The organism is Shinella zoogloeoides, from assembly GCF_020883495.1.
Classification (GTDB): domain Bacteria; phylum Pseudomonadota; class Alphaproteobacteria; order Rhizobiales; family Rhizobiaceae; genus Shinella; species Shinella zoogloeoides.
Window position 1 is genome coordinate 759,394 of record NZ_CP086610.1, and the last position, 442,039, is coordinate 1,201,432.

General features: G+C 65.2%; 461 protein-coding genes, 3 tRNA genes, 2 pseudogenes and 1 riboswitch (2 of these 467 running past the window's edge). Of the genes and pseudogenes, 224 read left to right on the plus strand and 242 right to left on the minus strand.

Translation table 11 applies throughout. The features are described 5' to 3' along the window. On the minus strand, positions 1–358 hold the 5' portion of the coding sequence (locus tag K8M09_RS03715; protein WP_160785468.1) for a DnaJ C-terminal domain-containing protein. 725 nt of this gene lie to the left of the window's left edge; the window shows 358 of its 1,083 coding nt (coding positions 1–358); it begins with the start codon at positions 356–358; its stop codon lies beyond the left edge, outside the window. Between the two features lie 102 nt (positions 359–460). Beyond that, entirely contained in the window at positions 461–916 is a 456-nt protein-coding gene (locus tag K8M09_RS03720) for an RT0821/Lpp0805 family surface protein (protein ID WP_229342139.1), read from the minus strand. Positions 917–960: 44 nt separating this feature from the next. On the opposite strand from K8M09_RS03720, the gene pdxH reads away from it, so the two are divergent. Then, positions 961–1,581, plus strand: a complete 621-nt coding sequence (gene pdxH / locus K8M09_RS03725; protein ID WP_160785469.1) for a pyridoxamine 5'-phosphate oxidase — start codon at positions 961–963, stop codon at positions 1,579–1,581. A 34-nt stretch (positions 1,582–1,615) separates the two neighbouring features. Here pdxH and K8M09_RS03730 read toward each other — a convergent pair whose 3' ends face one another. Further along, entirely contained in the window at positions 1,616–2,692 is a 1,077-nt protein-coding gene (locus K8M09_RS03730) for a polysaccharide deacetylase family protein (RefSeq protein ID WP_229342140.1), read from the minus strand. 81 nt (positions 2,693–2,773) lie between these two features. Further along, complete coding sequence (tldD, locus tag K8M09_RS03735) at positions 2,774–4,189, minus strand: metalloprotease TldD (RefSeq protein ID WP_160785470.1); 1,416 nt, start codon at positions 4,187–4,189, stop codon at positions 2,774–2,776. Between the two features lie 186 nt (positions 4,190–4,375). Here tldD and K8M09_RS03740 point away from each other — a divergent pair, with 186 nt between their 5' ends. Together K8M09_RS03740 and K8M09_RS03745 are read left to right on the plus strand one after the other, a co-directional pair. Next, on the plus strand, positions 4,376–4,597 hold the full coding sequence (locus K8M09_RS03740; RefSeq protein ID WP_160785471.1) for an antitoxin MazE family protein: 222 nt from the start codon (positions 4,376–4,378) through the stop codon (positions 4,595–4,597). Next, the gene (locus tag K8M09_RS03745; RefSeq protein ID WP_160785472.1) at positions 4,594–4,917 is read left to right on the plus strand and encodes a type II toxin-antitoxin system PemK/MazF family toxin; all 324 of its coding nucleotides are present in this window, start codon (positions 4,594–4,596) and stop codon (positions 4,915–4,917) included. Before K8M09_RS03740 ends, K8M09_RS03745 begins: the two co-directional genes overlap by 4 nt. Positions 4,918–4,925: 8 nt before the next feature. Here K8M09_RS03745 and K8M09_RS03750 read toward each other — a convergent pair whose 3' ends face one another. Continuing rightward, on the minus strand, positions 4,926–5,456 hold the full coding sequence (locus K8M09_RS03750) for an invasion associated locus B family protein (protein WP_229342142.1): 531 nt from the start codon (positions 5,454–5,456) through the stop codon (positions 4,926–4,928). Positions 5,457–5,879: 423 nt separating this feature from the next. Between K8M09_RS03750 and coxB the strand changes: the two genes are divergently transcribed. The 12 genes and pseudogenes from coxB to rnhA all read left to right on the plus strand — a co-directional run bounded on the left by coxB (position 5,880) and on the right by rnhA (position 15,559). Continuing rightward, positions 5,880–6,764 carry a cytochrome c oxidase subunit II gene (gene coxB, locus K8M09_RS03755; protein ID WP_160785473.1) on the plus strand — a complete coding sequence of 295 codons (885 nt, stop codon included), beginning with the start codon at positions 5,880–5,882 and terminating at the stop codon, positions 6,762–6,764. Positions 6,765–6,782: 18 nt separating this feature from the next. Next, positions 6,783–8,450, plus strand: coding sequence for a cytochrome c oxidase subunit I (gene ctaD, locus K8M09_RS03760; RefSeq protein ID WP_160785474.1), 1,668 nt, complete (start codon positions 6,783–6,785; stop codon positions 8,448–8,450). Positions 8,451–8,637: 187 nt separating this feature from the next. Continuing rightward, the gene (locus K8M09_RS03765; RefSeq protein WP_160785475.1) at positions 8,638–9,582 is read left to right on the plus strand and encodes a heme o synthase; all 945 of its coding nucleotides are present in this window, start codon (positions 8,638–8,640) and stop codon (positions 9,580–9,582) included. After that, positions 9,582–9,722, plus strand: a complete 141-nt coding sequence (locus K8M09_RS03770; protein ID WP_170299444.1) for a hypothetical protein — start codon at positions 9,582–9,584, stop codon at positions 9,720–9,722. The genes K8M09_RS03765 and K8M09_RS03770 overlap by 1 nt, the downstream gene beginning before the upstream one ends. Positions 9,723–9,724: 2 nt before the next feature. Then, positions 9,725–10,330 carry a cytochrome c oxidase assembly protein gene (locus K8M09_RS03775; protein ID WP_160785476.1) on the plus strand — a complete coding sequence of 202 codons (606 nt, stop codon included), beginning with the start codon at positions 9,725–9,727 and terminating at the stop codon, positions 10,328–10,330. Between the two features lie 58 nt (positions 10,331–10,388). Further along, positions 10,389–11,264: a cytochrome c oxidase subunit 3 gene (locus K8M09_RS03780; RefSeq protein ID WP_160785477.1), complete on the plus strand. Its 876-nt coding sequence runs from the start codon at positions 10,389–10,391 to the stop codon at positions 11,262–11,264. A gap of 137 nt (positions 11,265–11,401) precedes the next feature. Then, the gene (locus K8M09_RS03785) at positions 11,402–11,785 is read left to right on the plus strand and encodes a DUF983 domain-containing protein (RefSeq protein ID WP_160785478.1); all 384 of its coding nucleotides are present in this window, start codon (positions 11,402–11,404) and stop codon (positions 11,783–11,785) included. Then, positions 11,754–12,542, plus strand: a complete 789-nt coding sequence (locus tag K8M09_RS03790) for an SURF1 family protein (RefSeq protein WP_160785479.1) — start codon at positions 11,754–11,756, stop codon at positions 12,540–12,542. The genes K8M09_RS03785 and K8M09_RS03790 overlap by 32 nt, the downstream gene beginning before the upstream one ends. Positions 12,543–12,579: 37 nt before the next feature. Then, positions 12,580–12,944, plus strand: a pseudogene (locus K8M09_RS03795) (DUF1304 domain-containing protein). 9 nt (positions 12,945–12,953) lie between these two features. Further along, positions 12,954–13,955, plus strand: a complete 1,002-nt coding sequence (gene ispH, locus K8M09_RS03800) for a 4-hydroxy-3-methylbut-2-enyl diphosphate reductase (RefSeq protein WP_380734544.1) — start codon at positions 12,954–12,956, stop codon at positions 13,953–13,955. 201 nt (positions 13,956–14,156) lie between these two features. After that, a complete protein-coding gene (locus tag K8M09_RS03805) occupies positions 14,157–15,122 on the plus strand; it encodes a homoserine kinase (RefSeq protein ID WP_160785684.1) in 966 nt (321 codons plus the stop codon). Beyond that, on the plus strand, positions 15,119–15,559 hold the full coding sequence (gene rnhA, locus K8M09_RS03810; RefSeq protein ID WP_160785481.1) for a ribonuclease HI: 441 nt from the start codon (positions 15,119–15,121) through the stop codon (positions 15,557–15,559). The genes K8M09_RS03805 and rnhA overlap by 4 nt, the downstream gene beginning before the upstream one ends. A 9-nt stretch (positions 15,560–15,568) precedes the next feature. On the opposite strand, the gene K8M09_RS03815 is transcribed toward rnhA, so the two are convergent. The 3 genes from K8M09_RS03815 to K8M09_RS03825 all read right to left on the minus strand — a co-directional run bounded on the left by K8M09_RS03815 (position 15,569) and on the right by K8M09_RS03825 (position 17,257). Further along, on the minus strand, positions 15,569–15,862 hold the full coding sequence (locus tag K8M09_RS03815; protein ID WP_229342301.1) for a YciI family protein: 294 nt from the start codon (positions 15,860–15,862) through the stop codon (positions 15,569–15,571). A gap of 65 nt (positions 15,863–15,927) precedes the next feature. Beyond that, a complete protein-coding gene (locus K8M09_RS03820; protein WP_160785483.1) occupies positions 15,928–16,413 on the minus strand; it encodes a peroxiredoxin in 486 nt (161 codons plus the stop codon). A gap of 52 nt (positions 16,414–16,465) precedes the next feature. Further along, a complete protein-coding gene (locus K8M09_RS03825) occupies positions 16,466–17,257 on the minus strand; it encodes a protein-disulfide reductase DsbD domain-containing protein (RefSeq protein WP_160785484.1) in 792 nt (263 codons plus the stop codon). A 173-nt stretch (positions 17,258–17,430) separates the two neighbouring features. On the opposite strand from K8M09_RS03825, the gene K8M09_RS03830 reads away from it, so the two are divergent. The 3 genes from K8M09_RS03830 (at position 17,431) to K8M09_RS03840 (ending at position 19,498) form a co-directional block, all read left to right on the plus strand. Next, positions 17,431–18,036 (plus strand): YqgE/AlgH family protein, encoded by a 606-nt coding sequence (locus K8M09_RS03830; protein ID WP_160785485.1) that lies wholly within the window; start codon positions 17,431–17,433, stop codon positions 18,034–18,036. 98 nt (positions 18,037–18,134) lie between these two features. Further along, a complete protein-coding gene (locus K8M09_RS03835; protein WP_160785486.1) occupies positions 18,135–18,326 on the plus strand; it encodes a CsbD family protein in 192 nt (63 codons plus the stop codon). 110 nt (positions 18,327–18,436) lie between these two features. Continuing rightward, positions 18,437–19,498, plus strand: coding sequence for a zinc-binding metallopeptidase family protein (locus K8M09_RS03840; RefSeq protein WP_160785487.1), 1,062 nt, complete (start codon positions 18,437–18,439; stop codon positions 19,496–19,498). Positions 19,499–19,507: 9 nt separating this feature from the next. On the opposite strand, the gene K8M09_RS03845 is transcribed toward K8M09_RS03840, so the two are convergent. The 6 genes from K8M09_RS03845 to thrC all read right to left on the minus strand — a co-directional run bounded on the left by K8M09_RS03845 (position 19,508) and on the right by thrC (position 26,694). Beyond that, on the minus strand, positions 19,508–22,420 hold the full coding sequence (locus tag K8M09_RS03845; protein ID WP_160785488.1) for an EAL domain-containing protein: 2,913 nt from the start codon (positions 22,418–22,420) through the stop codon (positions 19,508–19,510). Positions 22,421–22,473: 53 nt separating this feature from the next. Further along, on the minus strand, positions 22,474–23,076 hold the full coding sequence (locus K8M09_RS03850) for a GNAT family N-acetyltransferase (RefSeq protein WP_160785489.1): 603 nt from the start codon (positions 23,074–23,076) through the stop codon (positions 22,474–22,476). A gap of 159 nt (positions 23,077–23,235) precedes the next feature. Continuing rightward, entirely contained in the window at positions 23,236–23,385 is a 150-nt protein-coding gene (locus tag K8M09_RS03855) for a DUF1127 domain-containing protein (protein WP_160785490.1), read from the minus strand. 127 nt (positions 23,386–23,512) lie between these two features. After that, on the minus strand, positions 23,513–23,866 hold the full coding sequence (locus tag K8M09_RS03860) for a cupin domain-containing protein (protein WP_160785491.1): 354 nt from the start codon (positions 23,864–23,866) through the stop codon (positions 23,513–23,515). A 117-nt stretch (positions 23,867–23,983) separates the two neighbouring features. After that, entirely contained in the window at positions 23,984–25,279 is a 1,296-nt protein-coding gene (locus K8M09_RS03865; RefSeq protein WP_206366662.1) for a M16 family metallopeptidase, read from the minus strand. A 17-nt stretch (positions 25,280–25,296) separates the two neighbouring features. Next, entirely contained in the window at positions 25,297–26,694 is a 1,398-nt protein-coding gene (gene thrC, locus K8M09_RS03870) for a threonine synthase (protein WP_160785493.1), read from the minus strand. Between the two features lie 229 nt (positions 26,695–26,923). Here thrC and K8M09_RS03875 point away from each other — a divergent pair, with 229 nt between their 5' ends. Beyond that, on the plus strand, positions 26,924–27,493 hold the full coding sequence (locus K8M09_RS03875; protein WP_160785685.1) for a hypothetical protein: 570 nt from the start codon (positions 26,924–26,926) through the stop codon (positions 27,491–27,493). A gap of 78 nt (positions 27,494–27,571) precedes the next feature. Here K8M09_RS03875 and K8M09_RS03880 read toward each other — a convergent pair whose 3' ends face one another. Together K8M09_RS03880 and K8M09_RS03885 are read right to left on the minus strand one after the other, a co-directional pair. After that, a complete protein-coding gene (locus K8M09_RS03880) occupies positions 27,572–28,261 on the minus strand; it encodes an HAD family hydrolase (RefSeq protein ID WP_160785494.1) in 690 nt (229 codons plus the stop codon). 130 nt (positions 28,262–28,391) lie between these two features. Continuing rightward, a complete protein-coding gene (locus tag K8M09_RS03885) occupies positions 28,392–30,059 on the minus strand; it encodes a vWA domain-containing protein (RefSeq protein ID WP_229342143.1) in 1,668 nt (555 codons plus the stop codon). A 233-nt stretch (positions 30,060–30,292) separates the two neighbouring features. Here K8M09_RS03885 and K8M09_RS03890 point away from each other — a divergent pair, with 233 nt between their 5' ends. Further along, entirely contained in the window at positions 30,293–31,423 is a 1,131-nt protein-coding gene (locus K8M09_RS03890) for a site-specific DNA-methyltransferase (protein ID WP_160785495.1), read from the plus strand. A 300-nt stretch (positions 31,424–31,723) separates the two neighbouring features. Here the strand turns inward: K8M09_RS03890 and K8M09_RS03895 are convergent, their stop codons facing one another. Together K8M09_RS03895 and mutY are read right to left on the minus strand one after the other, a co-directional pair. Next, positions 31,724–32,341, minus strand: coding sequence for an HAD family hydrolase (locus K8M09_RS03895; RefSeq protein ID WP_160785496.1), 618 nt, complete (start codon positions 32,339–32,341; stop codon positions 31,724–31,726). Positions 32,342–32,518: 177 nt separating this feature from the next. After that, complete coding sequence (gene mutY / locus K8M09_RS03900) at positions 32,519–33,601, minus strand: A/G-specific adenine glycosylase (RefSeq protein ID WP_160785497.1); 1,083 nt, start codon at positions 33,599–33,601, stop codon at positions 32,519–32,521. A 161-nt stretch (positions 33,602–33,762) separates the two neighbouring features. Between mutY and K8M09_RS03905 the strand changes: the two genes are divergently transcribed. The 5 genes from K8M09_RS03905 (at position 33,763) to ppdK (ending at position 41,847) form a co-directional block, all read left to right on the plus strand. Next, on the plus strand, positions 33,763–34,281 hold the full coding sequence (locus K8M09_RS03905; protein ID WP_229342144.1) for a DUF721 domain-containing protein: 519 nt from the start codon (positions 33,763–33,765) through the stop codon (positions 34,279–34,281). Between the two features lie 121 nt (positions 34,282–34,402). Further along, positions 34,403–35,263 (plus strand): DsbA family protein, encoded by an 861-nt coding sequence (locus K8M09_RS03910; protein ID WP_160785499.1) that lies wholly within the window; start codon positions 34,403–34,405, stop codon positions 35,261–35,263. A 75-nt stretch (positions 35,264–35,338) separates the two neighbouring features. Then, on the plus strand, positions 35,339–38,803 hold the full coding sequence (locus K8M09_RS03915) for a chromosome segregation SMC family protein (RefSeq protein WP_160785500.1): 3,465 nt from the start codon (positions 35,339–35,341) through the stop codon (positions 38,801–38,803). A gap of 81 nt (positions 38,804–38,884) precedes the next feature. Further along, the gene (locus K8M09_RS03920) at positions 38,885–39,031 is read left to right on the plus strand and encodes a hypothetical protein (protein ID WP_206366665.1); all 147 of its coding nucleotides are present in this window, start codon (positions 38,885–38,887) and stop codon (positions 39,029–39,031) included. A gap of 146 nt (positions 39,032–39,177) precedes the next feature. Beyond that, the gene (gene ppdK, locus K8M09_RS03925; protein ID WP_160785501.1) at positions 39,178–41,847 is read left to right on the plus strand and encodes a pyruvate, phosphate dikinase; all 2,670 of its coding nucleotides are present in this window, start codon (positions 39,178–39,180) and stop codon (positions 41,845–41,847) included. A 3-nt stretch (positions 41,848–41,850) separates the two neighbouring features. Here ppdK and K8M09_RS03930 read toward each other — a convergent pair whose 3' ends face one another. The 3 genes from K8M09_RS03930 to K8M09_RS03940 all read right to left on the minus strand — a co-directional run bounded on the left by K8M09_RS03930 (position 41,851) and on the right by K8M09_RS03940 (position 43,216). After that, a complete protein-coding gene (locus K8M09_RS03930) occupies positions 41,851–42,105 on the minus strand; it encodes a hypothetical protein (RefSeq protein ID WP_160785502.1) in 255 nt (84 codons plus the stop codon). A 61-nt stretch (positions 42,106–42,166) separates the two neighbouring features. Further along, positions 42,167–42,565, minus strand: a complete 399-nt coding sequence (locus K8M09_RS03935) for a hypothetical protein (protein ID WP_160785503.1) — start codon at positions 42,563–42,565, stop codon at positions 42,167–42,169. A gap of 171 nt (positions 42,566–42,736) precedes the next feature. Continuing rightward, a complete protein-coding gene (locus tag K8M09_RS03940; protein WP_160785504.1) occupies positions 42,737–43,216 on the minus strand; it encodes a hypothetical protein in 480 nt (159 codons plus the stop codon). A gap of 194 nt (positions 43,217–43,410) precedes the next feature. Here K8M09_RS03940 and K8M09_RS03945 point away from each other — a divergent pair, with 194 nt between their 5' ends. After that, a complete protein-coding gene (locus tag K8M09_RS03945; RefSeq protein WP_160785505.1) occupies positions 43,411–44,211 on the plus strand; it encodes a tetratricopeptide repeat protein in 801 nt (266 codons plus the stop codon). 98 nt (positions 44,212–44,309) lie between these two features. Next, on the plus strand, positions 44,310–45,215 hold the full coding sequence (locus K8M09_RS03950; RefSeq protein WP_160785687.1) for a DUF1499 domain-containing protein: 906 nt from the start codon (positions 44,310–44,312) through the stop codon (positions 45,213–45,215). On the opposite strand, the gene K8M09_RS03955 is transcribed toward K8M09_RS03950, so the two are convergent. Together K8M09_RS03955 and K8M09_RS03960 are read right to left on the minus strand one after the other, a co-directional pair. After that, on the minus strand, positions 45,216–46,151 hold the full coding sequence (locus K8M09_RS03955; protein ID WP_160785506.1) for an MBL fold metallo-hydrolase: 936 nt from the start codon (positions 46,149–46,151) through the stop codon (positions 45,216–45,218). Between the two features lie 7 nt (positions 46,152–46,158). Beyond that, positions 46,159–46,455 (minus strand): cupin domain-containing protein, encoded by a 297-nt coding sequence (locus tag K8M09_RS03960; protein WP_160785507.1) that lies wholly within the window; start codon positions 46,453–46,455, stop codon positions 46,159–46,161. A 176-nt stretch (positions 46,456–46,631) separates the two neighbouring features. On the opposite strand from K8M09_RS03960, the gene K8M09_RS03965 reads away from it, so the two are divergent. Together K8M09_RS03965 and K8M09_RS03970 are read left to right on the plus strand one after the other, a co-directional pair. Next, on the plus strand, positions 46,632–47,072 hold the full coding sequence (locus K8M09_RS03965) for a DUF3597 domain-containing protein (protein WP_160785508.1): 441 nt from the start codon (positions 46,632–46,634) through the stop codon (positions 47,070–47,072). A gap of 195 nt (positions 47,073–47,267) precedes the next feature. After that, positions 47,268–47,972 (plus strand): SDR family oxidoreductase, encoded by a 705-nt coding sequence (locus tag K8M09_RS03970; RefSeq protein ID WP_160785509.1) that lies wholly within the window; start codon positions 47,268–47,270, stop codon positions 47,970–47,972. A gap of 65 nt (positions 47,973–48,037) precedes the next feature. Here the strand turns inward: K8M09_RS03970 and K8M09_RS03975 are convergent, their stop codons facing one another. From K8M09_RS03975 to K8M09_RS03985, 3 genes are all read right to left on the minus strand, one after another. Then, on the minus strand, positions 48,038–48,784 hold the full coding sequence (locus K8M09_RS03975) for a class I SAM-dependent methyltransferase (protein ID WP_160785510.1): 747 nt from the start codon (positions 48,782–48,784) through the stop codon (positions 48,038–48,040). Between the two features lie 67 nt (positions 48,785–48,851). Further along, positions 48,852–49,196: a hypothetical protein gene (locus K8M09_RS03980; protein ID WP_160785511.1), complete on the minus strand. Its 345-nt coding sequence runs from the start codon at positions 49,194–49,196 to the stop codon at positions 48,852–48,854. Between the two features lie 255 nt (positions 49,197–49,451). Then, positions 49,452–49,528, minus strand: a tRNA-Pro gene (locus K8M09_RS03985). 161 nt (positions 49,529–49,689) lie between these two features. Here K8M09_RS03985 and K8M09_RS03990 point away from each other — a divergent pair. Next, positions 49,690–50,190: an MgtC/SapB family protein gene (locus K8M09_RS03990; RefSeq protein WP_160785688.1), complete on the plus strand. Its 501-nt coding sequence runs from the start codon at positions 49,690–49,692 to the stop codon at positions 50,188–50,190. A 178-nt stretch (positions 50,191–50,368) separates the two neighbouring features. Here K8M09_RS03990 and K8M09_RS03995 read toward each other — a convergent pair whose 3' ends face one another. The 10 genes from K8M09_RS03995 to betI form a co-directional block, all read right to left on the minus strand. Beyond that, positions 50,369–50,851 carry a GNAT family N-acetyltransferase gene (locus tag K8M09_RS03995; RefSeq protein ID WP_160785512.1) on the minus strand — a complete coding sequence of 161 codons (483 nt, stop codon included), beginning with the start codon at positions 50,849–50,851 and terminating at the stop codon, positions 50,369–50,371. Between the two features lie 188 nt (positions 50,852–51,039). Continuing rightward, complete coding sequence (gene cysN / locus K8M09_RS04000; RefSeq protein ID WP_160785513.1) at positions 51,040–52,518, minus strand: sulfate adenylyltransferase subunit CysN; 1,479 nt, start codon at positions 52,516–52,518, stop codon at positions 51,040–51,042. Position 52,519: 1 nt separating this feature from the next. Next, complete coding sequence (gene cysD, locus K8M09_RS04005; protein ID WP_160785514.1) at positions 52,520–53,473, minus strand: sulfate adenylyltransferase subunit CysD; 954 nt, start codon at positions 53,471–53,473, stop codon at positions 52,520–52,522. 45 nt (positions 53,474–53,518) lie between these two features. Beyond that, positions 53,519–54,271 carry a phosphoadenylyl-sulfate reductase gene (locus K8M09_RS04010; RefSeq protein WP_160785515.1) on the minus strand — a complete coding sequence of 251 codons (753 nt, stop codon included), beginning with the start codon at positions 54,269–54,271 and terminating at the stop codon, positions 53,519–53,521. A gap of 188 nt (positions 54,272–54,459) precedes the next feature. Beyond that, positions 54,460–54,774, minus strand: coding sequence for a BrnA antitoxin family protein (locus K8M09_RS04015; protein WP_160785516.1), 315 nt, complete (start codon positions 54,772–54,774; stop codon positions 54,460–54,462). After that, entirely contained in the window at positions 54,753–55,034 is a 282-nt protein-coding gene (locus K8M09_RS04020) for a BrnT family toxin (RefSeq protein ID WP_160785517.1), read from the minus strand. Before K8M09_RS04020 ends, K8M09_RS04015 begins: the two co-directional genes overlap by 22 nt. Positions 55,035–55,069: 35 nt before the next feature. After that, positions 55,070–56,722: a choline dehydrogenase gene (gene betA, locus K8M09_RS04025; RefSeq protein ID WP_160785518.1), complete on the minus strand. Its 1,653-nt coding sequence runs from the start codon at positions 56,720–56,722 to the stop codon at positions 55,070–55,072. A gap of 54 nt (positions 56,723–56,776) precedes the next feature. Beyond that, positions 56,777–58,240: a betaine-aldehyde dehydrogenase gene (gene betB, locus K8M09_RS04030; protein ID WP_160785519.1), complete on the minus strand. Its 1,464-nt coding sequence runs from the start codon at positions 58,238–58,240 to the stop codon at positions 56,777–56,779. A 1-nt stretch (position 58,241) separates the two neighbouring features. Beyond that, a complete protein-coding gene (betC, locus tag K8M09_RS04035; protein ID WP_160785520.1) occupies positions 58,242–59,771 on the minus strand; it encodes a choline-sulfatase in 1,530 nt (509 codons plus the stop codon). A gap of 41 nt (positions 59,772–59,812) precedes the next feature. Beyond that, complete coding sequence (gene betI / locus K8M09_RS04040) at positions 59,813–60,448, minus strand: transcriptional regulator BetI (protein ID WP_160785521.1); 636 nt, start codon at positions 60,446–60,448, stop codon at positions 59,813–59,815. A 151-nt stretch (positions 60,449–60,599) separates the two neighbouring features. Between betI and K8M09_RS04045 the strand changes: the two genes are divergently transcribed. The 4 genes from K8M09_RS04045 to K8M09_RS04060 all read left to right on the plus strand — a co-directional run bounded on the left by K8M09_RS04045 (position 60,600) and on the right by K8M09_RS04060 (position 63,375). Continuing rightward, positions 60,600–61,148, plus strand: a complete 549-nt coding sequence (locus K8M09_RS04045; RefSeq protein ID WP_160785522.1) for an HdeD family acid-resistance protein — start codon at positions 60,600–60,602, stop codon at positions 61,146–61,148. Positions 61,149–61,212: 64 nt separating this feature from the next. After that, positions 61,213–61,276: riboswitch (Fluoride riboswitch) on the plus strand. Positions 61,277–61,378: 102 nt separating this feature from the next. Then, the gene (gene crcB / locus K8M09_RS04050) at positions 61,379–61,768 is read left to right on the plus strand and encodes a fluoride efflux transporter CrcB (RefSeq protein ID WP_160785523.1); all 390 of its coding nucleotides are present in this window, start codon (positions 61,379–61,381) and stop codon (positions 61,766–61,768) included. Continuing rightward, positions 61,765–62,202 (plus strand): EamA family transporter, encoded by a 438-nt coding sequence (locus K8M09_RS04055; RefSeq protein ID WP_160785524.1) that lies wholly within the window; start codon positions 61,765–61,767, stop codon positions 62,200–62,202. The genes crcB and K8M09_RS04055 overlap by 4 nt, the downstream gene beginning before the upstream one ends. 171 nt (positions 62,203–62,373) lie before the next feature. Continuing rightward, positions 62,374–63,375 carry an NAD(P)H-quinone oxidoreductase gene (locus K8M09_RS04060; protein ID WP_160785525.1) on the plus strand — a complete coding sequence of 334 codons (1,002 nt, stop codon included), beginning with the start codon at positions 62,374–62,376 and terminating at the stop codon, positions 63,373–63,375. Positions 63,376–63,480: 105 nt separating this feature from the next. Here K8M09_RS04060 and K8M09_RS04065 read toward each other — a convergent pair whose 3' ends face one another. From K8M09_RS04065 to K8M09_RS04075, 3 genes are all read right to left on the minus strand, one after another. Then, positions 63,481–64,455, minus strand: a complete 975-nt coding sequence (locus K8M09_RS04065) for a sensor domain-containing diguanylate cyclase (RefSeq protein ID WP_160785526.1) — start codon at positions 64,453–64,455, stop codon at positions 63,481–63,483. Between the two features lie 112 nt (positions 64,456–64,567). Then, entirely contained in the window at positions 64,568–66,004 is a 1,437-nt protein-coding gene (locus tag K8M09_RS04070; protein ID WP_206366657.1) for an MFS transporter, read from the minus strand. 102 nt (positions 66,005–66,106) lie between these two features. Next, positions 66,107–66,565 (minus strand): carboxymuconolactone decarboxylase family protein, encoded by a 459-nt coding sequence (locus K8M09_RS04075; protein ID WP_160785527.1) that lies wholly within the window; start codon positions 66,563–66,565, stop codon positions 66,107–66,109. A gap of 108 nt (positions 66,566–66,673) precedes the next feature. On the opposite strand from K8M09_RS04075, the gene K8M09_RS04080 reads away from it, so the two are divergent. Then, the gene (locus K8M09_RS04080) at positions 66,674–67,537 is read left to right on the plus strand and encodes a sigma-70 family RNA polymerase sigma factor (protein WP_160785528.1); all 864 of its coding nucleotides are present in this window, start codon (positions 66,674–66,676) and stop codon (positions 67,535–67,537) included. A 26-nt stretch (positions 67,538–67,563) separates the two neighbouring features. On the opposite strand, the gene K8M09_RS04085 is transcribed toward K8M09_RS04080, so the two are convergent. After that, on the minus strand, positions 67,564–68,301 hold the full coding sequence (locus tag K8M09_RS04085; protein WP_160785529.1) for a DUF3750 domain-containing protein: 738 nt from the start codon (positions 68,299–68,301) through the stop codon (positions 67,564–67,566). Positions 68,302–68,382: 81 nt separating this feature from the next. Between K8M09_RS04085 and K8M09_RS04090 the strand changes: the two genes are divergently transcribed. The 3 genes and pseudogenes from K8M09_RS04090 (at position 68,383) to K8M09_RS04100 (ending at position 70,002) form a co-directional block, all read left to right on the plus strand. Next, entirely contained in the window at positions 68,383–69,390 is a 1,008-nt protein-coding gene (locus K8M09_RS04090) for an asparaginase (protein WP_160785530.1), read from the plus strand. A 36-nt stretch (positions 69,391–69,426) separates the two neighbouring features. Beyond that, positions 69,427–69,710, plus strand: a pseudogene (locus K8M09_RS04095) (type II toxin-antitoxin system RelE/ParE family toxin). Beyond that, positions 69,682–70,002: a HigA family addiction module antitoxin gene (locus tag K8M09_RS04100; RefSeq protein ID WP_160785531.1), complete on the plus strand. Its 321-nt coding sequence runs from the start codon at positions 69,682–69,684 to the stop codon at positions 70,000–70,002. Before K8M09_RS04095 ends, K8M09_RS04100 begins: the two are co-directional and overlap by 29 nt. On the opposite strand, the gene K8M09_RS04105 is transcribed toward K8M09_RS04100, so the two are convergent. Then, positions 70,003–70,758, minus strand: coding sequence for a DeoR/GlpR family DNA-binding transcription regulator (locus K8M09_RS04105; RefSeq protein WP_160785690.1), 756 nt, complete (start codon positions 70,756–70,758; stop codon positions 70,003–70,005). A 101-nt stretch (positions 70,759–70,859) separates the two neighbouring features. On the opposite strand from K8M09_RS04105, the gene K8M09_RS04110 reads away from it, so the two are divergent. Both K8M09_RS04110 and K8M09_RS04115 read left to right on the plus strand, forming a co-directional pair. After that, positions 70,860–71,225: a DUF4406 domain-containing protein gene (locus K8M09_RS04110; protein ID WP_160785532.1), complete on the plus strand. Its 366-nt coding sequence runs from the start codon at positions 70,860–70,862 to the stop codon at positions 71,223–71,225. Positions 71,226–71,332: 107 nt separating this feature from the next. Continuing rightward, on the plus strand, positions 71,333–71,728 hold the full coding sequence (locus tag K8M09_RS04115; protein ID WP_160785533.1) for a VOC family protein: 396 nt from the start codon (positions 71,333–71,335) through the stop codon (positions 71,726–71,728). 261 nt (positions 71,729–71,989) lie between these two features. Here K8M09_RS04115 and K8M09_RS04120 read toward each other — a convergent pair whose 3' ends face one another. Then, positions 71,990–72,184, minus strand: coding sequence for a hypothetical protein (locus tag K8M09_RS04120; protein ID WP_160785534.1), 195 nt, complete (start codon positions 72,182–72,184; stop codon positions 71,990–71,992). A 103-nt stretch (positions 72,185–72,287) separates the two neighbouring features. Between K8M09_RS04120 and K8M09_RS04125 the strand changes: the two genes are divergently transcribed. Beyond that, positions 72,288–73,229 carry a LysR substrate-binding domain-containing protein gene (locus K8M09_RS04125; protein WP_160785535.1) on the plus strand — a complete coding sequence of 314 codons (942 nt, stop codon included), beginning with the start codon at positions 72,288–72,290 and terminating at the stop codon, positions 73,227–73,229. Here K8M09_RS04125 and K8M09_RS04130 read toward each other — a convergent pair. Then, positions 73,189–73,848, minus strand: coding sequence for a glutathione S-transferase family protein (locus K8M09_RS04130; protein ID WP_160785536.1), 660 nt, complete (start codon positions 73,846–73,848; stop codon positions 73,189–73,191). The two genes, K8M09_RS04125 and K8M09_RS04130, sit on opposite strands and share 41 nt — an antisense overlap. A gap of 238 nt (positions 73,849–74,086) precedes the next feature. Here K8M09_RS04130 and K8M09_RS04135 point away from each other — a divergent pair, with 238 nt between their 5' ends. The 3 genes from K8M09_RS04135 (at position 74,087) to K8M09_RS04145 (ending at position 76,450) form a co-directional block, all read left to right on the plus strand. Continuing rightward, a complete protein-coding gene (locus K8M09_RS04135) occupies positions 74,087–74,473 on the plus strand; it encodes a hypothetical protein (RefSeq protein WP_160785537.1) in 387 nt (128 codons plus the stop codon). A gap of 70 nt (positions 74,474–74,543) precedes the next feature. After that, a complete protein-coding gene (locus tag K8M09_RS04140; RefSeq protein WP_380734630.1) occupies positions 74,544–75,923 on the plus strand; it encodes a PepSY-associated TM helix domain-containing protein in 1,380 nt (459 codons plus the stop codon). A 26-nt stretch (positions 75,924–75,949) separates the two neighbouring features. Further along, positions 75,950–76,450, plus strand: coding sequence for a copper chaperone PCu(A)C (locus K8M09_RS04145; RefSeq protein ID WP_160785539.1), 501 nt, complete (start codon positions 75,950–75,952; stop codon positions 76,448–76,450). A gap of 92 nt (positions 76,451–76,542) precedes the next feature. On the opposite strand, the gene K8M09_RS04150 is transcribed toward K8M09_RS04145, so the two are convergent. After that, a complete protein-coding gene (locus tag K8M09_RS04150; protein ID WP_160785540.1) occupies positions 76,543–77,907 on the minus strand; it encodes a TIGR03808 family TAT-translocated repetitive protein in 1,365 nt (454 codons plus the stop codon). A 234-nt stretch (positions 77,908–78,141) separates the two neighbouring features. On the opposite strand from K8M09_RS04150, the gene K8M09_RS04155 reads away from it, so the two are divergent. From K8M09_RS04155 to K8M09_RS04170, 4 genes are all read left to right on the plus strand, one after another. Continuing rightward, entirely contained in the window at positions 78,142–80,457 is a 2,316-nt protein-coding gene (locus K8M09_RS04155) for a putative bifunctional diguanylate cyclase/phosphodiesterase (protein ID WP_160785541.1), read from the plus strand. Positions 80,458–80,521: 64 nt separating this feature from the next. Then, complete coding sequence (locus K8M09_RS04160; protein ID WP_160785542.1) at positions 80,522–80,968, plus strand: MarR family winged helix-turn-helix transcriptional regulator; 447 nt, start codon at positions 80,522–80,524, stop codon at positions 80,966–80,968. A 268-nt stretch (positions 80,969–81,236) separates the two neighbouring features. After that, entirely contained in the window at positions 81,237–82,247 is a 1,011-nt protein-coding gene (locus K8M09_RS04165) for a ligase-associated DNA damage response exonuclease (protein WP_160785691.1), read from the plus strand. 53 nt (positions 82,248–82,300) lie between these two features. Continuing rightward, on the plus strand, positions 82,301–83,923 hold the full coding sequence (locus tag K8M09_RS04170; RefSeq protein ID WP_160785543.1) for a cisplatin damage response ATP-dependent DNA ligase: 1,623 nt from the start codon (positions 82,301–82,303) through the stop codon (positions 83,921–83,923). Here K8M09_RS04170 and K8M09_RS04175 read toward each other — a convergent pair. After that, positions 83,920–84,879: a glutathione S-transferase family protein gene (locus K8M09_RS04175; protein ID WP_160785544.1), complete on the minus strand. Its 960-nt coding sequence runs from the start codon at positions 84,877–84,879 to the stop codon at positions 83,920–83,922. The genes K8M09_RS04170 and K8M09_RS04175 overlap by 4 nt on opposite strands. A gap of 255 nt (positions 84,880–85,134) precedes the next feature. On the opposite strand from K8M09_RS04175, the gene K8M09_RS04180 reads away from it, so the two are divergent. Continuing rightward, a complete protein-coding gene (locus K8M09_RS04180; RefSeq protein WP_206366658.1) occupies positions 85,135–85,911 on the plus strand; it encodes a L,D-transpeptidase in 777 nt (258 codons plus the stop codon). A 296-nt stretch (positions 85,912–86,207) separates the two neighbouring features. Here K8M09_RS04180 and purN read toward each other — a convergent pair whose 3' ends face one another. Continuing rightward, the gene (gene purN / locus K8M09_RS04185) at positions 86,208–86,873 is read right to left on the minus strand and encodes a phosphoribosylglycinamide formyltransferase (protein WP_160785545.1); all 666 of its coding nucleotides are present in this window, start codon (positions 86,871–86,873) and stop codon (positions 86,208–86,210) included. Then, positions 86,870–87,943, minus strand: coding sequence for a phosphoribosylformylglycinamidine cyclo-ligase (gene purM / locus K8M09_RS04190; protein ID WP_160785546.1), 1,074 nt, complete (start codon positions 87,941–87,943; stop codon positions 86,870–86,872). Before purM ends, purN begins: the two co-directional genes overlap by 4 nt. 359 nt (positions 87,944–88,302) lie before the next feature. On the opposite strand from purM, the gene K8M09_RS04195 reads away from it, so the two are divergent. From K8M09_RS04195 to K8M09_RS04215, 5 genes are all read left to right on the plus strand, one after another. After that, a complete protein-coding gene (locus K8M09_RS04195; RefSeq protein WP_160785547.1) occupies positions 88,303–89,421 on the plus strand; it encodes an AI-2E family transporter in 1,119 nt (372 codons plus the stop codon). A 28-nt stretch (positions 89,422–89,449) separates the two neighbouring features. After that, positions 89,450–90,145, plus strand: coding sequence for a DnaA regulatory inactivator HdaA (gene hdaA / locus K8M09_RS04200; protein WP_160785548.1), 696 nt, complete (start codon positions 89,450–89,452; stop codon positions 90,143–90,145). A gap of 120 nt (positions 90,146–90,265) precedes the next feature. Continuing rightward, entirely contained in the window at positions 90,266–92,467 is a 2,202-nt protein-coding gene (locus K8M09_RS04205; RefSeq protein ID WP_160785549.1) for an RNA degradosome polyphosphate kinase, read from the plus strand. Between the two features lie 10 nt (positions 92,468–92,477). Then, positions 92,478–93,998 carry an exopolyphosphatase gene (ppx, locus tag K8M09_RS04210; protein WP_160785550.1) on the plus strand — a complete coding sequence of 507 codons (1,521 nt, stop codon included), beginning with the start codon at positions 92,478–92,480 and terminating at the stop codon, positions 93,996–93,998. A gap of 8 nt (positions 93,999–94,006) precedes the next feature. Beyond that, a complete protein-coding gene (locus K8M09_RS04215) occupies positions 94,007–94,591 on the plus strand; it encodes a DUF922 domain-containing Zn-dependent protease (RefSeq protein WP_160785551.1) in 585 nt (194 codons plus the stop codon). On the opposite strand, the gene K8M09_RS04220 is transcribed toward K8M09_RS04215, so the two are convergent. Further along, positions 94,569–95,492 (minus strand): LysR substrate-binding domain-containing protein, encoded by a 924-nt coding sequence (locus tag K8M09_RS04220; RefSeq protein WP_160785552.1) that lies wholly within the window; start codon positions 95,490–95,492, stop codon positions 94,569–94,571. The two genes, K8M09_RS04215 and K8M09_RS04220, sit on opposite strands and share 23 nt — an antisense overlap. A gap of 174 nt (positions 95,493–95,666) precedes the next feature. Here K8M09_RS04220 and K8M09_RS04225 point away from each other — a divergent pair, with 174 nt between their 5' ends. Beyond that, positions 95,667–96,977 carry a C4-dicarboxylate transporter DctA gene (locus tag K8M09_RS04225; protein WP_160785553.1) on the plus strand — a complete coding sequence of 437 codons (1,311 nt, stop codon included), beginning with the start codon at positions 95,667–95,669 and terminating at the stop codon, positions 96,975–96,977. A 68-nt stretch (positions 96,978–97,045) separates the two neighbouring features. Here the strand turns inward: K8M09_RS04225 and rnd are convergent, their stop codons facing one another. The 6 genes from rnd to K8M09_RS04255 all read right to left on the minus strand — a co-directional run bounded on the left by rnd (position 97,046) and on the right by K8M09_RS04255 (position 104,070). After that, on the minus strand, positions 97,046–98,191 hold the full coding sequence (rnd, locus tag K8M09_RS04230; RefSeq protein ID WP_160785693.1) for a ribonuclease D: 1,146 nt from the start codon (positions 98,189–98,191) through the stop codon (positions 97,046–97,048). Between the two features lie 101 nt (positions 98,192–98,292). After that, positions 98,293–99,678, minus strand: coding sequence for a multicopper oxidase family protein (locus K8M09_RS04235; protein ID WP_160785554.1), 1,386 nt, complete (start codon positions 99,676–99,678; stop codon positions 98,293–98,295). Between the two features lie 86 nt (positions 99,679–99,764). Next, a complete protein-coding gene (locus tag K8M09_RS04240; RefSeq protein ID WP_160785555.1) occupies positions 99,765–101,006 on the minus strand; it encodes an MFS transporter in 1,242 nt (413 codons plus the stop codon). A 146-nt stretch (positions 101,007–101,152) separates the two neighbouring features. Beyond that, on the minus strand, positions 101,153–101,530 hold the full coding sequence (locus K8M09_RS04245) for a response regulator (protein WP_160785556.1): 378 nt from the start codon (positions 101,528–101,530) through the stop codon (positions 101,153–101,155). Then, complete coding sequence (locus tag K8M09_RS04250) at positions 101,499–103,451, minus strand: sensor histidine kinase (protein ID WP_160785557.1); 1,953 nt, start codon at positions 103,449–103,451, stop codon at positions 101,499–101,501. The genes K8M09_RS04245 and K8M09_RS04250 overlap by 32 nt, the downstream gene beginning before the upstream one ends. Positions 103,452–103,578: 127 nt before the next feature. Continuing rightward, entirely contained in the window at positions 103,579–104,070 is a 492-nt protein-coding gene (locus tag K8M09_RS04255; RefSeq protein WP_160785558.1) for a MarR family winged helix-turn-helix transcriptional regulator, read from the minus strand. A 113-nt stretch (positions 104,071–104,183) separates the two neighbouring features. Between K8M09_RS04255 and K8M09_RS04260 the strand changes: the two genes are divergently transcribed. The 4 genes from K8M09_RS04260 to K8M09_RS04275 all read left to right on the plus strand — a co-directional run bounded on the left by K8M09_RS04260 (position 104,184) and on the right by K8M09_RS04275 (position 106,146). After that, complete coding sequence (locus K8M09_RS04260; RefSeq protein WP_160785559.1) at positions 104,184–104,606, plus strand: organic hydroperoxide resistance protein; 423 nt, start codon at positions 104,184–104,186, stop codon at positions 104,604–104,606. Between the two features lie 149 nt (positions 104,607–104,755). Next, positions 104,756–104,935, plus strand: a complete 180-nt coding sequence (locus tag K8M09_RS04265) for a hypothetical protein (RefSeq protein WP_160785560.1) — start codon at positions 104,756–104,758, stop codon at positions 104,933–104,935. A 124-nt stretch (positions 104,936–105,059) separates the two neighbouring features. Next, complete coding sequence (locus tag K8M09_RS04270; protein ID WP_229342148.1) at positions 105,060–105,437, plus strand: MbcA/ParS/Xre antitoxin family protein; 378 nt, start codon at positions 105,060–105,062, stop codon at positions 105,435–105,437. Continuing rightward, positions 105,397–106,146, plus strand: coding sequence for an RES family NAD+ phosphorylase (locus tag K8M09_RS04275; RefSeq protein WP_160785562.1), 750 nt, complete (start codon positions 105,397–105,399; stop codon positions 106,144–106,146). The genes K8M09_RS04270 and K8M09_RS04275 overlap by 41 nt, the downstream gene beginning before the upstream one ends. Here K8M09_RS04275 and K8M09_RS04280 read toward each other — a convergent pair whose 3' ends face one another. Beyond that, on the minus strand, positions 106,147–107,667 hold the full coding sequence (locus K8M09_RS04280) for an ABC-F family ATP-binding cassette domain-containing protein (RefSeq protein WP_160785563.1): 1,521 nt from the start codon (positions 107,665–107,667) through the stop codon (positions 106,147–106,149). A gap of 449 nt (positions 107,668–108,116) precedes the next feature. Continuing rightward, on the minus strand, positions 108,117–109,679 hold the full coding sequence (locus K8M09_RS04285) for a helicase HerA-like C-terminal domain-containing protein (protein ID WP_160785694.1): 1,563 nt from the start codon (positions 109,677–109,679) through the stop codon (positions 108,117–108,119). A 234-nt stretch (positions 109,680–109,913) separates the two neighbouring features. Here K8M09_RS04285 and K8M09_RS04290 point away from each other — a divergent pair, with 234 nt between their 5' ends. After that, positions 109,914–110,303 carry a hypothetical protein gene (locus K8M09_RS04290; RefSeq protein WP_160785564.1) on the plus strand — a complete coding sequence of 130 codons (390 nt, stop codon included), beginning with the start codon at positions 109,914–109,916 and terminating at the stop codon, positions 110,301–110,303. Positions 110,304–110,312: 9 nt separating this feature from the next. Here K8M09_RS04290 and K8M09_RS04295 read toward each other — a convergent pair whose 3' ends face one another. After that, positions 110,313–111,467, minus strand: coding sequence for an MFS transporter (locus tag K8M09_RS04295; protein ID WP_160785565.1), 1,155 nt, complete (start codon positions 111,465–111,467; stop codon positions 110,313–110,315). 135 nt (positions 111,468–111,602) lie between these two features. Here K8M09_RS04295 and K8M09_RS04300 point away from each other — a divergent pair, with 135 nt between their 5' ends. Next, positions 111,603–112,106 carry a GrpB family protein gene (locus K8M09_RS04300; RefSeq protein ID WP_160785566.1) on the plus strand — a complete coding sequence of 168 codons (504 nt, stop codon included), beginning with the start codon at positions 111,603–111,605 and terminating at the stop codon, positions 112,104–112,106. Between the two features lie 18 nt (positions 112,107–112,124). Here K8M09_RS04300 and tam read toward each other — a convergent pair whose 3' ends face one another. From tam to K8M09_RS04315, 3 genes are all read right to left on the minus strand, one after another. Next, positions 112,125–112,898: a trans-aconitate 2-methyltransferase gene (gene tam / locus K8M09_RS04305; protein ID WP_160785567.1), complete on the minus strand. Its 774-nt coding sequence runs from the start codon at positions 112,896–112,898 to the stop codon at positions 112,125–112,127. Position 112,899: 1 nt separating this feature from the next. Beyond that, positions 112,900–113,550, minus strand: coding sequence for a haloacid dehalogenase type II (locus tag K8M09_RS04310; RefSeq protein ID WP_160785568.1), 651 nt, complete (start codon positions 113,548–113,550; stop codon positions 112,900–112,902). Between the two features lie 259 nt (positions 113,551–113,809). Continuing rightward, complete coding sequence (locus K8M09_RS04315) at positions 113,810–114,850, minus strand: zinc-dependent alcohol dehydrogenase family protein (RefSeq protein ID WP_160785569.1); 1,041 nt, start codon at positions 114,848–114,850, stop codon at positions 113,810–113,812. A gap of 183 nt (positions 114,851–115,033) precedes the next feature. Here K8M09_RS04315 and K8M09_RS04320 point away from each other — a divergent pair, with 183 nt between their 5' ends. After that, positions 115,034–115,918, plus strand: a complete 885-nt coding sequence (locus K8M09_RS04320) for a branched-chain amino acid aminotransferase (protein ID WP_160785570.1) — start codon at positions 115,034–115,036, stop codon at positions 115,916–115,918. Between the two features lie 150 nt (positions 115,919–116,068). Then, on the plus strand, positions 116,069–117,043 hold the full coding sequence (locus tag K8M09_RS04325; protein ID WP_160785571.1) for a S41 family peptidase: 975 nt from the start codon (positions 116,069–116,071) through the stop codon (positions 117,041–117,043). A 32-nt stretch (positions 117,044–117,075) separates the two neighbouring features. On the opposite strand, the gene K8M09_RS04330 is transcribed toward K8M09_RS04325, so the two are convergent. Beyond that, positions 117,076–117,474 carry a hypothetical protein gene (locus tag K8M09_RS04330; RefSeq protein WP_160785572.1) on the minus strand — a complete coding sequence of 133 codons (399 nt, stop codon included), beginning with the start codon at positions 117,472–117,474 and terminating at the stop codon, positions 117,076–117,078. Between the two features lie 262 nt (positions 117,475–117,736). Between K8M09_RS04330 and K8M09_RS04335 the strand changes: the two genes are divergently transcribed. Continuing rightward, positions 117,737–118,339 carry a superoxide dismutase gene (locus K8M09_RS04335; protein WP_160785573.1) on the plus strand — a complete coding sequence of 201 codons (603 nt, stop codon included), beginning with the start codon at positions 117,737–117,739 and terminating at the stop codon, positions 118,337–118,339. Positions 118,340–118,348: 9 nt separating this feature from the next. Here the strand turns inward: K8M09_RS04335 and K8M09_RS04340 are convergent, their stop codons facing one another. Beyond that, positions 118,349–119,092 (minus strand): helix-turn-helix transcriptional regulator, encoded by a 744-nt coding sequence (locus tag K8M09_RS04340; RefSeq protein ID WP_160785574.1) that lies wholly within the window; start codon positions 119,090–119,092, stop codon positions 118,349–118,351. A gap of 124 nt (positions 119,093–119,216) precedes the next feature. Here K8M09_RS04340 and K8M09_RS04345 point away from each other — a divergent pair, with 124 nt between their 5' ends. From K8M09_RS04345 to K8M09_RS04355, 3 genes are all read left to right on the plus strand, one after another. After that, complete coding sequence (locus tag K8M09_RS04345) at positions 119,217–119,852, plus strand: LysE family translocator (protein WP_160785575.1); 636 nt, start codon at positions 119,217–119,219, stop codon at positions 119,850–119,852. 118 nt (positions 119,853–119,970) lie between these two features. Further along, entirely contained in the window at positions 119,971–120,414 is a 444-nt protein-coding gene (locus K8M09_RS04350) for a c-type cytochrome (RefSeq protein WP_160785695.1), read from the plus strand. A gap of 194 nt (positions 120,415–120,608) precedes the next feature. Continuing rightward, positions 120,609–121,517 carry a cytochrome c gene (locus tag K8M09_RS04355; RefSeq protein WP_160785576.1) on the plus strand — a complete coding sequence of 303 codons (909 nt, stop codon included), beginning with the start codon at positions 120,609–120,611 and terminating at the stop codon, positions 121,515–121,517. Between the two features lie 245 nt (positions 121,518–121,762). Here K8M09_RS04355 and K8M09_RS04360 read toward each other — a convergent pair whose 3' ends face one another. From K8M09_RS04360 to K8M09_RS04390, 7 genes are all read right to left on the minus strand, one after another. Next, positions 121,763–122,347 (minus strand): DJ-1/PfpI family protein, encoded by a 585-nt coding sequence (locus K8M09_RS04360; protein ID WP_160785577.1) that lies wholly within the window; start codon positions 122,345–122,347, stop codon positions 121,763–121,765. Between the two features lie 50 nt (positions 122,348–122,397). After that, entirely contained in the window at positions 122,398–122,898 is a 501-nt protein-coding gene (locus K8M09_RS04365; protein ID WP_160785578.1) for a GNAT family N-acetyltransferase, read from the minus strand. A 220-nt stretch (positions 122,899–123,118) separates the two neighbouring features. Continuing rightward, positions 123,119–123,565: a hypothetical protein gene (locus K8M09_RS04370; RefSeq protein ID WP_160785579.1), complete on the minus strand. Its 447-nt coding sequence runs from the start codon at positions 123,563–123,565 to the stop codon at positions 123,119–123,121. 79 nt (positions 123,566–123,644) lie between these two features. Then, positions 123,645–125,153 carry a protein adenylyltransferase SelO gene (locus K8M09_RS04375; RefSeq protein ID WP_160785580.1) on the minus strand — a complete coding sequence of 503 codons (1,509 nt, stop codon included), beginning with the start codon at positions 125,151–125,153 and terminating at the stop codon, positions 123,645–123,647. Between the two features lie 81 nt (positions 125,154–125,234). Next, complete coding sequence (locus K8M09_RS04380) at positions 125,235–127,328, minus strand: S9 family peptidase (RefSeq protein WP_160785581.1); 2,094 nt, start codon at positions 127,326–127,328, stop codon at positions 125,235–125,237. 173 nt (positions 127,329–127,501) lie between these two features. Further along, on the minus strand, positions 127,502–127,813 hold the full coding sequence (locus K8M09_RS04385; RefSeq protein ID WP_229342305.1) for an ArsR/SmtB family transcription factor: 312 nt from the start codon (positions 127,811–127,813) through the stop codon (positions 127,502–127,504). Between the two features lie 91 nt (positions 127,814–127,904). After that, complete coding sequence (locus K8M09_RS04390) at positions 127,905–129,032, minus strand: AI-2E family transporter (protein WP_160785583.1); 1,128 nt, start codon at positions 129,030–129,032, stop codon at positions 127,905–127,907. A gap of 163 nt (positions 129,033–129,195) precedes the next feature. Between K8M09_RS04390 and K8M09_RS04395 the strand changes: the two genes are divergently transcribed. Beyond that, the gene (locus K8M09_RS04395; RefSeq protein WP_160785584.1) at positions 129,196–129,606 is read left to right on the plus strand and encodes a DUF930 domain-containing protein; all 411 of its coding nucleotides are present in this window, start codon (positions 129,196–129,198) and stop codon (positions 129,604–129,606) included. A 53-nt stretch (positions 129,607–129,659) separates the two neighbouring features. Here the strand turns inward: K8M09_RS04395 and K8M09_RS04400 are convergent, their stop codons facing one another. Beyond that, positions 129,660–130,520 (minus strand): VOC family protein, encoded by an 861-nt coding sequence (locus tag K8M09_RS04400; RefSeq protein ID WP_160785696.1) that lies wholly within the window; start codon positions 130,518–130,520, stop codon positions 129,660–129,662. A gap of 301 nt (positions 130,521–130,821) precedes the next feature. Between K8M09_RS04400 and K8M09_RS04405 the strand changes: the two genes are divergently transcribed. Further along, positions 130,822–131,145, plus strand: coding sequence for a TraR/DksA family transcriptional regulator (locus tag K8M09_RS04405; protein ID WP_380734588.1), 324 nt, complete (start codon positions 130,822–130,824; stop codon positions 131,143–131,145). 106 nt (positions 131,146–131,251) lie between these two features. Next, the gene (trhA, locus tag K8M09_RS04410; protein WP_160785586.1) at positions 131,252–131,908 is read left to right on the plus strand and encodes a PAQR family membrane homeostasis protein TrhA; all 657 of its coding nucleotides are present in this window, start codon (positions 131,252–131,254) and stop codon (positions 131,906–131,908) included. 6 nt (positions 131,909–131,914) lie between these two features. On the opposite strand, the gene K8M09_RS04415 is transcribed toward trhA, so the two are convergent. Next, a complete protein-coding gene (locus K8M09_RS04415) occupies positions 131,915–132,415 on the minus strand; it encodes a hypothetical protein (RefSeq protein WP_160785587.1) in 501 nt (166 codons plus the stop codon). 116 nt (positions 132,416–132,531) lie between these two features. On the opposite strand from K8M09_RS04415, the gene K8M09_RS04420 reads away from it, so the two are divergent. After that, positions 132,532–133,035 carry a GNAT family N-acetyltransferase gene (locus K8M09_RS04420; RefSeq protein WP_160785588.1) on the plus strand — a complete coding sequence of 168 codons (504 nt, stop codon included), beginning with the start codon at positions 132,532–132,534 and terminating at the stop codon, positions 133,033–133,035. On the opposite strand, the gene msrB is transcribed toward K8M09_RS04420, so the two are convergent. Further along, a complete protein-coding gene (gene msrB, locus K8M09_RS04425; protein WP_160785589.1) occupies positions 133,036–133,443 on the minus strand; it encodes a peptide-methionine (R)-S-oxide reductase MsrB in 408 nt (135 codons plus the stop codon). A 139-nt stretch (positions 133,444–133,582) separates the two neighbouring features. On the opposite strand from msrB, the gene K8M09_RS04430 reads away from it, so the two are divergent. From K8M09_RS04430 to K8M09_RS04485, 12 genes are all read left to right on the plus strand, one after another. Next, complete coding sequence (locus tag K8M09_RS04430) at positions 133,583–133,816, plus strand: AbrB/MazE/SpoVT family DNA-binding domain-containing protein (RefSeq protein WP_160785590.1); 234 nt, start codon at positions 133,583–133,585, stop codon at positions 133,814–133,816. A gap of 2 nt (positions 133,817–133,818) precedes the next feature. Further along, a complete protein-coding gene (locus K8M09_RS04435; protein WP_160785591.1) occupies positions 133,819–134,241 on the plus strand; it encodes a type II toxin-antitoxin system VapC family toxin in 423 nt (140 codons plus the stop codon). A 165-nt stretch (positions 134,242–134,406) separates the two neighbouring features. Next, positions 134,407–136,749, plus strand: a complete 2,343-nt coding sequence (locus K8M09_RS04440; protein ID WP_160785592.1) for a putative monovalent cation/H+ antiporter subunit A — start codon at positions 134,407–134,409, stop codon at positions 136,747–136,749. Continuing rightward, entirely contained in the window at positions 136,746–137,165 is a 420-nt protein-coding gene (locus tag K8M09_RS04445) for a Na(+)/H(+) antiporter subunit B (protein WP_160785593.1), read from the plus strand. Before K8M09_RS04440 ends, K8M09_RS04445 begins: the two co-directional genes overlap by 4 nt. Beyond that, the gene (locus tag K8M09_RS04450; protein ID WP_160785594.1) at positions 137,165–137,542 is read left to right on the plus strand and encodes a Na+/H+ antiporter subunit C; all 378 of its coding nucleotides are present in this window, start codon (positions 137,165–137,167) and stop codon (positions 137,540–137,542) included. The genes K8M09_RS04445 and K8M09_RS04450 overlap by 1 nt, the downstream gene beginning before the upstream one ends. A 17-nt stretch (positions 137,543–137,559) precedes the next feature. Then, entirely contained in the window at positions 137,560–139,101 is a 1,542-nt protein-coding gene (locus tag K8M09_RS04455; protein ID WP_160785595.1) for a Na+/H+ antiporter subunit D, read from the plus strand. 2 nt (positions 139,102–139,103) lie between these two features. Next, complete coding sequence (locus K8M09_RS04460) at positions 139,104–139,577, plus strand: Na+/H+ antiporter subunit E (RefSeq protein ID WP_160785596.1); 474 nt, start codon at positions 139,104–139,106, stop codon at positions 139,575–139,577. Next, positions 139,577–139,930 carry a cation:proton antiporter gene (locus K8M09_RS04465; protein ID WP_160785597.1) on the plus strand — a complete coding sequence of 118 codons (354 nt, stop codon included), beginning with the start codon at positions 139,577–139,579 and terminating at the stop codon, positions 139,928–139,930. Before K8M09_RS04460 ends, K8M09_RS04465 begins: the two co-directional genes overlap by 1 nt. Then, the gene (mnhG, locus tag K8M09_RS04470) at positions 139,927–140,283 is read left to right on the plus strand and encodes a monovalent cation/H(+) antiporter subunit G (protein ID WP_160785598.1); all 357 of its coding nucleotides are present in this window, start codon (positions 139,927–139,929) and stop codon (positions 140,281–140,283) included. Before K8M09_RS04465 ends, mnhG begins: the two co-directional genes overlap by 4 nt. Before the next feature lie 425 nt (positions 140,284–140,708). Continuing rightward, positions 140,709–141,143, plus strand: coding sequence for a MucR family transcriptional regulator (locus K8M09_RS04475; protein WP_160785599.1), 435 nt, complete (start codon positions 140,709–140,711; stop codon positions 141,141–141,143). Between the two features lie 207 nt (positions 141,144–141,350). Continuing rightward, on the plus strand, positions 141,351–141,818 hold the full coding sequence (locus K8M09_RS04480) for a helix-turn-helix domain-containing protein (RefSeq protein ID WP_380734595.1): 468 nt from the start codon (positions 141,351–141,353) through the stop codon (positions 141,816–141,818). Beyond that, positions 141,811–142,608, plus strand: coding sequence for a DUF6456 domain-containing protein (locus K8M09_RS04485; RefSeq protein ID WP_160785600.1), 798 nt, complete (start codon positions 141,811–141,813; stop codon positions 142,606–142,608). The genes K8M09_RS04480 and K8M09_RS04485 overlap by 8 nt, the downstream gene beginning before the upstream one ends. 29 nt (positions 142,609–142,637) lie before the next feature. On the opposite strand, the gene K8M09_RS04490 is transcribed toward K8M09_RS04485, so the two are convergent. Both K8M09_RS04490 and K8M09_RS04495 read right to left on the minus strand, forming a co-directional pair. Next, a complete protein-coding gene (locus tag K8M09_RS04490) occupies positions 142,638–143,057 on the minus strand; it encodes a SufE family protein (protein WP_160785601.1) in 420 nt (139 codons plus the stop codon). 188 nt (positions 143,058–143,245) lie between these two features. Next, the gene (locus tag K8M09_RS04495; protein WP_160785602.1) at positions 143,246–143,683 is read right to left on the minus strand and encodes a DUF5330 domain-containing protein; all 438 of its coding nucleotides are present in this window, start codon (positions 143,681–143,683) and stop codon (positions 143,246–143,248) included. 504 nt (positions 143,684–144,187) lie between these two features. Between K8M09_RS04495 and K8M09_RS04500 the strand changes: the two genes are divergently transcribed. The 4 genes from K8M09_RS04500 to K8M09_RS23635 all read left to right on the plus strand — a co-directional run bounded on the left by K8M09_RS04500 (position 144,188) and on the right by K8M09_RS23635 (position 147,310). Then, positions 144,188–145,717 carry a sensor histidine kinase gene (locus K8M09_RS04500; RefSeq protein WP_160785603.1) on the plus strand — a complete coding sequence of 510 codons (1,530 nt, stop codon included), beginning with the start codon at positions 144,188–144,190 and terminating at the stop codon, positions 145,715–145,717. After that, positions 145,689–146,408 (plus strand): peptidoglycan-binding domain-containing protein, encoded by a 720-nt coding sequence (locus tag K8M09_RS04505; protein ID WP_160785604.1) that lies wholly within the window; start codon positions 145,689–145,691, stop codon positions 146,406–146,408. Before K8M09_RS04500 ends, K8M09_RS04505 begins: the two co-directional genes overlap by 29 nt. 50 nt (positions 146,409–146,458) lie before the next feature. Next, positions 146,459–146,830, plus strand: coding sequence for a DUF1491 family protein (locus tag K8M09_RS04510; RefSeq protein WP_160785605.1), 372 nt, complete (start codon positions 146,459–146,461; stop codon positions 146,828–146,830). Positions 146,831–147,178: 348 nt separating this feature from the next. Beyond that, positions 147,179–147,310, plus strand: a complete 132-nt coding sequence (locus tag K8M09_RS23635) for a hypothetical protein (RefSeq protein WP_267500181.1) — start codon at positions 147,179–147,181, stop codon at positions 147,308–147,310. Positions 147,311–147,314: 4 nt separating this feature from the next. On the opposite strand, the gene K8M09_RS04515 is transcribed toward K8M09_RS23635, so the two are convergent. Further along, the gene (locus tag K8M09_RS04515; RefSeq protein ID WP_160785606.1) at positions 147,315–148,208 is read right to left on the minus strand and encodes a hypothetical protein; all 894 of its coding nucleotides are present in this window, start codon (positions 148,206–148,208) and stop codon (positions 147,315–147,317) included. 525 nt (positions 148,209–148,733) lie between these two features. On the opposite strand from K8M09_RS04515, the gene K8M09_RS04520 reads away from it, so the two are divergent. The 3 genes from K8M09_RS04520 (at position 148,734) to K8M09_RS04530 (ending at position 151,207) form a co-directional block, all read left to right on the plus strand. Beyond that, positions 148,734–149,201: a hypothetical protein gene (locus K8M09_RS04520; protein ID WP_160785607.1), complete on the plus strand. Its 468-nt coding sequence runs from the start codon at positions 148,734–148,736 to the stop codon at positions 149,199–149,201. 210 nt (positions 149,202–149,411) lie between these two features. Next, positions 149,412–149,981 carry a hypothetical protein gene (locus tag K8M09_RS04525; RefSeq protein ID WP_229342150.1) on the plus strand — a complete coding sequence of 190 codons (570 nt, stop codon included), beginning with the start codon at positions 149,412–149,414 and terminating at the stop codon, positions 149,979–149,981. Between the two features lie 1,037 nt (positions 149,982–151,018). Continuing rightward, complete coding sequence (locus tag K8M09_RS04530) at positions 151,019–151,207, plus strand: hypothetical protein (protein ID WP_170299439.1); 189 nt, start codon at positions 151,019–151,021, stop codon at positions 151,205–151,207. A gap of 112 nt (positions 151,208–151,319) precedes the next feature. Here K8M09_RS04530 and K8M09_RS04535 read toward each other — a convergent pair whose 3' ends face one another. From K8M09_RS04535 to K8M09_RS04545, 3 genes are all read right to left on the minus strand, one after another. Continuing rightward, positions 151,320–151,871, minus strand: coding sequence for a DUF1254 domain-containing protein (locus K8M09_RS04535; protein ID WP_160785609.1), 552 nt, complete (start codon positions 151,869–151,871; stop codon positions 151,320–151,322). Next, positions 151,864–152,457 carry a DUF1214 domain-containing protein gene (locus K8M09_RS04540; RefSeq protein ID WP_160785610.1) on the minus strand — a complete coding sequence of 198 codons (594 nt, stop codon included), beginning with the start codon at positions 152,455–152,457 and terminating at the stop codon, positions 151,864–151,866. The genes K8M09_RS04535 and K8M09_RS04540 overlap by 8 nt, the downstream gene beginning before the upstream one ends. A 187-nt stretch (positions 152,458–152,644) precedes the next feature. Continuing rightward, positions 152,645–154,831 carry a transglycosylase domain-containing protein gene (locus K8M09_RS04545; protein ID WP_160785611.1) on the minus strand — a complete coding sequence of 729 codons (2,187 nt, stop codon included), beginning with the start codon at positions 154,829–154,831 and terminating at the stop codon, positions 152,645–152,647. A 167-nt stretch (positions 154,832–154,998) separates the two neighbouring features. On the opposite strand from K8M09_RS04545, the gene K8M09_RS04550 reads away from it, so the two are divergent. Next, a complete protein-coding gene (locus K8M09_RS04550) occupies positions 154,999–155,484 on the plus strand; it encodes a YcgN family cysteine cluster protein (protein ID WP_229342152.1) in 486 nt (161 codons plus the stop codon). 7 nt (positions 155,485–155,491) lie between these two features. Here K8M09_RS04550 and K8M09_RS04555 read toward each other — a convergent pair whose 3' ends face one another. Then, positions 155,492–155,824 carry an MmcQ/YjbR family DNA-binding protein gene (locus tag K8M09_RS04555; RefSeq protein ID WP_160785612.1) on the minus strand — a complete coding sequence of 111 codons (333 nt, stop codon included), beginning with the start codon at positions 155,822–155,824 and terminating at the stop codon, positions 155,492–155,494. A gap of 248 nt (positions 155,825–156,072) precedes the next feature. On the opposite strand from K8M09_RS04555, the gene K8M09_RS04560 reads away from it, so the two are divergent. The 31 genes from K8M09_RS04560 to K8M09_RS04710 all read left to right on the plus strand — a co-directional run bounded on the left by K8M09_RS04560 (position 156,073) and on the right by K8M09_RS04710 (position 186,144). Further along, positions 156,073–156,612 (plus strand): hypothetical protein, encoded by a 540-nt coding sequence (locus K8M09_RS04560; RefSeq protein ID WP_160785613.1) that lies wholly within the window; start codon positions 156,073–156,075, stop codon positions 156,610–156,612. A gap of 367 nt (positions 156,613–156,979) precedes the next feature. Next, entirely contained in the window at positions 156,980–158,212 is a 1,233-nt protein-coding gene (locus tag K8M09_RS04565; protein ID WP_160785614.1) for a DNA-packaging protein, read from the plus strand. A gap of 2 nt (positions 158,213–158,214) precedes the next feature. Then, the gene (locus tag K8M09_RS04570) at positions 158,215–158,826 is read left to right on the plus strand and encodes a glycoside hydrolase family 19 protein (RefSeq protein ID WP_160785615.1); all 612 of its coding nucleotides are present in this window, start codon (positions 158,215–158,217) and stop codon (positions 158,824–158,826) included. A 208-nt stretch (positions 158,827–159,034) separates the two neighbouring features. Continuing rightward, complete coding sequence (locus tag K8M09_RS04575) at positions 159,035–160,171, plus strand: phage portal protein (RefSeq protein WP_160785616.1); 1,137 nt, start codon at positions 159,035–159,037, stop codon at positions 160,169–160,171. Between the two features lie 240 nt (positions 160,172–160,411). Beyond that, the gene (locus tag K8M09_RS04580) at positions 160,412–160,720 is read left to right on the plus strand and encodes a DUF6107 family protein (RefSeq protein ID WP_160785617.1); all 309 of its coding nucleotides are present in this window, start codon (positions 160,412–160,414) and stop codon (positions 160,718–160,720) included. Between the two features lie 126 nt (positions 160,721–160,846). Then, positions 160,847–161,407: an HK97 family phage prohead protease gene (locus K8M09_RS04585; RefSeq protein ID WP_160785618.1), complete on the plus strand. Its 561-nt coding sequence runs from the start codon at positions 160,847–160,849 to the stop codon at positions 161,405–161,407. A gap of 14 nt (positions 161,408–161,421) precedes the next feature. Beyond that, positions 161,422–162,672, plus strand: coding sequence for a phage major capsid protein (locus tag K8M09_RS04590; RefSeq protein ID WP_160785619.1), 1,251 nt, complete (start codon positions 161,422–161,424; stop codon positions 162,670–162,672). 266 nt (positions 162,673–162,938) lie between these two features. After that, a complete protein-coding gene (locus K8M09_RS04595) occupies positions 162,939–163,508 on the plus strand; it encodes a head-tail connector protein (RefSeq protein WP_160785620.1) in 570 nt (189 codons plus the stop codon). Beyond that, on the plus strand, positions 163,508–163,840 hold the full coding sequence (locus tag K8M09_RS04600) for a phage head closure protein (protein WP_160785621.1): 333 nt from the start codon (positions 163,508–163,510) through the stop codon (positions 163,838–163,840). The genes K8M09_RS04595 and K8M09_RS04600 overlap by 1 nt, the downstream gene beginning before the upstream one ends. Continuing rightward, complete coding sequence (locus K8M09_RS04605; RefSeq protein WP_160785622.1) at positions 163,837–164,244, plus strand: DUF3168 domain-containing protein; 408 nt, start codon at positions 163,837–163,839, stop codon at positions 164,242–164,244. The genes K8M09_RS04600 and K8M09_RS04605 overlap by 4 nt, the downstream gene beginning before the upstream one ends. Positions 164,245–164,272: 28 nt before the next feature. Further along, entirely contained in the window at positions 164,273–164,680 is a 408-nt protein-coding gene (locus K8M09_RS04610; protein ID WP_160785623.1) for a phage major tail protein, TP901-1 family, read from the plus strand. A 16-nt stretch (positions 164,681–164,696) separates the two neighbouring features. Continuing rightward, complete coding sequence (locus K8M09_RS04615) at positions 164,697–165,053, plus strand: gene transfer agent family protein (RefSeq protein WP_160785624.1); 357 nt, start codon at positions 164,697–164,699, stop codon at positions 165,051–165,053. A gap of 56 nt (positions 165,054–165,109) precedes the next feature. Beyond that, positions 165,110–165,253, plus strand: coding sequence for a phage tail assembly chaperone (locus K8M09_RS04620; RefSeq protein WP_324256107.1), 144 nt, complete (start codon positions 165,110–165,112; stop codon positions 165,251–165,253). Between the two features lie 9 nt (positions 165,254–165,262). After that, positions 165,263–165,796 (plus strand): phage tail tape measure protein, encoded by a 534-nt coding sequence (locus K8M09_RS04625; protein ID WP_160785700.1) that lies wholly within the window; start codon positions 165,263–165,265, stop codon positions 165,794–165,796. Positions 165,797–166,044: 248 nt separating this feature from the next. After that, entirely contained in the window at positions 166,045–166,680 is a 636-nt protein-coding gene (locus tag K8M09_RS04630) for a DUF2460 domain-containing protein (protein ID WP_160785625.1), read from the plus strand. Further along, entirely contained in the window at positions 166,677–167,561 is an 885-nt protein-coding gene (locus K8M09_RS04635; RefSeq protein ID WP_160785626.1) for a DUF2163 domain-containing protein, read from the plus strand. The genes K8M09_RS04630 and K8M09_RS04635 overlap by 4 nt, the downstream gene beginning before the upstream one ends. Beyond that, the gene (locus K8M09_RS04640) at positions 167,554–168,009 is read left to right on the plus strand and encodes an NlpC/P60 family protein (RefSeq protein WP_229342156.1); all 456 of its coding nucleotides are present in this window, start codon (positions 167,554–167,556) and stop codon (positions 168,007–168,009) included. The genes K8M09_RS04635 and K8M09_RS04640 overlap by 8 nt, the downstream gene beginning before the upstream one ends. A gap of 3 nt (positions 168,010–168,012) precedes the next feature. Then, entirely contained in the window at positions 168,013–171,879 is a 3,867-nt protein-coding gene (locus K8M09_RS04645) for a baseplate multidomain protein megatron (protein ID WP_160785628.1), read from the plus strand. 10 nt (positions 171,880–171,889) lie between these two features. Next, the gene (locus K8M09_RS04650; protein ID WP_160785629.1) at positions 171,890–172,099 is read left to right on the plus strand and encodes a hypothetical protein; all 210 of its coding nucleotides are present in this window, start codon (positions 171,890–171,892) and stop codon (positions 172,097–172,099) included. 92 nt (positions 172,100–172,191) lie between these two features. Next, positions 172,192–172,443, plus strand: a complete 252-nt coding sequence (locus K8M09_RS04655) for a hypothetical protein (RefSeq protein WP_160785630.1) — start codon at positions 172,192–172,194, stop codon at positions 172,441–172,443. A gap of 36 nt (positions 172,444–172,479) precedes the next feature. Beyond that, a complete protein-coding gene (locus K8M09_RS04660; protein ID WP_134647547.1) occupies positions 172,480–173,151 on the plus strand; it encodes a response regulator transcription factor in 672 nt (223 codons plus the stop codon). Then, the gene (locus K8M09_RS04665; protein ID WP_160785631.1) at positions 173,141–174,559 is read left to right on the plus strand and encodes an ATP-binding protein; all 1,419 of its coding nucleotides are present in this window, start codon (positions 173,141–173,143) and stop codon (positions 174,557–174,559) included. Before K8M09_RS04660 ends, K8M09_RS04665 begins: the two co-directional genes overlap by 11 nt. Positions 174,560–174,668: 109 nt before the next feature. Further along, on the plus strand, positions 174,669–175,091 hold the full coding sequence (locus tag K8M09_RS04670) for a hypothetical protein (protein WP_160785632.1): 423 nt from the start codon (positions 174,669–174,671) through the stop codon (positions 175,089–175,091). A gap of 91 nt (positions 175,092–175,182) precedes the next feature. Further along, positions 175,183–176,310, plus strand: coding sequence for a c-type cytochrome biogenesis protein CcmI (gene ccmI, locus K8M09_RS04675; protein WP_160785633.1), 1,128 nt, complete (start codon positions 175,183–175,185; stop codon positions 176,308–176,310). Beyond that, the gene (ccmE, locus tag K8M09_RS04680) at positions 176,307–176,756 is read left to right on the plus strand and encodes a cytochrome c maturation protein CcmE (RefSeq protein ID WP_160785634.1); all 450 of its coding nucleotides are present in this window, start codon (positions 176,307–176,309) and stop codon (positions 176,754–176,756) included. The genes ccmI and ccmE overlap by 4 nt, the downstream gene beginning before the upstream one ends. Continuing rightward, a complete protein-coding gene (locus K8M09_RS04685; RefSeq protein ID WP_160785635.1) occupies positions 176,753–178,738 on the plus strand; it encodes a heme lyase CcmF/NrfE family subunit in 1,986 nt (661 codons plus the stop codon). Before ccmE ends, K8M09_RS04685 begins: the two co-directional genes overlap by 4 nt. Continuing rightward, a complete protein-coding gene (locus K8M09_RS04690; RefSeq protein WP_160785636.1) occupies positions 178,735–179,196 on the plus strand; it encodes a cytochrome c-type biogenesis protein in 462 nt (153 codons plus the stop codon). Before K8M09_RS04685 ends, K8M09_RS04690 begins: the two co-directional genes overlap by 4 nt. 193 nt (positions 179,197–179,389) lie before the next feature. Beyond that, on the plus strand, positions 179,390–180,940 hold the full coding sequence (locus K8M09_RS04695; RefSeq protein ID WP_160785637.1) for a Do family serine endopeptidase: 1,551 nt from the start codon (positions 179,390–179,392) through the stop codon (positions 180,938–180,940). Between the two features lie 110 nt (positions 180,941–181,050). After that, positions 181,051–181,734, plus strand: coding sequence for a response regulator transcription factor (locus K8M09_RS04700; RefSeq protein WP_160785638.1), 684 nt, complete (start codon positions 181,051–181,053; stop codon positions 181,732–181,734). 3 nt (positions 181,735–181,737) lie between these two features. After that, positions 181,738–183,162, plus strand: a complete 1,425-nt coding sequence (locus K8M09_RS04705) for a sensor histidine kinase (protein ID WP_160785639.1) — start codon at positions 181,738–181,740, stop codon at positions 183,160–183,162. Between the two features lie 30 nt (positions 183,163–183,192). Next, a complete protein-coding gene (locus K8M09_RS04710) occupies positions 183,193–186,144 on the plus strand; it encodes a bifunctional [glutamine synthetase] adenylyltransferase/[glutamine synthetase]-adenylyl-L-tyrosine phosphorylase (RefSeq protein WP_160785640.1) in 2,952 nt (983 codons plus the stop codon). Here K8M09_RS04710 and K8M09_RS04715 read toward each other — a convergent pair. Continuing rightward, positions 186,134–186,532, minus strand: a complete 399-nt coding sequence (locus K8M09_RS04715) for a hypothetical protein (RefSeq protein ID WP_206366663.1) — start codon at positions 186,530–186,532, stop codon at positions 186,134–186,136. The two genes, K8M09_RS04710 and K8M09_RS04715, sit on opposite strands and share 11 nt — an antisense overlap. 193 nt (positions 186,533–186,725) lie before the next feature. On the opposite strand from K8M09_RS04715, the gene K8M09_RS04720 reads away from it, so the two are divergent. Continuing rightward, positions 186,726–187,193 (plus strand): MarR family winged helix-turn-helix transcriptional regulator, encoded by a 468-nt coding sequence (locus K8M09_RS04720; RefSeq protein ID WP_160785642.1) that lies wholly within the window; start codon positions 186,726–186,728, stop codon positions 187,191–187,193. A gap of 6 nt (positions 187,194–187,199) precedes the next feature. Here the strand turns inward: K8M09_RS04720 and K8M09_RS04725 are convergent, their stop codons facing one another. Both K8M09_RS04725 and pepN read right to left on the minus strand, forming a co-directional pair. After that, positions 187,200–189,548, minus strand: coding sequence for a PAS domain-containing sensor histidine kinase (locus tag K8M09_RS04725; protein ID WP_160785643.1), 2,349 nt, complete (start codon positions 189,546–189,548; stop codon positions 187,200–187,202). 191 nt (positions 189,549–189,739) lie between these two features. Next, complete coding sequence (gene pepN, locus K8M09_RS04730; protein ID WP_160785644.1) at positions 189,740–192,388, minus strand: aminopeptidase N; 2,649 nt, start codon at positions 192,386–192,388, stop codon at positions 189,740–189,742. A gap of 402 nt (positions 192,389–192,790) precedes the next feature. Between pepN and K8M09_RS04735 the strand changes: the two genes are divergently transcribed. Beyond that, entirely contained in the window at positions 192,791–193,717 is a 927-nt protein-coding gene (locus K8M09_RS04735) for a DMT family transporter (protein ID WP_229342158.1), read from the plus strand. A gap of 266 nt (positions 193,718–193,983) precedes the next feature. On the opposite strand, the gene K8M09_RS04740 is transcribed toward K8M09_RS04735, so the two are convergent. The 6 genes from K8M09_RS04740 to K8M09_RS04765 form a co-directional block, all read right to left on the minus strand. Then, the gene (locus tag K8M09_RS04740) at positions 193,984–194,127 is read right to left on the minus strand and encodes a hypothetical protein (protein WP_160785645.1); all 144 of its coding nucleotides are present in this window, start codon (positions 194,125–194,127) and stop codon (positions 193,984–193,986) included. A 56-nt stretch (positions 194,128–194,183) separates the two neighbouring features. Further along, positions 194,184–194,360 (minus strand): hypothetical protein, encoded by a 177-nt coding sequence (locus K8M09_RS04745; protein ID WP_170299453.1) that lies wholly within the window; start codon positions 194,358–194,360, stop codon positions 194,184–194,186. A gap of 212 nt (positions 194,361–194,572) precedes the next feature. Continuing rightward, positions 194,573–195,433 (minus strand): uracil-DNA glycosylase, encoded by an 861-nt coding sequence (locus tag K8M09_RS04750; protein WP_160785646.1) that lies wholly within the window; start codon positions 195,431–195,433, stop codon positions 194,573–194,575. A gap of 44 nt (positions 195,434–195,477) precedes the next feature. Next, positions 195,478–196,770, minus strand: coding sequence for an Hsp70 family protein (locus tag K8M09_RS04755; protein WP_160785647.1), 1,293 nt, complete (start codon positions 196,768–196,770; stop codon positions 195,478–195,480). A gap of 143 nt (positions 196,771–196,913) precedes the next feature. Beyond that, positions 196,914–197,702, minus strand: coding sequence for an SDR family oxidoreductase (locus tag K8M09_RS04760; RefSeq protein ID WP_160785648.1), 789 nt, complete (start codon positions 197,700–197,702; stop codon positions 196,914–196,916). A gap of 24 nt (positions 197,703–197,726) precedes the next feature. Beyond that, positions 197,727–199,130, minus strand: coding sequence for an FAD-binding oxidoreductase (locus tag K8M09_RS04765; protein WP_160785649.1), 1,404 nt, complete (start codon positions 199,128–199,130; stop codon positions 197,727–197,729). A 309-nt stretch (positions 199,131–199,439) separates the two neighbouring features. On the opposite strand from K8M09_RS04765, the gene K8M09_RS04770 reads away from it, so the two are divergent. The 5 genes from K8M09_RS04770 to K8M09_RS04790 all read left to right on the plus strand — a co-directional run bounded on the left by K8M09_RS04770 (position 199,440) and on the right by K8M09_RS04790 (position 204,352). Beyond that, complete coding sequence (locus tag K8M09_RS04770) at positions 199,440–201,104, plus strand: electron transfer flavoprotein-ubiquinone oxidoreductase (protein WP_160785650.1); 1,665 nt, start codon at positions 199,440–199,442, stop codon at positions 201,102–201,104. Positions 201,105–201,137: 33 nt separating this feature from the next. Next, positions 201,138–201,296 carry a hypothetical protein gene (locus tag K8M09_RS04775; protein WP_160785651.1) on the plus strand — a complete coding sequence of 53 codons (159 nt, stop codon included), beginning with the start codon at positions 201,138–201,140 and terminating at the stop codon, positions 201,294–201,296. Between the two features lie 40 nt (positions 201,297–201,336). Further along, a complete protein-coding gene (locus K8M09_RS04780) occupies positions 201,337–201,966 on the plus strand; it encodes a L,D-transpeptidase (RefSeq protein ID WP_160785652.1) in 630 nt (209 codons plus the stop codon). A 344-nt stretch (positions 201,967–202,310) separates the two neighbouring features. Next, entirely contained in the window at positions 202,311–203,309 is a 999-nt protein-coding gene (locus K8M09_RS04785; protein WP_160785653.1) for an ABC transporter substrate-binding protein, read from the plus strand. Positions 203,310–203,464: 155 nt separating this feature from the next. After that, on the plus strand, positions 203,465–204,352 hold the full coding sequence (locus K8M09_RS04790; RefSeq protein ID WP_160785654.1) for an ABC transporter permease: 888 nt from the start codon (positions 203,465–203,467) through the stop codon (positions 204,350–204,352). Positions 204,353–204,438: 86 nt separating this feature from the next. Here the strand turns inward: K8M09_RS04790 and K8M09_RS04795 are convergent, their stop codons facing one another. Then, on the minus strand, positions 204,439–205,677 hold the full coding sequence (locus tag K8M09_RS04795; protein WP_229342161.1) for an MFS transporter: 1,239 nt from the start codon (positions 205,675–205,677) through the stop codon (positions 204,439–204,441). A gap of 387 nt (positions 205,678–206,064) precedes the next feature. Between K8M09_RS04795 and K8M09_RS04800 the strand changes: the two genes are divergently transcribed. Then, positions 206,065–207,003, plus strand: a complete 939-nt coding sequence (locus tag K8M09_RS04800; RefSeq protein ID WP_160785655.1) for a diacylglycerol/lipid kinase family protein — start codon at positions 206,065–206,067, stop codon at positions 207,001–207,003. A 190-nt stretch (positions 207,004–207,193) separates the two neighbouring features. Here the strand turns inward: K8M09_RS04800 and K8M09_RS04805 are convergent, their stop codons facing one another. After that, positions 207,194–208,564 (minus strand): glutamine synthetase family protein, encoded by a 1,371-nt coding sequence (locus K8M09_RS04805; protein ID WP_160785656.1) that lies wholly within the window; start codon positions 208,562–208,564, stop codon positions 207,194–207,196. A gap of 149 nt (positions 208,565–208,713) precedes the next feature. Between K8M09_RS04805 and K8M09_RS04810 the strand changes: the two genes are divergently transcribed. Then, positions 208,714–210,087 (plus strand): aspartate aminotransferase family protein, encoded by a 1,374-nt coding sequence (locus tag K8M09_RS04810; RefSeq protein ID WP_160785657.1) that lies wholly within the window; start codon positions 208,714–208,716, stop codon positions 210,085–210,087. 51 nt (positions 210,088–210,138) lie between these two features. Here the strand turns inward: K8M09_RS04810 and K8M09_RS04815 are convergent, their stop codons facing one another. The 5 genes from K8M09_RS04815 to K8M09_RS04835 form a co-directional block, all read right to left on the minus strand. Continuing rightward, entirely contained in the window at positions 210,139–211,641 is a 1,503-nt protein-coding gene (locus K8M09_RS04815; protein WP_160785658.1) for an AMP nucleosidase, read from the minus strand. A 60-nt stretch (positions 211,642–211,701) separates the two neighbouring features. Further along, complete coding sequence (locus K8M09_RS04820) at positions 211,702–212,022, minus strand: YnfA family protein (protein WP_160785659.1); 321 nt, start codon at positions 212,020–212,022, stop codon at positions 211,702–211,704. A gap of 69 nt (positions 212,023–212,091) precedes the next feature. Further along, complete coding sequence (locus tag K8M09_RS04825; RefSeq protein WP_170299454.1) at positions 212,092–212,268, minus strand: hypothetical protein; 177 nt, start codon at positions 212,266–212,268, stop codon at positions 212,092–212,094. Positions 212,269–212,299: 31 nt separating this feature from the next. Continuing rightward, the gene (locus tag K8M09_RS04830; protein WP_170299440.1) at positions 212,300–212,464 is read right to left on the minus strand and encodes a hypothetical protein; all 165 of its coding nucleotides are present in this window, start codon (positions 212,462–212,464) and stop codon (positions 212,300–212,302) included. 276 nt (positions 212,465–212,740) lie between these two features. Next, complete coding sequence (locus tag K8M09_RS04835; RefSeq protein WP_160785660.1) at positions 212,741–213,079, minus strand: DUF2147 domain-containing protein; 339 nt, start codon at positions 213,077–213,079, stop codon at positions 212,741–212,743. A 444-nt stretch (positions 213,080–213,523) separates the two neighbouring features. Between K8M09_RS04835 and K8M09_RS04840 the strand changes: the two genes are divergently transcribed. Further along, positions 213,524–213,793: an SEL1-like repeat protein gene (locus K8M09_RS04840; protein WP_160785661.1), complete on the plus strand. Its 270-nt coding sequence runs from the start codon at positions 213,524–213,526 to the stop codon at positions 213,791–213,793. A 70-nt stretch (positions 213,794–213,863) separates the two neighbouring features. Here K8M09_RS04840 and K8M09_RS04845 read toward each other — a convergent pair whose 3' ends face one another. From K8M09_RS04845 to K8M09_RS04860, 4 genes are all read right to left on the minus strand, one after another. Continuing rightward, a complete protein-coding gene (locus K8M09_RS04845) occupies positions 213,864–214,985 on the minus strand; it encodes a pyridoxal phosphate-dependent aminotransferase (protein WP_160785662.1) in 1,122 nt (373 codons plus the stop codon). A gap of 112 nt (positions 214,986–215,097) precedes the next feature. Continuing rightward, positions 215,098–215,526 carry a PilZ domain-containing protein gene (locus K8M09_RS04850; protein WP_206366659.1) on the minus strand — a complete coding sequence of 143 codons (429 nt, stop codon included), beginning with the start codon at positions 215,524–215,526 and terminating at the stop codon, positions 215,098–215,100. A 117-nt stretch (positions 215,527–215,643) separates the two neighbouring features. After that, positions 215,644–216,000 carry a hypothetical protein gene (locus K8M09_RS04855; protein WP_160785663.1) on the minus strand — a complete coding sequence of 119 codons (357 nt, stop codon included), beginning with the start codon at positions 215,998–216,000 and terminating at the stop codon, positions 215,644–215,646. Positions 216,001–216,119: 119 nt separating this feature from the next. Continuing rightward, complete coding sequence (locus K8M09_RS04860) at positions 216,120–217,343, minus strand: acyl-CoA dehydrogenase (protein ID WP_160785664.1); 1,224 nt, start codon at positions 217,341–217,343, stop codon at positions 216,120–216,122. A gap of 230 nt (positions 217,344–217,573) precedes the next feature. Here K8M09_RS04860 and K8M09_RS04865 point away from each other — a divergent pair, with 230 nt between their 5' ends. Then, a complete protein-coding gene (locus K8M09_RS04865) occupies positions 217,574–218,602 on the plus strand; it encodes an extracellular catalytic domain type 1 short-chain-length polyhydroxyalkanoate depolymerase (RefSeq protein ID WP_160785665.1) in 1,029 nt (342 codons plus the stop codon). Between the two features lie 6 nt (positions 218,603–218,608). Here the strand turns inward: K8M09_RS04865 and iolB are convergent, their stop codons facing one another. The 5 genes from iolB to K8M09_RS04890 form a co-directional block, all read right to left on the minus strand. Beyond that, positions 218,609–219,403 (minus strand): 5-deoxy-glucuronate isomerase, encoded by a 795-nt coding sequence (iolB, locus tag K8M09_RS04870; RefSeq protein WP_160785666.1) that lies wholly within the window; start codon positions 219,401–219,403, stop codon positions 218,609–218,611. 9 nt (positions 219,404–219,412) lie between these two features. Next, on the minus strand, positions 219,413–220,330 hold the full coding sequence (iolE, locus tag K8M09_RS04875) for a myo-inosose-2 dehydratase (RefSeq protein WP_160785667.1): 918 nt from the start codon (positions 220,328–220,330) through the stop codon (positions 219,413–219,415). 48 nt (positions 220,331–220,378) lie between these two features. Continuing rightward, complete coding sequence (gene iolD, locus K8M09_RS04880) at positions 220,379–222,229, minus strand: 3D-(3,5/4)-trihydroxycyclohexane-1,2-dione acylhydrolase (decyclizing) (protein ID WP_160785668.1); 1,851 nt, start codon at positions 222,227–222,229, stop codon at positions 220,379–220,381. A 24-nt stretch (positions 222,230–222,253) separates the two neighbouring features. Next, positions 222,254–224,176, minus strand: coding sequence for a bifunctional 5-dehydro-2-deoxygluconokinase/5-dehydro-2-deoxyphosphogluconate aldolase (locus tag K8M09_RS04885; protein ID WP_160785703.1), 1,923 nt, complete (start codon positions 224,174–224,176; stop codon positions 222,254–222,256). A 75-nt stretch (positions 224,177–224,251) separates the two neighbouring features. Beyond that, a complete protein-coding gene (locus K8M09_RS04890; RefSeq protein ID WP_160785669.1) occupies positions 224,252–225,115 on the minus strand; it encodes a MurR/RpiR family transcriptional regulator in 864 nt (287 codons plus the stop codon). Between the two features lie 187 nt (positions 225,116–225,302). On the opposite strand from K8M09_RS04890, the gene K8M09_RS04895 reads away from it, so the two are divergent. Then, positions 225,303–228,641 carry a caspase family protein gene (locus K8M09_RS04895; RefSeq protein ID WP_160785670.1) on the plus strand — a complete coding sequence of 1,113 codons (3,339 nt, stop codon included), beginning with the start codon at positions 225,303–225,305 and terminating at the stop codon, positions 228,639–228,641. Between the two features lie 69 nt (positions 228,642–228,710). Here K8M09_RS04895 and K8M09_RS04900 read toward each other — a convergent pair whose 3' ends face one another. From K8M09_RS04900 to K8M09_RS04915, 4 genes are all read right to left on the minus strand, one after another. Next, a complete protein-coding gene (locus K8M09_RS04900) occupies positions 228,711–229,289 on the minus strand; it encodes an NAD(P)H-dependent oxidoreductase (RefSeq protein ID WP_160785671.1) in 579 nt (192 codons plus the stop codon). A gap of 164 nt (positions 229,290–229,453) precedes the next feature. After that, positions 229,454–229,543 (minus strand) — tRNA-Ser (locus K8M09_RS04905). Positions 229,544–229,827: 284 nt separating this feature from the next. Continuing rightward, a complete protein-coding gene (locus K8M09_RS04910; protein ID WP_160785704.1) occupies positions 229,828–230,742 on the minus strand; it encodes a tyrosine-type recombinase/integrase in 915 nt (304 codons plus the stop codon). 151 nt (positions 230,743–230,893) lie between these two features. Further along, positions 230,894–232,018 (minus strand): porin, encoded by a 1,125-nt coding sequence (locus K8M09_RS04915; RefSeq protein WP_160788275.1) that lies wholly within the window; start codon positions 232,016–232,018, stop codon positions 230,894–230,896. A 706-nt stretch (positions 232,019–232,724) separates the two neighbouring features. Here K8M09_RS04915 and K8M09_RS04920 point away from each other — a divergent pair. Then, positions 232,725–233,849, plus strand: coding sequence for a porin (locus K8M09_RS04920; RefSeq protein WP_160788275.1), 1,125 nt, complete (start codon positions 232,725–232,727; stop codon positions 233,847–233,849). A 140-nt stretch (positions 233,850–233,989) separates the two neighbouring features. Here the strand turns inward: K8M09_RS04920 and K8M09_RS04925 are convergent, their stop codons facing one another. Next, positions 233,990–234,865, minus strand: a complete 876-nt coding sequence (locus K8M09_RS04925; protein WP_160785000.1) for an alpha/beta fold hydrolase — start codon at positions 234,863–234,865, stop codon at positions 233,990–233,992. Between the two features lie 184 nt (positions 234,866–235,049). Beyond that, entirely contained in the window at positions 235,050–237,119 is a 2,070-nt protein-coding gene (locus K8M09_RS04930) for a lytic transglycosylase domain-containing protein (RefSeq protein WP_160784999.1), read from the minus strand. A 326-nt stretch (positions 237,120–237,445) separates the two neighbouring features. Between K8M09_RS04930 and dapA the strand changes: the two genes are divergently transcribed. Together dapA and smpB are read left to right on the plus strand one after the other, a co-directional pair. Further along, a complete protein-coding gene (gene dapA / locus K8M09_RS04935) occupies positions 237,446–238,330 on the plus strand; it encodes a 4-hydroxy-tetrahydrodipicolinate synthase (RefSeq protein WP_160784998.1) in 885 nt (294 codons plus the stop codon). Between the two features lies 1 nt (position 238,331). Next, positions 238,332–238,811 (plus strand): SsrA-binding protein SmpB, encoded by a 480-nt coding sequence (gene smpB / locus K8M09_RS04940; RefSeq protein ID WP_160784997.1) that lies wholly within the window; start codon positions 238,332–238,334, stop codon positions 238,809–238,811. Positions 238,812–238,886: 75 nt separating this feature from the next. On the opposite strand, the gene K8M09_RS04945 is transcribed toward smpB, so the two are convergent. The 3 genes from K8M09_RS04945 to K8M09_RS04955 all read right to left on the minus strand — a co-directional run bounded on the left by K8M09_RS04945 (position 238,887) and on the right by K8M09_RS04955 (position 240,703). Next, positions 238,887–239,363 (minus strand): hypothetical protein, encoded by a 477-nt coding sequence (locus K8M09_RS04945; protein ID WP_160784996.1) that lies wholly within the window; start codon positions 239,361–239,363, stop codon positions 238,887–238,889. A gap of 167 nt (positions 239,364–239,530) precedes the next feature. Continuing rightward, positions 239,531–240,064 carry a GNAT family N-acetyltransferase gene (locus K8M09_RS04950; protein WP_160784995.1) on the minus strand — a complete coding sequence of 178 codons (534 nt, stop codon included), beginning with the start codon at positions 240,062–240,064 and terminating at the stop codon, positions 239,531–239,533. A 63-nt stretch (positions 240,065–240,127) separates the two neighbouring features. Continuing rightward, positions 240,128–240,703, minus strand: a complete 576-nt coding sequence (locus K8M09_RS04955) for a LabA-like NYN domain-containing protein (protein WP_160784994.1) — start codon at positions 240,701–240,703, stop codon at positions 240,128–240,130. Positions 240,704–241,113: 410 nt separating this feature from the next. Between K8M09_RS04955 and rpoZ the strand changes: the two genes are divergently transcribed. The 8 genes from rpoZ to era all read left to right on the plus strand — a co-directional run bounded on the left by rpoZ (position 241,114) and on the right by era (position 247,788). Next, the gene (gene rpoZ / locus K8M09_RS04960) at positions 241,114–241,515 is read left to right on the plus strand and encodes a DNA-directed RNA polymerase subunit omega (RefSeq protein ID WP_160784993.1); all 402 of its coding nucleotides are present in this window, start codon (positions 241,114–241,116) and stop codon (positions 241,513–241,515) included. A 109-nt stretch (positions 241,516–241,624) separates the two neighbouring features. Continuing rightward, positions 241,625–243,853 carry a RelA/SpoT family protein gene (locus K8M09_RS04965; RefSeq protein WP_160784992.1) on the plus strand — a complete coding sequence of 743 codons (2,229 nt, stop codon included), beginning with the start codon at positions 241,625–241,627 and terminating at the stop codon, positions 243,851–243,853. 170 nt (positions 243,854–244,023) lie between these two features. Next, positions 244,024–244,176 (plus strand): DUF3563 family protein, encoded by a 153-nt coding sequence (locus K8M09_RS04970; RefSeq protein ID WP_160784991.1) that lies wholly within the window; start codon positions 244,024–244,026, stop codon positions 244,174–244,176. 107 nt (positions 244,177–244,283) lie between these two features. Next, positions 244,284–244,874, plus strand: a complete 591-nt coding sequence (locus K8M09_RS04975) for a DUF2062 domain-containing protein (protein ID WP_160785018.1) — start codon at positions 244,284–244,286, stop codon at positions 244,872–244,874. Continuing rightward, entirely contained in the window at positions 244,871–245,281 is a 411-nt protein-coding gene (acpS, locus tag K8M09_RS04980) for a holo-ACP synthase (RefSeq protein ID WP_160784990.1), read from the plus strand. Before K8M09_RS04975 ends, acpS begins: the two co-directional genes overlap by 4 nt. Positions 245,282–245,348: 67 nt before the next feature. Further along, positions 245,349–246,119, plus strand: a complete 771-nt coding sequence (lepB, locus tag K8M09_RS04985; protein WP_160784989.1) for a signal peptidase I — start codon at positions 245,349–245,351, stop codon at positions 246,117–246,119. After that, positions 246,116–246,835, plus strand: coding sequence for a ribonuclease III (gene rnc, locus K8M09_RS04990; RefSeq protein ID WP_160784988.1), 720 nt, complete (start codon positions 246,116–246,118; stop codon positions 246,833–246,835). Before lepB ends, rnc begins: the two co-directional genes overlap by 4 nt. 8 nt (positions 246,836–246,843) lie before the next feature. Next, positions 246,844–247,788 (plus strand): GTPase Era, encoded by a 945-nt coding sequence (era, locus tag K8M09_RS04995; RefSeq protein WP_160784987.1) that lies wholly within the window; start codon positions 246,844–246,846, stop codon positions 247,786–247,788. 54 nt (positions 247,789–247,842) lie between these two features. Here era and K8M09_RS05000 read toward each other — a convergent pair whose 3' ends face one another. Next, on the minus strand, positions 247,843–250,206 hold the full coding sequence (locus K8M09_RS05000; RefSeq protein ID WP_160784986.1) for a putative bifunctional diguanylate cyclase/phosphodiesterase: 2,364 nt from the start codon (positions 250,204–250,206) through the stop codon (positions 247,843–247,845). Then, positions 250,193–251,242 (minus strand): polyamine ABC transporter substrate-binding protein, encoded by a 1,050-nt coding sequence (locus K8M09_RS05005; RefSeq protein WP_160784985.1) that lies wholly within the window; start codon positions 251,240–251,242, stop codon positions 250,193–250,195. The genes K8M09_RS05000 and K8M09_RS05005 overlap by 14 nt, the downstream gene beginning before the upstream one ends. A 230-nt stretch (positions 251,243–251,472) precedes the next feature. On the opposite strand from K8M09_RS05005, the gene K8M09_RS05010 reads away from it, so the two are divergent. After that, the gene (locus K8M09_RS05010; RefSeq protein WP_160784984.1) at positions 251,473–253,782 is read left to right on the plus strand and encodes a Tex family protein; all 2,310 of its coding nucleotides are present in this window, start codon (positions 251,473–251,475) and stop codon (positions 253,780–253,782) included. A 138-nt stretch (positions 253,783–253,920) separates the two neighbouring features. Then, positions 253,921–254,814, plus strand: coding sequence for a BKC/GPC family carbapenem-hydrolyzing class A beta-lactamase (bla, locus tag K8M09_RS05015; RefSeq protein ID WP_160784983.1), 894 nt, complete (start codon positions 253,921–253,923; stop codon positions 254,812–254,814). Between the two features lie 32 nt (positions 254,815–254,846). On the opposite strand, the gene K8M09_RS05020 is transcribed toward bla, so the two are convergent. Continuing rightward, positions 254,847–255,170 carry an ArsR/SmtB family transcription factor gene (locus tag K8M09_RS05020; protein ID WP_160784982.1) on the minus strand — a complete coding sequence of 108 codons (324 nt, stop codon included), beginning with the start codon at positions 255,168–255,170 and terminating at the stop codon, positions 254,847–254,849. Positions 255,171–255,240: 70 nt separating this feature from the next. Between K8M09_RS05020 and K8M09_RS05025 the strand changes: the two genes are divergently transcribed. Further along, complete coding sequence (locus K8M09_RS05025; RefSeq protein WP_160784981.1) at positions 255,241–255,729, plus strand: SRPBCC domain-containing protein; 489 nt, start codon at positions 255,241–255,243, stop codon at positions 255,727–255,729. A gap of 95 nt (positions 255,730–255,824) precedes the next feature. Here the strand turns inward: K8M09_RS05025 and K8M09_RS05030 are convergent, their stop codons facing one another. After that, positions 255,825–256,562, minus strand: a complete 738-nt coding sequence (locus tag K8M09_RS05030) for a L,D-transpeptidase (RefSeq protein ID WP_160784980.1) — start codon at positions 256,560–256,562, stop codon at positions 255,825–255,827. 185 nt (positions 256,563–256,747) lie between these two features. On the opposite strand from K8M09_RS05030, the gene recO reads away from it, so the two are divergent. The 7 genes from recO to vapC all read left to right on the plus strand — a co-directional run bounded on the left by recO (position 256,748) and on the right by vapC (position 263,286). Then, positions 256,748–257,512, plus strand: coding sequence for a DNA repair protein RecO (gene recO, locus K8M09_RS05035; RefSeq protein ID WP_160784979.1), 765 nt, complete (start codon positions 256,748–256,750; stop codon positions 257,510–257,512). After that, entirely contained in the window at positions 257,509–258,018 is a 510-nt protein-coding gene (locus K8M09_RS05040; protein ID WP_160784978.1) for a PaaI family thioesterase, read from the plus strand. The genes recO and K8M09_RS05040 overlap by 4 nt, the downstream gene beginning before the upstream one ends. 96 nt (positions 258,019–258,114) lie before the next feature. Beyond that, complete coding sequence (locus K8M09_RS05045) at positions 258,115–260,961, plus strand: DUF2339 domain-containing protein (RefSeq protein WP_160784977.1); 2,847 nt, start codon at positions 258,115–258,117, stop codon at positions 260,959–260,961. Positions 260,962–260,997: 36 nt separating this feature from the next. Next, complete coding sequence (locus tag K8M09_RS05050; protein ID WP_160784976.1) at positions 260,998–261,651, plus strand: HD domain-containing protein; 654 nt, start codon at positions 260,998–261,000, stop codon at positions 261,649–261,651. 78 nt (positions 261,652–261,729) lie between these two features. Beyond that, positions 261,730–262,575, plus strand: a complete 846-nt coding sequence (locus K8M09_RS05055) for an MOSC domain-containing protein (protein WP_160784975.1) — start codon at positions 261,730–261,732, stop codon at positions 262,573–262,575. A gap of 79 nt (positions 262,576–262,654) precedes the next feature. Next, positions 262,655–262,888, plus strand: coding sequence for a type II toxin-antitoxin system VapB family antitoxin (gene vapB, locus K8M09_RS05060; RefSeq protein WP_160784974.1), 234 nt, complete (start codon positions 262,655–262,657; stop codon positions 262,886–262,888). Next, positions 262,888–263,286 carry a type II toxin-antitoxin system tRNA(fMet)-specific endonuclease VapC gene (gene vapC / locus K8M09_RS05065; RefSeq protein WP_160784973.1) on the plus strand — a complete coding sequence of 133 codons (399 nt, stop codon included), beginning with the start codon at positions 262,888–262,890 and terminating at the stop codon, positions 263,284–263,286. The genes vapB and vapC overlap by 1 nt, the downstream gene beginning before the upstream one ends. A 30-nt stretch (positions 263,287–263,316) precedes the next feature. Here the strand turns inward: vapC and K8M09_RS05070 are convergent, their stop codons facing one another. Then, on the minus strand, positions 263,317–264,309 hold the full coding sequence (locus K8M09_RS05070; RefSeq protein ID WP_160784972.1) for a magnesium transporter CorA family protein: 993 nt from the start codon (positions 264,307–264,309) through the stop codon (positions 263,317–263,319). 300 nt (positions 264,310–264,609) lie between these two features. Between K8M09_RS05070 and K8M09_RS05075 the strand changes: the two genes are divergently transcribed. The 4 genes from K8M09_RS05075 (at position 264,610) to nadC (ending at position 269,807) form a co-directional block, all read left to right on the plus strand. Beyond that, positions 264,610–265,845, plus strand: coding sequence for an MFS transporter (locus tag K8M09_RS05075; RefSeq protein WP_160784971.1), 1,236 nt, complete (start codon positions 264,610–264,612; stop codon positions 265,843–265,845). A gap of 165 nt (positions 265,846–266,010) precedes the next feature. After that, complete coding sequence (gene nadA, locus K8M09_RS05080; RefSeq protein ID WP_160784970.1) at positions 266,011–267,090, plus strand: quinolinate synthase NadA; 1,080 nt, start codon at positions 266,011–266,013, stop codon at positions 267,088–267,090. A 174-nt stretch (positions 267,091–267,264) separates the two neighbouring features. Beyond that, the gene (locus K8M09_RS05085) at positions 267,265–268,863 is read left to right on the plus strand and encodes an L-aspartate oxidase (RefSeq protein WP_160784969.1); all 1,599 of its coding nucleotides are present in this window, start codon (positions 267,265–267,267) and stop codon (positions 268,861–268,863) included. Positions 268,864–268,901: 38 nt separating this feature from the next. Beyond that, a complete protein-coding gene (gene nadC / locus K8M09_RS05090; RefSeq protein WP_160784968.1) occupies positions 268,902–269,807 on the plus strand; it encodes a carboxylating nicotinate-nucleotide diphosphorylase in 906 nt (301 codons plus the stop codon). Positions 269,808–269,960: 153 nt separating this feature from the next. Here the strand turns inward: nadC and K8M09_RS05095 are convergent, their stop codons facing one another. Genes K8M09_RS05095 through ygfZ form a run of 4 tightly spaced genes read right to left on the minus strand, consistent with a single transcriptional unit; the run spans position 269,961 to position 272,927 of the window. Beyond that, positions 269,961–270,938, minus strand: coding sequence for an NUDIX hydrolase (locus tag K8M09_RS05095; RefSeq protein ID WP_160784967.1), 978 nt, complete (start codon positions 270,936–270,938; stop codon positions 269,961–269,963). After that, entirely contained in the window at positions 270,935–271,453 is a 519-nt protein-coding gene (locus K8M09_RS05100; RefSeq protein ID WP_160784966.1) for a tyrosine phosphatase family protein, read from the minus strand. Before K8M09_RS05100 ends, K8M09_RS05095 begins: the two co-directional genes overlap by 4 nt. A 2-nt stretch (positions 271,454–271,455) precedes the next feature. Then, complete coding sequence (locus tag K8M09_RS05105) at positions 271,456–272,085, minus strand: HD domain-containing protein (RefSeq protein ID WP_160784965.1); 630 nt, start codon at positions 272,083–272,085, stop codon at positions 271,456–271,458. After that, positions 272,082–272,927 (minus strand): CAF17-like 4Fe-4S cluster assembly/insertion protein YgfZ, encoded by an 846-nt coding sequence (gene ygfZ, locus K8M09_RS05110; protein WP_160784964.1) that lies wholly within the window; start codon positions 272,925–272,927, stop codon positions 272,082–272,084. The genes K8M09_RS05105 and ygfZ overlap by 4 nt, the downstream gene beginning before the upstream one ends. A 165-nt stretch (positions 272,928–273,092) precedes the next feature. Here ygfZ and K8M09_RS05115 point away from each other — a divergent pair, with 165 nt between their 5' ends. Then, positions 273,093–273,698: an amino acid transporter gene (locus K8M09_RS05115; RefSeq protein ID WP_160784963.1), complete on the plus strand. Its 606-nt coding sequence runs from the start codon at positions 273,093–273,095 to the stop codon at positions 273,696–273,698. A 2-nt stretch (positions 273,699–273,700) separates the two neighbouring features. On the opposite strand, the gene K8M09_RS05120 is transcribed toward K8M09_RS05115, so the two are convergent. The 4 genes from K8M09_RS05120 to K8M09_RS05135 form a co-directional block, all read right to left on the minus strand. Continuing rightward, a complete protein-coding gene (locus K8M09_RS05120) occupies positions 273,701–274,483 on the minus strand; it encodes a hypothetical protein (protein WP_160785017.1) in 783 nt (260 codons plus the stop codon). Positions 274,484–274,505: 22 nt separating this feature from the next. After that, on the minus strand, positions 274,506–274,775 hold the full coding sequence (locus K8M09_RS05125) for a hypothetical protein (protein ID WP_206366646.1): 270 nt from the start codon (positions 274,773–274,775) through the stop codon (positions 274,506–274,508). A 92-nt stretch (positions 274,776–274,867) separates the two neighbouring features. Then, a complete protein-coding gene (locus K8M09_RS05130) occupies positions 274,868–275,293 on the minus strand; it encodes a TIGR02301 family protein (RefSeq protein WP_160784961.1) in 426 nt (141 codons plus the stop codon). Further along, positions 275,290–275,724: an NUDIX domain-containing protein gene (locus K8M09_RS05135; protein WP_160784960.1), complete on the minus strand. Its 435-nt coding sequence runs from the start codon at positions 275,722–275,724 to the stop codon at positions 275,290–275,292. The genes K8M09_RS05130 and K8M09_RS05135 overlap by 4 nt, the downstream gene beginning before the upstream one ends. 60 nt (positions 275,725–275,784) lie before the next feature. Here K8M09_RS05135 and K8M09_RS05140 point away from each other — a divergent pair, with 60 nt between their 5' ends. Beyond that, a complete protein-coding gene (locus K8M09_RS05140) occupies positions 275,785–276,561 on the plus strand; it encodes an SOS response-associated peptidase (protein WP_160784959.1) in 777 nt (258 codons plus the stop codon). A 4-nt stretch (positions 276,562–276,565) separates the two neighbouring features. Here the strand turns inward: K8M09_RS05140 and K8M09_RS05145 are convergent, their stop codons facing one another. Beyond that, positions 276,566–276,748 (minus strand): hypothetical protein, encoded by a 183-nt coding sequence (locus K8M09_RS05145; protein WP_170299395.1) that lies wholly within the window; start codon positions 276,746–276,748, stop codon positions 276,566–276,568. A gap of 442 nt (positions 276,749–277,190) precedes the next feature. Between K8M09_RS05145 and cysS the strand changes: the two genes are divergently transcribed. From cysS to rarD, 6 genes are all read left to right on the plus strand, one after another. Beyond that, complete coding sequence (gene cysS, locus K8M09_RS05150; RefSeq protein WP_160784958.1) at positions 277,191–278,624, plus strand: cysteine--tRNA ligase; 1,434 nt, start codon at positions 277,191–277,193, stop codon at positions 278,622–278,624. Further along, positions 278,621–279,103: a GFA family protein gene (locus tag K8M09_RS05155; protein ID WP_160784957.1), complete on the plus strand. Its 483-nt coding sequence runs from the start codon at positions 278,621–278,623 to the stop codon at positions 279,101–279,103. Before cysS ends, K8M09_RS05155 begins: the two co-directional genes overlap by 4 nt. 127 nt (positions 279,104–279,230) lie before the next feature. After that, positions 279,231–279,713 carry a GFA family protein gene (locus K8M09_RS05160; protein WP_160784956.1) on the plus strand — a complete coding sequence of 161 codons (483 nt, stop codon included), beginning with the start codon at positions 279,231–279,233 and terminating at the stop codon, positions 279,711–279,713. After that, the gene (gene pip / locus K8M09_RS05165; protein ID WP_160784955.1) at positions 279,710–280,666 is read left to right on the plus strand and encodes a prolyl aminopeptidase; all 957 of its coding nucleotides are present in this window, start codon (positions 279,710–279,712) and stop codon (positions 280,664–280,666) included. The genes K8M09_RS05160 and pip overlap by 4 nt, the downstream gene beginning before the upstream one ends. Positions 280,667–280,693: 27 nt before the next feature. Beyond that, positions 280,694–282,307 carry a citramalate synthase gene (gene cimA, locus K8M09_RS05170; protein ID WP_160784954.1) on the plus strand — a complete coding sequence of 538 codons (1,614 nt, stop codon included), beginning with the start codon at positions 280,694–280,696 and terminating at the stop codon, positions 282,305–282,307. Positions 282,308–282,417: 110 nt separating this feature from the next. After that, complete coding sequence (gene rarD / locus K8M09_RS05175; RefSeq protein ID WP_160784953.1) at positions 282,418–283,362, plus strand: EamA family transporter RarD; 945 nt, start codon at positions 282,418–282,420, stop codon at positions 283,360–283,362. 62 nt (positions 283,363–283,424) lie between these two features. On the opposite strand, the gene K8M09_RS05180 is transcribed toward rarD, so the two are convergent. Next, positions 283,425–284,045 carry an LOG family protein gene (locus K8M09_RS05180; protein WP_160784952.1) on the minus strand — a complete coding sequence of 207 codons (621 nt, stop codon included), beginning with the start codon at positions 284,043–284,045 and terminating at the stop codon, positions 283,425–283,427. A gap of 160 nt (positions 284,046–284,205) precedes the next feature. Here K8M09_RS05180 and K8M09_RS05185 point away from each other — a divergent pair, with 160 nt between their 5' ends. Together K8M09_RS05185 and K8M09_RS05190 are read left to right on the plus strand one after the other, a co-directional pair. Next, the gene (locus tag K8M09_RS05185; RefSeq protein WP_160784951.1) at positions 284,206–286,320 is read left to right on the plus strand and encodes a LysM peptidoglycan-binding domain-containing protein; all 2,115 of its coding nucleotides are present in this window, start codon (positions 284,206–284,208) and stop codon (positions 286,318–286,320) included. A 128-nt stretch (positions 286,321–286,448) separates the two neighbouring features. Then, entirely contained in the window at positions 286,449–288,377 is a 1,929-nt protein-coding gene (locus tag K8M09_RS05190) for an ABCB family ABC transporter ATP-binding protein/permease (protein ID WP_160784950.1), read from the plus strand. Here the strand turns inward: K8M09_RS05190 and K8M09_RS05195 are convergent, their stop codons facing one another. Next, positions 288,378–288,788 (minus strand): VOC family protein, encoded by a 411-nt coding sequence (locus K8M09_RS05195; RefSeq protein WP_160784949.1) that lies wholly within the window; start codon positions 288,786–288,788, stop codon positions 288,378–288,380. Positions 288,789–289,139: 351 nt separating this feature from the next. On the opposite strand from K8M09_RS05195, the gene K8M09_RS05200 reads away from it, so the two are divergent. From K8M09_RS05200 to K8M09_RS05220, 5 genes are all read left to right on the plus strand, one after another. Beyond that, positions 289,140–289,838, plus strand: a complete 699-nt coding sequence (locus K8M09_RS05200) for a phosphatidylserine decarboxylase (protein WP_160784948.1) — start codon at positions 289,140–289,142, stop codon at positions 289,836–289,838. 86 nt (positions 289,839–289,924) lie between these two features. Continuing rightward, positions 289,925–290,776 carry a CDP-diacylglycerol--serine O-phosphatidyltransferase gene (pssA, locus tag K8M09_RS05205; RefSeq protein ID WP_160784947.1) on the plus strand — a complete coding sequence of 284 codons (852 nt, stop codon included), beginning with the start codon at positions 289,925–289,927 and terminating at the stop codon, positions 290,774–290,776. A 137-nt stretch (positions 290,777–290,913) separates the two neighbouring features. Further along, entirely contained in the window at positions 290,914–291,369 is a 456-nt protein-coding gene (locus tag K8M09_RS05210) for a MarR family winged helix-turn-helix transcriptional regulator (protein WP_160784946.1), read from the plus strand. Beyond that, positions 291,366–293,036 (plus strand): MFS transporter, encoded by a 1,671-nt coding sequence (locus tag K8M09_RS05215; protein ID WP_160784945.1) that lies wholly within the window; start codon positions 291,366–291,368, stop codon positions 293,034–293,036. Before K8M09_RS05210 ends, K8M09_RS05215 begins: the two co-directional genes overlap by 4 nt. A 5-nt stretch (positions 293,037–293,041) precedes the next feature. Then, the gene (locus K8M09_RS05220; RefSeq protein WP_160784944.1) at positions 293,042–294,079 is read left to right on the plus strand and encodes an HlyD family secretion protein; all 1,038 of its coding nucleotides are present in this window, start codon (positions 293,042–293,044) and stop codon (positions 294,077–294,079) included. Between the two features lie 207 nt (positions 294,080–294,286). Here K8M09_RS05220 and K8M09_RS05225 read toward each other — a convergent pair whose 3' ends face one another. The 5 genes from K8M09_RS05225 to alr form a co-directional block, all read right to left on the minus strand. Continuing rightward, positions 294,287–295,027 carry an SDR family NAD(P)-dependent oxidoreductase gene (locus tag K8M09_RS05225; RefSeq protein WP_160784943.1) on the minus strand — a complete coding sequence of 247 codons (741 nt, stop codon included), beginning with the start codon at positions 295,025–295,027 and terminating at the stop codon, positions 294,287–294,289. 11 nt (positions 295,028–295,038) lie between these two features. Next, positions 295,039–296,532 (minus strand): amidophosphoribosyltransferase, encoded by a 1,494-nt coding sequence (gene purF, locus K8M09_RS05230; RefSeq protein WP_160784942.1) that lies wholly within the window; start codon positions 296,530–296,532, stop codon positions 295,039–295,041. Between the two features lie 200 nt (positions 296,533–296,732). After that, positions 296,733–297,344, minus strand: coding sequence for a CvpA family protein (locus K8M09_RS05235; protein ID WP_160784941.1), 612 nt, complete (start codon positions 297,342–297,344; stop codon positions 296,733–296,735). A gap of 138 nt (positions 297,345–297,482) precedes the next feature. Beyond that, positions 297,483–298,886: a DNA repair protein RadA gene (gene radA / locus K8M09_RS05240; RefSeq protein ID WP_160784940.1), complete on the minus strand. Its 1,404-nt coding sequence runs from the start codon at positions 298,884–298,886 to the stop codon at positions 297,483–297,485. A gap of 56 nt (positions 298,887–298,942) precedes the next feature. Next, on the minus strand, positions 298,943–300,112 hold the full coding sequence (gene alr, locus K8M09_RS05245) for an alanine racemase (protein WP_160785016.1): 1,170 nt from the start codon (positions 300,110–300,112) through the stop codon (positions 298,943–298,945). A 103-nt stretch (positions 300,113–300,215) separates the two neighbouring features. Here alr and K8M09_RS05250 point away from each other — a divergent pair, with 103 nt between their 5' ends. Next, a complete protein-coding gene (locus tag K8M09_RS05250) occupies positions 300,216–300,818 on the plus strand; it encodes a hypothetical protein (RefSeq protein WP_160784939.1) in 603 nt (200 codons plus the stop codon). 26 nt (positions 300,819–300,844) lie between these two features. Here K8M09_RS05250 and K8M09_RS05255 read toward each other — a convergent pair whose 3' ends face one another. From K8M09_RS05255 to rpsF, 6 genes are all read right to left on the minus strand, one after another. Beyond that, positions 300,845–302,344, minus strand: coding sequence for a replicative DNA helicase (locus tag K8M09_RS05255; protein ID WP_160784938.1), 1,500 nt, complete (start codon positions 302,342–302,344; stop codon positions 300,845–300,847). 187 nt (positions 302,345–302,531) lie between these two features. Continuing rightward, entirely contained in the window at positions 302,532–303,818 is a 1,287-nt protein-coding gene (locus K8M09_RS05260; protein WP_160784937.1) for an SAM-dependent methyltransferase, read from the minus strand. A gap of 186 nt (positions 303,819–304,004) precedes the next feature. Continuing rightward, on the minus strand, positions 304,005–304,580 hold the full coding sequence (gene rplI / locus K8M09_RS05265) for a 50S ribosomal protein L9 (RefSeq protein WP_160784936.1): 576 nt from the start codon (positions 304,578–304,580) through the stop codon (positions 304,005–304,007). A 39-nt stretch (positions 304,581–304,619) separates the two neighbouring features. Beyond that, entirely contained in the window at positions 304,620–305,594 is a 975-nt protein-coding gene (locus K8M09_RS05270; RefSeq protein ID WP_160784935.1) for a DUF2232 domain-containing protein, read from the minus strand. Positions 305,595–305,805: 211 nt separating this feature from the next. Beyond that, complete coding sequence (gene rpsR / locus K8M09_RS05275) at positions 305,806–306,054, minus strand: 30S ribosomal protein S18 (RefSeq protein ID WP_023515801.1); 249 nt, start codon at positions 306,052–306,054, stop codon at positions 305,806–305,808. Positions 306,055–306,078: 24 nt separating this feature from the next. Next, positions 306,079–306,531 (minus strand): 30S ribosomal protein S6, encoded by a 453-nt coding sequence (rpsF, locus tag K8M09_RS05280; RefSeq protein ID WP_160784934.1) that lies wholly within the window; start codon positions 306,529–306,531, stop codon positions 306,079–306,081. Positions 306,532–306,935: 404 nt separating this feature from the next. Here rpsF and K8M09_RS05285 point away from each other — a divergent pair, with 404 nt between their 5' ends. Then, positions 306,936–307,247, plus strand: a complete 312-nt coding sequence (locus K8M09_RS05285) for a hypothetical protein (protein ID WP_160784933.1) — start codon at positions 306,936–306,938, stop codon at positions 307,245–307,247. 76 nt (positions 307,248–307,323) lie between these two features. Here the strand turns inward: K8M09_RS05285 and K8M09_RS05290 are convergent, their stop codons facing one another. Together K8M09_RS05290 and K8M09_RS05295 are read right to left on the minus strand one after the other, a co-directional pair. Then, positions 307,324–308,025 (minus strand): outer membrane protein, encoded by a 702-nt coding sequence (locus K8M09_RS05290; RefSeq protein WP_160784932.1) that lies wholly within the window; start codon positions 308,023–308,025, stop codon positions 307,324–307,326. Positions 308,026–308,076: 51 nt separating this feature from the next. Then, positions 308,077–308,343: a hypothetical protein gene (locus K8M09_RS05295; protein ID WP_160784931.1), complete on the minus strand. Its 267-nt coding sequence runs from the start codon at positions 308,341–308,343 to the stop codon at positions 308,077–308,079. On the opposite strand from K8M09_RS05295, the gene K8M09_RS05300 reads away from it, so the two are divergent. Next, entirely contained in the window at positions 308,323–309,714 is a 1,392-nt protein-coding gene (locus K8M09_RS05300) for a nucleobase:cation symporter-2 family protein (RefSeq protein ID WP_160784930.1), read from the plus strand. The two genes, K8M09_RS05295 and K8M09_RS05300, sit on opposite strands and share 21 nt — an antisense overlap. A gap of 45 nt (positions 309,715–309,759) precedes the next feature. Here K8M09_RS05300 and K8M09_RS05305 read toward each other — a convergent pair whose 3' ends face one another. Further along, the gene (locus K8M09_RS05305) at positions 309,760–310,803 is read right to left on the minus strand and encodes an aldo/keto reductase (RefSeq protein WP_160784929.1); all 1,044 of its coding nucleotides are present in this window, start codon (positions 310,801–310,803) and stop codon (positions 309,760–309,762) included. Between the two features lie 194 nt (positions 310,804–310,997). On the opposite strand from K8M09_RS05305, the gene fabD reads away from it, so the two are divergent. The 7 genes from fabD (at position 310,998) to gmk (ending at position 317,647) form a co-directional block, all read left to right on the plus strand. Next, the gene (gene fabD / locus K8M09_RS05310; protein ID WP_160784928.1) at positions 310,998–311,942 is read left to right on the plus strand and encodes an ACP S-malonyltransferase; all 945 of its coding nucleotides are present in this window, start codon (positions 310,998–311,000) and stop codon (positions 311,940–311,942) included. 23 nt (positions 311,943–311,965) lie between these two features. Further along, the gene (fabG, locus tag K8M09_RS05315) at positions 311,966–312,703 is read left to right on the plus strand and encodes a 3-oxoacyl-[acyl-carrier-protein] reductase (RefSeq protein ID WP_119259148.1); all 738 of its coding nucleotides are present in this window, start codon (positions 311,966–311,968) and stop codon (positions 312,701–312,703) included. A 284-nt stretch (positions 312,704–312,987) separates the two neighbouring features. Continuing rightward, a complete protein-coding gene (locus K8M09_RS05320; RefSeq protein ID WP_018327362.1) occupies positions 312,988–313,224 on the plus strand; it encodes an acyl carrier protein in 237 nt (78 codons plus the stop codon). A gap of 106 nt (positions 313,225–313,330) precedes the next feature. Then, positions 313,331–314,593, plus strand: a complete 1,263-nt coding sequence (gene fabF / locus K8M09_RS05325) for a beta-ketoacyl-ACP synthase II (protein WP_160784927.1) — start codon at positions 313,331–313,333, stop codon at positions 314,591–314,593. Positions 314,594–314,717: 124 nt separating this feature from the next. Continuing rightward, entirely contained in the window at positions 314,718–315,887 is a 1,170-nt protein-coding gene (gene mltG, locus K8M09_RS05330) for an endolytic transglycosylase MltG (protein WP_160784926.1), read from the plus strand. A 209-nt stretch (positions 315,888–316,096) separates the two neighbouring features. Next, entirely contained in the window at positions 316,097–316,984 is an 888-nt protein-coding gene (locus K8M09_RS05335) for a YicC/YloC family endoribonuclease (RefSeq protein ID WP_160784925.1), read from the plus strand. Between the two features lie 3 nt (positions 316,985–316,987). Then, positions 316,988–317,647, plus strand: a complete 660-nt coding sequence (gmk, locus tag K8M09_RS05340; RefSeq protein WP_160784924.1) for a guanylate kinase — start codon at positions 316,988–316,990, stop codon at positions 317,645–317,647. A 188-nt stretch (positions 317,648–317,835) separates the two neighbouring features. Here gmk and rsmA read toward each other — a convergent pair whose 3' ends face one another. The 6 genes from rsmA to lptF all read right to left on the minus strand — a co-directional run bounded on the left by rsmA (position 317,836) and on the right by lptF (position 325,430). Continuing rightward, positions 317,836–318,663 (minus strand): 16S rRNA (adenine(1518)-N(6)/adenine(1519)-N(6))-dimethyltransferase RsmA, encoded by an 828-nt coding sequence (gene rsmA / locus K8M09_RS05345; RefSeq protein WP_160784923.1) that lies wholly within the window; start codon positions 318,661–318,663, stop codon positions 317,836–317,838. Next, the gene (pdxA, locus tag K8M09_RS05350; RefSeq protein WP_160784922.1) at positions 318,663–319,700 is read right to left on the minus strand and encodes a 4-hydroxythreonine-4-phosphate dehydrogenase PdxA; all 1,038 of its coding nucleotides are present in this window, start codon (positions 319,698–319,700) and stop codon (positions 318,663–318,665) included. The genes rsmA and pdxA overlap by 1 nt, the downstream gene beginning before the upstream one ends. A gap of 49 nt (positions 319,701–319,749) precedes the next feature. Continuing rightward, a complete protein-coding gene (locus K8M09_RS05355; RefSeq protein ID WP_160784921.1) occupies positions 319,750–320,688 on the minus strand; it encodes a SurA N-terminal domain-containing protein in 939 nt (312 codons plus the stop codon). A 142-nt stretch (positions 320,689–320,830) separates the two neighbouring features. Continuing rightward, the gene (locus K8M09_RS05360; protein ID WP_160784920.1) at positions 320,831–323,167 is read right to left on the minus strand and encodes an LPS-assembly protein LptD; all 2,337 of its coding nucleotides are present in this window, start codon (positions 323,165–323,167) and stop codon (positions 320,831–320,833) included. Next, entirely contained in the window at positions 323,167–324,249 is a 1,083-nt protein-coding gene (lptG, locus tag K8M09_RS05365; protein WP_160784919.1) for an LPS export ABC transporter permease LptG, read from the minus strand. Before lptG ends, K8M09_RS05360 begins: the two co-directional genes overlap by 1 nt. Continuing rightward, positions 324,246–325,430 (minus strand): LPS export ABC transporter permease LptF, encoded by a 1,185-nt coding sequence (gene lptF, locus K8M09_RS05370; protein WP_160784918.1) that lies wholly within the window; start codon positions 325,428–325,430, stop codon positions 324,246–324,248. Before lptF ends, lptG begins: the two co-directional genes overlap by 4 nt. A gap of 365 nt (positions 325,431–325,795) precedes the next feature. Between lptF and K8M09_RS05375 the strand changes: the two genes are divergently transcribed. The 3 genes from K8M09_RS05375 (at position 325,796) to K8M09_RS05385 (ending at position 328,917) form a co-directional block, all read left to right on the plus strand. Beyond that, positions 325,796–327,286 carry a leucyl aminopeptidase gene (locus K8M09_RS05375; RefSeq protein WP_160784917.1) on the plus strand — a complete coding sequence of 497 codons (1,491 nt, stop codon included), beginning with the start codon at positions 325,796–325,798 and terminating at the stop codon, positions 327,284–327,286. 7 nt (positions 327,287–327,293) lie between these two features. After that, positions 327,294–327,743, plus strand: coding sequence for a DNA polymerase III subunit chi (locus K8M09_RS05380; protein WP_160784916.1), 450 nt, complete (start codon positions 327,294–327,296; stop codon positions 327,741–327,743). A 163-nt stretch (positions 327,744–327,906) separates the two neighbouring features. Next, positions 327,907–328,917 carry a serine hydrolase domain-containing protein gene (locus K8M09_RS05385; protein WP_160784915.1) on the plus strand — a complete coding sequence of 337 codons (1,011 nt, stop codon included), beginning with the start codon at positions 327,907–327,909 and terminating at the stop codon, positions 328,915–328,917. A gap of 134 nt (positions 328,918–329,051) precedes the next feature. Here K8M09_RS05385 and K8M09_RS05390 read toward each other — a convergent pair whose 3' ends face one another. After that, complete coding sequence (locus K8M09_RS05390; protein WP_160784914.1) at positions 329,052–329,978, minus strand: Gfo/Idh/MocA family protein; 927 nt, start codon at positions 329,976–329,978, stop codon at positions 329,052–329,054. Between the two features lie 248 nt (positions 329,979–330,226). On the opposite strand from K8M09_RS05390, the gene K8M09_RS05395 reads away from it, so the two are divergent. Next, a complete protein-coding gene (locus K8M09_RS05395) occupies positions 330,227–330,802 on the plus strand; it encodes a TRAP transporter small permease subunit (RefSeq protein WP_160784913.1) in 576 nt (191 codons plus the stop codon). Further along, on the plus strand, positions 330,799–332,580 hold the full coding sequence (locus tag K8M09_RS05400; RefSeq protein ID WP_160784912.1) for a TRAP transporter large permease: 1,782 nt from the start codon (positions 330,799–330,801) through the stop codon (positions 332,578–332,580). Before K8M09_RS05395 ends, K8M09_RS05400 begins: the two co-directional genes overlap by 4 nt. Positions 332,581–332,725: 145 nt before the next feature. Here the strand turns inward: K8M09_RS05400 and K8M09_RS05405 are convergent, their stop codons facing one another. From K8M09_RS05405 to K8M09_RS05425, 5 genes are all read right to left on the minus strand, one after another. Then, on the minus strand, positions 332,726–333,832 hold the full coding sequence (locus K8M09_RS05405; protein ID WP_160784911.1) for a TRAP transporter substrate-binding protein: 1,107 nt from the start codon (positions 333,830–333,832) through the stop codon (positions 332,726–332,728). Between the two features lie 193 nt (positions 333,833–334,025). Then, positions 334,026–335,912 carry an ABC-F family ATP-binding cassette domain-containing protein gene (locus K8M09_RS05410; RefSeq protein WP_160784910.1) on the minus strand — a complete coding sequence of 629 codons (1,887 nt, stop codon included), beginning with the start codon at positions 335,910–335,912 and terminating at the stop codon, positions 334,026–334,028. Positions 335,913–335,992: 80 nt separating this feature from the next. Beyond that, on the minus strand, positions 335,993–337,072 hold the full coding sequence (locus K8M09_RS05415) for a GGDEF domain-containing protein (RefSeq protein ID WP_160784909.1): 1,080 nt from the start codon (positions 337,070–337,072) through the stop codon (positions 335,993–335,995). A 129-nt stretch (positions 337,073–337,201) separates the two neighbouring features. Next, positions 337,202–337,486 (minus strand): hypothetical protein, encoded by a 285-nt coding sequence (locus tag K8M09_RS05420; protein ID WP_160784908.1) that lies wholly within the window; start codon positions 337,484–337,486, stop codon positions 337,202–337,204. A 199-nt stretch (positions 337,487–337,685) separates the two neighbouring features. Beyond that, positions 337,686–338,195: a DinB family protein gene (locus K8M09_RS05425; protein WP_160784907.1), complete on the minus strand. Its 510-nt coding sequence runs from the start codon at positions 338,193–338,195 to the stop codon at positions 337,686–337,688. 133 nt (positions 338,196–338,328) lie between these two features. On the opposite strand from K8M09_RS05425, the gene K8M09_RS05430 reads away from it, so the two are divergent. Both K8M09_RS05430 and ndk read left to right on the plus strand, forming a co-directional pair. Then, positions 338,329–339,018, plus strand: a complete 690-nt coding sequence (locus tag K8M09_RS05430; protein WP_160784906.1) for a glutathione S-transferase family protein — start codon at positions 338,329–338,331, stop codon at positions 339,016–339,018. Positions 339,019–339,122: 104 nt separating this feature from the next. Continuing rightward, positions 339,123–339,545, plus strand: a complete 423-nt coding sequence (gene ndk, locus K8M09_RS05435; protein WP_050742909.1) for a nucleoside-diphosphate kinase — start codon at positions 339,123–339,125, stop codon at positions 339,543–339,545. Positions 339,546–339,794: 249 nt separating this feature from the next. Here the strand turns inward: ndk and K8M09_RS05440 are convergent, their stop codons facing one another. Together K8M09_RS05440 and K8M09_RS05445 are read right to left on the minus strand one after the other, a co-directional pair. After that, a complete protein-coding gene (locus K8M09_RS05440) occupies positions 339,795–340,292 on the minus strand; it encodes a hypothetical protein (RefSeq protein WP_160784905.1) in 498 nt (165 codons plus the stop codon). Then, positions 340,289–340,843, minus strand: a complete 555-nt coding sequence (locus tag K8M09_RS05445; RefSeq protein WP_160784904.1) for a CGNR zinc finger domain-containing protein — start codon at positions 340,841–340,843, stop codon at positions 340,289–340,291. The genes K8M09_RS05440 and K8M09_RS05445 overlap by 4 nt, the downstream gene beginning before the upstream one ends. Before the next feature lie 62 nt (positions 340,844–340,905). On the opposite strand from K8M09_RS05445, the gene K8M09_RS05450 reads away from it, so the two are divergent. Further along, positions 340,906–341,802 (plus strand): branched-chain amino acid ABC transporter permease, encoded by an 897-nt coding sequence (locus K8M09_RS05450; RefSeq protein WP_160784903.1) that lies wholly within the window; start codon positions 340,906–340,908, stop codon positions 341,800–341,802. A 3-nt stretch (positions 341,803–341,805) separates the two neighbouring features. Here K8M09_RS05450 and K8M09_RS05455 read toward each other — a convergent pair whose 3' ends face one another. The 5 genes from K8M09_RS05455 to K8M09_RS05475 all read right to left on the minus strand — a co-directional run bounded on the left by K8M09_RS05455 (position 341,806) and on the right by K8M09_RS05475 (position 346,043). After that, the gene (locus K8M09_RS05455) at positions 341,806–342,279 is read right to left on the minus strand and encodes a molybdenum cofactor biosynthesis protein MoaE (protein WP_160784902.1); all 474 of its coding nucleotides are present in this window, start codon (positions 342,277–342,279) and stop codon (positions 341,806–341,808) included. A 3-nt stretch (positions 342,280–342,282) separates the two neighbouring features. Further along, positions 342,283–342,537 (minus strand): molybdopterin converting factor subunit 1, encoded by a 255-nt coding sequence (gene moaD, locus K8M09_RS05460; RefSeq protein ID WP_160784901.1) that lies wholly within the window; start codon positions 342,535–342,537, stop codon positions 342,283–342,285. A gap of 1 nt (position 342,538) precedes the next feature. Then, positions 342,539–343,123, minus strand: a complete 585-nt coding sequence (pgsA, locus tag K8M09_RS05465; protein ID WP_160784900.1) for a CDP-diacylglycerol--glycerol-3-phosphate 3-phosphatidyltransferase — start codon at positions 343,121–343,123, stop codon at positions 342,539–342,541. Between the two features lie 125 nt (positions 343,124–343,248). After that, positions 343,249–345,282, minus strand: coding sequence for an excinuclease ABC subunit UvrC (uvrC, locus tag K8M09_RS05470; RefSeq protein ID WP_160784899.1), 2,034 nt, complete (start codon positions 345,280–345,282; stop codon positions 343,249–343,251). Then, positions 345,279–346,043, minus strand: coding sequence for an SDR family oxidoreductase (locus K8M09_RS05475; RefSeq protein ID WP_160784898.1), 765 nt, complete (start codon positions 346,041–346,043; stop codon positions 345,279–345,281). Before K8M09_RS05475 ends, uvrC begins: the two co-directional genes overlap by 4 nt. Before the next feature lie 359 nt (positions 346,044–346,402). Between K8M09_RS05475 and K8M09_RS05480 the strand changes: the two genes are divergently transcribed. Further along, positions 346,403–347,038 (plus strand): outer membrane protein, encoded by a 636-nt coding sequence (locus K8M09_RS05480; RefSeq protein ID WP_160784897.1) that lies wholly within the window; start codon positions 346,403–346,405, stop codon positions 347,036–347,038. Positions 347,039–347,099: 61 nt separating this feature from the next. Here K8M09_RS05480 and K8M09_RS05485 read toward each other — a convergent pair whose 3' ends face one another. The 3 genes from K8M09_RS05485 to K8M09_RS05495 all read right to left on the minus strand — a co-directional run bounded on the left by K8M09_RS05485 (position 347,100) and on the right by K8M09_RS05495 (position 349,361). Next, the gene (locus K8M09_RS05485) at positions 347,100–347,690 is read right to left on the minus strand and encodes a glutathione S-transferase family protein (RefSeq protein ID WP_160784896.1); all 591 of its coding nucleotides are present in this window, start codon (positions 347,688–347,690) and stop codon (positions 347,100–347,102) included. Positions 347,691–347,704: 14 nt separating this feature from the next. After that, positions 347,705–348,424 (minus strand): ribonuclease T2 family protein, encoded by a 720-nt coding sequence (locus tag K8M09_RS05490; protein WP_160784895.1) that lies wholly within the window; start codon positions 348,422–348,424, stop codon positions 347,705–347,707. Positions 348,425–348,500: 76 nt separating this feature from the next. Continuing rightward, a complete protein-coding gene (locus K8M09_RS05495) occupies positions 348,501–349,361 on the minus strand; it encodes a 23S rRNA (adenine(2030)-N(6))-methyltransferase RlmJ (protein ID WP_160784894.1) in 861 nt (286 codons plus the stop codon). Between the two features lie 102 nt (positions 349,362–349,463). On the opposite strand from K8M09_RS05495, the gene K8M09_RS05500 reads away from it, so the two are divergent. The 4 genes from K8M09_RS05500 (at position 349,464) to creD (ending at position 355,910) form a co-directional block, all read left to right on the plus strand. Beyond that, positions 349,464–351,578, plus strand: coding sequence for a molybdopterin oxidoreductase family protein (locus K8M09_RS05500; RefSeq protein ID WP_160784893.1), 2,115 nt, complete (start codon positions 349,464–349,466; stop codon positions 351,576–351,578). Positions 351,579–351,593: 15 nt separating this feature from the next. Then, positions 351,594–352,190, plus strand: a complete 597-nt coding sequence (locus K8M09_RS05505; RefSeq protein ID WP_160784892.1) for an NUDIX domain-containing protein — start codon at positions 351,594–351,596, stop codon at positions 352,188–352,190. A gap of 329 nt (positions 352,191–352,519) precedes the next feature. Then, on the plus strand, positions 352,520–354,307 hold the full coding sequence (aspS, locus tag K8M09_RS05515) for an aspartate--tRNA ligase (protein ID WP_160784891.1): 1,788 nt from the start codon (positions 352,520–352,522) through the stop codon (positions 354,305–354,307). 178 nt (positions 354,308–354,485) lie between these two features. Next, entirely contained in the window at positions 354,486–355,910 is a 1,425-nt protein-coding gene (creD, locus tag K8M09_RS05520) for a cell envelope integrity protein CreD (RefSeq protein ID WP_160784890.1), read from the plus strand. A gap of 61 nt (positions 355,911–355,971) precedes the next feature. Here creD and K8M09_RS05525 read toward each other — a convergent pair whose 3' ends face one another. Beyond that, positions 355,972–357,162 carry a hypothetical protein gene (locus tag K8M09_RS05525; protein ID WP_160784889.1) on the minus strand — a complete coding sequence of 397 codons (1,191 nt, stop codon included), beginning with the start codon at positions 357,160–357,162 and terminating at the stop codon, positions 355,972–355,974. A gap of 211 nt (positions 357,163–357,373) precedes the next feature. On the opposite strand from K8M09_RS05525, the gene parC reads away from it, so the two are divergent. Beyond that, positions 357,374–359,626 (plus strand): DNA topoisomerase IV subunit A, encoded by a 2,253-nt coding sequence (gene parC / locus K8M09_RS05530; protein ID WP_160784888.1) that lies wholly within the window; start codon positions 357,374–357,376, stop codon positions 359,624–359,626. On the opposite strand, the gene K8M09_RS05535 is transcribed toward parC, so the two are convergent. From K8M09_RS05535 to K8M09_RS05555, 5 genes are all read right to left on the minus strand, one after another. After that, the gene (locus K8M09_RS05535) at positions 359,627–360,016 is read right to left on the minus strand and encodes a type II toxin-antitoxin system death-on-curing family toxin (RefSeq protein ID WP_160784887.1); all 390 of its coding nucleotides are present in this window, start codon (positions 360,014–360,016) and stop codon (positions 359,627–359,629) included. It lies immediately after the preceding gene. Then, positions 360,013–360,234, minus strand: coding sequence for an AbrB/MazE/SpoVT family DNA-binding domain-containing protein (locus tag K8M09_RS05540; RefSeq protein ID WP_160784886.1), 222 nt, complete (start codon positions 360,232–360,234; stop codon positions 360,013–360,015). Before K8M09_RS05540 ends, K8M09_RS05535 begins: the two co-directional genes overlap by 4 nt. Positions 360,235–360,287: 53 nt before the next feature. Beyond that, on the minus strand, positions 360,288–361,205 hold the full coding sequence (locus K8M09_RS05545) for a DMT family transporter (RefSeq protein ID WP_160784885.1): 918 nt from the start codon (positions 361,203–361,205) through the stop codon (positions 360,288–360,290). Between the two features lie 18 nt (positions 361,206–361,223). After that, complete coding sequence (locus K8M09_RS05550; RefSeq protein ID WP_160784884.1) at positions 361,224–361,988, minus strand: arginyltransferase; 765 nt, start codon at positions 361,986–361,988, stop codon at positions 361,224–361,226. A 100-nt stretch (positions 361,989–362,088) separates the two neighbouring features. Further along, entirely contained in the window at positions 362,089–362,553 is a 465-nt protein-coding gene (locus tag K8M09_RS05555; protein ID WP_160784883.1) for an RDD family protein, read from the minus strand. Positions 362,554–362,711: 158 nt separating this feature from the next. Between K8M09_RS05555 and K8M09_RS05560 the strand changes: the two genes are divergently transcribed. Beyond that, positions 362,712–363,233 (plus strand): hypothetical protein, encoded by a 522-nt coding sequence (locus tag K8M09_RS05560; protein ID WP_160784882.1) that lies wholly within the window; start codon positions 362,712–362,714, stop codon positions 363,231–363,233. 13 nt (positions 363,234–363,246) lie between these two features. Here K8M09_RS05560 and hemB read toward each other — a convergent pair whose 3' ends face one another. After that, positions 363,247–364,251 (minus strand): porphobilinogen synthase, encoded by a 1,005-nt coding sequence (hemB, locus tag K8M09_RS05565; protein WP_160784881.1) that lies wholly within the window; start codon positions 364,249–364,251, stop codon positions 363,247–363,249. A 209-nt stretch (positions 364,252–364,460) separates the two neighbouring features. Here hemB and K8M09_RS05570 point away from each other — a divergent pair, with 209 nt between their 5' ends. The 12 genes from K8M09_RS05570 (at position 364,461) to K8M09_RS05625 (ending at position 376,796) form a co-directional block, all read left to right on the plus strand. Beyond that, complete coding sequence (locus K8M09_RS05570) at positions 364,461–364,844, plus strand: DUF6163 family protein (RefSeq protein ID WP_229342169.1); 384 nt, start codon at positions 364,461–364,463, stop codon at positions 364,842–364,844. A gap of 130 nt (positions 364,845–364,974) precedes the next feature. Continuing rightward, entirely contained in the window at positions 364,975–365,487 is a 513-nt protein-coding gene (ldtR, locus tag K8M09_RS05575) for a transcriptional regulator LdtR (protein ID WP_160784879.1), read from the plus strand. A gap of 279 nt (positions 365,488–365,766) precedes the next feature. Then, the gene (locus K8M09_RS05580) at positions 365,767–367,089 is read left to right on the plus strand and encodes a L,D-transpeptidase family protein (RefSeq protein ID WP_160784878.1); all 1,323 of its coding nucleotides are present in this window, start codon (positions 365,767–365,769) and stop codon (positions 367,087–367,089) included. Between the two features lie 192 nt (positions 367,090–367,281). Then, on the plus strand, positions 367,282–368,580 hold the full coding sequence (glyA, locus tag K8M09_RS05585; protein ID WP_160784877.1) for a serine hydroxymethyltransferase: 1,299 nt from the start codon (positions 367,282–367,284) through the stop codon (positions 368,578–368,580). A 9-nt stretch (positions 368,581–368,589) separates the two neighbouring features. Beyond that, positions 368,590–369,069 (plus strand): transcriptional regulator NrdR, encoded by a 480-nt coding sequence (nrdR, locus tag K8M09_RS05590; RefSeq protein ID WP_160784876.1) that lies wholly within the window; start codon positions 368,590–368,592, stop codon positions 369,067–369,069. Then, positions 369,070–370,167 carry a bifunctional diaminohydroxyphosphoribosylaminopyrimidine deaminase/5-amino-6-(5-phosphoribosylamino)uracil reductase RibD gene (gene ribD, locus K8M09_RS05595; RefSeq protein ID WP_160784875.1) on the plus strand — a complete coding sequence of 366 codons (1,098 nt, stop codon included), beginning with the start codon at positions 369,070–369,072 and terminating at the stop codon, positions 370,165–370,167. Beyond that, entirely contained in the window at positions 370,167–370,784 is a 618-nt protein-coding gene (locus K8M09_RS05600) for a riboflavin synthase (RefSeq protein WP_160784874.1), read from the plus strand. The genes ribD and K8M09_RS05600 overlap by 1 nt, the downstream gene beginning before the upstream one ends. A gap of 217 nt (positions 370,785–371,001) precedes the next feature. Then, positions 371,002–372,138 carry a GGDEF domain-containing protein gene (locus tag K8M09_RS05605; RefSeq protein WP_160784873.1) on the plus strand — a complete coding sequence of 379 codons (1,137 nt, stop codon included), beginning with the start codon at positions 371,002–371,004 and terminating at the stop codon, positions 372,136–372,138. A gap of 149 nt (positions 372,139–372,287) precedes the next feature. After that, positions 372,288–372,749: a 6,7-dimethyl-8-ribityllumazine synthase gene (ribH, locus tag K8M09_RS05610; protein WP_160784872.1), complete on the plus strand. Its 462-nt coding sequence runs from the start codon at positions 372,288–372,290 to the stop codon at positions 372,747–372,749. Then, positions 372,746–373,228 (plus strand): transcription antitermination factor NusB, encoded by a 483-nt coding sequence (gene nusB, locus K8M09_RS05615; RefSeq protein ID WP_160784871.1) that lies wholly within the window; start codon positions 372,746–372,748, stop codon positions 373,226–373,228. The genes ribH and nusB overlap by 4 nt, the downstream gene beginning before the upstream one ends. A 13-nt stretch (positions 373,229–373,241) precedes the next feature. Then, complete coding sequence (locus K8M09_RS05620) at positions 373,242–374,468, plus strand: MFS transporter (protein ID WP_160784870.1); 1,227 nt, start codon at positions 373,242–373,244, stop codon at positions 374,466–374,468. A 192-nt stretch (positions 374,469–374,660) separates the two neighbouring features. Next, positions 374,661–376,796, plus strand: a complete 2,136-nt coding sequence (locus K8M09_RS05625; protein WP_160784869.1) for a sodium-translocating pyrophosphatase — start codon at positions 374,661–374,663, stop codon at positions 376,794–376,796. A 69-nt stretch (positions 376,797–376,865) separates the two neighbouring features. On the opposite strand, the gene K8M09_RS05630 is transcribed toward K8M09_RS05625, so the two are convergent. Next, positions 376,866–377,330 (minus strand): outer membrane protein assembly factor BamE, encoded by a 465-nt coding sequence (locus tag K8M09_RS05630; protein ID WP_160785015.1) that lies wholly within the window; start codon positions 377,328–377,330, stop codon positions 376,866–376,868. Between the two features lie 152 nt (positions 377,331–377,482). Here K8M09_RS05630 and K8M09_RS05635 point away from each other — a divergent pair, with 152 nt between their 5' ends. From K8M09_RS05635 to K8M09_RS05660, 6 genes are all read left to right on the plus strand, one after another. After that, positions 377,483–378,037, plus strand: a complete 555-nt coding sequence (locus K8M09_RS05635; RefSeq protein ID WP_160785014.1) for a ubiquinol-cytochrome C chaperone family protein — start codon at positions 377,483–377,485, stop codon at positions 378,035–378,037. 20 nt (positions 378,038–378,057) lie between these two features. After that, positions 378,058–378,612, plus strand: a complete 555-nt coding sequence (locus K8M09_RS05640) for a YceD family protein (protein ID WP_160784868.1) — start codon at positions 378,058–378,060, stop codon at positions 378,610–378,612. A 130-nt stretch (positions 378,613–378,742) separates the two neighbouring features. Beyond that, a complete protein-coding gene (gene plsX / locus K8M09_RS05645; protein WP_160784867.1) occupies positions 378,743–379,798 on the plus strand; it encodes a phosphate acyltransferase PlsX in 1,056 nt (351 codons plus the stop codon). 1 nt (position 379,799) lies between these two features. Beyond that, positions 379,800–380,771 carry a beta-ketoacyl-ACP synthase III gene (locus K8M09_RS05650; protein WP_160784866.1) on the plus strand — a complete coding sequence of 324 codons (972 nt, stop codon included), beginning with the start codon at positions 379,800–379,802 and terminating at the stop codon, positions 380,769–380,771. 99 nt (positions 380,772–380,870) lie between these two features. Continuing rightward, positions 380,871–381,209, plus strand: coding sequence for an integration host factor subunit alpha (locus tag K8M09_RS05655; RefSeq protein ID WP_023513396.1), 339 nt, complete (start codon positions 380,871–380,873; stop codon positions 381,207–381,209). A gap of 201 nt (positions 381,210–381,410) precedes the next feature. Next, positions 381,411–381,941, plus strand: coding sequence for a MerR family transcriptional regulator (locus K8M09_RS05660; protein WP_160784865.1), 531 nt, complete (start codon positions 381,411–381,413; stop codon positions 381,939–381,941). Positions 381,942–382,290: 349 nt separating this feature from the next. On the opposite strand, the gene K8M09_RS05665 is transcribed toward K8M09_RS05660, so the two are convergent. The 56 genes from K8M09_RS05665 to K8M09_RS05935 all read right to left on the minus strand — a co-directional run bounded on the left by K8M09_RS05665 (position 382,291) and on the right by K8M09_RS05935 (position 422,405). After that, the gene (locus K8M09_RS05665) at positions 382,291–382,776 is read right to left on the minus strand and encodes a hypothetical protein (RefSeq protein WP_160784864.1); all 486 of its coding nucleotides are present in this window, start codon (positions 382,774–382,776) and stop codon (positions 382,291–382,293) included. Positions 382,777–382,881: 105 nt separating this feature from the next. After that, complete coding sequence (locus K8M09_RS05670) at positions 382,882–383,688, minus strand: DNA adenine methylase (RefSeq protein WP_160784863.1); 807 nt, start codon at positions 383,686–383,688, stop codon at positions 382,882–382,884. Positions 383,689–383,822: 134 nt separating this feature from the next. Then, positions 383,823–384,830 (minus strand): phage late control D family protein, encoded by a 1,008-nt coding sequence (locus K8M09_RS05675; protein ID WP_160784862.1) that lies wholly within the window; start codon positions 384,828–384,830, stop codon positions 383,823–383,825. 2 nt (positions 384,831–384,832) lie between these two features. Continuing rightward, positions 384,833–385,054: a tail protein X gene (locus tag K8M09_RS05680; RefSeq protein WP_160784861.1), complete on the minus strand. Its 222-nt coding sequence runs from the start codon at positions 385,052–385,054 to the stop codon at positions 384,833–384,835. After that, positions 385,051–385,518, minus strand: a complete 468-nt coding sequence (locus K8M09_RS05685) for a phage tail protein (protein ID WP_160784860.1) — start codon at positions 385,516–385,518, stop codon at positions 385,051–385,053. Before K8M09_RS05685 ends, K8M09_RS05680 begins: the two co-directional genes overlap by 4 nt. After that, positions 385,515–387,404 carry a phage tail tape measure protein gene (locus tag K8M09_RS05690; protein ID WP_160784859.1) on the minus strand — a complete coding sequence of 630 codons (1,890 nt, stop codon included), beginning with the start codon at positions 387,402–387,404 and terminating at the stop codon, positions 385,515–385,517. Before K8M09_RS05690 ends, K8M09_RS05685 begins: the two co-directional genes overlap by 4 nt. 355 nt (positions 387,405–387,759) lie before the next feature. Then, positions 387,760–388,260 carry a phage tail assembly protein gene (locus tag K8M09_RS05695; protein ID WP_160784858.1) on the minus strand — a complete coding sequence of 167 codons (501 nt, stop codon included), beginning with the start codon at positions 388,258–388,260 and terminating at the stop codon, positions 387,760–387,762. Between the two features lie 71 nt (positions 388,261–388,331). Continuing rightward, complete coding sequence (locus tag K8M09_RS05700) at positions 388,332–388,874, minus strand: phage major tail tube protein (RefSeq protein WP_160784857.1); 543 nt, start codon at positions 388,872–388,874, stop codon at positions 388,332–388,334. 12 nt (positions 388,875–388,886) lie between these two features. Further along, positions 388,887–390,143 (minus strand): phage tail sheath protein, encoded by a 1,257-nt coding sequence (locus tag K8M09_RS05705; protein ID WP_160784856.1) that lies wholly within the window; start codon positions 390,141–390,143, stop codon positions 388,887–388,889. 156 nt (positions 390,144–390,299) lie between these two features. Continuing rightward, positions 390,300–390,743 carry a hypothetical protein gene (locus K8M09_RS05710; RefSeq protein ID WP_160784855.1) on the minus strand — a complete coding sequence of 148 codons (444 nt, stop codon included), beginning with the start codon at positions 390,741–390,743 and terminating at the stop codon, positions 390,300–390,302. A gap of 1 nt (position 390,744) precedes the next feature. Further along, positions 390,745–392,274, minus strand: a complete 1,530-nt coding sequence (locus K8M09_RS05715; protein ID WP_206366645.1) for a phage tail protein — start codon at positions 392,272–392,274, stop codon at positions 390,745–390,747. A gap of 11 nt (positions 392,275–392,285) precedes the next feature. Then, positions 392,286–395,492: a DUF4815 domain-containing protein gene (locus K8M09_RS05720; protein WP_160784854.1), complete on the minus strand. Its 3,207-nt coding sequence runs from the start codon at positions 395,490–395,492 to the stop codon at positions 392,286–392,288. Between the two features lies 1 nt (position 395,493). Continuing rightward, entirely contained in the window at positions 395,494–396,441 is a 948-nt protein-coding gene (locus K8M09_RS05725; protein WP_160784853.1) for a phage tail protein, read from the minus strand. 170 nt (positions 396,442–396,611) lie between these two features. After that, positions 396,612–397,481 (minus strand): baseplate J/gp47 family protein, encoded by an 870-nt coding sequence (locus K8M09_RS05730; RefSeq protein ID WP_160784852.1) that lies wholly within the window; start codon positions 397,479–397,481, stop codon positions 396,612–396,614. Then, complete coding sequence (locus K8M09_RS05735) at positions 397,478–397,879, minus strand: GPW/gp25 family protein (protein ID WP_160784851.1); 402 nt, start codon at positions 397,877–397,879, stop codon at positions 397,478–397,480. Before K8M09_RS05735 ends, K8M09_RS05730 begins: the two co-directional genes overlap by 4 nt. A 14-nt stretch (positions 397,880–397,893) precedes the next feature. Further along, on the minus strand, positions 397,894–398,208 hold the full coding sequence (locus tag K8M09_RS05740; protein ID WP_160784850.1) for a hypothetical protein: 315 nt from the start codon (positions 398,206–398,208) through the stop codon (positions 397,894–397,896). Positions 398,209–398,219: 11 nt separating this feature from the next. Then, positions 398,220–398,771 (minus strand): phage baseplate assembly protein V, encoded by a 552-nt coding sequence (locus K8M09_RS05745; RefSeq protein ID WP_160784849.1) that lies wholly within the window; start codon positions 398,769–398,771, stop codon positions 398,220–398,222. Further along, a complete protein-coding gene (locus K8M09_RS05750; protein ID WP_160784848.1) occupies positions 398,764–399,396 on the minus strand; it encodes a hypothetical protein in 633 nt (210 codons plus the stop codon). The genes K8M09_RS05745 and K8M09_RS05750 overlap by 8 nt, the downstream gene beginning before the upstream one ends. Then, the gene (locus K8M09_RS05755) at positions 399,393–399,869 is read right to left on the minus strand and encodes a phage virion morphogenesis protein (protein WP_160784847.1); all 477 of its coding nucleotides are present in this window, start codon (positions 399,867–399,869) and stop codon (positions 399,393–399,395) included. Before K8M09_RS05755 ends, K8M09_RS05750 begins: the two co-directional genes overlap by 4 nt. Further along, the gene (locus K8M09_RS05760; protein WP_160784846.1) at positions 399,866–400,324 is read right to left on the minus strand and encodes a phage protein Gp36 family protein; all 459 of its coding nucleotides are present in this window, start codon (positions 400,322–400,324) and stop codon (positions 399,866–399,868) included. Before K8M09_RS05760 ends, K8M09_RS05755 begins: the two co-directional genes overlap by 4 nt. A gap of 2 nt (positions 400,325–400,326) precedes the next feature. Further along, entirely contained in the window at positions 400,327–400,575 is a 249-nt protein-coding gene (locus K8M09_RS05765; protein WP_160784845.1) for an Acb2/Tad1 domain-containing protein, read from the minus strand. Between the two features lie 152 nt (positions 400,576–400,727). Beyond that, positions 400,728–401,120 carry a hypothetical protein gene (locus tag K8M09_RS05770; RefSeq protein WP_160784844.1) on the minus strand — a complete coding sequence of 131 codons (393 nt, stop codon included), beginning with the start codon at positions 401,118–401,120 and terminating at the stop codon, positions 400,728–400,730. Between the two features lie 120 nt (positions 401,121–401,240). Beyond that, positions 401,241–402,137, minus strand: a complete 897-nt coding sequence (locus K8M09_RS05775) for a Mu-like prophage major head subunit gpT family protein (RefSeq protein ID WP_160784843.1) — start codon at positions 402,135–402,137, stop codon at positions 401,241–401,243. Positions 402,138–402,159: 22 nt separating this feature from the next. Beyond that, positions 402,160–402,564, minus strand: a complete 405-nt coding sequence (locus K8M09_RS05780) for a hypothetical protein (protein ID WP_206366644.1) — start codon at positions 402,562–402,564, stop codon at positions 402,160–402,162. A gap of 17 nt (positions 402,565–402,581) precedes the next feature. Beyond that, the gene (locus K8M09_RS05785; RefSeq protein ID WP_160784842.1) at positions 402,582–403,583 is read right to left on the minus strand and encodes a phage protease; all 1,002 of its coding nucleotides are present in this window, start codon (positions 403,581–403,583) and stop codon (positions 402,582–402,584) included. Positions 403,584–403,949: 366 nt separating this feature from the next. Next, the gene (locus tag K8M09_RS05790) at positions 403,950–405,197 is read right to left on the minus strand and encodes a phage head morphogenesis protein (RefSeq protein WP_160784841.1); all 1,248 of its coding nucleotides are present in this window, start codon (positions 405,195–405,197) and stop codon (positions 403,950–403,952) included. A 4-nt stretch (positions 405,198–405,201) separates the two neighbouring features. Beyond that, complete coding sequence (locus K8M09_RS05795) at positions 405,202–406,869, minus strand: DUF935 domain-containing protein (protein ID WP_160784840.1); 1,668 nt, start codon at positions 406,867–406,869, stop codon at positions 405,202–405,204. Next, on the minus strand, positions 406,863–408,200 hold the full coding sequence (locus K8M09_RS05800) for a terminase large subunit domain-containing protein (RefSeq protein ID WP_160784839.1): 1,338 nt from the start codon (positions 408,198–408,200) through the stop codon (positions 406,863–406,865). The genes K8M09_RS05795 and K8M09_RS05800 overlap by 7 nt, the downstream gene beginning before the upstream one ends. After that, positions 408,197–408,781, minus strand: a complete 585-nt coding sequence (locus K8M09_RS05805) for a phage protein Gp27 family protein (RefSeq protein ID WP_160784838.1) — start codon at positions 408,779–408,781, stop codon at positions 408,197–408,199. Before K8M09_RS05805 ends, K8M09_RS05800 begins: the two co-directional genes overlap by 4 nt. A gap of 1 nt (position 408,782) precedes the next feature. Beyond that, positions 408,783–409,085 carry a VpaChn25_0724 family phage protein gene (locus K8M09_RS05810; RefSeq protein ID WP_160784837.1) on the minus strand — a complete coding sequence of 101 codons (303 nt, stop codon included), beginning with the start codon at positions 409,083–409,085 and terminating at the stop codon, positions 408,783–408,785. Continuing rightward, positions 409,082–409,444 carry a Clp protease gene (locus tag K8M09_RS05815; RefSeq protein ID WP_160784836.1) on the minus strand — a complete coding sequence of 121 codons (363 nt, stop codon included), beginning with the start codon at positions 409,442–409,444 and terminating at the stop codon, positions 409,082–409,084. Before K8M09_RS05815 ends, K8M09_RS05810 begins: the two co-directional genes overlap by 4 nt. Before the next feature lie 134 nt (positions 409,445–409,578). Further along, positions 409,579–410,109 carry a hypothetical protein gene (locus tag K8M09_RS05820; protein WP_160784835.1) on the minus strand — a complete coding sequence of 177 codons (531 nt, stop codon included), beginning with the start codon at positions 410,107–410,109 and terminating at the stop codon, positions 409,579–409,581. Between the two features lies 1 nt (position 410,110). After that, a complete protein-coding gene (locus tag K8M09_RS05825; RefSeq protein WP_160784834.1) occupies positions 410,111–411,061 on the minus strand; it encodes a glycoside hydrolase family protein in 951 nt (316 codons plus the stop codon). A gap of 102 nt (positions 411,062–411,163) precedes the next feature. Next, entirely contained in the window at positions 411,164–411,559 is a 396-nt protein-coding gene (locus tag K8M09_RS05830) for a hypothetical protein (protein WP_160784833.1), read from the minus strand. Continuing rightward, positions 411,556–411,756 (minus strand): hypothetical protein, encoded by a 201-nt coding sequence (locus K8M09_RS05835; protein WP_160784832.1) that lies wholly within the window; start codon positions 411,754–411,756, stop codon positions 411,556–411,558. The genes K8M09_RS05830 and K8M09_RS05835 overlap by 4 nt, the downstream gene beginning before the upstream one ends. A gap of 205 nt (positions 411,757–411,961) precedes the next feature. Further along, positions 411,962–412,618, minus strand: coding sequence for a regulatory protein GemA (locus K8M09_RS05840; RefSeq protein WP_160784831.1), 657 nt, complete (start codon positions 412,616–412,618; stop codon positions 411,962–411,964). Continuing rightward, positions 412,615–412,884 carry a hypothetical protein gene (locus K8M09_RS05845; protein ID WP_160784830.1) on the minus strand — a complete coding sequence of 90 codons (270 nt, stop codon included), beginning with the start codon at positions 412,882–412,884 and terminating at the stop codon, positions 412,615–412,617. Before K8M09_RS05845 ends, K8M09_RS05840 begins: the two co-directional genes overlap by 4 nt. Next, positions 412,881–413,264 carry a hypothetical protein gene (locus tag K8M09_RS05850; protein WP_160784829.1) on the minus strand — a complete coding sequence of 128 codons (384 nt, stop codon included), beginning with the start codon at positions 413,262–413,264 and terminating at the stop codon, positions 412,881–412,883. Before K8M09_RS05850 ends, K8M09_RS05845 begins: the two co-directional genes overlap by 4 nt. Next, entirely contained in the window at positions 413,257–413,544 is a 288-nt protein-coding gene (locus K8M09_RS05855) for a hypothetical protein (RefSeq protein ID WP_160784828.1), read from the minus strand. The genes K8M09_RS05850 and K8M09_RS05855 overlap by 8 nt, the downstream gene beginning before the upstream one ends. Then, entirely contained in the window at positions 413,537–413,863 is a 327-nt protein-coding gene (locus tag K8M09_RS05860) for a helix-turn-helix domain-containing protein (protein WP_160784827.1), read from the minus strand. The genes K8M09_RS05855 and K8M09_RS05860 overlap by 8 nt, the downstream gene beginning before the upstream one ends. After that, the gene (locus K8M09_RS05865; RefSeq protein ID WP_160784826.1) at positions 413,860–414,177 is read right to left on the minus strand and encodes a hypothetical protein; all 318 of its coding nucleotides are present in this window, start codon (positions 414,175–414,177) and stop codon (positions 413,860–413,862) included. Before K8M09_RS05865 ends, K8M09_RS05860 begins: the two co-directional genes overlap by 4 nt. Continuing rightward, on the minus strand, positions 414,170–414,454 hold the full coding sequence (locus K8M09_RS05870; RefSeq protein ID WP_160784825.1) for a hypothetical protein: 285 nt from the start codon (positions 414,452–414,454) through the stop codon (positions 414,170–414,172). The genes K8M09_RS05865 and K8M09_RS05870 overlap by 8 nt, the downstream gene beginning before the upstream one ends. Beyond that, on the minus strand, positions 414,451–414,693 hold the full coding sequence (locus K8M09_RS05875) for a hypothetical protein (protein WP_160784824.1): 243 nt from the start codon (positions 414,691–414,693) through the stop codon (positions 414,451–414,453). The genes K8M09_RS05870 and K8M09_RS05875 overlap by 4 nt, the downstream gene beginning before the upstream one ends. 112 nt (positions 414,694–414,805) lie before the next feature. Beyond that, positions 414,806–415,108 (minus strand): hypothetical protein, encoded by a 303-nt coding sequence (locus K8M09_RS05880; RefSeq protein WP_160784823.1) that lies wholly within the window; start codon positions 415,106–415,108, stop codon positions 414,806–414,808. Positions 415,109–415,116: 8 nt separating this feature from the next. Further along, the gene (locus K8M09_RS05885; RefSeq protein WP_160784822.1) at positions 415,117–415,953 is read right to left on the minus strand and encodes a DUF3164 family protein; all 837 of its coding nucleotides are present in this window, start codon (positions 415,951–415,953) and stop codon (positions 415,117–415,119) included. Beyond that, positions 415,950–416,204: a hypothetical protein gene (locus tag K8M09_RS05890; RefSeq protein ID WP_160784821.1), complete on the minus strand. Its 255-nt coding sequence runs from the start codon at positions 416,202–416,204 to the stop codon at positions 415,950–415,952. Before K8M09_RS05890 ends, K8M09_RS05885 begins: the two co-directional genes overlap by 4 nt. Beyond that, a complete protein-coding gene (locus K8M09_RS05895; RefSeq protein ID WP_160784820.1) occupies positions 416,201–416,611 on the minus strand; it encodes a transcriptional regulator in 411 nt (136 codons plus the stop codon). The genes K8M09_RS05890 and K8M09_RS05895 overlap by 4 nt, the downstream gene beginning before the upstream one ends. Beyond that, positions 416,608–417,237, minus strand: a complete 630-nt coding sequence (locus K8M09_RS05900; protein WP_160784819.1) for a hypothetical protein — start codon at positions 417,235–417,237, stop codon at positions 416,608–416,610. Before K8M09_RS05900 ends, K8M09_RS05895 begins: the two co-directional genes overlap by 4 nt. 3 nt (positions 417,238–417,240) lie before the next feature. Continuing rightward, entirely contained in the window at positions 417,241–417,987 is a 747-nt protein-coding gene (locus K8M09_RS05905) for an AAA family ATPase (RefSeq protein ID WP_160784818.1), read from the minus strand. 65 nt (positions 417,988–418,052) lie between these two features. Next, positions 418,053–420,239, minus strand: a complete 2,187-nt coding sequence (locus K8M09_RS05910; RefSeq protein WP_160784817.1) for a DDE-type integrase/transposase/recombinase — start codon at positions 420,237–420,239, stop codon at positions 418,053–418,055. After that, positions 420,236–420,460 (minus strand): hypothetical protein, encoded by a 225-nt coding sequence (locus K8M09_RS05915; protein WP_160784816.1) that lies wholly within the window; start codon positions 420,458–420,460, stop codon positions 420,236–420,238. The genes K8M09_RS05910 and K8M09_RS05915 overlap by 4 nt, the downstream gene beginning before the upstream one ends. Beyond that, entirely contained in the window at positions 420,457–420,621 is a 165-nt protein-coding gene (locus tag K8M09_RS05920) for a hypothetical protein (protein WP_160784815.1), read from the minus strand. The genes K8M09_RS05915 and K8M09_RS05920 overlap by 4 nt, the downstream gene beginning before the upstream one ends. After that, positions 420,618–420,752: a hypothetical protein gene (locus K8M09_RS23640; RefSeq protein WP_267500182.1), complete on the minus strand. Its 135-nt coding sequence runs from the start codon at positions 420,750–420,752 to the stop codon at positions 420,618–420,620. Before K8M09_RS23640 ends, K8M09_RS05920 begins: the two co-directional genes overlap by 4 nt. After that, positions 420,749–421,207, minus strand: a complete 459-nt coding sequence (locus K8M09_RS05925) for a hypothetical protein (RefSeq protein WP_160784814.1) — start codon at positions 421,205–421,207, stop codon at positions 420,749–420,751. Before K8M09_RS05925 ends, K8M09_RS23640 begins: the two co-directional genes overlap by 4 nt. Further along, positions 421,207–422,103: a ParB/RepB/Spo0J family partition protein gene (locus K8M09_RS05930; RefSeq protein ID WP_160784813.1), complete on the minus strand. Its 897-nt coding sequence runs from the start codon at positions 422,101–422,103 to the stop codon at positions 421,207–421,209. The genes K8M09_RS05925 and K8M09_RS05930 overlap by 1 nt, the downstream gene beginning before the upstream one ends. Continuing rightward, entirely contained in the window at positions 422,100–422,405 is a 306-nt protein-coding gene (locus K8M09_RS05935; protein WP_160784812.1) for a helix-turn-helix domain-containing protein, read from the minus strand. Before K8M09_RS05935 ends, K8M09_RS05930 begins: the two co-directional genes overlap by 4 nt. 264 nt (positions 422,406–422,669) lie before the next feature. On the opposite strand from K8M09_RS05935, the gene K8M09_RS05940 reads away from it, so the two are divergent. The 3 genes from K8M09_RS05940 to K8M09_RS05950 all read left to right on the plus strand — a co-directional run bounded on the left by K8M09_RS05940 (position 422,670) and on the right by K8M09_RS05950 (position 424,092). Next, positions 422,670–423,386, plus strand: a complete 717-nt coding sequence (locus K8M09_RS05940) for a S24 family peptidase (protein WP_229342171.1) — start codon at positions 422,670–422,672, stop codon at positions 423,384–423,386. 261 nt (positions 423,387–423,647) lie between these two features. Then, positions 423,648–423,724 (plus strand) — tRNA-Pro (locus tag K8M09_RS05945). 116 nt (positions 423,725–423,840) lie between these two features. Next, on the plus strand, positions 423,841–424,092 hold the full coding sequence (locus K8M09_RS05950) for a GlsB/YeaQ/YmgE family stress response membrane protein (RefSeq protein WP_160784811.1): 252 nt from the start codon (positions 423,841–423,843) through the stop codon (positions 424,090–424,092). 58 nt (positions 424,093–424,150) lie between these two features. Here the strand turns inward: K8M09_RS05950 and K8M09_RS05955 are convergent, their stop codons facing one another. The 5 genes from K8M09_RS05955 to K8M09_RS05975 form a co-directional block, all read right to left on the minus strand. After that, positions 424,151–425,305, minus strand: coding sequence for a glycosyltransferase (locus tag K8M09_RS05955; RefSeq protein ID WP_229342173.1), 1,155 nt, complete (start codon positions 425,303–425,305; stop codon positions 424,151–424,153). After that, positions 425,302–426,549, minus strand: a complete 1,248-nt coding sequence (locus K8M09_RS05960) for an O-antigen ligase family protein (RefSeq protein WP_160784810.1) — start codon at positions 426,547–426,549, stop codon at positions 425,302–425,304. Before K8M09_RS05960 ends, K8M09_RS05955 begins: the two co-directional genes overlap by 4 nt. Next, on the minus strand, positions 426,546–428,096 hold the full coding sequence (locus tag K8M09_RS05965) for an undecaprenyl-phosphate glucose phosphotransferase (RefSeq protein WP_160784809.1): 1,551 nt from the start codon (positions 428,094–428,096) through the stop codon (positions 426,546–426,548). The genes K8M09_RS05960 and K8M09_RS05965 overlap by 4 nt, the downstream gene beginning before the upstream one ends. A 76-nt stretch (positions 428,097–428,172) precedes the next feature. Further along, positions 428,173–429,336 carry a glycosyltransferase family 4 protein gene (locus K8M09_RS05970; RefSeq protein ID WP_160784808.1) on the minus strand — a complete coding sequence of 388 codons (1,164 nt, stop codon included), beginning with the start codon at positions 429,334–429,336 and terminating at the stop codon, positions 428,173–428,175. A 5-nt stretch (positions 429,337–429,341) separates the two neighbouring features. Next, positions 429,342–429,917, minus strand: a complete 576-nt coding sequence (locus K8M09_RS05975; RefSeq protein ID WP_160784807.1) for a polysaccharide biosynthesis/export family protein — start codon at positions 429,915–429,917, stop codon at positions 429,342–429,344. Between the two features lie 193 nt (positions 429,918–430,110). Here K8M09_RS05975 and K8M09_RS05980 point away from each other — a divergent pair, with 193 nt between their 5' ends. Continuing rightward, positions 430,111–432,354 (plus strand): GumC family protein, encoded by a 2,244-nt coding sequence (locus tag K8M09_RS05980; protein ID WP_160784806.1) that lies wholly within the window; start codon positions 430,111–430,113, stop codon positions 432,352–432,354. On the opposite strand, the gene K8M09_RS05985 is transcribed toward K8M09_RS05980, so the two are convergent. After that, positions 432,351–433,580 (minus strand): GNAT family N-acetyltransferase, encoded by a 1,230-nt coding sequence (locus tag K8M09_RS05985; protein WP_160784805.1) that lies wholly within the window; start codon positions 433,578–433,580, stop codon positions 432,351–432,353. The two genes, K8M09_RS05980 and K8M09_RS05985, sit on opposite strands and share 4 nt — an antisense overlap. Before the next feature lie 145 nt (positions 433,581–433,725). Beyond that, positions 433,726–433,944 (minus strand): DUF2842 domain-containing protein, encoded by a 219-nt coding sequence (locus K8M09_RS05990; protein ID WP_160784804.1) that lies wholly within the window; start codon positions 433,942–433,944, stop codon positions 433,726–433,728. 206 nt (positions 433,945–434,150) lie between these two features. On the opposite strand from K8M09_RS05990, the gene K8M09_RS05995 reads away from it, so the two are divergent. Next, a complete protein-coding gene (locus K8M09_RS05995) occupies positions 434,151–435,242 on the plus strand; it encodes a COX15/CtaA family protein (protein ID WP_160784803.1) in 1,092 nt (363 codons plus the stop codon). Between the two features lie 5 nt (positions 435,243–435,247). On the opposite strand, the gene K8M09_RS06000 is transcribed toward K8M09_RS05995, so the two are convergent. Further along, a complete protein-coding gene (locus K8M09_RS06000) occupies positions 435,248–436,090 on the minus strand; it encodes an aminoglycoside phosphotransferase family protein (RefSeq protein ID WP_160784802.1) in 843 nt (280 codons plus the stop codon). Next, positions 436,087–437,019, minus strand: a complete 933-nt coding sequence (gene argC / locus K8M09_RS06005) for an N-acetyl-gamma-glutamyl-phosphate reductase (protein WP_160784801.1) — start codon at positions 437,017–437,019, stop codon at positions 436,087–436,089. Before argC ends, K8M09_RS06000 begins: the two co-directional genes overlap by 4 nt. Between argC and K8M09_RS06010 the strand changes: the two genes are divergently transcribed. Further along, positions 436,987–438,912: a sulfatase-like hydrolase/transferase gene (locus tag K8M09_RS06010; RefSeq protein WP_160784800.1), complete on the plus strand. Its 1,926-nt coding sequence runs from the start codon at positions 436,987–436,989 to the stop codon at positions 438,910–438,912. The genes argC and K8M09_RS06010 overlap by 33 nt on opposite strands. 15 nt (positions 438,913–438,927) lie before the next feature. Here K8M09_RS06010 and speB read toward each other — a convergent pair whose 3' ends face one another. The 4 genes from speB to K8M09_RS06030 form a co-directional block, all read right to left on the minus strand. Further along, positions 438,928–439,881 (minus strand): agmatinase, encoded by a 954-nt coding sequence (gene speB / locus K8M09_RS06015; RefSeq protein WP_160784799.1) that lies wholly within the window; start codon positions 439,879–439,881, stop codon positions 438,928–438,930. Between the two features lie 138 nt (positions 439,882–440,019). Then, on the minus strand, positions 440,020–440,496 hold the full coding sequence (rpsI, locus tag K8M09_RS06020) for a 30S ribosomal protein S9 (protein WP_160784798.1): 477 nt from the start codon (positions 440,494–440,496) through the stop codon (positions 440,020–440,022). Positions 440,497–440,498: 2 nt separating this feature from the next. Next, positions 440,499–440,963, minus strand: a complete 465-nt coding sequence (gene rplM, locus K8M09_RS06025; protein WP_119258742.1) for a 50S ribosomal protein L13 — start codon at positions 440,961–440,963, stop codon at positions 440,499–440,501. Between the two features lie 229 nt (positions 440,964–441,192). After that, positions 441,193–441,624, minus strand: a complete 432-nt coding sequence (locus K8M09_RS06030; RefSeq protein ID WP_160784797.1) for a PaaI family thioesterase — start codon at positions 441,622–441,624, stop codon at positions 441,193–441,195. Positions 441,625–441,759: 135 nt separating this feature from the next. On the opposite strand from K8M09_RS06030, the gene K8M09_RS06035 reads away from it, so the two are divergent. After that, a protein-coding gene (locus K8M09_RS06035; RefSeq protein WP_160784796.1) for an enoyl-CoA hydratase crosses the window boundary here: on the plus strand, positions 441,760–442,039 show its 5' portion. The gene runs 536 nt beyond the window's last position; the window shows 280 of its 816 coding nt (coding positions 1–280); it begins with the start codon at positions 441,760–441,762; the stop codon falls past the right edge of the window.

Here is a 442,039-nt window from a genome sequence, read left to right on the forward strand (position 1 = left end):
TCGCATCGGCCTGCTGGCCGCGGGAATCGACGCCGAAGATGCGGGCGATCATGTCCTCGGCGTCTTCGCCGGACATGCGCGGGGCCTCGGCCCTCGCCTTGCGCTCGGCCTGCTGGCGGCGCATCTGCTCCATGCGGCGTAGCTCTGCCTCGCGCTGCTGGCGGTCGTAGCGGCTGCGCTTGTCCGGGTCGCGCAGGAGATCGTAGGCGCGGCCGGCCTCGGTGAAGCGCACGGTCGCGAGCGGGTCGTCGTGATTCTGGTCGGGATGCACGGCTTTCGCCAGCGAGCGCCAGGCGGCCTTGATTTCCTCCTGCCCCGCATTTTTCTTCACGCCGAGAACCGCATAGGGATCACGCATAACTTCCACCCGTTTCCGTTTCGCCGGCCATGGTATCGATGAACGTCCTAACCGGCGGTTACGGGTCAGGGTTGAGAAAGTGCAAACGCGCCTGAAAAGGGCTCATCCCTGCCGGTCGAAGGCGAGCAGAAGCCATTCGCCGGTATTGCCCATGCAGGTGCGTCCGGTGAAGCTGGCGATACCCTGGTAGGAGTGCTTGGTGGTCACGAAATCCCGGCAGGTGCGGCCCGCGCCGTCCTGGTTTTCCGCGATGCTGCTGATCACGCCGGCGCTGCCCGAGGCGGAGTTCGCCCAGGGAATGGGGTTGCCGCCCGCCCGCGCGAGATCGGCCGAGGACACAGCGTTGCGCACGGTGATCTCGTCGGTCAGACGGTCCGTGTTGCCGTTCGGCACGGTATTGGTGCGCACCGTCGTGTCGACGTTGCTGTCGGAGGAGAACAGGTCAAGACCGCTCATGCAGCCGGAAAGCACGACGCCGGACATCATGACGGCGAGGAACCCCAGGCGGCGCGTCCAGTTTGGCTTTGTCTCCGGTCGCGTCTTTGTTATGTCTTTCAACCAGACTGCCTCATACAGCTAGATAGATCGGCATTGATTCAAATATGAGCGAGAATGCGTTAACAAGCGGTGACTTCACCGAGGAAAACGAACCCTACGCCCTGTTCGGAAGCTGGCTCGATGACGCCGGTAAATCCGAGCCCAATGATCCCAACGCGCTGGCGCTCGCCACCGTCGACGAGACGGGGCTGCCCAATGTGCGCATGGTTCTCCTGAAGGGTTTCGACGAGCGGGGCTTCGTGTTCTACACGAATTTCGAGAGCCGGAAGGGCGTGGAAATCCTTGGCGCGTGCAAGGCGGCGATGTGCTTCCACTGGAAGTCGCTGCGCCGGCAGGTGCGCATTCGCGGCGATATCGAGATCGTCACGGATGCCGAGGCCGACGAATATTACGCCTCGCGCCCGCGCGGCAGCCGCATCGGCGCCTGGGCCTCGAAACAGTCGCGGCCGCTGGAAAGCCGCTTCGCGCTGGAAAAGGCGGTCGCCGAATACACGGCCCGCTACGCCATCGGCGACATTCCTCGCCCGGCCCATTGGTCCGGCTTCCGCCTGAAGCCCGTCTCCATCGAGTTCTGGCACGACCGCCCCTTCCGCCTGCACGACCGCGTGGAATTCCGCCGCGCGGAAGACGGCAGGGGGTGGGAGAAGGTGCGGATGTATCCGTAAATCAAGGGTATGGCAGGGGGCGAAAGCCCCCGACCTATCGCCGCATCAGGCGGAACGGGATGCCCGAGGCGAGCGCCCCGACATATTTGGGCTTCTGGTAAAGCCCGTTGAGCGAGATGCGCGGCAGGGCGGTCGGCGCGTCGAAGGAGCGGGGCAGGATCGTGCCCGGCTCCGTGGTCACGGCGACGCGGAAGCCCAGTTCCCGCGCAAGGCGGTGCTCGCGGGGCGAGACGGCGGCGCGGTCGCCATAGGGATAGGCGAAGGTTTCCGGGCGCTGGCCGGTAATGGCGGCGATGCGCTCGGCCGACTGGTCCATCTCCCGGCGGGCCTCCTCATCGGAAAGGCGGGCGAGCGCGCGGTGGCTCACCGTATGGCCGCCGATGGAGGCGAGGGGGTTGAGCACGAGGCTCTTCAGCTCCGGCTCGCGCATGACGAGCCGTTCGGTGATCGTCAGCGGATCGATGCCGTGCGCCTTCGCCGCCGTGTCGAGGCGCGCGATGGCGGCGGCCTCGTCCATGTCCGACTGGATGAAGCGGACGAAGCGGTTGTAGGCCGCCTGTTTCTGGAAGGGCGTGGCGAGCGGCAGGATGACCGGCCCGGAGCCGAAGTCGAATTCCAGATGTGGGACGGCGCGCAGCAGGTCCGTCAGCGTTTCCCACCAGATGCCGTGCGTCTTGCCGGCTAGGCCGGGCGCGACGAAGACGGTGAACGGCACCTTGTGGCGGGTGAAGACCGGCTGGGCATGCACCGCGTTGTTGCGGTAGCCGTCGTCGAGCGTGAAGGCGGCGAAGCGCTCGCCGGCACGGGCGATGGCGAGGCGCGCCGGCATGTCGGCCAGCGCCACGAACTGGTAGCCCTCGTCCTTCAGGTGTTCGATCGCCGCGTCCAGGAAGTCCGGCGTGATCTCCAGATGCGCGTTGGGATCGAAGGCCTGCGGCGTTCTCGGCCGTACGTGGTGTAGCGTGAAGATCGCGCCCATGCCGCGCGCCGAGGCCATCAGCCCGGCGCGCCCGGCCAGATGCGCGAACTCCAGCCCGCCGGTGATCACGGCGCGCTTCAGCCCTTGTCGCATGACGCTGCGGATCGGCATGTCGTCTTCGTCTTCCTGCATGGTTTCTCGCGGCCGTTATCGCACCCGGATGGTATCCGAGGCGTTAACGACGGCTTTCCTGTGGCAGGGCGGGAAGGGCGGTCAGGCCTTCGTGCCGCCGACGGTGATCTGGTCCATGCGCAGGTGCGGCTGGCCGACGCCGACCGGCACCCACTGGCCGGCCTTGCCGCAATTGCCGATGCCCGTGTCGAGCTTCGTGTCGTTGCCGATCATCGAGACGCGGCGCATGGCGTCCGGCCCGTTGCCGATCAGCATGGCGCCCTTGACCGGGGCCGTCACCTTGCCGTTCTCGATGAGATAGGCTTCCGTGCAGCCGAAGACGAACTTGCCGGAGGTGATATCCACCTGCCCGCCGCCGAAGGAGACGGCATAGAGGCCGTTCTTTACCGAGGCGATGATCTCCTCCGGCGTCCTGTCGCCGGAGAGCATGTAGGTGTTCGTCATGCGCGGCATGGGGCGGTGGGCATAGCCCTGACGGCGGCCGTTGCCGGTCGCCTTCATGCCCATCAGGCGGGCGTTCTGCCGGTCCTGCATGTAGCCGACCAGCCTGCCGTCCTCGATCAGCACGTTGTAGGCCGAGGGCGTGCCCTCGTCGTCGACGGTGATGGAGCCGCGGCGATTGTCGATCGTGCCGTCGTCGACCACGGTGACGCCCCGGGCCGCCACCTGTTCGCCCATCAGCCCGGCGAAGGCCGAGGTCTTCTTGCGGTTGAAATCGCCTTCGAGGCCATGGCCCACGGCCTCGTGCAGCATCACGCCGGGCCAGCCGTTGGAGAGCACGATGTCCATCGTGCCCGCCGGCGCCTCGACGGCTTCCAGATTGACGAGCGCCTGGCGCAGCGCCTCGTCGGCGCCCGCCCGCCAGCTTTCCCCGGTCAGGAAGGCGTCGAAGGTCGTGCGCCCGCCGACACCGTAGCTGCCGGTCTCCTGCCGGTCGCCCTGGCCGGCCACGACGGAAATGTTGATGCGCGTCATCGGCCGCACGTCCGTGACGCGGTGGCCATCGGCGCGCAGGATGTTGACGACCTGCCAGCTTGCGGCAACGGACGCCGTGACCTGCCGCACCTTCGGGTCCTTGTCGCGCAGATAGGCGTCGATCTCGGTCAAGAGCGCCACCTTCTCCTCGAAGGTCGGCGCGCCGATCGGGTTGTCCTCGGAGTAAAGCCGCCGGTTGGTGCCGACGGGGGCATCGGCATAGTCGCCGGCATGGCCGCGCGTCACCGCGCCGGCCGCATCCGCCGCGCGCTTCAGCGCGGCAAGGGTCATCTCGCCGGAATGGGCGTAGCCCACCGCCTCGCCCGCGACGGCGCGAAGGCCGAAGCCCTGGTCGGTGTTGAAGCTGCCGCCCTTGAGGCGGCCGTTGTCGAAGGAAAGCGACTCGGCCTGCGCGTGTTCCAGAAACAGCTCGCCGTCATCCGCGCTCTTCAGCGTATCCCGCAACACCGCCTGAACGGACGCCTCGTCGGCGTCGAAGAGGGAGAGAAGGTCGGTGTTCATGGCAGGCTCCGGGCAAGAAGGGGAAGCGCTTGCGCATCGCTTGGGGCGAAGGCGCTCCGGTCAGGTCTCTCTTCATGTAGAGACGGGAGGAGGGGACGGCAAGTTTGGACTTGCGTATCGCGGGAAAACTTGACGCTCTCCCGCTTGCGCACTATGTTACATGTAACGATATCGGAGGGCTTGTCGATGCCGAAGGCTGTCAACGAAAGAGTGCAGAAGCGCCGGGACGCGTTGCGTGCGAACGGCTTGCGGCCGGTGCAGATGTGGTTGCCCGATACGCGCCGCGGCGGCTTTGCGGAGGAATGCGCGCGGCAGGCGCGGATAATCGCCGCGGCCGAGGTGGACGACCGCGATCTCGACGGCCTGCTGGATGCCGCCTTCCTCGATCTTGTCGGCTCCGATACGTGAAGCGCGGCGATCTCGTCACCGTCGCAATCCCGGGGGATTTCGGAAAGCCGCGCCCGGCGCTGATCATCCAGTCGGACCTGTTTTCGGAGGCGGCGACGGTGACGGTCCTGCTCGTTTCCGGCACTTATCAGGATGCGCCGCTGCTGCGTATCCCCGTCGAGCCGGACGCGCTGAATGGCCTCAAGAAATCGTCGCAGGTCATGGTCGATAAGGCCATGACGATCCGGCGCGAAAAGATCGGCGAGACCATCGGCCGGCTCGATGCAGAGACCATGGCGTCGGTTTCCCGCAGTCTCGCGCTTTTCCTGGGATTTGCCTGAGAGGTCCGTTACGGCAGCGCGTCGTAGCCTTCGCCGAAGCCCTTGAGGTCGACGGGGATGCCGATGCCTTCCTCGGGCGACTGGAAGACGATGAAGGTGGCCGTCGCGCCGGAGCGGAAGGTCTTCAGCAGTTCTTCCTCCAGCACGACTTCCGCATAGCAGCCGTCGGAGAAGCAGCGCACGAAATAGGCGCGGCCGATATCCTTGCCGTCGACATTGAGGCCGAGGCCGTTCGGCAGCAGCACGCCGAGCGGGGCGAGCACGCGCAGGATCTTCGCCTTGCGGTCGGCGGTCTTCAGCACCACGACCGACAGGCCCAGCTCCGGCCGGTCCTCGGCAAGCACGTTCTGCATCAGGGCGCATTGTTCGCCGGACGCGCCGGCCGGCTGGTCGCAGACGATGGACCATGCGCCGTGGTTGGATTTCACCGTGCCGGGCTGCTGTGCCGCCGCAAGGGACGGAAGCGCTGCGGCGCCAAATCCCAGGACGGCAGCGCCGAGTGCCGCCCGGGACAGCCGGGAAAGGGAAGCAAAACCCATGAAAACCTCGGAATCTCGAATCAGTCGCGGTATCTTTGAATAGGCGGGGGCTAAATGAAAAGCCCCGGGCGCTCATTTCCGATTGATTGAAGGCGGAAATTGGACCGTGGGCCGCATGTGGCGATACATTATAAATAGGGACCGGCAGGGAACGCCGGCAAGGCGCGCTGCGCGCATGGCCGAGAAGGCCGGGCGGCAGGGCAGGGGCGGGCAAGGCTCCCGCGGCCAAACCTTTCATGCTATAGGCAATTATGAAGAAACTGTGGGGATAGGCCCCGAGCCTTTGCGTTTGCGCAAAAATGCCGCACGGGGTGCCGCCCATGGCGGTTGCGGCGAGCATGAAACTGTGATTTTAAGCACTCAGTATAGCAGGGATTCTGCGCATCTGTTTGATCCCGATCAAACGCCTTGGGGAGACATGTTGTGAAAAACAAAGCTTTTGCAGTTCTGGCCGCCATCGGCTGTCTGCTCTTTGCTTCGACCGCCTTCGCTGACCAGCCGGTCGAGTGGCAGAGGGGCCTCCAGCCCGCTGCGACCTCGATCATGGAAGAGATCCGGTGGTTCGAGCAGTACACACTCTGGTTCATCGTACCGGTCACCCTGTTCGTTCTCGTCCTGCTGATCATCGTCGTCGTGCGGTTCCGCGAACGCGCGAACCCGGTTCCGTCCAAGACCAGCCACAACACCCTCATCGAAATCATCTGGACGCTCGGTCCGGTCCTGATTCTCCTTGCTCTCGCCATCCCGTCCTTCCAGCTCCTCACCAAGCAGCTTGCGCCGACCGAAGAGCCGGAACTGACGATCAAGGCCACCGGCTACCAGTGGTACTGGGGCTATGAGTATCAGGTCGGCGAAGCGCCGCTCTCCTTCGATAGCCTGCTCCTGCAGGATGCGGACCGCGCCGCCGCCGGCAAGGAAGACAAGGCTGTCTATCCGCGCCTTCTGACCGTCGACAACGAACTCGTCGTTCCGGTCGGCAAGCATGTTCGCCTCCTCGTCACCGCCGCCGACGTGATCCACGCCTTCGCGATGCCGTCCTTCGGCATCAAGATCGACGCCGTTCCGGGCCGCCTGAACGAGACCTGGTTCCGCGCCGACCGCGAAGGCCTGTTCTACGGCCAGTGTTCCGAGCTGTGCGGCAAGGACCATGCGTTCATGCCGATCGCCATCCGCGTCGTCTCGCAGGAAAAGTACGATACCTGGCTTGCTGCCGCCGCGACCAATCTCGGCGATGCAAACAAGGCCCTGATGGCGTCGGTCGACGGTGCGGCTAAGTCCGTAGACGTCGCCCAGAACGCCGCGCAGTAATACCTAGGGAGTCAGACCATGGCCGGAACATCCGCTGCCCACGGCGATCACCACGATCACCACGAACACAAGCCGCTTACCTTCTTCCAGCGTTGGTTCCTCTCGACCAACCACAAGGACATCGGCACCCTCTACCTCATCTTCGCTATCTGTGCGGGTCTCATCGGCGGTACGCTGTCGGTGGTCATGCGCATGGAACTACAGGAGCCGGGCATCCAGATCTTCCACGGTCTCGCCCAGATGGTCTACGGCTTCGAGGGCGACGCCGCCATCGACGGCGGTAAGCACATGTTCAACGTCTTCACGACGGCCCATGCGCTCATCATGATCTTCTTCATGGTCATGCCGGCCCTCATCGGCGGCTTCGCCAACTGGATGGTTCCGATCATGATCGGCGCGCCGGACATGGCGTTCCCGCGCATGAACAACATCTCCTTCTGGCTGATCATCCCGGCCTTCCTGCTCGTGCTTCTCTCGATGTTCGTCGAAGGCCCGGCAGGCGCCTATGGCGCGGGCGGCGGCTGGACGATCTATCCGCCATTCTCGACCGCGGGCCAGCCCGGCCCGGCCATGGACTTCGTGATCCTCGGCCTGCACATCGCCGGCGCATCCTCGATCCTCGGCGCGATCAACTTCATCACCACGATCCTGAACATGCGCGCTCCGGGCATGACGCTGCACAAGATGCCGCTCTTCGCCTGGTCGGTTCTGATCACCGCCTTCCTGCTCTTGCTCTCGCTGCCGGTTCTGGCAGGCGGCATCACCATGCTGCTGACGGACCGCAACTTCGGCACGGCCTTCTTCGCGCCGGAAAACGGCGGTGACCCGATCCTCTTCCAGCACCTGTTCTGGTTCTTCGGTCACCCGGAAGTGTACATCCTGATCCTGCCCGGCTTCGGCATCATCAGCCACATCGTGTCCACCTTCTCGCGCAAGCCGATCTTCGGCTACCTCGGCATGGCCTACGCCATGGTCGCCATCGGCGCCGTCGGCTTCGTCGTGTGGGCGCACCACATGTACACGGTCGGCATGTCGCTCGACACGCAGCGCTACTTCGTGTTCGCCACGATGGTCATCGCCATCCCGACGGGTATCAAGATCTTCTCGTGGATCGCGACGATGTGGGGCGGCTCCATCCGCTTCACGACCCCGATGGTCTGGGCGATCGGCTTCATCTTCCTGTTCACCGTCGGCGGCGTTACGGGCGTCCAGCTCGCCAATGCCGGCCTCGACCGCGCCCTGCACGACACCTACTACGTGGTTGCCCACTTCCACTACGTTCTGTCGCTCGGCGCCGTCTTCGCCATCTTCGCGGCCTGGTACTACTGGTTCCCGAAGATGACCGGCTACATGTACTCCGAGTTCATCGGCAAGCTGCACTTCTGGGTCATGTTCGTCGGCGTGAACCTGATCTTCTTCCCGCAGCACTTCCTCGGCCTTGCCGGCATGCCGCGCCGCTACATCGACTATCCGGACGCATTCGCCGGCTGGAACGCTGTATCGTCCTACGGCTCCTACATCTCGGCCGTCGCTGTCCTGATCTTCCTCTTCGGCGTCTTCGAAGCCTTCGCCAAGAAGCGCGTCGCCGGCGACAATCCGTGGGGCGAGGGTGCCAACACCCTGGAATGGCAGCTCTCTTCGCCGCCGCCGTTCCACCAGTGGGAACAGCTCCCGAAGATCAAGTAAGATCATCGAATACGGGGCCGCCGGCGACGGCGGCTCCACTTCTGGAGTTTGTCAGGGAAAAGTGGGAACCGCTTTTTCCGAAAAGACAAACGAAAACAAAGAAATCCAGAGTTCTATCCGGTTCGGTTTGAACCGGATAGAACTCTGGGAAGGCTGGGCGAACCCGGCCAAACACGACGGAAACAACATGGCGGTCATCGAGCATCACGAAACGGTCCCGGGCGGCGGCGAGGTCTACCTCTCCGAAGCGTCGCCGCGTGATTTCTTCGAGCTTCTGAAGCCGCGCGTCATGTCGCTCGTCGTCTTCACGGCCTTTGCCGGCCTCGTCGTCGCGCCCGGAACGATCAACCCGTTCATCGGCGCCATCGCGATCCTCTGTATCGCCGTGGGCGCCGGTGCATCCGGTGCCCTGAACATGTGGTACGACGCCGATATCGATGCGGTCATGACCCGCACCGCCAAGCGTCCCATTCCCTCCGGCCGCATCCGCCCGGAAGAAGCGCTCGCCTTCGGCCTGACGCTCTCCGCCTTCTCGGTCGTGATCCTCGGTCTTGCGGTCAATTGGCTCTCCGCCGGCCTGCTCGCCTTCACCATCTTCTTCTACGCCGTCATCTATACGATGTGGCTGAAGCGCTCGACGCCGCAGAACATCGTCATCGGTGGCGCGGCCGGCGCTTTCCCGCCCATGATCGGCTGGGCCTGCGTTACCGGCGGCGTCTCCATCGAGAGCGTCGTGCTCTTCCTCATCACCTTCCTGTGGACCCCGGCGCATTTCTGGGCGCTCGCGCTCTTCAAGATGCGCGATTACGACGCCGTCGGCGTGCCGATGCTGCCGAACGTCTCGGGTGAAGCCACCACCAAGGTGCAGATCCTCATCTACGCCGTGCTGACCGCCCTCATCGCCGTCGTGCCGACCGTCCTCGGTTTCGCCAGCTTCGGTTACGGTCTCTTTGCCGCAGCGCTCGGCCTCGGCTTCGTGTGGTATTCCATCGGCGTGTTGCGCATGCCGGAGGGTGACCGCGCGATGGTGCCGGCCAAGAAGCTCTTCGCCTTCTCCATCGTCTATCTGTTCGCGATCTTCTCCGGGCTGATGCTCGACCACCTGATCGCATCATTCGGATGGGTACTGTAATGGAAACGGTAAATCTCACGGAAAGCCAGAAGAAGGCCCGTCGCGGCCGCAACATCGCGCTCGGCGCGGTGCTGCTGGGCCTCGTCGTGCTCTTCTACGTCGTCACGCTCGTCAAGTTCTCCAACGGAATGGCGGGCTGAGCATGAGCGGGACTGAAAAGACCGAGAAGAGCAGGCTGGGCAACGGCACCATCGTCGCCCTGTGCTGCGCCTTCGTCATCGGCATGGTCGGCATGGCCTATGCCGCCGTGCCGCTCTACGAAATGTTCTGCAAGGTCACGGGCTACGGCGGCACGACGCAGCGCGTCGAGCAGGCCTCCGACGTCATTCTCGACCGCAAGATCAAGGTGCGCTTCGACGCCAATGTCGGCCCGGGCCTGCCCTGGACCTTCGAGCCGGTGCAGCGCGAGATCGAGATCCGGATCGGCGAGACCGTTCAGGTCCACTACAAGGCGCGCAACAACGCCTCCACGCCGACGACCGGGCAGGCGACGTTCAACGTCACGCCTCAGGCCGCCGGCGCCTATTTCAACAAGGTCCAGTGCTTCTGCTTCACCGAAACGACGCTGAAGCCGGGCGAGGAAATGGAAATGCCCGTCGTCTTCTTCGTCGATCCCGCGATCGTCGAGCCGGTCGAGACGAAGGGCATTCACACGATCACGCTGTCCTACACCTTCTATCCGCATGAGGCGTCGAAGCCGGTGGCTTCGGCTGCGGATGGGAAGGCGGACGACGCGAACAAACTTTGAAAGACATGCGTTTCCGGCTATGCCGGGAACTGAACGCGATACATTGGGGATAAGTCACATGGCCGATGCGCACCAGAAGAAACACGATTACCACATCATCGACCCCAGCCCGTGGCCGTTGCTCGCCTCCATCGGCGCCTTCGTCCTGGCGTTCGGCGGCATCGGCTACATGCGCTGGCTGTCGGGCGGTACGTTCCACCTGTTCGGCCTCAACGTCGCTACGCCGTGGATCTTCTTCATCGGTCTCGTGATCACGCTCTACACCATGTACGCCTGGTGGGCGGACACGGTGAAGGAAGCCCATGAGGGCCACCATACGCGCGTCGTCTCGCTGCACCTGCGCTACGGCATGATCATGTTCATCGCTTCGGAAGTGATGTTCTTCGTCGCCTGGTTCTGGGCCTTCTTCGACGCCAGCCTCTTCCCGGGCGAAGCCATCCAGGCCGCCCGCGTGGCGCATACGGGTGGCGTCTGGCCGCCGAAGGGCATCGAGGTTCTCGATCCCTGGCACCTGCCGCTCTACAATACGATCATCCTGCTGCTTTCGGGCACCTGCGTGACCTGGGCGCACCACGCCCTGCTGCACAACGACCGCAAGGGCCTCGTCAACGGCCTCGCGCTCACCGTCGCCCTCGGCATCCTGTTCTCCTTCGTGCAGGGCTACGAATACGCGCACGCTCCGTTCGCCTTCAAGGACTCGATCTACGGCGCGACCTTCTTCATGGCGACCGGCTTCCACGGCTTCCACGTTCTGGTCGGCACGATCTTCCTGATCGTCTGCCTCGTGCGCGCCCTGCGCGGCGACTTCACGCCCAAGCAGCACTTCGGCTTCGAGGCCGCCGCCTGGTACTGGCACTTCGTCGACGTCGTCTGGCTCTTCCTCTTCTTCTCCATCTACATCTGGGGTGGCTGGGGCGCGCCGGTTCACGGCTGATCCTTCAGGATACGATTTCGAGACGGCCGCAGCGATGCGGCCGTTTTTCTTTGGGCGTCTTTGTCGCGGCCTTTCGGTTGGACGAGGGCCGGGGCGGCGATGTATAGCTGCAGCGATACCTTTCACGGAATGCGATCATGGATGACGACAAGGCCCTCTTCCCTCCCGTCGATCCCTTCGGCGCCGGTGCGCGGGGCTGCTGCCCGCGCTGCGGCCAGGGCAAGCTGTTCGATGGCATGCTGAAGGTGAAGCCGGCCTGCGCGAGCTGCGGGCTGGACTATTCCTTCGCCGATTCGGGGGACGGCCCGGTCGTCTTCGTGCTGCTCATCGTCGGCTTCGTCGTCGTCGGGGCGGCGCTGTGGCTGGAGGTGAATTACAGCCCGCCGCTCTGGCTGCATTTCCTCCTGTGGATTCCGGCCGTCATCGTGTTCGGCCTCGGGCTTATGCGCGTCCTCAAGGGCGTGCTGATCGCCCTGCAATACCGCAACAATGCCCGGCCGGGCGAAATCGACCGTGGCTGAGGCGCCCGCCAGCGAGCGGCCGCGTGCGGGCGGGGGCAGGGTGGCCGCTGCCGTGGTCGCCTTCATCCTTTCGCTCGCCATCCTGCTCTCGCTCGGCACATGGCAGGTGCAGCGCCTTCACTGGAAGGAACAGCTTCTGGCCGACATGGCCGCGCGGCGCGCGGCAGCGCCCGTCACGCTCGCCGCGATCGAGGCGATGGCGAAGAAGGGCGAGGATATCGACTATCGCCCCGTCACCGTCTCCGGCGTCTTCGCCAACAACAAGGAGCGCCATTTCTTCGCCACCTGGCGCGGCCAGACGGGCTATCACGTCTATACGCCGCTGCAGCTTGCCGATGGCCGCTTCCTCTTCGTCAACCGGGGTTTTACGCCCTACGAGGCGAAGGAACCGGAAATGCGCAAGCAGGGCCAGCTCACCGGCGAGCAGACCGTGACGGGCCTTGCCCGCGCCCGGCTTGCCGAAAAGCCGTCCTCCATCGTGCCGGAGAACGACCTTGCCAAGAACATCTTCTACTGGAAGGACCTCGACGCGATGGCCTCCAGCACCGGCATTCCCGCTGACCGGCTGGTGCCCTTCTTCGTCGATGCGGGCGATGCGCCGAACCCCAAGGGCCTGCCGATCGGCGCCGTCACCCAGTTCGACCTGCCGAACAACCACCTGCAATATGCCGTCACCTGGTACGGCCTTGCCGCGGCGCTGGTCGGCGTCGGCCTCTACGCGCTCTTGCGGCGAAAAGGTGATCGCCCGACGCCCTGAAATGCCGTAGGAAGAGGAAAGCTCCGGGGAGATCGGCATGCAGGCACTCGCAACCATACTCGTCGCGCTGGTCGCGCTCGAACACGTCTATATCCTCATCCTGGAAATGGTCCTCTGGACGACGCCGAAGGGCCGCAAGGCCTTCGGCATGACGCCGGAGCAGGCGGAAGCGACGAAGGTGCTCGCCGCCAACCAGGGCCTCTATAACGGCTTCCTCGCCGCCGGCCTCTTCTGGTCGCCGTCCATCCCGATCCGGCCTTCGCCTGGCAGATCAAATTGTTTTTCCTTGGCGCGGTCGTGGTCGCCGGCCTATATGGGGGCGCAACGGCCTCGCGGAAGATTTTCGTCATCCAGGCGCTTCCCGCGGCCATCGCCCTTGTCGCCGTCCTCATTGCCGGATAACCGATGCGCATGACTGAAACCCGACCGGATTTGACCATCAGGCTGTGCGGCCCGCGCGGCTTCTGCGCCGGCGTCGACCGCGCGATCCAGATCGTCGTGCTGGCGCTGAAGGCCTATGGCGCGCCGGTCTATGTACGCCACGAGATCGTGCATAATCGCTATGTGGTCGAGGGGCTGGAAGCCAAGGGCGCGATCTTCGTCGAGGAACTGCACGAAATTCCCGAGGCGCACCGCCAGCAGCCCGTCGTCTTCTCCGCCCATGGCGTGCCGAAGTCGGTTCCCGAGGATGCCGAAGCGCGCAACCTCTTCTATCTCGACGCGACCTGCCCGCTCGTCTCCAAGGTCCACAAGCAGGCGATGCGCCACCAGCGCCTTGGCCGCCATGTCGTCCTGATCGGCCATGCCGGCCACCCGGAGGTCATCGGCACGATGGGGCAACTGCCGGAAGGCTCCGTCGACCTGATCGAGACCGTCGAGGACGCCGACCGCTACACGCCGCCGGACCCGGACAATCTCGGCTTCGTCACCCAGACGACGCTCTCCGTGGACGATACGGCCGGCGTCATCAAGCGCCTGCACGAGCGCTTCCCGAATCTCACGGCCCCCGCCGCCGATTCCATCTGCTACGCCACGACAAACCGGCAGGAGGCCGTCAAGCAGGCCGCGCCCGGCTGCGACCTCTTCCTCATTGTCGGCGCACCCAACTCGTCCAACTCCAAGCGCCTCGTCGAAGTGGCGCTCAGGGCCGGCGCGGCGAAATCCGTGCTCGTCCAGCGCGCCTCCGAGATCGACTGGGAGACCATCGGCGACATCCGCACCGTCGGCCTCTCGGCCGGTGCGTCGGCACCCGAGGTCATCGTCAACGAGATCATCGAGGCGTTCCGCGCGCGCTACAATGCGGTGGTGGAGCTTGCCGATACGGTCGAGGAGAACGAGCACTTCCTCGTCAACCGCGAGCTGCGCAACATCGAGCTCACCTCCGCCGACATGGCCTTCGTGAATGGGGAGTGAGGCCGTGAACCGCGTTATCTGCGGCCCTGCCCCTCATCCCGCTGCCGCGACCTTCTCCCCGCAGGCGGGGAGAAGGGGCAGAACGGCGCGCCCATCGCTCCTCGCCCCGTTTACGGGGAGAGGATGCCGGCAGGCAGGTGAGGGGCGATGCACCGCACCAACCCGACCGACCGATCCAACCCATCAAGCCTGAGACCCGCCGTGGCCGTCTATACCGATATCACCGAAGACGATCTTTCCCGCTTCCTCACCGCCTATGACGCGGGCACGCTGCTCTCCTACAAGGGCATTGCCGAGGGCGTGGAGAATTCCAATTTCCTGCTGCACACCACGGCAGGCTCCTTCATCCTGACGCTCTACGAAAAGCGCGTCGATCCGGGCGACCTGCCGTTCTTCCTCGGCCTGATGCACCATCTGGCCGAACGGGGCCTTTCCTGCCCGCTGCCCCTGCCGCGCAACGACGGCGCGCTGCTCGGCGAACTTTCCGGCCGCCCGGCCGCCATGATCACCTTCCTCGAGGGCATGTGGCTGCGCAAACCGGCGGCGAAACATTGCCGCGAGGTCGGCCGCGCGCTGGCTGCGATGCATCTTGCCGGCGAAGGCTTCGGCATCACCCGCGCCAACGCGCTTTCCGTCGGCGGCTGGCGGCCGCTCTGGGACAAGTCCGCCGACCGCGCCGACGAGGTGGAAGCGGGCCTGCAGGACGAAATCGCCGGGGAACTCGCCTTCCTCGAAGCGCACTGGCCGAAGGACCTGCCGACAGGCGTCATCCACGCCGATCTCTTCCCCGACAACGTCTTTTTCATCGGCGACGAACTCTCGGGCCTGATCGACTTCTATTTCGCCTGCAACGATATCCTCGCCTATGACGTCGCCACCTGCCTCAATGCCTGGTGCTTCGAGAAGGACGGTTCGTATAACCTGACCAAGGGCATGGCGCTGCTCGAAGGCTACGAGAGCGTTCGCCCGCTGACGCCTGAAGAGGCGGCCGCGCTGCCGCTGCTGTCGCGCGGCTCGGCGATCCGCTTCTTCCTGACGCGGCTCTATGACTGGCTGATGACCCCGCCCGGCGCGCTGGTCGTCAAGAAGGACCCGCTGGAATATCTGCGCAAGCTGCGCTTCCACCGCCAGGTCGCCAACCCCGCGGAATACGGTCTTTCCCGATGAAGCATGTCGATATTTTCACGGACGGCGCCTGCTCGGGCAATCCCGGTCCCGGCGGCTGGGGCGCGGTGCTGCGCTATGGCGAGGTCGAGAAGGAAATGTCCGGCGGCGAGGCCGAGACCACAAACAACCGCATGGAACTGACGGCCGCGATGAGCGCGCTCACCGCGCTCAAGACGCCTTGCGAGGTCGATCTCTACACGGACTCGAAATACGTCATGGACGGCATTTCGAAATGGATTTTCGGCTGGAAGAAGAACGGCTGGAAGACGGCGGACAAGAAGCCGGTGAAGAACGGCGATCTCTGGCAGGCGCTCGATGCCGCGCGCCTGCGCCACAAGGTCGAATGGCACTGGGTCAAGGGCCATGCCGGCCACCCGGAAAACGAGCGCGCCGACGAACTGGCGCGCAAGGGCATGGCCCCGTTCAAGAAGGGCTGACGACCCTTCTCACACGCCCAGCAACATCTCCTTCAGCCCGTCGGCCGCCATCGCGACCTGTAGCGGGATGATATCGACCGTCGCAAGCCCGTGCTGCTGGAAGGGATCGGTCTTCAGAAGCGCCTCGACTGCTTCGAGGCTCTCGCCGCGCGTCACGATGACGCCGCCGGTTCGCGGCACGCGCCGGCCGGAGAGAAGGAAAGTGCCGTCCGCATAGTGCCGGCGCAGCCATTCGATATGGGTCTCGACATGGCGGTCGATTTCTTCGAGCGGCCGGACATAGGTGAGAATGGCGACATAGATCGGCGGCACGGCGCTCTCCACGGCGGGAAGCGGGCCACGGCGTTTCCGCCATGGCCCCGTTCGGCTCAAAGCTGCTCGATCATCGCCGCAGCGCCCGAAACGGTCGCCTGGCCCGGGCTTTCCTCGATGTTCAGCGTCTTCACCACCCCATTCTCGACGAGCATGGAATAGCGCTTGGAGCGCACGCCGAGCGTGCCGGCGGAAAGGTCGATCTCCATGCCGAGCGCCTTGGTGAAGGCGGCATCCCAGTCGGCGAGGAAGCGCAGCTTGCCCGCGCCGCCGGTCGAGGTCGCCCAGGCGCCCATGACGTGGTGGTCGTTGACGGCGACGACGGCGATGTCGTCCACGCCCCGCGCGAGGATCGCGTCGCGGTTTTCCAGATAGCCCGGCAGGTGGTTCAGCGAGCAGGTGGGCGTGAAGGCGCCCGGTACGGCGAAGAGCACGACGCGCCTGCCCTTGAAGAGATCGTCCGTCGAGATATCGACGGGGCCGTCCGGCGTGCGCTCCTTCAGCTTGAGGTCGGGCAGCTTGTCTCCAACGGCAATGGTCACGGCGTCTCTCCTGTGTCAGCGAAATGGCTTGCCGCGGCACTATAGGGGAGGGTCAGTCGATGGCAAGCGGGCTTTCCATCGTCCGGTCCCCGGCGCGTACGGTCAGCAGGATCGGGTCTTTTGCAAGGTCGAAGACCTTCGGCCTGTGCAACACCGGCACCTCGGCGACGAAGGCTTCGCCCTCGCGTCGGGCCGGGGCGGCCGCACCGAATTCGAAGCCCGATGTGCCGGAGAGGAAGACATCCGGCATCGCCCCGTCCGCCGGGGCCGCAAAGCGCACGGTCACGCTCTTGCCGTCCGCCGCCCAGCGGCCGTCGAGCGGCTTGAAGCCATCGCTCGCGCCCTGCGGCAGCGATGCCTCGGCAGCAGCGATCGCGGTCTCCTCGAGCGGGTTGGCGAAGCTCTCCCCGGAGGCGTCCACCGTCAGCTCCGCCTGTACGGGAATGCAGATATCCTTGCACACGCCGAGGAAGACGGTGGCGGAAATCGCCTCGCCCGTCGCCTTGCCGAGCGTGAGCGGCAGGCGCACGGGCTTGTCGTAGCCGATGTAATGCGTGGCCTCGTCGCCGAGCCGCTTGGGCGCGGGAAAGCCGGTGGAAAGAAGCTCCGCTCCGCTGACGGCGATGGACGGCGGGATGCCGCTGCCGCCCGGATCGCGCCAATAGGTCTTCCAGCCGTCATGCAGGCGGATATCCAGCATGGCGCGCACGGAGCCGTCGTCGCTCGCGGGAAGCGCCACGAGGCGCACATCTCCGCCCGGCGTCTCGACCCATTCGGAGGTCGCGGCGGCGGCTGCGGAATTGATGAAAAGCAATGCCAGGGCAGCGGTTTGCAGACGTTTCATGCCATCATGTCTACCGCCGGGCGTTGCCGCTTTCCAGCGGCAAGATCGCACGGGCCGATCATAAAAGCTTGATCGCCGGCCTTCGCGCCATAGCCGTTTCGCAGGGCCGGCCCGCCTCGCTCAGCGAAAAGAACGCTTTTCATTTGGCGGCGAATTGGTAGGCTATCTGCATTATGGCTATGTCGGTTCTGAAAAACAAACGAGAACGCGGCTTCCTTGACGGTCATTTCCTGATCGCCATGCCGGGCATGGCCGACGCCAATTTCGCCCGCACCGTCGTCTATATCTGCGCCCATTCGCAGGACGGAGCCATGGGCTTCGTCATCAACCGGCCGCAGCAGTTGAGCTTCTCCGACGTGCTGCTGCATCTCGACCTGCTCGGCGAGGACGAGGTGATCCGCCTGCCGGGCGCGACGCTCGATTTCCCCATCCGCTGCGGCGGGCCGGTGGAGAGCGGGCGCGGCTTCGTCCTGCATTCGGACGATTATCTTTCGGAATCGAGCATTCCCGTCAGCGACGACATCTGCCTGACCGCGACGCTCGATATAGTGCGCGCCATCTCCCGCGGGCGCGGCCCACAGCGCGGCCTCATGATGCTCGGTTATGCGGGCTGGGGCGCGGGGCAGATCGAGAATGAGATCGGCGCCAATGGCTGGCTGACCTGCCCGGCGCAGGAAGAGCTGATCTTCGACACCAATCTCGACAGCAAATATGAGCGCGCCCTTGGCCTGATGGGCATCACGCCCGCCATGCTGTCCCGCGAGGCCGGGCACGCCTGAGCGCAGTCTCCGATTTTCTCCCCGCATGCGGGAACTTGTGGCTCCGCGCGCCGTTGTGCGGGGGCGTCAACGACGGCGCCTTAACAAGGAGCATGACCGTGGGTAGCACGAGCGACAAGATCAAGGGCACGGCCAACGAACTGGCAGGCAAGGCCAAACAGGCCGCCGGCAAGGCCACCGACAGCCCGAAGCTTCGCGCCGAAGGCGCTGTTCAGGAAGCCAAGGGCAAGACCCAGAAGGCCGTCGGCAAGGCCAAGGATGCGGTGAAGAGCGCAATCGACCGGCTCTGAGCCGGCCGGGATGACCCTCCGTCATCCCGCCATCGTGAAAAGCGGATATCCGTATCGCCGACGGCAATACGGATATCCCGCCGAAGGTCACCGCATCACCCGGGAATGACATGAAGCTCTTCACCTGCGCCGCCTGCGGCCAGACGATCCATTTCGACAACCGCCTCTGCATACGTTGCGGCGCATCCCTCGGCTTCCGGGCCGAGGACGGGATGTTGCACGCGCTGACGCCGGAAGGCGAGGGGGGATGGAGGATCGTGCCGCAGGGTGGCCTCTATCGCTTCTGCGCGAATGCGGCGCACGATATCTGCAACTGGATCCTGCCGGCCGGCGACCCGCAGGTCTTCTGCGCGGTCTGCCGCCATAACCGCATCGTGCCGACCACCGATCCGAAGGGACTGGAGCGCTGGCGGCGCATCGGCGCCGCCCAGCGGCATCTTTTCTACTCCATCCTGCGCTGGCGCCTGCCGCATCCGACCCGCGAGGAGAACCCGGATGGCGGCCTCGTCTTCGATTTCCTGGCGGACGAACTGGATGCCGGCGGCAACGTCGTCGCCGCGGCGATGACCGGGCATGAGGACGGCCTGATCAGCCTGCGCGCGGCGGAAGCCGACGATGCGGTGCGCGAAAGCGTGCGCGTCTCCATGGGGGAACCCTACCGCACGCTGCTCGGCCATTTCCGCCACGAGATCGGGCATTTCTACTGGAAGGAACTCGTTCGCGACCCGGCCACGCTGGAGGAAGCCCGCCGCCTCTTCGGCGACGAGCGCGAGGACTATGCCGCCGCCCTCCGGCGCAACTACGAGGAGGGGCCGCCGGCGGACTGGCAGGACCGTTTCATCAGCACCTATGCAAGCTGCCATCCGGCCGAGGATTTCGCCGAATGCTGGGCGCATTTCCTTCACATCGTCGACACGCTGGAAACCGCCCGCGCCTTCGGCCTCAACACCGATCCGAAGGGTCACGAGGAACTCGAAGCCGAAGTCACCTTCGACCCCTACCACGCCCCGAATGCGGGCCGCCTCGTCGAAGCCTGGATTCCCCTCTCCGTCGCCATGAACGCCATCCAGCGCTCCATGGGCCAGCCCGACAGCTACCCCTTCCTCCTGCCGCCGCCGGTGGTGGAGAAGCTGGATTTCATCAACCGGCTGGTGCGCGGGGCAGGGAGCTAGCGGGCGTTCTTACGCCCGCTTCATCAGCGGAAACCGTTCCTTCAGCAGGCGCAGCACCGAGTCGTAGCCGATGGGCGGGCCGAAGAGGTAGCTCTGGCCGAATTCGCAGCCCATATTGCCGAGTTCCACGGCATCCTCTTCGGACTCGATGCCCTCGGCGACCACCTGCATGTCCAGTTCGCGCGCCATGGAGATGACGGAGCGCAGCAGCACCGTGCGCTTGTCCGTGCCGTCGCAGACCAGCGCCTTGTCGATCTTGATCGTGTCGAAGGGGAAGCGGGTGAGATAGGACAGCGAGGAGTGGCCCGTGCCGAAATCGTCGAGCGCGAGGCCAAGGCCGACATCCTTCAGTTTCGAGAGGATGAGGCGGGCCTGTTCCGGGTTCTCCATCACGACGGATTCGGTGAGTTCCAGCTTCAGCTTCCGCGGCTCGCAGCGGGTGCGGGCGAGCGCCGCGCGCACGTCGTTGTAGAGCTCGTTGTTGAGAAGCTGGGCGCTGGAGAGGTTGACCGAGACGAAGACGGGCAGGTCCCCGGTCTGCATCTGCCAGTCCATCAGGTCGCTCGCCGCCTTGTCGAAGGCGAAGAGGCCGAGCTGGTTGATGAGGTCGGAGGCTTCCGCGATGGGGATGAACTCGGCCGGCGAGATATTGCCGCGCTTGGGGTGGTCCCAGCGCATCAGCGCCTCGAAGCCGGCGATCTCGGCATCCTGCAGGCGCACGATCGGCTGGTAGACGAGGGAGAGTTCCCTGCGCTCGATGGCGCGGCGAAGGTCCGTCTCGATCTGCAGCCGGTCCGCGCCAAAGGTGCGGAAGGCGGGGCGGAACGGCTCCACGCGGTTGCCGCCGGCCTTCTTGGCCCGGTACATGGCAAGTTCCGCGTCGTTGAGCAGGCCGGGCGCATCCTCCTGCTGGTCCACCCAGGAAACGAGACCGATGGAGGCGGTGAGGATGATCTCGCGGCCGCCGAAATTGATCGGCACCATGATCGCCTTGCTGACCGCATCGGCGAAGTCCGCCACCTTGGCGGGGTCCCGCTCGGAAACGAGGATGAGGCCGAACTGGTCGCCGGAAAGCCGCGCCAGCGTGTCCTGCGGCTTCAGGAGGCGGCGCAGGCGGCGGGTCAGCGCGATGAGGATATTGTCGCCGGCGGCGATGCCGAGCGCGTCGTTGACCTGCTTGTAGCGGTCGATGTCGATGGTCAGCACCGTCGGGCGCACCGTGTCGGAACTGGCGGTGAGCGACAGGATCGATTGCAGACGGTCGAGGAAGACCTGGCGGTTCGGCAGGCCCGTCAGGTTGTCGTGCAGCGCGTCCTGCAGCAGCCGGTCGACGGAGTTGCGCTGCTCGGTGATGTCGATGATCGTGCCGACGCAGCGGATGATCTCGCCGTTCGCGCCCAGCACCGGCCGGGCGCGGATCGAGAGCCAGTGATAGTGGCCGTCCTCGGCACGCACGCGGAACTGATGGTTGAGCCGGCCCTTGCGATGCTCCAGCAGCACGTCGAGCGTGGCGCGGAAGCGGTCGCGGTCGTCGGGGTGCAGGCGCGGCAGCCAGTTGCGCGCCGGGCCGTGCATGACGCCGGGGGCAAGGCCGAGCTGGATGGAGATGTCGGGAATGGTGACGACGCGGTCGCGCGCCACGTCCCAGTCCCAGACCGTATCGCCCGAGCCGGTCAGCGCCAGCGACTGGCGCTCGAGGTCGGAGAACAGGCCCTGGCTATAGGCCCCGCCGGCAAAGGCGTGCTGCATCACCGTGAAGCCGATGAGGAGCACGATCAGCACGAGGCCGCCGCCGAGCGCGGGCTGGATGATGTCGTTGTTGAGCTGGCCCGTCACCGTCAGCCACGCGCCGAACAGCCAGACAAGGATCAGCGCCCAGGCGGGCACGAGCAGGATGGCGCGGTCGTAGCGGTTGAAGCCGAGATAGGCGATGAGCACGATGCCCACCGTGCCGGTCAGCGCGAAGGAGAGGCGGGCGATGCCGGCGGCGATCGGCGGATCGTAGATCGCCACGCCGAAGAGAAGGGCAAGGCCGAGCACCCAGGCGAGCGTCGCGTAGGAGAGATGCGCGTGCCAGCGGTTGAGGTTGAGATAGGTGAAGAGGAAGACGACGAGGCCCGCCGCCAGGAACACCTCGGTTCCCGCCCGCCAGATGCGCTCGTCCCCCGCCGTGATGGAGATGAGCTTGGAGAGGAAGCCGAAGTCGACGCAGATATAGCCGAGCACCGCCCAGGCGAGCGCCGCCGTCGCCGGCAGCATGGAGGTGCCCTTCACCACGAAGAGGATGGTGAGGAACACGGCGAGCAGGCCGGCGATGCCGAGCACGATGCCGCGATAGAGCGTGAAGGCGTTGACCGTGTCCTTGTAGGCGTCCGGCGCCCAGAGATAGATCTGCGGTAGATCGGGCGTCGCCAGTTCGGCGACGAAGGTGACGACCGTGCCGGGGTTGAGCGTGATGCGGAAGACGTCCGCCTCCTCGCTCGGCTGGCGGTCGAGCGCAAAACCTTCGCTCGGGGTAATGGAGATGATGCGCTTTGCCCCGAGATCCGGCCAGAACAGGCCCGACTGCACGAGGCGGAAATGCGGGGCGACGATCAGGCGGTCGATCTGCTCTTCGGAAACGTTGGCGAGCGCGAAGACGGCCCAGTCGCCCTGATGGGTGTCGGAGGTCGCGCGCACCTCGATGCGGCGCACGATGCCGTCCGTGCCGGGCGCGGTGGAAATCTGGAAGGCTTCGCCCCGGCCCGTATAGATTTCCGTGGTGGCGGTCAGGTCCAACGCGGTGTCGTCACGGGAAATCTTGACCGGCTCGACGGCGAAGGCGCGGCCCGAGAACAGGCCGGCGAGCAGCACCGCCGTCAGGAGGATGAGGGCGATGAGCCGGCTGGCGGAGAGCGCTTGCGGCACGGATGGAGACGTCATTGAAAGTGCATTGTCCTTAGGTCTGCCCAGTCCTGCCGCGTCCACCGCGCCGCTCACGGCTGCCTGTCGGCTGCCAGAAGCGAGAACATCACGTGGTCGCGCCACTCCCCGTTTATCTTCAGATACTCCCGAAGGTAGCCTTCCTGTCGAAAGCCGGCCTTTTCAAGGAGACGGATGCTTCTTGTGTTGTCTGGAATACAGGCTGCCTCGATACGGTGCAACTGAAGGCTCGAAAAGATATAGGGAATGGCGAGATTGAGGGCGCCGAACATATGCCCCTGTCCGGCATGCCGCTCGCCCATCCAATAGCCGATCATGCAGCATTGCGCCGCCCCGCGCCGGATATAGCCGATGGTCAGCCCGCCCAGCAGCGTTGCTTCCCCGCCTGCCGCGCGCGCGAACACGAGCAGCGGCACGGCCTGGCCGGAGGAAAATTCCTGTTCGTTGCGGATGACGCGGGTGCGGAAGGCGCTTTCGGTCAGCTCGTCGTTCCGCCAGGTCGGCTCCCAGGGTTCGAGGAAGCGCCGGCTTTCCGAGCGCAGCGCATACCATTGGCGATAGTCCTGAAAGCGGGGAAGGCGCAGGAGATGCCGGTCGCCGGCCAGCTCGACCGTGTCGGACTGCCGGGACAGAAACCGAAAAACCGACCGTGCCATGCAATCCTCCGCGCACCTTCCCGCAAGACTATGCCAGCAGGTTCCACGGCGTCAAATGCTGTGGCCTGAAAAGACAAAACCCGCCTTGCGGCGGGTTACGTCATGAAGGATGTCGGCGCTCGATTCACGGGAGGCGTGAAGAGTGCCGAGGCGATCCTATCAGCCGAATACCAGGAAGCCCTTGACGGCGGACTGGATGTGCGAGCGCGAGATGCCGAGGTCCTGCAGGGCGCGGTCGTCGAGGGCGTTCAGTTCGCGGACAGCGCGACGGTCGGCGGCGTTCTTCTTGATCTTTGCGATGATGTTCATGGTCAGCTCCTTTGGGTTGGCCACTATGTATGCGATCGCCGGATTGGTGAAAATGCATAAGCTTGCAGCAGAGGCATGCGTTTTGCGCATGGCGATCGCCAGAGTGCCCAAGATGGAGGCAGAAACGCTATTCCAGGTCTTCCTGCGCGATCGTGTGCGTCACGTGGATATCGGTCGTCTCCAGCCGGCCGGGGCCGAGATTGACGAATTTGTGCGGCACGTTGGCCGGCCCGAAGACGATCTGTCCCGCGACCGCCTCGATCTGCCGGTCGCCCACCGTGAAGAGCGCGCGGCCCTCGCGCACGATGAAGACCTCGTCATAGGCATGCCGGTGGAGCCGCGGGCCGCGCCCGACCTCGTCCGTGGTGTAGAAGATCACCGAGACGTTCGTGCCGAACCGCTTGCCGTCGAATTCGCCCTTCCAGGCATCGGGCCTTTCGGCCCACTCGGCGCGGTCGAGCAGGGCGGCGATCTTTTCCATGGGGTTTCCTCTCGTTCGGACATGCCACGAGGACGGGCGGGCCGCGTCTGTTCCGACAGTCAGGAGGATGTTTTTCGCCTGACGGCCGGTTTCAGCCGTCAGGGCGCGAAGGGCGGCTCAGCTTGCCGCGCGGTCGATGGTGCCGCGCGAGAGCGAGCGGGTGATGTCGCTGGCCGGGACGAGGTGTTCCAGCGGGCCGATGGCCGAGATGGTCGGCACGGTGTCGAAGAACAGGCGGCCGGCAAGGTCCGTCAGGCGCTCGATGGTGATGCCGGCGAGGCGTTCCATCAGCTCCTCGTTGGGGATCGGGCGGCCGTAGAGCATCATCTGACGGGCGATCTGGCCGGCGCGGGCGGCCGGGCTTTCCTGACCCATCAGAAGCTGGGCGCGGATCTGCGCGCGGGCGCGCTCGATTTCCTGCTGGTGGATCGTCTCGGACGACTTCTTCAACTCGTCGAAGATGACGGGCATCAGCTCGGGCAGGTTCTCGCCTCCGGTCGCGGCATGGATGCCGAAGATGCCGGTATCGGAAAAGCCCCAGTGGAAGGCGTAGATCGAGTAGCACAGGCCCCGGTGCTCGCGCACTTCCTGGAAGAGGCGGGAGGACATGCCGCCGCCGAGGATGTTGGCGAGAATCTGCGAACAGTAGAAGTCGCGGGCATGATAGGCCTTGCCCTCGAAGCCGAGCAGGACCTGCGCGTCCATCAGGTCGCGCGTCTCGCGGATATCGCCGCCGGTATAACGCGCCGGCTCGAAGACCGGGGAAACCTTGGGCGCGGTCGGCAGCGAGGAGAAGCGGTCCTCGACCTGGCGCACGAATTCGTCATGGTTCACCGCGCCGGCCGCGACGACGAACATGCGGTCCGTCGTGTAGTTGCGGTCGAGATAGCTGCGGATTTCGCCGGGCGAGAAGGACAGCACCGAGTCCGGCGTGCCGAGAATGGCGCGGCCGATGATCTGGTCGCGATAGGCGACCTCGGAGAACTTGTCGAAGACCACGTCGTCGGGCGTGTCGTTGGCCGCGCCGATTTCCTGCAGGATGACGTGTTTCTCGCGGCGAAGCTCTTCCTCGTCGAAGACGGATTCCGTCAGGATGTCGGCAAGGATATCGACCGCGAGCGGAACGTGGTCCTTGAGCACGCGGGCGTAGTAGGAGGTGGTTTCGGTCGAGGTGGCGGCGTTGACTTCGCCGCCGACATTCTCGATTTCCTCGGCGATCTGGCGGGCGGAGCGGCGCTCCGTGCCCTTGAAGGCCATGTGTTCCAGAAGGTGGGCGATGCCGTGCTCGTCCGTGGTTTCGTTGCGTGATCCTGACTTGATCCACACGCCGAGAGCGACGCTCTCGAGATGCGGCATGTTCTCGGTCACCACGGTCAACCCGGATTGAAGCCGGGTGCACTCAACTTTCATCAGACGCACTTTCTGCGATTCTAGCCCCGAACCCGCGTATGCTTCCCGATGAAGGCTTCCACCGCATCGAGCCTGGCTTCGAGGATGTCGAACCGCTCCTCCCTTTGCATGAGGTCAGCAAGCCACGTCGGAAGCGCCGGGTCAATACCGCAGGCCGATTTTACTGCGGCGGGGAATTTGGCCGGGTGGGCGGTGGCGAGCGTAACCATCGGCGCACCGGGCTTTTCATGCTTGGCGGCGACGAAGACGCCGATGGCCGAATGCGGGTCGAGCAGATAGCCGGTCGCCGCCAGCGTGTCCCTGATCGTCTGCGCCACCTGCTTTTCCGAGGCGCGGCCGGCGCGGAATTCCTTGCGGATCGCCTTCAGCGCGCTTTCCTCGATATCGAAGGCGCTGGACTGCTTCAGGCTCTCCATCGCGCGGCGCACCGCGCCGGCATCGCGGCCGTGGGATTCGAACAACAGTCGCTCGAAATTGGACGAAATCTGGATATCCATCGACGGCGAGGTGGTGGCCTTGACGTCCTTCATCTCGTAGCGGCCGGTCTTCAGCGTGCGGGCGAGAATGTCGTTCTCGTTGGTCGCGATCACCAGCTTGTCGATGGGAAGGCCCATGCGCTTGGCGGCGTAGCCGGCGAAGATATCGCCGAAATTGCCGGTCGGCACGGTGAAGGAAATCTTGCGGTCCGGCCCGCCGAGCGCCACGGCCGTCGTGAAATAGTAGACGATCTGGGCCATGATGCGCGCCCAGTTGATCGAGTTGACGCCCGAAAGCTTCACGCCGTCGCGGAACTTCGCGTCGTTGAACATCGCTTTGACGAGGTTCTGGCAGTCGTCGAAATTACCCTTGACGGCGAGCGCATGCACGTTCTTTTCCGTCGAAGTGGTCATCTGGCGCTGCTGCACCGGCGAGACCTTGCCTTCCGGGAAGAGGATGAAGATATCGGTGCGCTCACGGCCGGCAAAGGCGTCGATGGCCGCGCCCCCGGTGTCGCCCGAGGTGGCGCCGACGATGGTGGCGCGCTCGCCGCGGGCGGCCAGCGCATGGTCCATCAGCCGGGCGAGAAGCTGCATCGCCACGTCCTTGAAGGCGAGCGTCGTGCCGTGGAACAGCTCCATGACGAAGGAATTCGGTCCGGTCTGGACGAGCGGCGCGATGGCCGGATGGCGGAACGTGGCATAGGCCTCGTCGATCATCGCCCGGAACTTGTCGAGCGCAATGTCGCCCTCGACGAAGGGGGAGAGCACGGTGAAGGCGATCTCCTGGTAGGATTTGCCGCGCAACGCCCGGATGTCCTTCTTGGAGAAGGTCGGCCATTCGCGCGGCACGTAGAGGCCGCCGTCACGGGCAAGGCCCGCCAGGAGCGCATCGGAGAAACCGAGGGAAGGGGCCTCGCCCCGGGTCGAAACATAATCCACGTGCTGCGTCCTTGGATTTGCAAATGCCGTTGCGTCCGGCCCGTTCCCGCCGGGGGGAGCGAACCTCTCCGAAATTCTGAGGGCGGTTTCATTCGACAATCGATTTTTCGCCGCGCCGCTGCTATAGACCATCGCCTAGGGTCGTGAAAAGGCCCGTGAAACGAGTTCCGAAAGGCTTGTGCGCCGGGGGCGGGGCCTGATCGCAGGGGTAGAACGTATCGTGCTTGGAATGACCATCCGCCGTTTTCTCGGCATCTCCCTTCTCGCCGTCGTCGCCGGCTGCAACCAGACCGACAAGCCCGCCGATCTCGGCGTGACGAGCGACCCGTCGGGCGTCCAGGCCGCTGCGCAGCAGCAGACGCAGGTCGCGGTGATCCAGGGCTCGTGCCCGCAGGTCTTCCTGCGCGACGGCACCGCCGTCCTGCAGCGCTTCGGCAAAGGCGCCAAGGACGATCCGCAGAACCTCGCCTATCAGGTGACGCTCGCCGACACGACCCGCCAGTGCGTGATGAGCAATGACCAGCTCGTCATGACCGTCGTGGTGCAGGGCCGCATCGTCGTCGGTCCGGCCGGCGCCAGCGGTACAGTGACGGTGCCGATCCGCGTATCCGTCATGGATGGCGATACCGCGCATTATTCCGAACTCGTGCAGTTCCCGGTCACGATCCCGGCGGATGGCAGCGCGGGCCAGTTCATCTTCACCCAGAGCAATGTCTCGATCCCGGCCGGCTCCGGCGGCTTCACCAAGGCCTATGTCGGCTTTGAAGAGGGGGCGGCGAAGAAGAGGAAGAGGAATTAAGGGGTTAGGCAGTAGGCAGTAGCCAATAGGGTGGATATTTTCCTACTGCCTACTGCCTACTGCCTACTGCCTACTGCCTCAGATCGCTTCCTGCCACTCCGCCAGCGCGGCGATGACCTCCGGCAGCTCGCTCATGCGCGAGATGACGGTTTCCGCGCCGGCTTCCGTCAGGCGGTCGGCGTGGGAGGGGTAGGTGTGCGAGGCGCCGGTGAAGCCGACGACGCGCATGCCGGCGGCGCGTGCGCCCGCGATGCCATGCACGGAATCCTCGATGACCAGCGTGCGCGCCGGATTGGCGCCGAACTGCTTTGCGCCGTGCAGGAAGATGTCCGGCTTCGGCTTCACGCGGTCCGGGCCGAGGTCCTTGGCCGAATAGATATAGGGGCCGAAGACCTCCTTGAGGCCGACCTTCGAGAGCATCATCTCAAGGCGGTGCGTGGAGGAGTTCGAGCAGATGCAATAGGGCTTGCGGATGCGCGAGAGCATCGCCTTCACGCCGTCGATGGCCTTCACCTCCTGGGAAAGGCGCAGGTCCAGCAGCTTTTCCGACTTGTCGAGCAGGGTGGCGGAAAGCGGAATGGCGGCCTCGCGCTCGACGGCCAGCAGGATGTTGTGCCAGGTCATGCCGGCGAAGCGCTCGCCCATTTCCTCGACGCCGATCGGGTAGCCAGCATCCGTCAGCAGCGCCGATTCCACCTCGGCGGCGATGATTTCCGAATCGACCAGGACCCCGTCGCAGTCGAAGATGATGAGATCGAAACCGTTCATGAGCGCATGTCTTTCATAGGGAGCGGAAAACCGCCGGTTCCCTACACGAAAGGCGCCTGCGGGACAATTGCGTATTCGGCGCGGGGCCTTCCAGCCCCGCGCCGAACCTCGATCCGCATGCCGCGCGGCTTTACTGCACGGCGACTTCCGAACGCTCGCCGGCCTTCACCGTCGCGTTCACTTCCTTCGGCGCGACGTCGCCCTCGAATTTGACGAGCAGCACATAGTCGCCGGGCGGAAGCGTATTCTGCACCTCCGCGCCGTACAGGGTGGCGATGGAGTTGCGGTGTTCGCCCTGGATGTCCTTCGTGATGGTCAGGATTTCCACGCTGGAGGCGCCGGGCGCCTTGACCGCCAGAACGCCGGCATTCAGGTTGACGACGACCTCCTTCATCTCGCCGGCTTTCACCGAGAAGGGGATTTCGTTCGTCGCCGAGCCGAGCTTGGCCGTCAGCACGAAGTCGCCCGCCGGAACATCCAGCTTGGTGCCCGTGCCGTAGGTATTGGTCAGGCTCTTGCGGCTGCCGTCGAGGGCCTTCGTGGCCTCGACCACCTCGAAGAACACGTCGCCGGAATCGACCGCCGGCCCGCCTTCCGCATAGACCGCCTTGTTGATGATGATGCCCGAGCCGATGACGAGGTCGCGCTCGACCGTCTCGCCCGCCTTCACCGCGAAGGTTTCCGTCACCTTGGTCGGGCCGAGGGTGCCGTTGACCTTCACCTCGCCGGCGGAGGCGTAGAACTTCGCCGTGCCGTAATAGGTGGTGGAATAGTCGCCGAAGGCGATTTCGACGGCGGCGTCGGCATCGGCTTCCTTGTCCTGCGGCGTGCGCTTCGGCGTGACGATGATATGGGCGGCGTCGAAGTTGACGAAGGGCTTGGCCACCGCGCCGTCCTTCACCTCGAAGGGCGTTTCGCGCTTGATCGAGCTGTGCAGCGTGGCGACCGCGATGTACTTGCCCGCCGGGTAGGTGCCGGAGAAGGCGCCCTTGTACTGGCTTTCGAGATAGTCGCCGGCCGGCTTGCCGTCCGCGCCCGCCTTGTAGATTTCCCAGAAGACGTCGTCACTGTCGCCGAGCGACGGCCCGCCTTCGGAAAGGGTGCTGTCGAACTCCGCGTTGAAGGCGGCGACCGGCTCCGGCTCGGCCTCCGCGACCTCCTCGGCCGGCTTGGACATCGGCGCTTCCGCCACCGTCTCCGTCAGCGCGGCGACGAGCTGGCTGGCGTCCGAGGCCTGGAAATATTTGCCGCCGGTGTTTTCCGCAAGGCAGGCGACCTGCTTGCCTTCCTCCTCCGTCAGGCCGAAGCCGACGACATGGGCGGTGAAGTCGACGCCCTTCTGCTCAAGCGCCGAGGCGATCGCGCAAGGATCGGCCTCGCAGGTCTCCAGCCCGTCCGTCACCAGCACGACGGTCGCCTTCTCCTCGGTATATTTGAGGATGTCGGCGGCCTGCTCGACGGACTGCGTGAGCGGCGTCTTGCCCTTCGGGTTGAGGCCGTTGACGAAGGCGGCGATCGCGTTTTCGGTGCCGGCGGCCGGCGGTACGGCCAGCTCGATATCGCTGCACGAGCCCTTTTCACGATGGCCGTAGACCATCAGGCCCAGCTCGGTGCCGGTGGGCACCGATTTCAGCACGCTGGCGAGCGTCTCGCGGGCGATCTCGATCTTGCTGCGCCCGTCGATCTGGCCCCACATGGAGCCGGAGGCGTCCAGCACGATCATCGTCTTGTCGGCGGCGCCCGCCGCGCTGGCGGCAAGAAGCCCCGCCAGAAGCATGAAAACGGCTCTCAATCGCACGATTGTCCTCCTCGTTCCGGCAAACGCGGCCGACCCCTCGGCCCGGCGCGGCGGTATCCATCATGAAACGTGCGGGAAGCGGCGTCTATTCGACGCCGCCTGAATTCCTGGTTGCAGTCCCCTTGCGAGACGGTTTCGGCTTTTTCTCCAAAGCCTTCAGCCTTTGGTAACCATCTTCGGTAACCATAGCATCATCACGTTCCGTTCCGAGTAAGCGTATCAGCGAGTATAAAATGCCATCTGTTCTTTCGCTTGCAGACGTCTCCCGTTCGCCCCGCAAGAGCGGCTGGCTGGACACCATCATCAAGGGCGACTGCGTTGCCGCGCTCGAGGCGCTGCCCGACCAGTCCGTCGACGTCATCTTCGCCGATCCGCCGTACAACCTCCAGCTCGGCGGCGCGCTGCACCGTCCCGACCAGAGCCTCGTCGACGCCTGCGACGACGAATGGGACCAGTTCGCCTCCTTCGAGGCCTACGACGCCTTCACCCGCGCCTGGCTGCTGGCCTGCCGCCGCGTGCTGAAGCCCTCCGGCACCATCTGGGTCATCGGCTCCTACCACAACATCTTCCGCGTCGGCGCGACGCTGCAGGATCTCAATTTCTGGATCCTCAACGACGTCATCTGGCGCAAGACAAACCCCATGCCGAACTTCAAGGGCCGCCGCTTCCAGAACGCGCACGAGACGATGATCTGGGCGACCCGCGACCCGAAGGCCAAGGGCTACACCTTCAACTACGACGCCATGAAGGCCGCCAATGACGATGTGCAGATGCGCTCCGACTGGCTGTTCCCGATCTGCAACGGCGGCGAGCGCCTGAAGGACGCGGATGGCAAGAAAGTGCATCCGACGCAGAAGCCGGAAGCGCTGCTCGCCCGCATCCTCATGGCCTCCTCCAAGCCCGGCGACGTGGTGCTCGATCCGTTCTTCGGCTCCGGCACGACCGGCGCCGTCGCAAAGCGCCTCGGCCGTCACTTCGTCGGCATCGAGCGCGAGCAGAGCTATATCGACGCCGCCCGCGAGCGCATCGATGCGGTCGAGCCGCTCGGCTCCGGCACGCTTTCCGTGATGAGCGGCAAGAAGGCCGAACCGCGCGTCGCCTTCAACACGCTCCTCGAAAGCGGCCTTCTCCAGCCCGGCACGGTGCTGACGGATGCCCGCCGCCGCCACAGCGCCATCGTGCGCGCCGACGGCACGCTCGCCTCGGGCAGCGAAGCCGGCTCCATCCACCGCGTCGGCGCGAAGGTGCAGGGGCTCGACGCCTGCAACGGCTGGACCTTCTGGCACTATGCGGACGGCGCGGAGCTGAAGCCGATCGATGCCCTGCGCGCCGTCGTGCGCGCGGGAATGGCCGGCCTCGAATAGCCGCCCGCACACCCTTCATACCGTTTCTCCAGCCGCAGCCTCCGGTGTTCCCTGCACCGGGGGTTGTGGCTTTCGGGGGATGGTGTCCCCGCAAACTTCCATGATGGGGATTCAGGCGATGTTAACCATCGCCCGCTTACTGTGCTCCGGCAAATGCGTCAGGCCAAGCAACGGAAATCGTTGTGGAAAGCCGTAGCCGATCAACCGGCGCGGCAGGCAGGATATCGCCTTTCCGGTTTTGTGCCTTCAGTCCCGGAAATGCGAAAACGCCCGGAACCGCAAGGTTCCGGGCGTTTCGGTTCAAAGGGCGATGCCGTGCGCGGCAAGGTCGCTTTTCAATTTCTCCGGGTCGGTGAACAGGACCGCATTCCAGCCGGCAAGCCGCGCGCCTTCCACATTGGCCGTCGAATCGTCGATGAAGAGCGTATGGGCGGGCGCAAGGCCGAAGTCGCGGCTGTGCTTCTCGTAGATCGCAAGGTCCGGCTTGATCAAACCCACCTCGCCGGAGACGGTCACGCCGCGCGGCATGTCGAGGAAGGGGAAGAGCTTGCGCGCCTCCTTGAAGGTGTCGGCGGCGAAGTTGGTCAGCATGGTCACGTCGCGCTGCTGGGCGATCAGCGTCTCCATGATCGCGACGCTCTCGACATAGGCGTGCGAGACCATCTCGTGCCAGTGCTTGCGGAAGGCGCGGATATGCTCGCTGCGGTCCGGATGGGCCGCGATCAGCAGCGCCTCGGCCTCTTGCCATGCGCGGCCGCGGTCCTGCTCGATGTTCCAGTCGTGCGTGCAGACATTGGCGAAGAACCAGTTGCGCTCCGCATCGTCCGGGATGAGGCGCGCATAGGGAATGTGCGGGTCGTAGTGGATCAGCACCTTGCCGATGTCGAAGACGATGTGTCGGATTTCGATGCTGCTCATGGGGGCCTCGTGTGTGATTAGGCAATAGCTATTAGGCAGTAGCCATTAGGCAATAGGCAGTAGGGAAAGGCGTTGCATTACACGCCACGTTCCACAATTTCTACTGCCTACTGCCTACTGCCTACTGCCTACTGCCTACTGCCTACTGCCTACTGCCTACTGCCTACTGCCTACTGCCTACTTACCAAACGCCCCCGGTATCGCCTGCCTTATCGCCTTCTTCATGACGGTCGGCAGCGCCTCGCCGTCGAGCGTCTCCTTCGGCTGCCACCAGCCATTGCCGGCCTGTCCGTTGCCCGCCACCATGGAGCGGTAGACCGAGAGGCGCAATTCGAAATGCGTGAAGACGTGGGTGACGGTGCCGCAGGCCGTCCAGTCGGCCGGGAAGGGGGCGGCGGAAAGGTCCGTCGCGCCGTCGATGCGCGCCGTCCAGTCGCTGCCCGGCACCTCCGTCATGCCGCCGAGAAGACCGCTTTCGCCGCGCTTGCGCAGGAGGATCGCGCCCGCCGCGTTCTCAGCGACGAAGGCGGCGCCGAGCCGGACCGGCTTTGCCTTCTTCGCCGCCTTGCGGGGGTAAAGCTCCGGGTCCGCCCTGCCGAGCACCCGGCAGTCCGCATTGAGGGGACAGAGTGCGCAGGCCGGCCGGCGCGGCGTGCAGATCGTCGCGCCGAGGTCCATCATCGCCTGCGCGAAGTCGCCCGGCCGCTCCCGGGGCGTCATGGCGGCCACCAGCGCGCGCATTTCGGATTTCGCTGCGGGCAGGGGCGTCTCGATGGCATGAAGGCGCGAGACGACGCGCTCGACATTGCCGTCGAGAACGGCGCTTTGCCGGTCGAAGGCGATGGCCGCGATGGCGGCGGCCGTATAATCGCCGATGCCCGGCAGCGCCTTCAGCCCTTCCTCCGTATCGGGAAAGACGCCGCCATGCCCGAAGGCGACGACTTCCGCGCATTTCTTGAGGTTGCGGGCGCGGGCATAGTAGCCGAGGCCCGCCCAGGACTTCATCACGTCCTCCGTATCGGCCTTGGCAAGGTCGGTCACGGTCGGCCAGCGGGTGGTGAACAGCGCGAAATAGGCCTTCACCGCCTGTACCGTCGTCTGTTGCAGCATGACCTCGGAAAGCCAGACCCGGTAGGGATCGGGTCGGATGCCGCCGGCCGCCATCGGCGGACTGACCCGCCAGGGCAGGTCGCGGTGGTGCCGGTCGTACCAGGCGAGGATGAGATCGGCAGGCGCGGCGGGCCGGCGGGATTGGGTCATGGTATGCCTGAACGGGTCGGTGCGCTTTTCCGGGCGGGATGCGGCGCGCGCAAAACCGCTGCACACTTCTCCTGGATTTGTTCTATAACTGGCCGAGCGGTCCGCGATCTGCAAGGTGCTTCGCGGACAAGACAGGACTATTTTCCCGCAAAGGGTGGAATGTGAACGCGAAGACCGGAAGGCCCCAGTCGCGGCGCGGCGTCGTCCAGATCAGCGAAGTGGCCAACGACCTCATCGATCCGGTGCTGGCCAAGCGGGCGGGCATCAACACGATGCTGCTCGGCTCCTGGGACGAGATCGCCGGCTCGGAATTTGCCGAATGCACGCGGCCGGAGCGCATCGCCTGGCCGCGCCGCGCCTCGGAAATGGCGGGCGAGGGCGGCGGCTACCAGCCGGGCGTGCTGACGATCGCCTGCGAGGGCGCACGCGCGCTCTTCCTCAGCCACCAGCAGGGCGAGATCATCCAGCGCATCAACGGCTTCTTCGGTTTTCCGGCCATCAACCAGGTCCGGATCGTGCAGAAGCCGGTGACGCCGCAGGCGCGCCACCGCGCCCGGCCGCGCCCGTTGACGGGGGACGCCGCCCGCCATCTCGACGAACTCGTCGACGGCATCGAGGGCGAGGCGCTGAAGACGGCCCTCAAACGTCTCGGCACGGCCGTGCTCGGTCGGCGGCGTTGATCATCGAACGGTCACAATTCTTTGAAGTTACTGGCCTTCACGCCGCTTGTTCGCGCCCGAAAGCAGGTATAACGGGATTGCGCAAGTACAGAATTTCATATCCCTTCCGACAGGAGAGACCATGTCCCTTTCCGAAATGAGCCTCATGAAGCGTCTTCTCACGGGCGCCGCCGTCGCCGCGCTCGCCGTGACGCTGGCCGCCTGCTCCGACGAGAAGAAGGAGGAGACCGCCAAGGCGCCCGAAACCAGCCAGACGACGACCAGCGAAAGCGCAAGCTCGACGCCGGCGACGTCCACGTCCACTGGCACGGCGACCGAGACTCCCGCGACGACCACCACCACCACCACGACAACGACGCCGGCGGCCGAGACCGCCCAGAAGCCCGCCGTCGAGCTGCCCACTTCGGAAGGCGACGTGGACATGGCCGAGGTGCTGAAGCCCGGCGCGCTGCCCGACATGGCGCTCGGCGAGGCGAATGCCCCCGTCACCATCGTCGAATACATGTCGACGACCTGCCCGCATTGCGCGGCGTTCCACAACAACACCTTCGACGCCATCAAGGAAAAGTATGTCGATAGCGGCAAGGTCCGCTTCATCCTGCGCGAATTCCCGTTCGATCCGCGCGCTGCCGCAGCCTTCATGCTGGCGCGCTGCAACCCGCAGGACACGACCAAGCTCACCGAGGCCGCCCAGTATTTCCCGATGATCTCCATGCTGATGAAGCAGCAGGAAACCTGGGCCGGCGCGCAGGATGGCCGCGAAGCGCTGCTGCAGATGTCCAAGCTCGCCGGTTTTACACAGGAGAGCTTCCAGGCCTGCTTGACGAACCAGAAGCTTCTGGATGATGTGAACGCGGTACGGGAACGCGGTGCCAAGGAATTCGGCGTCGCGGCGACCCCGACCTTCCTGATCAACGGCAAGCGCTATTCGGGGGACATGTCGGTTGACACCATGTCGGCCCTTATCGACAGCATGCTCTGATCCTTCGACCGGATTTCAGGCGGGCGACGGCGGAAGCCGTGCGCCCGCTTTTTGCTTCCTGCCTCCGGTGAAGGCATGAAGTTCACCAAGCTCCGCCTCCTCGGCTTCAAGTCCTTCGTCGAACCCACAGAATTCGTCATCGAGCGGGGCCTGACCGGCGTCGTCGGGCCGAACGGCTGCGGCAAGTCGAACCTCGTCGAGGCGCTGCGCTGGGTGATGGGGGAGAACTCCTACAAGAACATGCGCGCGTCCGGCATGGACGACGTCATCTTCTCCGGCTCCGGCAACCGCCCCGCGCGCAACACCGCCGAAGTCGGCCTCTATCTCGACAATTCCGACCGCACCGCGCCCGCCGCCTTCAACGGCGAGGACGAGATCCAGGTCACGCGCCGCATCGAGCGCGAGAACGGCTCGGTCTACCGCATCAACGGCAAGGAGGCGCGCGCCAAGGATGTGCAGCTTCTCTTCGCCGACGCCTCCACCGGCGCCCGCTCGCCCTCCATGGTGGGGCAGGGCCGTATCGGCGAACTCATTCAGGCCAAGCCTCAGGCCCGCCGCCAGCTTCTCGAAGAGGCCGCCGGCATTTCCGGCCTCCATTCCCGCCGCCACGAGGCGGAACTGCGCCTGCGCGCCGCCGAGACCAATCTGGAGCGGCTCGACGATGTCACCTCGCAGCTCGAAAGCCAGATCGAGAGCCTGAAGCGCCAGTCGCGGCAGGCGAACCGCTTCAAGGCTCTGTCAGCCGATATCCGCCGCCATGAGGCGATGCTGCTGCATATCCGCTGGGCGCAGGCCAAGGAGGCCGAGGGGGAGGCTGAAAGCCAGCTCAACCAGGCGACCTCGCTCGTCGCCGAGCGCGCCAATGCGCAGATGCAGGCGGCCAAGGATCAGGCCGTCGCCAGCCTGAAGCTGCCCGAATTGCGCGAGAACGAGGCCAAGCTCGCCGCCGTCCTCCAGCGCCTCCAGATCGCCCGCACGCAGCTTGAGGAGGATTCCGCCCGCCTCCTGCGCCGCCGCGACGAACTCACCCGCCGCCTTGCCCAGCTTGCCGAGGACATTTCCCGCGAGGAGCGCATGGTGGCCGATAACGCCGCCGTGCTGGAGCGGCTGATGGCGGAGGAAGAAGAAATCGGCGAAATCCTCGCCGAGGCCGACGAGCGCGCCGAGGCCGCCCGCGAGACGATGGACGAGGCCGCCGCGAAACTTGCCGAAAGCGAAGCCGCCCTTGCCGCCGTCACCGCCGAGCGCGCAGAGGCGCAGGCCGTGCGCAACCAGCTCGAAAAGGCGATCCGCGACCTTGCCGAACGCCATCTCCGCCTCGGCCAGCAGCTCGACGGGCAGGCGCGCGAGCTGGAGGAGATGGACGCCCGTATCGCCGCGCTTCCCGATCCCGAGGAGCGCCGCGCCGCCGTGCAATCGGCCGAGGAGGCGCTGGAGGCGGCCGGCGAGATGCTCGTCGCCGTCGAGGAGGCGCTGGAAGAGGCCCGCTTCAACGAATCCGCCCTGCGCGGCCCGGTCGATGCCGCCCGCGCGCGCCTTGCCGGCATCGAGACGGAAGCCCGCACCATCCGCCGTATGCTGGAAGCGGGGGCCGCCGGTGGTTCCTTCGCGCCCGTCGTGGAAGACGTCGATGTCGATCGCGGCTACGAAACGGCCCTCGGCGCTGCGCTTGGCGACGATCTCGATTCGCCCGCGGATAGCGATGCGCCCGTACACTGGCGGCCATCCGGCGATGCCTCGGGCGATGCCGCCCTGCCGGATGGCGTCCCCGCGCTGATCGCCCATGTTCGTGCGCCAAAAGTCCTGCACCGCCGCCTCGCCCAGATCGGCATCGCGAGCAGCGTGGAACAGGCCCTGTCGTTGCTGCCGCGGTTGAAGCCCGGCCAGCGGCTCGTCACCCGAGAAGGCGCGGTTTTCCGCTGGGATGGTCATGTCACCGGCGCGGACGCGCCGAGCGCCGCCGCCCTTCGCCTCGAACAGAAGAACCGCCTTGCCGAACTCGAAACCGAGGCGGAAGACGCCCGCGCGGCGCTTGCCGACGCGGAAGCCGATCTTGCCCGCGCCGGCGAGGCGATCCGCGCCGAGACGCAGCGCCAGCAGGCGGCGCGCGAGGCGCAGCGCAACGCCACCCGCGCGCTGGCCGAAGCCCGCGAGGCGCTGGAAGCCGCCGAGCGCGCCTCCGGCGATCTCATCCGCCGCCGCGCCGTGCTGTCGGAGACCCGCGCCCAGATCGAGGCGCAGGTGGAGGAGGCTGCCGAGGCGCTGGAGGATGCCCGCGCCGCCCTGGAGGACGCGCCCGATCTTGCCGATCTCGACCTGCGCCTGCGCACCCACACCATGGACGTCGCAACCGACCGCGCGACGCTGGCCGAAGCCCGCGCCGCCCATGACGGCCTTGCCCGCGAGATGGCCGACCGCCGCCGTCGCCTCATGGCCATCTCGGCCGAGCGCGAGACATGGAAGAGCCGCGCCGCCAGCGCCGAGGGCCACATCGCCACCCTGCGCGAGCGCGAAAGCGAGGCGCGCGAGGAGATGGAAGAGCTTATCGAGGCCCCCGACGAGATCGAGGAAAAGCGCCGCGAGCTTCTGACAGGCCTTACAAATGCCGAGGCCGCCCGCCGCGAGGCCGCCGATGCGCTTCAGGACGCGGAAAACCGCCAGCGCGAGGCCGACCGCATCGCCGCGACGGCCCTTTCGCAGCTTGCCGAATCCCGCGAGACGCGCGGCCGTGCGGAAGAACGCCTCGTTTCCGCCCGCGAGCGCCGCACCGAGGGCGAGGCGCGCATCCGCGAGGCACTGTCCTGCGCGCCGCACGAAGCCTTGCGCCTGACCGGCCACCCCGTCGACGCCCCGCTGCCCGACCCGCGCGAGCGCGAACGCGAGCTCGACCGGCTGAAGATGGAGCGCGAGCGCCTCGGCGCGGTGAACCTGCGCGCCGAAGAAGAGCAGAAGGAATTGTCGGAAAAGCTCGAGGCCATCGTCACCGAGCGCGAGGATATCATCGAGGCGATCCGCAAGCTGCGTTCTGCCATCCAGAGCCTCAACCGCGAGGGCCGCGAACGCCTTCTCGCCGCCTTCGACGTGGTCAATGTGCAGTTCCAGCGCCTCTTCACCCATCTCTTCGGCGGCGGCACGGCGGAATTGCAGCTCATCGAGAGCGATGACCCGCTCGACGCCGGCCTCGAAATCCTCGCCCGCCCGCCCGGCAAGAAGCCGCAGACCATGACGCTGCTGTCCGGCGGCGAGCAGGCGCTGACGGCCATGGCCCTCATCTTCGCCGTCTTCCTCACCAATCCCGCGCCGATCTGCGTGCTGGACGAGGTGGACGCCCCGCTCGACGACCACAATGTCGAGCGCTACTGCAACCTGATGGACGAAATGGCCGCCTCCACCGAGACCCGCTTCGTCATCATCACCCACAACCCCATCACCATGGCCCGCATGAACCGCCTCTTCGGCGTCACCATGGCCGAGCAGGGCGTATCGCAGCTCGTGTCGGTGGACCTGCAGACGGCGGAGCAGTTGCGCGAGGCGTCCTGACCGTGCGGAACCAAATCCGCTCCCATGCATTGGTCCCCGCCCGCATGTTCCAGCGGGTGGATATGCAATCGGGGACAGAACGTGAGCAGAGACGCACTTTACATGGTCATCGGCGCCCTCATCGTCGTGGTGGCGGGCTTTTCCTTTTATGCCTGGCAGCAGGAGACGGAGCCTGACGGCGTCGAGATACGGCTGAACGAAGAGGGGCTTTCCATTCAGGAAAACTGAGGCTTGCCCGTCGCGCTTATATTTTTCTCACGTAATGTTGCGATGCCGTCGCAAAATTGACGCAGTGCAGCAAAAATCCTGTCGCACCGCGTTTTCAAAGGGATGCACTTCCTGTAGATTGCGCTAACGCAATTGGGGAGGCGTCGATGGAGAAGTGGGTCTATACCTTCGGGGGAGGCCGCGCCGAAGGCAGCGCGGGCGATCGCAACCTGCTCGGCGGCAAGGGCGCGAACCTTGCCGAGATGTGCAATCTCGGCCTGCCGGTGCCGCCCGGCATCACCATCGTCACCTCCGCCTGCAACCACTACTACGAGAACGGCCGCACGCTGCCGGCCGGCCTGAAGGATCAGGTCCGCGCCGGGCTTCGCGAGATGGAGGCCATCACCGGCCGCGTCTTCGGCGATACCGCCAAGCCGCTGCTGCTCTCCGTCCGCTCGGGCGCCCGCGCCTCCATGCCGGGCATGATGGATACGGTGCTCAACCTCGGCCTCAACGACCGTACGGTGGAAGCGCTCGGCCACGATGCCGGCGATGCGCGCTTTGCCTGGGACAGCTATCGCCGCTTCATCCAGATGTATGGCGATGTCGTCATGGGCCTCGACCACGAGGTCTTCGAGGAAATCCTCGAGGACGAGAAGGGCCGGCTCGGCCACGAGCAGGACACGGAACTCTCCGCCGTCGAATGGCAGCACGTCATCGCCCGCTACAAGGAGATCATCCGCGAAGAGCTGGACGAGGAATTCCCGCAGGACCCGGAAGTCCAGCTCTGGGGCGCCATCGGCGCCGTCTTCGCAAGCTGGATGAACGCCCGCGCCGTCACCTACCGCACGCTGCACAATATCCCAGCCGTCTGGGGCACCGCCGTCAATGTCCAGGCCATGGTCTTCGGCAATCTCGGCAACTCCTCGGCCACCGGCGTCGCCTTCACGCGCAATCCCTCGACGGGCGAGAACAAGCTTTACGGCGAATTCCTCGTCAATGCGCAGGGCGAGGACGTCGTCGCCGGCATCCGCACGCCGCAGAACATCACCGAGGAGGCGCGCATCGCTTCCGGCTCCGACCGGCCGTCGCTGGAAAAGCTGATGCCGGAGGCCTTCGCCGAATTCCGCGGCATCTGCGAGCGGCTGGAGCAGCACTACCGCGACATGCAGGACCTCGAATTCACCATCGAGCGCGGAAAGCTCTGGATGCTCCAGACCCGCTCGGGCAAGCGCACCGCCAAGGCCGCGCTGAAGATCGCCGTCGAGATGGCGACGGAAGGGTTGATCAGCGAAGGCGAGGCCGTCGCCCGCATCGATCCCGCCTCGCTCGACCAGCTCCTGCACCCGACCATCGATCCGCGCGCCCGCCGCGACGTCATCGGCTCCGGCCTGCCGGCCTCGCCGGGCGCGGCGACAGGCGCGATCGTCTTTACCTCGGAAGAGGCGGTGCAGGCGGATGAGGAAGGGCGCAAGGTCATCCTCGTGCGCATCGAGACCAGCCCGGAAGACATCCACGGCATGCACGCCGCCGAAGGCATCCTGACGACGCGCGGCGGCATGACGAGCCATGCGGCGGTCGTGGCGCGCGGCATGGGCACGCCTTGCGTGTCGGGCGCCGGCACGCTGCGCGTCGACCTGCGCAACGAGTTGCTGGTCGCTCATGGCGTGACGCTTCGCAAGGGCGACGTCATTACCATCGACGGTTCCTCCGGCCAGGTCTTGAAGGGCGAGATCCCCATGCTCCAGCCGGAGCTTTCGGGCGATTTCGGCCGCATCATGGAATGGGCCGACCGCACGCGCCGCATGAAGGTGCGCACCAATGCCGAGACGCCGGCGGATGCCCGCGCGGCGCGCTCCTTCGGCGCGGAAGGCATCGGCCTCTGCCGCACCGAGCACATGTTCTTCGAGGGCAGCCGCATCAATGTGATGCGCGAGATGATCCTTGCCGAGGACGAAGCCGGCCGCCGCGCGGCGCTGGCAAAACTCCTGCCGATGCAGCGCTCGGACTTCGCCGAACTGTTCGAGATCATGCACGGCCTGCCGGTGACGATCCGCCTGCTCGATCCGCCGCTGCACGAATTCCTGCCGAAGAGCGACGAGGAGATCGCCGAGGTCGCGGCGGCCCTTGCCATCGACGAGGCCGTGCTGCGCCGCCGTGTCGATACGCTGCACGAGTTCAACCCCATGCTCGGCCATCGCGGTTGCCGCCTCGCCATCTCCTATCCCGAGATCGCCGAGATGCAGGCGCGCGCCATATTCGAGGCGGCGGCGGAAGCGGCCAAGGCGACGGGCGCGGCCGTGGAGCCGGAAATCATGGTGCCGCTCGTCGGCCTCAAGGCGGAGCTGGATTATGTGAAGGCCCGCATCGAGGCGGTGGCGCAGGCGGTGATCGCCGAAAGCGGCGTGCCGATCAACTACCTCACCGGCACGATGATCGAGCTGCCGCGCGCGGCCCTTCGCGCCCATGTCATCGCCGAATCGGCCGAGTTCTTCTCCTTCGGCACCAACGACCTGACGCAGACGACCTTCGGCATCTCGCGCGACGACGCCTCGGCGTTCCTGTCGACCTATATCCAGAAGGGCATCGTCGAGCAGGACCCGTTCGTGCAGCTCGATTTCGACGGCGTGGGGGAACTTATCCGCATCGCCGCCGAGCGCGGCCGGCGCACGCGAAACGACCTGAAGCTCGGCATCTGCGGCGAGCACGGCGGCGACCCGGCCTCGATCCATTTCTGCGAGGATGCGGGGCTGGATTACGTGTCCTGCTCGCCCTTCCGCGTGCCGATCGCCCGGCTCGCGGCGGCGCAGGCCGCCTTCAACGGCAGCAAGGCTTGAGGATCAGTAGCGCCGGTCGCGCACGATGATGACGGGCGGCGGCATGTAGAGCGCGTCGCGGCTCGACTGGCGCAGCGATGCGCGCCGGTCGAGGTCTATGCGTTGCAGGCATTCGGCGAAGGCATCGGTGCGCGGGCGAAAGCCGTAGGACAGGCAGCGGCTTTCGTCCGCTGCGCGTACCTCTTGTGCGCTCTGGCAGCCGGTGACGGCAAGGGCGGCGACGGCGAGGACCGCCAATCTGGAAACGATCGTGGACATGCTGGCTCCGGCGCTCCGTGACGCCATGGACATAGGCGCGTCCCGCCGGTGCGGCAAGCCTTCAGATGCGCTGGAGCACATCGACGAAGGCATCGGCGAAGCGCTTCAGGTCCTTCGTCGTCTCGTCGGGGTTTTCCACGCGGATGGTCGCGCCTTCCGCGTCCAGAAGGGCAAAGACGATCGTCGGTGCGCCGTTCTCGCCCTTCGGCACACGCAGCGCCGCGATGCGCAGGCAATCCTCCGCAAGCCCCGAGGCGGGCAGATCGAACAGGAAGTCGCCGCCGACCTGATCGGCCGCCTGGCGCACCGCCTCGGCAAAGCTCGCCTCGTCGCCGGAAAAGCCGTCGAGCGAAAGTTCGAGTTCCAGAAGCTCCAGGGGCAAGGCAGGGTCGCCCGTGGATGTGGCGACGGGCGTGGCGACGGGTGCGGTGGCGGTTGTCTGTATCGGCAACATCGTCATCTCCTAGATCGGCTCCGGCGAAGGCGTGCAAACGCGCGGAAAGAAAGCTGAACCCCCGTCTATGAAAACTCGTTAACGAGCGTGGCAAATTTGCGGCAGGCAAGGAAATTCACGGCGGCAGGTTCCTTTCCCACAGATGGAGCGCGGCTGCCGGCGCATGGACGCGGTGCGCTACGAGGCCCCGATCAGCCGCCGGATGCCGGGTTTGTGGGATATCAGCTCGCACCGGCTCATATGGTCGGCAAAGCGCCCGGCCTCCTCGGCGGGAACGGTGACGGCGCGGCCGTCCTCCGCCCTGTCCGTCTCGTAGACATCGAGAATCAGCAGCCGGATGGCCATGCCGGCATGGTGGCAGGCGGTCATGCCGAGGCTGAGACGCTGCAGTGCGGCCGTATCGTTCCGCGCGATCAGGTCCCGGATCCGCTCGATGGCGGGAAGGTCCTGCGAGGCGATGCGGGCATGGGCGGCGGACAGTTCGCCCTTGTCCCCGCCCTGGCTTGCCCGGTACAGCAATTCCTCAAGGGCGCGGGATTGCGCGTGGTCCGCCCAGGCGGAGGGAACCGGCGGGGGTGCATCGGCCCGGCCGGGACTGGCCGGAAGCAGGCTAAGGACGGCGGCAAGCAAGGATATCGTGAATTTATCGGTGGTCATGGCCGTTCTTCAATCGTCATTCCAACATTTGAAAACAAAGGCATTTGTCGTGAATACCATCAAGCCGCATCGGGCATCCGTCGCGTTTCCGACCGGAAACCGCGTCGCGGCGGCGTCTGCCGCTCCCCCGCATTCCTGAGCGGTAGCCCGCCCGCCACCCTTCATCGAAAACATATCAGGCAGAGAGATTTTCCATGCGTCAATTCATTCCGGTTACGGCCTTCGCCCTCTGGCTGGGAGCAATTCCCGGCGTCAGCCATGCCGAAAGTGCGGCAGCGCCGGTGACGGATTGCGACCGCCTTGCCGGCACGACCACCGATCCGGACAATGTCGGCGGCCACTATGTAGTGCTGGAGCAGATCAAATCCGCCGAAGCCGTCGCGGCCTGCACGCAGGCCCTTGCCCTCTATCCCGAGTCGCGGCGTCTGATGTTCCAGCTCGGCCGCGCCCATGACGCGGGCAAGAACGCGGCCGAAGCCTACCGCTGGTATCGCAAGAGCGCCGAGCTGGGGAGCCCCGCGGCCCAGTATAACCTCGCCGTGTCCTATCAGGAGGGTGAGGGCGTCGCGCAGGATTACGATCAGGCCCTCCACTGGTATGGTAAGAGCGCCGCGCAGGGGGATGCGGATGCGCAGCGCAATCTCGGCGTGCTCTACTATAACGGCGAGGGCGTCGAGCAGGATTTCGACAAGGCGTTCAAGCTGTTCCTGCAGGCGGCGGAAAAGAACGACACGCTCGCGCAATACGATGTCGGCCTCAGCTATCGGGACGGCAATGGCGTCGAGCAGGATTTCGGCAAGGCCGCGATCTGGCTGCGCAAGGCCGCCGACGGCGGCGATGTCGACGCCCAGCGCAGCCTCGGTGAACTTTACGAACATGGATTGGGCGTGGTGCAGGACCCTGCCGAGGCGCAGGTGTGGTATCGCAAGGCCGCCGCGCAGGGGGATGCCGCAGCCGCGGCGGCGGTCGAGGACCTCCGGTCGCAGGAGCCTTGAAACGGCCGCAGCCGTATCGCGGAGTGGAAAAACGCCCCGCCCTGCGCTAGGGAAGAAGGGCGGCAGTGACGCCGCGAGCATCCGGTGAGGCGATGGCAATCACGATCCAGTACGAACGGCCGGTTTCCCATGCGGCGCACTGGGCGCGCCGTCTGGCGCTGTTTTCCTGCGTCCTGTTCGTCGCCGTCGTTCTGTCGCATCGCTTCGGGCCGCTGACGACGCCGCATTTCCTGGCCCTTGCCGGCTTCGCCGCCGTTCTGGCGGGCGTGTCCGTGCTGCTTGCGGCCATCGGTCTTGCGCGCCTCTGGTTCGTCGGCGCGCGGGGCGGCAAGGCCTCCTTCATGGCGCTGCTGTTCGCGCTGCTGCCGCTTGGCGTGGCCGGTGCCGCCGCCTATTCCTATTTCTACAAGCCGGCGCTGCATGACGTGACGACGGACACCGTCGCCGCCCCGCCGTGGCTTGCCGAGCCTTCGGCCGATCAGGACTGGCTGCCGCGCGGCGGCATCGTCACGCCCGAGGAGCGCGCCGTGCAGCTCGAGGCCTATCCCGGCCTTTCCGGCCGCCGCTACGAGGGCGCGCTCGACCGCGTCTATCAGGGCGTGCGCAAGGTCGCCGCCGCCTATGGCATCACCATCACCGCCGAGGACGGCCTCGACAACATCCTCGCCGATCTCGAGGACCTCGTGGTCGATCCCGCCAAGGTCGCGCAGAGCGCCGAGGCGCTGGGCGAGGTGCCGATCCCCGAGGCCCGCCCGCTGGAAACGCCCCTGACACCGCATGTCGGCGGCGCGGGCGATGTGCTGCTGCAGGGCGAATGGCGCTCGCCGGTCTTCGGCTTCCGCTTCGATGTGGTCATCCGCCTGCGCGAGGAGGCCGAGACGACGCTGGTCGACATGCGCGCCGCCACCCGCTACGGCCCGCACGATCTCGGCATGGGCGCGAATCTGGTGGAGGGCTACCTGAAGGCGCTCGACGCCGAATTGCTCGGCATCGCCGGCGACTGATCAAAGGCCCGGCGCGGGAAAATACAGCCCCTTCAGCGAGGGCGGCCCCTCGGTGACGACCTCGCCGCGCCCGACGAGATCTTCCAGATGGGCGAGCACGGAAAGCGCCGCCGCGCCGTGCAGGCGCGGGTCCGTCTCGCGGTAGATTACCTTCACCATGTCGGCGATCAGCCGGTCGCCCGCGCGGATGCGCTCGCGCACCGCCCGCTCGCGCATGCGCCGGTGGGTGCGCAGCCCGCGCAGGAACGAGGCCGGCTCCGTCACCGGGCCGCCATGGCCGGGAAAATAGATGCGGTCGTCCCGCTCCAGCAGCCGTTCGAGCGAGGCCATGTAGTCCGCCATCGCCCCGTCCGGCGGCGCGACGATGGTCGTCGCCCAGGCCATGACATGGTCGGCGGAAAAGACGATGCCCTCCGGCCCGTCGAGCGCGAAGGCGGCATGGTTGGCGGTATGGCCCGGCGTCAGCAGCGCCGTCAGCGCCCAGCCGTCGCCGGTCACCGTCTCGCCGTGGCCAAGCGCGATATCCGGCACGAAATCCATGTCCGAGCTTTCCGCGAAGGGGTTGCTTTCCCCCGCATGCAGCGGCCGCGCCGCGCGGTGCGGCCCCTCGGCGACGATGAGCGCTCCCGTTTCGGCCTTCAGGCGACGGGAAAGCGGCGAGTGGTCGCGATGCGTGTGGCTGACGGCGATATGCGTCACCTCGCGCCCGGCAAGCGCCTGCATCAGCGCCTGGAAATGCGCCTCGTCCTCCGGCCCCGGATCGATCACCGCGACCGAGCGGTCGCCGACGATATAGCTGTTCGTGCCGTGGAAGGTGAAGGGACCGGGATTGTTGACGGTGATGCGCTGGACGCGCGGCCCGACCGGCACGGCCTCGCCATGGGCCGGCCTGAAGGTGAGATCGAAATGCGGGCTTTCCCCGGTGTCGCGGCTCACGGATGCGTCACTTGTATTCGATTTCGATAAAGCTCATGGGCTTGTCGCCGCCATTGACGACATTGTGCGCCACGCCCGCTTCCCGCCGGTAGACTGCGCCGGCCGGACTATGCACCCGCCGCTCGCCGGTCTCCTCCTCGATCAGGAAGTCGCAATCCGTCATCGGCACGACGACATAGCCCATCCCATGCACATGATGCCCGGTATCGGCTCCCGGCTCGAAATCCCAGCGCGTGACGCGCACCACCGCGTCATCGAGAAGAACGGTGGGCACGGCCGGCGGGCGGGCGCGAAACTGCGACATGGCGGCTCCTCATGAAATCTGCTTGCGGCCAGACCCTACCGCCGCCCCGCCCGCCTGCCAAGGCTGCTCCGGGCGCTCTTTCCCTTTCACCCCAACCCTTCATTGAAATGACCGCCATGTCCTCTATTATTTCCTCACGCTGGCCACGGCCGGTGAAAAACAACAGGGAGTAAGACATGGGAATCTTCAGTTCCATCAAGGAAAAGCTGTTCGGCAAGGCAGAGCCGGAGGTTGCGGCCGCCGAGACGATCACGGCCGAGGCCGTGAAGCCTGTAACGGCTGACGTTTCCGCGACGGCGACGGCCTCGGGCGGCGCGGCGGCAGCGACGCCTGCGGAGAGCAAGGCGGCCCCGGCGGCGGCCGTGGATGTGGCCGCCATCATGGATGCCGCGGTCAAGAAGAACGGCCAGAAGCTCGATTGGCGTCGTTCCATCGTGGACATGATGAAGGCGCTCGACCTCGATTCGAGCCTTTCCGCCCGCAAGGAACTGGCGGACGAGCTTGGCTACAAGGGCGACAAGGGGGATTCGGCCACGATGAACGTCTGGCTGCACAAGGCGCTGATGAAGGCCCTGGCCGAAAACGGCGGCAAGGTTCCCGCCGACCTGCTGGATTGATCCAGAAGGAAACCCGCCGGATTTCCGGCGGGTTTCCGTTCCATGCCGAAGGGCGCGGGCCTTGCCGGCCGCTGTCGCCCGAAAGAGATGCCTCGCCATTTCAGGCGGCCCGTACGGGATGGCCGTAAAGGCCCTTCGTTTGCGCCGGCAGATAGTGTTATCACCGTCTCTCAACGAAATATGGGAGACGAATCCATGAGCACGAACAAGGTAGCCGTCATCACGGCCGGCGGCAGCGGTATGGGAGCGGCGGCGGCGCGGCGGCTTGCGGCGGACGGGTTCAAGGTGGCGATCCTGTCCTCCTCCGGCAAGGGCGAGGCGCTGGCGCAGGAACTGGGCGGCCTCGGCGTCACCGGCTCCAACCAGTCGAACGACGACCTCAAGGGGCTGGTCGACCTCGCCATGTCGACCTGGGGTCGCATCGACGTGCTCGTCAACAGCGCCGGACACGGCCCGCGCGCCGAGATCACCGCGATCACCGATGAGGACTGGCACAAGGGCATGGACATCTACCTGATGAACGTCATCCGCCCCGTGCGGCTGGTGGCGCCCATCATGAAGGCGCAGAAGTCCGGCTCGATCGTCAATATCTCCACCGCCTGGGTCTTCGAGCCTTCTTCGATGTTCCCGACTTCGGCCGTCTTCCGCGCCGGCCTTGCCGCCTATACCAAGCTCTTCGCCGATACCTATGCGGGCGACAATGTGCGCATCAACAATGTGCTGCCGGGCTGGATCGACAGCCTGCCGGGCACCGAGGAGCGGCGCGAGAGCGTGCCCATGAAGCGCTACGGCACGATGGAGGAGATCGCCGCCACCATCGCCTTCCTCGCCTCCGAGGGCGCCGGCTACATCACCGGCCAGAGCCTGCGCGTCGACGGCGGCCTGATGCGCTCCGTCTAGAGCATTTCCAGCCGAAGCGGATTCGCTTCGGCATGGGCTGAATGTCGATCGGTCCTAGGGTTGGGTCAGGCGAGGGTGCCGAGGGGGATCATCTCCCCGGCATCCGGCCGCCAGTCGCCGCCCTCCCAGTCGCCGAGCCAGCGCTCGACCTTGAGGCCCGCCTCGGCGAGGAGCGCGTCCAGCTCCGCCTTTTGCGGAAAGGCGATGCGGGAGGCGGCGGAAAGCCGCCGGCCCGTCGCACGGATTTCGTAATGCGTTTCATAGGTGACGATGCCGGTCGCCGGATCGTGGGCGACATCGTTCCAGGCGGAGACCGCGCCGAAGCGGGGATGCTCGACGAGGCGCATCGATTCCTCCGGCCCCCATTCCTCCCATTCGCGGCGCGCCGGATTGCGGCTGTCGAAAATGAAACGGCCGCCGGGCGCAAGGTGCGCCGCGATGGTGGCGAGCGCCGCGCGGCGATCTTCAACGGTGAGGAACACCTGGAAGGCGTGGCCGGTCAGGAGGACGAGATCGAAGCGGCGGCCGAGCCGCAGCGTACGGGCATCGACCTCGACGAAATCCACTCCCTGCGCGCCGGGCTTGGCCCTGGCGATATCCAGCATGGCCGGCGCCGGATCGACGCCGACGACGGCCCGGGCGCCCGAGAGCGCCACGGCGAGCGCGCCGGTGCCGCAGCCAAGGTCGAGAACGCTTCCCGCGCCCTCGGCAAGCGCCTTGCAGAAGACGAAATCCGGCGAGCGGTCCCAGCCGTTTTCCAGGTCGTAGAAGTCGGCCAGCGCCGGATCGTGGTAAAGGCGGTCTTCGTCCATGCCGTCCTCCAAAGAAAAAGCCGCGCGTCTCCGCACGGCTTCTGAATGTTCGGCCCTGGGCCGGCGGTTACTTCGCTTCGCCGGCGGCGTCGAGAACCTTTTCGCAGTGGCTCGGGCCACCCTTCGGGTCGGGACGGTCTGCCACGGCGCGGATATTGGTGATGATATAGGCATCGTTGACAGTCAGCTCGACCGTGCAGGACTTGCCCTTCACGAAGCCGCCGCGCCACTTGTAGAGCGTCGTGCCGCCCGAGCCGGCCGTATCGGAGAGCGGCGGACCATAGGCGGCAAAGAAGCTGCCGGCGGTCTTGCCGTTCCAGCGCGCCTGCAGCGGGTTGGATGCGACGGAGACGGTGGTGCATGCGGTGAGGGCAAGCGCGAGGCCTGCCAGAATTGCGATGCGGGACTTCATCTGTACGATTTCCTCGGACTTCCTGCGGCCGGTTTCGGCGACTCGGGGCTTGTGCCTCAATTTCGCCATAGCGCAGCGCGCGCGAAAGGGGAATCACCGCCATCGCTACTTTGCGGCCATCCCCGTCGAACGGCTCCGGACCGTGCGGATTTGCAACAGTTGCGGGCGTGGATCGCAGGCGATCCGCCAGGGTGGTATCGGCTTTTGGGGAGAAGTTTTCGGGAAAGTGCGAAAGCCTCAAGAGAGGATTTCCGCTGGTCGGAGTGGAGTGATTCGAACACTCGACCCCCACGTCCCGAACGTGGTGCGCTACCAGACTGCGCTACACTCCGTGACCAGCGGCGCTTCCTATAGAACAGGCTTTTCGTTTCGACAAGCGTAAAATATCAAAAAAATTCGCTGACTTGGGGAAAAGGCTGGTGTGCCGGGGAAAAAATCTTTTCGGCCGTGGGCGAGGCGGGAACCGTCCGTGCGTTTGGCCGTTTCCACCGCCATGGAACAGATCCTTGCAGACCTCTTTCCGAGGACAGAAGTGCCTTATCCGGTCATTCTCGCCCGCATGGTGGGCGCCATAGTGTTCGGCGCGGTCATAGGGGCCGAGCGGGAATATCGCGATCATGCGGCGGGGCTGCGCACCCATATCCTCGTCGCGCTCGCGGCCTGCGTCTTCGCGCTGCTGGCGCTGGAAAGCGTGCATATGGCCAGCTTCTCCGACGAGCAGGTGCGTATCGATCCGTTGCGCGTCGTCGAGGCCGTCACGGCGGGCGTCGCGTTCCTGGCGGCGGGCATGATCGTCTTCTCACGCGGCGAGGTGCGGGGGCTGACGACAGGGGCGGGCATGTGGCTTGCCGGGGCGGTCGGCCTTTCGGTCGGCCTCGGCTACTGGTTCGTCGGCTTCTTCGCGACGCTTGCCTGTTTCGTCGTGCTCTTCCTGCTCGGGAAGATCGAGCAGCGTTATGGCGCAGCGAAAGCGGATGAGGCCGCTGAGAAATAGGCCGGTTGTGCCTTCCCGTCGTATCGGAATGGAACCAGTCGGTGGCCTGCGCGTTTTACAGGAGACACAACAACGGAAAGGACAATTCGATGGCTCGGGCTTTGATCCTCTGGATTATGGGCGTTCCGCTCTTTCTCGTGCTGCTGATCTGGTACTTCTTCTTCTGAGCGTCAGACGGTCAGTCGCCGGCAAGGCGTGAAAACATTCTGAAATCGTGAAAGGCACCCTTGAACCAGGCTCTCTGGCGAAGGGTGCCTTCATATTGGAAGCCTGCCTTTTCCAGCACGCGATCGGACGCCGGGTTGCCCGGCAGGGTCCAGGCCTCCAGACGGTCGAGGCCGAACGGCCCGAAACCGCAGGCGACCACCGCCGCCAGCGCCTCGTCCATGTAGCCCTTGCCCCAGGCGGTGGGATGCAACTCGTAGCCGATCTCGGCGCGGCGATTGGGGGCATCCAGACAATTGAAGCGTATCGCGTCGAGCAGCGCGCCGGTGACCGTATCCTCGATCATCCAGGCGCATCCCTTGCGCTTGTCGAAAGCCTCGCACATCCATTTCAACGGCCGTTCGACCTCGCCGCGTTTCGGCGCGTCTGCCCAGTTGGAAAAGCGTGTGACTTCCGGGCAGGAGAGAATGGCGTGGAATGCCTCATAGTCCGCCATGCGGGGCTGCCGAAGGTTGAGGCGCGCGGTGGAGAGCACCGGGAAAACTTCGGGCGCGAAAGGTTTGGGCAGCGTCTCTGTCCCGCATGGTTCCTGTCGGCATCCTTGCAGAAATTCCCGATGCGGCAAGAGCCAAACGAAAAGCGGCGCCACAGGGGCGCCGCCGTCCAGTCGTCCTGCCTGAAGGCCTATTCGTCGAGATCGGCAAGAATCTCTGCGGCCCGTCCCACGCTGGTGTGACGCACGTCCACATCCTGACGACGATCCGCGAAAAGCGCGGTCGCCATGATCTTCTCCGCAAGGTCGGCGGGCAGCGAGAGCAGCACGCGCTGGTCGTCCTTGTGGATGCCGCCGAGTTCCGAGCGGCGGCCCGTGATCATGCCGCCGGCCACCGTGTTGTTGGTGTCGGGGTCGATCAGGATGAAGGCGCCGGTCGTGCGGTTCTGCTCGTAGGTGTCGAAGATCGCCTGTTCGTCGAAGGTGAGATGCACCTTGCCGATGGCGTTCATGCCGAGCTTGTCCGCCGTATTCCACTTGGAGCTTTTCAGGTCGAGCTGGCTCACCGGCTCCACCGTGACACGCTGGCGGCGCGAGCCGCTCTTCAGCCAGTAGCGCTTGCCCGGCTCGATGCCGTCCGGCTGCAGGGCGACGAGCTGTGCGTCGAAGCCGCGGCCGGTCATCGGCTGGCTGTCGATGGCGACGATCATGTCGCCGCGCGCCACGTCCACCTGACGGTCGAGAACGAGGGTGATGGCGTCGCCCGCCACGGCCGCGTTGCGCACGAGGTCGAAGGTGACGATCTTGGTGACGTTGGCGACCATGCCCGAGGGCAGGACGACGACCGAATCGCCCGGCTTCACCGAGCCGCCGGCAACGGTGCCCTGATAGCCTCGGAAGCTTTCGCCGGGGCGCGAGACGCGCTGCACCGGCAGGCGGAAGCCGACCGTCTGGTTGGAGCGGGTCGTGGCCTTTTCCAGCGTCTCGACCAGCGTCGGGCCGTCATACCAGGGCATCGAGGCACGGCCGTCATAGACGACGTTCTCGCCCTTCAGCGCGGAGATCGGGATGGCGGTGATCTGCTTGACGCCGAGGGTGAGCGCGAATTCCTTGAAATCGTGGACGATCTCGATGAAGCGGGCGCGGTCGTAGTTCGTCAGGTCGATCTTGTTGACCGCGAGCACGAACTGGCGGATGCCCATCAGCGAGGCGATGGTGGCGTGGCGGCGCGTCTGCTCCAGAATGCCGGCGCGGGCGTCGACCAGCAGCACGGCGAGGTCCGCCGTGGAGGCGCCGGTCGCCATGTTGCGGGTATATTGCTCGTGGCCGGGCGTATCGGCGACGATGAAGGAGCGACGGTCCGTCGAGAAGTAGCGATAGGCGACGTCGATGGTGATGCCCTGTTCGCGCTCGGCCTGCAGGCCGTCGAGCAGCAGCGCGAAATCGGGCAGGCCGAGATCGTTCTGCTTGCCGCTGTCGCGGTGGAGCGTGGCGGCCTGGTCCTCCTTGACGGCCTTGGTATCCCAGAGCAGGCGGCCGATCAGCGTCGACTTGCCGTCGTCGACCGAGCCGCAGGTGATGAGGCTAAGCGGGCGGGAATCGCGGATCGCGCGGGCCGGTTCTTCGATAGGTAGAAGAACCTCGGCGGTTGCGGTGGCGGAAACGGTCATCTCAGAAATACCCTTCGCGTTTCTTCTTTTCCATGGAGCCGGACTGGTCGCGGTCGATCGCGCGGCCCTGGCGTTCGGAGACGGTGGCGGTCTCCAACTCGGCGATGATGTCGTCGAGGGTCGTGGCGTTGGAGCGGATGGCGCCGGTCAGCGGGAAGCAGCCGAGCGTGCGGAAGCGGATGACGCCTTCCTGCTTCACTTCGCCGGGAAGCAGCTCGAGGCGCTGGTCCTCGGCCATGATCATCATGCCGTCGCGCTCCACATAGGGGCGCTTCTTCGCGAAATAGAGCGGCACGATCGGGATGTCCTCGGCCTGGATGTAGCGCCAGATATCGACCTCGGTCCAGTTGGAGAGCGGGAAGGCGCGCACGCTCTCGCCCTGGCGGATCATGCCGTTATAGACGTTCCACAGTTCCGGGCGCTGGTTGCGCGGGTCCCAGCGGTGGTCCGGCGTGCGGAAGGAGTAGATGCGCTCCTTGGCGCGCGAGGCTTCCTCGTCGCGCCGCGCGCCGCCGAAGGCCGCGTCGTACTTGCCGGCGTCGAGCGCCTGACGCAGCGATTCCGTCTTCATGATGTCGGTGTAGAGCGCCGAGCCGTGGGAGAAGGGCGTGACGTTCTCGGCCGCGCCGCGCGGATTGACGTGCTCGATGAGGTCGAGATCGTATTCCTTGACGATCTTGTCACGGAACTCGATCATCTCGGCGAATTTCCAGCCCGTGTTGACATGCAGCAGCGGGAAGGGGACGCGGCCCGGATAGAAGGCCTTGCGCGCGAGATGCAGCAGGACGGAACTATCCTTGCCGATCGAATAGAGCATGACGGGGCGCTCGAATTCGGCGGCGACCTCGCGGAAGATATGGATGGCCTCGTTTTCCAGCGCCTTCAGGTGCGGATCGAGCGGGGGCTTGGGCGTGGCGTTCGGCTTTGCTTCCGCCTCGTTACGGATATCGGACATTAAACTCTTCACTCCGGATGGGATGCCTTGGGAGGGCTGTTCGGGTCAGGCCACGCTGGGGGCCGGGATGGGGGAGGCGGTGGCCTCGTGGACGTGCAGGCCGCATTCGCGCTTCTCGTCGTTCTCCCACCACCAGCGGCCGGCGCGCTCGGGCTCGCCCGGCTTGATGGCGCGCGTACAGGGCTCGCAGCCGATGGAGGGATAGCCGCGGGCATGCATCGGGTTCACCGGCACGGCATTGTCGGCCACGTAGGCCTTGATGCGGTCGATGTCCCAGTCGGCCAGCGGGTTGATCTTGACGAGGTTGCGCTCGGCGTCATGTTCGGCAAAGGGCGTGTCCGCCCGGTTGCCGGACTGGCCGCGGCGCAGGCCGGTGATCCAGAAGGATGCCCCTTCGAGCGCGCGCGCAAGCGGCTTCAGCTTGCGCACGCTGCAACAGGCATGCCGCGCCTCGACGCTCTCATAGAAGCCGTTGAGGCCATACTGCGCCGCATAGGCGTCGATATCGTCCTGCACGGGCACGTAGCGGGCGATGGTGATGCCATACTGCCCCTCGGTCTCGTCGATGAGATCGACGGTCTCCTTGAAGAGCCGGCCCGTCTCCAGCGTCACGACGTCGATGGCAAGCCGGTCGGTGCCGATGGCGGCGGTGATCACCTGATCCTCGATGCCGAGGCTGGTGGTGAAGACGGCGCGTCCGCCAAGTGCGGCTACGAGCGCCAAGCGCCCGGCAAGGTCGAGACCGGCCAGTTTGTCGTTCAGGGCTTCCGCGATCCCGTTTCCGGTAAGAGCAGTCATTCCGTTTCCAAGCCTTTGCGAGAATTTGCCGGATTATCGCAGGCTTGGGGAAGGGCAGACAGCAAAACGGATTTCCAAAGCGTGCGGACGAAGAGCAAATATCTCTCTATCTACGCCCCGAGGCAGAAATCCTGCCGCCGGGGAAAGCTTTGATATTATTCTATAAATTTAGTAGAAAATAGGGAGCGTTATAGACCGATCGCCTTGCGAAGCGCCTCGTTCATGCGCCCCTGCCAGCCCTTGCCACTCTCGCGGAACCGGGCAATGACGTCTTCGTCGAGGCGCAGCGTGATCTGTTTCTTTGGGTGAGCCAGCGAAGGCCGCCCGCGGGATTTGCGGTGCTCTTCCATCGCCTCGAAGAATGCCGGCGAGAGAACGTCCTTGGCCGGACGCATCTTCGTCAGTTCCTCGTCGGTCAGTTCGGGAGAATTGACAGCGTCCCAGTCTTCCTTGGTAAAGCCCTGGCCGGACTGGAAGGTCGTCAGCTTTGCGGTCTTGGCCATGGAAGCCTCCTTCTTTCCCTTTCGCTCGCCGGGCGGAAGCTGATGATCGATACGGCTTCCTGCCCAAGCGTGACGAAGATGACGACGGCGGTGCCGTCCCGAAAGTAGCCGAGCGCCTTGAGCGGCCGCCGGCCCGATGCATCCGGCCTGGCGTCCTCGACAAGGGCATTGGCCCAGTCGATTTCGCCGATATCGGCGAAATCGAGCCGATGCTTTTGCAGGTTTGCTTGCCGCTTCGGCTCGTCCCAGACGATCTTCATGATTTAATGTAGTTACATTATATCCGAGGTCAAGATCACCGGTCGCTTACCACCGCAAGCGGGTTCACCCACGGTTCCTGATTGGAGCGAGCCAGCGGCTGCTTGCCGAGGATGTGGTCGGCCGCTTTCTCCCCCGTCATGATCGACGGCGCGTTGAGGTTGCCGTAGGTCACGTGCGGGAAGATGGAGCTGTCCGCGACGCGCAAGGCCTCGACGCCGATCACGCGGGTCTGCGGGTCGACCACCGCCATCGGATCGTCCGCCGCGCCCATGCGGCAGGTGCCGCAGGGGTGGTAGGCGCTTTCCAGATGCTCGCGCAGGAAGGCGTCGATCTCGTCGTCGGTCTGCACCCTCTCGCCGGGCTGGATTTCCGGGCCGCGGAATTCGTCGAAGGCCTTCTGGCCGAAGATTTCGCGGGTCAGGCGCACGCAGTGGCGGAACTTGATCCAGTCTTCCTCGTGGCTCATGTAGTTGAAGCGGATCACCGGATCGGCCATCGGATCGGCCGAGCGCAGGGTCACGTTGCCGCGCGACTTCGACAGGTTGTAGCCGACATGCGCCTGGAAACCATGGCTCTTGGCGGCCGCCTTGCCGTCATAGGAGATGGCGACGGGCAGGAAGTGGTATTGGATATCCGGCTGCTTCAGCCCCGGCGCCGAGCGCAGGAAGGCGCAGGCCTCGAACTGGTTGGACGCGCCGAGGCCACCCTTGGAGAGCAGCCACTGCGCGCCCGCCACGCCCTGCCAGAACCACGGCAGCCAGGAATAGAGCGAGACCGGCTTGGTGGAGACCTGCTGGAAATAGAATTCCATATGGTCCTGCAGGTTTGCGCCGACGCCCGGCCGGTCCACCTTCACCTCGATGCCCATGTCCTTGAGATGCTGCGCCGGGCCGATGCCCGACAGCATCAGCAGTTTCGGCGAATTGAAGGAAGAGGCCGAGACGACGACTTCCCGGTTCGCCTTCACCACCTCGATCTTGCCGCCCCGCTCGATCTCGACGCCGACCGCGCGGCCGTTCTCGATGACGATTTTCCGCGCGAAGCAGTGGACGACGGAAACGTTCCGCCGTTTCATCGCCGGGCGCAGATAGGCGTTCGCCGCCGACCAGCGGCGACCGTTGTAGATCGTCTGCTCCATCAGGCCGAAACCTTCCTGCTTGGAGCCGTTATAGTCCTCGGTGGTCTCGAAGCCCGCGTCCCGGCCGGCCTGGATGAAGGCGTGGAAGAGCGGGTTCGTCACCGGCCCGCGCCGCACATGCAGCGGCCCGTCGGTGCCGCGCCAGCCGGCCTCGCCGCCGAGCGAGGTTTCCAGCCGCTTGTAATAGGGCAGCACATCCGCATAGGCCCAGCCCTGCGCGCCAAGCTCCTCCCAGCGGTTGAAGTCCTCCGCATGGCCGCGCACATAGACGAGGCCGTTGATGGAGGACGATCCGCCCAGCACCTTTCCGCGCGGTGCGGTGATGCGCCGGTTGTTGAGGTGCGGCTCCGGCTCGGAGAGATAACCCCAGTTATAGCGCTTCATGCTCATCGGCCAGGCGAGCGCGGCCGGCATCTGGATGAACGGCCCGATATCCGAGCCGCCATATTCCAGCACCATAACCGTATGCTTGCCATCCTCCGAGAGCCGGTAGGCGAGCGCCGAGCCGGCCGAGCCGGAGCCGATGATGATGTAGTCTGCGTTCTGCATGGCGGTCCCCAGCCAATCTTTCTTCAGTTACCCGTGGTCACAACGGGCGAAACCTCAATACGGCGCGTCCACCTTGCCCATGGAGACATAGACCGTCTTCAGCTCCGAATAATGCTCCAGCGCCGCCAGCGAGTTCTCGCGGCCGAAACCGGACTGCTTGGAACCGCCGAAGGGGATTTCCACGGGGGCGAGATTGTAGGTGTTGATCCAGAGCGTGCCGGCTTCGAGCTGGTCGACGACGCGGTGCGCGCGAGTGATGTCGGTGGTGAAGACGCCGCCGGAAAGGCCGAATTCCGTGGCGTTGCCGCGTTCGATGACCTCTTGCTCGTTGTCGAAGTCGAGCACGCACATGACGGGGCCGAAAATCTCTTCCCGTGCGATGGTCATGCTGTCGGTAACATCGGCGAAGACGGTCGGCTGGATGTAGTAGCCTTCACCCGAAACGGCGTTCGGAATACCGCCGCCGGTGAGCAAAGTTGCGCCCTCGGCCTTGCCCTTCTCGATATAGTCGAGAACCTTGTCGCGCTGCGCCTTCGAGACCATCGGGCCGAGCTGCGTCGCCTCGTCCATCGGATCGCCGATCAGGATCTTTTCCGTGCGTTCCTTGAGGCGGGCGAGGAACTTCTGCTTGATGCCCTTCTGCACGAAGACGCGCGTGCCGTTCGAGCAGACCTGCCCGGTCGAATAGAAGTTGCCGAGCATCGCCCCGCCGATGGCGCTTTCGAGATCGGCGTCGTCGAAGACGATGAGCGGCGACTTGCCGCCGAGTTCCATCGTCACATGCTTGAGGTCGGAAGCGGCCGCACCGGCCACCTTCTTGCCCGTCGGCACGGAGCCGGTCAGCGAGACCTTGGCGACGTCAGGGTGGTTGACGAGCAGCGGCCCGGTCGAGCGATCCCCCTGGATGACGTTGTAGAGACCCTTCGGCAGACCGGCCTCGATGAGAATTTCGGCGATCTTCAGCGCGCCGAGGGGCGTATTCTCCGAAGGCTTGAAGACCATGGCATTGCCGCAGACGAGCGCCGGCGCGCCCTTCCAGCAGGCGATCTGCTGCGGATAGTTCCACGCGCCGATGCCGACGCACACGCCGAGCGGCACGCGCTTGGTGAAGGCGAAGTCCTGCCCGAGCGGGATATAGTCGCCGTTGAGACCCGCCGCCGCGATGCCGCCGAAGAACTCGAAGGCATCCGCGCCCGAGGTCGGATCGGCGACGATGGTCTCCTGGATCGGCTTGCCGGTATCCAGCGTCTCAAGCTCGGAAAGCTCGCGGTTCCTTTCGCGCATGATTTCGGCGGCGCGCTTCAGGACACGGCCGCGCGCCGTCGGGCTCATCGCGGCCCATTCCTTCTGCGCGCGCTTGGCGGAGGCGATGGCCTTCTCCACGATGGCGGGCGTTGCCGCGTGAAGGCGGGCGATCACCTCGCCGGTGGCGGGATAGACGCTCTCGAAAGGCGTGCCGGCAACGTCTTCCACATAGTCGCCGTCGATGAAATGCGAGGCTTTCGGTTGGGCTTTCATGTCATTCTCCCCGCGGATAGCGTTTGGATTCCTCGAGATTGTCGAGGTTCATGTGGTTGCGCATGTAGCGTTCGGATGCCTTCTGCAGCGGCTGGTGGTCCCATGGGTAATAAGCCCCGTTCCTCAGCGCCTCGTAGACCACCCAGCGCCGCGCCTGGCTCTCGCGCACGGCAGAGTCGAAGGCGGCCATGTCCCAGCGCGCTTCACGCATCTGGCGGAAGGCGTCGAGCGTCGCCCGGATCACCGGATTGTCCGAGGTCGCAAGGTTCGTCAGCTCGTGCGGATCGGCTTCGAGATCGTAGAGCTGCTCCGGGTCGAGTTCGCAGTGGATGTATTTCCACTTGCCCTCGCGGATGCCGACGAGCGGCGCATAGGAGGCTTCCGCCGCATATTCCATCAGCACCGGCGTCGTGCGCTCCGCGCCGTTGATGATGGGCAGCAGGCTTTCCCCGTCGGTCCACGGCATCACGGCGTCCATGGAAATGCCGGCGAGGTCGCAGAGCGTCGGCGTCACGTCGAGGTTGGATGTCGGCGCGAGATGAAGGCCGGGCGTCACGCCGGGACCGGATATCATCAGCGGCACGCGGGCCGAGCCCTCGAAGAAGTTCATCTTGAACCACAGGCCGCGCTCGCCCAGCATGTCGCCATGGTCCGAGCAGAACAGGATCAGCGTCTCGTCCAGCATGCGCGTGCGCGTCAGCGTATCGACAAGCTCGCCGACCTTCTCGTCGAGATAGGAGATGTTGGCGAAATAGGCCTGCCGCGAGCGGCGCACGTCCTCGCCGCTGATGGCGAATTTGGCATAGTCGCAGGAATGCAGGATGCGGGCGGAATGCGGGTCCGGTTCCTCCAGCATGTCGACGGCGGGCATCAGGTGCGCGCAGTCCTCGTAGAGGTCCCAGAACTTCCGCCGCGCCACGTAAGGATCGTGCGGATGGGTGAAGGAGACGGTGAGGCACCAGGGGCGGCGGTATTCGTCGTCGTTCTCGCGGGAAAGCTGGTAGAGCTTCTGGTTCGCGAGGAAGGCGACTTCATCGTCATATTCCATCTGGTTGGTGATCTCGGCGACGCCCGCGCCCGTCACCGAACCCATATTGTGATACCACCAGTCGATGCGCTCGCCCGGCTTGCGGTAATCCGGCGTCCAGCCGAAGTCGGCGGGGTAGATGTCGGTCGTCAGCCGCTCCTCGAAACCATGAAGCTGGTCCGGCCCGACGAAATGCATTTTCCCCGACAGCGCCGTGTAATAGCCGGCGCGGCGCAGGTGATGCGCGAAGGTGGGGATGGAGGAAATATACTCCGCCGCATTGTCGTAGACCTGCGTGCGGCTCGGCAATTGCCCGGCCATGAAGGAGGCGCGGGCGGGGGCGCAGAGCGGCGAGGAGGTGTAGTTGTTGCGGAACCGCGCGGAGCGCGCGGCGAGCGCCTTCATATGCGGCGCGTGCAGCCATTCCGCCGGCCCGTCCGGGAAGAAGGTCCCGTTGAGCTGGTCGACCATGACGATCAGGATATTCGGCTTGCTGGCGGTCACGGGTTCGTCCTTGAAATGAATGAAGCATGCATGGGGAAAATCTACGCCTCCCGTGTGACGGGCAATTGCCGGCCCGCGTCGACGGAAGCGGCGCCTGCGACAGCGGCAAGCTGCGCATTGAGATAGCCCTCCGTCAACGCGATGGAAGACTCGATGCTGACCGGCGCGGATTTCAGCCCCTGCCGCAGATACAGCCCGTCGATCATCGCCGCCGCCCCGTCGGCGATCTCGCCGGCGCGGTCGTCGGGGCAAAGCTGCTTCAGGCTGGCGAGCAGGTTGGAATTCAGCCGCCGCGCGTAAACCACGAGCAGCCGCCGCACTTCTTCCGAACGCTGCGCCTCCGAATAGAAGGCAAGCCACGCCGCCACCGTCTCCGGCGCGAACTGGTGCGCCTGGAAATTGACGCGGATGACCGCCGAAAGCCGCTCGCGCGGCGTCGAAGCCGCTTTCAGGGCCGCCACCGCATCCGCGCGCAGGGTGCGCAGGAGACTGCGGATCGTCTCGATGACAAGCTGTTCCTTGGAGCCGAAATAATGATGCGCAAGGGCAGGGGAAACGCCGGCATGGCGGGCGATCTCCGACATGGTCACGGTCAGCGAGCCATGGCCGCCCACCGCCCGCAGCGTCGCATCCACCAGCGCCTTGCGACGCACCGGCTCCATTCCAACCTTCGGCATGGCGTTCCCCTGATTTTGGTCAAGGATATTTTTAATTGAGTGATCAATCAATAAAAATCTGACGCCAGGGAAGCCTCGCAATCGCCTGTCGCAACCCCCCTTCGTTTCGTGCTAGGCTGACTTTGTTTTCATTCATTTTTCGAGGTGCATCATGGTCCTCTCCCCCGGAATGAATCCTCTCTCCGAAGTGCGTGCGAAATGGGGCTGGTTCGTCGCTCTCGGCGTCGTCCTGCTTCTCTTCGGCGGTATTGCCGCCGTCAATCTCTTCATCGCGACGGTCGCTTCGGTCTATTATGTGGGCGTGCTGATGATCGTCGGCGGCGCCGTGCATCTCGCCCATGCATTCCAGGTGAAGGCCTGGCGGGAGACGATCGCCTGGGCGCTGAGCGCGCTGCTCTATCTCGCCGCCGGCGTGCTCGCCTTCGTCAATCCGGTTCTCACCTCCGCCGTGCTGACCCTGCTGATGGCCGCCGCGCTGCTCGTTGCCGGCATCTTTCGTATCTTCGCGGCCTGGCGCGTGCGGCCGGAAAGCGGCTGGGGCTGGCTGATGGCGGGCGGCGTCGTCACCACGCTTGCCGGCGTGGTCTTCATCCTCGGCTGGCCGGTGAACAGCCTTTGGCTGCTCGGCCTCTTCCTCGCCTTCGACCTTGCCATGCAGGGCTGGGCGCTGATCGCCTTCGGCCTCGCGCTGCGCAAGTAACCGTTCCGGGTCACGCGCTGGCGGAGCGGTTTGACAGCCGCTCCGCCAGCGCCTAAAAATTCCGCCGTGGGATGGGGATGGAGCTCCCCGACAACTGCCGTTCACCGGCTGATAGCTCCTGCCATGCCGGCCAGCGATGGCCGTCGAGGGCGGGAGCGTGTCTGGCGACCGCCCGAGGGCGGTTTTTTGTTGTCCGGAAACCGGAACACGGACCTTTGAGGGCAACGGACATGAACTATCTGATCGTCTTTCTCGGCGCGGGCATCGGCGGGGCCGGGCGGCATGGGGTGAATGCGCTCGCCGCGCGGCTCGTCGGCACGGCCTTTCCCGCCGGCACGCTCGTCATCAATGTGCTGGGCTGCCTGTTGATGGGGCTGATCGCCGGCTTCTTCGCGTTTCGCGGGCACCTGCCGCAGGAGGCGCGGCTGTTCCTGGCGACGGGCGTGCTCGGCGGCTTCACCACCTTCTCGGCCTTCTCGCTCGATGCGGCGCTGCTGTGGGAGCGCGGCGAGGCGGGGCTGGCCGCGCTCTATGTCGGAGCCTCCGTCATCCTGTCGCTCGCCGCCGTTGCGGCGGGGCTGGCGCTGATGCGGGCGATGCTCGCGGGAGGAGCGGCATGAGGGGGCTTCTGACGTCCTGGCAGGTCTGGGCGCTCGGCTCGGCCGTCTTCGCCGCGCTCACCGCCATCTTCGCCAAGATCGGCATCACCGAGGTCAATTCCGATTTCGCGACCTTCATCCGCACGGTCGTCATCCTGCTCGCCATCGCCCTCATGCTGACGCTCGCCGGAAACTGGCAGGCGCCCGGAACGGTGCCGATGAAAAGCTGGGTCTTCCTCGTCCTTTCGGGGCTGGCGACGGGCGCGTCCTGGCTCTGCTATTTCCGCGCGCTGCAGATCGGCAAGGCCGCTCAGGTCGCGCCGGTCGACAAGCTGAGCGTCGTGCTCGTCGCCGTCTTCGCCGTGCTGTTTCTCGGCGAGCAGCTTTCCACCGTCCATTGGATCGCCGTCGTCATGATCGGCGGGGGCGCCCTGCTGCTGGCGCTGCCGATCTGAAGTATTGCCAGCAAAAGTGCGCAGCGGTTTTGCGTCCGGCAATACGAAAACCAAAGAGAGGCTCTAGCCAAACGTCAGCTTTTGCCCGGAAGCGATTCAAAAGACTCGCGCTTTGGGCTAGACCTCACATGCAGCTTCAAGCGGGGCAGCTTCAAGCGGGAAGGAAAAGCCATGCCGGTTCCATCGACCATGTTCCATATCGGGCTGAGCGCGCCGGGCGGGCCGGAAAACCTGGCGGTCGTGAAGGGTGACGTTCCTGCCGTCCGGCCGGGCGAAATCCTCGTGCGCGTCGAGGCGGCGGGCATCAACCGGCCGGACGTTCTCCAGCGCAAGGGCGAGTATCCGCCGCCGCCGGACGCCAGTCCCATCCTCGGCCTCGAGATCGCCGGCGAGATCGTCGCGCTCGGCGAGGGCGTCACGGGCCATGCCGTCGGCGACAAGGTCTGTGCGCTCGCCAATGGCGGCGGCTATGCGCAATATTGCGCGGTTCCGGCCACGCAGACGCTGCCCTTCCCGAAGGGCTACGACGCGGTGAAGGCGGCAGCGCTGCCCGAGACCTTCTTCACCGTCTGGGCGAACCTCTTCATGATGGCGGAGCTGAAGCCCGGCGAAAGCGTGCTGGTCCACGGCGGCTCCAGCGGCATCGGCACGACGGCGATCCAGCTTGCCGCCGCCCTCGGCGCGCGTGTCTTCGCCACCGCCGGCTCGGCGGAAAAGTGCGAAGCCTGCCTCGGTCTCGGCGCAAGCCGCGCCATCAACTACCGCAGCGAGGATTTTTCCGCCGTCATCGCCGAGGAGACCGGCCGGGCCGGCGTCGATGTCATTCTCGACATGATCGGCGCAGCCTATCTCGAGCGGAACCTGAAGTCGCTCGCCCGCGACGGCCGCCTGTCGATCATCGCCTTCCTCGGCGGGGCGGTGGCGGAACGGGTGAACCTCGTGCCCATCATGCTCAAGCGCCTGCGCGTCACCGGCTCGGCGATGCGCCCGCGCACAGCGGCGGAAAAGCAGGCGATCCGCGATGAATTGCTGGCAAAGGCATGGCCGCTGCTGGAAGCGGGCCGCGTCGCCCCGGTCCTCCACGCCGTCATGCCCTATGCCGAGGCCACCGCCGGTCACCGGATGATGGAAGAGGGCGACCATATCGGCAAGATCGTGCTGACATTCGATTGAGTGTGGCAGCGGTTGCCCGCTGCCGGCGATTGAGTGTGGCAGCGGTTGACCGCTGCCGGCGATTGAGTGTGGCAGCGGTTGACCGCTGCCGGCGATAGAGGCGGCTCAGCCCGCCCGTTCCGTCCGGTCGCGGCCGAGATGCTTGGCGCGGTAGAGCGCCCGGTCGGCGCGCTCGAAGAGGTCGTCGGCCGCGTTGCCGCAATAGTCCGCGACGCCCGCCGAAAGCGTGTAGACGCAGCCGAGGTCCGCACGGTTTTCGTCCCGCGCGATGTGGTGGCGCAGCCGGTCGATGGCCTCGGTCGCCTCCCGCAGATCCGCGCCCGGCATCAGCACGAGAAACTCCTCGCCTCCGATGCGCGCGAAAATATCTCCGCCGCGAAGCTGCTGCCGGCCGGCGGCGGCGAAGTGCCGGAGCACGTCGTCGCCCTTGGCGTGGCCATAGCGGTCGTTGATCGCCTTGAAGTGGTCGAGGTCGATCAGCGCCAGCGAGAGCTGGCCGCAATTGCGGAAGGCGGCCTGCATTTCCGCCGCCAGCCGCTCCATGGCGGCGCGGCGGTTGACGAGGCCGGTCAACGGGTCCGTATCGGCGGCGAGCCGCGCCGCGTCGCGGGCGCGCAGCAACACCTGCTCGTTGGATTTCAGCATGGTGATGTCGGTGAAGACATGCCACAGCCAGCCGCCCGGCAGCAGCGTCTCGTTGACGAGGAACCAGCGCTCGTCGCTGGTGTCGATCTCGAAGCTGCGCTGCGGCTTGCTGCGCCGCTTGCTGCGCGCCGCCTTGAGGAATTCCTCGACCGGCACCGCCATTTTCGGGCCGATGCCCTTTGTGTGGCAGTTGCGGATGATCTCCTCGAAGCCGGGCGCGCCGGGCTGCACGTCGAACAGCGCCTTGAAGGCCGTCGAGCCGTAGGAAAGCTCGTCGTCGGGCGAGAACAGCGCGAAGGCGACGCCCGAGGCGTCGAGGCCGGAGAGGATGAGGTCGGTCGTCGCCCGGTCGCGGATCAGCGCGAGCGGCAGGATGGCGTCGGCGGCGATCGCGCCGTGTTCCTTCGACCAGTCTTGCCCCTCGCTGCGCTTCACCGTCCGTGCCCTCCCGAGACAGAATCACCGGTTGCATCCCGATGGTCGGCGCTCTTTTTGGCAGAAGGCGGCGGTGCCGCAATCGAGACCGGGCGATGCCGTTAACGGAGGGTTAATCGGCCGCCGTCGTCTCGCCGTGCGGCAGGCGGACGGCAAGCAGGATCGCCAGCGCCGCCGGTAGCGCCAGCAGCCCGTAGAGCCAGTATGCCGCCGTCAGCGCGCCCGCAACGCCGCCCGGATCGATCAGCCCGGTCGTGTTGACGATGATGCCGGCGAGCGCCGCGCCGAAGGCCGCGCCCAGCGCCTGCATGGTGGTGATCGCCGCCGAGGCCTTGTCCGTCTCGCCGGCGGGCGCAAGGTGCAGCACATGGGTGACGAGATGCGCCCAGCCCATGCCGATGCCGAAGCCCATGAGGAAGATGAAGACGGTGGCGGTCGCCAGGAGCAGGAGGCCGCTTTCGGGATTGTGCCGGGCGAGGGTGAAGACGAGCAGCGCCGTCGCCAGCGCCTCGATGGCCGCGCCCGCGACGATCGCACGGTTGGCGCGGCGGCCCTTGAAGCTCGCGGTGGCGAAAGCCGCCGTCGTCCAGCCGAGCGCCAGCAGCGCCACCAGATAACCGGAGAGGAGCGGCGTCACGCCATGCAGCACCTGCAGGAAATAGGGGATGTAGACATCCGAGCAGACCGTCACCAGCAGCATGAGCATGATGAGATAGACACGGGCGAGGGCGGAGGCGGTGCTGATCGTGCCGGCCGGCAGCAGCCGCGCTTCGGCCTTGCGTTCTATCAGGATGGCGGCGGCGACGCCGATGACCGCCGCGCCGGCGAGCGCGGCCCGCAGCGCCGGCGCTTCCACCGAGCTTGCGAAGGAGAGCATGATCACGGCGGCGACCAGCAGCAGGATCTGCAGGAAGGGCGTGCCCGTCGTCACCCGCTCGCCCTTGCCCGAGGGCAGCAGCTTCGGCGCGCAGAAGGCCATGAGCGCGGAAAGGGGAATGAGCAGCGCGAAGGCCTCGCGCCAGGCGCTGCCGGCGGCGAAGACACCGCCGATGGTGGGGCCGAGGAAGGTGGCGATGCCCCAGGCGGCGGCATAGAGCGTGGAGGCCGTGCTCCACAGCGTCTCGGGGTAGACGAAGCGGATGAAGGCATAGCCGAGCGCCACGAGCACGCCCGCGCCCAGCCCCTGCACCGCCCGGCCGACAAGCACCGTCTCCATGGTCGGCGCGATGGCGCAGACGAGGCTGCCGATGCCGAACAGCACCGCGCCGATCACATAGCAGCGGTTCAGCGTCACGCTTTCCGGCCTGACGGCGACGAAGGTCGAGCCGAGCACGGAGGCCGCGACATAGATCGTCGTCGCCCAGGCGAAGAGCGGAAGGCCGCCGATATCGCGCACGATAGAGGGCATCAGCGTGGCGGTGATATAGGTCTCCACCGCATGCAGCATGATGCCGCCGCCCAGCATCAGCGTGCCGAACAGATAGGCGCGCGAGAACAGGCTGGAAAGCCGCGGCGCGGCGTCCTTCGGGGTGGCGATGGTCTCGGACATGGATGGCCTTGCTATGCGAAGAAAGAGGATGAGGCAGAGGTCGCACGGCCCAAACCGCAGTTCAAGCCGTGACTTCTCGCCGGAGTAGCGTGGGGAAGGGCCTTACGGGTTCCACTCGCCCGCGATCTGCCGCGTCGCCACGTTGAAGCGGTTCCACACATTGATCGCGGCGATCTCCACGACGAGGGCGGCGAGGGCCGTTTCGTCATAGTGGCGGGCGGCTTCGTTCCAGATGGCGTCCGGAACCGGCTCCTCGCGGTCGGCGATGCGCGTCAGCGCCTCGGTCAGCGCCAGCGCGGCGCGTTCGGCATCCGTATAGAACGGCGCTTCGCGCCAGGCGGCGACGGAGAAGATGCGCCGGTCCGTCTCGCCGGCCTTCTTCATCATGCGCGGATGCAGGTCGACGCAGAAGCCGCAGCCGTTGATCTGGCTGGCGCGCAGATGCACGAGATGGGCGGTCTTTTCCGGCAGGCCGGATGTCTGGGCCGCGCCCTGCAGCGCCTGCATGGCGTTCATGACATGGGGGAGAACGGTGACGATGTTGTTCATACGGGATTGCATTCTGTTGCTCCTTGCAATGATTTTCGCGTCGACGGCTGCGAACCCTGTCACGCTGGTGCGGTTTCGTTCGTCATGGCCATGACGCCGCTGGACGAAGGAGTGTGACCGATGAGCGAAAAAAAATTCTGGGCCGAGCGTTTCGAGGCCGAACGGGGGCGTCTCGGCGCCGTCGCCTACCGCATGCTGGGTTCGCGCGCCGAGGCGGAGGATGCGGTGCAGGAGGCCTGGCTGCGCCTTCAGCGCGCGGGCGAGGGCATCGACAATCCCGCCGGCTGGCTGACGACGGTCGTCGGCCGCATCTGCCTCGATATGCTGCGTGTCCGCGGCAAGCGCCGCGAAGACCCCATCGACGGCGAGGAAGGGGAGATGCAGCATGCCGATCCGGCCGAAAGCGCCGATGAGCAGGCCGCCCTTGCCGATAGCGTCGGCCTCCCCCTTCTCGTCGTGCTGGAGCGCCTCGCGCCCGCCGAGCGGCTTGCCTTCGTGCTGCACGACATGTTCGACGTGCCCTTCGAGGAGATCGGCCGCATCGTGGATCGCTCGCCTGTCGCCGCCCGACAGCTCGCCAGCCGCGCCCGTCGCCGCGTGCAGGGCCTGCCGGAAACGCCGTCTGCCGATTACGAGCGCCGCAAGGGCGTGGTCGCCGCCTTCCTCGCCGCTTCGCGCGACGGCGACTTTTCAGGCCTGCTCGCCGTGCTCGATCCCGATGTCGTCTTCCATGCGGATGCCGATGCCGTGCGGCTCGGTTCGCTGGCCGAAATCACCGGCGCCCAGGCCGTCGCCACCAGCTTCAAGGGCAAGGCGACCGCCGCGAAGCTCGCGCTCATCGACGGCAATCTGGGCCTTGCCGTCATTCTCGGCGGCCAGCTCAGGGTGGTCGTGCTCACGGAGGTCGAGGGCGAGCGCATCGTCGCCATCGATTCCATCGCCGACCCGGCCCTGATCGCCGCCATGGAGGTGACGTATCTCTAGGCGGCCGGGGACGCCCCCGGCAGGCCTCAGATGCCGATCCGTCCGATGGCCGGAATCTTGAGCGCCGGCCGTGCGAAATCCACGCCGGCGACCAGCCCCATGACATGCAACTCCAGCCCCGAGCGGACGCCGGCCGAAATACCGAGCAGGCCGTAGAGCGTCGCATGCATGTCGCGGCCGTCGGCGTCGATAGTGAAGAGCCTGCCGTCCGGCAGGTAGTCGCGTCCCACGGCGTCCGGCGGCAGCACGACGCCGAGTTCCGGCACGGAGCGCAGGACATGGGCGACGAAGGTGTTGGAATTCGGCCCCGGCCAGATGCGGTAGGCGCCGGGCGTCGAATAGGGATAGGCGGCGATCGCCTTCTCGATCTTCGGGATCAGCCGGGCCGCCTCGTCGCCGCTGAGGCTCGCCACGAGGCGCGGCGTGTTGGAGTACCAGTAGGCGTCCGGCAGATAGGCGTTACGGCGCACCGGCTTTCCCCAGCCCACCTTGTCGTAGCGGTTATAGGCCAGGGCGTTCGCTTCCTTGGTGACGATCCAGGCATGGCTCGCCACGGCCCCCTTCATGCCGCCCGTTGCGGCGGAGAAGATGTGGATGGTCGCCTGCGGGGCGTCCTTCGGCTTCGGCAGGATGCCGGCGGAAGACCAGTCGGCCTCCCGCCAGGTCGCCGGCCGGTCCTTGATGTACCAGTAGCCGGCCGCGCCGAGCGCCGGCATGAGGTAGATCGCAAGAAAGAGGACGAGGACGTTCCTCAGCAATTTCATGGGGCGCTCCGAAACCGAGTGGGCAGGGACGTGTATTTCGGATAATACCGCAGCGGAAATCGGATATTTGAGGGCATGATCATGGCAAACCCCGTCCTTGTCGAAGTCACGCGCGGCAATCTCGTCGAAAGCCGTCATCGCGGCATGGTCGTCGTCGTGGATGGCGACGGCAAGGTGGTGTTCTCCGCCGGCGATATCGATGCGGGCGTCTTCCCCCGCTCGGCCTGCAAGGCCATGCAGGCTTTGCCGCTCATCGAGAGCGGGGCGGCCGACGCCCATCTCTTCGGCAACCGGGAACTGGCGCTCGCCTGCTCCTCCCATAGTGGCGAGCCGGCCCATGCGCGCCTCGCCGGCACCATGCTCGCCGCCGCCGGCGTCGATGAAAGCGTGCTGGAATGCGGCGCGCACTGGTCCTTCGAGCAGCCCGTGCTGATCAATCAGGCCCGCGTCCTCGAACGCCCGACCGCGCTTCACAACAATTGTTCGGGCAAACACGCCGGCTTCATCTGCGCCGCCTGCCACACGGGCAAGGACCTCGAAGGTTATGTGCGCTATGAACATCCGGTGCAGGCGGAAATCCGCGGCGTCATGGAAAGCCTGACGGGCGCGGCGCTCGCGGTCGACAATTGCGGTGTCGACGGCTGCTCGATCCCCACCTATGCCGTGCCGCTGAAGAGCCTCGCCCACGGTTTTGCGAAAATGGCGACCGGCGTCGGCCTCGCCCCCGTGCGCGCCAAGGCTGCGCGCCGCCTCATCGACGCCTGCATGGCCGAACCCTTCTTCGTCGCCGGCACCAACCGCGCCTGCACGCGCCTCATGGAAGCGGCCCCGGGCCGTATCTTCGCCAAGACCGGCGCGGAGGGCGTCTTCTGCGCCGCGATCCCCGAGCAGGGCATCGCCATCGCGCTGAAATGCGAGGACGGCACCACCCGCGCCGCCGAAAGCATGGTCGCCGCCACGCTCGCCCGCTTCTTCAGGGAAGAACCGGCCGTCCACGCCGCCCTGATGGCCATGGCCAACCGCTCCATGTCCAACTGGAACGGCATCCATGTCGGCGACATCCGCGTGACGGACGCCTTCGCCGCCTGATTTGACGCCCCATGACGTCATGCGTTATAGTAGCGCATGATCAGGAGCTTCGCCGACCGGGAGACAGAGTTGATCTGGTCCGGGCGTCGAAGCCGGCGGCTTCCCGCGGATATGCAGGCCATCGCCCTGCGCAAATTGCGCATGCTGCACGTCGCCCGGGCGATAACCGACTTGCGCGTGCCGCCGGGCAACAGGCTGGAGCTTCTGAAGGGAGATCTGGCCGGGCTTATTCGATCCGGATCAATGACCAGTGGCGCATCTGCTTCGGCTGGTCGGAAGGAGACGCCGTCGATGTCCGCATCGTCGATTACCATGACTGACACCCTGCTGCCGAACCCGCATCCCGGCGATATCCTGCTGGAGGAGTTCCTTCAGCCGATGGAGATCAGCCAGAACGCGCTTGCCCGCGCGGTTCATGTGCCGCCGCGCCGCATCAACGAGATCGTGCTGGGCAAGCGCCAGATAACCGCCGATACCGATCTGCGGCTCACGCGCTATTTCGGCCTGTCGGAAGGATATTTCCTGCGTCTTCAGGCAGAGTTCGACCTGATGCAGAAGCGCCGCGAGATAGGCGGCGATCTCGCCCGCATCGTGCCGCGCGATGCCGCCTGATCAGGCCTCGGCAATCTCCACGCCCAGCTCCCGATAGGGCGCAAGCACCTCCGGCTCCATGCCGCCCGGCACGATGAGGCCGGTGGCGGCGGCAAGGGGCATGATCTTCCATGGGGAGGCGCTGCCGATCTTTTCGCGGGTCAGCAGCACATGGGTCGCGGCCGCGTTTTCGGCGATGGCGCGCTTGATGGCGGCTTCCTCCATATCGCCGGTGGTGAGGCCCTGCGTCGGGTGGGCGGCGGTGACGCCCATGAAATAGAGGTCGGCCCGCATGCCGCGGATGGCGTCGAGCGCCGCCGCGCCCGTCGTCACCATGGAATGCCTGTAGAGCCGGCCGCCGATCAGCACGATCTCCGCGGTCGGGTGGCGCTCCAGCTCGCAGGCGATGGTCGGGCTGTGCGTGACGACGGTGAAGGCGATGTCGCGGGGCAGCGCCCGGGCGAGCGCCGCCGTCGTCGTGCCGCCGTCGAGGAAGATCACCTGTCCCGGCTCCACCATCGCCGCCGCGCGTGCCCCAAGCGCAGCCTTCTCATCCGTCGCCACCGACTGGCGCGCGGCGAAATCCGGCAGCGGCGGGGAGAGCGGCAGCGCGCCGCCATGCACCCGTTTCAAAAGGCCCTCGGCCGCCATTTCCCGCAGGTCCCGCCGGATCGTGTCTTCCGAAAGTTCCAGCTCCGCCGCCAGCGTCTTGGCGACGATTTCGCCGTCCCGCGTCAGGCGCCGGGCGATCAGGGCCTTTCTCTGGCTTGTCAGCATCATGCATGCTCCGTCTTGACTCTGCACGAAATTACACGAATTATCGCGAAATATCCAGAATATTCCGGATATTTCGTGCATCACCTGTAAGGAGTCGAACGATGCTGATTCTGATTGCCGGTCCCTATCGCTCGGACACCGGGGACGATCCCCAAAAGATGGCGGAGAACCTGAAGCGGCTGGAAGCGCCGTCCCATGCGCTGTTCAAGGCCGGCCATGTGCCGATGATCGGCGAATGGGTGGCGCTGCCCGTGTGGAACGCCGCCGGTGGCAAGGCCGTGGGCGATGCCCTCTATGAGGAGATTTTCCACCCCGTCGCCCATCGCCTGCTGGTGCTCTGCGAGGGCGTTCTGCGCCTGCCGGGCGAATCGAAGGGGGCGGACAACGATGTGCGCATCGCCCGCGAAAGGGGCATTCCGGTCTGGCACCGGCTGGAGGACGTGCCGGGCTGCGCGGCGTCCGCATAATTTTTCGCGGTCCCTTGTCGGGAAGGGGCGGCCCGTTACGTCCTTGGGGCATGACGGGCCGATCCGCCGCCGGCGGAACCCGCATCCAGTGAACCCGGAGGACGCTCATGCGCATGATTTTCGTCAACTTGCCCGTCAAGGACCTGCCGGCCACCCGCCGCTTCTTCGCGGCACTCGGCTTTTCCTTCAACGAGGACTACAGCGACGATACCGCCGCCTGCATGGTGGTGGAGGAGAACATTTTCGTCATGCACCTGACGGAGGAGAAGTTTGCGCAGTTCGTGAACGGTCCCGTCGGCGATCCGGAGCGGCAGACCCAGGCGCTGACCTGCTTCTCCGCGACGAGCCGCCAGGAGGTCGACGACATCAAGGCCAAGGCGCTCGCCGCCGGTGGGCGCGAATGGAAGCCGAACATGGAATTCGGCCCCATGTACGGCTGCTCCTTCCAGGATCTCAGCGGCAATGTCTGGGAGTTCATGCACATGGACCAATCGGGCGGCTGATTGTCGCCGAGGTGTCGGCGGCTGCCCCTCATCCGCCTGCCGGCACCTTCTCCCCGCAAGCGGGGAGAAGGAGGATGCGGCGAGCCTTCATTCCGATAAGCACCGCTTCGATGTGGCGGAAAACGAGGCGTCTTGCCTCCTTCTCCCCGCTTGCGGGGAGAAGGTCGCGGCAGCGGGATGAGGGGCAATCGCCTCGTCGCGTCTCACACAAAATCCTCCCCGGCGATCCTTCGCCGGGGAGGACAGGCCGTCGCGGGAGGATCAGGCCGTATGGCTGCAGATATGCCGGTTGGCGTCGGCGGTGCGGAAAAGGCCGAAGGGCAGGTCGCCGAGTTCTCGGGAATCCATCGCCTCGATTTCGGGATGGAACAGCGGATCGCGCACCCAGATGGCCATTTCGGCGGCATTGGCTTCGGTCGTCAGGGCATGGGCAAGTTTGGAGAAAATCTTGAACATTGCCTTCTCCTCTCGTTTCTTTATTGTTGTCGATGGCTGATAATCGCGCCATGTGCGCTGATAGGCAATCGAGTAGTTCGAGACGAGATTATAGAAAAACTATATGAAGAACCTCAACCGCGTGCATCTCAACGGGCTTCGGGCGCTGGAGGCGGTGGGGCGGCTCGGCTCGCTGCAGGCGGCGGCGGAGGAACTGGGCGTCACGGTCGGCGCGGTCAGCCAGCAGGTGATCAAGGCGGAAGAGCAGCTCGGCCGGGCGATCTTCGAGCGCACCGCGCGGGGCCTGCGCGAAACGGCCTTCGGCGGCCCGTTCCTCACGCGGCTTTCCATCGCCTTCCGCCAGCTTTCCGAGGCGGTCGCCACCACCCGGCGTCGCGATGACGCGATCCTGACGATCTCCGTCGCGCCGATCTTCGCCTCGCGCTGGCTGATCCACCGCATCGACCGCTTCACGGCGGCGCATCCGGATATCGGCCTGCGCATCGAGGCGACGACGACGCTGGTCGATCTCGCCCGCTCCGATGTGGACCTCGCCATCCGCGTCGGCCCCGGCGGCTGGCCGGATGTGGTGACGGAGTTCCTGATCCCGCAGGTTGTCTTCCCGGTCTGCGCGCCGGCCCTTGCGGAAAGGATAAGGACGCCCGCCGATCTTGCAGCGCAGCCGGCGGTGGTCGATGGCAACGATGTCTTCACCTGGGAGCGCTGGCTGAGGGCGGCGGGCCTCGATGTGGCTCCGCCGAGGGCGCGTCACGTCTTCTCCGACGCCTCGCTGTGCCTCGATGCGGCGCTGGCGGGGCAGGGGGTGCTGCTGGCCTATCCGGTGCTCGCCTCCTGGGCGCTGAAGGAGGGCCGGCTGGTCGCCCCGCTGCCGATCCATGTCGAGACGGGCATGGGCTATTATTTCGTCACGGCTCCGGGCGTGCCGGAGCCGCGCAAGGTCGCGCTGTTCAAGCGATGGCTGCGTGCGGCCGTCGCCGAGGACGTCGACCGCGTCACCGGCGCGGTCATTCCGGCTCGTGCTGCCGCTTCTCCATCATCGCCTTGAAGGACGGGCGCGACTGGCAACGCTCCAGCCAGTCCTTCACATTCGGTGCGGCGTCGAAAAGCTCCGTCTGGCTCATCGCGTAGCGGAAGATTTCCGCGAGGTTGAGGTCGGCGACGGTGAAGCGCTTGCCGACGACCCAGCCGGTGGCCGCAAGCTGCGCGTCGAGCCGCGCGAAGCCTCGCTTCAGCGCCTTGTTGGCGGCGCGGATGGTGAGGCGGCCCTGCTCGCTCTCGGCGTCCTTCTTGTCGCGCAGCATGATGATCTTGACGGCGTGCGGCTCCACCTCGGTTGCCGCCCACATCGTCCACTGCATCATCTCGGCGTCCTCGGCGATGGTCTGGCCGGCGAGCGCCCCGCCGCGCTTGCGCGCGAGGTAGAGGTTGATCGCCAGCGATTCGGTCATCACGAAGCCGCCGTCGTCGATACAGGGGATGAGGCCAGTCGGGTTGACGGCGAGGAATTCCGGCGACTGCGTGTTGAGGGGCGCGTCCGGCGCGGCGGCATCGTCCAGCCGGTAGGCCTGGATGACCGGGACGGAGACGAAGGGCAGGCCGAGTTCGTCGGCGAGCCAGTAGTTGCGCGAGGCGCGGGAACGGTAGACGCCGTAGATGGTGAGCATGGATCCTCCTGCCGGTTTGGCCCGGCTTGATCGAGAACAAACAGCCGCGCCCCTTTTGCCGCTATGAAGAAGGCAAGGAGGCAGGTCGCCGGCACCATAGGCGGCGATCCATCCCGGTGGTAGAGTGCATGCCTGATCTGTCCATGAATTGTGGTGATGGCTGCCTCTATGCCGCATTGACCTGAAGCCGGCCTCGCCCTAATGGCGATATGTCCGCACACGCGGATGGGGACGAACGATGACACGACGCATGACACGCTGGGCCGCCTGCCTGCGCATTCTCTGCGCGGTCGCTCTGCTGTCCGTCGGTTTCGCCCATCGGCCGGTCATGGCCGCCAATGCGCCGAGCGCCGCCGAACTCGCCCAATATGTGCTGCCGGACGGCACCCTGCCGGACCTCTGCCTCGACGGCATGGTCGACGGCAAGGAAAAACACGCCGCGCCGCTCAAATGCGAGGCCTGCCGCATCGTCGGCGGCCTGCTGCTTCCCGCGCCCGCCGATCTTTCCGGCGTGCGGCTCGTCTTCCGCCATGTGTCGCCCCTTCCGCCGGTCGCAGAGGCGCTGCCTTCGCACCGCGAGCGCCCCGGCGCGCCGCCCCGCGCGCCACCCGTCCTGTCCGCCTGATCTTTCGCCCGCATGCCGTTTGACGGCGTGCGCCTGAAATTCAGCCTGACAGGACTTTCGCATGTCCGTGATATCCGACGCGCCGGCCGTTGCCGCCGCCCAACCCTCCGCATTCGCGCAGCGCCTCTACCGCGCCATCTGGCGCTGGCATTTCTTCGCCGGCCTTCTGGCCGTGCCCTTCATGATCAGCCTCGCCGTCACCGGCGGGCTCTACCTCTTCAACGACGAGATCGACGCCAGCCTCTTCCGCTATCGCAACTATGTTACGGTCGGCGGAACGGAACTTGCCTCCTCCGCCATCGCGCAAAAGGCGGTGGCGGCGGTGCCCGGCTCCACGCTTTCCTCCTACCGCACGCCCGCCGGCCCGGACCGCTCCGCGCGGGTCACGGTCTCGACCGAAGCCGGCAACGTGCTCGTCTTCGTCGATCCCCATGACGGCGCGGTGCTCGATACGGTCGCGGCGAAAGAGGAGTTCAACCAGGTCGTCGAGGATCTGCACAGCCTCGATTATTTCGGCGCGTCCTGGGAGCGCATCATCGAGGTCGTCGCGGGCTTCGCCATCGTGCTCGTGCTCACCGGCGTCTATCTGTGGTGGCCGCGCAGCCAGACCGGCGGCGTCCTCACCGTGCGCGGCACGCCGGCAAGGCGCGTCTTCTGGCGCGACCTGCATGCCGTGACGGGCATCTTCGCCAGCGTCGTCATCCTGTTCCTCGCCTTCAGCGGCCTGCTGTGGAGCGGCTTCTGGGGCGCGAAGTTCAATGCGGCGCTGACGGCGAACGGCATGGGCTACCCGGTCCAGCTCTGGGACAGCGTCCCGCATTCGATGCTGATCACCACGGATGTCGTCGCCAAGCCCTCCTGGCTCATGGAGAACGCCCCGGTGCCGCAGTCCACGCGCCCGGCGGACGGACAGGCGGCGCTGCCGCCGATCGGCCTCGACAATGCGGTGACGATCGCCGCCGCCGCCGGCATGCTGCCGGGCTACGAGGTGGCCCCGCCCGCCGACGAGACCGGCGTCTATACCGCGTCGATCTTTCCGGCCGATCTCGAATACGAGCGCACGATCCATATCGACCAATATTCCGGCGAGCGCCTCGTCGATATCGCCTATGGCGACTATCCGGTGACCGGCAAGGCCATCGAATGGAGCGTCAACCTGCACAAGGGGCAGCAATGGGGCCTGTTCAACCAGCTCCTGATGCTCTCCACCTGCCTCGTCGTCATCGCCATGAGCGTGTCGGGCGTCGTCATGTGGTGGAAGCGCCGTCCCGGCGGGCGCATCGGCGTGCCGCCGGCCCCGCGCGAAACGCGCCTCTATCTCGGCCTCTGGGGCATTGCCGTCGTCTTCGGCGTGCTCTTCCCGCTGACGGGCCTCACCATCCTCGCCATGATCGTCCTCGATCAATGCGTCATCCGAACCGTGCCGCCGCTGCGGCGCTTCTTCTCCTGATCCAAACGCAAGAAAGGATATTTTCCATGAAACGCATCCTCGCAACCCTCGCCGTCCTCGCGCTCTCGGCCTGCGCCGTCCTCGCCCACGATTTCACGCTCGGCGACCTGAAGATCCACCACCCGGCCTCCAGGGCGACGCTGCCCGGCCAGCCCGTCGGCGGCGGCTTCATGACGATCACCAACACGGGCGCTGCCGCCGACCGCCTCGTCTCCATCGCCGCGCCGGACGTGTCCGACGACGTGCAGATCCATGAAATGGCCATGGAGAACGACGTCATGAAGATGCGCCAGCTTGCCGACGGCGTGGAGCTGCCGGCCGGCGCGACGGTCGAGCTGAAGTCGGGCGGCCTGCATGTCATGTTCATGAAGATCAAGCACCCCCTCAAGGAAGGCGACAAGTTCAAGGCGACGCTGACTTTCGAGAAGGCCGGCAAGATCGACGTGGACTTCAAGGTCGAGGCCGCCAAGCCCGCCGCCAAGGAAGGCGAAGCCGCCGCCGGCGACCACTCGGGCCACGGCGGCTGAGCAAAGCGGATGAGGGGGCTGCGGAAACGGCCCCCTCATCCACCATGACGCCTCCCTGTTCGGGCAAGAAGGGGAGGCGGGGACGGGCGAGGTCAGCCCGTCCGGTTCCGTTCGATCGTCAGATGCGCGAAGGTGGCGGCGTCGTTCGCAAGGTCGTCCGTTACGCGTTCGTTCCAGCGGTAGCCGGCGATGGCCGCTTGCGGCGTGTCCTCGAAGATGTTGCCCGAGACGAGGGCGGAGCCGGCGTTCTCCACCACGCTCACCGCGCAGCCGACCGGGCTCGACCGCACCAGGTTGCCGCTGACGACGAGGCCGCGCATATAGGGTCCCCAGCCGAGGACCAGCCCCCATTTCGGCGCGTTCTCCACCGTATTGCCGGAAACGATCGTATCGGCCTCCACCGCGATGCCGAAGCCGAAGCCCGCGCCCTCGTGGATATAGGGGCCTTCGAGGCGGAGGTTGCGCACGATATTGCCGGTGACGCTGGCCAGCCGCCCGCCCTCGTTGAAATTGACGATCAGGATGCCGTTGGCCGCGCCGTCGATCAGGTTGCCGTTGACGATGGCGCCCGTGAAGCCGAATTCGGAGTAGATGGCCGTTTCGCCGCTGTCGAGGCAGGTATTGCCGGATATCTGCACGTTCGAGCCGGCATTGGCGCGGATGGCGGAGAAGGCGCAGCCGGAAATATGGTTGCCCGAGATCATCACGTCGTCGGCGCGGAAGATGTTGATGCCGTTGCCGTATTGCCCGGTGCCGCCCTGCGTGGCGCCAATGCGGGCGATGCGGTTGCCAGTAACGATCGTGCCGTCGCGGCCCTTTTCCCAGCGGTGGATGAGGATGCCGCCATTGCCGCAGTCGAAGACATGGTTGCCGGTAACGCTAAGGTCGCGGCTCTCGACGGCATAGAGCGCGTGCTCGCCCGCTCCCGAAAGCCGGTTGCGCTCGATGCGCCCGCCGCACCGCTCGAGACTCACGGCGGATTTCGCAGAGCCCCGGATTTCGCAGTTCTCGATGGTGACATGCGCGACGTCGCGCAGATGCACGAGACCCTGCACCGTGTCGTCCAGCCAGCGGTTCGCCCCGTCGATGACGAGATTGGCAAGCTCGATGCGCCCCGCGCCCTCGGCGGCGAAGAGATGGCCGTCGCCGCTGTAGACGATGCGTGTCGCGCCCGGCACGCCGGTCAGCCGCGTGTTGTCGGGTAGCGTGATATTGGAGATGGCATAGTCGCCGGGCGGCAGGAAGATGGGCATGTTCTTTGCCGCCGCATCCGCCAGCAGCCGCGCGAAGGCCTTGCTCTTGCGGTCGTCCGCGCCGGGGCGCACGCCATGGGCCGCCGCGTCGATGCTGCCGCGCAGGTCCACATCGATGACGGGCAGGCGCTGCGAGCGCGCCGACGCCGCGCCGGCCATGCCCGCCGTTCCCAGACCTGAGAGAAATAACCGTCTGCTAACCATGAAAGCTCCTTGCCTGCGGTGTAGCAGGAAGCGTGCCAGACGGTTCTGTGCCGGAACGGCACAGGGATGCGCTGCCCGTCAGGGTTGTCGTGTTTTGCGCGCGAAGGCCCGGATTGGCGGCATTTCGCCGGTTTCCTTTAGGTTTGGATAACGACTCAGGGTGTAGCTTCGGCCGTTCCGGAAAGAGGAGGCGGCCGGCGGTGTCCTTCCTTGCGTGGGGAATTGCTGGGTCCGATGTCCATGAAACTGTCCCGCCTTGGCAATGACGATGCCGACCAGACGGCGCGCCTGATGTCGGCCAGCCGCCGCCTCATCGACGAGGCGGCACGGCTCTTTCCGCTGGCCGCGGCGCAGAACGACCGCACGATCTGGCTGGAGGCCATGATCGACGAGGTGCCGGACTATCTCTACTTCAAGGACAGGAACGGCCGCTTCGTCGTCGCCAACCGCGCCATCGTCAACGACAACCGGCGCGAGGGGCTGGACAGCCTCGAGGGCCTCACCGATTTCGACATCCACCCCGAGCATGTCGCGCGCGGCTTCTTCACCATCGAGCAGGAGATCATCCGCACCGGCAAGGCCGCGCTCGACATGGAAGAGCTGATCCGCGATTCCCGCGGCAATCTCAAATGGCTGCTCACCTCCAAGCTGCCGGTGCGCGATGCGGCCGGCGCGGTGATCGGCCTTGTCGGCGTCGCCCGCGACATCACCGAGCGCAAGCGCTCCGAGAGCCTGCATCTCGGCCAGGCGCATCTTCTCAAGATGATCGCGCTCGGCGCGCCGCTGGCGGAGGTCTTCTCCTCCCTCATCCTGCTGATCGAGGCCCATGTGCCCGATGTCGCCGGCTCGATCCTGCTGCTCGCGCCCGATGGCCGGCATATCCTCAACGGCGCCGCGCCGAACCTCGACCCGGCCTTCTGCAAGCAGATCGACGGGGCGGAGATCGGCCCCGCCGTCGGCTCCTGCGGCACGGCCATGTGGCGCGGCGAGCCGGTCATCGTGTCGGATATCGAGACCGACCCGCTCTGGGCCGGTTACAAGGTGCTCGTCGCGCCCTATGGCTTCCGCGCCTGCTGGTCCTCGCCGATCCGCTCCTATCAGGGCAAGGTGATGGGCACGTTCGCGCTCTATTCGCGCCTTCCCGGCGAGCCTTCCGCCGAATGCATGAAGCTCGTCGGCATGGCGACCCACATTGCCGGCATCGCCATCGAGCGCAAGCAGGCGGAAGACAGCATCCAGTTCATGGCCCATCACGATGCGCTGACGGGCCTGCCGAACCGCAGCATGCTGGACGAGCGCGTCGCCTCGGCCATCGAGGCGGCGGACGACAGCGGCGGAACCGTGACGCTCGCCTTCATCGACCTCGACAATTTCAAGCTGGTCAACGACAGCCTCGGGCATCATGCCGGCGACGAGCTGCTGAAGATCGTGTCGGCCCGCATGCTGCGCTGCGTGCGCTCCGGCGACAGCATCGTCCGGCTCGGCGGCGACGAGTTCGTGGTGCTGATCGACGGCGCGCTGCCAGAGGGCGAGACAGTGGAGGGCGAGACGGTGGAGGCGCGGCTACAGGCCGTGCGCGATGCGGTCGCCACGCCGGTGGAGATCGAGGGGCGCGCCTTCCAGGTGACCTGCAGCATGGGCGTCGCCTCCTATCCCGAGCATGGCCGCAACGCGACGGAGCTTCTGGCCCGGGCGGACGCCGCCATGTACCGCGCCAAGGAACTTGGCCGCGACGCCATGGAGGTCTTCACCGCCGAGCTTGCCAACCGCGCCCATGAAAAGCTGGAGCGGCAGGAGGAGCTGCGCCGCGCGCTGGCGCTGGGCGAGCTTTTCCTGCAATACCAGCCGCAGATGGACCTTGCGACCGGCCGCATCTTCGCCGTCGAGGCGCTGATCCGCTGGCGTCACCCCGAGCGCGGCCTCGTGTCGCCGGGCGATTTCATTCCGCTTGCCGAGGAGACGGGCCTCATCGTGCCCATCGGCGACTGGACGCTGCGCGCCGCCTGCCGGCAGAACAGGGCCTGGCAGCTTTCCGGCCTGCCGCCTATCGTCGTCTCCGTCAATGTTTCGGCGCGCCAGTTCCAGGCGAAGGACTGGGTGGAGCGCGTCGCCACGGCGCTTGAGGAAAGCGGGCTGGAGGCGCGCTATCTGGAGCTGGAGCTGACCGAGAGCCTGATCATGCAGGACGTGCAGCAGGCGGTGGAGACCATGCACCGGCTGGAACAGCTCGGCGTGCATCTCGCCATCGACGATTTCGGCACGGGCTATTCCAGCCTTGCGTCGCTGAAGCGCTTTCCCGTCGGCCGCCTCAAGATCGACAGGTCCTTCGTGCAGGACCTGCCGGAGGACAATGACGACGCCGCCATCGCCCATGCCGTCATCTCGCTCGCCCATGCGCTTCAGCTTCGCGTCATCGCCGAAGGGGTGGAAACGCGCGAGCAGGTGGATTTCCTGCGCGCGGCGGGCTGCGACGAGATCCAGGGCTACTATCTCAGCCGCCCCATCGATGCGCGCGCCCTCCAGGCGATCCTCTGTATTCCCAATCTCTGATATTCCTTGCGCGCCGGACGCTTCCGCTCTTGACTTTGTTATGTTGATATCAACAGTAAGAAGCATGTCCGATGACGTTCCGATTCCCTATGAGACGACGCTGTTCGTGCGCGACAATTGCCTGTGCCTGCAGGCGCAGCGCGCGGCGCGGGCGCTGGCCCGCCGCTTCGACGATGCGCTGCGCCCGGTCGGTCTCACCAACGGCCAGTTCTCGCTGCTGATGGCGCTGAACCGGCCCGAGCCGCCGCCGATGGGACCCGTCGCCGGCCTGCTCGCCATGGACCGCACGACGCTGACGGCCGCCCTTAAACCCCTCGAACGGCGCGGCCTCGTCACCGTGGAGCCGGACCCGCGCGACCGCCGCGGCCGCCTGCTGCGCCTGACGCCGGACGGCCGCCGCCTGCTGGCGCAAGCCCTTCCCATCTGGCAGGAAACCCATGCGAAGGTCGACGCCCAGCTTTCGGCCGTCGATATGGCGGCGCTGCGGGCGGGCATGCTGGCGCTTGCGTAAGAGCGCGCATTCGTCCTGACGGCGAACGTGCCACTCATGGAATCCAGCGGCGCGGCTTTCCCCTTCTCTCCTCGGGGAGAAGGTGGCCCGAAGGGTCGGATGAGGGGGCACCCGCGAAATCCTTGCTTTTTCCTGCCTCTAGCATCCCCCTCATCCGCCTGCCGGCACCTTCTCCCCGCTGGGGAGAAGGGAGATGGGGCGGCCGTTGCCGGTCCTCTGCGATGGAACCGTACTGGCAGTCTGCGCGAAAACGCCTATCTTTCCCGCCATGAAGCCTGACCAGCTCCTCCATCCCGCGCCCGCCGGCCTTTATTGCCCTGCCGGCGATTTCTACATCGATCCCGTCCGCCCGGTGGCGCGGGCGCTGATCACCCATGGCCATGCCGACCATGCCCGCGCCGGTCACGGCGCGGTGCTGGCGACGCGGGAAACGCTGGATATCATGCAGATCCGCTACGGCGCGGATTTCTGCGGCGCGCGCCAGATGGCCGCCTATGGCGAGCGCATCGATCTTGGCGGCGTCGCCGTCTCCTTCCATCCGGCGGGCCATGTGCTCGGCTCCGCGCAGATCGCGGTGGAGAAGGACGGCCTGCGCATCGTCGCCTCCGGCGACTACAAGCGCGGCGCCGACCCGACCTGCACGCCCTATGAGCCGGTGCCCTGCGATGTGTTCATCACCGAAGCGACCTTCGGCCTGCCGGTCTTCCACCATCCCGAGCCGAAGGCCGAGATGGGCAAGCTCCTCACCTCGCTCAGGCAGTTTCCCGAGCGCAGCCACCTTGTCGGAGCCTATTCGCTCGGCAAGGCGCAGCGCGTCATCCGCCTGCTGCGCGATTGCGGTCACGACGCGCCGGTCTATATCCACGGCGCACTCGCCCCGCTCTGCGACTATTACATCAGCCGTGGCATCGACCTCGGTGACCTGCGCCCGGCGACGGCCGAGGGAAGCAGCCCTGCCGATTTCCGTGGCGCGGTCGTCGTCGGCCCGCCATCGGCCTTTTCCGAGCGCTGGGCGCGGCGCTTCAACGAACCGCTCGTCGCCTTTGCCTCCGGCTGGATGATGGTGCGCCAGCGCGCGAAACAGGGCGGCGTGGAACTGCCGCTCGTCATCTCCGATCATTGCGACTGGCCGGAACTGACCGGGACGATCCGCGAGCTTGCCCCGCAGGACGTCTGGGTGACCCATGGCCGCGAGGAGGCGCTGGTGCGCTGGTGCGAGCTTGCCGGCATCCCGGCGCGCCCGCTGCATCTGGTGGGCTATGAGGACGAGGGGGATTGAATGGATTTTGACATTCGACATCGCCCGCATGGCGCATCTCGGGGCCTCCGCCCATGAAAGCCTTCGCGACCCTCCTCGACCGCCTCGTCCTCACCCCCGCGCGTAGCGGCAAGCTGACGCTGCTGGCCGACTATTTCCGCAACACGCCCGATCCCGATCGCGGCTACGGCCTTGCCGCCATCGCCGGCACGCTGGACCTCAGGAGCGTCAAGCCGGCGCTGCTGCGCGAACTGGTGCTGGAGCGCATGGACGAGGTGCTCTTCCGCTACTCCTACGACTATGTCGGCGATCTGGCCGAGACCATCGCGCTCGTCTGGGACCAGGAGCGATCACAGCGTGTGTCGGACGGCGGGCCTCGGCTCGGCGCGGTCGTCGCCCGCATGAACGCGCTCGGCCGCACCGAGGTGCGCGGCGCGGTGCGCGACCTCATCGACAGGCTCGACCCTTCCGAGCGCTTCGCCTTCATCAAGCTGGTGACCGGGGGATTGCGCATCGGCGTTTCCGCCCGGCTCGCCAAGCAGGCGCTGGCCGATTTCTCCGGCAGGGACATCACCGAGATCGAAACCCTCTGGCACGGCCTCCAGCCGCCCTACGAGCCGCTTTTCGCCTGGCTGGAGGGCAGGGCGGAGCGCCCGGTGCTGGCGACGCCGGCCATCTTCCATTCCGTCATGCTCGCCAATCCGGTGGGCGAGGGAGACCTCGACGCGCTCGACCCCGCCGATTTCGCCGCCGAATGGAAATGGGACGGCATCCGCGTGCAGCTCTCCGCCTCGGGCGCGACGCGAAGGCTCTATTCCCGCTCCGGCGACGATATCTCCGCCGCCTTTCCCGATGTGCTGGCGGCTATCGATTTCGAGAGTGTCGTGGATGGGGAACTGCTCGTCGGCGGCACGGCGCGCACCAACAGCCCCACGCGCACCTTCTCCGATCTCCAGCAGCGCCTCAACCGCAAGACCGTCAATGCGAGGATGCTGGAGGACTATCCCGCCTTCGTGCGCGCCTACGACCTGCTCTTCGAGGGTGAGCGGGATGTGCGGCCGGAGACCTTCTCCACCCGCCGCGCTCGCCTCGCCGATCTCATCGAAAAGGCCCCGCACGACCGCTTCGACCTCTCGCCGCTCGTACCCTTCGGCTCCTGGGAGGAGCTGGAGCGTATCCGCCGCGAGCCGCCCGATCCGGTCATCGAGGGCGTGATGCTCAAGCGGCTCGACAGCGTCTATCAGGCCGGCCGCATGAAGGGGCCGTGGTTCAAGTGGAAGCGCGATCCGTACACCGTCGATGCGGTGATGATGTATGCCCAGCGCGGCCACGGCAAACGGTCGAGCTATTATTCCGATTTCACCTTCGGCGTCTGGACCGCAGGTCCCGAGGGCGACATGCTGGTGCCCGTCGGCAAGGCCTATTTCGGTTTCACCGATGCCGAACTCGACGTGCTGGATCGCTATGTGCGCAACAACACGACCGAGCGCTTCGGCCCGGTGCGCGCGGTGCGCGCCGAACCCGGTCACGGCTTCGTGCTGGAAGTCGCCTTCGAGGGCATCAACCGTTCCACCCGCCACAAATCCGGCGTCGCCATGCGCTTCCCCCGCATCGCGCGCTTGCGGCAGGACAAGCTGCCCGCCGACGCCGACCGGCTGGAGACGCTGATGGCGATGGTGGAGGCGAAGGAGGGTTAGAGCCCCAGCGCCGAAAGATCGGGCCCCAGCGGCACGATCCGGTTCGGGTTCAGCGACTTGATCGAATAATAGCCCTGCTTGATATGGTCGATATTGACCGTGTCGCGCACGCCGGGAAGGTCGAGCACGCGCTTCGTATAGGCCGAGAGCGCCGTATAATCCGCAAGGCGCTGGCGGTTGCACTTGAAGAGGCCGAAATAGGCGGCGTCGAAGCGGATGAGCGTGACGAAGAGGCGGATGTCGGCCTCGGTGAAGGCTTCGCCCGTCAGGAAGGGGCGGCCGTCGGCAAGGCGCGCTTCCAGGTCGTCCAGCATGGCGAAGACGCCCTGATAGGCTTCCTCGTAGGCGACCTGCGTGGTGGCGAAGCCGGCGCGGTAGACGCCGTTGTTGAGCGCGGGATAGATGCGCTCGTTGAGCGTGTCGATCTCGGCGCGAAGGGCCTGCGGATAGAGGTCGACGCTCTCGTCCGCCAGCGCGCCGAAGCCGGTGTTCAGCATGCGCACGATATCGGCCGATTCGTTGTTGACGATGGTTCCGCGCGCCTTGTCCCACAGGACGGGCACGGTGGCGCGGCCCGTGAAGGTCGGTTCGGCGCGGGAATAGAGTTCGTGCAGGTAGGTCGCGCCGTTGAGGTCGTCGCGGTTCGACCCCGGATAGTCGCCGAAGCGCCAGCCCTGTTCGGACAGCGCCGGCTCGACGACGGAAAGGGAGATGACGCCGTCGAGTTTCTTCAGCTTGCGGGCGATCAGCGTGCGCGAAGCCCAGGGGCAGATGAGCGCGACATAGAGGTGGTAGCGCCCGGCCTCGGCGGCAAAGCCGCCTTCGCCCGTCGGGCCGGCGCTGCCGTCCGGCGTCACCCAGTTGCGGAAGCTCGAAACCTGCCGCACGAAGCCGCCCTTGGCGTCCGTCGCCTGAACCGGCTGCCAGTCTTCCGTCCACTTGCCATTGACGAGCATCGCGTCACCTCGTTTCGGTTCTGTGGAACTGGCGTACCCCCTGCGCGCGCGAACGGCAATTCCCGCGCGGATTGACACAGCGTTCACAAAGCCGTGTCGCTTGGGCGACATTCGCGCCAAATCGTGCGCGCAAGCCTGAGACCAGCCGCCTCTGCCACAATTGCGGCAGGGTCATGGACCTAAATTGCCGTTCGTTCGTTTCTGATTCAATCGCCTCGTTTATCCTGCCGCCGCCAAACGGATACATAATTCTACATGACCGACACCGCGCTTTCCCGCCGCCGCTTCCTCCAGTTCTCCGGTCTTGCCATGGCAAGCGGCCTTGCCGGCTGCACCTCGTCCATGAATACGGAGGTCTTCCGCGAGCAGACGCGGCCCTATTTCCGCAACACCGCGCTGGAGGGCAGGCCGGAGCAGATCGACAGGCGTGGACCGATCAGCATCTACGGCCAGACGCCGCCCTCGGGCCTGCTGCCCGAATCCTCGCGCTATGCCAGCATGTACGCCCCGGTCAATGACGGCGGCTTCCAGGTGCCGGCCGTGCCCTACCAGCAGATCGACCCGCGCTTCTACCGTCAGGAGGTGGAAAGCCCTTTCGCTGAAAAGCCGGGCACGATCATCGTGGACACCGGCAACCGCTTTCTCTACCTGATCGAGCAGGACGGCCGCGCCATGCGCTACGGCGTCGGCATCGGCCGGCAGGGCTTTGCCTGGTCGGGCCGCGGCGTCATCCAGTGGAAGCAGGCCTGGCCGAAATGGACGCCGCCGGACGAGATGGTCAAGCGCCAGCCGGAACTGGCGAATTATTCCGGCGCGAACGGCGGCATGCCCGGCGGCCTCAACAACCCGCTCGGCGCCCGCGCGCTCTACATCTTCAAGGACGGTCAGGACACGCTCTACCGCCTGCACGGCTCGCCGGAATGGAAGTCGATCGGCAAGGCCGTCTCGTCGGGCTGCGTGCGCATGCTCAACCAGGATGTGATGGATCTTTACGATCGCGTGCCCAACAAGACGCCCATTCTGGTGATCTGATCGGGGAAGGCCCCCTCCGCCCTGCCGGGCATCTCCCCCTCAAGGGGCGATCACATATGGAACTCGGCGGCGCGGTTTTTTCCCTTCTCCCCTCGGGGAGAAGGTGGCCCGAAGGGTCGGATGAGGGGGTAGCACCCGTGCGATCCTTCAATCTTCCTGCCTTCGGCATCCCCCTCATCCGCCTGCCGGCACCTTCTCCCCGAGGGGAGAAGGGGAATGGGGCGCCGTTGCGTTTCATAGGCGATAGCCTCGCCCTGTGGGGAGATGCTCGGCAGGGCAGAGGGAGGTATGCCTCCTCAGCCCGCCGCCGGCGAAATCAGATGCGCGCCGTCCGCCTGCGGTAACGCGCCCGAAGCGACGGCCCTGCCGTCCTCCATGCGCACCTTGCCTTCCGCCACGAGCCGCAGCGCCAGCGGATAGCTCCTGTGCTCCACCGTCAGCACGCGCGCGGCCAGCGTATCGGCGGTGTCGGCCGGCAGCACAGGCACGGCGGCCTGCACGATCACCGGACCCTCGTCCATGCCCTCGGTCACGAAATGCACGGTGCAGCCGGCGATGCGCATGCCGGCGTCGATGACGCGCTGGTGCGTGTTGAGGCCGGGGAAGAGCGGCAGCAGGGAAGGGTGGATATTGAGGATGCGGCCCTCATGGCGCTGGATGAACGCCCCGGAGAGCAGCCGCATATAACCGGCAAGGCAGAGGATATCCGGCGAGAGCGCGTCGAGCGCGTCGAGGATCGCCGCCTCGTGGGCTTCCTTGCTGGCAAAGTCCCGGCGCAGGAAGACGCGGGTCGCAATGCCCAGTGCCTTCGCCTTCGCAAGCCCGCCGGCCTCCGCCTTGTCGGAGAAGACCGCGACGATTTCCGCCGGGAAATCCGGCGCTTCCGCCGCCTTCGCCAGCGCCAGCATGTTGGAGCCGCCGCCGGAGATGAAGGCGACGACGCGCTTTTTGGGCGTCGTCATAGGGCGAGCGTGCCCTTGTAGATCGTGCCGGCTGTGCCCTCTTCACGGGCGACCATGCGGCCGAGGCGGAAGACGGTTTCGCCTTCGGCCGAAAGGGCGCTTGCGACCGTATCGGCCTTGTCGGCCGGAACGACGGCGATCATGCCGACGCCGCAATTGAAGGTGCGCAGCATTTCCTTGGCTTCCACGCCGCCCGTTTTCGCGAGCCAGGAGAAGACGGCCGGGGCCTTGACGGCGTCGAGGTCGATCTCGGCGGCGAGGTGCTTGGGCAGCACGCGCGGAATGTTCTCCGGGAAGCCGCCGCCGGTGATATGCGCCAGCGCCTTGATCGCGCCCGTCTCGCGGATCGCCTTCAGGAGCGGCTTCACATAGATCTTCGTCGGCGTCAGCAGCGCTTCGCCGAGGCTCTTGGCGCTATCGAACGGCGCGGGCGCGTCCCAGGCGAGGCCCGAGAGCGTGACGATCTTGCGCACCAGAGAATAGCCGTTGGAATGCACGCCCGAGGAGGCAAGGCCGAGGATGACGTCGCCCTCGGCGATATCGCCGGCAGGCAGGAGCTGGCCGCGCTCGGCCGCGCCGACCGCAAAGCCGGCAAGATCATAGTCGCCATGCGAATACATGCCGGGCATTTCCGCCGTCTCGCCGCCGATCAGCGCGCAGCCGGCCTGCCGGCAGCCCTCGGCGATGCCTTCCACGATGGCCGCGCCCTGTTCGGGGTCGAGCTTGCCGGTGGCGAAATAGTCGAGGAAGAAGAGGGGCTCTGCGCCCTGCACCACGAGGTCGTTGACGCACATGGCGACGAGGTCGATGCCGACGGTGTCGTGGCGGTCGGCGTCGATGGCGATCTTCAGCTTGGTGCCGACGCCGTCATTGGCTGCGACGAGGACCGGATCCTTGAAGCCGGCCGCCTTGAGGTCGAAGAGGCCGCCGAAGCCGCCGATCTCGCCATCCGCGCCCGGACGGCGCGTCGAGCGAACCGCCGGCTTGATCTTCTCGACCATCAGGTTGCCCGCGTCGATATCGACGCCCGCATCGCTATAGGTCAGACCGTTCTTTCCAGACTGGCTCATGCTCTCGTCTCCGGCTCGCGCGCTGTTGGCGCCCGATTGGCATGATGGGGGGATAAGTGCAAGAAGAATGCCGGGAAAGCGGGGATTTTTTCACGGAATTGCAGGTCCGGCGTGTGGAGATTGCCCCTCACCCTAACCCTCTCCTTGGCTGCGGGGAGAGGGGACGTGCCCCGCACAATGGGGAAATCGGGGAAAACGGAGCGGCATATCCCTTCTCCCCGCCTGCGGGGAGAAGGGGACGGCAGCCGGATGAGGGGCTATCGCCTCAAGAACGAGCGTCAGGGCTTTTCTCCCCGAGCCTTGACCTTTCGCGCCCCTGCATCCTATCTCCTTCGCAAACAGTGAAGGAACGCGGAACGATGGCAGCCCATATCAGCGGTGCGGGATTGAAGCGGCAGGTGATCTTCTGGCTCATCGCCTCCGTCTGCTTCGTGCTCTTCCTGCTCGTCTTCTCCGGCATCCTGCTGCCGTTCATCGCCGGCATGGCGCTGGCCTATTTCCTCGATCCGGTCGCCGACCGGCTGGAGCGCATCGGCCTGTCGCGCACCATGGCGACGGTGGTGATCCTCGTTACCTTCGTCGTCATCTTCGCGCTGTCGCTGATGATCGTCATCCCGCTGCTCGCAACCCAGGCCGCCGATTTCCTGGAGAAGCTGCCGGGCTACGTCACCCAGCTTCAGGAACTGGTGGCGAGCTTCAACCCGGACCTGCTGCCAAGCTGGATCGGCAGCCAGATGGGCACGATCAAGCAGAGCTTCTCCACCATTCTCGCCGAGGCCGCCGGCTTCCTCGGCACGGTGTTCAAGCAGCTCTGGAATTCCGGCATGGCGCTGGTCAACATCCTGTCGCTGCTGGTCATCACGCCCGTCGTCGCCTTCTATCTCCTGCTCGACTGGGACCGCATGATCGCCAAGGTGGATAGCTGGGTGCCGCGCGACCATGTCGCCAGCGTGCGCCAGATCGCTTCCGAAATGGACGCGGCCATTGCCGGCTTCGTGCGCGGGCAAGGCTCCATCTGCATCATCCTCGGCCTGTTCTACGGCGTCGGCCTTTCCTTCGCCGGCCTCAATTTCGGCCTGCTGATCGGCCTTTTCGCCGGCCTCATCAGCTTCATTCCCTATGTCGGCTCGCTGGTCGGCCTCGTGCTCGCCATCGGCGTCGCCGTGGTGCAGTTCTGGCCGGATTACTGGATGGTGGCGCTCATCGCCGTCATCTTCTTCACCGGCCAGTTCATCGAGGGCAATATCCTCCAGCCCAAGCTCGTCGGCTCGCGCGTCGGCCTGCATCCGGTCTGGCTGATGTTCGCGCTGGTCGCCTTCGGCGCGCTCTTCGGCTTCGTCGGGCTGATGATCGCCGTGCCGGCCGCCGCCGCCGTGGGCGTGCTTGTCCGCTTCGGCCTCAACCGCTACCTTGACAGCGACCTCTACTACGGCAGGAGCAAGTCCGTTCTCCTCGAAGAGAGCACGCCGGAAGAATAACGGTGGCAGAGAGTATCCGAGTAACACCATGACGTCGCGCAAGACCGCCGAACAGTTGCCGCTGGCCTTCGGGCACGACCCCGCGACGGGCCGCGACGACCTCCTGATCGCCGAGCCCGTTAACGCGGCCGTGGCGATGATCGACGCCTGGCCGCACTGGCCGGCGCCCGTCGTCGTCATCGCCGGCCCCGTCGGCTCGGGAAAATCGCACCTCGCCGCCATCTGGCGCGAACGGGCCGGCGCGCGCCTCATCGAGGCGAAGGCGGGTGAGGGCGCGGAGGAGGCGGCCGAACACGGTCCCGTCCTCATCGAGGATGCCGACCGCGCCGGCTTCGACGACCGCACGCTCTTCCACATCATCAACAACGTGCGCCAGCACGGCCACACGCTGCTCATAACCAGCCGCCTCTGGCCCATGTCCTGGCCGGTGGAACTGCCGGACCTGCGCTCGCGTCTCAAGGCGGCGACGGTGGTGGAAATCGGCGAGCCGGACGACGAGCTGCTCTCGCAGGTCATCGTCAAGCTCTTCGCCGATCGCCAGCTCTTCGTCGACGAGAAGCTGGTCGCCTATATCGTGGCGCGCATGGAGCGCTCGCTGGAGGCCGCGCAGACCCTGGTGGAACGCCTCGACCGCCTCGCGCTCGCCCGCGGCAGCCGCATCACGCGGACGCTGGCGCAGGAGGTGCTGGGGGAGATGGTCGGCGGCGGGGATTTCGGGGAGTAGGTGAGCCGCGCGCACCGCCTTTCCCGCGGGAATCCCGCCACCACGCATTGACTGTCACAGTTCTGTCGTCAAACTGCGCTAAGCGCTTCGTGGAACAGCGGAAACTGGGCGGACCCCTTCATGGATACAGCGACTCCCGATCTCTCTCAGGAAAAGCCTGCCCCGGATGCCGCGTCCATCGACGTCGCGGCCCTGATGGCCAGCCCCGAGCGCTTCATCAACCGCGAATTCTCCTGGCTCCAGTTCAATCGCCGCGTCCTTGAAGAGACGCTGAACACCGCCCATCCGCTGCTGGAGCGCATACGCTTCCTGTCGATCTCGGCGGCCAATCTCGACGAATTCTTCATGGTGCGCGTCGCCGGCCTCGAAGGGCAGGTGCGCCAGGGCGTCGGCATCCGCAGCCCGGACGGCAAGACCTCCGCCGAACAGCTCGACGATATCCTGAAGGAGATCGACAATCTCCAGATGGAGCAGCAGGCCTCGCTGGCCGTGCTCCAGCAATATCTCGCCAAGGAAGACATCCTCATCGTCCGCCCGACGGCGCTTTCCAGCGACGACAAGGTCTGGCTCCAGCAGGAATTCACCCAGTCGATCTTCCCGGTGCTGACGCCGCTCTCCATCGACCCGGCGCATCCGTTCCCCTTCATCCCGAACCTCGGCTTCTCCATCGGCCTCCAGCTCGAAAGCACGACCGGCAAGGAGCCGATGACGGCGCTGCTGCGCCTGCCGGTGGCGCTCGACCGCTTCATCCGCCTGCCGGATGCCAAGGGCGCGATCCGCTATATCACCCTTGAGGATGCCGTCGGCCTCTTCATCGGCAAACTCTTCCCCGGCTATATCGTGCGCGGCTCGGGCACGTTCCGCATCATCCGCGACAGCGATATCGAAGTGGAGGAAGAGGCCGAAGACCTCGTGCGCTTCTTCGAGACCGCGCTGAAGCGCCGCCGCCGCGGCTCGGTGATCCGCATCGAGACGGACTCGGAAATGCCGGAATCGCTGCGCCGCTTCGTGGTCGGCGAACTCGGCGTGCCGGAAAACCGCGTCGCCGTTCTTCCGGGCCTGCTCGCCCTCAACACGCTGTCGGAAATCGCCAAGGCCCCGCGCGACGATCTGCGGTTCGAGCCCTACAATGCCCGATTTCCCGAACGTGTCCGCGAGCACGCCGGCGACTGCCTTGCCGCCATCCGCGAAAAGGACATGGTCGTTCACCACCCCTACGAAAGCTTCGACGTGGTGGTCCAGTTCCTTCTCCAGGCTGCGCGCGATCCTGACGTCCTGGCGATAAAGCAGACGCTCTACCGCACCTCCAACGACAGCCCCATCGTGCGCGCGCTGATCGACGCCGCCGAGGCCGGAAAATCGGTGACGGCGCTGGTGGAACTGAAGGCCCGCTTCGACGAAGAGGCGAACATCCGCTGGGCGCGCGACCTGGAGCGCGCCGGCGTGCAGGTCGTCTTCGGCTTCATCGAATTGAAGACCCATGCCAAGATGTCGATGGTCGTGCGTCGCGAGGAGGGCAAGCTTCGCACCTATTGCCACCTCGGCACGGGCAACTATCACCCGATCACCGCGAAGATCTACACGGACCTTTCCTTCTTCACCTGCAACCCGACCATCGCCAGCGACATGGCGAACATCTTCAATTTCATCACCGGCTACGGCGAGCCGGAGGCCGGCATGAAGCTCGCCTTCTCGCCCTTCACGCTGCGCCCGCGCATCCTGCGTCACATCGATGAGGAGATCGCGCATGCGAAGAACGGCGCGCCGGCCGCGATCTGGATGAAGATGAATTCGCTGGTCGATCCCGACATCATCGACGCGCTCTACCGCGCCAGCCAGGCGGGCGTGGTGGTGGACCTCGTCGTGCGCGGCATCTGCTGCCTGCGCCCGCAGGTTCCCGGCCTTTCGGACAATATCCGCGTCAAGTCCATCGTCGGCCGCTTCCTCGAACATTCCCGCATCTTCTGCTTCGGCAACGGCCACGGGCTTCCATCGGACAAGGCGCTGGTCTATATAGGCTCCGCGGATATGATGCCGCGCAACCTGGACCGGCGGGTCGAGACACTCGTGCCTCTGATCAACCGGACGGTGCATGAGCAGGTACTCTCGCAGATCATGCTGGGCAATCTCATCGATAACCAGCAGAGCTACGAGATTCTTGCGGACGGAACGTCCCGGCGCATGGAAGTGCAGGCCGGCGCCGAGCCGTTCAACGCTCAGCACTACTTCATGACCAACCCCAGCCTTTCCGGCCGGGGCGAAGCCCTGAAGTCCTCGACACCGAAGGCGATCGCGGGCTGGCAAGGCCGCCGGAAGACATAACTGGATATGCATGGTCGAATCTGAAGCCCAGGGGCGTTTGCCTGGAATTGCCCCGGTGTCGGTCGTGGATATCGGTTCCAACTCGATTCGCCTCGTGATCTACGAGGGCATGAGCCGTTCGCCGGCCATGCTCTTCAACGAAAAGGTCATGTGCGGCCTCGGCAAGGGCCTCGCCCGCACCGGCCGCATGAATCAGGCGAGCGTCGAGCGTGCGCTGGCCGCTCTCCACCGTTTCAAGGCCCTGTCGAGACAGGCCCGCGCCTCCACCATGTTCGCGCTGGCGACCGCCGCTGCGCGTGAGGCGGAAAACGGTCCCGATTTCATCCATCAGGCGGAAATGATCCTCGGCCAGAAGGTCCGCGTGCTGACCGGCGAAGAGGAAGCCTATTTCTCCGCGCTCGGCATCGTCAGCGGCTTTGCCGATACGGACGGCATCGTCGGCGACCTCGGCGGCGGCTCGCTGGAGCTGATTGATGTGGCCGGCGTGAATGTCGGCAAGGGCATCACCCTGCCGCTTGGCGGCATCCGCCTTTCGGAAGCCTCCGGCGGCTCGCCCGCGCAGGCCCGCATTGTCGCGCGAAAATACCTGCGCACCGCCAATCTGCTGAAGAAGGGCGAGGGCCGCGCCTTCTACGCCGTCGGCGGCACCTGGCGCGCCCTTGGCGCGCTTCATATGGAAGCGCAGAACTACCCGCTGCACATGATCCAGGGCTACGAACTCGGCTTTGCCGACGCCATGGATTTCCTGACGGACGTGGTCACCGCCAAGGACCAGAAGGATCCCGCCTATGCGGCGATCTCCAAGAGCCGGCGCAACCTCCTGCCCTTCGGCGCGGTGGCGCTACAGGAGACCATAGCCATCATGAAGCCCTCGCGGGTCTTCTTCTCCGCGCAGGGCGTGCGCGAAGGCTATCTCTATTCGCTGCTGCCCGAGCGGGAGAAGGCGCGTGATCCGCTGCTCTCCGCCGCAGGCGAACTTGCCATCCTGCGCGCCCGCTCGCCCGAGCACGCCCGCGAGCTTGCCGAATGGACCGGCCGCATGATGCCGCTCTTCGGCGTCACCGAGACGCCGGAAGAGGCGCGCTACCGCGAGACGGCCTGCCTGCTCGCCGACATAAGCTGGCGCGCCCACCCGGATTATCGTGGCCTGCAGGCGCTCAACCTCATCGCCCATGGCACCTTCATCGGCATCACCCATCCCGGCCGCGCCTTCATCGCGCTTGCCAACTACTACCGTTTTGAGGGCCTCAACGACGACGCCGTCTCCAGTTCGCTCGCCGGCATCGCCCCGCCGCGCATGCGCGAACTGGCAAAGCTCCTCGGCGGCCTGCTGCGCGTCGCCTATCTCTTCTCGGCTTCCATGCCGGGCGTGGTGCCGCATATCGCCTTCCGCAAGTCCTCGCAGCCCGATACCGACCTCGACCTCCTCGTGCCGGCGGATTATGCCGAGCTTGCCGGCGAACGGCTCGACGGCCGCCTGCAGCAGCTTGCCAAGCTGACGGGCAAGAAGCTCGCTTTCAAGTTTCAGTGAGGCCGGCCATGCGGATCGCTTCCTTCCTGACGGGTTTCCTCCTTGCCGCAAGCGCCATGGCGCAGGACTGGCAGGCGGTCGAGCGCGTGGAACCCTACGCCGTGCAGGGCGCGACGGGTCTGGAAATCTACCAGTCGATCGGCGAGCGCGGCCCCAAGCTCGGTGTCGCCCGCGTCATCGCCCATACCAACTTCAAGCTGACCTGGACGCGCAAATACGAGCGTCAGGGCAATGCCTGCGTCATCACGGTCAACAAGCCGAAACTCATCATCACCTACACGCTACCCAAGCTGAAATCCAAGCTCTCCGGGTCGATGAAGAGCCGCTGGGAAACCTTCCTCGCGGGCGTCACCGCGCATGAGAAGGTGCATGGCGATTTCATCAAGGACATGGTGAAGCAGATCGAGGCGATGAGCGTCGGCCTGACGGTCGAGAACGACCCGAACTGCCAGAAGATCCGCCCCCAGCTACAAGCCCGCCTCGGCGAACTCTCCGACGCCCAGCGCGCCCGCAGCCGCGATTTCGACCAGGTCGAAATGAGCGAGGGCGGCAATGTTCACCAGCTCATCCTCAATCTCGTCGATCCGGGCTGAGCGCTGCGGGACCTGCCGGATCGTGGCCGAGCCTGCGGCGGATTTCCGCGAGGAAGAGCTGCAGGGCCGGCACCGGGTCGTGGTGATGGTAGATAATGTAGACCCCGGAAACAGGCGGATTGGGCCGGATCGGCAGGAAGGCGAGCGGTCCCGTGGTCAGCTTGGCGATGCCGGCGGGAACGATGCTGACGCCGAAGCCCGCCGCCACGAGGCTGGGGATCGACTGCGCGTCGATCACCTGCTGCGAGACGCGCGGCCGGTAGCCCGACGCGACGATGCAGGACATGACATAGGCGGCGAAATCCGAACTGTCCGGCCGTAGAACCACATGCTGGTCCCCGCGCAGGTCCGTGATCGAGACGCTGTCGCGCCCCGCCAGCCGGTGGTCGCTGCGCAGCAGCGCCACCATCTCCTCCTGCCAGCCGTATTCATGGGCCAGTTCCTCGTCGCGCGGTATCGAGCGGTTGAAGCTGACATCGGTGCGCCGGCTGCGCACTTCGTTGATCTGCGCGGCCGGCGACTGCTCGTGCACGCGCAGCGTGATGCGCGGATAGGCGGCTGCAAAGCCCGCCAGCAGTTCCGAAAGGCCCCCGCGCAGGATGGAGCCCGTCGTGCCGATCTCGATCATGCCGTCCTGGCCCTGCTGCACTTCGCGGATTTCCTGCAAGCTGCGCTCGTACTGGTCGAGCATGTTGCTCGCCCGCTGCAGGAAGAGTTCGCCGGCGCGCGTCAGTGTCACCTTGCGGCTGGTGCGGCTGATGAGATCGGCCCCCAGTTCGCGCTCCAGCGTCTGGATCTGCGTGCTGAGCGGCGGCTGCGACATGTTCAGCCGCTGGGCCGCACGGGTGAAGTTCAGCTCCTCGGCGAGAACCACGAAGCATTGGAGCTGGCGTATTCTCATAGCGCTACCCTATAGATCGGCCGTAAATCGATATTAGACATGCATGAGATATTCGACAAGTATGGACGCATGAGGGGGAGCCGCGACGGGCGTCGTGCTGCAGGAAGACGGTGGAGGCCGTGCATCCTGCATCGGACCGCGGACCATCCCTCCTTGTCATAGGGAGGAATATGCATGCCGAAATGGTCGAAATCCTTGTTCGGGCAGGTCTGCCTGGCGTTGGTGCTGGGCATCGCCGCCGGTTGCTTCATGCCGGATCTTGCCGCCAAGATGAAGCCGCTCGGGGACGGCTTCATCAAGCTCATCAAGATGCTCGTTCCCGTCATCGTCTTCTGCGTTGTCGTGCATGGCATTGCCGGGGCAGGGGACTTGAAGAAGGTCGGCCGGGTCGGCCTGCGCGCGCTCATCTATTTCGAGGTGGTCACGACCATCGCGCTCGCGCTCGGCATCGCCATCGCCTATCTGTTCGGGCCGGGCCACGGCATGGATATCGACGTCAGCACACTCGACGCTTCCGCGCTCTCCACCTATGTGGAACGCGCCCATGAGGTTTCCAGCGGCGGCACCGTCGAGTTCCTGATGAAGCTGATTCCGACCACCATGATCAGTGGCTTCGCCCAGGGCGACGTGCTGCAGGTGCTTCTGGTCGCCATCCTCTTTGGCTGCGCCCTGGCGCAGGTCGGCGAGCGCGGCAAGCCGCTTCTCCACATGATCGAGCTTGCCGGCGACGTGACCTTCAAGATCATGTCCTTCATCGTGCGGCTCGCCCCGCTCGGTGTCTTCGGCGCCATCGCCTTCACCGTCGGCAAGTACGGCGTCGGCTCGCTGACCCAGCTCGGCTATCTCGTCGGCCTGTTCTACCTGACCATCGCGCTCTTCGTCATCGTCGTGCTCGGCACCATCCTGCGCGTCTCGGGCTTCAGCATCTTCAAGCTGCTGCGCTACCTGCGCACCGAGGTCAGCATCGTCGCGGGCACCGCCTCCAGCGACGCCGTGCTGCCGCAGACCATGCGCAAGCTGGAACATCTCGGCATCAAGGGCTCGACCGTCGGCCTCGTCATCCCAACGGGCTATTCGTTCAATCTCGACGCCTTCTCGATCTACCTGACGCTGGCCGCCGTCTTCATCGCCCAGGCGACCAATACGCCGCTCGCCTTCACCGATCTCCTCGCCATCCTCGGCGTGGCGCTCGTCACCTCCAAGGGCGCGCATGGCGTGCCCGGCTCGGCCATCGTCATCCTTGCGGCGACGCTCGCGGCCATTCCCAGCATTCCCGCCATCGGCCTCGTCCTGGTGCTCTCGGTCGACTGGTTCATGGGCATTGCCCGCGCGCTGGGCAATTATCTCGGCAACTGCGTGGCGACGGTCGCGGTCGCCTCCTGGGTCGGCGATATCGACAAGGAACGCGCGCGCCGGGTGCTCGAGGGCGAAAGCCTGCCGCCCGTCACCCTCACGCCGACGGCCGTCTCGCACGGCGCGGCCTGAGCAGAACGCGTGAAAAGGAAAGGCCCGCGCACCGCGCGGGCCTTTTCTGTTTTGCCGTTGGGGGAAGCTTAAAGCTCCACCGCCTCGATCTTCCTGTCCACGAAGCGCAAGGCCACCTTGCCGCCGATGAGGTTGAGCGCGGTGTCGCCGAAGAGGTCGCGGCGCCAGCCGGTGAGGGCGGGCACGTTGGCGGCTTCGCCTTCGATGGCGATCTTTTCGAGGTCGTCGGAATTGGCGATGATCTTGGCGGCGACGCCCTGCTTTTCCGCGACGATCTTCAGGAGGACCTTCAGCATCTCGCTGGCGGCGGCAGCGCCTTCTGGCACGTGGTTCTGGCGCGGCAGGCGCGGCAGGTCGTTCTTCGGGATCGCCAGCGCTTCATTGACGGCCTCGAGAAGGGCCGCGCCGGACTGCGAGCGCTCCCAGCCCTTGGGAATGGTGCGCAGGCGCGCCAGCGCTTCGGCGTCAACGGGCTGCTGCTGGGCGATTTCGTAGATCGTGTCGTCCTTCAGGATGCGCGAGCGCGGCACGTTGCGGCCGCGCGCCTCGCGCTCGCGCCAGGCGGCGACCTTCTGGAGGACGGCCAGTTCCATCGGCTTCTTGACGCGCATCTTGAGGCGCTTCCAGGCGTCGTCCGGGTGCAGGTCGTAGGTGTCGCGCGATTCCAGGACCGCCATTTCCTCGGTCAGCCACAGCGAGCGGCCGGCCTCGTCGAGCTTGGCCTTCAGCGCCAGATAGACGTCGCGCAGGTGCGTCACGTCGGCAAGCGCATATTCGAGCTGCTTTTCGGTGAGCGGGCGGCGGCTCCAGTCGGTGAAGCGCGAGGACTTGTCGATATGCACGCCCTTGATCTTCTGCACGAGCTGGTCGTAGGACACGCTGTCGCCGAAGCCGCAGACCATGGCGGCGACCTGCGTGTCGAAGATCGGGTGCGGAATGAGATCGCCGCGATTGACGATGATTTCGATGTCCTGCCGCGCGGCGTGGAACACCTTCAGCACGCTGGAATTGCCCATCAGCTCGAAGAACGGGGCAAGGTCGAGGCCCTTGGCGAGCGGATCGACGATGACCTCGATTTCCGGTCCGGCGAGCTGGATCAGGCACAGTTCCGGCCAGAAGGTCGTCTCCCGCAGGAACTCCGTGTCGATCGTCAGATACTCGGAACGGGCGAGCGTCTCACAGGCGTCGCGAAGGGCTGCGGTGGTTTCGATGATCTGCATGGTGGCTCGGGCGGGCTTTTCTTTGAAATTTTTGATCGGGCAGCTTTAGACGGTCCACGGTTTTGCCACAATCGAAAACTTGCGCCCGCCGTTCCTTACGTCACCCGCACATAGCTCGTCATGCCGGTCTTCTGGTGCTCGATGATGTGGCAATGGAACACCCAGTCGCCGGGATTGTCGGCGACGAGGGCAAGCTGCACCTTCTCGTCCGGCAGGATGAGGTAGGTGTCGGAGAAATGCGGGCGGATCGCCTGCTTGTTGGAATTCATCGGCCGGAAGGCAAGGCCGTGCAGGTGGAGCGGATGCACCTGCGGCGTCGGGTTCTCGACATTGAAGATATAGGTCCGGCCGGTTTTCATTTCGGCGAGCGGCGCGGTCGGGTCGCCCGTGTCGTCTGCCCACGGCACCTTGTTGATGGCCCAGAAATTGTAGCCGAGCGAGCCGCAGATGCCGTCCTTCGGGCGCTCTTCCGCCGAGGCGCTGAGAATGAAGGGCAATTCGGTGGCGGCGGAAAGGTCCGGCTCGGGCAGGGGATTGGCGGCGAGCGCCGGCAGGTCGGCGACGTTGCGTTTCAGGGAAGCGCCGGTCGCGCGGAAGGTGGCGAGCGTGGCGGGCTTCGTGCCGCGCAGGTCCTTCAGCGCGGCGATCGCGCCTTCGGTATCGGGCATGCGCACGACGAGGTCGAGCCGCTGGCCGGGGCCGATCATGAGATGGTCGGGAACAAAACGCTCCGCCACCGGGTTGCCGTCTGCGGCGATGACGAGAGCCTCCGCGCCCTCGACGGAAAGCGCGAGAATGCGGGTGACGTCCGTTGCGGCAAGGCGCAGGCGCACGAGGCCACCGGCCGGCGCGTCATATTGCGGCGACTGCCGCCAGTTGGCGGTGCGCACGGTGCCGAAGGTGCCGGCGCGGGCGGAATCGCGGGGCTTGAACTGGGCGATGAACTGCCCGTCGCCGCCGAGCCGCCAGTCGCGCAGGTTCAGGACGATCTCCGCGTCGAAGACCGGATCGGCCGGGTCCTCCACCACGATGAGGCCGGCAAGGCCGCGCCCCATCTGCTCCAGCGTGTTGCAATGGGGGTGATACCAGAAGGTGCCGGCATCGGGCGGGGTGAAGGCATAGTCGAAGCCGTCGCCGCCATAGACATAGGGCTGCGTCAGGAAGGGCACGCCGTCCATCCTGTTGTCGATGCGCAGGCCGTGCCAGTGGATGGTGGTCGGCTCTTCCAGCCGGTTGTCGAGGCGAAGCGAAAAGGGCGCGCCGCGGCGCATGCGCAGCACCGGCGGGATTTCCGCCTCGCCATAGGTCATCGCGCCCTTCGTCGGCCCCTTGTCGGTGATCAGCGCCTCGGTGCGGCGCGTAACGAGCGGCATGGCGGCCCCGGCACTCGCCACCCCGCCGAGCCGGCCCGCAAGGTCGAGGCCGCCGGCATAGGCCCCGGCGACGAGGGCGCCCTTCATCAGCGTGCGGCGTGTCAGCATGGCGGTCTCTCCGGTGGCGTTCCCCGTTTTCTAAACCTGAGAGGGATGCTCAGCAATAAGCCGGCCGCGACCAGATTGCCGCAGCCTCAGCGCTCGCCGCTGCGGTCCTTGTCGGAGGCGGCGAGCTTGTTGAAGAAGAAGGAGGTGCGCAGCAGGTTGCGGAAGCGGCTGTGGCGCGCGCCCGCCGGAACGGCCGGGCGGGCGCTCATGCGCAGCACCGTATAAGCCATGAAGGCGACGAGGACGACGGCGGTATAGAGGAACAGCGCCTGCGGCCCGAAGACCTGCAGCAGCACGGAGGCGAAGAGCGGCCCGATGATCGCCCCGCAGGACCAGAAGAACAGCATGCCGGCCGAGACCAGCGCGTGCTCGCCTTCGCCGGCATGGTCGTTGGCATGGGCCGAGCAGAGCGAATAGAGCGGCATGGCGAAGGCGCCGAAGACGAAGATGCCGACAAGGTTCCTCCATTCGTCGCCGCCTGCGAAGAAGGCGAGGTAGAGCGCGGCGAGCGTGGAGCCGAGCGTGGCGACGAGGATGACGAGGCGCCGGTCGAGCCGGTCGGAATAGATGCCGAGCGGATATTGCAGTACGACCCCGCCGACGATGCCGGCGCTCATGAAGCTGGCGATGGCCGTTATCGACAGGCCGATATCGTGGGCGTAGATCGGCCCGAGATTGCGGAAGGCCGCATTGGTCAGCCCGACGACGATGCAGCCGACGGTGGCGAGCGGCGAAATGTTCCAGAGCTTCTTCACATCGAAGCGGATCGCCTCCGGCACGGTGGGGCTGGAGCGGTCGGCCAGCGAGATCGGCACCAGCGACAGCGACAATGCCATGGCGATGAAGGCGAAGATTTCGAAGCCGTCGATGCCGACGCCGGGAATGACATATTGCGCCGCCGTCACCGAGCCGAGATCGACGAGGCGGTAGATGGAGAGCGTGCGCGCCCGGTTGGCATTGGTGACGGAGGCGTTCAGCCAGCTTTCGACGGTGGCGAAGAGGCTGGCGAAACAGATGCCGGCGACAAGCCGCATCGTAAACCAGAAGATAGGGTCGATGAGCAGCACCATGGCGATGGCCGAGGCCGAGGCGATGGCCGCCATGGCGGAGAAGGTGCGGATATGGCCGATGGCGCGCAGCACGCGCGTCACATAGATGCAGCCGATGGCAAAGCCGATGCTGTAGCCCGCGCCCACGAAGCCGATCAGCGAGGTGGAGAACCCTTCCTGCGAGGCGCGCAGCGCGATGAACGTGCCCTGCAGCCCGTTGCCCCCGATCAGGATGCCGGCGGTGACGAGAAGGGGAATCAGGGGGCGAATCGTGGACATGCGGGCACTATGGCGAAGGATTTGCGGAAAGGGAGGGGGAAAGCGGTGGGCGTGTTCCGAAATTGTATACGATGGGGTCGGTCGGGGGAGGGAGGCCCCGCTGCCCAGCCGGGCAGAGGGGTATCGCACAGCACGCCGTCCGCTCCTTATTCGCCCAAAAGTCCCGCCAGAACGCGCAGATGATCGGCCTGAAGCGGCTTTTCGAAATAGCTCTTCACGAAGCTGTACTGCATGGCCCGTTCCCGGTCCTTGCCGAGCCGCGAGCTGGTCAGCAGGGCGACGACGGGGGCGTGTACCGAAAATTCCGCCGCGTAGCGGTCGAGGAACTCAAAGCCGTTCATCACGGGCATGTTGATGTCGAGGATGATGGCGTCGGGGGTCTCGCGGTGCAGCATGTCGAGCGCTTCCGCGCCGTCGAGGGCCTTCAGCACGCGGATCGTCGGATCGAACTTGCGGATCGTATAGTCGCAGATGAACTGATCGTTCTCGTCGTCATCGACGACCAGGATCGAGGTGATTTTCATGTTTGTCCCTGTCGGGCAGTTCGATGATGAACCGGCTGCCCTTATCTCTTGCTTCATAGAGCGCATCGCCACCGAGGGATTCCGCGCTCTTTTTCAATATGTAGAGGCCTAGCCCGCTGCCGAAGGATCGATTCGGGTGCAGCCGTTTGAACATTCTGAACAACAAATGACGGCTGGCGGGCGGAACGCCCAGGCCGTTGTCCTCCACCGACAGCCGCAGCTTGCCGTGATAGCGGAAGGCGCGGACATCGATCGCCGGTTCCGCCTCCCTGGGGTCGTGATATTTGACCGCGTTGGACAGCAGGTTGCCGACGATGACCTGGAATTTCGATGGCTTGCTGATGATTGTCAATTCCGCCGGCACATGATTTTCGATGCGGATTCGCTTCACGTCGTCGAGATGGGAGAGGGCGTCGATGGCCTCCGAGACCAGCGCGCGCAGCGCGACCGGCCGCTCCTCTTCCTCCATCAGCCGGTTGCGCGTCAGCGTGATGATGTTCTGGATGAGGTGGTCGAGGCGGCGGAAGTTCTGCTCCATGCGCTGGAGCATCGGGCCGAGCGCGGCGTGGTCGCCCTCCGCCAGCATTTCCCGCGAGATGCCGAGCAGGCCCATGGAGGAGGCGATGGGCGAGCGCAGGTCGTGCGAGGTGCGGTAGGCGAATTCCTCCAGTTCCGCATTGGCCTCGATCAGCGCCTGCTCGTTCGCCTTGCGCTCGGAGATGTCGCGCACGAGGCCGCTGTAGATGGTTGCGCCGTTCACCTCCACCTTGGCGACGGCAAGGTCGAGCGGGAAGACCGCGCCGTCCTTGCGCTGCCCCTCCACCTCGCGGCCGATGCCGATGACCTTTGCCGGGCCGCCGCGCTGGTAGTTGGAAAGATAGCGGTCGTGCCCGCCGTGATACGGTTCCGGCATCAGCATCTTGACGTTGTTGCCGATCATCTCGCCGGGCAGATAGCCGAAGATGCGTGTGCAGGCCGCATTGGCGGTGAGGATGACGCCGCGCTCGTCGATGGTGATGATGCCGTCCACGGCGTTGTCGATGATGGCGGAAAGGCGCGCCTGGCTTTCCGCAAGGTCGGCCGCCATGCGCCGCGCGCGGCGGGAAGACAGGTAGAGATGGACGAGCAGGCCGCCGGAAAGCGCGCCGGAAACCAGCACGAGCGAGGAGAGCGTCGAGCGCGCGTTGTTGCCGCTGCTGGTGAAGGTGATGCCGAAGGCGGCCTCGTGGCGCGCCAGCTCGTAGTAGGTCATGACGAGCAGCACCAGATAGGTGGCAAGGCCGAGGATGCCGGCGAGCGTCGCCCGGTGGAAGCCGCTCGCCTCCGTATCCGTGAAGACGATGACGATGCCGAGCGCCACGAAACAGGTGGTGCTCTGGAAGGACATGCGCGAGAGGCGCACCCAGTCATGGGCGAAGTCGAGCGCGATGGCATAGCCGATGAAGGCGGCCGCCGCGATGATGAAGGTCGCAAGCCCGAGCACGATCTGCACCGGGTCGCTCTTGCGCCGGTAGGCGCGCAGGAACAGCGCGGCGCTCACCATCATGTAGCAGGCCGCGGTATTGGGCGCGATCCGCCCCGGTAGGCTGGTGCGGATATCGGTGAAGGGCGTGTGGAGCGCGGTGTCGATGCCCGCATCGATGCCGAAGAGATGCTGGGCCAGCGCGACGGCGCCGAAGACGAAGACCGGCGCCATCATGAGGGCCGGCAGGTGCCGCAGGCCCCCCGCCATCATCAGCAGCGCCGCGCCGATGGCGATGACGGCCAGCGCCGAATTGAACTTCATGCCGAACAGGAAGGGATATTGCGCGGCAAGGCGCGCCGGCTCGCTCAGCCAGAGCGTGATGACCGCGATGCCCACGGCGATGCACCAGAGGCCCGCCGCAACGTTCGCCTTCCGCCAGGACTGTTCTCGATCCAACCATGCCCCCCTTGGCGGTTCCGATCCGCCGCGTGGGGAGCTTAGAGCATTTCCGTCCGGCGTGCGTAGCTGTTTTGCGGCGTGGCGGGCGCAAATCCAAAGGGATGAAGCGTGGATGTCCTGTCCGTCAGGCGGCGTCGCCCTGCTTGCCTTCGCCTTCCAGCCGGCCGGCCAGGGCCTGCAACTCGGCGGTCAGCGCCTGCAGGGTCTCCAGCGAGCAGCCGGTCGCCTTGCCGATCTCCATGCGGATGGCCAGCGCGTCGCGCTGCATGGCGCGGCCCTTGTCGGTGAGTGTCACCAGCACCTGCCGCTCGTCGCTCTTGTCGCGGGCGCGGCGGATATAGCCGGCCGCCTCCAGCCGCTTGAGGAGAGGGGAGAGCGTGCCGGAATCGAGGCCGAGCGTCTCGCCCAGCGCCTTCACCGTGCGGCGGTCCTCCTCCCAAAGCGTCATCAGCGCGATATATTGCGGATAGGTGAGGCCGTAGGGGTCGAGCAGGGGTTTATAGGTGCGGTTGAGCGCATGGGCGGCGGAATAGACGGCGAAACAGAGCTGCGCGTCGAGCGCCAGCATGCCGGCCGGAATATCGCCTGTCTCAGCTTCGTCACGTTTGTCGATCATGCTGCCATTGTCGCACAAACGGCCAAAATTGCAATTTGCAAAATCATATTGCGCGCAATCTAATTTTACGCTACCAATTTCCCATCATCAACGAAACCAGGAAGGAGACACCCATGCCCATTCTCTACAGGACCAAGGCTTCCTCGACCGGCGGCCGCGCAGGCCATGGCGCAACGGAAGACGGCACCGTCGACGTGACGCTGACCCTGCCGAAGGAACTCGGCGGCGACGGCGCGCCCGGCGCCAACCCGGAAAAGCTCTTCGCCATCGGTTATTCCGCCTGCTTCCTCGGTGCGCTGAAATTCGTCGCCGGCCAGGAAAAGGTGAAGATTCCGGACGACGCCAAGGTGACGGCGACGGTCGGCGTCGGCCCGCGCGAGGATGGCGGCGGCTTCGGCATCGAGGCGGCGCTGGAAGTTTCCGTTCCCGGCCTCGACAAGGCCGTGGTCGAAGACCTCGTGAAGAAGGCCCATGTCGTCTGCCCCTACAGCCACGCCACGCGCGGCAACCTCGACGTCAAGACGACCGTCGCCTGATCGGCCTGCGGTCCGAACAAGAAAAAGGCCGTCCGGTTCTCCGGGCGGCCTTTTTCATGTGTTCCGCCGGGAACAGCGCGGCAGGGGGCGATGTGCGATCTTCCGGTCACTGGATGAGAAAGGCTCATCCCCCCGATCAGGAGAGACCCATGCGCAAGATCATCGTTTCCGCCGCCATCGCCACCGTCGCGGTCATCTCCTTCGCCGCCCCCTCGCAGGCCCGCTGCTACAATAGCTACGACGAGACGCCCCATTGCTTCGTCAAGAAGGTGAAAGCCTATGACGATTATGGCAATGTGATCTTCAGAAAGATCACGGTCTGCAACTGATCAGTCCGCCGACTGACCTCCCGAAAGCCCGGATGTTCCCTGCATCCGGGTTTTTCGTATGTACGAAATCCTTGTCATAAGAAAAATAAGGCATATATTGTTTCTCATGAAAGGAGGTCGCACCATGCAGCGCAAACCCGTACAACAGGCCAATGCCGAGGGCGTCGTGCTCACCAAGGCGGCTGTCCGCGCGGCGGACGGGCTGGGCCTGACGGCGCGCATCCTCTCGGCGGTCATCGGCGTTTCGGAGGCGACGGTCTCGCGGCTGAAGCGGCAGGATGTGCTGCTGGAGCGCGGCACGAAACCCTTCGAGCTTGCCGTTCTTCTGGTGCGTCTCTTCCGCTCGCTCGACGCCATCACCGGCGGCGACGAGGCCGTCTCCCGCGCCTGGATGGTGGCGGACAACACGGCGCTCCGCGCCCGCCCCATCGACCGCATCACCTCCGTTACCGGCCTTGTCGATGTCCTTGCCTATCTGGACGCCCGCCGCGCTCTCGTCTGAGGCGCGGCCCTTTTCGGGGCCCGTCTGGCGGTTCGTCGAGGCGCAACACCGCGTCTCGACCCTGAAGCTCGTCGATACGCTCGATGAACAGGCCTTGCTCGAAGACATTCTGGAGGAGAGCAAGCCGGTCCTGCCGCCCGAATGCGCCGGCCTCGATTACCTGCTCGCCACGCCCTTCCGCTACGGCGCGGTCTACCCGCACGGCTCGCGTTTCCGCAGGGCAGGGCGCACGCTCGGCGTCTACTATGCGGCGCTGACGGTGGAGACGGCGCTGGCCGAAATGGCCTTCTACCGCCTGCTATTCTTTGCCGAATCGCCGGCAACGCCGCTGCCCGGCAATGCCGCCGACTACACCGCCTTCTCCGCCGCCATCGCGACGGACAGGAGCCTCGACCTCACCCTGCCGCCGCTCGACCGCGACGCCCCGCACTGGACGCACCCGACCGACTACGCCGCCTGCCAGTCGTTGGCCGACGGCGCGCGGGAAGGCGGCATCGCCGCCATCCTCTACCGCTCGGTGCGCGACCCCGCCGCCGGCAGCAACATGGCGCTGCTGACGGCAACGGGCTTTGCCGCGCCGAAGCTGGTAGAGCGCCAGACCTGGCGCATCCGCCTCTCTGCCCTCGGCGTGCAGGCGCTCTGCGACCATCCGCCAAGACGCATCGGCTTTTCCCGCGAGGATTTTCGCGGCGATCCGCGTATCGGGTGATCAGGCCAGCAGCGCCGCCTCCTCGAAGAAGTCTTCCGGCCCGTCCACCTCGATCAGCTTGCGCTTCTCGATCAGCCAGAAGCGGTTCGCCACCGCCCGCACGAAGGCGCGGTCGTGCGAGACGAACAGGCAGCTTGCCTCCTGCGCCGTCAGTTCCCGTTCCAGCGCTTCCTGCCCCTCGATGTCGAGATGGTTGGTCGGCTCGTCGAGCAGGTAGAAATTCGGGTTGGTGAGCCGCAGCACCAGCATGCCGAGCCGCGCCTTCTGCCCGCCGGAAAGCTGCCCGACCGGCCGCCCCTGCATCTCCACCGAAAAGCCCGCGCCGGCAAGCAGGCTGCGCGCCCGCTGGTCGCCCACGTCGAAGCGGTGAATGATCGTGCCATGCGGCGTTTCCGTATCCGAAAGGTCGGAAAGCGCCTGGTCGCCATAGCCGAGCACCAGCGAGGGCGTCGGCTTGATACCCAGTTCGCTTGCGCCCTCGATCGCCTGCCGCAGCCGCCGCACCAGCCGCGTCTTGCCGGTGCCGTTGAGGCCGAGCAGCACGATGCGGTCGCCCTGGCAGATGAATTTCCGCCCGGTGCGGAAGAGCGGCGTTCCATCCGGCGTCTCCACCGCGGCGTCCTCCAGCGTCACCAGCACCTTGGCATGGGTGCCGCGCCCCGCAAGCCGGATCGCGCCGGCCGAGCGCTCCAGATGCGCGGGCCTGGCCGTCTCCTCGATCCGCTCGGCCCGGGTTTTCAACTGCTTGGTCTTCACCACCAGAAGGTCGCTGCCGGAATTGATGCCGATATTGTTGAGCTTGGCCGCCTGCTGGCGAAGCTGCTGCGCCGTCTTCATGTCCTTCTCGAAACGCCGCTCCTCCGCCGCATCCGCCTCGTCCAGCGCGGCGCGGGCGCGGGAATAGGGCAGGGCGAAGACCTGCGAGCGCTCGGGCCGCAAGAAGAGCGTGCGGTTCGTCACCGCATCGAGGAAGGCGCGGTCGTGGCTTGAAAGGACAACCGGCATGTCGCGCGGCAATGTGCCGAGCCAGTTTTCCATCCGGGCGATCTTTTCGAGGTCGAGATGGTTGGTCGGCTCGTCCAGCAGCAGCACGTCCGGCTCGCCGACGCGCACGCGGGCGACGAGCGCGATGCGCTGCCATCCGCCGCTGAGGGCCGCAAGCGGCCGCTCGCGCAGCGCCTCTGGCACCTCCAGCTCCTCCAGCGTCACATCGGCGCGCCAGCTTTCGCTGTCCTGCTGCTCGGGGCAGAGGGCGCTCAGCACCGCTTCGCGGAAGGTGAGCTTTTCGAGGCTGGGCGGAAGGTGCTGCTCCATATGCCCGACGGTGAGGCCGCGGGCGCGGGTAATCTCGCCCGTCGTCGGCTCGAAAGCGCCGGTGATGCATTTCAGCAGCGTGGACTTGCCGCGCCCGTTGGCGGCGACGAGGCCGATGCGGTCGCCGGCGGCGATGGAGAGGTTGAGGTTGGCAAAGAGGTCGGTGGACAGCGTGACGCCGAGCGCACGGATATTGATGAGCGACATGGAAAGTCTCTGGTCTTCAGGGCTTCGCGGCGCGGCGTCAGCCGTCAGTCACGCGAAAGGCCGGGGAGTTTGATGCAGGCGCAAGGCCGCATCGCCGGGTAGGGCAGACCAGAAGAGAAAATGTGTTCGTTCCGATCAGCCCTGCAAACGCATCTGCAGGGCAAGATCAGGGCCATGTGTGCGATGTGGCAGGAAGCCGAACTTCACGGCACAGTCCCTTTTACGTGTTGCGAACGGGGGCATGGGTAGCATCGGAAAGGCGCGTTGGCAACGGTGCTGCCCCTCATCCCGCTGCCGCGACCTTCTCCCCGCAGGCGGGGAGAAGGCGAATGCCGCGCCGGCTTCCCGTAAAACGAGCCGGTAGAGATGGAATGCTGCAGAGCCACAAGTCCCTTCTCCCCGCTTGCGGGGAGAAGGTGCCGGCAGGCGGATGAGGGGCCGCCCGCAGCCTACCGCCGCAAGCTCCCGAGAATCCCGCGCACCAGCGCCCGCCCGAGCGACGACGCCACGGTGCGCGCCACGGATTTCATCGCCGCTTCCGCTACCGTTTCACGCTGGTAGCCGGCACGCGGTTTCGCCTGCTTCGGCGCGGCGGGCGTGGTCGGTTCTTCATCGCCGAAGCCGGGCAGGGTCCAGCGGCTGCCGCCGGAGGAGGGCTGGGCCTCCTCGGTCTGCGCCTGTTCCTGCGCAGCGGCAGCATCGGCGGCCTTCTTGGCGCGGGCCATCAGCATCTCGTAGGCCGACTCGCGGTCGAAGTCCTCGTCATAGAGGCCGGCGACGGGGCTGACCTTCATGATGTCCTGCCGCTCGGCATCCGTGACCGGGCCGAGGCGCGAGACCGGCGGGCGCACCAGCGTGCGTTCCACCATGGAGGGCGCGCCCTTGCCTTCGAGCGTCGAGACCAGCGCCTCGCCGGTGCCGAGCTGGGTGATCACCTCGGCGCAGTTGAAATCCGGGTTGGGGCGGAAGGTGTCGGCGGCGGTCTTTACAGCCTTCTGCTCGCGCGGCGTATAGGCGCGCAATGCGTGCTGCACGCGATTGCCGAGCTGGGCGAGCACCGTTTCCGGCACGTCGAGCGGGTTCTGCGTGACGAAATAGACGCCGACGCCCTTGGAGCGGATAAGGCGCACGACCTGTTCCACGCGCTCGATCAGCACCTTCGGCGCATCGTTGAAGAGCAGGTGCGCCTCGTCGAAGAAGAAGACGAGTTTCGGCTTTTCCGGGTCGCCCACTTCCGGCAGAACCTCGAAGAGTTCCGAGAGCATCCAGAGCAGGAAGGTGCCGTAGAGGCGCGGGTTCATCATCAGCTTGTCGGCGGCCAGCACCGAGATCGCGCCGCGTCCGTCATTGGTGGTGCGCATGATGTCGGAAATCTTCAGCGCCGGCTCGCCGAAGAACTGTTCGGCCCCCTGCTGCTCGAGGATCAGCAGCTCGCGCTGGATCGAGCCGACGGAGGCTTTGGAGATGAAGCCGTACTGGTTGGAGAGCGCCGAGGCGTTCTCGCCCATGTAGTTGAGAAGCGCCTGCAGGTCCTTGAGGTCGAGCAGCGGCAGGCCGCCCTGGTCGGCGATCTTGAAGGCGATGTTGATGACGCCTTCCTGCGCGTCCGTCGCGTTCATCAGGCGCGAGAGCAGCAGGGGCCCCATCTCGGAAATGGTGGTGCGGACGCGGTGGCCCTTCTCGCCGTAAAGGTCCCAGAAGATGACCGGGAATTCCTGGAAATCATAAGGGGTGAGGCCGATCTGGTCGGCGCGCTTCTGGAGGAAATCCTTCGGCTCGCCCATCGCGCCGATGCCCGAAAGGTCGCCCTTCACGTCGGCGCAGAACACCGGAACGCCGGCATTGGAAAAACCTTCGGCGAGGATTTGCAGCGTCACCGTCTTGCCGGTGCCGGTCGCGCCGGTCACGAGACCGTGACGGTTGCCGAACTTCAGCTCCAGATATTCCGGCTTGTTGTTGGTGTCGTCGGGCTTGCGGCTGGTGCCGATATAGAGTTTCCCGTCCTGAAGAATGGAATCCGCCACGTTGAAACTCCCTGGCTGCCGGTCCTGCGATTCGTCCGGCCGCGCATCGCTTCGGCCATGTTTTCATTGAATCGTCTTCCACAGCTTATAAGGATAGTCCGGCAGGCAAACAACACGATTTGCGGGCGCGCCGACCCTCATGAAAGCGCATCGGAGCCGCTTGAGTTTGTCGCGGAATTCATTTACCTTGACGTCAACGTCAATTCCATTGGAGGATTTTCCATGAGCGATCTCGTCACCCGCGTTGCCGATGCCGTCGGCATCGATGCTGCCCTTGCCGAAAAGGCGATCGGCATGATGCTCGGCTTCCTGCAGCGCGAAGCGGCCGATGGCCCGGTCGCCAAGATGATCGAAGCCATTCCGGGCGCGTCCGATCTCGTCGCCAAGTATAATGGCGAAGGCGAAAGCAAGGGCCTGCTCGGCAGCCTGATGAGCGCCATCGGTGGCGGCGGCGTCATGGGCCTCGGCCAGCAGCTCATGAGCCAGGGCCTCGGCATGGGCGAAATCACCGGCCTTGCCAAGGAAACCATCGCGGTCGCCCGCGAACATGCCGGCGCCGACGTGGTCGACGAAGTCGTCGCCTCCGTCCCGGGCCTCAGCCAGTTCGTCTGATACCTTCGCTTACCGCCGCCGCGCGAAAAACAGCGCGGCGGTGAAGGCGGTGAGGCCGAGGCCGACCGAGATCGGCCCGGCCTGCGGTCCGCCCGCATCCATGATCGCGCCTGTCAGGCCCGATCCCGCGCCGCTGCCGACCGAGTAGGCGAGCGCGAAGGCCGCACTGCCGGCCACCAGCATGGAGCCGCTGTGCCGTTCGCCGAGCATGGTGAGCGCGCAGGTATAGAGCGAGAAGGCGGCCGCGCCCATGATGGCGAAGACCGTGAGGATCGCGATTTCCGACCGAACCAGCGGCAGCACGAAGTAGCTCAAGGCCGCGACGCTGACGGCGGCGAGCGCCACCCGTTCGCGCGGCAGCCTGTCGAGCAGCACGCCGATGAAGGGCTGGGCGATGGCCGTCGGAAGGGCGAGCACGGTCACGCTGATGGCGGCGAAGGACTGGCTGTAGCCCATCTTCACGAAATAGACCGGCATGGCGGAGATCGCCGCGATATCGGCGAAACCGAAGGCGAAGACCATGCCGACGAGAAGCGGCGCGGCCTTGAAGAAGCGGAAGAGATCGCCGTTGGAGGAAGGCTCGGGCACGGTCTTCGTCGAGAACATCAGCATGCCGGTGGCGAACGCCACGATGGCCAGATAGACCGCCGTCAGCGCAAAGCCGAGGCCGCCTTCGCTGCCGAGCAATGGAATGGCGAGCGGCCCGGCCGCGAAGCCCGCGCAGATACCTGCGCCGTAGAGGCCGGAAACCCGCCCGCGCAGCCGGTCCGGGCAGGCGGCATTGAGCCAGGCTTCGCCCAGCATGAAGATGACGCTGGCGAAGAAGCCGAGCAGGAAGCGCGCAACGAGCCAGACCGTGAAGGAGGCCGAGGCGGCGAAGGTGGCAAGGCACATCGAGCAGACGACGAGGCTTGCGATGATCAGCCGGTCCGCCCGCCAGCGCGAGGTGAGGCTGCCGATGAGCAGCGTCGAGGCCCCCATGCCGGCCGCATAGGCGATGGCGTTGACGCCGATCATCGAGGGCGAGAAGCCGCGCGATTCCAGCGTCAGCGAGACGAGCGGATAGGTCAGCCCCTGCGCCACGGAAAAGGCGGTCGCGCCAAGCACGACGGCGACAATGGCCGGCCAGTCCGGCGAAACGACGGTTGAAGACGAGGACTGCATGAAAGGCTCCCTGCCGCAGGCGCGGCCAAACCTCTCCCATACTCCGCCCGCCGGTTTTTGGAAAGGCGGGCAGGTGGATTGCGGCTTCCCGATGGTCTAGCCTCGCGGGGCAACCTCACGGAAGGGGAAAGCCCGATGGCGACACTGGTCGAAATCGTCCCGTACGATCCGGCTTGGCCAACGTTTTTTGCAAATGCGCAGGCCGTCCTGCGGGCGTGGCTCGGCTCCGCGGTGGTGGCGGTCGACCATATCGGAAGCACATCCGTGCCCGGCATGCCGGCCAAGCCGGTGATCGATATCGATATCACCCTGACCGGTCCGGATGCTATTCCGGGCGCTGCCGCACGCCTCGTCGAAGCCGGCTACGAGCCGCGTGGAAACCGTTACGGCGACGATGTTTGGGCATTCCTGTCGAAGAGCGCCATGCCGAGGCTGCGGGTCTATCTCTGTCCTCCGCACAACCGCACGCATGAGCAGCGCCTGCTGTTCCGCGACTACCTGCGCCGGCACGATGCTGCCGCCATGGCATATGCGACCCTGAAAAGGCGTCTTGCGGAGCGGTTTCCCTATGACGGGGATCGCTATACGGCGGAGAAGAGCGCGTTCGTCCAGGGCATCGTGGCGAAGGCTGTATCCTGACCGCCTTGCCCGCGCCGGCTACGCCTTCACCGCCACGATGAACAGTCGCGGGAAGCGCAGCAACCGCCGCCCGTCCGCCATCGGCGCATAGGCCGCTGCGATCCGCGCCTCGTAGTCCGCGAGAAAACCGTCGCGCTCTTGCGCCGGGATGCGGTCGAGATAGGGGCGAAGGCCGGTGCCCTTGACCCATTCGACGATGGCCGCCGCATCCGCCATCGGGTGGTTGTAGACGGTGTGCCAGACATCGACGCGCGCCGCCTTCGGGCCGAGGGCGTCGAAATAGGCGGCGGGGGCGGGGAGTGGTTGGCGGCGCGGCGTGCCCTCGGCAAAGGCGCTTTTCCACGGGCCGGCCTGCGCGCTTTCCTCCATCAGGAGATGGGAGGGTTCCATCAGGTTGTCCGGCATCTGCACGGCCAGCATGCCGCCGGGGCGAAGGCCGTCCATCAGCCGCGTCATCAGCGCCACATGCTCGGGCAGCCATTGGAAGACGGCATTGGCGAAGAGCAGGGCGGCCGGGTCCGGCGGGCGCCATCTGGCAAGATCGCATTCGACGAAATCGATGCCCGGCAGGCGCTGGCGCGCCGCCTTCAGCATGTCGGCCGCATTGTCGACGCCGCGCACGCCCCGGCCGGGAAAACGCCTTGCGAGCAGTTCCGTCGAGTTTCCGGGGCCGCAGCCGAGATCGTAGACCGTGCCGGCCCGAAGGTCCGCCGGCACCTGGGCGAGGAGATCGGCGGCCGGGCGGGTGCGCTCGTCCTCGAATTTCAGGTACTGCGCGGCGGACCAGGCCATTCTAGAGGCTTTCCAGCGAGGGCAGGATGAGGGCGGGGCCGAGGTCGAAATATTCGTCCGGCATGTCGGAACGGTTGATCCAGACGGTGCGGAAGCCGAACTTCGTCGCCCCGGCAATGTCCCAGCGGTTGGAGGACTGGAAGGAGACGGCGTTCGGGTAGAGCCGATAATTCGTCGTCACCAGATCGTAGACGGCGGGGGCGGTCTTGTAGGTCTTCAGCGCGTCGACGGAGAAGATGTCGTCGATCACGGTGTCGAGCGCGGCGTTCTTGACCGCCGAGGCCAGCATGGCGGGCGAGCCGTTGGAAAGGATGGCGATATGCGCGCCGCGCTGCTTGAGCGCCTTCAGCACGGCCGGCACTTCCGGGTAGCAGTCGAGCTTCCAGTAGGCGTCGAGCAGCTTTTGCCGCAGCGCCGGATCGACGCCGCCGATGCGCTTGAAGGTGTAGTCGAGCGCCTGTTCGGTGAGCTGCCAGAAATCCGCATAGGCGCCCATCAGCGCCCGCGTCCAGGAATATTCGAGCTGCTTGGCGCGCCAGATTTCCGAGAAGATCTGGTAGTTCGGCCCCACATCGCCGGCATGGCGCCGCACCGCCGCGTGCACGTCGAACAACGTTCCATAGGCGTCGAACACATAGGCGGCATGGGACATGGCGGCGATTCTCCTGCACTCTTGCCGTCGATTGGCGGGTATCGGGGGGCGAATGTCAATTGCGCGCTTTGCCCCTCATCCGCCTGCCGGCACCTTCTCCCCGCAAGCGGGGAGAAGGGGAGGATGCAAGGCCTCTTCCAACCGCCAACTTTTCGTGATGGGAAAGCCTCACCTCTTGCTCCTTCTCCCCGCTCGCGGGGAGAAGGTCGCGGCAGCGGGATGAGGGGCTTTCTCTGACAGGGGGCTCTTAAACTACCCCTTAGAACCGCGTGATCACGCTGATCCCCAACTCCGTCGCCCGGTCCATCGCCATCAGCGCCGGCACGGCCTCCTCCAGCCCGATATGCCGCCCGATCAGCTTCTGCGGCGCAAGCTTGCCGCTTGCGATCATCGCCAGCATGGCGTCGTAGCGCCAGGCCTGCATGCCGTGGCTGCCGTAGATTTCCAGTTCGTGGCCGATGACCTGCGCCATGGGAATCTGCGGCGTCGCATGGTCGGCCAGCATCAGCCCCACCTGCACATGCCGCCCGCGCCGGCGCAGGTTCTTGATCGAGTTGAAGCAGGTGACGGGCGACCCCAGCGCATCGACGGAGGCATGCGCCCCGCCGCCGGTGATCTCCCGCACGGCTTCAGCCACATCGGCCACATCGCGGGCATTGATCGCCGCGACCGCTCCCATCTTCTTCGCGAAATCCAGCTTCTCGGCGGAAATGTCGATGGCGATGGGGTTCGCGCCGAGCGCGGCGGCGATCATGATGGCGGAAAGGCCGACGCCCCCGCAGCCATGCACCGCCACCCATTCCCCGCCCGTCACCCGCGCCTGGTCCACCACCGCGCGGAAGGATGTGGCGAAGCGGCAGCCGAGACTGGCGGCCGTGGCGTAGTCGATGGCTTCAGGCAGATGCACGAGATTGTGGTCGGCATGGTCGATGGCGACATATTCGGCAAAGGAACCCCAATGGGTGAAACCGGGCTGGAATTGTTCCTCGCAGACCTGTTGATTGCCCGAGCGGCACTCGCCGCAATGGCCGCAGCCGGAGACGAAGGGCACCGTCACCCGCTCGCCCTCGCGAAAACGCCGCACGGCCTTGCCGACCGCCACCACCCTGCCGGCCAATTCATGCCCCGGCACATGCGGCAGCCTGATATCCGGGTCATGCCCCATCCAGCCATGCCAGTCGCTACGGCAAAGCCCTGTCGCCTCCACCTTGATGACGACCCCGCCGGACGTTGGCGTCGGATCGGGAAGCACCCGGATTTCCGGTGTCGCCTCGAAGGCTTCGTAATACATGGCGCGCATGGCGGTCCTCCCTTTGCCTCCTGTATCGCATGCGCCCGAAGCCCCCTCAACCGCGCCATCCATGACAAGGCCTGATGCACCCATTCAACATCTTGAATGGACAAGCGGCGCGCGCTGGCGGAAGGCAATCGGGACTTGACCGGCTGCGCCGGCCGGGCCTTGATGGGCTAAAGGAGAAGAAAGATGCCAGTCGATACCTCACCGCGCTCCGCCACCTGGACCTTCGTGGATGGCGAATGGATTTCCGGCAATCCGCCGCTCATCGGCCCCACCTCGCACGCCATGTGGCTCGGCTCGACCGTCTTCGACGGCGCGCGCTGGTTCGACGGCATCGCGCCGGACCTCGACCTGCATTGCCAGCGCATCAACCGCTCGGCCGAAGCGCTTGGCCTTTCTGCGACGGTCTCCTCCGAAGAGATCGAGGCGCTCGCCTGGGAAGGCGTCAAGAAGTTCGACGGCAAGACGGCGATCTACATCAAGCCGATGTACTGGGCTGAGCACGGCTCGCCGATCAGCGTCGTCGCGCCGGATGCCGGCTCCACGCGCTTTGCGCTCTGCCTCTTCGAGGCCTCGATGGGCGATCCCAACGCCGCCTCCTCGCTGACCGTCTCGCCCTTCCGCCGCCCGACGGTGGAGTGCATGCCGACGGACGCCAAGGCCGGCTGCCTCTACCCCAACAACGCCCGCATGCTGGTGGAGGCCAAAAAGCGCGGCTTCGACAACGCGCTGGTGCGCGACATGCTGGGCAATGTCGCCGAAACCGCCTCGTCCAACATCTTCATGGTGCGCGACGGCGTCGTCTTCACGCCCGCCGCCAACCGCACCTTCCTTGCAGGCATCACGCGCTCGCGCGTCATCGCCCTGCTGCGGGAAGCCGGCTTCGACGTGGTCGAGACCACGCTCACCCCCGCCGATTTCGCAGCCGCCGACGAGATCTTCACCTCGGGCAACTATTCCAAGGTCGTGCCGGTCACGCGTCTGGAAGACCGCGAACTCGCGCATGGCCCGGTCACCGCCAAGGCGCGCGACCTCTATTTCGACTGGGCGCATTCGAACGGCGATGCGTGAATGACGGCCTGAAGATGGGAGCGCCTGTCGCAAGCACCGTCGTGAAGGGGGGAGTTGCGACAGGCCCATTGGATTTGCGGTATTGCGCGCGCCGCGGATTCGTCCAGACTGGCGGTTGCCCTTGTGTTTCGAGCAGCAATCGAGAGCCTGATGCCGCAACGCCGCCGATCACCGTTCCTCGCCGCTTTTCTCGCGGCCATTCCGGCCCTCGCCACCGTTCCATGCCATGCTTGGGCCGAGGTGCAAGGCGCACTTCTGGATCGGCAAACCGTCGGGAAGACGATTGCCGGCATCGCCGTGGAATTGCGTGAAGGATATGTCTTTCCTGAGAGGGGAGCGCAGGCGGCGGATGCCCTGGAGGCGGCCTTGGCGGAAAACGCCTATGCCGATGCCACCGACCCGGCACGGTTCGCGGAACAACTGACCGAACAATTGCGGGCGATCACCCGGGACGGCCATGTGAGGGCGATCTTCGGCTCGCCGTTCCGCAACCAGCCTGCCGCGGCGGAGCCGGAGGGCGCCGGCTTCGAGGTGCGGCGGCTCGGCGGCGATATCGGATATATGCGCCTCGAACGGTTCATGCCGCCGGAGATATTCAAGCCGGCCGCCGACGATGCCATGCGCAGCCTGTCGGATACGGCCGCGCTGCTTGTCGACATGCGGGACAATGGCGGTGGGCATCCGGCATCGGTCGCCTATCTCGTCAGTTTCTTCCTCGATCCGGGCGAGCGGGTCCACATCAACGATCTCATCTGGCGCAACCGCGGGACCACGACCTTCAGAACGGAATCGTTCTGGAGTTCGCCGACGCCAGTGCATTACGAAAAGCCCGTCTATGTGCTGGTCGGTCCTGAAACCTATTCGGCGGGTGAGGAATTCGCCTACGACCTGCAGGCGCTGGAGCGTGCGACCGTGGTCGGCGCGAAAACGCGCGGGGGCGCCAATCCGGGCGGCTTGATGGAACTCGGCTCCGACCTCTTCGTCGTTATACCGACGGGAAGGGCGGAAAACCCCATAACGCACGGCAACTGGGAGGGCGCTGGCGTGCGCCCGGACGTTCAGGCCGGCTTGGAGGACGCGCGCGACGTTGCGCTTGCCCTGGCAACACGCCGCGACAAGACATAGGACGCTGCCCGTTCCGGCCTCGCGCGCGCCGTCTATTCCTGCCCGGCTGCATCCTCGGTCGTATTGTCCCCTGTCGCGGCACGTTCCTTCGCGGCCGCCTCGCGCTCGCTTTCGCGCACCACATGCAGGAAATCGGCGGCGATGGGCGGGGAGACCTCCACGGTCTTCTTCTGCTTGTCGTAGATGCAGAGATAGGTGATCTGGCTTTTCGATTCCGGCGAAAGCCCCTCGATGGCGGCGATGCCGAAGGATTGCGTGCCGGTCGGCTCGACGAAGACATTCGGGGTGCCCAGCGCCTCCGGCAGGCTGGCAAGGCAGCTTTTCTCCACATTCGCGCGGAATGCCTCCCAGGCATCGGAGGAGGAGGCATGGGCGTTTGCGGCGGCAAGGGCAAGGACGGGGGTCGCGACGGAAAGGCGGGTTGCACGCATGGTTGGCTCCGGATGGCGGGGAAGGGACGAAACGTCGCGTCCCGGAAAGAGGTTCCGCCTGCCCTTGAACGGACACGGCAAATCGGAAGGATTTTGCCGTATGGCAGGAAAATTTGGAAGGCGGGCGGTTGCCTCTTCCGGTTGCCGCTCCTATGTTCCGCTCACGGATTTCCTTCACAAAATTCCGTCGCCAGAGCAATTCCAGCATCGGCCGACAAGCGCCGGCCCCCGGAATTGCGGCAAACAAAGAGGAGACACCACGATGGCTTTCGAACTTCCGCCGCTTCCCTACGATTACGACGCGCTCGCGCCCTTCATGTCGCGTGAGACGCTCGAATATCACCACGACAAGCACCACAAGGCCTATGTCGACAACGGCAACAAGCTGGCGGAGGAAGCGGGCCTTGCCGGTCTCTCCCTCGAGGAGATCGTCAAGAAGTCCTACGGCACCAACCAGGGCCTCTTCAACAATGCCGGCCAGCACTACAACCACGTCCATTTCTGGAAGTGGATGAAGAAGGGCGGCGGCGGCAAGAGCCTGCCGGGCGCGCTCCAGAAGGCCATCGACAGCGATCTGGGCGGCTATGACAAGTTCAAGGCCGATTTCGTCGCCGCCGGCACCACGCAGTTCGGCTCCGGCTGGGCCTGGCTCTCCGTCAAGGACGGCAAGCTCGCCATCTCCAAGACCCCGAACGGCGAAAACCCGCTGGTCCACGGCGCGGAACCGATCCTCGGCGTCGACGTATGGGAGCACTCCTACTACATCGACTACCGCAACGCCCGCCCGAAGTACCTCGAAGCCTTCGTCGACAGCCTGATCAACTGGGACTACGTCCTGGAGCGCTACGAAGCCGCAACGAAGTAAGCCTTCGGCTTACCGGATTTCGCAAACCCCGGCTGGAAACGGCCGGGGTTTTTCGTTTCTAACCCACTGCCGGTTCTCCGCCCAGCCGGAAATCCAGAGCTGCCGCAGCCCGTCGCCTTCACCGCGAAAAGACCCGCCCGCCATCGCGTAGGCCTCCACGCGGTCGGCGCGGAAGTTGCGGATGGCTTGCCGCAGTTCGCACCAGGCGACGATGTTCGCCGTTTCCGAATAGTAGATGAGGGCGATGGGGCGGATGGTGCGCTCGGTGGCGCGGGCATATTCGTCCCGATAGTCGATCAGCAACGTCTCTTCGTCGCGGATCGCCCGGCGCACCGTGGCAAGGTCGATGCCCTCGGGCTGGCGCGGGACGGTGCCCCAGGCGTGCAGCGCGCGGGCGGAAAGCGTGTGGCGCAGCGGCGGGGGCACCGCGCCGGCGATCTTGTCGCCGACCCTTTTGGCGGCGGCCTGCAGTTCCGCGTCGCCCGTGCGCTCCAGCAGCGCCAGCGCCAGCACCACGGCCTCCGTCTCTTCGATGGAGAACATCAGCGGCGGCAGGTCGAAGCCGGGGCGCAGGATATAGCCGATGCCGCGCTCGCCCTCCACCGGCACGCGCATCGCCTGCAGCGCGGCGATGTCGCGATAGATCGAGCGCACCGTCACCTCCAGCCGCCTGGCGATTTCAGCCGCCGTCACCGGCTGGCGGGCGAGCCGCAGGATCTGGATGATCTCGAAGAGCCGTGATGCCTTGCGCACTGATTTTCCTCGTCACAACTGACACATCCCTGTCAGTTGGTCTTCAGTATAGCATAGGATCAAGCGCTTGAAACAAAAGGGCGGCATAGGGCTGCGGCGCAAAACAAGGCAACGGCCAACTGACATGACCTACAGCGAAAACCTCTGGCTCTTCTTCCTGCTCGTCTCCGGCATCATCATCGTGCCGGGCATGGACATGGTCTTCGTGCTGGCAAGCTCGCTTTCCGGCGGCCGCAAGGCTGGGCTTTCGGCGACTTTCGGCATCATGGCGGGCGGGCTGGTGCATACGCTCTATGCCGCTCTCGGCGTCGGCATGCTGCTGCATTTCGCGCCGAAGCTGTTCAATGCGCTGCTGCTGTGTGGTGCGGCCTATGTCGCCTGGATCGGCTGGCAGCTCTTCCGCAGCTCCATCGTCATCGACGATGTCGCAAGCCTCGACCGGCGCGGCCTTGCCACGCGCTTCCGTCAGGGCGCGCTGACGAGCCTCATGAACCCCAAGGCCTATCTCTTCATGCTCGCCGTCTTCCCGCAGTTCCTGCGCCCGGAATTCGGCCCGCTCTGGCGGCAGTCGCTCGTCATGCTGCTGATGATCTGGGCAATGCAGCTTGCCGTCTACGGTGGCCTCGCGCTCGCCGCCGCCCACAGCCGCGACGCCCTTGTCGGCAGCCCAGCCGCCACCCGCTTCGTCGGGCGCGCGGCCGGTGTGCTGCTCGTCGCCATTGCGGTGGTTACGGTGTGGCGGGGTTGGGGGACTGTTTGAGGCGCGCCGGCCCGATTTCAAAAAGATTTTACTTTCCTCGACTTTCTAAAATGCAATCATGGCCGCGCATCCGAACCGGCGGCGCGGCGAGCCGGCCGCCAGAACATGGGAGAACCCGATGAAGGTCAGGACTTTGGCGGTTGCGGCGGTGCTTGCGGCTCTTGGCGCAGGCGCTGTCGTGGCGGCGGACGAGCCGCAGGTCGTCCGCCAGGAGATGATGAAGAAGGTGGGTGGCGCCATGGGTGCGCTTTCCGGCATCGCCAAGGGTGAGAAGCCCTACGATGCGGAGGTCGTCAAGGCATCGCTGGCGACGATGAGCGAGGTGGCGAAGGCCTTCCCGGACCAGTTCCCGGCCGGCTCCGAGGCGGGCCACGAGACGGAGGCCAGCCCCAAGATCTGGGAAGCGATGGACGACTTCAAGGCGAAATCCGCCAAGCTCGTCGAAGCCGCCGATGCGGCGCTCGCAAGCCCGCCGGCCGATCAGGCGGCGGTCGGGGCGGCGCTGGGCGCGATCGGCCCCAATTGCGCGGCCTGTCATGAGGTCTATCGCATCAAGAAATAGATGCGGTAGGCCGGTCACCGGAAAAGAGATGGCGTTGCCCCGGTCCGTCGGCTGACGGAGCCGTGGGGATGGTCTCGCCGCATTCCACCCGGCAGGAGGGGAGCGCGGCGAAAGGCCGTCCTGACGGCTCCCGCGCGGGCCGGGGTAACGCTTTCGTGGTCCGCCGGTGCAGAGGCCGGCAAGAGGGATGCTTCATGGCACTCAGGAAAATTCTCGGCGGGGTCGTCGCGCTCGGGGCGATCGGCGTGGGCGCCTTCGTCTTTCTCACCGCGCCGGAGCGGCTGCCGGCGGCCGAATGGGCCGCCGCGGGCGAGCCGGACCTTGCCAATGGCGAGCGCATCTTCAATGCCGGCGGCTGCGTGAGCTGTCATGCCGCGCCCGGTGCGCCGGATGATCAGCGGCTCGTGCTGGCGGGCGGGCTGGCGCTGAAAAGCCCGTTCGGCACCTTCCACGCCCCCAATATCTCGCCCGATGAGACGGCCGGCATCGGCGCGTGGACGCTGGCGGAATTCGGCGATGCGATGCGGCGCGGCACCGGCCGCGACGGCGAGCATCTTTATCCGTCCTTCCCCTACGCCTCCTATGCGCGCATGACCGTCAAGGACGTCGCCGATCTCTACGGTTATCTCAAGACCTTGCCGAAGAGCGCGAATGTCGCGCCGGATCACGACCTGCCGTTCCCCTTCAACATCCGCCTCGCGCTCGGCGGCTGGAAGTTCCTCTACCTGAACGAAGCGCCCCGCGTGGAGCTTGCCAATGCCGACGACGTCGTCAGGCATGGGCAGTATCTCGTCGAGGGGCCGGGCCATTGCGGGGAATGCCACACGCCGCGCGACATGCTGGGCGGCTTGCGGACCGGCCAATGGCTTGCCGGCGGGCCGAACCCGGAAGGCGAGGGGCGCATCCCCAACATCACGCCGGCCGAGGGCGGCTTTGGAAGCTGGAGCGCGGGCGATATCGTCAATTACCTCGAAACCGGCTTCACCCCGGATTTCGACAGTGTCGGCGGCTCGATGGTCTCCGTGCAGAAGAACATGGCGCGGCTGCCGAAGGAGGACCGTGAGGCGATCGCGGCCTATCTGAAGGCGATTCCGGCGCGGTAGGGCGGGTGACGAGGGGAAGCCGTAGTGCTCCCCGGTTTGCGGGTGTCGGTTTTGGAATTCGGTTGGAGCCATATGTCCCTTCTCCCCTCGGGGAGAAGGTGCCGGCAGGCGGATGAGGGGGATGCCGAAGGCAAGCATTGCGGGTGCGTTGGCCCCCTCATCCGACCCTTCGGGCCACCTTCTCCCCGAGGGGAGAAGGGAGGTGCGGCACCCGCTGAATTCCATAGACGACTGGCCGGTCGGGCTTAGCCGCGCGCCGGCCGGTGCTCGTTGCCGTACAGGGCGAGATAGTCCAGCAGTTCGGGCGAGCCGAGGCCGATGGCGATGAGGATTTCCCGTGCGAAGGTGACGGGCGCGGCGCCCGAGGCGGTGATGACGCCTTGGTCGCAGACGGCCTGGGGCTGGTCGCGGTAATGCGCGTGGCCGCGATAGGCTGGCACGATCTGCGGCAGTTCGTCGGCGTGGTTGCCGGTATGCGCCCGTGTGTCGAGCACGCCCATGCGCCCGAGCGCCAGCGTGGCGTCGCAGATGCCGGCGACCGGCTTTCCGGCCGCCAGGAACCGTCCGACCGGAGCCGAGAGGTCGGGCGGGGCGGCGGACTGCCAGATGGTGCCGCCGCACAGCACCAGCACGTCGAAATCCTCCGGCCTTGCGTCCTCCGCCCTGCCGGCGGAGGCGACGGCAAGGCCGCCCAGCGAGGTGACATCCGCCCCGCCGGGCGTCAGCACCACGGTCGTGGCCTTGCAGTGGTGGCGTGCGGTCGCGGTCAGCAGGCCGCATTCCCAGTCGGCATAGCCATCGGTCAGAACGATCGCCAGTCGCTTCGTCATGGTCGTCTCCCAGGGGGCGGCTCCGGGCGGAGCCGTTTGAAGATAAAGGGTCAGCCGAGCGCCTGCACGTAGCGCATGCCCGTCACCGGCCCGGCGCGGAAATTCATCTGTTCGTAGAAGCGGTGCGCGCCGAAATTGCCGGTCGCCGCGCTGACGGAGAGGTAGCCGCAGCCGGCGATGCGCGCATGTTCGCGGGCGCGCGAGACGAGGTGGCGGCCGATGCCGTGGCCGCGATGACCGCCGCGCACGAAGATCTGGTGCAGTTCCATGCCGCGCAGGCCTTCCATCGCACGGTAGAGGGGAACGAGCAGCGCGTAGCCGATCAACCGGCCGCCGGCTTCCGCCACGAGCGCGGTGACCCACGGGCTGGTTCCGAAGAGATCACGGTCGAGGTCGGCGGCGGAGATTTTCGCGGTGTCGCCGTGGCATTCGGCATGCAGCGCGATCATGTCGAGCATCTGCTGCAGGTCGCCCGGGCGCGCGGCGCGGATGGTCAGCATCGGCGGGCGTTCGACGGCGTGGGGATCGAGCTTGATGACGGTGTTGGGCATTTCGGGCTCCTTGGATTTTCTGCCATCAGGTGCCCTAAAACAACAAAGCCGCCTGATGGCGGCTTGTTGACATGATCGAACAGCCGCTCCTTATCGGAACAGCCAAAAATACGTTGCGGCGATGTGCGTGCTCTTGATCATGGGCGCGATATTCTCCCTTTCGCGCCGTTTGTCAATCGACTTTCTTGGCGGCGCGAAAGAGGGAAGGCGGGATGCCGGGTCAGGCCGGGGTCTCTTCTGGCGCACCGGCGACGGTCTGGCCGTCGGCCTGCCCGGTTTCGTCCACGCCCAGCCGTTCCTTGATGGTGCGGCGAAGCTCTTCCTCGATGGCCTTGCGCTGGTCCGGCGGCAGTTGGGCGAGGCTCTCCTCGGTGAGGCCCATGGCCTCGAGCAGTTCCTTGCGCAGGCGCTCGATGGGGCTCATCTTCGAAAGCTCCATGAATTCGGCCAGCAGGTTCTCGCTGTCCCGGTCGGCCTTTTCCGCCTTGTTGGCCCAGAGCGCGTTGGCAAGGCCGGACGGCATGGCGGCCGGGCCGGCCTCGACGGTCGGGATGTTGCGGGTAGGGGAGCGGCCGCCGCCCATGCCGTCGGAGAGGCTGTTATCGGTGCTGGCCGGCCGCTGCCGGTTGAGCGCATAGGCGGAAAGCGTGCTGCCGTCGATCTTCATGAAAATGGCTCCTCGAATGTGCGGGAACCATTAGCGGTTGCGGCTGTCGCGGACCTTGCGCGACAGCCGGGCAGGCGGCTCAGGTGCCGCAGAACGTGGCGGTGACCTCTTCGCCGGGCTTGGGCGGCATGGCATAGGCGGCGAAGGCGGGCCGGTCTTCGTAGGGCCTTGCCAGCACGTCGTTCAGCGCATGGAACAGCGAGAAATCGCCGTGGTCGACCGCCGCCGTCAGGGCTTCCTCAACCTTGTGGTTGCGCGGGATGAAGGCCGGGTTGACCCGGCGCATCGCGGCGGCGCGGGCCTGCGGCGAGGCGGCCTCCCGTGACAGCCGCTCGCGCCAGAGGGCGAGCCACGGCCCGAGCGCGGCGGGGTCTGCAAGGAGGGCCGCAAGGGCGGTGTCCGCCGCCGCGTTCTCCGCCGTGTCCGTGAGCCGGCGGAAGGCCAGCGTATAGTCGGCCTTCTGCTCGTAGAGCGTGACGAGCAGGTCGCGGATCAGCGTCTGGTCGCTCTCCTCCTCATCCGCGCCAAGGCCGATCTTGGCGCGGATAGTCGCCTTCCACTGGGTCTGGAATTTGTCCATGAAGCGCCCGACGGCCGCGTTGGCGGCGTCCACCGCCTTGTCCTGGTCGTCATCGAGAAGGGCGAGCAGGGCTTCGGCAAGCCGGGCGATGTTCCACTGGCCGACCATCGGCTGGTTGCCGAAGGCATAGCGCCCGCCATGGTCGATGGAGGAGAAAACGGTGCGCGGATCGTAGCGGTCCATGAAGGCGCATGGGCCGAAGTCGATCGTCTCGCCGGAGATCGTCATGTTGTCGGTGTTCATCACCCCATGGATGAAGCCGACGCCGAGCCATGCCGTAATCAGGCGAGCCTGCCGTTCGGCGATGGCGTCGAGCAGGGCGAGATAGGGCTTCTCCGCATCCTTCAGGTCGGGATAATGCCGGTCGATGACGTGATCCGCCAGCACGCGCACGTTCCCGGTATCGCCGCGGGCCGCGAAGAACTGGAAGGTGCCGACGCGGATATGGCTTGCCGCCACGCGGGTCAGGATCGCGCCCGGCAGCACCCGGTCGCGATAGACCGGCTGGCCGCTGGCGACGGCGGCGAGCGCCCGCGTCGTCGGGATGTCCAGCGCATGCATCGCCTCGCTGACGATATATTCGCGCAGCACCGGCCCGAGCGCGGCCCGCCCGTCGCCACGGCGCGAATAGGGCGTCTGGCCCGCACCCTTGAGCTGGATGTCGCGGCGCTGGCCGCTGCGGTCGATCACCTCGCCGAGAAGGATCGCCCGCCCGTCGCCGAGCTGCGGCACGAACTGGCCGAACTGGTGGCCGGCATAGGCCATGGCGAGCGGCAGCGCGCCGGGCAGCGGCGCGTTACCGGAGAAATAGGCCGCGCCGTGCCGCGCCAGCGCTTCGGCGTCGAGGCCGAGGTCTTCGGCAAGCGTCCGGTTGAAGGCGATCAGCCGCGGCGCTTCCACCGGCGTCGGATCGACGGGCGCGAAGAAGGCGTCCGGCAGGCGCGCATAGCTGTTGTCGAAGGGAATGGGGCGGGTCCTGTCCGCCGCTGCCGTCGTTGCGCCGCTCATCGTCGTCCGTCCGTTGCTGCCTTGTTATGAGATAGGGCGTCGGGGGGCGGAGTGGAAGGCCTTCGCCGCCGGCCTCCCGCCCTACATCTTCCCGGCCACCTTGATCGCGAACGCATATTCGAAGGCGATTTCCTCTAGCCGCTGGAAGCGGCCCGACGCGCCGCCATGGCCCGCGCCCATATTGGTCTTGAGCAGGATCGGCTCGCTGCCGGTGGTCTTCTCGCGCAGCCGCGCCACCCATTTCGTCGGCTCCCAGTAGGTCACGCGCGGATCGGTGAGACCGGAGAGGGCGAGGATGGCGGGGTAGGGCTTCGCCCCGACATTGTCATAGGGCGAGTAGCTCGCCATGAGCTGGTAGAAGTCCTTGCTGTCGATGGGATTGCCCCATTCCGGCCATTCCGGCGGGGTCAGCGGCAGGGTGTCGTCCAGCATGGTGTTGAGCACGTCGACGAAGGGAACGGCCGCGATGATGCCGCCGAATTTCTCCGGCGCCATGTTGGCGATGGCCCCCATCAGCATGCCGCCGGCCGAGCCGCCTTCGGCGACGATGTTCGCGTAGGACGTGAACCTTTCCTGATTCAGATAGTCGGCCGCCGCGATGAAGTCCTTGAAGGTATTGGTCTTCTTGTCCATCTTGCCGTTTTCGTACCAGGCGAAGCCCTTGTCCTTGCCGCCGCGGATATGGGCGATGGCATAGACGAAGCCGCGGTCGGCGAGCGACAGGCAATTGGTGTTGAAGGAGGCCGGGATGGTGATGCCGTAGGCGCCGTAGCCGTAGAGCAGGCACGGGGCCGAGCCGTCGAGCGGCGTGTCCTTGCGGTAGAGCAGGGTCACGGGCACGCTCTCGCCATCCCAGGCCGGGGCGAAGACGCGGCGGGTGACGTAGTCGTCCGGGTTGTGGCCGGAGGGCACTTCCTGCGTCTTCAGCAGCCGGCGCTCGCGCGTCGCCATGTCGTAGTCGAAGAGCTGCGATGGCGTCGTCATCGAGGAGTAGGAGAAGCGGATGACGTCGGTGTCGTATTCCGCAGCGCCCGACAGGCCGAGCGAATAGGCCTCTTCGGCAAAGGCGATGGCGTGTTCCTCGCCGCTCGCCCGGTCGCGCACGACGATGCGCGGCAGGCCCTCGTGGCGTTCCAGCCAGACGAGGTGACGGGCGAAGGCCATGTGGTTGAGGATCAGCGTGCCGGGGCGGTGCGGCACGACCTCCGCCCAGTTCTCGCGGCCGGGCGCGATCACCGGCGTCTGCATGATCTTGAAGTCCTTCGCGCCGTCGGCATTGGTGAGGATGTAGAAGACGTCGCCGCCCTCCGTCATCGAATATTCGAGGCCCGTCTGGCGCGGGGCGACGAGAGCCGGGGCGGCGAGCAGGTCCTTCGTCGAGAGCAGGCGGTATTCGCTCGTCTCGTGGTCGTGGATATCGACATAGATGAAATCGTCGAGCAGCGAGCCGCTGACCGACATGAAGAAGCCAGCGTCCTTCTCCTCGTAGACGAGGCGGTCCTTCTCCTGCGGTTCGCCGAGGATGTGGTGGACGATCTTCGAGGGGCGGTGGTTCTCGTCGAGCGCGGTGTAGAAGAAACTCTTCGCATCCGGCGCCCATACGCCGCCGCCGCCGGAATTGACGATCTCGTCGGCATGGTCCCGGCCGGTCGCAAGGTCGCGCACCTTCAGCGTGAAATATTCCGAGCCCTTGTCGTCATAGCCCCAGATGCCGACGGAATGATCGGTGGAGTGGTCGATGCCGGAAAGGCGGAAATAGTCCTTGCCTTCGGCCTCCCTGTCGCCGTCGAGCAGGATGGCGCGCTCGCCGCCGTCGCGCGGCTCGCGGAAGTAGCGCGGCTGCTCGCCGCCGGTGACATAGGCGGTACCGTAGGCGAAGGGGCCGTCCTTGACCGGCACGGAGCTGTCGTCCTCCTTGATGCGCCCGCGCATCTCGGCAAACAGCGTCTTCTGCAGCGCCTCGGTGTCCGCCATGGCGGCGTTCATATAGGCGTTCTCCGCCTCCAGATGCGCGCGGATCTCCGGCTGGAGAATGGAGGGGTCCTTGAACATCGCCTGCCAGTTCTCGTCGCGGAACCAGGCGTAGTCGTCGGTGCGGGTAATGCCGTGGCGGGTGTCGGAGACGGGTTTTTTCGCGGCAAGGGGAGCGGTGGGCAGGTTTTTGAAGACGGACAAGGTTTCACTCCGGCAAATCGGTAGGCGGGATCAAAGAGATAGAGAGGCCCTACCTTTGCATCAAGGTCATGACCGAAGGTTTGCGCGCTGCGTGGGGGAGGCGGTATCGAAGGAGACGGAAAGTTGCGGCGGACCCGTGGGGAACGCCGTCGAAGGGCCGGGAGGGGCCGCTGCTACAGGATCTGCGTATCGTTGCAGAAGATCGCGCCGAGCGCGCCGACGAGCTGGCAGGCGCGTTCGTCGGTCAACCTGTAGAAAATCTGCTTGCCTTCGCGGCGCGCGCTGACGACGCCGGCTTCGCGCAGCACGTTGAGCTGCTGGGAAAGGGTCGGTTGGTGGACGGCGAGCTTGGTTTCAAGCTCCGAGACCGAAGTTTCGCCTTCGGCGAGCGTACAGACCAGCAAAAGCCGCGCCGGGTGGGCCAATGTTTTCAGGAGACCGGATATTCTGGCCGCCCGAATGGCCCTCGCCCGGGAGGCCGGCATAGCCTCACGGAATGGGATGATGACCACGGGATACTCCATACATTAGCAGTCTATTTTATATTATACGCGATTTTTAACGATCTGCCAGTGGTTACCCGGGTAGGTTGGGCCGGGCCTTTCGCTTTGCGGGGCGCAGTTCGTCGGCGATCGTCATGCCGATGATGGAGAGGGGAAGCGCGAGCATCGCGCCGGCCGCGCCCCACATCCAGGTCCAGAAGATGATGGCGGTGAAAATGAGGAAGGCGTTGACCTCCAGCCGCTTGCCCATGACCGCCGGCATGACGAGGTTTTCCATCGCAAGATGCACGAGGAAGAAGGCGAGCGCGGGCAGCAGGCCCATCGCCAGCGTCTCGTGCGTCAGGAGGCCGGCGGCCGCAAGCGCGATGGTCATCAGCGTCACGCCGAGGAAGGGCACGAAGCTGGAAAGGAACGCGAAGAGCCCCCAGAGCGCGGGCATGGCGAGCCCCCCGCCCCAGGCGATGAGGGTGGCGGCGATGCCCAGCCCGCCATAGACCAGCGCGGCGGTGGCGAAATAGTAGCCGAGCGCGCTGTCGATGGCGTTCATGATGCGGATGGCCGCCAGCCGCTGGCCGCGGCGGGGAAAGGCCATGATGAGCATCTGCCGCAGCTTCAGCCGCGCGGAGAGGAAGAGCACGAGCGCGGCGAAGAAGATCATGGCCTGCAGCAGCGCGGGGGTGAGGCTGGCCGAGAGAATGCCGAGGATGCTGCCGGTGTTCTCCAGCACCTTCTCCATCGACATCTGCCCCGTCTCGAAGGTCTGCGCATGGAGGTTCAGCCAGCCGAAGCGGGAAAAGAGCGGGGTTATCCGGTCATAGGCGCCGCGCACGAGATCCGGCGCGTTGGCGGCGAGTTGGGCGATCGGGTCGGCGAGCAGGCCGGCGATGAAGAACAGGCCGGCGCCGAAGAGGCCGGCCAGCAGCAGGGCGGTCGGCAAGGGGGGAATGCCGAGCGTGTTGAGCTTTTCCGCCGCCACGCCGAGGATGAGCCCGGTGACGACGGCAAGGGAAAGCGGGATGAGGATCGGCGCCATCAGGTAGACGACGCCCATGGCCATGATGACGAAGATGCCGATGGCCGCCCAGGCGGCGGCAATGTCCAGCCCGTAGCGGCGCGGCGTCTCCCGTAGAGTATCGCGCGCCGGATCGGGACCGGCTTGCAGGAGGCGGCGTTCGGCGGGCTTTCCGGATATATCGTGCATGGCGCATCCCCAGATTTCGCGCCGGAAACGCGCCTGGCGTCGGGAAGTTCCCGAAAGGGGCATGAAACCTTGGGTCGCTTGCGACCTGTCGTCAAATCGACATAGTGCGCGTTAACCCGGTATTAACAGATCGGAATCGATGGCAGAAAGAGGAGGCAGAACGATGGATCGGCAAGGGACCGCGCGCCGTATCGCGCTGTTCGCGCTGGCACTCGCGCCGCTTTGCGCATCGCCCGCTTTGGCGCTCGACGCGCGCATCCGCGGGCAACTGGAAAAGCTGACGCCGGAAGAACGGCTGGAGCAGCGTTGCGACATGGAGGCCATGGATCGCATCGGCGGCGGCAAGGGCGGCTTTCGCCCGGACAAGGTGATCGCCTACGCCTTCGGCGACCCCAAGCTGGACGGCACGACCTTCAAGACGAAGGGCGCCGTCTTCCGCAGCAGGGGCGAGTGGTATCGCCTGTCCTATAAATGCGAGGCGAGCGACGACCGGCTGGAGGTCAACGCCTTCAAGTACAGGATCGGCGAGCAGGTGCCGCACGAGGACTGGGCGGCGCATTATCTCTACGATTGAGGCCGCCGGCCGGTGGGAAGAGGGGCCGCTATCGGGCGGCCCCTCCGTCTGGCTCATGCGGCAAGCTTCAGCCCGATGCCCCACGGATCGACCAGTGAGACCGTGTCGCCCGAACGCGTGGTGGCGATCGACAGCGCGTCGAGCTTCTGCACGGCCGCATCCAGCTTGGCCTTGTCGTTGAAGCGGATCGTATAGTCCGCAAGGCCGCTCATGCCGCCCTGCCGCTTCGGCTGGCCGCGCGAGTTCCAGACATTGGCCGCGACATGGTGATGGTACTTGCCGGTGGCGAAGAAGCTCGCGCCCGGATAGCGCGCCATGATGTCGAGGCCGAGCACGCCCTGGAAGAAGGCGTCCGCCTCGGGGATATCGGAGACCTGCAGGTGGATATGGCCGATGACGGTGCCGTTTTCCTGCCCGTTCCAATCGTCCTTCGGCGCTTCTTCGTAAAGCGCCTGCAGGTCGAGCCGGTGCGTCGCCATCTTCACCGTGCCGTCGGGCACATAGGTCCATTCGGCGCGGTCGCGATCCCGGTAGATCTCGATGCCGTTGCCTTCCGGGTCGTCGAGATAGATCGCCTCGCTGACGAGGTGATCCGACGCGCCCGTGAGAGGGATGTTGTTGTGCGCGGCATGGGCGAGCCACCGGCCGAGTTCCCTGCGGTTCGGCACGAGGAAGGCGGTGTGGAAGAGGCCGGGCGCGTTGCGCGGCGCGCGCGCCGCGTTGCCGCCGGTCGTCAGCGTCAAAAGCGGCCGGCCGGAAACGCCGAGCGTCTCGCCGGAGGCCGATTTTTCCAGCACCGAAAGGCCCATAGCCTGCTGGTAGAAGGCCGACAGCATCGGCAGGTCGATCACCGTCAGGTGCGAGTGATCGACGAAGGCCGGCATGTCGATGGCATGGGTGGCGGCGTTGGTCATGGGGGCGGTCTCCGCGCGGGTGGGGCCGGCCTTGCCGGCGGCGATGCCAGCGGCGGCCGCGCCGAGGAATGTCCGTCTGTCGAGGTCCGTCATGGTATGATCCCTGTTCCGGTTCCCTCCGGGGAACCGTTCTGTTGCCGGGAATATGACGGAACCGGATCGTTCACGAAAGATTATGTTTCGGCGATTGACTGTCAATGCGGCATTGACGATGCGATATCGGGAACTTGATTCCGATCAATGCCGTTACTGGCCGGGAATGCGAATTTCGCTGCATGTCGAAACGAAGGAGACCCGTATCGTGACGGACGTGGCGCATTACAAGGACATTCTTCTCACCCGCAAGCGCGAGCTTTACGGCCGGCTTCACAAGATCGAGAAGGATCTCGACACGCTGAAGAGCGGCGACAGCGGCGAGCGCGCCGTGGAGCGCGAGAACGATGAGGTGCTGGAGGAGTTCGGCGTGACGGGCCTCAAGGAGCTGGAAGCCATCGACGCGGCGCTCGACCGCATCGCCGCCGGCACCTTCGGCGCCTGCGCCAAGTGCGGCGAGCCGATCTCGCCCGCCCGCCTTGCCGCCGTGCCGCACGCGGCCCTTTGCGAAGAGTGCATTGCGCGGCAGTAAGTGTCTCACGCGGCAAAGATTCGTGATGGCCGCGCATCGCGCAACCCCTTGCCTGTACAGCGAAAACGCGCGACGATGATGCTGCAATCATCGCGGGTGGACGAGCGTGGAAATCAAGGGCGTCAAGTGGAACTACGACCGGAATGAGGTCATCGCCGACGGCATCGTGCATGGTGTCGGCGTTGTCTTCGCGCTGATCGGCGTCACCGCGCTTATCTTCTACGCCACGGTCTTTTCGACGAGCGGGCAACTGGCGGCGACCTGGGTCTACGGCACGGGCCTCGTTCTCGCGCTGGCGATTTCCTTCGCCTACAATATCTGGCCCGTCTCCATGGTGAAGTGGCACCTGCGCCGCTTCGACCATTCTGCGATCTTCGTGCTGATCGCCGCCACCTACACGCCCTTCCTGCAGCGCGGCATCGAGGACCCGTTCCTTGCCGGCATGCTGGTCTTCATCTGGGCGATGGCGGCGGGCGGCATCGCGCTGAAATTCCTGCTGCCCGGCCGCTACGACAGGCTGGTGATCCTCATCTATCTCGCCATGGGCTGGGTCGGCGTCTTTGCCACCGGACCGCTGCTGGCGCATCTTTCGGTCACCACGCTCACGCTGATCGTGGTCGGCGGCGTGCTCTATTCGGTCGGCGTCATCTTCCATGTCTGGGAGGCGCTGCGCTTCCAGAACGCCATCTGGCACGGCTTCGTGGTGGCGGCGGCGGCCGTGCATTATTCGGCCGTCGTCTCGAGCGTGGTTTCGGGACTCTAGGATAAATTATTGCGCGGCCGGCGCGGCGTCCTGCGCGCGCGTGCAGCCGCTGGCCGGCCGCAGCGACTTCACCAGCTTTCCGACGAGCGGCGACATCTCCTTCTTCATCGATCGCGGATATTCCAGCACGAAGGAGGCGGCGGCATCGTCGCAGAGCGCGATGATCCGGTGATAGAGGATGGAGCCGGCCAGCGTGCCGGAAAGGCTCGCCCAGCCTGCCTCCTGCCGGTCGTAGCCGATATCCCAGCCCTCCCGCAGATAGGCCATGCGCCGGGTGGCCACTTCGTCCTCGAAGAGACCGCCGGCAAGCCGGTTCCCCCAGACGAGAAGCCGCGCCTTGCCCTTCGCATAGGTCCGCCCGTCGCCGCTGTCGGCTTCCTGCATCAGCGTGAAGCCCGGCGGGATCTCCACCGCAAAGCCCAGTCGGGCGTTGACATAGGTCTCGGAGGACTGGGCGAAAGCGGGAGCGGGCAGGAGCAGCAGGAGGATCAGCAGAAAGCGGCGCACGGGAAAATCTCTTCTATATGTCTTGCGGATAACGGGCGGGGCGGGGCGTTTCATCGCGCGGGCTGGACAGCTTTCCCGCTCCTCCTGTATGCCATGGGGCAAAACCGGGGGGAACCATGGACATCACGATACGCGACGCCACGGAGGCCGATCTGCCCGGCATCATGGACATCTACAACGATGCCGTCGCCCATACGACCGCGATCTGGAACGAGGCGGTGGTCGATCTCGAAAACCGCAAGGCCTGGTTCGCCGCCCGGCGCGAGCGCGGCTTTCCCGTTCTCGTGGCGACGCGCGGCAGGCAGGTGATCGGTTACGCCTCCTACGGCGACTGGCGCGCCTTCGACGGCTACCGCCACACGGTCGAGCATTCCGTCTATGTCCACAAGGATGCGCGCGGCGCCGGCGCGGGCAAGCGCCTCTTGAAGGCGCTGGTCGACCGGGCGGGCTTCAACGGCGTCCATGTCATGATCGCCGGCATCGAGGCGGAGAACACCGCCTCGATCAAGCTGCATGAAACGCTCGGTTTCCGCGTCGTCGGCCGGTTCAGCGAGGTCGGCATCAAGTTCGGCCGCTGGCTGGACCTGACCTGCATGGAACTGAAGGTTCCGAAGAGGTGATCAGTCCTCGTCGAAGCTGAGCGCCACGCCGTTCATGCAATAGCGCAGGCCCGTCGGCTGCGGCCCGTCGGGGAAGACGTGGCCGAGATGGGCGTCGCAATCCGCGCAGCGGATTTCCGTGCGCGTCATGCCATAGGAATGGTCGGAATGGTCCGTCACCGCGCCCGGCTCGATCGGCTGGTAGAAGCTCGGCCAGCCGGTGCCGGAATTGTATTTCGCCTCCGACCGGTAGAGCGGCCGCTCGCAGCAGATGCAGCGATAGGTGCCCTTCTTGGACAGGTCGAAATCGGGGCTGGAAAAGGCGCGCTCCGTGCCGTGCTCGCGCGTGATGCGGAACTGTTCCGGCGTCAGAACTTGCCGCCACTCTTCCTTCGTCTTGTTGACCTTCAGCGTCATCGTCTCACCCATCGCGTTCTTCCGTTGCGCTATAGATAGGACGCGGATTGCGGCAAGACAATCGGCGGGCGCTCCTCAATGCGCGGCTGGCGGTTCTGCGCGATCCGTGCTAGGTAATACCTGTCTTCAACGAGGTATTACCGAGGGTTCCATGGGCGCGACCGTGACAAGCAAGGGGCAGGTGACGATCCCCAAGGCCGTGCGCGATTTTCTCGGCATCGGCCCCGGCAGCGAGGTGGAGTTCCGCCGCGTGGAGAATGGCAGCGTCGTCGTGGTGCCGCTTGAAAAGGCACGGCCGCAAAGCCGTTTCGCGCGCCTGCGCGGACATGCCGGTGCCGGCCTGTCGACGGATGAGATCATGGCGCTGACCCGCGGCGACGACTGAGCATGTTCCTGGTCGACACGAATGTGCTGCTCGACCTCGTGACAGGCGACCCCGTCTGGGCCGACTGGTCGGTCGCCGCGCTCGAAGGGGCGGCGCTTCTCGGCCCTCTTGCCATCAACGATGTCGTCTATGCCGAGCTTTCGGTGCGCTATCGGGATATCGCGGACCTCGACGCCATGGTCGCCGCCGCCGAGCTTGCGCACCTGCCTATGCCGAAGGAGGCGCTCTTTCTGGCCGGCAAGGCGTTCCAGGCCTATCGCAGGGCAGGGGGCGGCCGCACCGGCGTCCTGCCGGATTTCTTCATCGGCGCGCATGCCGCCGTTGCAGGATGGACGCTGATTACACGCGATGCCGGCCGCTATCGCGCCTATTTCCCGGGGCTGGCGCTGCGCACGCCGGAGCGGAGCGACAATCCGGGTGGGTGAAGCGGAGCGACAATCAAGGTGGGTGAAGCGGAGCGACGATCAAGGTGGGTGAAAACGCCGCGCCCCTGCTGTTCAAGGGTGGCGGTTTCGCGCAAACCGACATAGAAACAGCGCTCTGACATTTCGAAGCCAACGACGGGCGAAGCCCGCAGACGGGGAGAGGGGATGACACCGGACACGATGGGCCTGACCTTTCTCGCCTTCTGTCTGCCGTTTCTCGGCGCGCTCGTCGCGCCCGTCCTCACGCGGCTCCTCGGCCATCGCGCGGCCTGGCCGCTGGCGCTTGTGCCCTTCGCCGTCTTTCTCCATTTCCTCGGCTTCAATGCGCAGGTCGCGCGGGGTGAGATCGTCACCGGCGGCTATGCCTGGGTGCCGTCCTACAATGTCAGCTTCTCCTGGCTGATCGACGGCCTCTCACTCGCCTTCCTGCTCCTGATTTCGGGGATCGGCACGCTGATCGTGCTCTATGCCGGCGGCTACCTGAAGGGGCATGCGCATCAGGGGCGGTTCTTCTCCTTCATCCTGATGTTCATGGGCGCGATGCTCGGCCTCGTCGCCTCCGACAGTTTCCTGATGCTCTTCGTCTTCTGGGAACTGACCTCGATCACCTCCTTCCTGCTGATCGGTTTCGATCATGCGCGCGGAGCCTCGCGCCGGGCGGCGCTGCAGGCGCTGGTGGTGACGGGCGGGGGCGGGCTGTTCCTGCTCGCCGGGCTGCTGCTGCTGTGGAACGTCACCGACGTCACGCAGCTCTCGCTCCTGATGTCCCTGGGCGCGGAGGTGCGGGCGAGCCCCTTCTACCTGCCGCTGCTCTTCCTCATCCTCGGCGGGGCTTTTACCAAGTCGGCGCAGTTCCCATTCCATTTCTGGCTGCCGAACGCCATGGAAGCGCCGACGCCGGTGTCCGCCTATCTCCATTCGGCGACCATGGTGAAGGCCGGCGTCTATCTGCTGATGCGGCTCAACCCGGTGATGGGTGGCACGCCCGCCTGGGAAACGATCCTGCCGGCCTTCGGCGGCCTGACGCTGCTGGTCGGCGCGGTGCTCGCCATCCGCCAGACCGATCTCAAGCTGATGCTCGCCTATACGACGGTCGCCTCGCTCGGCCTTCTGGTGATGCTGACCGGCTTCGGCTCCGAGCACGCGGTCGCGGCGGCGGCGCTCTATCTCGTCGCCCATTCGCTCTTCAAGGGCGCGCTCTTCATGGTCGCCGGCCTCATCGACCACGAGGCGGGAACGCGCGATATCACCAAGCTCGGCGGCCTTCGCCGCGCCATGCCCGTCACCTTCCTCGCCGCCCTGCTCGCCGCGCTTTCCATGGCCGGCCTGCCGCCCTTCTTCGGTTTCCTCGCCAAGGAGGAAATCTATGCGGCGCTTGCCGGCGGCAGCCCGCGCGCCATCGCCTTCACGCTCGCCGCCATCATCGGCAACGGCCTGATGTTCGCCGTCGCCTTCGCCGTGGCGCTGAAACCCTTCCTCGGCGCGCCCGTCGAGACGCCGAAGCACGCGCATGAGGGGCCGGTGCTGCTCTGGATCGGGCCGGTGCTGCTGGCGATCAAGGGGCTGGTCATCGGCCTGTTCTCGGCGACCGCCCATGTGTTGCTGACCTCGCCGCTCGCCTCGGCCATTGCCGGCAAGCCCGAGACCGTCACCATCTCCGCCGTGCCCCATGCCGGCATCGCCCTCGTCCTCTCGGTCGTCACCGTCGCCTTCGGCGTCCTCGCCTTCCTCTTCCTCGACAGGCTCCGCGCGGCGGCGGGCCGGCTGGTCGAGGATATCGGCTGGGGGCCGGACAGGGGCTTCGACCAGGCCATGCGCGGGCTGGTGCGCGGCGCTTCCGCCATCGGCCGCCTGACGCAGCCGGGCCATATGGAATTCTACATGACGGCGACCTTCGCGGTGATCGCGCTGGCGCTGCTCGCGCCGCCCGCTGTCTATGGCGAGTGGCCGCGCCTGCCGGTCTGGCCGGCCGGCATGCCCTTCCATGAAACGGCGGTGATGGTGCTCGCCGTCGTCGGCATCGGTGCGGTGCTGGCGGCGAACACGCGCCTGACGGCCATCGTCGCGCTCGGCATCCAGGGGTTCTGCGTGGCGCTGCTCTTCCTGCTCTTCGGCGCGCCGGACCTTGCCTTCACCCAGTTCATGATCGAGACGCTCTCGGTCGTCATCCTCGCGCTCGTCATGACGCGCCTGAAGCTGACGCCGAGCGACCATCGTCCCTTGCGGGAAAAGATCCCCGATGTCGCCATCGCCGTCGCCTGCGGCCTCGGCTTCTCGCTCTACCTGCTGAAGGTCACGCAGGGCCGCTTCGACACGGCGCTCACGGATTTCTTCAACCTTTATTCCAAGACCATCGCCCACGGCGCCAATGTGGTGAATGTCATCATCGTCGATTTCCGCGGCACCGACACGCTGGGCGAGATCGCCGTCGTCATGGTGACGGGGCTGGCGATCCTGTCGATCGTCCGCATCCGCAAGGGCGGCAAGGCGGGGGGCATCCGCCCATGAACACGCTCATCTTCCGCACCGTCGCCCCCTTCCTCACCGCGCTCATGGTGCTCTTTTCCCTCTTCGTCCTGCTGCGTGGCCATAACGAGCCGGGCGGGGGCTTCATCGGCGGGCTGATCGCCGTGTCGGCGCTGGCGATCTTCGGCATCGCCAACGGCGTTGCGGCGGTGCGCAAGGCGCTGTGGTTCCATCCGATGGCGATTTCCGCCTTCGGCCTCGCCATGGCCGCCATTGCGGGCCTTCTGTCGGTCTTTTCCGCCGTGCCCTTCATGACGGGGCTGTGGGTCTATCCGTCCGTGCTGGGCGTGGAGATCCCGCTGTCCAGCGTCATGCTGTTCGATACCGGCGTCTATCTCGTCGTGGTGGGGTCGATCACCTCCATCGCGCTGGCGCTGGAAACGGAGGACGATATCTGATGGAAGTGCCCTTCGTCCTCCTCATCGGCCTGTTCTTCGCCGCCGCCGTCTATCTGATGCTGTCGAAATTCCTGGTGCGCGTGCTGCTCGGCGTCGTGCTGCTCGGCAATGCGGTGAACCTGCTGCTCTTCGCCAATGGCCGCATCCTGCGCGAAGTGCCGCCGATCATTCCGGCCGGCCATGACGTGCCGGTGGCGCTCACCGCCAATCCGCTGCCGCAGGCGCTGATCCTGACGGCCATCGTCATCTCCTTCTCCTTCTTCGCCTTCCTCCTCGTCCTCGTCTACCGGGCCTATCAGGACCTCGGCACCGACAATGGCAACGAGATGCGTCTGGCCGAGCCGGAGAACGATCCCCTCCCGCCGACCGGCTACTGACAGGAACCGCCCCGCCAATGGCCGCAACGCCCATCGATCTTTCCGCAGCTCTCGTCATGACGCCGGTGCCCGCCGCCGACTGGCTGGTCGTGCTGCCGCCCGTCTGGTGCCTGCTGTCGGGCGCGGTGCTGCTGATGCTGCGCAAGTCGCTGCGCCTGCAAGGTCTGCTCGCCGTGCCGGCGCTCGCCGTGCTGGTGCTGCTGGATGCGCTGCTGCTGATGCATGTCTCGGCCAACGGGCCGGTGACGATGGTCATGGGCCGCTGGCTGCCGCCCTTCGGCATCGCGTTTACGGCGGACCTGACGGGCGTGCTCTTTGCGCTGGCCGGTGCGGTCGTGGCGCTGGCGGGGGCGGTGCATGCGCTGAGCGATATCGACGGCAGCGGACGACGCTACGGCTTCTACCCGTTTCTGCTCCTGCTGATGGCCGGCGTCTCGGGCGCTTTCCTGACCGGCGACATCTTCAACCTCTATGTCTGGTTCGAGGTGCTGCTGATCTCGTCCTTCGGCCTGATCACGCTGGGCTCCGAGCCGCGCCAGATCGACGGCGCGATCAAATACGCCTTCCTCAACCTTATCGCCACGACGCTCTTCCTCATCACGACCGGCTATCTCTACGGCATCTTCGGCACGCTCAACATGGCCGATATCGCAACCAGGGCCGCAAGCGGGCGTGAAGACCTGCCGCTGATGACGCTCGCCACGCTCTACCTGCTCGCCTTCGGCATGAAGGCGGCGGCCTTCCCGGTGAATTTCTGGCTGCCCGCCTCCTACCACACGCCGCGGGTGGTGGTCTCGGCGCTGTTCGCCGGCCTGCTCACCAAGGTTGGCATCTATGCGCTGCTGCGCACGCTCGTCATGCTCTTTCCCGTCGAGCGGGAGGAGCTGAGCTTCGTCATCGCGCTGGCGGGCGTGGCCACCATGCTCCTCGGCGCGCTCGGCGCGCTCGGCCAGAGCGATATCCGCCGGCTGCTCGGCTATGTCGTTATTTCCGGCATCGGCGTCATGCTGGCGGGGCTTGCGCTCGGCAGTCCCGGCGGCATCAGCGGGGCGATCTTCTACGCGCTGCACTCCATGGTCGTCATGACGGCGCTCTACATGGCGGTCGGCCTTGCCGGGCGGCTCGCCGGCTCCTTCGACCTCAACCGGCTGGGCGGCCTCTACACTCGCTCTGCGCTCTTTTCGACCCTCTCGCTGGTGCTGTTCTTCGCCGTTTCCGGCCTGCCGCCGTTCTCCGGCTTCTGGCCCAAGGTCATGGTGGCCAAGGCGGCCATAGATATCGGCGCATGGTGGCTGACGGCGGCGGTCTTCCTCACCGGCTTCCTGACCACCATCGCGGTCGGCCGCGTCTTCCTGCTGGCCTATTGGCGTCCGGCGGTCGAGCCGCTGCCGACCGCCGCCATTGCGCCAAGCGCGCTGCTGCCGCTTGCCGCGCTGACGGCGCTCACCGTCCTCTTCGGCCTCTTCCCCGAGACGCTGCTTGCGACCGTCCAGCAGGCGGCGCAGGGGCTTTCCGATCCGCGGGCCTATATCGGCTCCGTCTTCCCGGGAGGGAACTGACCATGCGGCCCGCCGTCGTCGTCACGCTCTTCGCCCTCGTGTGGCTCGCCGTCTCCGGCAGCTTCACCATTCCCAACCTGCTGCTCGGTCTTGTCGCCGGGGCGCTGTCGCTCGCGCTGATCCGCGGTCATATCCAGCCCGACGGCCGGCGCGTGCGGCCGCTGAAGCTGCTGTCGCTCATCGTGCTCTTCATCAAGGAACTGGCGTTGTCCGCCTGGAAGGTCGCCGTGCTGGTCGCCAGCCCGAAAATGCCGCTGAAGCCCGGCATCTTCGCCTTCCCGCTGACGGTCGACCGCGATTTCGAGATCACGCTGCTCGCCAACCTCATTACGCTGACCCCGGGCACGCTTTCCGTCGACGTCTCGCCGGACCGCAAGGTGCTCTACGTACACGCCCTCGATTGCTCCGATCCCGTCGGCGCCCGGCGCGATATCGCGGGTGGCTTCGAGAAGAAGATACTGGAGGCCTTCCGCTGATGGACGCCGAAACGATCATCTCCGCCGCCGCCGCCATCGCGCTCTTCCTGATGTGCGCGGCCTTCTTCCTCACGGCCTTCCGCGTCATCCGGGGGCCGACGCTGCCGGACCGCATCGTGGCGCTCGACATGCTGGTCGCCATCGCCATCGGCTTCATCGCCGTGATCGCCATCAAGACGGGCTTCAACCTCTATATCGACATCGCCATCGCGCTCGGCCTCGTCGGCTTCCTCGCCACCGTCGCCTTCGCGCGCTTCGTCATGCGCCAGGGCATGGAGCCGGGCGAGGAGGAGCCTGCGCCAGCCGCCGCGCGGCAGGGACGGCCGAGCGGCAAGCGGAGGGTGCGCCGATGATGGACCTCGTTCTGGCCCTTCTGGTGGGCGTCATGCTGGTCGGCGGCGGCGTCTTCACCTTCCTGGCGGCGCTCGGCCTCGTGCGCCTGCCGGATGTCTATACCCGCATGCACGCGGCCTCCAAGGCGGGCACGGTCGGCTCGGGCCTCATGCTCTTTGCGGCGGGCGTCCACTCGCTGGATGTGGCGATTTTCACACGCGCGCTCGCCGGCTTCGTCTTCTTCGTGCTGACCGCGCCGGTCGCCGCCCATCTGGTTGCAAAGGCCGCGCACGGGGCCGGTTATCGCCTCACGCGGCTGAGCGTCATCGACGATATGCGCGAGGCGGAACGGCGCGACGCCAAGAAGCGTTGAGAAACTGTTGAATTAAGACCCCCTAAATTTTATAATATCCCTCGACTAGCCAGAGGGCGGATATTTTTCTCGAAGGTATCTCCATGCATTGTTCAAAATAATACTGGACAATGAATTGGGGAATGATATTCCAGATTAAGTAAAGCATCCGGGTTGATTTGTCCGGTGTGCGGTTTTCCTGTCTAGGTTGAATTCATGCCATTGCCGTCGCCAGGCGGTAAATATGTCGGCAAGAGATTCGGTCCGGCAGCCTCCGTTACGCTGAAAAATTATATTGACGACAAGAACCGGAACTTCCGAGATCGTGCTGCCGGCGAGCATCGTTTTGCCGCGGGCGCGCCGGGGGGCGAGGCTTTATCTGGAATTGAAGGACAGGGCCGATGGAAGGTGCCATCGGCTTTCGCGTTGCTCGACAGGAGAAAGAAATGTCTGAATCAACCCTCGGCGCCAGCTCGAATCTGCTCGTGGAACTCACGGCCGATATTGTCGCCGCCTATGTCGGCAACCATGTCGTGCCGGTTTCCGAGCTGCCGAGCCTGATCGCCGATGTGCATGCCGCGCTCAACAACACCACGCAGCCGGCCGCCGCCGTCGAGGCGCCCGTCGTCGCCGAGAAGCCGAAGCCGCCGGTGCCGGTCAAGAAGTCCGTGCAGCCCGACTACATCATCTGCCTGGAGGACGGCCAGAAGTTCAAGTCGCTGAAGCGCCACCTCATGACCCATTACGGCATGACCCCGGAAGAGTACCGCGAGAAGTGGGACCTGCCGGCCGATTACCCGATGGTCGCCCCCGCCTATGCCGAAGCGCGCTCGCGCCTCGCCAAGGAAATGGGCCTTGGCCAGCGCCGCAAGGGCAAGTAAGCCCGAACGTCCGGGACTGCGAAAAAGGCCGGAGCCGCACGCTCCGGCCTTTTTCTTGCGTTATGACAAGGAATAAATCCCTATTTCGGGGATGGTAATTATAAATTAGGTTGGAAATTCAAGGAAAGGTTGCGGCCCGTCGCTTCATTCATCCCCGGTCCTCCTCTAGGGTGTATGAATAAATTCCTATCAATGGAGTGACCAGTCATGCAGCAGCTCACCCTTTCCCCACGGCAGGCTTTCCCCGAGACGGCGGCCCCGGAAATCAAGAGCGCAATGTCGGGCGAGGGGCCGGGTGAGGGGCCGGGGCCTGTCCATCGGGCGATGGGCATGCCGCAGGCGCCCACGGTGCCTGCGCCCGTCGCCTGCCGCATCGTGCGCCAGCTCGCGCTGGAAATGACGGCGCTGGCGAGCGACCGGCCGCTCTGGCGGCGTGACGGCCGCCGCTCCACCTGCCATGTGCGCCAGATCGCCATGTATGTCTGCCATGTGGTGCTGCGGCTGTCGCTGTCGGATATCGGCGCGGCCTTCGGGCGTGACCGCACTACGGTCAGCCATGCCTGCAACGTGGTGGAGGATCGCCGCGACGACGCCTCCTTCGATGCCTTCGTCTCGGCTATCGAGCGGGCCGTCCTGTCCGTCTTCGGTCCGGCGGGGATCGGCAGCCATGAGTGAGGGGGCGGCGAAGAGGAAGGATGCGGACCTGGCGCGGCTGCTGCGCTTCCTGCTGACGGCCGGCGAGGCCATCATCGACGGTGACGGCGGCCTTGCCGCCGGCGACCGCCGGCAGGCCGTCTGCGGCGAGGCTTTGGACGAAGCGGTGCGGCTGGGGCTGGTGCGCTGCCGGGGCGGCAGGGTGATCGCGATGCCGGAGGCGCGCGCCCACCTCAAGCGCCGGCTCTGCGAGGCCGAGACGCCCTTTGCCGGCCAGCATCGGGATATCGCCGAGGTCGTCGTGGTGCGGGACGGCGCGCGGGAGCGGGCGCTTGCCAACCGGCTGGAATCGCCGCTCGCCGGCCTTGCCCGGCTGAAGGAGAAGACGGGCGAGGCCTTTCTGCCGGAAAGCGCGCTTGCGGCCGGCGAGCGGCTGCATGCCGATTTCACCCGCGGCGGCCTCCAGCCGCGCATGACCATGTCCTGGGAGCCGCGCATCGCCAGCCGCCAGAAGGGCGAGGCGGGCGCGACACGGGAATTGACCGATACGGCGCTTGCCGCGCGCCTGCGCGTCGCCCGCGCCATCGAGGCCATCGGGCCGGAACTGTCGGGCGTGGCGCTCGACGTCTGCTGCTTCATGAAGGGGCTGGAGACGGTGGAGCGCGAGCGGCAATGGCCGGTGCGCTCGGCAAAGCTGATGCTGCGCGCGGCGCTGATGGCGCTCGCCCGGCACTATGCACCGCCGGCGGTGGCGGCGCGGCGGACGCATGTCTGGGGGGCGGAGGGGTATCGGCCGGAGATGGGAGGGTGAGGGGGCTTCAGGCGAGAAGCAGGATGCCCCTACGCCGCAACCTTCCCCGCCGCCTCCTCGCGAATACGCCGCACCATCGAGCGCAGGCCGTTGGCGCGCTGGGAGGAGAGGTGCTCGACGAGGCCGATGGCGTTGAAGGTGTCGATGGCGTCGAGGGCGGCGACCTCGGAGGCGCGCTTGCCGGAATAGATGGCGAGCACGATGGCGACGAGGCCGCGCACGATATGGGCGTCCGAATCGCCCTCGAAGGTCATGACCGGATCGGCCCCGTCCCCGGCATGGCTGACGAGCCAGACCTGGCTGGCGCAGCCCTGCACCTTGTTTGCCGCCGTGCGCTTGTCTTCCGCAAGATCGGGCAGCGCCTTGCCGAGTTCGATGACATAGCGGTAGCGATCCTCCCATTCGTCGAGGAAGGCGAAGTCGTCGATGATCTGTTGCAGCGTGGCCATTGTCTGTCCGTCTCGGGGTTTGCCCATCATATAGGCGAGCCGGCCGGCTATTTGAACCGGAAACCGCCATGCACGAAAAGAAACGCCGTATGGAGCGGATCCATACGGCGGTTGCAATGCAACGAGTCAGGCAGGCAGTAAACTTGAAGGCAATACCGCAGGCGGGATTGCGGAACGGGCGGGACGGCTCAGCCCTTGTGGGCGGGGCGGCGGGTCGGGATGGCGACGGTGCCGGTGATGACCTCGGCGTCGGCATCCACATCGGCGACGGCCGGGAGCGGCTGGTTCAGTGCGTCCTTCTTCGCCGGCCCGGTCTTGGCAATGTCCTTGGCGACGTCCGTGCCTTCTTCGGCGAACTGGGTGTCGAGGAACTGGTAGGCGATGCGGGCGCCTTCACGGGCGCGGTGGCCGAGGGCGACGAAGGTTTCCGAACCCTTCTCGCACACATCAGGCTTTTCGAGGCAGATGGCGGTCACGTAGCCGATCGCTTCGCTGGCGGCGCTGAACGTATCGCCGAGCTGAACCGTCGGCCCCTTTTCCAGCGTCGCGGAGGATTCCGCGTTCAGGAAGGGGAGCAGGACGAGAACCAGTGAGAACCAGAACGTTCCCTTGATCAGAAACCACATTGCTTGCCATCCTCGTTATGGGGCCTCGGCTCTTTTCGGCCTTCGGCTTGTTTGGTCCTTGGCGAACCGTTGATGCGAGAATAGGGGCCGGAAGGAAATTCCCCTTTGCTGGAATCGCTCGGGTTTTGCCCAGTTTTGATTAAAATGCGATCTAATTTCCCGCTAACGGGCATTTGAGGCAGATTTTAGCGAACCCCGTTAAGGATGATGGCGCGCCGGCGGGCCGGCAGGCCCCGGAATGCCGGAAGGCGCGTTCCGGCGCTTTTGCCCAACAGGTTAATATGAACAGAAAAATGCCGCAAAATGAGGCGCTTACGCCCCGTTAACCACACCGCGCGAATGGCCGTTGGATTGCCCCGAAATGGGACTTTTGAGCCTTTTTCGGCCCCTTCCGGCCCCTGTCGTTTATTCTTTCCTTAAGTCGCCGATGCGATTTTGGCTCACACAAAAGAACACGAACGGCAGGGTTTTTCGTTGCGCCAATTGACCATCATCGCTGACAGAATGGCGGCCCGTCTGGGCGCCGTTGCTGGCGTTGCTGGCATGGGCGCGGCGCAGGAGCGCCCCTCCGCCCCGCTGCGCGCGACGACGCTGGCGTTGCTGGCAGCCGTGCCCGGCCTGCCGCTTGCCTTTTCCACCGTCATGCCCGCTTCCGCCGCCCTGCCGGCCGGTGTCGCGCTTGCCGGCGCGGGCGCGCTGCTCGCCGCCGCCGCGACCGCCGCGCGCCCGCACAAGCCGGCCCCGCAGAAGACCTTCGCCGAGGCGCTGGCCGACGCCGCGCCAAGCCCGGTGTCGCCCTACGATCTCTTCGCCGGTCTCGTCACGCTGCACGATGCGCGCGGTTTCGTGACCGCCGTACACGGCCGCGACCGCGCCGACATCCTTTCCTGGATGCGCGATCCGATGGGCCGCGGCTATCTCGACCAGATCCACGTTTCCGACCGGCTCGGCTTCGTCGCCGCCATCGACCGGCTGCGCCAGGGCGCGGTCCGCGAGACCGTCGATATCCGCATCGACCGACCGCGCCTTGAGAGCGACGCCGAGCAGTTCGTGCATATGCGCGTGGAGATAACGGCGATGGCCGATGCCGACGGGGCGCTTGCCGCCGTCGTCGCCCAGTCGCGCGACATGTCCGAAGAAGCGCGGCTGAAGGGCGAGAGCGCCCGCAAGACCGCCGAGGCGGAAACCGCCAACGACGCCAAGACCCGGTTCCTCGCCGCCGTCAGCCATGAGCTGCGCACGCCGCTGAACGCCATTCTCGGCTTCTCCGATATCCTCGCCGGCGAATATTTCGGCCGGCTGGAGAACGACCGCCAGCGCGAATATGTGGCGCTGATCCACCAGTCCGGCTCGCACCTCCTGTCCGTGGTCAACACCATGCTGGACGTGTCGAAGATCGAGGCGGGCCGCTACGAGCTTCTGCCGGAGCCGTTCATCGTCGCCGACAGCGTGCGGGCCTGCGAGCAGATGCTGGGCCTGCAGGCGCGCGACAAGGGCATCAAGCTGACGAGCCGCGTGCCGCGCGCCCTCGGCGAGGCGGTGGCCGACCAGCGGGCAATCCAGCAGGTGCTCATCAATCTCGTCGGCAACGCCATCAAGTTCACCGACCGCGGCGGCATCGTCACCATCGATGCGGCGCGCGAGGGCAGGGACCTGATCCTGACCGTCAGCGACACCGGCATCGGCATTCCGGCCGACAAGCTGGAACTGATCGGCCAGCCCTTCATGCAGGTGCAGAACGAGTATACCCGCAAATACGAGGGCACGGGTCTCGGCCTGTCGCTGGTCAAGGGTCTCGTCGCGCTGCATGGCGGCAGCTTCACGATTGCGAGCCGCCCGGGCGAGGGCACGGTCATCACCGTGCGCGTGCCGGCGGACGGCTCGGGCGTGGCGCGCGACGGCGATCTCAGGGCCATGGCTCCATCCACCGTCGATTTCCCGCCGCGCCTTGCAGCGGACATGAAGACCGTTTACCAGCCCTCGCTCGATGGCAAGGACACGCAAGATGAACGCGCACGTCAGAAGACAGCCTGAGCGGCGGCCCCAGGGCCAGGCCCGCAAGGGCCGGTCCGGCGCGCGCAGCCAGCCGCAGCGGCGGCCGAACGTCGTGATCGGCGGGCTGGTCGCGCTCGGCGGGCTTGCCGCGCGCCATCCGAGCGTCGTCGGCGGCACCTGCACCTTCCTCGTCGTCTTCTCCTTCGTTGCGGCCAATGCGCTCTGGTATCAGCCGGGCGGCCATCCCGCGCCCTTCCTGAAGATGCGATCGGCGGACAATTCCCTCGGCTTCTCCGCCACCAAGCCCGAGCCGCACGAGCAGACGACCTTCGTCATCGAGCGTCTCGAGGAGGGTGAGCCGATGCCGGAAATTACCGGCGTGACGCCGGGCGAGCGGCCCTTCGACGAGGTGGCCAGGGTTATCGAGAAACAGCCGGCGCAGACCGCGACGGCCGAAAGCGAGGCCGACCCGGTCGCCGCCGCGATCATGGCGGCCGAGGCCGATCCGGGCGTCACCTCCGCGGTCGCGCGGCCCGCGCCGAGCGAGATGGTGATGAAGATCCAGAAGGGTCTCAGCAACATCGCCTATACCGATATCGCGGTCGACGGGCTGATCGGCGAGAAGACGCGCACCGCCATCCGCCATTTCGAGAAGCACTACCGCCTGCCGGTGACCGGCGAGCCGAACGAGCAGGTGCTCGCCAAGCTCAAGGATATCGGCGCGCTGTAAGGCCGGTCCCGGCCATTGCCGCCCGCTTTCCCGCCGTGTATGCCGCCGTCATGCGCCTTCGTACCGACATTTTCGTTTCCGCCCTGATGCGCCGCGTCTTCGCGCGCGGCGATTTCGCCGCCGTGGAGGCGAAGGGCGCGGAGGAGGCGGGGGCCGTGTTCGTGCGGCAGGTCTTCCGCGACGGCACGGAAAGCCTTTTCGCGCCCGCGCCGCAGAGTTTCTTCGAAGCGGACGAAAGCGGGCGGCGGCTGTTCGAGGCGCGGCTGGAGCGCGTGGGGAGCGACGCGGTGGCCGAGGCCATCGGCCGGGAGCGGCGCTTCGACGGGGATCTCTGGGTGGTTTCCATCGAGACGGACGATCTTGGGGATATTCTCGATTTTGCCGGCGCGGAGCCGAAGGACGACGGGTTCTTCCGGCGGTAGGGGGCTCTCCACAGGGCCGGGCCACCGCCTATGGAATTCAGCCTTGCTGTTTTCCCTTCTCCCCTTGGGGAGAAGGTGGCCCGAAGGGTCGGATGAGGGGGCGACGCAACCCGCAATCCTTGCCGTTCCTGCCTTCGCCATCCCCCTCATCCGCCTGCCGGCACCTTCTCCCCGAGGGGAGAAGGGGGATGGGGCGGGCTTTTGCCTCATATGCGGGAGCCACAAGGGAGATGCCGGCAGGCAGTGGGGTGTGCCGGCGTTCCCTCGGGAACAGCCGCGCGCGCCGCATCATGGGAAAAGGGTTTCGGCACAGGCGGCGACCTGTGCGGCAAACCCTGGAGAACCCCCATGTTTATCGTGCTGCCTGCCCTTGCACTGTTGATTTCGGGAATGTTCGTGGCGACGACGCTGGCCGCGCTTTCGGCCGGGCGTCAGGAAGACGCGGCGGTTCGTGCGCCGGCAAGGCGGCGGGTCTTCTGACGGCTCAGCCGGCGGCGCGTTTGTGGCCGGCGGCGGACCGGTCCTGCGGCGCGTCGTCGGCATTGGCCGCCTTCGGCAGGCCGTCGCCGCTTGTATAGCTATCGGCCCTCTGCCAGCTTTCGACCCGGCGGGTCGCCTCGGCGGGGTCCAGCGCGGCGAGCAGCGTTTGCGCGCCCCCTTCGGCCAGATGCGGATAGATCGCCTTCAGCACGAAGAGCGCATCGGCCTGCGGCACTTCCAGCGCCAGCAGCGTTTCAGCAAGCTGCCGTCCCGACACGTCGAGCAGGATGCGCTCCGACAGCCATTGGCTGGAGGCGAGCGCATCGGCAAGCGCGACGGCGATCATGCCGGTTTCCCCCTCGCGCGCGAAACGCACGAACAGCACCTGATGCATGACGCTCGCCGGCTCCAGCCGGACGGGCGTTTCGACGATCGGGGTGGCGGCGCGCATGAGGGCGCGCAGTTCCTCGCGCACGCGCTCTTCCCGTTCCAGGCGGGCGGCTTCCGCAAGCGCGGCCGCGCGGTCCTCGCCGGTGCGGCGGCTGGCATGGTCCTGATAGGTGCCGACCAGCGCCTCGACGACGATGGGTGACAGGTCGTCGCGCCGGCCGATGGCGTGGGCATGCTCGGGGCCGGTCGTGCGCAGGATGCGCATCAGCGTGACATCGCCGATGGCCCGTGACCCCATGAGGAAGATGGCGGCGGTGCTTATGGGCTGGCGGGCGATGAAGAGGGCGGTTTCCTCCGGCACCTGCGGGCAGCGCGAGAGCGCGGCGACGGCCTGCCGGCGCGCCTCCTCGGTGGAGGCGGCATAGAGCTGCTCGAAGAGTTCACCGAACTGGGCAAGGTCCGATTTCGAGGGGAAGCGCAGGCTCTCGAAGCTGGACACCGTGGCCATCAGAACGATGTCCTTCGGCCGCCCTGCCTGCGGTCTCTCCAGTTCGCGAAACCTGTCCGCCACAAAACACCTGTCATCCCCGGACCGGCAGCCCCCTGCCGACCCCTGCTGTCATTCATGAAAACTAGAGGAAAAACCTTAGCGAGCCGTTAACCTTGCTCGCGCGGAAATGGCAATGAATACAATGAAATCCACCCTGCCGCATCGCGGCGGCGGCGCGCCCTTGCAAGGTTTTGGGACAGGCGGCCGGTGCTGGCTGTGGATTACGCGGAAAAGCGACGGTTTCATTTCCGCTTTATAATTTAGGTCATACTAATGCCAAACTTGGCCACTCTTTCCCATCCCCGCGTGCACCTGCCCTAGTATTGTGTTCTGCCGCACGGCTGTTTGCCATGCGGTTGTGGAGCAACGCGAGAAGACCGGCAAGATTTTGCCGATCCATGTCAACGGGCGGGCATCGTGCCCCATACATTAACGGGAATTTTAGATATGACTGATAGATGTCTCGCAAACGGAGACACTCTCATGAAGCGGACTGCCGGCATTGCTCGCACTGTTTCCATCGCCCTCGCGGCTCTCGCAACGACGGCCGTGACGGCCGGCGCGGTATCGGAGGCTCCGAGCTTCTATACGGTGCGCAACGACCACGGCGGCGTCATCGTCGATTACGCCATCAAGGCGGCGCAGCTTGAACAGACCGGACAGACGGTCAAGTTCGCCGGCCGCTGCGATTCGGCCTGCACGCTCTATCTCGGTATCAGCGAAGACCAGCTCTGCGTGACCCCTTCGGCGCGCTTCGGCTTCCACCTGCCGTTCGGCAGTTCCTCGCAGGGCAACCGGTTCGCCACGACCTATCTGCTGAAAAAATACCCCCGCTGGGTTATCGGCTGGCTGAGGGACAATGGCGGGCTGAACCGCAACCTCAAGGTCATGCCCTATGAATATGTCAGCCAGCATATCAGGCCTTGCGACACGCAGGTCACGGATCTGTAAGCAGATCCGGTCTCCCGGGGAGACCGAGCCGCCGTCGTAAAAAGGCAGGGCTGCCAGTTTCGAGAACGGAAGAGGCCAAGGGACGGATGTCCCTTGGCCTTTTTTGCTGTGCCCAGTAGGGCGTAGGCGCTTCTACGACTAGTCGTCGTTGTTTCCGCCCTGGCCGCCATGGCCGCCCTTGCCGCCATGGTCACCGTCGCCGTGGCCGCCATGGTTGCCATTGTTGCCGCCATGGTTGCCGTTGTTTCCGCCATGATGACCATCGTTGCCGCCATGGTTGCCGCCACCACTGTGATTGCCGCCACCGCCATGGTTGCCGCCACCACCGTGGTTGCCGCCACCGCCATGGTTGCCGCCACCACCGTGGTTACCGCCACCGCCATGGTTGCCGCCACCACCGTGGTTGCCGCCACCGCCATGGTTGTCACCACCGCCGTGGTTGCCGCCACCACCGTGGTTGCCGCCACCGCCATGGTTGCCGCCACCGCCATGGTTGCCGCCACCACCGTGGTTGCCGCCGCCGCCATGGTTACCACCACCGCCGTGGTTACCGCCACCGTCATGGCCTCCACCGTCATGACCGCCGCCGCCGTGGCCGTGACCGCCACCACCGTGGCCGTGGCCGCCATGGCCGTGCCCGTGACCGTGGCCATGACCGTGCCCATGCCAGCCATCGTAGTCACCGCGACCGGGAGGGTCATCGTCGTCGCCGTTACCGTTGCCCGTGTTGCCGGTCTGCGCCACGCGCGTGAAGCCGGCTGTGGTGCTGGTGCCAGGTGAAAGGACAACGGCAGTCGATGCAAGAGCGCTGCACGCCGTCATTTCATTCTTGAACCGCCGCTGTACATCCCGAAGCGCTGCCATGTCGCCGGAGGCGAGCGCTGCTTCGCAGGCCGCTTCGGCGCGGCCTTGCCTCGTCATTTGTGCATCGGCGTAAGTAGTATACAAGCCAACGCAGGCCGCAACTGTAGTTGCGGAGAACAGGATTCTACGCGAAAACATGATTGATCCTCTCAGTGTTGATATAGAATATGAAACGTCACCTTCTTTTTCGTGTGGCGTTAACGGTACATTAGCCATTCTTAATTGAGAATTCAATTTCATAAGCAATGGCTTGGAAAAAGGAAAATGGATTTTTATTTGGAAATACCCCCACAATATTCTGAAGATTGCCGTTTTATATTTAAGTATTAGAGACGGTGAATTTATGTCTATTTTTGAGAATGGCGCGCGTTATTCCATGTATTCTGACTGGATATATTAAATTAGAAATACATAATATATGTGAGTGTCGAGCGTGGGCGGGGCGACGCAATCATGGCGCCCGGAAGTGCCATCCCGTCATTTGCGAAGTATGTATATCTAAATTAGTAATTGCTTTCGTTATTCGCGCAGAAGGACCAAAACCGGGGGGACGGCACAAGGCCGTGTTCCGCGCGGAACAGCGGGAAGGGGCGTTCCGGTGCATGATTAACAGCATGTTAACCAGACAGTCGCTAGTTTTGGGGACATGGATCGGCTCGTCTATTGCATTGGACGTGCTATGATTCGACCATGGAAGCGGACGTTGCCGTCAGGCGCTGCCGTTTCGAAAGGGAAAGGTGCGATGTTCCGGATACCGGGCGGTCGCCAGACAACGTTTCGTGATTGGGGAACGTCTGGACCGCATCGCCGTTTTCCACCTGTATGCGACTGGGATGACAGCGTTCTCATGTCGCGTCCGGGTGACGGAACCGGATGCACCGGCCCGTTTCAGCGGGCAGGGTGAGATTTGTAAGAGTACTTCATCCGTCTCGATTCTTCTTTTGGAGGCGAGAATGGCAGACGTGGTACGATTGACCGAATGGCGCGCGCGCATGCCGAAGCGCGAGACCGTTCACCCCGAGGCTCCGGCCCGGATATTGCTCTTTACCGGCGTGCGCTACGAGCGCCTGACGCCCGCGACCCTTGCCCCGCGCGGCAAGGCGGGCAAGCGCGGCGTTTCGGATACCGCCCGGCGCAAATAGAGTTTTGCGACCGCCGCATGGCGGCGGTCGGGCGCGGTCCGGTGACGGGCGCGCGCCGTCACAATGCCGCGCGGCCGCGCTTCACGCCTGCCGCCGGATGTTTTCCTGTCGATTACTGATCCGCCGTGAAGGCTTCGCAGCTCGCATCCGCAAGGAAGGCGGTTGCTGCTTCCTGCCGGCTCTGCGTGGGCACGAAGGTACGCAGCACTGCGTAGCCTTCCTCTCCTCGCATTTCCACGAGGATCGACTGCTCCAACTCCGCCGGCACTGCCTTGCGGATGCCGATGAGCTGGATGGGCGTGGCGATCAGCGTATCCAGCGCGCCGGAGACCGAGGTGCGGTCGTTCATGCTGAAGACCTCGTTGGAGGCCTCGTCGTAGACCGCCAGCGACCAGAAGGGCACGTCGCCATCCGCAAACAGCCGGATGGGGCCATTCTCCACCGAGAAGGTGCAGACCGCCGTCTTCATGGCGGGATCGTCGTTGATCGGCGCGAGCGTGTTGCCCTCGCTGGCAAGCGGGAAGAAACGGTTCGCCTCGCCGAAGGCCTGCACCCGCGTATAGGCGTCGCGGCCGGTGAAGCTCGGCAGGGAGAGGATGATGACGATGTGCAGCAGCGCCGCGCCGACGAGGCCGATGGCGATGGCATAGAGGAAACTACGCATCGGCGCAGTCCAGGCGGGTGATACCGGGCATGGCAAGGTCGATGACGCCCGAGCTGCCGGCGGTCGGCGTGTCGAGCAGCGTCATGACGAGGAGGAAGGGCGCCCTGCCTTCCGGTATCGCCAGCCAGTTGCCCGGCATGGCGGAGGAGGCGATGCGGATGGAGAAATTGCCGTCGGCGCCGCGCAGGGCCGACCAGGCATTGAGGCCCGTCGGCACGTCCGGGTTCGCGCCCGGCAGCGGGTTGCCGTTGCGGTCGGCCGCATGCAGCGTCCACAGGCGGGCAGGGGGCGTTATGCCGGCGATCTCGTAGCGGCAGTTCGTGACCAGCCGGCGGTTGTCGCTATCGGTGGCGGCGGTGAAGGTGAGGCCCTCCGCCCCGCCGAGCAGCAGCCTGCCGTCGCGCGCCCGGTGGGCTTTCGCGTAAGGATCCGCATCGACCGTCTGGGCGGCGGGAAAGGCCGCCCAAGGCCCGAGCGCGATGGCGCCGAAGCCGACCGTCGCGCGCAGCGCATAGACCGAGCTCAGGATGCCGAGGCCGAAGGTGACGGCGAGCGCTGTGGCGATGAGGAGGGGCGTGCGGAACAAGACGATCGACCGTTGGAATCAGCTGGAGTTTGTCAGGGAGAAGTGGACCCCGGTTTTCCCGACAAGACGAACGAAAACAAAAAGCAGTTCCAGCAAAAGGGCGAAGCGGTTTTGCGTTCGGAATTGCTTCGAAACGAAGAGATAGAGCGTTTTTGCGATTCGGAGAAACGCGGAAATGCTCTGCCTGTCACTCTGTCCGCTTCGCCGGAGCAAGGTCAAGCGTCCCGTGGAGGGCGGCCACCCAGCCATCCGGCTTCAGCGGCGTCGCTTCATTGAGCTGGCGGGCGACATCCTTGAGGAGTTTCGTGACATCGGAGGAGAGCGAGCGCGGCCGCACGAGCGCCGGCAGCGGGTTGTCGTCGCTCGGCGCGGCGGCGGCGACCTCCGTCGCCTTCGTGCCGTCCGGCAGCGGATTGTCGATGCCGGGGATGGCGCGCAGCTCGATGCCCTGGTGGGCGTAGTCCATCAGGCGCTTGAAGGTCATGGCGGGCAGCGAGCCGCCGGTCATGTTGTTGGTCGAGGTATAGTCGTCGTTGCCGAACCAGACGGCGGCCGTGTAATTGCCGGTGAAACCGACATACCAGGCGTCGCGATAGGCCTGCGTCGTGCCCGTCTTGCCGCCCGACACGATGCCGCGGTCGAGCGCGCCGCGCCTTGCGGTGCCGCTGACGGGGATGGTGACGAAGATGCGGTTCATCGAGGAATTCGCCCCTTCCGAAAGGATGCGCTGTGCCGGCGGTTCGTCGCGGCCGAAGTCGTAGAGGATGTCGCCGTCGTAATTGATGATCTGGCTGATGCCATGGCGGCGCGCGCCGACGCCGCCTGCCGGGAAGACGCCATAGGCCGTCGCCTGATCCAGTACGGTGACCTCGGAGGTGCCGAGCGGCATGGTCTTGTCGGTGCGTAGCGGCGTTTCCACGCCCATCTGCCTGGCGAGCTCGGCGATGCGCTTGGTGCCGAGCTTGTCCTTGGCAAGGCGCACCGGCACGGTGTTGATGGATTTCGCCATGGCCGTCATCAGCGTGATGCGGCCGGCATAGCTGCGGCCGTAGTTCTGCGGCGACCAGCCGCCCCAACTGATCGGCGCGTCGACGATGGTCGTCTCCGGCGTCATGCCGGCTTCCATGGCGGCGGCATAGGTATAGGCCTTGAAGGAGGAACCGGGCTGGCGCAGCGCGCGCGTCGCGCGGTTGAACTGGCTTTCGCCATAGTCGCGCCCGCCCACCATGGCGCGCACGGCCCCGCCGTTCTCCATCATCACCAGCGCGCCCTGCTTGACGCGGTAGCTCTCGCCATACTGGCGAAGGCCGCTTTCCACCGCCTCCTCGGCGGCGGCCTGCAGGCCCATGTCGATGGTGGTGCGCACGACGAGCGAATGCTGCGAGAAAGGCTTGGCGATGCGCTGAACCTCGTCGAAGGCCCAGTCGAGGAAGAAATCGGGCGCGGTCTTCTCGTTGCGGTCGATGACGGAGGCGGGGTTGCGCCGCGCGGCGATCACCTGGCCCTCGGTCATCAGCCCGCCCTGCACGAGATTGGTCAGCACCTCGTTGGCGCGGGCGCGGGCGGCCGGCAGGTTGACGTGCGGCGCGTAGCGCGCGGGGGCCTTGAAGAGACCGGCGAGCATGGCGGATTCGGCAAGGTTCACCTCGGTGACGTTCTTGCCGAAATAGAACTGCGCCGCCGCCGCCGCGCCGAAGGTGCCGCCGCCCATATAGGCGCGGTCGAGGTAAAGACGCAGAATCTCCTTCTTGGAGAGGTTGGCTTCCAGCCAGAGGGCGAGGAAGGCCTCCTTGATCTTGCGCTCGATGGTGCGCTCGTTGGACAGGAAGAGGTTTTTCGCAAGCTGCTGGGTGAGGGTGGAGCCACCCTGCACGACGCCGCCGGCGCGGGCATTCTCGTTCACGGCGCGGGCAAGGCCGAGGAAATCGATGCCGAAATGGGTGAAGAAGCGGCGGTCTTCCGTCGCCAGAACGGCCTTGATCAGATGGTCGGGCAGTTCGTCGATCGGGACGGAATCCTCGTGGATGATGCCGCGATGGCCGATCTCGTTGCCGTAGCGGTCGAGGAAGGTGACGGCGAAATCGCTCTGGGCGCGCCAGTCGCCCTTGGTCTCCTCGAAGGCGGGCAAAGCGAGCGCCAGCAGCAGCACGAAGCCGGCCGTGCCGAGGTTCATGCCTTCGCCGGCCACCTCGAAGACCGCCTTCTTCCAGCCCTTCACATGGAAGCGGCGGGAAAAGATGGTGATCTCCTCCCAGATTTCCGAGGCGCGGAAGCCGGCGTTCCAGACCGTGGAATCGATCCAGGAATCGAGGCGCAGGAAGAAGTGCCGCTTGCGGCGGCGGGGCTTTTGCGGCTGCAGGTCTTCGTCTTCCACGGTCGCGGTCTCTCGGGTTCGGGCGGCACGAAATTGCCCGCTGCCGGTTAACGTCTTCTCACCACCGGCTTATTCCGGCACGATATCAGTCTTTTGAAGGCAGCAGAACGGTTTTCGCGGGGGCGGCGGCTCTTGACCTTTGCCGGGAAGGGGTTCAGGGGTCGGGCATGACGACGAAGAATGCCGAAATGCCGGGCGACCTGCCGTTCTGGAAGGTCAAGACGCTCGGGGAGATGAACGACGCGGAGTGGGAAAGCCTCTGCGACGGCTGCGGGCTCTGTTGCCTCAACAAGCTGGAGGACTGGGAGACGGGCGAGATCGCCTGGACCTCCATCCGCTGCGTGCTGCTGGACGGGGAAAGCTGTCGCTGCTCGGACTACGAGAACCGGCAGGCGACCGTGCCGGACTGTATCCGCCTAACGGTGGAGAGCGTCTCGACCATTTCCTGGCTGCCGCCGACCTGCGGTTACCGGCTGATCCGCGATGGGCACGACCTCTACTGGTGGCATCCGCTGGTTTCCGGCGATCCCGATACCGTGCATCAGGCTGGCATCTCCGCCCGCGGGCGCACGATCAGCGAAGAGGGCATCGATATCGACGATTACGAGGATTATCTCGTGACCTGGCCGATGGAAGTGGGTGAGGAGAAGTAGCGCCGGCTCAGTGGAGGCTTGGCGTGACCAGCCGCTTCGGCGCGACATTGCGCCAGGCGGCGGCGATGAGTTCACGCACCCGCTCGCCATCCGCGCCATCGAAATAGACCGACGTCCAGCCCTTGCGGCCCCAGCCGCCGGGCACGGGCGCGCAAAGGCCGGGGTCGGTCTCCATCACCATCGATTGCTGGTCGGGCGTGAACTTGAGGACGGCGCGTCCCGGGTCCGGCAGGGACATGAATATCTTCTCGCCCACCCGGAAGTCCCGCTTGCCGAAATGGGCGTTTTCCTGCGCTCCGGGCATGCCGAGCGCCATCGTGACGAGGTCGTCGGATATCATCCCGGGAGGATAGCACCGAATGGGGTGGCGGAAAAGTTTTCGCAAAAAATAGGAAAATAGTCCTTGACGGCGTTACGGTCGTCTGGTAGGGTTATGGCATAGTCGGAAAGGTGCGGGCGGAGGGATCGCCGGGCTTTCCGGAGGCTGGAGGTTTTGGCGATATCCGCCCGCGGCCGGCTAGACAGAGAGATTTTTGACAGGCGCTCGTTCCATTCGGACCGGGCGCTTTTTTGTTTTCGGGTTTTGCGATGGAAACGGATCTGGCGATCGATATTTCGCTTTTCGGCGTTTCGCCGGAGATGGGCGTTTATGACGGGCTTTCGGCGTGCGGGGCCGGCTTTGCGGGCGGGGCGGCGGCGGTGCTGGATACCAAGGCGGCCGGGCCGGGCGATCCGTTTCTCGACATGCAGGCCATGCTTCTCGAAATGACCAAGGAGCTGCGCGAGCGCTTCCAGCGGTTCCAGAGCCAGAGGGGTCAGGCCGAGCGGGATGCGGACGACGCCGGCGACGAAGCCATGCGGAAGGTGGCGCAGACGGATGCGAAGGCGGCCATCGAGGCCGTGTCGCTGATCGTGCGCACGCTGGAGAAGATCGACAGCCTGCAGCGCACGCTGATCGCCGAGCGGACGGATACCGGGGAGCCGGAGGACGAGACGGCGCTGATCGAGGAATTCGACCGGCTGGTGGAGCAGCGCGTGAAGGAGCGGATGAATGCCGCCAAGACGGAATGGATGCGGGAAATCCGGGCTGGCGGCGATGCTGCCGCGGGACTGGAAGGCGGGCCGTAGGGAGCGGCGGGCCTGCCGGGCGATCGGCAAGAGGCTGGACGGGACGGTGAAGGCGGCGGCCGCGGGCTTGAGGATGATCGAGGAAGAGCGGGCGCGGGTAGGCTTGCTGGCGGCGGCCGATGTGTTGGAGGCGGGGTTGGGGCGGCGGAGGGGCGATGATGCTGGTGGCGCTGGTGAAGGTTGCCCCTCATCCCTCTGCCGGGACCTTCTCCTCGCAGGCGGGGAGAAGGGGATTGGGGAGATGTCCGATCCTCATGCGGCGGTCGATGGGGAGGCAGGCTTTGCATCCGTTCCTTCGCCCCGCTTGCGGGGAGAAGGTCTCGGCAGAGGGATGAGGGGGCGGCCTGAAACGCCTTCGCCCTTCGCAATGCGGATCGTTCCACGCAATCGGCGGCAGCTTGGCGGCTGGCACTTTACCCACCGTGACGCGCAGATGCCGCCACCGGGGGACTGGCGGGTGTGGCTGCTGATGGGCGGGCGCGGCTCGGGCAAGACGCGGGCGGGGGCGGAATGGGTGCATGCGCTGGCATTGGCGCGGCCGGAAAGCCGGATCGCGCTGGTGGCCGAGACGCTTGGCGATGCGCGTGAGGTGATGATCGACGGTGTTTCGGGCATCTGCCGTATCGCGGGGCGTCTGCGGCCGGAATTCGAGGCTTCGCGGCGGCGGCTCGTCTGGCCGAACGGATCTATCGGGCAGATCTTCTCCTCCGAGGACCCGGAGAGTTTGCGCGGGCCGCAGTTTCATTTCGCGTGGTGCGACGAACTCGGCAAATGGAAACATGCGCAGGAGACCTGGGACATGCTGCAATTCGGCCTGCGGCTCGGGGACGATCCGCGCGTGCTGGTGACGACGACGCCGCGGCCGGTGCGGCTGCTGCGGGCGCTGGCCGGCGATCCGGGAACGGCGGTGCGGCGCATTGCGACGGCGGAGAATATCGCGAACCTTTCGCCGGGATTCCTGAACGCCATGGCCGACCGCTACGGCGGCACGCGGCTGGGGCGGCAGGAACTGGACGGCGAGCTGATCGCCGACCGCGAGGATGCGTTGTGGAGCCGCGCGCGGCTGGAGGGTATCCGGCTGCGCCAGCCGGGGCCGCTGTCGCGCATCGTCGTGGCGGTCGATCCGCCGGCGACGGCGTCTGCGGCCTCGGTCTGCGGGATCGTGGTGGCGGGGCTGGATGGCGGCGGAAGAGCGGTGGTGCTGGCGGATTGTTCGGTGACGGGGGCGAGCCCCGCCGGTTGGGCGGGCGCGGTGGTGCGGGCCTTCCGGCGCTTCGATGCGGACCGGGTGGTGGCCGAGGTGAACCAGGGCGGCGACATGGTGACGGCGATGCTGAAGAGCGTCGACGCCAACCTGCCGGTCTCGACGGTGCGGGCGACGCGCGGGAAATTCCTGCGCGCGGAGCCGGTGGCGGCGCTCTACGAGCAGGGGCGGGTCGCCCATGCCGGGGCCTTTGCCGAGCTGGAGGACCAGATGTGCGATTTCGGGCCGGACGGGCTTTCCTCCGGCCGCTCGCCGGACCGGCTCGATGCGCTGGTCTGGGCGCTGACGGCGCTGGTGATCGACCGGCAGGGCGAGCCGCGGGTGCGGGGGATTTGACGATGGGGATCGACCGGAAGCGGTTTTTCGACGGCGTGCGCGGGACGCTCTATGGCGGGCGGCTGGGGCGCGGGCAGGTTGCGGGCATGACGGCGCTGCTCGACCGCTTCGAGCGGGGCGGTGAGACGGACGATCTGCGCTTCCTCGCCTATATGCTGGCGACGGCGCATCACGAGACGGGCGGGCGCATGCGGCCGGTGCGCGAGACCTTTGCCGCGACGGATGCGGTGGCGATTGCGCGGCTGGACAAGGCTTTTGCGGAGGGGCGGCTGCCGCAGGTTTCCGCGCCCTACTGGTGGCGGGACGAGGACGGACGGAGCTGGTTCGGGCGCGGGCTAGTGCAGATCACCCATCGGTGGAATTACGAGCGGCTTTCGGCACTGACGGGCATCGATCTCGTCGGGCGGCCGGAGCGGGCGATGGAGATGGCGGCGGCGGTGGAGATTCTCTTCGTCGGCATGTTGCAGGGCGCGTTTACGGGGCGGCGGCTGGCGGATCATTTTTCCGCCGGGCAGGACGACTGGGTGGGCGCGCGGCGGATTATCAACGGGGTTGACCGGGCGGAGCGGGTTGTCGGCTATGGGCGGGCGTTTCTTGTGGCGCTGGGTGGGTAGGCTGCCCCTCATCCGGCTGGTGCCACTTTCTCCCTGCAGGCGGGGAGAAGGGACTTGTGGAAGCGCTTTCCTTCCCAACGGCGCTGGTTGCCTGAAGGGCTGGTAGCCCCATCCCCTTCGCCCCGCTTGCGGGGAGAAGGTGGCGGCAGCCGGATGAGGGGCGATGCCTCCGCCGGCTTTCGTGTTTTTCACAACGATCGAGGACATCATGAAACTGCCATCCTTCCTCACGCGCCGCCGGCCGGCGGCGGTGGAAACCAAGGCGTCTGGCTTCTTCGCGCTGACGGCGGAGGGCCGGGCGCATTGGTCGAGCCGGTCCTATGCCTCGCTGTCGCGGGAGGGGTTCATGAAGAACCCGGTGGCGCATCGGGCGGTGCGCATGATCGCCGAGGCGGCGGCCTCGGTGCCGTGGCTCGCCTATGCCAGCGACGTGGAGCGGCCGGAGGATGCGCGGCTCGCGCTGCTGGCCCGGCCGAACGGGCGCATGGCGGGGACGGATTTCTTCGAGACGCTGTACGGGCATCTCCTGCTTTCCGGCAACGCCTTCGTCGAGGGGGTGCGGGTGGGGGAGGAGCTGCGCGAACTGCATCTGCTGCGGCCGGACCGGATGCGCATCGTCGAGGGGCGGGACGGATGGCCGGAGGCGTATGAGTACCGCACCGGCAATCATGTGCGCCGGCATGCGGCGGGCGAGGGGCAGGCGATCCTGCATCTGCGGCTCTTTCATCCACTCGATGACCAGCTCGGTTTTGCGCCGCTGGAGGCGGCGTCCATGGCGCTCGATCTCTCCAATGCGGCGGCGGTGTGGAACAAGGCGCTGCTCGACAATTCGGCGCGGCCTTCCGGTGCGCTCGTCTATCAGCCGAAGGAGGGGGGCAATCTTTCGCCCGACCAGTACGACCGGCTGAAGAGCGAATTGGAGGAGGGCTATTCCGGGCCGGCGCGGGCCGGGCGGCCGATGCTGCTGGAGGGCGGGCTGGACTGGAAGGCGATGGGGCTTTCGCCGCGCGAGATGGATTTCGTGGAGGCGAGGAACGGGGCGGCACGCGATATCGCGCTCGCTTTCGGCGTGCCGCCCATGCTGATCGGCATTCCCGGCGATGCGACCTATGCCAATTACCAGGAGGCCAACCGCGCCTTCTGGCGGCTGACCGTGCTGCCGTTGGTGAGCCGCACGGCGGCGTCCTTCGCGGCGTGGTTCTCCGAGGAGGGGGAGGCGCTGCGGCTGGCGGCGGATCTCGATCAGGTGAACGGGCTTGTGGCGGAGCGCTCCGAGCTTTGGGCGCGGGTGGGGGCGGCAGGGTTTTTGACGGATGAGGAGAAGCGGCGGGCGGTGGGGTATTGAGGTTGGGGTAAGCCACATCCCGATGCTGCGCAATTCCCATCGGAAAAACAGCGGCTTGAAATGGAAAGGTGAAGTTTCTTCCTGCGTTCCCGATTCAATTTCTGAAGACGTTGAATCGGTTTTCGAGCAAAGCGTCGCAAGGGATTCAAATGACTCAAGGAATGCCGCTGCCGGACCCGTATGTCCGCGCGCTTTTGGCCGTTCCTTCCGAATTTCCATAATAATCTGAAAGGCTTAACAATGGCTGACTTCGGAAACGATGGCGGGCTGTGGACGGCCCGTCTTGTCGGCGCATCGGCGGGCGCGGCCGTTTCGCTCATCTATCTCCTGCCGAGGAGCCGCCGGGAGGCGGGGTGCCGGTTCTTTACCGGGCTTGCCTGCGGCCTCGTCTTTGGCGGGCCGACGGGGCTCTGGATCGCGGTCCGGCTCGGCATCGTGGGCTATCTCGGGCCGGTGGAGGTGCTGCTGACGGGATCGGCGGCGGCCAGCCTTTCGGCCTGGTGGGGGCTGGGCGTGCTGGCGCGGATCGCGGAGCGGATGAGGCAATAGGGGGTAGCCAATAGGCAGTAGGCAATAGGCAGTAGGCAATAGGCAGTAGGGGTGGGCCTCGCTGCGTAGGTCCCTACTGCCTATTGGCTACTGCCTCTTTCCCCTTCCACATCATCGGAGACTTCCATGACTACCGACGACCTGCCGGTCTGGCGGACGAAGAAATATGCCGATCTGACGCTTGCGGGCGTTTCCGGCGACGGGGTGTTTTCCGGCTATGCCAGCCTGTTCGGCGAGGTGGACCTGAGCAAGGACGCCATTGCGCCGGGGGCTTTCGGTCCTTCGCTGAAAAAGCGCGGTGCGGCCGGAGTGCGCATGCTGTTCCAGCACGATCCGGCCGAGCCGATCGGCCGCTGGCGCACCATCCGCGAGGACGAGCGGGGGCTTTATGTCGAGGGCGTGCTGTCGCCTGGCGTCGCCCGGGCGCGCGAGGTGCTGCAACTCATGAAATCGGGGGCGCTCGACGGGCTTTCCATCGGCTTCCAGACGGTGCGTTCGAAGACCGACCGGGCAAGCGGCGTGCGCCGCATCCTGGAGGCGGATCTTTGGGAAATCTCGATCGTCACCTTTCCCATGCTGCCCTCGGCGCGGGTTTCGAACGTGAAGAATGCGCGGTGGTTCCGCGACCGGGAAACGGAACTGGTGCGCACCATGCGCCGGGCCGCCCGGATGATGATGCAACACTAACGGAGACGACAAGCATGACGGAGACGATGAAGACCGCGCCGGAAATCAAGGCCGTGCCGGAAACGATGACCGCCGCCTTCGAGGACTTCATGGGGGCTTTCGAGGCCTTCAAGGAGACGAACGACCGCAGGCTCGGCGAGATCGAGCAGAAACTGACGGCCGACGTGGTGACGCGCGACAAGGTGGACCGCATCAACCGCGCCATGGACGAGCACAAGCGCGTGCTCGACGGTCTGGCGCTGAAGAAGGCGCGTCCGGCGCTGGGCGGGGCGGGCGAGGGTTCGCCCGAGGCGGCCGAGCACAAGGCGGCCTTTTCCGCCTATATGCGCCGGGGCGACGAAAGTGCGCTGCGGGCGCTGGAGGGCAAGGCCATGTCGATCGGCTCGGCGGCCGATGGCGGCTATCTGGTGCCGCCGGAGACGGATGGCGAGATCGGCCGCAGGCTTTCCGCCGCCTCGCCGATCCGGGCGCTGGCGACGGTGCGGCAGGTCTCCGGCGCGGTGCTGAAGAAGCCCTTCGCGACTTCCGGCATGGCCTGCGGCTGGGTGGCGGAGGCGGCGGCGCGGCCGCAGACCAACGCGGCGCAGCTTGCCGAACTGTCTTTCCCGACCATGGAGCTTTACGCCATGCCGGCGGCGACGGCCGCGCTGCTCGACGACGCGGCGGTGGACGTGGAAAGCTGGATCGCCTCGGAGGTCGATATCGTCTTCGGCGAGCAGGAGGGCACGGCCTTTGTTTCCGGCGACGGCGTCAACAAGCCGAAAGGGTTCCTCAGCTATACGAATGTGGCCGATAGCGGCTGGAGCTGGGGCAATATCGGCTACATCGCCACGGGCGCGGCCGGGGCCTTCAAGGCGAACGGGCCGTCCGACACGCTGATCGATACGATCTATGCGCTGAAGGCGGGGCACCGGCACAATGCCAGCTTCGTGATGAACCGCAAGACGCAAGGGGCGATCCGCAAGTTCAAGGATGCGGACGGCAACTATCTCTGGCGTCCGCCGGCAACGCCCGGCCAGCCGGCCTCGCTGATGGGCTTCGCCATCGCCGAGGCGGAGGACATGCCGGATGTGGCGGCCGACAGCTTCTCCATCGCCTTCGGCGATTTCCGCGCGGGCTATCTCGTCGTCGACCGCACGGGCGTGCGCGTGCTGCGCGATCCCTACTCGGCCAAGCCCTATGTGCTGTTCTACACGACCAAGCGCGTCGGCGGCGGGGTGCAGAACTTCGAGGCGATCAAGCTGGTGAAGTTCGCGGCGAGCTGAGCGGCGGTTGCCAGCGCCTCCGCTCCCTCTCCCCGCTTGCGGGGAGAGGGCTGAGGTGAGGGGCGGCCCGGCATTGGGGCCTTGCTTGTGGTTACCCCTCATCCGCCTGCCGGCACCTTCTCCCCGCTTGCGGGGAGAAGGAATCGTGGGGCGACGGCTTCCTTTCACAATTTCCCTCATCCCGGCGGCCGTTCCCTGCCGCCGGGACCGCGGGCGCGGTTTTCCTCCCGGCCGCGCCCGCATTTCCTCCATCAGACAGGATTGCCATGACCATTGCCGAACTCTCGCCGCCGGCCGTGGAGCCGGTCACGCTTGCCGAGGTGAAGGCGCATCTGCGCCTCGATACGAACGACGAGGATACGCTGCTGGTCGCGCTCATCCGCACGGCGCGCGAACATCTGGAGGCCGGGACGGGGCTTTGCCTGATCGTGCGGCCGCTGCGGCTCTATCTGGACGACTGGCCGGAGGGCAAGGTGATTCAGATTGCCAGAGGGCCTGTGCAAACCGTTGAGGCGATTACGGTTTATGATGAGACCGGCGCGCCGCTCGACGTGGCGGCGGCGGGCTATGTGCTCGATGGGGCGGCGCGGCAGGCGCGGCTGATCCTGCCCGAGCGGCCGGCGACGGCGCGGGCGATGAACGGCATCGAGATCGATTTTTCCGCCGGCTTCGGCGAGAGCGGTGCGGATGTGCCGGATACTTTGAAGCGGGCGCTGCTGCTGCATGTCGCTGTCATGTACGAGTTGCGCGGTGTGCTCTCCCTGGAAGACCAGCCGGGGGCGGTGCCGCAGGGGTATGAGCGGCTGGTTGCACCCTATCGGCTGCGGAGGTTGTGATGGGGAACGCACTTGATCCCGGGTTGCTGAATGCGCGGCTCGTTCTGGAGCGGCCGGAGGAAACGCCGGACGGGCAGGGCGGGGTGATGCCCGGCCATGGCGCGGTGGCGACGGTCTGGGCGTTTATCGAGCCTGTCGGTGCGAAGGCTGGCGAGGCGGCGGGGACGCTGCGGGTGGCGGTGACGCATCGTATCCGTTTGCGCTGGCGGGGCGATCTCGCCGGCGGCATGCGGCTGCGCAAGGGGGCGCGGCTTTTTGAGATCCGCGCCTTTTGCGACCCGGACGAGACGGGGCGCTACCTCGTCTGCGACTGTGAGGAGATCAAGCCATGAGCGCGGCATCCGCCTTGCAGAAGGCCATTTTCGCCCGGCTTTCGGGCGATGCGGCGCTGACGGCGCTTGTTGGGGCCGACGGTATCACCGACCGCCGGCTGGCGGCTCTGGCCTCGCCCCTCGTGGTGATCGCCGGCATCGACAGCGTGGACCACTCCACCGCCACGGAGGCGGGGGAGGAGCATGCGGTGGTGCTGGAGGTCTGGTCCGGGGCGGCGGGGCATCGGGAGGCGCAGGGTATCGTCGCGGCGGTACGCGCGGCGCTGCACGATGCGGCGCTGGTGCTCGAGGGCCATCATCTCGTTTTTCTGCTGCATCGCGAGACGCGGCTGAAGCGGGACGGGGCGTCGAAATTTCATCGGGCGGAGATGCGGTTCCGGGCGGTGACGGAGCCGGACGGCTGACCTCCATTTTCACGGAAAGGATATGGCCATGGTGGCACAGAAGGGGCGGGACCTGCTGCTCAAGATCGACAATGGGACGGGGTTTTCGACGGTGGCGGGGCTGCGGTCGAAGCGGCTTTCGTTCAATGCGGCGCTCGTCGATGTGACGGATGCGGAATCGGTGGGGCGCTGGCGGGAGCTGCTCGGCGGGGCCGGGGTGCAGCGGGCGGCGCTTTCGGGCAGCGGGATATTCAAGGATCAGGCGTCCGATGCGCTGGTGCGGTCGCTGTTCTTTGGCGGGGCGATTGCGAGCTGGCAGATCGTTATTCCGGATTTCGGCACGGTCATGGGGGCGTTTCAGATCGCGGCGCTGGAATATTCCGGCGCGCATGACGGCGAGGTGCTGTTCGAGATCGGGCTGGAATCGGCCGGGGCGCTGACCTTTGAGGTACTGTGATGGGCGAGGTGCTGTGATGGGCGCGCGGGCGAACAGGCATCGCGGGGAGATCGAGGCGCTTTTCGATGGCGAGCGGCGGGTGCAGTGCCTGACGCTCGGGGCGCTGGCGGAGCTGGAGACGGCGTTTGCCGTCGATAGTCTCACGGGGCTGGCGGAGCGGTTTTCGAGCGGGCGGCTGAAGGCGGAGGATCTTATCCGCATTCTCGGCGCGGGGCTGCGCGGTGGCGGCAATGTCTTCAGCGATGAGGATGTGGCGGGCATGGCGGTGGCGGATGGGTTGGCGGGGTTTGCCTGTATCGCGGCGGAATTGCTGCAGGCGACCTTCGGGGCGGGGGCGGATACGCAAAACCCTCCGGGGCCGCATCCGGCCTGAGCGGCGAGCGACCCGCCTTTCCCTGGGAGGCGGCGCTTCATGCCGGGCTTTGCCGGATGCGGCTTTCCGCAAAGGATTTCTGGGCGATGACGCCGCGCGAACTGGGTTTCGCGCTCGGCCTGCTGCGGCCTTCATCGGCCGCGCCGGGGCGGGCGGCGCTGGCGGGGCTGATGCAGGCTTTTCCCGATCGGATGGAGTGACGAATGGCGATTTCGGACGACAGGTCCCTTTCCGGCACGCTGGATGATGCCGAGCAGCTTTCGGCGGTCTTTACCGACCTCGAGGCACGCTCGCGCTCCTTCGGGCTGGCGCTGACGGGCGCGCTGAAGGGCGCGGTGGTGGACGGCAAGGGGCTGGAGAGCGTGCTGCGCGGGCTGGCGCTGCGCATGAGCGACATTGCGCTTTCGGTGGGGCTGAAGCCGCTGGAGGGGCTGTTGAGTTCGGGCATTTCCAGCCTTCTTGGCGGGGCGACGCCCTTCGCCAAGGGCGGGGTGGTGTCCTCGCCCACCTATTTCGGCAGCGGCGGCGGGTTGGGGCTGATGGGTGAGGCGGGGGCGGAGGCGATCCTGCCCTTGCGGCGCGGGCCGGATGGGGCGCTGGGCGTGGCGGCAGGCGGCGGAGATGGCGGGGCGCGGATCGTCTTCAACGTGACGACGCCGGATGCGGCGAGCTTCCGCAAGTCCGAGGGGCAGATCGCGGCGATGCTGACGCGCACCGTGGGGCGGGGGCAGCGGAGTTTGTGAGGGCTTTGAGGGTGGAGCTTGCCCCTCATCCCGCTGCCGCGACCTTCTCCCCGCAGGCGGGGAGAAGGGGCTGAGAGGCGAGGGTTTCCAACCATCGCAAGTCTGAGGGGCTGAGAGGCAGGGTTTCCAATTACGCGGCGTCTTTTGTGCTGGGGGATGCGGTGCATCCATTCCTTCTCCCCGCTTGCGGGGAGAAGGTCGCGGCAGCGGGATGAGGGGCCCTTGCGGCCTGTTTCGGAGATATCGGCATGGCAGGATTTCATGAGGTGCGGTTTCCGCTGCGTGTCGCGCTCGGCACCAGCGGCGGGCCGGTGCGGCGGACGGATATCGTCAGCCTTTCCAACGGGCGGGAGAACCGCAATCGCCGCTGGCAGGATGCGCGGCGGCACTATGACGCCGGGTCGGGCGTGCGCTCGCTCGACGATCTCTATGCGGTGCTCTCCTTCTTCGAGGCGCGGGCGGGGCAGTTCAACGGGTTCCGGTTCCGCGATCCGGTGGATCACAAGTCCTGCGCGCCGGGCGGTGTCATCAGCGCCGTGGATCAGTTCCTCGGCGGGGCGGATGGGGCGACGGCCACCTTTGCGCTGGTCAAGCGCTATGCGGATGCCGGCGGCGAGACGGTGCGGCGGATCGACAAGCCGGTGGTCGGCACGGTGAGCGTGGCGGTGGCGGGGAGTGCGGTGCCGACGGCGGATTTTACCGTCGATCATGTGGCGGGGACGATCACCTTCAAGCCCGGCAAGGTGCCGCTTTCCGGCACGGTGCGGGCGGGCTTCGAATTCGACGTGCCGGTGCGCTTCGATACGGACCGCATCGATATCGACCTCGCGCAGTTCGATGCGGGGCGCATTCCTTCCATTCCGCTTGTGGAGATCAAGCCATGAGGACCATTTCGCCCGGGCTTCAGGCCCATCTCGACGGCGAGGCGACGACGTTGTGCAACGCCTGGCGCGTGACGCGGCAGGACGGCACGGTGATGGGCTTCACCGATCACGACAGGGATATCGCCTTCGACGGCCTCACCTATGCCGCGGCGAGCGGCTTCGAGGCGAGCGAGGCGGAGGACGGCAACGGGCTTTCGGCCGAGGGCGGGGATGTGTCGGGCGGGTTTTCCGCCGATACGATCCGCGCCGAAGACCTTTCCGCCGGGCGCTATGACGGGGCGAAGGTGGAGATTTTCACCGTCAACTGGCAGGACCCGTCGCAACGCCTGCTGCTGCGCGCCGCCGAACTCGGCGAGGTGCGGCGCGAGGGCGGGCTTTTCCGGGTGGAGTTGCGGCGGCTGACGCACCGGCTCGACCAAGTGCGCGGACGCGTCTTCGGCCGCCAGTGCGATGCGGTGCTGGGGGACGGGCGCTGCGGGGTCGATCTTGCTGCTTACCGCGCAAGCGCGACGGTGACGGCGGCCCTGGACGACATGCATGTGCGGGTGAGCGGTCTTTCCGGTTTTGCGGACCGCTTCTTCCGCTATGGCGTGCTGACCTTCACCGGCGGCGCGGCGGCAGGGCTTTCGGCGGATATCGAGGATCATCGGCGCGGCGAGGGCGCGGACGAGCTGGTGCTGTGGCTGCCGATGGCGGCCGGGATCGCCGTGGGCGATACGCTGGAGGTGACGGCGGGCTGCGACAAGCGCTTTGCGACCTGCCGGGGGAAGTTCGGTAACGGGCTGAATTTCCAGGGGTTCCCGCATATGCCGGGCAGCGACTTCAGCTACGGTTATGTCAACAGCCAGACCGTGCATGACGGGAGGGCGCTCTTTGCTTGAGGTTGTCGGGACCGGGATTTGTGGTGAGCGCGTCGTTGCGGTTGCGCGCGGCTTTATCGGCACGCCCTATCGGCATCAGGGATCGCTGAAGGGCGTGGGGTGCGATTGCCTCGGCCTGATCCGGGGCGTCTGGCGGGAGCTTTACGGCGTGGAGCCGGAGGTGCCCGCGCCCTATGCGCCCGACTGGGCGGAGCGGGCGGGCGAGGAGCGGCTGCTGGAGGCGGCCGGGCGGCATTGCGGGGCGGCGCTGCCGCTCGCGGCGTTGCGGCCGGGCGACCTCCTCGTCTTCCGCTGGCAGGACGAGGCGGCGGCGAAACATGCCGGCATCGCCACGCCCGAAGGGCGCTTCATCCATGCTTATGAGCAGGCGGCGGTGATCGAATCGCCGCTCGTTCCCTCCTGGCGCCGGCGTATTGCCGGCGTTTTTCGTTTTCCGGAGCTTTCCTGATCCATGGCGACACTTCTCTTCCAGGCGGCGGGCGCCGCGCTCGGCAGCGTTTTCGGCCCCATCGGCGCGATCGTCGGGCGGGCGGTGGGCGCGCTTGCAGGTTCGGTCGTCGACCGCTCGCTGATGGGCGGCGGAGGCGGGGACGGCAGGACGATTTCCGGCCCGCGGCTGATGGACGGCCGCGTGCCCGGCTCCGAGGAAGGCACGGCGATCAGCCGTGTCTACGGCACCTCGCGCCTCGGCGGCACGCTGATCTGGGCGACGCGCTTCGAGGAACAGGTCACCGTGGAAGAGCGACAAGGCGGCAAGGGTGGCGGCGGGGGCGGCTCGCAGGTCCAGACGCGGACTTACCGCTATTTCGCGAACCTTGCGATGGCGGTCTGCGAGGGGCCGGTCGCCAGCGTGCGCCGCATCTGGGTGGACGGGCGCGAACTCGACATGACCTCGGTGGCGATACGCATCTATACCGGGACGCCGGACCAGCCGCCCGATCCGCTGATCGAGGCCAGGCAGGGGGCGGGCAAGACGCCGGCCTATCGCGGGCTGTGCTATGTCGTGCTGGAGCGGTTTCCGCTGGAGGCCTATGGCAACCGCATTCCGCTTCTGCATTTCGAGGTGGTGCGGCCGGTCGGCTCGCTGGAAAAGGAGGTTCGGGCGGTAACGATCATTCCCGGCTCGACGGAGCACGGCTACGATCCGTCGCGCGTGACGGAGGTGACCGGGGCAGGTTCGGCGCGGCACATCAACCGCAACATGCTGCTCGCCTCGAGCGACTGGCGCGCCTCGCTCGCCGATCTCAAGAGCCTTTGCCCCAATCTCGAGCGGGTCGCGCTGGTCGTCGCCTGGTTCGGGACGGATCTCAGGGCCGGCAACTGCCGGATCGTGCCGGGGGTGGAGACGCGCAATCGCGGCGGGGAATCGCGGCCCTGGCGGGTCGGGGGCATCACGCGCCCGGGCGCTTATCTGGTGAGCCGCAACGAGGGGAAGGCGGCCTTCGGCGGCACGCCCTCGGATGCCGGCGTGATCGCGGCGATCCGCCATCTCAAGGCCGAGGGGCTTGAAGTCTATCTCTATCCGTTCCTGATGATGGACGTGCCGGCGGGCAACGGCCTGCCCGATCCCTATGGCGGGGCGGGGCAGGCCGCCTATCCCTGGCGCGGGCGCATTACCTGCCATCCCGCTTCGGCGGATCAAACGGGCGCGGCGCGCTCGCAGGTGCAGGCTTTCCTCGGCAATGCGCAGGCGGGGCACTTTGCCGTCAGCGGCGAAACCATCATCGCGCCCTCTGGCGACGAGGGCTATCGCCGGATGGTGCTGCATTATGCGCGGCTGGCGGAGGTGGCGGGCGGTGTCGACGGCTTCCTCATCGGCTCGGAGATGCGCGGGCTGACGGCGCTGCGCGATGGCGAGGGGCGGTTTCCCTTCGTGGAAGGGCTCTGCACGCTGGCGGCCAACGTGCGCGCCGTGCTGCGCGCCGGCACGAAGATCACCTATGCGGCGGACTGGAGCGAATATGCCGGCTTCCAGCCGACGGGCGGGGGTGGGGAGCTGCGCTTTCCGCTCGATCCGCTCTGGGCGCATCCGGCCATCGATGCCGTGGGCATCGACAATTACATGCCGCTTTCCGACTGGCAGGACGGCGACATGCTCGCGGGCAACCCGGACGGGTTCCGCCATTCGGAAGACGTGGCGGGCATGCGGGGCGCGATCACGCAAGGCGAGGGCTTCGACTGGTACTATGCCGACGATGCCGACCGCAGGGCGCGCATCCGCACGCCGATCACCGACGGGGCGGCGGGCAAGCCCTGGGTGTTTCGCTACAAGGATATCGAAAGCTGGTGGACGAACCCGCATCACGAGCGGGGACCGGGCGGGGCGGAACTGCCCGCGCCGACGGCCTGGGTGCCGCGCTCCAAGCCGGTCTGGTTCACGGAACTCGGCTGCCCGGCGATCGACAAGGGGGCGAACCGGCCGAACGCCTTCGTCGACGCCAAGAGCGTCGAGAACGCGCTGCCGCACCATTCCGGCGGCGCGCGCAGCGATTCCATGCAGCGCCGCTTCCTCGACGCGCATCACGACTGGTGGCAGGGCGGCGGGCCGGAGCCGGGCATGGTGGATCCGGGGCGCGTCTTCCTGTGGACCTGGGACGCGCGGCCCTATCCGGCCTTTCCCGAAAATCTTTCACTGTGGGCGGACGGGGCGAACTGGCAGCGCGGGCACTGGCTGAACGGGCGGCTCGGCGCGGGGACGGTGGCCGATGTCATCGCCGCCATCCTCACCGATCACGGTTTTACGGATTTCGACGTGTCCGGCGTCTGCGGCGACCTGCCGGGCTTCGTGCAGGGCGAGCAGACCTCGGCGCGCCGGCTGATCGAGCCGCTGCTGGAGGCGTTCCAGATCGATGCGCTGGAGGCGGACGGACGGCTGACATTCCGCTCGCGGCTGAAATCCGCGCTGCCGGCGGCCGAGCTGGAGGTGCTGGCCGAGCGGCCGGACGAGGCGCTTTTCGAGGAGAGCCGGGGCCATATCAGCGATCTTTGCGGCGAGGCGATCCTCGACCATTTCGACGAGGCGAGCGGGCATCCGCGTGTGACGACACGCTCCCGGCGCATGGCGGGCGGCACGGACCGGGTGCTCCGGCTCTCGCTGCCGGCGGTGCTGCATGCGGGCGGCGCGGCGGCCTGCGTCGAGACGGCTCTGCGCGACCACCGCGCCGGCCAGCGTCGTGTTTCCTTCCGCCTGCCGCCGACGGCGCTCGGCTTCACGCCGGGCGATGTGGTGCGGCTTGCCGGCGGGCCGGCGGGGCGTTTCCTGATCACGGGCATCACCGATGGGATGGTGCGCGAGGTCGAGGCGCTCGCCATCGCGGCTGGCGACAGCGCTGCGCCCGCGCCGGTGGAGGAGGGCGGGCCGACGGGCGAAACGGGGGCGGCGGACGCTTTCGCGCCCGTCGTCGCGCTGCTCGACCTGCCGGTGCTCGGCACGGGCAATCCGCAGGATTTCGCCTGCGTCGCCGCCTATGCCCAGCCCTGGCGCGCCATGCTCGTCTCCAGTTCCGAAACGACGGAGGGCTACCGCATCCGCACGCAGCTCGACAGGCCGGCGCGGATCGGCTGGCTGGCCGAGCCGCTCGGGTCGGGCGTGGTGGGACGGTTCGACGACAGCGGTTCGTTGCTGATCGACCTTCCCGCGGGCGGGCTGTCCTCGGCCGACAGGCTGGCGGTGCTGAACGGGACGAACCGCATTGCGCTCAGCGCCGGGAACGGGGCCTGGGAAATCGTCGGGTTCCGCACGGCGAGCGAGATCGCGCCGCGGCGCTGGCGACTGAGCGGCCTCTTGCGTGCGCTCTGCGGCACCGAGGACGCCATGATCGCGGGCCATGCGGTGGACGCCCAGGCCGTGATGCTCGACGAGGCGCTGCGTCCGCTCGGTCTCGGCGTGGAGGAGGCGGGGCGTCTTTCCAACTGGGTGGTCGACGCCATTGGCGTTTCGGCCACGCAGATCGGCCCCTTCGCCTTTGCCGGCGGGATAAGGGCGCTGACGCCGCTTTGCCCGGTGCATCTGCGCGCCCGGCGCGGGGCGGACGGCATTGCGCGGTTTTCCTGGGTGCGGCGCGGCCGCATCGATTCGGATAGCTGGCTTGCCGTCGAGATTCCGCTGGACGAGCCGACCGAGGGCTACCGGCTGGAAATCCTCTCGGGGGAGACTGTGGTGCGCAGCGTCGAGACGGGCGCGCCATCTTATGCCTATCCGGCCGCCGACGAGCTTGCCGATTTCGGCGCGCCGCAGGCGGCCCTTTCCATCCGCGTGCGCCAGCTCGGCCGCGCGGTGCCGCTCGGCCTGCCGGCCGAGGCGACCCTCAGTCTCTAGGAGAAACAGCATGAGTGACGATCTAAAAGCCCGGTATCAGTCCCGCACCGTCTGGGGCGCGCTGATCGCGATTGCGGCCTCGCTGGCCAATGCGGCGGGCGTCGAGGTGACCAGCGGCGACGGGGCGGAACTGGCCGATCTCATCGTTGCGGCGACGGGCACGGCGGGCGGCCTCGTGGCGCTGCTCGGGCGAATTTCGGCGCGTCGGCGCGTGCGGTGAGGGGCGTAAAAGTTCGCGCCCGCATTCATTTGCCATTCAGCGTGGATCGTTTATTGCTTGCATCACACTGATCTGCACCTGAAAGTATGTTCATGGCATCGCCACTTCTCATATCCGCGCTTGCGGCCAGCCTGATGCTCCCGGCGCCCGTCGATACGGGCGCCATGCGGGACGTCGTCGGGGTAGCCGGCGACTGCAGCAATGCGGCCGCGCAGGTGGTGGCCCAGACCGGCGGCGAACTTCTCTCCGCCAAGCCGGACGGCGACAGTTGCGTGGTGACCGTGCTGGTGCCCGGCAACGGCAATGCGCGGCCCCGCAAGGTGACCGTCCGCGTGCCGATGTAACGGGCCGGCGGCAAACAGCAGATAGGAAGAGGGCGAATGCGCATCCTGGTGGTCGAGGACGACGTCAACCTGAGCCGGCAACTGAGCGAGGCGCTGAAGGAAGCCGGCTATGTGGTGGATCAGGCGTTCGATGGCGAGGAGGGGCATTATCTCGGCGATACCGAGCCTTACGACGCCATCATCCTCGATATCGGCCTGCCGGAAATGGACGGCATCACCGTACTGGAAAAGTGGCGCGCCGACGGCAAGGGCATGCCGGTTCTGCTGCTGACCGCCCGCGACCGCTGGAGCGACAAGGTTGCCGGCATCGACGCCGGGGCCGACGACTATGTGGCAAAACCCTTCCATGTGGAGGAGGTGCTGGCGCGCATTCGGGCGCTCATCCGCCGCGCGGCAGGCCATGCCAGCCCCGATATCGTCTGCGGGCCGGTGCGGCTCGACACGAAAGGCTCCAAGGCGACCGTCAATGGCGAGACGCTGAAGCTGACCTCGCACGAATATCGCCTGCTCTCCTACCTCATGCACCATATGGGCGAGGTCGTCTCGCGCACGGAACTGGTCGAGCACATGTACGACCAGGACTTCGACCGCGATTCCAACACGATCGAGGTCTTCGTCGGGCGTCTGCGCAAGAAGATCGGCGTCGACCTGATCGAGACCGTGCGCGGCCTCGGCTACCGGATGCAAGCGCCGGCCAATGGAAAATAAGGCTCGGCGCTCCCCCTCGCTCACCTTCCGCGTTCTCTTTCTCGCCTCCCTCTGGGCCGCGGTGGCGCTCGTCGTCATCGCCGTGGTCATCTCGACGCTCTATCGGCAGAGCGCGGAAAAGAGTTTCCGCGATCTCCTGCGCGCGCAGCTTTACAACGTGATCAACACCGTTTCGGCGGGGGAAAACACGCGCCTTGCCGGCACGCCGCAGCTCGGGGACCTGCGCTTCTTCCAGCCGCAATCGGGCTGGTACTGGATCGTCGAGCCGATCGGCGGGGCGCTGGAGGGCGAGGCGCTGACTTCGTCCTCGCTCGGCACGGGCAGCATTCCCATCCCCGATACGGATAGCATTCCCTTCGATACGCGCTACGAGCGCTTCTATACGACCGTCGATTCCTTCGGCAACGAGGTCGAGGTTGTCGAGACGGAAGTGGTGCTGGACGATGAGGGGCGCACCGCGCGCTTCCGCGTGGTCGGCAACCGCGACGTGCTGGAACAGGATATCGACGATTTTTCCGGCAGCCTCTATCTGGCGCTGCTCGGCTTCGGTATCGGCAGCCTGCTGCTCAACGCGGCGGCGATCCTCATCGGCCTTCGCCCGCTCGACCGGGCGCGCAAGGCACTGGAGAAGATCCGGGCGGGGGAAAGCGAACAGCTCGACGGGGAATTCCCGAGGGAAATCCTGCCTTTGGCGAGCGAGGTGAATGCGCTGATCGACAGCAACCGGCGCATCGTCGAGCGGGCGCGCATGCAGGTGGGCAACCTCGCGCATTCGCTGAAGACGCCGATCGCCGTGCTGCTCAACGAATCGCGCCTCATTCCCGCGCCGCAGGGCGAACTGGTGAAGACGCAGGCCGACGCCATGCAGAGCCAGGTGCAATCCTATCTCAACCGCGCCCGCATCGCCGCCCAGCGCGAATCGGTGCTTGCCCGCACCGAGGCGCAGCCGGTGCTGGAGCGGCTGGTGCGCGTGATGCGGCGGCTCAATGCCGAAAGGCAGTTCCCGCTTTCCGTCGATCCGCCGGGCCTCGTGCTGGCGATGGAGCAGCAGGATATCGAGGAGACCGTGGGGAACCTGCTGGAGAACGCGGCGCGCTATGCGCGCACATCCGTCTCCGTGAAAGCCTATGCCGCGCCCGCCGACATGCGCGGCAGCGACGATGCGCGCCGGAGCTGGATCGTGATCGAGGTGGAGGACGACGGGCCGGGCCTCGAACCGGACCAGATCCGCGAGGCGATGAAGCGCGGCAAGCGGCTCGACGAGAGCAAACCGGGCACGGGGCTTGGTCTTTCCATCGTCAGCGAGATCGCCTCCGAGTATCAGGGCACCTTCGGGCTTTCGCGCGGGCCGCGCGGCGGGCTACTGGCGCGGCTCGTTCTGCCGGCGGTCACAAAGGATGTTGCCTGACAGGACGGACAATGCCACAAGGGAGAAACTCGCGGGCATGAGGATCGCGGGAGTGACGGGTTTCGGTGCGGCTTGCCGCCCTTTGCGTGAAGAGAGACGGTCCCATCGGATGAAGACGGGTTTGCGCGGCGCCTTTTTCCCCTTCCTTCTGACAATGCTGACGATTTCGGGATGTGCGACCACATCCGGCGGCAAGGGCGTCCCGACGGCCGGGCCGCAGGGCGCCGCCGTCTATATCACCGCCCTTCAGGGCGGCCTCGTCAGCCGCAATACGGCCACGCAGCTTTCCAAGGCTGACCTGCAGCGGGCGCTGGAGGCCGAATATCGCGCGCTGGAAGCCGCGCCCGGTGGCCAGCCGGTCGTCTGGCAGGGCAGCGGCGTCAGCGGTTCCGTCGTCGCGGCCGCGCCCTATCAGGTCGGCTCGCAGAACTGCCGGCAATACAGCCATACGCTGACCGTGGACGGTCGCCAGACCGTGACGCGGGGCGCTGCCTGCCGTAACGAAGACGGGGCCTGGGCGCCGCTGTCCTGAGACCGCGCCGGTTGCGGCGAAACGCCTCAAATTCGCGTCATCGCGTCCGGGGGAATTGGAAAGCGTCGCGCGTTCCAGTATTTGAACGGTCATGCTTTTCTGGATTCTCGTCGCCATCCTGACGGCAGCCGTCGCGGCCGTCCTGCTTCTCCCCCTGCTGCGCGGCCCCGTGGCGGGCACGCAGAGCGATGCCAGCCATGATGTCGAGGTCTATCACGACCAGCTCGAGGAGCTGAAGCGCGACGAGGCGACGGGCCTCATCGGCGCGGGCGAGGCGGAACTGGCCCGCGCGGAAGTCGCGCGCCGGCTGATCGCCGCCAGCAAGGCCGAGGCGCGCGGCGGCGCAAGCCCGACGCAGCGCCGCAACCGGCTGGCGCAGGCCTTCGTGATCGTGCTGCTGCCGGCCATCGGCCTCTGTCTCTATCTCGTGACCGGCCGGCCGGAGCTTCCGGCCCAGCCGCTCGCCGAGCGCCTCGCCAATCCCGGCAACGACATCTCCATCCTCATCGCGCGGGCGGAAAACCATCTGGCGCGCAACCCGGACGACGGGGCGGGCTGGGACCTGCTGGCGCCGATCTACTATCGCAGCGGCCGGATGGAGGACGCGGCGAACGCCTTCGCCCAGGCGATCCGCGTCCTCGGCCCGAACCCGGACAGGCTCGACGGTCAGGCCGAAACGCTGATCGCGCTGGCGAACGGCATCGTCACGGCGGAGGCGCGCAAGGCGCTGGAGCAATCGCTGGCGCTGAAGGCGGACAATCCGCGCGCCGGATACTATCTGGCGCTGGCGCTGGAGCAGGACGGCAGGAAGCCTGAGGCGCTGGCGGCCTTCGAGACGCTGGCGAAGCAGGCCCCGGCCGACGCGCCCTGGCTGCCACTCGTCAACCGGCATATCGCCGGGCTCGGCGGGGAGGGCGGCCATCTCGGCAATCCGAGCGCGGGCGACATGGCGGCGGCAGAGGACATGAGCGCAGGCGACCGCCAGCAGATGATCGCCGGCATGGTGGAGAGCCTTGCCGCGAAGCTTCAGGACAATCCCGACAATTTCGAAGGGTGGATGCGCATCATCCGCTCCTATGTTGTGCTGGATCAAAGGCCGAAGGCCGAGGCCGCGCTACAGACGGCGCTCAAGACCTTCCCGGCGGACGGCGAGAACGGCAAACAGCTTCTGCAGCTCGCCCGGGACCTATCGATTTCGGCTGAGGGCAGCGGACAATGACACGCAAACAGAAACGTCTGGCGGTTATAGGCGGCGGCATCGGTTTTCTCGTGGCGGCGGTGCTGCTGGTCATGTTCGCCTTCAGCCAGTCTATCGCCTATTTCTACGTGCCGGGAGACCTTGCCAAGGCGAATGTCGCGCCGGGCACCCGCATCCGCCTTGGCGGCCTCGTGGAAAGCGGCACGGTGAAGCGCGGCGAAGGCTCGACCGTGACGTTCACGGTGACGGACACGATCGCCAATGTGCCGGTGACCTATACCGGCATCCTGCCGGACCTTTTCCGCGAGGGGCAGGGTGTGGTGGCCGAGGGCGCCTTCGGCACGGACGGGCTTTTCGTGGCCGATACGGTGCTCGCCAAGCATGACGAGACCTATATGCCCAAGGACGTGGCGGACCGGCTGAAGGCGCAGGGCGTCGAACTTTCCGGCAAGGAAACGATCAAATGATCATCGAGCTTGGACACTACGCCCTCGTTCTGGCGCTCGCGACGGTCCTCATCCAGTCCGTGCTGCCGCTGATCGGCACGATCCGGGGCGACCGCTCGCTGATGGCCGTGGCACCCGCCGCGGCCCTTGCCGGTTTCATGCTGGTGCTCTTCTCCTTCGTGGTGTTGACCTTCGCCTATGTCGTCTCCGATTTCTCGGTCGCCAATGTCTGGGAGAACTCGCATTCGCTGAAGCCGATGATCTACAAGATCTCGGGCGTGTGGGGGAACCATGAGGGCTCGATGCTGCTCTGGCTCCTCATCCTCGTCTTCTTCAGCGCACTGGTGGCGACCTTCGGCGCGAACCTGCCGGAGCGGCTGCGCGCCAATGTTCTGGCGGTTCAGGGGCTTATCTCGGTTGCCTTCGCGCTCTTCATCCTTCTGACCTCGAACCCGTTCCTGCGGCTCTCGCCGGCGCCGGCCGAGGGCAAGGACCTCAACCCGGTGCTGCAGGATATCGGCCTCGCCATCCATCCGCCGCTGCTCTATCTCGGCTATGTCGGCTTTTCCGTCTGCTTCTCGTTTGCCATCGCGGCGCTGATCGAGGGGCGGATCGATGCGGCCTGGGCGCGCTGGGTGCGGCCCTGGGCGCTCGCGGCCTGGAGCTTCCTGACCGCCGGCATCGCCATGGGCTCCTACTGGGCCTATTACGAACTCGGCTGGGGCGGCTGGTGGTTCTGGGACCCGGTGGAAAACGCCTCCTTCATTCCCTGGCTTGCCGGTACGGCGCTCCTGCATTCGGCGCTCGTCATGGAAAAGCGTGAAGCGCTGAAGATCTGGACCGTGCTGCTGGCGATCCTGACCTTCTCCATGTCGCTGCTCGGCACCTTCCTCGTGCGCTCGGGCGTGCTGACCTCGGTGCATGCGTTTGCGACGGACCCGACGCGCGGCGTCTTCATCCTTGCCATCCTCGTCATCTTCATCGGCGGGGCGCTGTCGCTCTTCGCCTTCCGGGCGGCAACGCTGAAGGCCGGCGGGCTTTTCGCGCCGATCTCGCGGGAAGGCGCGCTCGTTCTCAACAACCTGATCCTGACGACGGCGGCGGCGACGGTGCTGACCGGCACGCTCTATCCGCTCGTGCTGGAGGCGCTGACCGGCGAGAAGATTTCCGTAGGGCCGCCCTTCTTCAACCTCACCTTCGGCCTCCTGATGCTGCCGCTGCTGCTGGCGGTGCCGTTCGGGCCGCTGCTCGCCTGGAAGCGCGGGGACATCCTGGCCGCCGGCCAGCGTCTTTTCGCGGCGGCCGGCATCGGTCTCCTGATCGCGGCGGTCATCGTCTATGCGAAGAGCGGCGGGCCGGTGCTCGCCTATTTCGGCCTTGCCATCGGCTTCTACCTGATCGCGGGGGCGCTGACCGACCTGTGGCTGCGCGCCGGCATCGGCAAGGTGGCGGCCAATGTCGCCTTCCGCCGTTTCATTGGCCTGCCGGGTTCCGCCTTCGGCACGGCGCTCGCCCATATCGGCATCGGCGTGACCGTCATCGGCATCATCGGCGTGACGGCCTTCCAGACGGAGCATGTGGTGGAGATGAAGCCCGGCATGCAGGTCGAGGCCGGCGGTTTCACGCTGACCTTCGACGGCATGCGGCGCGGGCAGGGACCGAACTACACGGAAGAGTCCGGCCACTTCACGGTGGCGCGTGGCGGCGTGGCCGTCACCGAGGTCTGGTCGTCCAAGCGCCTCTATATGGCGCGGCGCATGCCGACGACGGAAGCGGGCATCCGCACCTTCGGCCTCAGCCAGCTCTACGTTTCGCTCGGCGACGCCATGGCGGACGGCGGCATCGTCGTGCGCGTTTGGTGGAAGCCGATGATCCTGTGCATCTGGATCGGCGCGCTGATCATGATGGCGGGCGGGGCGGTATCGCTCTGCGACCGGCGCCTGCGTGTCGGCGCGCCGCAGAAGGCCCGCAAGGTCAAGCCCGTGCTGGAGGCGGCCGAATGATGCGCCGCCTGCTACTTGCCGCCGGCTTCCTGCTCACCGCCCTCCCGGCCTTCGCGGTCAATCCGGACGAAGTGCTGTCCGATCCGGCGCTGGAGGCGCGCGCGCGCACTCTTTCCTCCCAGCTTCGCTGCATGGTGTGCCAGAATCAGTCGATCGACGATTCGAACGCCGAGCTTGCCCGCGACCTGCGTCTGCTCGTGCGCGAGCGGTTGAAGAACGGCGACAGCGACGAGGCGGTCATTGATTACGTCGTTTCGCGCTACGGCGAATTCGTGCTGCTCAACCCGCGCCTGCGCGGCGAGACGCTGCTTCTGTGGGGCGCGCCCGTCGTGCTGTTCCTTGCGGGCGCGACGGCCATGATCCTCTTCGTGCGCAAGCGCGGCGGCAAGCCGACGGGCACGCCGCTGTCGGAGGCGGAGAAGGCGGAGCTGGAGAGGCTGACGGGGAAAAGGAATTAGCCAATAGCCAATAGCCAATAGGGGCGAATGGGATATTTCCCTACTGCCTACTGCCTACTGCCTACTGCCTACTGCCTAATCCCAACATTACCAAAAATTCATGCCGCAGACAGTGTGCTGTAATGTGAGGCGGCATATCTCTTTGTCATCGGCTGCCGAGCGCAGTCACGAGAGCGAAGAGAAGGTAGAAAGAATGTCCAAGATTTCCGCATTGCGTCCGGGCGTCAAGACTGCGCTGAAGGCCTCCACCGTCGCCGGGCTTGCTGCCGTCATGCTCGCGACCGGCATTCCCGCCCGCATCAGCGAAAGCTTCGCGGAAGCCGTTTCCGTCAACGCTCCGCAGGTCACCAGCTTTGCCGACGTGGTGCAGGCCGTTTCCCCGGCCGTCGTCTCCGTTCGCGTTCAGTCCGACGTCAAGCCGGTCAGCGACGATGGCGGCCTCTTCGGCGGCAATGGCTTCGACGACCTTCCCGACGATCACCCGCTGAAGCGCTTCTTCCGCGATTTCGGCGGCCAGGACGAAGCCCATGGCGACCGTGACCAGGAGCGTCGCTTCAGCGACCGCCGCGGCCGCAAGCCGCATCTGCGCCCGACCGCGCAGGGTTCCGGCTTCTTCATCTCCGAGGACGGCTACATCGTCACCAACAACCACGTCGTCAACGACGGCTCGGCCTTCACGGTCGTCATGAACGACGGCACCGAACTCAACGCCACGCTCGTCGGCAAGGACAGCCGCACGGACCTCGCGGTCCTGAAGGTTGCCGAGAAGGACCAGCGCAAGTTCACCTATGTCAGCTTCGCCGATGACAGCCAGATCCGCGTCGGCGACTGGGTCGTCGCTGTCGGCAACCCGTTCGGCCTCGGCGGCACGGTGACGGCCGGCATCATCTCGGCCCGCGGCCGTGACATCGGCTCCGGCCCCTATGACGACTACCTGCAGGTGGACGCCGCCGTGAACCGCGGCAACTCGGGTGGCCCGACCTTCAACCTCAACGGTCAGGTCGTCGGCATCAACACCGCGATCTTCTCGCCGTCGGGCGGCAATGTCGGCATCGCCTTCGCGATCCCCGCTTCCGTCGCCAAGGGCGTCGTCGCCGACCTGATGAAGGACGGCAAGGTCGATCGTGGCTGGCTCGGCGTGCAGATCCAGCCGGTGACCCGTGACATCGCCGACTCGCTCGGCCTTGCGGACGCCGCCGGTGCCCTCGTCGTGGAACCGCAGACCGACTCGCCCGGCGCCAAGGCCGGCATCAAGAAGGGCGACGTCATCACGGCGCTCGAAGGCGAGCCGATCAAGGATCCGCGCGATCTCGCCCGCCGCGTCGCCGATATAGCACCCGGCAAGAAGGTCGATGTTGCGATCTGGCGCGACGGCAAGTCGCAGAACGTCTCGGTCGAGATCGGCACGCTTGCCGGTGAGAAGATCGACGCTTCGGCCAAGGGCGACAAGGCGACCTCCGATGAGGAGACCAGCGAGCAGGCGCTTGCCGATCTCGGCATCTCGGTCACGCCCGGCGATGACGGCCTGACGGTTTCCGCCGTCGACCCGGACTCCGACGCCAGCGACCGGGGCCTGAAGGAAGGCGACCGCATCACCTCCGTCAACAACCAGGCTGTGAAGTCTGCCGACGAGGTGCTGAAGGTCATCGAGGGCGCCCGCAAGGACGGCCGCTCCAAGGCGCTGTTCCAGGTCGAGACCAAGGACGGCAGCCGCTTCCTGGCCTTGCCGATCGATCAGGGCTGACCGGCTCCGTAATTCCCTGCCCACGGCGCCGCGAGATCGAAAGGTTTCGCGGCGCTTCCTTGTCGGGGCTTCTGGTAAAGTCCCGCGCAACATGCTGTAAGGTCGGTACGATGAAGATATTGATTGTGGAAGACGATCTGGAGGCGGCAGCCTATCTCTCGAAGGCCTTTCGCGAGGCGGGCATCGTGCTCGACCATGCGAGCGACGGTGAAAGCGGCCTCTTCCTCGCCACCGAAAACAGCTATGACGTGCTGGTCATCGACCGCATGCTGCCGCGCCGCGACGGCCTGTCGCTGATCTCGGAACTGCGCCGCCGCAACATCCACACACCCGCACTGATTCTCTCCGCGCTCGGCCAGGTGGACGACCGCGTGACGGGCCTTCGCGCCGGCGGCGACGACTACCTGCCCAAGCCCTATGCCTTCAGCGAGCTTCTGGCGCGCATCGAGGTTCTCGGCCGCCGCAAGGGCACGCCCGAGCAGGACATGGTCTACCGTGTCGGCGACCTCGAGTTGGACCGGCTTTCCCACACCGTCAGGCGCGCGGGCCGGGAAATCCTGCTGCAACCGCGCGAATTCCGCCTGCTTGAATATCTCATGAAGAATGCCGGACAGGTGGTGACGCGCACCATGCTGCTCGAAAATGTCTGGGATTATCATTTCGACCCGCAGACCAACGTCATCGACGTCCATGTCTCGCGGCTGCGCTCGAAGATCGAGAAGGATTTCGACCAGCCGCTGCTGCGCACCGTGCGCGGCGCCGGATACATGATGAAGGACGAGGCGGCGGGCTGATCCATGGACAGGCTGCTCGGTCGGCTGACCGCCCTTTATCGCACCACGGCGGTGCGTCTCTCGGCGGTCTATCTCCTCCTCTTCGCCGCCTGCGCGGCCTTCCTCGTCTTCTATGTCTCCTCCATGTCGGAAGGGCTGCTGCGGGAGCAGATGCGCGAGGCGGTGGCGCAGGAGGCCGAGCAGATCGAGCGCATCTTCGACAATAGCGGCATGAACGGGCTGGTGCGCACGCTGGAGCGGCGCGCCCGCCAACCGGGCGCCAATCTCTATATCATCGCAAGCCCGAGCGGCGAGGTGCTGGCGGGCAATGTCGCCTCGATCCAGCCCGGCGTGCTCGATACCGAGGGCTGGACGGAGACGCCGTTCCACTATCAGCGCTATCAGGAAGAAACGCATGGCAATCGCCGCCCGATGGCCTATGCGCAGGTGAACGTGCTGTCCAACGGGCTGCGCCTGCTGGTCGGCCGCGATCTCGGCGAGCCGGAGAATTTCCGCTATCTCGTGCGTCAGGCCTTGATGGTGGCGCTCGGCGTCATGGGCGTCGGAGCGCTCGCCATCTGGTATCTCATCGGGCGCAATGCGCTGAGGCGCATGGACCGCATGTCGGACGCCAGCCAGCGCATCATGGCCGGCGACCTCTCGCAGCGCCTGCCGACCAGCGGTTCGGGCGACGAGTTCGACCGCCTGTCCGAATCGCTCAACACCATGCTGGGCCGCATCGAGAAGCTGAACGAGGGCCTCAAGCAGGTCTCCGACAATATCGCGCACGACCTCAAGACGCCGCTGACGCGCCTGCGCAACAAGGCCGAGGCAGCGCTGGCGGGCGGCGAGAAGGCCGACCACCGCACGGCGCTGGAAGAGATGATCGGCGAATCCGATCAGCTTATCCGCACCTTCAACGCGCTTTTGATGATCTCGCGGGTCGAGGCGGGGCAGGCCCCGGCCGAGATAAGCGCCATCGACATCAGCGGCATCGCCCATGACAGCACCGAGCTCTACGAGCCGGTCGCCGAGGATGCGGGCCTGACGCTGACCGCCGACATTGCCGACGGTATCGAGATCAAGGGCAACCGTGAGCTTGTCGGCCAGGCGCTCGGCAACCTCATCGACAATGCCGTCAAATATGCCGAGGGCAGCGGCGGCGAGGCGGATATCCGGGTGTCGCTGGCCCGGCGCGACGGGGATGTGGTGCTCAGCGTCGCCGACAGTGGCCCCGGCGTGCCGGACGACAAGCGCGACGACGTGGTCAAGCGCTTCGTGCGGCTCGATGACAGCCGGTCGAAGCCGGGCACGGGCCTCGGCCTGTCGCTCGTCGGCGCGGTCATGGAGATGCACCAGGGCCGGCTGGAACTGGACGCCACGCATCCCGAGCGGGAAAACAATCGGGGGCTGACGGTGAGAATGGTTTTCCCCAACCTTGCGGACTGATACACCTCGTCGAAACGGCGAGGAGACAACATGAACGTGACGGCAGCGACGCGGTTTTCCGATCTTTCGGCATCCCCGATCCGGCCCTTGAGCCAGACGGAAGTCAAATCGGTCCTGTCAGACCTCAAGGATTGGGGCAAGGAACACGCCGCCATCGCGACGCTGCTTGGCGAGGACGGGCCGCTCAAGGATTTCGTCGTCGCGGCCCTGACGCTCTCGCCCTATCTGCGGGACACTGCCCGCGTCGATCCCCGCCTGCTTGCCCGCGCGCTGGACGAGCCGATCCTGCCGACCATCGAGGCCGCCATCGCGCGTGCGCGAAAAGCCTGGGAGCCGGACGACGGCGATGTGAGCGAGGCCGTGCTGATGACCCGGCTGCGCGTCGCCAAGCGCGAGGTCGCCTTCTTCACCGCGCTCGCCGACCTTGGCCGCATCTTCGATGCGCGCAGGACGACGGCGCTGCTGACCGAGCTTGCCGAGGCGACGACCTCCGCCGCCATCGACCATCTGTTGCTCTCCGCCCATGAAAGCGGCAAGCTGAAGCTGCCCGATCCGACCCGGCCGAGCGAAAAATCCGGCCTCATCGTGCTCGGCATGGGCAAGCTCGGCGCGGCGGAACTCAACTATTCCTCCGATATCGACCTCGTCGTCTTCTTCGATCCGATGGCGGGTGCCGCGGTCGATCCTTCCGAGGCGGTCGAGACCTTCTCCCGCCTCGTGCGCCGGCTGATCCGCATCATGCAGGAGCGCACGGCGGACGGCTATGTGTTCCGCACGGACCTGCGCCTCAGGCCCGACCCCGGCGCGACGCCGCTCGCCATCTCCTTCGATTCCGCCATGCTCTATTACGAGAGCCGGGGCCAGAACTGGGAGCGCGCCGCCTTCATCAAGGCTAAGCCCATCGCCGGCGACCTCAAGGCCGGCGAAGCCTTCCTCAAGGGCCTCGTTCCCTTCGTTTTCCGCAAGTATCTCGACTATGCGGCGATTGCCGACATCCATTCGATCAAGCGGCAGATCCATGCGCACAAGGGCCATGGCGAGATCGCGGTGAAGGGGCACAACGTCAAGCTCGGCCGCGGCGGCATCCGCGAGATCGAGTTCTTCGTGCAGACCCAGCAGCTTATCGCCGGCGGGCGCGTGCCGGCCCTGCGCCTGCGCGCCACGGAGCCGATGCTGAAGGAGCTTGCCAAGGCGAACTGGATCGACGAGGCGACGGCGGAGGAATTGACGGACGCCTACTGGTTCCTGCGCGATGTCGAGCATCGCGTGCAGATGGTGCGCGACGAGCAGACGCATCTGCTGCCCGAGACCGAGGCCGAACTGAAGCGCATCGCCTTCATGCTGGGCTTTGCCGATACCGCCAGCTTCTCCGCCCGGCTGGTCGAGGTGCTGAAGACGGTCGAGCGGCGCTATGCGGCGCTGTTCGAGCAGGAGGCGAAACTGTCCTCGGAGACCGGCAATCTCGTCTTCACCGGCCAGAAGGACGATCCCGACACGCTTGAGACGCTGAAACGCCTCGGCTTCGAGCGCCCCGCCGATATTTCCCGCACCATCCGCACCTGGCATTACGGCCGCTATCGCGCCACGCAATCGGTGGAGGCGCGCGAGCGGCTGACGGAACTGACGCCGGAACTGCTGCGCGTCTTCGGCGAAAGCAAGCGGGCGGACGAGGCGCTCTTGCGTTTCGACAGCTTCATTTCCGGCCTGCCGGCGGGCATCCAGCTCTTCTCGCTGCTCGGCAACAATCCGGCGCTGCTGTCCCTCATCGTCAACATCATGTCGTCCGCCCCGCGGCTGGCCGAGGTGATCGCGGCAAAACCCCATGTCTTCGACGGCATGCTGGATCCGGGCCTTCTTGCGGAACTGCCGACCCGCGCCTATCTTGCCGAACGCATCGAGGGCTTCGTTTCCGGCGCGCGGCACTATGAGGAAATTCTCGACCGGCTGCGCATCATCGCCGCCGAGCAGCGCTTCCTCATCGGCATCCGGCTCCTCACCGGCGCGATCACCGGCAAACAGGCCGCGCGCGCCTTCACCCATGTCGCCGACCTCATCGTCGCGGCGGCGCTGAAGGCGGTGCTCGACGAGATCGAGGCGGCGCACGGGAAATTCCCGGGCGGGCGGGTGGCGCTGGTCGGCATGGGCAAGCTCGGCAGCTTCGAACTGACCGCCGGCTCAGACATCGACCTCATCCTGCTCTACGACCACGACGGCGACGCCTTCGAGTCGGACGGGGCAAAGCCGCTCGACAACATCAAGTATTTCACGCGCATCACCCAGCGGCTGATCGCGGCGCTCTCGGCGCCGATGGCCGAAGGCGTGCTCTACGAGGTGGACATGCGCCTTCGTCCCTCCGGCAACAAGGGGCCGGTGGCGACGCGCATCACCTCCTTCGCCAAGTACCAGGCCGAGGAGGCCTGGACCTGGGAGCACATGGCGCTGACCCGCGCCCGCGCGCTTTGCGGCGATGGCAGCCTGATGAAGGAGGCGGAGGACATTTTCCGCACCGTGCTCGGCCGCAAGCGGGATACGGCGAAGATCGCGAAGGACGTTGCCGAAATGCGCGACCTCATCGATCAGGAAAAGCCGCCGAAGGATCTCTGGGACCTGAAGCTGATTGCTGGGGGGCTGATCGATATCGAATTCATCGCCCAGTTCCTCGCGCTGGTCGCGCCGGCCCGTGATGCTGCGCAGCCGGAGAGGGTGATGACCACCGGCGACGCGCTGGCCATTCTCGGCGGGGCGATGATGGACGCGAACGATCTCGATACGGTGCAGAAGGCGCTGGCGCTCTATACGGAGATATCGCAGATCGTGCGTCTGTGCGTCGATGGCGGTTTCGATCCGAAGGAAGCGCCGGCCGGCCTCATCGATCGCGTCTGCCGGGCAGGGGATTGCCCGGACCTGCGCACGCTGGAGGCGGAAATCCGGCGGATTTCCAAGGCGGTGCGGAAGATATTCCAGGCCGTGCTCAAGACCTGAGACGGCCCCTCATCCGCAGGCCGTCGCGCATGTTGAGCGCAAGAAGCGTAAGGTTCGCCGCCCCGGCGGCAAGCTCCAGCGCCTGCACCGCATAGAAGACGCCGTCGAATTGCCCGGTCTTCGCTCTCGCGGCGAGGAACAGCGCGGCCGGGATGAGGATGAGGATGCCATTGGCGGCGATCAGCGGCATGCGGCGGGCTTTTGCGCCTGCAAGGCCGGCCCGCCGTCCTCGCGACAGGGTAAATCCCGATCCGCCCGCCGCCATCAGCGCGGGAATGAGAAGGAGAAACCCCCAGGGGATGGCGGTCTTGACCGCCGCGACGATCGCTTGCGGTGCGAACAGCTCCGAAAGGGCGGTCGCCAGCCAGAAAACCGCGATGGTGAGCATCGCGACGAAACCGGCCGCCGGATGCACGATCCGCAGCGGCCGCGGCGGAGGGTTTGAGGAAGGACGATGCCCGACCGTGGATCTTGCTTCCGACATATGGTGTTTCCTCCAATTTGTATGCATGATGTCATGTTGGAGCAATTAGCATATAATAATTTGACACCATGGTGTCAATATGGAGTGAGTTTGACAAATGCGCGCAGCGAAGACGACCCCCTCGGGCGAAACCCTGACGGAGCTGATCCTTGTGATGTTCCGGGTGAACAACCTGACATTGGCCTGGGGTGACAGGCTCTCCGCCCCCTTCGGGCTGACCAGCGCGCGCTGGCAGGTTCTCGGAGCGATCGTCTTTGCGGAGCGCCCGCAGCCTGTGGCCTGGCTTGCCCGCGATCTCGGCGCCAATCGCCAGAACGTCCAGCGCATCGTGAACGATCTGAACGCCGAGGGATTGGTCGCCTTCGAGCCCAATCCGCATCACCGCCGGGCCAATCTCGTGGTGCTGACGGGGAAGGGCCGGCAGGCTTATGACGCCGTCATCGACGCCTACGAGCCGCGGGTGAATGCGCTAGCCGAAGGGCTGACCCTCGAGGAGATCCGCGCCGCCCACCGCGTAATGACGACGCTGAAAAAGCGCCTTGAGGACGAGGATGGCGGGGCCTGACGGGACTCAGGCCGCCGCCAGATGCAGCGCCGCCAGCCGCTCGCGGTCGGGAATGCGCACGGAGATGATCGTGCCCTTGCCCTCGATGGAGTGGATGCGCATCGCGCCGCCGTGAAGATGTGCGAGGGAGCGGGAGATGGCGAGGCCGAGGCCCGAGCCGCCCTTGCTCTTGGCATACTGGCTCTGCACCTGTTCGAAGGGCTGGCCGATCTTCTGGAGGGCGGATTTCGGGATGCCGATGCCGCTGTCGGCGATCGTCAGCGTCACGGCGCCATCTACCCTGCGCGCCCGCACCTCCACCTTGCCGCCGGCATTGGTGAACTTCATGGCGTTGGAAAGCAGGTTCAAGAGAATCTGCTTCATGGCGCGGCGATCCGCGACGGTCAGCAGGCGATCCGGGCAGGATTGCCGCACGGCGATGTTCTTCTTTTCCGCGTGCAGCATGGTGAGGCGCATGGTCTCCTCGATCAGCGGCGCGAGATCGACCGTCTCCCGGCTGACGCGCATGTGCCCGGCCTCGATCTTCGACATGTCGAGAATGTCGCTGATGACGTTGAGAAGGTGCTGGCCGCTCTCGTGGATGTCGTGGGAATATTCGCGGTACTTGTCGGAGCCGAGCGGGCCGAACATCTGGTTTTGCAGGATTTCCGAGAAGCCGAGGATGGCGTTGAGCGGCGTGCGCAGCTCATGCGACATGTTGGCGAGGAACTCCGACTTGGCGCGGTTCGCCGCCTCGGCGCGGTCCTTCTCCGCCTGATAATTGGCATTGGCCAGCGAAAGCTCCGACTTCTGCCGCTCCAGCTTGGCGCGGGAGGCCGAAAGGTCGCCGATGGTCGCCATCAGGCGGCGCTCGGATTCGCGCAGACGGACCTGATGCCGCTTCATCATGGTGATGTCGGTGCCGACGGAGACGAGGCCGCCGTCGCGGGTGCGCCGCTCGTTGATCTGCAGCCAGCGCTCGTCGGCGAGCTGCACTTCGCTCGTCTGCGAAACGCCGGTGCCGTCCGCATCCGCGATGCGCCGCTCGATAACCGGGCGGGCCGCGGCGGCATGCACCATGGCGCGCTCGGTGCCGGGCACCAGCACGTCGTCGGGAAGGCCGTAGGCCTGCTGGTAGTGCGCGTTGCACATGACGAGCCGATCGTGCTTGTCCCAGAGCACGAAGGCTTCGGAGGTGCATTCGATGGCGTCGGCAAGACGCTGGTCGGCTTCCTGATAGCGCTGGGCGAGCCGGTGCTGCTCGGTCACGTCCATGGCGATGCCGATCATGTGCAGGCGGCCGGAGGCCATGCGGATGAGCTGGGCGCGGGCGCGCATCCAGACATAGTGCCCGTCGGCGTGGCGCATGCGGAAGACCTGGTCCACCTGCTTGGCCTCGCTGCGGGCAACCGCGCGGGCGACCTGATAGATTCCGTCGTCGTCGGGATGCATCAGGCGCGCGGCATCACCGAAGGACAGCACGCTGTCGCGCGGCGGCATGCCGAGCATTTCATACATGGAGCGCGACCAGAACAGCCGGCGGCTCGAAAGATCGAAGTCCCAGAGGCCGCAGCGGCCGCGGGCGAGCGCGGTTTCCACGCGCAGGTTCGACTCGGCGAAGATCGCGTCCGCATCGCGCGCCCGCTTGGCCTGGATGTAGTAGGCATAGAGGATGACGAGCAGGATCGCCGAAATGCCGGCGAACAGCGTGACATTCAGCGCCACCTCGTCCCGCCAGAAGACGGCAAGCTGGCCGAGCGGGTTGGCGACGATGATGAAGCCGCTCTTGCTCGGCATCTGCACCAGCGACGTGTAGTAATCCTGCCCGCCGATCTGCGTGCGGAAGACGCCGGCCGGCTCGCCGAAATACTGGGTGGCCGCAAGCTCGGGCGAAAACCGCGCGAGCGACTGGCCGACGAAGCGCACGGCCGCCAGCGACGAGCCGAAGACGCGGCCGTTCTCCGTGACGAAAAGCACGATGCCGCCGGGCTGCATGCGATCCTGCGGCATATGCACGGACAGCGCGGCCTCGACCGCCATGCGGTCGGATTTCGCAAGGCTCTCGACCATGGGGCCGGAGAAGACCGCGCTCACGGCCATCGCCGTCAGCGAGGTCGTGTCGCGCACGCTCGTGTCCATCCGGTCATGTTCGACGACGATGCCGACCATGCGCGAAATGGCCACCACGAACAGGAAGGCGACGATCAGGATCGGTATCGACCGCTTCAGCGCCGGCTCTGCCCGTGTCAAATGCCGTGCGGCAGGTCCGGCGAAGATTTTCGCCTGTCCCGTCAACTCATCTTCCCAGGCCGCCATTCCCGGGAATCTGAGACGAGTCCACCCGCCGGCTGCGCGTCCTCGTTGCGCGTCCGCCATAGTCATAAACCTTGTAACCCTCTCGTGATTCGGCGCGCCGCTCGCCCGAATCTGCCCTAATGAATCAATTGTGATTCGGCTTGTCCAGAGGAAAAGGTAAAACTTTGTTAACAATGTTTCGCGGGTGAAAAATTGCAGGCAAAAACGAAACCGGGCGCCGAAGCGCCCGGAATCCCTGAATTTTTCGTATTTCAGCCCTTCAGCATGCGCTCGACGATGTCCGAGACGTCCGAAGAGAGCTTCTCGCCCGAGGCGATGGCGCGCAGCGCATTGCGGGCGTGATCGGAGCGCACCTCCTCCAGCGCCCGCCAGGAACGCATGGAGGTGAGGATGCGCGCGGCGAGCTGCGGGTTCTTCGGGTCGATCTCCAGGATCTGTTCGGCGAGGAAGCGGTAGCCCGCACCGTCCGCCCGGTTGAAGCCGGTCGGGTTGGAGAAAGCGAAGGTGCCGACGAGGGCACGCACCCGGTTCGGGTTCGCCTTGTTGAAATGCGGGCTCGTCATCAGCGCTTTCACGCGCTCCAGCGCGCCTTCGCCCGGAATGGTCGACTGGATGGAGAACCACTTGTCGATGACCAGCGCGTTGTCTGCGAAGCGGGCGCGGAAGGTTTCCAGCGCCGCCGCCGTTTCCGGCGCATCCGGGAAGCGGTGGGCGAGCACGGTCAGCGCTGCGCTGAGGTCTGTCATGTTGTCGGCGCTGGCGAAGGCGGCTGCCGCGCGTGCCGGCGTGCCGTCGGATACGGCAAGATAGGCGAGGGCCGCGTTGCGCAGCGCGCGCTGGCCGGCGCTCGCCGCATCCGGCGTGAAGGCGCCTGCGGTGCGATGGCTTTCGAAGAGCCTTGCGAAGACGGCGGGGTCGCGGTTGGCGACGAAGGCGAGCACGGCCTCGCGGCCGGCGCGGATCGCATCCGGGTCGTTGTTGCTGCCGAGTTCGCGGGCGATGTCGGATTCGGAAGGCAGGGCCAGCGCCTGCGCGCGGAAGGCCGGTTCCAGCCCCTCGTCGCCGGCAATGGCGATCAGCGTGTCGGCAAGCACCGCGTTCGGCTCCACCGCTTCGCCTGCCCGCACCCGGCGCGCCGCCTCGACGAGGTCCGGCAGGGCGAGATCGGTCAGCGCCTGCCAGCGCGAGAAGAGGTCGCCGTCGTGGCGGGCGATATGCGCGAGATCGGCCGGGGCCTGCTCGAAATGCAGGTTGATCGGCGCCGAGAAGCTGCGGTTTAGCGAAACGACCGGACGCGAGGCGATGCCGGAGAAGGTGGCGGTCTGGCGGCGCTCCTTGAGATGCAGCACGTCGCCGGTCACCTCCGCGCCGGTGACGGCGCTGGGCCTTGCCTCCGAGCCGTCGGCGGAGATGAGGCCGAAGCGCAGCGGAATATGCATCGGCTCCTTCGTCGCCTGGCCGGGCGTCGGCGGGATCATCTGTTCCAGCGACAGCGTGAACTCGCCCTTGGCCTGGTCGTAGCTCGACGAGACGCTGACGAGCGGCGTGCCGGCCTGATGATACCACAGCGAGAACTGGGTGAGGTCGACGCCGTTGGCGTCCTCGAAGCACTTCACGAAGTCCTCGATCGTCGCGGCGTCGCCGTCATGGCGCTCGAAATAGAGGTCCATGCCCTTCTTGAAGCCGTCCGTGCCGACGATGGTCGCGATCATGCGCGTCACCTCGGAGCCCTTCTCGTAGACGGTCGTCGTATAGAAGTTATTGATCTCGCGGTATTTCGTCGGGCGCACCGGATGGGCGAGGGGGCCGGCATCCTCCGGGAACTGCTCCGACTTCAGGTGGCGCACCTCTGCGATGCGCTTGACTGGGCGCGAGCGCTGGTCGGCGGAGAATTCGTGGTCGCGATAGACCGTCAGGCCTTCCTTCAGGCAGAGCTGGAACCAGTCGCGGCAGGTGACGCGGTTGCCGGTCCAGTTGTGGAAATATTCGTGGGCGATGATCGCCTCGATATTCGCATAGTCCTGGTCGGTGGCCGTTTCCGGGTCGGCCAGCACGTATTTGTCGTTGAAGACGTTGAGCCCCTTGTTCTCCATGGCGCCCATGTTGAAGTCGGAGACGGCGACGACCATGAAGATATCGAGGTCGTATTCGCGGCCGAATACCTCCTCGTCCCACTTCATCGAGCGCTTCAGCGCGTCCATGGCATAGGCCGCGCGCGGCTCCTTGCCGTGCTCGACATAGATTTTCAGCGTCACCTCGCGGCCGGACATCGTCGTGAACGTGTCCTCGACCACGCCGAGATCGCCGGCGACAAGCGCGAAGAGATAGGACGGCTTGGGATGCGGGTCGAACCAGGCGGCGAAGTGCTTGCCTTCGCCATAGCCTGCGCCGCCGAGGAAGTTGCCGTTGGACAGCAGCAGCGGGCAGCTCGCCTTGTCGGCGATGATGTTGACCGTATAGACGGAAAGCACGTCAGGCCGGTCGGGGAAATAGGTGATGCGGCGGAAGCCCTCGGATTCGCACTGGGTGCAGTAGACGCCGTTCGTGCGGTAGAGGCCCATGAGCTGGGTATTGGCCTCGGGATTGATCATGGTGGTGATCGTGATCTCGAAAGGCTCGCTCGCCGGCAGGTCGCGGATCGTCAGGCTGTCGGGCGTCGCGTCGTAGCGGGCGGCGTCCATCTCCACCTGGTCGAAGAGCAGGCCGGTCATGACCAGTTCGTCGCCGTCGAGCACCAGCGGCGCGGACGGGTCGGCACCTTCGCGGCGATGGAAGATGAGGCGCGCCTCGACCTTGGTTTCCGTCGGGTCCAGTTCGAAGGTTAGATCGACGCGCTCGAGAACGAAGTCAGTCTGACGATAGTCTGCCAGGTGGATGATCTGGCCGTTCTCTGTCCGCATGGATATGTCCTGCTCTTTGCCGTCCGGTGACCGTGTCGTTCATGCGTGACAGGGCGGTGTGCCGGGACGGTCTGCCCCCAAGTTCCATGAATACATATGCGCATTGACTTAACATCTCATTTCCAGCGTCCGCGCGAGATCACGAATTCGTACCAGTCCGGCACGGAATACTTCCGTGCCGGTCCGATCAAAAATATCGGCGACGCATCACGAGAATTCATCTCTCCCGCCGGGCAATCCCGCTAGAGCTTGTTAGATTCATTTTGAACCTGACAAACTCTAGATTCCCTTGTTTCCGTTTGTCTTATCGGGAAAACCGGGTTCCACTTTTCCCTGACAAACTCTAAGGTCGCGGGACGTTCCAAATCGATGCCATGGCGCTCCGCCGTGAAGAGTTCCCGCATGGACCTTAAGTCTCCCGATCCCATGAAGGGGATTCTTCTCAAGGTCGCCTCGGTGGTGGTTTTCCTGTGCATGTCGACGCTCATCAAGGCGGCGGGCAAGGATATCCCGGCGGGGCAGATCACCTTCCTGCGCTCGGCTTTCGCCATGGTGCCGATCCTCGCCTTTCTCGCCATGCACGGCCAGTTGCGCGACGCCTTCCGCACGAACGACATTCTCGGCCATTTCCGGCGCGGCTTCGTCGGCATCCTCGCCATGGGCTTCGGCTTCTACGGGCTGGTGCATCTGCCGCTGCCGGAATCGATCGCGCTCGGCTATGCCCTGCCGCTCGTCACGGTCGTCGTCGCCGCCGTCGTGCTGAAGGAGCGGGTGGGCGTCTATCGCTGGACGGCGGTTCTGGTCGGGCTGGTGGGCGTCGGCATCATAAGCTGGCCACGGCTGACCCTGTTCCGCGAGGGCGGGTTCGGCTCGTCGGAGGCGATGGGGGCACTGGCGATGCTGGCCTTCGCCGTGCTCGGCTCCTTCGCCATGGTGCTTGTGCGCAAGCTGGTGCAGACGGAACGCACGCCGACCATCGTGCTCTATTTCTCGCTCTTCGCGTCGCTTTTCTCGCTGGCGACGCTGCCCTTCGGCTGGGTCGATCTCGGCTGGAAGGGGCTGGTCATGATGATGCTCGCGGGCTTCTGTGGCGGCATCGCCCAGATTCTCCTGACGTCGAGCTACCGCTATGCGGACGTCTCCACCATCGCGCCGTTCGAATACACGTCGATCGTACTCGGCCTCATCATCGGCTACGTCCTGTTCGACGACGTGCCGACGGGCACCATGCTAACCGGCACCGCCATCGTCGTCAGCGCCGGCATCTTCGTGATCTACCGGGAGCACCGGCTCAACCTGCAGCGCCGCGCGGAACTGCGGCACGGCTGACGAAAGAGATTTTCAGGGAGGTGCGCACTTCCCGGAAGGGTTGTGCTAGGTTTCGTATGCCGGATGCATCGTCCGGCGCATGAAAGGAGGTGAGACGTGTGAGAATCCGGGTTTCGGTTATCGTCAGATTGTTCGGTTGGCGCCTGACTCTGACAGTTAGCCGATAAAACGGAGGCCGGGCTTCGGCCCGGTCTCCACCGGAGGAAAGGCGTCTCACCTCCTCGCGGCTTGGATATTACCACGCACGGACCGTTTTTCAAACGGCCTCAGTTGGGCAGGAAGGCCTTGAGCGGGTCGCGGCGCTGGGTGGCGTCGCGCGGCAGGGAGGCCAGCACGGAATATTCCCGGGCGGCGCTCACGGCGGTGCGGATATCAGCGATGTCGGACATCAGCTTGCGGATATTGGCCATGGGATGCTCCTGAATTCTGGAGGTGAGGGAGAGGCGCGGATGCGCCTCACATCCGCTCAGCGCGTGATGAAGTCGGAGAAGAGCTGGGCGGGGCGGCTGACGCGGGCAAAGCCGGCGGCGGTGAGCTGCTCGTTGGCCGGGGCAGCGATACCGCCGAAGCCGCGGCCGGTGCGAAGACCGGAATGGCGGAGCGTCTCGAAGCTCGAATGGATGGGCCGAAAACGGGCGGTCATGGGTCGATTCCTTAAATCCTGTCCCTCCCGTTCTCTTATATTGCATTGCAGCATGGATTTCGCAATGCGACATTCTGCCCGGCAGATATGTGCAATCTGCATGGCTTTCGAAATATTTTGTTCATGTTCAAGGCAGATTCGCGAAAGCGCGAATTACGTTCAGGTAAAAATATCGCCTAATATATTGAAGATATTGATTCTGAATTCCGCGGTCAGCCTTGAAGCCCTGCACGGAAAGCAAGCAGGTCCTGCCAGGCGAGGCGCTTGCTGATAGGCGCGGTCACGAGATCCTGCGGGTGGAGTGTCGCGAAGGCCGGAACCGGGCGGCCCGCAATCTCGATCTGCCGCCATTCGCCGCGCAACTGGTGGATCGTGTCGTTGGAGCGCAGCAGGAAGCGCGCGGCGAAATTGCCGAGAATCAGCAGGTGACGCGGCTCGGCGAGCGCGATCTGGCGCTCGATGAACGGCCGGCAGATATCGGCCTCGCGCTGCGACGGCGGGCGATTGCCCGGCGGCCGCCACGGCACGACATTGGTGAGAAGCACATCCGCGCGGGCCAGTCCGATGCCGGCCAGCATGCGTTCCAGCATCGCGCCCTGCCGGCCGGAGAAGGGCTGGCCGTCGCGGTCGTCGTCGGCATTCGGCATCGCGCCGATCACCATGACGGCGGGCTTGGCATTGCCCTCGGCGAAGACGAGGCAGCGTGCGCTGGTCTTGAGATTGCAGCCGTTGAAGGCTTCCATCGCCGTGCGCAGCTCGTCCAGCGAGCGGGCGCTACCCGCGGCGAATTCCGCCTCGGCCACCGCCTGGCTGTCGGGGATCGCCACATTGGGCATCGGGGCAGGGGCGGGCGCGCGCGGCTGTTCCTGCCGGGGCGTTGCCTGCCGGGCGGGCTGCTGCTGGGGCGCGGGTGCGGCCTCGCGCGGCGCTGCCGCACGCGCCGCGCGCATGGCCTCGAACTCGGCGATGCGGTCGACCGCCTCTTCCTCCAGCAGCCATTCCACGCCCGCATCCGCATAGAAATGCAGGAGCGATCGGAGCTGCTCGGGGTGGAGGTCTCTGGCGGCGTTCATGCCGGCACCCTAGCGGAGCGCGCGACGGGAGGAAAGCGCCGTGCTCACGCTGCCCACTGCGCAACCTCGTCGCTTTCGCCTATCAGCGCGAGGCCGTGGGCGATGGAGAGCAGTTCGCCGCCGCTCTCGATCCGCCCCGCGTCGAAGCGGCGGGCGAAGATGTCGCGCACGGCCGGCACGAAGGAGGTGCCGCCGGTGAGGAACACCTTGTCGACCTCTCCCGGCGCGGTGTTGGTCTTTTCCAGCACCTCGTCGAGCGCGCCTTCGATGCGGGCGAGGTCCGGCGCGATCCAGGCCTCGAAGTCCGTGCGCTTCACGGTCTTGCGGCCGGCCGCGCCGAGCGGGGCGAAGTCGAACTCCGCCTCGTCAGCGCCGGAAAGGGCCATCTTGGTGGCCGAGATCGCCTGATAGAGCGGGTAGCCCTCATCATGCTCCACGAGGTCGATGAAGAGCTCCAGCTTTTCCGGCTCCAGCGCCGAGCGCACCAGCGACTTGAGGTCGGCGAATTCGCGCATGGTCTTGAAGATGGAAAGCTGGTTCCAGCGGGCGAAGTTCGCGTAATAGCCGCTCGGCACCTCCAGCACCTTGTCGAAGCTCTTGAAGAAGGTGCCCTTGCCGATTTCCGGCGCGACGAGATGGTCGATCATGCGGGAATCGAAATGGTCGCCGGCGATGCCGACGCCGGAATGGCCGATCGGCGTTGCCGCCAGCCGGCCCGCCTTGCGCTCGAAGCGGATCAGCGAATAGTCGGTGGTGCCGCCGCCGAAGTCGGCGACGAGCACCGTGGCGTCGCTTTTCAGGCTCTGCGCGAAGTAGTAGGCGGCCGCCACCGGTTCGAAGACATAGTGGATTTCCGGGAAGCCGAGGCGCGTCAGCGCCGCATTGTAGCGTTCGAGCGCAAGGTCCGGGTCCGGGTTCGCGCCGGCGAACTGGACGGGACGTCCGGCGATGACGCGCGAAACGCCTTCCGGCCATTCCCCGCCGGCATAGGTCTTCAGCCGCCGCAGGAAGATTTCCATGAGGTCGTCGAAGGCGTGGCGACGGGCGAAGATCAGCGTACCCTGGAAGAGGGCGCTGGCCGCGAAGGTCTTGATCGACTGGAGAAAGCGGCAGTCGCCCGGATTGTCGATGAACTGGCGGATCGCCGCCTGGCCGGCCTCCACTTTCAGCGATTGCGCGCCGACCTGCGGGTCCTTCATGAAGGACAGCGCCGTGCGCATCGTATCGGTGACGCCGACGCTGCTGGTGAACTGCATGGACTGCGTTTCCACGCCGCCCGTCGAAAGTGCCATAACCGTATTGGTCGTGCCGAAATCCAGCCCGAGTGCGCGCGCCATCGCCGTGCCCCTTCAATCCGCAAAATGTGTTGAACCGGAGCGCGACGGCTCCGTGCCGATGGGGCGCATCGCGCGCCCGCAGGAATTTGAGAGCGCGCCAGATGGCACAGGCCGCCGCGAATGGCAAGGGGAAGGACGGTGGCTCAGACCGAGTGCGCCGCGCCCCCGTCGCAGCGCACGAGGCTGCCCGTGACGTAGCTTGCCGGCGCGCTGCAAAGGAACGCGGCGGTCGCGGCGAATTCCTCGACGGTGCCGTAGCGGCGGGCGGGGATTGCCCGCTCTGCGGCCGCGCGCACGTCATCGACGCTTTTTCCGCTGCGCTCGGCGGCGGCCGCGTCGAGGCTCTTCAGCCGGTCGGTCATGATGCTTCCAGGCAGGAGCATGTTGCTGGTGATGCCGTATTGCGCGACCTCGGTCGCGAGCGTCTTCGACCAGCCGGCAAGCGCCGGGCGCAGGGTGTTCGACAGGGCAAGGCCGGCAATCGGCTCGATCACGCCGGAGGATGCGACGGTGAGGATGCGGCCCCAGCGCCGCTCCTTCATGCCGGGCAGCAGCCGGTTGGTGAGCGTGACGATGCGCAGCACCATGGACTGGAAATAGGCGAGCAGCTTTTCCTCGCTCATGTCCTCGGTGGAGCCGGGCGTCGGCCCGCCCGAATTGTTGACGAGGATATCGACGCCGCCAAGCTTTTCTGCAACGGCCCGCGCCATCGTCTCCACGAAAGTCTCCTCGCCGAGATCCGCCTGAACCCAGTCGGCGGTTCCCGGGCCTTCCGCGTTGATGGCGTCGCAATTGGCCTTCAGCGCCTCGGCGCTGCGGCCGCACAGAAGGACATGCGCGCCCTCGCGGGCGAGCGCCACGGCGATGCCTTTTCCCAGCCCGCGGGAGGACGCGAGCACGAGGGCGCGTTTGCCGGCGATTGCGAGATCCATGACGGTATCCTTTCTTCTGTCGGGCTATTCGGCGCGGTAGGGCACCTTGCCCGTATTGAACAGGTTCCTGGGGTCGAGCGCCGCCTTGATCGCTCCGGCGAGGGCGCGGCGGGCCGGGTTGCCGTAGACGAGATAGGCGCGGTGTTTTTCCAGGCCGACCCCGTGCTCGGCGGAAAAGCTGCCGCCGCATTCGCCGACGCCCGTATAGACGGCATCCTCGATCGGCTCCTTGACGGCCGCCTCGGCCGATCCTGCGCCGATGACGGAAATATGCAGGTTTCCGTCCGCCACATGGCCGTAGACATAGGCGTCAAAACCGGGATCCATTGCCTTCAGCCGGTCGCGCAGGCCCGCCACATAGGCATCCAGCGCGCCGGGGGGCAGCGAGACATCGTAGGACGGGGCGGCGGGGTGGAGACGGTAGATGAAGTCGCTTTCTTCCCGCAGCGCCCAGAAACGCCGCGCCTGATCCAGCGAGGCGGAGACGATGCCGCTCGTCAGTTCGTGCGCCTCCCACAGATCGGCAAGGCCTTCCTCCAGCGCCGTGCGCGCCTCCGCCTCGCTGGCGGCGGAAACCTCGATCAGCAGCACCGCGGCCGTGTCGCCCTCAAGCCAGTCGAGATCGAAGCCGCGTTCCCCGGCGCTGTCGACGAAATAGCGCCGCCACATCAGTTCCGCGCCTTCGAGCTGCAAGGCGGGTTGGGCGCGGAAATGGGCGATGAGGGCAAGGGCCGAGGTGGCGTCCTTCACGCCGACAAGGGCCGTGGCGCGCATGGAATTGAAGCTTTCGAGCTTCAGCACGGCGCGGGTGATGAAGCCGTAAGCGCCCTCCGAACCGATGAGAAGCTGCTTGATATCCGGCCCGGCGCTCACCTTCAGCACGCGCGTCAGGTCGCTGAACAGGCTTCCGTCCGGCATCACGGCTTCGATACCGAGCACCTGATGGCGCATCACGCCGTTGCGGAAGGCGAGGATGCCGCCGGCATTGGTGGCGATCATGCCGCCGATGGTGGCGCTGCCGCGCGCGGCAAGGTCGATGCCGGGGGTAAGGCCGGTCCCGGCCGTCGCTTCCTGCAGGGCTTGCAGCGTGACGCCTGCGCCGACGGTGACGGTGCGGGCGAGGGGATCGATGGCCTCGATCCCGTTCAGCCGCGCGGTGGACAGGATCAATTCGCCCGGCCGGCTCACGCCGCCGCCGACAAGCCCGGTGCGCCCGCCCTGCGGCACCACGGGCACCCTGTTTTCCACGCACCAGCGCACGATTGCGGCCGCCGCCTGCGGCGTTGCCGGCTCGGCCATGACGCCCGCGCCGAAATTGTCGGGATGCTCGCCCGGATGCCGCCTGGCAAGCGTGTCGCTTCCGATAAGGTGAAGATCGGCGCTGAATTCGTTCAAGTCCTGCCGGATCGTTCGGATAAGGTCGGACATGGCGGCGATCCTCTGCCTGTTGGCGTTCTGCGCAGGCTTACAGCATGTCATGCGGGCGCGCTCTGCTTTTGTGTCAGGGCGCAAGGCTAATCAAGCCTTGAGGCGGCGCAAAGGGGAAGACCGGCCATAAACCCTGCGCTGTTGACGTTTACGTTAAAGTCAATAAACTTCGGCCGGTCATGATGTCATGCGCAAAAGCGGGGATAGTCTGTCGCGGAACGGCTCGACAAGATTTCCGGTATTTGTCATGACAGGATGGACCAGAGGGATTTTCCGCGGCTTTTGAGGGGTTGCGGGGTGGAGAGAAGAATGAGCGAAGACATGGAACTCCCCGAACGCGAGTCGATGGAATTCGACGTTGTGATCGTCGGCGCGGGGCCGGCCGGCCTTTCGGCGGCAATCCGGCTGAAGCAGGTCAATCCTGACCTGACGGTCGTCGTGCTGGAAAAGGGCTCGGAAGTCGGCGCGCATATCCTCTCCGGCGCGGTCGTCGACCCCATCGGCATCGACCGCCTGCTGCCCGACTGGCGCGAGGACGACAGCCATCCCTTCAAGACCGAGGTGAAGGACGACCACTTCCTGCTGCTCGGCCCGGCCGGCTCCGTCCGTCTGCCGAACTTCGCCATGCCGCCCTTGATGAACAATCACGGCAACTACATTGTCTCGCTCGGCAATGTCTGTCGCTGGCTCGCGACCAAGGCGGAAGAACTCGGCGTCGAAATCTACCCCGGCTTTGCCGCGACCGAAGTGCTCTACAACGATGAGGGCGCGGTGATCGGTGTTGCGACCGGCGACATGGGCATCGAGCGCAATGGCGAACCCGGCCCGAACTATACCCGCGGCATGGCACTGCTCGGCAAATACACGCTGATCTCCGAGGGCGTGCGCGGCTCGCTCGCCAAGCAGCTCATCGCGAAATTCGATCTCCAGAAGGATCGCGAACCCCAGAAATTCGGCATCGGCCTGAAAGAACTCTGGCAGGTCAAGCCGGAACACCACAAGCCCGGCCTCGTGCAGCATTCCTTCGGCTGGCCGCTCGGCATGAAGACCGGCGGCGGTTCCTTCCTCTATCACCTCGAAGACAACCTCGTCGCTGTCGGCTTCGTGGTGCATCTCAACTACAAGAACCCCTATCTCTTCCCCTTCGAGGAGTTCCAGCGCTTCAAGACGCATCCGGCCATTCGAGGCACCTTCGAGGGCGGCAAGCGTCTTTCCTATGGCGCGCGCGCCATCACCGAAGGCGGCTACCAGTCGGTTCCGAAACTGTCGTTCCCCGGCGGCGCGCTGATCGGCTGCTCGGCCGGTTTCGTCAACGTCCCGCGCATCAAGGGCAGCCACAATGCGGTGCTCTCGGGCATGCTCGCCGCGGAAAAGCTGGCGGACGCCATTGCCAATGGCCGCGCCAATGACGAGCCGATCGAGATCGAACAGGGCTGGCGCGACAGCGCCATCGGCTCGGACCTGAAGAAGGTGCGCAACGTCAAGCCGCTGTGGTCGAAGTTCGGCACGGCGGTGGGCGTCGCGCTCGGCGGTCTCGACATGTGGACGAACACGCTGCTCGGCTTCTCCTTCTTCGGCACGCTAAAGCATGGCAAGACGGACGCGCAGAGCCTTGAACCGGCGGCCAAGCACAACAAGATCGACTATCCCAAGCCGGATGGCGTCCTGACCTTCGACCGTCTGTCCTCTGTGTTCCTGTCGAACACCAACCACGAGGAAGACCAGCCGATCCACCTCCAGCTCAAGAACCCGGAGCTGCAGAAGACGTCGGAACTCGATGTCTATGCCGGTCCGTCGACGCGCTACTGTCCGGCGGGCGTCTACGAATGGGTGGAGAAGGACGGCAAGGACGTCTTCGTGATCAACGCGCAGAACTGCGTTCACTGCAAGACCTGCGATATCAAGGACCCCAACCAGAATATCAACTGGGTGCCGCCGCAAGGGGGCGAAGGGCCGGTCTATCCGAACATGTAATGTTTGGAGAGGCCGGACCGCACGGACCCCCGCATGAAAGAGTGGGGCGAAGGGCCGGTCTATCCGAACATGGGAGCGATTGCCTCACCCGCCAAAGGCCGCCGTGAAGGCGGCCTTTTTCTTGCCATGCACCTTAATGCGCGCCGCAGCCGCGGCGTGCCGTTTAACGCTCCATTAACCATACCTGCATAATTTCCACCCTCGAGGACGAGATGTTCAGGGGGCTTTAACCATGTCGATTTCCCGCCGCGGATTCCTGCTCGGCGCATCCGCATTGCTCGCGGGCTGCGCGACGAACGGCACGAGCGACCGCGCCAACTATGGCGACCGCCTGGACGAGAAGCATCCGATGAAGGCGATGCCGCTCGACAAGATCAAGCCGGAACTGCGCCGCCAGGAGGTCGCCTATCCGACCGACCACGCGGCAGGCACCATCGTCGTCGATACGCCCGCGCGCCGGCTCTATTATGTGCTGGGCGACGGAAGGGCGATGCGCTACGGCATCGGCGTCGGCCGGCAGGGCTATTCGCTGGCAGGCAACGCCTATATCGGCCGCAAGGCGGAATGGCCGAGCTGGACGCCGACCCCCAACATGATCCGCCGCGATCCCAAGAAGAACCTCAAATATGCCGGCGGCCTTCCGGGCGGCATCAACAATCCGCTCGGCGCCCGCGCCATCTATCTCTACCAGAACGGCAACGACACCATGTTCCGCATCCACGGCACCAACCAGCCGTGGTCGATCGGGCAGGCCATGTCGAGCGGCTGCGTGCGCATGCTCAACCATGACGTCATCGATCTTTACGAGCGGGTGAAGCCGGGCGGCAAGGTCCATGTCATCCAGGGCCGCCGCGAGGCCTGACGCCGGCGACAGCCGCATCCCGAGTGACACGACGAGGCCGGCCGATTGCCGGCCTTTCCGTTTTGCGGGTTGAAAAAGCTGAATCCTCCCATACGATTGCCCGTGATCCCGCGCCTGGACGAAGTGGGGGTGCGATTTGACGCTCCCATGACGCAATGGGGGCAATGGCAGACGCATTCGTACCGGCATGCGATCCCGTAGCTGCAAAAGTCGAGGCTGCGGTATTGCAGGAGGGCCTTCCCGGTCCGTCCGAAAGCGATCCGCGGAGGATCACGGGCCTGGCGGCGGCGGTGCGGCGAGGCTCGAAGGAGCACAACGACACCGTCGCCAATGAGGGAACGGATATGAAACATCTTCTTGCTTCCACCTGCCTTGTCGCCGGTCTGCTGGCCATGACGGGCGCCGCGCGTGCCGAGTGCGGCGACGTGACCATCGCCAGCATGAACTGGCAGAGCGCCGAGGTTCTGGCCGCGCTCGACAAGTTCATCCTGACCGAAGGCTACGGCTGCAACGCCGAGGTCATCGTCGGCGACACGGTTCCGACCATCACCTCGATGATCGAGAAGGGCGAGCCGGATCTCGCGCCGGAAGGCTGGGTGGATCTGCTGCCGGACGTCGTCAAGCGCGGTATCGATGAAGGCAAGCTGGTCGGCGCGGCCGTCGCGCTTTCCGACGGCGCCGTTCAGGGCTGGTGGATTCCGAAATACATCGCCGACGCCAACCCGGACATCAAGACGATCGACGACGCGCTGAAGCACCCGGAACTGTTCCCGGACCCGGAAGACAAGAGCAAGGGCGCCGTGCACAACGGCCCGCAGGGCTGGGGCGGCACGGTCGTGACGAGCCAGCTCTACAAGGCCTATGGCGGCGAAGCGGCGAACTTCACGCTGGTCGACACCGGCTCGGCTGCCGGCCTCGACGGCTCCATCGCCAAGGCCTACGAGCGCAAGGAAGGCTGGGTCGGTTACTACTGGGCGCCGACCGCGCTGCTCGGCAAGTACGAGATGGTGAAGCTGGAGCACGGCGTTCCCTTCGACGCCGCCGAGTGGAAGCGCTGCAACACGGTTGCCGACTGCGCGGACCCGAAGAAGAACGACTGGCCGAAGGACACCGTCCAGACGCTCGTGACGAAGCCCTTCTCCGACCGCGCTGGCGCGGACGTGATGGGCTACCTCAACAAGCGCGCCTGGAGCAACGCGACGGTCAACAAGCTGATGGCCTGGATGACCGACAACCAGGCGAGCGGCGACGATGGCGCCAAGCAGTTCCTCAAGGAGAACGAAGCGCTCTGGAAGGAATGGGTCTCGCCGGAAGCCGCCGAAAAGATCAAGGCTGCCCTCTGATAGCCTGACCGACGACAGGGCGGCGCGTCCTTTGCGGCGCGCCGCCCTGCGCCTTCGTTTTCGCGCATGTCGCGCCGCGCATATCCCGGCGACATGCATCAGGGTTGACCGGACAAGCCGGCGCAAGACCGGACCGGGCCGGAAGGGGATCTCATATGGAATGGTTCACGAAATTTCCGACGATGGACGCGGATTCGCTGCGCGACCTCAAAAAGACGATCGATGAAGGCTTTCGCGGCTTCACGCGCGCCTATGGCGACGGCATCGAATCCATCTTTCAGCCGCTGCAGCACTTCCTGATCTGGTCCGAGCGCTTCATGACGAAGACGCCCTGGCCGATCATTCTCCTCCTCATCGCGCTTGTTGCCTGGTTCGCCAGCCGCAACTGGAAGATCGTCGCCGGCACCGTCGTCACGCTCCTGCTGATCGGCTATTTCGACATGTGGGACGACACGATGAAGACGGTCTCGATGATCTTCGTCTGTACCGTGCTGTCCATCGTCATCGGCATTCCCATCGGCATCCTCATGTCGCGCTCCGACCGGGTGCAGAACGCCATCAACCCGATCCTCGACGTCATGCAGACCATGCCGAGCTTCGTCTACCTGATCCCCGTCGTCATGCTGCTCGGCATCGGCAAGGTTCCCGGCCTCATCGCGGTCGTCATCTACGCCATCCCGCCGATGATCCGCCTCACCAATCTCGGCATCCGCCTCGTCGACAAGGATGTGCTGGAAGCCGCCGACGCCTTCGGCTCGTCGAGCTGGCAGAAGCTGAAGAACGTGCAGATGCCGCTGGCGCTGCCCACCATCATGGCCGGCATCAACCAGACGATCATGATGGCGCTCGCCATGGTCGTCATCGCCTCGATGATCGGCGTGCAGGGCCTCGGCCAGCCGGTGCTGAAGGCGATCTCGAACCAGTATTTCACGCTCGGCATCTTCAACGGCCTCGCCATCGTCGGCATCGCGATCATCTTCGACCGCGTCAGCCAGGCTTTTGGCGCGCGCCTGCAGAAGCATCGCGAGATCATTCACGGCTGATCCGCCGTTCAGGCCAACAAAAAGGGCGCCCGGCGAAAGCCTCGGGCGCCCTTTTTTCGTTTGTGCGGTAGAACCGTTTATTCCGCTTATTCCGCTGGGCAGGCCGGCGCTTCCGTGCGGTCCATCTTCTCCATCGCCAGCGACAGGAGGAAGATGCCGAAGCCGACGACGGCCGTCGCCGCGCCCACGAAGCCCATCGAGCCGTAGCCGTAGCCCGCGGTGATCGCCATGCCGCCGAAGAGCGCGCCGAGCGCGTTGGCGACGTTGAAGGCCGAGTGGTTGAGCGCGGCGGCAAGCGTCTGCGCATTGCCGGCGACGTCCATCAGCCGCGTCTGGAGCGCCGGGCCGACGACGAAGCTGCATCCTATGAGGAAACAGCAGACGCCCAGCAGGATCGGGTTATGCGCCGTCAGCGACAGGCTGACGAGCACGAAGAAATAGAGCACCAGCGACCAGCCGATGGTGCGCATCAGCGACAGGTCGGCCAGCTTCGCGCCGAAGATGTTGCCGACGATCATGCCGCAGCCGAAGATCGCCATGATTACCGGCACCATGCCGACATTGAGGCCCGCGACCTCGGTGACGATGGGCGAGATATAGGTGAAGACGGCGAACATGCCGCAGAAGCCGGTTGCCGCGATGCCGAGCGTCAGCCAGACCTGCTTGCGTTTGAGGGCCGAAAGCTCGGTCAGCGCGTTGATGCCCTTCGGCGCCTTGTCGCGCGGCAGGAAGATCGCGATCAGCAGGACGGTCAGAAGCCCGGTGATGCCGACGGCGGTGAACATGTACTGCCAGTCGAGAAGCTGACCGAAGAAGGCGGCGAGCGGCGTGCCGATCAGCGTGGCGACGGTAAGGCCCAGCATGACCTTGCCGACCGCCTGCGTGCGCTTGTTGACCGGCACCATGGAGGCGGCGACCAGCGCGGCGATGCCGAAATAGGCGCCGTGCGGCAGGCCGGAGAGGAAGCGCAGCAGCATGAAGCTGTGGAAGGTCGGGGCGACGGCGCTGGCAAGGTTGCCGGCCGCGAAAAGCCCCATCAGCACCAGGAGCAGGTCGCGGCGGCGATAGCGCGCGCCGATGACGGCGATGACCGGCGCACCCACCACGACACCGAGCGCATAGGCGCTGATGACATAGCCGGCCTCGGCGGTCGTCACGCCGAAGGTGGCGGCGACGTCCGGCAGCAGGCCCATGATGGCGAATTCGCCGGTGCCGATGCCGAAGCTGCCGACGGCAAGCGCCAGAATGATCAGGGTGACGGTAAGCGCCGAAAGCGGCGGCTGCCCGGAGGAGAGGGCGGCGTCGGGCAGGGGATGTTCGGACACGAGGCGGCTCCGCAAGGACAATTCCGGCAGAAGCGCCACGCGATCTGCGTTCGGAATCGTGTAGGACAAACAGACGGCCCACACGGACAAGCCGGTGACGAACCCTCACACGGGCGGCCACTCCTCCTGGCTGCTGATGCGGACTGGTTCGGCCGGAATGGCCGTAATAGGGAAGGTAAGACAGGCCGGCGGGCGCTCTCTCCCGACGCACGCGACCAGCTTGCACTATATCAAACCACGGCGCGCTGCCTACTGCGATTTTTCACCTCTCCGGCCTGTCCCGTTCACGATTTCTTGCCCCCTGTTTCGCGCTCGCCTGTTAATCGCCGCTTTCTCGACTATCTAATGACGGCACAGGCGTTCTCGGCCGTCACACGGAGTATGGGAATGAGAGTACAGGCGATTTTCAACAGGGACGGGGGGACGTTCCGCACCACCGACATGGAGGCCTATGCGCGTCACGCGGAAAAGGTCTTCGCCGAGGCGGGGCATCACCTCGACTGCGATATCGTCGAGGGAACCGATATCGAGATGTCGTTGCGCCGCTGCGCGGATCGCACGGATCTCGACGCGATGCTGGCGGGCGGCGGCGACGGCACCGTTTCCGCGGCGGCCGGCCTTGCCTGGCAGAGCAAGATGCCGCTCGGCATCGTCCCCGCCGGCACGATGAACCTTTTCGCGCGCTCGCTGAAAATCCCGCTCGACATCTGGCAGGCTATCGACGCCCTTGCCGATGGCGATATCGCGGCTGCCGATATCGGCACGGCGGACGACCGCGCCTTCGTGCATCAGTTCTCCGCCGGTCTTCATGCCCGCATGGTGCGCCTGCGCAACGCCATGACCTACCGCTCGCGCCTCGGCAAGATCGCCGCTAATACCCGCGCCGCTCTCGGCGTCATCCTCGATCCGCCGGAATTCGAGGTGGAGTTCAATGTCGACGGCGTGGAGGAGCACCGGACGGTCTCGGCCATCAACGTTTCCAACAACCGCTTCGGCGAGAACGGCCTGCTCTATGCCGAGGACCTGACGGGCGGCCATCTCGGCTTCTACACGACCAACCCCCTGAAGCCTGCGGGCGTTGCAAAGCTCGCCTTCGATATCCTGCGCGGCAAGCTGCGCGAGAATGCCGACGTCACGGAAATGACCGGCACGGAGGTGGAACTGCATTTCCCGAAGGTCGACCGCGCCATCAATTGCGTCATCGACGGTGAATTGCTGCCGATGGACCGCGACGTCTCGATCCGGCTGCATCCCGGTGAGCTGAAGGTGATGGTGCCGAAAGTGCAGGCGGAGAGCATGGCGACAACGGAGCCGGCGGCCGCTTGATGGGTTGCGGGCGAGGGCCCCCCCTCTGCCCTGCCGGGCATCTCCCCCTCAAGGGGGGAGATCGGCAGGAGGTAAGAACCTAGCTCAATCAGCAGCGACGGCGAGGAAGCGAAACATCGCTCCATCCAATCTCCCCCCTTGAGGGGGGAGATGCCCGGCAGGGCAGAGGGGGGGTACTCCTCGGCGCCCCTCAAATCCGCGGCAGATAGGTCTGGTAGTCGAAATCCGAGACCGTGCGCAGGTAGATGATCGCCTCCTTGCGCTTCGTATCGCCGTAGAGCTTCTGGTATTCCGCGCCGAAGGCGTCCTTGATGAAGGGCGAGGCGGAGAATTCTTCGACGGCCGTCAGGAAGTCGTGCGTCAGACGCTTGGCGTCCGGCACGTCCTTGCCCGGCTCCGTTACCGGACCTGGATCGAGTTCGTTGTCGAGACCGAGCAGAATGCCGCCGAGGATCGCCGTCAGCAGCAGGTAGGGGTTCACGTCCGCACCCGCGACGCGGTGTTCGACGCGCGCCGCCGGGCCGTCCTTGTCCGGGATGCGGATGGCGGTGCCGCGATGGCCGAAGCCCCAGGTAAGGTCCACCGGCGCGAAGGAGCCCGGCTGGAAGCGGCGGTAGGAATTGGCGAAGGGCGCGAAGACGAGCTGCGCGTCGCGCATCGTCTGCAGCATGCCGGCGCAGATCGACTTCAGCTTCGCCGGCTCGCCGCCCCTGGCGTCGAGAATGTTCTTGCCGTCCTTGTCGATGACGCTGCAATGGACATGCAGGCCCGAACCCGCCTGATCCGCATAGGGTTTCGCCATGCAGGTGGATTTCAGGCCGAAGCGGCGCGCGGCCTGTTCGGCGATGCGCTTGAGGTAGATGCAGTCGTCGGCGGCGGCGAGCGCATCGGGACGGTGCAGCAGGTTGATCTCGAACTGGCCGGGACCGAATTCGGCGGTCGTCGCGTCCGCCGGCAGGTCCATGGCCTTCGCCCAGGCGCGCACGGTCTGGAGATAGTCGTCCAGCGCATCCGTCGCGCGCATGTCGTAGAGTTGGAAGCCGTTCGGCTCGTCGCGGTACATGAGGGCCGCCGGCGGGCGGGGCTTGCCCGTCTCGCGCCAGTCGTCCTCGACCACGTAGAATTCGAGTTCCGTCGCCACGACCGGCGTCAAACCCCTGTCCTCGAAGCGCTTCAGCATGCGGGCGAGAATGGCGCGCGGATCCATGAAGGAGGCGGTGCCGTCGAATTCGTGCATGGTGGCGAGCACCTGGCGCGAGCCTTCCGGCGCCCAGGGCATGGCGGTCAGCGAGCGGCGGTCGGGAATGCACACGCCGTCCGGATCGCCGACGGAAAGGGAAAGGCCGGTGATGTCGTCATTGTCGTCGCCCCAGATGTCGAGCGACTGGGTGGAGGAGGGCAGGCGCACCGAACCGTCCCAGATCTTCTTCTCGCCTTCCGGCGGCACCTGCTTGCCGCGTAGGTCGCCGTTCATGCCGACGAGGAGGATTTCGATACGGGCCGGGGCATTGCTGGGGGCATTGGCGGACGGTGAACCGGCTGCCTTCTTGTCGTTTGTCATGGTGCCTGCTTTTGGTTTGGCGGGAAGCAAGGACAGGAAATTTTGCGTGCGCTCGATCTCTTGCCAAATGCCTGTTGTATGGGCATTTTCGTAACCCATTCTGTCCCGGCGTTCAATAAGGCGGGACCTACCCCCAAGGATGTAGTCAAATGTCGAAGACCAGCGCAGCAGCCGTTTCAAACCTCGGTGCCCTCGATGCCGCCCACCATCTTCATCCCTTCTCGGACATGAAGAAGCTGAACGCGGCCGGCACGCGCATCATCGAGCGCGGCGAAGGCTCCTACATCTTCGACAACCACGGCAAGCGCTATCTCGACGGCTTCGCGGGCCTGTGGTGCGTCAATATCGGCTACGGCCGCAAGGAAATCGCCGACGCCGTCGTCCGCCAGATGAACGAGCTGCCCTACTACAACACCTTCTTCGGCACCACGACGCCGCCGGCCGTGCTGCTCGCCCAGAAGATCACCTCCCATGCCGGCCCGAACATCAACCGCGTCTTCTTCACCGGCTCCGGCTCGGAGGCCAACGACACCTGGTTCCGCATGGCCCGCGTCTACTGGGGCGCCATGGGCAAGCCGACCAAGAAGGCGATCATCGCCCGCAAGAACGGCTATCACGGTTCCACCGTCGCCGGCGCTTCGCTCGGCGGCATGAAGTGGATGCACGAACAGGGCGACCTGCCGATCGCCGGCATCCACCACATCGACCAGCCCTTCTGGTACGGCGAGGGCGGCGACCTCACCTCCGACGAATTCGGCCTGAAGATGGCCCGCCAGCTCGAAGAGAAGATCGACGAACTCGGCGAGGACAATGTCGCGGCCTTCGTCGCCGAGCCGATCCAGGGCGCGGGCGGCGTCATCGTGCCGCCGGCCACCTACTGGCCGGAAATCGCCCGCATCTGCAAGGCGCGCAACATCCTGCTCGTCGCCGACGAAGTGATCTGCGGCTTCGGCCGCACCGGCCACTGGTTCGGCCATCAGCATTTCGGCGTGGAGCCTGACCTCGCCCCCATCGCCAAGGGCCTCTCCTCGGGCTATCTGCCGATCGGCGGCGTCATGGTTTCCGACCGCGTCGGCAATGTGCTGGTCGAGGAAGTGGGCGATTTCAACCACGGCTTCACCTATTCCGGCCACCCGGTCTGCGCCGCCGCCGCGCTGGAGAACCTGCGCATCATCGAGGATGAAAAGCTCGTCGAGCGCGTCCACGACGATATCGGCCCCTACCTTGCCGCCGGCCTCAAGTCGCTGGAAGACCTGCCGATCGTCGGCCAGGTCCAGCAGGTCGGCCTGATGGCCGCCGTGCAGCTCGCCGAGGACAAGGCGACCCGCAAGCGCTTCGAGGACAAGGAAAAGGCCGGCGTCACCGTGCGCAACCATTGCCTCGAAAATGGCCTCGTCCTGCGCGCCACCGGCGACCGCATGCTCTTCTCCCCGCCGCTCGTCATCACCCATGCCGAGGTCGACCAGATGATCGACATCACGCGCAAGGGACTGGAACATGCGTGGAAGGTCATGACGGCCTGAGCGAAAACAAAAAGGGGCGGAATTTCCGCCCCTTTTCCGATCTTCCGCCGTCTATTGGAACGCCGTCTCGAAGAAGCTCCTCAGCTTGCGTGAGTGCAGCTTCTCCGGCGGCATGCCGGCGAGTTTTTCCAGGGCGCGGATGCCGATGCGCAGATGCTGGTTGACCTGCGTGCGGTAGAAGGCTGTCGCCATGCCGGGCAGCTTCAGTTCGCCATGCAGCGGCTTGTCGGAAACGCATAGCAGCGTGCCGTAGGGCACGCGGAAGCGGAAGCCGTTGGCGGCGATGGTGGCCGATTCCATGTCGAGCGCGATGGCGCGGGACTGGGAGAGACGCTTCACCGGCCCGCGCTGGTCGCGCAGTTCCCAGTTGCGATTGTCGATGGTCGCCACGGTGCCGGTGCGCATGATGCGCTTGAGGTCGTAGCCCTCAAGGCCGGTCACCTCCTCGACGGCGCTTTCCAGCGCCACCTGCACCTCGGCAAGCGCCGGGATCGGCACCCAGACCGGCAGGTCGTCGTCGAGCACATGGTCCTCGCGCACATAGGCATGGGCGAGCACATAGTCGCCGAGTGTCTGGCTGTTGCGAAGGCCGGCGCAATGGCCGAGCATCAGCCAGGCATGCGGGCGCAGCACGGCGATATGGTCGGTGATTGTCTTGGCGTTGGAGGGGCCGACGCCGATATTGACGAGCGTGATGCCGCCATGGCCCTTCTTCTTGATATGGTAGGCCGGCATCTGCGGCAGGCGGCCGGGCGTGATGTTCGGCTCGGGCCGGTCGGAGCCGGCGGGGGTGATGATGTTGCCCGGCTCGATGAAGGCCGTGTAGCCATTGCCGCCCTCGGCCATCTGCTGACGCGCCCATTCGCAGAATTCGTCGACATAGAACTGGTAGTTCGTGAAGAGCACGAAATTCTGGAAGTGGTTGGCGCTGGTCGCCGTGTAGTGGCTGAGGCGGGCCAGCGAATAGTCGATGCGCTGGGCGGTGAAGGGGGCGAGCGGAGAAGGCTCGCCGGGACCCGGCTCATAGGCGCCGTTGGCGATCTCGTCGTCGGTATTGGTCAGGTCCGGCGCGTCGAAGAGATCGCGCAGCGGCAGTTCGATGCTCTCGGCGACCTGCGCCTCCACATGGGCGCCTTCCCCGAAGGCGAAGTGCAGCGGGATCGGCGTCGTCGATTCCGAGACGAAGACGCGCACGCCATGATTGCGCATCAGGAGGCCGAGCTGTTCCTTGAGATAGTGGCGGAAGAGCTTGGGGCGGGTGATCGTGGTCGTGTAGATGCCGGGCGAGGCGACATAGCCGTAGGAAAGGCGCGAATCGACATGGCCGAAGCTGGTCGTCTCGATGCTGACCTGCGGGTAGCAGGCCCGGAACCGCTTGTCGGGCGTGCCGTTCTCGCCGAGCGCGGTGAAGGCGTCGGTCAGGAAGGTCGTGTTGCGGTCGTAGAGGTCCTGAAGGGCATCGACGGCGGCGACCGGATCGTCGAAGGATCGGGGCTCGTAGGGTTCCGGTGTGGCGAAGGAAAGCGGCTTGGGAGAGAAGATTCGTTTGCTCATGAATCACTATAGGTGTTGTTATTTGACAAGCAAACGACAAGTCGCGCGCGCCCGCAAGCCCTATCGCGGCGCCGCCAGGATGACGCCCGCGCCGGCCAGCGCAAGCATGGCGCCCGCCACGTCGAAGCGGTCGGGGCGCATGCCTTCGGCAAACCACAGCCAGAGCAGGGAAGCGGCGATATAGACCCCGCCATAGGCCGCATAGGCGCGACCGGCAAAGGCGCTGTCGGCCTGCGTCAGCAGCCAGCCGAAGAGGGCGAGCGAGGCCATGCCGGGAAGAAGCCAGAGAACGGATTTGTCGAGCCGCCACCACGCCCAGAAGGCGAAGCATCCGGCGATTTCGGCAAGGGCGGCTGCGGAAAAGACAAGAAGGGATTTCATCCGGTGCTCCGGGCAATTGGCAAGGGGCCTGCCCGGTTTAGCACGGATAGCGCGGCGCGGTAGCCGGTATCAGCTCATCGACTGGCGCTGGAGGGTGACGAAGAGCACGAGGCCGGCGCCTTTCTTCGTGATGCCGAGGCTGCCCGCATTGCTCCAGGCGAGCGCGCCGACCGGGCCGATCATCATGGCCGAAAGGGCCAGGATGCGCAGGGCGGTGGCGGAGGTACGCAGCAGGGTGGCGGTCATCGTCGTGGCTCCGGGCGTCAGGGCGTCGGGATCAGAGCGCGGCGCGGCACATGCCGGGCGCGGAGCAGGCAACGAGTTTGCCGGCGTCGTTATGCGTGTTGCGGCGGTAATCGGTCTCGACGGCGGCGGCCAGCATGATGGCGAAGACGGCCATCAGCAGGGTGATGATCGTGAGGCGGCGTGCGAGGATGTCCATGGTGTTGTCCCTCATCCATGTGTTTCGGTGTACCCGTTGTCGCACTCCGGGACTGAACGATCCCTGAGAGGTCGGTTCATCTCCCGTTCAGGAAAGGTGTGATCCGGATTTCCGAGGGCGTGCGTTTTTAAAATTCAGGAAAAACAGTGGCTTAAATTGGTTTAAAGACGCAGTTCCACTCCCGGCGGAAAACTGTGCCGGAATAAAAAAAGCCGGCGCGTCGCACCGGCTTCAAAATGATGCTTTTCCCGGAGATCGCGCCCCCGGATTTTCCGGTCAGAGCCGCGTCCAGGTCTGCGACTTGCAGAGCACGGCGAGCACGCAGCCCTTCATGCGCAGGGAATTGCCGTTGACCGTGCCGGAGCCGCTATAGGTCTTGTCCGTTTCGGGATCGGTGATCGAACCGCTGTAGTCGGCGCCAGCGCCTTCCAGCTTGCCGATGCGCTTGCCGGCGTGTTTGCCCGTCTTCAGGGTAATGCAGAAGCTGCCGCCGCATTTCGCGATGACGGCGGTCGCGCCGCTCGCCGTCTTCCAGTTGCCCTCGATCGGCTCGGCGGCAAGGGCGACGCCCGGCACGGTCAGAAGGGCAGCGGCAATCCATGTCCTCAGTTTCATTCTCTTCCTCCTCCAGAATGAGAGCCGGAATATATCTTACGCACACGTAAAGGTAAATATGCCGGATGGCCGGTTTTCCGGCGAAAATTGAGACGCCGGAAAAACGCGCTCGTTTGCCGTGGTTAGCGAAAGGTTGAAATCGCCGGTTGAACAATCCGTAAATTTTTAAGCGAATGCGGCGGTTTCCAAGGGGTGCGATGTTTAACGAAAATCCAATTTTACCAAGCGTTTGGATTTTGTTCGTTTCAAATTAAGCATGCATTTTAAGCGCATTTTGAAAGGCCGGCGGCATAGTGGAGCCATAAGACGAGCACGGAAAACCGCGCCGCAAAACTCTGAAGGAAGACCAAGGCCGCAGAAGACGGCAGGCGCCTGAAGAGGCCCGAAAGGGCAGGTAAAACAGGACACTAAAGCAGTAAACCACGTCAGACAGGGACAATCGAAATGGCACGCTTTGATTTTCAGAACACCGAAACGGCCGCCATGATGGGCGGCGAGAACCGCGCCGAAATCTTCTGCGACATGGGCCTGATGTATGCCACGGGCCGCGGCTGCGACGTGGATGTCGTCCAGGCGCACAAGTGGCTCAACATCGCCGCCATCAAAGGTTGTGAGCGCGCCGCAGAACTGCGCGCCGACCTCGCCGCGACGATGACGAAGACCGACCTCGCTATGGCGCTGCGCGCCGCCCGCGAATGGATGACGGTTCATTGAGGGGATGAGGAATTAGGCAACAGGCAGTAGCCAATAGGGGCGAATGGGATATTTCCCTACTGCCTACTGCCTACTGCCTACTGCCTACTGCCCGCAAAACCTCCGGCAAAGCTGCCTCCAGCAACGCCATGTCGTTTTCCGGCCCGACGCTGATGCGGATGCATCGGTTGAGGGGGGCTATGCCCGGCATGCGGATGAACACGCCATGCTCCATCAATCCGTCGACGATGGCCTTGGCGCGAATACCGTCCCGGCCGCAATCGACGGTGACGAAATTGGTGGCGGATGCGAGCGGCAGCAGGCCGTTGGAACGCGCAATCCCCGAGATGCGTTCGCGGGATGCGCCTATGCGGGCGATGACGTCCGCAAGATAGGCCTGGTCCTTCAGCGCGGCGAGCGCCGCCTGAACCGAAACCCGGGCCATGCCGAAATGATTTCGGATCTTGTCGAAAGCCTCAGCATTGCCGAGCGTGCCGATCGCATAGCCGACCCGCGCGCCGGCAAGCCCGTAGGCCTTCGAGAACGTGCGCATGCGCAGTACGTTCGGCTGGCCGATGAGCGCGCTGATCGCCGGAATGGTCCCGGCCGGCGCGGTCTCGCCATAGGCCTCGTCGAGAATGAGCAGCGTCGTTTCCGGCAGCGCTCGCGCGAAGGAGACGACGCTGTCGGCGTCCCACCAGCTTCCCATCGGATTGTCCGGATTGGCGAAGTAGACGAGCGGCGCATTTTCGCGGCGCACGGCGTCGAGAAGGCCGCTCAGGTCCTCCTTGTCGCCGATATAGGGCACGGTGACGAGCCGCCCGCCAAAACCGTTTACATGGTAGTTGAAGGTCGGATAGCCGCCGAGCGAGGTGACGACCGGCGTGCCCGGCTCGATGATAAGCCGCGCGATCTCGCCGAGCAGCCCGTCGATGCCGCCGCCGATGGCGATATTGTCGCGCGAAATGCCATGGGCGAGCGCAAGCGCCTCGCGCAGCTCGAAATTCTCCGGATCGCTGTACATCCACGTCGTTTCCGCCGCCGCGCGCATTGCCTCCAGCACGGAGGGCGCGGGGCCGAAGCCGCTTTCATTCGCCCCGATGCGCGCCTTCACGGCAAGGCCGCGGTTGCGCTCGATGGCCTCCGGTCCGACGAAGGGCACCGTGGAGGGCAGGGTCTGGGCGAGGGCGGTGAAACGGGAGAATGCGGACATGGAAGCGCCTGGAAACGGGTGGAACGGGAGGGAAGCGCCCGCCGGGCGAAAAATGCCCGCGGAATCGATCTTCCGCGGGCACCCTATCCAATAAAGCGGGAAGGCGAAACGTTCAGGTGACGGCCGAGCCGAGCCGGCCTTTTTCCACGCCCACCATGTAACGCCGGTCGTCCTTCTTCTGGCCGCCGTTGACGCCGCCCGTGAAGTAGTCGGAGCGCACGATGGTATGCAGCAGTTCCTCGTCGATTTCCTTGATGAACTGTACGCCGATGCGGCTGTCGTTGCGGTAGACCTCCGCGCAGCCGATGCGCGAGGCTACGCCGACGATGGAGAGGTAATAGTGAAGCGGCAGGCCGATGGTCGTGGTGACGAAGAAACTCGCGCCGCCCCGCGAAATGTCGATGAGCTTGCAGCTCCGCATCTTGGGTGCGGCAAGGTCGAAGCCTACCGTCATCAGCATGCCCTGCCGGTTGACGGCAAAGCGTTCCCATTTACGCTCGTAAAGTCCTGCGGCGGACCGCTGGTCGGTACCGATGCTCATTGCCACACTCCCGCTTGGGACATCATGTCCGACAGATGGGCAGAGTGTCGCAGGCGAGTATTTTGTTTCGTTGAAGCAAATTCCTAAAAGTTTAACGGGCCGGATTTTCTTGCGGCGTCAGGCATCCTGCGCGTCGGTCTGGCGGCCGAGCACCATGTTCAGGAAGTCCGTATCGAGGAACATGTTGAAGCGCACGACCATCTCTTCGCCGTCGCGCTTGAATTCCGTGCAGGGAATCTCGTCGCGCACGCCATGAATTTCCAGGTAGAAATTCTCCGGCAGCGTCAGCGTCTTGTTGATCGACAGCACCGCGCCCGCGCTCGAAATGCTGCGGATGAGGCAGGTGTAACGCTGCGCCGTGCTGAGGTGATGGCCGATCGGGGTGACGAAGCCGGGCTTGTCGATGCGATACTGAACGAAGCTGCGCTTGGGGTGGCGCAGGTGAAGCTGCTCGTGGACGGTTTCGAGGGGCATGGTTCCCTCCCGCTTCTGTTGCCGGGTTTCAACTGTATCGAAACGGGATGGATAAAACGTGAAAACGGCCGCTCGCATTTTAGCGAGCGGCCGCTGGAAGCCGGGAAGGCCGGAATGGCTTACTGGAAGGCCTGCAGGCCCGTCTGCGCACGGCCGAGGATCAGCGCGTGGATGTCGTGCGTGCCCTCGTAGGTGTTGACCGCTTCGAGGTTCATGACGTGGCGGATGACGCCGTATTCGTCGGAAACGCCGTTGCCGCCATGCATGTCGCGCGAGACGCGGGCGATATCGAGCGCCTTGCCGCAATTGTTGCGCTTCATCAGCGAGATGAGCTCGGCCGGGGCGCGGTGCTCGTCGAACAGGCGGCCGAGGCGCAGCGCGCCCTGCAGGCCGAGCGCGATTTCCGTCTCCATGTCGGCCAGCTTCTTCTGGATGAGCTGGGTGGCGGCCAGCGGCTTGCCGAACTGCTTGCGGTCCAGCGTGTACTGGCGTGCGGCGTGCCAGCAGAATTCGGCGGCGCCCATCGCACCCCACGCGATGCCGTAGCGGGCGCGGTTGAGGCAGCCGAACGGGCCGGCAAGGCCGGCGACTTCCGGCAGCAGGTTTTCTTCGGGAACGAAGACGTCCTGCATCATGATCATGCCGGTGACGGAGGCGCGCAGCGAGAACTTGCCCTCGATCTTCGGCGTCTCGAAGCCCTTCATGCCGCGTTCCAGCACGAAGCCCTTGATCTTGCCGTCATGCGCGTCGGACTTGGCCCAGACGACGGCGACGTCGGCGATCGGCGAATTGGTGATCCAGTTCTTGGCGCCCGAGATCAGGTAGCCGCCGTCGACCTTCTTGGCGCGGGTGATCATGGAGGAGGGGTCCGAGCCATGGTCCGGCTCGGTCAGACCGAAGCAGCCGACCCATTCGCCGGAGGCTAGCTTGGGCAGGTACTTCTTGCGGGTCTCTTCCGTGCCGTAGGCGAAGATCGGGTGCATGACCAGCGAGGACTGCACGGACATGGCCGAGCGGTAGCCGGAATCGACGCGCTCGACTTCGCGGGCGACGAGACCGTAGGAGACGTAGTTGGCGCCGACGCCGCCGTATTCTTCCGGCACGGTCGGGCCGAGCAGGCCGAGTTCGCCCATCTCGCTCATGATCTCGCGGTGGAAGACTTCATGGCGGTTGGCTTCGGTAACACGCGAGGCCAGCTTGTCCTGGCAATAGGCGCGGGCCGTATCGCGGATCATGCGCTCTTCGTCGGTAAGCTGATCCTCCAGGAGGAAGGGGTCGGCCCAGTCGAAGGGCGCCATCTTGGCGCGGGCCTGCTGGGGAGTGGCGCTGTGGTGCTCGCTCATTGTTTCCGTCCTGTCGCGGGTTTGTCGTTGCAGAAGTGCTACATCAGCTTCCTGTTCTCCGAAAGGGCGGGAACGAAAGCGAGGCGCGAACACTTTGGCTATTTATGAATGCCCTCATGAGCCGGCAGAATGAGCGGCCATCGTGGGAATTCGCCCTTTTGCCTTGTTCCTGCCCTTCGCAACGCGCATGTAGCCTGACAATGAGCAATTCCGAAAAAGAGAGGCCAAGCATGCGCGACCGCTTCAAGAGATCGGTCGAGCGGCTGGCGCCGACCGAAATACGGCTAGGCGACCTGCTCTGGCCCTTCCACCGCCCGCCCGAGCGCAAGGCTCCCGCCGCCCGTCGCCGCCCCGCCGGGGCGTCCCTCCTTGTCGAGGTCACGGATTTCGGCAGCAATCCCGGCGGCCTGCGCATGTTCGAGCATGTTCCGGAGGGTCTTCCCGCTGGTCGGCCGCTGGTTCTGGTGCTGCACGGCTGCCGGCAGGATGCCGAAAGCTACGACCGTGCCGCCGGCTGGGCCTCGCTTGCCGAGGAGCGCGGCTTTGCCGTCGTCTATGCCCAGCAGCGCGAGACGAACAACCCGCGCCTCTGTTTCACCTGGTTCCGCCCGAGCGAGGTGACGCGCGACCGCGGCGAGATGATGTCGATCCGCCAGATGGTGGCGCATACCGCCGGACAGGCCGGCAGCGACCCACAGCGCATCTTCATCACCGGCCTTTCCGCCGGCGGAGCCATGACCGCCGCCATGCTGGCGAACTATCCGGACCTCTTCGCCGGTGGCGCGATCATCGCCGGCCTTCCCTTCGGCGCGGCCCGTGACGCCACCCGCGCCTTCGACGCCATGGGGGAGGCCCCCGAGCGCACCGCCCGCGAATGGTCCGATCTCGTCCGCACGGTTTCCCCCCGCATCGCCCGCAAACCGGCCATCTCGATCTGGCACGGCACGGCCGACGATACCGTTTCCCTCTCCAACGGCATCGCCCTCGTCGAGCAATGGCGCGACCTCTACCGCCTGCCGAAGGACGCCTTCGTCGAAAAGCGCATGAAGGGTCGGCGCACCCGCATCTGGCCCGACAAGGACGGTAAACCCCTCGTCACCTTCCACGAAATCGACGGCATGGGGCATGGCACGCCGGTGCTGAGGGGCGAGGGCGGCGGTTATGCGGTGTCCACCGAGCCGTTCATGCTGGAGGCAGGGTTTTCCTCGACGCTGGAGATTGCGAAAGCCTGGGGACTGGGGCGGAAGTGGAAGCGGTGAAGCCGCTTACCCCAGCAGCCACTCATGCTCCTTGGCATTGTGGAATTTCCACACCCGCTTCGGCCCCGCCATCACATTGAGATAGTAGAGGTCGTAGCCATGAATGGTGGCACAGGGGTGATAGCCCTTCGGCACCAGCGTCACGTCGCCGTCCTCCACCGCCATTGCCTCGTCGAGTGAGCGGTCGTCCGTATAGACGCGCTGGAAGGCGAAACCCTGCGGCGGGTTGAGGCGGTGGTAATAGGTCTCCTCCAGCAGGCTTTCGTTCGGCAGGTCGTCCCGGTCGTGCTTGTGCGAGGGGTAGGAGGAGGTGTTGCCGCTCGGGGTGATCACCTCCACCACCAGCAGCGAATGGGCCGAATTGTCGTCCTCCGGCATAATGTTATGGACATGGCGGACATTCGATCCCTTGCCGCGCGACAGTTTCGGATGCGTGCCCGGCGCAATGGCCTTCGCCCGGTAACCGCCGCCGCCGGGGGCCGAGCAGACGGCAAGTTCCAGTTCGGTTTCCGCGGTCACCGACCAGTTGGCATTGGCCGGAACATAAAGCGCGTGTGGCGCGCCCTCGAAGGGGGACATGCGTTCGCCGAGAACACCGAAATCCTCGCCGCCCGCCGTCGCCTTGCCCTTGCCGGAAATCCACACGAGGCAGACCTCGCGGCTTCCCGTTTCCGTCGCGACGATCTCGCCCGGCTTCATGCGGTGGAGATCGAAGCCGACATAGGTCCAGCCGGCGCTTTCCGGCGTCACATGGCTGACGCGGCCGTGCCTGCCTTCGGGTTTGACGAGGAGTTTCGGCATGGGGACCTCCTATCCTTTCGGAAAGCCTTGCGTTTCGACAGTATAACCCGCCGCTGTCATCACGCGCATCAATTCCGCATGGCCGACCTCGGCCATCTTCTGCGGCGGGGCCTTGCGCGGATCCTGCTCGGCCTCCACGACGAACCAGCCCTCGTAGCCGTAATCCGCGAAGCGCTGCACGATGGCGCCGAAATCCAGCGAGCCGTCGCCCGGCACGGTGAAGGCGCCGAGCGCCACGGCGTCGAGGAAGGATTGCCGGCTGCGGTCGAGGCCGTCGACCACGGTGCGGCGGATGTCCTTCACATGCACATGGTTGATGCGGGCATGGTGGTTGTCGATGGCGCGCAGCACGTCGCCGCCGGCAAAGGCGAGGTGCCCGGCATCGAGCAGCAGCGGAATGCCTTCGCCCGAGGCCTTCATGAAGGCGTCCAGCTCCGGCTCGGTCTCCACCACGGCGGCCATGTGGTGGTGATAGGAGAGGGGCATGCCCTGTTCGGCGCACCATTCGCCGAATTCCGTCAGCGTCCGGCCATAGGCCTTCATCTCGTCGTCGGAAAGGCGCGGCTTGGTGGCGAGCGGTTTTGCGCGGTCGCCCTGGATGGACCGGCCGACCTCGCCATAGACAATGCAGGGCGCATCGACGGCCTTGAAGAGTTCGATCATCGGCGCGATGCGGTCCTTGTTGGCCGCAAGCTCCTCGTTCACCAGCGTACCGGAGAACCAGCCGCCGCACAGCGTCACGTCAGCCGCGCGCAGGAACGGCAGCATCTCCTCAGGGGTGCCCGGGAAGCGGCGGCCCTGTTCCATGCCGGTAAAGCCCGCGCTGCGCGACTGGCGAAGGCACTCCTCGAGCGAGACGTCGTCGCTGAGTTCGGGAAGGTCGTCGTTCCACCAGGCGATGGGCGACATGCCGAGTTTGGCTTTCATCTGGGTCTCCTTGGGAAGGCGCTCGCCTTCCGATACGATTATCGGTCCTTAGCCGAGGCTCTGCGCCGAGCGTGCCTTCACATAGGCCTCGCGCGCCTTGTTGACCTCGGCGCGCGGGCTGACCTCCGGCACGGCGACGTCCCACCAGTGGCCGCCCTCCTGCGTGGTGACCAGCGGGTCGGTGTCGATGACGATGACCGAGGTGCGGTCGTTGCCCTTACTTTGCTGGATCGCCGTTTCGAGATCCGCAATGGAGGAGACCTTGACGGCGACGGCCCCCATGCTTTCGGCATGCGCCCGGAAATCGATATCCGGCATGGCCTCGATCATCGCGTCCTTGAGCAGGTTGTTGAAGTTCGCGCCGCCGGTGCCCATCTGCAGGCGGTTGATGCAACCGTAGCCACGATTGTCGAGCACGACGACGGTGAGCTTCCTGCCCAGCATGATCGAGGTCGAAAGCTCGGAATTCATCATCATGTAGGAGCCGTCGCCGACCATGACGACGACATCCGCCTCCGGCCGCGCCAGCTTGACGCCGAGCGCCCCGGCGATCTCGTAGCCCATGCAGGAAAAGCCGTATTCCATGTGGTAGCCGCCCGGCTTGCGGGCCTGCCAAAGCTTGTGCAATTCGCCCGGAAGCCCGCCGGCTGCGCAGACGAGCACGGAATTCTCACCGCCAATGGTGCGCTGAACCGCGCCGATGACCTGCGCATCGGAGGGAAGGGCGGCATTTGTGGGCGCGGTCGCGCTGTTCGCCGCCGCCATCCACGCCGTCTTGCGGGCCTTGGCCGCAGCCTCCATCGAGGCGGGGGCCTTCCAGCCGCCGAGCGCTTCGGAAAGCAGCGTCAGGGCCTCGCGGGCATCGGCGACGAGCGGCTGGCTGTCGTGTTTCGCCGCGTCGAAGGCCACCGTGTTGAGGCCGATCATCTTCAGTCCGTCATGCTTGAAGAGCGCCCAGGAGCCGGTGGTGAAATCCTGCATGCGTGTGCCGACGGCGAGGATGACATCCGCTTCCTCGGCAAAGGCATTGGCGGCCGAGGTGCCGGTAACGCCGATGGAGCCCATGCAGAGCGGATGGTCGTCCGGCAGCGCCGACTTGCCGGCCTGCGTGACGGCGACCGGAATGCCATGCAGGCCGGCAAAGGCCTTCAGCTCGGCGGTCGCCTGCGAATAGAGCACGCCGCCGCCGGCGATGATCAGCGGCTTTTCTGCCTTGCGCAGCGTCTCGATGGCGGCGGCAAGCTCGCCGCTGTCCGGGCGCGGGCGGCGCTGCGTCCAGACCTTCTCCGCAAAGAGGCTCGCCGGATAGTCATAGGCCTCGGCCTGCACATCCTGGCAGAGCGAAAGCGTCACCGGGCCGCAGTCGACGGGATCGGTCAGCACCTGCATGGCGCGTTTCAGCGCCGGGATGATCTGCTCGGGACGGGTGATGCGGTCGAAATAGCGTGAGACGCAGCGGAAGGCGTCGTTGACGGAAACGGTGCCGTCGCCGAAATCCTCGATCTGCTGGAGGACCGGGTCGGGAATGCGGTTGGCGAAGACATCGCCGGGCAGGAACAGGACGGGCAGGCGATTGACATGCGCGACGCCCGCCGCCGTCACCATGTTGAGCGCGCCGGGGCCGATGGAGGTCGTGCAGGCCATGACGCGCTGGCGAAAACTCGCCTTGGCGAAGGCGATGGCGGCATGGGCCATGCCCTGTTCGTTATGGGCGCGCAGCGTCGGCAGCTCCCCGCGCACCTGATAGAGTGCCTCGCCCATGCCCGCGACGTTGCCATGGCCGAAAATGGCCCAGACACCCGCGAAGATCGGCACCTTCCTGCCGTCCACGACGGTCATCTGCGCCTTCAGGAAATGCGCGACGGCCTGCGCCATCGTCAGCCGGATCGTCTTGCCCATCGTCTTCCTCCCAAATGTCTTTCTTTAAAGCCCGCGCGTCTTGAGCCATGCATCGGTGAGTGTGCGGAAGCGGCCGGCCATGTCGGCGATGGCCGCCTCGTCGTCCATCCGGCCGGCCATCCACGCCCGCGCCGCATCGGCAAAGATCGTGCGGCCGACGGCAAAACCCTTGACCGCCGGGGCCACCTTCGTCGCCTCGAAGGCTTTGACCAGTTCCTCCGCCGGCGCTTCGAGGCCGAGCAGCACGATACCACGGCACCAGGCATCGTTTTTCGCGATCACCGCCTCGATGTTCCGCCACGCTTCGGGCGAGGCTTGCGGCTCCAGCTTCCACCAGTCCGGCTTGATGCCGAGGTCGTAGAGTTCCTGCAACGCCGTCGAGATCGTCTCGTCCTTCAGCGGCCCGTTCTTGCCGGCGATGATCTCGACCAGCAGTTCGCGTCCCACGCGGCGCGCGGCCTCGAAAAGCGTGCGCAGCTTCTCCTGCTGCTCCTGCTTGAGCGCGGCCGGGTCGTCCGGGTGATAGAAGCACAGGCATTTGATACAATGGTCGAGCGACCATTCGACGAGCTGCGAGCCGATATCCTGGCTGAATTCGAACCGCAGCGGTTTGGAGCCCGGCAATTCGACCGGCCGTCCGAGCCAGGAGAAATTCTTTGTCGCGGCGTCGAAGAAGGCGTCGCGGCCGAAGCGCTCGTCGATCAGCATGCCATAGCCCGGCCGCCCCTCGGCGACACGCGCGGCCGCTTCCACGGTGAGGCGCTTGAACTGCGCAATCCGCTCATGCGGCACGCCGAGTTCGTCCGCGACGTCGACAAGCTGCATGCGATGGTCGCAGGCGAGCGCCATCAGCAGAGGAATGTCGCCCTGCTTGCGGTTCGTCGCCCAGTGGATGTGGTTGATCGCCTCGTCCCTGCGCAGCGCCCGGTGCCTGCTACCGTTCTTCAGGAAGAATTGCAGCTCCTCCCAGCTCGGATATTCCGGCGAGCAGAGCAGGCGCGAGACGGCGAACGCGCCGCAGGCATTGGCCCAGGTGGCGGAGGTCGCATGGTCCTCGCCCTTCAGCCAGCCGCGCAGGAAGCCGGATAGGAAGGCATCCCCCGCGCCGAGCACATTATAGACCTCGATGGGAAAGCCCTGACCGACCACGCCATCCTCCAGATCGTCGGAGATCGGCCCGTCATAGACGATGCAGCCCATCGCGCCGCGTTTCAGGACGATGGTGGCGGAGGAGACCGCGCGGATCGCCTTCAGCGAGGAGAGTACATCGTCCGCGCCGGAGGCGATCATGATCTCCTCCTCGGTACCGACGATGAGGTCGCAATCCGGCAGCACGGATTTCATAATGGCGGAGACACGATCGGACTTAACATAGCGCTCGAACCCTTCGGCATGGCCGGCAAGGCCCCAGAGGTTCGGGCGGTAGTCGATGTCGAAGATCACCTTGCCGCCGCTCTCCTTGGCGATGCGGATCGCCTTGCGCTGCGCGGCCTCGGTATTGGGGCGGGAGAAATGCGTACCGGAGACGAGCACGGCGCGCGAGGAGCGCACGAAAGCCTCGTCCACGTCGCTTTCGTCGAGCGCCATGTCCGCGCAATCCGTACGCACGAAGATCATCGGCGAGACGCCCTCGGATTCTATGGCGAGCAGCACCAGCGCGGTCAACCGCTCCCTGTCGGTCCCGATGCCCTCGACATTCACGCCTTCGCGGGCCGATTGCTCGCGGATGAAACGGCCCATCTGCTCATCGCCGACGCGGGTGATGAGCGCGGATTTGAGGCCGAGGCGCGCGGTGCCGATGGCGATATTGGCCGGGCAGCCGCCGACCGATTTGGCGAAGGAGGCCGTGTCTTCCAGCCGCGTGCCGAGCTGCTGGCCATAGAGATCGACGGACGAGCGGCCGATGGTGATGACGTCGAGCGTCTTCATCTGGTCGGTATGGGGCATGTCTTCCTCCCGGTCGCGCGGCGTCATGGCGGAAAAATGAAACATGAATTCCATTATTCTGTCAATTCGGAATGTTCATTCCGTTTTGCCTGTGCGCTTCAGGCTGCGGCGTCGCTCCGCTATGGCGACGGGCAGGGCCATGGCGAGCGCCATGGAGGCGGAGAGAGAGCGGAAGCCGGCATAGTCGGCCTCGGCGACCTCGATCCAGTGGGTGGCGCAGGCGGCGAGAGGAGAGAAGACCGAATCGGTGATGGCGACGACCGGCACGCCGCGTCCGGCAAGCGCCTGCGCCTGCGCCAGGCTTTCGGCGGCATAGGGCGCGAAGCTTGCGGCGATCACGGCGTCCTTGTCCGTCGCGAACTGCGCGATCTCGGCATCGATGCCGTTCGGTGAGGCGATGATCTGGTGGCGGATGCCGAGCTTGCCGAAGGCGTAGGCGATATGCGCGGTGAGCGGATAGGCGCGGCGCTTGGCGACGAGATAGATGGTCTCCGCGCGGGCGAGCAGGTCGACGGATTTCGAGAAGGCCTCGCCGTCGATAGCACTGGCGAGCCGCGCGACGGACTGGCTGGCCGCCGCAAGGAAGCCGTTCAGCAGCTCCGTGTCGCTGTTGGCCGCCGGCCCCGCCTCCAGCGAAAGCAGGCGTTCCTCATAGGAAAGCGTGCGATCCCGCAGCCGGGCGCGGAAAACGCTCTGGAGATCGGAAAAGCCCTCATAGCCGAGGTGATGGGCAAGGCGCACCAGCGTGGAAGGCTGCACATCGGCCGCCGCCGCAATGCTCGCCGCGGTGCCGAAAGCCATCTCGTCGGGATTGGAAAGCGCATAGGCCGCCACCTGCGCCAGCCGCTTCGGCATCGTTTCCTTGCGCTCGATGATCACGCTGCGCAGGCTGTCGAAATCGCGGGGGCCGCGCGGCGGGGCCGCTTCGCTGCTGTCCATGCCCTCTTCTCCCTTTTGCGGCGGCGTGTGGCGAAATGAATATTCCAAATTTCGGGAAAAGATAGTTTCGGTTCCAGATCTTTTGCGCATCGGGGCGCATGGCCGGCAAAAAAAATCCGGCGGGCCGCGCATTGAAACGACCCATCCCATACGTAATACTCTCGGCAAGAATGCCGGAGGGTAGGGCATGTTCAAACGAATGCAGAAGCGCTGGGCGCCGGTCTTCTTCGTGTCTGTCGCTGTCGTTGTGTTCAACGCGGGCATCGCTGAGGCGAAACGCGTTGCGCTGCTGATCGGCAACCAGAAATACGAAGAGACGGCCCAGCTCAACAATCCTGCGAACGACGTGGAGCTGATGCGCGCCTCGTTCGAGGAGGCGGGTTTCGACAGCGTCAAGACCGTGTTCGATCTCGACCGCGGCGCCATGGTCAAGGCGCTGCGCGAATTCGAGGACGAGGCGGTGGATGCGGAAATGGCCGTCGTCTACTATTCCGGCCATGCCATGGAGATGAACGGGGTCAATTACCTCATTCCCGTCGATGCGGCGCTGAAGAGCGACCGCGACGTCGAGGACGAAAGCGTCGCCATCGACCGCGTGCAGCGCTCGCTGGAGGGTGCGAAGAAGCTGAAGCTCTTCATTCTCGACGCCTGCCGCAATAATCCCTTCGCCCAGTCGATGGCGCGTTCCATCGGCACCCGCGCCGTGACGCGCGGCCTTGCCCGCGTCGAGCCGGAATCGGCCGACACGCTGATCGCCTTCGCCTCCAAGGCCGGCACGGTGGCGCTGGACGGGGAGGGGAAGAACAGCCCCTTCGCCACCGCGCTCTCGAAATACCTGACGGAACCGGGCCTCGATGTGCGCATCGCGCTCGGCAAGGTGCGCGACGAGGTGGTGGAAGCCACCAACCGCGAGCAGGAACCCTTCGTCTACGGTTCGCTCGGCGGCGCGCAGATCTTCCTGAACATCAAGGAAGTGAACATCAACATCACCAACAGCGGCAACACGCAGGAGGTCTCGCCGAACGGCCAGTCCGAGGCGGCGGCCGATTGGCAGAACATCCGCGACCTTGCGGACGAGGACTTGATCAACGCCTTCATCGCCAAGCACGGCAAGGACCCCGTCTACAAGATGCTGGCGGAAAAGAAGCTCGCCAGCCTCAAGGAAGCCACTGAGAAGGAGGGCCAGGACGCGGCGGGCATCGCCTGGGAGGCCCTGAAGGAATCGACCGACGCGGCCGCCCTCCAGCGCTTCATCGAGCGCTATCCCGACAGCCGGCACCGCAGCGATGCCGAACATCTCATCGCCGCGCTGGAGCCGAAGAAGGGGCTCAGCGTCGATGTCGCCTCCAAGGAAACGGCCGCCTCGCGCGATTGCTTCCTTCTGGCCGGCGAGCCGCAGTCGCTGCCCGGCTTCATGGGCGTCAACTTCCTGAAGATCGACGCCAAGCGGGCGCTCACCGCCTGCGCGCAGGCCGTCAACGAGAACCCGTCCGACGGCATGCTCGTGAACCTGCTCGGCCGCGCCTACGATGCCGACCGCAACTATGTCGAAGCCCGCCGCACCTATGAGAAGGCGATCGAGCTGGGCAATATGTATGCGCTCACCAACCTTGCCTGGTTCTCGATCTACGGCACGGACGGTCCCGTCGATGTGCCGAAGGGCCTGTCGATGTTCGAGAAGGGCGCCACCGCCGGCAATTCCTATGCCCAGGCCTCGCTCGGCTGGATCTACCGCGAAGGCTACGGCGGCACGCGCCAGGACTATAACGAGGCGGTGAAGTGGTATCAGCAGTCGGCCAACCAGGGCTATGCCAATGCCATGGCGACGATGGGCTGGTTCTACCGCGAAGGCCTCGGCGTCTCGCAGGATTACGTCCAGTCGCTCGCCTGGTATCGCAAGGCGGCCGATGCCGGCGACGCCAACGCCATGTCGTCGCTCGGCTGGGCCTACCAGAATGGCCTCGGCACGCCGCAGGATTATGCGGAAGCGAAGGTCTGGTACGAGAAGGCCGCCAATATCGGCGATTCCTATTCCATGGCCTCGCTCGCCTGGCTCTATGATGTCGGCAACGGCGTGAAGCAGGACTATGTGGAGGCTCGCTACTGGTATGAGAAGGCCGCCAATGCCGGCAGCGCCTATGCCATGGGCAATCTCTCCCGTCTCTACGATCAGGGCCTCGGCACGCCGGCCGATGCGAAGGAGGCTGTCCGCTGGGCCGCCGCCAGCATCGAGAGCGGCGACCCCACCAAGCTGAAGGAGCTGAAGGACACCCCCGGCAACTTCACCGTCGCCTTCCGTCAGGAAATGCAGAATCTCCTGCGCGAGCGCGGCTATTACAGCGGCACGTCGGATGGCGAGTTCGGCGCGGCGACGCTGGCGGCGCTCGACAAGCTCGCCACTGGCCGTAACGACAGTGCATCGCTGTCGACGACGACCAGCACCGCCGGCCAGTCGGCGGTCGTCCTCAGCGGTTCGGACACCGAGCAATGCTACGAGCTTGCGGGCGAACCGAATGTGCGCCCGGGCTTCGTCGGCAAGCTCTTCGCGCAGATCGACTACGGTCGCGCGATCCCCGTTTGCGAAGCGGCGCTCGCCGCCAATCCGTCGGACAATTCGATCCGCAACATGCTGGGCCGTGCCCACGACGCCGCGCGCAACTATCCGAAGGCGCGCGAAAACTACCAGAAGGCGGCCGACGAGGGGAACCTCTACGCCCTGACGAACCTTGCCTGGTATTCGATCTATGGCACGGACGGTGCGGTCGACATGGCCAAGGGCACCCGCATGTTCGAGCAGGCCTCCAATGCCGGCAACGCCTATGCGCAGGCCTCGCTCGGCTGGCTCTATCGTGAGGGCTATAACGGCACGCGCAAGGACTATGGCGAGGCCTTCAAGTGGTACAGCAAGGCGGCCGAGCAGGGCTATGCCAACGGCCAGGCCACGATGGGCTGGTTCTACCGCGAGGGTCTGGGCACGACGCGCGACTACAATCTCTCGCTCGAATGGTACAAGAAGGGCGCGGAGGGCGGCGACGTCAACGCCATGTCCTCGGTCGGCTACGCCTACCAGTCCGGCCTCGGCGTCGCGGTCGATTATGTCGAGGCGCGCAAATGGTACGAGATGGCCGCCGCGCAGAACGACTACTATTCGATGGCCTCCATCGGCTGGCTTTACGATGCCGGCAACGGCGTGAAGCAGGACTATGCGCAGGCCCGCGACTGGTATGAGAAGGCGGCCAATGGCGGCAACACCTACGCCATGGGCAATCTCTCGCGCCTCTACGATCAGGGCCTTGGCACCCGCGCCAACGCCCGGGAGGCCGCCCGCTGGGCCGCCGCCAGCATCGAGGGCGGCGATCAGGCCAAGCTGCAGGAACTCAAGGGCGCGCCGGCAAACTTTACGCCGCAGTTCCGCAAGGAATTCCAGCAGCTCCTGAAGTCCCGCGGCTACTACGACGGCCCCATCGACGGAGACTTCGGCGCCTCGACCCAAAACGCCATAGACCGTCTCGCCGCCCGCACCTGACCGGGCCATCCCGCTCATGCTGCCGCCCGGCGGGGCGCATGGCGGGCTGGAGCCGGGCAACGCGGGCGGCTACGCGCCCGCTGCCCCCAGCGCTGCGACCGTCTCCAGCCAGCGCCGGCGATGTTTGTCGCCGGCCTCCACGGAGCCGATGATGGTTCGCCGGACCGGCGAGACGCCAACGAATTTGAGGATATTGCGTTCGAAACTCCTGACGCTGTGCGCAAGGAAGAACAGCTCATAGACCGCTCGCGGCATCCCCATGGTGACGATCACACGCGCGGAGCGGCCGGTCAGCAGCTTGTCGGCCATCATGCCGCTTCCATAGCGGAACGCGAAACCCGGCCGCAGCACCTGTTCGAGAAAAGCCTTGAGCAGCGCCGGCATGTCGCCGAGCCAGAGGGGATAGAGGATGACAAGGTGTTCGGCCCACTCGATCTGCTTTTGCGCGGCCGCAATGGACGCGGGCGCAGGCTGTTCCATCCAGGCCTTGGGATCGCGGAGAACCGGAAAATCGAGATCGGCGATCCGCACGGTTTGAATGTCATGCCCAGCCCCGCCCTCGGCATAGGCCGACGCCTGCACATGCACGAAACGCGCCGGATCGGCGTCGGGGTGTCCGTCGATGATGAGAATCCTGCGTCGCGCCATTGTCTCAGCCTCCGCGGTCGATTTTTACCCGCAGAACCAGCGCACCGGTTTGATATGAATCACAAGCGCCTCAAGTATTCGCCGCCGAAGCTGCGCACGGGCACAGCCGGGATCGAAACGGAACTGCATTTTTTTGGGGGGCGGCGCTCACTCGGAGGCTGAACTGGCGGAGAAGAAGGGATTCGAACCCTCGATACCGTTTCCGGTATACTCCCTTAGCAGGGGAGCGCCTTCGACCACTCGGCCACCTCTCCGCTCGCGGTTTCAGTATGCGGCATGGGCCGGGATTGCAAGGCTTTTTTCGATTTTCCGGCGAAGATTTTAAAGCTTGTCCCGGGATGAAGAAAAGGGGAGGCGGCGCCCGCAAAGGCCAGGTTCCCGGCGTGTTTCCGTAACGTTTCTGCAAGATTTGGTCCTGCTTCGTTCCGATCACTGTCAGGCCTTTCGGGAGAGCGGAATGAGGCGGCGCGTGGCTTGCCTCATTTCCCGATCGGCGTACCGCGGCCTTTCGGGCTGGATGATTCTCGGGCGAGGGGGGCTACTTCGCCGTGCTGCGCGCCGCGCGCTCGAGGATCGGCACGCAGATGTCGAGGTCGCCGGAGGCCAGATGCGCATAGCGCATGGTCATCTGCAGCGTTTGATGGCCAAGCCAGGTCTGGACGCGCCGGATGTCGATGCCGCCCTGGACGAGCCGGGAGGCGCAGGTGTGACGCAGGATGTGCGGAACGACGTCCGGTTCCGTCCCCAGCCCGACTTCCTGCTTCGCCTCATTCCAGGCAGCCCGGAACTGCGCCTGGACGATGTTTGCGAACGGCCCGCGCTTTCGCTTCTCGCAAGCCTGGATCGCGGCAGATGCCCGCTCGGTGAGAGGGACGGAGCGGCTCTTGCCGCTCTTCGTCAGCCAGAAGGTGACGCGCTCGCCCTGTATGTCCTGCCAGCGAAGGCCGATGCCCTCGCCGAGCCGCGCGCCGGTATCGATAAGGAAGACACAGAACCGGCCGTAGAGGTCGGATTTCTCCGAAATGGCTGCGAAAAGCCGCGCTTCCTCCTCCGGTTCCAGAAAGCGGACACGCCCCGCCTTCTCCTTGAGGCGCTTGAACTCAGGCAAGCTGCGGATATCGCCCATCTTGTAGGCCTTGCGCAGGAGCTTGCTCAGCGCGGCCATCTTCCGGTTGATCGTGGCATTACTGTTGCCGCGCTGACGCAGGCCGGCGACCAGCGTGTCCATCATCGCATCGGTGAACGCAGAAAACTCCGCGCCGAGCAGAATCTCATCGAGTTCGCCGATAAAGGATGTCACATTGTATTTGTGAGAACCCGGTTCCCAGAGGATGTCGACGTAACGGTTCAGCAGAAGGTCGAGGCGTGTGCGCCGGGCGAAGCCTCGCTGCATATCGTCCTGAAAATTGTACTTCAGGCTGTATGTCCCAGCCAATCGAATGGTTTGCCCCATGCTAACCCCTTCTGCGTGCAGGATAATCGCGTATTGGTTGCATCTAAGGGTTACGAAAGTGCTATCGATTCCCTCCTTATAAAGAGGGGGTAGAAACGAAAAACCCGCAGCCTCGAAGAGACTGCGGGTCAATCTTTAGCTCAACTTCAGGTTAGAAGTTGCGCTGCAGACGAAGGAAGCCGCGGGTGAAGTCTTCGTCGGCTGCGCCCGAAACGTCAACGTTGTTGTAGTCAACCGTTGCGAGGAGGTCGAGACCTTCGACGACCTGGTAGCCGACGGTCAGACCAACGCGCCACATGTCAGCGTCGCTGTCGAAGCCGAGGTCACCGAAGTACTGAGCTGCCGGGGTGATCGTGAGCTTTTCCGTTGCCTTGAAGGCGTAGGAAGCAGCAACGGTCCACTCGGAAGCAACCCAGTAAGCGTTCGGGTCGGAAGCCCAGATGCCAGCGAGCTGGAAGGTGCCCGGGCCAACGTCAGCCGACAGGATAGCGCGGATTGCGCCTTCGTCAGCCCAACCGTCGTAACCGCCGAGAACGTCGAGGTTCACGCCACCGAGCGAGAAGCCAACCGTGGCGGCAACGCCAAGGTCATGATGGGTGCCCAGAAGCGGAAGCGTAACCGGAATGCCGCCGAGCGCATCCGTAACTTCGTCCTGGCTCCAACGACCCGAGAGTTCGTCGAGCGAGATGCCTGCACGCCAGGTGCCGCCATCGTAGGTGTAAGCGATGGAGTCGAAATTGGTCTCATTGCCAAGCGAATCGTTTTCGCCGTTGATGCCGCTATCCCACCAGCTGTAGAAACGACCGACCTTGAAGCCACCGAGTTCGATGAAGGCTTCGTCGATGAAGAAGCTGTTATCGGAACGGCCATAGTTTACACTGACGTCTTCAGTAAGGCCGATCGACCGATTCTTGCCGCCGGAAGCTGCTTCGATGTTTACGAAGCCGCGGAGCGTACCAAGTTCGGTGTCCGAACGTGCGTCGAGGTTGATGTCAACCAGCGTGTGAGCATCCCAATCCGAGCGATCGTTGTCCTTACCCTGGAACACGTCGCCGATTTCGTCGCGACCGAACGAGGTCTGGAAGCGAACGAAGCCGCCGATCTTGAGGCAGGTTTCGGTGCCCGGGATGTAGAAGAAGCCGGTGCCGAAGGCGTCGCAGACGCGAACGTATTCCATGGGTTCCGGTTCGGCAGCGACGATAGCGTCGGCGGCCTGTGCGCCGGAAACTGCTGCGAGAGCCGCAGCGGAGCCGATGAGAAGGCTCTTGATGTTCATTTCTGACCTCCAGTCAAAAACGGCCGGACGTGCGTTTCGCGCGCTGGTGATCAACTTCTGGCGGACACACTCTATATATATAAGGTGAGGTCGGGGGGCGGTCTCGACATGGGAGAAGCGCGCGCCGACCAATCACGGCACGTTTCCTCCTCTTCCCGGGGAGAAGGGAAGACGATCGCGGGCCGCGGCTATCGTCGCGCAGGCCAGGATTCGAGATGAGCCTCCTCTTCAGCGTGAGGCCACTGCTGCGACTCGGTGTCGAATCGCAAGCCGGGCGAGGGCGGCGATTCTCGCGGCCGACACCGTTTCATGGGGGAGAGGGATGAGGCCACAGTCCGAAAAAAGGCCCGCTCTCCCCCGTCAAGAACCGGTTTTGCCCCGTTCCTGCCGGGTTTGTGGCAAGGGGAATGAACGGATGGGCTAAGCTAAGTGCCCGCTTCATAAGGCTTTTTGTTAATGATCTATAAACTTTTAGCAATCTGCCCGGCCATTTTGTGTCCTTTGCGCAACAGCGCTGGGCGAAGGCTGCCACAAATCCCGTCCTGTTTCAGTTTGGAGATTGCTTACCGGGGCGCGTCTTGTATTTTCAGCTTCGGAAGCAGGGGCGGTTGATCGTCCGCTTCCTGAACTTGGGGATGGGGCAGGGAACGCTGTCCTTCAGCAAAAAACCCAGACCCGTTTGAAACTTTTTGACTGGAGGTCAGAAATGAACATCAAGAGCCTTCTCATCGGCTCCGCTGCGGCTCTCGCAGCAGTTTCCGGCGCACAGGCCGCCGACGCTATCGTCGCTGCCGAACCGGAACCCATGGAATACGTTCGCGTCTGCGACGCCTTCGGCACCGGCTTCTTCTACATCCCGGGCACCGAAACCTGCCTCAAGATCGGCGGCTTCGTTCGCTTCCAGACCTCGTTCGGTCGCGACGAAATCGGCGACGTGTTCCAGGGTAAGGACAACGATCGCTCGGATTGGGATGCTCACACGCTGGTTGACATCAACCTCGACGCACGTTCGGACACCGAACTTGGTACGCTCCGCGGCTTCGTAAACATCGAAGCAGCTTCCGGCGGCAAGAATCGGTCGATCGGCCTTACTGAAGACGTCAGTGTAAACTATGGCCGTTCCGATAACAGCTTCTTCATCGACGAAGCCTTCATCGAACTCGGTGGCTTCAAGGTCGGTCGTTTCTACAGCTGGTGGGATAGCGGCATCAACGGCGAAAACGATTCGCTTGGCAATGAGACCAATTTCGACTCCATCGCTTACACCTACGATGGCGGCACCTGGCGTGCAGGCATCTCGCTCGACGAACTCTCGGGTCGTTGGAGCCAGGACGAAGTTACGGATGCGCTCGGCGGCATTCCGGTTACGCTTCCGCTTCTGGGCACCCATCATGACCTTGGCGTTGCCGCCACGGTTGGCTTCTCGCTCGGTGGCGTGAACCTCGACGTTCTCGGCGGTTACGACGGTTGGGCTGACGAAGGCGCAATCCGCGCTATCCTGTCGGCTGACGTTGGCCCGGGCACCTTCCAGCTCGCTGGCATCTGGGCTTCCGACCCGAACGCTTACTGGGTTGCTTCCGAGTGGACCGTTGCTGCTTCCTACGCCTTCAAGGCAACGGAAAAGCTCACGATCACCCCGGCAGCTCAGTACTTCGGTGACCTCGGCTTCGACAGCGACGCTGACATGTGGCGCGTTGGTCTGACCGTCGGCTACCAGGTCGTCGAAGGTCTCGACCTCCTCGCAACGGTTGACTACAACAACGTTGACGTTTCGGGCGCAGCCGACGAAGACTTCACCCGCGGCTTCCTTCGTCTGCAGCGCAACTTCTAACCTGAAGTTGAGCTAAAGATTGACCCGCAGTCTCTTCGAGGCTGCGGGTTTTTCGTTTTTGGCGATTTGATCATGGCCAGCGGTGAATGCCTGACGTGACAGGCTTCCCTTATTTGGGGTCTTACGAATGGAATGAGCCGCTAGAGGTGGCCCAGGAACGCCTTTATCCTGGAGAACAGCTCGGGATGGTGAAGGAGGGGGGCGTGGCCCTGGCCTTTTGCGGTCGTCGTTTCCACGTTCGAGCCATGCGCCGCCATGCGCGCCAGCGTCTCCTTCGAGAACACCCGGGAATGTTCGCCCCGCACTGCGAGCAGGGGCTTGCGGGCGAGAAGCTCGAATTGCGGCCAGAGCGTCGGCAGCGGCTTGCTGAAATCGATGGCCTGCAGTTGATCCACCAGCTTCGAATCATGGTCAGCGACGAGCTGGCCGTCCTTCTCCCGATAGATGGCTTCGGCCATTTCGAGCCAGTCGGCCCGTGCCAGCGCGGGGAATGTCGGGCCATGAATGGCTTCCAGCGTATCGGCGGCGTCCGTGAAGCTGGCCGGGAAGGAGCGTTTCGCCAGATAATCGCGAATCTCTTTGAGACCGGCAGCCTCGATTTCGGGGCCGATATCATTGAGGACGGCGGCGGTGATGAGATCCGGCCGCAGGGCTGCCATGACGTGCAGGATCAGCCCGCCGCGCGATGTGCCGACGAAAAGCGCCTCATCGATGCCGAGCGCCGCGCAGGTGGCGATGACGTCGCCGCATTCCATCGGCACATTGTAGTTGGCCGGGTTCTCGTCATAGGCGGAAAGGCCGCGCCCGCGATAGTCGAGGCTGACGACGCGGCGAGGCGAGACGGGATCCTGTGACACCAGCAGGGCGAAGCGATGGAAATCCCGTCCGTTCCGGCTGAGGCCCGGCAGACAGACGAGGGGGCGGCGATCGTTCCCGCCGCCGGCTGGTGCATAGTCCCGTGCGTGAAGCCGCAGCCCGTCCTGAGCGGTGATGAAGCGGCTGGTGGAATGTGTCATGTGCTGGCGCCCCGTATCTGGTTTGCGGCCAGACTAGAGTATTTCCAGCGAAAGCGCGTAGCGGTTTTCCGCGCGGAAAGACGAAAAAACAAAGCGTTGGAGCGTCTTTGCGCTTCGAGGAGAAGCGGGGCCCTTCTGGAGGGGGCTTGTCGGCGAGACAGACAGCGCAGGCCGTCGGCGTCGACTACCGCCCCACGCTCAGGTCGTGCACGATATCGGCCTTCTGGCCGAGCCGGGTCTTGTAGACCTGATAGTTCTCCATGACGCGCTGCACATAGCCGCGGGTCTCGGAGAAGGGGATGCGCTCGATCCAGTCGACGACCTCGTCGATGGGCTTGCCGCGCGGGTCGCCATAACGGGCGATCCATTGCGGCACGCGGCGGGGGCCGGCATTGTAGGCGATGAAGGTGAGAACGTAGGAGCCGCCGAAATCGCTGATCTGCTCGCCGAGATAATGCGCGCCGAGCGTGGCGTTATAGGCGGCGTCCGTCGTCAGCCGTTCCTTCGAATAGGCAAGGCCGTAGCGCTTGGCCACGCCTTCCGCCGTGCCCGGCATGAGCTGCAGCAGGCCGCGTGCATTGGCCGGCGAGACGGCGGCGGGGTTGAAGGCGCTTTCCTGCCGGGCGATGGCATAGGCAAGCGCCTTGCCGGAGCCGGAAATGTTGGCGCCGTCCGGAATGACGCCGATGGGGAAGGCGAGCGCCGCCACGTCGATGCCGCGCCCGAAGGCGATCTTGCCGATCTGCAGGGAAAGCTGGTGATTGCCCTCCTTTTCCGCCTGCGCGGCAAGAAGGGCAAGCTCGCCCGGGCTCATCAGGTCGCCGGCGAGCGCGCGATAGAGACTGTCGCCGCGCCAGCCGTGGCCGGCGGCCTGCAGGCGGGCGATGGCCTGCACGGCCTCGCGCTGATGGAAGCGTGCCCGTTCTTCAGCCGTCGGTGTCGGATATGCGACGTTCAGCGCCTTGCGGCCAAGCCGCGCGCCGGCAAGCTGGCCGTAGAAGGTGCCGGGGAAATTGGCCGCCTTGGCGAAATAGTCCTTCGCTTCGCCCGGTCCGCCTTTTTCGGCCGCGCGGCCGAGCCAGTACCAGGCGCGGGAAACGGAGAGTGGGCGGTCGGAGGCTTGCAGGATGCGCCGGAAGTGCTTTGCGGCGGTCTTCGGCTCGCCGAGATCGCGCAGCGCATACCAGCCGGCATGAAACTCCGCCTCCACGATATCGGCCGGATCGTCCGCGCCGTGATGGGCGGCGACACGATAGGCGTCGCGATAGTCGCCGAGATCGGCAAGGCCGCGGCTGACGATGCGCTGCTCGTTCCACCATGCGCCCGGGTTGACGAGGCGCGCCGGCTCCTCCGGCATGGCGTCGAACAGTTTTGCTGCCGCGCGATACTCTTCCTTGTTCCGCAGGTTGCGGATGCGCAGATACGTATAGGCCGGATCCTGGTGCCAGCGGGCATCCACCGCCTTGATGAGGTCGCCCGCCGTTTTTTGCTTGCCGAGAACGGCCGCCCAGGCGCGGTAAAGCGACTGCGCCTTGCCGAGGTCGCCGAAACGCTGCGCCTGCTCCTTGCGGTCGCGGTAGAGCAGCATGTCCATGCGCGCCTTGTGGTCGTCGGTGGTAAGCAGCGTGCCGAATTCATCGAGAATCTGGCTTTCGAGATCGGGCGAAAGCGTTTCCTTGCGCCAGAAGGATTGCAGGATTTCCGTGGCGCGCGCCGGATTGCCCGTCGCGATCAGCGCGCGGCAGAGCACGATGGCGCCCTCGGCCGTCTCCGGCCGTGTCGTGCCGAAGGCGGCGAGAACATCGGCCGTGGGCGGGTTTTCCCGGGCGAGCGCCCGTTCGGAATGGGTGCGCAGCGCGGTGAGGCCGGGCCAGCCCTTCAGCTCGCGCTGGGCATTCGCGATTTCCCAGGAGGGAACGCCGCGCTGCCCGGAAACGGCGATCGCCCAGGTCAGGATATGGCGGTCGAGGCTGTTGGCGGGCAGGCGGTCGCGGGCGGCGATGGCGGTGGCGGCATCGCGGTTGGAGAGCGCGTCGAGACCCTCGCGCAGGTCCGCGCTTACCGGCTGCATGCTGTCCGCGCGCGGAATGGCGCTTGTGATGAAATCCTTCGACGGCATGTCGGCGGCAAAGCCGAGCGGTTTTATCGCGGGCGTCGCGGCGTTCTCCGCCTCGACGGAGGAGGGGCGCAGGGCAAGGCCGGCCACACCGGCCAGCAACAAGGCGCAAAGGATGAAACTGTTTCTCGAGATCATGCTACATCCCGGATACCTGCCGGCGGGCGGCGTGTCCGTTCGTCCCTTTCCGCCCGAATATCGACAATGATTAACCCTTTGTTGCCTTAACGAAACCTTAACCGCAGCCGTCACGAAGCCGTGAAGGCGGGCGCTGCGGAAGCGACGGACCGGGCAGGGCGAATATTCGTCCGCCCGCACCATTTCCGCCGCGATCATGCATGAAAAACGCCTGCCGCGCGGCTTGCCGCATGACGGTCACATGATTATTGTGCGGCAGCTTTTTAACCACGGAATACGGCCAAAGCATGTAAGCCGCAGGGCGGCTTCGGCCTCAGGAGTTCTCGATGTTCAAGGGATCCATTCCCGCTCTCGTCACCCCCTTCACGAATGCCGGCACTGTCGACGAAGAAGCCTTCGCCGCGCATGTGGAGTGGCAGATCGGCGAAGGCAGCCACGGCCTCGTTCCGGTCGGCACCACCGGCGAATCGCCGACGCTGTCGCATGACGAGCACAAACGGGTGGTTGAACTGTGCATCGAGGTTGCCGCCGGCCGCGTTCCGGTCATCGCCGGCGCCGGCTCCAACAACACGAAGGAAGCGATCGACCTTGCCCAGCACGCCGAAAAGGCGGGCGCGGACGCAATCCTCGTCGTGACGCCCTATTACAACAAGCCGACGCAGAAGGGGCTTTTCGCGCATTACGCGGCGATTGCCGAGGCGGTGAAGCTGCCGATCGTCATCTACAACATCCCCGGCCGCTCCGTGGTCGACATGACGCCGGAGACGATGGGCGCGCTGCACAAGGCGCATCCTTCCATCATGGGCGTCAAGGATGCGACGGGCAAGATCGAGCGCGTTTCCGAGCAGCGCATCGCCTGCGGCAAGGGCTTCGTCCAGCTTTCGGGCGAGGATGCGACGGCGCTCGGCTTCAACGCCCATGGCGGCATCGGCTGCATTTCCGTCACCGCCAATGTCGCTCCGCGCCTGTGCGCCGAGTTCCAGAAGGCGACGCTTGCCGGCGACTACGCCAAGGCGCTGGAATACCAGGACAAGCTGATGCCGCTGCACAAGGCTATCTTCATGGAGCCGGGCGTGTGCGGGGCGAAATACGCGCTGAACCGCACCCGCGGCCTCAACCGGACCGTTCGCTCGCCGCTGCTCTCTTCGCTCGAGCCGGCCACGGAGGCGGCAATCGACGCGGCGCTTCGCCACGCCGGCCTGCTGAACTGACATGGCGACGAAGGCACGCCCCACGACGATCAAGAAGATTGTGGCGGAGAACCGCAAGGCCCGCTTCAACTACGAGATCATCGATACCTACGAGGCCGGCCTCGTGCTGACCGGCACGGAGGTCAAGTCGCTGCGTGAGGGCAAGGCGAATATCGCGGAATCCTATGCGTCCGACGAAGATGGCGAAATCTGGCTGATCAATTCCTACCTGCCGGAATACCTGCAGGCGAACCGCTTCAACCACGAGACCCGCCGCCGCCGCAAGCTGCTGCTCTCCAAGCGCGAGATCCATCGCCTGCGCGTTGCTATCAACCGGGAAGGCATGACGCTCGTGCCGCTGAAGGTCTACTTCAACGATGTCGGCCGGGCGAAGATCGAGCTGGCTCTCGCCAAGGGCAAGAAGCTGCACGACAAGCGCGAGACCGAGAAGGAACGCGACTGGAACCGCCAGAAGGGCCGTCTGCTGCGCGAGCGCGGCTGAGCCTGAAACAGAAAAACGCGGCGCGCCAGGCGTGGCGTGTTTCCTTCAGCCGAAGCGAGGCTTCGGCATGCTTTTCTAGAACTGATTGTAAATCTGCGCGACCACCGACTGGCGGGCGACATGGGCAAGCTCGGCGCTGCCCTGCGGCGCAGGCACGTCCGGCGAAGGCGCGGGGTTGGCGCTCGGCGTGCGGGCGGTGAGGAACGACGACATCAGCGTGTTGAGGTCGTTGCTCTCGATGGCGAGGCGCGCCGTCGGGTTGCGCTCGGCCGCCACGCGTGCGTCCGTGGTTGCCTGCGCCGGGGAAACGGCATGGGAGGGCAGGGCGGCAATGCCGGGCAGGCCGTTGGGCGCATAGAGGAAGCTGAGATCGCCGATCTCCTCCGCGACATCGGAGGGCGTGGCGACCTGCGTGACCGGCTGGGACTGGGAGAGCGCGGCGAGCGCTTCGACGGCGGGCCGGCTTTCGGCGGACGGAACGGCCGCGCGCCTTTCGAGCGCGCTCGATGCTGCCCGGTAACTGCTGCCCGAAAGCGATACTGCGTCCACCATTCTCGGAATGTCCCAATGCGAGATAACTGTCGCTCTCGGGAATAGCAGGAGAGTCTTGCAGAACCCTAATGGGTGGCGAAGGCATTTGATTCAATGTTTAACGAAGCGTTGAATAGGCTGGATTTTCAGGTTTTCCGCAGGGCGAAAAATGGAACAATCCGGTTCATTCAGCCATCTCGGCGCTCCGGATGGGCCATTTCGTACCAGACTTCGCCGTGCTCGCTGCCGCATATGGGGACGGGCCAGTCGACATGCTCGGTGCGCGTATGGCGCATGCCGAGTTTCTCCATCACCCGGCGCGATGCGCGGTTCACCGTCATGGTGGTTGCGACGATCCTGTCGTAGCCGCCCTTGCTGAAGCCCCAGTCGACAAGCGCCGCGGCGCCTTCCGACGCCAATCCCTGTCCCCATTCCGTTCGGCGCAGGCGATATCCAAGTTCGGCCACGCTCTCGTCTTCCGGCCAAAGGCAGAACCACCCGACGAAGGCGCCGCCGCGCACGCGCCGCGCCGTCCAGACATAGGGTTCCGTTCCCCGCGGCATGAGGAATGTGCTGTTCGGATCGGGATCTTCATTGTCGACGGCGTATCCGCCGTTCAGAAAGCGCATGACCTCGGGGTCGCGTTCGAGCGCGATGAAGTCGTCGCGGTCGCTTGGGCGGCAGGGGAGGAGCGTCAGTCGCGTCGTTTGCAAAACGGCCATTGCCGAACATCCGTTATATGACGTGTCCGCAACAGCCGTAGCGCGCCTTCCGGCCTGAGTCGATCAGTCCGCGACCGTTTCCACCGGCTCCGTCGCGCGCTGGGGGCGCTCGGAGGGGTCGCGGCCGATTTCGGCCTTCAGCGTGCCGAGGTCGATGAAATAGTCGGCCTGGCGGCGCAGGTCGTCGGCGATCATCGGCGGCTGGGTCTGCATGGTGGAGACGACCGAAACCTTGCGGCCCCGGCGTTGCAGCGCCTCGACCAGCGTCGTGAAGTCGCCGTCGCCGGAGAAGATGACGAGATGGTCGACGGTCTCGGACTGCTCCATCGCATCGATGGCCAGCTCGATATCCATGTTGCCCTTGATCTTGCGGCGGCCGAGCGAGTCGGTGAATTCCTTGGCCGGCTTGGTGACGACCTTGTAGCCGTTGTAGTCCAGCCAGTCGATCAGCGGGCGGATGGAGGAATATTCCTGGTCCTCGATGAGCGCCGTATAATAATAGGCGCGCAGCAAGTAGCCGCGTTTCTGGAAGGCCTTGAGGAGCTTCCTGTAGTCGATATCGAAACCGAGTGTTCTTGATGCCGCGTAGAGATTTGCGCCGTCGATGAAGAGGGCAATTTTCTCGCGGGGGTCGAACATGATAAAAATCCTTTTAAATAGAAGCTGAAGACAAACGGCTGTCTATGAAGCGGCCGGTGGCGTTCCGGATACACTATCCAGTTGAATTATCTCTTTTTCATATACTATTCATTTAGGGCAGCGAGGCGTGCTTTCCAAGCAAACCTAGGTTGCGGAAATGAAATTTCCGACCGGCATCGTTTCAGTAAATTCAATGGCTTCGGAATTGGGAAATAGTTCCCGCGCCTTATCTGATTTGTCGGATGTTTCCCCATTTTACCTTCCGTAACGGGAGGCTTCAATCAGAGGTTTTGCATATTGATTGCAACACCCCGGCTGCGGGCCGGCGGCAAGGAAAAACTTGAATTTTCCTTCCATTGCCTGTATCGGCCATGCAAACTCCTGAAATTCTCGATCACAAAGGACAGGCAATGGCCCGTGTCACCGTTGAAGATTGCATTGACAAGGTAGACAACCGCTTCGAGCTGGTTCTTCTTGCAAGCCATCGCGCCCGCCTCATCTCGCAGGGCGCCGCCATCACCATCGACCGCGACAACGACAAGAATCCTGTCGTTGCCCTGCGCGAGATCGCCGACGAAACCCTTTCGCCCGACGACCTCAAGGAAGACCTGATCCACTCGCTGCAGAAGCATGTGGAAGTGGATGAGCCCGAGCCCGATCCGGCAAGCCTGATCGCCGACGACGCCACGGTCGCGACCGTCGACGAGGACGAAGACCAGCCGGAAACCATCGCCTTCGACCGCATGTCGGAAGAAGAGCTGCTGGCCGGCATCGAAGGCCTCGTACCGCCGGAAAAGAGCGACGATTACTGATTTCGGTAACTTACCGAAACCTTTGCTGTTGCGAATGCCGGTGCGCCCCACTTAAGCTTGGGGCGCACTTTTTTTTGCCCTGCGGGAGCGGGGAGAAAGCCGACCGAGGATGATGCGTCAATATGAACTCGTCGAACGGGTTCAGAAATACAAGCCGGATGTCAACGAGGCCCTGCTGAACAAGGCCTATGTCTATGCGATGCAGAAGCATGGCATGCAGAAGCGGGCGAGCGGCGACCCCTATATCTCGCATCCGCTGGAAGTCGCCGCGATCCTCACCGACATGCGCCTCGACGAATCGACCGTCGCGGTCGCGCTGCTGCACGACACCATCGAGGACACCAGCGCCACGCGCGCGGAGATCGACGAGCTGTTCGGCGAGGATATCGGCGCGCTGGTCGAAGGCCTGACCAAGATCAAGAAGCTCGACCTCGTTTCCAAGAAGGCCAAGCAGGCGGAAAACCTGCGCAAGCTGCTGCTCGCCATTTCCGATGACGTGCGCGTGCTGCTGGTCAAGCTGGCCGACCGCCTGCACAACATGCGCACGCTCGACCACATGTCGCCGGAAAAGCGCGCCCGCATCTCGGAAGAGACGATGGACATCTATGCGCCGCTCGCCGGCCGCATGGGCATGCAGGACATGCGCGAGGAGCTGGAAAACCTCTCCTTCCGCTATATCAACCCGGAAGCCTTCGATACGGTCACGGGCAAGCTGGAGGAGCTTTCCAAGCGTAACGAGGGCCTGATCCGCAAGATCGAGGACGAGCTGCGCGAACTGCTCGTCACCAACGGTCTCGACGACGCGCTCGTCAAGGGCCGGCAGAAGACGCCCTATTCGGTCTTCCGCAAGATGCAGTCGAAGTCGCTGTCCTTCGAGCAGCTTTCGGACGTCTACGCCTTCCGCATCCTCGTCGACGACATTCCGGGCTGTTATGCGGCGCTCGGCATCGTGCACACGCGCTGGCGCGTCGTGCCGGGCCGGTTCAAGGATTACATCTCGACGCCCAAGCAGAACGACTACCAGTCGATCCACACCACCATCGTCGGCCCCTCGCGCCAGCGCATCGAGTTGCAGATCCGCACCAAGCGCATGCACGAGATCGCCGAATACGGCATCGCCGCCCATTCGCTCTACAAGGACAAGGAAGCGGCGAACGGCGAGGCGGCCCAATCGCCGCGCTCCAACGCCTATGCCATGCTGCGCCGGACCATCGAATCGCTGGCGGAAGGGGACAATCCGGAAGAGTTCCTGGAGCATACCAAGCTCGAACTCTTCCAGGATCAGGTCTTCACCTTCACGCCGAAGGGACAGCTCATCACGCTGCCGCGCGGCGCGACGCCTATCGATTTCGCCTATGCGGTGCACACCAATATCGGCGACACCTGCGTCGGTGCGAAGATCAACGGCCGTATCATGCCGCTCGTCACCCGCCTCAACAACGGCGACGAGGTGGAGATCATCCGCTCCGGCATCCAGGTGCCGCCGCCGGCCTGGGAAGAGATCGTCGTCACCGGCAAGGCGCGCGCCGCCATTCGCCGCGCCACCCGCGCCGCTGTGCGCAAGCAATATTCCGGCCTCGGCTACCGCATCCTCGAGCGCACCTTCGAGCGCGCGGGAAAACAGTTTTCGCGTGACGGCCTGAAGCCGGTGCTGCATCGCCTCGGCCAGAAGGAGGTGGAGGACGCCATCGCCTCGGTCGGCCGCGGCGAGCTTTCCTCGCTCGACGTGCTGCGCGCCGTCTTCCCGGACTATCAGGACGAGCGCGTGACGGTGAAGCCGAGCTCGGACGAGGGCTGGTTCAACATGCGCAGCGCCGCCGGCATGGTCTTCAAGCTGCCCGGCAAGGCAAAATCCGCGCTTGAAGGCGCGGAAGGCGAAACCGGGCCTGAGGCGCTGCCGATCCGTGGCCTCTCCGGCAATGCCGAGGTGAATTTCTCCGCCGGCGGCGCCGTTCCCGGCGACCGCATTGTCGGCATCATGGAGAAGGACAAGGGCATCACGATCTATCCGATCCAGTCGCCGGCCCTGCAGAAGTTCGACGACGAGCCGGAGCGCTGGATCGACGTGCGCTGGGACCTCGACGAGGCGAACAACACCCGCTTCATGGCGCGCATCGTCATCAATGCGCTGAACGAGCCGGGCACGCTCGCCGAGGTCACCCAGACGATCGCCACCAGCGACGTCAATATCCGCTCCATGTCGATGACGCGGGTCGCGGCGGACTTCACCGAAGTCCATATCGACCTGGAAGTCTGGGACCTGCGCCAGCTCAACCAGTTGATCGGCCAGTTGAAGGAGCTTCAGTGCGTGTCGACCATCAATCGCGTCTTCACGTGACCGTTCCATGCAAAAATGTGGCAACCTGCCTCGATTGAGGCAGGTTTGCCCAAGATTTGACCAGTCGTCATGCGTCTGCCGCATGGCTGTATTGGGATAGTGTCGCTGGTGTCCGGTGGCCGCTAAACCTATCTTCAGCGTCGGGAGGTCAACCGAAAGGGGTTTACCAAATGCTGAAGCAGATCAAGAATTTTGCCCGCGCCCTGCGCGTTCCGAACGCTGACGAGCGCGAGATCGCCTATCTCAACGGCGCCATCGACCGTATCGACCTGGAATACCGCCAGCGTCAGGTCGACCGCGGCCTGTTCCGCAAGTCCTTCTAAGCGGCCATCGGCCATGTGGCGCACATCGTTGCGCCACGGCGACCGTGCGTGGCGCCATGAGGGCGCCGCCATTGAAATGCCACCAACGGATCGGCTATGTCTTGACCATGTTGTTCAGACGCCGAAAAAAGGCCTCATGGCCTGACCGGGTGCGCGAATTCTTCTGGCCGCGCAAGGGGTTCACGCGCCCGGCGCGCTACCTTGCCAAGCGGATCCTGCGCCTTTCGGCCTCGCCCCATGCGGTGGCCGCGGGCGTTGCGGCCGGCACCTTCTCCGCCTTCACGCCGCTGCTCGGTTTCCATGTCATCCTCGCGCTGGCGCTCGCCTATCTCATGGCCGGCAACCTTTTGGCCGCGGCGCTCGCCACGACCGTCGCCAACCCGGTGACCATTCCGCTCATCGCCATCGCCACCTTCCGGGTCGGGGAGGGCGTGCTCGGCATCCGTTCGGCGGAGGCGGTTTCGGCCTCCGAACTCTTCCACATGCTGGAGCATCTCGAACTGTCGGAACTCTGGCAGCCCGTGCTCAAGCCGATGCTTGCCGGCGCGGGCCTTCTCGGCGTGAGCGCGGCCATGCTTTCCTATGGCGTGACGCGCTTTGCCGTGCGCTCCTTCAAGGCGCGGCGTCATGCCCGTCTCGTCGAGCGCGCCGGCCTTGCCCAAGCGCCCATCCTTTCCTCCGGAGACAAGACCCTATGATCATCGGCATCGGCAGCGACCTCATCGACATCCGCCGGGTGGAGAAGTCGCTGGAGCGTTTCGGGGAGCGGTTCACGGAGCGCTGCTTCACCGAGATCGAGCGGGCGAAATCGGACGGGCGCAAGAACCGCGCGGCCTCCTACGCCAAGCGCTTCGCCGCCAAGGAGGCCTGTTCCAAGGCGCTCGGCACGGGGCTGGCGCAGGGCGTGTTCTGGAAGGACATGGGGGTGGTCAACCTGCCGGGCGGCAAGCCCACCATGCTATTGACCGGCGGGGCGCTGGAAAAGCTGAACCAGCTTCTGCCGGCAGGCCACGAGCCGCGCATCCACATCACCATCACCGACGATTTCCCGCTGGCGCAGGCCTTCGTCATCATCGAGGCGCTGCCGGCCGGAACGCCGGGATAACAGGCGTCCCGCGTCTTTTTGACCGATACGATTTCCAACAGGCAACCTTTCCTCTATAGAGTGCCCCATGTTTGCAAATAAGGACAAGTCCGGCGTGGCAGAGAAGACTGAAAAGGCTGAAGGCGGCCTGTGGGAAAACGTCAAGGTCATCGTTCAGGCGCTGCTGCTCGCCGTGGTGATCCGCACGCTGCTCTTCCAACCCTTCACCATCCCTTCCGGTTCGATGATGCCGACGCTGCTCGTCGGCGATTATCTCTTCGTCAACAAGTTCTCCTACGGCTATTCGAAATATTCGCTGCCGTTCTCGCCGAACCTGTTCTCGGGCCGCATTTTCGCGCGCGAGCCGAGCCGTGGCGACATCGTCGTCTTCCGCTTCCCGCCGAACCCGGACATCGACTATATCAAGCGCCTCGTCGGCCTGCCGGGCGACCGCGTGCAGGTGCGCGACAGCGTCCTCTACATCAACGGCCAGCCCGTGCCGCGCGAGCATAACGGCTTCTTCCGCGCCGACGACCAGTACGACACGGGCGAGGACGTTCCGGTCTTCCGCGAGACGTTCGATACCGGCGTTTCCTTCGACACGCTGGATACGCGTCCGGGCACCGTCGGCGACAACACGCGCGAGTTCATCGTGCCGGAAGGCCATTATTTCATGATGGGCGACAACCGCGACAACTCGGCCGACAGCCGCTTCGACGTCGGCTTCGTGCCGGCGGAGAACCTGATCGGCCGCGCAAGCCTGATCTTCTTCTCGCTGGGCCACGACACGTCCTTCAGCCAGATCTGGAAATGGCCGGCGAACCTGCGCTGGGACCGTCTGTTCAAGGTCGTTGAATGAAAGGCGCCATTCCGCTGAACGACGTGAACCGCAAGGCCCTCGAGGCGCTGATCGGCTACGTCTTCACCGACAAGGACCGTCTCGACCGGGCGATCACCCATGCCAGCGCCCGACCCGGCAAGGGTAGCAATTACGAGCGGCTGGAGTTCCTGGGCGACCGCGTGCTCGGCCTTTGCGTGGCCGAGATGCTGTTCCGCACCTTCCGCGAGGCGAAGGAGGGCGAGCTTTCCGTTCGCCTCAACCAGCTCGTCAGCGCGGAAAGCTGCGCGGCGGTATCCGACGACCTCGGCCTGCATCGGTTCATCCGCACCGGGGCCGACGTGAAGAAGCTCACCGGAAAAGCCATGCTGAACGTGCGGGCCGATGTGGTAGAGTCGCTGATTGCCGCGATCTATCTCGATGGCGGGCTGGAAGCGGCGCGCGGCTTCATCCTTGCCAACTGGGAGGGCAGGGCCGCCCGCGCGGAAGGCGCGCGGCGCGACGCCAAGACGGAACTGCAGGAATGGGCGCACGCCCGGTTCGGCGTGACGCCGAGTTACCGGGTGGATGAGCGCTCGGGACCGGACCACGATCCGCGCTTCACCGTGACGGTGGAGATCAGGGGCGTGAAGCCGGAAACGGGCGTCGACCGCTCGAAGAGGGCCGCCGAACAGGCGGCCGCGACGAAGATTCTGGAACGCGAAGGCATCTGGCCCAAGAGCCAGGCCACGGATTGACGGACACCATGACCGAAGAAAACCAAAACCCCGCCGGTAACGGCAGCACCGTCGAGGGCGCGACCCGCTCGGGCTTCGTGGCGCTGATCGGCGCGACCAATGCCGGCAAGTCCACGCTGGTCAACCGCCTCGTCGGCGCCAAGGTGTCGATCGTCAGCCACAAGGTACAGACGACCCGCGCCATCGTGCGCGGCATCGCGATCCACAACAACGCCCAGATCGTCTTCATGGACACGCCCGGCATCTTCAAGCCGCGCCGCCGGCTCGACCGCGCGATGGTCACGACCGCCTGGGGCGGCGCCAAGGATGCCGATTTCATCATGTTCCTGATCGATAGCGAGCGCGGCCTGAAGGGCGACGCCGAGACGATTTTGGAGGGCCTGAAGGAAGTCCACCAGCCGAAGATCCTCGTTCTCAACAAGGTCGACCGGGTGAAGCCGGAGGACCTTCTGAAGCTGACGGCCGCGGTCAACGAGGTCGTCAAGTTCGAGCGCACCTTCATGATCTCGGCCCTCAACGGCTCGGGCTGCGAGGACGTCATGGACTACCTCGCCGCCGCCTTGCCGGAAGGCCCGTGGTACTACCCGGAAGACCAGATTTCCGACCTGCCGATGCGCCAGCTCGCCGCCGAAATCACGCGCGAAAAGCTGTTCCTGCGCCTCCATCAGGAGCTTCCCTATTCCTCGCATGTCGAGACGGAGAAGTGGGAAGAGCGCAAGGACGGCTCGGTCCGCATCGAACAGGTCATCTATGTCGAGCGCGACAGCCAGAAGAAGATCGCGCTCGGCAAGAACGGCGACGCCATCAAGGCGATCTCCACCGCCTCCCGCAAGGAACTGTCGGAAATCCTCGAGCAGACCGTGCACCTCTTCCTCTTCGTGAAGGTGCGCGAGAACTGGGGCGACGACCCGGCCCGCTTCCGCGAAATGGGACTGGATTTCCCGACGTCGTGATTGAGGGAGCAACACCGCTCTTCAATGAAAATCCCCGGCCTTGACGGGGATTTTTTATGCGCGGGCGCGTCGCTCCGGGCTTTGGGCGTTTTCGCGCGCCTTTTCCATCAGCCGCTGCATGGCCCATACGCCCAGATCGTCGAGGGCGAGGGGGCGGCTGATGAGGTAGCCCTGATAGAGGTCGCAGCCGGCGGCGGCGAGCAGGGCCATCTTTTCCGTCGTATCGACGCCCTCGGCGATCACCGACATGTCCTGCGCATGGCAAAGCGCGACGAGTGCGCGCAGCGTCGGCAGGGCTGCCGAGCGGGTGAGGCTTTCGACCAGCGCGCGGTCGAGTTTGATGGTTTCGGCCGGGTATTCGATGATCTGCTGCACCGAGGTATAGCCCGCGCCGAAATCGTCGATGGAGATGCGGAAGCCGCGCCCGCGCAGGATTTCGATATTGCGGCGCGACTGCTCGCCGAGCTTCACCGCGAACGTCTCCGTCAGCTCGATCTCGATCATGCGCGCATCGACGCCATGGCGGTCGGCGCAGTCGCAGAAGTGGTCGCTGATCGACTTGGTGTAAAGCTCGGCCGAGGAGATGTTGATGCACAGGACCGTGTCGGCGCCGAAGAGTTTTTTGATCTGGCCGTATTCCGCCATCGCCCGGTCGATCACCCACCAGTCGATCTTGCTGAACAGGCCCGTCGTCTCGGCGATGGGGATGAACTCGTCCGGGGTGACGTTGCCGATGAGGGGAGAGGTCCAGCGTAGCAGCGCCTCGCAGCCCGTCACCTTGCCGTGGCCGTCGACGATCGGCATGTAGACGAGGTGGAATTCCTCGTCCGGGTCGAGTACGCGCAGCTCCTCCTCGATGCGGCGCTGACGGTTGCGCGTCTCGTGCAGCGAGCGGGAATAGCGCGCCGAGCCGTTCTTGCCCTGCGATTTCGCCTGGTACATGGCGGCGTCCGCATTGGCGACCAGTTCGGCGAGCGTGCGCGCATCTTCCGGATAGACGGCGATGCCGATGCTGGCGGTGACGGGGTAGGCCTTGTCCAGAACCTCGAACCCTTCGGCGAAGAGCGCGAGGATTTCGCTGGAGATTTCGGTGATCGCGCCGCTGCCCGGCTGGCAGCGCAGCATGATGGCGAATTCGTCGCCGGAAAGGCGGGCGAACAGGCCCTGCGGCAGGCCGCGCCCGCTGACGATGCGCTCGACGATGGCCGAGATGCGGTCTGCGAGCGTCTTCAGCAGCTCGTCGCCGATCTTGTGGCCGTGTTTGTCGTTGACGAATTTGAAGTTGTCCACGTCGATGAAGAGCAGGGTGCAGCCGATGCCCTCGGCTTCGGCTTCCCCAAGAATCTGCGTCGAGCGGATGTTGAAATATTCCCGGTTGGAAATGCCGGTCAGCGTGTCCGTCCAGGATGCGTTCTGCACGAGGTCGAAGGACTGCATGGAGTGGTCGTGCAGTCGCTTGACGTTGACCGAAAGGCGGCCGATCTCGCCGGCCTCGCTCATTTCCGGCAGCGCGCTGCGGCTGCCGGTCATCACATCCGTGAGCTGGCGGTCGAGGCGGGCGATGGGATTGGTGATGTAGCGGCGCACGAGCAGCAGAACGAGGCCGATGGTGCACAGGCTGAGCGCGACGGCGCCGAGCGCCAGCAGCGTCTTCAGCGTCGAGAGACGGCCTGCGAGGAAGGCCGGATCGGGCGTCAGGCGGGCGAAGAGCGAGGGGCCGAGCGTGGCGGTTGCCGAAAGCGCGCCGCGGGCGAGATACTGGTGCTGCCCGATCTCGATCGTCGCGCCATATTCCTTTTCCAGCGCGCGCTTCATGTCGATAAAGGCCTTGGGCCGCACGGCCGTCTGCACGAGGATCGCGCCGTTCTTGGCGCTCGCCACCGGGCGATTGAAGGTGAGCGGGTCGATGAATTCCGAATGCACGATCAGCGGCTCGATGCCGGACACATCGAGATAGCTCCAGGAGGACAGGCGCGGGCTGTCGATGACCTGCTTCGCATGGGCGATCTGCTGCGGCGTGATTTCGGCGAACGGATCGTCGCTATCCTCGAAATAGTAGTCCACCGTCAGCGGCGGGCGGATGATCGCGACGGAGATGAAGCGCTTGCGGTCGTCGGACAGCGACGTGATGCTCTGTTGCAGCCGCACGCCGAGCGCGGTGTTGCGGTAGGCCGCGTCCGGCTCGTTGACGAAGAGCCGCACGGCCCCGCCCTCGACGAGCGAATAGATGAAGCTGCGGTTCTGCGTGGCCTCGTTCTGGAAGACGGCGGTGAGCAGGCCCATCTGCTGCCATAGCCGGGCCCGCTCCAGCCCGATGATCGACGCGCTCTGCACGTAGTAGATCAGCGAGGCCGCGAGCACGTAGCCCGCCAGCACGACCGGGAAGATGAGGGAGAGGGCGCGTTTACCGAGCGTCACTGAATTGGGCCAGACTGCTGATGATGCGGCGGCGGGCCTGGACCGATTGCACGGTCAGTTCCTCCTGAAGCTGGCTTTTCGCCAGGATTTCCGGTGCGGCATAGATTTCGGGATTGGATTGGATGTCCCGCGGCAGCAGCGCCATGGCGGCGGTGCTTGCGGTCGGCATGTTGAGTTTTTCGGCGTTGCGCGCTCCGTTGCGGGCGTTGCTGATGTAGTCGACCAGTTGCAGGGCGATGTCCTTGTTGCCCGAGCGCGCGTTGACGGCGATGCAGTCGAGCCAGGAGAGCGTGCCTTCCTTCGGCACGACATAGCGCCAGAGGCCCGGCGTGCCGACCTTGTCGTTCAGCGTGTACTGGTCGCCGCTATAGCCGAGCGCCATGTAGATGTTCGGGCCCTTGTCGGCGCTCTGGATGGAGGTGATGACGTAATCGTAGGTCAGCACATAGGGCGCCTGCGCCTTCATCAGCTCGTAGGCGGCCTTCAGCGTCTCGTTGTCGTTGGCGTTCACCGATTTGCCGAGCAGCGCCAGCGGCGCGACGAAGGCCTCGGCATAGTCGTCGTACATGGCGATATGGCCGCGCAGGCTTTCCGCCGGCTTCATCATGTCCGCCCAGGAGGTCGGCGGCGTCGTAATCTTGTCGGGGCGGTAGAGGATGCCCATCGTGCCCCACAGATAGGGCACGCCATAGCCGCCGCAGCGCTTCGCCCAGCTTTCCGCGTAGTCGGCCAGCGCCGGCACGTTCTCCATGTCGATGGCCATGATGACGCCGCGGTTGCCGTAGAGCTTCGCGCCGTTCTCGTTGGTCACGACCACGTCGACATTGCTGTTCGGGTCGGCAAGAATCTCGTCGCGCGCATCGCCGCTGTCATAGAAGGTCTGGCGTACCTCGATGCCCGTTTCGGCGGTAAAATCCTTCAGGATGCGCTCGTCGATATAGGCTTCCCAGATGAGAAGGTTGAGCGTCGCCGCGCCCGCAGGGGCAGCCACGGCGAAAGCCGTCGATGAGACTGCTGCAAGAAATGCGCCATGCATGCGGAAGGCCCCGTTATCCCCTGTGCGGGTGAGGATAGGCGGCAAGACTTTATGAAGAGTTACAACTGCTAAGCTCGTTTTCGCCTCCGCTCAACCCTGATACAGCCATGTTCCGTAGCAGGATGCGCGAGAGTATATTGTGGACGCGGCCGCTCGCGGCTGCGGCGGCGGTTGGCCTGCCGCGCCGCGCTCACTATGGTCGCCGCCCGCACCATCGACAGGAGTTTCCCATGGCCCCGATGCCGCTCAAGATCGCAAACCTGATCGCCGCCGAGATCAAGGCGACCTCCGCGCAGGTTACCGCCGCCGTGGCGCTGATCGACGAGGGCGCGACCGTGCCCTTCATCGCGCGCTACCGCAAGGAGGTGACGGGCGGCCTCGACGACACGCAGCTTCGCACGCTCTCCGAGCGGCTGACCTATCTGCGTGAACTGGAAGCCCGCCGCGCCTCCATCCTCGACTCCATCGCGGGGCAGGGCAAGCTGACGGACGAACTGGCCGCCAAGATCGCCGCCGTCGCCACCAAGGCCGAGCTTGAGGATATCTACCTGCCCTACAAGCCCAAGCGCCGCACCAAGGCGGAGATCGCCCGCGAGCGCGGCCTCGGCCCGCTGGCCGACGCGATTCTTGCGGATCGTGCGCAGGTTCCCGCGCAACTGGCGGAGACATTCCTGTCGGCCGAGGTGGCGGACGTGAAGGCCGCGCTGGAAGGCGCGCGCGATATCGTCGCCGAGCACCTGACGGAAAACGCCGACCTTCTGAAGCGTCTGCGCGAATACATGAAGGACAATGCTTTCCTGCGCTCCCGCGTGGTGGAGGGCAAGCAGGAGGCCGGCGCGAAATTCTCCGACTACTTCGACCATACCGAACGCTGGGCGAATGTGCCCGGCCACCGCGCGCTCGCCATGCTGCGCGGCTGGAACGAGGAGTTCCTGTCGGTCGATATCGTCGTCGATCAGGACAGTATCGAGCCGGTCAAGCCCGTCGAGCGCATCATCGCCTCCTTCCATGCCGTCGGCACGAACCCGGGCGACAAGTGGCTTGCCGAGGTAATCGGCTGGACCTGGCGCGTGAAACTCTCCATGTCGCTGTCGCTCGACCTGATGCGCGAGATGCGCGAGCGTTCGGAAGAGGAGGCTATCCGCGTCTTCGCCCGCAACCTCAAGGACCTGCTGCTCGCCGCGCCCGCCGGCACGCGCGCCACGATGGGCCTCGATCCGGGCATCCGCACCGGCGTCAAGGTGGCTGTGGTCGACAATACCGGCAAGGTGGTCGAGACGACGACGGTCTATCCCTTCCCGCCGAAGAACGACGTGCGCGGCACGCAGGCCGAGCTTGCCTCGCTGATCCGCAAGCACAAGGTTGAGCTGATCGCCATCGGTAACGGCACGGGCAGCCGCGAGACGGAGAAGCTGGTGGCAGACATGCTCGACCAGCTTCCCGCGCCAAAGCCGACGAAGGTCATCGTTTCGGAGGCCGGCGCTTCGGTCTATTCCGCCTCGGAGACCGCGGCCGCCGAATTCCCGAACCTCGACGTCTCGCTGCGCGGGGCCGTCTCCATCGCCCGCCGCCTGCAGGACCCGCTGGCCGAACTGGTGAAGATCGAGCCGAAGTCGATCGGCGTCGGCCAGTACCAGCACGACGTCGACCAGGGCAAGCTCTCGCGCTCGCTGGATGCCGTGGTGGAAGACGCGGTGAACGCCGTCGGCGTCGATCTCAACACGGCCTCCGCGCCGCTGCTCGCCCGCGTTTCCGGCCTCGGAAAATCCTCGGCGGAAGCCATCGTCGCGCACCGCGATGCGAACGGCCCGTTCGAGAGCCGCAAGGAGCTGATGAAGGTTTCCCGCCTCGGCGCACGCACCTTCGAGCAATGCGCCGGCTTCCTGCGCATCCCGAATGGCAAGGAACCGCTCGATGCTTCCTCTGTCCACCCGGAAGCCTATGGCGTCGCCAAGAAGATCGTCGCCGCCTGCGGGCGTGACGTGCGCGCCCTGATGGGCGACAGCGCGGCGCTGAAGCAACTCGATCCGAAGGTCTTCGTCGACGAGCGCTTCGGCCTGCCGACCGTCAGGGACATTCTCGCCGAACTGGAAAAGCCCGGCCGCGACCCGCGCCCGGAATTCAGGACCGCGACCTTCGCCGACGGCATCGACGACATCAAGGACCTCAAGGTCGGCATGATGCTGGAAGGCACGGTGACGAATGTCGCCGCCTTCGGGGCCTTCGTCGATATCGGCGTGCATCAGGATGGCCTCGTGCATGTCTCCCAGCTTGCCGACCGTTTCATCAAGGACCCGCATGAGGTTGTGAAGGCCGGCGACGTGGTGAAGGTGCGCGTGACGGAAGTGGACGTGCCCCGCAAGCGCATTGGCCTCACCATGCGCAAGGACGGCGGCGCGCCGACCGCCCGCGACAACGCCCCGCGCAACGATAAGAACGCGCAGATGAAGCCAAAATTCGCCCAGGCCGCCCCCAAGCAGCAGGCACCCTCGCAGGGGGCCTTCGGCGCGGCGCTGGCCGAGGCGATGAAGCGCAAGTAAGCCCTAGTTTTCCTAATGGCTGACGGCAGAAATCGTCGTTTGTCTTGACCCGCCCCGTTGCGCATAGTCGTGATGTGGGCGGGCTAAAGCGGGTGAGCGGCGCAAGGCGCGCCATGCCCGAAGACAGGAAAATACACGATGACGATGACATTTTCACGCCGGCAGGCGATTGCCGGCGCACTCCTTGCTGTTCCCGCGGTCTCCGCGCTGGCCGGCAGCGCCGGCGCCGCGACGGGCGGTGTGCTGGAAAAGCGGCTGGCCGACCTTGAGGCGCGCCACAAGGGCCGCATCGGCGTTGCCATACATAATCTCGCGACGGGTGTGCGTGTCGGTCACCGGGCGGATGAGCGGTTCCTGATGTGCAGCACCTTCAAGGCGCTGCTGGCGGCGCATATCCTGGCCCGCGTCGACCGCAAGGAAGAGGCGCTCGACCGGCGCATCGTGGTGAAGAAATCCGATCTTTCGGAATGGTCGCCGGTGGTGGAAAAGCGCGTCGGCGGCAACGGTATCTCCATTGCGGAACTCTGCGAGGCGGCCGTCACCCTCAGCGACAACGCCGCGGCCAACCTTCTGCTCACGGCCTCCGGCGGGCCGAAGGCCCTGACGGCTTTCCTGCGCGGCATGGGCGACGAGGTGACGCGCCTCGACCGCACCGAACCGACGCTCAACTATCATGAGACGCCGGACGACGAGCGCGACACGACCACGCCCGCGGCCATGGCCGAGACGCTGCGCAGGCTGATCATCGGCGATGTTCTCTCGCCGCGCTCGAGGGCGCAGCTTGCCGCGTGGCTGGTGATGAACAAGACCGGCGATACGCGGCTGCGCGCCGGTCTCCCGGCCGACTGGCTGACCGGGGACAAGACGGGCACGAACGGCGACAAGCACGGCAACGCCAATGACGTGGCCATCGCCTGGTCGCCGGATCGCGGCGCGGTCGTCGTCACGGCCTTCTGCGAGATCCCCGGCATTTCCGGCGACGAGCGCAATGCCGTGATCGCCGAGATCGGCCGCATCGCCGCCGAGGCGTAAGGCATTGCGGGGCGCTGCCGCAGGGCGGCGCCTCAGCCGTCCAGCTCGCCCTTGAGAGCGGAAAGCACGCTCATCGCATGGCCGGCATACTGGCTGATCCAGCGGTCATGGATCGCCTGGATCGGCAGGGCGTTGAGGTGGTTCCAGCGCTCGCGGCCCTCGCGGCGCGGAATGATCAGGTCTGCATCCTCCAGCACCTTCAGGTGCTGCATGACCGTGCAGCGGTCCATCTCTGGAAATTTTTCGCACAGCGCGCCCGTCGTCAGCGGCGCATGCCTGATCGCGTCCAGCATCTGCCGCCGCTTTCCATTGGCGAGCGCCTTGAAGATGGCGTCCTCTTGCGATTCGCTTGACATGTTATGTTTTTATAACATATTTTGACCGGGTACAAGCGAACGCGGGCGATCCCGCCCGAAGGAGGACGGCATGACGCTGGAATTTCGCGTGAACGGGCGTATCGGCAGGCCGGTCGCCGAGGTCTTCGATGCGGTGGTCAATCCGAAGAAGCTGAGCGGCTATTTCACCACGATCGGCGGGGTGAGCGCGCCGCTCGTCGAGGGCACGACGGTGACATGGTGGGGCATGGCCCCGGTCGTCGTCGACACGGTGGAAAAGGACGCGCTCATCGTTTTCCGCTGGGATGCGATGGTGGAGGAAGGGGAGGAGCCTTACAGGACGCGCGTCGAGATGCGCTTCAAGCCCCTCGATGACGGCGGCACGATGGTGACCATCGGCGAGACCGGCTGGCGCGAGAACGCCCGCGGCCAAAAATCCTCCTACATGAACTGCGAAGGCTGGTCGCAGATGCTCGCCTGCATGAAGGCCTATGTCGAATATGGCATCAACCTGCGCGAAGGCTATTACCCGAGCGAGATGAAGGGCGTCGTCGCTTCCGAGCAGCAGGATTTCCTGTGACGGATGACGCCGCCGGCAGCCCGGTGCCTCCGTCCTAGAGTTTGTTTCCGTTTGTCTTATCGGGAAAACCGGGTTCCACTTTTCCCTGACAAACTCTAGATGGCCGCCCGCGGCACGAAGCCGTCGCTTGCCGCCGCCACCGGCATGGCTTCCTCGGCCGGCGCCTGGTGTTGCAGCACCACGACGCGGCTGCCGCTCGGCACGCGGCTGTAGAGGTCGATGATATCCTGGTTGAACAGGCGGATGCAGCCGCTCGACACGGCCTTGCCGATCGACCATGGCTCGGACGTGCCGTGGATGCGGAACAGCGTGTCCTGCCCGTCCTTGTAGAGATAGAGCGCGCGCGGGCCGAGCGGGTTGGTCAGGCCCGGCTCCATGCCGTTCGCCCATTTGAGGTTCCGTTCCGGTTCGCGCTTGATCATGCTCGGGGTCGGCGTCCAGCGCGGCCATTCCGCCTTGCGGCCGATACGGGCGGCGCCCTCGAATTCAAGGCCCGACTTGCCGACGCCGATGCCGTAGCGCATGGCCATGCCTTCGCCCTGCACGAGGTAGAGGAAGCGGTTCTGCGTATCGATGACGATGGTGCCGGCCGGCTCCATGGTCTGGTAGGCCACCTGCTGGCGGAAGTACTTCGGGTTCACCCCGCTGATATCTATTGCCGGCATCGGGAAGCGTTCGTCCGGGCGCGGCCCGTACATCGCGACGTGGACCGGATCCGGCCCCTTCTTCTTCACCGGCGCCGCCGTGGTGGCGCAGCTTGCCAGTGTCGCGGCAAGGGCGAGAAGAGCGAGGGAACGAAGAGCCACGGAGGCGCGGACGTGGGACACACACATGAAGACGGCACCTGTCATTTCTGATTTCAATTCGGCCTTTGCGGCCTTCAACCGGTTCTTCGGTGGCAAAGCGGGCAGGGGAAGGGCGAGAAGAAAGCGAAACTGTGGCAATGACTTGGGTGTGGCCTGCCGGCCACGTGTCCCGCCGCTTGCCCCCGCCGCAGCAACGGCGTAAGGCTTTGGCCATGCAATGGACTGATGAGGCCATCGTTCTGGGCGTGCGGCGCCATGGCGAGACCTCGGTGATCGCCGAGGTGATGACGCGCGGCCGCGGCCGGCATCTCGGCATGGTCCGGGGCGGGCGCTCGCGCGCCATGCAGCCGGTGCTTCAGCCGGGCAATTCCGTGGATGTGACCTGGCGGGCGCGGCTCGACGAGCATCTCGGCGAATTCCGCCTCGAACCGCTGGAGCTTCGCGCCGGCCGGCTGATGGAGACGGCGACGGCCGTCTATGGCGTGCAGGCCATGGCGGCGCTGCTGCGCTTCCTGCCGGAGCGCGATCCCCATCCCCATCTCTACGAGGCGCTGTCCGTCATCCTCGATCACCTGCACGAGCCGGCCGATGCCGGCGAACTTTTCATCCGCTTCGAGCTTGCCGTGTTGAACGACCTCGGCTTCGGCCTCGACCTTCTCGAATGCGTGGCGACCGGCAGCCGTGAAAACCTCTGCTACGTCTCGCCCAAATCCGGCCGCGCCGTCTCGCGCGAGGCGGGCGCGCCCTTTGCGGACAGGATGCTCGCGCTTCCCGCCTTCCTCGGCGACGAGAGCCGGCACGCGGCCGATGCCGCGGCGCTTGCCGACGGCTTCCGCCTGACGGCCTTCTTCCTCAACCGGCATGTCTGCGAGCCGCGCGGGCTGGAGCTGGCGAATGCCCGCGACGGCTTCGTGCAGGCGGCGCTGAAGGCGCTCGCCCTGCCGCGAAACGATCAACCCAGAGAGGCCCATGCATGACGGTCGAAATCTATCCCGGGCTGACGGTCGGTAGCATCGGCACGCTGCCGCTCGACGTGGTGAAGCGAGACGGCGGGCTGAAGGTGCTGCAGGCGATGCTTGCCGGCGACCTGCCCGCCCCGTCGATGGCCAAAACGCTCGCCTTCAGCATGACCGAGGTGGAGGAGGGGCGCGTCGTCTTCGCCGGCATGCCCTCCGCCGATCACCTCAATCCGCTCGGCACGGTGCATGGCGGCTGGACGGCGACGGTGATGGATTCGGCCCTCGGCTGCGCCGTCTTTTCCGTCATCAAGCCGGGCGAGGCCTATACGACCATCGAGTTCAAGCTGAACCTCGTGCGCCCGGTCCTGCCCGGCATGGGCGAGGTGTTCTGCGAAGGCAGGATCGTGCATCGCGGCCGCACCATCGCCACCTCGGAAGCGTGGCTGCGCGACGGCAAGGGCAAGCTGCTCGCCCACGGCACGGAAACCTGCGCCATCTTCCCCATCGAGAACCTGATGCGCTGACGGTCGAAGAGATCGCCGGCCTGAAACGTAACCCGTTTTGGCATCTGGCAAGAACCGGGTAGGTTGCCGCCCGGACCATGCCGTTCTGGAGTCGCAATGCTGGAAATCCTCTCGCTGGTCGCCATCGGCCTCGCCCTCTATACCCTCAACGCCTCGCGCGGTAGCGCGCAGAAGCTTGGCGAGGAGGTGATGCGCCTCAAGGCGGAGGTCGAGGCGCTGAAGGCCGGCGGCTTGTCCACGCCGCCCGCGCCGGTGGCCGAAGCCGCCCCGGAAACGGTCTCGTCCGCAGTGCCGGAAGATGCGGAGCCATCGGAGCAGGAGGAATTCTCCAGCCCCTGGGCCGCCGCGACGGCGAGCGAGGCCGGGAAGGGCCGCGCCATCTTCGGCGGTGCGCCCGCTGTCGCTGCACAGGCCGCTGCGGAGGGCGAAAAGGCGGAGAAGACCGTCACGGTGCCCGCCGCCGCGCCGGCAAGGCCGAAGGAAAGCTTCGAGAGCCGCATCGGCGCGCGCTGGGCCGTCTGGGTCGGCGGCATCGCGCTCGCGCTCGGCGGTATCTTCATGGTCAAGTATTCCATCGAGGCGGGATTGCTCAGCCCCGCCGTGCGGCTGTCGCTGGCGGCGGCCTTCGGCCTCGTGCTGATGGCGGTCGGCGAATTCGTGCGCCGCCGCACCCAGCCGCTCATCGCCAATGCCTTCCAGAACGCCATGATCCCGGGCGTGCTGACGGCCGCCGGGTCCATCACGCTCTTCGCCGTCACCTATGTCGCCCACGCGTTCTACGGTTATCTCGGCGCGCCCGCCGCTTTCGCGCTGCTTGCCATCGTCGCCTTCGCGACGATCGGCCTGTCGCTGCTGCACGGGCAGGCGCTTGCCGGCCTCGGCCTCCTTGCCTCCATGCTGACGCCCGCTCTGGTCTCCACCAGCGATCCGAGCCCCTGGAGCCTCTTCGGTTTCCTCTCCGTCGCATGGCTCGCCACCTTCGCGGCCTCCCGCATCCGTGGCTGGCAGGTCGTGCCGGCGCTCGCCAATGCCGGCATGGCGCTCTGGGCGCTGCTCTATCTCGCCGGGGCCGACAATGCCGAGGCGATGCCGGTCCTGCTGGCCATGCTCGTTCTTGCCCTCGGCCACGGCCTGATCTGGCCCGGTGGCCTTGTGGCGGAAGACCGGCCGCCCGAGCCGGGCGTCGCCTCGATCGCCCCACTCGACCGCCTCTTCACCCCGCCTGCCGTCGCCGTGTCGCTCACCGGCGCGCTCGCCATGGGCTTCCCGGCGCTGATGCTGGCGAGCACCGTCCCCACGGTCGCCTCCGCCGACCATGGCTTTGCCATCGTCGTCCTCGCGCTCGCCGTTCTCGGCGCGTTGCGCGGCTGGGCCGTCTATCCGGCGATCCTCTCCGCCATCGTCGCCGTCGTCGGCACGGTGCGGATGGTCGGCCTGCCGGCTGCCGGGCTGATCGGCGACTTTACCAATCTTGCGCCGCCGACGCTGGATGGCAGCGAACCGCTGCCCTTCCCGGTTCCCGTCCTCGGCTCGGTTCCCGCCAATCTGCTCCTCTTGCTCGCCGTCGCCTATGCCGCCGTGGGCCTTGCCGCCGTGCGCCTGCGGCTGGCCGGCTCCGCTCCCTTCGCCGCGATATGGAGCCTGCTTGCTCCGGCCGTGCCTTTCGCCATCCTCGCCGTCAGCTTCTTCAATCTCGGCAATCTCTCCTTCGATCCGAAGCACGGCCTGCTCGCGGTCGTGTTCGGCCTCGTCTTCCTCGCCGCGGCGGAAGGTTTTTCGCGCGGGCGGAGTGAGGGCGGGGAAGGGCTTTTCATCCCGCAATGGACGCTCGCCGCCGGCGGCTTCGCCTTCCTCGTTCTGGCGCTGCATGCCCTGACGGACGGCCTTGTCACCACGCTCGGCATCGCGCTTCTCGGCGCTGTCGCCGTCTACGCCACGCGCCTTCGCCGCTGGCCGGTGCTGCCCTGGCTGATGGCCGCCGCCGCCGCCGTGGTCGCCGGCCGGATCGGCTGGGAGCCGACCATCGTCGGCGCGGCGAACCTGTCGAAAACGCCGGTCTTCAACCAGCTTCTCGCCGGTTACGGCATACCGGCGGCGCTGCTCGCGCTCTCGGCCTTCGAACTACGCCGCTGGCCGGGCGAGCGCATCCGCAATCTTCTTCAGGCCCTCGCCAGCCTCTTCCTGCTGCTGACCGCCGCGATCCTCGTGCGCCACGGCATGAATGGCGGTGTGCTCGACAGTTCCACGCCGACGCTCGGCGAACAGTCGGTCTATACGCTGCTGGTCATCGGCGCCTCGGCGATCATGATGTCGCTCGACCTGAAATCGCCGAGCCCGGTCTTCCGCTATGGCTCGATGGTCGTGGGCGGGCTTTCGGTCCTGTCGGTGCTGAGCGCCCATTTCATCGGCCTCAATCCCTATCTGACCGGCGAACTGCTCGGCAAATGGCCGTTCTTCGATCTCCTGCTCGTCGGCTACCTGCTGCCGGGTATCGCCTATGGCGGCCTCGCCTGGTATGCGCGGGATCGCCGGCCGCTGCCCTATGTCGTCATGCTCGCGCTGTCCGGCGTGGCGCTCGTCTTCGCCTGGGTCACGCTCAGCGTGCGCCGCTACTGGCATGGTGAAAGCATCGCGGAATGGAAGGGCTTCCTCCAGCCGGAAACCTACACCTATTCCGTCGTCTGGCTGCTGCTCGGCGTGCTGCTGCTGGCGGTTGGCTCGAAGGTCGATTCCAGGAGCATCCGCCTTGCCTCCGCCGGTCTCGTGCTGATCGCCGTCGTCAAGGTCTTCCTCATCGACATGTCGAACCTTGAAGGCATCCTGCGCGCGCTCTCCTTCATCGGCCTCGGCGCGGTGCTCATCGGCATCGGCCTGTTCTACCAGAAGATCCTCTCGGGAAAGTCCGGGACGGGCGAAAAGGCGGAATTGAACGTGTCGTCCTGACAGGCTAGGTCTGGAGCATTCAAGTCCGGATCGCTCATGTCCTTCGCCTGCCTCGCCGCCGCCTTCTCGCCGCTTGCGGACCTTGCCGAGCGCCTGCTGCCGCAGGCCTTCGCCGCCGATGACGGCTCGCACGATGCCGCGCATCTCATCCGCGTGTGGAAGAGCGCCCGCCGCATCCAGGCGGAGGAGGGCGGGGACCTGCGCCTTCTGGCCGCCGCCGTGCTGCTGCACGATTGCGTGGCCGTGGAGAAGAATTCGCCGCTGCGCGCCGAGGCCTCGCGCCTTGCCGCCGAAAAGGCCGCCGGCCTGCTCGCCGCCGAAGGCTGGAGCGAAACGGATGTGGCGGCCGTCTCTCACGCCATCCTCACCCACAGTTTTTCGGCCGGTATTCCGCCGGAAACGCTGGAGGCGAGGATCGTGCAGGATGCCGACCGGCTCGACGCCATCGGCATGGTGGGCGCGGCGCGTTGCTTCTACATTGCCGGGCGCATGGGCAGCGGCCTCTACGATCCGCTGGATCCGCTTGCCGAGCACCGCCCGCTGGACGACAAGGCCTTCGCCATCGATCATTTCGAGGTCAAACTCTTCAGGCTCGCGGACGGCTTCCAGACGGCGGCGGGCGCGCGGATGGCGAAGGACCGCACGCAGCGCCTCCGGGCGATCCGTGACATGCTTCTGGATGAAATCTGAAGAAAAACATGCTTTTGTGCCGCCGGATTGAATCGGTTCGGCAAAGCGTTGAATCATAGCGTCAGGAAAGGTCGCCCCATGCAGGTCGAAGGCCTCAATATCCATCCGCTGAAGAGCGGCCGCGCCATCCCGGTCGAAAGCGCGACCATCCGCCTCGACGGCCTTGCCGGCGACCGGCGCTATATGGTCGTGGAGCCGGACGGCCGTTTCATCACCCAGCGCGAACTCCAGCCGCTCGCCCGCGTCGAGGCGACCGCGGTCGGCGAAAGCCTTCTGCTGGAAATGGAAGGCCGCCAGCTTCTCGCGAGCTTCGAGCCGGATGACCGCCTCGACGTGACCGTCTGGGACAGCGCGGTCAACGCCGCCGTCGCCGATGAGGCCGTGAACGATGTCCTGTCGGACTGGCTCGCCCGCCCGGTCAAGCTGGTGCATATGGATGCGCTGGCGCACCGCGCCGAGGGCGAGGACTGGGCCGGCGCCCCGGCCCCCGTCTGCTTTGCGGACGGCTTCCCCGTCCTCGTCACCACGACCGGCTCGCTGGCCGATCTCAACCGCACGCTCGTCGCCAAGGGGCAGGAGCCGGTCGGCATGGACCGCTTCCGCACCAATATCCTCGTTTCCTGCGACGATCCCTGGGCGGAAGACCTCTGGGAAGCGATCGAGATCAACGGCGTCGTCTTCGATTTCGTCAAACCCTGCGCCCGCTGCATCATGACCACGCAGGACCAGATGACCGGCGAGCGCATCGGCGGCAACCCCATCCAGGGCCTCGCCGAAAAACGCATGTCCGCCGACCGCCGCGTGCCCGGCGTGCTTTTCGGCTGGAACGCGGTGCCGCGCGGCGAGGGGGAAGTGCGCCTTGGAGACGCGGTGCGGGTGGTGAAGACGCGGGAAGAGCGCTGGCCGATGAAGGTTCGCGCCTGAGCCTCGTCATCGTTTATCTTGTGATCCTGACAGTGGGGTATTATGTATATCCCATCGGGATATCACGGGAGCGTGCGATATGGCCAATTCGACTGTCTTCACCAGCAATCGCAGTCAGGCGGTGCGCCTTCCCAAGGCGGTCGCCTTCCCGGAGGACGTGCATGTGGTCGATGTTCTCAAGATCGGCCGCAGCCGCGTCATCGTTCCGCAGGGCCAGAGATGGGACGATCTTTTCCTGAACGGGCCGCGCGTCAGCGACGATTTCATGCCCGAGCGGGAGCAGCCGGCGGCGGAAGAACGCGAGTCCTTCTGATGCTGGCCTATATGCTCGACACGAATATCTGCATCTATGTGATGAAGACCTATCCGCCTGCGGTTCGCGAGAAGTTCAACGCGCTGGCGGAGCAGCTTTGCATATCGAGCATCACGCTCGCGGAACTGCATTACGGCGCGGAAAAATCGGCGCGCCGGGCTGAGAACCTCATGGCGATCGAGCACTTTGTCGCGCGGCTGGAGGTTCTGCCCTTCGCGGCCAGGGCCGCCGCGCATTACGGGCAGGTTCGGGCGGAGCTTGAAAGGGCCGGCACGCCATGCGGTCCGCACGACATGCAGATCGGCGGCCATGCCCGCAGCGAAGGCTTGATCGTCGTGACGAACAATCTCAGGGAGTTTGCGCGCATGCCGGGGCTAAGGGCCGAGAACTGGCTGTAACCGTCCCTTGCCGCCTGCCGGGCGGGAATGTCACACCCACCCCCGCCGCTTGAAATACAGGAACGGCACAAGCGCCGAGAGGACCATGAGGCCGACGGCCCAGGGGTAGCCGAGGTGCCATTGCAGCTCGGGCATCAGCTCGAAATTCATGCCGTAGACCGAGGCGACCAGCGTCGGCGGCAGGAAGACGACCGAGGCGACGGTGAAGATCTTGATGATCTGGTTCTGCTCGAGATTGATGAGGCCGAGCGTCGCGTCGAGCAGGAAGTTGATCTTGCCCGAGAGGAAGGCGGCGTGGTCGCCGAGCGAGGAGGCGTCGCGCTGCACGAGCTTGACGAGCTGGCGGATTTCCTTCGACGGCCGGCGGGCGGGGGTCTCTATCGCCGCGTGATAGGCCGCGAGCCGGGAGACGGAAACGAGGCTTTCGCGCACGCCGCTGAGGAAATCGCCCTTGCGGCCGAGCTGTTCGATCACGGCCTCCAGGTCGCGCGTCTTCTTGCTCGACGTCGCCTTCTTGCTGCGGAAAACCTCGTGCGAGAGCACGTCGATCTCGTTGCCGAGCCGCTCCAGCACGTCCGCCATGCGGTCGATGACGGATTCGATGAGGCCGAGCATGACATCCTCACCGGTCTCGTAGCTGTGGCCGTTGCCGCGCAGCGCCCGATGGCAGAAGACGGAGAAGGGTTTGGCGTCCGCATAGCGCACCGTCACCAGCGTCGGTCCATGCAGGATGAAGGTCACCGGCATCTTGGCCGGCTCGTCGCTGTCGAGATTGGTCAGCGCCGTCATCGTCAGGAAGGCCGCGCCGTCTTCCTGGTAGAGGCGGGCGGAAAGCTCGATATCCTCCATCTCTTCACGCGTCGGGATGGAGATGTGCAGGGCGGCCTCGACCTCCCGCACTTCCTCCAGCGTGGGGCTGAGGAGGTCGTACCACAGGGCGGGGGAAATCGCCTGCTCGATGGCCGGGTTGGAAATTTCGCGCAGGCAAAAGCGGTCAGCCTTGCGGGCATAGATCTGCAACATGCTTCACTCCTTTGAGGGCGTTCGCGCCGCCCGGAGCGAAGCTGAAGTCGCTACCGGACAGGTCTTTCGATTGCTCTCGATAGTCGACTGTCGGGGTCCATTGATCTTATCCGGGTTAATGTTGGCGCCGTATGACACCTGCGGGTGGCATGCGCCCAAAATGCTGCCGCGTCAAGCACATCCGCCGGGATGCTGAATCGGATTGTTTCATCAATCCCGTTGATCGCGCGGTCAATTAAATTCGCTTTCGTTCATCGATCTCCCGTCGTAGCTTTCGCGCACAGAATCCGGGAGAAGCCTATGTCCGCCCCATCCACAGTCGCGGCGCCCGCCGCCAGCCGGCCCATGCCCTGGCTGATTATTGTCGCCGGCTCGCTGATCGCCGTGCTCACCTTCGGCCCGCGCTCGGCCATGGGCTTCTTCCAGTTGCCCATGCTGCAGGATACCGGCTGGGACCGCACGACCTTCGGCCTCGCCATGGCGTTGCAGAACCTTGCCTGGGGCGTCAGCCAGCCGTTCTTCGGCGCCATCGCCGACAAGTTCGGCACCTGGCGCGTGCTGCTCGTCTCGGGCCTCGTCTATGCGCTCGGCCTCTTCCTGATGTCGCTCGGCACCTCGCCGCTCTGGCTGCATGTCGGCGGCGGCGTGCTGGTGGGGCTCGGCGTCGGGGCCGGCTCCTTCGGCATCCTGCTTTCCGCCTTCGCGCGAAACGTCACGCCGGACCAGCGCTCCATGGCCTTCGGCATCTGCACGGCGGCCGGTTCCGCTGGCATGTTCCTCTTCGCGCCGCTGTCGCAGGGCCTCATCAGCGCCTATGGCTGGTCGGACAGCCTCGTCTATCTCGGCATGCTGATGCTGCTCGTGCCGCTGATCGCCATTCCGCTGCGCGGCAATTCCTCCTCCGGCATCACCGCCGCCAGCGAATACAAGCAGACTATCGGCGAGGCGCTGAAGGAAGCGCTCGGCCACCGCAGCTACCTGCTGCTGGTCGCTGGCTTCTTCGTCTGCGGCTATCAGGTTGCCTTCATCACCGCACATTTTCCGGCCTATCTCGGCGATATCGGCATCGATGCGCGCTACGCCGTGATCGCGCTGGCGCTGATCGGCTTCTTCAACATCATCGGCTCGCTCGCCGCCGGCTTCATCGGCCAGCGCTACTCGAAACCTTACTTCCTCGCCTATATCTACATTGCCCGGTCGGTCGCGGTCTCCGCCTTCATCCTGCTGCCGAAGTCGCCGGCCTCGGTCGTCATCTTCGCCATCGTGATGGGCCTTCTCTGGCTCTCCACCGTGCCGCCGACCAACGGCCTCGTCGCCATCATGTTCGGCACGAAGCATCTCGGCCTTCTCGGCGGCATCGTCTTCCTGTCGCATCAGGTCGGCTCGTTCCTCGGCGTGTGGATGGGCGGCTATCTCTACGACCATTTCGGCACCTACGATCCGGTCTGGTGGCTGGGCGTCGCGCTCGGCCTCTTCGCGGCCGTCGTGCATTGGCCCATCGAGGAGCGGGGCGTTCCGCGCCCGGCGGCCGCCTGAGCCGAACATCAGCCCCGCCGGAAGGAATTCGGCGGGGCTTCTTGCAAAGCGTCACAAAAGTTTCTAAATCTGAAGCACCGGCCATGCCGGTTTTCTTTTAAGGCTATTATGCTCAAGTTGAGCAAAATAGCGAAGCTGCCGGAAACGGCGCAGGAGGAGGGTTCCATGACCGTTCTGGCCCAGCATGTGGCGCAAGCCGAAGGCGCGCGTCCGCTCAGCGCCGCGGAGCGCTTCGGCGTCATCGAGAAACCGGACCTCACCTTCACGCCCGAGATCGCCCGCGAGACGGAACACCTCTACGAGAAGGTCAAGCAGTTCATCCCCGCCTTCGAATGGCCGGTCTACGCGCCCTATGTCGCCGCCATCAACCGGCTGAAGAAGGAGCGCGGCGCGGTCATCCTCGCGCACAATTACCAGACGCCGGAAATCTTCCACTGCGTCGCCGATATCGTCGGCGACTCGTTGCAGCTCGCCCGCGACGCCACCAAGGTCGATGCCGAGATCATCATCCAGTGCGGCGTGCATTTCATGGCCGAGACCTCCAAGCTGCTGAACCCGGAAAAGACCGTGCTGATCCCGGATGCAAGGGCCGGCTGCTCGCTGTCGGAATCGATCACCGGCGCGGATGTGCGCCTGCTCAAGCAGCGCTACCCCGGCGTGCCGGTGGTGACCTATGTTAACACCTCGGCGGATGTGAAGGCGGAGACGGATATCTGCTGCACCTCGTCCAATGTGCTTGCGGTCGTCGAGAGCCTGGAGAGCGACACCGTGCTCTGCATCCCGGACGAATATCTGGCGATGAACGTCGCCAAGCAGACAAACAAGAAAATCCTCACCTGGAAGGGGCATTGCGAGGTGCACGAGCGCTTCACCCCGCAGGAGCTGCTCGCCTACAAGGCGGTCCATCCCGGCATCGAGATCATCGGCCACCCGGAATGCCACCCGGACGTCATTGCCGTCTGCGATTTCGCCGGCTCCACCTCGGGCATGATCAATTATGTGAAGGACAATCGTCCCTCGCGCGTGCTGCTCGTCACCGAATGCTCCATGGCCTCCAATATCCAGGCCGAGCTGCCGGATGTCGACTTCGTCAAACCGTGCAACCTCTGTCCGCACATGAAGCGCATCACGCTGCCGAAGATCCTCGACAGCCTTGTGAACATGACGGAGGAGGTTCTGGTCGATCCGGCGATCGCCGACCGCGCCCGCCTTGCCGTCGAGCGGATGGTGAACTTGAAGCAATAGCGTGGCGTGGGCCGCTCCGTGCCGCCCCTCATCCCCCTGCCGGGACCTTCTCCCCGTAAACGGGGAGAAGAGGCAGAACGGTGAGGTTTTCCCTCCTCTCCCCGTTTACGGGGAGGGGATGCCGGCAGGCAGGTGAGGGGCAGGCCGCGAGCCGCAACGTCGGAGGAAAGACAAATGCCCATGGAAAGTTTCCGCCCGCAATCGTGGAACGGCATCGACGATATCGTCATCGTCGGCGGCGGGCTTGCGGGCCTGTTCTGCGCGCTGAAGCTCGCGCCGCGCCCCGTGACGATCCTCGCGGCCGCTCCCATCGGGCAGGGCGCATCCTCCGCCTGGGCGCAGGGCGGCATCGCGGCGGCCATGAGCCCCGGCGATACCTTCGACAAGCATGTGGCCGATACGCTGGAGGCCGGCGCCGGCATCGTCGATGAGAAGATGGCGCGCTTCATGGTCTCCGAAGGCCCGGTGCGCATTCACGATCTGCTCGAATACGGCGTGCCCTTCGACCGCGACCTCGAAGGCAAGCTGCTGCTCTCGCGCGAGGCCGCCCATTCCGAGCGCCGCATCGTGCGTGTGAAGGGCGACATGGCCGGCAAGGCCATCATGGAGGCGCTGATCGCCGCCGTGCGCAACACGCCGTCGATCCGCGTGCTGGAAGGCTACGTCGTCGAGGAACTGGTGCGCGAGGGCCGCTTCATTTCCGGCGTCGTCGCGAGGCCCGATGCCGGCCAGTCGAAGAACCGCGTGCATTTCCCCGCCCGCGCCGTGGTGCTCTGCTCGGGCGGCGTCGGTCATCTCTTCGCCGTCACCACCAATCCGTGGGAGGCCTGCGGGCAGGGCGTCGGCATGGCCGCCCGCGCCGGCGCGATCATCGCCGACCCGGAATTCGTGCAGTTCCACCCGACCGCCATCAATATCGGCCGCGATCCCGCGCCGCTCGCCACCGAGGCGCTGCGCGGCGACGGCGCGCATCTCGTCAATTCCGCCGGCCACCGCTTCATGCTGGATATCCACCCGGACGGCGAGCTTGCCCCGCGCGACATCGTCTCGCGCGGCGTCTTCGCCGAAGTGCAGGCCGGCCGTGGCGCGTTCCTCGATTGCACCAGGGCCGTGGGCGCGCATTTCCCCGACATGTTCCCGACGGTCTACGCTTCCTGCAAGGCCGCCGGCATCGACCCGGTCACCCAGCCGATCCCCGTCGTTCCCGCCGTGCATTATCACATGGGCGGCGTGCTGACGGATGCGGAAGGCCGCACCTCCATCGACGGCCTGTGGGCCGCCGGCGAGGTCACCTCCACCGGCGTGCATGGCGCCAACCGCCTTGCCTCCAACTCCCTGCTGGAAGCCGTCGTCTTCGCCGCGCGCATCGCGGAGAACATCAAGGGCATGCTGCCCGAGCCGAAGATCAACGACTGGGGCAAGAATGCCGGCGAGAGCGACGACCTCGTGACCATCGAGGACAGCCCCGCGTTGACGCGCCTGCGCCGCATCATGAGCGACCGGGCCGGCGTCATCCGCACCCGCGAGGGCCTTTCCGCCGCCATCCGCGAGATCGCGGTGCTGGAGCGCGAGAACAGCCGCATGCGCTTCCATAACATCGTCACCACCGCCAAGCTGATCGCCGCCGGCGCATACCTTCGCGAAGAAAGCCGCGGCGGCCATTTCCGCTCGGACTTCCCCGAGCAGAAGGCAGAGTGGAAGCACCGCACCTTCCTCACCCTCGCCGATGCCGACAGGGTGGTGGCGGAACTGGCGGAAACGGCGGCGGCGTAGCGCCGCCGTCATCGAGTTGAAACGGAACAGGACAAGCCATGACCACCCCCTATCTCCCCGTGCTTTCGCCGCTGATGGTTGAGGAGCAGGTCCGCGCCGCGCTCTCGGAAGATCTCGGCAGGGCCGGCGATATCACCAGCCAGGCGACCATCGCGCCGGAGATGGTGGCGGAGGCGGAGCTGAATGCGCGCGAGGACGGTATCGTCGCCGGGCTTGAGCTTGCCCGCGCGGCCTTCCGGCTGATGGATCCGGCGATCCGCTTCGACGCCTTCGTGAAGGATGGTGACCGGCTGTCGCCCGGTACGGTGATCGCAAGGGTTTCCGGCCCCGCGCGCGCGGTGCTTTCGGCGGAACGGGTGGCGCTCAATTTCCTCATGCATCTGTGCGGCGTCGCCACCCATACGGCGCGTTTTGCCGAGGAGATCGCCCATACGCCGGCCAAGGTCTGCTGCACGCGCAAGACCATTCCGGGGCTGCGGGCGCTGGAGAAATATGCGGTGCGCATGGGCGGCGGCTCGTCGCATCGCTACGGGCTGGACGATGCCATCCTCATCAAGGACAACCATATCGCCGTTGCCGGCGGTGTCGCCGGTGCCATTCGCGCCGCGCGCGCCTTTGCCGGCCATCTCGTGAAGGTCGAGGTGGAGGTGACGACGCTGGAGGAACTGGAGGAGGCGCTGGAGGCGCAGCCGGATGTCGTGCTGCTCGACAATATGGGGCCGGAACTCCTGCGCCGCGCCGTCGAGATCAACCGCGACTGCGCCGGCCTTGCCGATGCGGCCTATGCCGCCGATCCGCGCCGCGTGAAGCTCGAAGCCTCCGGCAATGTGAACCTCAAGACGATCCGCGCCATCGCCGAAACCGGCGTCGACTACATCTCGACCTCCAAGATCACCATGGCCGCGCCGACGCTCGACATCGGCCTCGATGTCGTGGTGCGCTAGGCCCGCGCGACATTCAGCCCATGCCGGTCTGCAAATGGCGTTTTTCCGTGCTTCCGGTGCTCACGTACCATCAGTACGCTGCGCTCCGGCTCCCGGAAAAACACCATTTTCGACTCAGCCTGTGCTGAATGTCGCGCGGGCCTGAGAAGTATCCTACCGCATCCCGACCTTCAGGCCGGGCGCGGGGCGTTCCTCGAAGATACGGCGACGGAAGCGGAAGAGGGCGGCGGGCCGGCCCCCGGTAGCCGATGTGGAAGCGCCGGTCGGCTCCACCAGTTCCGCGCCCTCGACCAGCCGGCGGAAGTTCTGCTTGTGTACGTGCCGGCCGGAAATCGCCTCCACGGTCGCCTGCAATTCGGTGAGCGTGAATTCCGGGGCCATCAGCTCGAAGATGACGGGGCGGTATTTGATCTTGCCGCGCAGTCGCGCCATGGCGGTCGCAAGGATGCGGCGATGGTCGTGGCGCATGGCGATGCCGGGGGAGGGCTGGCCGGGCTTCGCCCAGCCGTCGGTCACCGCTTCTTCCGCAAGGCCGGCCTCGTAGAGCAGTTCGTAGCGCTCCAGAACGCGCTCCTCATCCCATGGAAAATCGTCGAGGCCGAAGGCGAGGCGCAGGCGCGTGCGGGGGGCGGGCAGGGCGCTCGCCCGCTCTTCGCGAGCCGCCTCCGCCGCCCAATTTTTCAAGGCGGGCAGGATCGTCTGGTCGATCACCGCGGGGCGGCCCTGCCGCCAGTCCTCCCAGGGCAGATAGGCATACCAGTCGCGCCAGGCCGCGCCCGCTTCCGCCAGCCGCTCGTTCGCCTCGGCGTCGGTGCGCGTCAGCGCCAGATAGCCGACGGAGACCATGTGCGTGCCGGCCTCGTCGGGCGCCTTCTGCCGGCCACGGTCGCCGAAGGTGTAGAGCTGCTCGATATAGCCGAGCTTCAGCGCCGTCTGCGCCTCCACGCTGGCGCGCAGGCTCGTCTCGAAGGTGCGGTGCTGCTGCGGGTCGAAGGGGCCGAAGGGCAGGGCGTCGCGTCCATGGGCGCCGTCGCGGCCGGCAGCGAGGATGCAGGGGCTGCGGCCGGAAATCGCGACGACCGCCGCATTGAGGCCGATTTCGACCGGGGGGCGGGCGCCGGTATCCGTCATGGTGCGGCCGGGAAGGTGAAAGGGCTGTCGCCGACATAATCCGCACCGCGACCGATGGCCTTGACGGCGGCGATCAGCCGGCCGCCGCGATTGAGCACATGGTCGCCGATCTCGATCAGCCGCGCATTCGGCGTCGCCTGCACGGAGGCCCGGCGCAGGCGCTGCGCCAGTTCATGGTCGTCCTGATCCGGCGCGACGGCAAGCGCGGCGATGAGCGCGGCGGCGGGGGAGCGGGAAACGCCCATCATGCAATGGACGAGAAGAGGAGCCTGCCGGTCCCAGCCGAGGGCAAAGCCGACGATCGCCGCGATATGCTCCTCGCCGGGCGCAACGAGATTTCCGGTGCCGGCGAAGGCGATGTCGTTGACGCCGAGGATCAGGTGGCGCTCGGCGGAAATCACCGCCGGGCGATGAAAACCCTGTTTCGGCGCAACGAGGCTCAGCATCTCGCGACAGCGATGGCGCACCGCCAGTTCCGCGATCTTGCCGAGCGGGGCGACGATGATGGTGCCCATCGTCACACCGCCGCCGCGAGGGGGCCGCGCTCGCTCTCCAGCGCCGCGAAGCGCTCCGCGAAGCGCTTCTGCGCCTCGACGGCGGGAACGGGCGCGATTTCGAGCATATCGACGGTGATGCCACGCGGCGCACCGAAGAATTTCGTCGCCTCCGCATGGGAGAAGCCGGCAAGCTCGGTGGCCTCGAAGAAGGCGGCGACCTGATCGGCCTTCTTGATCTTCGCCTTTAGCGTGGCGGGCGTTGCAGCCGGCAGGCCGAAACGCAGGTGAACGGCCGCCTCCAGCCGCTTCTCCACGCTCTTGTAACCGCCGCCGACCACGGCCTTGAAGGGCGAGATCATGTCGCCGATGACATATTCCGGCGCGTCGTGCAGCAGCGCCATCAGGCATTCATGCGGGTTGCAGCGGTTCTGCCGGCGGAAGATCGCCTCGACGATAAGCGAATGCTGCGCCACCGAGAAGGCATGGTCGCCATTCGTCTGGCCGTTCCAGCGCGCGACGCGGGCAAGGCCGTGCGCGATGTCGGAAAGCTCGATATCGAGCGGCGACGGGTTGAGAAGATCGAGGCGGCGGCCGGAGAGCATGCGCTGCCAGGCGCGGGCTTCCGTCTTCGGGCGTTCGCTCCCGCTCATTGCGCCGGCACCTCGGCGGTTTCCTCGGGGAAGGCAAGGCCGGCCCATGGCGGCAGCTCGACGGTAACGGGCACGCCATCCGCCGTGATCGGCGTTCCGCTGCGCATGGCGTCCGCCGCGCGGTCGATGCGCACGATGGCAAGGCCGAGCGTGCCGCAAACGCTGCCGAGCGCGCCGATCGGCTTGCCGCCGGCAAGAAGCTCCGTGCCCGTCGCCGGAAGCGCGGCCTCGCCCCGCACGATGACCGGGCGGCGGCGCGCGGTGCCGCGATGCTGCATGCGGGAAACGACCTCCTGCCCGACATAGCAGCCGGTGCGGAAGGAAAGGCCGCCGCTGCGGTCGAGCAGCGCGTCATGCGGGAAGGCGTCGGAAAGCGCATAGTCGCGGCCGGCTTCGGGAAGGCCGGCCTGAATGCGCAGCGCGTCGTAGAGTGCGGCATCGTCCGCGCCGCCGCCGCCCATGCGGCGCGAGACGTCGAGGCCCGCCCTGGCGAACCGGAAATCGCGCGGCGCTTGCGCCTCAGCGTCGTCCCAGCTCACCGTCGCCTCGCTGCCGTCGATAACGGCAAGGTCGACCGCGGCGCGCAGCTTGTACATGGTCAGCCGCTTGAGAAGCGCATCGCGCTGGTCTTGCGTCGTGTCGATCAGCAGGGCGTCATCGCCGTCGCGGCGGATCAGGAAGTCGAAGAGAATCTTGCCCTGCGGCGTCAGCAGCGCGCCGGGGCGAATCTCGTTCTCCTGCAGGTCGGGCAGGTTGGTGGTGATCAGCGATTGCAGGAAGGCTTCGGCATCCTTGCCGGAGATGCGGAGAAAGGCGCGGCCGGAGAGCGTGACGGAAGGCATGGGCGGATCCAGATTTCTGCGCGCCGATATGTCCGGCGCAGGCGGTGCGTCGCCGCACCTTCGACAGAGAGGTAGAACGGCCGGGCGTCTTTCGCAAGGTCATGGCCCTTGTCCGCCGGCGCCATACAGCTATGAAGAACGCCCCCGCAGCGAGGCCGACAGACGATGGAAACCATGCCGCCCCTTCCGCACGACGCCTGGTCCGCCTGGACCCCGGGCGAGCTTGCGCGCAGGCTTTCCGGGGGTGCCCGGTCGTGGTGCGTCGTCGGCGGCTGGGCGCTCGATCTCTGGCATGGATGCGAAACGCGGGCGCATGAGGATATGGAATTCACGATCCTGCGCCGCGACTTTCCCGTCTTCCGGACTGCTTTCCCCGACTTGCGGCTCCATGCGGTCGGCGATGGCCGTGTGGAACCGCTCGGGGAGAACGAAGCGCCCGCTAGAGGCATCGCGCAGGTCTGGTGCGAGGATGCGGCGGCGCGCTGCTGGCGGGTGGACATGATGCTGGAGGACGGCACGCCGGAAACCTGGGTCTACAAGCGCGATCCTTCGATCCGCCGGCCACGGGGCGAGATGGTGCAGGTGACCGCCGAGGGCATTCCCTATCTCGCGCCGCAGGCCATCCTGCTCTTCAAGGCGAAATACCGGCGGGACAAGGACGAGGCGGATTTTGCCCGCGCGCTGCCGAAGCTGGATACCGCGCAACGCGACTGGCTGAGGGGCTGCCTCGCGCAGGCCCATCCCGGCCATGGCTGGCTGGATGCCCTATAGGCTCATTCGCCGGTGACGAAGAATTTCCACTGTCCGTCCGGCGTGATGCCGACGCGGTAGAAATTGTAGCTGCCGAATTCCTGCATGTCGGCATAGTCGCCGGCCGTCACGATGCGCAGCAGGTCCACCTTTTCCGGCGGCGTCAGGCCGGCCAGCGGCTTTTCGGCGAAGTAGGGCCAGACATACATCTCGTCCGGCGTGCCCTTGCCGACATGCACGAAGCCGGTGGCGAGCACGTCGAGAAGGATCGCCAGAACCTCGTTGCCGTCCGGATCGCCGGACTGGCCCTTCAGCGTCTCGACGGGGCTTTCGTTGCTCTCGACCAGCGAGACCTGCGTTTCTGTCATGCCCTTGCCGAGCAGCGGGGCAAGGCGCTGGATATCGCCGGAGGCCGCGGCCTCGACGATCAGTTCGCGCATGCGGCGCACCGGCTCGGGCGCTTTCTCGATATCGCGAATCACTTCGACGGGCGCTTGCGGCGTTTCGTCGGGCGTCTCATCGGTAACGGGAGGCTCGTCGGCGGGCTCCGTCACCGCGCCGTTCCGGCGGATCAGCGGGTCGGGCATGGGCAGTTCGAGCGGAGAGGTCTCCGGCTCTTCCTGCTTTTCCTCCACGGGCGCGGCCTTCTCGTCTTCCGCGGGCTTCTGCGGTTCCTCGCCCGGCGCCTTCTTCAGTTCGCTGAGCGCGAAGGCGGGGCGCGCCGGCACGGTGAGCGCCGTCGTTCCCAAAAGCACCGACAATACGATGAGGCTGCTGCGAAACAGCTTTTTGCCGTCAGCCGACATCTGCATGACCTGTCTTTCCAGCCTATTGCAGGGTGCGCGCGGGGGAGAATTCGCCGGCCAGCAGGCGGGCGCGCAGCGAATCGAGCAGCGCTTCCGCCCCCTTCTCGCCATGAACGCGGATCGTTTCGCGCAGGGCGAGCGCGATGGCCGCATCGGCGATGATCTCCGCCTCGATGCCATCCGCCATGCCGTCCGCCCAGGCTTCGTTCTGGTATTCCAGAGCGGCCTGCATCTTCTCGTGTACGATCATCTCGTCGATATCGTTGAGAGTAGGTTCCATAGATCGGTCCATGCGAGGCATTCAGTTCTTACTGCACTGTTAACAAGCTTAGCAGCCTTTTCCCAAAACGGCACTGGCCGCAGTGAAAACAGGTTAATTAATTCCTAATTTCCGAAGCGTGCGGTAATTTCTGTGGCAAGTGTTGCACCTTCGTTACGGTATCTCTCTTCTGCGACAACCGCCGAGTCGGTGCAAGCGGTGTAGATGGCGGCAAAGGAGCGGTATCCACGATTGAAGGCCGCCGTCAGTTTTTCCCGCCGCCGCGGCTCCGTGCCCGCCTCCAGATCGATGATGCGCTGCGCGGAGGCGCGCCAATTGTCCTCGGCCTTCTCGGCGCAAAGGTTGCGCAGGTAGTGCATCGCGCCGAGGATTTCCGAAAGCCGCTCCAGCCGCTCGTCATAGGGCGCGGGCTTCTCCTCGACGGCGGCCGCCGCCGGGGTCTCCTTGCCGGCGCTTTCCTTCGCTTGCTGGGCGAGGGCGGGCGCGGCGAGGACAAGGCCAAGCGCCATGGCGAGGCGAATCACTTTCATGCCGAAATCCCCATCCGCTCGGCCTCGAGGCGGGCGATGCATTCGCGCACGCTGTCGGGGGCGGGCAGCTTTGCGATTTCCTCGGCCGTGTACCAGCCGACGCTCGCCGCATCGTCGGCGGCGACGGCGACGGCATCGCGGTCGGCCTTCACCTTGAAGACGGAGAGGAAGAAGGAGGGGCTGCCGGGGCCGTCCTCGCGACCGGGCAGGTCGTAGGTCGCGAAAAGCAGCGGCTTTTCGGCCTTTATGCCGGTTTCCTCGAAAAGTTCGCGCAGCGCCGTCTCGGCTGGCGTCTCGCCTTCTTCGCCGCGCCCGCCGGGAAAGGCATACATCGCGTCCGACGGCGGCTTGGTGCGCAGCACGAGCAGGTAGCGCCCGTCGCGCTCGATGATGGCGGAGGAGGCGGGCTGGGGCTTCTTGGATTTCTTCATCGCTGTCCGGTTCGGTTGCGCTTCATTGACCCCTTATAGGCAAAGTGCGATGACGACGCCATGTGTGGACGATTTGCATTGCTGGCCGGCACGGACCTCGCCGAAGCCTATTTCGATCTCGCCGAACTGGATGACCTGCCCGCGCGCTACAACATCGCGCCCACGCAGCCGATCCTCATCGTCGTCGCCGGCGAAAGGCAGGCCCCGGGCAGCAACCTGCCGGAACGCCGGGCGATGCTGGTGCGCTGGGGCTTCATGCCCGGTTGGGTGAAGGACCCGCGCGAATTCCCGCTGCTGATCAACGCCCGCTCCGAAACGGCCATCGGCAAGGCCTCGTTCAAGGCCGCCATGCGCCATCGCCGCATCCTCGTGCCGGCCTCCGGCTTCTTCGAATGGCGGCGGCCGGAGGAGAAGGGCGCGAAGGCGCAGGCCTATTTCATCCGCCCGAAGCAGGGCGAGATCGTCGCCTTCGCCGGCCTCATGGAGACATGGTCCTCGGCGGACGGTTCGGAGGTCGATACTGGCGCGATCCTGACGACGGCGGCCAACAACGACATTGCCCGCATCCACGACCGCATGCCGGTCGTCATCCGCCAGGAGGATTTTGCGCGCTGGCTCGACTGCAAGACGCAGGAGCCGCGCGACGTGACGGACCTCATGAAGCCCATCGACGACGGCTTCTTCGAGGCGATTCCGGTGTCCGACAAGGTCAACAAGGTCGCCAATATGGGGCCGGACATTCTGGAGCCGGTGGAAGAGCGCATCGAGGATGCGCCGCCGAAAAAGAACAAGGGCGCAGAAGCGCCCCCATCTTCGGATCAGCTTTCGCTCTTTTGAACTCTCAATCGTAAAGCGACTGGAGCACGGCCGGCAGGTCGCGCTCGCGGCGCGGATCGGCCGCCTTCTGCTCCGGCTTGCACTGCATGGCCGCGACGACGGCGCGCAGGCCGAGCGGCTTGTAGCGTTCCTGCAGGTTCTCGTTGGCGGCGACAGGCTGCGCCGGCTTCTTCATTGCAATCGACATTTCACTCTCCTGAAGTTCGGTTCATCAGGCAGCCCCGTACGATTCCCCCGGTTGCTACCCCCATGACCCATGCATGTACCGGCCTCTTTCGGCCAAATTCTGCTCAAATTTTGATCGCTCTGCGGCGAAGCGTCGAAATCCCCCGTCTTGCGATCAACAATTGTGAGCGGCGGACATATCGCACGGCGCTCCGGCGCATGGCTGTCTCCCCGGTAACAGCTTGGGACAGAAGGCCGAACGGGCAGGAAATTCGCCGGCCGGCCTTCACGCCCGCTTGACCGCAGGCCCGCGCGGCGCGATAAAGCAGGCCATGAAAACGGTACTCTGCATTCGCCGGAGCATTATTCGCTAGCGCACGCGCTGGCCCGGCCGTTTTCGTCCCCCAAAATCCCCGGATGACAACGACCCGGCCAGCCGGGCGCACGCATTTTGGGAGATTCCTATGGCCGAAAAGCCGGTCCTGACGCTGTACAACACGCTCACGCGCTCGAAGGAGCCCTTCGCTCCCATCGATCCCGACAACGTGCGCATGTATGTCTGCGGCCCGACGGTCTACGACTTCGCCCATATCGGCAATGCGCGGCCGGTCATCGTCTTCGACGTGCTGTTCCGCCTGCTGCGCCATATCTACGGCGAAAGCCACGTCATCTATGCCCGCAACATCACGGACGTCGACGACAAGATCAACGCCCGGGCGCTGCGCGATTTCGGCGGCGAAATTGCGAGCGGCGCGCTCTCGCTCAACGAGGCGATCCGCCGCGTGACGGAGAAGACGGCGAACCAGTTCCACGCCGATATCGAGGCGCTCGGCGCCATGCAGCCGACGCATGAGCCGCGCGCCACCGAGTTCGTCCAGCCGCGCGCCGACGGCAAGGTGGACATGATTACCCTGATCGAGCGCCTGATCGAGCGCGGCCATGCCTATCAGGCCGGTGGCGAGGTGCTGTTCGACACCCATTCGATGGCCGATTACGGCGACCTGTCCAAGCGCAATCTCGATGAGCAGCAGGCCGGCGCCCGCGTCGCCGTCGATGCGCACAAGAAGAACCCGGGCGACTTCGTGCTCTGGAAGCTTTCCTCGCCGGAAGAGCCGGGCTGGGACAGCCCGTGGGGCCGCGGCCGCCCCGGCTGGCATATCGAGTGCTCGGCCATGTCCGCCGCCTATCTCGGCGAGGTCTTCGACATCCATGGCGGCGGGCTGGACCTGATCTTCCCGCACCATGAGAACGAGATCGCCCAGTCGCGCTGCGCGCACGGCACCAAGGTCATGTCGAATGTCTGGATGCACAACGGCTTCCTGCAGGTCGAAGGCCGCAAGATGTCGAAATCCGAGGGCAATTTCTACACGATCACCGAGCTGCTGCACGAGGAGAAGTTCGGCGGTCGCAAGTGGCCGGGCGAAGTGCTGCGCCTCGCCATGCTGATGACGCATTACCGCGAGCCGATCGACTTCTCCGTCAAGCGCCTGGAAGAGGCCGAACGCCTTCTTGCGAAGTGGCCCGCCGGCGGCGACCCGGCTGAGGGCCGCGTGGATCAGACGGTCCTGACCCCGCTCTTCGACGACCTCAACACGGTCGGCGCGGTGCAGGCTTTGCACGCGCTCGCCCAATGCGCCAACAGCGACCCGCTGATGCTTCCCGTCTTCGCCGCCAGCGCCCGGCTTCTCGGCGTCACGCCGAAGAAGGCGGAAGTCTCCAAGGCGCTGGAGGAGAGCATCGACACGATCATCCAGCTTCGTCTGGAAATGCTGAAGGCGAAGAACTTCGCCGAGGCCGACCGTATCCGCGACGACCTCGCCGCCAAGGGCGTCCAGCTCAAGGACGGCAAGGACCCGGCGACGGGCGAGCGCGTGACGACGTGGGAGGTGAAAAGGTGACCACACCCTTCTACACCGGCGGCTGCCAGTGCGGTGCCGTGCGCTTTCATGTCGAAGGCGCGCTTGGCGATGCATCGGTCTGTCATTGCCGGATGTGCCAGAAGGCGAGCGGGAACTTCTATCTGCCGCTCGTTTCCGTGCGCGGCGCCAAGCTGACATGGACGCGCGGGGAGCCGAAGCGCTTCCGCTCGTCCAACCATGGCTATCGCGGCTTTTGCGGCGATTGCGGCACGCCGCTGACCTACGAGGCGCCGGATGGCGTGGCGCTGACCATCGCCGCCTTCGACGATCCCGCAGAGATCGCCCCGCGCATCCAGTGGGGCACCGAGGCGAAGCTGCCCTATGTCGATGCGATCCGCGACCTGCCGGGCGAGGAGACGATGGCGGATCAGGAGGCGGCGTCCTTCCTCGCCGATCTCGTCTCCTACCAGCATCCCGACCACGATACGGACCGATGGCCGCCGGAGGGTGCGGTATGAGCCAGCCGAAGCCGGAACTCGGCTTTCCCCGCAAGTGGCTCTATCTCATCGCCGGCAAGCTGGTGCTCATCACGGCCGTCATCATCGCCGTTGTCGTCTATTCCTCTTATCGCTGAAGGAGCCCGCCATGACCACGGAACAGGAAAAGATCAGGACCGGCGGCTGCCAGTGCGGCGCCGTTCGCTTCCGCATCCGCGGCGAGCTCGGCCGGCCGTCGATCTGCCATTGCCGCATGTGCCAGAAGCAGTTCGGCGGCTTCTTCGGCCCGCTCGTCACCGCCAAGGGCGAGACGGAATGGACGCGCGAGGAGCCGGCCTACTTCCAGTCCTCGATCAATATCGCCCGCGGCTTCTGCAGGCATTGCGGCACGCCGCTGACCTACAAGCATCCCGGCGGTCTGGAAATCGCCATCGGCGCTTTCGACGACCGCAGCGATCTCGCCCCGCAGATTCAGGTCAATTACGGGTCGCGCCTGCCCTGGGTCGAGGCGATCTTCTCCGCCCCCGTCCATGACGACCCGGATTATTACAGCCAGCAGGAGAAGATCATCTCCTTCCAGCATCCCGATCACGAGACCGAAAACTGGCCCGCCCACGGAATGAAACTATGAGCGAATTGCGCAGCCTCTATCCCGAGATCGAACCCTATGCCTCCGGCCATCTCGATGTCGGCGACGGGCATGTCATCTATTGGGAACGGGCCGGCACGCCGGGCGCAAAGCCCGCCGTCTTCCTGCATGGCGGCCCCGGCGGCACGATCTCGCCGAGCCACCGCCGCCTGTTCGATCCGAAGCTCTACGACGTGACGCTGTTCGACCAGCGCGGCTGCGGCCGGTCCACGCCGCATGCGGGGCTGGGGGCCAACACGACCTGGCACCTCGTCGCCGACATGGAGAAGCTGCGCGAGATGGCCGGTGCGGAAAAGTGGCTGGTCTTCGGCGGCTCGTGGGGTTCGACGCTAGCGCTCGCCTATGCGCAGAAACATCCCGAGCACGTTTCCGAACTGGTCCTGCGCGGCATTTACATGCTTACCAAGGCGGAACTCGACTGGTACTACCAGTTCGGCGTCTCGGAAATGTTCCCCGACAAGTGGGAGCGCTTCGTCGCCCCCATTCCGCCGGAAGAGCGCCATGAGATGATGCAGGCCTATTACCGCCGCCTGACGGGCGACGACAAGGCGGTGCGCATCGCCGCCGCCAAGACATGGAGCCTGTGGGAAGGCGAGACGATCACGCTTCTGCCGGAACCCGCAACGAGCGGCCGCTTCGGGGTGGACGACTTCGCCGATGCCTTCGCGCGGCTGGAAACGCACTACTTCGTCAATGCCGGCTGGCTGGAAGAGGGGCAGCTTCTGCGCGACGCCCACAAGCTGAACGGCATTCCGGGCGTCATCGCCCATGGCCGCTACGACATGCCGTGCCCGGCCAAAAACGCCTGGGCGCTGCACAAGGCCTGGCCCGAATCGGAATTCTTCCTCGTCGAAGGGGCGGGCCACGCCTATTCCGAACCCGGCATCCTCGACCGCCTGATTTACGCGACCGACAAATTCGCCGGCAAGAACTGAGACAGACTGCCTCCCGGGAGGGAACCGATGAAAGACCGTATCTACCTTTTCGACACCACGCTTCGCGACGGCCAGCAGACGCCGGGCATCGACTTTTCCGTCGAGGACAAGATCGCCATTGCCGGCATGCTGGATGCGTTCGGGCTGGACTATGTCGAGGGCGGCTATCCGGGCGCCAACCCGACCGATACGGCCTTCTTTTCGAAGAAACGCACCGGCCGCGCGAAATTCGTCGCCTTCGGCATGACGAAGCGCGCCGGCGTCTCCGCCTCCAACGATCCGGGCGTTGCCGCGCTCCTCGATTCCAGAAGCGACGCGATCTGTCTCGTGGCCAAGAGCTGGGACTATCATGTGCGCGTCGCGCTCGGCTGCACCAACGAGGAGAACCTCGAAAGCATCGCCGAATCCGTGAAGGCCGTGGTCGCCTCGGGCCGCGAATCCATGATCGACTGCGAGCATTTCTTCGACGGCTACAAGGCGAACCCGGACTATGCGCTCGCCTGCGCGAAGACGGCCTTTGCCTCCGGCGCGCGCTGGGTCGTGCTCTGCGACACCAATGGCGGCACCCAGCCCTCTGAGGTGCAGGCCATCGTCAAGGCGGTGATCGCCGCCGGCGTGCCGGGCGCAAATCTCGGCATCCACGCCCATAACGATACGGGACAGGCCGTCGCCAATTCGCTCGCAGCCGTCGAGGCCGGCGTGCGCCAGATCCAGGGCACCCTCAACGGCATCGGCGAGCGCTGCGGCAACGCCAATCTCGTCACGCTCATCCCGACGCTGGCCCTCAAGGAAGCCTACAACACGCGCTTCGAAACCGGCATCGACACGGAAAAGCTCACCGGCCTCACCAAGCTCGCCCATACCTTCGACGAGCTCCTGAACCGCTCGCCCGATCATCAGGCGCCCTATGTCGGCGCGTCCGCTTTCGCCACCAAGGCCGGCATCCATGCCTCCGCGCTCCTCAAGGACCCGCGCACCTACGAGCATGTCACGCCGGAAAGCGTCGGCAACCTGCGCAAGGTCATGGTGTCGGATCAGGGCGGCAAGGCGAACTTCATCAACGCGCTGAAACTGCGCGGCATAACGGTGGCCAAGGACGACCCGAAGCTCGACCGGCTCATCCAGATCGTCAAGGAACGCGAGGCGACGGGCTATGCCTATGAGGGCGCCGACGCGAGCTTCGCGCTGCTCGCCTACCGCACGCTCGGCACGGTGCCGGATTTCTTCCACGTCGAGAGTTTCCGCGTGATGGTCGAGCGCCGCTACGACGTCAACGGCCAGCTCAAGACGGTCTCGGAAGCCGTGGTCCGCGTGATCGTCGACGGCGAGACCATGATGTCCGTCGCCGAAGGACACGGCCCGGTCAACGCGCTCGACCTTGCGCTGCGCAAGGACCTCGGCAAATACCAGGCCGAGATCGCCGATCTGGAACTGGCGGACTACAAGGTCCGCATCCTCAACGGCGGCACCGAGGCCATCACCCGCGTCCTCATCGAATCCACCGATGCCTCCGGCGCCCGCTGGTGGACGGTCGGCGTCTCCGACAACATCATCGACGCCTCCTTCCAGGCCCTGATGGATTCCATCGTCTACAAGCTCCTGAAGAACAGGGGCGAGGCGGGACGCGCGGCGGCGGAGTAAAGCCAAGGTTCAGCCTCGCTCATTCATCCCTTCACCGGAATGAATTGGTGCATTCACGGCCATTGGAGTATTTCCGTCGGAAAATCCGATAATCGACGGGAAATGACACCATGGCCGACGCCAATTCCTCCAGCGGCCCCCAGACCGGCGATTCGCCGCGCGGTTTTGCCTTCGCTCTCACAGCCTATGTGCTCTGGGGCTTCCTGCCCTTCTTCATGAAGGCCGTTGCGCATATTCCGTCCACCGAAGTGGTGGCGCATCGTATCATCTGGTCGGTGCCGCTTGCGGGCCTCGTGCTGGTCTGGCTCGGCCGCACGGACGATATCAAGGTGGCGCTGCGCTCGCCGCGCATGCTCGCCATGGCGGCGCTGACGGCGACGCTCATCACCATCAACTGGGGCATCTACGTCTGGGCCATCGCCGCGGACCGCGCCCTGGAGACGGCGCTCGGCTACTATATCAACCCGCTCTTTTCGATCTTCCTCGGCGCGGTGCTGCTGAAGGAGCGCCCGGCGCCGGCGCAGATGGTGGCGATCGGGCTTGCCGCCTGCGCGGTGGCGATCCTCGCCTTCGATGCCGGCGGCCTGCCATGGGTGTCGCTCAGCCTGTGCCTGTCCTGGGGCCTCTACGCCTTCTTCCGCAAGACGCTTCCGATCGGCCCGAACCAGGGCTTCTTCCTCGAAGTGCTGCTGCTCAGCGTGCCGGCGATCGGCTATGTGATCTGGCTCGAATCGACGGGGCAGGGCCATTTCGGCGATACGGGTATGGCGGACATGCTGTGGCTGCTCTCCTGCGGCGTCGTCACGGCGATCCCGCTGATGATCTACGCCAATGGCGCAAAACTCCTGCGCCTCTCCACCATCGGCATCATGCAGTACATCGCCCCGACGATGATCTTCGTCATCGCCGTCTTCGTTTTCGGCGAGCCCTTCGGCACGGCCAAGCTCGTCGCCTTCGCCTTCATCTGGGTGGCGCTGATCATCTATTCCGGCTCCATGCTGAGCACGGCCCGCGCCAAGCGCCTCGCGGCGGCGGAGTTGAAACCCGCTGAATGAAACGCAAAAGCCGGAGGCGCTGAACCTCCGGCTTTTCTTTTGCCGTTGCGGGAAAGTCGTTCCTAGAGCCGCGAAATGATCCCGGCCTCGCCCTCGCGGTCGACCTGCCCGGCCCAATGGTCGAGCAGCGTCGTGACGATCTCCTCCGGCTCGTCGATGACGAGCGGCTGGACGAGGTGGGCGGTATGGATGAAGCCTTCGTCGGCCATGTGGCGGATGAGCTTCATCATCGGATCCCAGAAGCCGCCGATATTGGCGAAGACCATCGGCTTGCGGTGGCGGCCGAGCTGCGCCCAGGTCATCACCTCGACGATCTCCTCCAGCGTGCCGATGCCGCCGGGAAGCGCCACGAAGGCGTCGGCGCGGTCGAACATCTTGTGCTTGCGCTCGTGCATGTCCGGCGTGACGATCAGTTCGCTGAGCTGGCCCAGCGAATGACGGGTGGCCTCCATATCCACGAGGAATTCGGGTATAATGCCGGTGACGCGGCCGCCGTTCGAAAGCACGCCGCTTGCGACGGCTCCCATGACGCCCTTGGTGCCGCCGCCATAGACGAGCCGCAGGTGGTTTTCGGCCATCGCCTTGCCGAGTTGCCTTCCGGCGGTGACATAGGCGGAATCGCGGCCCGGCTGGGAGCCGCAATAGACGCAGACGGATCGAATCGGCAGGGTTTGTTCGCTCATGGCGGGATTCAGCCACCCGCCCGGCGGCCCGTCAAGGACGATGGCGGAGAAAAAGCCCGGACAGGCGGCCGGCAACAGCCCCGAAAGCTTGTGCGCGGCCCCCGGAATCGATAGCTGTTTGCGCAGGGACTCCCGGGAAACCGGGACAGAGAGAGAGTCGATGATGAAGAACAGGACCGGCTTGGTGGCCTTGATCGTGCTGGCGGCGGCGACGCTGCTCATGGTTTTCTTCGTGCTGCCCAACATGAACAAGGAAAAGCCGGCGGAAACGCCTGTCGCGACGCTCGTCGGCAAGCCCGCCGAGGGCGGTGGTGAAACCACGACGGCAGACGGCAAACAGGCCCGCTCCACGCCCGCCCAGACCGAGGGCGAGACGAACGCGGCCGCCACTGCGACTGAAGAAACCACCAGGGAAGAAACGGCCAAGACGGATGCGAAACCGGCCGACGCCGCGGCCGCATGGGTCACGCCCGCCTTCGATCTCCTGCGCGTCGAGCCCGATGGCTCCACCGTGATCGCCGGCCGCGGCCAGCCGAACACGAAACTGGAAATCCGCAACGGAGAAACGGTCGTCGCGACGGCCGATATCGGCCCCTCGGGCGATTTCGCCGCCGTCTTCGATCAGCCGCTGGCCGCCGGCGACTACCAGCTCACCCTCAACACGAAGGACGACAAGGGCGCCACGAAGACCTCCGAAGAGGTGGCGACCGTCTCCGTGCCCAAGGACGGCAGCGGCGAGCTGCTCGCCATGGTCTCCCGGCCGGGCGAGGCGAGCCGCCTGATCACCGTGCCGGACGCGGCCGCAAAGGCTGCCGGCACCGCCACGACGACGGCCGGACAGGCTGCCGGCGAGGTCGCATCCGCGCAGACCGGCGGTGCGGCCGAAGGCGCACAGACGCAGCAGGCCGCCGGCGACGCCGCGGCGACGGCCGCATTGGCCGTCAAGGCCGAGGCCCATGTCTCGGCCGTCGAGCTGGAAGGCAAGCGCATGTTCATTGCCGGTACGGCCCGGCCCGGCGCGCTGGTGCGCATCTATGCCAACGATACGCTCGTCGGCGAGGCGAAGGCCGATGACGCGGGGCGCTATGTCGTCGATGGCGAGATCGACCTGCCGGTCGGCCGCCATAGCGTGCGCGCCGACGTGATGAGTGCGGACGGCAGCAAGGTCGATTTCCGCGCTTCCGTTCCGTTCGACAGGCCGGAGGGCGAACAGGTCGCCGTCGTGGCGCAGGAGGGCGCGGCGAGCGATGCCGGTCCGGCGCTCGGCCTTATCGGCGGCGGCGCGTTCGACAAGCTGCGCGCCGAGGCCGACAAGGCGATTGCGCTCCTCAAGGGCCTTTATGCGAACGGCCACCTGCCGAGTGCGGAAGAACTGGCCGCCGCCCGCTCGGCGACGGAAATCGCGTTGAAGTCGCTGGCCGAGTTCAAGCCGGGCGAGGAAGAGGGCGAAGCTGCCCGCGCCATGGCCGCCAAGGCTTCGGCCGCCGCGGCTTCCGCGCTCTCCCGCCTCCAGGCCTTGCCTGCCGATGCCGGCGCTGTCGGCGAGGCGCTCGGTTCGATCGAGACGGCGGTCGCCGATGCGCTGGCGCCGGCCATCGACAAGGCGGAGGTCGTCGCGGGCGACGTCAAGGCTGCCGCGGGCAATTCCATCGAGCGGCTGGCCACGCAGGCCGCAACCCTCCAGCAGCAGTTCGCCGCGCTCTTCGCCGATGGCCGCAATGCCGAGCCGGCGGAAATCCGCACCGCGCGCGTCGCGCTCGAGGATGCACTGAAGGGCATCACGGGCTTTGTCGCCCCGGCGGATGCGGCGGTTGATGTCGCCGCCGCCATCGAGAAGCTGAAGGGCTGGGCCTCGACGGCGCTCGATCGTCTCGCCGCGATCCCGGCGGATGCGGGCAGGGATGCCTACCAGCCGGCGCTCGTCGCGCTCGAGGGCATGCCGTCGGTAAGCGCCGCCGAAAGCGCGACGACCGCCGCCAGCGGATCGGCGACCGATGGCGAGGCCGCCGCGGAAGAGCCGGCGACCGTCGAGCAGGCGCCGCTGAAGGAAAGCAAGACCTCGGTCATCATCCGCCGCGGCGATACGCTGTGGCAGATTTCCCGCCGCATCTACGGCAAGGGCGTGCGCTATACGACGATCTACCTCGCCAACGAGGACCAGATCGCCAATCCGGACCGCATCATCCCCGGCCAGGTCTTCGGCGTGCCGGACAAGACGGTGGAGAGCGACGCCGAGGCGGAAGAGCTGCACCGCAAGCGCGTGCGCGGAAATTGACCGCTGTTATTTCCGGCCGGCCGTTGCGAAACGGTCGGCAAGGTCCTATCTCCGCAATGCGGCGCCCCACCGGGCGCCGCATTTTCATTCGGATAATTCGGTAACGCGCGCCGGCGCGGGAGCCGGACATGAGGCCGGGCGCAAGCCCGGCGGAGGCCAGCGTGGCGACAACGACGAAAAAGACGGTTTCGGCCGAGCACAGCAATCTCCTCCAGACGCTGGTGAACCTCTGGCCCTATATGTGGCCCTCGGACCGGCCGGACCTGAAGATGCGGGTCGTCTGGGCCTCGGTTTTCCTGCTGATCTCCAAGATCGTGCTGCTGCTCGTTCCCTATTTCTTCAAATGGGCGACGGATGCGCTGAACAACAAGCCGGATGCCGTCGGCCTGCTGCCGACCTTCCTGCTCGGTGCCGTCATGCTGGTGCTGGCCTATAACGGCGCGCGCATCCTGCAGGCTGGCCTCAACCAGCTTCGCGACGCGCTCTTTGCCAGCGTCGGGCAATATGCGGTGCGCCAGCTCGCCTACCGCACCTTCGTGCACCTGCACCGCCTGTCGCTGCGCTTCCATCTGGAGCGGCGCACCGGCGGCCTGTCGCGCGTCATCGAGCGCGGCACCAAGGGCATCGAGACCATCGTGCGCTTCACGATCCTCAACAGCGTGCCGACCTTCATCGAATTCCTGCTGACCGCCGCCGTCTTCTGGCAGGGCTACGGGTTGCAATATCTGCTCGTCACCGCCGTCACCGTCTGGCTCTATATCTGGTTCACCGTGCGGGCCAGCGACTGGCGCATCTCCATCCGCCGCTCGATGAACGACAGCGATACGGAGGCCAACACCAAGGCCATCGACTCGCTCCTCAACTTCGAGACCGTCAAATATTTCGGCAACGAAGAGATGGAGGCCCGCCGCTTCGACCAGTCGATGGAGCGTTACGAAAAGTCCGCCACGCAGGTCTGGACCTCGCTCGGCTGGCTGAACTTCGGTCAGGCGCTGATCTTCGGCGTCGGCATGGCGATCATGATGGCCATGTCCGCCCTTGCCGTGCAGCGCGGCGAGCAGACGGTCGGCGACTTCGTCTTCATCAACGCTATGCTGATCCAGCTTGCCATCCCGCTCAACTTCATCGGCTTCGTCTACCGCGAAATCCGTCAGGGCCTCACCGATATCGAGCAGATGTTCGACCTGCTGGAAGTGGAGCAGGAAGTGCAGGACAAGCCGGGCGCGGTCGAGCTTGCCGTGGCCGATGGCGCGATCTCCTTCAAGGACGTGCATTTCGCCTACGATCCGGCGCGCCCGATCCTCAAGGGCATCTCCTTCGAGGTGCCGGCCGGCAAGACTGTCGCCGTGGTCGGCCCTTCCGGCGCGGGCAAGTCGACGCTCTCGCGCCTGCTCTACCGTTTCTACGATGTGCAAGAGGGTGCGATCACCATCGACGGGCAGGATGTGCGCGACGTCACGCAGAAGAGCCTGCGCAAGGTCATCGGCATGGTCCCGCAGGATACCGTGCTCTTCAACGACACCATCGCCTACAATATCCGCTACGGCCGCCCCGGCGCGAGCGACGAGGAAGTCACCGCTGCGGCCGAGGCCGCCCAGATCGGCACCTTCATCCGGCACCTGCCGGATGGCTTCAAGGCGATGGTAGGCGAGCGCGGCCTGAAACTTTCCGGCGGCGAAAAGCAGCGCGTCGCCATCGCCCGCACGATCCTGAAAAGCCCGCCGATCCTCATTCTCGACGAGGCGACCTCGGCGCTCGACACGCGCACCGAGCAGGAAATCCAGGCGGCGCTCGATGTCGTGTCGAAGAACCGCACGACGCTCGTCATCGCTCATCGCCTCTCCACGGTCATTTCGGCCGACGAGATCATCGTGCTGAAAGACGGCGTGATCGCAGAGCGCGGCACGCATGGCGAGCTGATGCAGCGCGACGACGGCCTCTACGCCTCCATGTGGAACCGCCAGCGCGAGGCCGTGCAGGCCGAGGAGCGGCTGAAGCAGGTGCGCGAAAGCGACGATCTCGGCATCGTCACGCGCGGCGTGCCGGCGGCGGAGTGATCAGTCGGCGGGGGCGGCAAAGAGGATCAGGTTGCCGTCCGGATCGCGGACGATGACGTTCCTCGCGCCCCACGGCTGCGTCGTAAGCCTCAGGTGGAAAGGCACCCCCACTGCCTGATACTCGAGAAACAGCCGCTCGATGGCCGCCGCGCTGTCGAGCGTGATCGACGCCGACAGCAGTTCCTCACGCTCCCGCACGTCTCCCGCAAAGATCGGGCCTTCCACAAGCCGCAGGCAGAGCCGCGCCCGGTCCCGCTGTACGACGCCGTAGAACGGCGGGTCGCCATAGGTGAAGTCCACGGCAAAGCCGAGCTTCTGTGTGTAGAAGGCGAGGGCGGCGGGAAAGTCGGTCACGTAGAGGACTGGTTCCGCGCCGGTGAGGAGCGATTGTTTTTCTGTTTCTGGGCTCATGGTCTTGCCTCCCGAAATGATGACGAATGTCCACTTCCGTCGGCTGCTCTGTCAATGCGGAATACCCCCTCTGCCCTGCCGGGCATCTCCCCCACAAGGGGGGAGATCGGCAGGAGACGAGCACTTTGCTCCAATCGCAACGCTGATGGTGGCCTGAAACGGTGCCACCATCCAATCTCCCCCCTTGTGGGGGAGATGCCCGGCAGGGCAGAGGGGGTATCCCACCTGCTGTTCCATCGAAAACCCGCACACACCAAGCCCCTGTCCCACGGTCTATCCACCGCGCCGCATTGCCCCGGCGGGCTTTTCACGCTAGGTCGATGGCGTGAAATCATCAGGAGATGTCGGAAGATGAGTTTGGTCGATACGGTACGCAGCACCCTGGTGCCGATCCATCGGGAGGGCTGGAAGTTCGTGGCGATCTTCTTCGTCGTCTCGCTGCTGCTGGGTCTCCTCTGGGAGCCGCTGATGTGGATCGGCTTCGTCCTGACGGCCTGGTGCGCCTATTTCTTCCGCGATCCCGAGCGCCTGACCCCGCAGGACGACGACCTCGTCATCTCCCCGGCGGACGGCCGCGTCTCGGCCGTCGCCATGGTGACGCCGCCGGCCGAGCTGGAGCTTGGCGACCAGCCGATGCTGCGCATCTCGGTCTTCATGAACGTCTTCAACTGCCATGTGAACCGTGCGCCGATGCGCGGCCGCATCGCCCGCGTCGCCTACCGCGCGGGCAAGTTCCTCAATGCCGATCTCGACAAGGCCAGCCAGGAGAACGAGCGCAACGGCCTCGTCATCGAAAGCGCCCATGGCCCGATCGGCGTCGTGCAGATCGCCGGCCTCGTCGCCCGCCGCATCCTGTGCTGGTCGTCGATGAACGACCATCTGGAAGCCGGCGAGCGCTTCGGCCTCATCCGTTTCGGCTCGCGCCTCGACGTCTTCCTGCCTGATGGTGCCGTGCCGCGCGTCAGCCTCGGCCAGACGGCGATTGCCGGCGAGACGGTGCTGGCGGAGTTCGGCTCGGCCAAGGGCCCGGTCGTCAGCCGCCGCGGCTGATCGGCAGCCTGTGATTGACCCTTCGCCGCGGTGGCTTATCTAAGTTGGACGAGCCGCCGCAGACGAAACGAACGAAGCGAAAAACGATGGACACTCCGTTTCCGCCCTATGAGCCGAATGGCCCGAACGACGAGGCCCGCGGCCCGCGCCTGCGCGAAATTCCGCTGCGCATCATCATCCCCAATGTCATCACGGTCCTGGCCATCTGCGCCGGCCTCACCGGCATCCGGCTTGCCTTCGAGAACCGTTACGAGCTGGCCGTCGGCATGGTGCTGCTCGCCGCCTTCCTCGATGGTATCGACGGGCGCATCGCGCGCCTCCTGAAGGCGACGTCGAAATTCGGCGGCCAGATGGATTCGCTGGCCGATATCGTCAATTTCGGCGTCGCGCCCGCACTCGTGCTCTATGTCTTCATCCTCGATCAGGCCCGTTCCTTCGGCTGGATCGCCGCGCTGATCTACACGATTGCCGCCGGCCTTCGCCTCGCGCGCTTCAATGTCATGGCCGAGCGCGAGACCAAGGCGCAGTGGCAGTCGGAATATTTCGTCGGCGTGCCGGCGCCGGCCGGCGCCATGCTCGTGCTGCTGCCGGTCTATCTCGGCTTCCTCGGCATCACGCCGGGGCCGCTCTTCGGCTTTCTCGCCTCCGGCTACACGGTGCTGATCGGCTTCCTGCTGGTGAGCCGCCTGCCGGTCTGGTCCGGCAAGTCCGAGGGCAGCCGTATCCGCCGCGACCTCGTCCTGCCCGCCATCCTGCTCGTCGTGCTCTATGTCGCCACGCTGATGAGCTTCACCTGGGAGACCATGGTGGTGACGGTCGTCGCCTATCTGGCGACCCTGCCGTTCGGCGCCCGTTCCTGGCAGCGCAAATATGGCGGCTGGACGGCGCCCGCAACGCCGGCCACCAGCGAGTTCCCCGAGGAAACCGACGGCCACTAGGTTCGTTGCACAATCACATCCCTGTGAGCTTTCCCAAAGCCCCGCCCACAACCCGTGGGCGGGGCTTGCTTTTTGGGTGCGGTTCGACTAACTAGCAAGCAAATAGATAGTAAGCTAATAATGTTCGGACTACCCAGATGAACACCACCGACCCGCGCGAACGCCTTCTCGACGATCTCTCCCGCGTCCAGCGCAAGATGCGCGCCCTGTTCGATGCCCGCGTGAAGGAGAGGGGGCTGACGCTGCCTCGCGCCCGCGCCCTGCTGATCCTCGGCCGCGGCGCGCAGCTCAACCAGCGTGAGCTTGCCCACGAACTCGATATCGAGACGCCGACGCTCGTGCGTCTGCTGGACGGCATGGAAAAGCAGGGCTTCATCGAGCGTCAGGCCGTGGAGGGCGACCGCCGCGCCAAGCAGATCGTCATGACCGACTACGGCGCAAATGTTGCCAGAGAGGTGCTCGATCTCGCTCGCTCACTGCGCGCCGACGTCCTGAAGAGCATCCCGACGGGCGACATGTCCACCACCGTCAAGGTCTTCGCCGTCATGGCGGAGAATATCGCCCAGAGCTGTCGGGAAAGCGTCGAGGCATGAGCGCCGTTCCCGCCAGCGAAGAGCGCGGGCAGGAGGATGCAGCGGAGCCGGTGGCAGAGCAGCCGGCCGCCCCGCCGCCGGCTCCCCCCGTCATAACGCCAAGACGCGCCGCCGCCTGTATTGCGGCCTCGACCCTGCTCGCCATGACGCAGGGTTTCGGCATGAACCTCGTCGCGGCCAATATCCCGCAGCTTCAAGGCCCTTTCGGCGCGACGAGCGCGGAGGCCGTCTGGCTGATGGCGGCCTATATGGCGCCGAACGCCTCGCTGTCGCTCGCCCTCATCAAGATCCGCAACCAGTATGGCCTGCGCCATTTCGCCGAGCTCGGCATTGCCGTCTTCCTCGTCGTTTCGGTGCTGCATATCTTCATCACCGACCTGCATTCCGCCATCGTGCTGCGCTTCTTTGCCGGCATCGCCGCCGCGCCGCTCTCCTCGCTCGGCTTCCTCTACATGCTGGAGGCCTTCACCCCGGCGCGCAAGCTGACGGTCGGTATCTCGCTGGCCTTGACCAATATCGGCCTCGCCGCGCCGCTGACGCGCCTCATCTCCCCCGCGCTCATCGAGCTTGGCGGCGTGCGGGCCTTGCTTCATCTCGAAGTCGCGCTCGCCATGCTCTCCTTCGCGGCGATCTATCTTCTGCCGCTGACGCCGGTGCCGCGCGCCAAGGTCATCGAGAAGCTCGACATTCTCAGCTATGTCTTCATCGCCATCGGTTTCGGCTCGGGCGCAGTCATCCTCGTCACCGGCCGTACCTATTGGTGGATGGAGGCCCAGTGGATCGGCGAGCTGCTGGTCGTCATGATCGGCGCGCTGACGATCGCCGCCTTGCTGGAACTCAACCGCGAAAAGCCGCTGATCGACCTGCGCTGGCTGTTCAGCCGAGAGATGCTGCATTTCGCCGCCGTTCTCATTCTCTTCCGGTTGATGCTCGCCGAGCAGACGGCCGTTGCCAGCAATTTCTTCCAGATCATGGGCCTGCAGAGCGACCAGCTCACGCATCTCTACGGCGTCGTCGCGCTCGCCACGCTTGCCGGCGGCCTCCTCTGCGCCGTCATCATGAAGCCGGGGCGCGAGCCGGGCATCCACATGATCGCGCTGCTGCTGATCGGTGTCGGTGCGTTCATGGACAGCCATGCGACGAACCTGACGCGGCCCGAGCAGATGTATCTCAGCCAGGCGATGATCGCCGCCGGGGGCAGCCTGTTCCTGCCGCCCGCCATCGCCGCCGGCTTCACCATGGCGCTGAGGAAGGGGCCGCAATATATCCTCAGCTTCATCGTCGTCTTCCTGGTGACGCAGAGCCTCGGCGGGCTCGCCGGCTCGGCGCTGTTCGGCTCCTTCATCACGCTGCGCGAAAAATTCCATTCGAATGTTCTGGCGCAGGCGATGACGCTGGCCGACCCGCTGGTCGCCGCCCGTGTCTCGCAGCTTTCCGCCGCCTATGGGCGCACGATCACCGACGCCGCCGTGCTGAAGGCCGAGGGCGTCGCGCTGCTCAGCCAGCAGGTGACGCGCGAGGCCAACGTGCTGGCCCACAACGACGCATTCTTCGTCATCGCGCTTCTGGCGGTCGCCGCTGCCGCCGCGCTCGCCATCCACTGGATTTACATTCGCATCAAGGAGGCCACCGCACCCGTCGAGGGGCAGGCGGCCATCGAAGGTTGACCGACATGAAGCAATATATCCGCAACACCGCCACGACCCTCGCCGTGGTCCTCGGCATCGCCGGCATCGGCGCCGTGCTCTACGCCTGGCAGCTTCCGCCCTTTTCCAGCGAAGTCCAGACCACGGACAACGCCTATGTGCGCGGCTACGTGACGCTGATCAGCCCGCAGCTCGCCGGCTACATCACGGATGTGCCGGTGAAGGATTACGAGACCGTCAAGGCCGGGCAGGTGCTCGCCCGCCTCGATGACCGCATCTATCGCCAGAAGGTCGAGCAGGCCAAGGCCACGCTCGCCAGCCAGACGGCGGCGCTCTCCAATTCCGAGCAGCAGGAAAACGCCGCCAAGGCCCGTATCGGCGCCAGCGAGGCTGCGCTTGCGAGCGCCAAGGCCGCCCGCCGGCGGGCCGAGGAGAACTGGAACCGCATCGAGGAGCTTTCCGGCAAGGGCATCGCCACCCAGAGCGACCGCGAACAGAGCCGCACCGCGCTCGACCAGGCGGAAGCGTCGGTCTCGCAGGCCGAGGCGAACCTTGAAGTGACGAAGCAGGACCTGCAGACGATCATCGTCGGTCGCGATTCCCTCCGCGCCGCCGTGGCGGGCGCGCAGGCCTCGGTGGAACTGGCGAAGATCGACCTCTCCAACACGGTCGTCACCGCCCCCCGCGACGGCGTCGTGGGCGAGGTGGGGGGCAAGCTCGGCCAATATGTCGCCGCCGGCACGCAGCTCATGGCCGTGGTGCCGCACGACACCTGGATCATCGCCAACTTCAAGGAAACGCAGCTTGCCTATATCAAGCCCGGCCAGAAGGTCGAGGTCAGCGTCGACGCGCTGAAGCACGCAAAGCTCGTCGGCCGTGTGGAACGCTTCTCGCCGGCCGCCGGCTCGGAATTCAGCGTTATCAGGCCGGATAACGCGACCGGCAACTTCACCAAGGTCGCCCAGCGCATTCCGGTGCGCATCGCCATCGACGAAGGGCAGGACCTTGCGAAGTATCTCGCGCCGGGATTGTCGGTGGTGGTGACGACGGTGGTGGGGGATTAGGCAGTAGGCAGTAGGCAGTAGGCAGTAGGACTGCCCCTCATCCGCCTGCCGGCACCTTCTCCCCTCAAGCGGGGCGAAGGGAAGGATGCCACGCCTTCTGCAAGCACGAAGTTTTTTGACTGGGAAAGAGAGTGCCGCATATTCCTTCTCCCCGCTTGCGGGGAGAAGGTGGCGGCAGGCGGATGAGGGGGCTGTCGGCCCGCCCGCTCACTCCGGCAGGCGATAATCCAGCAAACGCCCCTGGCGCATGTCGTAGAGTTTGCCCGTCTCAGCATAGTCGCGCGAAACCAGCGGCAGGATGGCCTTCGCCACTTCGGAAGGATGCTGCACCGTCGAAGGGTCTTCGCCGGGAATGGCCTGCGCGCGCATGGCGGTGCGGGTCGCGCCCGGATCGAAGGAGGTGATGCGCAGCGCGGTGTGCTGCGTCTCGCTGGCCCAGGTGCGGGCCAGCGCCTCGACGGCCGCCTTGGAGGCGGAATAGGGCCCCCAGAAGGGCTTGCACTTGTGCGCGGCGCTGGAGGAGAGGATGACGGCGCGGCCGGCGTCGGAGCGTGTCAGCAGCGGCTCGACCGAGCGGATGAGCCGCCAGGTCGCCGTGACGTTGATCGTCATGACTTTCTCGAAGACCTTCGCCTCGACATGGCCGATGGGCGAGATCGTGCCCAGCACGCCGGCATTGGCGACGAGGATGTCGAGCTTGCCCCAGCGCTCGAAGATCGAGCCGCCGAGCTTGTCGATGGCCGCCATGTCGGCAAGGTCGAAGGGCACCAGCGTCGCGCTGCCGCCGACGGCCTTGATCGCATCGTCCAGCTCTTCCAGCCCGCCGACGGTTCGCGCGCAGGCGATGACATGCGCGCCGGCCTTCGCCAGTTCGAGGGCGGTGAAATAGCCGATACCGCGCGACGCGCCGGTGACCAGCGCGATGCGGTCTTTCAGGTCGATGCTCATGATGTCTTCAATTATCCGTTGCTTGCCAGAACCGAGACCTTCCGTCCCATCGTCTCGCCTTCCTTGTCAAGGAGGCGCGTCGGATAGTCGCCGGTGAAGTAATGGTCGGTGAATTGCGGGCGGGCCGGGTTGCGGTCCTCGCCGCCGACGGCGCGGTAGAGGCCGTCGATGGAGATGAACTCCAGCGAATCCGCGCCGATATACTTCGCCATCGCCTTGACGTCGTTGTACTGGTTGGCCAGCAGCTTGTCGCGGTCCGGCGTGTCGATGCCGTAGAAATCCGGGTAGAAGATCATCGGGCTTGCGACGCGGATATGCACTTCCTTGGCGCCGGCATCGCGGATCATCTGCACGATCTTCAGCGACGTCGTGCCGCGCACGATGGAATCGTCGACGAGGATCACGCGCTTGCCGGCGATCATCGCGCGGTTTGCCGAATGCTTCAGCTTCACGCCGAAGGCGCGGATCTGCTGCGTCGGCTCGATGAAGGTGCGGCCGACATAGTGGTTGCGGATGATGCCGTATTCGAACGGAATGCCGCTTTCCTGCGCATAGCCGAGCGCCGCGGGCGTGCCGCCGTCCGGCACGGGCACGACGACGTCGCCCTCGACCGGATGTTCCTTGGCAAGGTTGATGCCCATGTTCTTGCGCGCCACATAGACACTGCGGCCGCCGACGACCGAATCGGGGCGGGCGAAATAGACATATTCGAAGAGGCAGAGGCGTTCCGGCTGCGCATTGCCGGATTTGCGCGCCTCGATGGTGATGGAGCCGTCCGGCTGGATCTCGCAGATGATGATCTCGCCGTTCTCCACGTCGCGCACGAACTTCGCGCCGATGATGTCGAGTGCGCAGGTCTCGGAGGCGAAGATCGGCTTGCCGTCGAGTTCGCCCATGACCAGCGGGCGGATGCCCGTGGGGTCGCGTGCGGCGATCAGCTTGGTGCGGGTGATGCCGAGCATCGAATAGCCGCCTTCCATCTGGCGGATGGCGTCGATGAAGCGGTCGGTGGTGTTGGTGTAGCGCGAGCGGGCGATGAGGTGCAGCACGACTTCCGTGTCGGAGGTCGACTGACAGATCGCGCCGCCGGCGATGAGCTGGCGGCGCAGCGTCAGGCCGTTGGTGAAGTTGCCGTTATGGGCAACGGCGATGCCGCCGACTTCCAGTTCGGCAAAGAGCGGCTGAACGTTGCGCAGCGCCACTTCCCCGGTGGTGGAATAGCGCGTGTGGCCGATCGCCATGTTACCCGGCAGCTTCGCCAGCGTCACCGGGTTCGTATAATGGTCGCCGACGAGGCCCATGTGCTTTTCGGTGTTGAACTGCTTGCCGTCGAAGGAGACGATGCCCGCCGCTTCCTGGCCGCGATGCTGGAGCGCGTGCAGGCCGAGTGCTGTCAGCGTGGCGGCTTCCGGATGGCCGAGGATGCCGAAGACGCCGCACTCTTCGTGAAGCGTATCGCCGTCGAGATCGTCGTCGTGGCGGCCGGGGAACTCAAAATCGCTCATTGCTGCAAGCCTTTGCTCGGGACCGTAAGAGGTTGCACGGGTTACTCGGGTCTTCGCTGCGCCCGGCGAGGCCCATATGGGTATCGCCGAAAGCATTTGCCACCGAGGCCCGGAAGCGTCAGTGGCTGGTATCGCATCCTACCAAAAAATCGGGGAGCCTGCCTTGGTCATTTTGGGCTGCGGCGGCTCCCCTGATCGATTTATCCGTTGGTGGCGGGCGTTTCTTCGGCCGGAGCCTGGTTCGTGCCGCCGCTTGCGCCGTCCGGGTCCTCCGCCGCGCCGCCTTCCGTCGCGCCGGCCTTGCCGCGCAGGCGGTCGAGGATCGTCGCGTCGGCGTCTTCCGGCAGCAGCGCCACGAGGCGCGAGCCGAGATTGTCGAGGAGCGGCTTGGACTTGGCCGTGGTGACCCAGGCCGGCTGCTGCTGCGGGGCGACCAGCCAGTTGAAGAACAGCATGGCGACGACGACGAGCAGGATGCCGCGGGCCGCGCCGAACAGGAAGCCCAGCGTGCGGTCCAGCGCGCCGACGCGGCTGTCGATGATGAAATCGGCGATGCGCATGGTGATGAAGGAGATCACGATCAGCGCGACGAGGAAGACGGCGGCGGCGGAGCCGACCATCGCAACCGTGTCGCTCGTCGTGTAGTCCTTCGCATAGGGCAGCAGCACCGGATAGAGGAAGTAGGCGGCCGCGGCAGCGCCCACCCAGCTTGCGACGGAAAGCACTTCGCGCGAGAAGCCGCGCACCATCGCCAGCACCGCTGAAAACAGCGCGACGCCGATGACGATACCGTCGAGAATTGTGATGGGCATGTTTGTCCTACTCCAAACCCGAAATGTCGCCGGCCCCATATCCTGTGCGGGGCCAACTTAGCGGAAGGCGTCGCCGCCGTCCCGGTTCGGCACGGATCGAGCCCCGTTTCCCACAGGGCTTTCTCGTGCCGGAGGGCGTCAGACGTCCTCGTCTTCCCGCTTCAGGGCGCTTTTCGATCCGGCAATGCGCGCCACCAGATCCGGCAGGCTGTCGATCTCGCTCCAGCGGCCGCCAGCGCCCTTGGGCAGATCGGCGGAACCGGCGGGCAACACGGCCTGCGAAAAACCCAGCTTTTCGGCCTCTTTAAGGCGCTGGGCGGTGTGCGCAACCGGGCGAATGGCACCCGACAGGCTGACTTCGCCGAAATAGACGCAATCGGCGGGAAGGGCAAGTCCGGCAAGCGAGGAAACGAGCGCGGAGGCCACCGCAAGGTCCGCCGCCGGTTCCGAAATGCGGTAACCGCCGGCAACATTGAGGTAAACGTCGTGTTGCCCGAGCCTGACGCCGCAATGGGCCTCCAGCACGGCAAGAATCATCGACAGCCGCGCCGAATCCCAGCCGACGACCGCCCGGCGCGGCGTGCCGAGCGAGGTGGGGGCGACGAGCGCCTGCACTTCCACCAGCACCGGCCGGGTGCCCTCCATGCCGGCGAAGACCGCCGCGCCCGGCGATTTCGCATTGCGTTCGCCAAGGAAGAGTTCGGAAGGGTTGGATACCTCGCGCAGCCCCTTGTCGGACATTTCGAAGACGCCGATCTCGTCGGTGGGGCCGAAGCGGTTCTTCACCGTGCGCAGGATTCGGTAGTGATGCCCGCGGTCGCCCTCGAAATAGAGCACGGCGTCGACCATGTGCTCGACGACGCGCGGGCCGGCGATCTGGCCTTCCTTGGTGACATGGCCGACCAGAACCATCGCCGCGCCCGTCTGCTTGGCGAAGCGGATCATCGCCTGCACGCCGGTGCGCACCTGCGTCACCGTGCCCGGCGCGGCCTCGGCCGTGTCGCTCCACAATGTCTGGATCGAATCGATGATCACTAGATCCGGCCGCTTGCCTTCGCCGACGGTTGCGAGGATGTCCTCCACATTGGTCTCGGCGGCAAGCAGCACGTCCGTCTCGGCGGCCTGCAGGCGTTGCGCGCGCAACCGCACCTGCGCCACCGCCTCTTCGCCCGAGACATAGATGATGCGATGCCCGCGGCGGGAGAGGGCGGCGGCGGCCTGCATCAGGAGCGTCGACTTGCCGATGCCGGGATCGCCGCCGATCAGCACGGCCGAGCCGCGCACGAAGCCGCCGCCGGTCGCCCGGTCGAGTTCGCCGATGCCGGTATGGATGCGCGGGGCTTCCTCGATCTCACCGGACAGCGCCGTCAGCGCCACCGGCCGGCCCGTCTTCGGCACCTTGCCGGGGCCGGAGCCGATGCCGCCCATCGGGTCTTCCTCGACGACGGTGTTCCACTCGCCGCAGCCCTCGCATTTCCCGACCCAGCGGGAATGGGCAGTGCCGCAGTTCTGGCAGACGAATTGGGTGCGGGCTTTCGCCATGAAGATCGCTTTCCTGAATCACTGGAAAGCCCATTAGCACAAAACAGGAACGTGTCCTATTTTTTCGCAGTCTCGTAGCGCCGTTCGTAGCGGCGGCCGAGACTGGTCAGAAGTTCGTAGTCGATGGTGCCGCCGGCGCGGGCCACGTCCTCGATGGGCATGGCGCGGCCGAACAGCTCGATGAAGTCGCCGGCGCGCACGCTGCCGGGCGGCAGGTCCGTCACGTCGAAATGGGAAAGGTCCATCGTCACGCGGCCGATCAGCGGCACGGCATGGCCATGCAGCACGCCGCTCGCCCCGGAAATACCAGCCGTGCGCAGCGGCACGCCGGAACCGGAAAGGCTGCGCATATAGCCGTCCGCATAGCCGATGGCCGCGACGGCGATGCGCGTGTCGCGGGCAAGCACCGCGGATGCGCCGTAGCTGACGCTCTCGCCGGCCTTGGCCTCGCGCACCTGAAGGATGCGGGCCTCGGCGGTGACGACCGGCTTCATCGGGTTCGGGACGCCGTTGACCGCCGCGCCGCCATAGAGCGCGATGCCGGGCCGGGTAAGGGTGAAGTGGTAGTCTTCGCCGAGGAAGATGCCGGCGGAGTTGGCAAGCGTCGCGTCGATGTCGTCGAAGGCTTTCACGACGCTGCGGAAGCGCTGGAGCTGCTGGCGGTTGAGGGGATGGGCCGGGTCGTCGGCGCAGGCGAGATGGCTCAGCAGCATGATCGGCGCGAAGCTCGCCGGCCGGGCCGCGTCCTCGGCGAGCGCCAGCGCATCCTCCACCCGCAGGCCGAGGCGGCTCATGCCCGTATCGACATGCAGCACGCAGGGCAGGTCCCCGCCCTCGGCAATCGCCGCCATGAAGACGACGAGCTGTTCTTCCGAGACGATGACCGGAACGAGATCGAATTCGAAGAACAGTCGCTCGGAGCCGGCCCACATGCCGGACAGCACATAGATGCGCACATCCGGCAGGAGCGCGCGCAGCGCCGCGCCCTCGGCGGGTGTGGCCACGAAGAAGTCCCGCGCGCCGGCATGGTGGAAGGTCTTCGCCGCCGGCTCCAGTCCGATGCCATAGGCATCGGCCTTCAGCACCGCCGCCGTGCGCGCCGCGCCGGAGCGGCGGGCCATGGTCCGCCAGTTGTCGGCGAGCGCGGAAAGGTCGATCGTCAGGCGGGCGTGATCCTCTCCGGCGACGGGCAGGGTGGGGCGTGCGTGCGGATGATGATGGCTCATGGCCATGAATACAGCCTGTGGACCATGGCGGCAATATGCCCGCCCGCCGCATTGCCGCCGCCCGGTTGGCTCTCTAAGGTGCGCGCCCAGAACGGGGAAATGCATGTGTCGTAAAACGCGGGCGACCTTCGGGGCGATGATGCTGGCGCTGGCGTGCCAGACGGCGGCGTTCGCGCAGGATACGCCGACGGACGCCGACATGCGGGGCGTGCATGCCGTGCTGCTCGGCCTTGCGCAGGACGGCGCCGAGCCGGAGCGCGACGGCAGCGCCGATGTCTTCTACTCCATCGTCGAGACGCCCGAGGCGCCGCGGCTGGTGACGCGGCTCGAAGTCTCCGGCGCGCCCTGCCGCGCCCGCACGACCACCGCCCTGCAATTTCCCGGAAAATGGGCGACGCTGACCTTCGCCCTCGTCGATCTCAGCCGCGTGACGGCCATCACGGCCTATGCCTCGGTCGACGACATGATCGCCGAGGTCAACCCGGTGCCCTTCGATGCCCCTGAGGCCGAGCAGATCGTGCTGACGGGCAAGGGCCTCTACTGTTCGAGCCGCCTGTCGCTCTCCGGCGAGAACACGGCAGCGGACGAGACCTGTTCCGACCGCCTTGACCTGCCGATGACGGACAGGGAGCAGAAGGCGCGCGGCCAGCATGCGCTCGCCATCGTCGCGGGGGTCTGCAAGGCCCCGGCCTTTCGCCGGAGATAGAGCCGGGGGCGGCCCCGGCTTGCGCCTCAGTGCTCGTACTGGGTGAAGGACGGGTCCGCGAGGTCGGTGAAGCGGGTATATTCCGACTGGAAGGCGAGCTTCACCGTGCCGGTGGGGCCGTGACGCTGCTTGGCGATGATGACGTCCGCGGTGCCCTTCACCGCTTCGAACTTCATCTTCCATTCTTCGTATTTCGGGTCGAACTCGTCGCGCGGCTCGAGGTTCTTCACGTAATATTCCTCGCGGAACACGAAGAGCACCACGTCGGCGTCCTGCTCGATGGAGCCGGATTCGCGAAGGTCGGAGAGCTGCGGACGCTTGTCCTCGCGGCTTTCCACCTGACGGGAGAGCTGGGAAAGCGCGATGATCGGAACGTTCAGTTCCTTGCCCAGCGCCTTGAGGCCTGTGGTGATCTGGGTGATTTCCTGCACGCGGTTGTCGCTCGATTTGCCCGAGCCGGTCATGAGCTGGATATAGTCCACCACGAGGCAGTCGAGGCCGCGCTGGCGCTTGAGGCGGCGGGCGCGGGCGGAAAGCTGGGCAATCGAGATACCGCCGGTCTGGTCGATATAGAGCGGCACCTTCTGCATCATCTGGCTGCAGGCGACGAGCTTTTCGAAATCGGCCTCGGAAATGTCGCCGCGGCGGATCTTCGAGGAGGAGACTTCGGTCTGCTCGGAGATGATACGGGTCGCGAGCTGTTCGGACGACATTTCGAGCGAGTAGAAGCCGACGACGCCGCCGTTGCGCGCCTTGAACGAGCCGTCCGCCTGCACTTCCGGCTCATAGGCGGCGGCGATGTTATAGGCGATGTTGGTGGCGAGCGAGGTCTTGCCCATGCCGGGACGTCCCGCGAGCACGATCAAGTCCGAGCGCTGCAGGCCGCCCATGCGGCCGTCGAGCGAGTGGATGCCGGTGGAGATGCCGGAAAGCGAGCCGTCGCGTTCGAAGGCCTGGCCGGCCATGTCGATGGCCTGCGCCACCGCGTCGTTGAACGACTGGAAGCCGCCGTCGTAGCGGCCGGTCTCGGCCAGTTCGAAGAGGCGGCGCTCGGCGTCCTCGATCTGGTTCTGCGGCGGCATGTCGAGCGGCGCGTCATAGGCGATGTTGACCATGTCCTCGCCGATGGTGATCAGCGAGCGGCGCAGCGCAAGGTCGTAGATCGCGCGGCCGTAATCTTCCGCGTTGATGATCGTCACGGCCTCGGCGGCAAGGCGGGCGAGATATTGCGGGATCGTCAGGTCGCCGACCTTGCCATCCGCCGGAAGGTGCGTCTTCAGGGTGATCGTCGTCGCGATCTTGCCCATACGGATCGTGTCGCCGGCAAGCTCGTAGATCTTGCGGTGCAGCGGTTCGTTGAAATGGATCGGCTTCAGGAAGTCCGAGACGCGGTAATAGGCGTCGTTGTTGACGAGGATGGCGCCCAGCAGCGCCTGTTCCGCTTCGACGTTGTTCGGTGCCTCGCGGTGGTGCAGCTCCGCATTCTCGCGACCGGCCTGGCTGAGCTTGCGCACGGCATCGTTCATCGTCCCGAATCTCCCGTCCCTGTTTCCTGAAGCCCGGTGGTTTGGTTGCTTTGCCGCCGAGGGTCAAGCAGTTCCGACATGGTCCATCCTTTAGGCCCGGTCTTAGACTTTTCCACAGGCGGCCGGGACACGGCAAGCCCGGATTGCGCCGGGCCCGCGCGGTTTCGGTTGACTCGCGCCCCGAATCTCAGAGCGAGGCCTCCCGCGGATACCGGCGCGCGCCACGCGGCTCCGCCTTCGGGTTGCCTTCGTGCGAAAGCAGGCAATCCTCGCCGCGGCCGATATAGTCGCGCGTCAGGGGCACGGACTGCTGGTCGTGCGAGAGCTGGATCTGGAAGACGACGAGATTCTGCCAGCGGAAGGCGCTTTCCGATGCCGCGAGATAGAACTCCCAGATGCGGCAGAATTTTTCATCGTAGAGCGCCTTCGCCTCTTCGCGCCGCGCCATGAAACGTTCCCGCCAATGGCGCAGCGTCTCGGCATAGTGGAGGCGCAGGATTTCCACGTCCGTCACGGCCAGCCCGCTCTTTTCCACCGCCTGCATCACTTCCGAGAGGGCAGGGATATAGCCGCCGGGAAAGATGTACTTCTCGATGAACGGGTTGTTGGCGGATGGCCGGTCCGTGCGGCCGATTGTGTGCAGCAGCATCACGCCGTCGCGCTTGAGGAGCGATGCGCTCTTTTTGAAGAAGGTGAGGTAGTTCGGTCGCCCGACATGCTCGAACATGCCGACGGAGACGATCCGGTCGAACGGGCCCTCCGTATTGCGATAGTCCTGCAGCAGGAATGTCACCGCTTCCGACAGCCCCACCTCGTTCGCCCGCCTGACGGAAAGCGCGTGCTGCTCGTCGGAAAGGGTGACGCCCGTCACCTTCGCGCCGAGCTGGCGGGCAAGATAGAGCGCCATGCCGCCCCAGCCGCTGCCGATGTCGAGTACGCTCTGGCCGGGCCGGTGGATGTTGAGCTTGGCGGCGATATGGCGCTTCTTGGCAAGCTGCGCATCGTCCAGCGACTGGTTGGGCCGCTCGAAATAGGCGCAGGAATATTGCCGGTCCTGATCGAGGAAGAGATCGTAGAGCGCACCCGTCAGGTCGTAATGGTGCTGCACATTCCGGCGCGCGCGCACCACGCTGTTCTTTTCCCGCACCCAGCGGAAGAGATAGCGCAGCCGGTCGAGAAGCCGGTTCCAGCCGGTATCGTAATATTTGAAATCGGGATTGCCGGTGAACACGGCCTTCAGGAAGCCGTACATGTCGCCTTCGACGATATCGATATCCCCGGTGCCATAGTGATGGCCGAGAAAATAGGCGGGGTCGAGTGCAAGGCCCCGAAGGGCTCTTTTCGTGTTGATCCGCAGATGGACCGGGCTTCCTGTGCCATCGCCGAAGGCCTGGCAGGTTCCGTCCGGATAGGTGATTTTCAGATTTCCGGTCTCGACGAGGCGGGAAACGAGAGCCTGAACAATGAATTTCATTCGCTAAACTCCGTCGCGCTTAAAATCTGGCGGAACGGGTCTGGGTCGGAAACCGGCCTGGGAAGCGGCCCGACCGCCAATCCAGTCTAACGAAGTATAAATATTGACGCGAAATGCGGGATTTCAACCCGTGCTTTTTGGCCCCCCAAAAGCAAACGGGCCGGCAGAGCCGGCCCGTTGTCGTTATCAGGCTTCGTCGCCGTCGAGGTCGGCTTCCGGGTCGAAGAAATCGCCCGGCTTCAGCGCGTCTTCGTCAACGCCGTAGATGGCGTCGGCCGAGGTCAGGCTTTCGCCCTTGGACTGGCGCTCGGCTTCTTCGGCCGAACGGGCAACGTTGACTTCAACCGAGAGTTCGACTTCGGCGTGCAGGTGCAGGACGACCTTGTGCAGGCCGATTGCCTTGATCGGGGTGTTGAGCTCGACCTGGTTGCGGCCGATGTTGAAGCCTTCGGCAGCCAGGGCGTCGATGATGTCGCGGGCAGCGACCGAGCCGTAGAGCTGGCCGGTTTCGCCGGCGGAGCGAACGATGACGAAGGTCTTGCCGTCGAGCTTTTCGGCAACGCCCTGGGCTTCCGACTTGCGCTCGAGGTTACGGGCTTCGAGCGTCGCACGCTCGGATTCGAAGCGCTTCTTGTTGGCTTCGTTGGCGCGCAGCGCCTTGCCGAGCGGCAGCAGGTAGTTACGGGCGAAGCCGTCGCGAACCTTTACGGTTTCGCCCATCTGGCCGAGCTTGGCGATGCGTTCGAGAAGAATGACGTCCATTTTCAAGTTCCTTTCTTGGAGTTCGGATATTTTGGAAGTTCAGATATTCTGGTGTTTCTTCTCCGCCGGGGCGGTGGGCGTCAGCGCAATGGTGCGCCGCGTGTCCAGGAGGCCGAGGAGAAGGATGGCGAAGATCGGTATCGTGAAGAGCAATACCGAAACATAGGCGAACCACAGGGCGACGAGCCGCCACGGCTTGCCGCGTGTCCTGAAATGCAGGCTCGCGAAGCCGGCGAGCACGAAGCCGGCCCCGAAGGTGCCGCAGGCGAGCGCGCCGATGATCGCCGGCACGCCGCCCGTGAAGGCGAGGATGAGACCGGCGAGGAAGGGGAAGATGGCATTGCGGTGCATGCGCAGCGTGGACGGCATGTCCTCGCGCGGGCGCAGGCCCTTGCCCGAGGCGCGCACGACGAAGGTCGCGACATAGTAGGCCGCGAACAGCAGGAAGACCCAGAGCGCGCCCTGCACCAGCGGCAGCGCCAGCGAGAAGATGGATTTCAACTGCGCGATGGCGGCGGCATCGGGATTGTAGAGCGGTTCCTGCGCCTTCAGCGTCTCGATGACGATATCGACGAGCTTGCCCGCCATGTCGCTGTTGTAGCCGACGATTGCGCCGACGGCGATCATGCCGAGCGTCACCATGACGGCAAGGTGCGCGAGGATGTTGGACAGCGGATACCAGGCGAGCGCGTTGTCCGGGCCGCCGAGTTCGGAGGCGGGGCGCGCGAGGTTGGCGAGGTTGCTCAGCCAGCCGGCGGGAATCAGCGTGATGAGAACGATCAGCGCGGCGAAATGCGAGGAGACGAGCGCCGAGGCCGTCGCGCCGCCGGCAAGAACGGCGATGAAGGCGCTGGCATTGCCCCAGCCGAGGCCTGCGATCAGGATGGGGAGGGCGGACGCAGCGTAAAGCACGATCGCAAGCGACGACTGCGCATTCGCGCTCAGCGACAGCAGAGCGGCGGTCACACCGGCAACAAGGCCGGTCGCAATCGAGGATGGCGTCAGGGTCTTCACGTTTCGCTGTCCTGTCCGGTCAGACAGTTAGAGGAGTTTCCTGACAAGTCGATTCAGGACCATCTCCCCAACATGGGGTTTTGGCTTCGCAAAGCCGGCGGTTTCCGATCCGCGCCCAACGCGGAAGGGAGGTGGGGAAGGCGGCGAGCCGTCTTCCCCTTGAGTCATGCGCTACGGCCCGACGTCGAGTCAGGCCGCAGGGTCAGCGTGCTTACGCTACGACGTAGGGCAGCAGGCCGAGGAAGCGGGCGCGCTTGATGGCCTTGGCCAGTTCGCGCTGCTTCTTCTGGGAAACGGCCGTGATGCGGGACGGAACGATCTTGCCGCGCTCGGAAATGTAGCGCGAGAGAAGACGAACGTCCTTGTAGTCGATCTTCGGAGCGTTTGCGCCCGAGAAGGGGCAGGTCTTGCGACGGCGGTGGAACGGACGGCGTGCCGGAGCGGAAGAAACATCAGCCATAGTCTTAATCTCCTTCAGCTTCGATTATGCGCGGTCTTCGCGGGCCGGACGGTCGCCACGCGGCGGGCGGTCGCCGAAGTCGCGGCGCGGACGGTCGCCGAAATCACGGCGCGGGCCGCGGTCGTCGCCATCGCGGCGCGGACGGTCGTCGCGGTCGCGCTTCTGCATCATCGCGGACGGGCCTTCTTCGTGGGCTTCGACGGCGACGGTCATGTAACGAAGAACGTCTTCGTTGATGCGCATCTGGCGTTCCATCTCGTGGATGGCGGCGGCCGGAGCGTCGATGTCCATCAGCGCGTAATGCGCCTTACGGTTCTTCTTGATGCGGTAGGTGAGGGACTTGAGGCCCCAGTTCTCAACCCGGCCGACCTTGCCGCCGAAGGATTCGATCACACCCTTGTACTGTTCGACGAGAGCGTCGACCTGCTGGGCGGACACGTCCTGGCGGGCCAGGAATACATGTTCGTAAAGAGCCATGTGGCTTTGCCTTTCTTGCGTTTTAACTACACCCGAAACCGGCGCCAAGCCTCAACGACAGTTCTCAAAGGCCAAGGCCCGAAGCAAGAAAAGCGTTAATCCAGACGGTCGAGAGCGGAGACACGGGAGGCCGGAACCCTTGGTTCCAAACGGCAGATCTTGCGATATGCCGGCCCTCCGTTCAGCCACCAGCCGGTGACCCGGGTGTTTTGAACAGCGCGTTTATACGGATTTTTCGCGGGAAAGCAAGGTCCGGGCCGCAAATGCGCCTGCTCCATTGCGGCACAGGGCGGGAACCAATCCGCGCGCGCCGCGTTTTCCCGTCGATCCAACCAGATGGAGTGACAGACATGCAGGACCCCAACCTTGTCAATCGTCCCCCGGAAGATCGCCTGGAAGACAGAATGACGCCCCCGCTTGAGGATCGTGGCCCGACGGTCATCAGCCAGGGCGGCGGTACAGGCACCTGGGCCGTGGCCGTGATTGCGGCCGTGCTCGTCGCGGTGGGCATCTTCTATTTCGTCGGCAGCGGAACCCCGGGCGACGGCGTCGATCCGAACGCCAACACCTCGGCCATCGGCACGCAGAACGGCGCGCCGGCGGGCGGGACGGCCACGGACGGCCAGTCGGGCGGCGACATGAAGCCGCTGGAAAGTCAGCCGGGCAGCGTGCAGCAGCCTGCGCAAGGCGGCGGCGCGACGACGACCACGCCGTAACGCCAACCCGCATGGGGCATAAAGAAACCCGCCGGAAACGGCGGGTTTCTGTTTGACCGATATATTAGAGGCAGGATCAGAACTTGTAGTTAAGCCGGATCGTCACCAGATGCAGCTTGACATCGTTATCGTCATTGTAAGCGGCGACTGCGGCGCCATCTCGCGTCTGCTGTTGAGAACCGACATTGAATTTGGTGAAGCTGTAGTCTGCTCCGACCGTCCAGTTCTTGGTGAGTGCGAAGTCTACACCTGCTCCCAGCAGAACCCCGCCCACCTTGTTGGATGATTCCCCTACGACAACATTGTCGGCTATGCGCGTGTTCACATAGTCGAGGGTCGTACCGGCATAACCGACTTTCAGGTAGGGCATGGCGTTGTCGAGATTGTAGCCGACGCGTGCCGCGGCGCCCCAATAGTCATTCAATCGGGTTTCGCGCGTCCTGGGGATGCCGTTGAGATCGGTCTGGCTGGAATCCTTTGCATCCAGGAGCGTGTAGAACCCTTCCACGCCTAGCACGAATTGATCGAACTGCTGCTGAACGCCTGCCTGGAAACCACCGGCAACACTCGAGCCATCTGTCGAAAAGAATTCACGATTGTCTTCGCTGCCGCCGACGCCGAGCGTTTCCACATGGTCATAGGAGGAGGGAGACCATGCGCCACCGCCATGCACCCCCAGATAGAAGCCGGACCAGTCTTCGGCAGCCGCCGGTGTAATGGATAGCAGCGCTGCCGTTGCGAGGACGCTGCTGCCGATGAAACATTTCAGTGAAAGCATTTTTGATCTCCCGTTTCTTGCCTATAGATTGCATCGGCGAGATAATGCAAGTCAAGATATCCGCGATTTCCCACGCAGTTTGAATGCATGTTCGCGAAACTCTTTCAGGGTTTTTGGAGGAAGTTGGCTGCGGCAAAGTCGGTTATTTTCGCGCGCCCGAAGTGGAGGCTTCGGTGTTTCTTGAGCAAACCCCATCACGCCGGGAGGAGAAGCCATGGCGAAACATAACGAATGCGCCGTGCGGTGTGCTGCCGCAGATGCGCGCAATGAAATCGAAATCCGGATGGAGGCGCGCGCATGAACATCCATGCCAACCATTCGGAATCCCAGCCTGCGCCGGCAGACGATCTGGTCTTCGCGCTTGAGGACAAGCCGAAGCCGGCGATCGCCCTTCTTGCCGCCATCCAGCACCTGCTCGCCATCATCGTGCCCATCGTCACGCCGGGCCTGCTGATCTGCCAGGCCCTCGGCGTCTCGGCACGCGACACCAACATGATCGTCTCGATGTCGCTGGTCATCTCCGGCATCGCCACTTACGTCCAGTGCCGCCGCTTCGGCCCGCTCGGCGCGGGCCTGCTGATTGTGCAGGGCACGAGCTTCAACTTCGTCGGTCCGCTGATCGCCGGCGGCGTGCTGATGGTCAAGCAGGGTACGCCCGTCGAGGCCGTCATGGCCGCGATCTTCGGCGTGGTCATCGCCGGCTCCTTCATCGAGATGGGGCTTTCGCGCGTCCTTCCCTTCGTCAAGAAGTTCATCACCCCGCTCGTCACCGGCATCGTCGTGCTGATGATCGGCCTCACGCTCATCAAGGTTGGCCTCATCAGCATGGGCGGCGGTTTCGGCGCCATGCAGTCGGGCACCTTTGCCAATGGTGAGAACCTGCTGCTTTCCGGCACCGTGCTCGGCCTGATCATCGTGCTCAACCGCATTCCGGTCGTCTGGGTGCGCAGCGCCGCGATCATCATTGCGCTCGGTGCGGGCTATGCGCTTGCCGCCGCGCTCGGCCGTCTCGATTTCGCGGGCGTCCATCAGGCCGCCTGGTTCGAGGTGCCGACGCCGCTGCATTTCGGCATCGATTTCTCCTGGACGCTCTTTGCGCCCATGGTCGTGATCTATCTCGTGACCTCGCTCGAGGCCATCGGCGACATCACCGCCACCAGCAAGATTTCGCGCGAGCCGGTCGAGGGCCCGGTCTGGATGGAGCGGGTGAAGGGCGGCGTGCTCGTCAACGGCGTGAACTCGCTGCTTGCCGGCATCTTCAACACCTTCCCCAGCTCGGTCTTCGCGCAGAACAACGGCATCATCCAGCTCACCGGCGTCGCCAGCCGCCATGTCGGCGTCTATATCGCCGCCGTGCTGGTGCTGCTCGGCCTGTTCCCGACCATTGCCGGCGTCATTCAGGCGGTGCCGGAGCCGGTTCTGGGCGGTGCGGTCATCGTTATGTTCGGCGCGGTCGCCGCCTCGGGCATCAACATCCTCGCCGGCCTTCAGCTCGACCGTCGCGCGCTGCTGATCATCTCGATCTCGCTGGCGCTCGGCCTCGGCGTGTCGCAGGTGCCGGAATTCGTCTCGCACATGCCGAACTTCCTGAAGAACGTTCTGGAATCGGGTGTGGCGACGGGCGGTCTCAGCGCGGTCTTCCTGAACTGGCTGCTGCCGGAAACGCAGGAACCCAAGCCCGTTCATTGATAGCCTGAACCGGGCGGCCGATTTCGGTCGCCCGGTCTTCTTTCCTTACATCGGCGCGGGATAGAGCCGGTGGATACGGCGGATGCCGTTCATCACATCGACTGAGAGCGTCAGGTCCGCGCTGGCGATATCCGTCTTCAACTGCTCCATCGACGTCGCGCCGATGATGACGGAGGCCATGAAGGGCCGCGTCAGGCAGAAGGCGAGGGCCATCTGCGCCGGGTCGATGCCGTTTTCCTTCGCAAGCTCCACATAGGCGCGCACCGCCGGCTCCTGCAGCGGCTGGTAGCGGCCGCCGAGATCGCCGTTCTTGGTCAGGCGCGAACCGTCCGGCCGCGCGCCATCGAGATACTTGCCGGTCAGAAGCCCGGCGGCGAGCGGCGAATAGGCGAGCAGCCCCACATCCTCATGATGCGACAGTTCCGCAAGGTCGAGATCGTAGCTCCGGTAGAGCAGGTTATACTCGTTCTGGATGGAGGCGACGCGCGGCAGGCCCTTGTCCTCGGCGTGTCTCAGCATCTGCATCGTGCCCCAGGCCGTCTCGTTGGAAAGGCCGAGCGCGCGCACCTTGCCGGCCTTCACGAGATCGCCGACCGTTTCCAGCGCTTCCAGCAGTTCGGCCGCAACCTTCTCGCGATCCTGCTTCGACGGGTCGTAGCTCCAGGCATTGCGGAAGTGATAGTGGCCGCGGTTTGGCCAGTGGAGCTGGTAGAGGTCGATATAGTCGGTCCTGAGACGCGCAAGGCTGTCGTCGATGGCTTCGAGGATGCCCGCGCGGCTCATCGGCGCGCCGCCGCGGATATAGGGGCGGCCGGGGCCGGCGACCTTGGAGGCGAGGATGACCTTGTCGCGATTGCCGCGCGCCTGCATCCAGGAGCCGATGAAGCGCTCGGTGTCGCCATAGGTCTCGGCGGAAAGCGGGGTGGTCGGATAAAGTTCGGCGGTGTCGATGAAGTTGACGCCCCGGGAGAAGGCGTAGTCGAGCTGGTCGTGGGCTTCCTGCTCGCTGTTCTGCGAGCCCCAGGTCATCGTGCCGAGGCAAATCTCGGACACGCCGATGCCGGTCCGGCCGAGCGGATTGTATTTCATGGGAGGAAAATCCTGTCTTTGGAAAACGGCGCGAATGTAGGCCGGTCCTGACGAAGTGCAAGACGCAAAACCGCGATTCCCTGTGCGAAGGCCTTGGAAAGCGTGGGGTTGGACGGGGCGAGAATGCCCGCACGCCTTGACTTGCGAGGCCGGAATGTGAATGGAAAAGGAAACATAAGACGGGAGAAACCCCTATGAGCGTAGCATTCACCTTCCCCGGCCAGGGCAGCCAGGCCGTCGGCATGGGCAAGGATCTCGCCGACGCCTTCCCCGAGGCGCGTGCCGTTTTCGCGGAAGTCGACGAGGCCCTCGGCCAGAAGCTTTCCACCATCATGTTCGAAGGGCCGGAAGAAACGCTGACGCTGACCGCCAACGCCCAGCCGGCGCTGATGGCCGTCTCCATCGCCGTCATGCGCGTGCTGGAAGCGCGCGGCCTGTCGCTGAAGGACAAGGTCTCCTACGTCGCCGGCCATTCGCTCGGTGAATATTCGGCCCTCTGTGCCGCCGGCACCTTCTCGCTGGCCGATACCGCGCGCCTTCTGCGCATCCGCGGCAACGCCATGCAGTCGGCCGTTCCGGTCGGCGAGGGCGCCATGGCCGCCATCATCGGCCTTGAACAGGCTGACGTCGAAGCCATCTGCAAGGAAGCCTCCGCCGGCGGCTCCTGCCAGATCGCCAACGACAATGGCGGCGGCCAGCTCGTCATCTCCGGCTCCAAGCCGGCCGTCGAGGTCGCGGCCCGCCTTGCGACGGAGAAGGGCGCCAAGCGCGCGCTGATGCTCTCCGTTTCCGCCCCCTTCCATTCCGCCCTGATGGCGCCCGCCGCCGACGCCATGCGCGAGGCGCTCGCCACTGTTGCGGCCAAGGCTCCGGTCGTGCCGGTCATCGCCAATGTGCGCGCCGCCCCGGTCAGCGATCCTGAGGAGATCGTCAAGCTTCTCGTCGAGCAGGTCACCGGCCAGGTCCGCTGGCGCGAGACGGTCGAGTGGTTCGGCAAGAATGATGTGACGACACTCTATGAAGTCGGCTCCGGCAAGGTGCTGACCGGCCTTGCGCGCCGTATCGACAAGTCCGTCACCGGCATCGCCATCAACACTCCCGCCGATATCGACAGCGCGCTCGCAGCGCTCCTCGGCTGATCTTTCTTCAAAGGAACGGAACCATGCTTGATCTTACCGGCCGCAAGGCTCTCGTTACCGGCGCATCCGGCGGCATCGGCGAAGAGATCGCCCGCGTTCTCCACGCCCAGGGCGCCATCGTTGGCCTGCACGGCACCCGCGTCGAGAAGCTGGAAACCCTCGCCAACGATCTCGGCGAACGCGTCCACATCTTCCCGGCCAACCTTTCCGACCGCGCCGAAGTCAAGGCGCTCGGCGAGAAGGCGGAAGCCGAACTCGGCGGCGTCGACATCCTCGTCAACAATGCCGGCATCACCAAGGACGGCCTGTTCGTGCGCATGAGCGACGAGGACTGGGATGCCGTCCTCGAAGTGAACCTGACGGCCGTCTTCCGCCTGACGCGCGAACTGACCCATCCCATGATGCGCCGCCGCTACGGCCGCATCATCAACATCACCTCGGTCGTCGGCGTCACCGGAAATCCGGGCCAGGCGAACTACTGCGCCTCCAAGGCCGGCATGATTGGCTTCACCAAGTCGCTGGCGCAGGAAATCGCGACCCGCAACGTCACGGTCAACTGCGTGGCCCCGGGCTTTATCGAAAGCGCGATGACCGGCAAGCTGAACGACAAGCAGAAGGAAGCGATCATGGGGGCCATCCCGATGAAGCGCATGGGCACCGGCGCGGAAGTCGCGTCGGCCGTCGCCTACCTCGCCTCGTCGGAAGCCTCCTACATGACGGGCCAGACGCTGCATGTGAACGGCGGCATGGCGATGATCTGAAGCTGGCCCAAGCGCCCGGCGAAGCAGCATAAATTGCATGTTGACCGCTGGCGCGCCCGCCATTTTCAGGCTTTGCGGCAGGCATAAACCGTGTTAATCGGGCCATGACTGCCAGCAGTCGACCGGCAAAAGCCTGAGCGATCGGGCGATACGCAAAAGGATCGTCGATCCCGCATTGTCGGTTGAAGGGATTGCCGGATGTGTTCTTGAGGGCACATCGGGCGTGTTGAGTGTCCGGTGCCGTGAAGGCGCCGATCAAAAAAACGAAGGTCGAGGAATCCGACATGAGCGACGTAGCAGAACGCGTAAAGAAAATTGTCATTGATCATCTGGGCGTTGACGCCGAAAAGGTCAGCGAAGGCGCAAGCTTCATCGATGACCTTGGCGCGGACTCGCTCGACACCGTCGAACTGGTCATGGCGTTCGAAGAAGAATTCGGCGTCGAGATCCCGGACGATGCCGCTGACTCGATCCTGACGGTCGGCGACGCCGTCAAGTTCATCGAGAAGGCCCAGGCCTGATCTGATTTCCGGCGGGCCGCTTTCGGGCGGCCCGTCCCGGTCTCCGTCCGGAGGCCACACCTCTCTCGAGGCAACGGATACGAATACAAAGGGTGGATCACGGACGATGAGGCGTGTCGTTATCACAGGTACCGGCATGGTATCTCCGCTTGGCTGTGGCACCGAAGTGACCTGGAGCCGGCTTCTCGAAGGCCGCAGCGGCGCCGCCAGGGTTACCGCCTTCGAGGTCGAAGACCTCCCCGCCAAGATCGCCTGCTCCATTCCCCTCGGTGACGGTTCCGACGGCACCTACAATGCCGACCAGTGGATGGAACCCAAGGAACAGCGCAAGGTCGACCCGTTCATCGTCTATGCGATGGCCGCCGCCGACATGGCGCTTGCCGACGCCGGCTGGCACCCCAAGACCGACGAAGACCAGATCGCGACCGGCGTGCTCATCGGCTCCGGCATCGGCGGCCTCGAAGGCATCGTCGAGGGCGGCTATACGCTGCGCGACAAGGGCCCCCGCCGCGTTTCTCCCTTCTTCATTCCCGGCCGCCTGATCAATCTGGCCTCCGGCCACGTTTCGATCCGCCACAAGCTGCGCGGCCCGAACCACTCCGTCGTCACCGCCTGCTCGACCGGCGCGCACGCCATCGGCGATGCCAGCCGCCTGATCGCACTGGGCGATGCCGATGTCATGGTGGCCGGCGGCGCCGAATCGCCGATCTGCCGCATTGCGCTTGCCGGCTTTGCCGCCTGCAAGGCGTTGTCGACCGAGCGCAACGACGACCCGACCGCCGCCTCGCGCCCCTATGACCGCGACCGTGACGGCTTCGTCATGGGCGAGGGGGCCGGCATCGTCATCCTGGAAGAGCTGGAACACGCCAAGGCGCGCGGCGCGAAGATCTACGCCGAAGTCGTCGGCTACGGCCTTTCGGGCGACGCCTACCACATCACCGCACCATCCGAGGACGGCGACGGCGCGTTCCGCTGCATGACCATGGCGCTGAAGCGCGCCGGCATTCCGGCGAGCGAAGTCGACTATATCAACGCGCACGGCACCTCCACTATGGCCGACACGATCGAGCTCGGTGCGGTGGAGCGCCTCGTCGGCGATGCCGCCTCCCGCGTCTCCATGTCGTCCACCAAGTCGGCCATCGGCCACCTTCTGGGTGCTGCCGGTGCGGTCGAGGCGATCTTCGCGACGCTGGCGATCCGCGACAACATCGCGCCGCCGACGCTGAACCTCGACAATCCCGACGTCGAGACGAAGATCGACCTGGTGCCCCACAAGGCCCGCAAGCGCGAGATCAACGTGGCGCTGTCCAACTCGTTCGGCTTCGGCGGAACGAATGCCTCGCTGGTGCTGAAGCGCTACGAAGCCTGATCCCGGCCGGGACGTGAGGTCCCGGCGTGCCCGCACCCGAATGTGAAGAGCGGCCCGATCCCGCTTTTGCCGTATTGCTCTGCTGGAAGACGTCGAGCAATGCCCAAACCCATGAGGACAGTCCGTGAGCGACACGAACGATTCCGGCGAGATGCAGTTCGGTCGCGGCGAGGCCTCCGGCCAGCCGCGCATCATTCCCAAATCCGCCAAGGAAGCCCTGCGCCCCGAACAGGTACCCGAGCCGCCGAGCCGCCGCCGCTCGCGCAAGGCTCGCAGCCAGGTCGTCATCTTCCTGAATTTCGTCATGACCGTGGTGGTGTTCGCCACCATCATCGGCGTCGCGATCTTCTACTACGGCGTGAAGAGCTACGAAGAGCAGGGGCCGCTGACCGCCAACACGAACTTCATCGTTCGCGGCGGAGCCGGCACCAACGAGATCGCCGCCAACCTCGAGCGCAACAACATCATCACCGATAGCCGCGTCTTCCGCGTGCTCTCGCGCATCTATCTCGATGGCGAGACGCTGAAGGCCGGCGAATACGAGATCAAGGCCGGCGCTTCCATGCGCGAGATCGTCGAATTGCTGAAATCCGGCAAGTCGATCCTCTACAGCGTCTCCGTGCCGGAGGGCCTGACGGTCAAGCAGGTGTTCAAGCGTCTCGCGGAAGACCCGGTTCTGGAAGGCGACCTGCCGCAGGAACTGCCGGCCGAAGGCTCGCTGATGACGGATACCTACAAGTTCTCACGCGGCACCAAGCGCGGCGATATCCTGCACCAGATGCTGGATGCGCAGAAGGCGCTGATCGACCAGATCTGGGAACGCCGCGACGATAACCTGCCGATCGCCACGCGCGAGGAATTCGTGACGCTCGCCTCCATCGTCGAGAAGGAAACGGGCCGGGCGGACGAACGCTCGCGCGTCGCCTCGGTATTCCTCAACCGGCTTGAAAAGGGCATGCGCCTGCAATCCGACCCGACGATCATTTACGGCATCTTCGGCGGTGAAGGTAAGCCGGCCGACCGGCCGATCTTCCAGTCGGACCTCGAAAAGCAGACGCCCTACAACACCTATATCATCAAGGGCCTGCCGCCGACGCCGATCGCCAATCCGGGCCGCGCCGCGCTGGAAGCCGTCGCCAACCCGTCGCGCACCTCGGACCTCTACTTCGTCGCCGACGGCACGGGCGGCCACGTCTTTGCCGAGACGCTGGACGAGCATAACCAGAACGTCCGCCGCTGGCGCAAGCTGGAGGCCGAGAAGGCCAAGGAAGCGGGCGCGACCGACCCGCAATGAGGGTTGGGCGAGATTGAGAAACGGCCCCGGCGCTCGGCGTCCGGGGCCGTTTCGTTTCCGGGCGTCACCTTTGATGTGGATCGCGCGCCGTTCCATGCGCTTGCCCGTTTCCAACCCCTCGAAACTGCTTCACTTTGGCGGGGACGATTGCGCGCCTGCCGCGCGCATCCGGCTGCCCGCGCCATGCGCGGATGCCATTGGAGGCTGACATGACATTGCAATCGATGACCGGCTTCGCGCGGGTCGAGGGAACGAGCGGGCGCACGCGCTGGGCGTGGGAGCTGCGCTCGGTCAACGGCAAGGGGCTGGACCTGCGCCTGCGCCTGCCGCCCGGGCTGGAGGCGCTGGAAGCGGATGTGCGCCGGCTCGCCGGGGAAGCTTTTTCGCGCGGCAATCTCCAGATCGGCCTTGCGGTGAGCGTCAGCGAGGCGCAGGTCGAGGCCGTGGTGAACGAGGGCGCGCTGGCTGCCGTTCTGGCGCTGCGCGACCGGCTCACCGGCATCGTCGACCCCGCGCCGGTCAGGCTCGACACGCTGCTCTCGGTGCGCGGCATCGTGGATTTCCGCGAAGCCGAGGAGAGCGAGGCGGAGCGTGATGCGCGCGACGGCGATATCCGGACGGGTCTTGCCGAGGCGGTGCGTTGTCTTGCCGACATGCGGCGCAAGGAGGGGGCGGCGCTCGCCGAGGTTCTGCTCGGCCAGATCGCCCGCATCGAGGCGCTGACGGCGACCGTGGAGGCCGACCCCTCGCGCAGCGTCACGGCGATTGCCGAGCGGCTGGCCGGCCAGGTCGCCGCGCTGCTGCAGGGCGCAAGCGCCCTCGACCGTGACCGGCTGCATCAGGAAGCGGCGCTGCTTGCCACCAAGGCGGATCTGCGCGAGGAGATCGACCGGCTGAAGGCGCATGTCGCCGCTGCGCGCGAGCTTATCGCCGGGGGCGGTCCCATCGGCCGCAAGCTCGATTTTCTCGCACAGGAATTTAACCGGGAATCGAATACGATCTGTTCCAAGTCGAACGCCGCTGCTGTAACGGCTGCAGGTATCGAACTGAAGGTCGTCATCGACCAGTTCCGTGAACAGGTCCAGAATTTGGAGTAGGCCATGGCCGAGCCGTCGAAACAGATCCATATCGAGCGCCGCGGGCTGATGCTCGTCATTTCCTCGCCGTCCGGCGCCGGCAAGTCGACCATTGCACGCAACCTGCTGGAGGCCGATCCGGGCCTCAGCCTGTCGGTCAGCGTGACGACGCGCCAGCGCCGTGCCAGCGAGATCGCCGGCCGGCACTACCATTTCATCAACCAGAAGGAATTCGAGCGCCTGCGCGACAGCGACGCCCTGCTCGAATGGGCCGAGGTGCACGGCAATTTCTACGGCACGCCGCGCGAGCCGGTGGAGGCCGCCATGTCCGCCGGCCGCGACATGCTCTTCGACATCGACTGGCAGGGCGCCCAACAGCTCCAGGAAAAGATGCCGGCCGACGTCGTCTCCATCTTCATCCTGCCGCCCTCGATGACCGAACTGCAATCGCGCCTGCATCGCCGAGCGGAAGACACCGAGGAGGTCATCCAGACGCGCCTCGCCAATTCCCGCGCGGAAATCGAGCACTGGCGCGAATACGATTACGTCATCCTCAACGACGATCTCTCGGTCGCCTTCGACGCGGTGCAGAGCATCGTCAAGGCCGAGCGCCTGCGCCGCGATCGCCGGCATGGGCTGTTCGAGTTCGTGACGAAGCTGGTGACGGAGAAGCCGGTTCTGTAAGGCACAGCGTTCGCGGCACCCCCCTCTGTCCTGCCGGACATCTCCCCCACAAGGGGGGAGATCGGATGGAGCAGCGCTTTGCTCCTCTTTGAGGCATCTGTCTGAGTGCGGTTCGCGCCTCTTGCCGATCTCCCCCCTTGTGGGGGAGATGCCCGGTAGGGCAGAGGGGGGTATCCCCCAGGCACCCCCTACAACGTGTTCGCCAGCCGAACGAACTCTTCCACGCTCAACGTCTCCGCCCGCCGCTGCGGATCGATCTCCGCCTTTGCCAGCAAAGCCTCCCCCCCAAGCGACTTCACACTCTGGCGCAGCATCTTGCGGCGCTGGCCGAAAGCGGCGTGGGTCACACGCTCCAGCGCGCTCACATCGCAGGGCAGCGGATTGGCGACCGGCTCCAGATGCACCACCGAGGATGTCACCTTCGGCGGCGGCGTGAAGGCCTGCGGCGGCACGTCGAAGGCCATGCGGGCATGGGTACGCCAGCCGCAGAGCACACCGAGCCGGCCGTAATGGTCGTCGTTCTCCTCGGCGACGATGCGTAGTCCCACCTCGCGCTGGAACATCAGCGTCAGCGATTCCCAGAAGGGCGGCCAGGTCTTCGGCAGTAGCCAGTTAACGAGAAGCTGCGTGCCGACATTGTAGGGCAGGTTGGCGATGATGCGCACGGGCTCCCCCGGCGCCAGCGCCTCGAAATCCACCTTCAGCGCATCGCCTTCGATAACGGTCAGCCGGCCCGGATAGTGCTTGGAAACCTCCGCCAGCGCCGGCAGGCAGCGGGCGTCACGCTCGATTGCGATCACGCGCTTTGCGCCGAGCGCCAGGATGGCGCGCGTCAGGCCGCCGGGGCCGGGGCCGACCTCGATCACCGTATGGTTCCCGATGGGGCCGGCGGTGCGGGCGATCTTCTGCGTGAGGTTGAGGTCGAGCAGGAAGTTCTGGCCGAGCGCCTTCTTCGCGTCGAGACCGTGCCGCTGGATGACGTCGCGCAGGGGCGGAAGTCCGTCGAGTGCCGCCATCAGCGAGCCTCCCTTGCAATCCGCTCGTGGGCGGTAAGTTCGTGGGCGAGCCGCAGGGCGGCCAGCAGGCTGTCGGGCCTTGCAACGCCCTTGCCGGCCAGCGCGAAGGCCGTGCCATGGTCCGGCGAGGTGCGGATGAAGGGCAGGCCCAACGTGGCATTGACGGAATCGTCGAAGCCGAGCGCCTTGGCCGGGATCAGCGCCTGATCGTGGTACATGCAGAGCGCGACGTCATAGGTGGCGCGGGCGGCATCGTGGAACATCGTGTCCGCCGGAAGCGGGCCGACCGCATCGATACCGGCCGCCTTCAGCCGTTCGACGGCGGGGCGCACGATGGCGTCGTCCTCCAGCCCCAGCGCACCGCCTTCGCCGGCATGCGGATTGAGCCCGGCAAGGGCAAGGCGGGGCCGGGATATGCCGAAACGCTCGCGCAGATCCCGCTCGGTGATCGTCGCCGTCTCGAAGACGAGGTCTTCCGTCAGGGCGGCCGGAACATCCTTCAGCGGGATATGGATCGTGACAGGCACGGCGCGCAGCTTCGGTCCGGCCAGCAACATGACGGGCAGCAGGGAAGCCTGACCCGTTGCCCTGGCTGCGAGGTCCGCAAGAAATTCGGTATGGCCGGGGAAATTGAAACCGGCATCGTAGAGCACCGCCTTGGCGATCGGGTTCGTCACCACGGCGGCGGTGCGGCCTGCCATGGTGAGCGCGACGGCCTTCTCGATGGCGCCGGTGACGGCGGCGGCATTGCCGGAGTCGGGCGCGCCCGCGGTAACCGGGACGCTGCAATCGGAAGCAAGAACGGGGATGGCAGCGGAAAACACGGCATTTGCCGTTTCCGGCTCGGCCGCGGCAATCGTCACCGGAAGGCCGAGGGCGGCCGCGCGGTCGCGGAGGACCTGTGCATCACCGATGAAGAGAAAAGGGGGGAGGGAAAGCGTCTTGCGGGCCGACCAGAGGGCCAGCGCGATGTCAGGCCCGATCCCTGCCGGATCGCCCATGGTGAGCGCCAGCGGCGGAGTATTCGTCGTCGTCATGAGGCCCTGCCGCTTGGTGAGAAGCGCCCCGCGAACGGGGCGCCATGGGTCAGCGTTCGGTGATCGTCGCCTTCTTGCGCAGCTCGGCGACGTATTTCTTGCTGTTGGCGTCTTCCTCGCCACCCTTTGCCTTGGCAAGGTCCTCGGCACGGAAGACCATTTCGGCGGCGACGTCGTCGTTCACTTCGCGCTGCTTGCAGATCGCCAGATATTCGACGCCGCGCTCGGTGACGCGCGTGCCTGTCGTCTGGCCCTTGGCCTTCTCGATCAGCGGCTTCCAGTCTTCCGGCATTTGCGGCGCCAGGACGCGGCCGAGGTCGCGGATCGAAACGTCGTGCATCGTCGCGGCGAAAGCCTTGGCCTGGTCGCAGCCGGGGAATTTGGAACGGGACGCTTCCGCTTCCGCCTTGCGCTTGCCGAGAATGGCGTTACGGCGCTTTTCCGGGACGACGAAGATGACCTGCTTGAGGAAATATTCGGTCGTCACCGGCTTCTTGCCACCGTTTTCCTGCATGCGTTCGACAAGGCTCTTGCCGTTGGCTTCACGACCGAAGCGCGCGTTGACGACGCGGGGCCAGCTCATCTGGAGGGCGATGAATTGCTTGAAATGATCGGGGCCGACGCCGGCCTGGTTCAGGACCTTGGCGAGCTGCTCGGTGGACATCTTGTTGGACGAGGCGAAGCGCGCATAGGCGGCATCGACCTCCGCCGTGCTGACGGAGGCGCGCTGCTTGAGGATTTCGGCGCGCTTCAGCGTGTCCTCGATCAACTGCTCACGGGCGACGCTGCGCAGATTGCCCTTGGCGCGCTGCAGCTTGAGGAAGTTGACGCGGCGTTCGAGATCGCCGCTGGTGATCGGCGTGTTGTTGACGACCGCGACGACCGAGCTTGCGGCCTGCACGCTGCCTGCCGGGACGGTGATCGTCACCGCTGCTGCCAGCGCGACACCCATCATCATGGCGCGCATCGGAGATTGTCTGCCCATCATGCCAGTCCCTCTTTCAAATCCATCTTGCATCGGTGTGCCTGCCGCGCGATATCGTCGACCGAACGCGCGAGGCGGCAGGCGCTTTGTCCCGATGTGCATAATACATGCGGCCAAACGATGACAAGAGCAGCTTGCGGGCCTGTCAGAAGCCCGTAAGCGTCGTGTCGCCGATCTGGATGTCGCCGAGCGTGCGGAACATCAGGCGCGCGCCGATCGACCAGTCGTTCGCCTGGCTGCTCGATTTGTCTCGCGTCTGCTCGTAGACGATCGAGAAGACGGTGTCGCGATCGTCATAGGAAAGACCTACGCCGTTGCGCGAAACGATGTGGTTGCCGATGTCGTAGGTGACGGAGCCGAAGACGGACCAGTAGTCGTGGAACTTGAGGGCGGCAGCGCCCTGAATTTCGCTGGACGTATCCGCCAGGCCGTAGCGCGGCTGGGCGCCGATGCGCGTATAGATGATCTCGGTCTCGAAGCTGTCGCCGTTGAAGCGCAGCGAGGTATCGTTGCGGCGCAGCGAAAGGTCGTCCTTGTCCAGCCGTGCGCTAGTGGCGAAGGAGATGCCGTTCGGCAGGTCGATGCCGGTCATGCCGACATAGTCGGATGCATCGGTTTCCAGGCCGGAATCCGAGCCGGCATTCACGAGATCCGCGGTCGCGAAGGAGTTTACGCCGCCAAGGTGGAAGGACTGGCCAACGATGCTGCGCAGAAGCACGCCGTTGTCGAAGGTGCCGGTATAGCGCACGCCGAGATTGGCGCGCGTGCCGCCTTCGATCCGGTCGAAGCCGGAGAACTTGTCACGCTCGAAGAGGTTGGTGGCGTCGAAGACGAAGCTTTGCGCATCCTCGTTCGGCAGGCCGCCGGCATGATCCTCGTCGGGGCGTGCATAAATCTGCGCGATCGGTTCGAAGAGATGCGTGCTGTAATCCGTCGTCACGAGGACCGGGTAGCGGGCTTCCAGGCCCGCCGTCAGCATGGAGCGGGTCGCACTGTCATCGGACACGAAGGAGCTGGTATAGCCGACCGGCGGGCGCATATCGAGCCTATGAACGTCGCCGCGTGCGGCGAGCATCGGTGTCAGGACCAGACCGCCGGGCACGATGAACTGGCGCTTCCATTCCACTTCGCTCGTCAGCCGCGTCATGCTGCCTTCGAGGCCGCGGAAGCGGTCGACGCCGTACGCTGTGGTGTAGGTGTCGGGGAGGTCGCGATCGGTATTGGTGATATTCGTCGTGACGCTGAGTTCACCGCCGAGCACCGGCTGGGGAACAATATATTCGTGGTCGAGCGTCTGAACGATAGCCTGCTGGCGTTCCGCCTTGTCCTCGGGGTCGGCGTCCTGGACGTCGAAGTAGAAGGCGCGCAGATCGAAACTGTTGCGGCGGCCAAGGCCGGAAAGATAGCCCTGGTTGACGTTGGTTCGAGCGTCGAAGCCCTTGATTTCATAGGTGCGCGAGAAGTTGTTGTCGCTCTGCGCCATCACCTTCCAGCCGAAGGTCCAGCGCGGATTGATCTGGAAATTGCCGGTTGAGGCGACCATGCCGCGGAAGCCGTCTTCTTCCCAGTCGCTCGTATGCTCCGTGAAATCTTCCGCATTCATCTGCCGGATGCCGGCGGCGCGCAGCGTGGCCTGACCGTTATGGAAGCGCTTGCGGAACTCCCCTTCCATCAGGAAGCCCTGGTTCGTCAGGACGGTCGGCGACAGCGTGGCGTCCATGTCGGGCGCAATGGCGATGTAATAGGGGGTCGTCACGCCGAAGCCGAGCTTCTGCGTCATGCTGAACTGCGGGAAGAGGAAGCCGGTCTTCCGCTTGACGGTGTGGTCCGGCACCTCGATCACCGGAATATAGGCGATCGGCTTGCCGAACATCTCGAAGCGGGCGCGCTCGAGGCGGATCGTCTTGGTGCGGCCGTTCTGCACGACGCGCTCGGCCTTGACTTCCCATATGCCGCGATGGGTCGGGTCGGTGGCGCAGGGCGTACAGGCGGTATAGACGGCGTGGTTGAGGATCATCTCCTCTTCGTTGACGCGCTCGCCGCTGGTGGCGGCAAGCTTCGTCAAGTCGGTCGTCTCGATGCGCAGGGCATTGATGAAGCCGTTGGCGAAATCGTCCGACATATCCATCTCGTCGCCGTAGATGCGATTGCCGGTGGGTTCGACGAATTCGATATTGCCGCGCGCCTTCAGCCGGCCCGTCTTCTGGTCGTAGATGACCTCGCGGGCGACGAGCTTGTAGCCGCCGTAATCGATCTGCACGGCACCGCGGGCGACGACTGTCTCGTTGTCATTGTTATAGACGAGTTCATTGGCCGCGAGCAGCAGCTTGCTGTCCTCGGGAATGTTCGGCTGCAGCGTCGAGCTGTCGACGGCCTGCGCATATGCGGGAAGGGAGAATGCGGGCATGAGGGCGCACGTGGCCGCACCTGCAAGCAGGGCGGCTTTCAACCACCGATTCTTTTTGCGGTCGCCTGCCGCCACTAGCCGTCCTCCTGATGCAGAAGAATCGTTGCCCCCAGAGACATTGCGACGACCACTGGGAGCCAGGCCGCAACGAACGGAGGAACAACACCGCTGCTTCCGAATGCCTTCACAAGCACGGTGACGACATAAAGCATGAAGCCCGAAAGGATTCCACCCAGAATCACCGCACGCGATTGATTAAACCGACTAAATTTTAAGGATACACAGGCTGCGATCAGGGTCATCGCAACCAGGAGCAGCGGCAGCGAAAGCATGGAATGGAACTGCGTTTCCATCGCATTCGTCGGGAAGCCGAAGGATCTTGCGGCCTCTATCTTCCGGCCAAGGTCGAAAAAGGCAATGCTTTCAGGCTTTTCAAGGCTCTCCTGAACGAACTCCCGTTTCAGGTTGGTACGAAGCTGTACCTCATCGAGACGAACGGGCAATTCGCCGGTGCGCGTCTCGTGCACATTCTTAAGAAGCCAGTAACCATCTTCCAAAGTGGCCGAGGCGGCATCCTGCCGAAGCACGATCCGGCTGTCGGAATCGAAGTGGATGACGGAGACGTTCACAAGCCGCGTTCCATCGTCGAGAACCGCCTTCGCGCCGATGATCGCCTCGTCCTTGCCGTAGATCTGGCGGATCCACGGAACGGCGTTTTCCGACCGGGCGCCGCTTGTCGCGCCCCAGGAGGTTTCGAATTCCTGCGCCTTCCGGCTGCCCCAGGCCGCGAGCGGATTGAGCACGAGCACCGCGAGCACGCCGAACAGGAAGGCGCCGGCAACGAAGGGCCGCAGGAACTGCCAGACGGAAATGCCCGCCGCGCGCGTGACGACCAGTTCGTAGCGCCGGTTCAGCGAGATAAGAGCCGCCATGCCGGCAAAAAGCGCGACGAAGGGCACGGTCTGCATCATGATCATGGGAATGCGCAGCGCCGTCACCAGCAGGCCGGTGGACAGCGTATAGCCGGGCAGGGAGCCGATGCGGTTCGACATCTCGCTGAAGTCGATGATGAAGATCAGCGCGAAGATGCCGAGCAGAAACCAGACCGTGGTGACGACGTAGCGGCGGAAGAAATAAAGTCCGAGCGTGCGAATCATGGCTTGCCGCTCCCGCCCGCGGAGGCCGGTCCGGCCTTCCTGAAGCGCGCAAGCAGGCGCTCGCGCTGCTCGCGGAGGCGATCGCCGAGCGTTGCCGGAATATCGAGGCTCTTGTTGCGCGTGAGATAGCGGACGGCGAGCGCCGCGGTGAGGATCGGGATAAGATACATGATCGGTATGAAATAGACGGACTTTTCGGCGCTGTTGGATGCGTAGAAGCTTGCCCAGCGCACGAAGAGCGCCGTCAGCAGCGCGGTGACCATGGGATGCATGCGCGCTTCGCGGTGCGAGCGCGCATCGCCACTGACGACGAGCGCGATCAGGCCGAAGACGATCGGGAACAGCCATTCGGTGAAGCGGCGGTGCAGCTCGGCGGTGAAGGAGCCCGGATTGCTCTTGAGCTGCGGATCGTTGGGATCCGGGTTGAAGAGGTAGGGCAGGTCGCGGTCCTTGGCGCGGATATTCGCGCTACCGCTGCTCTGGGTGAGGTCGGCGAGGTCGAAGGCGTAGGATTCGAACTTGATGATGGAGACGTTGCCGTCCGGCAGCTTGCGGTGCACCTCGCCGTCCTTCATCACCAGCGCCGAGGATTTCTCGTCCACCGCGCCCTCGCGGGCGTAATAGACCATTTCGAAACGCGGATCGCGGTTGTCGGCGACGAAGATGCCGTGCAGCACGCCGCCGCCCCGCCGTTCCGCCACCTGTACATAAAGACCGTCGGCGACCTTGCGGAAGGTGTTTTCCTGCACGACGGAAGAGAGCATGTCGGCATTAGCCGTCGCGATCATCTTGCGCACGGCCATGCGGGAATAGGGCTCGACGAAATTGTCGACGGCGAAGGAGACGAGGCTCATCGCCACGGCGAGGACCATGATCGGCCGGATGATGGTCGAGCGCGAACTGCCGGCCGAGTTCAGCACCGTCAGCTCCGAATCGGCGTTCATGACGGTGAGCGTCTGCGATACGCCGATGACGAGCGCGAAGGGCAGGATGATCGGGATGACGGAGGGCAGGATCAGCGTCGCCAGTTTCAGGAAGGCGAAGATCGACTGGCCGCTGTCGGTGACGAGATTGATGCTGGTGAGCGCCTGCGTGACCCACACGATGCCGAGCAGCGGCAGCAATGTCGCGATGAACATGAGCGACGCCCGCCGCAGGATATAGCGCTCGATCAGTTTCATCGTTTGGTCCGTGTTTCCGACGGGCTATTGCCGCTGCGGGTCATGACGCCATCGGTTTTGCCATGGCCATATAAGCTTTCTTCAGGCTGACGCCAGAGCCAAGAGTCTCCGCCCCGATGGAAAATTTATGACGAACAAGCGTGGCTAACGATCTCTAAACAAGCCGGCGCATCTTGCCAAGCGCTGTAAAAGCGACAAGGAATTGATGCGACCGGCGCAATTCCGGCGGGGCGTAGAGAGGCTCCGGGTCCGGTATTGCCTGGAAAATTGAGAGGGGCGTTTTCGCTTTTCCGAGGAAAAGCGCGATACGCCCGTGGCCTTCGCGGCCGAACGAAAGGCCGCAAGGCCCCTATGCGGAGTAAGACATGACTTCCAGATCCGACATCGGTTTTGCCAAGACGGCCCGCGTTTCGGGTGGCCTTGCGATCCTTCTCCAGGTTGCCGGCGGCGAGGCTGCGGGCCTTGGAGACCTCGATCCGGAAGGGATCGTCGGCCGGGCGGCCGGCGTTGCGAAATTCACCGGCAAGGCGCTGAAGAGCCTCGATGTGCTGGCGCCGCACGGTGCGCCGGCGGACCGCATCGTCGTGCTTGGCCTTGGCGAGGCGGACAGGCTGACGGCCCATGACTGGCTGAAGGCCGGCGGCGCCGCCGCCGCGAAGATCGGCCGCGCCGAGAAGGTCGCGATCTATCTCGATGCGCCGGGCGTTACCCTCACGGCGCGCAATGCCGCCGATTTCGCCCTCGGCATGCAGCTCGGCGCCTACAGCTTCGACACTTACAAGACGAAGAAGGCCGATGACGACGAGGCGAAGAACGGCAAGAACGTGAAGGTGACGATCGTCACGGCCGCCGCCGCGGCGGCCAAGAAGGCGAACGACGTCTCGGATGCGGTTGCCGCCGGCGTGATTCTCGCCCGCAACCTCGTCAACGAACCGGCCAATGTGCTCGGCCCGGTCGAGTTCGCCGACAAGGCCAAGGCGCTGGAAAAGCTCGGCGTCGAGGTGGATATCCTCACCGAGCGCGAGATGAAGAAGCTCGGCATGGCCGCGCTGCTCGGCGTCGCTCAAGGCTCCGTGCGTCCGCCGCGCCTTGCGGTCATGCAGTGGAAGGGCGGCAGGGAGAAGGACCGGCCCATCGCCTTCATCGGCAAGGGCGTCGTCTTCGATACCGGCGGCATCTCCATCAAGCCGGCGGCCGGTATGGAGGACATGAAGGGCGACATGGGCGGTGCGGCCGCCGTCATCGGCCTCATGCACACGCTCGCCGCGCGCAAGGCCAAGGCCAATGTCGTCGGCATCCTCGGCCTCGTGGAAAACATGCCGGACGGCAACGCCCAGCGCCCCGGCGACATCGTGAAATCCATGTCCGGCCAGACTATCGAGGTCATCAACACGGATGCCGAAGGCCGCCTCGTGCTCTGCGATGCGCTCTGGTACTGCAACGAGACCTTCAAGCCGCAGTTCATGGTGAATCTGGCGACGCTGACCGGCGCGATCATGGTCGCGCTCGGCAGCCATCATGCCGGCCTCTTCTCCAACGACGATACGCTGGCCGCGCGCCTTACCGCCGCCGGCCTCGTCACCAGCGAGCGTCTGTGGCGCATGCCGCTCGGCCGAGAATACGACAAGATGATCGACAGCAAGTTCGCCGACATGAAGAATACCGGCGGCCGCTATGCCGGCTCGATCACCGCCGCGCAGTTCCTGCAGCGCTTCGTCAAGGATACGCCCTGGGCGCATCTCGATATCGCGGGAACGGCGATGGGCTCGCCCACCGACGAGATCAACCGGTCCTGGGGTTCCGGCTTCGGCGTGCGCCTGCTCGACGAGCTGGTGCGGGCGAACTACGAAGGGTGATGGAAGGGTGAGCGAAGTCCTCTTCTACCACCTGACGGAATCCAAGCTCGAAGACGCGCTGCCGCCGCTGCTCGACAAGAGCCTCGAACGCGGCTGGCGCGTCGTCGTGCAGGCGGGGGATGCCGAGCGCCGCGACGCGCTCGACACGCATCTCTGGACCTTCCGTGAGGACAGCTTCCTGCCGCACGGCACGGACGAGCAGGCGTTCCCGGCCGAGCAGCCCGTGCTCCTGACGACGACGCCGGACAACCCGAACGCCGCCACCGTCCGCTTCCTCGTCGCTGGCGCCGAACCGCCGCCGCTCGAGGCCTACGAGCGCGTGATCTTCATGTTCGACGGCTACGATCAGGCCGAGGTGGAGACCGCGCGCGGGCACTGGAAGCGCCTGAAAGGCGAGGGGCATCAGCTGACCTACTGGCAGCAGAACGGCGACGGGCGCTGGATGAAGAAGGCGTAACGGCGGAGCGCGGCCCGATTGTTCGCACAAGACCGCTCCCGCCTGCGACAGGGCGCGCGCGACGGTCTCCGTCAAGCGTACAAGGGCGTTTTCGCGACTTGCATGCCCTGTCGCGAAACTTTGATTTGAATCGGGATTTTGCGACAAGGGTTCGGGGGTATTCATGCGGGAGATTATCTTCGCCATCATCGCCTTAGTCTCGCTTTCCCTGGCTGGAAATGCAGGCGCACAGTCTTGGCAGAAAGCCGATCCTGCAGCTTCCGGCTGGTCTGTCGATGGGTTGGAGGCAGCTCAGGACTATGCCGCCACCCTGAAGCCTACGGCCGTCATGGTGGTGCAGGATGGCAAGGTGATCGCCAGTTGGGGGGATGTATCCCGTAAGGTAAATGTCGCTTCCGTCCGCAAGAGCCTGCTAAGCGCGCTTTACGGGATCGCGGTTTCGGACGGCCGTATCGATCTCGCCAGCAGACTTGCCGATCTCGGCATTGACGACAAGCGTCCGGTCCTCACGGCGGCCGAGAAGCAGGCGACCGTGCGCGACCTGCTCATGGCACGATCGGGAATCTACCACGGCGCTGCCTATGAAACTGCCGATATTCGCCAGAAGCGTCCGGAGCGCGGCAGTCACGCCCCCGGCTCGTTCTGGTTCTACAACAATTGGGATTTCAACGCGCTCGGCACGATCTACCGACAGCAGACCGGAGAGGATATTTTCCAGAGTTTCGCGCAGCGCATCGCCAGGCCGATCGGTATGGAAGACTTTTCGGCGCATGACGGAAGTTATTCCCTCGAAAAATCATCGGTCCATCCGGCCTATCCCTTCGCCATGAGCGCTCGCGATCTTGCGCGTTTCGGACAGCTTTTCCTCAATGGCGGCCAGTGGAATGGCCAGCAGATTGTTCCCGCCGCTTGGGTGCGGGAATCGACCACGGCGCTGTCGCAGCCATCCGACCACAATAGCGGTTACGGTTATATGTGGTGGACGCTGCGCAGCGATCATTGGGGGCAGGGCGGTGCGTTCAATGCCGGCTATGGCGGACAGGTCGTTGCCTATGTGCCGGAAAAGCGGCTCGTGATCGTGCAGACCGTGGACCCGGGCCAGAACAGGCGCGGCATCGAAATGCGAGATTTCTTCCAACTCATGCGCAAGATCGCCGCGGCCGCGCCGCGATGAGCGATCACTCGTCGCGAAACCCTAAAGTCCGCGAGGCCTGAATTGTCATCTGTTCTCCAGCAAAAGTTCCGTCGCAAAATAGGAGCTTTGCGACGGAATGTACGCCCGTTTCGGGTAGGCAAGAAGCCCCGCCCTCAATCGTAAAACGCTTCCACGAACTTGCGCCGCCCCAGCATGAACGCATCGGCGACATGGCGCAGCGGGGCGAGGTCGACGTCGGACTGGCCGGCTTTTACGATCTCGGCGAAGCGTCTGTAGAGCATCGGATATTCCTGCTCCGGCTCGTCATGCACCAGCTTACCGTCGATGGAGAGTTTTGCGCCGCCTTCCGACAGCACCATCTCGCCGGCATCCGTCTTCGCGACGATGTCCCAGCTCTGCTTGCCGGTCTGGCGCCAGTCGAATTCGGCGGCAAGGTCGAGGCCCTTCGCGTCGGAGAAGGTCATTGCGGCGGCGATGGGGGCGTCGCGGTTTTCCGGGAATTCCAGCGTCGCGGCGGTGATGAAGGCCGGGCGCGGCAGGATGTGGGTGACGATGGAGAGCGCGTTGATGCCCGGATCGAACACGCCGAGGCCGCCGGCCTGCCAGATCCATTCCTGATTCGGGTGCCAGTGGCGCACGTCTTCCTTCCAGATCACCCGCATGGAGCGGATCGTCGTGCCGGCGAGGAAGGTCTTCGCGGCCTCGACGGCCGGCGCATAGCGCGAATGCCAGCTTGCGAAGAGCGACAGGCCCCTGGCGGCGGCGAGCGCCTCGAGGTCGGCGACCTCGGAAAGCGTTGCGCCCGGCGGCTTTTCGAGAAAGACGTGCTTGCCGGCGGAAAGCGCCTTCTCGGCGGCCTCGTAGCGATATTGCGGCGGCATGCAGAGCGAGACGGCGTCGATGGCCGGCACGGCGGCCAGCATCTCGTCGATGGACTTGAAATTGTCGATGCCGTCGACCGTGCCGTGGCGGCTGGCGGCGGCGATCAGCCTGTAATCGCCGTTCTTCGCGACGGCCGGAAGATGCTGGTCGCGCACGATCTTGCCGACGCCGACGATTGCGAGATTGATCGGTGACATGTCTCCACCCTCATTTGTATGATAAATCGGACGCTGTTGTAGCAGAACCTTCGGCGGCGGCAAGGCCGCCTTTGCGCGGCGCGTTGCCTATCGTTTGTGCAATTGCCCGAAAGCCGTATTCGTCTTTCGTCTAATGCGGGCGCTGAGGCCGGGAAAACCGGGCTTCAGACTTGAAACCAGCCTTGAAATCGGCACTCTGGCTGTGCTTGGCACCAAACCAATAACACGCCACGCGGGGAGGAGTTCTCATGAAGACGCTGCTGGTTTTCAGCCGGCTGATCGATGCTGTCACGGAAAATATCGGCAAGGCCGTCGGCTGGCTGATCCTGATCGCCGTCCTTGTCAGCGCCGGAAACGCCATCGTCCGGAAGGTTTTCAACACGTCGTCGAATGCCTGGCTCGAGGCGCAATGGTATCTGTTCGGGGGCGCCTTCATGCTGGCCGCCGCCTATACGCTGGCCCAGAACGAGCATATCCGCATCGACGTCGTCTACGGCAAGTTCTCCCGCCGGGTGCAGCACTGGATCGACCTCCTCGGCCATTGCCTGTTTCTCATGCCCTTCGTGCTGCTGATGGTCTATTTCCTCGTGCCCTATGTGACGATGTCCTTCCGCTCGGGTGAGGTTTCGTCCAGCGCCGGCGGCCTGATCGTCTGGCCGGCCAAGGCCATCCTGCTCGGCGGCTTCGTTCTTCTCGCCTTCCAGGGCGTATCGGAGATCATCAAGAAGATCGCCATCATGCGTGGCGATATGGAGGATCCGACGCCTTACGTGCCGGCCCATGCCCCGCTCGACACCGTTGTCGCAGAGGAGAAGGGCGCATGATCGAGTTCATTGCGGAAAACCTCGCGCCGATCATGTTCATGTCGCTGATCGTGTTCCTGCTGCTCGGCTATCCGGTGGCATTCGCGCTCGCGGCGAACGGCCTGCTCTTCTTCGTCATCGGCGTGGAGCTTGCGCCGCTGTCCGATTCGATCAACCTCTCCTGGCCGCTGCTTAACGCCATGCCGGAACGGCTATGGGGGGTGATGTCGAACGACACATTGCTCGCCATCCCGTTCTTCACATTCATGGGGATCGTGCTCGAACGCTCGGGCATGGCCGAAGACCTGCTCGACACGATCGGCCAGCTCTTCGGTCCCATCCGCGGCGGCCTTGCCTATGCGGTCATCTTCGTCGGCGCGCTGCTGGCGGCCACGACGGGTGTCGTCGCGGCCTCGGTCATCGCCATGGGCCTCATCTCCCTGCCGATCATGCTGCGCTACGGCTATGACCGGTCGATCGCCTCGGGCGTCATCGCCGCCTCCGGCACGCTCGCGCAGATCATCCCGCCCTCGCTCGTCCTCATCGTGCTTGCCGACCAGCTCGGCCGCTCGGTCGGCGACATGTATGCCGGCGCGCTCATCCCGGGCCTCGTGCTGACGGGCCTCTACATGGGCTACATCCTGCTGATGACCTTCCTGAAGCGGGATTCCATGCCGGCGCTGCCGCTGGAGGCGCGTTCGCTCGGCTCCGGCGTGACCTCGCTCGCCATCGCCCTGATCGTCGCGGCGGGCTTTGCCTATGCCGCCCATGTCTATCTCGCCCCGACCCATGGCGAGAATGCCGACATTCTCGGCGCGACCGTCGGCGTCGCCTTCATCTATGTGGTGGCGGTCGTCGACAAGGCGCTCAACATCAACATGATGTCGCGGCTTGCCCAGCAGGTCATCATCGTGCTCATCCCGCCGCTGGCGCTGATCTTCCTCGTGCTCGGCACCATCTTCCTCGGCATCGCGACGCCCACGGAGGGCGGGGCCATGGGCGCGGTCGGCGCGCTCGCCATGGCGGCCGCCAAGGGGCGGCTCAACATGGAGGTGATCCGCGCGGCGCTCACCTCCACGACGCGTCTTTCGGCCTTCGTGCTCTTCATCCTCATCGGCGCGCGCGTCTTCTCGCTCACCTTCTACGGCGTGAACGGGCATCTGTGGGTGGAGCACCTTCTGGTCTCCATGCCGGGCGGCGAGACGGGCTTCCTGATCGCGGTGAACGTGCTGGTCTTCTTCCTGGCGTTCTTCCTCGATTTCTTCGAGCTTGCCTTCATCATCGTGCCGCTGCTGGCGCCGGCCGCCGACAAGCTCGGCATCGACCTCATCTGGTTCGGCGTGCTGCTCGGCATCAACATGCAGACGAGCTTCATGCATCCGCCCTTCGGCTTCGCGTTGTTCTACCTGCGCTCGGTCGCGGCCAAGGTGCCCTATCTCGACAGGGTGACGGGCAAGATGACCGCGCCGGTGACGACGGGGCAGATCTATTGGGGCGCGGTGCCCTTCGTCGGCATCCAGATCCTTATGGTGGCGCTGACCATTCTCTTCCCGGGCATGGTCATGCACTACAAGGGCGAGGGCACCGGCATCGATCCGGCGACCATCAAGATCGAGGTTCCGGGCTTCGGCGCCGACGGCGGTCTTCCGGGGCTGGGCCTGCCCGATGACGGCGGCCTCGGCCTGCCGGGCGGCCTGCAGCTTCCCGCCGGCAATCCGCTGGAGGGCGGCGAGAAGCCCGCCGAGGGTGGAGCCGAAAAGCCCGCCACGGATCTCTCCACGCCGCCGTCCTTCAACTGAGGACGGCAGGAACCGCATGAAGAAGGGCCGGCGCAAGCCGGCCCTTTTGCGTTCGAAGGGCCGACGCCGGACAAGCAAAAAATCCCAAGAAAAAACCCCGGGGCAGCGATGCCCCGGGGTTTTCCGTTCCGTCCCGGATGATTGCTTACAGCTTGCCGGCGCGCTGCTGGAGCATCATGAAGGTGTCGTAGTTGTATTCGGCGATCTGGGCGTTCAGGTAGTAGTCGCCGCGGAAGGCCTTGATCGAGTCCCAGATCTTCTTGAAGGTCGGGTTGGCGGCTTCCATCTCGGCATAGACCGCGTTGGAGGCGTCGAAGGACGCTTCCAGGATTTCCTTGCTGAACGGGCGAAGCTGGGTGCCGTTGGCCACCAGACGGCGCAGTGCCGGAGGGTTGAGCCAGTCGTAGGCCTGCAGCATGTTCGCGTCGGCCGCCTGGCAGGCCGTGCGCAACAGCGACTGGTAGGTCTTCGGCAGGCCTTCATAGGCCGCCTTGTTGAACATGGCATGCACCGTCGGGCCGCCTTCCCACCAGCCGGGATAGTAGTAGTAGGGCGCGACCTTGTAGAAGCCGAGCTTCTCGTCGTCATAGGGGCCGACCCATTCGGCGGCGTCGATGGTGCCCTTTTCGAGCGCGGGATAGATGTCGCCGCCGGGAATCTGCTGCGGCACGACGCCGAGGCGCTCCATGACCTTGCCGGCAAAGCCGCCGATGCGCATCTTCAGGCCCTGCATGTCGGCGACGGTCTTGATTTCCTTACGGAACCAGCCGCCCATCTGCACGCCCGTATTGCCGCCGGGGAAGCCGACGAGGCCTTGCGTCGCGAGGAATTCGTTGAAGAGGTCGATACCGCCGCCATGGTACTGCCAGGCGTTCATGCCGCGCGCGTTGAGCGCGAAGGGCACGGCCGCGCCGAGCGCCCAGACCGGGTCCTTGCCCCAGTAATAGTAGGAAACCGTATGGGCGGCTTCCACCGTGCCGGCTGCCGCCGCATCGGCGGCCTGAAGGCCCGGAACGATCTCGCCGGCGGCGAAGACCTGGATCTGGAAGTTGCCGTCGGTCGCCTCGGAAACGTATTTCGACAGCACTTCCGCGCCGCCATAGATGGTGTCGAGCGACTTGGGGAACGACGAGGCGAGGCGCCAGTTGATCTTCGGGGCGCTCTGCGCCAGCGCCGGGGCGGCGAGCACCGTGGCGGCCGCGCCACCGACGCCGGCCACACCGGCTTTCTTGATGAATGAACGACGATCCATAGTTTCCTCCCAATGGCGGACGGATGTCATCATCCGCCCTCGTGTCATCACGCGGGAGCTAAGCATGGCGGGGAGGGCGTTTCAAGCCGAGGGAACCAACATCCGGGAAGGCTCCCCTACGACTTTCGTCGTAAGGGTTTCCATTTGCTATCCGCCTGTTTTTTGAGCGTTTATCGAGGATGGGCGCGGCCGGTCAGCCGGCCATCGCCTCTTCGTATTCGGCCGAAAGCTCCAGCCACTGGTCCTCGGCTTCGCTCAGCTTGTCGACGGCCATGGAGCGCATCTTCGCCTTCTCCGCGGCCTTGGCCGGGTTCTTCTCGTAGAGCGCGGGATCTGCGAGTTCCGCATCAAGAAGCTGAATCTGCTTGTGCAGTTTTGCCGTCAAGGATTCGATTTCGCTGATCTTTTTCTTCAGCGGAGCGAATTGCGCGCGCCGGTCGGCATTGGCCTTGCGCAGCTCCGCCTTGTTGGCCTCGCCGCCGGCCGAGGCGGGCTTGTCCTTCTCGTCCTTCTTGCCGGACTGGACGATGAGGCTGCGATATTCCTCCATGTCGCCGTCGAACGATTTCACGGTGCCGTTGTTGACCAGCCAGAGCCGGTCCACCGTCGCCTCGATCAGGTGGCGGTCATGCGAGATGAGGATGACCGCGCCCTCATAATCGTTCAGCGCCTCGATCAGCGCGCGGCGGCTGTCGATATCCAGATGGTTCGTCGGCTCGTCGAGGATGAGCAGGTTCGGCGCGTCGAAGGCCGCAAGGCCCATCAACAGGCGTGCCTTCTCGCCGCCGGAAAGGTCTTTTGCAGCGGTCGACATCTTCTCCGTCGCAAGGCCCATCTGGGCGACGCGGGCGCGCACCTTGGCTTCCGGCGCTTCCGGCATCAGCCGGCGCACATGCTCGACGGGCGACTGGTCGGGAATGAGGTCGTCGAGCTGGTGCTGGGCGAAGAAGCCGATCTTCAGCCCCGGCGCACGCTTGACGGCACCCGCCTCGGCTTCCAGCCGGCCGGAGATGAACTTGGCGAAGGTCGACTTGCCGTTGCCGTTCGAGCCGAGCAGCGCGATGCGGTCGTCATTGTCGATCCTGAGGTTGATCTGCTTGAGGATCGGCTTGCCCGGCGCATAGCCGACCGCGCCGCCCTCGATGGCGATGATCGGCGAGGCGGGCTGCTTTTCCGGCTCCGGAAAGGTGATCGGCTGCACATGCGTCTCGACCACGGCCGCGACCGTGCCCATGCGCTCCAGCGCCTTCACACGGCTCTGCGCCTGCTTGGCCTTGGTGGCCTTGGCCTTGAAGCGGTCGATGAAGCTTTGCAGGTGTTTGCGCGCGGCCTCGTTCTTGGCCTTCGCCTTCATCTGCAATTCGTCGGCCTCGGCCTTCTGGCGCTCGAACTGGTCGTAGGAGCCGCGATAGAAGGTCAGCTTCTGCTGGTCGAGATGCACGATGGCGTTGACGGCGGTGTTCAGCAGGTCTCGGTCGTGGCTGATGACGATGACGGTGTGCGGATAGCGCCGCACATAGTCTTCCAGCCAGAGCGTGCCTTCGAGGTCGAGATAGTTGGTCGGCTCGTCGAGCAGCAGCAGGTCCGGCTCGGAGAACAGCACAGCCGCCAGCGCCACGCGCATGCGCCAGCCGCCGGAAAAGCTTTTCGCCGGGCGCTGCTGGGCCTCATGGTCGAAGCCGAGGCCGGCAAGGATGCTCGCCGCGCGCGCTTCGGCCGAATGCGCGCCGATATCGGTCAGCCGCGTCTGGATTTCTGCGATGCGGTGCGGGTCGCTCGCCGTCTCGGCTTCCTTGAGGAGGCTCGCGCGCTCCTTGTCGGCGGCAAGCACGATCTCGATCAGGGATTCGTCCGTGCCCGGCGCTTCCTGCGCGACCTGGCCGATGCGCGCGTTCTTCGGCAGCGAAATGGTGCCGGCTTCCGAGGCGAGCTGGCCGGTGATGACGCGGAACAGCGTGGACTTGCCGGTGCCGTTGCGGCCGACAAGACCCACTTTCACGCCGCTCGGCAGCGAAAGGGAGGCGTTATCGATGAGGAGACGCCCGGCAACGCGGGCGGTGAGGCCGGAAATCGTGATCATGCCGGCTCTATAGAGCAATTCCTGCGAAAGTGCGAAGCGGTTTTGCGCGCGCAATCACGGGAAGATGCGGGCCGCGCCGCCTATGCCGCGTTGCCCGCCCGGTAGGTCCGGCCTGTCCGGTCGGCGACCTCGGCGGAGTAGATGCGCAGGGCGATGCCCGTTTCCCCCGCATAGGCGAGGGCCTGGTCCGCCTGATCGTAGAGCATGATCGGGGATTTCGCCGAATCGCTCATCGAAACGCCGGCGGTCAGCGTCAGGAAGCCGGCCGGCAGTTCGCGATCCATGAAGGGGAAGGGCTTTTCCGCGACCCGCCCCGCCACGCGCCGGGCGATGTTGACGGCGATTTCGCGGTCCACATCGGACAGCAGCAGGCAGAAGAGGTCCGGCCCGGTGCGGGCGACGAAATCGTTTTTCTTGACCGACTGGCGGAAGATGGCGGCAAGGCGCTTCAGCGTCTTTTCCGCCGCGCCCGCCGGATGGGTCTCGGCAAACTCCCTGAGCTGCTCGACGCGGAAGAGCAGGAGCGCCGCGGTTTCCCCGGCCTCTTCCTGGAAGAACGGCTTCAAATGGCTGAGCAGGGCGGCATGGTTGGCTAGGCCCGTCACCGGGTCGTGGGTCAGGGCCTCGCGGCTGACGGAGAGGCCGGAGCGCAGGCCGTCGAGATGGGACTGGAGGTCCCCCATGCGGGCGGCGGCGGTCCGGTCGGAGCCGATAATGTCGCGGACCAGCGACAGCAGGCGCACCGCATCGCTGGAGAAGTCGGAAATGCCGAGCACGGGATCGCGGCTCATGCGCGCGGCGATTTCCTCCAGTTCCTGAATGGTCGCGGCGCGCTGGCGATGGTTCTCCTCCGCCGTGCGGGCGATTTCCGAAAGCAGCCGCACGGCCTCGCCGGCCGCCTGACCGGCGGCAAGCACATTATGGCTCGGCAGCGCGTGGCGCAGGGCGATGGCGTCGAGAGAGGCCTGATCGGGCGTCTTGCCGAGCGCGGCGATCTCGCGCGCCACGCCCGCATTGCCGTTCAGCGCCTCGAACAGCAGCTCGTAATTGCGCGGCAGCGGCGCAATGCCGAAGCTGGCCATGACATGGGCGATGCGCGCCATGAGCGGCGGAACGGCCTGTGGTGCGTCTTTCGGGGCGGAGGTTGTTTTGCTGGTCATGAAACGCCGTCGGCTGAAGGGCGCGGGCAGGAAGCCGCGCTCTGGAGGTTCTTGGGCGTAACTATCGGATTGCGCGGTTAATTTTGCGTGTGCTGGATTGCAGATTCAACCTGATCGATAGAGGGCTCGTCAGGCGGTGCGCCGGGTCAGCGGAATGACCCGCATGAACTGGCTGATCACCGTGGGGCGCGACGGGCTGGCGGCGCGGGGCGGCCGGTTCTGCTGCATCTCGCGCATGGCCGCGGCATAGCCTTCGGCGCGGGCTTCCTTCAGCGCGACCTCGAAAGTCTTCTCGATGACCGGATAGCAGTCTTCCGGCAGGTAGGCGTCCGGGGCGTCGGTGCCGTAAACGCGGGCCATCTTGCAAAGCGTACTGCCGAGCAGGGCTGCCCACTCTTCGTTCGTTCTTGCCATTGTATTTCCTCTCTCCGGGCGAGGCCCGCGCCATCCGGCGCCGGCCCCAATGGCAGCGACTATCTCATCACCGATCGTCCGTGCCTGTCACCTGGGTGACAGGGCGGAACAGCCCCCGAAATCGGCACAGAGCGCTTCCATACCCCATAACTGTATCACTACTGTTGCAGGAACAGGAAGATGTCGCGCACCCTAAAATTTATAGGAATTCCTTGCCCTCGGTCCGCACGAAATAAATGAGGTCCAGCGCAAGGCTGGGGCCGCCGAGGGCCGTCAACAGGCCGTGGCACTGGCCGCGGTGATGGGTCTGGTGGTTGAAGACATGGGTCAGCGCCGGCTCGAGCGGATGGGTGATGATCGCCGGATTGGTGAGCGGGCTATAGGTGATGTCGGCCCGGAGCTGCTCTTCGCTCAGCGAATCGATGAAGGCGGAAAGGCGTGCATCCTCCGCCTGCCGCGCGGCCCAAAGCCCGGCAAAATCCTCGTGCAGCACCGCGTCAAGGCTGGCCGGCGCATCGCCCTTGCCGGTGAAGCGCTTCAGCCAGATGCGGTCGGCGGTCAGGAGATGGTTGAGCGTGCGGTGAAGCGAGCCGAAGAAGGCGCCGAGATTCTTGCGGAATGCCTCGTCGTCGAGCTTGCCGACCTCCGTATAGAGGGTGCGGTTGGCCCAGGCGTTATAGGCGGCGAACATGCGGTAGTGGTCAAGCATCGCGATCTCCATGATGGCGCCTATCATAGACGAAGCAGCCATCGAGCGCGTGAATGCGACCCATGAAATTATCTGATTTGCGTGCAGAGCGGCGCTGCGCTCCAATGCGCGCCGACCGAATAACGAGGTTTCGATGACCCGACTGCTCTACGCCCTTGCCGGCGCCGACAAGGCCCGCCAGTTCTCGCCTCATGTCTGGAAGACCGTGATGTCGCTCGCCCACAAGGGCCTCGACTATGAGACGGTGCCGGTAGGCTTTACCGAGATTCCCGCCATCGAGAACGGCAGCACGGCGACGGTGCCGCTGCTGCGCGATGGCGACAGGCTGGTGCGGGATAGCTTCGAGATCGCGCTCTATCTCGACGAGGCCTATCCCGACCGTCCGTCGCTTTTCTGCGGGGAGGGCGGCAAGGCCATGGCCCGCTTCATCGAGAACTGGTCGCAATCGACGCTGCACATGGCCGTCACCCGTATCGCGATCCTCGATATCCACGACCTGCTCGGCCCGGCCGACAGGGCCTATTTCCGAAGCAGCCGCGAGGAACGCCTCGGCGCGTCGCTGGAGGAGATCGCGGCGGCGGGCAAGGCGGAGGTCGAGGGCTTTGCCAAAAAGCTCCAGCCGCTGCGCAACATGCTGAAGGTCCAGCCCTTCATCGGCGGCGAGGAGCCGCTTTTCCCCGACTATATCGTCTTCGGCGCGCTGCAATGGCTGCGCACCACCGCGGGCACGAAAGTGCTGGAGGCGGACGATCCGGTCGCCCTGTGGTTCGCGCGCTGCCTCGACCTCCACGGCGGCATCGGCCATCGTGTGACGGCTGCATGAAAGTTTGAGGCCGAACGCGCCAAACGCCGCCACCCCCTTGTTTTGCCGGGCGTTGGCGGCTATGGAACCGCCACTTTCACCGGAAAACCAAGGGAAACGGGAAAATGGCGATTGAACGCACCTTTTCGATGATCAAGCCGGACGCAACGAAGCGCAACCTCACCGGCGCGATCACCAAGATGCTCGAAGACGCAGGCCTGCGCGTCGTAGCTTCCAAGCGCGTCTGGATGAGCAAGCGCGAAGCCGAAGGCTTCTACGCCGTTCACAAGGAGCGCCCCTTCTTCGGCGAACTCGTTGAAGGCATGACCTCCGGCCCGACGATCGTTCAGGTTCTCGAAGGCGAGAACGCGATCCTCAAGAACCGCGAAGTCATGGGCGCCACCAACCCGGCCAACGCCGACGAAGGCACCATCCGCAAGACCCACGCTCTGTCCATCGGCGAGAACTCGGTCCACGGCTCCGACGCCCCGGAAACCGCTGCCCAGGAAATCAAGTACTGGTTCTCCGACACCGAAATCGTCGGCTGAATCGGTTTGTCCGGCCAAGGCCGGAAGCCTTTGAAATGACTCTGGAACCGGGGCTGGAAGGCCCCGGTTTCTTTTTTGCGGAAAGCGTTTCCCCCACCCACTGTCGTCATCCTCGGCCTTGTGCCGAGGATCTGCCAAGGCATCGCAGAATCGCGACGCCGCAGATGCTCGGGACAGGCCCGAGAATGACGGAGGGGAGGTTTTCTGCCTTGCCGACCATTTGGACCGGGGCCGAAAGACCCCGGTTTTTCATTGCCCGCATTTTGCCGTTTCGAAATGTGCGGGCGCCTTGCCGTCCTTGAAGACTTCCGGGTTCTTCTCGTAGCCGGGGCCGACGACGAGGGGTTTTGCCGGAAGCACGCTCTGGTCGACATCGGAGGTCACCTCCACCTCGAGCGCCTGCAGCCGGGTGCCATCCGGCCCCACCACCGCGATCTCGACCTTATAGGGCCGTCCCTTTTTCACGCAGGTCACATCCGGGCTTTCCAGCACCACGCGCGGCAGACCGGGGAAGATTTTTCGCTCCAGCATCAGCGCTGCGCCACCCGCCGGGTTCTCGAATTCCGCCTTCACGATGGAGCCCTCGGGTAGGGGCTGAGTCTGCTCCAGCGTGACGAGATAGGTAGCGTAGGCGAGGCGGTAGTTGAAGACGAATATCCGGCCCGTCAGCTTCAGCGGATCGGGGCCGGCCTCGCGCTGGCAGGCGGCAAGCAGAAGCACGAGCAGGATCGGCAGAAGGCGTTTCATGGCTGCTGGTCCTCGCGATTGCGGTGATAGTGGCGGCTCGCCTTCACCCGGTTGCCGCAGACGGCCATGTCGCACCAGGCGCGCGAGCGGTTGCGGCTGCGGTCGAGAAACAGCCATTGGCAGTTCGGGCAGATTTTCAGCCGCTCCGGCTCCGGCCGCGACAGCAGCAGCAGCGCGGAGCGGGCCGTCGCGGTATCGAGCGCCCGCCGCCGCGCGCCGGACCGGCGCAGCGTACCCGCGATAGCCTCGAGCAAATCGGCCAGCAGCGCCGGCTGCCCTTCGCCCAGCGCCTCTGCGCGAAAATGCCGGTCGATCGCCTCGCGAAGCTCCACCAGCCCGGCCCGTGCCGCCTCGCAGGCCGGCTCCAGCCCGCCGAAAAGAGCGCGTTCCGCTCCGTGCCTGTTCGCACCTTCGGAAAAGGCATCCATCACCGCCGGATCGGCAAAGCGGTCGATCCGCCGTTCCGGGTCGGCGCGCAGCACGACGGAATTGGCGACATCGAGGGCGAGCGCGCCGCCGGAGAAACGATGCGGGGTCCAGGAAAAGGTCATGCGATATTCTAACTGGTAAAAGCAATTTTGCCAGTTATAATTTGCCAAAGCCCGGAGCGCCCATGGCCTATTTCCTGCAGCAGGTCGCCAATGCCGTGCCGGTCGCCGCGCTCTATGCGGCGCTGGCCTTCGGCTATTCCATCGCCTTCGCGGTGACGCGGCGGGCGGATATCGGCTATGGCGCGCTCTTCGCCTTCGCCGCGCAGATGTTCGTGCTGTTCGCGGGGTATGGCTGGAACCATCTCTGGCTGGTGCTGCCGGCCGCGCTTGCCTTCGGCGCGGTTGCTGCGCTGATCTACGGCGTCGGCGCTGGCCTTGTCATCGGGCGGCATGTCATGCGCCCGCTCGCCTTTTCCTCGGACAATACGGTGGTCGTCGCCGCGCTCGGCACCGTGCTGGTGCTGATGGAGACGGCGCGGCTTGCCTCCGATACGCGCAGCCTCTGGCTGCCGCCGCTGCTGGCGACGCCGGTGGTGCTCTGGAACGATCCGGCCTTCCCGGTCGTGCTGACAGTGCTGCAACTGGCCAACACGCTGGCCTTCGCCGCCATCGTCGCCATCGGCCATGTCTTCCTCGTCCGCTCGGCCTGGGGCCGGCGCTGGCGCGCGGTCTCGCAGGACCGGCGGGCGGCGGAACTGTGCGGCGTGGATGCGGCGGGCGTCTATCTCGCGGCCTATGCGAGTGCGGCGCTGATCGCCAGCCTCTCCGGCATCCTCGCCGTTTCCTATTACGGCAACATGGATTTCGGCGCGGGTCTCGTCTTCGGGGTGAAGGTGCTGTTCATCGCCGCCATCGGCGGGGCGGGGGCGCCGCTTCGCTCGGCGCTCGGCGGCGCGGCGATGGGGGCCGCCGAAACGCTCTGGAGCGCCTATGGCGAATTCCTCTGGCGTGACTTCGCGATCTTTTCCGCGCTGGTGCTGCTGCTGGTGATCTTCAGACGGGAGAGGCCGGCGCCGTAAGGCTCAGGACCATTTGTCCCGCGCTCGGTCGTCGCTGTCCTTGGCGTCGACCCAGCCGCCGGTGCTGCCATCGGCAAAGTGCTCCTTCTTCCAGAAGGGCGCGGAGGTCTTCAGGTAATCCATGACGAAGGACGCGCCGTCGAAGGCGGCGTGGCGATGGGGGGCGGCGGCGATGACGAGCACGATATTGCCGCCCGGCGCGATCTTGCCGACCCGGTGGATCGCCGTGATGCCGAGCAGCGAGAAGCGCTCGACGGCCAGCCGGCAGATGCGGCCGATCTCCGCCTCGGCCATGCCGGGATAATGCTCCAGCTCCAGCGCGGAAAGTTTGCCGCCCTCGTCGCGGCAGAGGCCGGTAAAGGTCACGATGGCACCAGCGGAAGCGCCGCCGGCGGTAAGGCGCGCCGTTTCGGCCATGACGTCGAAATCGTCCGTCTGGACGCGCACGATCACCGGAGCCGAGACGCCGCCGGCCATTGGTCAGCCCCCGGTCATCGGCGGGAAGAGGGCGATCTCGCGCGCGCCGGCGATAGGCTCGTCGTGCTCGACATGCTCCTGGTTGATCGCGATGCGGATGACCTTCTCATGCTCCAGCGCATGGGCATAGTTCTCGCCCAGCGTCTTGAGATGCCGCAGAAGATCGCCGCCCGTCTTCACGGCGGCGGGCAGGTCGATCTCTTCCTCGCCCTTGCCGATCCGTTCGCGCACCCAGGCGAAATAGACGAGCTTCGTCATGCTATTCGTCCACGATATGCTTCAGGCCGACGCGGAAATAGTCGTAGCCGGTATACATGGTGATGAGCGCGGCGACCCACAGCAGGGTGATGCCGATCTCGGTCGTGTAGGGCAGCACCTTGTCGCCGGCCGGGCCGGCCAGCAGGAAGGCGATGGCGAACATCTGGATCGCCGTCTTCCACTTGGCGATGCGCGTCACCGGCACGGAGACCTTGAGGTCGGCGAGATATTCGCGCAGGCCCGAGACGAGGATTTCGCGGCACAGGATGATGATCGCGGCCCAGATCGTCCAGCCGGCGATCGTGCCGTCTGCGGCCATCAGCAGCAGCACGGAGGCGACCAGCAGCTTGTCGGCGATCGGGTCCAGCATGCGGCCGATATTCGACGTCTGGTTCCAGATGCGGGCGAGATAACCGTCCAGATAGTCGGTGATCGACGCGGCAACGAACAGCCAGAAGGCCGTCCAGCGCGCGAAGTCCGACGATTCCAGCCGTCCCTCGATGAAGAAGCACAGCACGATCAGGGGAACGGCCAGGATGCGGCCGTAGGTGAGAAGGTTCGGAATGCTATATGCGCGGGAAGCCATGGATTTTTCAGTCTCGACTGTCTGGTGCGGCTAGATGAGGTCTTTGTGCGAGCGCCGTCAACCTTTGTTTCCGGCAATTCTTGGCGAATTTACGGAGGCTTGGCGGAAAAGCCGGAATATCGCCGTCAACCCGCAGCGTCGTCGTGGAAATGGTTGTAGACGATGCGCGCGACGCTCTCCGAAATGCCGCCCACCGCCATCAGATCCGCCATCGCGGCGCGCGAGACGGCCTTGGCGGTGCCGAAATGCTGGAGCAGGGCGCGCTTTCGCGTCGGGCCGATGCCGGCGATCTCGTCGAGCGGGTTCTTGACCATCTCCTTCTTGCGCCGCGCCCGGTGCGAGCCGATGGCGAAGCGGTGCGCCTCGTCGCGCAGGCGCTGCACGAAATAGAGCACCGGATCGCGCGGCGGCAGCGAGAAGTCGGCAATGCCCTTCATGAAGAATCGCTCGCGCCCCGCCTCGCGGTCCGCGCCCTTGGCGACGCCGATGGCGATGACCTGATCGGTGATGCCGAGTTCTTCCAGAATGGCCCGCACCGCCGTCATCTGCCCCTGGCCGCCGTCGATGAGGATGACGTCGGGCCAGGCGGGGAAGGGCAGGTCCGCGGCATCCGCGCTCTGGTCGGCATTGCGGTCCGGCAGGCCCTCTTCCTTGATGAGACGCGAGAAGCGCCGCGTCATCACTTCCTTCATCATGCCGAAGTCGTCGCCGGGCGTGATGTCGGTCGATTTGATGTTGAACTTGCGATATTGCCCCTTCACGAAGCCTTCCGGCCCCGCCACCACCATGCCGCCCACGGCATTGGTGCCCATGATGTGCGAGTTGTCGTAGATCTCGATGCGGCGCGGCACATAGGGCAGCTTGAAGGTTGAAGCAAAACCTTCCAGCAGGCGCGACTGCGATGCCGTCTCGGCCAGCTTGCGGCCATGCGCCTCGCGGGCATTGGCCACCACATGGTCGACGAGGTCCTTCTTCTCGCCGCGCTGCGGCACGGAGATCGTCACCTTGTAATTGGAGCGCTCGGAAAGCGCTTGTGACAGCAGATCGATTTCCTCGACCGGCTCGGAGAGAAGGATCTGCCGCGGACAGGGCTTGTCGTCATAGAACTGGGCGAGGAAGGCGTTGAGCACTTCTGCGCCGGTAAGCTGCGGATCGGCCTTGGGGAAATAGGCGCGGTTGCCCCAGTTCTGCCCGGTGCGGAAGAAGAAGACCTGAATGCAGGAAATGCCGCCTTCATGGTGGATGGCGAAGACGTCGGCCTCCTCCACGCCGGCCGGATTGATGCCCTGATGGCTCTGGACGTGCGAAAGCGCCGCCAGCCGGTCGCGAAAGACGGCGGCGCGCTCGAAATCGAGGTCCTCGGCAGCGGCGTTCATGGCCTCGGCCATATGCGCCTTCACCTTCTGGCTCTTGCCGGAAAGGAAGTCCTTCGCCTCCTGCACCAGTTCGGCATAGTCCCGGTCCGTGATCTCATGGGTGCAGGGGCCGGAACAGCGCTTGATCTGGTAGAGCAGGCACGGCCGGCTGCGCGTCTCGAAGACGCTGTCGGTGCAGGTGCGCAGCAGGAAGGCGCGCTGGAGCGAGTTGATCGTGCGCCCCACGGCCCCCGCCGAGGCGAAGGGGCCGAAATAGTCGCCCTTGCGGCTGCGCGCGCCGCGATGCTTGAAGATCGCCGGTGCGCGGCTGTCCCCGGTCACGAGGATATAGGGGAACGACTTGTCGTCGCGCAAAAGCACGTTGAAGCGCGGGCGCAGGCGCTTGATGAGGTTCGCTTCCAGCAGCAGCGCCTCGGTCTCGGTGCGGGTGGTGACGAATTCCATGTTCGCCGTCAGGCGAATCATCTGCGTGATGCGGTTGGAATGGCCGCGGCCCTGCGCATAATTCGTTACGCGCTTCTTCAGGCTGCGCGCCTTGCCGACATAGAGCACGTCTCCATCCGCATTGAACATGCGGTAGACGCCCGGGCTGTTCGGCAGGCGCTTGACGAAGTGCTGGATCAGTTCGGCCCCGATCAGCCCTTCCGGCGCCTCGCCGCCCTCGTTCCAGTCGATGCCGGACGCGGCGGCGCCTTCGGGCGGGCTTTCCTGAAGCTCGTCCTCGTCGTCCGTCTCGTTCTCGTCATAGAGGATGCCGCCATCCTCCACCTTCCGGCCGTTCATTCCGCTATTCCCCAGACATCGGGTGTTTCCCAGGCGAGATGCTGCCCGCCGTCGAGCGCTATCATTTGCCCCGTAATGGAGGGCGTGTCGAACAAAAAGCGAACTGTGCGGCCAAATTCGTCCAGCGAAGGCCCGCGCTGGAGGATCAGGCCCTCCACCTGCGCCCGGAAGGCCGCGTCGTCCTGCCGCTCGCTCGGCAGCGAGGGACCGGGGCCGATGGCGTTGACGCGCACGCGCGGCGCAAAGCCCTGCGCCATGGTGCGCGTCGCCATCCAGAGGGCCGATTTCGACAACGTATAGGAATAGTAGCGCGGCGTCGGGTTCCAGACGCGCTGGTCGATGATGTTGACGATGGAGCCGGGCATGTCCTGCGGAAGCTGCCGCACGAAATCGCGGGCGAGGATGGAAGGGGCCTTCACATGGACGGCGAAATGCCGGTCCAGAAGCGCATCGTCGAAGGTGTCGACCGTATCCGGCTTGAAGACGGAGGCATTGTTGACGAGCAGGCCGAGCGGCCCGATCGCGGCCACGGCCTTTTCGACAAGGCGGCCTGTCGCGGCCCCGTCCGCAAGGTCGCACTGCACGGCGAGGGCTCTGCCGCCATTCGCGTTCAGGCGCCGGGCGATGACCTCCGCCTCCTCGAAGGATTCGTTCGCATGGATGGCGACGGCGAAACCGTTTGCCGCCAGATCTTCCACGATGGCCTTGCCGATGCGCCTTGCGCCGCCCGTCACGAGGGCCGTCTTCAGGGGCTTGCTCAAGAAATATCCGTCCTGCCGATTCATTTGATTAACCGGTCAAAGATATAGACATCTCTGCGCAGGCTTAAACTCCCCCTGAAAATTGGTTGCAGAAAAATTAACTGCAAAAGCTCCTTCGAAGTAATTCGGAGTATATTTCCGCGTATTCTTGATTTGTTGAAATTGTGGTTAATGAATTCCCTGTTGTTCAAAAGTCACATCCCATTTGTGCCGCGTGTCTGCCACAATCATTTCACATTTTGGCTCTTTCATTTCCTCAATCTTTATTCAAATTCCCCTCAACCGGGCGGGACTGAACAGGAATGACGATGCCCGACAGCCTCCCATTGAGAGGGCGTCGTTTAGTAAAGGAGAATAACATGCGTACACTTATCGCCACCCTCATCGCTTCGACCGTTTCCATGGTCGCCTTCCAGGCCGCTCACGCCGCTGACGCCATCGACGAAGTTCCGCAGGCTCCGGCCGCTGAATATTCCGAGCCGGTCGTCAAGAACTGGTCGGGCGCCTATGTCGGTGGTAACGCCACCTGGCAGAAGGGCAAGTTCAACGGTCAGGACAAGGATCGCGGCCATGCCCTCGGCGGCGGCGTCTACGGCGGCTACAACATGCAGAGCGGCCAGCTCGTCTACGGTGGCGAAGCCGACCTCAGCTACTCCGGCGTCGACAACAACTCGCATGGCTTCACGGCCAAGCAGGGTGCGAACGGCTCCATCCGCGCTCGCGTCGGTGTCGACCTGAACCCGGTTCTCGTCTACGGCACGGGTGGTATCGCCGCCTCGAACGTCGAAGTCGAGACGAATGCTGGCGCCAAGGACGATGCGACCCTGCTCGGCTGGACTGCCGGCGCCGGTGTCGAAGCCTTCGTCACGGACAACGTCACGGCGCGCGTCGAATACCGCTACAGCGACTACGGCAAGAAGACCTTCCACGGTGCCGGCACGCGCAGTGGCTTCGAAGACCACAGCGTCCGCGTCGGTATGGGCGTGAAGTTCTAAGCCTCGACGGCTCTGGAAATACGAAAAGACCGCGGAGCGATCCGCGGCCTTTTTGCTATGTTCAACCCTTGAACTTCGCGTAGTCGGGGAAGACGGCCTCGAAGCGGGCGAGGTAGCGCTTCAGCTTCGGCCGGCCGCGCTGCCATTTTCCGGTAAAGCGCAATTCGATGTAGCGCAGCATCGCGGCCAGCGCGAAATGGCCGGCATTCGGCTTCTTTCCGAGGCGCGGCATGTTGGCCTCCAGATGGTCGAGCGCACGTTCCACCTTCTGCCATTGGCGGTCGATCCAGGGCTGGTGGATCTTTTCTTCCGGCCGGGCGCGGCGCTCGTAGACGATGGCGAGCAGGCTGTCACAGATGCCGTCGGCGGTCGCTTCCAGAATATCCGTTTCCGTACGCTTGGCGGCGTTGCGCGGATAGAGCGAACCGCGCGTCTGGCGATCAATGTAGTTCATGATCGCGCGGCTGTCGAAGACGGCAAGGCCCTCGTCGGTAAGCAGCGTCGGGATTTTGCCGAGAGGATTGGCCGCCAGAAGCTCGGACGGATCGGCATTGGTGTCGACCACGACCGATTCGGCCGGAAGGCCGGCATAGAGCGCGGCCATGCGCACCTTGGTGGAGTAAGGCGAGGCGTCGGAATAGAAGATCTTCATGGGCGGTTCCTGTTCTAACGGATGGGCGGCTGTTCGATGGTTTTGGCACGGCAGGCGGCGCGGTCGACGGCGGGGCAGGGGCGGAAGGAAAGGTCGGCATTCATGCAGATGCGGACCTCTTCCAGTTGCCCGCCCGCGCAGGTGACGGCCATGCCTTTGGCGTCAAGGCCCGGATTGGCCGCGATGAAGGCTTCCTCCACCGCTTCGGGCGCAAGACGCCGGCCGCCGCGCTGCTCTTCCATCTCGGTGGGAATGCGCACGCGCTCGAAGGCCGCGCGGGTGACGGCGAAATAGTCCTTCTGGCTGAGGCCCGAACAGCTTCCATGCTTGCGCCACTGGTGGCCGATCAGCCCCATGGAGGGAATGATGTCGAGAACGGTGCGGCCGAGGCTTTCCGGCACGCGGTCCGATTCCCGTGTCGAACAATATTCCGGATAGCCGCGCTCGTTCTGCGGCCACAGGCCATGCACGATGAAGCCGTTGTCCTCGCCGCGCCGGCACTGCTGCGTCCGGCCGCCGGCATCGTTCTCCGAACACCAGGTCGGCGACCAGGAGAGCGACAGCACATAAAAGTCGAAGCCCTTGCCGAGCGGCACCTGCGCACGCTTTTCCGGCGTTATGCGGTTCGTCTCGGTCTTCGGCTTTTCCGCCGGCTTTTCTTCGCTGCAACCGGCAAGCACGGCCAGCAACAGCCATGCGGAGCGCGCGAGGATGGAGGAGGGCAGCCGGATCATCGGCGGGCTGCGGAAAAAGGCGTCATGAAGGTCTCTCCCGGTTCGGCGCGCGATTGTTGCCGCCGAAAGCCAAAGGTCAAGAGGCCTTCGCTTCCCCCGCAAGCCAGAAGGCGCGCGCCGAGGCGAAACGGTCCTGCGCCAGCCGCTCCTTGAGGAAGGGCAGCAGCACGTCGAGTTCCTGCTTCAGCGTGAAGGGCGGGTTGACGACAATGAGGCCGGAGCCGGTCAGCCCTGTCGTCTCGCGGTCGCTCTTCACGGAAAGCTCGGCGCAGAGCATCTTGGGAATGCCCGTCTCCTTCAGCGCCTTGTGGAAGGCGGGGATCGGCGCGTTCTTCTTCAGCGGATACCATAGGCAATAGACCCCGCCGGCAAAGCGCTTCACGGCCTTTTCCAGCCCCTCCACCAGCCGCTCGTATTCGCCTTCGATCTCGAAGGGCGGATCGACCAGCACGATGCCGCGCTTCTCCTTCGGCGGCAGATGCGCGCCGAGCGAAAGCCAGCCGTCGAGATGGGTGATACGGCTCTGGAAATCGCCGTCGAAGAGCCGGTGCAGCGTCTCGTAGTCGTCGGGATGCAGTTCCATGGCCGAAAGCCGGTCCTGCGGGCGGAAGAGCATACGAGCGAGTTTTGGCGAGCCTGGATAATGGGTTAGCCCGCCCTGCGGATTCAGTTCGTGAATGACCTTGAGATAAGGTTCAAGGACGTCCGCCACCGCCGCCGGCATGTCGCTTGCAAGAAGCCGGCCGATACCATCCAGCCATTCGCCCGTCTTCTGCGCCTCCTCGCTGGAAAGGTCGTAGAGGCCGATGCCCGCATGGGTATCGAGCACGCGAAACGCCTTGTCCTTGCCCTGCATGTAGGTGACGAGGCGCGCGAGCACGGCATGTTTCAGCACATCCGCGAAATTGCCGGCGTGGTAGATGTGGCGATAGTTCATGGAGCGCTGCCCGGGATCATCCGCAATGATGCGTCGATGAATTGTTGAAATGGTGACACGATTTGCCTTTTGGGCCTTTGCGCTCTGCAATATAGAAAAGCCATGAACGTTGCGACCCCCCATCTCGGAAAACCGCGGATCGGCCATTCGGCCTGCCCGCACGACTGTCCCTCCACCTGCGCGCTCGATGTCGAGATAAGCGCGGATGGCCGCATCGGCCGCGTGAAAGGCAGCCCCGACAACAGCTACACGGCCGGCGTCATCTGCGCCAAGGTCGCCCGCTATGCCGAGCGCCTCTACCATCCCGACCGGCTGATGAAGCCGCTCGTGCGCAAGGGCGAGAAGGGCGGCGGCGACTGGGGCGACATTTCCTGGGAAGCCGCGCTCGATGCCATCGCCGAGAATTTCGTCAAGGCCGAGCAGGCCTATGGCAGCGAGGCCGTCTGGCCCTATTTCTACGCCGGCACGATGGGCCTCGTGCAGCGCGATTCCATCGATCGCCTGCGCCACGCCAAGCGCTATTCCGGCTTCTTCGGCTCGATCTGCACCAATCCCGCCTGGACTGGCTACACCATGGGCGCGGGCACCCTGCGCGGTCCCGATCCGCGCGAGATGGCGAAATCCGACTGCGTGGTCATCTGGGGCACCAACCCGGTCTCCACGCAGGTCAACGTGATGACCCACGCCATCAAGGCCCGCAAGGAGCGCGGCGCCAAGATCGTCGTGGTCGACATCTACGACAACCCGACGATGAAGCAGGCGGATATCGCCCTGAAGCTGCGCCCCGGCACGGACGCCGCGCTCGCCTGCGCCGCCATGCACATCGCCTTCCGCGACGGCCATGCCGACCGCGCCTATATGGAAAAGTTCGCCGACGACCCCGCCGGCCTCGAAGCCCATCTGGCGACCCGAAATCCGCAATGGGCCGCCGATATCACCGGCCTTTCCGCCGAGGAGATCGAGACCTTTGCCGCGCTCGTCGGCCGCACGAAGAAGAGCTATTTCCGCCTCGGCTACGGCTTCACCCGCAGCCGCAACGGCGCGGTGTCGATGCATGCGGCGCTCTCCATCGCCACCGTGCTCGGCTCCTGGCAGTATGAGGGCGGCGGCGCGTTCCACAGCAATTCGGATATCTTCCACATCCGCAAGGCCGAGCTGACGCTCGCTAAAATGGTCGATCCCGATATCCGCATGCTCGACCAGTCGCAGATCGGCCGCGTCCTGACGGGCGACGCCGTGGCGCTGCGCGACCGCGGCCCCGTCACGGCCATGCTGATCCAGAACACCAACCCGGTGAACGTCGCGCCCGAACAGCGCCTCGTGAAGCAAGGCTTCCTGCGCAGCAACCTCTTCGTCGCCGTGCACGAGCACTTCATGACCGACACGGCCAAGCTCGCCGATATCGTGCTGCCGGCCACCATGTTCGTCGAGCATGACGATATCTATCGCGGCGGCGGCCACCAGCACATCCTGCTCGGCCCCAAGCTCGTCGAGCCGCCTCAGACCGTGCGCACCAATCTCTTCGTCATCGAGGAACTGGCAAAACGCCTCGGCGTCGCGCATCTGCCGGGCTTCGGCCTCACCGAGCGCGAGCACATCACCCGCATGCTGCCCTATTACGAGATGGACTTCGACGGGCTGCAGCAGGAGAAGTGGATCGACTGCCAGCCGGATTTCGAGGCCGCGCATTTCGGCAAGGGTTTCGGCTTCCCGGATGGCAAATTCCGCTTCCGCCCGAATTGGACGAACACGCCGGCCCCCAACAAGCCGCCGAAAGCGCTCGGTGCCTTCGGCCCGCACGAGGACCTGCCGACCTTCCCGGATTATGTCGCGGTGATCGAGACGGTGGACGCCGAACACCCGTTCCGCCTCGCCACCTCGCCGGCCCGCACCTTCCTCAATTCCACCTTCACGGAAACCAAGGGTTCGAAGGAGCGCGAGGGCCGGCCGGAGGTGATGATTCATCCCGAGGACGCCGTGGCAAACGCCATCGAACAGGGCGATATCGTCCGCCTCGGCAATGTGCGCGGCGATATCCGCCTGCATGCGAAGATCACCGGCGATGCCAAGCCGGGCGTGCTGATCGCCGAGGGCATCTGGCCGAATTCTGCCCATCTCGACGGCGAGGGCATCAATGTCCTGACGGGCGCCGATCCCGTCGCGCCCTATGGCGGCGCTGCCTTCCACGATAACCGCGTCTGGTTGCGCAAGGCCTGACACCGAGGGTATTTCATGTCCGCAGAAAAGCAGTCTTCCATCCGCATCGTCGAGCAGCAGACGGTCTGGAAGCGCTTCATCCATTTGCGCACCATCGTCCTCGAGCAGACCCGCGCCGACGGCCGGGTCGAGTTCCTCGACCGCGAGGTGCACGACCACGGCGCAGCCGCCGCGATCCTCTTGGTCGATCCTTCACGCAGGACGGTCGTGCTGGTGCGCCAGTTCCGCCCCGGCGCCTTCTTCGGCGGCCATGCGGACGGTTTCCTGCTGGAAATCCCCGCCGGCCTTCTCGACGACGACAGCCCGGAGGATGCCATCAGCCGCGAGGCGATGGAGGAAACGGGCTACGCCGTCAGCGACCTCCGCCACGTCTTCGATATGTATTCCAGCCCCGGAACGCTGACGGAGCGCGTGAGCTGCTTCGCCGCCCACATCGATTCTTCGAAGCAGGACGGCAAGGGCGGCGGCGTGGATGGCGAGGGCGAGGATATCGAGATCGTCGAAATGCCCATTGATGAGGCTTACGGCCTGATCGCCACCGGCGGCATTGTCGATTCCAAGACGATCATGATGCTGCAATGGCTGATGCTGAATCGGGAGACGTTCGGGTGAACCTCGGATAGTTTCTGCGGAGGCACACCCCCCCTCTGCCCTGCCAGGCATCTCCCCCTCAAGGGGGGAGATCGGCAAGAGGCAGGCACTTTCCTCAACCAATGACGCTGGCGATGGGCGAAACGGTCCTCCATCCAATCTCCCCCTTGAGGGGGAGATGCCCGGCAGGGCAGAGGGGGGTAATCCCGCCCGGCAACTTACCCTCCCACGCGCCTCGCCCCCGCCAAGCCTTGACAAACGGCCGCCACCATGCGCTTTTCCGCGCGATTTTCTTGGGTAGCTGCGCCGGGACCTTCCCGCGCGGCCTGTCAGCATTTCAGGATACCACGATGCACCGTTACCGCAGCCACACCTGCGCCGCTCTCCGCAAGTCCGATGTCGGCCAGACCGTCCGTCTTTCCGGCTGGGTCCACCGCGTTCGAGATCACGGCGGCGTGCTCTTCATCGACCTGCGCGACCATTACGGCATCACCCAGGTCGTCGCCGACCCCGATTCCCCGGCCTTCAAGAAGGCCGAGACCGTGCGCGGCGAATGGGTGATCCGCATCGACGGCCTCGTCAAGGCGCGCACCGAAGACACGGTCAACAAGGGCATGCCGACCGGCGAGATCGAGCTTTACGCGCAGGACATCGAAGTCCTGTCGGCCGCCAAGGAACTGCCGCTGCCGGTCTTCGGCGAGCCGGAATATCCGGAAGACGTCCGCCTCAAGTACCGCTTCATCGACCTGCGCCGCGAGACGCTGCACCGGAACATCGTCAAGCGCACGCAGATCATCTCCGCCATGCGCAAGGGCATGGGCGAGGCCGGCTTTGCCGAATACACCACGCCGATCCTCACGGCCTCCTCGCCGGAAGGCGCGCGCGACTTCCTCGTGCCGAGCCGCATCCATGAAGGCAAGTTCTTCGCCCTGCCGCAGGCCCCGCAGCAGTACAAGCAGCTCCTGATGGTCGCCGGTTTCGACCGCTACTTCCAGATCGCGCCGTGCTTCCGCGACGAAGACCCGCGCGCCGACCGCCTGCCGGGCGAATTCTACCAGCTCGACGTCGAGATGAGCTTCGTCACCCAGGAAGATGTCTGGCAGACGATGGAACCGATGATGACGGCCGTCTTCGAGGAGTTTGCCGAGGGCAAGCCCGTCACGAAAGAGTGGCCGCGTATTCCTTACGATGAAGCGATCCGCAAATACGGCTCCGACAAGCCGGACCTGCGCAACCCCATCGTCATGCAGGCCGTGACTGAGCATTTCGCCGGCTCCGGCTTCAAGGTCTTCGCCAACATGATCGCGTCGAACCCGAAGGTCGAGGTCTGGGCGATTCCGGCCAAGACCGGCGGCAGCCGCGCCTTCTGCGACCGCATGAACGCCTGGGCGCAGTCGACCGGCCAGCCTGGCCTCGGCTACATCTTCTGGCGCAAGGAAGCCGACAAGCTGGAAGGCGCAGGCCCGCTCGCCAAGAACATCGGCGAGGAGCGCACGGAAGCCATCCGCACGCAGCTCGGCCTCGATGACGGCGACGCCTGCTTCTTCGTCGCCGGCGACCCGGCCAAGTTCTACAAGTTCGCCGGCGAAGCCCGCACCCGCGCCGGCGAGGAGCTGAACCTCGTCGATCGCGACCGCTTCGAAATGTGCTGGATCGTCGACTTCCCGTTCTACGAATACAACGAAGACGAAAAGAAGATCGACTTCGCGCACAACCCCTTCTCGATGCCGCAGGGCGGCCTCGAAGCCTTCGACAGCAAGGATCCGCTGGAGCTGAAGGCCTATCAGTACGACGCGGTCTGCAACGGCTTCGAGATCGCCTCGGGCTCGATCCGTAACCAGTCGCCGGAACTGATGGTGAAGGCCTTCGAGAAGGTAGGCCTCTCGCAGGGCGACGTGGAAGAGCGCTTCGGCGGCCTCTACCGCGCCTTCCAGTACGGTGCCCCGCCGCACGGCGGCTGCGCCTTCGGCATCGACCGCGTGGTCATGCTGCTCGTCGGTGCGAAGAACCTGCGCGAAATCTCGCTGTTCCCGATGAACCAGCAGGCGCAGGACCTCCTGATGAACGCCCCGTCGCCGGCAACGCCGACGCAGCTTCGCGAACTGGCGCTGCGCGTCGTTCCGTCCAAGAAGGACTGAGCCTTTCGGCAGTTTTGAAAAAGGGGCCGGCGGAAACGCCGGCCCCTTTTGCGTGAAGACGCCACAATGCCGCGGTTTCGCCGCCGGCCGATCCCATTTCCGCGCATAATCGGTCGAAATGCACCCCTAGCGTGAAGTCGCGCCCGCAAGAGGCGATTCATGACTGGAGGGACTTTTCATGACCGAAACACAGACCGACGATCCCGTTCCCAATTCATCCCGACCATTTCCCCATCCCGAGCCGCGCGGAAACGTAGCGACGCTGCTGCGCTCGCCGGGTGTCAAGTTCATCATGATCGGCATCATCTCCGTGGCGCTGCTCGTGCCGCTGCTCCTCGTCTGGGGCCTCACGGAAGAGCGCGCCCAGCGGGCGACGGATGTGTCGAACCGCATCGCCAATGGCTGGGGCGGCGCGCAGGCGATCAACGGCCCCTATATCGCGGTGCCCTTCGACGTGCAGCGCAGCCGCGAGGTCGACGGGCGCACCGTCGTCGAGCAGGCAACGGAATGGGCGCTGGTCATGCCGGAAACGCTCGACGTGACGGCGGACCTCAAGACGGAGGAGCGCCGGCTCTCGATCTACACGCTGCCCGTCTATAACGGCGCGCTGACGCTGAAGGGCCGCTTCGGCGCCAGCATGTTGCAGGATCTTTCGCAGTTCCCCGGCACGCCGCAGCTCGACCGCGCCGTGCTCGTGCTCAACATCAACGATATCACCGGCATCCGCTCCGATGCCGGTGTGAGGATCGATGGCGGTGCGTTGCGGCCGTTCGATCCGGGCATGCGGCAGATTTCCGCGATGACCGTCGTTGGCAGCGACGGCTATGCCACGCCGCAGACGAGCGCCGGCGTGCACCGGCCCATCGAGCGCGCGCTGGTCGAAAAGGGTTTTGCCTTCGAGATCGCCCTGTCGCTCAACGGTTCGCGCAGCTTCGCCGTCGCGCCGGCGGGACAGACGACGACCTTTGCCGCCCGTGCGAACTGGCCGCATCCGGGTTTCGAAGGGCTGTTCCTGCCGGAAGAGAAGACGATCACGGCGTCCGACTTCACTGCGAAATGGACGATCCCCTATCTCGCCCGCGGCATCGACAGGGTGGTGGCCGGTTCGGCCCTGCCGCTGTCGGGCAGCATGATGAACATCAACCTCGTGGAGCCGGTGCAGTTCTATCAGGTGGTCTCGCGCACGCTGAAATATTCCATCGGCTTTATCTCGCTCGTCTTCCTCGCCGTCTTCGTCGTGGAGCTGAAGGGCGGGCGCATGGTGCACTGGATTCAATATGTGCTGACGGGCCTCGCGCTCATCGTCTTCTACGTGCTGCTGCTGGCGCTGGCCGAGCACACCGGCTTCGCCATCGCCTATGCCATGGCCGCACTGGCAACGACGATCCTGATCGCCGCCTATCTCGGCGCGGCGACGGCCAGCCGGCGGAACGGCCTCGCGCTCGGCATCGTGCTCCTGTCCGCCTATGGCGTCATGTACCTCGTGCTGCGCGAGGACGAATATGCGCTGCTTGCCGGCGCGCTCATCTCCTTCGCCTCCATCGCGACCACCATGTACGCGACCCGCCGCGTAGACTGGACGGGGAGGGCGCAGGCGAACTGAACAAAGAAGAAGGCCCGGAGCGATGCTCCGGGCCTTCCTGTTTTCGAACCGACCGAACGGCTTACTGGTTGGCCGTGACCGTGACGCCGAGGACCTGCGGAATGGTCTGCGGCGCGCCCATGGCGGCGCCCATGATCATCGGGAACGGCACCGGCTCCTTCGGCTCGGCGCTGATCTTCAGGTTCTTCGGGTCGTCGAGGAAGGTGGTGACGGCGGCGGAGATCTGGTTCTGCAGGTCGGGCATGTTGAGCTGCGCGACCATGATCGGCACGAGGCCCTTCAGCGACTGTGCCATCTGCTCGCCCGTCACACCCTGTTCGCTGCCGGCATATTCAAGCAGCTTCTTGGTGATGGAGGCGTCGTCGAAGGAGATCGAGGCATTGTTGAAGGTAAGCTGCTGGACGAGGCCCATCATGGCCATGCCCATGGCGGCGTTGGCTTCTTCCTTGTTCGGGTTGGATTCGGCGGTCTTCAGGGCTTCCTGCAGGTTCTTCAGGAAGTCGAGCGTGTAGCCGGAGAAGGCCAGCGTGATGTTGAGGCGGCCGATATCCTTGAAGTCGAAGGCATATTCGTCGACCGTCATCTTGCCGCTCGCCAGTTCCCAGCTACCGGACATGGAGACCTTGCCATCCAGCGAGTGGATGCCGAGCTTGTCCATGGTTTCCTTGGCCTTGGGGTCCTCGACCGAGCTCAGGTCCGCCTTGAGGTCGGACAGGGTGGCGTCGAATTCGAGGCCGGCGTCGCCGTCCATGCGGGTGATGTTCGCTTCCGCGCCGGACATGGAGAACACTTCCTTGCCCTTGCTGCTGACGCTGACCGGGCCGGCGGATGCCGATTCGTACATCAGGAGCGAATCGAGCGTGCCGGGAACGACCGTGCCGGGGATGACGACACCGGTGATGGCGAGGTCCTGCGCCGTGACCGTCGTGTCCGTTTCGGTGACGTTGATGTCTTCGAACGAAACGGTCTCGATCGTGTAGCCGCCTTCGCCGTCTTCCTCGACGCCGTCCATGGTGATCGTGCCGAGCTTGAACGGGGCTTCGGCGCCCGTGGCCTTCACTTCCACGCCTTCCAGGGTGACGGTCGAATCGTCGGCGGTAACGTTGGAGGAGGTGATGGATACGCCGCTGGTGGCATAGGTCGCGTTCAGCTTGGTCAGCAGATCCGCGCCATCGAGTGCGAAGGCGGGGCTTGCCAGGGTGGCGAGCGCTGCGCCGGCGAGGAGGGCGCGGAAATGGGAGGTGCGCATCATGAATAGGCTCTCTTTCTGGATTTCTTGGACGGCTGCCTTGCCGTTACCGCTCCTATACGGGCGGCGCGGCAAATATATTCATGCCGCGCAGAGTTTCCATGGGATTCTCTGTTTCGGACGGGAGATTTCAAAGAAACGTCACGAACCGCTATCCACAGCCCGATCGCCCGGTTTCCTTGCCGCGAATCGGCCGAGCGGCTAGTCAAGAGGGATGGGACAAAACACTTTGCCGCCGGATGGCGGAGACGACAACATCCTGCCGGTCGACCTCAAGGCGGCGCTGGAAGAGCGCTACCTTGCCTATGCGCTGTCGACCATCACCCAGCGCGCGCTGCCGGATGTGCGTGACGGCCTGAAGCCGGTCCATCGCCGCATCATCCACGCCATGAGCGAAATGGGCCTTCGGTCCAATTCTTCCTTCAAGAAATGCGCGCGTATCGTCGGCGACGTCATCGGTAAGTTCCACCCGCATGGCGACCAGTCGGTCTACGACGCGCTGGTACGCCTCGCGCAGGATTTCTCGCAGCGTTATCCCATCGTCGACGGGCAGGGCAATTTCGGCAATATCGACGGCGACAACGCCGCCGCCTACCGATACACCGAAGCGCGCATGACCGAGGTGGCGACGCTCCTGCTCGAGGGCATCGACCAGGACGCCGTCGATTTCCGCAAGACCTACAACGAGGAGGACGAGGAGCCGGTCGTCCTGCCGGGCGCCTTCCCGAACCTTTTGGCCAACGGTTCTTCCGGCATCGCCGTCGGCATGGCGACCTCCATTCCCTCGCACAATGTCCATGAACTGTGCGACGCCGCGCTCCACCTCATCCGCAATCCCGAAGCGGATGTCGAAAAGCTGGTCGAGTTCGTGCAGGGCCCGGACCTGCCGACGGGCGGCATCATCATCGACAGCCGTGAAAGCATCGTCGAGGCCTACAAGACGGGTCGCGGCGGTTTTCGCGTGCGCTCCAAGTGGGAGACGGAAGACCTTGGCCGCGGCGGCTACCAGATCGTCGTCACCGAGATTCCCTATCAGGTGCAGAAGTCGCGCCTGATCGAGAAGATCGCCGAGCTGCTGATCGCCCGCAAGCTGCCGCTGCTGGAAGACATCCGCGACGAATCGGCCGAGGACGTGCGCATCGTGCTGGTGCCGAAGAGCCGCACCGTCGATCCGACGATCCTGATGGAATCGCTCTTCAAGCTCTCCGAGCTGGAGAGCCGCATTCCGCTCAACATGAACGTGCTCTCGATGGGGCGCGTGCCGAAGGTCATGGGTCTCAAGGACGTGCTCGTCGAGTGGCTGGCCCACCGGCGCGAAGTCCTGCAGCGCCGCTCGCGCCATCGCCTCGCCGCCATCGACCGCCGCCTGGAAATCCTCGGCGGCTACCTCGTCGCCTATCTCAACCTCGACGAGGTGATCCGCATCATCCGCGAGGAGGACGAGCCGAAGGTTTCCCTGATGGAGACCTTCTCGCTGACGGATGTGCAGGCCGAAGCGATCCTCAACATGCGCCTGCGCTCGCTGCGCAAGCTCGAGGAGTTCGAGATCCGCACCGAATTCGACACGCTGTCGAAGGAGAAGGCGGAGATCGAGGCGCTGCTCGCTTCCGACGAGAAGCAGTGGCAGACCGTCGCCTGGGAAATCGGCGAGGTCCGCAAGAAATTCGCCAAGGCGACAGAGATCGGCCGCCGCCGCACCCAGTTCGCCAGCGCGCCGCAAGCCGATGTCGAGGCCATCCAGCAGGCCATGATCGAGAAGGAGCCGGTCACGGTCGTCATCTCGGAGAAGGGCTGGATCCGCGCGCTGAAGGGCCATATCGCCGACACGTCCGGCCTCCAGTTCAAGGAGGGCGATGCGCTGAAGGTGGCCTTCCCGGCGCAGACGACGGACAAGGTGCTGATCGTCACGACGGGCGGCAAGGTCTATACCCTCGGCGCAGACAAGCTGCCCGGCGGACGAGGCCACGGCGAGCCGCTGCGCATCATGGTCGACATGGAGAACGATCAGGACGTGCTGACCGCCTTCGTGCACGATCCCGCGCGCAAGGTCATCGTCGCCTCGCAGGCCGGCAACGGCTTCGTCGTTGCGGAAACCGAGATGGTCGCCAATACCCGCAAGGGCAAGCAGGTGATGAATGTCGGCATGCCGGACGAGGCCAAGCTCGTCGTGCCGGTGCGCGGCGACCACGTCGCCGTCGTCGGCGAGAACCGCAAGATGCTGGTCTTCCCGCTGGTGCAGCTCCCGGAAATGTCGCGCGGCAAGGGCGTGCGCCTGCAGCGCTACAAGGACGGCGGCGTTTCGGATATCCGCTGCTTCGCCATCGCCGACGGCCTGACCTGGGACGACAGCGCCGGCCGCAACTTCGTGCGCTCGAAGGAAGAACTCGCCGAATGGCTCGGCGACCGCGCCACCGCCGGCCGCACCGTGCCGAAGGGGTTCCCGCGGAGCGGCAAGTTCAGCGGTTGATCAGCCGGGATAGGGGACGCTGACGTCGCGCAGGAAGCGCGTCGCGCCCTCTTCGTCGATCTCGCCGGCAGCGACGGCGAGGACGAAGGTGTAAAGGATGGCTTCGTCGGTGGCGATCTCGAAGCCGTTGTCCATCAAGAAAACAGCGGTCGCAACAATGGCGATGCGCTTGTTGCCGTCGACAAATGCATGGTTCTTTGCCAAGCCATACAGATAGGCGGCTGCAAGCTCGAAGATATCTTCGCAGCCGTAAAAGGCCTTGTTGACGGGCCGTGCCAGCGCTGACTCGAAAGCATTCTCATCACGCAGCCCGGCAGCGCCGCCGAAGCGCTGTATCTGGACATCATGAAGTCTTTCAACAAGCTGGCGTTCCAGAAAGACGACGCTCATTCTGCAAGCTTCTTGAGCGTCACCTTGTAGCGATCCATGAATTTTTCGGCATGTGCAAGCTGCCGGTCGAAATCGCCTTCTGCCGCTGTAAGGATGAGTTTGCCGCCCTCGCTTGTCACGGTGACTTCATCACCCGCCTTGACCCCCATGCGGTCAAGCACGTCCTTCGGGATGATGATGCCTTCGGAATTGCCGATCTTGCGGATGGTGATGTTCATGGCCTTGCTCCGTTATAACCAAGTTATAACATGGCTGCCGGCCGCTCGCAATCTCACCCCGTAAACGGAAACTCCGCCGCCGCGTCGTCCTCCCTCGCGGCGCGGGCCTTCGAGCGCATTTGCCAGATCGAATGGGCGAGGAGCGCGAGGATGAGGATCGAGCCGCCGATGAGGGTCTGGGTGGTTGGCGTCTCGGAGAAGACGATCCAGACCCAGATGGGGGCGAGAACCGTTTCCAGAAGGTAGAACATGCCGACTTCCGGGGCGGAGAGGAAGCGCGGGCCCGTCGCCAGACAGAAGAAGGCGAGGGGGATCATGATGAGGCCGTTGAATAGGATGAAGCCGGGATGGGCGATCTGGAAGCCTGCTTCGGGCAGCAGGAGCAGCGCGGCTATACCGGGGAAAATGGCGGTGACGAGGGGCACGAAGCCCATGTCCAGGCGGGTGTGACGGCTGAGCGTGATGGCCGAGGCGAGCAGGAAGGCGGAGCAGGCCGCCATGGCGTCGCCGAAGAAATTGCCGCTTTCCAGACCGTCATGCACGATCAGCGCCACGCCCGCGACCATCGCTCCCATGGTCAGAAGCGTCGCGTTCGAGGGGCGCTCGCCAAGGAAGATCCAGGAAAGGATCGCCGCGAACATCGATGTAAAGGCGAGGATGAACACGACATTCGCCGTGGAGGTGTTGAACACCGCCAGCATGAAGGTCAGCGAGTTGATGCCGTAGAGAATGCCGATCAGGAGGCCGATGGGGCCGGGGATCAGCGCCATGCGCTTGCCGAGCGCGAAGCGGACGACGGACCAGGCCAGCAGGGCGACCACGAAGGTCGCGATGCTGCGCGTCGCCAGCACCGACCAGACCTCGCCATCGGACAGGCGGATCAGCGGAATATCGAAGGAGAGGGACAGGCCGCCGATGGCGGTGATGAGAAGACCCTTGCGGTGAAGGGCGGGATCGCTTGCTGGGGGCACGTCGGAACCGATTCTGGCTTATTTCGCGGGATTTTCGCCATCATAGCGCTCCCAGCCGCGCGGCATCAGGTGCTCCTGCGGCAAAAACTTCGTTTTGTAGTCCATTTTTCGCGATCCCTTGACCCAGTAGCCGAGATAGACGTGCGGCAGGCCGAGCTGCCGAGCGCGGCGGATGTGGTCGAGAATCATGAACGTGCCGAGCGAGCGGTGGGAAAGGTTCGGGTTGTAGAAGGAATAGACCATGGAAAGCCCGTCGCCCATGCGGTCGGTGAGCGCGACGGCGACCAGTTCGCCCTGCGGGCGCTCCCTGAGGCCCGCGCCTTCCTCGCGCACACGATATTCGATGACCTTGGTGTTCACGTGGGTGTCTTCCACCATCATCGCATAGTCGAGCACCGACATGTCCGACATGCCGCCCTTCTGGTGGCGGGCGTCGAGATAATGGCGGAACAGCGAATATTGCTCGCTGGAAGGCTCGGCCGGATATTCTCGGGAAACAAGGTCGGCATTGTCCGCCAGTACCCGGCGCATGGTGCGGCGCGGCTTGAACTCGTTGACCAGGATGCGCACGGAAATGCAGGCGCGGCAGGTCTCGCAGGCCGGGCGATAGGCGATGTTCTGCGAACGGCGGAAGCCGCCCTGCGTGAGGAGGTCGTTGAGTTCCGGCGCGCGCTCGCCCACCAGATGCGTAAACACCTTCCTCTCCATCTCCTGCGGCAGGTAGGGGCAAGCCGCCGGCGCGGTGAGATAGAACTGCGGAGAGGATGTTGCCTGCGTATTCATCAGCCGTGAAGCGACTCCGTCGCCGTGTGACATTTCCAAGCCGGTAGGATTGGCCTAGTTCGGGAAAAGGTCAACTGGCGCGCCGCAGGTTTCGGCGCGCTCAGTAGCGGTCGCGCCGAACCATCACGGTGCCGAGCAGCAGGTCGTGCAGCAGGCGGCCGCGGTCGGTGAAGAGGCCGACGAGCACGATGAAGGGCGTCAGCAGCGCATTGCCGATCCAGAACAGCACGAGATGCACGACCGCCGTCAGGAAATCGACCGGCCGGCCGTCCACGCGGGCAAGCGCAAGGCCCATCACGTTCATGCCGGCGCTCGCCTGGCTCGGCCCGCCCATCGTCAGGCCGAAATAGAGCATGGCGACGATGGCGAAGAGCGCCGGATAGAGGAAGAAGCCGAGGCCGAAGGTCAGGATGCCGAGGAAGAAGACCACGACGGCGGCCGGAATCCAGAGCAGGGCGATGATCGCATAGTCGATCAGGAACGCGAAAATCCGCCGCGACAGCACGCCGCGATAGGCCTGCCAGTCCGTCGTCGGAACCCGCGTTTCGTTGAAATCAGCGCTCATCTGCCGGTCTCCTGAATGGAACATGGCTTTCATATGGGAATGTCTTTGGGGGAAAACAACATGTCTGGCCAACAGGCGGTCTCTGGGCGTGACGATGATAGAACGGGCGAGGGGAGGCCTCCAACCGGCTGCCCCGTACATTCGAAACGGAGATAATCATGAAACTGTCGGAAAATACCCCGTGGCTGCTCGTCGGCGGCGACTTGCGCAAGGATGCACCCTACTTCGTGCCTCTCGGCTTTCTGGTGGCCGTTCTTCAGGTCGTCGGCTACGGCTATTTCAACAAGGCAAACTGGGGCGAAACCCTGCTGCTGGAGCATCTTGCTTTTCATTCTACGGCATTCTCGATTCTATTCCTGTGGGGTGGAAGGCTCCTCCTGATTTGGCAGGGTAAGCGGCGTGGGATGGCATATCTGGATGCCATGATTACCAACGTGGCGAATAGAGCCGTCGGCTTCGCTTCGGTGGCGGCTTGCGTCATTTTCGGGTTTGCGATCGTGCCCGGGATATCCGGCGCCTTCTGGCATGCCGGCATGTTCATGCTTTGCAGCTTCTACTTCGTCTGCCTCGCCGAGGTTGCAGCGAATCCGTTACTCGGAAAGGGCGACTCGAAAGCCCATCCCATTGCGCTGGGAGTGATCATCGGCATGCCGTTTGCGCTGTCGCGGATCGCGTTCTAACCTCGAAGGGCACTCAGCCCTTCTTGGCCAGATACCGCGCCACATCCATGGCGAAATAGCTGAGGATGCCGTCGCAGCCGGCGCGCTTGAAGGCGAGGAGGGTTTCCAGCATCACGCGCTCGCCGTCGATCCAGCCGTTCATCGCGGCGGCCTTGACCTGGCTATACTCGCCCGAGACCTGATAGGCGAAGACCGGCAGGCCGAAGGCCTCCTTCATGCGCCAACAGATGTCGAGATAGGGAAGGCCGGGCTTGACCATCAGCATGTCCGCGCCTTCCTCGACGTCGAGCGCGGCGTCGCGCATCGCCTCGGTGCCGTTGGCCGGGTCGATATAATAGGTCTTCTTGTCGCCCTTCAGCAGGCCGCCGGTGCCGATGGCGTCGCGATAGGGGCCGTAGAAGGCGGAGGCGAATTTCGTGGCGTAGGACATGATGCCGACATTCTGGTGCCCGCTCGCGTCGAGCGCACGGCGGATCGCGCCGATGCGTCCGTCCATCATCTCGGAAGGCGCGATGATGTCGGAGCCGGCATCGGCCTGGATGACGGCGGCGCGCGCCACCAGCTCGACCGTCTCGTCATTGGCGATGACCTCGCCGCGCAGCACGCCGTCATGGCCGTGGCTGGTGAAGGGATCGAGCGCCACGTCGGTGATGACGCCGATATTCGGCACGGCCTTCTTGATGGCGCGCGTCGCCGCGTTGATGAGGTTGTCGCTTTCCAGACTGTTCGAGCCGGTCTCGTCGCGCAGATGCATCTCGACATTGGGGAAGGTGGCGATGGCGGGGATGCCGAGATCAGCCGCTTCCTTCGCCGCCTCGACGAGCCTGTCCACGCTCATGCGGTTGACGCCGGGCATGGCGGCGACCGGATCGACGACATTCGTGCCGGGCACGACGAAGACCGGCCAGATGAGATCGTCGACCGTCAGGCGGCTTTCCTGCACCAGCCGCCGCGTCCAGTCGGCCTTGCGGTTGCGCCGCATGCGTCGGCCGCCGGTGATCTCGTCAACGATATTCATGATGCCGTTTCCTTGCGTGGATGCGTTTTCCGCCTCCATATCACGCCGGCCCGGTCAATCAAATCGGGTGGCGTCGGCCGCGCTGCGGCATATGGCCGTGCATGACATGCGGTTGCGGGCTTTATGCCGGCCGGCCTTGCCCTTACTGTCCGCGGATGGTTGCTGATTCTGCCAAAGGCCCAAGGCCAAGCCTGACCGAAACGCTGTTCATGCTGTTCCTGCGGCTGGTGGCGGTCGCCGCGCTTTGGTTCGCCGTGCAATACTGGGCGATGCTGACCGGCCTCTCCGTCGAGGGCAAGGGGCGCTTCGACCTGCTGCCGCCGGCCTGGAAGGCGGCCGCCACGGCGCTTGCCGTGCTCTTTCCCGTCGCGGCGGTGGGCTTGTGGCTTCTGGTCTCCTGGGGGCGGGTGATCTGGCTTATCGCGGCGGCGACCGAGATCGCCATGCACGAGCTCTATCCGTCCATTTTCGGCATCAACCGGCTGCTGGTTCTGATGCACCTTGCCGTCGCCGCGCTCTTCGTTCTTTTCCGCCTTGCGCTGTTCGTCCAGCGCCGTCGACAGGCGCGGGCGGTAAGAACTGATTCACCGTGAGACAGGGTCGCCTTCCGGTAAGGCGCTGTTAAGGCTGCGGTTTAAGTAGAATTTTAGATGCATTCGTTAGGTTCTCACTCAAGGCGGGAAAACAAACCACACCGCCAAACAAAACAGTGAGGCAGTAACAATGAACACCAAGATCAAGCAGCAGCAGGTCCCCGCCGTCGATCCGCAGGAAGACGCGATCCGTAACCTCTACCTCGAATCCCTTCACCTCGTCGAACGCCTGCACCGCCGCCTGCTCGACGTCATCAAGGACGAATTCGACCGCGCCGGCCGCTCCGACGTCAACGCCGTCCAGGCGCTTCTCCTCTTCAATATCGGCAACTCGGAACTGACCGCCGGTGAGCTTCGTTCGCGCGGCTACTATCTCGGCTCGAACGTCTCCTACAACGTCAAGAAGCTGGTCGATCTCGGCTTCATCAACCATCAGCGTTCGCGCATCGACCGCCGCTCCGTCCGCATCAGCCTGACGGAAACCGGCCAGGAGATCGCCGAGACCGTCGCCAAGCTCTATGAGCGCCATATCGGCTCGATCCAGAAGGTCGGCGGCATCGGCGAAGGCGAATTCAACCAGATGAACAAGCTCCTGCAGCGCCTCGACCGCTTCTGGAACGACTCGATCCTCTACCGCCTGTAATCGGCGCCGTTTCCGACCTCCTCCGAAAGCCGGCCGCGTTCCCTGCGCGTCCGGCTTTTCACGTTTTCGTGCAGGGCGCGCGCCGTGCCGGAAGGCCCCGAGACACGAATTGGCCATATTGCTGTGACACCCGGACGATGGGCTTAGGTATGCGCGGGCGGCAGGGCCGGTTTGCGTTTGTTAACCCTGTTCGTGATAGCTGCATCGGGTATGGACCTTGGGTCTCGTGCCCAGGCGCACCCGCCGCTTTGAACGGCGTCTCAGGAGATGGTAGGATTGATGTCTCGCAAAACCGGATTTGATGTGTTCTCGCGCCGCGCGTTCCTGCGCTCCGCCGCAACCCTCGGCGCTGCTGCCGTCGCCGGCCCGACGCTCGCCCAGACGGCGATGGACGACGTTCTCAACGCGCCGCGCCGCGGCAACTGGGACGATCAGTTCGACGCCAAGGCCTCGCGCAGCGCGGACGCCGTGACCTCGAACAATCCGATCCTCGGCTCCGGCGCCGTGCCGAACATCCAGCAGGCGATTTCCGATTACCAGCAGATCGTTTCCGCCGGCGGCTGGCCGAACGTTTCCTCCTCGCAGAAGCTGCAGCTCGGCGTGGTCGATCCCGGCGTCCAGTCGCTGCGCCAGCGTCTGATGATCTCCGGCGACTTGCCGCGCGAAGCCGGCATCTCCAATGCCTTCGATTCCTACGTCGACGGCGCGGTGAAGCGCTTCCAGGCCCGTCACGGCCTGCCGCAGGACGGCGTGCTCGGCGAATATTCGCTGAAGGCCATGAATGTGCCGGCCACGACGCGCCTCAACCAGCTCAACACGAACATGGTGCGCCTGCAGGCCATGTCCGGCGATCTCGGCCAGCGCTATGTCATGGTGAACATTCCCGCCGCCCATATCGAGGCGGTGGAAGGCGGCCGCGTGGCATCGCGTCACGTCGCCGTTGTCGGTCGCCTCAGCCGCCCGACGCATATCCTCAATTCCAAGATCTACGACGTCACCCTCAATCCCTACTGGACCGCGCCGCGCTCGATCGTCGAAAAGGATATCGTGCCGCTGATGCGCACGGATCCGACCTATCTGAAGCGCAACAACATTCGCCTGATCGACGGCAAGGGCCAGGAAGTGGCGCCGGAAACGATCGACTGGAACGCCGAGAAGGCGCCGAACCTGATGTTCCGCCAGGACCCGGGCAAGATCAACGCCATGTCCTCGACGAAGATCAACTTCCACAACCCGAACAACGAATACATGCACGACACGCCCCAGCAGGGCCTGTTCAACAAGCTGATGCGCTTCGAATCGTCCGGCTGCGTGCGCGTGCAGAACGTGCGCGACCTCATCACCTGGCTGCTGCGCGATACGCCCGGCTGGTCGCGTCAGGACATCGAAAGGGTCATCGACACCCGCGTCAACACGCCGATCAGGCTGGCTGTCGAGGTTCCGGTCTATTTCGTCTACATTTCGGCCTGGTCGGCGCGCGACCGCGTCGTGCAGTTCCGTGACGACATCTACCAGATGGACGGCGCCACCGAGCTTGCCCTGCAGACCGGCTACAACCAGGAAGGCGGCCAGACCGTCGACAGCGACCTGCTGCCGCAATAAGGCGATTTTTCCGCTTGTTTCAAAAGGCCTCGTTTCCTGCCGGAAACGGGGCCTTCGCGTTTTCAGGGCTCCGACGCATGTCGTTTTTATTTCACAAGGCGCGCGGAAATGGCGCAAACCGTGGAGCGGATATTGCCCTTGCCATGCGAGGACGATAAACACCATGCCACCCACCCTTAAGGAGCCTCGAGGATGAGCCAGTCTTCCGCCACCGAAGTTTTCTTCACGCGTTCCCTTGCCGATACCGATCCGGAGATTTTCGGCTCGATCCAGAAGGAACTCGGTCGCCAGCGCCATGAGATCGAACTGATCGCCTCGGAGAACATCGTCTCGCGCGCCGTGCTCGAAGCCCAGGGCTCGATCATGACGAACAAGTATGCCGAAGGCTATCCGGGCAAGCGCTACTATGGCGGCTGCCAGTTCGTCGACATCGCCGAGGAACTCGCCATCGAGCGCGCCAAGAAGCTGTTCGGCGTCAACTTCGCCAACGTTCAGCCGAATTCCGGTTCGCAGATGAACCAGGCCGTCTTCCTCGCGCTGCTGCAGCCGGGCGACACCTTCATGGGCCTCGACCTCAATTCGGGCGGCCACCTGACGCACGGCTCGCCGGTCAACATGTCCGGCAAGTGGTTCAACGTCGTTTCCTACGGCGTGCGTGAAGGCGATCACCTGCTCGACATGGACGACGTCGCCGAGAAGGCCCGCAAGAACAAGCCGAAGCTCATCATTGCCGGCGGCACCGCCTATTCCCGCATCTGGGACTGGAAGCGCTTCCGCGAGATCGCCGATGAAGTCGGCGCCTATCTCATGGTCGATATGGCGCATATCGCCGGCCTCGTCGCCGGTGGCCAGCATCCGTCGCCGTTCCCGCATTGCCACGTCGCAACCACCACCACGCACAAGTCGCTCCGCGGCCCGCGCGGCGGCGTCGTGCTGACGAACGACGAGGACATCGCCAAGAAGATCAATTCGGCCGTCTTCCCGGGCCTGCAGGGCGGTCCGCTCATGCACATCATCGCCGCCAAGGCCGTCGCCTTCGGCGAGGCGCTGCAGCCGGAATTCAAGGACTATGCCGCGCAGATCGTCAAGAACGCCAAGGCGCTCGCCGAGACGCTGAAGGCCGGCGGCCTCGACATCGTTTCGGGTGGCACGGACAACCACCTGATGCTCGTCGACCTTCGCAAGAAGAACGCGACCGGTAAGCGCGCGGAAGCCGCCCTCGGCCGCGCCTATGTCACCTGCAACAAGAACGGCATCCCGTTCGACCCTGAAAAGCCCTTCGTCACCTCGGGCGTCCGTCTCGGCACGCCGGCCGGCACGACCCGTGGCTTCAAGGAAGCCGAGTTCAAGGAAATCGGTAACCTGATCGTCGAGGTTCTCGACGGCCTGAAGGTCGCCAATTCCGACGAAGGCAATGCGGGCGTCGAAGCCGCCGTTCGGGAAAAGGTCGTCGCGCTGACGGACCGCTTCCCGATGTACCCCTACCTGTAAGGAGCCCGCATGCGCTGCCCCTATTGCAGTTCGGAAGATTCGCAGGTGAAGGATTCCCGTCCCGCAGAGGACGGGGCCGCCATTCGCCGCCGGCGCATCTGCCCGGATTGCGGCGGTCGTTTCACGACCTTCGAACGGGTGCAGCTCCGCGAATTGATGGTTGTCAAGAAGACGGGCCGCAAGGCCCCCTTCGACCGCGACAAGCTCCTGAAATCCTTCGAGATCGCGCTTCGCAAACGGCCCGTCGACCGGGACCGGATCGAACGCGCGGTCTCGGGCATCGTCCGCCGGTTGGAAAGCTCCGGCGAGACGGAAATCGCCTCTGAAGAAATCGGCCTTCAGGTGCTGGAGGCGCTGAAGGCGCTCGATGACGTGGGCTTCGTGCGCTATGCCTCGGTCTATCGCGACTTTTCCCATGTCGACGACTTCGAGAAGATTCTCGCCGAAGTCGCCGCCAAGATCGCCCGGGATCCGGGCGCCGACGGCTAGATGTCTTCCCGCGCGGAAGACGAGCGTTTCATGGCGGCGGCGATCCGCCTTAGCCGCCGCAACCTTGGCCTGACCTCCACCAATCCCTCCGTCGCCTGCCTGATCGTCAAAGACGGCGTGATCGTCGGCTCGGCCGTGACCGCGCCGGGCGGAAGGCCGCATGCGGAAACGCAGGCGCTTGCCGCGGCCGGCGAGGCTGCGCGCGGTGCGACGGCCTATGTCACGCTCGAACCCTGTTCCCATCACGGCAGGACGCCGCCTTGCTCCGAGGCGCTGATCGCTGCCGGCGTTGCGCGCGTCGTCGTTGCTGTGACAGACCCGGATGAACGGGTGGCAGGCAGGGGGCTGGCGATGCTGCGCGATGCGGGAATCAACGTGGAGACCGGCATTCTGGAAAAAGCGGGCAAGGAAGCGCTTGCGGCCTATCTGAATCGACAGACGAAGAAGCGGCCCTATGTGACTCTGAAACTTGCCGTTTCCGCCGATGGCATGCTCGGCCGGCTGGGCGAGGGGCAGGTGGCGATCACCGGGCCGGTCTCGCGCGGGCAGGTGCATGTGTTGCGCGCCGAGACGGACGCGATCCTCGTCGGCATCGGCACGGCGCTTGCCGACGACCCGGAACTGACCTGCCGCCTGCCGGGCCTCGAAGCCCGCTCGCCGGTGCGCATCGTGCTCGATCCGCGGCTGGAATTGCCGCCGGCCTCGAAGCTGGCGCAGACGGCGCGACAGGTGCCGGTCATCGCGGTCACGGAAAAGGATGGCAAGGACGACCCGGCTTTCCTCGCACGGCAGTCCGCGCTGGAGGCGCTGGGCGTCGAGGTGCTGATCTGCGATCCGCGTAAGCTCGATGCGCTGCTGACGGCGCTTGCGACGCGCGGCATCTCCTCTCTGCTGGTGGAGGGCGGGGCGCGGACGGCGCAATCCTTCCTCGATGCAGGCCTCGTCGACCGTATCCTGATGTTTTCGGGTGGGGTCACCATTGGCAGGGACGGGGTCGCATCCCCATTTGTGTCCGGGCGGGTGCCGCCCGGATTTGCGCTGCGCCATGCGGCCCGCTATGGCGCGGATATGCTGCAGGAATACGAAAGAGGCGATTGATGTTTACCGGCATTGTCACGGATATCGGAACGGTCGAGAAGATCGAGCCCATGAACGAGGGCCTGCGCCTGCGCGTGCGCACGAGCTACGATCCCGCCACCATCGACATGGGGGCTTCCATCGCCCATTCCGGCACCTGCCTCACGGTGACCGCGCTGCCGGAGGAGGGCGCGAACGCCCGCTGGTTCGAGGTCGAGGCCTGGGAGGAGGCGTTGCGGCTGACCACCATCGGTTCATGGACCGCAGGCACCCGGATCAATCTGGAGCGCTCGCTGAAGATCGGCGACGAACTCGGCGGCCATATCGTTTCCGGCCATGTCGACGGCAAGGCCGAAATTCTCTCCGTCGAGGCGGAAGGCGACGCCACGCGTTTCCGCATCCGCGCACCGGAAGGGCTGGAGCGGTTCGTCGCCCCGAAAGGCTCCGTCGCGCTCGACGGCACCTCGCTCACCGTCAATGCGGTGGATGGCGCGGTCTTCGACGTGCTCCTCATCCGCCACACGCTGGAGGTCACGACCTGGGGCGAGCGCAAGGCAGGTGATTTCGTCAATTTCGAAGTCGACACCATGGCCCGCTACGCCGCACGGCTGGCGGAATTCCCTGCGCCCAAGGCCTGACGGAACGTTGCCGTTTCGCTTCATGCGGTATCGCCTGCGGGCGGCCGGTTGGCCGCCATGCGTGGCAAACGGCGCGCGGCAGCGTGACATAAGCGTAACAGGACGAACTGCGTTACGTAACGGTACAACAAGATGTAGCGTCGCCGCGCGTCAGGTAACGATATGGATACTTCTCCGCTTCTAGGGTGCGCTATCGGATCCCGGAGACCGCTCAAGCATGACGCCTGACTACAATACGCTCCTTCTGGCGATTGCCTTGTCCGGATTCTGCCTTTCGGCAACGCTGTTCGCCTCCTGGCTGTCGTCGCGGGTCGAGCGGTTCCTGCTCTCGTGGTCCATCGGTATCGGCTGCATCGTGCCGGCCGTGGCCGTCTACAGCATCTATTTCAGCAATCCGGATTTCCGCATCGGCTGCCTTGCCTTCATGCTGCAGTTCCTCGGCTTCGCCTTCATTTACGGCGCGGCCTACCGCTTCCGCACGGGAAAGAGCGCCCGCCGCCGCATCGTTCTCCTTTTCACCGTCTCCACGTTCGTCTCCGTGCCATGGCTCGTCGTGGGCTATGACGGCATCGGCTTCATCATGCTCAATGTCATGATCGCCGGCGCGCTGGTCGCAACGGCGCGGGAGTACTGGCGCGGGCGGGCGGAAGCGCCGCGACCGCTGACCGGCATGGTCGTCCTCTATCTGCTGACGGCGTTCTCCTTCGTGCTGTGCGCGGCCGCGCTCATCCACGGCAGGCAATGGGTGCTGGGCCGAGCGCCGGACAATTGGGCGGAAAACCTCAATCTGGTCGTCGCGATCGTCGGCATCACCGGCATCGGCGCCATGTCGCTGGCGCTCAACCAGTGGCGCGTGGCCGGAAACCACCAGCGCGCCGCCAACACCGATGCGCTGACAGGCCTGCTCAACCGCCGCGCCCTCTTCGAGCGCCACGGCGACGAGGCCATCGGCCCGCACCGGGCGGCTATCGCCTTCGACCTCGATAATTTCAAGTCGGTCAACGACCGCTATGGCCATGCGGCCGGCGACGTGGTGCTGAAGGTCTTCGCCGATATTCTCGGCGAGGTCTGCGGCGCGGCGGCCAGCGTCGCGCGCCTCGGCGGCGAGGAATTCGTCGTCGTGCTCGACCGCACCCTGCCGGATCGCGCGCAACACGTCGCCGAACGGGTCCGCGCGGATTTCGCCGCGAAGCTCATTCCCATCGGCCGCCGCTCCATCTCCTGCACGGTGAGCGCGGGCATCGCCTTCGGGGGCGAGCATTGCACGAGCTTCGACTCCCTGCTCAGCAATGCCGACAAGGCGCTCTACACGTCCAAGCGCAACGGCCGTAACCGCGTCTCCCTTGCCGCCTGACCGCCGGCTCCGTTTCCCGCGGCAAGACGGCGCGGTAAGGCCGAAAACGCCGGGTGGGGCGGAAAGTGCTTGCCAAGCATCGCCGGGCATGGTTTGACCGCCGCTTCCGCCCGCAATTGCGTGGCCCGCCTCCAATTTTCAGGTGATTCATGGCCAACACCGATAATCCCCATCTCCTCATCGTCGAGGCCCGTTTCTACGACGACATGGCCGATGCGATGCTCGACGGCGCCAAGCATGCGCTGGATGCCGCCGGCGCGACCTACGATATCGTGACCGTCATGGGCGCGCTCGAAATCCCCGCCGCCATCTCCATGGCGCTCGACGGCATGGAAAATGCCGGCACCTGGTATGACGGCTTCGTCGCGCTCGGCATGGTCATCCGCGGCGAGACCTACCATTTCGATATCGTCGCCAACGAATCCAGCCGCGCCCTGATGGACCTTGCCGTCAGCGAGGCGCTCGCCATCGGCAACGGCATCCTGACCGTCGAGAACGACGAGCAGGGCTGGGCGCGCGCCCGCCGCTCGGAAGGCGACAAGGGCGGCTTTGCGGCCCGCGCGGCGCTCACCATGATCGACCTGAAGAAGAAACTGGGCGGCGAACAGTGACCGGCGACAAGAACCAGCAGCCGGTAAAGCCGGCCAACCAGCGCGGCGCGGCGCGTCTTGCCGCCGTACAGGCCCTCTACCAGATGGATGTCGGCGGCACCGGCGTGCTCGAGATCGTCGCCGAATACGAGACGCACCGTCTCGGCCAGGAAATCGACGGCGACACCTATCTCAAGGCGGACGCCTCCTGGTTCCGCTCCATCGTCTCGGGCGTCGTGCGCGACCAGCGCCAGCTCGATCCGCTGATCGGCACGGCGCTGCAGGACGACTGGGCGCTGTCGCGCCTCGATTCGACCGTCCGCGCCATCCTGCGCGCCGGCACCTTCGAACTGCGCGAGCGCAAGGATGTGCCCATCGCCGTGATCGTCACGGAATATGTCGAGATCGCCAAGGCGTTCTTCGAGGACGAGGAACCCAAGCTGGTGAACGCGGTGCTCGACCGCATCGCCAAGCAGGTTCGCACGGACATCCGCAAATAGATCGGCATTGGACATGAGCGCAGGCGCGGTTGAAGGTCTTGAACGAGAACTGTCGGCCGCGCGCCGCAATGTATTCCTGCTGACCTTCGCGCAGGCGCTGCTCGCCTCCTCGGGGCCGATCGTCTTCTCCATCGGCGCGCTTGCCGGCTACAACCTGCTCGGCGAGGACAAGTCGCTCGCGACCGCCCCGCTGACCGGCTTCAACATCGGGGTCGCGCTCGGCGCCGTCTTCGTCGCCATCGCCGCGCGCCTGCTGGGGCGCGCCCACGGCTTCATCGTCGGCGCGCTGGTGGGCGCGTCGGGCGGATTGATCGCCGCCATCGCGCTGTTCCGCGGCGATTTCTGGCTCTTCGCCCTCGGCTTCGTGCTCGTCGGCATTTCCAGCGGCTTCGCGCAGAAGATCCGCTTTGCGGCGGCCGATGCATCGCCGTCCTTCTACAAGCCGCGCGCCATCTCCTGGATCCTTGCCGGCGGCGTCATTTCCGCCGTGCTCGGCCCGCAGGTCGTCATCCTCACCAAGGACCTGTTCGAGCCGGTGCTTTTCGCCGGCGCCTTCGTGGCGCTGGCCCCGCTCTGCGGCCTGGCGATCGTCCTCTTCCTCATGCTGCGCCTGCCCGACCACAAGGCGGCGGGCGCGGCGAGCGGCGAGGTGGCCCGGCCGTTGAAGGAGATCGTGCTGACGCAGCGTTTCCTGACGGGCATGGTCTGCGGCATCTCCTCCTATGCGCTGATGACCTTCATGATGACGGGCGCGCCGCTCGCCATGGTCATCGGCTGCGGCTTCTCGCCGGAAATGGCGACGCTCGGCATCCAGTGGCACGTGCTGGCCATGTTCGGCCCGAGCTTCTTCACCGGCATGCTGATCCAGCGTCTCGGCACGGAGAAGGTCGTCGCCGCCGGCCTCCTGATCCTCATGGCCTGCGCCACCGTCGCGCATGCGGGCATTGCGCTGTGGAATTTCTGGGGCGCGCTCATCCTGCTCGGCATCGGCTGGAACTTCGGCTTCATCGGCGCGACCGCCATCGTCGCTTCCAGCTACCGCCCGCACGAGGCCGACAAGGTGCAGGGCTTCCACGACATCATCCTCTTCGGCGCGGTGGCGCTCGCCTCCTTCTCCTCCGGCAAGGTGTTCAACGCCTATGGCTGGCAGGCGATCAACCTGATGTTCTGGCCGATCACCGGCATCAGCCTCGTGCTCGTCCTGCTGCTGCTCCTGCGCTCCCGCCGCGCGGCGGTATAATCGTTTCGCACCGGCCGTTTCGGAAAATCCGGTTTTTAGAAGCGCTTGCCGCAATGCGGCGACTTGACGCAACCGATTCGCAATCGCACTCTGGCCCCGCGCCGGCTCCCTGCTTGTGAGGAGGCAAGGGGGAGCGGACGCGTTTCGGCGGCGGGGGGAGGACCCCGCGGCCTCCAAGGAGGACAGAGCGAAATGACCATATTGCTTGGCGTTATCGCATGCGGGTTGCTTTCGGTGGTCTATGCCATCTGGGCGACGCAGTCGGTGCTTGCCGCCGACCAGGGGAATGCCCGCATGCAGGAAATTGCAGGTTATATCCGGGAAGGGGCGCAGGCCTATCTCACCCGGCAGTACAAGACCATTGCCATCGTCGGGGTCGTCGTCTTCATCGGCACCTGGCTGCTACTTTCCGCTACGGCCGCCATCGGGTTCCTGATCGGCGCCGTGCTTTCGGGCGTCGCCGGTTTCATCGGCATGCATGTGTCCGTCCGCGCCAATGTGCGCACGGCGCAGGCCGCGTCCGTCAGCCTGTCCTCCGGCCTCGACATCGCCTTCAAGTCGGGCGCGATCACCGGCATGCTGGTGGCCGGCCTCGCACTGCTCGGCGTGTCCATCTACTACTGGATCCTGACCGGCGTCCTCGGCCAGGAACCTGCCTCGCGTGAAGTCATCGACGCGCTCGTCGCGCTCGGCTTCGGCGCATCGCTGATCTCGATCTTCGCTCGTCTCGGCGGCGGCATCTTCACCAAGGGTGCTGACGTCGGCGGCGACCTCGTCGGCAAGGTCGAGGCCGGCATTCCCGAGGACGATCCGCGCAACCCGGCCACCATCGCCGACAACGTCGGCGACAACGTGGGCGACTGCGCCGGCATGGCCGCCGATCTCTTCGAGACCTATGCGGTGACCGTCGTCGCCACCATGGTCCTCGCGGCGATCTTCTTTGCCGGCACGCCGATCCTCGCCAGCGCCATGATCTACCCGCTCGCCATCTGCGGCGCCTGCATCATCACCTCGATCATCGGCTCCTTCTTCGTCAAGCTCGGCTCGAACGGCTCGATCATGGGCGCTCTCTACAAGGGCCTCATCGTGACGGGCGTGCTGTCGATCCTCGGCCTCGGCGCGGCGACGTCGCTGACCGTCGGCTGGGGCAGCCTCGGCACCGTGGCGGGCAAGGAAATCACCGGAACGAACCTCTTCATCTGCGGCCTGCTCGGCCTCGTGGTGACGGCGCTCATCGTGGTGATCACGGAATACTACACGGGCACCAACAAGCGGCCGGTGAACTCCATCGCCCAGGCGTCGGTGACCGGCCACGGCACCAACGTCATTCAGGGCCTTGCCGTCTCGCTGGAATCGACGGCGCTGCCCGCCATCGTCATCGTCGGCGGCATCATCGCCACCTACCAGCTTGCGGGCCTCTTCGGCACCGGCATCGCGGTCACCGGCATGCTCGGCATCGCCGGCATGATCGTGGCGCTCGACGCCTTCGGCCCGGTCACGGACAATGCCGGCGGCATCGCCGAAATGTCCCATCTGCCGCCGGAAGTGCGCAAGTCCACGGACGCGCTCGACGCCGTCGGCAACACGACCAAGGCCGTCACCAAGGGCTATGCCATCGGTTCGGCTGGCCTCGGCGCGCTGGTGCTGTTCGCCGCCTATTCGAACGACCTCGCCTATTTCGCGGCGAACGGCGACAAGTATCCGTATTTCGCGGATATCGGCACGATCTCCTTCGACCTTTCCAACCCCTATGTGGTGGCCGGCCTCATCTTCGGCGGCCTCATTCCCTATCTCTTCGGCGGCATCGCGATGACCGCCGTCGGCCGGGCGGCGGGGTCCATCGTGGAGGAGGTGCGCCGGCAGTTCCGCGAGAAGGCGGGCATCATGGCGGGCACGGAGCGTCCGGATTACGGCCGCGCCGTGGATATCCTGACCAAGGCGGCGATCCGCGAGATGATCATCCCCTCGCTGCTGCCGGTTCTGGCGCCGCTCGTCGTGTATTTCGGCGTGCTTGCCATTTCCGGCTCCAAGGCTTCGGCCTTCGCGGCGCTCGGCGCATCGCTGCTCGGCGTCATCGTCAACGGCCTCTTCGTCGCCATTTCCATGACATCGGGCGGTGGCGCTTGGGATAACGCCAAGAAGAGCTTCGAGGACGGCTTCGTCGACAAGGACGGCACCCGGCATCTGAAGGGCTCGGAAGCCCATAAGGCTTCCGTCACCGGCGATACGGTCGGCGATCCCTACAAGGACACGGCCGGCCCGGCGGTGAATCCGGCGATCAAGATCACCAATATCGTGGCCTTGCTGCTGCTCGCCGTTCTCGCCTGATCCGCAAGAGGCGCAAACAAAAACCGCGGGGAGTGATCCCCGCGGTTTCTTTTTGAGATCGGATGAGCGTCAGTTGCTCATCAGGTTCTTCATCATGTTGCCGGGGCTTGCGCCGCCGCGCAGCAACTGGCCGAGGAAGGTCGTCTCGGCGCCGCCCGTGGGCGTCACGCGTGCGATCATGTCGAAGACCTTGCCGTCCTGCATCGTGTAGTGGCCAAGGCGCTCGACATTGCCGTCCTTGTCGAAATAGACGGCGAGCACGCTCTGCTCGACGATCTTCGGCTTCATGAAGGCAGCGGAGCGTTTGCGCTTCTGCGAGATGTAGTAGAAGACTTCGTTGTCGAAGGTCGCGGTCGCGGACGGCGTGCCGAGCGACAGGAGGACCTGCTCGCGCGAGGAGCCGACAGGAGCCAGCGCCAGCGTTTCCTGATCGACGACATAACCCTGATAGAGAACTTCGCTCGGACCCTGGCAGGCCGCAAGAACGGAAGCGGAGAGGGTGACGGCAACGGCGGCGTTACGCAACAGCTTCATATTCACATAATCTCTCTTCACAATTTCCCCGGGACTATGATGGCCGCGCAGCCATTGCAATTCATGCCTGCTTCGGTAAACCAGCTTCGAGCGTCATGCAACATGACTTGCGACGGCTCCATGGTTTGAATCGGGCAAAACTAGGCTTTATGATGATTTTCGGCCTGTTCGGCAAAAAAAACGGTAACCGGCGCATCGTCGAAAAGCAGTATGCGACCCTGACAAAGGCGGCGCGCCATCCCTATCTCTATGAAGCGCTTGACGTTCCTGACACGGTCATAGGCCGTTTCGAGATGCTGTCGGCGATGCTGATCCTCTACTTCCGGCGAACGCGCGCAAGCGCCACCTCCGGCCAGGAGATCGCCCAGGAGATCGTCGACGCCTTCTTCGAGGACGTCGATCATTCGATTCGCGAGCTGGGCGTCGGCGATGTCGGCGTGCCCAAGCGCATGAAGAAATTCGCCGGCATGTTCTACGGCCGGCTGGAATCCTACGCGGCGGCGCTCGATAGCGGCGACCGCGCGGCGCTGGCGACGGCGCTGGCGCGGAACATTCACCCGGAGGCCGGCGACGCCGCCCCGACGATGGAGGCGCTGGCCGGGTATCTCTTCATTGCCGAAAAGGCGATGGCGGATGTCGGGGAAAGCGAGATAGAGACCGGCGCGCTCTGGGTGGCGGAGCCGGGTCCGCAGGGATACGCCGCCTGAAGGCGGCTGGAAGGCAGACGATGAAGAAAGACGACGACACGCCGTTCTCCTATCCGGTCAAGGTCGGGCATATCTCGGCCAATCCGGTCGAGGTGACGATCAGCGCGGATGCCGCGGAGCGGGCGGGGCTGGCGAAGCTCTGGTCCATCCTGGAGGTGAAGGCGCTGACCGCGACCTTCGAGGTGCGCCGCTGGAAGCGCGACGGCGTGCGGCTCAAGGGCCGTGTGAGCGCCGATATCGTGCAAACCTGCGTGGTGACGCTCGATCCGGTGGAAAGCCATATCGACGAGCCGGTCGAGGTGGTCTTCGTGCCGGAAGGCTCCAAGCTGGCGCGGCTGCCGCTGGCGAGCGAGAGCGGCGAAATGCTGCTCGACCCTGATGGCCCCGACGCGCCGGAAATCTTCACCGGCGACAGCATCGATGCCGGGGAAGTTGCCGCCGAGCATGTGGCGCTCGCCATCGATCCCTATCCGCGCAAGGCCGATACCGGCTTTGCCGGTCATATCGAGAGCACGGACAAGGACGACCGCAAACCCTCGCCCTTCGCGGTTCTGAAGGACTGGAAAAAAGACTGAACGGCCCGGCAAGCGCCCGATAATTCAGTTGTACACCCGGCGAAAAGCGGTATTTTGGCCGAATTCCGCTAGAGCGGCCCTCGTGCCGCCGGGACAAGAAAATACGGCCAAGAAGGTAGGCAAGACTCGCGTGGTCAGAATTTCCGTCGACGTCATGGGTGGCGATTTCGGTCCGAAGGTCGCCATCCCCGGCGCAGCCAAGGCCCTCGAGCGCCATCCCGAAATCCGCTTCGTTCTCTTTGGCAATGCCGCTGAATGCGAGCCGCTTCTGGCGCAGCATCCGAAGCTGAAGGCCGCAAGCACCTTCCATCATTGCGACGTCGCCGTCGCCATGGACGAGAAGCCGAGCCAGGCGCTGCGGCGCGGCCGCGGCAAATCCTCCATGTGGCAGTCCATCGACGCCGTGGCGAAGGGGCAGGCCGATGTCGCCGTCTCCGCCGGCAATACCGGCGCGCTGATGGCCATGTCGAAGTTCTGCCTGCGTATGATGGCCAATATCGAGCGCCCGGCGATTGCCGGCATCTGGCCGACGCTGAAGGGCGAGAGCATCGTGCTCGATATCGGTGCGACCATCGGCGCCGACGCCAACCAGCTCTTCGACTTCGCGCTGATGGGCGGCGCCATGGCGCGCGCCCTGTTCGAGATCGACAGGCCGACGCTGGGCCTGCTCAATGTCGGCGTCGAGGAGATCAAGGGCCAGGAAGAGGTCAAGGCCGCCGGCCAGCTCATCCGCGAGGCCAATTTCGACACGATTGACTATTACGGCTTCGTCGAGGGCGACGATATCGGTCGCGGCACGGTGGACGTCGTGGTGACGGAAGGTTTTGCGGGCAATATCGCATTGAAGGCGGCGGAGGGCACGGCCCGTCAGATCGCCGAATATCTGCGTGCGGCCATGTCGCGCACCCTGCTCGCCAAGCTCGGCTATCTCCTCGCCAAGGGCGCGTTCGACCGGGTGCGCGAGAAGATGGACCCGCGCAAGGTCAATGGCGGCGTGTTCCTCGGCCTCAACGGCATCGTCATCAAGAGCCACGGTGGCACGGACGCCGAGGGCTTCGCCGCAGCGGTCGATGTCGGCTACGACATGGTCCGCAACGGCCTCAAGGACAAGATCGAAAACGATTTGCAGAAGTATCACGCGGGCCGGCCTGTCGAAGGCGCCCAGGGCGTGAACGACGGGGTATAGAATGATTCGTTCAGTGGTCCGCGGTTTCGGAACGGCGCTTCCGAAACGGGTAGTCACCAATGCCGAAATGGAAAGCATGGTCGACACGTCCGATGAATGGATCGTGCAGCGCACCGGCATCCGCCAGCGCTACATCGCCGGCGAGGGCGAGACCACCGCTTCGCTCGGCGAGGCGGCCGCGCGTGCGGCGCTCGACCGGGCGGGCCTCACCGCCGCCGATATCGACCTTATCGTCGTCGCCACCTCGACGCCCGACAACACCTTCCCGGCGACCGCCGTCAATATCCAGAACCGCCTCGGCATGCATCACGGCTTCGCCTTCGACCTGCAGGCGGTCTGTTCCGGTTTCGTCTATGCGGTGACGACGGCGGATGCCTATATCCGTGGCGGCCTCGCAAAGCGCGCTCTCGTCATCGGCTCGGAAACCTTCTCGCGCATCCTCGACTGGACGGACCGCACGACCTGCGTGCTCTTCGGCGACGGCGCGGGCGCCATCGTGCTGGAAGCGCAGGAAAGCCGGGGCGACACCACGGACCGCGGCGTGCTGACGACGCAGCTCCGCTCCGACGGCGCGCACCGCGACAAGCTCTATGTCGACGGCGGCCCCTCCACCACGGGCACGGTCGGCCATCTGCGCATGGAGGGCCGCGAGGTCTTCAAGCATGCGGTCGGCATGATCACCGACGTCATCGTCTCAGCCTTCGACGCGACCGGCTTCACCGCCGAGGATATCGACTGGCTGGTGCCGCACCAGGCCAACAAGCGCATCATCGACGGCTCGGCCAAGAAGCTCGGCATTCCGCTGGAGAAGGTCGTCATCACCGTCGACCAGCACGGCAACACCTCCGCCGCGTCGATCCCGCTGGCGCTCGCCGCGGCGGCCGCGGACGGCCGCATCAAGGAAGGCGACCTCGTGCTTCTCGAAGCCATGGGCGGCGGTTTCACCTGGGGCGCGGTGCTGCTGCGCTGGTAGGGCGGAGCTGCTTCCACGGGGCCGCTTGACCCGAGGGGGCAAGGACAATACTCTTCCGCCACTAACCATACGCTTTCAATAGGAAATCGGTGAGGAACGATGAGCGGCAAGACGGTGACACGCGCAGATTTGGCCGAATCGGTTTTCCGGAAGGTCGGCCTTTCCAGAACCGAATCGGCGGAACTCGTCGAAACCGTGATCGACGAGATCTGCAACGCCATCGTGCGGGGCGAGAGTGTGAAGCTCTCCTCCTTCGCCACCTTCCAGGTGCGTGACAAGAACGAGCGCATCGGCCGCAACCCCAAGACCGGCGAGGAAGTGCCGATCTCGCCGCGCCGCGTGATGACCTTCAAGGCGTCGAATGTGCTGAAGCAGCGGGTGCTGAAGTCGCATCTTTCCCGCAAGGCGAAGCAGAAGCCGGCTTCGCCCGCTTCCTGACGGCCTGCGGCCGGGCGCGGCAACCTCTTCGCGAAAGGGGAGGCCGGCGCTACCCGGCCGCCGCCGGATTTTGCGGTTTTTCGGCCGATTGGCGCGCCGCGTACGATTTGAAACTTGAATATCGCCCGGCAAGCCGCTGAAATGAATGCGATTCGGCAGCGCCCTCGGCGTGCGCCCCTATGAGCTTTCATCGAGGATAGAATGGACAAGAGTCCGGACGCTTTCCGCACCATCAGCGAGGTCGCCGACGACCTCGACCTGCCGCAGCATGTCCTGCGCTTCTGGGAAACGCGCTTCACGCAGATCAAGCCGATGAAGCGCGGCGGCGGGCGGCGCTATTACCGGCCCGAGGATGTGGACCTGCTGAAAGGCATCCGCCACCTGCTCTACGATCACGGCTATACGATCAAGGGCGTCCAGAAGCTGCTCAAGGTCAACGGCAACAGGTTCGTGGCGGCGATCGCCAGCGGCGACCTTGCCACCGTCGAGGCCCTTGCCGCCGCCAGCCACGAGGACCCGACGCCGCCGAAGGCCGGCAGCGACGAGGACCAGATCGTCGGTCGCGCCAAGGCCCCCGCCAGCCGCCGCTTCTTCTCCTTTGTCGGCGGCAGCGACGAGGCGCCGGAAATCTCGCTCGGCAAGACGAGCGTCGGCAAGGAGGATCGCGCTCTGCTCCAGGAAGCGCTCTACGACCTCCTCGAATGCAAGCGCCTGCTCGATCAGGTGCGATAGCCCGCCTCGCAATCCCCATACGAAAAAGCCCCGCCGATGGCGGGGCAAACAGGCGTCACGCTTGGCTCTTGTGACGCGGGGGAGTGTTCGCAAATGACAAGCGAACGACAGCACTCTACGACTTTCGTCTAATGCGCGGGAAGGTCTGATTCGGCGAATCCGGTACGGCTGTGCAAAGAAATATCGGGAAATGCATTCGCGCGTCCGTTGCGGCGGGCGTGATGTGGGGGAGCGCTGTGACCCCGCGCTGGAAATCCGGGATTATTGTAGCGCGCAAAATCAAATGGCGCGGCGCGCAAATTCAAGTGGCAGCAATTTTATCGCCGCTGCCCTATGAGAAGGCCAACGGCTAGCGATCAAGAAAAATGAATTCCGGGACGGGTACAAACAGATCGTCCCCCTTGTCGTCGAATGACAATCCGCAGAGATATTGCGACGACTGCTTGGTGGCTAGGAAACCGGGCGTCTCGCCGCCGCCGAGATTGTAGTGAAGTGTGTGGCCTCTCAGAATTCCAGCTCCTGATGCGTAGCTGGGGCCAACCTGCGGCTCGTCAGAATACTTAAGGGACAAGTGGACGTCCGCCTTCCAGCCCCGAGCTAGCCGGTGCGGGGCGGTCTCTTGGCGGATATCCACTCGCGCCTCGGTGACGTCGCTCCAGAATTCATCCCCAAGTGGCCGGCAATTTCGGCGAAAGATTTCCAACGCAACCATCGCGTCAGCCTCTGAGTAACCCTCAGCATCGATCTCTATCCGCACTTCCCCTCCCAGCGCAGGAAGGCCTGTGCAAACGAGAACCGCCAACGCCGCTATGGTCCCGGTAACGATCTTCTTCATCTAGCCACCTCATAGTTGAATGCCGTCGCGGCGATGCCTGTCTTCGATACCGCCGCCGACCATATTCTGTCTAGCAGTGCACGAGCGAGCTGACGCCACCGAGGCTCAAGTGCCACCTCTCGTGATAATGACCTCACGCACGGTTTTGCTCCGCCCTTTTCCAGCGATGGAATAGGTGCAATCGACTTCCTCGATCTCGAACTCTTTGAAGGTCTCGTAAACGCCCGGTGTGGCGTTCAGAGACAGGATGAACTGGCTTCGAAGGGTCTTCAAAGTTGAGGCCATGTCGGCGAATTCAGCCCGACTGAAGACGTCCGAGCCGTAATCCTCTTCGTTCCCCCAGTATGGTGGGTCCAGATAGAAGAGCATCCCCGGCCGATCGTACCGCTCGATAAAAGTTCGCCAAGACAGGCATTCAATGACGACGCCGGCAAGGCGTTCGTGGATGTCTTCCAAGAGCGGGGCAAGCTTCAGAAGGTTGAACCGTGCGCCGCGCGCCTTGTCGACGCCGAAATTGCGCCCCGAAACCTTCCCCCCGAATGCCAGACGCTGCAGATAGAGGAACCGCGCTGCGCGTTCGAGGTCGGTCAACGTCGTTGGGTCCGTCCTCTGCAGCCGTTCATATTCGCGCCGGCTCGTGATCTGGAACCGAAGAACCTCCATGAACTGCGGGTAGTGCCGCTGAAGGATGCGGAACAGGTTCGCCACGTCCCCACTGATATCGTTGATCGCCTCCATGCTGGGCTGCATGGTCCGGCGCAGGAAGACGCCGCCCATGCCAACGAAAGGCTCCGCATAGCCATCATGCGGCATGGCGTTGATCTTCTTGATGATCGCCTTCGAGAGCACGCGCTTGCCGCCGATATAGGGAGCGGCGGGGGAAACCGGAGCGACCGGCTGCAAATTCACCATATCAAATAACCCACGACTCAGTCACATGTGCCGCCTCGGCTCTGCCGAGGTCGGATGCGACGGTTGTGCTCACTGCTGTCAGGCGGGTTGGACGCCAATCTAGGCCCGCCTCGGGGACACGTCCCCGGCATCCGTCAACCTGTCTTCGTTCGCGCCGCAAATTCCGGCGTCATCAACCACCCTCCGCTCTCGTCAAATGTGAATTCGTGGGTGATGGTCTGCGCGACCATGTTCAGCCCCGCCCATCCCCCGAAGCCGATCAGTTCGATAGGCGCGCCGGCCATGGCCTGCTCGTCGCCTTCGACGGTGATGTTCCCGTCGATCGTCGCGCGGGCGAGGTCGAGCGCCTCGGCCTTGCTGCGCTGCTTCGCCTCGCCGGGCGACGGTGCTGGATGAAGGGCGAGGAAGCGGGCGTCCTGGCCGAGGCCCCGTGCGGCCTCCAGCCGGGAAAAGCCCCGGTCCTCATCGAAGTAACTCGCCTGCACCTCGCCATACTCCGGGCGGCCTTCGGTCGAGAGACCGCAAGATGTCACGTCGTCGGCCGAGATCGTGAGCGTCGGGATCGTCGTGCCGCCTGCCGTCTCGCCGCTGTTCTTCATGGTGATGAGCCAGCGGCCGTTCGCGGGCTTAACCGTCGCACCCAGCTCGTCCGCAAACGCCTGGGCGAACCCCATGGCCGATTGCTGGTGGCGGAGACGGTACGGGATGGCGATGTCGTCGATCGAGGGATGCACGGTGGCGCGCTTGCCGACGCCGGTGGCAAGCTTGCGGAAGATGTCGCCGGCCGTCGTCTCCTCGAAATGCTCCATATCTGCCGCCTTGTCGGCATCAACGAAGTCGGCCGACCGGCATGTGACCGTCATTACCCAGCCGCTTTCGGGATCGAAGTTCAAGCTGGCGTTCTGGAAGGTGAAGAGACCGGCATCCTTCAGCGCCGACGCGTCCCATCCATAGAGGAGACGATACTTCGTGCCCTTGGCCGGCGGTGCCTGTAAAGGCGGCGCAACGGAGAAATCGATCTCCAGCTCGTCGGCCTCGCCGCCCTCGCAGTCGGTGAAGCGGACGGCCATGACGGCGCTGCCCCAGCCGGGAAGGAGGTCGGTGCCGGAGGTGCCGATAATCTGAACGACGGGCTTGCGCATGATTACTCCCAGGCGAGCACGAAGCGCTTGGCGGCGGTCTTCGGCGTGAACGCGGCCGGCAGGCGGACCACGGTTTCGGCCGGCACGATCGCGGCGGTCATCATTGCCGCAAGGCCGGGATTTGCCTCCAGCAGCGCCTCCACGGTGCCCCGGTTCTCTGTCTGCATGAGCTTGCGCGCGATCCGGTCGATCCGTTCGCCGCCAAGCGGGACGGGATAGGTCATCCGAGCAGGCCTCCGAGATTGATGATGTTCAGCCCACCGCCGAGCGCGGCCGAGGGCGGCAGCAGCAGGAGGCCGAGGGACACGTCCACCTTTCGGCCGACGCCGTCGAACGGGTGAAGGCGCTCCTCGTCGGTGTCGACCGTCTCGATGACGCAGAGGCCGTTGACGTCGCCCAGGTAATTGCCGCGCAGCCGAACATAGGGAACGACGGACTGGGCGCGATGGTGCGCCTTCAAGATGGCATAGGCATCGAGGCCGCCGACGACGTGCGGGAATGTCACGGCCTCAAGGGTGATGCGCTCGGGATCGACGCCCGTTTTCTGAACGCGGAAACCGGACTGCACCGAATGCACAGGAAAGCGCGCGGTCGAGGAATAGCTGATGCGCTGCGGGTTGAGGCCAACCGTGTAGAGGATCGCGCCGCCGATCGAGATAAGCGCGCCATAGGGCTTCAAGGCGCTCATGCCAGCCTCCGGCCGGTATCATAGAGGGTCCGCGCCTGCGCCTTCTGGATCTCGCGCCGACTTTGCCGTGCGGCATGCATCGAATTCGGCGAAACGATCGTCTGGTTGAACCTGTTGGAGGTCGGCGAGACGGACGTATGCTGCTGGCCCGTCGTCGCGGCCGCGCCACCACCAACCGGTGGAATAAAGTTCGGCTGGATCGTCGGCTGGGCCGTGAAGTTCAGCAAGCGCTGCATCTCCGCCGCTTTCTCGGCCGAGAGCGCGACGGCGCGGTCCAACTCGCTGCCGAGCTTCTCGTTGTAGCTCTGCATGGCTTGGCTGGCGGCGGGTGAAAGGTCGCCGCCGAGCTTCTGTTCCACGCTCTTGAGCTTGGGAATGGGGATTGCCCCTGTGCTCTTGCCGAGCGCCCCGCCATCGCCGCCCTGTGCGCGCTGCACCTCGTCGAGGTACATTTCGAGGTTCTTGATTTCCAGGCTGAGATTATCGCGCTGCGATTGAAGGAGATCGGGGCCGTCACCCTTGGCCCGGGGCAAGTCGGCCATGGCCTTAAACCGCGCCGCTATTTCCGCCTTGATCGCCGCCGGGTCCTCGCCGAGCAAGCCCTGGCGGCGCTCTACGGCATCCTCTTGCCGCCGATAGTCCGGGTTCACCGTACCTACGAACCATTCCCGGAATGGTTCCGTGAGCCAGTCCCACTTCTCGCCGATCTTCAGGCCGGTGGCTTCAAGCGCCGCGCCTCGCCGGTTGGCTTTTTCCTTCGGTGTCTTGCGGAGGAACTCGTAGTCCTCGTCCAGGTTCCCCGTACTGTTGTTCATGATCTGCGACAGGAAGTCGTCGTACATTTTCCGGTTGTTGAGGAGCGGTGCGAGCGCCAGCTTCGCTTGCTGGTCTCCGAACAGTTCGTTGACCTCGAACTCGTTGCCGCCGGTCAGCCGCATGATCTCGTCCATTACGGCTGTCAGGTAAGGCTTCCCGGTCGCGTCGGCCTGCTTCTTGACCTGTTCGAGATCGACGCCTTTTTCCTTGAAGTTTTTGACGGTGTCCTGGGATGTCAGCTTGCCGAGCAGGTTGCGAAGGTTGTTCGCCGCCTCGTCCTCGCTGCCCGCCGTTGTCCTAACGACCTGCGAGAGCGCGACCAGTTCGCCCCATCCAGCAAGCCCCTGTCGGCCCGTTCCTGCCATCATGGCACCGAGCGCCGGAAAATTCTTCGCCATAGCGCCGAGGTTGAAGCCGCCGAGCTTGCCGCCCTTGGCCATCATGTCGAGCGCGGCGGGGACTTCGCTGTCTTTCACGCCGAGGTTCTGCTTGGCGGCGATAATGGCGGTAGCGATGGTCTCGCCGCTGGTGTCGCCCGACACGGCTGCCTTCAGCGTCGGGTCAAGGATGTTCTCCTGCGAACCGAGATCGATGCCGACCGCTGCATAGGCATTGCGCGCCTGGTTGACGCTTCCCTGCTGCAAACCATAGCGCAGGGCTAGCTTTTCGTTCGAGGAGCCGATGCTGGCGACCGCTTCGGGCGTGCGCATCTCGGCCGTCACGGCGACGGAAGCCACCTCTCGGTTCAAATCCCGAAAGCGGCCGGTCAGCTCTTCCAGGCCGCGAATGATGTTATCGGCCGAGGCGAACGCCATAAGCCCGGCAAACGCCCCCGAAGCCGTTGCGCCGATGAGGCCGACCGTGCTGTTGAGCCTGCCGGCAGAGGTGTTCATCCGATCGAACTTTCCGGCATCCGCCCGGTTGATCTCCCGGAGCTTGTGGCCGAGACCGTCGAGATCGCGCTTGGCCTTAACGCCGGCCGTGCCGAGCGCCTTGATCTCCTTCTCGGCCTTGCTCGTGGAAATCTGGTTGAGCTTGCGGGCCTGCCGGTCGAGATCGCGGACCGGCATTTCCGCCCGCTTGGCCTCGCGGCCGACATCGCGAATGTTCTTGCCGAGCTTGTCGGCTCCGCCCGCAGAACCGAGCTTCTGCGCTTCACCGCGCAAGTCCTTCAGGTCGCGCTCTACGACCTTGGCTTCCCGCGAAAACTGGTTTTGAAGGCGAAGGCGAAGGGCGACGTCCAAGGTCACGGCGATGTTCCTGCCTGGCTGGCGGCCCGCGGGACAAGCAGGCCGAAGGTTTCTCGGTGGATCATCCGGGCCTCCTCGTGCCAGAGCAGGATGTCATCCCACCACATGTCCATGACGGCCGGGAGCGGCGTATGGAGATAGGAGGAAACCCGGGCGACATAGGCCCGCCAGCTCCTCAGCTCTCCTGCGGCTCGGGTTCCGGCCGGAGTGAGCGGGGCAAAAAATCGTAGCACGCGTCGGTGACCGCGTCGCCGTCCTCGTCGATAAGGCCCCGCAGCACATCCACCGGAAGCCGGGTCATCTCGGCGTAAATCTCGAAGGTCGAGAAACTGCCGGTGCGGGCGCGCTTGATGAAACGGTCGATGTCGCCGATACGGAGCCTGCGCACAGTGATGGTGGAGACGGTGACCCCGTCGCGCATGAAGGGGTGCTGAAGCGTCAACTCCTTCATATGCGTGCTGCCCAGGAACTGAAGCTCGGCGATCGGCTCGCTGCCTTCCGCCACCACCGTGTCCTGATGCGCGGTCGGCGCTGCCGCCGGCTTGCGGCCGGAATTGTCCAGTGCCTCCCACTGGTCAACAGGCGGTAGCGGTATTTCCTCGACCTTGGCGGCGAGCGGATTACCTTTCTCCTGCACCGTCTCGATCTGCATGGTCTGCTGGTCGTTCGAAACCATTTTGAAACCTCCTCAAAGCAGAGCCAGCCATTGGACACGGCCGGCGAAGAAGCATCCGCAACCACGCTCGATCAGGCGCGGATCATGCGGTTATGCTCAGCGGTATAATTGACACCCTCGATAATCAGGGTGTTGTTCTGGACATCGAACTTGTGGACGGTCTGGCCGTCCATGATGTCGTGGTAGAGCACGATTGACGACCAGATGAGCCGGGTCTTCCCACTCGACTTCTGCCCCTTCACGCCCGCCTGGGCGTACTCATTGAGCAGCCCCTTCAGAAATACGACGCGACCGAGGTTCTGCGCCGCGCCGTTGGCGGCCTCCCCAGTCGAGTTCGACGGGAAGACATTCAGCAGGTTCTCGTAGTACGAGACCGTCGTCCAGTCGCCGGGTTCGCGGCCGAACCGGGCCTTGAGGTCCTTGTGGACCCCTTCCACCGTCATCTCGGCGGTGAGCGGCTGCACTTCGGCCGGTAGCTCGAACGAAAACCACCCACCGCCCATGACGAGCTGCATCATCTCGCGGCGGAGCACCGGCAGAGTGGTTTCATCGGCGCGCAGGCGCTGGTTGATCTCGCCGCAGTACCAGTTGGCACCTCTGATCAGGCCATCCATGAGAATTCTCCTTTAGGCGGTGACGCGGACGTTCGACAGGCCGAGCTGCGAGAGCGCCGAGGCGATCGCGGCCTTAAGCACGTCAAAGGCTTCCGGCATGGCTTCGTCATAGAGTTGCAGATCGACGAGGTCGGGCGTTTCGGCCCAGCGCATCTTCGTGCGCAGGCCGCCGGCCTCCAGCAAGGTTGCCGGGTTCATGGCCTTCGACCAGATCAGCTCGTAGTCGATGAGCGCGCCGAGGGTTACGAGATCGCCCAGGAACTGGTCTGCCGCCCGATAGATGAGCGAGACGACGTGGCCGGTGATGTCCTCGGACATGTACTGGCGCAGCGGCCGCAGCATCGCCTTCTCGACGGCGCGGCGGGTGCGGATTTTCTTGATGGACCGCCAGCTCTTCACGGTCGGGTCCGTTGCCGTGGTGAAGGGCGCCCACAGCAGATTGCCCTCGATGATGCTGCCGACGCCCGCCTGGGCGAGCAGGTTCGCCTCGGAGCTGACATCGCCATCGGTGTAGCCGACCGGGACGGACGGCGCGAGGACGCCCTGCAGCGGGCGGTTCCAGAATGCCTTGTAGGGGCCGCCGGTCTCCTTGTCGCGGCGGACCATGGCGGCGGCGACGTTGGCCGAGATCGGCCGCGTGACGTTGCCTGCGCCGAGGTTCACCACGCCGGCCGGATACATGGCGACGACGTTGAGGGCGGTCGCGAAGTCCTCGGCCCATTCGATGGCGGCTTCCACGGACGAGGACGGCGTATCGGCGATGACGATGCAGTCGATGATGCGGTCTGAGATCGTGCGGGCCGTTGCGGCGACGGCATTGGTCGCGCCACCGATGCGGTGCGCCATATAGCCGGGCGCGATGATGCAGCCGGGTTCGATCTTGATGTGGCTCTTGGCGTCGAGCAGCGCCCACAGACCCGTCTTGGACCCGGCGCTGCCGACGATGGCGTTGATTTCCGCATCCAGCTTTGCGGCCGGATCGGTCAGGATCGAATGCTGGGAGCGGACGAAGGCGAGATCGGTGACGATGCCCTCCGTCAGGAACTGGTCGATGGTGTCGCGGGCGATACCTTCGCCGAGCTTCTCGACCTGCTCGGGATCGTCGATCGACAGGCGCACCGGCTCGTCGAGCGGGAAAACGGTATTGTCGGCAGCGGGTGCCGGCAGGCAGACGCCGACGACGGTGCTGTTGCGCGTGTCGATCTTGGCGACGGTGCTGCGCAGGTTCGAAAACCCGCGTACGCCGACGAAGTCCGTGGTGCCTGACATTGGTCGTCCCTGCTGAATGGTTCAAAGCTGGGGCGACGTTAGGCGTGGGCGGAATAGAAAAAGGGCTGACAGTTGTCAGCCCTTGACCGCTAAGTCCGCTTCTGCGGTGGAAGATGCGCGCAACGACGTCGAAAATCAACCCGACGCGGACAGACCTCAGGTTATCAGGTTGGCCGAGCGCCAGACGTCATCCATGTAGGCCGACGAGAAGCCCTTCATCGCAGCGAAGTAATCGACGAACCAGTTGGTGCGCAGGAAGGTCGTCGCGCCGCAGAGGGCCATGCGCGCTTGCCATTCGATATCCTCGTCGAGAATGGCAGATACCAGGGCCTCGAATTCTGCGGGTAACGTTTTGGACGTAATCGCAGCTAGGGCTTCCTCCCGGGTGATCAGCTCACGGTTTGCCAGTTCCTGGAAGAACTGACAGTGTGAGATTTCGTCGGGGACCGGCTCGGGCGATGCGGCAGGAGGCGAAAACACGCCATCGCTGAACAGGTAGCCCGGCTGCACCTCGTCGGGGACTGCGACATAGCCGCCGGGCGGGTTGCCGGTGAGGTCGAGCTGTACCACGACGCCGTTTTCGATGAGTACGTGAGGCATATCAGTCGACCCTCTCGATGATCACGTCGGAAAAAATACTTGGCCGGGTGTTAACGCCGTTCGATGCCCCCAACCCACCCGTGGCGTATGAGCTATGGGTGTACAGAGCAAGCTCAATCACCGTGGTTGTCGCGAGCTGAATTCGCCCTTTAACGGTAGCATTTACGGCCGCATAATCGCCTGACGCGATGCTATAGAGCTGTGGCCCGTCAAGCAGATACGATCCGCCAGCCTCACGGATGCTAAGCTGACCGAAGCCACTCCTAAAGAACTGCGACGTCGCATTGATGTCATACACTCCAGGAGGCAGTGTTATCTGGTTTGCGGCGAGACTGGCACCAGCGATCCCATTGACTACGACGGTGTTGAGTGTGCGGACCTGAACACCAGTAACAGACGAACCGCCAGCCGCACCAGCGGCTTTCTGATCACGGACATGCAGCACGCGTGCATCGCGCGCTGCGCCCTGCTGCCACGTTCGCAGCGACGTCATCAGCTTGGTGTTATCCAGTCCGGCTTCTGCGGTCAGCTTGTCAGCTATGGCGGTAAGAAGCGCCGAGAGATCTGCCATGCCGTCGATGACGATGTTAGAGAACGCCCGAATTGTGATGACGACGATGCCGGCTTTGACACGGCTCTCATTGTTGTTAACGCGAGCGCCCGGCGACAGCCCGCTGTCAAAGGATATCTTATCGACGGGACGTGCTGTCCCGGTGCTCGATCCCCCATGGTTCGGGAGCGTAGATGGCCCGCGCGTGAAGGCTCCCGCACCAGCGACTACAAAGCTGGCGCCCGCCGTGTCGGTGGCCCTCACGTCGAAAGACCCCGTAATGCGCTGCATCGCATCTTCCTGCGTCGTACCCGCCGCGCCAGCGAGCGGACCGGCCATGCGCAAAACACGGTCGGTGTAATTCGGCAAAACATTCGTGCCGAGATAGTCGTACAGTTGCGGATAAAGCTCCTCGTTAAAGACCGAGCCGTCGCAGACAAGGTTCGTGAGCGGAACCTCGTTGATCGGAAAGATTTCGAGCGTGCCGACCGATACGCCGCGCTTCTGGATTTCAGCCATGAGGTCATCGTTGAGGACCTCCAGCCCTTCCGCTACCTCGGCGCGCGTCGGTCGATCGGTGAGCGCTGCCGCAAGGCCGGTCACCTCGGCTATCAGATGCGGGTGGACGCCCAGCGCCGCCAGGGCCGACGACGGTACGTACAGGCCGCCGCTCGATTTGACGAGCACGTAGTTCGTCGGCGCGCCGGCGGCCCCTTCGACGTCGGTCAGATCATCGAGCGCAAACTGGCGATCGCTCGACATCTTGGCATTGAGCGCGTCGATGAGGCCGGTGATGGTGCTCATCGCCTGATCGTGCTCGGCCGGCGCTTTCTGCGCGACGAGCTGCGCCAGGGCGTGCAGGAAGGCATCGACCATATCCCAGGCCATAGCCAGGGCGTCGAATTCCTCGTCGATATTCCGAGACGGCACGCGGGTGCGGTTCGGTTTTGGAAGGCCAAGGTGGGTGGTTGTGTCTGCCATGTCTCGGCTCCTCAGAATACGGCGGCGCTGTAATGGCCGGCGACGAGGCGTGAGGCGGGGCCGCCTGTGCCGGTCAGCTTCAGGCGGCAGGTCGTGCCGGTCTGGCCCGTCAGCTCGTGCTTGCGATCCACCCACAGCGGGAAGGCCAGTTGCTCATTCTCGGCCACCGGCATGGCGACGAAGGGGCCGTCGTCGATCGACAGGCCGACCGCGATCGTGGAGCCACCCGGCAGGTAAGCCTTGAAGTAGTTCGCGATGCGCACCGCCTCGCCCAGGGCAAAGGCACGGGTGACGTAGGTGAACTCCTCGTGGATGTGCCCGGCGACCAGATCGACGGGCGCATAAAGGATGGGCGAGAGCTTCGAAGTGCCTTTGAGGATCGCCCGGAGCTGCACCGTCTCGGTGATGTATTCGGTGAGCTGCAGCACCTGGAACGGGGCCAGCCGGTATTTCGTGCCGTTGGTCCGCTCGATCTCGAACTCCACCGAGCATCCGGCGGCCGGGATCTCGACGGCCGCGCGCACCTGAATGTCCGAGCAGTCTACTAAATCGAAGCTCCCCAGCTCGACGACCTTCGTGGTCACCGGGTAGTTCGCGACGACGATACGGAAGGCAAGCGCCTCGTCCTGGTGCGCGGTGTAGGTTTCGGCGTTGACCGAAGAGAAACGTGCGCTGGTCGTATAGGGGTGGCTCGCGATCTTCTGCTGAAGCTCCTGGTCGAACCCGCCCAGCTTGGCGATCGAGACTGAGTGATCCGCATCGTCGGTCTTGATGACGAAGGCCTGAAGGAATTGCGGGCCTGTGGTGACGGGCAGCGTGTAGCGGGCCGCTTTCCAGCCGATGACCGCGCCGACCATGGGCAGGATCGCTTCCGCCTGGATGTCGGTCGTCGGATAGCCGTTGTTCATCGTGACCTGATTGACGACGATGTGCTTGGCCTCATCGCCGATGTGGCAAAGATGGAAATCGACGCCCATGACCTGCCGGGTCTCGGGCAAGGCGAAGCCCTGCGCCTGCGGGTCCAGGCCACGCGAGCCGTCAGCGCCGCTGCCACGCCCGCCACCGCCCATCGCGACCGTACGTGCCCGCGTCCAGGTTAAAACTGTCGTGACGAGCCGCATGGTCCGCGTCGTGACGGTGCCCTGTCCGGCAAAGAGAGCCGTCGCGTCCGTCCCGCCCATTCCCTTGGCGGCAACGATCTTGGAGCCGGCCGTGACGTTCGGCGGGATGACGAAGCTGCCGCTGAGTTCCCCCGTGCCGTCGGCGGTGTGAACGCCGGCCGGCTTGACGTCGACGCTATCGAAGGTCAGTTCGTCGAGGATCTCGCCGGGCGCGAAACCCGAGATCGTGAAAGAGACAGGGATCTGGCGCAGGAATTCGATCATCTCCGTACGCGTATCGACCAGCTCGGAAGAGGTCGTTGCGGTGCGGAGCGGCCCGCTGTCCGTCCTCGTGCCACGGTTGAACTCCTGCGTGCGCGCGGATGTCCATGTGTCGCGGGTCTCCGTCCAGAAGTCCACCGGCGGCACGAGCTTCAGCGCTCCGGGCAGGAACGTGAAGTTCTGGTACGGATTGATCTTCTCGCAGAAGCTCTTCAGCGGCTGTGAGACGATGACCTCCTCGACGGGATCGAGCATCACCGGGCCGGTCAATGTCGTGGTGAAGAAGGTCGGGTCGATCGCAAGCTGCACCATGCCGTCGAAGATCGCGCCGGACTGGGCAAGACCCGCATCGCGGTAGGTGTCGTCGATGAAGGGATCGACGAAGATGCCCTTCTTCGCCACCGGCTCCCGGCTGTCGATGGACTGCTGGATGCGCTCCAGGCCCATGAGGCGCTGCATATCGAGGAAGGCGAACTTCAGTCGGGCGATCTCGGACTGCGGGTTGAAGACCACGCCGTCGTTCTTCCCATCGATGACGATGCGCGGCGGCCCCATCCAGTCGTTGTGCACCTGGCAGAGCTTCAGGGCGTTGTCGGGCGCTGCCGGCGGCAGGCCGTTGGCGCGGGCCGAGATACCCTTGATGTAAAGCGGCGCGCCGTCCTCGGCGAGGCAAAGGCGGTCGATGCGCGGGAGCTTGGACGTGTATGCCAGGATAGCAGCGCCGCCGTCTGCGCCACCGGCGACGGTGATCGCCGTATCGGTGCGGGCGGTTGGCTCGACGAGGTCGAGGTAGCGGAAGGTGACGGGATAGGTCGCCCCGGCAAGTGGTTCCCCGCCGGCAAGGCCCCAGTTCACCGTGTTCGCGGTCAGGGTATAGTCCACGTCCTTGGTGAAGCCGGCGATGCCGACGATGCTGGTAACGCCGGTTTTCGGGAGGCCGTCCTGCCCGTTCGCGATCGGGCCGCGCGTGACGTTGACGGTGATTTCCTTGGTCAGCAGGATCGAGTTGACGACGCCGATCGGTGCGAAGTCCACCTCGAATGTGTGGCTGGCGCCACCGGGATAGATATGCGTCTCGCCGGGGATGATCATCTCGTCCCAGTCTTCCGGCTCTTCATGGCGCAGGGCGGCAAGACGCGAGCGCTTATAACCGTAGATATTGGCCTCGCCTTCGCTGATCGAAAAAATCTGCTTGCCGGCATTGGTGGCGAGATAGGTCACGCGGCAGCCGTGGACGATGTAGTTGCCGTTTGGCCGGTCCTGGTCCGCGATCGCCGCCATGACCGGTGCAAAGAGGTTCGGGCCTTGCTCGTCCAGGATCACGCCGTCCTGGAGGATGTAGACCGTGAAGAACAGGCCCGGCTCGTCGGCGTCCTTGTTCGCCCAGGTGGCGCTGCGGATCTCGCGCGCCGCGCCGCCTTCCCCTTCCGAGATCGGGCCGGGCACCAGACCCACGAGGGACGCATCCTGCTCGTGGGTGACGTAGTCGGTAAGCAGGCGGATGCCGACCTCGACGCGGCCGACCATGGAGACGCCGGCAAGCACGCGGGCCGGTACCTCCCATATATCGCCATCGGCATAAACGCGGCCGACCTCGATCGTTACAGTGCCGGCATCGATGTCGACGAAGGCAGCGCCACGGTCGATCCGGTCGCCATCATTCACGATGATATGGCCGAGCCGCTTCAGCGCGTTGCGCTGGATGGTCTGGATCTCGTTGAGTTCAGTCGTCTGGATGAACGGCTCCTCGCCATAGAACACGAGCGCCTGATAGTCGGGGCGATCCTGGGCGCGGTCGAAAGCGTCGGGCAGGCCGGAAGGGTGTTCAAAGGCCATTTTAGAACCTCACAAGGAATTTGAAGCGCTCGCGAACGGTGGCGCGGAGCGGCAGGGAAATCGGGGTTTCGGCAAAAGGTGCGCCGGCCGTCACCTCCTCGGGCTTCAGCCAGAGGCGGCCGGGAGGGATGCCAGCGGCAAGGGTGACGCCTGCCATCAGGGCGACCGACCGGGCTTCGACACCATCGGCATCGCGGAAGCCGGTCATTGCCTCGATGTAGGCCGTCTGCCCAGCCGGCGCTGGAGACCAGGACTGGCCGGCGATCCGATAGCGGCCGTCAAGGACCTGTGTGACGGCATGGCAGGCACGGCAGCGGCGATAGCCGATGACGACGCCGGCAGCGTCCTGCAGGCGGGCATAGATCGGCCGGGCGATGAACCAGGCCGCCATCAGTGCCCGGCGCTGGGCCGCGGGGCTTGCCGCCCAGGGGAAGGTTGCCGTCACCCACGGATAGGTCATCGACACCCACGGCAGACCGCCTTCCTCCGGTTCCTCGATCCAGTTGCCGATTGCCAGTCCCTCGGCTTCGGTCAGCGTGTGGTCGATCTCCATCGTGCGACCGAAGGACCAGAGCGTTCCGCCGTCCTTGAGGCGGATGCCGCTCTCGCGGTCGAGGAGGCTTTGGTTGAGGCGGGACGCGTTGCCGATCAGCGGGCCGACGTCGTACTGGTGGACGCCACGGCGCAGGTCCGAGCGCTTCGGCCCGGACAGGCGCGTGACGCCCTCGATGCGCTCCAGCAGCGGGCGATCGTTCGCCGGCAGCGCCGGGAACCGAAGCTGAAAGGAGTTCCACCAGACGCGGCCGTGCCATGCCGGCTCGGCCGTGGCGGTGATGCCGAGGAAGGCAAGGCCGCGCGCGATTGCGTCATAGGTTCCGCGCACCCGCATCCAGCGCACGCCTCGACCGTCGAGCAGCTCATAGACGTTATCGACATATGGCGTGAGCATCCCCAGGCCATCCTCGAATACGAGGAACGGCAACACGTCCGGAGCGGGCGAAATCCGTTTTCCGGTCCATATACCCGGGGTCGCTGCCCGCAGCTCGGCCCAGCGCGCGAGCCTGGTTTCCTCAAGCACCCGTTCGTAGATGTCGGTGGAAGACGCGGGAAGCAGCGAGGTCAATAGGCTCTCCCCTTCAGGACAAGGTTGATGCTGCCGATGGAGATGGCTTCGGTCGGCTGGGCGACGACGTCGGCGGAGGTAGCGGGCACCGCCTTGTGCACGCCCGGGATCATCAGCTTCGAGATCCACCACGCGGCCACGAGGTCGCGGCCAAGGCCCTGTTCGGTAGCCCACGCGGCGCGCAGGTTCGAAGCGGCGCGGGCAACGGTGGCCTCCTCGGCATCGGGCAGCAGCCAGATATCGGCGGCAAGGTTGGCGACCTTGCGAATGGCCGGCTGCACGATGACGGTGTCGTTCATCACCTGGGCGGCCGGTGCGGTGACGGCCGCGCGAACGGCATTGAGAAGCCCGGCGCTGGCGACGCCGTCCGCCTCCGATGAGAATATCGCGATGTAGATAACGGGGCTGCGCCCGATCCGATAAGGCTCCGCCCATTTCACCCGAAGGTCGGCCGACATGGCGAGGAACTGGTAGCGCTCCTGCGGGCCGGCCGTGGAGCGTCCCATGATGCCGAGGAGGATGCGCACCAGGAAGCGATCGTCATCCTCGCCGGGCATGCGCAGAACGGGCACGCTCGCCGCGAGATGGTCGAGGTTCCCGCGCCGCGCGAAATACAGGAACGTCGAGCGGAAGGTGTCGTTGATCTCGGCCCGCAGCAGCATCTCGCGGGTGCTTTCGGCCTGGTTGTCGATTGCAAACGGATCGCTGTCCAGCATCTCGACGCTATAGGCCGGCAGGTCCGGGAACTGCGCGCGTGCGACGGCCCACTTCGCAAGGAACGTCTGCTTCTGGCGCTCGACGATGGCTTCATAGTCGAGTTCGCGGATGACGGCCGGCTTCGGAAGGGCGGAAAGGTCGATGGTCATGCGACCCCCAGTGCAACGGGCGTGGTGGCGCGCAGGCCGAGGTCGACAGCGAGGTCGTAGTTTCCGAAACGGCCTTCCGGGAAATAGAGGCCGCCGTGGCGAATGCCGAGCCGACCGCCGTCCGTCATCGTGACGAGCTGCAACTGGCCGAGCAGGTATTCCGGCTCCCAGAGCGCCGCGCTCGCCACCATCTCATTATAGAGAAGGAGCGCGATCGACGGTGTGAGGTCTTCGGAAAGCAACGAGCGAAGATCCGCGCCGAAGGTCAGGCGCATGACGCGGGCACCGATCCGGGTGTGCCAGATCTTGCCGAGAGACTGGGCAAGGTGCGCCGGGCCGGTGAGCAGCTTGCCCGTCCGTGCATTGATTCCGACGCGATAGCGGATTTCACCGGCCATGCTTCAAAGCCTCTTCAAACGGTCTCGGCGTCTGCGGCGGTCTGCTCGTCGCTGCCGGGGACCGACGGCGGTGCAATGTGAAGGGCGAGCAGCTCGCCGCGCGCCTCGTCCTCGGTGAGGCGGAGCGTATCGCCCGGCTTCACGCGGCGGCCGGCGACGCGCGAGGGCGCACGATCTGTCACCGTGTATTCGATACGCCCGTCGCCGGCCTCGGCCGGGTCTGCCGCGTCCTTCAACACCAGCGGCGTGACCTCCGGGAGTTTCGGCAGGGGCGCGTCGCGCAGCGTATCGACGGCGGCGGAAAGCTCTTGCTTGGCTGATTTTGCCATGGGGGTCTCCTTCAGCGGGGCGGCTTGCCGGAAAGGGCACCGCCGGGTTCAACATCTTCGTGGACATGGTCCTTGCCGATCTGGACGTCGTCGTGAAACACGCCGCCGCCCAAGGTCTGCCAGCCGGCCGCATCGAGGACGGCCGTGCAGCCACCGGCGCGGAACACGAGCTGGTCGCCCTTCATCTCGATCCGGGTCTGCCCGCGGGCGAACATGGAAAGGTCGCTCGCCTTCGACGGCGCGGCGTGATCCTGGTCGAAGGTCGCCGGGATGGCGATCGAGCCAGCGCCGACCGTGCCAGACAGCGAGATCAGCATCATCTGCTCGTCCCCGCCCGGCTCGCTGTGGATAGAGAGCTGGCCGACGCCGGCTTCCTGCCACCGTGTCCAGGGACCGAGCACGTCTTCGCCCTTCGAATTCTTGCCGAGCTTCAACCGCAGCCGGCGGCGTTCCGGATCGACCGGGCCGACCTTGCCGGGGATCAGCATCATGGACATGCGCCGCTCGGCCGCTTCCATGCGGGCGAGCTGGCGGCGAAGTTCCAGGGCGACCGGATCACGCATCCTCATCGGCCTCCCGTTCGGCCGGGATCCACGGAGCCAGCTCGTCGATCATGTCGGCATCGGGATAGACGATCGCGCCGAGCTGCTCGTCGTAGCGGCCGGCATGCGGCGGCATAAAGCCGGTGCCCAGCGCCGGCACGATCTGCGTCCAGGTGACGGTGTAGTAGGCCACGCCCTGGGCGGCATCGCGGATCGTGAAGAGCGGCTTCAGTTCTGCCGGCGGCGTGGTCTCGGGTGGCAGAACGCCCGACCGGCCCCACAGGCTCGTTTCGAGATCCGCTAGGATTTCGAGGAGCCGGCCGCCGATCGCAAGGCCCACGGCCTCCTTTTCGACCCGGCGCGCGCCGACCACCTTGGCCTCGGCGACGATGTAGGCGACCCATTCGACGACAAGGTAGAACATGCCTTCCGCGTGCTGGCCGGTCTTCACCTTGCTCCAGCCAAGGCCGATGCCGGGGGCGTTCACCACAGTCCTGGAGATCAGCTCGGATACGTCGACCTTGCCCGGATGCGGCACGACGGTCACGCCCGGGTTGAGCAGCTTCAGGCTGGAAACGATTGCCGCCTGCAGGGGAGCAAGCGGGTCGGTTTCGAGCAATTCGGCGAAGGGTTTCGGATCGATCATGGCAGCACCCCGAAGAAGTCCGTCACGGCGTCGACGATCTCGCGGGCGTTCTCGTCGGAAATGCCGACGAACGGACGGGCCGGGATATCCACCTTCTTGGAGCGAATGGTTTTGCCGCCGAGCTGGAAGACGAGCGCTTCCGCCGACTTCGGTACGATCGTCATGCCCTCCTGGTGGACGTGCGCCCATTCCCATGCGGCTCCCCACTGCGCTTCGCTGGCTGAGGCAAAGGAGGCGACGGAGGCGAGCAGATGCTGGCCGGTCTGCATGAGGATGGACGTGTCCTGCGAGTTCGGCTTCCAGGGCGTGCCGTCCGGCGCGGTCTTCTCCTCGGCGATGCGGCGGCGGGTCTGGTTCTCGCCGATGGCGGCAATGTTCGTCATCAGCTCGGACGGTTCGAAGTCGAACCAGCGCCGAAGCTTCAGGCGGGCATCGTCCAGATCGGAGGCGTCGAGCGTGATGCCGAAGCTCATATCCGGCCGAGCCTTTCCCTGGTGAACATGCGTACCGGAGCCTCAACGACGACTTCGTTCTGACCGACGCCGCCGGCATCGCCGCCGGTTCCCGAACTACCACCCGTCGTCGTCAGCGCCCCCTTGCCGGCCGCGATGGCCTCCAGGCGCTTGATGGCCGTGTCGTGCCGTTCCTTGATCGTCTCGGAAGAGCGGCTGAACGCGAGCGCGATGCGGTAAAAGGCGATGTCCATGCAGTAGACGCGCAGCACCGCAAGGCTGTCTTCGTCCAGGCTGGCAAGATCGGAGGAGGAATAGCGGGCCGCGAGGATCGCGCGGATCTCCGTCGAGGCGTCGGTGATGCCGGCCACGATCCGCACATCGTCACGCAAGCCCGTCCGCTCATCGGCCGCGACGAGCGTGAGCTGCTCGTTGTGACGGGCTTCGAGATCGGCGATGGTGGCGTAGACGGCCATGGTTACGCCTCGTCGCCGTCGAGCTGGACGCGCCCGGGCTTGAAGACGGCCCGGTTGATCGCCATGAAACCCTGCTCGATGTGGGAGCGCCCGATGGCAAGCCAGCGCTGATCGACCTCGGACGAGGCGGTGTACTGGTCGAGAAGTCGAAGGATGGCTTCCTCAACCTTCTTGTTCTCGTTGACGACGGCGATCTTCTCCTCGCTCTGGGCGTGGTAGCCGGCGATGGGAAGCCCCTTATGCTCGGACATGGCGATGACCTTTCAAAAGAGATGCGGGCTTCGCCGCTTGTGTTGTGCCGCTGTTGTGGTGCCCCTGTCGGGCTTCTGCTGCACCAGGGCTACGGGCGATGGGCGACAGGCTTCAGATGTCGACCGGCCCTCGCGGCGCTCCCGTCGAAATCTCAGTCATCCTCGACCGGGCGCTCTTCGAAGCGGCTATCGATCTTCAGCAGCGGGTCGGCGCGCAGCCGCTCCAGCACGTCCGTGCGTTCATCATTGTCCGCGCCGAGTTCTTCCCAGCGCAGATCGACCGGGACCGGGCCGAAGCCGAACCCGGCACGGCGACGCGGCCCGCCGGGGGCGGAGACCACCAAAACCTGTTCCGCCGCGATCATCTGCATGGTCTCGCCGCCGTCTTCGCCCGGCGCTCCGGTTTCGCCGCCTTCCGTGGAACCCTTGTGCTCATGGGCCTGGAAAGCCGCGCCGGCATCGTTCTGCAAGGTCTCGCCGGCCGAGCCGCCGGTTGCCTGATCGTTGGTTGCGACCTTTTCGGCCGGGGTGGACTGTTTTGCCATGTTGGTCTCCTTGGTTTCCGAGCAAGCACGCGGATTGGTGCTTGCCGGGAAACCGCCGGCGGCGGGAGGAGGAGAAGCCGCCGGCGATCCTGCGGCCGTGCGCAACGGCCGCTCCGCGGATCAGTCGAGAAGCGGAAGCTCCATGGTCTGGACGAGATTGCGCAGCGTGTTGGACGAGCCGCCGATCGTTTCGGACAACAGGAGTTCCCTCGCCTTGAAGACGTTGCTGCTGCCGACGAGCAGATGCGTGGGCTTGATGTTGAGCTTGCGTCCCTCGTCGTCGGTAAGCGCCGACATGGCCTGCCAGGCTGCCTTGAGGTTCGTCGCATCCAGCGCCACGGTCGCGCCGTAGGCCATCTGCCAGAAGCCGAAGCCGACTGCCCCGCGCACATCTGCGCCATAGACATATTCGTCGTTCATGAAGACGTGGTCCGACGACTTCGGGTCTTCCTTGTTGACGAAGCTGGGTTCGCCGACCTTCTGGTAGATCCACGGCTTCAGCGGCTTGGAGAGGTCGGCCAGGATCCAGAGATTGGAACCACCAGCGGCATAGTTCGAAACCGACGTCACCGCGCCGGGCTTGCCAACGGGATGATCGGTATCGAAGAAGTTATTGCCGTCGAAGCAGGGCAACGACGCGCCGGACGTGACCAGCTCCATCGTGGTTTCGTCGGGATGCAGGGCGACGGAATTGCCGAGCATCTCGAAACGCGGCCGGTAGACACCGAGCCGGTCGTAGAAGATGTCGTCGGCGCTGACCGAAACCGTCAACTCGAACTTCCGGTTCTTGATGGAATAGGCCTTTTCCGTGAGGCCGTGGATGTGGCGTGCGCCGATCCATTCGCGCATTTTGGGGATCGACCCCAGCCAGCCGTAAAGCTCTTCCGGCGCATCAGAATTGATCACCGTGGCCAGCGACTGGTAGATGGCGGCAGTGGAGGTCAGGCCGAGCTGGAAGGCGGTCTTGAAGCCGCGCCTTGCCGCATCGAGCTTTTCCGCTGTGAGAACGCGGGACATAAGTGGTCCTTTCTGGTTGAGGTCAGTAGCCGACGCGCACGAAGACGCCGGCAGCGTCGATTGCGATCACCTTGCCGGCGACCGAGCGGGTGTTGGTGCCGTTGGTCTTGGCAACGGTCTGGTCATCGACAACAAAGCAGTCCTTGCTGATGTCGCCGGCCGTGACCGCATCGGCCCCCTGGTTAAAGAGGCGGAAGGTGCCGCGCTTGCAGGGCACCGTGACGGAGCCGTCCGCGCCGGTGTTCTTCACGGTCTTGAGGGCGAACCCGACTGCCGTCAGATTGGTCGCGGTCTTGCCGGGGACAGCAAGGCCCCCTTCCATCACGACAAGCGCGCCCTGGTGGATCGTCACCCCACCCTTGACGGGCGGATCGGAATAGTCGGGCGCGATCTCTACGAGCTGGCGCCCTTCACTCATTGCGGTCATGATCGTTCCTTTCCCGATCAGGCGGCCGGAAGGCCGTTGGCTTTGCGGTAGTCTTCCTCGGACAGGTCCAGCGAGCGCATGACGTTCCGATCCTCGGCGGACAGGGTGTAGGTCTCGCCGCCGGGCGCGCGCCTGGTGTCGAGGTCGGTCGGGGCAAGGCCAGCGCCGAGGGTCGCGATAAGGGCCGTCACCGAGGCAAGGCCGTCGTCGGTCGCGCAGAGGGTTTCGTAATGGTCACGGTGGGCCGGGGAGATTTTCTTGGCCTTCAAGGCACCTTCGAGAAGCGCGTCCACCTTCTCCTTCCGGCCGGCCTTCTTGATCTCGCTGAGTTCATTCTGCGAGGAAGCAAGGGTGTCGAGGGCCTGCTGGTGCACGGCAGGATCGATGCGCCTCTGCAGATTGGTGATGGCGGACAGGCAGGACGCCTCCGCAGCATCCTCGGTGAGGCCGAGCGCAATGGCGATAGCTTTCAGCATTTTGGTCTCCGTTTTGGGTTGGGCCGACGCCACGGCGGGCATCGAGATGGCGGGCGCGGCGACGAGGGCAGCCGAATGCAGCCAGATGGCCTTGCCGAACTCGTCGGCCTGCAGGGCGGGAGAGATGTAGCGATGGCTGCGCGCGGTGAGGATGCGGATGCCTTCTTCGAGCCAGCTCACGCGCCCATAGAGGCCGTCCGGCAGCGCCTCCAGCTTCTCGATCCAGGCGACGGCCGGCGCGATGTCACCGAACATGGCCTTCTTGACGGTCGCATGGTCGACATCGAGGGGAACGGCGACGCCGTCCGCATCGAAGCGCTGGACGAGCGCCTCGGGGTCTACGTCGAAGCTGCGGCCGTCGCGGGCGGTGAAACGGCCGCGGGGCGTAAGCTTGATCCATTCGGGCGCGCGCTTCTCCTCGCCGGCTGCCTGATCGGCGGCGAAGACGTCGATGGTGGCGATGCCCGTCATGGCTTCGGCGGCGGCGCTGGCCGTCGCGTCCAAGCAGGCGATCGAAAGGTGGCTTGTGGTTTCCTGAAGCATGCGGCAATGTTTGCCAGAGCCGCGAGGGGCGCAGGGGCTGACAACTGTCAGCCACGGCGCATCAGGTGACGCGGGAGCGCTTCGGTTCCCTATCTACGCCGGTCACCGTCCCGCAATCAATCCTCACATCGATTTTGAAGCCGGTTTGAAGGCCGTGGGCGCGCAACGCACCCCTCGCGGGCATAACGAGGCGTCCGGGCCGGCCGTGCGCGCTGGTGGCGCTTATTTGCACGCCCGAGTCCGTGAGGTTGCCCTGACCCCGGCCATCCCCTATATTGCATCTGTGCGGCAGCGAAGTCCGTTGGCCACGATTGCCCGCTGGAGGGTGCCCGGTCAGGCCGGGACGCGGTCCCTCCCTGCCGCACCTCATTCCCCTCCTGGCCATTTCATGCCCGCCCGCTCGACCGCGTTGCGCAATTCCTTCTCCTGCTTCTGATGCAGCGACGTCGCGCGCATGTAGCCGGTTTCGGACAATGTGACGAAAGCCCGCCACCACGCCTTTCCGATCCGCCGGATGATCGACCGGACGTGCCCCTTGCCGCGGGGGTCCGGCAGCACCAGGCCCTCGGCCAGCAGCTCGGGATAGACCGCAAAATCGTCCACCGACATCTTGTGCCGGCCGATCCGCTCGACGATGGTTTCGCTGGTCACCGATATGACGGCGCTCCTCGCGCCGAGATCTTCGGCGAGCTCCTTCGAGACGCCGGCCGGCAGCCAGACCTTCTGCGGGAGGCGTGGCGCAAGGCGCAGATAGGGATCGTCCCAAAGCTCCTTCAGCACTCGCGTCGCATCCGCCCCGGGTGCTGCGTCAAGCTGGGTCTCGAAATTCCGGATCAGCGTCGTGGCGCGCGCAAGGCCCGGGTTCGTGTGCCAGCCGGCATCGATGCCCGGCGGCACCATGGATATCTCGCCGGTGCGCCGGTTGCGGTGCCGGATGTCGGGACCGAGGTCGGGCGGATTGTCCGTGTACCGGATCGTGATGTCCTCGCCCTGGTCATTCTTGCCGATGACGCGTGTGGTGCCGAGAAGCGCTCGGGCCTCGCGTTCGGTGAGCATGCGGACCTGACACTTGCAGAGCCAGCCGTTCGGCGGCCAGTGTGTCTTCCAGAACGGATGATCGATCGGCAGGATGAGGCCGACCCACTGCAGATGCTCGACGCGGGGATCGCTCGACGTGGTGCGCATGTACAGCACATACGGCAGAACACCCTTCGACCGCTGCGCCCGTTCCCACTGGCCGGCCGAGCGGGCGGAGTTCATGTTACTCCAGAAGATCGTCTTCAGCCGGCGGTCGGACGAGAAGTCCACCATGCGATCGGGATCAATGCCGGAAGGATCGGACACCATGCGCGGCTGCCACCAGCCGAGCTTCGTCAGCTCCTTTTCTATCAGCGGCTTCCAGGTGTCGAAGCCTTTGCCTTCGTCGATCGCCTGGGCGATCGTGCGGTGAAAGGCGGACGTCACCTCCAGCTCCGTCGTCTTGGCGACGGTCATGATGTAGGCGTGCTCTTCCGCCCATATGTCCAGCCAGGAGAAGCTCGGCTTGACCGCCTTGGTGCGAAAATAGCCCGAGACCTCGGGCGGATAGGCGAAGCGTGATGCCCGTTCTGCCATCGGGTCAGTCCGCGATATCGCCGATGCCACGGGCGATGGCCGTCAGCCGCGCAAGCCGCTCGCCCATCTCCCTGGCATCCGGGCCGGCCGCCGAAAGCAGCTTCAAAGCGTCTTCGAAGGAGGTGGCGCTGGCGATGATGGAGGCGATCGGCGTGACGATCGGTGCGGCGACCGCCTCCCAATCGTCCATGGCCTCGGTGAACAGCGCCTCGATCTGGTCGAGCGCATCCGGCTCGCCGGCCTCGGCCGCCAGCAGCGCGGTGCAGGCACCACAACGGCAGGCGCGCTTGTGGTCCGACACCATGGCAGAGAGCGCGGCCGTCTGCGCTTTGCGCTCTTTCTGGGTGTCGGCGTCATCGTCGGCCGGAGCCGGTGTCTTCGGCTTCGGCGGGGTTGTGGGCGGCGTCGCGGCCGGATCGGCGGGCGCGGTCTCCTTCTTCAGGATTTCGTCATCCGCCGCCGGGTCCGAAAGCCCAAGCTTGTTGCGAATTTCATTCTGGCTGACGCGCAGACCGAGAGGGACCAGGACGCCGAGACTGTCGGAGAGCGCCTTGACGTCTTCCGGGTCTGGCACCGGCAGCTCAACGAAGGGATAGTGCTCCTGCGGACCAAAGTTGAGGTCCACGAACGGTTTGATGAGGTCGCGATTGATCGTGATGGCGAGCTGCCGGCAGTCGGCGCGCAGGATGTCCAGGCGCACCTCGTTGTGGATTTTCGCCTGGCCGAGCGAGGAGCCATTGTCGCTGGTCATGGTCTGACCGACAACGAGCTTGGAAATCTGCTTGTCGATATAGTCGAGCAGACCGCCGAAGACGGCCGCGCCGTTCGCACCGTTGACTTCGTGGAAGTCGATCTCCATTCCGGCCGGGATGATCGCAGCCGCGTCATTGGCGATGGAGGAGACGGCTTTCAGGAGGGTCCGCTTGTCGGCGGCGCTGGCGCTTGGATTGTATTTGCCCACGCGCAGCGGCATGCCGTAGACCTCGCTGAAGGCGGCCCAATCCTGCAGGGTGAACTGCTGGATGAGATAACCCCATGCCGCCGGTCGCGCCATGCCACGCCGTAAGGGCAGGCCCAGTTTCGTGCGAGGCATGTGACGCAGGAACTTGGCTTCCGGCAGAAGCTCGCCATCAATGGACCCATCGACGGCAAGACGCAGGTGCCGCAGGCTGAGCAGTTCCATCTGGAAGAAGCGCGGATCTCGCCCGATATACTCTACCGGACGAAGTGCGCGGCGCTCGTACTCCCAGTTCATTTCGACGCAACTGTACCCCTTGGAAATGCCATCGGGCAGTTCGCCGCGAGCTTCCTTGAAGCCGTCGTCCTCAACCAGCTCCGTGACGGCATCAACAATCCTGGTCGGCACCTTGTCGTTGGAAAGCGTCAGGTCGACGCTCTCGATGGCGAGGCGGCGCGTCTGGAGCTGGGAGGCATAGTGCAGATAACGCTCCTCCATCTCTTCGGCCAACGTGAGATAGGCACGGGCCTGCCCCTCGGCGGCGTCTTTCAGGATGGTGCCGAGTCGCTCGGGCGTCAGGCCGGATGCAACGCGATCCTCGTGCGTGCGACGCACGCCGGCAATGGTCGGCGTCGCGATTTCCTCGGACAGCAACTGCACGATGATCGGGCGACCATCGGGACCAAGGATGGAAGAAGTGCGCGTGCCTACCAATGCCGCCTCCCGTATTCGTTTTCATCGTCGTCATCGAGCGGCGGGCCACCGTTGTGGCCGAGGGACGATGCCGGTTGATATTCGTAGATCTCCGCGCCATCACTGGCGGCATGGATGCCGAGGAACGCCGCCCAGGTGCGGTCGGCGTGATCGTCGTCGCGTTCGGCCACGAAGCGCGGAGCGCCGGTCGCAGAGGCAACGCGGCGCAGTTTGTGAAGGTCGGAACGCAGGGGCACATTGCCCTCCGGGATCCGCACCTTGCGATCCTCAAAGGCGTCCTTGCCGGAATTGGCCATGACAAGCTTGTTCGGCCCGGTGAACAGAACGCCCTCGATCACGTTGCCGTAGCGGCGCTGGGCGTCCTCGACCACCTTCTCGCCCATGCCGGTCTGGTCGATGCAGACGCGCCCAACGCGGTACTTTCGCATCACCTCGTCGAAAGCCATGTCCATTTCGAGGAATGTCGCCTGCTTCTGTTCGATGATCTCCCGGCACCAGAGAACGTCGCCGACCTTCTCCCATACCCAGATAACGTGAAGGTCATGGCGGCGGCCGATATCGCGCCCCACGAAGCAAACATTCCCCTGGTAGAGGTCAGGGTCGCCGGCATGTTCGTCCTCGACGGAATTGATGAGGTCGTAGGACAACCAGGCGCTCGCCTCGTCGAGCCACTGCAGCTCGAATTCCTGTGCCCAGAGTTCATCGTCGGCAAGGCCGGCGCGCAACTCCTCGATGTTGCGAGGCAGGCCATCGGCGACGGCCTGATAGATATCGACGCTATGACGCGACCAGGTCTGGTCGTTGCCCGTCATCAGCTCATAGAACTTGTTGCCCTTGCCCTTCGGTGTCGACGTGACGCGGATCTTCCAGCCTTTGGAGATGACCGGGAAGAGTGCGCCCCAGATCTCGCGGCTGTCCTTATGGATGGCAAACTCGTCGAGGAAGACGTTACGGGAGAAACCGCGCGCCGTGTCGGGATTGGCCGGAAGTGCAAGGATGCTATTGCCATGAGGCAGGACAACCTCCATGGCCTTGTGCGTTCCGCTCTCACCTTGCCAGTCGAATTCGTTTTCCTCGAAGACGAGACCGTAGGCCTTGGCGTGCGGCTTGATCGCCTCGTTCATCGCTTCGCGCGCCTGGCGCTCGCCGCGAGACAGGATCACCCAGGGCGACCGGCGGCCCTGGGCAGCGGCGACGTAACCATCGTCGACTATCTCAAGCCCGGTCGTGAAGGTCTTGCCGGTCTGGCGGGAGAACATGCCGATCTTGAAGCGAGGCCGGTCGAGGAACCATTTCCGCTGATAGCCATAAAGAGGGACGGCCGGGTTCATTCTTCGAAGATCCCGTAAATCTGTTCGCGGATCTTCTTGATGACAGCCATGCCATCCGGCTTGTCGCTTGTCCCATCAGCCGCGACGGCTGCAGCGTCCACGGCCTTGAGCAGTTTCGCCTTGGCCTCTTCCTCACCTTTGCGGCGATGCTCGGCCGAGTGCCGTTGGGCGACGACGGTATCCTTGTAGGCTCGGGCCAGCTCCATGGCGCCCTTGGTGTCGATCTCGTCCTTGTCCATCAGGTTGTCGATCAGCAGCTTCAGGAATTCGCCGAGCACGACGTCATTCCTGCCGATTTCCTCCGGCGTCAACTTTTCCGCGATGCCGGCATAAACGTAGCGGCGCTCCTCAAGCTGCATGACGCGTTTGGCAAGTCGGGCCGAGCGGCGATAGAAGGCAGACTTCGAAATCGGGGCAATGCCCTTGACCTCAAGACGATCATTCAACTCGAACAGGATGTCCGCCGTAGTCCGGCGCCGCTCGTTGAGCTGGCCGACCGCCCAGATCACATCGTCCTGGGCCTCCTCGGGGAGGAGTTCGAGACTGTCGAGCCGGCCGCGCCCGCGGCGATCGTCGGCCACGTCAGCGCCCCGTCGACGAGGGGCGCTGGACGCCGGGAATATTGATCAGGCCCTGCAGGTGCTGCGAACCGCGTTCCGTCAGCTTGGCAATCAGGACGGAGCGCGCCTGATGGGTCTCGATCGCCTTCATGGAAACGAGATACCGGAACTCCTCCTCGACCCATTCGCGCGGCTGGTCGATCACCCAATCCTGAAGCAGGATGCGGCGCATGGCTTCGGACGTGATGCTCTGGTTCGCCTGCAGGTCGAGTTCCTTCAGGATGATGAGGCGGGTTTCTTCCGCGATAACCTGCTGCGCGCTCATGACCGTGCCCTATCCAGCAAGAATTCCTGAAGACGCCGGCCGAGGGCATCGACCGGCTTCATGCGCTCGTCGAGGGCGGCAAGCTGCCCCTGCAGGGACTTGTCCAGGGTGGCGAGCTGGCCGGCCATGCGCTCGATGGTGATCTCCATCCGATGGGCGGTATCGCGGTCGGGCAGATGCTTCATGTCGCTGTCGAGCTGCTGGACCTTCTCCCCCATAAGGTCCGTACGCTTTTCCAGCTTCTCGACACGCTCTTCGAGCAGCTTTTCGCCGGAGGAGAAAAAGCCCTTTGCGTGGCCAAGCAGGGCGATGATCGCCAGCGCCAGGCCGGCAAACTGTGAGACTTCCACGGTGTTCATTTGCGAGCAGCTTCCTTTTCGACGAGTTCGAGACATTCCACGCAATGGGCGGCGGACGGGTGGGCGCGGCGGCGGCGATCTGGGCGTCGCGCTCCTGCTCGATGCGGGCTTCGCCAATCTCGCGGTCGAAATCGCTATACATGCGCGCCCCGCCACGTCTTGACGGCTTCCAGCGCCTGCTTGCCGATCTCCTTGACGGTATGACCGCCCATGTAGAGGGAGATGAACCAGCCGGTGAGCGTGAGGAGCGTGCCGCTGTCGATGGGGTCGAGCGCCGCGCCGAACACCCTCGCCAGCGGGAACAGGAGGAAATTGCAGACCCACAGGAAGGCGAGCAGGTACATCCAGCCCCAGCGCCAGGCGCTCTGCCAGAAGCCTTCGGCCGTCTCCGCCTGGAGAAGGGCGAACTGCCCGGCAAGGCCTGCTTCCCACAGGGCGATCATCTCGGGGGCCTCTACCTCGACTTCCCTGACGGCCGCCTCGATCTTGTTGGGCGGGATGCTATCCAGCTTCTCCGCCGGCACACCGACCTTACCGGCGACGGCATCGATGACGGTCCCGGCAAGGTCGCCGGCCGTGCCGCCGAACGTCTTCTGCAGGATGGATTTCACGATCGGCGCGCCGATCTTCGTGGCGATTTCGAGGATGATGGCGGAGGCGGCCATGTCAGAAACTCCGGAGATAGGCCGCAAGGCGCGGCAGCTTGTCGTTGAGGCGGGCGGCGATGAGGTCGCGATATCTCCAGGCGAGATAGCCGCCATAGGCGAGGCCCAGCACGGCAACGCCGCTGCCGGCCCAGAACATCGCGTCGGAGGAAAGGGAAGTGTCCAGGCCGATATTGGCGACCTCACCGCCCACCGTCACGCCGACGCCGCCTGTCGTGGTCGCCGCCGCCGTGCCGGACTTTGCCTTCGCGTCGATCTCGCGCTGCAGGGTCGCCAGAGTGGCGCGACCGATCTTGCCATCCGGCTTCAGGTCATGGGCGCGCTGGAATTCTACGACGGCGGCGCGGGCGACGAGACCCTTCACCGTACCCACGTCGAAGCCGAAGCGGGCGAAGGCGGCGCGGATTTCCTCCCGTTCGATCTCCGTCACCGAAACCACATAGGTGGCAAAGTCGGTGCTCTCGATCGTCGGAGTGATGGATGTGAGCGCCACCCAGGCCGGATAGACGCCGCGCAGGATGATATCGGCTTCCTCGGCCCTGCGACGCACCAGCCCCTTGAGAACCTTGCCGCCCCCCTTGTTCCAGGCGGAAAGAGCCTTGCGGGCCGTGATGTTGTCGCCGTTGAGGAAGCTCTTCACCCAGGAGGCCTTCAGGATGGCCCCGGTGTTGAAGTCGAATGATGCGGCCCCGTCGACGGCGTTCTGCGCCACGCTGTCGCCGAGCGCCTTGCGGACGCGAGGCAGGTAGTTGCGGGTGAGCGCAAGATCGACGAGCCGGTCATTCTCTTCGAGTGTGATGGTCATGCCGAGCTTGGGAACGATGACGCCGGATGCGGCGGTCAGGCCCGAGCCGATGGTGATGATGCCCGCCGGGCAGCGATACGCCTTCGTGGCCACACCTTCGTGACCGACGAGGAAAGACCGCCCCTTCGGGCTGACGTGCATATTCATGATGCCCCCAGATAAATTGAACCGGCCGAGCGGCCGGGTATCTGGAGCGACTATGCGGAATGAGAGGGAATTCAGGGGCTGACAGGTGTCAGCCCAAGGGCGTCAGAACAATTCGCCCTGGTCTTTGTCTCTGGCTTTCATGCGCCAGATCGTGCGCTCATGCAAGCCCGCGTGCCTTGCAGCCTCCCGGCCGCTGGCCCCGTTCTCAAGGGCATCGGCGGCGCGACGGCGGGCAAGTTTCAAGACGGAGTTCGGGCCGATCGGCAGGACTTCGCGGCGGATCGCGCCGGGCCGGCCATCCGCGTCGATGATCGCGAGACCACGGCAGATGCGGTCGGCGACCTCGTGACCGACGAGCAGCACCAGCCAATGGTCGGCTTCGGCCTGGGGCGGGATCGACACGCGCGTGCCGCCATAGTTGCGGGCGATCTCCAGGGCAACGTCGTTGCCGGCGATGTCGGCAATCTCACCGAGGAGACCGGGAAGGCTGCTGGTCACGGCTGCCTCCCAAGATGAAGCTGGGTTTCGATCTCGATCTGCTGGGCGGTCAGGCGCTTCAGCTTCTCCTCCCGCTTGATGCGCGTGTGGGCATCGACGCCGCCGCGTTGAAGCATCTTCAAAAGGGCTTCGCGTTCCCCTTGAATGGACCTCAACGTATCTGTCTCGAACAACGGAAGCGGCGCGATGCTGGCCATCACACGCCCGCCTTTTCGGTGCTAGGCGATGCCGCCTGCTTCTCCCACAGCAAATAGCACCCGCGCTTCTCGGCCTTCGGGCATCCTTCCCACCAATGCCAGCAGGTTCCCGGGCCAGCCTGGGGATCGCGAGCACAGGCGTGTTTCCCCTTCGGGCGGGTCCACGTTTCCGGCGCGGGAATGGGCAAGGCAATCTGATCGGCCATCATGCACCAACCTTCCGGGCGGCGCGCACGCGGGGGCCGAGGGCGTTCATGACGGTCACCCACTGATCGTCCGATATCTCGAACCACATGCCGGCCGCGCCGGTGGTGCTGGCCACGAACGTGTCGAAACCCTTGCGGGAGATGCGATCGGCACCAGGATAAAGCAACCGCCACTGCGCCCAGGCCACCTTGTAGCCAAACCGACCGAAGTAGGCATTGTCGTGCTTCCCCGGCGGCGTCCAGCTCACGCCGGCCTCCCGCTCCATCCAAGCCTTCAGGGCCTCAATGACCTTCTCGGCATCGACAGGATGATGCAGGAAGCGGACCTGATCGAGACCCGTCTGGCGCTTGACGAAGGAGACCAGGGCGGCATCGTCCCGGCTCTCGACAAGGCCGAGGTTCCACATGCTGATCCAGAGCGCCTGCAGCTTCTTCGCATACTTGCCGCTCAGCCGCTGCTTGCCGTTGTTGCGGCGTTCGATTTTCGAATAGCCGAGCCGGCGCAGCTCCTGCAGTACGGCGTCCTGCTGGGCCGGCTTCATCAGGGATAGGCGGGACTGGCCGGTGACGCGGGCGTAGATCGCCCGCTTGTCCTCGTCCTCGGTGATGCCGAGCTGACGGAAGCCGGCATGGATGGCGGGAATGGCAGACGTCATGTGTCGCGCTCCCTCTGGTCCTCAAGCTGCAGCAGCGGGGCTGCGAGCCGAAGTTGCTCCTTCGCGCGACGCGGTTGAGCTTCGGGCTTCGCCGGCTTGCCCGACTTCTTCTGCTCCTGCCCGACCTCGTCGAGCTGGCGCAGGATCGACGCGGCCTCGTAGTGGTCGGCCGTTTCGAGTTCGATCTTGATGGTGGACTTCCCGCCCTTCGTCAGGGCGGAATGAGACTTGAGGCGCACGCCGCCACCGAAGTAGATGCCGCTCATTGGCCACGACCTCCGAGCATCGCTTTTGCCGCGATCAGCGCGCGCCCGAGACCTTCGCCGACGATACCAGCATCGATCTCGCGAACCTGTTCGCCCTCGACGACGCCCGTCATTCCGATGGCGCGAAACCGAGCGGCGGCATCGTCACGGGAAGTGGCGTCGAGCCGAAACTCACTCCACCGGCCCTGGAATTCGTAGCAGCACGCATAGCTGCGAAACTGGCCGGATTTCGGATGCGGCCCGACGTTGATCCGTGCGGTCATGCCGATAGCGCGAAGGCGTGCGGACACCTCGTCCATGCTGAACGCATAAACGGTAAGGCCGATCCCCCGGCCATTTAGCCGATAGGTGCAGGTGAAAGGCTTCCACTGGTCAGCCATGGTTGCCTCCCTTTGGTTCGCTGGCGACATCCTCAAACTTGACGTATTCGCCATCGGGATCGGGCAGCATCGTCCAGCCCTCTTCGCCGTCGAAAATCATCGCGTAGCGGGGCAGTCTGCTGCTCTCGGGCGTTAAGCCTGCTTTCCAGAGCTTGTCGATTTCATCGATTTTTTCGTTGTCCGGCGCGTCGAAAGCGTTGGCATCGAACTCTTTCAGGTCTTCGATGAGGCAAAGCAGTTCACCGCAACGGCTGTGCCAAAATTCTGCGGTGTCACTCATTGCCGGATGCTCCTTCTGATCGGAAGATTTTTCGGTGCGCGTCAATGAGCGCCATCTCGCGTTCGGTGTAGAATGGCTGCGAAACGTCTTGGCCAATGAGCGCGTTAAGGCTGCACTGGAGCGCATCGCAGAGCGCAAGGATCAGCCAGAGCGTAGGGTTCTTCGACTTCCGGCGCTCCAGCGCCCATATATGCGCCTTTGACGACCCGGCGCGCGTGGCCACTTCTTCGAGCGACAAGCCAAGCTCGCGACGACGAACATGGATATAGGTCGCCATGTGCGTCGTAATCACGGGATTGCGGTCAGCGCGGGCCATCATTCGCCACCACCGATCGCTGATGGGGCGGGGCCGAACACTTTTAGGTGTTCGCCTCTACGAAGCTGCTCACGAAAGCTGCTGATGTCCTGCCGCCAGTGGTAAGCCCGCTTTTTCCTCGTCTCTAAATCGACGAGGCCGTGCCAATCTTGGTGATTGTCGAGCAGCCAGCGTAATGTTGCGGCCGCTTCGGGGAATTCCCCTAGCCACCAATATGCGTCGACAAGGCGAGCGAACTCGATCTTCATCGTGCGATGTTCGTGGAAAATCTCCGGGCAAAGCCATTCGGCAATGGCGCGCTTCAGCCACTTAAACATCGGCGCACCCCTTTGGACTGGTGGCGACACGCCGGGCAAAGCCCAACCCCTCGGCGGTGGACAGAACCTTGGCGGCTGCCTCCGAAAAGCGGAAGCTGTCTGGCCAGAGCGTCTCCACCCGGTCGGATGGCATCGTGACCTTGATGTCTAGGGTGCCGATCTCCAGCGACACGATCTGATGCACGATGGCGTCGTCACCATCGAACTCGACCCAGAAGAGGACCTTCACGCCGTCGGCAACCTGCTCGATATGGCAGAAATTGTCGGAGGTGATCATGGGGCACCTCCTGTCGCCTCGGCAGAGGCCGGCGCGCCGGCACCGTATTTCCGGCCGCAGAAGGGGCAGTAGCTGAGGAACATGGCGACGGCTTTCGCCTTGCCCCGGCCGGTCTCCAACTGCTCGGTTTGAAGCATCAGGGCATCGTGATCATGCGGGCCGAAGATGATTGCCTGCGAGAGCCGCGTGTTTCGTGCTGCAAGTGCCTGATTGATGGTTTCCACGCAGGTACAGGTCATTGGTCGCCCCTTCTGTTTCGGCTGCGGAAATATCCATGCGCCGCAATGCAAAGGGCGACGCCAAGGAAGAAAGCGAGGGTTTGGGCCGCATCTGCCCAGGTGGCGGGGGCGCTCATTTCGCACCTGCCTGTTCCAGCCGCCGGCGAGCCGCCGATTGCCAATTACCCAATGCGCCCCTCAACCCCATCGTCGAGGTCGAGCGGACGCCATGGATCGAGACAGAGGTGTTGCCGGACTCCTCGTTGACGCGAGCGCCGAAGCGATGGTTGAGAAGATTGATGACGCGCCCTTCGGCCTCCCGCACCGCATCGCGCGATGCGATCCACCTGTCCGTCGAGGAGCTGTCCAGCGCCGGGACGGTGGCGAGCTGCTCGGAAATGACGTCGATCGTTTCCTGAAGCAAAAGCATGTTCATGATCGACCTCACGCCTTTGCCAGATTGATCGTGATGGCGCGGAACTCGTCCTTGTGCGTCTTCCTGATCTTGAAATGCAGGTATTCGCGGACCATGACCGTGCGCTCGGCGTCGGTGATCGCCTTCATGGCGCGCACCCAGCGGTCGTCGGTGATGTCGTACTTCCGCAGGTCGAGGATTTTCTGACGGTCGAGCTTGCCCTTCTTGTCCACCTCGAACGCGCCCAGGACGAGCGTCTGCAGCTCGGGAATGGCGTCGGTGGTCAGGGCGCGCAGGTATTCGTCGATAAGCGCCTTGGCGCTGTGGATCTCGGGGCCGAACTCCATGAACTTACCGACCTTCAGCTCCACGCGCATCAAGTCGTCGAAGGTGCGCAGCATGAAGTTGCCGCCCGGCCCGCCGAGCGTGACGCCATATTCCTGTTCGAGCAGCGACATGATCGAGGCCAGATCGCCCTCGGTATGGCGACGGAAGCGCGAGACCTGGGCGGACAGGTCCAGCGCGAAGGCGATGATCTTGCGGACCACCTCGTCCTGCAGTTGCTCGCGTGCCTTGACGAGCGACCAGTCGACCCAGCGGCCTTCGGCGTCCTGGACGTGCGCCCGGCCGTTGATGTCGACGAGACCGACCGGCGTGGAGAGTTCCTCGTACTGGTCTGCCGGGATCAAGCGCCCGCGGATGTCCTCGATGTAGGTTTTGCCCTGCACCTCGAAGGTGGGACGGCTCGTGGTCGGCTCGGCAATAATGCAGGTGTCCATGTTCGAAGGCCTTTCAAAGCTGTTCTGAACGGGCGAGTTGCCGCCCTGGTGGTAGAATTCGGAATTGGGGGAGACGGCCGCGATCATGCTTCGGGCCTCCTGAATTCGACGACGTTGCCGCCAGGAGGAAGCGCGCGGCCGCAAAGCCGCTCGCGGACAACCTTGTCCCGGCGATGCCGGACCACTTCGCCTTCCAGGAGCTGGGAAGCGTTCGCCAGGATGGACAGGTGGCGGGCGAGCCGCCCGACCTCGTCTCCCGACATCACCAGGCCTTCGTGGTCATGGTCGTGGAGCCTGCGGGCAATGGTCTGAAGCTCATGCGAAAGAAAGTCGCTCACGATGCGGTCTCCTCGGTTTCGGTGGAAATGCGGCTGTGCGGGCATCCATCCCGGCAGGCGCGATACATGGCTACGCGGTGAGACGAGGTCGCCGCGTAGGGCTTGTCTTGCCATTCCCGGCATTCGGTTTTGCGGATGGCACCAAGGATCGGGCATGAAACGGTTTCGCCGATTAGCTGCCAGCGCACGGCGTCCTCGACCTTCGGCATGTTGCCCTTGTAGGTGTTGCCCAGGACGGCGCTGATCGTCGGGGCGGAATATCCGACCCTCCTTGCCACGGCGCTCTGGCTGTCCTTGCTGCAGGCCTCGGCAAGCGCGATCACCCAATCCGGGGCAGTGTCGCCCCAGGCCGTATTGACCTTCGCGAGGTAGTCCGTCACCGGGCGGGCGTTAGGAACGATCGTCATGGTGCGATCTCCTCAGCAGTAGGCGCACCGATGACCCGCCCCTTGTTCTCGTCGTAAACGAACGTGGACTTGTAGCGTCTCGGCGGCTTTGGACCCGTGTTGGCGGAGCCGAGAAGCACATAAACGGTACGGCCGACGCCACCGCGCGAGCTGGACAGCCGTTTCAAGAGGCCGGCGCGCTCCAGCAACAGGCAATAGGCCTTGGCATGCTGATGGCTGACGCTCACCTCGTCCGTGCTAGCATCGATGGCGAGATCGGCTGTGGTGAACCCGTTGTGGGCGCGGCGCATGGCATTCCACATGTGCTCGATGCCGCGACCAAAGGTGCTTTCACCACCACCATCGACGCGAAGGTTGGGTGTCTCTGCCTGTCGCTTGAGCAGGCGGTACGGTCGCGTTCCCTTCGGCCGCTCCTCCGGGAGGCGGGCAAGGTAGCCGGCGGCGACAAGATTGCGGAGATCAACGCGAACTCGTGAAAGCCGCTTCTGATCGCACATGCCGGCGAGGTCGCGATAAAGGAAGGTGTCGCCATCGCGGGTAAGTTCGAGAATGAGCGACCAGACGTAGTCCGTGCCGTGACGGAGCGGCTTGGCACCGGAGACGATAAATTCGAGGGTTTTCGCCATGGTTCACTTCCTCCGCGGGGCGCGGCCGGTGAAGATCGGGCCGGTGTATTGGTCGCGCGTGATTTCGGAGAGCTGCCGGGCCTTGGCGAACTGGCCTACTTCGGCCAGCGTGGTGACGATGCGGGAGGTGACGCCGCTGGTCTCCATCACGATATGGGCGAGAAGATCATCGTCGATGCGGAGCTGGCGGTGGTAGATGCTGGCGAGCGCCTTCGCGTCGTCGACGTCGCAAGGGTTCGCCATGCCGAAGGCCGTAACGCGGTTTTCGCACCGCTCGTAGGCTTTCAGTTTATCCGGCAAGCGCTCCTCGCCGACCAGGAGCACCGGAATGCGGGCACCCTTGTAGATGTCGCGGATGTATTCGATGAAGCCCTTGTCCACGAGCTTGTCAGCTTCATCGACAATGAGGAGCCGGTTCGGATCGTCCTGCAGAAGCCGCAGAACCTGCTTCATCATGTCGGCGATAGAACCCTTCGGGTTGGTGACGCCGAGTTCGGCAAGAATACTCTCGACGAGAACCTTCTTCGTCCAGAAGTCGAAGACCTCGATATAGATGGCCTTGGCCTTGTTCTGGACGTATAGGCTGGCCTTGGACTTTCCGTACCCCGAAGGGCCGAAGAAAACGCCGAGGCCATCGACGCCGGCTGGCCGGTCAATGATCTTCTGTGCGACGGCAAGGCATTCGGCGACGTTCTTCAGGGGAGCCACCGAGCCGAAGCCGGGATTGACAGGTTTGGGTATTGCATTCATGATTCAGTCCTTAAGTTTGAATTCCAGTCCCGCCCCGCCGGTTGCAGCCAGCGGGGCGTTTTCTTTCAGGTACGCAGTCCTGGCGCCTGATCGCCAAAGTCCTCCCACATGGCCCGCTGCGCCTTGTATTCGGCGCTCTCCCGGTAGGAGCCGAACCAGATGAGCTGTTCCGCATCGACGTGTTCCCCGGCCGTATGGCGCTGCTCGATGTCGAGCGCATTGCGGAAGCGCTGGGCGGGGGTGGGGTCGCTGCGAATGGGGGTGACGTTCTCGAACGCTCGCTGAGGAGCGAGGTCGGCAAGAACGATTTCGCGCTGAGCATCGGTCGCGACCGGCTCCACCCTTTTCCGGCTGGTGCCGACATCGAGCGCTGCGGCGATTTGTGGGGTCTGATGCCGCTCCTCACGCTTGGGCAGGGCAACAACATTCGGGATGTCTCGTGCGGCGACGGCAAGCGCGCGCTCGTGCAGGGCCGGTCCCTTATTGATCTCGCGCATGCCCTTGCGGATCTCCGCCGTCTTGTCGCGGATGATCTCCGCTCTCAGTTCCTTCTGCGCCTTGACCCAAGTTTCGGGGTGGACGCCTGCCAGCTCTGGGCAGAGCGCTTCGCCAAGATAAGTTCCGCCATCCAGGCTGAAGGCGTGCACACGCCCCATGTCGTTAGGGTCGCGCCGGACAAACACTTCCGTGCCCGGCAGGATGGAGGCCGCTAGATAGTGGCGGTGGTCGATGCGGATGCCGAACTTGGTGACCGTGCGGCGTCCGTCGTTCCCCACCGCCGGCATCAAGAGGACGTCCAGGGCACGCTCGTCGATGGTGCGGATCGGTGTCGTCGAGGATGCGGCCACCTGGAAGGGGGTGCGCCCGCCGAGACCGGCATGCGGCTCGTGCGCGTACATCGTCTCTGCCCATCGATCGACCGCCTCCTGCAGCTCTGCGCCGGAAAGCGAAACGCCGAAGGTTTCGGCATCATCCTCACCGAGACGCGCGGCGAAACTCTTGCGGTCTTCAATGGCCTTGCGGTCGGCGACGGAGTGCCCGACGTACCCTGGCAACAGCACGGCGAACTTGTGCTGGAAGGTCTTGATCATGCGCTCGACATGCCCCTTCTGCTCGGGGCTGTAAGCGTCGGATACCACCGCCTCGATCGCGACGGAGGCGAACAGACGCTTGATATCGCGAGACACGAAGTCGGACCCGTTGTCCGTCTTGACGGCGTCGGGGCTTCCCATGGCAAGGATGGCCTTGCGCATGAGCAGTGCGACGGCCGAGGCGCGCGGGGTGCGCGAGACGTACCAGATGGACCGGCGCGTCGCGATGTCGATGCAGCAATAGATCGAATGGCGACCATCGGTGCAAAGAGCATCCACCGGCGAGGCGTCGATCTGCCAGAGTGCGTTCGGCTCCGTGATATGGCGCAGGGTACCGACGCCGGAAAGCGCCATCGTCGAGCGGAATTTGTCGGGGTTCGTGAGCTTCGTCAGCTCGACGGCATGGGTTTCCTTCAGCGCCTTCAGGAAATGCTGGAAGGTGCGGATCGGGGGCAGTTCAATCGTCTTTCTAAGACCCTTTGAAACCACTTCAAGGGTGTCTCCAAACTCGTACCGGCATTGCGTCCTGACTTCGGACGCGGCGAGCTGCGGTGCCTTGGCGACGAGCGCTAGGAGGAACTTGCGGACAAGGCCGTCGTTCGCCGTGTCCAGCACGCCGGTACCGGCGCGGGCCTTGGAGCGGTCGATGGCAAGTGCGTGGTCGGCACCATTGGTCTTCAGGGAGCGCCAGCGGGCCAGCGAGCGCTTGGAGACCGAAGGGACGAGGTCTTTCACCCAATCGTCGACCTTGATCATGCCCATGCCGTAGCGATCGCAGAAAATCTGCATGCAGGCGCGCTGGTGAAGGCGCATGCCCCGGGCGAACCGATCAAACGCACCGAGGACGGCAAGGCGGGCATCGCGCTCCATGGCGGCGCGGTTGCTGACGGTGGCGGGTGCTACGATCTCGGTCGACGCTTCTGGCGTGGCAGTCTCAAGGCCCACCACCATATGGCGCTGGACGTAGGTAACCTGTGCCAAGGTCGGCAGGAGGCGATAGTTGTATTCAAGCCCGCCGCCGACTGCAGCGCGGTCGCGGACGTAGCAAGGATGTGCGTTCCAGCCCTCGCGCTTTGCAAGGCGGATGATGGCGCTTTCGGTTTTCGGCAGCTCGGGAAGCTGCTCTTCCGCGATCTCGCGAGCGGTCAGCCAGTCCCTCATACCGTGCCCGCCTTCTTGGCGGCCATGTACTCGATGAAACCGGCTCTGTGCTTCTGGCAAAAAACGAGTGTTTCGCGGGCGGCGAAAATGCGAGCCATCGCCATTTCGGCGATTTCCTTCTTCATCCGCCCGGCCTGCACCTCGCGAGGATAGACCTTCTCTCGCATTGCGATTTCACGGTCGATCTCGGCAATCTGGCCGACAATGGAAATCTTGTTCATTCTTCCCCCCGGAAGGTGCGGCGGACATCATCCGCAAGCCACTTGATGATGCTGCGCTGGCCGGTGAGGTGCACGGCGATGAGGGTGGCGCTGAGCGCCCAGACCAGCGTGATGGCGATGATCACCAGCATCACGACGTCGCGTTCGGTCAGGTGGATCATCGCGCGGTCCTCGCGGCCTGGATGAGGTCGCCGAGTTCGGCGGAACCCACCGTGATCGCTGCTACGAAGAGGATGATGGCGAGCAGCGCGACAAGATCGCGGAGCTGGAGATCGAGAAGTGCCCGGATCAACGGTTTGCCCTCCATTCGGCATCGGCGGCCTTCTCCTCGCGCTCCAGCTTTTCCAGCAGTTCGCGCGCCCGCTCTCGGCGGAGGAGTGCCTCGTATTTGCGGGGAACGACGATCAGCCCGGCCTCTTCGAGAAGCGTGTTGAAGGCCCGGGCGTCGCCGGTGACGATCGCCAGCGCCGCAAGGCGCAAGGCGGAAATCGAATGCTGCTCGCGCGCCTGGCTGGCGTAGGCGTCCAGCATGGCCTTGGAGACGTTGGTCTTCGTGACCTCGGTCATCTCGGAGGCGATCTCCTCTCGAGATTTCCCGCTCATCTCCATGGTCAGCGCGACCGCCTTCGCCAATCGACCAGCCACCGACCACGCCTTGACGTCCTCCTCGTCGAAGCGATCGACGACAGGCTCAGGCTTGAGGTTGCTGAAAAGATCGACCGTGAAGGGGTCGCGCTTGCGGGCCATCAGTTGCTCCGCCTCGCAAACCAGCGCTCAATGGCGGCAACGTGAACCTCGAAGAAGCGCTCCTGGTCCGGTTCCTTCAGGTTCGTGAAGCGCTCGGAGAAGGTCTCCCATGGCGCGAGCGGGACCTTGGGCACCGTGCCGTCGATCAGGTAGAGCGCCCCGGCCACGCTGCTGGCGCCCGGCGGCTGAGACAAAAGCAGGTCGGCAATTGCCGCCTGCCGGTCCGCCGTCTCGGCCGCGAGCGCCAGCAGTTCAGATTGGTTGTCAGCAATGGCATGAAGGGCGATGCGATTGATTACGTCCGCGTCGATCTTGGCAATACGCAGGTGACGCTTGACCGCATCCTTGTTGAGACCAAGGGCGCGTTGCGCCGCCTCGCTGAAGGTTCCGGCGAAGAGTTCCGCATGCGCGTCGAGCACGTCGTCCGAATTAGGTGCAAGTTTGCCCCTAATTGCTTTTCGCCCCGGCCGGATCACTCCAGTCGTCGTCTCGTAGATCGCTCGCCAATCGGCGACGTTGGTCGAGCGGTCGAGGACGGAGAGTTCCCGGCGCATGATCTGCGCCGATATCTGCTCCATCCGGAGCGCCGCCGATGAACTGAACTCGCTGGCCGATTGCACGAAGGCGTCGATATGGACAAGCCCAAGCTGCTCGACTGCGAGCATCCGGCGAAGGCCCTTGATGAGCTGGAACCGGCCACCGAAATCCACGACCTGGATCGGTGTATGCTGCCCGAGGCGGGCCATGTCTTCGCGCAGCGTGGTGACCCAGTCCGGGTCCGGCTTGCGATGATTCGGCGAGACGTCGATGGCGGCGATTTCGATCGCCTGCAGGCTACCTGTGGTGGGGGCGGCGACGATGTTCACGCCATGCGAGATTTTAGACAGCGCGTTCATGCAACGCTCCGGGCGTTGTCAACTGCGCGGCGGGTTTTTGCGCTATCGCGCGGCGTCTTGTTACTGGTAATCTCCTCCCCATCGTGACGGCCGAGTGTGTAGGCGTCCGGGAACATATCGCGGAACGGAACGCCAAGGGCTTCGGCAATCGCCTCAGCGCCCTTGCGGCTCGCTCCAATGATACCCTGGCGGCAAGCGCTCTCGTTGAGGCCCTTATCGCGTGCGATACCCGTCAGTGTCTTATTCTGACGGAGCAGCTCGTCTTTGATGGCCCGGCGATCCCACTTCTTCGTGGTCGTCATGGTGGCTCCCTGTTTTTCTGACCTCTGCGAAAGGTCGGCTGGCATGGGTGTCGGTGTTCAAACGGCGTTCAAACAATGTTGCAACGGGATATTCGCAGAATTCCGCGAACCAAGCAAGAGAAGTTCGCGAATTTCCGCGTCAGACTTTCCAGCTTCGCGAAAAACCGCGAATTCTAGAAATCACCTTTTGATTTCAAATGGATATGTCGAAAGCTCGTAGCTTTTTCCAACTCTGACGAAGCGTCAGAGTTAGCGGAGGATTGCGTGAAGGAAGGATACGATGATGGCTTTGGCGCGAGACTTCGCGAACTAAAGGGCAGCGAATCAGTCAACGCATTCGCGAAATTCTGCGAAGTTCCCGAGGCTTCCATGCGGGGCTACCTTGATGGGAAGATACCCACGGCCGATCGGGCTTTGCGGATAGCCCGGAAAACCAAGGCGGACTTTGAATGGCTGATTTCTGGTGATGAAAGCCATCTGCCGGGCACGAGTGGTGCGCAGCTCGTCGTCGCAAGGCCGACTGAAGGCGAAGTGGCCTATTTCCAGACGCCGTTCGCTGTTTCACCAGAGTTCGCGATGATCCCACGCCTCGACGTACAGGCGTCGGCGGGCGGCGGGCGCTTGGCTATCAGCGAAGACCCTCTGGAGTACCTGGCTTTTCAGGCGGTATGGTTACGTAGCCGTGGGATAAACCCGGCAACCGCCCGCATCCTGACCGCCCGGGGCGATAGCATGGAGGAGACGATCCGCGACGGCGACGTTCTCCTGATCGACACCTCGATCAACAGGATCAAGGACAACGCCATCTATATCGTTGTCTATGGCGACATGGTGCTGGTAAAGCGGGTCCACGGTCGCCTGAACGGCTCCCTGCAGTTGATCAGCGACAATCCTCGCTATCCGCCGGAGGAGGTCACCTCGGCCGAAGTCGATCAATTGAACATCGCAGGCCGCGTCATGTGGTTCGGGCGGACAATCTGATATCTGGGGCGGCGCGACGATGTGCCATTTGATCTTGCGCGGCGGTTTTCGCTTCCGCCTTCGATTTGCCCCGTCGAAGCCCTGACTTTCCGGCCTTCTCCCGCCAGTTCCCACTAAATCCCGGATATTCCCGGCTGTGCCATGTGTTCTTGCGGGTTACAATTATACCGTTCCGCGTTTGCCCATGACGACGCGATTTCGTGCAGCAGGGAAATTTCCGCTTGCATCCAAGTGCCCGAGACTATAGGGGTTTGCGCGGTCCGGAATGTAGCGCAGCCCGGTAGCGCACTTGACTGGGGGTCAAGGGGTCGTGGGTTCGAATCCCGCCATTCCGACCATTTTTCCTTTGATCGTTGATTGATGCCGAAGTTCCATTCGTGGAACTTTTCGGCATGTTTTGCGTTTCCTCGACGCCGGCCCGTGTGCCGGTCATCTGGAGCTTGAGGAGACGCCCATGGAAGACGCAGGTATCGGCTGGATCGCCGCCATCATCATCGGAGGCTTCGCCGGCTGGCTCGCCGAAAGGTTCATGAAGAGCGACATGGGCGTGCTGATGAACATCGTGCTCGGCATTGTCGGCGCGATGGTGGCAAATCTTCTGCTGGGCCTGATCGGCGTGTCGCTGGGCGGCTGGCTCGGCTATCTCGTCGCCGGCTTCCTCGGTGCCTGCATCCTCATTGCGCTGGCGCGGGCGATACGGCGCTAGAAAATACCCGTAGGTTTCGCAAAGGCCGCCTTTCCGCGAGGAGGGGCGGCCTTTGGCGTCAGGCGAGCAGGCTGCGGTAGAGCGCTTCCGTCTCGCCGATCATCCGCGTCAGGCCGTAGTCCCGGCTGCGGGCGCGGGCGGCCTCGGTGCAGGCCGCGAGGCGGCCGGGGAGGGAGAGGGCCAGCATGGCTTCGGCAAGCGGGGCCGGATCGTCGCCATTGGCGACCAGAAGGCCGTTCTCGCCGTCCGTCAGGACCGTCGAGGCTCCGCCGACATCCGACAGGATCAGCGGCTTGCCGGCGGCGGCGGCCTCCAGCATGGCGTAGGACATCGCCTCGTAGCGGCTTGGAACGACGAGCGCATCCATCGCCGCCATCGCCTGCGGGCCGGTGAAGTCGTTGGTAAGGTGGATGCGGGATGCATGTCGGCCCGCATCGATCTGCCCGCGTAGCGCCTCCTGCATCTCGCCGTCGCCGATCATCAGCAGCCTTGCATGCGGCTCGCGTTCGGCAAGGCGCTCGAAGGCGGCGACGAGGCGTTCGGGCGCCTTCTGGTGCGTGAGGCGGCCGACGAAGCCGAAGAGAAGGGCATCTTCGGGAATGCCGAGGGCGGCCCGCACGGCGCCGCGCGATCCGGCGGGCGGCGTCGCCACTCCATTGACGATGAGGGACAGTTTTTCGCGCGGCATGCCGAGGGCGCAGGCATGGGCGTATTCGTCGGCCGAAACGCAGATCAGCCGGTCGGTGAAGCCGCGGGCGAGCACCTTTTCGATTGCGCCGAAGAGCGTGCGGCCCATGGCGCCGAGGCCAGGATCCATAGTGCGGAAGGCGTGCGGCGTATAGACCCGCGGCACATGCGGGCCGGGAAGGCGGATGCGGGACAGCGCGCCGGCCTTGGAGCTGTGCCCGTGGATGATATCGAACGGGCCGGCGCGGCGCATGACCGCACGCAGCGCCCACCAGGCGGAAAAGTCAGAAAGGCCCGGCATGCGCATCATGGCGACGGCATGAATGCCGGCAAGGTTCAGCGCGGCCAGTTCCTCGACGAAGCGCCGGTCGGCCCTCACGGGCGAATAGACGGCATGCACCAGATGGCCGCGCGCCTGCAGGCCCCGGCAGAGGTCGAGGAAGTGGCGGCCGGAGCCGCCGCCGCTCGGCTCCAGCACCTCCAGGAGGCGCATGGGCCGGGAGCCGGTATTCTCGACGGCTGTCATGGGATACCGCGAGCCGACGCGGCTTGCCGGTTATGACGCCGCTCCAGCGCGAGGCATCCCCAGATGACGCCCATCAGCAGGTAGAAATGACGCCAGTGGTCGGTGTCGATGACGAAGCCGATGGCGCTGTGGCCGACGATGGTGATGAAGGCGATCATCAGGAACGGTTGCCAGGGCCGGTCGCGCAGCAGCGCCTTGAAGGCGGCCGAGAGCGTCCAGGTGATGAGCACCAGATAGGTGAGGAAGCCGAGCCAGCCATAGGTGGTCAGCGATTTCAGGTAGATGTTGTGCTCGTCCTCCGGGAACATCTTGCTGAAGACCATTGGGCCGATGCCGAGCGGCCGCTCCATGGCCATCAGGAAGCCGATGCGGTGGCGCTCGAAGCGGCCGAGATGGCCGCTGTCATAGTCCTGCACGAGCTGGGTGCGGCTGGTGAAGAGGTTGGAGACCTTTTCGAACTGCAACGCCACGATCAGCGCAAGGATCATCAGGCCGACCGCCGAAAGGCTGAGGACGAGAATTCTCAGCCGGAATGCGCCCGTGCGCTCCTTGAGCAGCATGACGAAGACGAGCGCGACGACGCAGAAGAGATAGAGCGCCCAGGCCGCGCGCGAGAAGGACAGGAAGACGCCGAGCGCGAGGATGAGGAGGCCGATGAGCTTGAGCGGTGCGGCGAGGATACGGCCGGAAAGCAGGCCGTGAACAAGATAGAGCGAGGGGGCGATGAGGAAGGGGCCGAAGACGTTCGGGTCCTGGAAGGCGCCCTTGGCGCGGTCGTAGAGCGTGAAGGCTTCTGCGCCCGGAAAGGCGTGGAAATAACCGAGGATGCCGAGCAGCGAGGTGATGAGCGCGCCCGCCACCCAGGCCCGGAAGATGAGTTCCAGCCGGGCGGGCTTCGCCTCGATGATGGCGGCGAAGAACACGCTGGACAGCGCCAGGAACAGCGAGACGGCGATATACATCGGCCCGCCGGCCAGATCGTCCATCACCGTCAGCGAGAGCATGCCGCCGACATTGAACAGCACGTAGAGGATGAGCAGCGGCGCGACGCCGCGCGAGATGCGCAGGCCCACAATGGCCCACAGGCCGATGAGGCCCGCCATGAAAAGCTCATAGGGCGCTGGCTCGCTGATGACGAAGCCCGACAGGAACACGCCGATCGTCACCAGTATGGAGCCGATAATGCCGAGGGCCGCAAGCTGCGGCCGGAAGGGCGGGGCGTAGGGGAGGGCCGCGTCGCTCAATAGGCGTTTTCCGTGTTGAGCAGGCGGATCGGCGTGAGGAACAGGATCTTCAGGTCCAGCCAGAGCGACCAGTTCTCGATGTAGTAGAGGTCGAACTCCGTGCGGAAGCGGATCTTGTCGTCATGGTCGATCTCGCCGCGCCAGCCGTTGATCTGCGCCCAGCCGGTAACGCCGGGCTTGACGCGGTGACGGGCGAAATAGCCGTCGACCACATCGACATATTTGCGGTCGTGCGACTGGGCCTCGACGGCATGCGGGCGCGGACCGACGAGAGAGAGCTGGCCCTTCAGCACGTTGAGAATCTGTGGCAGCTCGTCGATGGAGGATTTTCGCAGGAAGCGGCCGACGCGGGTCACGCGCGGGTCGCCCTTCGTCACCGCGGCGCGGGCCGTCGGGTCGGAGAGATGGGTGTACATCGAGCGGAACTTGTAGACCTCGATGATCTCGTTGTTGAAGCCGTGGCGCTTCTGCTTGAAGATGATCGGCCCCGGTGAGGAGAGCTTGACCGCGATCGCCGCGCCGATGAACACCGGCCAGAGCAGCGCGAGCGCGACGATGCTGAAGAAGATGTCGAAGATGCGCTTGGCGACATTGTCCCAGTCGGCGATGGGCTTGTCGAAGATATCGAGCATCGGCAGGCTGCCGACCTGCGAATAGCTGCGCGGACGGAAGCGCAGGCCCTTGGCGTGGGCGGCGAGGCGAATGTCGACCGGCAGCACCCACAGCTTCTTGAGCAGCGCCAGGATGCGCGTCTCGGCCGAGAGCGGCAACGAGATGATCAGCATGTCGATGCGGGCGAGGCGCGCGAATTCGACGAGTTCGGCGACATTGCCGAGCTTGGGGTAGCCGGCGATGATCGAGGGCGAGCGGCGCTCGTCGCGGTCGTCGAAGATGCCGCAGATGCGGATATCGTTTTCCGGCTGGTGCTCCAGCGTGCGGATCAGTTCCTTGGCCGGCTCGCCGCCGCCGACGATGACGGCGCGCCGCTCCATCGTGCCGTTGCGCGCCCAGCGGCGGATCGCATAGGCGATCACCTGCCGCTCGATGACGAGAAAGACGGCGCCCGCCGCAAACCAGGAAGCGAACCAGACGCGGGAATAGTGGCCGCCGGACTTGAAGAAGAAGAGCGCGAGCGCCATGACCGCGAAGGCGGCGGCCCAGGCCGCCAGAATCCGCGGCGTCATGCGCAGCGGCGAGCGGAGCGCGGGAACCTGATAGGCGTCGGCAAGCTGGAGCAGCACGATGCCAAGCCCCGCGCCGCCGACGAGCACCGCCACGTAGAAGGCCCTCATGCCGACATCGAGATAGAGCGCGTGGATGATATAGCCGAGCGCGGCCAGCGCCACGAATTCGCCGAGGCGCAGGAGGCCGGTGATCATGGCCGGCGAATAGGTATCCTCGCGGAATTGCTGGGCAATCTTGCGGGCAAGCGGATTGAGTTCGACTTCCTTGTCGCCGGCATCGTCGGGCGCGCTCGTCCGGCTTTCGGAAATCTTGCGCCTGAAGGCTTCCGGATCGAAGGAGTCGGATTTGTCGACATGGTTCATGGCATGCACCTAGGGAGCTTTCCCCGGGGATAGCATGAAGGCCCTAAGAAACGTTTACAGGGCGCAGGCGGGGCGTTCAGGCGAGCCGCTTTCCGCCGCTCTGCCCGGCCAGAACCTCGTGGTAGAGCGTGAGGAGGGAGCGTGACATGGTCGAGGCGGAGAAGGTGTTCTTGAAGGCGGCCGGTTCCGGCATGACCTTGCGCAGCCAGGCCGGATCGCTGACGGCCTGCGCCATGACGGCGGCGAGCGAATGGGCGTTTCCCGGCTCCGTCAGCGCGATGCTGTCGCGGCCGAGCACTTCGGGAATGCCGCCGACGCGGCTGGCGATGACGGGCTTGCGGGCGGCAAGCGCCTCCAGCACGATATAGGGCATGGCCTCGGCGCGGGAGGGCACGACGACGTTGTGGGCGAAGGCGAAGGCTTCGCGCGCGCGCATGGAGGGCATGAGGGCGATGCGCCGGCCGAGGCCGAGTTGCAGCATCATCTGCTCGTACTTCTCCTTGTCCGGCCCGTCGCCGACCATCAGGGCCGAGAGCGGGCGGCCGACGAGGCGCTCGGCCTCGGCGAAGGCGTCGATGAAGATATCCGGCCCCTTCAGGTCGCGCAGCATGCCGATATAGAGGAAATCGACGGCATCCTCGCTGGGATAGACCGTATCGAAGTCGCGGTCGTGGATGCCGTTATAGATGCGTTCGGCACGCACGCGCGGCTTGCCGACACGGGCGGTGTAGGCCTCCTGCTCGTAGTCACAGACGAAGGTGAGCGCATCGCCGAGCGGCTGGAGAAGCCGTTCGGCCGTGAGGATCGCCAGTCCCGCGGCCGTGCGGTTCGTATAGTGCAGGCTGCCGCCATGCGGCGAATAGAGGCGGGCTACGCGATACCTGTTGACCCGCAGGGCTGAGCCGATGAGCCGGGCAATGGCGCCACCCTTGGCGCCGTGCCCGTGCAGAACATCCGGCCGCAAACCTTTTATTTCACGATAACTTTCCCGGAAGGCGCCGAAATCCCGCGGGCTGATGGACCGGCTGATGGGCAGGCGCACGAGACCGAGCGGAAGATAGGGGCGGATTTCATCGAACAGCGAATCCTCGAACGAGCCGCCCGTAAGGCTGTCGCAGATGATGCCGACATCATGACCCGCCTTCACATGGAATTCGGCAAGGTCGCGCACATGGCGGAAGATACCGCCGATGGGAGACCGGAAACAATGAATGATGCGCAGAGGCCCATCGTCCGCCATGGTGCTCAGAACAGCCGTTCGCGGACATAGATCGTGTCGCCGGCCAGGATCGGGTCGGAGATGGACACGCGTCCGGTGACGATCTTGCCGTTGATCTTGCGCGTCACGTCGACGTCGCGCTGGTTGGCGCGCGGCGAGAAGCCGCCGGCGACGGCGATGGCGTTCTGGATCGTCATGCCGGCGACATAGCTGTACTGCCCGGCCTGGCCGACCTCGCCCATGACGTAGATGGAGCGGTAGCGGTCGACCTCGATGGAGATGTCGGGATCGCGCAGATAGCCCTGACGCAGCTTGGCCGCGATGGCGCCTTCGAGTTCCTGCAGCGTGCGGCCGCGCGCCGGCACCGAGCCGATGAGCGGGAAGGCGACATAGCCGGCCTGGTCGACCGTGTAGGTATTGCTGAGGCCCGGCTGCTCGAAGACCGTGATGCGCAGGCGATCGCCGCTGTCGAGGCGATAGGGCTGGATCGTCGCCTCGTGGAAGGCCTTGGGGGCGGGGCGGTAGCCGCTGCAGCCGGAAACGGCCGGCGCCACCAGCGCGAGCGCCAGCAGCAGGCCCTTGTTGAAGGTTGCGAAGCTCATTCGCGTGTTCCATCCCCAAATCAGAAGTCTGGCCGCTGTTATCGATCCGTTAGGGTTAATAGCTGGTAAAAACCGGCGCGGCGCGCAGCGAATATTCACGGCATCCATGCGCAGGGCACCTCGGCGCGGTTAACACTTGAGTTACCATGTTTGTTTACCGTGCGCGGACATCATCGTGTTTGGAGTGGGATATATGTCGGGCCTCAACAAGAGCCAGCAGGATGTCGATATCGACCTTGGCGGCCTGTTCGGCGCGATCTGGCGCAATCGCATGCGCGTGTTGCTGGCAACCGCCGCCTGCGCCGGCGTCGCCTTCATCGGGGCCAATCTCATTACGCCCCAGTACAAGGGCGAGGCGCGCCTGCTCATAGAGACGCGCGATCCGGTCTTCACGACGGGGCAGGAGCGGGCGGCGAGCAGCGACGCGCAAACCGCCTTCGACGAGCTGGGCATCGCCAGCCAGGTCCAGCTCCTGCAATCGGTCGACCTCATCAAGCAGGTCGCCCGCAACATGAAGCTCTACGAGCTTGACGAGTTCGACACGACGGCAAGGCCCTCGGCGATTTCCGATGTGCTCGTTCTGCTCGGTATCAAGAAGAACCCGCTCGACCTGCCGCCCGAGGAGCGCGTGCTGAAGGAGTTCGCCGAGAGGCTCACCGTCTACCAGGCGGAGCGCTCGCGCGTCATCGGCATCGAGTTCGCCTCGAAGGACCCGGCCCTTGCCGCCGCGATCCCGAACGAGATGGCCAAGGTCTATCTCTCGCTTCAGAGCGGGGCGCGGCTCGATACCAATTCGGAGGCAACGCGCTGGCTCGAGCCGGAGATCGCCAACCTGCGCGAGAAGGTGCGCGAGGCCGAGCAGAAGGTCGCCGAGTACCGCTCGCAATCCGATCTCCTGCCGACGGGGGAGAATGCGACGCTCGCGGTGCGTCAGCTTAACGATATTTCCACGGAAGTCGCTCGTGTGCGCGGCGAGCGCGCCAGCGCCGAGGCGCGCGCGGAAAGCGTGCGCGCGGTGCTGAAGAATGGCGGCGCGCCGGACACGCTGACCGATGTCGTCGGCTCGCAGATGATCCAGCGCCTCAAGGAAAACGAGGCGCAGATCCAGGGCCAGATTTCGGACCTTTCCACCTCCATGCTCGACGGCCATCCGCGGCTGAAGGGGCTGCGCTCGCAGCTTGCCGGCATAAGGGGGCAGATCAAGGCGGAAACGCAGAAGATCCTGTCCAGCCTCGAAAACGAGGCGAAGACGGCGGCCTTGCGCGAAACGCAGCTTACCCAGCAGCTCAACACGCTGAAGGCGAATGCGGCCCGGGCGGGCGAGGATGAGGTCGGCCTCAACGCGCTGGAGCGCGAAGCGGCCGCCCAGCGCCAGCTTCTCGAAACCTATCTTGCGCGTTACCGCGAAGCCACCTCGCGCACCGACAGCAGCTCCAGCCCGGCCGACGCCCGCGTGATCTCCGCCGCCGTCCAGCCGACGGAGGCCGCTTTCCCGAAGGTGATGCCGATTACCATCGTCGGGGGTGTCGCCGGTTTTGCGCTGAGCGCAATCGCGATCCTGCTGGCCGAGCTTTTCAGCGGCCGCGCCCTGAAGCCGGTGGGCGGCGCGTCTTCCTACCGCGAGGAAGAAGAGGAGGAGGAGATGGAGCCTGTCGCCGCCGCGCCGGAGCCGGTCGTGGTCGTGCGGAAGAAGGCCGAAATCCCCGTCAGCCATGCCGCCACGCCGGATATCGAAGCGCCTGCCCGCTCGCTCCTGTCGGATATCGAGCCGGAAGACGCTGGCGAGGATGAGGACGAGGACATTGTCTCGCCGGTCGAGGAGGATGGAGCCGAGGAGGACGAGGGCGACTATTCCGTCGCGGCCGTCGCACGGCACCTGATCGAGAACGATATCCCGGTCGTCGTCTCCGTTTCGCCCTCCGGCGACCGTGGCTCGACCGCGACGGTGATGCTGGCCCGCCGCGTTTCGGAAGAAGGCCGCAGGACGCTCGTCATCGACCTGACGGGATCCGCGTGCCCGACGCGCCTGATGGCGCAGTCGGTGGAGCTTCCCGGCATCACGGACCTTCTCGTCGGCGATGCCGCCTTCGGCGACATCATCCATGGCGACCGCCTGTCCGGCGCGCATGTCATTCCGCGCGGCACGGCCAATATCAAGCGCGCCATGCGCGGCGTCGACCGTCTGGCGATCGTTATCGATTCGCTTTCCGATGCCTACGATACGGTGATCGTCGAATGCGGCCCGGCGGAAGTGGAAGGCGTGCGCCGCCTGACGCGCGGGCAGGAGACGGATATCGTCCTGTCCATTCCCGGTGCCGACGAGGACGACATCGTCGACCTGATCGGCGCTTTCGGCGAGGCGGGTTACAACGAGATCGTGCTGATGACGGGCGAGGGGAACGAGCCGCCCCGCCATCCCGGACGCCGGGCGGCTTAAGCCCCCTCGCTGTCCGCATCCGTGCGGCCGAAGCGCAGGCGCTGCAACAGCCAATAGAGGCGCGGGTTCCGCTTGATGAAGCGCTTGGCGGCGGTTTTCGCCCGGTGCGCGCCGGACGCGATCCGGCCGGCGGTCGTCGCCGGCCACAAGAGATCGTGCTGCGCCGTCTCGATCCTGCACCACGATCGCTTGTAGGGCTGGTCGCCGATGCCGAAATCGAAGAGGTGCGCGCCTTCCGCGCACAGCCTTTCGATCACGAGATGAAACAGGAAGTCGCCCGGGCTGGCATCGGCCGCGACGCTGTCGTCGATGGAGCCGAACTGGCAGATCACGTGGTCGCCCTTGCGCGAGAGGCCGGTGACGGCGGCGATATGGCCGGCATGCGCGCCGGAAAGCCTGAGCGCGTGCAAGCGGAGCGGATAGCAGGTGTCCGAGGCTTCCATGACGGCGAGCCTGCGGAAGAAGGCGCGCGTCTCCTCGCCGCGGAACACGTCCGGCAGCCCCATCGCCTTGAACCGTGCGGCCTTCTGGCTGAAGAACGTGTCGAGCAGCGCGAGCGCTTCCTCCGGCGATGCCGCCACGACATGCTCATAGCCGCCGGTTTCCAGAAGCCGCCGTTCGGAACTGCGCGCCCGCTTGCGCCGGCGCTTGGCATTGAGCTGCGCCAGCGTCTTCTCGAAATCCTCGAAGAGCGTTAGCTGGAAGGCGGCGTTCTGGTTCAGTACGGCGGGCAGGTCTGCGAAGGGGTTCCGCTCGCCGCGCCAGTCGAGCGGCATCTTTTCCAGGAGGAGAAGGTCGAAGGACCGGGCGAGTTCGCCGCGGGCCTGTTCCAGCGCCGTGGGGAGCAGCGCCCCGCCTCCCGCAGCGCGGAATTCATCGGTATGGAGGCCGGTGTTGATGTTGCTGAAGTCCGTTGCAAGCAGGCGGGCGACGCGCAAGGGGCCACGGCGCACGATCTCCAGCGGCAGGATGAACCGGCTGCGCCCCGCGCTGACACCCTCGATGATCAGCAGGTCGCAGGCATGAGCCTGCGTCCACGCCAGACACCAGTCATAGCTCTGGTGCAGCGAGATGGAAGCTCCGGCCTCCATGGCGCGCCAGCGCTCGGCAAGCGGCTCCATATGCGTGTGAAGGCGCAGGACGAGCGATGCACGCGAATCGTCGCCGGTTTCCCGCGAGGCGGGATCGGCAAGTGCGCGCTCGGACGCATCGATCTGCAATTGCATCAATCCCGACCCTTGTCCGGCCAGCGGCCGTATCATCGCGGCACGACGATAGAGGCCGGGCCTGCAGAATGGTTTAAAGGCCGGCGACGGCCGGCTTTCGGCTCGGCGAATTCCGCCGGTTCGGTTAGTGGTTTCCTAACGGCCGTTATTGGCCGCCGGGCTTGCCGGGCTTTTCCATCCACTTGATGATGAGCATTGCCGGCAAGATCCAGAGCAGGCCCGTGGCCGCGAAATAGAGGAGATGGATATACCAGGGCGAAGCCCCGAGCGTGGCGGAGGCGACGGTGGTCGCGACCAGCGCATAGACGAGCACGAGGATGATGATCAGTACCGTACCGATCAGTTTTCTGAGGCGAGGGGGCATTGTCGGTCTTTCGATAAGCACGGGAAGGCGGGCCGCGACGGCATGCCGCAAAGGTTCGGACCTTGTTTTGCACGGGCCGCTCGGGCAAATCAACGCTGGAGCAATCCGGGCAAGCCCTCTGCGAGCGGTTTTCCGCCCGGATTCCATGGAAAGGATTTGACCGGAACGGCGGCGTGCCCGCCGCTCCGGTGACAGGAGCCGACAGAATGAGCGCCATGACCGCGACCGCATACCGCAGGGATCACGACACGGACAGGATCGACCGTAACCGCCGGCAGGTGCGCCGCTGGCTGGGCTTCGTGCTGTTCACGCTGTTCGTGCTGGTGCTGGTCGGCGGCGCGACCCGGCTGACCGATTCCGGTCTCTCCATTACCCAGTGGAAGCCGATCCACGGCGTCATCCCGCCGCTCACCGCCGGGGAATGGCAGGAGGAGTTCGATCTCTACAAGCGCATTCCGCAATACGAGCAGATCAACAAGGGCATGACCGTCGACGAGTTCAAGACGATCTTCTGGTGGGAATGGGCGCATCGCCTGATCGCCCGCTCCATCGGCTTCGTCTTCGCCGTGCCGCTCGCCTTCTTCTGGCTGACCGGCCGGATCGAGAAGAGGATGCGCTGGCCGCTCGTCGGCCTTCTGGCGCTGGGCGGTTTCCAGGGCTTCATCGGCTGGTGGATGGTTTCCTCGGGGCTTGCCGAGCGGGTCTCGGTCAGCCAGTACAGGCTTGCCACGCATCTCACCATCGCCTGCCTGATCTTCGCGCTGACGGCCTGGCTGATGCGGGCGCTATCGCCGCACAGCGACGACGCCGCGCCCACGGACAGCGCGCGCCGCATGGCCGGCGTCATCGCCTGCATGGCGATCTTCCAGATCTATCTCGGCGCGCTCGTCGCCGGCCTCGATGCAGGCCTCAGCTACAATACCTGGCCGCTGATGGACGGCGCGGTCGTGCCGGGCGGTCTCTTCCTGCAGCAGCCATGGTGGATCAACCTCTTCGAGAACCCGAAGACCGTGCAGTTCGTCCACCGGGCCGGCGCCTATGTGCTCTTCACGCTCGCGCTCGCGCATATGATCGCCTCGCTGCGCGCGGCCCTCGCGACGACACATGCCCGCCGCTCCCTCGTGCTCTTCGCGCTCGTCTGTCTTCAGGCGACGATCGGTATCCTGACGCTTGTCTGGCAGGTCCCGCTCGCCTGGGCGCTTGCCCATCAGGGTGGCGCGCTGATCGTGCTCGGCTTCGCCATCGCCCATTGGCGCGGATTCTATGGCGAGTATCCCCGGGAGATCGCGGACGATTGACGCTCTCAGGCTTGCCTGAGGACGCGGCGGATGGCCGCGGCGACGCCGAGTTCGTTGTCGCGCTCCTCCACGCTGCCGTCCTCGTCGTGCCATGCGGCCGAGAGGCAGCCATAGGCGAAGGCATAGCGGAGGATCGTACGGACATCGCGGCCGAGCGTCTGGGCGAAAATGCCGGCCATTCCGGCGATCCGCTCCTCGTTGCGCGTCAGGTCGAAACGGTCGAGCGGATTGGAGAACATGTTGGCGGCATCGAGCGCCGCGTCGCCGATCAGCGCCGCCGGGTCGATGACGAGCCAGCCGCGCGGGCCGTGGACGATGTTTTCGTGGTGCAGGTCGCCGTGCAGCGGCCTGATATCCTGCTGGTCGCCGATCAGGGCTTCGGCGATGGCCGCAGCTTCCGCATAGGGGCTTGCGAGGTTTGCCCTGCGGTCCAGCTCGGCCTTGGTGAACAGGCTTGCGAAATAGCGCGGCAGCGGTAGCAGGCTCGCGGGCGGCGGTGCCTGCGAAGGGTGGTGGTACGCCAGCAGCACCTCGGCGGCTATGCGGGTCGCGTCGTCGTCGCCTCGGGTCTCAAGGTGGTCGCGCAGCGTCGTCCTGCCGGCGTGCTCCATCAGGAGCATCGCGCCCGAGCGGGCAAGGAGCTTTACGCAGCCGACGCCGTCCCGCCACGCTAAAAAATCCGCGCCGCGCAGGCTGTCTTCCAGAACCTTCGGCTTCAGGTGCTTGACGACGGCGACGGCGCCATCGGGCAGCGTCACTTCATGGACGCTTCCCGCAACCGTATCGGCGATCTGCCGGGCGCTTTCGATCCGCCATTCGGCGGGAAAGGGCGGCGCTTCGGCTTTCATCCCCTCAGCATCAGGTCCATGTTCTGGACCGCCGCGCCGGATGCGCCCTTGCCGAGATTGTCGAGCAGGGCGACGAGGTTGACATGCGGCGCGCCGGCGGTGCCGAAGACGTAGAGCTTCATGCGGTCGGTATCGGCCAGCTCCACGGCGTTGACGCGGGCAAGGCCTGCGCTTTCCTTGAGATCGACGACCTCGACGATGTCCTGCCCGGCATAGTGCTCGACCAGCGCCTCATGGATCGAGCCGAGCGAGGCATGGTCGTTGAGGTCCGCGAGGTAGAGCGGCACCTGCACGATCATGCCCTGCGGGAACTTGCCGACGGAGGGGGAGAAGAGGGGCGCGCGCGACAGCAGACCATGCACCTGCATTTCCGGCACGTGCTTGTGCTTGAGCGGCAGGCCGTAGAGGAAATGCGGCGCATCGATATGCTCGGGATGATCGGCATTTTCCATCTGCGCGATCATCTGCTTGCCGCCGCCGGTATAACCCGAAACGGCATTGACCGTGACCGGATAGTCTTCCGGCAGGAGGCCGGCAAGGCGCAGCGGCCGGAGGAGGCCGATGGCGCCGGTCGGGTAGCAGCCGGGATTGGCGACGTAGCGGGCGCTCGCGATCTTCTTCGGCTGTTCGCGGTCCATCTCGGCAAAGCCATAAGCCCAGTCCGGATTGACGCGGTGCGCGGTCGAGGTGTCGATGATGCGCACCTGGTTGTTGCCGGAGACCATGGCCACGGCTTCTTTCGCCGCGTCGTCCGGCAGGCAGAGGATCGCGACATCGGCGCTGTTCAGCAGGTCTTCGCGTAGCTGCGCATTGCGGCGCTCGGCTTCGGGAATGGAGAGCAGCTCGACATCGTTGCGGCCGGCCATGCGCGTGCGGATCTGCAGGCCCGTCGTGCCGTGTTCGCCATCGATGAAGATCTTCGGTTTCATCTGCTGTCCATTTCCGTTGAGGGGTGTCGTGTGGGCGGCCTGCGCGTGCATCGAAGCGGCGGCGAAAGCGCCTTCCCACGCTATAGCCCCGGCTCCTGCCGCTTTCAATGCCGCCGCCGCATTTACCAGTTTCATGAAAGCTGTGTGACGGCGCATGCCATTGGTGGTATTCCGGCAAAAATTCAATCCTGTCGATACAGACAAGGAAGTATCGCAATGACAGTCATTCGCCGCTTCGCCGGTATTCTTGTTCATCCCGCGGCGGTTTTTGTACTGGCAATCGCATTTGCAGGCGTACTGCGCTATCTGGACAAGCGAGGAGCCTATCTGCCTTATACGGCGGCCGTAACGCTGACGCTCGCAGCAATAGCTTATATTGCTTCAAGGCGGCCGATTTTCTCGCTCTATACTGCCGGCGCGGTGACCCTGCTGATCGGGATTGCCTCCAAGGTGAAGTTCGACCTCAAGGGCTTTGCGCTCCACTACTACGATCTCGTCTTCACCGGCGGAGATACGAGCGCTCTCGATTTCCTCGTCCGGAACTATGGTTATATCCTCTATATCGGGCTGGCGCTGATCGGTGTTGCGGTGGTGCTTCTCGCCGTTGTCTTTACGGCCGACAGGCCGCGCGCGCCCCGCCTCCTGTGGCGAGTGGGCCTTGTGCCGGCCTGTGTGGGGCTGGCAATTCTGCTCTTCCCGAAGGCGACCCCTGAAAACCAGGGTTTCATGCCGTTTATCGACGGATACAACGCATCCGCGTTCTACTTCTCTTTCGCGGACTTCGACCCCATGGGCCGGAAAGTGAAGTTGGCGGACCATCTCAAGACGGATGTTGGCGAAAGCCTGTCGGGCACCGCGGACTGCGGCACCGGGCAAAAGCCGGATGTCATGCTGGTGCTCAGCGAAAGCCAGGCCGATCCGGCGATCTTCCCGGAACTCGGTCTGCCGGAGGATTTTCGCGCGCTCTTTGCCTCGGACGATGGCATGGTGCGCCCGCTCTCGGTCGAAATTTTCGGAGGCGGGACCTGGGCGACGAATTTTTCGGTGCTGACCGGCCTTTCGCCGACCGATTTCAGTTGGCAGTCGCACTATGTGACCGAACTCATGGAGAACCGCATACGCGGCGCCCTGCCGGAAATGCTCGCGGCCTGCGGTTACCGCACGGTCACGATCATGCCGATGTTCCAGCAGTTCGTGAACGAAGGAGATTTTCTCCGCTCCATCGGCGTTCAGGAAGTCTACGATGCGGCTGCGCTCGGACTTGCCGGCGTAGGGAACCTCACGGAAGACAGCACCTATTACGACTTTGCCGAAAAACTGATCGCCAAGCATCGGGCGACGGACGGAAGGCCGCTTTTCCTGGCGATCCAGACCATGTTCGCGCATGGGCCTTACGATGCCGCACCGGAAACGCGGGATGCCGGCAGCAAACCATTCTCGGATGATCCGCAGGTCGACAACTATCTGCGCCGCGTTCACGCCGCACGCCTCCAGATCCATCGGTTCCTCGCTGAACGTCAGGCGGAGCCGGGGCCACGCGGCACCGTGCTGCTCGAATATGGCGATCATCAGCCCATTGCGACCAAGCCCCTGCTGGAGCAGCGTGGCGACCTTCGCCTCGCTGACCTGACATCGCCCGCCTATCGCACCTTCCTGTCGATCCACGCATTCGAAACGCCCGTGGACAAGCATCTTTTCGACAAGCCGATGGCGACCGGCTTCCTGGCGGCGACCCTGGTTGAGGCCGCCGGTCTGCCGAGTTCACCCCTGATGCGCAGCCTTGCGGACCTTCGCGAGGCCTGTGGCGGCAAATATCACGATTGCCCGCAACGGGAGCTTGTCGACGCGAATCTCACGATGCGCGCCAATGGCGGCCTGCTCAAGCTCGACTGACGCGGCAGAGGGGCTTCAGCGGCGCTCCGCCAGCTTCTCGGCGTGCAGGCCCAGCATGTACATGGCGATGTTGGAGCCGGCGATGGCTGTGATGTCGGCGTGGTCGTAGGCGGGGGCCACCTCGACCACGTCGGAGCCGACGATGTTGAGGGCGCCGAGCTTGCGCAGGACCGAGAGGATGCGCGCGCTCGACGGGCCGCCGGAGACCGGCGTGCCGGTGCCGGGGGCGAAGGCCGGGTCGAGGCAGTCGATATCGAAGGTGAGGTAGGTCGCCCGGTCGCCGACATGGTGGATGATCGTGTCGGCGATTTCGGCGGCGCTCATCTCCTCGACATCGTAGCCGTAGAGGATGCGGATGCCGCAATCTTCCGGTGCATGGGTGCGGATGCCGATCTGGATCGAGCTTTCCGCGTCGATCAGCCCCTCGCGCACGGCGGTGCCGACGAAGGAGCCGTGGTCGATGCGGCCCTTTTCATCGGCCCAGGTGTCCTGATGGGCGTCGAACTGGACGAGGGAGAGGGGGCCGTATTTTTCCGCATGGGCGCGCAGCAGCGGCAGCGTGATGAAATGGTCGCCGCCCAGCGTCAGCATGTAGGCGCCGGATTTCAGGATCTTCTTTGCCTCGCGCTCGATGGTGCCGGGCGTCTTCTGGTGGTTGCCGTAATCGAGCAGGCAGTCGCCATAGTCGATGACGGCCATGTCCTCGAAAAGATCGCGCTCGAAGGGATATTGCGGGTCGTTGTCCATGATCGCCGAGGCGCGGCGGATGGCCTGCGGCCCGAAGCGCGTGCCGGGACGGTTGGAGGTCGCGGCATCGAAGGGAATGCCCCAGACGACCGCGTCGACATCCTTCAGGACCTTGGTGTAGCGGCGGCGCATGAAGGAGAGGATGCCTGCATGGGTCGGGTCCGAGGCCGCGCTCTTCAGCGTCTTGGCGGTGATGGCGTGGTCGATCGTCTTGTTGGCCATGAAAGTCCCTCCGAAGTGTGGCGGGACGTTCGCCAATCGGCGGCTGCAAGGCAAGGGGATTTTGCGGATTTTTATAGGGCAAAAAGAAAAGGCCGGGGCGAACCCCGGCCTTTCCTGAAGAACAAGTCTTCCGAGCGATTAGCGCTTGGAGAACTGGAACGAACGGCGGGCCTTGGCCTTGCCGTACTTCTTGCGTTCGACGACGCGCGAGTCGCGGGTCAGGAAGCCGCCCTTCTTCAGAACCGTGCGCAGGCCCGGTTCGAAGTAGGTCAGTGCCTTCGAGATGCCGTGACGAACGGCACCGGCCTGGCCGGAAAGGCCGCCGCCGGCAACAGTCGCGTCGATGTCGAACTGGCCGTCACGGGCAGCCGCGACGATCGGCTGCTGCAGGATCATCTGCAGGACCGGGCGTGCGAAGTAGGCTTCGAACGACTTGCCGTTGACGGTGATCTTGCCGGAACCCGGCTTGACCCACACGCGGGCAACGGCGTCCTTGCGCTTGCCGGTTGCGTAGGAACGGCCCTGGGCGTCAACCTTCTTGACGTGAACCGGGGCGGAAGCGGCCGGAGCTGCAGCGGCGACGCCGAGGTCCTTGAGCGAGGAGAGGTCGGCCATTATCAGGCGCTCCTTGTGTTCTTGCTGTTCAGCGCGGCGACGTCGAGAGCGACGGGCTGCTGTGCTTCATGCGGGTGGTTGGAGCCGGCGTAGACGCGCAGGTTCTTCATCTGGCGACGGCCGAGCGGGCCGCGCGGAACCATGCGTTCGACAGCCTTCTCGAGGACGCGCTCCGGGAAGCGGCCTTCGATGATCTGGCGAGCCGTGCGCTCCTTGATGCCGCCCGGGTAACCGGTGTGCCAGTAGTACTTCTTGTCGGAGTACTTCTTGCCGGTGAAGACGACCTTGTCGGCGTTGATGACGATGACGTTGTCGCCGTCGTCGACGTGGGGCGTGAAGGTTGCCTTGTGCTTGCCGCGCAGGCGGTTAGCGATGAGGGTAGCGAGGCGACCGACAACGAGGCCTTCGGCGTCGATGAGGATCCACTTCTTCTCTACCTCGGCGGGCTTCTGTACGAAGGTTGCCATAGGAGTAGCTCTTTCTTTAGGGTCCCGAGGCCTTGGGGGCGACGGGCGTTTCTTGTTGCTTGGTTTGGCCCCTTGCGGATGCCAAAAATCGAACGCGGCCCGTGGGGACCGCGATCTGGGCGGCTTATAAGCGAGAGCCGATTTGGCGTCAAGCTGCTGGTTTTGGGTGGCGCCAAAGATATATCAATAAAAACAGTGGCTTAATATTGTGGTATTTATATACCACAATTTATCGCGGCGGAATCGAATAGGTCGCGGTGGCATGGGCCACCAGATCGTCGTCGTTCTCGTCGAAAATCGAGGCTTCGACCACGGCCAGCCGCTTGCCGAGCTTGAGCACGCGGCAGGTGCAGGAGAGGGGGCCGGGTTCGGGCTTGCGCAGGAAGTTGATGTTGAGATTGGTGGTGACGGCAAGCGCCACGGGGCCGATATGGGCAAGAACCGCGCACCATGCGCCGACATCGGCGAGCGCGAAGAGGGTGGGGCCGGAGATCGTGCCGCCCGGCCGCAGGTGCCGCTCGTTGGGCATGAGGCGCATGACGACCGTGCCGGGGCCGACCTCCATCACCTCGAAGACCTTGCCGTCCGTGTGAAGCTGCGGAAAATCGGCTTCGAGGAAGCGGTTCAGCGCTTGCGGATCCATGATGGGCGTCAGTTGCATGGTCTTCGTCTCCTGTCGCCTGCTTTACAGACCGATTTGCGGGCGGCGGCAAGCCCTCCATAAGTTCAGGCGATGCGCTTGAAACCTGCCCTTGCGGCGCGTAGACCGCTCACGGACAACTGGAAGGAGACGGCGATGGCTGACGTGGTGTCGTTCAGGAAAGAGGAACATGCAGGGCCGGTCCGCATCGAGCGCGCCGAACCCATCCTGCGGATCACGCTCAACAATCCGCCGGCCAACGCTCTCTCCGTCGCGGTCATGGAAGCTCTCGGCGCGGCGCTCGACGCTGTGGCCGCCGACGAGGCCATCCGCGTCGTCGTGATCGCCTCGACGGGCAATGTCTTTTCCGCCGGCCACGACCTCAAGGAAATGACCGCGCACCGCGCGGATGCCGATGGCGGGCGCGCCTTCTTCG

Excerpts from the sequence above, each read along its gene's own strand:
- K8M09_RS03910 (WP_160785499.1), top strand. The coding sequence starts at position 34,403 with ATGTCCCTTTCCGAAATGAGCCTCATGAAGCGTCTTCTCACGGGCGCC.
- K8M09_RS06000 (WP_160784802.1), bottom strand. The coding sequence starts at position 436,090 with ATGAAAGCCGAAGCGCCGCCCTTTCCCGCCGAATGGCGGATCGAAAGC.
- K8M09_RS05710 (WP_160784855.1), bottom strand. The coding sequence starts at position 390,743 with ATGCCTCACGTACTCATCGAAAACGGCGTCGTGGTACAGCTCGACCTC.
- K8M09_RS05920 (WP_160784815.1), bottom strand. The coding sequence starts at position 420,621 with ATGATCCACCTGACCGAACGCGACGTCGTGATGCTGGTGATCATCGCC.
- K8M09_RS04735 (WP_229342158.1), top strand. The coding sequence starts at position 192,791 with ATGGACCTTAAGTCTCCCGATCCCATGAAGGGGATTCTTCTCAAGGTC.
- K8M09_RS05505 (WP_160784892.1), top strand. The coding sequence starts at position 351,594 with ATGTCCGCAGAAAAGCAGTCTTCCATCCGCATCGTCGAGCAGCAGACG.
- K8M09_RS05215 (WP_160784945.1), top strand. The coding sequence starts at position 291,366 with ATGAGCGCCGTTCCCGCCAGCGAAGAGCGCGGGCAGGAGGATGCAGCG.
- K8M09_RS04145 (WP_160785539.1), top strand. The coding sequence starts at position 75,950 with ATGAAACGCATCCTCGCAACCCTCGCCGTCCTCGCGCTCTCGGCCTGC.
- K8M09_RS04925 (WP_160785000.1), bottom strand. The coding sequence starts at position 234,865 with ATGACACATTCCACCAGCCGCTTCATCACCGCTCAGGACGGGCTGCGG.
- K8M09_RS04345 (WP_160785575.1), top strand. The coding sequence starts at position 119,217 with ATGACCTACAGCGAAAACCTCTGGCTCTTCTTCCTGCTCGTCTCCGGC.
- iolE (WP_160785667.1), bottom strand. The coding sequence starts at position 220,330 with ATGAAAGCCAAACTCGGCATGTCGCCCATCGCCTGGTGGAACGACGAC.
- purM (WP_160785546.1), bottom strand. The coding sequence starts at position 87,943 with ATGAGCCAGTCTGGAAAGAACGGTCTGACCTATAGCGATGCGGGCGTC.
- K8M09_RS04615 (WP_160785624.1), top strand. The coding sequence starts at position 164,697 with ATGGGCGCGCGGGCGAACAGGCATCGCGGGGAGATCGAGGCGCTTTTC.
- K8M09_RS05210 (WP_160784946.1), top strand. The coding sequence starts at position 290,914 with ATGAACACCACCGACCCGCGCGAACGCCTTCTCGACGATCTCTCCCGC.
- K8M09_RS05425 (WP_160784907.1), bottom strand. The coding sequence starts at position 338,195 with ATGCTTGACCACTACCGCATGTTCGCCGCCTATAACGCCTGGGCCAAC.
- K8M09_RS04275 (WP_160785562.1), top strand. The coding sequence starts at position 105,397 with ATGTCCTTGCCTATCTGGACGCCCGCCGCGCTCTCGTCTGAGGCGCGG.
- acpS (WP_160784990.1), top strand. The coding sequence starts at position 244,871 with ATGATCATCGGCATCGGCAGCGACCTCATCGACATCCGCCGGGTGGAG.
- ygfZ (WP_160784964.1), bottom strand. The coding sequence starts at position 272,927 with ATGCCTTCCGTCACGCTCTCCGGCCGCGCCTTTCTCCGCATCTCCGGC.
- betI (WP_160785521.1), bottom strand. The coding sequence starts at position 60,448 with ATGCCGAAGGTTGGAATGGAGCCGGTGCGTCGCAAGGCGCTGGTGGAT.
- betB (WP_160785519.1), bottom strand. The coding sequence starts at position 58,240 with ATGAAAGCCCAACCGAAAGCCTCGCATTTCATCGACGGCGACTATGTG.
- K8M09_RS04740 (WP_160785645.1), bottom strand. The coding sequence starts at position 194,127 with ATGGCCAATATCCGCAAGCTGATGTCCGACATCGCTGATATCCGCACC.
- K8M09_RS04105 (WP_160785690.1), bottom strand. The coding sequence starts at position 70,758 with ATGCTGACAAGCCAGAGAAAGGCCCTGATCGCCCGGCGCCTGACGCGG.
- K8M09_RS04295 (WP_160785565.1), bottom strand. The coding sequence starts at position 111,467 with ATGCAGTCCTCGTCTTCAACCGTCGTTTCGCCGGACTGGCCGGCCATT.
- era (WP_160784987.1), top strand. The coding sequence starts at position 246,844 with ATGACCGAAGAAAACCAAAACCCCGCCGGTAACGGCAGCACCGTCGAG.
- K8M09_RS05095 (WP_160784967.1), bottom strand. The coding sequence starts at position 270,938 with ATGACGGATACCGGCGCCCGCCCCCCGGTCGAAATCGGCCTCAATGCG.
- K8M09_RS04790 (WP_160785654.1), top strand. The coding sequence starts at position 203,465 with ATGGAATGGTTCACGAAATTTCCGACGATGGACGCGGATTCGCTGCGC.
- K8M09_RS05745 (WP_160784849.1), bottom strand. The coding sequence starts at position 398,771 with ATGCGTGATCCGGTCGCCCTGGAACTTCGCCGCCAGCTCGCCCGCATG.
- K8M09_RS04235 (WP_160785554.1), bottom strand. The coding sequence starts at position 99,678 with ATGCTGACACGCCGCACGCTGATGAAGGGCGCCCTCGTCGCCGGGGCC.
- K8M09_RS05225 (WP_160784943.1), bottom strand. The coding sequence starts at position 295,027 with ATGAGCATCGACCTGAAAGACCGCATCGCGCTGGTCACCGGCGCGTCG.
- K8M09_RS04455 (WP_160785595.1), top strand. The coding sequence starts at position 137,560 with ATGGCCGCAACGCCCATCGATCTTTCCGCAGCTCTCGTCATGACGCCG.
- creD (WP_160784890.1), top strand. The coding sequence starts at position 354,486 with ATGACCGAAACACAGACCGACGATCCCGTTCCCAATTCATCCCGACCA.
- recO (WP_160784979.1), top strand. The coding sequence starts at position 256,748 with ATGCAATGGACTGATGAGGCCATCGTTCTGGGCGTGCGGCGCCATGGC.
- hdaA (WP_160785548.1), top strand. The coding sequence starts at position 89,450 with ATGACGTCGCGCAAGACCGCCGAACAGTTGCCGCTGGCCTTCGGGCAC.
- K8M09_RS04815 (WP_160785658.1), bottom strand. The coding sequence starts at position 211,641 with ATGAGCAAACGAATCTTCTCTCCCAAGCCGCTTTCCTTCGCCACACCG.
- K8M09_RS03775 (WP_160785476.1), top strand. The coding sequence starts at position 9,725 with ATGAGCGGGACTGAAAAGACCGAGAAGAGCAGGCTGGGCAACGGCACC.
- K8M09_RS04170 (WP_160785543.1), top strand. The coding sequence starts at position 82,301 with ATGAAAGCCTTCGCGACCCTCCTCGACCGCCTCGTCCTCACCCCCGCG.
- K8M09_RS05385 (WP_160784915.1), top strand. The coding sequence starts at position 327,907 with ATGCGGGAGATTATCTTCGCCATCATCGCCTTAGTCTCGCTTTCCCTG.
- K8M09_RS04670 (WP_160785632.1), top strand. The coding sequence starts at position 174,669 with ATGAAGACGGGTTTGCGCGGCGCCTTTTTCCCCTTCCTTCTGACAATG.
- K8M09_RS04090 (WP_160785530.1), top strand. The coding sequence starts at position 68,383 with ATGGCAAACCCCGTCCTTGTCGAAGTCACGCGCGGCAATCTCGTCGAA.
- K8M09_RS05825 (WP_160784834.1), bottom strand. The coding sequence starts at position 411,061 with ATGAATATGCACGTCAGCCCGAAGGGGCGGTCTTTCCTCGTCGGTCAC.
- K8M09_RS05495 (WP_160784894.1), bottom strand. The coding sequence starts at position 349,361 with ATGAACTATCGCCACATCTACCACGCCGGCAATTTCGCGGATGTGCTG.
- K8M09_RS05160 (WP_160784956.1), top strand. The coding sequence starts at position 279,231 with ATGACCACGGAACAGGAAAAGATCAGGACCGGCGGCTGCCAGTGCGGC.
- K8M09_RS05190 (WP_160784950.1), top strand. The coding sequence starts at position 286,449 with ATGAGGCCGGGCGCAAGCCCGGCGGAGGCCAGCGTGGCGACAACGACG.
- K8M09_RS05855 (WP_160784828.1), bottom strand. The coding sequence starts at position 413,544 with ATGAGTGACACCGCAGAATTTTGGCACAGCCGTTGCGGTGAACTGCTT.
- K8M09_RS05975 (WP_160784807.1), bottom strand. The coding sequence starts at position 429,917 with ATGAGCTTCGCAACCTTCAACAAGGGCCTGCTGCTGGCGCTCGCGCTG.
- K8M09_RS05040 (WP_160784978.1), top strand. The coding sequence starts at position 257,509 with ATGACGGTCGAAATCTATCCCGGGCTGACGGTCGGTAGCATCGGCACG.
- K8M09_RS05810 (WP_160784837.1), bottom strand. The coding sequence starts at position 409,085 with ATGAGCGCGCAGCAGGTTATCGCGGAAGAAACCCGCCTCATCATCCTG.
- K8M09_RS04320 (WP_160785570.1), top strand. The coding sequence starts at position 115,034 with ATGCCAGTCGATACCTCACCGCGCTCCGCCACCTGGACCTTCGTGGAT.
- K8M09_RS03750 (WP_229342142.1), bottom strand. The coding sequence starts at position 5,456 with ATGGGTTTTGCTTCCCTTTCCCGGCTGTCCCGGGCGGCACTCGGCGCT.
- K8M09_RS05180 (WP_160784952.1), bottom strand. The coding sequence starts at position 284,045 with ATGAGCGAACAAACCCTGCCGATTCGATCCGTCTGCGTCTATTGCGGC.
- pepN (WP_160785644.1), bottom strand. The coding sequence starts at position 192,388 with ATGCGGACAGAGAACGGCCAGATCATCCACCTGGCAGACTATCGTCAG.
- K8M09_RS05660 (WP_160784865.1), top strand. The coding sequence starts at position 381,411 with ATGGACAAGAGTCCGGACGCTTTCCGCACCATCAGCGAGGTCGCCGAC.
- K8M09_RS05305 (WP_160784929.1), bottom strand. The coding sequence starts at position 310,803 with ATGAAATACAATCCGCTCGGCCGGACCGGCATCGGCGTGTCCGAGATT.
- glyA (WP_160784877.1), top strand. The coding sequence starts at position 367,282 with ATGAGCCAGTCTTCCGCCACCGAAGTTTTCTTCACGCGTTCCCTTGCC.
- vapC (WP_160784973.1), top strand. The coding sequence starts at position 262,888 with ATGCTGGCCTATATGCTCGACACGAATATCTGCATCTATGTGATGAAG.
- K8M09_RS05250 (WP_160784939.1), top strand. The coding sequence starts at position 300,216 with ATGTGTCGTAAAACGCGGGCGACCTTCGGGGCGATGATGCTGGCGCTG.
- alr (WP_160785016.1), bottom strand. The coding sequence starts at position 300,112 with ATGAGCCATCATCATCCGCACGCACGCCCCACCCTGCCCGTCGCCGGA.
- K8M09_RS05075 (WP_160784971.1), top strand. The coding sequence starts at position 264,610 with ATGTCCGCCCCATCCACAGTCGCGGCGCCCGCCGCCAGCCGGCCCATG.
- vapB (WP_160784974.1), top strand. The coding sequence starts at position 262,655 with ATGGCCAATTCGACTGTCTTCACCAGCAATCGCAGTCAGGCGGTGCGC.
- nrdR (WP_160784876.1), top strand. The coding sequence starts at position 368,590 with ATGCGCTGCCCCTATTGCAGTTCGGAAGATTCGCAGGTGAAGGATTCC.
- K8M09_RS04850 (WP_206366659.1), bottom strand. The coding sequence starts at position 215,526 with ATGAGCATCGGTACCGACCAGCGGTCCGCCGCAGGACTTTACGAGCGT.
- pip (WP_160784955.1), top strand. The coding sequence starts at position 279,710 with ATGAGCGAATTGCGCAGCCTCTATCCCGAGATCGAACCCTATGCCTCC.
- K8M09_RS04445 (WP_160785593.1), top strand. The coding sequence starts at position 136,746 with ATGAACACGCTCATCTTCCGCACCGTCGCCCCCTTCCTCACCGCGCTC.
- K8M09_RS05580 (WP_160784878.1), top strand. The coding sequence starts at position 365,767 with ATGTCTCGCAAAACCGGATTTGATGTGTTCTCGCGCCGCGCGTTCCTG.
- K8M09_RS05285 (WP_160784933.1), top strand. The coding sequence starts at position 306,936 with ATGACGCCCCCGCTTGAGGATCGTGGCCCGACGGTCATCAGCCAGGGC.
- K8M09_RS04085 (WP_160785529.1), bottom strand. The coding sequence starts at position 68,301 with ATGAAATTGCTGAGGAACGTCCTCGTCCTCTTTCTTGCGATCTACCTC.
- K8M09_RS05560 (WP_160784882.1), top strand. The coding sequence starts at position 362,712 with ATGAAACTGTCGGAAAATACCCCGTGGCTGCTCGTCGGCGGCGACTTG.
- K8M09_RS04220 (WP_160785552.1), bottom strand. The coding sequence starts at position 95,492 with ATGAGAATACGCCAGCTCCAATGCTTCGTGGTTCTCGCCGAGGAGCTG.
- K8M09_RS04930 (WP_160784999.1), bottom strand. The coding sequence starts at position 237,119 with ATGATCTCGAGAAACAGTTTCATCCTTTGCGCCTTGTTGCTGGCCGGT.
- K8M09_RS04620 (WP_324256107.1), top strand. The coding sequence starts at position 165,110 with ATGCGGCTTTCCGCAAAGGATTTCTGGGCGATGACGCCGCGCGAACTG.
- K8M09_RS04395 (WP_160785584.1), top strand. The coding sequence starts at position 129,196 with ATGGATCGGCAAGGGACCGCGCGCCGTATCGCGCTGTTCGCGCTGGCA.
- K8M09_RS05730 (WP_160784852.1), bottom strand. The coding sequence starts at position 397,481 with ATGACCATCGACCTTTCCGCCCTTCCGAAGCCGGCCGTCATCCGCGAA.
- K8M09_RS04440 (WP_160785592.1), top strand. The coding sequence starts at position 134,407 with ATGACACCGGACACGATGGGCCTGACCTTTCTCGCCTTCTGTCTGCCG.
- K8M09_RS05630 (WP_160785015.1), bottom strand. The coding sequence starts at position 377,330 with ATGAAGCTGTTGCGTAACGCCGCCGTTGCCGTCACCCTCTCCGCTTCC.
- K8M09_RS04765 (WP_160785649.1), bottom strand. The coding sequence starts at position 199,130 with ATGTCCGACCTTATCCGAACGATCCGGCAGGACTTGAACGAATTCAGC.
- K8M09_RS04770 (WP_160785650.1), top strand. The coding sequence starts at position 199,440 with ATGAGCGAAGACATGGAACTCCCCGAACGCGAGTCGATGGAATTCGAC.
- K8M09_RS04575 (WP_160785616.1), top strand. The coding sequence starts at position 159,035 with ATGAAACTGCCATCCTTCCTCACGCGCCGCCGGCCGGCGGCGGTGGAA.
- K8M09_RS23635 (WP_267500181.1), top strand. The coding sequence starts at position 147,179 with ATGTTTATCGTGCTGCCTGCCCTTGCACTGTTGATTTCGGGAATGTTC.
- K8M09_RS04150 (WP_160785540.1), bottom strand. The coding sequence starts at position 77,907 with ATGGTTAGCAGACGGTTATTTCTCTCAGGTCTGGGAACGGCGGGCATG.
- K8M09_RS05720 (WP_160784854.1), bottom strand. The coding sequence starts at position 395,492 with ATGGCCTTTGAACACCCTTCCGGCCTGCCCGACGCTTTCGACCGCGCC.
- K8M09_RS05905 (WP_160784818.1), bottom strand. The coding sequence starts at position 417,987 with ATGAATGCAATACCCAAACCTGTCAATCCCGGCTTCGGCTCGGTGGCT.
- K8M09_RS04120 (WP_160785534.1), bottom strand. The coding sequence starts at position 72,184 with ATGTTCAAGATTTTCTCCAAACTTGCCCATGCCCTGACGACCGAAGCC.
- K8M09_RS04355 (WP_160785576.1), top strand. The coding sequence starts at position 120,609 with ATGGCACTCAGGAAAATTCTCGGCGGGGTCGTCGCGCTCGGGGCGATC.
- K8M09_RS04245 (WP_160785556.1), bottom strand. The coding sequence starts at position 101,530 with ATGAAAATCACCTCGATCCTGGTCGTCGATGACGACGAGAACGATCAG.
- K8M09_RS05735 (WP_160784851.1), bottom strand. The coding sequence starts at position 397,879 with ATGGCCGGTGAAATCCGCTATCGCGTCGGAATCAATGCACGGACGGGC.
- K8M09_RS04810 (WP_160785657.1), top strand. The coding sequence starts at position 208,714 with ATGTCGAAGACCAGCGCAGCAGCCGTTTCAAACCTCGGTGCCCTCGAT.
- K8M09_RS04280 (WP_160785563.1), bottom strand. The coding sequence starts at position 107,667 with ATGTCGCTCATCAATATCCGTGCGCTCGGCGTCACGCTGTCCACCGAC.
- K8M09_RS05925 (WP_160784814.1), bottom strand. The coding sequence starts at position 421,207 with ATGGCCCGCAAGCGCGACCCCTTCACGGTCGATCTTTTCAGCAACCTC.
- K8M09_RS04590 (WP_160785619.1), top strand. The coding sequence starts at position 161,422 with ATGACGGAGACGATGAAGACCGCGCCGGAAATCAAGGCCGTGCCGGAA.
- K8M09_RS04915 (WP_160788275.1), bottom strand. The coding sequence starts at position 232,018 with ATGAACATCAAGAGCCTTCTCATCGGCTCCGCTGCGGCTCTCGCAGCA.
- K8M09_RS04645 (WP_160785628.1), top strand. The coding sequence starts at position 168,013 with ATGGCGACACTTCTCTTCCAGGCGGCGGGCGCCGCGCTCGGCAGCGTT.
- purF (WP_160784942.1), bottom strand. The coding sequence starts at position 296,532 with ATGAGCGATTTTGAGTTCCCCGGCCGCCACGACGACGATCTCGACGGC.
- K8M09_RS04255 (WP_160785558.1), bottom strand. The coding sequence starts at position 104,070 with ATGATCGACAAACGTGACGAAGCTGAGACAGGCGATATTCCGGCCGGC.
- K8M09_RS04175 (WP_160785544.1), bottom strand. The coding sequence starts at position 84,879 with ATGCTCGTCAATGGCAAGTGGACGGAAGACTGGCAGCCGGTTCAGGCG.
- K8M09_RS04515 (WP_160785606.1), bottom strand. The coding sequence starts at position 148,208 with ATGGCCACGGTGTCCAGCTTCGAGAGCCTGCGCTTCCCCTCGAAATCG.
- K8M09_RS04055 (WP_160785524.1), top strand. The coding sequence starts at position 61,765 with ATGAGGGGGCTTCTGACGTCCTGGCAGGTCTGGGCGCTCGGCTCGGCC.
- K8M09_RS05130 (WP_160784961.1), bottom strand. The coding sequence starts at position 275,293 with ATGAAAGTGATTCGCCTCGCCATGGCGCTTGGCCTTGTCCTCGCCGCG.
- K8M09_RS04375 (WP_160785580.1), bottom strand. The coding sequence starts at position 125,153 with ATGAGCGGCGCAACGACGGCAGCGGCGGACAGGACCCGCCCCATTCCC.
- K8M09_RS05125 (WP_206366646.1), bottom strand. The coding sequence starts at position 274,775 with ATGGACCGATCTATGGAACCTACTCTCAACGATATCGACGAGATGATC.
- K8M09_RS05025 (WP_160784981.1), top strand. The coding sequence starts at position 255,241 with ATGACGCTGGAATTTCGCGTGAACGGGCGTATCGGCAGGCCGGTCGCC.
- K8M09_RS04830 (WP_170299440.1), bottom strand. The coding sequence starts at position 212,464 with ATGGACATCCTCGCACGCCGCCTCACGATCATCACCCTGCTGATGGCC.
- K8M09_RS03730 (WP_229342140.1), bottom strand. The coding sequence starts at position 2,692 with ATGCAGGAAGACGAAGACGACATGCCGATCCGCAGCGTCATGCGACAA.
- cysD (WP_160785514.1), bottom strand. The coding sequence starts at position 53,473 with ATGTCCGATATCCGTAACGAGGCGGAAGCAAAGCCGAACGCCACGCCC.
- K8M09_RS04010 (WP_160785515.1), bottom strand. The coding sequence starts at position 54,271 with ATGACTGCTCTTACCGGAAACGGGATCGCGGAAGCCCTGAACGACAAA.
- ribH (WP_160784872.1), top strand. The coding sequence starts at position 372,288 with ATGGCCAACACCGATAATCCCCATCTCCTCATCGTCGAGGCCCGTTTC.
- K8M09_RS04160 (WP_160785542.1), top strand. The coding sequence starts at position 80,522 with ATGTCCGATGACGTTCCGATTCCCTATGAGACGACGCTGTTCGTGCGC.
- K8M09_RS04435 (WP_160785591.1), top strand. The coding sequence starts at position 133,819 with ATGTTCCTGGTCGACACGAATGTGCTGCTCGACCTCGTGACAGGCGAC.
- K8M09_RS05605 (WP_160784873.1), top strand. The coding sequence starts at position 371,002 with ATGACGCCTGACTACAATACGCTCCTTCTGGCGATTGCCTTGTCCGGA.
- K8M09_RS03960 (WP_160785507.1), bottom strand. The coding sequence starts at position 46,455 with ATGTCGCAGTTTCGCGCCCGCCCGCCGGCCGTGCCCACCGTTCTTCTC.
- K8M09_RS05390 (WP_160784914.1), bottom strand. The coding sequence starts at position 329,978 with ATGTCACCGATCAATCTCGCAATCGTCGGCGTCGGCAAGATCGTGCGC.
- K8M09_RS05820 (WP_160784835.1), bottom strand. The coding sequence starts at position 410,109 with ATGGCCGCCTCCGCCATCATCCTCGAAATCGCCACGAAGATCGGCGCG.
- lepB (WP_160784989.1), top strand. The coding sequence starts at position 245,349 with ATGTTTGCAAATAAGGACAAGTCCGGCGTGGCAGAGAAGACTGAAAAG.
- K8M09_RS05550 (WP_160784884.1), bottom strand. The coding sequence starts at position 361,988 with ATGAATACGCAGGCAACATCCTCTCCGCAGTTCTATCTCACCGCGCCG.
- K8M09_RS05195 (WP_160784949.1), bottom strand. The coding sequence starts at position 288,788 with ATGAGCCCAGAAACAGAAAAACAATCGCTCCTCACCGGCGCGGAACCA.
- K8M09_RS05450 (WP_160784903.1), top strand. The coding sequence starts at position 340,906 with ATGGCCTATTTCCTGCAGCAGGTCGCCAATGCCGTGCCGGTCGCCGCG.
- K8M09_RS03965 (WP_160785508.1), top strand. The coding sequence starts at position 46,632 with ATGGGAATCTTCAGTTCCATCAAGGAAAAGCTGTTCGGCAAGGCAGAG.
- K8M09_RS04950 (WP_160784995.1), bottom strand. The coding sequence starts at position 240,064 with ATGGCCGTTTTGCAAACGACGCGACTGACGCTCCTCCCCTGCCGCCCA.
- K8M09_RS04165 (WP_160785691.1), top strand. The coding sequence starts at position 81,237 with ATGAAGCCTGACCAGCTCCTCCATCCCGCGCCCGCCGGCCTTTATTGC.
- K8M09_RS04180 (WP_206366658.1), top strand. The coding sequence starts at position 85,135 with ATGACCGACACCGCGCTTTCCCGCCGCCGCTTCCTCCAGTTCTCCGGT.
- K8M09_RS05500 (WP_160784893.1), top strand. The coding sequence starts at position 349,464 with ATGAACGTTGCGACCCCCCATCTCGGAAAACCGCGGATCGGCCATTCG.
- K8M09_RS03975 (WP_160785510.1), bottom strand. The coding sequence starts at position 48,784 with ATGGACGAAGACCGCCTTTACCACGATCCGGCGCTGGCCGACTTCTAC.
- K8M09_RS05620 (WP_160784870.1), top strand. The coding sequence starts at position 373,242 with ATGAGCGCAGGCGCGGTTGAAGGTCTTGAACGAGAACTGTCGGCCGCG.
- K8M09_RS05135 (WP_160784960.1), bottom strand. The coding sequence starts at position 275,724 with ATGAAGAAATCCAAGAAGCCCCAGCCCGCCTCCTCCGCCATCATCGAG.
- K8M09_RS03780 (WP_160785477.1), top strand. The coding sequence starts at position 10,389 with ATGGCCGATGCGCACCAGAAGAAACACGATTACCACATCATCGACCCC.
- K8M09_RS05290 (WP_160784932.1), bottom strand. The coding sequence starts at position 308,025 with ATGCTTTCACTGAAATGTTTCATCGGCAGCAGCGTCCTCGCAACGGCA.
- K8M09_RS04690 (WP_160785636.1), top strand. The coding sequence starts at position 178,735 with ATGATGCGCCGCCTGCTACTTGCCGCCGGCTTCCTGCTCACCGCCCTC.
- K8M09_RS05235 (WP_160784941.1), bottom strand. The coding sequence starts at position 297,344 with ATGCCCATCACAATTCTCGACGGTATCGTCATCGGCGTCGCGCTGTTT.
- K8M09_RS04585 (WP_160785618.1), top strand. The coding sequence starts at position 160,847 with ATGACTACCGACGACCTGCCGGTCTGGCGGACGAAGAAATATGCCGAT.
- K8M09_RS04605 (WP_160785622.1), top strand. The coding sequence starts at position 163,837 with ATGAGCGCGGCATCCGCCTTGCAGAAGGCCATTTTCGCCCGGCTTTCG.
- K8M09_RS04465 (WP_160785597.1), top strand. The coding sequence starts at position 139,577 with ATGGACGCCGAAACGATCATCTCCGCCGCCGCCGCCATCGCGCTCTTC.
- K8M09_RS05070 (WP_160784972.1), bottom strand. The coding sequence starts at position 264,309 with ATGTTGCAGATCTATGCCCGCAAGGCTGACCGCTTTTGCCTGCGCGAA.
- ctaD (WP_160785474.1), top strand. The coding sequence starts at position 6,783 with ATGGCCGGAACATCCGCTGCCCACGGCGATCACCACGATCACCACGAA.
- K8M09_RS03740 (WP_160785471.1), top strand. The coding sequence starts at position 4,376 with ATGCCGAAGGCTGTCAACGAAAGAGTGCAGAAGCGCCGGGACGCGTTG.
- K8M09_RS05740 (WP_160784850.1), bottom strand. The coding sequence starts at position 398,208 with ATGGCAAAATCAGCCAAGCAAGAGCTTTCCGCCGCCGTCGATACGCTG.
- K8M09_RS04745 (WP_170299453.1), bottom strand. The coding sequence starts at position 194,360 with ATGACCGCCCGTTTTCGGCCCATCCATTCGAGCTTCGAGACGCTCCGC.
- ccmI (WP_160785633.1), top strand. The coding sequence starts at position 175,183 with ATGCTTTTCTGGATTCTCGTCGCCATCCTGACGGCAGCCGTCGCGGCC.
- K8M09_RS05725 (WP_160784853.1), bottom strand. The coding sequence starts at position 396,441 with ATGCTCACGCCATATGTCGATAACGTCTATGAGCTGCTCGACGGTCGA.
- K8M09_RS05755 (WP_160784847.1), bottom strand. The coding sequence starts at position 399,869 with ATGAGCTTCGGCATCACGCTCGACGCCTCCGATCTGGACGATGCCCGC.
- K8M09_RS05320 (WP_018327362.1), top strand. The coding sequence starts at position 312,988 with ATGAGCGACGTAGCAGAACGCGTAAAGAAAATTGTCATTGATCATCTG.
- K8M09_RS05400 (WP_160784912.1), top strand. The coding sequence starts at position 330,799 with ATGATCGAGTTCATTGCGGAAAACCTCGCGCCGATCATGTTCATGTCG.
- K8M09_RS03915 (WP_160785500.1), top strand. The coding sequence starts at position 35,339 with ATGAAGTTCACCAAGCTCCGCCTCCTCGGCTTCAAGTCCTTCGTCGAA.
- K8M09_RS04310 (WP_160785568.1), bottom strand. The coding sequence starts at position 113,550 with ATGTCCCATGCCGCCTATGTGTTCGACGCCTATGGAACGTTGTTCGAC.
- K8M09_RS04060 (WP_160785525.1), top strand. The coding sequence starts at position 62,374 with ATGCCGGTTCCATCGACCATGTTCCATATCGGGCTGAGCGCGCCGGGC.
- K8M09_RS04520 (WP_160785607.1), top strand. The coding sequence starts at position 148,734 with ATGAAGCGGACTGCCGGCATTGCTCGCACTGTTTCCATCGCCCTCGCG.
- K8M09_RS05535 (WP_160784887.1), bottom strand. The coding sequence starts at position 360,016 with ATGAGCGTCGTCTTTCTGGAACGCCAGCTTGTTGAAAGACTTCATGAT.
- rpsR (WP_023515801.1), bottom strand. The coding sequence starts at position 306,054 with ATGGCTGATGTTTCTTCCGCTCCGGCACGCCGTCCGTTCCACCGCCGT.
- K8M09_RS05445 (WP_160784904.1), bottom strand. The coding sequence starts at position 340,843 with ATGACCTTTTCCTGGACCCCGCATCGTTTCTCCGGCGGCGCGCTCGCC.
- K8M09_RS05870 (WP_160784825.1), bottom strand. The coding sequence starts at position 414,454 with ATGATCACCTCCGACAATTTCTGCCATATCGAGCAGGTTGCCGACGGC.
- K8M09_RS05105 (WP_160784965.1), bottom strand. The coding sequence starts at position 272,085 with ATGAGCGGGAGCGAACGCCCGAAGACGGAAGCCCGCGCCTGGCAGCGC.
- ispH (WP_380734544.1), top strand. The coding sequence starts at position 12,954 with ATGACTGAAACCCGACCGGATTTGACCATCAGGCTGTGCGGCCCGCGC.
- K8M09_RS05775 (WP_160784843.1), bottom strand. The coding sequence starts at position 402,137 with ATGTCCCGCGTTCTCACAGCGGAAAAGCTCGATGCGGCAAGGCGCGGC.
- K8M09_RS04135 (WP_160785537.1), top strand. The coding sequence starts at position 74,087 with ATGACACGACGCATGACACGCTGGGCCGCCTGCCTGCGCATTCTCTGC.
- K8M09_RS04325 (WP_160785571.1), top strand. The coding sequence starts at position 116,069 with ATGCCGCAACGCCGCCGATCACCGTTCCTCGCCGCTTTTCTCGCGGCC.
- K8M09_RS03890 (WP_160785495.1), top strand. The coding sequence starts at position 30,293 with ATGCCATCTGTTCTTTCGCTTGCAGACGTCTCCCGTTCGCCCCGCAAG.
- K8M09_RS05555 (WP_160784883.1), bottom strand. The coding sequence starts at position 362,553 with ATGAGCGCTGATTTCAACGAAACGCGGGTTCCGACGACGGACTGGCAG.
- K8M09_RS04695 (WP_160785637.1), top strand. The coding sequence starts at position 179,390 with ATGTCCAAGATTTCCGCATTGCGTCCGGGCGTCAAGACTGCGCTGAAG.
- K8M09_RS04495 (WP_160785602.1), bottom strand. The coding sequence starts at position 143,683 with ATGTGGTTTCTGATCAAGGGAACGTTCTGGTTCTCACTGGTTCTCGTC.
- K8M09_RS05415 (WP_160784909.1), bottom strand. The coding sequence starts at position 337,072 with ATGACCAGCAAAACAACCTCCGCCCCGAAAGACGCACCACAGGCCGTT.
- K8M09_RS05600 (WP_160784874.1), top strand. The coding sequence starts at position 370,167 with ATGTTTACCGGCATTGTCACGGATATCGGAACGGTCGAGAAGATCGAG.
- rpsI (WP_160784798.1), bottom strand. The coding sequence starts at position 440,496 with ATGGCCGACCTCTCCTCGCTCAAGGACCTCGGCGTCGCCGCTGCAGCT.
- K8M09_RS03875 (WP_160785685.1), top strand. The coding sequence starts at position 26,924 with ATGACCATCCGCCGTTTTCTCGGCATCTCCCTTCTCGCCGTCGTCGCC.
- K8M09_RS04045 (WP_160785522.1), top strand. The coding sequence starts at position 60,600 with ATGGTCCTCTCCCCCGGAATGAATCCTCTCTCCGAAGTGCGTGCGAAA.
- K8M09_RS05655 (WP_023513396.1), top strand. The coding sequence starts at position 380,871 with ATGAGCGGCAAGACGGTGACACGCGCAGATTTGGCCGAATCGGTTTTC.
- K8M09_RS05680 (WP_160784861.1), bottom strand. The coding sequence starts at position 385,054 with ATGACCTATCCCGTCCCGCTTGGCGGCGAACGGATCGACCGGATCGCG.
- K8M09_RS04460 (WP_160785596.1), top strand. The coding sequence starts at position 139,104 with ATGCGGCCCGCCGTCGTCGTCACGCTCTTCGCCCTCGTGTGGCTCGCC.
- K8M09_RS04115 (WP_160785533.1), top strand. The coding sequence starts at position 71,333 with ATGCGCATGATTTTCGTCAACTTGCCCGTCAAGGACCTGCCGGCCACC.
- K8M09_RS04080 (WP_160785528.1), top strand. The coding sequence starts at position 66,674 with ATGAGCGAAAAAAAATTCTGGGCCGAGCGTTTCGAGGCCGAACGGGGG.
- K8M09_RS04920 (WP_160788275.1), top strand. The coding sequence starts at position 232,725 with ATGAACATCAAGAGCCTTCTCATCGGCTCCGCTGCGGCTCTCGCAGCA.
- K8M09_RS05685 (WP_160784860.1), bottom strand. The coding sequence starts at position 385,518 with ATGAGCGCCTTGAAGCCCTATGGCGCGCTTATCTCGATCGGCGGCGCG.
- K8M09_RS05420 (WP_160784908.1), bottom strand. The coding sequence starts at position 337,486 with ATGGCAAGAACGAACGAAGAGTGGGCAGCCCTGCTCGGCAGTACGCTT.
- K8M09_RS05675 (WP_160784862.1), bottom strand. The coding sequence starts at position 384,830 with ATGCGCAAGCCCGTCGTTCAGATTATCGGCACCTCCGGCACCGACCTC.
- K8M09_RS05695 (WP_160784858.1), bottom strand. The coding sequence starts at position 388,260 with ATGGTTTCGAACGACCAGCAGACCATGCAGATCGAGACGGTGCAGGAG.
- nadA (WP_160784970.1), top strand. The coding sequence starts at position 266,011 with ATGACCGTTCTGGCCCAGCATGTGGCGCAAGCCGAAGGCGCGCGTCCG.
- K8M09_RS05950 (WP_160784811.1), top strand. The coding sequence starts at position 423,841 with ATGGAAGACGCAGGTATCGGCTGGATCGCCGCCATCATCATCGGAGGC.
- K8M09_RS04665 (WP_160785631.1), top strand. The coding sequence starts at position 173,141 with ATGGAAAATAAGGCTCGGCGCTCCCCCTCGCTCACCTTCCGCGTTCTC.
- K8M09_RS04240 (WP_160785555.1), bottom strand. The coding sequence starts at position 101,006 with ATGTCCACGATTCGCCCCCTGATTCCCCTTCTCGTCACCGCCGGCATC.
- K8M09_RS04480 (WP_380734595.1), top strand. The coding sequence starts at position 141,351 with ATGCAGCAGCTCACCCTTTCCCCACGGCAGGCTTTCCCCGAGACGGCG.
- rnc (WP_160784988.1), top strand. The coding sequence starts at position 246,116 with ATGAAAGGCGCCATTCCGCTGAACGACGTGAACCGCAAGGCCCTCGAG.
- K8M09_RS04260 (WP_160785559.1), top strand. The coding sequence starts at position 104,184 with ATGCCCATTCTCTACAGGACCAAGGCTTCCTCGACCGGCGGCCGCGCA.
- K8M09_RS05785 (WP_160784842.1), bottom strand. The coding sequence starts at position 403,583 with ATGCTTCAGGAAACCACAAGCCACCTTTCGATCGCCTGCTTGGACGCG.
- K8M09_RS03855 (WP_160785490.1), bottom strand. The coding sequence starts at position 23,385 with ATGAACATCATCGCAAAGATCAAGAAGAACGCCGCCGACCGTCGCGCT.
- K8M09_RS04215 (WP_160785551.1), top strand. The coding sequence starts at position 94,007 with ATGCGGATCGCTTCCTTCCTGACGGGTTTCCTCCTTGCCGCAAGCGCC.
- K8M09_RS04890 (WP_160785669.1), bottom strand. The coding sequence starts at position 225,115 with ATGGACAGCAGCGAAGCGGCCCCGCCGCGCGGCCCCCGCGATTTCGAC.
- purN (WP_160785545.1), bottom strand. The coding sequence starts at position 86,873 with ATGACGACGCCCAAAAAGCGCGTCGTCGCCTTCATCTCCGGCGGCGGC.
- K8M09_RS05335 (WP_160784925.1), top strand. The coding sequence starts at position 316,097 with ATGACATTGCAATCGATGACCGGCTTCGCGCGGGTCGAGGGAACGAGC.
- K8M09_RS04635 (WP_160785626.1), top strand. The coding sequence starts at position 166,677 with ATGAGGACCATTTCGCCCGGGCTTCAGGCCCATCTCGACGGCGAGGCG.
- K8M09_RS05970 (WP_160784808.1), bottom strand. The coding sequence starts at position 429,336 with ATGGCGGACGATGGGCCTCTGCGCATCATTCATTGTTTCCGGTCTCCC.
- K8M09_RS04315 (WP_160785569.1), bottom strand. The coding sequence starts at position 114,850 with ATGCGCGCCATGTATTACGAAGCCTTCGAGGCGACACCGGAAATCCGG.
- K8M09_RS04195 (WP_160785547.1), top strand. The coding sequence starts at position 88,303 with ATGGCAGCCCATATCAGCGGTGCGGGATTGAAGCGGCAGGTGATCTTC.
- K8M09_RS05850 (WP_160784829.1), bottom strand. The coding sequence starts at position 413,264 with ATGGCTGACCAGTGGAAGCCTTTCACCTGCACCTATCGGCTAAATGGC.
- K8M09_RS04900 (WP_160785671.1), bottom strand. The coding sequence starts at position 229,289 with ATGGCGCGACGCAGGATTCTCATCATCGACGGACACCCCGACGCCGAT.
- K8M09_RS04110 (WP_160785532.1), top strand. The coding sequence starts at position 70,860 with ATGCTGATTCTGATTGCCGGTCCCTATCGCTCGGACACCGGGGACGAT.
- K8M09_RS05375 (WP_160784917.1), top strand. The coding sequence starts at position 325,796 with ATGACTTCCAGATCCGACATCGGTTTTGCCAAGACGGCCCGCGTTTCG.
- K8M09_RS03825 (WP_160785484.1), bottom strand. The coding sequence starts at position 17,257 with ATGAAACGTCTGCAAACCGCTGCCCTGGCATTGCTTTTCATCAATTCC.
- K8M09_RS05100 (WP_160784966.1), bottom strand. The coding sequence starts at position 271,453 with ATGGGCACCATCATCGTCGCCCCGCTCGGCAAGATCGCGGAACTGGCG.
- K8M09_RS05705 (WP_160784856.1), bottom strand. The coding sequence starts at position 390,143 with ATGTCAGGCACCACGGACTTCGTCGGCGTACGCGGGTTTTCGAACCTG.
- K8M09_RS04580 (WP_160785617.1), top strand. The coding sequence starts at position 160,412 with ATGGCTGACTTCGGAAACGATGGCGGGCTGTGGACGGCCCGTCTTGTC.
- K8M09_RS04785 (WP_160785653.1), top strand. The coding sequence starts at position 202,311 with ATGAAACATCTTCTTGCTTCCACCTGCCTTGTCGCCGGTCTGCTGGCC.
- K8M09_RS04865 (WP_160785665.1), top strand. The coding sequence starts at position 217,574 with ATGCGCGACCGCTTCAAGAGATCGGTCGAGCGGCTGGCGCCGACCGAA.
- K8M09_RS04840 (WP_160785661.1), top strand. The coding sequence starts at position 213,524 with ATGGCACGCTTTGATTTTCAGAACACCGAAACGGCCGCCATGATGGGC.
- K8M09_RS05115 (WP_160784963.1), top strand. The coding sequence starts at position 273,093 with ATGGAAACCATGCCGCCCCTTCCGCACGACGCCTGGTCCGCCTGGACC.
- K8M09_RS05525 (WP_160784889.1), bottom strand. The coding sequence starts at position 357,162 with ATGATGCGCACCTCCCATTTCCGCGCCCTCCTCGCCGGCGCAGCGCTC.
- K8M09_RS04485 (WP_160785600.1), top strand. The coding sequence starts at position 141,811 with ATGAGTGAGGGGGCGGCGAAGAGGAAGGATGCGGACCTGGCGCGGCTG.
- K8M09_RS03995 (WP_160785512.1), bottom strand. The coding sequence starts at position 50,851 with ATGGCGGACTATGAGGCATTCCACGCCATTCTCTCCTGCCCGGAAGTC.
- cimA (WP_160784954.1), top strand. The coding sequence starts at position 280,694 with ATGAAAGACCGTATCTACCTTTTCGACACCACGCTTCGCGACGGCCAG.
- K8M09_RS05405 (WP_160784911.1), bottom strand. The coding sequence starts at position 333,832 with ATGGATCGTCGTTCATTCATCAAGAAAGCCGGTGTGGCCGGCGTCGGT.
- K8M09_RS04125 (WP_160785535.1), top strand. The coding sequence starts at position 72,288 with ATGAAGAACCTCAACCGCGTGCATCTCAACGGGCTTCGGGCGCTGGAG.
- K8M09_RS04570 (WP_160785615.1), top strand. The coding sequence starts at position 158,215 with ATGGGGATCGACCGGAAGCGGTTTTTCGACGGCGTGCGCGGGACGCTC.
- K8M09_RS05480 (WP_160784897.1), top strand. The coding sequence starts at position 346,403 with ATGCGTACACTTATCGCCACCCTCATCGCTTCGACCGTTTCCATGGTC.
- K8M09_RS03790 (WP_160785479.1), top strand. The coding sequence starts at position 11,754 with ATGCCCGGCCGGGCGAAATCGACCGTGGCTGAGGCGCCCGCCAGCGAG.
- K8M09_RS05410 (WP_160784910.1), bottom strand. The coding sequence starts at position 335,912 with ATGATCACGATTTCCGGCCTCACCGCCCGCGTTGCCGGGCGTCTCCTC.
- K8M09_RS05840 (WP_160784831.1), bottom strand. The coding sequence starts at position 412,618 with ATGACGTCTGCCATTCCCGCCATCCATGCCGGCTTCCGTCAGCTCGGC.
- K8M09_RS04530 (WP_170299439.1), top strand. The coding sequence starts at position 151,019 with ATGGCAGACGTGGTACGATTGACCGAATGGCGCGCGCGCATGCCGAAG.
- K8M09_RS04975 (WP_160785018.1), top strand. The coding sequence starts at position 244,284 with ATGTTGTTCAGACGCCGAAAAAAGGCCTCATGGCCTGACCGGGTGCGC.
- K8M09_RS04710 (WP_160785640.1), top strand. The coding sequence starts at position 183,193 with ATGAACGTGACGGCAGCGACGCGGTTTTCCGATCTTTCGGCATCCCCG.
- K8M09_RS04655 (WP_160785630.1), top strand. The coding sequence starts at position 172,192 with ATGGCATCGCCACTTCTCATATCCGCGCTTGCGGCCAGCCTGATGCTC.
- K8M09_RS04525 (WP_229342150.1), top strand. The coding sequence starts at position 149,412 with ATGGTTGCCATTGTTGCCGCCATGGTTGCCGTTGTTTCCGCCATGATG.
- K8M09_RS04825 (WP_170299454.1), bottom strand. The coding sequence starts at position 212,268 with ATGACCGCCACCCTGCTGCGTACCTCCGCCACCGCCCTGCGCATCCTG.
- K8M09_RS05980 (WP_160784806.1), top strand. The coding sequence starts at position 430,111 with ATGTCGGGCCTCAACAAGAGCCAGCAGGATGTCGATATCGACCTTGGC.
- K8M09_RS05700 (WP_160784857.1), bottom strand. The coding sequence starts at position 388,874 with ATGGATGGCCTGATCAGAGGTGCCAACTGGTACTGCGGCGAGATCAAC.
- ppx (WP_160785550.1), top strand. The coding sequence starts at position 92,478 with ATGGTCGAATCTGAAGCCCAGGGGCGTTTGCCTGGAATTGCCCCGGTG.
- K8M09_RS05715 (WP_206366645.1), bottom strand. The coding sequence starts at position 392,274 with ATGGCAGACACAACCACCCACCTTGGCCTTCCAAAACCGAACCGCACC.
- K8M09_RS03980 (WP_160785511.1), bottom strand. The coding sequence starts at position 49,196 with ATGAAGTCCCGCATCGCAATTCTGGCAGGCCTCGCGCTTGCCCTCACC.
- tam (WP_160785567.1), bottom strand. The coding sequence starts at position 112,898 with ATGGCCTGGTCCGCCGCGCAGTACCTGAAATTCGAGGACGAGCGCACC.
- K8M09_RS04750 (WP_160785646.1), bottom strand. The coding sequence starts at position 195,433 with ATGAACGCCGCCAGAGACCTCCACCCCGAGCAGCTCCGATCGCTCCTG.
- K8M09_RS04550 (WP_229342152.1), top strand. The coding sequence starts at position 154,999 with ATGACGACGAAGAATGCCGAAATGCCGGGCGACCTGCCGTTCTGGAAG.
- ldtR (WP_160784879.1), top strand. The coding sequence starts at position 364,975 with ATGAACACCAAGATCAAGCAGCAGCAGGTCCCCGCCGTCGATCCGCAG.
- K8M09_RS05965 (WP_160784809.1), bottom strand. The coding sequence starts at position 428,096 with ATGAACCATGTCGACAAATCCGACTCCTTCGATCCGGAAGCCTTCAGG.
- K8M09_RS04300 (WP_160785566.1), top strand. The coding sequence starts at position 111,603 with ATGGCGACACTGGTCGAAATCGTCCCGTACGATCCGGCTTGGCCAACG.
- K8M09_RS05050 (WP_160784976.1), top strand. The coding sequence starts at position 260,998 with ATGTCCTTCGCCTGCCTCGCCGCCGCCTTCTCGCCGCTTGCGGACCTT.
- K8M09_RS04610 (WP_160785623.1), top strand. The coding sequence starts at position 164,273 with ATGGTGGCACAGAAGGGGCGGGACCTGCTGCTCAAGATCGACAATGGG.
- K8M09_RS05770 (WP_160784844.1), bottom strand. The coding sequence starts at position 401,120 with ATGGCAAAACAGTCCACCCCGGCCGAAAAGGTCGCAACCAACGATCAG.
- K8M09_RS03970 (WP_160785509.1), top strand. The coding sequence starts at position 47,268 with ATGAGCACGAACAAGGTAGCCGTCATCACGGCCGGCGGCAGCGGTATG.
- K8M09_RS04400 (WP_160785696.1), bottom strand. The coding sequence starts at position 130,520 with ATGACCAACGCCGCCACCCATGCCATCGACATGCCGGCCTTCGTCGAT.
- K8M09_RS05455 (WP_160784902.1), bottom strand. The coding sequence starts at position 342,279 with ATGGCCGGCGGCGTCTCGGCTCCGGTGATCGTGCGCGTCCAGACGGAC.
- K8M09_RS04885 (WP_160785703.1), bottom strand. The coding sequence starts at position 224,176 with ATGCCCCATACCGACCAGATGAAGACGCTCGACGTCATCACCATCGGC.
- rplM (WP_119258742.1), bottom strand. The coding sequence starts at position 440,963 with ATGGCAACCTTCGTACAGAAGCCCGCCGAGGTAGAGAAGAAGTGGATC.
- K8M09_RS05185 (WP_160784951.1), top strand. The coding sequence starts at position 284,206 with ATGATGAAGAACAGGACCGGCTTGGTGGCCTTGATCGTGCTGGCGGCG.
- K8M09_RS05485 (WP_160784896.1), bottom strand. The coding sequence starts at position 347,690 with ATGAAGATCTTCTATTCCGACGCCTCGCCTTACTCCACCAAGGTGCGC.
- K8M09_RS04685 (WP_160785635.1), top strand. The coding sequence starts at position 176,753 with ATGATCATCGAGCTTGGACACTACGCCCTCGTTCTGGCGCTCGCGACG.
- K8M09_RS04910 (WP_160785704.1), bottom strand. The coding sequence starts at position 230,742 with ATGGGGCAAACCATTCGATTGGCTGGGACATACAGCCTGAAGTACAAT.
- rsmA (WP_160784923.1), bottom strand. The coding sequence starts at position 318,663 with ATGGCGGCACTCGACGGACTTCCGCCCCTGCGCGACGTCATCCAGCGG.
- speB (WP_160784799.1), bottom strand. The coding sequence starts at position 439,881 with ATGGCCAACAAGACGATCGACCACGCCATCACCGCCAAGACGCTGAAG.
- fabD (WP_160784928.1), top strand. The coding sequence starts at position 310,998 with ATGAGCGTAGCATTCACCTTCCCCGGCCAGGGCAGCCAGGCCGTCGGC.
- K8M09_RS04970 (WP_160784991.1), top strand. The coding sequence starts at position 244,024 with ATGCTGAAGCAGATCAAGAATTTTGCCCGCGCCCTGCGCGTTCCGAAC.
- K8M09_RS04820 (WP_160785659.1), bottom strand. The coding sequence starts at position 212,022 with ATGAAATCCCTTCTTGTCTTTTCCGCAGCCGCCCTTGCCGAAATCGCC.
- cysS (WP_160784958.1), top strand. The coding sequence starts at position 277,191 with ATGGCCGAAAAGCCGGTCCTGACGCTGTACAACACGCTCACGCGCTCG.
- fabF (WP_160784927.1), top strand. The coding sequence starts at position 313,331 with ATGAGGCGTGTCGTTATCACAGGTACCGGCATGGTATCTCCGCTTGGC.
- K8M09_RS04385 (WP_229342305.1), bottom strand. The coding sequence starts at position 127,813 with ATGCCGGCCTCCCGGGCGAGGGCCATTCGGGCGGCCAGAATATCCGGT.
- K8M09_RS05570 (WP_229342169.1), top strand. The coding sequence starts at position 364,461 with ATGCTGTTCCTGCGGCTGGTGGCGGTCGCCGCGCTTTGGTTCGCCGTG.
- K8M09_RS05935 (WP_160784812.1), bottom strand. The coding sequence starts at position 422,405 with ATGACGACCACGAAGAAGTGGGATCGCCGGGCCATCAAAGACGAGCTG.
- K8M09_RS05395 (WP_160784913.1), top strand. The coding sequence starts at position 330,227 with ATGAAGACGCTGCTGGTTTTCAGCCGGCTGATCGATGCTGTCACGGAA.
- K8M09_RS05750 (WP_160784848.1), bottom strand. The coding sequence starts at position 399,396 with ATGATCGATCCGAAACCCTTCGCCGAATTGCTCGAAACCGACCCGCTT.
- K8M09_RS04835 (WP_160785660.1), bottom strand. The coding sequence starts at position 213,079 with ATGAAACTGAGGACATGGATTGCCGCTGCCCTTCTGACCGTGCCGGGC.
- K8M09_RS04895 (WP_160785670.1), top strand. The coding sequence starts at position 225,303 with ATGTTCAAACGAATGCAGAAGCGCTGGGCGCCGGTCTTCTTCGTGTCT.
- K8M09_RS04500 (WP_160785603.1), top strand. The coding sequence starts at position 144,188 with ATGGCGGCCCGTCTGGGCGCCGTTGCTGGCGTTGCTGGCATGGGCGCG.
- K8M09_RS03880 (WP_160785494.1), bottom strand. The coding sequence starts at position 28,261 with ATGAACGGTTTCGATCTCATCATCTTCGACTGCGACGGGGTCCTGGTC.
- K8M09_RS03765 (WP_160785475.1), top strand. The coding sequence starts at position 8,638 with ATGGCGGTCATCGAGCATCACGAAACGGTCCCGGGCGGCGGCGAGGTC.
- K8M09_RS04225 (WP_160785553.1), top strand. The coding sequence starts at position 95,667 with ATGCCGAAATGGTCGAAATCCTTGTTCGGGCAGGTCTGCCTGGCGTTG.
- K8M09_RS04335 (WP_160785573.1), top strand. The coding sequence starts at position 117,737 with ATGGCTTTCGAACTTCCGCCGCTTCCCTACGATTACGACGCGCTCGCG.
- K8M09_RS05875 (WP_160784824.1), bottom strand. The coding sequence starts at position 414,693 with ATGACCTGTACCTGCGTGGAAACCATCAATCAGGCACTTGCAGCACGA.
- ccmE (WP_160785634.1), top strand. The coding sequence starts at position 176,307 with ATGACACGCAAACAGAAACGTCTGGCGGTTATAGGCGGCGGCATCGGT.
- parC (WP_160784888.1), top strand. The coding sequence starts at position 357,374 with ATGGGACAAAACACTTTGCCGCCGGATGGCGGAGACGACAACATCCTG.
- K8M09_RS04070 (WP_206366657.1), bottom strand. The coding sequence starts at position 66,004 with ATGTCCGAGACCATCGCCACCCCGAAGGACGCCGCGCCGCGGCTTTCC.
- bla (WP_160784983.1), top strand. The coding sequence starts at position 253,921 with ATGACGATGACATTTTCACGCCGGCAGGCGATTGCCGGCGCACTCCTT.
- K8M09_RS05765 (WP_160784845.1), bottom strand. The coding sequence starts at position 400,575 with ATGTCCGAGCATAAGGGGCTTCCCATCGCCGGCTACCACGCCCAGAGC.
- iolB (WP_160785666.1), bottom strand. The coding sequence starts at position 219,403 with ATGCCGAAACTCCTCGTCAAACCCGAAGGCAGGCACGGCCGCGTCAGC.
- K8M09_RS04265 (WP_160785560.1), top strand. The coding sequence starts at position 104,756 with ATGCGCAAGATCATCGTTTCCGCCGCCATCGCCACCGTCGCGGTCATC.
- K8M09_RS04100 (WP_160785531.1), top strand. The coding sequence starts at position 69,682 with ATGTCCGCATCGTCGATTACCATGACTGACACCCTGCTGCCGAACCCG.
- K8M09_RS05260 (WP_160784937.1), bottom strand. The coding sequence starts at position 303,818 with ATGAAATTCATTGTTCAGGCTCTCGTTTCCCGCCTCGTCGAGACCGGA.
- aspS (WP_160784891.1), top strand. The coding sequence starts at position 352,520 with ATGCACCGTTACCGCAGCCACACCTGCGCCGCTCTCCGCAAGTCCGAT.
- K8M09_RS04330 (WP_160785572.1), bottom strand. The coding sequence starts at position 117,474 with ATGCGTGCAACCCGCCTTTCCGTCGCGACCCCCGTCCTTGCCCTTGCC.
- rarD (WP_160784953.1), top strand. The coding sequence starts at position 282,418 with ATGGCCGACGCCAATTCCTCCAGCGGCCCCCAGACCGGCGATTCGCCG.
- K8M09_RS05045 (WP_160784977.1), top strand. The coding sequence starts at position 258,115 with ATGCTGGAAATCCTCTCGCTGGTCGCCATCGGCCTCGCCCTCTATACC.
- K8M09_RS04270 (WP_229342148.1), top strand. The coding sequence starts at position 105,060 with ATGCAGCGCAAACCCGTACAACAGGCCAATGCCGAGGGCGTCGTGCTC.
- K8M09_RS04555 (WP_160785612.1), bottom strand. The coding sequence starts at position 155,824 with ATGATATCCGACGACCTCGTCACGATGGCGCTCGGCATGCCCGGAGCG.
- K8M09_RS05815 (WP_160784836.1), bottom strand. The coding sequence starts at position 409,444 with ATGAACACCGTGGAAGTCTCACAGTTTGCCGGCCTGGCGCTGGCGATC.
- K8M09_RS05780 (WP_206366644.1), bottom strand. The coding sequence starts at position 402,564 with ATGACCGCAATGAGTGAAGGGCGCCAGCTCGTAGAGATCGCGCCCGAC.
- K8M09_RS03830 (WP_160785485.1), top strand. The coding sequence starts at position 17,431 with ATGGCTATGTCGGTTCTGAAAAACAAACGAGAACGCGGCTTCCTTGAC.
- K8M09_RS04450 (WP_160785594.1), top strand. The coding sequence starts at position 137,165 with ATGGAAGTGCCCTTCGTCCTCCTCATCGGCCTGTTCTTCGCCGCCGCC.
- lptG (WP_160784919.1), bottom strand. The coding sequence starts at position 324,249 with ATGATTCGCACGCTCGGACTTTATTTCTTCCGCCGCTACGTCGTCACC.
- K8M09_RS05895 (WP_160784820.1), bottom strand. The coding sequence starts at position 416,611 with ATGACGATCGTTCCTAACGCCCGCCCGGTGACGGACTACCTCGCGAAG.
- K8M09_RS04845 (WP_160785662.1), bottom strand. The coding sequence starts at position 214,985 with ATGTCCGCATTCTCCCGTTTCACCGCCCTCGCCCAGACCCTGCCCTCC.
- K8M09_RS04015 (WP_160785516.1), bottom strand. The coding sequence starts at position 54,774 with ATGGCCAAGACCGCAAAGCTGACGACCTTCCAGTCCGGCCAGGGCTTT.
- K8M09_RS05995 (WP_160784803.1), top strand. The coding sequence starts at position 434,151 with ATGAGCGCCATGACCGCGACCGCATACCGCAGGGATCACGACACGGAC.
- mutY (WP_160785497.1), bottom strand. The coding sequence starts at position 33,601 with ATGACCCAATCCCGCCGGCCCGCCGCGCCTGCCGATCTCATCCTCGCC.
- K8M09_RS03785 (WP_160785478.1), top strand. The coding sequence starts at position 11,402 with ATGGATGACGACAAGGCCCTCTTCCCTCCCGTCGATCCCTTCGGCGCC.
- K8M09_RS05145 (WP_170299395.1), bottom strand. The coding sequence starts at position 276,748 with ATGTCGATTGCAATGAAGAAGCCGGCGCAGCCTGTCGCCGCCAACGAG.
- K8M09_RS04510 (WP_160785605.1), top strand. The coding sequence starts at position 146,459 with ATGCGCCTTCGTACCGACATTTTCGTTTCCGCCCTGATGCGCCGCGTC.
- K8M09_RS04805 (WP_160785656.1), bottom strand. The coding sequence starts at position 208,564 with ATGACAAACGACAAGAAGGCAGCCGGTTCACCGTCCGCCAATGCCCCC.
- dapA (WP_160784998.1), top strand. The coding sequence starts at position 237,446 with ATGTTCAAGGGATCCATTCCCGCTCTCGTCACCCCCTTCACGAATGCC.
- K8M09_RS04535 (WP_160785609.1), bottom strand. The coding sequence starts at position 151,871 with ATGCGTAGTTTCCTCTATGCCATCGCCATCGGCCTCGTCGGCGCGGCG.
- K8M09_RS05540 (WP_160784886.1), bottom strand. The coding sequence starts at position 360,234 with ATGAACATCACCATCCGCAAGATCGGCAATTCCGAAGGCATCATCATC.
- K8M09_RS05055 (WP_160784975.1), top strand. The coding sequence starts at position 261,730 with ATGCAGGTCGAAGGCCTCAATATCCATCCGCTGAAGAGCGGCCGCGCC.
- K8M09_RS05085 (WP_160784969.1), top strand. The coding sequence starts at position 267,265 with ATGCCCATGGAAAGTTTCCGCCCGCAATCGTGGAACGGCATCGACGAT.
- K8M09_RS03840 (WP_160785487.1), top strand. The coding sequence starts at position 18,437 with ATGAAGCTCTTCACCTGCGCCGCCTGCGGCCAGACGATCCATTTCGAC.
- K8M09_RS04720 (WP_160785642.1), top strand. The coding sequence starts at position 186,726 with ATGCGCGCAGCGAAGACGACCCCCTCGGGCGAAACCCTGACGGAGCTG.
- K8M09_RS04860 (WP_160785664.1), bottom strand. The coding sequence starts at position 217,343 with ATGAGCGAGCACCACAGCGCCACTCCCCAGCAGGCCCGCGCCAAGATG.
- K8M09_RS05865 (WP_160784826.1), bottom strand. The coding sequence starts at position 414,177 with ATGTTTAAGTGGCTGAAGCGCGCCATTGCCGAATGGCTTTGCCCGGAG.
- K8M09_RS04660 (WP_134647547.1), top strand. The coding sequence starts at position 172,480 with ATGCGCATCCTGGTGGTCGAGGACGACGTCAACCTGAGCCGGCAACTG.
- fabG (WP_119259148.1), top strand. The coding sequence starts at position 311,966 with ATGCTTGATCTTACCGGCCGCAAGGCTCTCGTTACCGGCGCATCCGGC.
- K8M09_RS05930 (WP_160784813.1), bottom strand. The coding sequence starts at position 422,103 with ATGAACGCGCTGTCTAAAATCTCGCATGGCGTGAACATCGTCGCCGCC.
- K8M09_RS04075 (WP_160785527.1), bottom strand. The coding sequence starts at position 66,565 with ATGCAATCCCGTATGAACAACATCGTCACCGTTCTCCCCCATGTCATG.
- K8M09_RS04475 (WP_160785599.1), top strand. The coding sequence starts at position 140,709 with ATGTCTGAATCAACCCTCGGCGCCAGCTCGAATCTGCTCGTGGAACTC.
- K8M09_RS04800 (WP_160785655.1), top strand. The coding sequence starts at position 206,065 with ATGAGAGTACAGGCGATTTTCAACAGGGACGGGGGGACGTTCCGCACC.
- cysN (WP_160785513.1), bottom strand. The coding sequence starts at position 52,518 with ATGACCGTTTCCGCCACCGCAACCGCCGAGGTTCTTCTACCTATCGAA.
- rpoZ (WP_160784993.1), top strand. The coding sequence starts at position 241,114 with ATGGCCCGTGTCACCGTTGAAGATTGCATTGACAAGGTAGACAACCGC.
- K8M09_RS03770 (WP_170299444.1), top strand. The coding sequence starts at position 9,582 with ATGGAAACGGTAAATCTCACGGAAAGCCAGAAGAAGGCCCGTCGCGGC.
- K8M09_RS05900 (WP_160784819.1), bottom strand. The coding sequence starts at position 417,237 with ATGGCGAAAACCCTCGAATTTATCGTCTCCGGTGCCAAGCCGCTCCGT.
- tldD (WP_160785470.1), bottom strand. The coding sequence starts at position 4,189 with ATGAACACCGACCTTCTCTCCCTCTTCGACGCCGACGAGGCGTCCGTT.
- K8M09_RS04700 (WP_160785638.1), top strand. The coding sequence starts at position 181,051 with ATGAAGATATTGATTGTGGAAGACGATCTGGAGGCGGCAGCCTATCTC.
- rpsF (WP_160784934.1), bottom strand. The coding sequence starts at position 306,531 with ATGGCTCTTTACGAACATGTATTCCTGGCCCGCCAGGACGTGTCCGCC.
- K8M09_RS05790 (WP_160784841.1), bottom strand. The coding sequence starts at position 405,197 with ATGGCAGAACGGGCATCACGCTTCGCCTATCCGCCCGAGGTCTCGGGC.
- K8M09_RS04780 (WP_160785652.1), top strand. The coding sequence starts at position 201,337 with ATGTCGATTTCCCGCCGCGGATTCCTGCTCGGCGCATCCGCATTGCTC.
- radA (WP_160784940.1), bottom strand. The coding sequence starts at position 298,886 with ATGGCGAAAGCCCGCACCCAATTCGTCTGCCAGAACTGCGGCACTGCC.
- K8M09_RS05990 (WP_160784804.1), bottom strand. The coding sequence starts at position 433,944 with ATGCCCCCTCGCCTCAGAAAACTGATCGGTACGGTACTGATCATCATC.
- K8M09_RS05800 (WP_160784839.1), bottom strand. The coding sequence starts at position 408,200 with ATGAACCCGGCCGTCCCTCTTTATGGCTATCAGCGGAAATGGTTCCTC.
- K8M09_RS05140 (WP_160784959.1), top strand. The coding sequence starts at position 275,785 with ATGTGTGGACGATTTGCATTGCTGGCCGGCACGGACCTCGCCGAAGCC.
- K8M09_RS05670 (WP_160784863.1), bottom strand. The coding sequence starts at position 383,688 with ATGGTGAATTTGCAGCCGGTCGCTCCGGTTTCCCCCGCCGCTCCCTAT.
- msrB (WP_160785589.1), bottom strand. The coding sequence starts at position 133,443 with ATGGGTGAGACGATGACGCTGAAGGTCAACAAGACGAAGGAAGAGTGG.
- K8M09_RS05690 (WP_160784859.1), bottom strand. The coding sequence starts at position 387,404 with ATGCCGGTCCGCGATCTCGACCGGCAGGCCCGCAAGCTCAACCAGATT.
- K8M09_RS03860 (WP_160785491.1), bottom strand. The coding sequence starts at position 23,866 with ATGGAAAAGATCGCCGCCCTGCTCGACCGCGCCGAGTGGGCCGAAAGG.
- K8M09_RS06030 (WP_160784797.1), bottom strand. The coding sequence starts at position 441,624 with ATGCAACTGACGCCCATCATGGATCCGCAAGCGCTGAACCGCTTCCTC.
- nadC (WP_160784968.1), top strand. The coding sequence starts at position 268,902 with ATGACCACCCCCTATCTCCCCGTGCTTTCGCCGCTGATGGTTGAGGAG.
- K8M09_RS04965 (WP_160784992.1), top strand. The coding sequence starts at position 241,625 with ATGATGCGTCAATATGAACTCGTCGAACGGGTTCAGAAATACAAGCCG.
- K8M09_RS05255 (WP_160784938.1), bottom strand. The coding sequence starts at position 302,344 with ATGAACGATGCCGTGCGCAAGCTCAGCCAGGCCGGTCGCGAGAATGCG.
- K8M09_RS05955 (WP_229342173.1), bottom strand. The coding sequence starts at position 425,305 with ATGACAGCCGTCGAGAATACCGGCTCCCGGCCCATGCGCCTCCTGGAG.
- K8M09_RS05635 (WP_160785014.1), top strand. The coding sequence starts at position 377,483 with ATGATTTTCGGCCTGTTCGGCAAAAAAAACGGTAACCGGCGCATCGTC.
- K8M09_RS05120 (WP_160785017.1), bottom strand. The coding sequence starts at position 274,483 with ATGTCGGCTGACGGCAAAAAGCTGTTTCGCAGCAGCCTCATCGTATTG.
- ppdK (WP_160785501.1), top strand. The coding sequence starts at position 39,178 with ATGGAGAAGTGGGTCTATACCTTCGGGGGAGGCCGCGCCGAAGGCAGC.
- lptF (WP_160784918.1), bottom strand. The coding sequence starts at position 325,430 with ATGAAACTGATCGAGCGCTATATCCTGCGGCGGGCGTCGCTCATGTTC.
- rnhA (WP_160785481.1), top strand. The coding sequence starts at position 15,119 with ATGAAGCATGTCGATATTTTCACGGACGGCGCCTGCTCGGGCAATCCC.
- uvrC (WP_160784899.1), bottom strand. The coding sequence starts at position 345,282 with ATGAACGGCCGGAAGGTGGAGGATGGCGGCATCCTCTATGACGAGAAC.
- moaD (WP_160784901.1), bottom strand. The coding sequence starts at position 342,537 with ATGACGAAGCTCGTCTATTTCGCCTGGGTGCGCGAACGGATCGGCAAG.
- betA (WP_160785518.1), bottom strand. The coding sequence starts at position 56,722 with ATGCAGAACGCAGACTACATCATCATCGGCTCCGGCTCGGCCGGCTCG.
- smpB (WP_160784997.1), top strand. The coding sequence starts at position 238,332 with ATGGCGACGAAGGCACGCCCCACGACGATCAAGAAGATTGTGGCGGAG.
- K8M09_RS04630 (WP_160785625.1), top strand. The coding sequence starts at position 166,045 with ATGGCAGGATTTCATGAGGTGCGGTTTCCGCTGCGTGTCGCGCTCGGC.
- K8M09_RS05665 (WP_160784864.1), bottom strand. The coding sequence starts at position 382,776 with ATGAAGAAGATCGTTACCGGGACCATAGCGGCGTTGGCGGTTCTCGTT.
- K8M09_RS04725 (WP_160785643.1), bottom strand. The coding sequence starts at position 189,548 with ATGGCGGACGCGCAACGAGGACGCGCAGCCGGCGGGTGGACTCGTCTC.
- pssA (WP_160784947.1), top strand. The coding sequence starts at position 289,925 with ATGGACACTCCGTTTCCGCCCTATGAGCCGAATGGCCCGAACGACGAG.
- K8M09_RS04945 (WP_160784996.1), bottom strand. The coding sequence starts at position 239,363 with ATGGTGGACGCAGTATCGCTTTCGGGCAGCAGTTACCGGGCAGCATCG.
- K8M09_RS04350 (WP_160785695.1), top strand. The coding sequence starts at position 119,971 with ATGAAGGTCAGGACTTTGGCGGTTGCGGCGGTGCTTGCGGCTCTTGGC.
- K8M09_RS04155 (WP_160785541.1), top strand. The coding sequence starts at position 78,142 with ATGTCCATGAAACTGTCCCGCCTTGGCAATGACGATGCCGACCAGACG.
- iolD (WP_160785668.1), bottom strand. The coding sequence starts at position 222,229 with ATGGGCAAGACGATCCGGCTGACGATGGCGCAGGCCGTCGCGCATTTC.
- K8M09_RS04290 (WP_160785564.1), top strand. The coding sequence starts at position 109,914 with ATGAGCGATCTCGTCACCCGCGTTGCCGATGCCGTCGGCATCGATGCT.
- K8M09_RS04560 (WP_160785613.1), top strand. The coding sequence starts at position 156,073 with ATGGAAACGGATCTGGCGATCGATATTTCGCTTTTCGGCGTTTCGCCG.
- K8M09_RS04715 (WP_206366663.1), bottom strand. The coding sequence starts at position 186,532 with ATGCTCACCATCGCGGTTTTCTGGCTGGCGACCGCCCTTTCGGAGCTG.
- K8M09_RS05885 (WP_160784822.1), bottom strand. The coding sequence starts at position 415,953 with ATGATCGCGGCCGTCTCCCCCAATTCCGAATTCTACCACCAGGGCGGC.
- K8M09_RS05760 (WP_160784846.1), bottom strand. The coding sequence starts at position 400,324 with ATGGCCGTCTACGCCACCATCGCCGATCTCGAAGCCCGTCACAACGAG.
- K8M09_RS05860 (WP_160784827.1), bottom strand. The coding sequence starts at position 413,863 with ATGATGGCCCGCGCTGACCGCAATCCCGTGATTACGACGCACATGGCG.
- K8M09_RS04370 (WP_160785579.1), bottom strand. The coding sequence starts at position 123,565 with ATGAAGATCGACGGCAGCACGCTTTCCGCCTATGCGCTCAACCGGCAG.
- K8M09_RS05910 (WP_160784817.1), bottom strand. The coding sequence starts at position 420,239 with ATGAGGGACTGGCTGACCGCTCGCGAGATCGCGGAAGAGCAGCTTCCC.
- mnhG (WP_160785598.1), top strand. The coding sequence starts at position 139,927 with ATGATGGACCTCGTTCTGGCCCTTCTGGTGGGCGTCATGCTGGTCGGC.
- K8M09_RS05650 (WP_160784866.1), top strand. The coding sequence starts at position 379,800 with ATGATTCGTTCAGTGGTCCGCGGTTTCGGAACGGCGCTTCCGAAACGG.
- K8M09_RS04755 (WP_160785647.1), bottom strand. The coding sequence starts at position 196,770 with ATGGCGCGCGCACTCGGGCTGGATTTCGGCACGACCAATACGGTTATG.
- K8M09_RS04705 (WP_160785639.1), top strand. The coding sequence starts at position 181,738 with ATGGACAGGCTGCTCGGTCGGCTGACCGCCCTTTATCGCACCACGGCG.
- ndk (WP_050742909.1), top strand. The coding sequence starts at position 339,123 with ATGGCGATTGAACGCACCTTTTCGATGATCAAGCCGGACGCAACGAAG.
- K8M09_RS04390 (WP_160785583.1), bottom strand. The coding sequence starts at position 129,032 with ATGCACGATATATCCGGAAAGCCCGCCGAACGCCGCCTCCTGCAAGCC.
- K8M09_RS05355 (WP_160784921.1), bottom strand. The coding sequence starts at position 320,688 with ATGATGGGCAGACAATCTCCGATGCGCGCCATGATGATGGGTGTCGCG.
- K8M09_RS04130 (WP_160785536.1), bottom strand. The coding sequence starts at position 73,848 with ATGCTCACCATCTACGGCGTCTACCGTTCCCGCGCCTCGCGCAACTAC.
- hemB (WP_160784881.1), bottom strand. The coding sequence starts at position 364,251 with ATGAATATCGTTGACGAGATCACCGGCGGCCGACGCATGCGGCGCAAC.
- K8M09_RS05835 (WP_160784832.1), bottom strand. The coding sequence starts at position 411,756 with ATGGCCAGCATCGCGCCGCTTCCGTTGTTCGAGACAGATACGTTGAGG.
- K8M09_RS05020 (WP_160784982.1), bottom strand. The coding sequence starts at position 255,170 with ATGTCAAGCGAATCGCAAGAGGACGCCATCTTCAAGGCGCTCGCCAAT.
- K8M09_RS05220 (WP_160784944.1), top strand. The coding sequence starts at position 293,042 with ATGAAGCAATATATCCGCAACACCGCCACGACCCTCGCCGTGGTCCTC.
- K8M09_RS05915 (WP_160784816.1), bottom strand. The coding sequence starts at position 420,460 with ATGAACAAGATTTCCATTGTCGGCCAGATTGCCGAGATCGACCGTGAA.
- K8M09_RS05010 (WP_160784984.1), top strand. The coding sequence starts at position 251,473 with ATGGCCCCGATGCCGCTCAAGATCGCAAACCTGATCGCCGCCGAGATC.
- K8M09_RS05880 (WP_160784823.1), bottom strand. The coding sequence starts at position 415,108 with ATGAACATGCTTTTGCTTCAGGAAACGATCGACGTCATTTCCGAGCAG.
- K8M09_RS05440 (WP_160784905.1), bottom strand. The coding sequence starts at position 340,292 with ATGAAACGCCTTCTGCCGATCCTGCTCGTGCTTCTGCTTGCCGCCTGC.
- K8M09_RS04650 (WP_160785629.1), top strand. The coding sequence starts at position 171,890 with ATGAGTGACGATCTAAAAGCCCGGTATCAGTCCCGCACCGTCTGGGGC.
- K8M09_RS04600 (WP_160785621.1), top strand. The coding sequence starts at position 163,508 with ATGGGGAACGCACTTGATCCCGGGTTGCTGAATGCGCGGCTCGTTCTG.
- K8M09_RS04595 (WP_160785620.1), top strand. The coding sequence starts at position 162,939 with ATGACCATTGCCGAACTCTCGCCGCCGGCCGTGGAGCCGGTCACGCTT.
- gmk (WP_160784924.1), top strand. The coding sequence starts at position 316,988 with ATGGCCGAGCCGTCGAAACAGATCCATATCGAGCGCCGCGGGCTGATG.
- crcB (WP_160785523.1), top strand. The coding sequence starts at position 61,379 with ATGAACTATCTGATCGTCTTTCTCGGCGCGGGCATCGGCGGGGCCGGG.
- K8M09_RS04020 (WP_160785517.1), bottom strand. The coding sequence starts at position 55,034 with ATGAAGATCGTCTGGGACGAGCCGAAGCGGCAAGCAAACCTGCAAAAG.
- K8M09_RS03945 (WP_160785505.1), top strand. The coding sequence starts at position 43,411 with ATGCGTCAATTCATTCCGGTTACGGCCTTCGCCCTCTGGCTGGGAGCA.
- K8M09_RS03930 (WP_160785502.1), bottom strand. The coding sequence starts at position 42,105 with ATGTCCACGATCGTTTCCAGATTGGCGGTCCTCGCCGTCGCCGCCCTT.
- K8M09_RS04420 (WP_160785588.1), top strand. The coding sequence starts at position 132,532 with ATGGACATCACGATACGCGACGCCACGGAGGCCGATCTGCCCGGCATC.
- K8M09_RS04505 (WP_160785604.1), top strand. The coding sequence starts at position 145,689 with ATGAACGCGCACGTCAGAAGACAGCCTGAGCGGCGGCCCCAGGGCCAG.
- K8M09_RS05845 (WP_160784830.1), bottom strand. The coding sequence starts at position 412,884 with ATGAGCGGCATCTACTTCGGTGGCGGCGTGCGCCTCAAGTCTCATTCC.
- pdxH (WP_160785469.1), top strand. The coding sequence starts at position 961 with ATGAGCGAGAATGCGTTAACAAGCGGTGACTTCACCGAGGAAAACGAA.
- K8M09_RS05640 (WP_160784868.1), top strand. The coding sequence starts at position 378,058 with ATGAAGAAAGACGACGACACGCCGTTCTCCTATCCGGTCAAGGTCGGG.
- argC (WP_160784801.1), bottom strand. The coding sequence starts at position 437,019 with ATGAAACCGAAGATCTTCATCGATGGCGAACACGGCACGACGGGCCTG.
- K8M09_RS05430 (WP_160784906.1), top strand. The coding sequence starts at position 338,329 with ATGACCCGACTGCTCTACGCCCTTGCCGGCGCCGACAAGGCCCGCCAG.
- K8M09_RS05030 (WP_160784980.1), bottom strand. The coding sequence starts at position 256,562 with ATGTGTGTGTCCCACGTCCGCGCCTCCGTGGCTCTTCGTTCCCTCGCT.
- K8M09_RS03895 (WP_160785496.1), bottom strand. The coding sequence starts at position 32,341 with ATGAGCAGCATCGAAATCCGACACATCGTCTTCGACATCGGCAAGGTG.
- K8M09_RS03940 (WP_160785504.1), bottom strand. The coding sequence starts at position 43,216 with ATGACCACCGATAAATTCACGATATCCTTGCTTGCCGCCGTCCTTAGC.
- ribD (WP_160784875.1), top strand. The coding sequence starts at position 369,070 with ATGTCTTCCCGCGCGGAAGACGAGCGTTTCATGGCGGCGGCGATCCGC.
- K8M09_RS05200 (WP_160784948.1), top strand. The coding sequence starts at position 289,140 with ATGAGTTTGGTCGATACGGTACGCAGCACCCTGGTGCCGATCCATCGG.
- K8M09_RS03845 (WP_160785488.1), bottom strand. The coding sequence starts at position 22,420 with ATGACGTCTCCATCCGTGCCGCAAGCGCTCTCCGCCAGCCGGCTCATC.
- K8M09_RS04205 (WP_160785549.1), top strand. The coding sequence starts at position 90,266 with ATGGATACAGCGACTCCCGATCTCTCTCAGGAAAAGCCTGCCCCGGAT.
- pdxA (WP_160784922.1), bottom strand. The coding sequence starts at position 319,700 with ATGACGACGACGAATACTCCGCCGCTGGCGCTCACCATGGGCGATCCG.
- K8M09_RS05300 (WP_160784930.1), top strand. The coding sequence starts at position 308,323 with ATGAACATCCATGCCAACCATTCGGAATCCCAGCCTGCGCCGGCAGAC.
- K8M09_RS05985 (WP_160784805.1), bottom strand. The coding sequence starts at position 433,580 with ATGCAATTGCAGATCGATGCGTCCGAGCGCGCACTTGCCGATCCCGCC.
- K8M09_RS04365 (WP_160785578.1), bottom strand. The coding sequence starts at position 122,898 with ATGCCCAACACCGTCATCAAGCTCGATCCCCACGCCGTCGAACGCCCG.
- K8M09_RS04955 (WP_160784994.1), bottom strand. The coding sequence starts at position 240,703 with ATGTTCGACCCCCGCGAGAAAATTGCCCTCTTCATCGACGGCGCAAAT.
- K8M09_RS04855 (WP_160785663.1), bottom strand. The coding sequence starts at position 216,000 with ATGCCCCTCGAAACCGTCCACGAGCAGCTTCACCTGCGCCACCCCAAG.
- K8M09_RS04430 (WP_160785590.1), top strand. The coding sequence starts at position 133,583 with ATGGGCGCGACCGTGACAAGCAAGGGGCAGGTGACGATCCCCAAGGCC.
- K8M09_RS04360 (WP_160785577.1), bottom strand. The coding sequence starts at position 122,347 with ATGACGAAGCGACTGGCGATCGTTCTGACCGATGGCTATGCCGACTGG.
- K8M09_RS03935 (WP_160785503.1), bottom strand. The coding sequence starts at position 42,565 with ATGACGATGTTGCCGATACAGACAACCGCCACCGCACCCGTCGCCACG.
- K8M09_RS04565 (WP_160785614.1), top strand. The coding sequence starts at position 156,980 with ATGCGGATCGTTCCACGCAATCGGCGGCAGCTTGGCGGCTGGCACTTT.
- K8M09_RS05005 (WP_160784985.1), bottom strand. The coding sequence starts at position 251,242 with ATGCATGGCGCATTTCTTGCAGCAGTCTCATCGACGGCTTTCGCCGTG.
- K8M09_RS04490 (WP_160785601.1), bottom strand. The coding sequence starts at position 143,057 with ATGGCCACGCTGCAACAGATCATCGACGACTTCGCCTTCCTCGACGAA.
- K8M09_RS04760 (WP_160785648.1), bottom strand. The coding sequence starts at position 197,702 with ATGGATCTCGCAATCGCCGGCAAACGCGCCCTCGTGCTCGCGTCCTCC.
- K8M09_RS05625 (WP_160784869.1), top strand. The coding sequence starts at position 374,661 with ATGACCATATTGCTTGGCGTTATCGCATGCGGGTTGCTTTCGGTGGTC.
- K8M09_RS03990 (WP_160785688.1), top strand. The coding sequence starts at position 49,690 with ATGGAACAGATCCTTGCAGACCTCTTTCCGAGGACAGAAGTGCCTTAT.
- K8M09_RS04775 (WP_160785651.1), top strand. The coding sequence starts at position 201,138 with ATGAAAGAGTGGGGCGAAGGGCCGGTCTATCCGAACATGGGAGCGATT.
- rplI (WP_160784936.1), bottom strand. The coding sequence starts at position 304,580 with ATGGACGTCATTCTTCTCGAACGCATCGCCAAGCTCGGCCAGATGGGC.
- K8M09_RS05295 (WP_160784931.1), bottom strand. The coding sequence starts at position 308,343 with ATGGTTGGCATGGATGTTCATGCGCGCGCCTCCATCCGGATTTCGATT.
- pgsA (WP_160784900.1), bottom strand. The coding sequence starts at position 343,123 with ATGGCTTCCCGCGCATATAGCATTCCGAACCTTCTCACCTACGGCCGC.
- K8M09_RS03850 (WP_160785489.1), bottom strand. The coding sequence starts at position 23,076 with ATGGCACGGTCGGTTTTTCGGTTTCTGTCCCGGCAGTCCGACACGGTC.
- K8M09_RS05490 (WP_160784895.1), bottom strand. The coding sequence starts at position 348,424 with ATGATCCGGCTGCCCTCCTCCATCCTCGCGCGCTCCGCATGGCTGTTG.